This window comes from Yersinia alsatica, assembly GCF_025133195.1.
Taxonomy (GTDB): domain Bacteria; phylum Pseudomonadota; class Gammaproteobacteria; order Enterobacterales; family Enterobacteriaceae; genus Yersinia; species Yersinia alsatica.
Genome location: NZ_CP104006.1, coordinates 1,672,471 through 2,133,843, shown reverse-complemented (window position 1 = coordinate 2,133,843; position 461,373 = coordinate 1,672,471). Strand labels below are relative to the sequence as shown.

Genomic DNA, 461,373 nt, shown 5'->3' with positions numbered 1-461,373 from the left:
TAATCGCCCTCATCTATCTCATTTTACTGCATAACTCTTACTACAAAACACGTCGAGATTGGTGGGCGATACCAGATTCGAACTGATGACCCCCTCCGTGTAAAGGAGATGCTCTACCAACTGAGCTAATCGCCCCGCCGTGTTGTTGGAGTCGCATTATAGGGATAGTTCGAAGTGAGTCAACGGTTTTTAAAACGAAAACAATCGTTCGCCGCAAATTTAAACAGGATGCGATATTTATCGCCGCTGTGGGCGTTTCTTTAGGCATATCTATCAGTAATCATCAATTGCATGCCGGTAACATCGTTGAGGAATTACTTCAGGGTGGTAGAATGTCGCCTACTTTTTCGAATTTAGAGCAACTGTCAGCGTCTGCTGGCCGGCGTAGCGTAATAAGGCATCGATCCCAATGAAAATCAAAACCCGTTTTGCACCCAGTCCTACCGGCTATCTTCACGTCGGTGGCGCACGAACCGCACTCTATTCCTGGTTATTCACCCGTCATTTGGGTGGTGAATTTGTTTTGCGCATTGAAGACACTGATCTTGAGCGCTCAACTCAGGAAGCTATCGACGCCATTATGGACGGTATGAACTGGCTAAATCTGGATTGGGATGAAGGCCCGTATTTCCAAACCAAACGTTTCGATCGCTATAATGCTGTTATTGACCAAATGTTGGAAAATGGCACCGCGTATAGATGCTATTGCTCTAAAGAGCGTCTGGATGAGCTGCGTGAGACTCAAATGGCGAATGGCGAAAAGCCTCGCTACGATGGTCGCTGCCGTGACAGCCAATGTACTCATGGTGCCGATGAGCCTTCAGTAGTGCGTTTTCGTAACCCGCAGGAAGGTTCTGTCATTTTCGATGATAAAATCCGTGGGCCAATTGAATTCAGCAACCAAGAGCTAGACGATTTAATTATTCGCCGTACAGATGGTTCGCCAACCTATAACTTCTGTGTGGTCATTGATGACTGGGATATGGAAATCACCCATGTCATTCGCGGTGAAGACCATATCAACAACACCCCTCGTCAAATCAATATTCTGAAAGCATTAGGCGCGCCAGTTCCTGAATATGCCCACGTTTCAATGATTCTGGGTGATGATGGCAAGAAGCTGTCTAAACGCCACGGTGCAGTCGGTGTCATGCAATATCGCGATGACGGCTATCTGCCGGAAGCTCTGCTGAACTATCTGGTGCGTTTGGGTTGGTCTCATGGTGATCAGGAAATTTTCTCCGTAGCCGAAATGACCGAGTTATTCACCCTGGATGCGGTTAGCAAATCAGCCAGTGCTTTCAATACTGAAAAACTACAGTGGCTGAATCATCACTATATCAACAGCCTGCCACCTGAACATGTTGCTGTACACCTGTCATGGCAAATTGAGCAACTGGGAATTGATACCCGCAATGGCCCTGAGTTAGCAGAGATTGTTAAACTGCTGGGTGAACGTTGCAAGACACTGAAAGAGATGGCCGAGTCTTGCCGTTACTTCTATGAAGAGTTTGACGAGTTCGATGCTGACGCAGCGAAAAAACATTTACGCCCAGTTGCACGTCAACCACTTGAAGCAGTTAGAGCTAAACTTGCAGCAATTACTGAATGGACAACTGAGAACGTCCACAACGCCATTCAGGGCACTGCAGATGAGTTAGGTGTAGGTATGGGTAAAGTTGGCATGCCGTTGCGTGTTGCTGTCACTGGAGCGGGCCAATCACCGGGTATGGATGTCACTGTCCATGCTATTGGTCAGGCGCGTTCGCTGGCTCGTATTGATAAAGCACTCGCCTTCATCAGCGAGCGCGAAGCTCAGCAATAAAATTGCCTATTTTCATGCTGGCAAGGTGGCTTATCCGAGCCACCTTTTTTATGTCTGATAACCGTCAAACTATGAATCACATCCCGTTTATTATGCTGTTTGCTCACTGATTTGGCGGCTTTTTCAGCGCTTAGCGCGAGAAATGGAATTAGCCGTTGACACTGTTTCAGTGGTTTCATATCATGCGCCCCGTTCACACAATTTATTATGTGCGCATTGGGGCTATAGCTCAGCTGGGAGAGCGCTTGCATGGCATGCAAGAGGTCGACGGTTCGATCCCGTCTAGCTCCACCAAATTTTCTGATTTGATGATCTAGTCAAGCCAGTTAAATTAGTGGCATCATAGATAAATCAGTACGAACAACCACATTTGTGGGGCTATAGCTCAGCTGGGAGAGCGCTTGCATGGCATGCAAGAGGTCGACGGTTCGATCCCGTCTAGCTCCACCACCATTTAAAAAACCGGCTTAGGCCGGTTTTTTGCTTTTCAATATTTGCCACAATCAGGCTCCAATTTTATCTTCTCTGCTGCTATCCTGTTGACTCGCCAAGCTCACTGATTAAGTGAATAGACAAGAGATAACCGAGGGAATAGCTAATGGACCCGCAGCAGCAAATCATTCAATGGCTTCATGCTGACCCTTATCGGATGCGCGCACTGTTTATTGCTCGTGAACTCGGCTTACATCAGTGGTGCCTGGCTGCAGGTTTTGTCCGTAATCTGGTGTGGGATAAACTGCATGGCTACACGTCACCCACGCCACTCAATGATATTGATTTAGTCTATTTTGATGAGGAAGATGCCAGCGAACAGCGCGATTTGCAGCTCGAGAAGCGGTTGTTTCAAACGCCACCTTTTCAGGATATGCCCTTTCCGTGGTCGGTGAAAAATCAAGCCAGGATGCACCTGCACACCGGGCGCTGGCCCTATACCAGCATGGAAGATGCCATCAGCTATTGGGTTGAAGTCGAAACCGCCATTGGTGCTAAACTCAATAATAATGGCGATATTGAATTAATTGCGCCACTCGGCCTGGATGCACTATTTGCCAAAACCATCACGCTAAATCCCAAAAACGGTGAAATTGATACCTACAACCAAAGGGTCAATAGTAAAGGTTGGCTGCAACATTGGCCGCAATTAAAGTTGGTAGTGTAGCGGTGCCAAATCATATTATTGCGTTCAAAAAAGGACCAACTGATAAGAAAGCGATAAGCAAGTGATAAGATTGCGCAAACCCTCCCCCGGAAGCTAAAGTTTAATTTTCCCTCGACGATATCTATTATTCCACCTCCGTTTTTCTAAGGAATAATGATGTCGAATACTATCTCTACCGCATCTGTGTCTGTAAGCAGCAGTAGCTCTTCGGACACCAGTAGCGCTGCACAGATTAAATCTCTTAATCAAGAGATCCAAAAACTCACTGAAAAATTAAGCACCTTAAAAGATTCGGGTTTGACTGCTGATGAGCTACAAAAACAGCAGCAACAAATTCAGAGTCAAATTGCAGCACTGCAAGCTCAAGTCGCTCGTATTGAAGCAAAAGAGGCCGAAAAAACTAAAGAGGGTGATAATAATACCGTGAGTGCGAATGCACCGACCGGTGATGGGGTAAACCGCCCTTCAGCCCAGAACCAGATTGACGTTTATATTTAATGAGGTTTTACCCTACAAGCAAGACAATGGCGATGAACAGAGTGCCGCCCATCGCCATATTTTAGAGTACTGGATTAACTGCGCTTGAGTGGTTTGACCAAACTATCCAACCCTTCAATCTTAATTGCCAGTGTCATCTCCATTAACATGCCCAACTTGCCCTGCGGAAACTCCCCTTTACGGGCGAACCACAGCAGATACTCTTCAGGCAAATCAATTAATACCCGCCCTTGATATTTACCGAAGGGCATCCGGGTATTGGCAATCTCAAGCAAATTTTCTTTTTCCATACCACTCGCCCTCAGGATTGTAATTATTCGCCTAATAAACGGATCATTTCAGCTTCATCAATCACGGTAATCCCAAGTTCCTGCGCTTTAACCAATTTTGATCCCGCAGCTTCACCGGCGATCACCAGATCGGTCTTTTTCGAGACGCTACCACTCACTTTAGCGCCCAAAGCCGTCAGACGATCTTTGGCTTCGTCGCGTGAGAGAATAGTGAGCGAGCCGGTCAGCACCACGGTTTTACCGGCGAATGGGCTGTCTATCTCTTCGGCAATGATTTGCTGCGGCTCAGGCCAACTGATCACTTTTTCGAGCGCGTCGATCACCTTCTGATTATGTTCTTCACTCAGGAAGTTAAGCACGTGTTTAGCCACCACCTCACCGACATCCGGCACACTTTTTAATGCTTCGATATCTGCCGCCCGAAGATTATCCAGATTACGGAAATGAGCGGCCAAATTGGCGGCGGTGGCCTCACCGACTTCGCGAATTCCCAACGCATAGAGGAAGCGCGCAAAAGTGGTCTGCTTCGCCTTCTCCAACGCCACAATCAGATTTTGTGCGGATTTTGGCCCCATCCGATCAAGACCGGTTAATTTGCCCGCAGTCAAAGTGAATAAATCTGCCGGGTTCTCGACATACTGTTTTTCCACCAGTTGCTCGATAATTTTGTCGCCCATACCGTCCACATCCAACGCCCGACGTGAGACAAAGTGCTTCAGCGCTTCTTTACGTTGCGCTGCACAGAATAAGCCACCGGTACAGCGAGCAACCGCCTCACCCTCAACCCGCTCGATATCAGAGCCGCATACCGGGCAATGTTCGGGGAAAGTAATCTCTTTGGCATCCTGAGGGCGCTGTTCCAGCACTACACCCACCACTTGTGGAATAACATCACCGGCCCGGCGGACAATCACGGTATCGCCAATACGCAAGCCAAGACGCTCAATTTCATCGGCATTATGTAGCGTCGCATTGCTGACAATCACGCCAGCAACCTGTACCGGTTCCAGACGAGCCACTGGGGTAATAGCGCCGGTGCGCCCTACCTGAAACTCCACTTCACGAACTTGCGTTATCTGCTCTTGTGCCGGGAATTTAAATGCCGTTGCCCAGCGCGGTGCGCGGGCCACAAAGCCCAGTTGCTCTTGCAAATCGAGAGAATCAACCTTGATAACCACACCATCAATATCAAAACCTAAACTGGCGCGGTCTTGTTCAACTTGGCGATAAAAAGCAATAACCTGGTCACTGCCAGTGCACAATTTGACTCTATTGCTGACCGGCAAGCCCCAGGCTTTGAATTGCATCAACCGCTGAATATGGCTGCGCGGCAGCTCGCCACCATCCAATAAACCCACACCGTAGCAGAAGAAAGTTAATGGCCGTTTAGCAGTGATTCGCGGGTCAAGCTGGCGCAACGAGCCCGCCGCCGCATTGCGTGGATTGGCAAAAACTTTGCCCCCTTTGCGACGCGCCTCTTCGTTAAGTTGCTCAAACCCAGCCTGTGGCATAAACACTTCACCACGCACTTCGACTCGCCGTGGGATGTTATCTCCATGCAAGCGCAGGGGAATAGCACGAATAGTGCGCACATTGACGGTAATATTCTCCCCGGTGGTGCCATCACCACGAGTCGCTGCCCTGACCAGTTCGCCCTCTTCATACAATAAACTGACCGCCAAACCATCGAGCTTCAGTTCACAACAAAATGTCAGGGGTTCTGCGGTTTTCAGCCGGTCATGCACCCGTTTGTCGAATGCCAGATAACTCTCTTCATCGAAGACGTTATCAAGAGACAGCATCGGGACTTCATGTTTAACCTGGTCAAAGGCATCAAGTGGCGCAGCCCCAACCCGTTGCGTCGGAGAATCATTGGTGATCAGCTCAGGATGTTGTGCTTCCAAATCACGCAATTGCTGCATCAGGCGGTCATATTCAGCATCAGGGATCTCTGGTGCATCCAACACATGGTATTGATGTTCATGATGGCGCAATGAGGTTCTTAGTTGATTAATTTGCTGAATTATCGATTCCATGGCTCACCATCAAAGATAAAAAACCCCCGGCATGCGGGGGTTCGGGTTAATTCGATTCATTGCGGGGCAACGTTATCAGGCGCTTGCGTTTGCATCCAACACTTCGCGGATGCGGGCCTTATACGTTTCCAGCTTTTGCGGGGTCATCATGCGGCGTTCATCATCCAACACCACACCGCCAACATCATCGGCAATACGCTGGGCTGATTGTAGCATTAGCTTGAAGTTCTGATTAGCATCGCCATAAGACGGCACCATCATAAACATTGATACACCCGGCGTTGAGAAATCAGACATGGTATCGGGATCAAAAGAACCCGGTTTTACCATATTCGCCAAACTGAACAATACTGGGCCGCTGCCTGCCGGGCTAAGGTGACGATGGAAAATACCCATTTCACCGAATTGGAAACCAGACTGAAGCACACTCTGTAGTAGCAATTCGCCACCCAGAGCACCGCCGTGATGCGCGGCTACATGCAGCACTAAAACAGTCTCTTTCAGTTTTTGCGGTTTCACCTCTGGAGCAGGAACAGCTGGCTCTGGTTGCGATTCCACATGTTGTGGCGCGACCCGAGGTGCATGTTCCGCCACATGCTGCGGTTCTGCGTGTCGCGGTTGTGAATAAGGTTCTTCAACCGAACCAAGCAAAGGATCACGCTGTGATTCATGCGGTGGTTGCTCAGCAGATAGCCCACCCAATAGCGGGTCGTCATATTCTGTCTGCACTGAAGCAAAAGGTTTTTGACGAGGTTCCGCCTTAACCTGTGCCGGTTTAGTTTCAGTATGCTGAATAACCGGCATGTCTTCATCGTCATCATCAATGTGACTAAACGAAGGCTTCTCTTGTGGATGAGCAGTGCGGACGCGCACTTCTCCTACCCCTTCATCAAGACTCTCAATCGGGGTTTCAACACGTTCTTGTTTCAGACGTTTAACTGGGCGATCGCGAAAAAGTGATGAGCGTTCTTTACGGCTGGTCCATAAACCATGCAATAACAACGCTATTATGGCGATCGCGCCAACAACGATTAATATCAGACGCAAATCCTGCATCATTACTATCTCTGTTGTTCCAATACATTGCCACCGCGGCAAACATTCACCCTTTAACTCTATTTCCCAACGAACACAAGTGCAAGTCCGTGCTCAATTTTCTTCGAAGAAAGATGATTATGCTAGATGTTTTGCTTATTTTTTGTACAAAACGTGACTATGCAGTGGGAAATCATACCGATATGATACATGAGTCAATAAGCTAACAGAGAACTCAATGGCATGGCGTATACGCAAAAAGCGGTAAAAAAGGTCAGTGGTATCCATTATTTTGCTCAAGGATGGCAGTTAATTTCCCGTCCGGGCATCCGGCGATTCGTGATTCTACCCTTACTGGTGAATATTCTGCTGATGGGAGGCGCTTTCTGGTGGTTATTCAACCGGATAGGTGACTGGGTTCCGCAACTAATGAGCCATGTTCCTGACTGGTTACAATGGCTAAGTTATTTACTGTGGCCGGTAATGGTCATTTCGGTGCTGCTGGTATTCAGTTACCTGTTCAGCACCCTTGCCAATTTCATCGCCGCCCCGTTTAACGGTTTGTTGGCCGAACAATTGGAGGCCAGTCTGACCGGAAAGCCCCTACCGGATACCGGCATCATGGGCATCGTGAAAGATTTGCCGCGCATTATGGCGCGTGAATGGCGAAAATTAGCTTATTACTTGCCACGGGCACTGGTGCTGTTGCTGTTATATCTGATCCCGGGGATTGGCCAAACACTGGCTCCTGTTCTATGGTTCCTGTTTAGTGCTTGGATGTTGTCGATTCAATATTGTGATTATCCTTTTGATAACCATAAAGTGAGCTTCCAGCACATGCGCAGTGCATTACGTCAAAATAAAGTTGATAACCTGCAATTTGGTGCGCTAGTGAGCTTATTCACTATGATCCCGTTCCTGAATCTGGTGATTATGCCAGTAGCGGTCTGCGGGGCCACGGCTATGTGGGTTGATCGCTACCGCGACCAGTTTATTCAACCGCCGCGCTAATTTTCTGTGGGCGTGCTGGTCACGCCCTTGTTATTGGGATTAAAACTTATTTCCTAATAACATATCGATATACCAATTACTTACTTCCATAGCCATACTGTTAGCGTATGCTTTGAACGTTTCCTACATTTTCATAGAGTTAAAGGACGGGCTATGAGCAAGATATATGAAGACAACTCTTTAACAATCGGCCATACGCCGTTGGTTCGTCTGAACCGTATCGGTAACGGACGCATTTTGGCGAAGGTTGAATCACGCAATCCAAGTTTCAGCGTTAAATGCCGTATCGGTGCCAATATGATTTGGGATGCCGAAAACAAAGGCATTCTGACCGAAGGCAAAGAATTGGTAGAACCGACCAGTGGTAATACCGGCGTTGCTCTGGCATTTGTTGCCGCAGCGCGTGGTTATAAATTAACACTGACCATGCCTGAAACCATGAGCATTGAGCGCCGTAAGTTATTAAAAGCGCTGGGTGCCAATCTGGTGCTGACTGAAGGTGCCAAAGGGATGAAAGGGGCGATCGCCAAAGCTGAAGAGATCCAAGCTACCGATCCAGACCGCTATATTATTTTGCAGCAGTTCAGTAACCCGGCCAACCCGGAAATTCACGAGAAAACCACCGGCCCAGAGATTTGGGAAGATACTGATGGTGAAGTGGATGTCTTTATTGCCGGGGTGGGTACTGGCGGTACGCTGACTGGCGTCAGCCGCTACATCAAAAACACCAAAGGCAAAGCAATTACCACGGTAGCTGTTGAACCAACCGACTCACCAGTTATCACGCAAGCATTGGCTGGCCAAGAGATCAAACCGGGCCCACATAAAATTCAGGGGATTGGTGCGGGCTTCATTCCCGGCAACCTCGACCTGAGTTTGGTTGACCGTGTGGCTTTAGTGACCAATGACGAAGCTATCTCTATGGCTCGTCGTTTGATGGATGAAGAAGGTATTTTGGCCGGTATTTCCTCCGGTGCAGCCGTGGCTGCTGCGGTTAAGCTTTCTGAAGAAGATGGCTTTACTGACAAAACAATTGTGGTTATTCTTCCCTCCTCGGGTGAGCGTTACTTAAGCACAGCATTGTTTGCAGATTTGTTCACTGAGCAAGAACTGCAACAGTAGTGATGCTGTCGCACTAAATGCTAAAAAAGCACCCGCATGGGTGCTTTTTTTGTGGCGCGCTTCAAAGTTTTTACTACATAAAGATTGATTTTACCCTCTGGGTTTAGTATTTAACCGGTCAATTATTTTGATACGCGAAATTAATCGAGTATTGAGCGCCTCTCTGGCTGAATCGATTTATCAATTATGCAACATAACAAAAAATGTCATCACTTAACGCTGATTGAAGACATAACGCAAAGAGAGCATTATTCTTAGAAGTAGCAGTTTCGATTTTAGGCCTGAACTCAGGTTGCATCGGAAACTGTCTTTGTGACTTACCTGTAGTTGAGGCATAGTCATGCGCGAGTTGAAAGATGTCGTTATACGCGCACCAATACAGGCTAAAGTTTAGGTTTTACACTAAACTTTAGCTCCACAACATAAATCCAATAAGTTGGGGAAATACAATGTTCCAGCAAGAAGTTACTATTACTGCACCAAACGGTCTTCATACCCGCCCTGCTGCCCAGTTCGTAAAAGAAGCAAAAGGCTTTGCGTCTGAAATTACTGTGATCTCTAACGGTAAAAGCGCCAGCGCTAAGAGCCTGTTCAAACTGCAAACTCTGGGCCTGACCCAAGGTACTGTTGTTACGATCTCTGCTGAAGGCGAAGATGAGAAGAAAGCTGTTGAGCATCTGGTAAAACTGATGGCAGAGCTTGAGTAATCACGCGCGCTTTTTTAGTTAACACCAGTCAAGAGTAAGGTAGGGTTATGATTTCAGGCATTTTAGTATCACCGGGTATCGCTTTTGGTAAAGCACTTTTACTGAAAGAAGATGAGATTGTCATCAACCGGAAAAAGATCTCTGCTGACCAAGTGGAGCAGGAAGTCGAGCGTTTCAAAACTGGGCGGGCTAAAGCGGCCGAACAGTTGGAAGCGATTAAGACCAAAGCTGGCATAAGCCTGGGCGAAGAGAAAGCTGCCATCTTCGAAGGGCATATCATGCTGTTGGAAGACGAAGAGCTTGAGCAGGAAATCATAGCCCTCATCAAAGATGAGCATGCAACTGCTGATGCAGCCGCTTATTCAGTGATTGAAGGGCAAGCAAAAGCCCTGGAAGAGCTGGATGACGAATACCTGAAAGAACGTGCAGCTGACGTACGTGATATCGGTAAACGCCTGCTGAAGAACATTCTCGGTCTGACTATTGTCGATTTAGGTGCTATCCAGGATGAAGTGATTCTGGTTGCAACCGATCTGACGCCGTCAGAAACCGCGCAGCTTAATCTGGATAAAGTGTTAGGGTTCATCACCGATTTAGGTGGTCGCACTTCTCACACCTCCATTATGGCTCGTTCGTTGGAATTACCGGCTATCGTCGGCACCAGCGATGTGACCAAACAAGTCCAAAATGGCGACTATTTGATCCTCGATGCGGTAAACAACAAAGTCTATTTAAATCCGACTGCCGATGTGATTGAGCAGTTGAAAGCGGTGAATGCTCAATACATCACCGAGAAAAACGATCTGGCCAAACTGAAAGACCTGCCTGCTATTACCCTTGATGGCCATCAGGTTGAAGTGGTTGCCAACATTGGTACCGTGCGTGACATCGCCGGTGCTGAGCGTAATGGCGCTGAAGGTGTCGGTCTGTATCGTACCGAATTCCTGTTCATGGACCGCGACTCACTGCCTACTGAAGAAGAGCAGTTCCAGGCTTATAAAGCTGTTGCGGAAGCCATGGGTTCTCAGGCAGTTATTGTCCGTACCATGGACATCGGCGGTGACAAAGACCTGCCGTACATGAACTTGCCGAAAGAAGAAAACCCATTCCTGGGCTGGCGTGCAATCCGTATTGCTATGGATCGCAAAGAGATTCTGCATGCACAGCTGCGCGCGATCTTGCGTGCCTCCGCGTTTGGTAAATTGCGTATCATGTTCCCGATGATCATTTCGGTTGAAGAAGTGCGCGAGCTGAAAGCAGAACTTGAACTGCTGAAGAGCCAACTACGTGAAGAAAACAAAGCCTTCGATGAAACTATCGAGGTCGGTGTGATGGTGGAAACACCAGCGGCGGCGGTCATCGCTCGCCATTTAGCTAAAGAAGTTGACTTCTTTAGTATTGGGACAAACGATCTAACTCAGTATACTCTGGCAGTAGATCGTGGCAATGAGCTGATTTCTCATCTCTATAATCCAATGTCGCCATCGGTATTGGGCCTGATCAAACAGGTTATTGATGCATCTCACGCTGAAGGTAAGTGGACCGGTATGTGCGGTGAACTTGCTGGTGATGAACGTGCTACACTGTTGCTATTGGGCATGGGGCTGGATGAGTTCAGCATGAGTGCGATTTCGATCCCACGCATCAAGAAAATTATCCGTAATACGAATTTCGAAGATGTGAAGGTGTTGGCAGAGCAGGCATTGGCTCAACCAACAGCGAAGGAATTGATGGATTTGGTTACCACATTCATTGAAGAAAAAACGCTCTGCTAATTCCACGATACTGGAACGCTGCCCAATATAAATACTTAGGAGAAGATCATGGGTTTGTTCGATAAACTGAAATCATTGGTTTCAGATGATAAAAAAGACAGTGGTACTATTGAGATCGTAGCTCCGTTGTCTGGTGAGATCGTCAACATCGAAGATGTTCCTGATGTTGTGTTCGCAGAGAAAATCGTTGGTGATGGTATTGCTATCAAGCCTTCAGGCAATAAAATGGTTGCACCTGTTGACGGCACCATCGGTAAAATTTTCGAAACTAACCATGCTTTTTCTATCGAATCAGACAGCGGCATCGAGCTGTTCGTCCACTTCGGTATTGATACTGTTGAACTGAAAGGCGAAGGCTTCAAGCGCATCGCTGAAGAAGGGCAGCGCGTCAAGAAAGGTGATGTGGTTATTGAGTTCAATCTGGCCCTGCTGGAAGAGAAAGCCAAGTCTACCTTGACGCCGGTTGTTATCTCTAACATGGACGAGATTAAAGAGCTGATTAAACTCTCTGGTAGTGTCACTGTGGGTGAGACACCTATTATTCGTATCAAAAAGTAATTTTATACGAATGAAAAAAACGGCGCCTAAGGGCGTCGTTTTTGTTGGTCAAACATAGCATACGTTTAATCGGTGGTAGCCCAGCGCGGTATCCGCAGAGTAATCACCAACCCACCCTGCTCACCATTTCGGGCCTCAACCTGGCCGCCATGCGCCAAAACCACTTTCCGTGTAATGGCTAAGCCCAACCCGTAACCTTTGCCAGACATGGCTGACTTGACGCGCACGAAAGGGTCGAAAATACTGGATAGCTTACTTTCCTCCACGCCCGGCCCTTGGTCTGTAACCTGAATCTGGTAGCTCCGCTCACTAGGCGAAAGTGTCACGGTAACTTGCTGACCATGACGCGAGAAACGCAGCGCATTGCGGACAATATTATCAATTGCCCGCCGCATCAGCTCAGCATTGCCTTTGACGGTGTAGCCAACTTGCGGTGTGACCTGCAATAGGATCTCAACCCCCGGAACCTGTGCTTCATAACGGGCATCATTGACCACCACTTTCACTAATTCATGTAAATCAAAATACTCTTCGTCATCGGCTATACTGTGATTCTCGGCGCGAGAAAGTGCTAATAACTCACCAATCATCTTATCCAGCCGTTCCGATTCGTGCTCAATGCGCTGTAATGAGTTCTCGACGTTCACCGGGTTCTGGCGCGCCAAACCAATCGCCAATTGCAAACGCGCCAATGGCGAGCGCAACTCATGAGAGACATCATGCAGCAACTGTTCGCGGGCGCTGACCAGAGCCTCCAGCCGCTCGGCCATGGAGTCAAAATCCCGCGCCACTTCCGTCAGTTCATCATGCCGTCGGCGCATCACCGGTAACAGCCGCACCGACAAATCGCCCTGTGCTACCCGCTCGAAACCGGCACGTAGCTGGCGCATAGGTCGCGACAGGTTCCACGCCAATAATGCGCTGAAGAACAGCCCCCCCAGCACGCCCATCCAAATCATTGGAATGGGAATGTTCAGTATTTCATGGCGGCTCTCGCCACTACCGTCCTGCTGATTGACCGCCCGTAATCCATCAATATCGTAACTGATACGATAATTTTGACCCTCTGGGCCGGTGACCCACGTCGTGACTTCCCTACTGTAGAACTCGGGTTCACGGCCTCTAGGTGGCCGCGCCTTATTGGGCGGCTCTTCTGTTGCTACGGGTACCTCAGTCGCAGGCAAGACAGAGAAATAGTTTTTATCTGCCTCTGACCAATGGGTCATCATATTATTTAGCGCAGGTAAGCCGCCGGTATGGAGTATCGAGGCCGCTGACGCGACCTGCAATTTGGCGATCTGGCGCACCATCTCACGCTCTGGTGGTTCATGACGATTGCCATAGAAGGAAAATACCACCCAGAGCATCTGAGTCATTAAAATAAAGGTCAGCCAAAATCCTAATAGGATTTTCCAAAACAACCGTCCGCGCATATCTTATCGACTCCACCAATAGTTATTATCTGATGCGATAGCCAATGCTACGTACCGTTTCAATATTTAGTGTGTTGCCCGGTAAGGCCGCCAGCTTTTGTCTGATATTGCTGATATGCACATCGACACTACGGTCATAGGCTTCCCGTGGTCGTCCTAGCCCTTTATCGGACAATTCATCTTTGGTGACGACGCGTTCCGGTGAGCGCAGCAGAAGTTCCAGTAAATTAAACTCCGAAGCGGTTAAATCGAACGGTTTACCTTGCCATTCACTGCTACGGGTCGACGGGTTAAGGGTCAGGTCACCCTGAATGATGACACTGTCATTAGTGGATGACACATCAGGATGCTCGTCGAAGCGGCGTAATACTGCGCGCAGCCGTGCCACTAACTCGCGTGGATAGCAGGGTTTGGGCATGTAGTCATCTGCCCCCATCTCCAGGCCGATAACCCGGTCAATGTTGTCGCCTTTGGCTGTCAGCATAATAATAGGTAAACGGCTTTTTTTACGCACTTGCCGTAATACATCAATGCCACTCATATCAGGCAACATAATGTCGAGGATCAAGGCGGTATACTCCCCGGACAAGGCACCTTCAATACCCGCTCTGCCGGTTAATACCAGTTCGGCGTTAAACCCCTCGCCATTCAGGTATTCCCTCAACATCGTGCCCAGTTCAACATCATCATCGACTAACAAAATTTTCATCTATTCACTCTCCTGCCTGATTTTGGCTATTTTCATGCCTATTTGACTCGCGCGCAGCCGGTTTTACTCAATCCTTACATATTCTTGAGTTTCACTTAACTCACACTTATCGGGCCTTGGCGGTAAATTATCCCCCTGCATTTCGCTGCACTATTTTCTTAATTGTGGTTCAAGGATCTTTGATTGATTATGCAACAGGTTACCGGGTCGAAACGACGCCTTATCGGGCTGGCTATTGTGCTGCTGGTCGCCGGCGGTGTACTGCTCTTTAGATTGATGTCACCAGCAGATAAACCTGGGTTTATTACTGCCCCGGCAGAGATTCGCACTCTGGAGCAAACTGTACTGGCTGATGGCACCATCAAAGCACAAAAACAGGTCACGGTGGGTGCTCAGGTCTCGGGGCAAATTAAAGCCCTCCATGTCACCCTAGGACAACAGGTTGAAAAAGGCCAGTTAGTGGCTGAAATTGATGACCTTACTCAGCAAAATGCCCTAAAAGATGCGGAAGAAGCCCTAAAAAATGTGCTAGCTCAACGGGCTGCAAAAGTCGCGACGCAAAAAAATAATCAGTTAACCTACCAACGCCAGCAACAGATTCTCGCTAAAGGGCTGGGGGTTCGAGCTGATTTTGATAGTGCCAAAGCAATATTAGAGAGCACACAAGCCGAAATTAACGCGCTGGATGCACAAATTGCCCAGGCAGAAATTGCCGTCAGCACTGCCAAACTCAATCTTGGTTACACCAAAATCAACTCGCCGATTGCCGGGACAGTGGTCGCCATCCCGGTTGAAGAGGGGCAAACAGTCAATGCGGTGCAAAGTGCGCCGACAATCATTAAAGTCGCGCAGCTCGACACCATGACGGTAGAAGCACAGATTTCTGAAGCTGATGTGGTGAAAGTCAAAGCCGGGATGCCGGTTTACTTCACTATTTTAGGCGAACCCGCAGAGCGGTTCAGCGCAACACTGCGGGCGATAGAACCTGCGCCTGACTCAATCAATGATGAAACCACCACCACCTCAACATCAAGTAGCAGCTCTAGCTCTTCTACCAGTACCGCCATTTACTATAACGGCTTGTTTGATGTCGCCAACCCGCATGGAGCATTGCGTATTTCGATGACTGCGCAGGTGTATATCGTGCTGCATAAAGCCGAGGACGCCGTGGTTATCCCTGCGACCGCGCTGGAGAGTAGTAATGGGCACTATCAGGTACAAGTCGTTGATGAAAAGGGGAAAATAAGCCGTCGAGCCGTTACCGTCGGGATAAACAATAATGTCGATGCTCAGATTCTCTCTGGCGTGCAAGCCGGGGAGCAGGTCATTGTCAGTCAGGCAAATGCCGCCTCCTCCAACAGTAAGGCCCAACACATGGGGCCACCAATGGGGATGTAACTGATGCCAGATATCAACCAAAATAAGATTTTACTGCAACTCAATAACGTTAGCCGTTGGTTTAGTATTGGCGATAAAGCCACGGGTGAAGCAACCGTTCGAGTATTAAAAAATATCAATCTAACCATTCACCGTGGCGAAATGGTGGCCATCGTCGGGGCATCCGGCTCCGGTAAATCAACCCTGATGAATATTCTCGGGTGCCTGGATAAACCCAGCTCAGGTGAGTATCTGGTGGCTGGGCGTATTCCTTTGCATCTGGATAGGGATGCATTAGCTGAATTACGCCGCGAACACTTTGGTTTTATTTTTCAGCGCTACCATTTACTGAATGATTTAAATGCGCGAGAAAATGTTGAGATTCCGGCGATTTACGCGGGCATTGAGCGCGAGGAGCGGCGTCAGCGGGCAACTAACCTATTGTCACGCCTTGGGCTGGCAGACCGGCTGGATTATCGCCCAAGCCAGCTTTCTGGTGGGCAGCAGCAGCGAGTCAGTATTGCCAGAGCACTGATGAATGGCGGAGAGGTGATTCTGGCCGATGAACCTACCGGCGCACTCGATACTCATAGCGGCAATGAAGTATTAAATATTCTCAAGAACTTACATCGGCAAGGCCATACGGTCGTTATTGTCACTCATGACATGTCGATTGCTGAACATGCTCAGCGAATTATCGAACTTCGAGACGGTGAAGTCATTGCTGATAGGCAAAAGCCGCAAGTTGCATCAGCAAAAATAGAGCCGCAAGTGAGCGACCTTGAAAAAGATTCAGACATCACCAATAAAGCTCCGCTATCCCCTTGGAGAGCACAGTGTGACCGCCTGCAAGAAGCATTCAGAATGGCCTTGCTGGCAATGTCATCGCAACGTCTGCGCACCCTATTAACCATGCTGGGGATTATTATCGGCATTGCTTCTGTGGTCTCGGTGGTGGCGCTGGGCAAAGGGTCGCAACAGCAAGTTCTGGCGAACATCAGCGCCATGGGCACCAGCACATTAGAGATTTTCCCCGGTAAAGATTTCGGTGATATGCGCTCTGCGGCAATTCACACATTGCGGGCCACCGACGCCGATGCACTGGCGCAGCAAGGCTATATTCACAGCGTCACCCCGACAGTCGCCACCAGTGCCACGCTGCGCTATGGCAATAAGTCAGTGAGCGGCACGGTAAATGGGGTTGGCGAGCAATATTTTTTGGTGCGCGGTTATACCATCGACCAAGGAATGGCGTTTAACCGCACCAGTGTCAATAACCTGATGCAGGAAGCCGTGATTGATGAAAACACCCGCGATAAACTGTTCCCTAATGGCGAAACAGCGCTTGGAAAAGTCATTTTACTCGGTTCACTGCCCTGCCGAGTGATTGGTGTCGCGGCCAGAAAACAGAGTGGATTTGGCAGCGACGAGAATCTCAACGTGTGGATCCCTTATACCACCGCCATGAAACGTATGATCGGGCAGTCCTATTTGAAAAGCATCACCGTGCGCGTGAACGATGATATCGATCTGGCTAATGCCGAACAGGGGGTGAGCAAGCTGCTGACGCAACGCCACGGGACACAGGATTTTTTCGTCATGAACACCGACAGTATTCGTCAAACCATTGAGAAAACCACCTCAACGATGACATTGCTGGTATCAATGATAGCGGTTATTTCATTGGTGGTCGGTGGGATTGGGGTGATGAATATCATGTTGGTTTCAGTCACTGAGCGCACCCGAGAGATTGGCGTACGCATGGCAGTAGGGGCGCGTGCCAGCGATATTATGCAGCAATTTTTAATTGAGGCGGTGCTGGTGTGTCTACTGGGTGGGTGTCTCGGGGTGGTGTTATCTCTGGGGATTGGCTTGGTATTCAGTCAATTCAGCAGTAACTTTTCGATGGTTTACTCGGCTACATCCATTATTACGGCGTTTATCTGTTCCAGCTTGATTGGCGTGATCTTTGGTTTTTTCCCCGCCAAGCGGGCGGCAGAAATGGACCCGATCAGGGCACTAGAGCGGGAGTAGAATCAGTTATTCGATCGGCTGATATTCGACTGGCTCTCTTTACCGCGCTGCAGCTTCAAAAGAGTCGGGCCACTGGACGGCGGCCCAAACTCTCGCGCCAGTATTTTTAGTCAAAAACCCCAGTCGATAAATAGCGATCTCCGCGGTCGCATATAATCGCCACAATCACTGCGCCGGGGTTTTCAGCCGCCACTTGTAAGGCTCCGGCGACGGCTCCGCCGGAACTGACGCCACAGAAAATCCCCTCCTCCGTTGCCAGACGGCGCATGGTCTGTTCGGCGGAGAGTTGACTGATATCCAGGACGTGATCCACCAGTTCGGGGCGGAAAATTCCCGGCATATATTCTGCTGACCAACGGCGAATCCCCGGAATACTGCTACCTTCCGCCGGTTGTAGGCCAATGACCTTAACCTGTGAGTTTTGGCTTTTCAGGTACTGGCTAACACCGGTAATGGTGCCGGTGGTACCCATGCTGGAGACAAAATGGCTCACTTCACCGGCGGTTTGTTGCCAAATCTCTGGCCCGGTGCCAATGAAATGCGCATACGGATTATCGGTATTATTAAACTGATCCAGCACCTTACCTTGCCCATCAGCCTGCATCATTAATGCCTGATCGCGCGCGCCTTCCATACCTTGCTCGCGGCTGACCAAAATAAGCTCTGCTCCGTAGGCGCGCATGGCGGCCTGCCGCTCCTGACTCATGTTTTCCGGCATCAGTAATTTCAGCCGATACCCTTTCATGGCGGCGATCATCGCCAATGCAATGCCGGTATTCCCGCTGGTTGCCTCAATCAATACATCACCCGGCGCAATTTCCCCACGTAGCTCGGCCTGCTGGATCATGGCGAGTGCCGCGCGGTCTTTTACCGAACCCGCCGGATTATTACCTTCCAGTTTTACCCAAATTTGGGCATTCAGCCCTTGGCTCAAGCGCTGCAGTTTTACCAGTGGTGTATTGCCGATGCATTGTTCAAGGGTCGTCACGTTAATTACCTATTAAATACCCTTCCTCGGCGGTTTTCGCAGCCACTTCAAGGAGGGAGGGTATGATTCTGTGTCTACAAAAAGAAGAAAAACTTATCAGGCGCTTTGGGCTAAAGCAATGGGTTGCAATAATTGATCGCCAGAATATAAGCGGGCATTTAATCCGCCAACATAGTAGCGATTGCCGCGTACCGGGGCGTCAATATTGCCCTCTGGCAGCACAACACTGATCGGATCTTGATGCCAGCCAATAGGTTGCACTGTCAGTTGCCAGAAATGGCCGCGTGGGCTGACTTCCAGTACCTGAACCGGCAATGGGCAGCGGTCACTGGATTGTGTGCTGACTTCCATCTCCCAAGGGCGCAGGAATAAATCGACACTGCCCTGATGCATCGGCGCTAAATCCAGCGGCCAATGATGGGCACCGATAAACAGTTGTGAGCCACGAATTTCACCACTCAGGCGGTTAACTTCACCGAGGAATTCCAGCACAAAACGGGTGGCAGGATCACGCCACACTTCATCTGGCGTCCCGACCTGCTCAATATTGCCCTGACTCATCACCACCACGCGATCCGCCACTTCCATGGCCTCTTCCTGATCATGAGTCACAAAAACACTGGTGAATTTCAGTTCTTCGTGTAGCTGGCGCAACCAGCGGCGCAACTCTTTACGCACCTGTGCATCCAGCGCACCGAAAGGCTCATCCAGCAGCAGGATTTGCGGCTCAACCGCCAACGCGCGAGCCAAAGCAACCCGCTGTTTCTGGCCGCCAGAAAGTTGAGAGGGATAACGGTTAGCCAGATGGCCTAATTGCACCATCTCCAACAACTGCGCCACTTTCTGCTTGATCGCCGCGGCATTCGGGCGTTCGCGCCGTGGTAATACCGTCAAACCGAAGGCAATGTTATCGAACACGGTCATATGGCGGAACAGAGCATAATGCTGGAACACAAAACCGACGCGCCGATCCCGTGCATGTAGGCGGCTGACGTCAGTACCGTGAAAACTTAAGCGCCCGGCATTCTGGTTCTCTAGCCCAGCGATGATGCGCAACAGGGTTGTTTTCCCCGAACCGGATGGGCCAAGCAGAGCCACCATCTGACCAGAAGGAATATCCAGTGAGATGTTGTTCAGTACTTTGGTGCGACCAAAATACTTGCTGATATTATCAATCTCAATGCTCATGCTTTTGCTCCTGTTCGAGACGAATGACTTGACGCGCTAAGCGCCATTGCAGGCCACTTTTCAGAAAAAGGGTTACGATTGCCATCAAGGTTAATAATGCGGCGGCAGTAAATGCCCCGGCCGTGTTGTAATCCTGATGCAGCAACTCAACTTGCAGCGGTAAGGTGTAGGTCTCGCCACGAATAGAACCGGATACCACAGATACTGCGCCAAACTCGCCGATGGCACGGGCATTGGTCAACACCACGCCATACAGCAGCGCCCAGCGAATATTAGGCAGCGTCACACGACGGAACATCTGCCAGCCAGAAGCGCCGAGTAACACCGCCGCCTCATCTTCCTGACTGCCCTGACTCATCATCACCGGCACCAATTCGCGTACCACAAACGGGCAGGTGACAAAGATGGTCACTAGCACCATGCCGGGCCACGAGAACATCAATTGGATGTCGTGAGAGTCCAGCCAGCCGCCCACCATGCCGTTTGAGCCGTAAAACAGCAGGTACATCAAACCGGCCACCACTGGCGAGACAGCAAACGGGATATCAATTAACGTCATCAATAACTGGCGACCGGGGAAGACAAATCGGGTTACTAGCCAAGCCAGCACCACGCCAAACACCAGATTGACCGGGACAGTAATCAGCGCGACCAAAACCGTCAGCCAGATGGCGTGTAGCATATCGGGGTCGACTAAATTCTGAACCACCACCTCAAACCCTTTCGAAAAGGCGGTGATGAAGATCCACACCATCGGGATCACCAACAGTAAAAACGAGAACAGCGCGCCAATGGCGATTAGCGTCCATTTACCCCAGTTAATCGGCGGACGAGCCACGCCGTTAAATTCCGAGATATCAGCCATTAGTGCCCGCCTATCCGCCGACCAAAGCGGCTTTGTAAGGTGTTAATACCAAACAGCAGCACCAGTGAAACCGCCAAAATTACGGAGGCGATGGCACTGGCTGCCGGGTAATCAAATTCTTGTAAGCGGATGAAAATCATCAGCGAGGTCACTTCGGTTTTCCACGCGATATTGCCAGCAATAAAGATAACTGCGCCGAACTCACCCAGACTGCGAGTAAAGGATAATGCCGTGCCCGCTAACAATGCCGGAGCCAGTTCTGGCATCACCACTAAACGGAAACTTTGCCAGCGGCTGGCGCCCAAGGTTTCTGCCGCTTCTTCATATTCTGGCCCTAACTCTTCCAATACCGGCTGCACCGTGCGCACCACAAATGGCAAGCTGGTGAAAGCCATAGCGACGGCAATCCCAAGCCAGGTAAAGGAAACTTTGATGCCGAACTCGTTTAACCAAGCACCGTACCAGCCGGTGGTGGAGAACAGTGTTGCCAGTGTCAGCCCTGCTACCGCCGTCGGCAGCGCAAATGGCAAGTCCATCAAGCCATCCAGTAAACTGCGGCCGGGAAATTGATAGCGCGTTAAGATCCAAGCCATCAACATGCCAAATACCGCATTAAATACACTCGCCACGCCCGCAGCCAGTAAGGTCACTTTATAAGCGGCGACCACCTGAGGGTTAGTAATCACCTCCCAGTATTGCGCCCAACTCATCTGGGCGACCTGCATCACTAATGCACTGAGGGGTAATAACAAGATCAGGCAGGTGTAAAGCAGGCTGCTCCCAAGACTGAGGGTAAATCCGGGCAGAACCCGTTTACTGGATGCCGACAACATTACTGATGCCCTTCCGCTAACAATTTATCCAACTCACCACCGGTCACGAAATGGGTACTCATCACTTGTGGCCAGCTACCAAACTGCTCTTCAACACGGAATAATTTGGTTTCCGGGAATTGAGATTTAGCCGCTTCCATTGCCGCTTTGTCATAGACGCGGTAATTAAAGCTGGTGATAACCTGCTGTGCCGGAGGGCTGTAAAGGTAGGTGAGGTAAGCAATGGCGGCTTTTTCAGTGCCATTCTTCTCAACATTTTTATCCACCCAAGCCACTGGGAATTCCGCCAAGATATCGACCGGCGGAACAATCACTTCATATTTGTCACTGCCATACTCTTTGCGGATGTTGTTCACTTCAGATTCAAAACTGATCAGCACATCACCCAAACCGCGCTCAACGAAAGTGGTGGTTGCACCACGGCCGCCAGTATCAAATACCACCACGTTTTTCAGAAAACGCTTCATCCAGTCGCGGGTTTTAGCTTCATCCTGACCATTAGCTTGCTGAGTCGCACCCCACGCCGCCAGATAGGTGTAACGGCCATTACCTGAGGTTTTGGGATTCGGGAACACCAGTTTGACGTCCTCGCGCACTAAATCATCCCAACTGTGAATATTCTTAGGATTGTCTTTGCGCACCAAGAAAGCCATGGTGGAGTAGAATGGCGAGCTGTTATTTGGCAGGCGAGCTTGCCAGTCAGCCGGGATCAAATTGCCGCGGTCATGCAAAATTTGCACATCCGTCACTTGGTTGTAGGTCACCACATCCGCTTTTAGCCCCTGCAAGATAGCCAGCGCTTGCTTGGAGGAACCGGCATGGGATTGCTTGATAGTCAGTTTGTCACCGGGATTTTGTTGTTCCCATTGTTGCTGGAAACCCGGATTCAATGCGGTGAATAACTCGCGGGAGACATCATAAGAGCTATTGAGCAACTCAGTGGCAGAGACTGTTGCACTGCTGAAAATTAACGCGCTTAATAAGGCGGCACGGGTTAATCCTTTACGGGTACTTTTCGTCACTGAATTCTGTTTCATTCTGCACCTTATTCACTGAGTTTATTCACCAAGCATTTGCCATTCATTACGAATGATGAGCTGTAATATGTTCAGTGTATTTATAACTAGGTGCATACCTATAACGGTTTTATATACCGTTTAGTGATGTTCAAGTATCAAATGCTCTAAGCCAGTCACAACGCAGGTCGCCAGCGCCTTATTTTGCTGTTCCTCGCCCAGTAAAAAGCCCAGCCGACCTGCGCTGGGCAATACTCTTCGACCTATCCAACGTTATTGGCACTGCAGGCAGGCGGCAAGTGGCCCATGCAGTACCAAAAACAAAGGAGATAAAAGCTTATTTCTGTGTGACCACCGCCACGTTGTTTGAACCAATAGCGCCACTGAATGGTTTGCCATCGATGGCATCCACCATCCGTAAACCAGTTGGACGAATCCAGCGCTGCACACGGGATGGCATATCAAAGCCAATCAGTAGAATCACCACAAATGTCAGGCTAAATGAGAGCGAGCCGAGTGCGGTGCCCAGACTTAAGTGCTGAGCAATTGATGCCCCTAGAATTGGGGCCAATGCTCCACCCAGTGCGCCGACGTTGTAAGTAAAGCCCAACCCCGCCGCCCGCTGTTCAGTATCAAAATAGCCACCAAGCAGTTTTGGCAACAACCCGGCAATCCCCTGCCCTAGCATTTGTTGCAGGAACAGTAAGCCGCCGAGGAACAATATGCTGCTACCCTGAATCGCGAACAGTGGAATTATCAGTAATTGTGATATCAGCAAGCTGGTCACATAGGCCTTACGGGTGCCCAGCCAGTCGCCCAGGAAGCCCCCGACACAACAGCCGACTGCCGCACCAAAACCACTGAAGAACAACACATTGCCCACGGTATGCGGGTCGTAGCCCAAATCCATCTTCAGATAGGTGGGTAACAGTGCTTGAATCGGCCATGAATAGAGGAAGGCGCAGAACACCACCACCATCAGCATCACGCCGGTCGGCCAGCGTTCACCGCTGGTTTGAACCATAAAGTAGATGAAGATTGCGGCACAAAGAACAGCCAGGATCACCACCACGGGGGTCGATACCATGCCGGTGAAACAAGCATACAGCGAAGCCGCGGCAAAGATGGTTAAAGCAATATTCAGGTAGCTCAGATTGCTGCGATACAGAATATCCACCATATTGCGGTCTTGCGTCTGCTTAGATTGCTGCTGCTTGCTTTGAGATTTTTCCCAATCTTCAGCTTCGGGCAGATTTTTACGCAGCCACAATGCAAAGATAATGGGTAGTAATCCAATGTAGAACAGCATACGCCAACCAAAGGCTGGAACCACATAGCTATAGGCCTGAGCCGCTAATACTGCACCGATAGAGAAACCAGAAATCAGGAAGCCACTGGCTTTGTTGCGCATATTCTTAGGCCAGCTTTCCATCACGTAGGTGGAGCTGGAACCATACTCCCCCGCCATGCCAATCCCAATAACCAGTCGGGCGATAAACAGTGTGGTGTAACCCGGTGCTAAACCACAGGCCAAAGTACCAAAGGAAAACAGCACAATACTGGTGATCATCGCCAGCTTACGGCCATAACGATCCCCCATGGCCCCCAGCACCAAACCACCGAACCAGCGCGAAATAAAGGCGGCTGAAATCAGACTGGTGGCTTGAATCAGTGTCAGACCGAACTCTTGCTTAATATCAGTCAGAACCAGAGTAATAAGAACAAAGTCAAAACCGTCCAGGGCATAACCGATCCAGGCGGCAACAAATGCCTTCCATTGCGCAGGGGTCAGTTGCTTATACCAGCGCACTGGTTTGTCTCCACGAGATTTTTTATCGGTACAGGGTTGTACTGAAGTGCTCATATCGTCGCTCTCTCTCTACCACCAGCTAAGTTCACTGGCAGAAACTGTTTTCCTCGCGGCAGGTTTAACCTTAGCAACTGATTGTTTAAAAACACTTAATCTGTCACTACCAGACGGTTCTCGCCACATTTATATTTATGTGGTTTTACTCCAAATTAAACACAACAAAGGAGTAAAACTCCATTTGAGTGTATAAGATCAGCCCGCTATTTCAATCACAATGTGTCTAAAACGTGACAAAGATGGCGAAATGCTGAATAGGGTGAGACTAACAACAGGATAGGGAGGTGTTTACCACCGCGGGGAGAATATCACCGCCACGGTGGCTAAGTATTGCAGCAGGAAATGTATTACCGGTCATCCATTTTGGCTGACGGCTTGAGTGGTTTTGCGTTTAATGCTCTCTGCCTGAACCGGATCGGCTTTAACCAGCAAGGCGTAAATCAGGTCCAAAACAAATAATTGCGCGATTTTGGTACCAATAGAATCACCCTGCAACTGCCCCTGACGGTTACCATTGATCAGCACATAATCTGCCAGCTCAGTAATGGTGGAGCCCATATTGTGGGTCAAAGCTACCGTGGTGGCACCGGCCTGCTTTGCCAATTTCAATGCCTGCACTGTTTCCGCCGACGTTCCCGAATGACTGATACCAATGGCCACATCACCGGGGCGCATCAAAGAGGCTTGCATATACATAAAATGGTTATTGGTAGCCGCATCAACGCGTAATCCGATGCGCATCAATTTACCTTTGGCATCTTCCGCAGTAATACCCGATGAGCCGACACCAAAAATACAGATGCGATCCGCTGGGCGCAGCAACTTAACCACTTGCTCGACACTCTCGATAGAGAGTAAGTTGAGTGTCTCTGACAGGACGTTATTAATCGCCGACTGCAATTTACTGCCAATCGCCAGTGTATCGTCCCCCTCCTGCACATCAGCATCTAACAGACTGTTTTCACTGTTATGGCGAGTCGCCACCTCAATGGCCAAGTCCATTTTGAAATCCTGAAACCCTTTATAACCCAGCGTCCGGCAGAAACGGATAATCGTGGCCTCACCCGCTTGCGTAAGCGAGGAGAGCTCAGCAATGGAGAGTTGGGTAACATTGGCGGGCTCTGCCAAGATATAAGCGGCAATACGCTGTGCTGAGCGAGTGAGGCTATTTTGCATGGCACCCAAGGCATCAAGGATTTTACCTGGCTTAAAACGGGGAGCACCAGTTTTCACGCGGACACCTCAAGGGAAAGAAAGTTGACGGACAGGAGACAGTTCTGGGGCGCATCATTACATAATTGGCCCACTTCGTGAAGATAAATGGCAGTATGGTGCGGGGTGAGATCAATAAAAAAACCCCGGGGGGCCGGGGAAGATGTCAAAGATAACGGGCGTTATTATTATATAAAAATCATTGTCATGGTCTGTTTTACAACAAACTGTTGTGGACTTTTACAACCACCTTTTTGATGGCCCCTGAGCCTGCAATCTGGCAGCCGGGCTTATGCGGCTCGCCTGGTAAAAACACCGCAAACATCCCCGGCAGCATCCGTAATTGACTCTTATCCGGGATATCAGCCATCAGTTGGTAATCATCGTCGGCATGATAAGGTTCTAGATGCTCGGTCGGGGTCAGAGTGGAATATTCAATCCCTTCAATACCCTTGATCAACAGTTGGACGTCGGCATAGGTGCGGTGCATTTCCGCTTTCTTATTTTCAGCCGGCTGAGTATCGAACTCCATTACATTCATGAAAATGAGTTCTCCATCGATTTCATGGCGTCCACAGCTTAACTCGGCCAAAGGTTGCTCGGCCAAATAAGCCAAAACCCATTGAAGACGTTCAGGTAATCCGCCCCAAAATGCTGTCTGTGTTAATGCTCCGCTGATCATAACGATTCTCTCATTTTACTTATAAAGATATAAACCCAAAATCATGGGTGTCGCGGCGGTGTTGATTACAGTGTCAATGACCTAGGGTATGTCTGGCCCACAGTGCCGCCCCTAATAAGCCACTATCCTGGCGATGATGCGCCGCCTGAACAGGCACTCGGTAGATTTCTGGTAGTGTTTTTTGCGCGCCAATCACCCGTTCTAAATATCCCACCGCCAGACCGACACTGCCCCCCAGAATCACCACCTCCAGATCCAGGGCCATTTTCATGTCTGCCAGCATCTGAGCAATGGCGGTCGCGGAACGGTTGATAATATTCTCAGCCGGTACATGACCAAGCTGTGCCATTTCAAACACGTTGGCAGCAGCGACTGGTTGCTTCCAACCCAATGTTTCCGTACCAATTGCCGTGCCGGAAGCCACACTTTCGACACACCCGCGGCGGCCACAACCACACAGTAAGCCATGGGGATCAGCTAACGTGTGGCCGATATGCCCAGCCAATCCATGATGACCCACCAGCAGCTTTTTATTCAAAATGATGCCGCCGCCCACGCCCGTGGAAACCGTCACAAACATCATATTGTCGCAATCACCACTCACCGCCTGATACTCTGCCCAAGCCGCAGCTTGCCCATCGTTGAGTAGCACACAAGGCAAATCGGCAATTGATTGAACACAATCTTGCAGCGGGAAATCAGCCAACCCACCAAGATTGGCGGGATTCAGTGCTGTCAGACGCCCGCCACTGATAATGCCGGTTGACGCAACGGCTATAAAATCAACCAGATGCCGATAAGGCGCGATTAACGTTTCCAGCGCTATAGCCAGCTGCGCAGCGCCACCTCGTGGCGTGGCTATCTGCTGACGGCCAACCAACATGCCGCTTTCTGTCACCACCGCAGCAGCAATTTTTGTTCCACCGATATCCAGTGCCAACACTTTTCCCATCGGGTGTAACCCTCTTGCATTTGTTATAAATGAAATGACAATAATTTAATGACTATGGCAATTTTCCCGTCACAACTCCATTATTATTTTTAATTTGGAGTTAAACTCCCAGGCAACCCATTTGAAGGCAATAACTAAAGCAATTGGAGTTGCACCCTAGAAGTAAAAGATCTAACATAATGGAGTAAAACTTCATTTAAAAATAAAGATCGGAGCTAAAAACCGTGTGCAACCTGACTGCGAGTGACCTGACTATGAGTAACACAAGTAATCTTCGCCACAAGCTCCAAAATGGATTGATCGCTTCTTGCCAACCGGTGCCCGGCAGTGCCATGGATACCCCCGAAATTGTGGCGGCAATGGCAAAGGCTGCACTGGATGGCGGCGCAGTTGGCCTACGTGTTGAAGGCATTAGTAATATAGCCGCGGTGCGCCGGGTGACTGATGCACCTATTATCGGCATTATTAAACGCGACCTACCCGATTCCGAGGTCAGAATTACCCCTTGGCTGGAAGATGTCGATGCACTCAGTGCCGCAGGTGCCGACATTATCGCGTTTGATGTCACTTGCCGCCCTCGCCCGGTTTCCGTGGAAGAACTCTATCAGCGAGTGCGAGCAACCGGCCGTCTGGCAATGGCTGATGCCTCTAACATTGAAGATGGCTTATTGGCTCATCGATTAGGCATTGACTTTATTGGCACCACGCTATCTGGCTATACGCAAACCCCAGTGCCGACCGAACCGGATTTGGCGCTGGTCAAACAGTTATCCCAAGCGGGTTGTCGTGTGATTGCCGAGGGGCGTTATAATTCGCCAGCCCTCGCCGCTGCGGCAATATCGGCAGGTGCTTATGCTGTGACCGTCGGCTCCGCGATTACCCGAATTGAACATATTTGCGGTTGGTTCTGTGATGCTATCGAGCAATGCTCGCCCCAAGAACAGGCGATTTCTGGCCGCACGCAAGAAAAACACCAAACCGCAAAACTGACTGAATATTGATTGCTATGCTACTCAACATTATTGTGACCACCGGGGTCATCTCTCTGATTTATAAAGGACGCGTATGAAAAAGTTAACAGGTTTGATTGCCGCTCCGCACACTCCCTTTGATGAGTTGGGTGAAGTTAATTATCCCGTTATCGACCAAATTGCTGAGCATCTGGTCAATGATGGTGTCGCAGGGGTGTATGTGTGTGGCACAACCGGCGAAGGTATCCATTGCTCGGTTGAAGAGCGCAAAAAAATTGCCGAGCGCTGGGTAAAAGCGGCGCAAGGTAAGCTGAGCATTACCTTGCATACTGGCGCACTGAGCATCAAAGATGCCGTCGACCTGTCTCGCCATGCTGAAACACTGGATATCTTTGCAACTTCAGCAATCGGCCCTTGCTTCTTTAAGCCCGGTAATCTTGACGATTTAATCGCCTATTGTCAGGCCATTGCCGCTGCGGCTCCATCGAAAGGTTTCTATTACTATCACTCTGGGATGTCCGGTGTGAATTTGGACATGGAACAATTCCTGATTAAAGCAGAATCGAAAATCCCAAATCTGTCAGGAATTAAATTCAATAATGCGGATTTGTATGAGTTCCAGCGCTGCCTGCGGGTCAGTGGCGGCAAATTTGATATTCCATTTGGGGTAGATGAACATTTACCGGGCGGGTTGGCGGTCGGGGCTATTGGTGCCGTCGGCAGTACTTATAACTATGCCGCGCCGTTATTCCAAAAGATCATTGCTGATTTCAACGCGGGTAATCAAGCTGCGGTTCAACGCAGTATGGATCAAGTTATCGCGCTGATTCGGGTGTTGGTCGAATTTGGTGGTGTTGCCGCCGGTAAAGCCGCCATGCAATTACACGGTATTGATGCCGGTAATCCACGTCTGCCGCTGCGCGCGCTGACCAAGGAACAGAAACAAACTGTAGTAAACAGAATGCGTGATGCTATATATCCTGCTTAACTAAGATAATGGCGACGCACAAAAAACAGAAAGGCCGGATATCCGGCCTTTTTACTGTCTGTCTGCCTGCATATTATAGCGATAATAATTTGGTCAGTGACGGCGCAAAATAGTAGCTGCCGGTGACTGGCTTACTGAAGCCGAGCAACAAGTCATGTTTGCCATCTAATGAACCGAACATGCTCAATAATTGCTGCTCGATATTATGTAAGCGCGCGCAATAGGCAATGAAATATAAGCCGTGCTTGCCACTGGCAGTCCCATACGGCAAGCTTTGGCGCAGGATTTTTAACCCTTTACCCTCTTCTTTAAGATCAACGCGGCTAACATGGGAAGTATCCGGGCGCTGATCTGAAGCCAATTCCTGGCTATCCGGTTTGGTACGCCCAACAATTTGCTCTTGTTTATGTTCGGGGATACGTTTCCATTTTTTCAAATCATGCTCATAGCGCTGAACTAATATATAGCTGCCACCGGCATCTTCTTCACCTTCAGCAATCACCGCCACTTCAGGCCGATCTTCACCTTGTGGATTCTCGGTGCCGTCAATAAAGCCGGTAAAATCACGCTCTTCAACCCAGCGGAAACCATGAGTCTCTTCTTCAACCACAATGGCATCACCAAAAGCAGCAACCGCAGCTTGCGCTAAGGTAAAGTTGATATCCTGGCGCAGTGACTGAATATGAATCAATAAATCACGTTGAGTGGCCGGTGCTATTATTGGTGCTTTACCCAAAGGGACAAAAGGCTTTAACTCTTTTGCGCCCTGACCATTTGATAAGTCATGCCAAACATCTGAACCGAAGGCAATAACCGCCCCCAAATGCTCATTGGGGAATTTTTGCTGTAACTCTTCTAATGCCTGACAGAATTTTTTGCACCCCTGACGAATAGCATCAAATTCGCCTTGCACTTTTGCTTCCATAAAAATGGCAAAACGGCAGTGCTCCAGCAAAATGCCACTCTGAACTTGAGTCATGTTTCTTCCTTACTCGAAATCGGTATTGGTTATGCTGGGTATAATAACTGAAGCCGAAAAAATAACCTTGCGTCAGCGCAAAATAAAATTGAGCAAGGAAATAGGACGTTGAGGAACAGAATAATATGATTAAGGCGCTAAAAATAACCTGCGCCTTAATTGGGAGTCACAAAAGGATAATAATATTTATTCGCTTTTAGCACGCCAAATAATCTTACTCACCTTCCAGCTTTGCAGCGTGTCATCCGATGGCATTAAACCTTCAGGGCCATGCCAGTCGCCATCAAATAAATAGCTAACATGCGAACTGTTTGGCGCAACACATTCTATTTGGGCGGCATCATCGCCAGTGCCCATTTGACAAGCGCCAAAGGCTTTTTTATATAACTCGCTGAATGGCGTGCCTATCGTCACACCCCATTGGCTAGGAATATTTTTATCCATCACATCGATTCGTTCTACCGTGCCTTTCGGCTGACCGGAGATAACCAGTTTGATTTGGTCTTCCTTCATTGCCTGATAGAAAGATACCAACTTGCCATCATTGGTCGCCATACCACTACGCAACCGATAATCGCCTTTCAGACCTTCTTTAATGTCACTCTCGGTCAGTGGTGTACTGGCGGTGATCCCACCGACACCATTATCGGTAACCTGCATACTGCTGCTGCCGCTGAACCAATTAAGTGGCGATAAACTTGACCAAGAAAAACCGGACATGCTCGAACACCCGGCCAACAACAAAGGGGCCCCCAGTAATAACAAGCGCACCCCAGAAAACCGTGGGCGAATATTCATCTAACGCTCCTTAAGAAAACCACTGCATCCAATAAGCTTTGCTGCAAAATAACAGCAACAAAAGCAAGATAGGGACAGTTGAAAAAAGATAACCAGAGATTGGAGTCCGCACGGCTGAAAAAGTGCCCTAACCCTCAATGCTTTCATCATTAGCCCCGCAACCGCAGCACCAAATCGGCTTAAGTGGCGCAGCAGAAAAGATGCCAATAGGGTTGATAAGATAGGGTTTATCCCCATTTATACTCATAGAATCTGGATATTTCGCGGTTTAATACCTTACTATTAAGCGTGTTATAACTCCATATTGGTCTAGTATTGGGTAACGTGAGGCGGGTAAAGCCTCTGGTTTTAGATGTTATTATTCATTCATTGAAGGAGCAATAAAATGAAGAAACTCACCTTAGCTGCCACCTTGGTTATGTTATGCGGTACCGCATTTATGGCTCAAAGTGCGACAAATACCACGCAGGGTGGTTTTGATGGCCCGGCAACAACACAGACTCAGCCGGCAACTCAAGGCGGATTTTCTGGCCCTAATGCCAGCAGTACCACAGTAGATAAAGTCAAAACCATGCGCGATGACGCCCATGTCATCCTACAAGGCAATATCACTGAACGCTTAGGCCACGATACTTATACTTTCCGCGATGACACCGGCACCATTACTGTAGATATTGATAACAAACGTTGGAATGGCCAAACCATTACTCCGCAAGATAAAGTACAAATCGAAGGGAAAGTTGATAAAGACTGGAACTCGGTAGAAGTTGATGTGAAGAAAATAACCAAGATTAAATAATTAATTTGTTACTTTCAGGTGCTGAATAAACTCAGCACCTGATATTGACTAGTCACCTATCTATTTCCATTACTAAATACTTCACGCCTAATCTCATCAGAACACTAATATATTAAATTATACAACTGTGGAACCATGTTGATGCATTGTTTATTTTAACAGCATGGAAAAGTAATTATAGTTCAACTTGCTCGGCATTGAAAAATGGGTATTGGAAACTAAAAAGCCATCAGTCAAACAAATTAATAAGGATGAATAATAATGAAAGGTAATCACCAATCCAGTGAAAATAACAAAGAAGAAACCAATAGTAATAACGGTGCAAAGGCCGAGAACCATAGCAATAGCGAGGTTGGGGACCGCAGCGACAGTAGTGTTTTTCACCATCACGATAGTGATGATATGATCTACAAGGATACCCATGACCCTCTATTCGGTAATGGCAACGCAAAGATCAAAAACCGTGATGATAGTGATACTACTATAAAAGAAATTATAATAAAAAAAGGGACATCCAATGATGATATCGAGGTAGATTTAAGTAAAAATAATTATGTAATTAGTGACGCTGGTGGCACTGATACTCTTACAATGATAAATGTAAAAAAAGAGGATTTAGAATATTCCACTAAAAATGGCCGTTACTATATCCGTGATAAAAAATCTCAAAACATACTCATTTTAGATAATCCAACCTACGCTGAGTATAAGCAGAAGGTCTCTAAAATTGAATTTGAATTAAATGAAATTATTCAAGAAAACAAAACATTTAAGTTGAATGGAAATTATGAACACCCTATAAATACAAAGAATAAAAACAAGCATAATAGTCATGAGTATTTCAAACATGAAAATGCGGTTGAACTGAATAATAGACATGAATATAGTATTCATAATTTTTTTACTATGCAATCTGCATATAAAGACGGTGACGTAATTTCAAGGGATCTTTCAAGCTATGCAACTTATATATCCAAACAATTAGATGAGCATATCGAAATAGCTGCCGCATATAATGACAATGAAGCAGTAGCCGTGTTTACTGCCAGAAAAGAGGCATTTTCTAACTATGCTGATCTGCTTCTTCAATCAGATGATGCAAACCATGGCACTGTTGTTGAAAAAGTAATTATTGAAGGTATAACTTATGATGTAAAAAAACTTTTAGTTTCGGACTCAGTTGATAATTTAAACCATGCACCTGTTCAAGATATTGCTGGCACCACTAATATAGCTGGCGTAAAAATGTTAAAGGATAGTGTTACTGATTATAAAAATTGGGCCGAAGTAGAGGCTATTACTGAAGAAATGGCCTTATCCAATACAACGATAGAATATATGGCAGGGTTCAAAGACCTCGGGCAGCAGTTGGGAATACAACGTTTACCTACCCACGATGAAATGACTCCAATGACAATGATATTTCCTGAAGCAGTCTAATTGTAGCAATATCTGATACTGACTTTCCCTCTACAATAGAGGGAAAGTTTATTCTTAATGGCACAATCAATACTCTTGATCCACAATCAGCCTTTTGCCCAGCATGATGCTGTCTTGGGTTTCATAATCGAGCTTTTCATACATGCAAATCACTGCGTCATTGTCTGCGCGCACCATGATATTCAGCTTCGGGCAGCCACGGGCAATTAATTTCTTTTCTAACCGGCTGATCAGCGCATTGGCAAAGCCACGACCACGGAAATCGGGATGTACTCCCAGATAATAAGCAGAACCTCGGTGGCCGTCATAACCGCCCATCACCGAGCCGACAATGGCTCCGCTGACTTCAGCCACTAAAAACAATTCGGGGTCATGATTGAGTTTACGCTCAATATCCATTTCCGGATCATTCCAAGGCCGCAACAAGTCACAATGCTCCCACAGCAGAATCACTTCTTCAAAATCGTCTTGCTGAAATACGCGGATTTCCATGGATGTTCGCACCCTTGAGTAAAATGGATATTCTGACTATTACGCAATATTATATCACGCCATAGTAAAGTGATATTTCCCGCAGTGATAGAACATAATAATCTTTAAGAAGAACCAGATAAATCTTGTCGTGCTCCTGTCGCAATCAGCGCTAATCCACACGGAGAGTACAACAATGAGGGCAAATCGAGGTATACTTAGCCCCTGAAAATTTCCAGGTAACCAGAACCCCGCCCATGAATTTACCCGATATCGCCCAAATCAAAACCTACCTGCTGGATTTGCAGGATAAAATCTGTGCTGCACTGAGCGAGGCTGATGGCCGTGCCAAGTTCACCGAGGAAAACTGGACTCGTGAAGAAGGGGGCGGTGGCCGCAGTCGGGTATTGATCAACGGGGCGGTATTCGAGCAAGCTGGCGTCAACTTTTCACATGTTTCAGGTGCCACACTACCGGCATCCGCCACAGCACATCGGCCCGAATTAGCTGGGCGCAGTTTTCAAGCTCTGGGCGTCTCACTGGTCATTCACCCTCTGAGCCCCTATTTGCCTACTAGCCATGCCAATGTACGGTTCTTTATTGCTGAAAAACCCGGCGAAGATCCAGTATGGTGGTTTGGTGGCGGCTTTGATTTGACCCCTTTCTATGGGTTTGAGGAAGATGCCATTCACTGGCATCAAACTGCATGGCAATTGTGTCAGCCATTCGGCGAAGATATCTATCCGCGCTATAAAAAATGGTGCGATGACTATTTTTATATCAAACACCGCAATGAGGCGCGAGGAATTGGCGGCCTGTTCTTTGATGATTTGAATAGCCCTGATTTTGCTACCTGCTTTAACTTTACTCAGGCGGTGGGCGATGGCTTCCTCGATGCCTATCTGCCTATAGTTGCTCGGCGCAAAGCACTAAGTTGGGGCGAGCACGAACGTCAGTTCCAGCTTTATCGCCGTGGTCGCTATGTGGAATTCAATTTGGTATGGGATCGCGGCACCTTATTTGGCTTACAAACCGGTGGGCGCACTGAGTCTATTTTGATGTCGCTGCCACCTTTGGTGCGTTGGGAGTATAACTATCAACCGGCACCAGATAGCGCTGAAGCCGCACTGTACCGCGATTTTCTGCCGGTAAAAGATTGGTTAGCCGTAGGAGAACAACACTGATGCAAATTTGGGTTGATGCGGACGCCTGTCCGAATGTCATTAAAGAGGTGTTATTCCGTGCCGCAGATCGTACCGGCATGATGGTGACGTTGGTGGCGAACCAGCCATTGAAAACACCGCCGTCGAAATATATTCGCACCTTACAAGTGGCTGCTGGCTTTGATGTCGCCGACAACGAGATAGTGCAGCGTGTAGAGAAAAACGATCTGGTGATCACCGCCGATATTCCGCTAGCGGCAGAAGTGATTGAGAAAGGCGGTATCGCTCTTAATCCCCGTGGTGAGCGCTACACTCCAGACACCATTCGCGAGCGCCTTAATATGCGTGATTTTATGGATACCATGCGCGCCAGCGGTATTCAGACCGGCGGCCCCAACACCTTAAATCAGCGCGATCGCCAGCAATTTGCTAATGAGCTGGATAAGTGGTTACAGCAAGCCAGCAAAGCTGGCCGCTAAATTGGCCGCAGAAAAGTAAAACCCGCACCAGGCGGGTTTGATTGACAACAGCTAAAACCAATATTCAACGTCATTGGCAAAGAATATTTATAGAGGCTCGGTTTGTGCTTCTACCACCGCTAACGCCACCATATTCACAATGCGCCGCACCGAAGCGATCTGCGTCAGAATATGGATAGGTTTTGCCACCCCCATCAATACCGGACCGACTGTTACTCCCTCGGAAGAGGTCACTCGCAGCAAGTTGTAGCTGATTCGCGCGGCTTCCATATTAGGCATAATCAATATGTTAGCTGCCCCTTTCAGTGGGCTGTCCGGCATCAAATCATGGCGAATGCTTGGAACCAGTGCCGCATCGCCATGCATTTCACCGTCAATTTCCAGTTCTGGTGCCATCTGATTGACCAGTTCCAATGTCCGGCGCATTTTACGCGCGGCTGGGCAATCTGATGAGCCAAAGCTGGAATGAGATAATAACGCCACTTTTGGCTCGATACCGAAGCGACGCACCGTTTCGGCTGCCATTAAGGTTATCTCGGCCAGTTGCTCTGGCGTTGGGTCATCATTGACGTAGGTATCGGCAATAAAGGTGTTACCCGTTGGCAGCAATAATGCATTCATCGCCCCGGCCACATGTGCCCCTTCACGGAAGCCAAACACTTTCTCAACCACATCATAATGCTCATGATAAGTCCCGATAGTACCGCAAATCATGGCATCAGCTTCACCGCGATGCACCATGATGGAGCCAATCAGGGTTGGGTTGCCAATCACCGCACGGCGCGCCTGTTCTTGCGAGACTCCGCGGCGTTTCATGATTTGATAGTATTCGTGCCAGTATTCATTAAAGCGCGGGTCAGACTCGTTATTCACCACTTCAAAGTCTTTTCCGGCAGTAATATGCAGGCCCAGTTTCTTCAGCCGGGTCTCAATCACACTTGGGCGACCAATCAGGATAGGATATGCCAGCCCCTGAGAAACCAGCTCCTGAGTGGCGTGTAATACCCGCTCCTCTTCCCCTTCTGCCAATACCACCCGTTTCATCTCTTTTTTCGCCTGAGAGAAAATCGGTTTCATAAATAGATTGGTTTTGTAGACGAACTCCGTCAGTTTTTCGATATAAGCGCTGAAGTCGGTGATTGGGCGGGTTGCCACACCAGAATCCATTGCCGCCTTAGCCACGGCCGGGGCAATTTTCACAATCAAGCGCGGGTCAAATGGCTTAGGGATAATATATTCAGGGCCGAAGGAAAGATCTTGCTCGCCATAGGCCGATGCCACCACATCGCTTTGCTCAGCCAAGGCCAGGTCAGCAATGGCGTGTACACAAGCCAGTTTCATCTCTTCGTTAATAGTGGTTGCGCCAACATCCAGTGCGCCACGGAAGATAAACGGGAAGCACAGCACATTGTTAACCTGGTTCGGATAATCCGAGCGACCGGTACAGATAATCGCATCTGGACGCACGGCTTTTGCCAATGGCGGCAGGATTTCAGGTTCCGGGTTTGCCAGCGCCAGAATCAGCGGGCTAGGTGCCATGGTTTTTACCATGTCTGGCGTTAAGACACCGGGGCCGGAACAACCCAAGAAAATATCAGCGTCAGGAATAGCATCGCCCAGTGTGCGCTGGCCGTTATCCTCAATCGCGTAAGCGGCTTTGGTTTGCTCCATATTGGCTTCACGGCCTTTATAGATAACGCCCTTAGAATCACAGACGGTAATATTGTGCTGTTTTAATCCCAAGGCGACCAACAGGTTCAGACAGGCAATAGAGGCCGCCCCTGCCCCAGAAACCACCAGCTTCACATCGCTGATCTCTTTCTTCACCACACGCAGGCCATTAAGGACTGCCGCGGTACAGATTATGGCTGTGCCATGCTGATCATCATGGAACACCGGGATTTTCATGCGCTCACGCAATTTCTGTTCAATATAGAAACATTCTGGCGCTTTGATATCTTCCAGATTGATGCCGCCAAAAGTCGGTTCTAACGAGGCGATAATATCAATCAGTTTGTCCGGATTGTGCTCATCCACTTCAATATCGAACACATCAATGCCGGAGAATTTCTTAAACAGAACCCCCTTTCCTTCCATTACCGGCTTGCCCGCTAACGCGCCAATATTTCCCAAACCCAGCACCGCAGTACCGTTAGAAATAACAGCAACCAGGTTACCGCGTGCCGTGTATTTATAGGCCGCTAAAGGATCAGCAGCAATTTCTAAACACGGAGCAGCAACACCGGGAGAATAAGCCAGCGCCAAATCCCGTTGAGTCGCTAGCGGTTTGGTTGGTGACACCTGAATTTTCCCGGGCGTTGGATATTGGTGAAAATCAAGTGCACTCTGTTTCAATTGTTCGTCCATCGTAGGTTCCCTTTGCTTTTATGCTTTGAGGTGGTATGACCAATAACAGAACCAGTATAGTGAGTGATTTATCACAATCTATGAAGCAGGGCATACTCTGCATAACATTTTTGTATCAACAGGAGGATTTGCTTATCAATCAGGGGGGATTATCAACAATTTGAGAATAAATGCCGCCCAGATGGCGGCAATAGACATCAGAATAAACTAGTTAAACCAATGCTGAATTTGGGCATGTTGCAGCAGCATGATGGTTTTGCCATCTTTAATGCGACCATCAGCAATCATGGCAATGGCGTCAGTAAAGGGTAACTCCACCACCTCAATGACTTCATCCTCCACACCAACATCGTCGGTGACTTTCTGATCTGGATGATATTCAGCGGCAAAGAAATGAACAATTTCGGTCACGCCACCCGGCGACATATAAGCTTCAAATAACTTCTGTACTTTATCAATCTGATAGCCGGTCTCTTCCATAGCTTCACGGCGAATACACTCTTCCGGCGAGTCGTCATCCAGTAAGCCAGCACAAGCTTCCAGCAGCATACCGTCAGGATTACCATTCACATAAGTTGGCATCCGGAATTGGTTGGTCAGCACCACCGTGCCACTTTGGCGGTTATACAGCAGAATAGTTGCGCCGTTACCCCGGTCATACACTTCGCGAATCTGCTGTACTGAGGTGCCATTATCAGTTTTTAAATCAAAGGTATATTTGTATAACTTAAACCAGTTTTTAGATAACAATTGGCTCTGAATATTTTCAATTTTGACTGACATAGGGCCTTCTTTATCTGGCTAATAATAATTAGCGAATGGCATCAAATAACTTTTGGTTACGGCGATTATTAACTAGCTTGGCTAGCTCATGATCATCAAGAGCATCCATTATTTGCTCATAAAGCTCTGCGGGTACGCAATAGAAGGCGGGCTGATTGCGGTTGAGAATCGCAACAGGGAATCCGGCCCCAGCATTGACTGTTGCCATTGGATTCTTTTTCAACTCACTGACACTTGCGCTAGTGTCAGTCAAAATTATGCTTGGCATAAATCACCTCAAAAAGACCTATTAACAGGTCTCATTATGAGAAGAACAACCCAAGATTGCAATAAAAAACGCCCTGCCGACATCATGTCTACAGGGCGTTTGATTCGGGTGTGCGAGCGCAGCTAACACCGCTGCGGCATCAAGAACCAAGGATAAATCCACAGCCATTGGTGTTGCAGCAAGGCAGTCAGCGAGCTAATCCCGATGAGCTGACTCACGTCAGTGATTCGGGTGCGCGAGCGCAGCTAACACCACTGCGGCATCAAGAACCAAGGATAAATCCACAGCCATTGGTGTTGCAGCAAGGCAGCCAGCGAACTCATCCCGATGAGCTGACTCACGTCAGTGATTCGGGTGTGCGAGCGCAGCTAACACCGCTGCGGCATCAAGGGCGAAGGATTTTAGAAACCGGTCGGTACATCCTTCATATCCGGCAACTTATGCGCAATCCCTTTATGGCAATCAATACAGGTTTTACCTTCGGCTATGGCGGTGTTGTGCATTTTCGCCGCGACAGTTTTTTGCGCGGTGAAATCCATATTGTCGAAGTTATGGCAGTTTTTGCACTCTTGCGAGCCATTGGCTTTCATTCGCGCCCACTCATTTTCAGCCATTGTTAGGCGGTGTGCTTCGAACTTCTGCGGCGTGTCAATCAAGCCGAAAGCCTTGGCATACAGCTCTTTACTGGCCTTGATTTTACGTACCATTTTCGGCCCCCATTCATGGGGCACATGGCAATCTGGGCAGGTCGCCTTTACACCACTGCGGTTGCTGTAGTGGATGGTTCCCATATATTCCTGATAGACATTGTCTTTCATTTCATGGCAGCTGACACAGAATTTTTCGGTATTCGCCATCTCCATGCCGGTATTAAAACCGCCCCAGAAAATGATGCCACTGACAAAGCCAATCAGCAGTAATGTTCCGAGCGCCAACCGGCTAGGCCGACGCCACCACTGCCATATGCGTCGGATAACACCGGGCTTTTTAGTCTCATTCATAGTTGATTCTCACAATAACCCTCAGGCTTATTGACCAAAGCCAGGGGCTGGTTGGAAACTATTGCCGACAATCGGCGCAGCATCAGTTTGTGGCACATGACACTGCAAGCAGAAATAGCGGCGCGGAGAGACTTCACTCGACACTTTGCCGTCGCGGTCAATAAAGTGAGTTGGGCTGACACGCGGGGCTCCCGTGGCACGATAATGCTCAACACCATGGCATTGCAGGCAGCGGTTGGTGTTTTTACTGATTTGATAGCCATCCACACTGTGTGGAATGAGCGGCGGCTGATTCACATAGTTGAGTGCCATCCGCTGTTGCTGTTTTGGCATTTTCACCTTGCCCTCTGCCGTAGCAGAGACTTCAGGCGATTGGCTCAAATCCATCTCGACATTGCTGGACGCGTTGACGACACCGGCCATCAGCAATACCGCCAGCAGCGATATCACAGATAAAATCCGGCGATTTAATGATTTAACTATCTGGTTATTCATTATTTTCTCCTGAAAAACACCGCATCACGCGACAACCCGAGCCAATTTCACTGCACATTTTTTAAAGTCAGTTTCTTTGGAGAGTGGGTCGGTGGCATCCAGCGTCAGGTTATTGACTAACTGGGCTGCATCGAAGAACGGCATATACACCAACCCTTGCGGTGGGCGGTTACGTCCACGGGTTTCCACCAGCGAAATCACTTCGCCACGGCGTGAAATCACTTTCACTTTATCGCCGCGTCGCAAATCGCGGGCTTGAGCATCCAGCGGATGAATGAATAACACCGCCTCAGGGAAAGCACGATGTAGCTCAGGAACACGGCGGGTCATGGAGCCGGTATGCCAATGTTCCAACACCCGGCCAGTGGAGAGCCACAGGTCATATTCTTGATCCGGGCTTTCGGCAGCAGGTTCGTATGGCAGTGCAAATATCACCGCTTTGCCATCGGGTTTGCCATAAAAACGCACATCCTCGCCTTTCGGCACGAAGGGATCAAAACCTTCGCGGTAACGCCAGAGCGTCTCTTTACCATTGACGACTGGCCAGCGCAGGCCGCGCTCTTGATGATAAACATCGAAAGGCGCTAAATCGTGACCGTGACCGCGGCCAAAGTCGGCATACTCTTCAAATAGCCCTTTCTGGATGTAGAAGCCAAAATCGCGCGCTTCGTCATTCAGTTGGTCGGCAGGGATTTCACTCAGCGGGTATTTACTCACCACATTGTTGGCAAACAGCACGTCGTACAGTGTTTTACCGCGATATTCCGGTTTCTTCGCAACCAACTCGGCAGGCCATACCTCTTCAACTTTGAAGCGTTTAGCAAACTCCACTATCTGCCACAAGTCAGATTTGGCGGCACCCGGCGCAGGCACTTGCTGACGCCAGAATTGAGTGCGACGCTCAGCATTGCCATAAGCGCCCTCTTTCTCGACCCACATCGCAGTCGGCAAGATAAGGTCGGCAGCCAGTGCGCTGACTGTCGGGTAAGGGTCGGAAACTACGATAAAATTACGTGGGTCGCGCCAGCCGGGCATGCGCTCTTCATTGATATTTGGCCCGGCCTGCATATTGTTATTGCACATCACCCAATAGGCATTGAGCGTGCCATCTTTCAGCGCTCGGTCTTGCGCAACCGCATGTAAACCGACTTTTTCCGGGATAGTCCCTGCTGGCAATTGCCATTTGGTTTCCGCAATCTGACGATGTTTTTCGTTGGTGACCACCATATCTGCTGGCAAGCGGTGAGAGAAAGTCCCCACTTCACGGGCGGTACCACAGGCCGAGGGCTGGCCGGTCAGCGAGAAAGGCCCGGAACCGGGTTTCGAGATTTTGCCGGTTAACAAGTGCAGGTTGTAGCACATGTTATTGGCCCACACCCCACGTGTGTGCTGGTTAAAGCCCATAGTCCAGTAGGAAACCAATTTTACTTTCGGGTCGGCATACAGCTGTGCCAGTGATTCCAGTTGGTCTTGCGGCACGCCACTCATTTGGGCGGTTTTCTCTAGCGTGTATTCGGCAACAAAAGCTTTGAAATCATCAAAACTCATTGGCTCCGAAGCATCGCTGCCCGGATTTTTAGCGGCTTTTTCTAATGGGTGGGTTGGCCGTAAACCATAGCCGATGTCAGTAGCGCCACGGCGGAAATTCACATGGCGATCAAGGAAACCCTGATCAACAGCATTATTTTGAATAATGTAATTGGCGATATAATTCATAATCACCAGATCAGTCTGCGGGGTAAAGACGATCGGGTTATCCGCCAGTTCAAAGCTGCGGTGCTCAAAAGTAGATAGCACGGCAATTCTGACATGGTCATTGGTCAGGCGGCGGCTGGTCATGCGTGACCATAAGATTGGGTGCATCTCCGCCATATTGGAGCCCCAGAGCACGAAAGCATCAGCTTCTTCAATATCATCGTAGCAACCCATTGGCTCATCCATACCAAAGGTTCGCATAAAGCCCACTACCGAAGACGCCATACAGTGACGAGCATTGGGATCAAGGTTGTTGGAGCGGAAACCGGCTTTCAGCAGTTTTGATGCCGCATAGCCCTCCCACACCGTCCACTGACCAGAACCGAACATCCCCACGGCGGTCGGGCCTTTTTCTTTCAGCGCATTTTTGAATTTCAGTTCCATGATATCAAAGGCTTTTTCCCAACTTATCGGGGTAAAATCACCTTCTTTATCATATTGCCCGTCTTTCATGCGCAGCAGTGGCTGTGTCAGACGGTCTTTGCCATACATGATTTTAGGGAGAAAATAGCCTTTCACACAGTTCAAGCCACGGTTAACCGGTGAGTCCGGGTCACCTTGTGATGCAACAATTCGGCCATTTTGTGTTCCGACAAGCACACCGCAGCCGGTACCACAGAATCGGCAAGGTGCTTTATCCCATTTTATTGCATTTGTTGTCTCGCCCACGACGGCCTTGGCAACTGTGGGTATGGTCAATCCGGCTGCGGCTGCCGCAGCAACTGCGGCATTGGCCTTCATAAAGTCCCGGCGACTGAGTTTCATGGCATTTCCTCACCTTGCTGATCCTGCTGGTGATAAACCAGCGATACCGCCAGCACACCATCCAGATTACGTGCTGACTCAATATGATTCAGGAGCACGTCTGAGCGCGCTGCCTGCATAACCACCACCAACTTGCCCAGAGCAGCATCACTGGTGGGTATTTCTGTTCCCGGAATCGCCAGCAAGCTGTCGATGAGCTGCGCAATTCGCGCGGGCTTGGCTTGCACCACTAATCCACAGACATGCCATTCTTTATCGTCCATCTTCACTCCGGGTGAGGGTTACTGCCTGTACCGGGCAACTGGGTACACAAGCACCACAGCCAGTGCAGGCAGGAAGGTCTAATTCGGGTTGAGCAATGCCGTTCAGACGTGGGCGAAATCGAATCGCTCGGGTTTCACAACTGTCCTGACAACTGCGGCATTCAATATGGTGAAAAGGCAAACAGCGGTCTGATATCGCTACCTTTAGCGACCAGGCAGGCAGCACCGTTGAGGTAAAAACGTCAGCTTCACATGCCTGCACGCAAGCTTGGCAAAAACTGCACTCAGCGCGCTGGAAATCTATTTCGGGGAATCCGCCACTACCGGCAACCAATACGCCAGTTTCACAAGCGGCAACACAGTCAAGGCAGCGGGTACAATCGGCAATAAAATCAGCTTCCATGACCGACCAGGGCGGTCGGATAGCCGAGGGCTGTTGTTGGCCGGTTTGCCAAAAGCCAGTCAGCAATTTACGCCGTGATAAATCAGTCATACTGATATCCTTAACATCTGCTGGCGCGCCCGCGTGTATCTGTAGAGATCATTAATTCATCGGCGAATGTTTATATCGACCAAATGATAATGATTCTTATTTATATGAAAGAAAGAATTCCCCAGAGTTTGGGTATTAAATACAGAATAATCAGTAATAAAATAATTACTCTTTAGGGTTAATCGGGGGGTGATATTGAGCAAGATCAATTTATTTAGTGGTTATTTGCACAGTTTCTCGCTGTTAAATCTATTTGCGTTATTACCTTTTTTATATAACGATTTGTTTAATGAGAATAGCTATCAAAAGAAAACCAAGATTTGGTAATTATTTCTTCAGATAAAATCTTGCTGTTAAATGACTTTAGCTGGAAATGTAAACTCATCATTCCCTTTTTCGCGGGTAAAAAATAGAGATCTGTCGGGAACCCTTTTATACTACGCGGAGAATTACAACAGAAAATCAGTGAGACTACGGTACACTTTAATCGTGGTTTAACTAACTATGATGGATAAAATGGTCAGCCAAATTAATGACCGCAAATAATCCACGTTTAACAGCCAGACATTTAATGCTATCGGTTACAGGGACATTACTTATCATGACCAAAAGTCACACTATTATGATCGTTGACGATCATCCCCTAATGCGCCGCGGTATTAGGCAGTTACTTGAACTTGATAGCAACTTTGATGTGGTTGCTGAAGCCAACTGCGGTAGCGATGCCATTACCGAAGCGGCCAAATGCCAGCCGGATGTCATTCTGCTCGACTTGAATATGAAGGGAATGACCGGGCTGGATACGTTGAAAGCCTTGCGCAATGAAGGGATTGATGCGCGAATCATTGTTCTGACCGTCTCTGATGCGCGCAGTGATGTCTACGCCATGATTGATGCTGGCGCTGATGGGTATCTGCTCAAAGACAGCGAACCGGAAATATTGCTGGAAAATATCCGTCATGCCGCCAAGGGTGAGAAAGTATTCAGTAATGAGGTTGCGCAGTATTTATCTTCTCGCCACGAACAGGTTAATCCATTTGCTGAATTAACCGAGCGTGAATTAGATGTCTTGCAAGAAGTGGCGCGCGGGATGTCCAATAAACAGGTGGCTTTCGAGTTACACATTTCAGAAGAAACCGTAAAAGTGCATATCCGTAATTTATTACGTAAGCTCAATGTCCGGTCACGGGTCGCCGCTACCATCATGTTTTTAGAAAATAAAAAATATTAATACCCGGCCAGTTATTTAATGGCAGTCGAACTATTAGATGGCTCAATGGCCGCTAAAATAGAATTGTGGTTATCGTATATCCATTTTTTATTCAGTGGCCCCCAGCTCTCTAACTGGTAAAAACCTGCATTATTGCGCACGCCCTGCTGTACGAATGTCAGAGTGATGCCCATACCGGGCAACGCTTTTAAAACATCCTGTAAGGTTCGCCGCGGCCAGCCAGTCAGTTCCATCATGCGCGGCACATTCAACGAATCACCACGGCTGATTAACCAGCAAAGATAGAGACGACGGGCAAATACCGGATTGAGTTCCATAATACTTTCCTCAGTTAAGTCGTGACTTACTTAGTCTATACCTAAAGTTTGGCGTTGCAGGCAAACTGCCAGCAATTTCAGTACCAAAGCAGTACTTGATGCTAGCAGAAACACTTGTTTATCATTCTTCCCCCTATCAGCCTAAATTAACTCGGTTATATCGATGTTTTTTACAGCTTCTCCTTATTTTCTTCACGTTTTCTTCAGCATTACCACGTAAAGTGCACAGTAGATTCTGCTGTATATAATTTTTTATCTATAGAGGCTGGCACTGCATGGCAAATTTTTTCATCGACCGCCCGATTTTTGCTTGGGTTTTGGCGATAATTTTGTGTCTTACTGGGGCATTGGCAATCTCAACCCTGCCTGTTGAGCAATACCCTAATCTGGCGCCACCCAACGTGCGCATCAGTGCCTCATACCCAGGAGCCTCGGCACAAACACTGGAAAATACCGTCACGCAGGTCATAGAGCAAAGTATGACTGGCCTGGATAGCCTGCTGTATATGTCGTCACAAAGCAGCAGTGCCGGTACGGCAACCATTACTCTGACGTTCCAGGCAGGTACTGACCCTAACGAAGCGATGCAGCAGGTTCAAAATCAGCTGCAATCGGCGATTAAAAAACTGCCGCAAGATGTCCAGCAACAAGGGGTTTCTGTATCAAAGTCGGGTGATAACACCCTGATGATGGTGGCATTTGTTTCTACCGATGGCAGCATGGATAAGCAAGATATTGCCGACTATGTCGCCAGTAATTTGCAAGACCCTCTTAGCCGAATTGAAGGGGTGGGCAGCATCGACGCCTTCGGCTCGCAATACGCAATGCGTATCTGGCTTGATCCCAATAAACTCAATAATTATCAACTGACCACGCAGGATATTGTCACGGCTATCCAATCACAAAATAGCCAGATAGCGGTCGGCCAACTGGGCGGTACCCCCTCAGTTAATAATCAGGCACTGAATGCCACCATTAATGCCCAATCTCAATTACAGACACCAGAACAGTTCCGAGAAATCACGCTGCGGGTTAATCAGGATGGGTCACTGGTCACACTGGGAGATGTGGCAAAAGTTGAGATGGGGGCCGAGAATTATGATTATCTGAGCCGCTTTAATGGGCAAGCCGCATCAGGAATGAATATCAAGCTGGCATCAGGGGCCAATGAGCTGCAAACCGATGAGTTAGTAAAAGCCCGCATTGCAGAACTGACGCCATTCTTCCCGCACGGTCTTGAAGCCAAAATTGCCTATGAAACCACCCCCTTTGTTAAAGCCTCAATCAAGGATGTGGTCAAAACATTGTTGGAAGCCATTTTATTGGTCTTCCTGGTTATGTATCTGTTCTTACAGAACTTCCGCGCCACACTGATTCCAACGATCGCCGTGCCGGTCGTGTTATTAGGGACCTTCGCAATACTGTCGGCCTTCGGATTCAGTATCAATACCCTGACCATGTTCGCCATTGTGTTAGCCATCGGCCTATTAGTTGATGATGCGATCGTGGTGGTGGAAAACGTCGAGCGCGTGATGAGCGAGGAAGGGCTTGACCCACGTGAAGCCACGCGTAAATCCATGGGGCAAATTCAAGGCGCCCTGGTCGGTATTGCACTGGTGCTATCAGCAGTATTTATCCCAATGGCTTTCTTCGGGGGGACCACAGGGGCCATTTATCGCCAGTTCTCTATTACTATTGTGTCCGCCATGGTGCTTTCGGTATTAGTGGCGTTGATTCTCACCCCAGCACTTTGTGCCACCATGCTCAAACCCGTCGAACAGGGGCATCATCATGCCAAACGCGGTTTCTTTGGCTGGTTTAATCGCACTTTTGATCGCAGTGCCCGCAGTTACGAGCGGGGTGTCGCGCACGTTTTACACCGCAGTTTGCGTTATATTTTGCTGTATTTACTGCTATTAGGTGGCTTGGCGTTGTTATTCCTTAAGTTACCGACCTCTTTCTTACCATTGGAAGACCGTGGTGTCTTTATGGCGCAAGTGCAGCTTCCTGTTGGGTCAACTCAGCAACAGACACTGAAAGTGGTGGAGAAAGTAGAAAACTACTTCCTAACCGAAGAGAAAAATAATGTTCTGTCAGTGTTCGCTACCGTGGGTTCTGGCCCCGGCGGTAATGGCCAGAACGTGGCGCGTTTGTTTATCCGCCTGACGGATTGGGATCTGCGAAAGAATAGCAATGATTCGTCCTTCGCCATTATCGAACGGGCCACCAAAGTATTTAATAAAATTGCTGAGGCCAGAGTGTCAGTCAGTAGCCCACCGGCAATTTCAGGTTTAGGTGGCTCTTCCGGTTTCGATATGGAGTTACAAGATCACGGCGGCTTGGGCCACGATAAGTTAATGGCAGCCCGTGACCAGTTGCTACAGTTAGCATCCCAAAACCCGGCGTTAACGCGAGTGCGACATAATGGCCTCGATGATAGCCCGCAATTGCAGATCGATATTGATCAACGCAAAGCACAAGCTTTGGGGGTGTCACTGGATGATATTAATAACACGCTTAAAACCGCCTGGGGCTCGACTTACGTGAATGACTTTGTTGATCGTGGTCGGGTGAAGAAAGTTTATGTGCAATCTGAAGCCACCGCCCGCATGCTGCCGGAAGACGTCAATAAATGGTATGTGAGTAATAGTAGCGGCGGTATGGTGCCCTTCTCGGCATTTTCGACCACGCGCTGGGAATATGGATCGCCACGGCTAGAGCGCTACAACGGCTACTCAGCACTGGAAATTGTCGGCGAGGCCGCACCGGGAGTCAGTACCGGTACCGCAATGAATGTGATGGAGGATCTCGTCAAACAGCTGCCTAACGGTTTCGGGCTGGAATGGACCGGCATGTCTTATCAAGAGCGGCTATCTGGCTCCCAAGCCCCTGCCCTTTATGCTATTTCGCTGTTGGTGGTGTTCCTGTGTCTGGCGGCGCTATATGAGAGTTGGTCAATTCCATTCTCGGTGATGCTGGTGGTGCCTCTCGGGGTGATTGGCGCGGTTGCCGCCACTTGGATGCGCGGTCTGGAGAATGATGTTTATTTCCAGGTTGGGTTACTGACCATCATTGGGCTGTCGGCGAAAAACGCCATCTTGATTGTCGAATTTGCCAGTGAGTTGAATAACAAGGGCAAGGATTTGGTAGAGGCGACTCTGGAAGCATCGCGCCAGCGGCTAAGGCCAATTCTGATGACCTCGCTGGCATTTGTCTTTGGTGTACTGCCAATGGCAATCAGTCAGGGCGCGGGTTCAGGCAGCCAACATGCGGTCGGTACTGGTGTCATGGGGGGAATGATTTCGGCCACAGTGCTGGCGATTTTCTTTGTTCCGCTGTTCTTTGTCTTGGTGCGCCGCCGCTTCCCCGGCAGACCACCACGCGCTAAAGAGTCAAAGTAAGCCGCTGACTTAACGTTATTGGAGCCGCAGCTAACAACTCTGTGGTTTCAAGGGCGAAGGGTATAAAAAAAGGCAGAAACTTTACAGTCTCTGCCTTTTTGCGAGCGGTAACTCGCCCCTAGGTGTGTATCGATAAAACAACAAAAAGATAAAAATTCTTACTGCTGGTTTATTCGCTTATGCCTTACGCAGCATAGCATCGATAAACTCTTTCCATGTGCTCAACTCAACTTCAACCATAACATCCTCTCTAGTTATTGACCCTAATTATACGCTTATTTTTTGCACAGTCAAAATTGAGAGCAGGCTATCTAATCGTGGAAATGAGATCTATCGCAGAGATATGGAATTTGGCGGTTCAAAGGAGTGACTTGGGTGGGTACGACTTTATTTGCCTGTTTTGTCATTCAGGAGTAGCGTGCTGAGATAGTTAGGGGTGAATGCCGTTTTTGACACAACCCGTTATTGGTAAAATGCAGAGCAAAACCATGAAACACTCTATTGATTCGCTAAAAGAGCTGGGCCGTTATGATGATGCGGTGGCAATGGCGCAAGATTTATTGCGCAGCTCCCCTGATAACGCCAGTCTGCTGTTTAAAATCGCCTCTCTGTATGATGTACAAGGGTTAGAGTTGCAAGCCGTCCCCTTCTATCGTGCGGCTATCGAGCATAATCTGGCGGGTAAAGAGTTACAGGAAGCTTATCTGGGGCTAGGTAGCACTTACCGAGCATTGGGGTTATATCAGGCGTCGTTAGACACATTTGATGCCGCATTGGCCCGTTTTCCGCAAGCGAAAGAGATAACCTTGTTTCGGGCCATGACTCTGTACAATCTGGGTGAAACCAAAGAGGCGGTCGCCGCATTATTGCTACTGCTGGCTGAAACCTCAAATCATCAGGACATCAGCCTTTATCAAAAAGCTATCCGCCAATATGCCGCTGACCTTGACCGAATTGGCTAAAGGCTCCGGTAGTCGTTGCGTATTTACGCGTTAATCTGCCGCTAGCTGTCTGGATTCAAACCTCATTTTCCCGCATTATGGACAAATAGCTCGGCCAGCCACCTCAGTGACTGGCCTGATTTGCCATTCTAGCCGAGGTATTATTTTTCCATGTCAGATAACCCAGCAACCCCATCATTGCGCCTTTATGGCATTAAAAATTGTGACACCATAAAAAAGGCCCGCCGCTGGCTGGAAGAACAAGGCATTGCCTATCAGTTTCACGATTATCGTGTGGATGGGTTGAGTGACGAACGCCTGCAAGGCTTTATTAATAAACTGGGCTGGGAGCCGCTGCTCAATACCCGCGGCACCACTTGGCGTAAGTTACCGCAAGCTCAGCGAGATGCCATTACTGATGCGCCAACGGCCAAAGTGCTGATGTTAGAGCAGCCAGCGATAATCAAACGCCCGCTGCTGGAAGCCGCCAATGGCGCGATGTTATTGGGCTTCAACATTGAAAGTTACCAACATTTTATTCAACAAAATCAAACTGCAATTGAGGTGCAATAACATGATCTGTCCGGTAATCGAACTGGCTCAACAACTGATTAAACGCCCGTCGCTCAGCCCTTATGATGCGGGTTGTCAGGAGATCATGATTCAGCGTCTGGAAGCCATTGGCTTTATTGTCGAGCCGATGAATTTTGGCGATACTCTCAATTTCTGGGCCTGGCGTGGTGAAGGTGAAACACTGGCGTTCGCCGGTCATACCGATGTGGTTCCAACCGGTGATGAAAGCCACTGGAGCAGCCCGCCATTTGAACCTACCATCCGCGATGGCATGCTGTATGGCCGTGGTGCCGCAGACATGAAAGGTTCGCTGGCCGCAATGGTGGTCGCCGCTGAGCGCTTTGTGGCCGCACACCCGGACCATAAAGGCCGGCTGGCATTTATGATTACCTCTGATGAAGAAGCCAGAGCGATTAATGGCACGGTAAAAGTGGTTAATGCCCTGATGGCACGCAATGAACGGCTGGATTATTGTCTGGTCGGTGAGCCATCCAGTACCGAGCGCGTTGGTGATGTGGTGAAAAATGGCCGCCGTGGCTCCATCACCGCCAACTTACATATTCATGGTATTCAAGGGCATGTAGCTTATCCGCATCTGGCGGATAACCCGGTTCACCGTGCAATACCCGCCCTAAATGAACTGGTTGCCACCCAATGGGATGAAGGCAATGAGTTCTTCCCTGCCACCAGTATGCAGATAGCTAACTTGCATGCCGGTACCGGCAGCAATAATGTGATTCCCGGTGAGTTCTATGTGCAGTTCAATTTCCGCTTCAGTACTGAACTGACCGACAGCATGATTAAGCAGCGAGTAGAGGAATTATTGCAACGTCATCAACTCAATTACACTCTGGAGTGGGTACTGTCCGGCCAACCGTTCCTGACCGCACGTGGCGCACTGGTTGATGCCGTGGTTAATGCTGTTGAGCATTACACCGAACTAACACCGCAGTTATTAACCACTGGCGGCACCTCTGATGGCCGTTTTATCGCCTTAATGGGGGCACAGGTGGTGGAGCTTGGCCCCGTCAATGCCACCATCCATAAAGTAAATGAATGCGTCCACGCTGCTGATTTACAACTGCTGAGCCGGATGTATCAAAGAATCATGGAGCAACTTATCGCATGATAACGCCACAGATGCTTACCGGGCGTTCAACAGAGCATTTAGTGGTGTTAACAGGTAACCACCGGATGCAGCCGCAAGCGGTTGACGCCTTTCTGGCAATGCAGCAGGCAGCTAAAGTGGCAGGTTTTGATTTACAACCGGCCAGTACTTTTCGTGATTTTGACCGCCAATTAGCTATCTGGAATGGTAAATTTCGCGGTGAGCGACCAGTATTAGATAAAGACAGTCAGCCAATCGATATTTCTCAGCTTGATGATGCTGCGCGCTGTGAAGCTATTTTGCGTTGGTCAGCACTGCCGGGAGCCAGCCGCCATCACTGGGGCAGCGATTTAGATATTTACGATCCATCACTGTTACCAGCACAGGCAAAATTACAGCTGGAGCCATGGGAATACCTAGCGGGTGGCTATTTTTATCCACTAACGCAATGGCTTGATACTCATATGACCGAGTTTGGTTTTTACCGGCCTTTTAGTGAAGATACCGGCGGTGTTGCCGCCGAGCCTTGGCATCTGAGTTATCGGCCTCTGGCGCAAGCGGCGGAACATTTATTGACTCCAGCTATTTTGCTGGAAGCTTGGCAGTCACAAGATGTGGCAGGCAGTGAGTGGCTTATCCGCCATTTACCGATGATTTTTTCACGATTTATAGGAATTAAACCATGCATTGGCTAGCAGATTACTGGTGGGTTGTTCTTATCCTGCTGGCGGGTATTATTTTAAATGGAATCAAAGAGTTACGCCGACTTGATCATAAGAAATTTTTGAGCAACAAGCCGGAGTTACCCCCGCATCGCGATAATAATGCGCAGTGGGATGATGACGATGACTGGCAGGATAAAAACCAGAAAAAGTAAGTAAGTGACGAACCCTATTGAACGAAGGGGGCTTCCCCTTCGTTTGAGATAACTATTTCGCGGCGATATCCCGACGTAGTTGGGCAATAGCACGCTCCAGCATCGGCTGATTAATGCCATGCCCGGTATGAGCATCCAAATCCAGCGTCACCTGATGACCTAATGCCGTTAAGCTGCTGACTGCGGCTTTGGCATGCTCGACCCGGATAACACCATCCTGCTCACCATGAATCAGATGAATCACCACATCGGCTATCGGCTGCTGCGGCAAAGTGGCAAAACGCCCACTGAACCCGATCACTCGCCCTGCCAATTGCGGCTGCGCTTTCACGCCCTCCAGCGACATAATTGTGCCCTGCGAGAAGCCAACCAGTGTGGTCTGCTGTGCATTCAAACCACTTTGCTGTTGCCATTGACGCACTGTGGCGACAAATTGCGCCATCACGTCATCAATCCGCCCCTGACGGCCCTCTTCGGTAATACCTTGAACTGAAAACCACTGCCGCCCATTGCCCATGCCACTAGCAAAAGGAGCATCAATACTGACCACCAATGCCTGAGGAAATGCTTGAGCGAAATGACTCCCGACCGGCGCCATGCCCGCGGCACTGTCGCCAACCCCATGAAACAGTAAAATTAATTGCTCTGGTTTTGCCGGTTGCTGCACCACGATATTCTGCTGACTCATTGGAAGACCTTTAATCATCAAGTAACGATAAAATGACTATACGCTGTTGGTTTGGTAGGGATATTGGGTTTTATTGATGGAGTTGGTGGGAATTATTGATGATCCGAGAGCATAAATATGGGGGCTGGGTTTGGTTGGTATTCATTCCGGTGATCCGGTTCGGTTGTCGGGTATGGAGTTTGGTTTCGGTTGGTATTCATTCGGTGATCACCTGTTCTCCGCCACCTCAACCGAGCAGGAGGGCAAGCCGGCCCTCCTGCACCTGCGGCTTGCACGAAATATTGCCCTACGGGTAAACCTCCCGCGTCTTTCGGGCTGACGAGCCAGCGCGATTCGCATCCATGCTCAAGCGCGCTTTTCGCGGGCGTCCATGCCCGCTCACTCTACCCTTAATCCTTGTCGGCAATATCTCTGATTGCGCTCAACGTCAAAATCATGGTGTTGACCTTAATCTTTTAAAGCACATTTGAGCAGCCGAGTGAAGAGTGGAGATAGGACGCGAGGCATGGATGCCGAGCGAGCCGTGCTTGAGCATGGATGCGACAACACTGCGGAGCAGTTTTGAACAACGCTTGCGTTGGCCCGAAGGGTAGCCTCGAAGAGGCAATAATCACGGCGGTCCGTCAGCGAAACGATGACGAGGGCCACCCACGAAGTGGGCTAGCGATACGTGCGCAAGCGCGGGGATTCCAAAGGGGTCACGCGCTTGTGACCTCTTTGGCGGTTGAGGCATCGGAGGTGAGGTTGCAGCCAATCTTATGTCAACCGAACCGGATCACCTGAATTAATATCAACCGAAACTAAGCCCCAAACCCGATCACCGGAATTAATATCAACCGAAACCTGATCCGCCCGCTAACCCCACTTTAATAACATCAACCGCCGCCATCCCCTGTACTGCCTCTTGCCGCCACTGGGCCATCAATGCCTTGCGACCTGAAATCCCCAGATGGCTAACAATCTCTGCTGGCGCAATACCCTGCTGTAAATATTGCCGCAATGCGACAAGAGGTAACTCAGTCTGCAACAGTTCAGGCTGTAATAGCAGCCGCTGCAAAGCGGGCAAACTGGCCTCTAATGGGCGGAAAGCAAAAGCAAATCCGGCAAGTTCGCGCCAGTCGTCATCATTTAAAGTGATATCAACCGGTTCTGACTGTGGCAACGATAGTGGCGTGTCCAGATCAATCCATTGCTGCAACCAATACCAATCGCGCGCTAATTGCTGCCGCGCGGAGTCATAGAGCGCATGACCCGCACAACTCAAGGGTAATATCGCCATAGCTGCATAACAGCCGCTACTGGCCTCTCGGTGGCTGCCTATGCGCACCAGATGAAATCCACAGGCATGCCAAAAAGCGGCTAACTCGGCGGTATAACCAAAACTGACCGAAAGAAAATCAAGCTGGTCCTGTTGTGCTCGCGCCAACTCGGCGAAAATCATCTGGCGGGCAATACCTTGGCGTCGCCATGATGGCGTGACTGCCACGCGGCTAATGCGCCGTGATAACAAGGTCGGTGCCTGCCATTGACCACTGTGAGCCGCCAGCGATTGCGCCACTAAACTGCCCTTGGGCCGCCGCCTGCCAGCCCAGACATCCTGAGCTAAGCTGCTATCCAGGCCGCCCTCATCCACCAGCCACAAAGCGCCAATGACTGAATCTGCGGCTTTCGCCACTGAGAAGTGCATTCCCGGCGCATCCATCAAACGCCGAAGATCAAGGGGAGTGGTACGGTAATGCGCGCTGGAGAGTAAGCCATAGAAATGCCGCAGTAATTCAGGATTATCCAGCCAGGCGCGCTGCTCACAAGGAATAATATCAACCTGTGCGCCAAGAGATTGAGCTGCTGGCAACTCATCATTGAACAACATAATGTCATCCACAATGCGCTCCAGCGGATCATGGCTGGCCCAGCGAATCGGGTCGGACAGGGTTAAATGATGCCAATCACTCAAAGTGGCGCAAAACTTCAATAAGAAGCCGCGCCCGGTGCCCTCATATCCCTGTACCGTGGTTGTTAATAATGCTCGAGGGAAATAGGCCAAGAGTGCGGATAACAGCGCAGTCGGGATAGCGGCAGCCTCATCAATCAATAGCCAATCAATCTCACTGACATCATGTTGCTGGCAGTAATCCAATAGCGCATCTGGTGCCCAAAAGCGCGCCCGCTCCCCTGCTCGCTGGCTCAACACCTGAGTGGCCGCTTTCCCCGGACCGGTAACCCAACAGTTGCCCGGCCAAGATGCCACCAGCATCCCGGCGAGTGCCGACTTCCCCCGCCCTCGGGCCGCAGTCAACACCCAGACACCCGCCTCTGCCTGCATCAGGCGCTGCAAAATCTGTTGCTGTTCCGTGGTTGGCGTACCCTCCGGCGGGAACCAGTCAGGATAGCAATCCCCGGCACTCAGCGAGAGCGGCTGACCTTGTTGCCATAAAATAGCATCGGAATCAGCCAGAATTTGCCGTTGCATATGCTGAATAAAGTTGGGCGTTATGATTGGCTCACTTTGTTCACTCCAGCGCAGACTGTCGCGATCGGGCAAATGCGGCCAGCGGTGCCATTCCGGCACTAACAGCACCAACCAACTGCCCGCTCGCAAGGTCCCCGCCAGCACCGCCAGTGCTTCAGTATTCAAACCGTCGGTGGCATCAAACACCGCGTGTAGCCACTCTTGACCAAGCAAGGTTTTTGCTGCTGCCGGGCGAATGCCATTAATACCTGCCGGTAGATCCTCGCCAATCCACAACCAATCCCCGGCTAATTGCCCACATAGCGCCAGCGCCTGCTGCCGTGCCCAATCGGCATGGCCACTGAGCACCAATAAGCGCCGAATTCCCTGCTGCGCCATCAATGATTGGCGGGCAACAATTGGCTGACAAGCAATAATCGCATTATTCACGCTAAGATTTACCGATCACCAGCGAGAGCAGCCCGGCGGCAATCAATGGCCCGACCGGCACCCCGCGGAACAGCGCAACCCCCAATACCGTCCCGACGAGTAAGCCCGCCACCACTGACGGTTGGTGTGTCATCAACGAAACACCTCGGCCACCAAGCCAAGAAACCGCGACCCCGACCACAATGGCGAGTATCGATTTCCACTGTACAAAGGAGTGCAATACTTCGCTGGCACTGATTTTCCCACTGGCAATCGGCGTCATTACGCCAATAGTCAGGATCAATATGCCGATGGTTAAGCCATATTTTTCTATCCACGGGAAAAACTGATTCAGAGGCGTGATACGAACAGCAATGAGTGCCAGAAGAGCTAATGTGACAGTCATGTTGTGGCTGATAATGCCAAGTGCAGCCAGCACCAAGAGAATTAATAAAGTTGGGTCGAGAGCAGCCATGGTTATCCCTGCCTTGCAATAGAATGCCGGCAGCGAATGTGCCGGCAAAAAGTGGTGTTATGATAATCCCTGCTTACTTGAGGTTCTAGTGCTATTAGCGGCTGGCAAAGGTGTTGCAGCTATTCGGGTCACCACTGTCGAAGCCACGTTTGAACCAGCTATAGCGCTGTGCCGAGGTGCCGTGAGTAAAACTGTCCGGCACTACACGCCCTTGGCTTTGTTGCTGTAGCCGGTCATCACCAATGGCCTGTGCGGCATTCAAGGCCTGTTGTAAGTCCCCCACTTCCAGCACATTCTGCGCTTCCATCGCTTTACCCCATACACCGGCAAAACAGTCAGCCTGTAACTCCATTTTGACCGATAAGCGATTGGCTTCTGCTTGAGATGCCCCCTGCTGCTGTTGGCGCACTTTGGTATCAATTCCCATCAAATGCTGTACATGGTGGCCAACTTCATGAGCAATGACATAGGCCTGAGCAAAGTCACCGCCCGCGCCCAGTTTATTTTTCATATCTTCATAAAAAGAGAGATCGATATAAACCGTACTGTCTGCCGGGCAATAAAACGGCCCCATAACGGATTGCCCAGTACCACAACCGGTGTGGGTGGCACCTCGGTACATCACCAGCTTAGGCTCCTGATAAGTTCGGCCCATTTTTTGGAAAATAGGTTTCCAGGTATCTTCAGTATCCGCCAGCACCACCGAGGTAAATTTGGCATATTGGTCATCTTTCGCGCTGACAGAACGTGGTGGACTTTGCTGTGTTTGGCTTTGTGACATCGGATCGTTGCCATTTAATAGCGGCGTCAGGTCGACGCCGTAGTAGCCCGCCACCAGCACCACAATCAAGATAACCAAACCACCTTTGCCACCAATTGGCGGCCGGAAACCGCCACCGCCAGATGAATTACCGCGTCTGTCTTCTACATTGTCACTTTCGCGACGACCTTGCCAACGCATAGCTATGCTCCCAGATATATTTCTTACACATTATCGTAGGAAATCTCCGGAGCTAATACCATTAAAAGCGAAAATGATTGGTACCGAGGGGTGGATTCAGATGATTCGCCAAGGCCGCAAGGAATGAGCAAAGGAGCTAAAGGATAAGGAGAGACCGAGAGTCCCTCCCCTAAAACAGTGCCGTCAATGAAACGTAATCGATTGCGCGGTTAGCCTAATTTTACGCCAATACGGTGTGCAACTTCTTCGTAGGCTTCAATCAAACCACCCAAACTTTGACGGTAGCGGTCTTTGTCCATCTTGTTCAAGGTTTTCTTATCCCACAAGCGGCTGCCATCAGGTGAGAACTCATCACCCAAGACCACTTCGCCGTTGAACAGGCCGAATTCCAACTTGAAGTCCACCAGGATTAAACCGGCATCATCAAACAGTTTGCTCAGCACGTCATTGGCCAAATAGCTCAGTTCTTTCATCCGCGCTAATTGTGCTTCTGTTGCCCAGCCAAAGGTTTTGCAGTAAGACTCATTGACCATCGGGTCATGCATGGCGTCATTTTTCAAAAACAGATCAAACAGTGGTGGATTCAGCGGCAAACCTTCTTCGATACCCAGACGTTTTACCAACGAACCTGCAGCACGGTTACGGATGACACACTCAACCGGGATCATTTCCAGTTTTTTCACCAGCACTTCGGTATCTGACAGCAAACGTTCCATTTGGGTAGGAATACCGGCTTCTTCCAATTTAGCCATAATAAAATGGTTAAATTTGTTGTTTACCATGCCTTTACGATCGAACTGCTCAATGCGCTGACCATCCAGTGCTGACGTATCGTTACGGAACTCCAATACCAATAGGTCAGGATTTTCGGTGGTATAGACGGTCTTCGCCTTGCCACGATACAACTCAGCTAGCTTTTGCATCTTATTACTCCAGTGATATGACAATGTTCAATAAATAAAGGGGCCGCAGCCCCTTTGGTTTTATTTGGTACTTGTAGCACTTGTCTGGCTAAGTGCTGCCTGGAACACGGCGACCAGTGCATCATTCTGCGACTGGGTTAGTGTCTGCCCTTTAGGGCCGATGAACTGTAAGCTACTGCGGTTATCAAGGTCACCGACTTGCAACTTATAATCACCTTCTGGCAATTCAGGGTCTTTAGCGCCCAACGCATCCCAGCTACTGCTGCTCATAGATTTAACGGTAACGTTAATCGTGCCCAGCGGACGGCTACGGTCAGTGACCTTCATGCCCACTTTTTCAAGTGCGGCCGGTAGGCGCTCCCACAGCACAGCATAAGGTGCGCGGACCACTAATTGTGGTAAACCGGTATCATCGCTGCCACTTTGAACATCCAAAGGACCGACTCGACGAGATGCCTGGCTGCTTTCGCTATCAGAACGGACTTTATCCAAGCCTTCTACGATGGCATTCAACATAGCGCCATTGTAACGCTGAATTTCGGTATAGCCGGTAACCGGGTTCCCACCTTGCTGTAGAGCAAGGGATTTGACCACTAGCGCCAACTGATAACCTTGTTCCTGCACACTTATCTGATAACGGCCTTCAAACTGAACGTCTTCATCTGCACGGTTCCATTTGATCCAGTCGGTTGTCAGCGTTTGGCTGGCATCCTGACGGCTGGCTATCGTCCAGTTTTTATCTTGCAGAACGTGGGTAACTTGCGCCCACAGATTACGATTTTGCGGGCTATTTTCTAACAATAGCTTGCTGGTATCGTTAGCATTTTCAGCGCGAGAACCGCTTAACAATGCCAGTGGCTGTACCGGAGGACGGATGTCCAACTGTTTACCCACAGCGCCTTGAGAGTTGACGGAACGGACATCATACTCACCATTTTGCACTGGCAGGATCATCCCTGCCGGTGAGTTCAGCGGCCTTAGCCCTGGAGCTTCAAGATAAGACTCGTCACCGCCAACCTGGCGTTTGTAGCGTTGGTCGGTGGTGCAGCCTGCCAGCAGCATTGCCAGCGAAACACCCACAACCGTTACCACCGTCGACTTTTGCAATGATATTGCCATCAAATTTCCCTAAGAGTTACAGCAAACCTGCGCTTTTCAGCGCGTCTTCCACAATCCGTTTAGCCGGAGAGGTCAACGGGGTCATTGGCAGACGCAAAGTATCATTTGCCATTAATCCCAGTTTCTTCGCGGCCCATTTCACCGGAATTGGGTTTGCTTCTACAAATAAATGCTGATGCAACGGCATCAAGCGCTGATTCAAACGGCGTGCTTCTGCAAAGTTACCTTGTGCAGCCAATGCACAAAGTTCAGCCATTTCGCGCGCAGCAATGTTCGCTGTCACCGAAATAACACCTTTGCCGCCCAGTTGCATAAAGTCCAGTCCGCTCGCATCGTCACCACTGAGCAGGATGAAATCTTCATCATCAACCAGCACTTGGATCTGACTTACACGACTTAAGTTCCCTGTTGCCTCTTTAACAGCAACAATATTTTTAATCTTGGCTAAGCGGGCAATAGTCGGCGGTAACATATCGCAACCGGTACGCGATGGCACATTATAGAGAATTTGTGGCAAATCGGTACTTTCAGCGATCGCTTTAAAGTGTTGATATAATCCTTCCTGCATCGGACGGTTATAATATGGCGTCACCGTCAGGCAACCCACCACACCGGTATTATTAAACCGTTGGGTCAATGAAATTGCTTCGGAGGTGGCATTAGCGCCGGTTCCGGCAATCACCGGGATGCGGCCATCGGCCAGTTCGAGCGTCTGCATGACCACATCAACGTGTTCGTCATGATTCAGCGTTGCAGATTCACCCGTCGTGCCCACGGAGACAATCGCCGCAGTTTTACTGGCTACATGATAATCGATAAGTTTCTTAAGGCTCGCACGATCGACAGCACCTTTGTCGTCCATCGGCGTTACCAGCGCAACTATGCTTCCTGTAAACATCGAACTTCCCGTAAACATTGCCCACCCCCTACTTAAACAAGTTCCTCATGGTACTTTTGACCTCTATCCAAAAGCAAGCAAACAACTGTGTTGTAAGCGCTTGGCAGCAGGTTTTTTTTATGTTTACCATGGTAACCCCAAAGAGCATGACAGGAAGAGCGATTTTGCCGCAGCTTGATGAACATTATCTGGTCATTACCGCACTCGGTGCTGACCGCCCTGGAATCGTGAATACCATCACCCGCCACGTCAGTAGCTGCGGTTGTAATATTGAAGATAGCCGGCTGGCCATGTTTGGTGAGGAGTTCACATTTATAATGCTGCTTTCCGGCAGTTGGAACGCTATTACCCTACTGGAATCAACCTTGCCACAAAAAGGCGCGGAGCTTGATTTGCTGATTGTGATGAAGCGGACCAATGCCCAAAATCAGAAAGCGATGCCTGCCACAGTATGGGTAAAAGTTGAAGTCAATGACTCCCCTCATATTATTGAACGGTTTACCAATCTGTTTCATTGCCACAATATGAATATCGCGGAGTTGGTTTCCAAGACACAACCGGCTGAAGGAGACATTCCTCCTCGATTGCATATCCAGATCAGCGCACACAGCCCCGCCAGCCAAAACAGTTCATTAATCGAACAAGCCTTTTATCAGCTATGTACAGAACTCAACGCGCAAGGCAGTATTAGCGTTGTGAACTATCCACAGCATGACTCACGAATGGAGAGTTAGTAATGAGCCCATTGAAAGCCGGTGATATTGCGCCGAAGTTTAGTTTGCCCGACCAAGATGGCGAGCAAATTAGTTTGGCCGACTTCCAGGGACAACGTGTCTTAGTCTATTTTTATCCTAAAGCCATGACCCCTGGCTGTACCGTTCAGGCCTGCGGTCTGCGCGACAACATGGACGAACTGAAGAAAGCAGGCGTCGAAGTGCTGGGTATTAGCACCGATAAACCCGAAAAACTGTCGCGTTTCGCCGAAAAGGAATTGCTAAATTTCACTCTGCTGTCTGACGAAGATCACCAGGTTTCAGAGCAATTTGGTGTTTGGGGTGAGAAAAGTTTTATGGGTAAAACCTACGACGGAATCCATCGTATCAGCTTCTTAATTGATGCAAATGGTAAGGTGGAGCATGTGTTTGATAACTTCAAAACCACTAACCATCACGATATCGTCATGGATTATTTGCGCCAAAGTGCCTAAGTTATGATGCACTCGCCATTATCCTTCATTGCAAAAAAGAGCGCTTAGGCGCTCTTTTTATTGGCTAAATTCAGTAATTCGGGTGAGTGAGTGCAGCTAACACCGCTGCAGCGGCAAGGGCGCAATATATCCCCAAAGCCATTGCTGTTGCAGCAAGGCAGCCAGCGAACTCATCCCGATGAGCTGACTCCAGTCAGTGATTCGGGTGAGTGAGTGCAGCTAACACCGCCACATCGACAAGGGCGCAATATATCCCCAAAGCCATTGCTGTTGCAGCAAGGCAGCCAGCGAACTCATCCCGATGAGCTGACTCCAGTCAGTAATTCGGGTGAGTGAGTGCAACTAACACCGCCACATCGACAAGGGCGCAATATATCCCCAAAGCCATTGCTGTTGCAGCAAGGCAGCCAGCGAACTCATCCCGATGAGCTGACTCCAGTCAGTAATTCGGGTGAGTGAGTGCAGCTAACACCGCTGCAGCGGCAAGGGCGCAGGGGATAGTTAATTGGCGTCGGGGATAAACTCCTCCGGCCACGCATGAATAACCGCTTTAACCAAGGTGGCCAATGGGATGGCAAAGAATACTCCCCAGAAACCCCACATACCGCCAAAAATGATCACTGACAGAATAATCACCAGTGGGTGCAGGTTCACGGCTTCAGAGAACAACACCGGCACCAGTAAGTTGCCGTCCAGCCCTTGTACGACCAGATAGGCGACAAAAAGAGTCCAGAAATCGGCACCTACCCCCCATTGGAATAGCGCCACCAGCACCACAGGGATAGTGACAATCACCGCGCCAATATAAGGAATCAAGACAGAAAAACCGACTAATACCGCCAGTAATAACGCGTAATTCATGCCCATCACGAAAAACACTAAATACGTGGCAATGCCGACCACCACCATTTCCAGCACTTTTCCGCGAATATAATTAGTAATCTGCTGGTTCATTTCTAGCCACACTTGCCCGGCCAAACCACGATTACGCGGTAAAATACGGCGCACAGCATTCAGCATCTGCTCTTTATCTTTGAGCAGGAAAAACAGCATCAATGGCACCAAAATCAAATAGATTGCCAAGGTCAGTAAGCCGATTAATGAGGCCAGAGAGATTTTAACCACTGACTCTCCCATACCGGACAGCTTGCTGCGCAGGTTTTCTGCCATCATATCGACGATACCGGCATCCACCAATGCGGGGTAACGTGAAGGTAATGTCTGAGCAAATGCATTGAATTTATTGAGCATTTTTGGCATATCTGATATCAGATTATTGCCTTGTTGCCACACTGTTGGTGCCACAACAAATACTGCCAGCAGCATGATACTGGCAAAAACCACCAATACGATACTGGCCGCCCACGGGCGTGAACAACCAACACGCTGTAAGCGAGCTGTCGGCCACTCCAGCAAATATGCCAGTACAATAGCCGCCAACAGCGGAGCTAAAATACCGCTAAAGAAGTAGAGAATGCAGAACCCGGCCAGCAGAATAACCAGTAACGCGATAACTTGCGGGTCAGTAAAACGCCGACGATACCATTGTAACAACAGCTCTAGCATCCGAAATTGCTCCTTAAGTACCGTGAGGAACCCACAAATCGATGAGTTCCTTTAATCGCCCCGAAAAACAGAGGCATAACCCGAAGGTAAGTTTTACGTGTCGGCCGTTATCTTATCGTCATTGCCTTAGGCACCATTCCTTTATATAACTATTCCTTTATAACGATAGGCTGACTAAGATAGTTGCGAGTTTCAGCAACGGATGAAGAGCTTAACCTTTAACCTATTTATGACTATTTTTGTGATCTAACTCGCTTTCGTGATGATTGTACTGGAGAGCAGAGCAAGGAAGAAGAACTCTTACACATCTCGGAGTCTAATTGTCATTACATTAGTAGGGGCAACCTCGTTTATGACATATTGGTTATGTAAAACAAGTCGGTTAAGCAAGACAGTGATCGCCACGCTAATGAGTAGTTTACTGCTCACCGGATCTGTATCTGTTAAAGCTGAAACCCAGACACAAGATTTGCTGCCCGATATCGGCACCTCAGCGGGTGCAACCTTGAGTATTGATCAAGAAAAGGCCATGGGGGATTTTTATGTCCGCCAAATGCGCGCCAGTACCCCGCTGATTTATGACCCGCTATTAACGCAATATATTAATACGTTAGGTAACCGTTTGGTCGCCAACGCCTACTCCGTGCGCACACCGTTTCACTTCTATCTGGTCAATAATGATCAAATCAACGCCTTTGCGTTCTTTGGTGGCAATGTGGTGCTGCACTCGGCCCTGTTCCGTTATACCGACAATGAAAGTGAGCTGGCATCAGTCTTAGCCCATGAAATATCCCATGTAACACAACGTCATCTGGCGCGAGCCATGGAAGAACAGCAACGAATGGCACCGCTGACGTGGGTTGGCGTATTAGGTTCAATTCTACTGACCATGGCCAGTCCGCAAGCGGGTATGGCGGGCTTGAGTGGCACTCTGGCGGGGGCTCAGCAGGGTATCATCAGCTTCACACAAGGCAACGAACAGGAAGCTGACCGCATTGGTATTCAAGTGCTGCAACGTTCAGGGTTTGATCCGCAGGCCATGCCAAACTTCCTGCAAAAACTGGCCGATCAGTCGCGATATGCCTCCAAACCACCCGAAATGCTGCTGACTCACCCCTTGCCGGACAGCCGCCTATCCGATGCGCGTAACCGTGCCAATCAGATGAAGCCGCACCCTATTGCCTCGTCGCAAGACTATCTATTCGCCAAGGTTCGTATTCTTGGCATGTATGGTTCGACTGAAAATAGCCTAACGCCAGACCTGTTAGACACCTTGAGTAAAGGCACCACTCGTGAGCAACTGGCTGCTAAATATGGCCAGGCTATTTTGTGGTATCAAGCCAAAAAATATGATGAAGCCCGCAATCAGTTACAACCACTGTTAGCGCAACAGCCGGGCAATATTTGGTTCCTCGATTTGATGACAGATATCGATTTGGGGCAAAACAAACCGGCGCAAGCTATTGAGCGGTTACAAAAAGCGATCGCAGCACAAAAAGATGAACAGCCGGTATTACAGCTGAATCTGGCTAATGCGTATGTACAGGGCGGGCAGCCGGCTGCTGCCATTAAGTTACTGAACCGCTATACCTTCGCTAACCCAAATGATCCGAATGGTTGGGATCTGCTGGCGCAAGCAGCTGCTGCAATGGGGTTACGCGACCAAGAACTGGCAGCTCGTGCAGAAAGTCTGGCATTAAGTGGTAAATTGACGCAAGCCATTGGTTTACTTAGCGATGCCAGCGCACGAGTGAAGTTAGGGAGTTTAGAACAAGCTCGCTATGATGCTCGCATTGACCAGTTGCGCCAATTGAATGAGCGCTTCCGCAAATATCAGAAGTCTTAAGGAAAGTTACGATGAAAGAGGTCACGATTTATCATAATCCACGCTGCACCAAGAGCCGGGAGACCCTCGCCCTCCTCGAACAGCATGGCATTAAGCCGCAAGTGGTATTGTATTTAGATACCCCACCTTCAGTGGCAACCCTGAAAGAATTACTGCAACAGCTAGGTTTCAGTGATGCCCGTCAATTGATGCGCACCAAAGAAGATCTCTACAAAACACTGAATCTGGCGGATAAGGCACTGACACAGGATCAATTGCTGCAAGCGATGAGTGAGAATCCTAAGCTCATCGAGCGCCCGATTGTAGTTTATCAAGGCAAAGCACGCATAGGCCGCCCACCAGAGCAGGTGCTGGAGATCTTGCCGTGATTCGGGGTTGGTAACTGAGTACAGCAAGGCAGTCAGCGAGCTCATCCCGATGAGCTGACTCAAGTCAGTGATTCGGGTGTGTGAGCGCAGCTAACACCGCTGCGGTGCCACAAACGCAGGGCACCCCAAAGTCATTGGGGTTGCAGCAAGGCAGTCAGCGAGCTCATCCCGATGAGCTAACTCAAGTCAGTGATTCGGTGAGTGAGCGCAGCTAACACCGCTGCGGCGCCAAGGACGCAGGGGGATTAAAGCCCCAGGATCTCTTTCACAAAAGGAATAGTCAACTTACGTTGGGCGGTGATAGAAGCGCGATCCAGTTGATCGAGCGTCGTAAATAGGGTGCGCATTTCTCGGTCCAGGCGTTTTAGCAGAAAACGGCCAACATCTTCCGGCAGTTCAAAACCACGCAATTTGGCACGTAATTGTAAAGCCTGCAGTTTTTCATCATCTGACAGCGGCTGCAATTTATAGATCTGCCCCCAATCAAGGCGGGAAGCTAGATCCGGCAAGCCGAGATTTAATTGGCGTGGTGGACGATCGCCGGTAATTAATAAGCGGGTACGACCAGTTTCTACAATGCGGTTATAGAGATTAAATATCGCCATTTCCCACTGCTCATCACCGGCAATACACTCAATATTATCAATACACACCAGCGCGAGTTGCTCCATGCCATCCAGCACTTCCGGCACAAAATAGGCACGTTTATCTAGTGGGACATAACCAACAGCCTCGCCTTTTTGCGATAACTCAGCACAAGCGGCATGTAACAGATGGCTGCGGCCACCGCCTTCACGCGACCAGAAATAGATATAACTGCCATGAGACTGATGCACAGCGGACTGGATCGCCGCTAATAGGGACGGGTTCTCCCCCGGATAAAAACTAGCGAAAGTTTCATCATCGGGAAGATAGAGTGGCAGTGAAAGCTGTGCCGGCGTATTCAGAAGCACCTCAACCAACAAAACGGGCGGGAAAACATGGCAAGCTTACCACAAAAAATTACAACAGCATAAAAACCTGATCTTAGGCGACAATCTGGCCGAACTGACAATAAGCGCTCGGCCAGATCCCAGTTTATTTCAGCGCGGATTCTTCATCCGGTGCGTCAATAATCTCTTCTTCAGTGCGGATCAAGCTGATCACTTTGAACAATAAGCTCAAGCCAATACCCACAACCGTTGCCAGCGCCATACCTTTCAGTTCAGTCGCGCCAATATTTACTTTCGCGCCACTCACCCCGATGATCAGAATAACAGAGGTTAAGATCAGGTTTTGTGCTTTGTTGTAGTCAACTTTTGACTCAATCAACACGCGGATACCTGAAGCGGCAATGACGCCGTACAGCAGCAGTGAAACACCGCCCATGACCGGGACGGGCACCGCCTGAATCGCAGCAGCAAGCTTACCAATACACGACAGCATAATAGCCAGAATCGCCGCGCCGCCAATCACCCACGTACTGTAAACACGGGTAATCGCCATAACGCCGATATTCTCACCATAAGTGGTATTCGGTGTGGAACCAAAGAAGCCGGAGATAACCGTCGAAATACCATTGGCAAACATCGAGCGATGTAAGCCTGGGTCACGAATTAAATCCTTTTTGACAATATTCGCGGTTACCACCAAATGCCCGATATGCTCGGCAATCACCACCAGCGCCGCTGGCAAGATAGTCAGAATAGCAAACCACTCAAAACGAGGTGTATAGAACGTCGGTAACGCAAACCAGTGAGCATCACGAATTGGGGTTAAATCCACCACCCCCATCACGAATGACAAAGCATAACCAACCAGCACACCAATCAGAATAGGGATAATGGCAAAGAAACCACGGAACAGCACCGATCCCAGAATGGTCACGCCCAGCGTCACCATTGAAATAATGATGGTATTTGAATCGACCGTCACGCCTTCAGCAGGCAGCAATCCCGCCATACCCGCCGCAACACCTGCAAGCTCAAGGCCGATAACAGCCACAATCGCGCCCATCGCCGCCGGCGGGAAGAGAACATTTAACCAACCGGTGCCGGCCTTTTTCACAATCAGCGCCACCAGACAGAACAGCACGCCGCACATGATAAAACCACCCAATGCCACTTCGTATCCCAGCGGAAGTAACAGCAATACCGGTGAAATAAAGGCAAAGCTGGAACCGAGATAAGCAGGGATTTTTCCCTTACAGATAAACAGGTAAAGCAAGGTTCCGATACCGTTAAATAGCAGCACCGTCGCTGGATTGATTTTAAATAGAATAGGAACTAAAACTGTGGCACCGAACATGGCGAACAAATGTTGAAAACTCAGGGGGATCGTCTGGAGCAGCGGTGGGCGCTCGCTGACGCCAATGGTGCGACGGCTCATTATCTCTATCCTCTCAATTAGAATTAGATGGTTATATGATGTTGGTTGCTTAAAAAAAGTTTGCGCTGAAAATCATTCAAAAAAAAGCCGACTATCAAGTCGGCTATCATCGTTTATTTTGTTCCGAAAATCTTATCACCGGCATCACCCAACCCTGGGATGATATAGCCGTGTTCATTCAAACCTTGATCGATGGAAGCGGTATATAACTCAACATCAGGATGCGCCTCTTCGAGAGCCTTGATGCCTTCAGGTGCCGCAACCAATACCAATACTTTAATGCTCTGGCAGCCAGCGTTCTTCAGCAAGTCGATGGTGGCAATCATTGAACCACCGGTGGCCAACATTGGGTCAACAACTAATGCCATCCGCTCATCGATATTTGACACCAGTTTCTGGAAGTAAGGCACTGGTTTCAAGGTCTCTTCATCACGATAGACACCGACCACGCTGATACGCGCACTTGGTACATTTTCCAGCACCCCTTCCATCATGCCCAAACCGGCACGCAGGATTGGCACCACAGTAATTTTCTTACCTTTAATCTGTTCAATCTCAACCGGACCGTTCCAACCTTCGATGGTCACTTTTTCAGTTTCCAAATCGGCGGTTGCCACGTAAGTCAGCAAGCTTCCTACTTCAGACGCCAACTCGCGAAAACGCTTCGTACTGATGTCATTCTCACGCATCAAACCAAGTTTATGTTTTACTAGTGGGTGTTTCACCTCAACGATCTTCATTATTTTTCTCCTGGTTAGGCGACTGGCGGCCAAAAAAATCGCGAGATTATACCGCCTTTTTTTTTGAACGCCACAATGAATAGCCTGATTCAGATCAATAGAAAATCATTATTAAGTCAAGAAAGCTAAAAATCAGGGTGATATCACAAGCTACTCGCAAACGTTTGCCTGCGCTGTTAGAATTGTCGCGTTTTCTTCCTATACCCGAAGTAATTGAAGTTGCAGGTAGGCAGCTAGCAAGCGAATCCTAATGAGCTTACATCAGTAAGTGATTAGGGTGAGTGTGTGCAGCAACAACCCTGCGGCTCCAAGTAAGAAGGGTAAAAGCTCAAACAGCCAACCGCCGTGGGGACCTCGCAGTGACCAACAAAACCTCTCTCAGCTATAAAGACGCAGGTGTAGATATTGATGCCGGCAATGACCTTGTTGATCGCATAAAAGGTGTGGTTAAACAGACCCGTCGCCCAGAAGTAATGGGTGGATTGGGCGGGTTCGGTGCCCTGTGTGCTCTGCCACAAAAATACCGTGAACCTATTTTAGTTTCAGGCACCGATGGCGTGGGCACCAAGCTGCGTCTGGCAATGGACCTGAAACGCCACGATACCATCGGTATCGATTTAGTCGCTATGTGTGTTAATGACTTGGTAGTTCAAGGTGCTGAACCGTTGTTCTTCCTGGACTACTTTGCTACCGGTAAACTGGATGTAGACACCGCCGCCAGCGTCATTACCGGTATTGCCGAAGGATGCAAACAGTCAGGTTGTGCACTGGTGGGCGGCGAAACAGCCGAAATGCCAGGGATGTACCACGGTGAAGATTATGATGTTGCGGGCTTTTGTGTCGGCGTCGTCGAAAAATCCGAAATCATTGATGGCAGCAAAGTTGCCCCCGGCGATGCTCTGGTGGCTTTAGGTGCCAGCGGCCCGCACTCCAATGGTTATTCACTGGTGCGTAAAATTCTGGAAGTCAGCAATACCCATCCAGAGCAGACTCAGTTGGAAGGTAAATCTCTGGCCGACCATCTGCTGGAACCGACCAAGATCTACGTAAAATCTATTCTTAGCCTGATTGAGCAACTTGATATTCATGCCATTGCTCACTTGACCGGTGGCGGCTTCTGGGAAAATATCCCGCGGGTATTGCCACAAGGTACTCAAGCCGTTATCGATGAAACTAGCTGGCAGTGGCCTGCGGTATTTAGCTGGTTGCAACAAGCCGGTAATGTCAGCCGCCACGAAATGTACCGCACATTTAACTGCGGCGTTGGCATGGTGGTCGCCCTTCCCGCTGACTTGGCCGATAAAGCAGTTGAGTTACTGACCGCATCCGGTGAAAAAGCCTGGAAAATCGGTGTGATTGCCGCCGCCGACGAAGGTGCAGAGCAAGTGGTGATTAACCCGTAACATCAGCGATTAATCATTCAGCCATTTAAGATTTTCGCATCGCGAATGAATCCCGATGAGCTTACTCAGGTAAGTGATTCGGGTGAATGAACGTAGCTAACAACCCTGCCGCTTCAAACCTAGGGATACCCAAAGTAATTGGAGCGACAGGTAGGCAGCAAGCGAATGAATCCCGATGAGCTTACTCAGGTAAGTGATTCGGGTGAGTAAGCGTAGCTAACAACCCTGCCGCTTCAAGTACGAAGGGTATATGAAAAAAATAGTGGTTTTGGTCTCCGGCCAAGGAAGCAATCTGCAAGCCCTGATAGATGCCCAGCAGCAAGGGCGCATTTCAGCAACCATTTGTGCGGTATTCAGTAATAATCCGCAGGCTTATGGTTTGGAACGCGCGACGCAAGCCGCGATTCCAGCTCACGCGCTGGATGCTCAAGCATTCTCTGACCGCGCCAGTTTTGATTTGGCATTAGCGCAAGCTATTGACCAATATCAGCCGGATTTACTGGTGCTGGCGGGTTACATGCGGATTCTCAGCTCTGAATTTGTTCAGCATTATGCTGGACGGATGCTGAATATTCACCCTTCCCTATTGCCGAAGTATCCCGGTTTGCACACCCATCGACAAGCATTGGAAAACGGTGATCAAGAGCATGGTACTTCAGTGCATTTTGTTACTGAAGAGCTGGATGGCGGCCCGGTTATTCTGCAAGCCAAAGTCCCGGTTTTCAGTGAAGACACCGAAGAGGATGTCGTTGAAAGAGTGCAAGCTCAGGAACACAGCATTTATCCGCTCGTCGTCAGTTGGTTTACTGATGGCCGCTTAGTGATGCAAGATAATGCAGCTTGGCTTGATGGCAAGCGCTTACCCACACAAGGGTATGCGGCAGAATAATTCGACAAAAATAGATTAACTAAAGGCGCTCCCCTTCCACGGTGAGCGCCTTTTTACTTATTCTTTTGTCATCCCCAACATCATTGGAATTACAGGAAGGCGGTGAGGGAAAGAATCCCGATGAGCTTACATAAGTGAGTGGTGCGCGGCTAACACACCTGTAACTTCAAGTACGAAGGGTATAAGGTTATAATTATCAAGGCAGCAGCCGCTGTCGCCCTATAAGGAATAAGTATGTCTACCAATAGCAGCGTCCGGTTACGCCCACTGGAGCGGGATGATCTGCCGTTTGTCCATCAATTAGATAATAATGCCAGTGTGATGCGCTACTGGTTTGAAGAACCTTACGAGGCCTTTGTCGAGCTATCTGATCTCTATGATAAGCATATTCATGATCAGAGCGAGCGCCGCTTTATTATTGAAGGTCTGGGAGTCAAAGTGGGTTTGGTCGAACTGGTCGAAATTAACCATATTCACCGCCGCGCCGAGTTTCAGATTATTATCGACCCTGCCCATCAAGGTAAAGGTTATGCTGGCTCAGCCGCAAGACTCGCGATGGAGTACGGTTTTTCCGTACTGAATTTGTATAAACTCTATTTGATCGTCGATAAAGAGAATAAAAAAGCGATCCATATCTACAGCAAATTAGGCTTTGAATTGGAAGGTGAGCTAAAACAAGAGTTCTTTATCAATGGTGAATACCGTACTGCAATTCGTATGTGCATTTTCCAGCCACAATATTTGGCTAAATATAAAACGCCATCGATAAAGAGTGCTTAGTCAATTGGGGCCATATGGCCCCAATGTCTATAACCTGAGTTAATTTAACAAATTCAGTAATGTAATATTATCATTTACATTAACTGCGTCTATATTTGATAACAAAAACTCTTTCGCGCCAGCATTGTGGATACTAAAAATATTGTATGCGTAAACAATGTTAATAATATCATCTTCACTCAACGAGTCATTATATATAACAAAGGCGCTGATAACTGATTTAATAATAAAGAAATCAATAGTGTATTTGTAAAAATCCTCGACTAGATTATCCGTATCGTTCAGTGCAAACTGATTATGGTAGAAATTATACTGGAATAAATTACGCAAAATATGTGGGTGTTGATTAAATAAAGGCATAACTTTATCACTCCAGGCAGAACTCAACTGCTTCATCCGCTCTTCCAACTGATTAACATCAACCTCATTCATTAAATGATGAATCAGAAATGCCATATAATTAAACAGGGTTTTCTGCCCCCGATTTTGCAAGGATTTAACCGTACGCCGTTGAAATATCATCAGGAAATGCCATCGTGCATTGGCATTAAAAGGAATGTGGGTCATTTCATTGTGTATGTCTCCAGAAATTAACTTGTCAAGAATAGCCTCATACAATGCCGATATTATTGGTATTTTATCTTCCAGGCTTTTATCTATATCCTGACAACAATGGATGAAAATATTAATAGCATAAACATTTTCTTCAATATTTTGGTTAGGCGTAAGTATTAGTTGATTACAATAATAGTTAATCATCTGCCCTTCAGAATTAATTACTCTCTCATTGAAATAATGTTTCTGGTTTATTACCTCATGATGCAAGCTAAAGGCATTAGGATTAAACAAAACAAGCCGGGTCACTTCCGGGCAGGACAACGTCAGTGTATCGAATTTTTCAGATTGGTACTGATGGTGACTACGCGGATAAGTTGCACAAGTTTGGCTCAATGCTTCGCCACCCAGTCGCTTATGCACCTCACATAATCTTGTTTTATCAAGATAGGGGCAGTTACCATCGTCCTTGAGACGTATTTTAGCCCAATCAGCGGTGTTAGTACGCGTAACTGAAATATTCTTGATTGCTATATTTCTGATCGTTTGATTTTGGCTATTTTTATATTTTCGATAGGTATTTTTATCTATGCTGATATTCCAGCCGTTGCAGCAATGGTCACGACAAGCTGATCCGACGCAACTGAATTTTTTAACAAAGTCGGGCTGAATAATCTGTAATTCTTTCACGAGATAGAGTCCTATTATCACGACTAATTTACAGATAACAAACGACACATTGCCGAGTTAACTTAAGTACTCGGTTAAATTAAATTTTTCAGCCCGCATTCTCTATTACATCAATAAAGATAATATCGAGAAATCCTCTCTCATCGCCAAGGCAGTTAGTTGCTGTATAAGTTGTTGGTTTGCCCTATCTGTTGACTCGCGGCAAGCATGATAGGAATAAACAATATCAATCACATCATCTTCAATAAGCTGACCATTTTTAGCGATATGAGCGCTTATCAATAGTTTTAAATAAAAATAATCAATAAGTTGCAGATTAAACATCGTTGTTGCCGACATGCTACCCATTGCCAATTGATCATGATGAATGCGGTAGAGAAAGTAATGACGAAAGACTAAATTATGATCTATAGCCGAAGACCATATTTGTTGTTGGCATAGATACTTTAGATTATGGTCAGTTAGTTTATTGGTAGGGGTATCCAGCAAGGTATAAACATAGGTTGCAAGCACCTTCTTCCCACGAACATCAGGTAATTGTGTTATAAAATCGCGCAAATAACCCACGAGTTCATGACGAATTAGCGGGTCAAAATCTACCTCCATAAATGCCAGGGCCGCTTTCCCCGACTCAACCGTCGCGATTAATTCTGCTCGCAGATGATCTATTTCGACCATTTTATTTTTGCTCGCATCATGACTGATTTGATGAGTCTGCAAAAAATGACTTATTGCCCACAGGTTTTCTTCAATAGACTCGTGCGAGCAGGCAGCAGTAATCGCAGCGCAAGCTCGATTGGCCAACCGCTCCTCAGTGACGATATCGGGCGCTTTATAATAGTCATATTGGTTGATGGTAGAAAAACGCAGTGTTAATGCATTAGGCGAAAATAATACCTGTCGAGTCACTTCAGGGCAGGAAAGTGACATGCTTTTGATTTTTTGATTCTTATAAACATGATCAACCTGAGGGTAAGAAGCACAGCTATTACTCAATGCATTCGCACCGATATGTTTATAAATCTGGCATAGCCGTTGTTCGTCGAGGAAAGGGCAATTCCCCTGACTATCAGGGGTTATATTGGCCCAGGCAGTCAAGCTAGTCTGTATGACAGAAATTTCGGTAACAGCAATGCGCTTAATATCTAAAAAGGGGCTTTTGATATATTTCTGATAACGGTTTCTATCAAGTATGACATGCTGGTTTTTGCAGCAATGCTCTCGACATGCTGTACTCGCACAGCGAAATGATTCCATAAAATCAGGCTGAGTTATCAGTAATTCTTTCACTTAACGCTTCCATTCAATAGTCACCCATATAACGAGCGGCACATGAAAGTGTAAACTTAAATCGCGTCAGATAAATAAAGTGAAAACCTTAGAAAAGTTTTTTACTGGCCTGCTATATCACACAAAAGAGTGAATCCCGATGAGCTGACATAAGTCAGTGATTCGGGTAAACGAAAGCAGCCAACACACCTGCGGCTTGAAAGATGCAGGGTATTAGCCGTAACGCCCGGTAATATAATCCTCAGTCCGCCGCTGATGTGGCGAAGTAAACAAGGCATCGGTATCGTTATATTCCACTAGCCCCCCTTGATGGATAAAGGCGGTATAGTCTGAAACACGCGCCGCTTGCTGCATGTTATGAGTCACCAAGACCACGGTATATTGCTGCTTTAATGTGGTTATCAGCTCTTCAATGGTTAAAGTTGAAATAGGGTCCAGTGCCGAGGTTGGCTCATCCAATAACAGCACTTCTGGCTCAATGGCAATGGCTCGGGCTATCACTAAGCGCTGCTGCTGACCACTAGAGAGGCGAAATGCATTTTCGCGCAGCCGGTCTTTGACTTCATGCCACAAGGCCGCGGCCCGCAAGGAGCGCTCGACAGCATCATCCAGCACTCGCCGGTCACGGATGCCCTGCAAACGCAGGCCATATACCACATTCTCATAGATTGATTTGGGGAATGGATTAGGCCGCTGGAATACCATGCCCACTCGCCGGCGCAATGCGGCAACATCGGTAGTTTTATCCGTGATAACTTCGCCACCAAGACGAATTTCACCCTCAAGATGGCAGTTATCCAATAAATCGTTCATTCGATTAAAGCAGCGCAATAATGTCGACTTGCCACAACCGGAAGGGCCAATCAGTGCAGTAACACGATGTTTCGGCACATTAAATGAAATATCATGCAGTACCTGTTTGTCACCATAGAATAAATTGAGCTTTTCTACCGCCAGTGCAGTTTGCTCGTGAGTCAATTGCTGTACATCAAGCAGCGGCAGTGAATCCGGCGTCAAAAGTCCCATATTTCGTCCTGCGGGTTAAAAAGTTCAGTCACAGCATCAAACCTCGGTATTTTTCACGTAGATGATGACGAATACCGATCGCCGCTAAATTAAGTCCAACCACAATGATAACCAGCAGTAGCGCGGTGGCAAACACCAATGGCCGTGCAGCTTCCACATTGGGGCTTTGGAAAGCCATATCGTAAATCTGGAAGCTTAAATGCATAAATTTGCGTTCTAAATGCAGGAATGGAAACACCCCGTCGACCGGCAATAACGGTGCCGATTTTACCACCCCAACCAGCATCAGCGGCGCAGTTTCCCCTGCGGCGCGCGCTACCGCCAGAATCAGCCCGGTAATCATGGCTGGAGCGGCCATCGGCAACACAATATGCCACAAGGTTTCGGCTTTGCTGGCCCCTAAAGCCTGCGATCCTTGCCGCAAACTGGCCGGAATTCGGGATAGCCCTTCTTCTGTCGCCACAATCACCACTGGCAATGTCAATAAAGCCAGCGTTAATGCCGCCCATAGCACGCCCGGCGTGCCGAATGTCGGGTTCGGTAGCGCCTCAGGATAAAACAGTTTATCCAGCGAGCCGCCGATAAAATAGACGAAAAAGCCAAGGCCAAATACCCCATAAACAATGGAGGGCACACCAGCCAGATTCACCACGGAAATACGAATCATGCGAGTCAGCCAGTTTTTGCCCGCATATTCATGTAAATATACTGCGGCAATCACCCCCAACGGCATGACCACGATAGACATCAATATCACCATTAATACCGTGCCGAAAATGGCGGGGAATACGCCGCCCTCCGTATTGGCATTACGTGGATTATCAGTCAGAAACTTATGGGTTTGCGCTGCCCAATGACGTAGTTTCTGCCCGAAACTGATATCATTGGGATACCAAGCGAGGTTGATCTGGCTGAGTGAAAGTGGATGCACTTGCCCATTCATATCCCGTAACAGCAGAGTGTAGCGGTTTTGGTCGGTTTGTAGGCCACGCAATTTCGTCATCATTGCCTGATGGCTGCGCTGCAACTCCCCCCACTCGGCATCAAAACGGTCCTGTGATTTGCTGTCAAAGTCGCCAGTCATTTGCAGGCGCTTTTTCTCAAGCCGCAATGCCTCAAATTGTTGATTGAGCATGTTCATCTGGCGGAATTGAATATCTTTGGCTTGCCGGACCAGCGCCTGTATCACCGGAATTCGCTTTTGCAGCTCTTGGGCTAAGTCATTGCCCACCAACGGCTGGCCGTTATCCAGCATCCCGGCCAAGAAGCCATAAGCCGTACCATTGTGCTGACGATCCAATACCAGCAAGTCTTTAGGTTGGCTGCGCTGCTGAATATCGCTGTCCAGTAACCGGTGAAAGTCTTGCCCTTGCACCTCGCGATTACCGGTTTTAATCAGATAGCGAGTCACTGTGTCACCCGCCTCTGGCGGCAAAGTCACTCCAGCCTGCTCTAATTGTTGACGTGACAGTGACTGCTGTTGATAAATCTCTCCAATGACTCTCACCGGGCCAGCAGCAGTTTGCTTAAGTTCAAACAGGTAAACCGGGCTAGGCCAGAAATAGCGCATCCCTTGCCCGGCTAATAATAAGACCACACCCAGCAAGGCCAACAGACTGATACTGACAGCGCCAGCCGTCAGCCAGACCCATGGCGAGCCCGATGCAAACCATTTTTTGGTAAAGCTGGACTTTACTGCGGCTGTCATCACGCAATCTGCTCCGTCTGATAGCGTTCACGCAACCGCAGGCGAATGGATTCGGCGAGCGTATTGACTAAGAACGTGAAACAAAACAGAACCAATGCCGTCAAGAACAGCACCCGATAATGCCCACTCCCCATCACCGCTTCCGGCATCTCAATAGCAATGTTGGCGGCCATCGCCCGTAACCCCTGGAAAATACTGCCATCAATGATAGGTGTATTCCCGGTAGCCATCAGCACAATCATGGTCTCGCCCACGGCACGGCCAAAACCAATCATCAGTGCAGAGAAGATACCGGCGTAAGCCGAAGGCAGCACGACACGAATCACGGTCTGCCAAGGGGTGGCCCCCAGCGCCAACGAGCCCTGACTTAGCGACGATGGCACACTGAATAAAGCATCTTCGGCTAGCGAGAAAATCACCGGAATCAGAGCAAATCCCATGGCGATACCCACCACTAAAGCATTGCGCTGGTCATAGTTATCCCCCAACCATTCATGCAATGGCATCCCCAGCACCGATACCGCCAACAGTGGCCCTAGCCACAATGCCAACCACCCGGTTAGCAGGATGACGGGCAGTAATACCATCACATCCCAGCCCGCAGGCCACTGTCGCTGTGTTTTTGCCGACAAGCGGGCACTGCCCCAACCGCACAATAAAATAGTCAGCGCCAATAATGGCGGCAGCAATAGAATGCCAGTCAGATAATGTTCAATTACCGGAGCCAGCCAAATACCGGCAATCAAACCGATAACCACCGTCGGGAATGCGCCCATCATCTCAATGGCCGGTTTAACCACGCGGCGCAAGCCCGCCGACATGAAATAAGCCGTATAAATTGCTCCTGCCAATGCCAGTGGCACGGCGAATAACATGGCGTAACCTGCTGCTTTTAAGGTACCGAAGATAATCGGTATCAGGCTGAATTTGGCTTGATAACTCTCTTCTGCTGAGCTTGACTGCCAGACATAGGCCGGTTCGGGATAATTTTCGTACCATACTCGCTGCCATAGACTGCGCCAGCTGATGTCAGGGTAGCGATTATCGATGGGATAAGCTGACCAACCGGCGGCATTCTCCACCAGCAAGTGATCCCCCCAAGGAGAGAACGCTGCATGGGTCACTCCCTGCGCCAGTTTATGTTGCAGTAGTGGTGCTGACTGAATACTGGAGAACAGTGACAATTCACCTAGTGGTGATACTGAAGCAAATACCCGACGTGCGTTTTCGGTCGTTAGTAAGCCCTTACCTTGGGGGGTAAAGTTGCGAATTCGCGTCAAATGGTATTGATTGTCTGGCTCTTTTGGCACATCAAACCATTGGGTTAATTGCCCATCCGAGGATTGCACCAGTAGCGATTTCCCGCCCGCCAATAAAGAGAGGCTCAGTGGCCCGGTGGCGCGAGATTTGTCATCAAGCAAAGGGACGACTTCACGCAGTGTCAGCTTAGGGCCGAATTGATAGATATACAGTTGCTGACCGGAGAGGAGATAAAGCAAACGCCCGTCTGGCGTTAGTAACAGTTGATTGATGGCCTTGGGCACATCCGTCTGTTCGCTGACTTGCTGCCCTTGCGCGCTAAACGTCCCGGTCATCAAGCGGCCATCATCAGTAACCGCCGCGATGGCAAATTGCCGTGGTTGCGGCTCAGCCACCGCCAATTGATTCAGACGTTGGCCTTTCAAATCCATAAAGCGCGGTTGTTCACCTAGCGGAAATTGCCAAACTGGCGGTGTGGCGGAAAAATCGGGTTGCAGCAGAAGAAAACGGCCATTACTCAGGCCAACACCATACAAAGGCTGCCCACCCACCGCGCGGCTGATTGACACTGGCGCAGGCGCTAACTGTTGCGCACTAATTAAGCTCCCGGCAGGAGATTCCCCCTGAGCTTCGAGGCGAATAAAATAGCCTTTGCCTTGTGCATCCAGGCGATATCCTATCTGCCCCGAGGCATCAATCCCCAGAGCAATGGTGGGCGCGCTACGATCTACAGCAAAGGATGGGGATAAATTGATGGCGGCGGGCTTAAACAGAGGCAAAACGGCGTACAATAAATAAACGAAAATCAGCATTAAGGTCAGCAAAACCAACAAGCCGCTGCTTGTTACTATCATGCGCACCAGACGTTCAATGACAGCCCGGCGCTTATCTCTCCCTGATGGTCTCACTACGCCCGCTTGCTGCATAATCTTCGATTGCCCCATGCCCTTACGCTATATCCAGTCTATGTTATTTATCTAATCGCCCATCTATACCCTAAGATGACCGAGTATCTTATGTCAGTTTTGTGGCGTTTGCATGACAATGTTGCTGATGGCGGCCTGACGATGTTTGCCACGGTGGCGAATAAAGTTAACTAATGATATCTGTTGGACTTTCTTGTCAATCTTTCGCAATAATGATTGTGGACACTAAATACTCCCACAATAATCTTACTGGAGTTGCAATGGGTCAGGAAAAGCTCTACACCGAAAAAGAACTCAGTTGGTTATCTTTTAATGAGCGGGTATTGCAGGAAGCTGCGGATAAGAGCAATCCACTCATTGAGCGGATGCGGTTCCTTGGTATTTACTCCAATAATCTTGATGAGTTCTATAAAGTCCGTTTTGCTGATCTAAAACGGCGCATTCTGATTAGTGAAGAGCAAGGCTCCGCCGTAACTTCCCGTCACTTGCTGAAAAAAATTCAAAGCAAAGTGGTGAAAGCCGATCAAGAATTTGACGGGCTATATAATGATTTATTACTGGAAATGGCGCGTAATCAAATCTTCCTGATTAATGAGCGGCAAATTTCCGAAAATCAGCAAATCTGGCTAAAACAATATTTTAAGCAGCATCTGCGCCAACACATCACGCCGATTCTGATTAACCACGACACCAATTTGGTGCAATTCCTTAAAGACGATTATACTTATCTGGCGGTGGAGATTATCCGTGGTCAGGAAATCGCCTATGCACTGCTAGAAATTCCTTCCGATAAAGTTCCGCGTTTCGTTAATTTGCCACCAGAAGCTCCTCGTCGCCGCAAGCCAATGATATTACTTGATAATATATTGAGATATTGCCTAGATGAGATATTCAAAGGCTTCTTTGATTATGATGCGCTGAATGCTTATTCCATGAAGATGACCCGTGATGCCGAATATGATTTGGTCACTGAAATGGAATCCAGCTTGCTGGAATTGATGTCATCGAGCTTGAAACAGCGCCTGACGGCAGAACCGGTGCGCTTTGTTTATCAACGTGATATGCCCGATGAGATGGTGGAATTGCTGCGCGGCAAGCTGGGTATTTCTAATGATGACTCAGTCATTGCCGGTGGTCGGTATCACAATTTTAAAGACTTTATTAACTTCCCGAACGTCGGCAAAAGTAATCTGGTTAATCGGCCCATGCCGCGTCTGCGCCATATTTGGTTTGATAAGTTCCGCAATGGCTTTGATGCCATTCGGGAACAAGATGTGCTGCTCTATTATCCGTATCACACCTTTGAGCACGTATTAGAATTACTGCGCCAGGCATCATTCGATCCGAGCGTATTGGCGATTAAAATCAATATTTATCGCGTCGCAAAAGATTCGCGCATTATCGAATCGATGATCCATGCCGCCCATAATGGCAAGAAAGTGACGGTGGTGGTGGAATTACAAGCGCGCTTTGATGAAGAGGCCAATATTCATTGGGCGAAAAGTCTGACCGCCGCTGGCGTACACGTTATTTTCTCTGCTCCGGGTTTGAAAATTCACGCCAAGTTATTCCTAATTTCCCGTCTTGAAGGCGAAGAGATTGTGCGCTATGCCCATATCGGCACCGGTAACTTTAACGAAAAAACGGCGCGTCTTTATACCGACTATTCTTTATTAACCGCAGATGCGCGTATTACGAATGAAGTGCGTCGGGTGTTTAACTTTATTGAGAATCCTTACCGCCCGGTCAAGTTCGATAATCTGATGGTGTCACCACAGAACTCGCGTTTAATGCTGTATCAATTGATTGATCAGGAAATTATTCATGCTCAGGCCGGTGAAAGTGCCGGGATTACCCTGAAGATAAATAATTTAGTGGATAAAGGTCTGGTAGATAGGTTATATAGCGCCTCCAGTGCAGGGGTGAAAATACGCCTTTTAGTCAGAGGGATGTGTTCGTTAATCCCAAATATGCCGGGGATCAGCGATAATATACAAGTCACCAGTATTGTTGACCGCTTCCTCGAGCATGACCGGGTTTACGTCTTTGAGAATAAAGGCGACAAGCTGGTGTATCTCTCTTCCGCTGACTGGATGACACGTAACATTGATTATCGTATTGAAGTCGCCGTCTCATTACTGGACCCGAGACTAAAACAGCGGGTGCTGGATATTTTAGAGCTGCTGTTCAACGACACGGTAAAAGCCCGTTATATTGATAAAGAACTGAGTAATCGTTATGTACCGCGTGGAAACAGGCGCAAAGTACGTGCACAGATTGCCATCTATGATTATTTAAAAGCGCTGGAACAACCAGAGCAGTAAGGCTAAAACTATGCCGCTAACCAACAATTCGACTACCACAAAACCGCAAGAAATTGCAGCTATCGACTTGGGTTCAAACAGTTTCCATATGGTAATTGCCCGCGTCGTCAACGGTGCTTTGCAGGTTTTGGGGCGCCTGAAGCAGCGCGTGCATCTGGCTGATGGTCTGGATAGCAATAATATGCTCAGCGAAGAAGCTATTGAGCGGGGGCTGGCTTGTCTGGCACTGTTTGCTGAGCGTTTGCAGGGTTTCTCACCCGATAACGTCTGCATCGTCGGTACTCATTCATTGCGACAAGCCGCTAACGCGGAAACCTTCCTCAAGCGCGCAGCCGAAGTGATTCCCTACCCGATTGAAATCATTTCCGGTCAGGAAGAGGCACGTCTGATTTTTATGGGCGTCGAACATACTCAGCCGGAGAAAGGCCGCAAGCTGGTGATTGATATCGGTGGCGGTTCAACCGAGTTGGTTATTGGCGAGGATTTTGAGCCATTGCTGGTAGAAAGCCGCCGCATGGGCTGTGTCAGCTTTGCTCAACAGTTCTTCCCGCATGGTGAAATCAGTAAAGTGAATTTCAAGCGCGCGCGCTTGGCTGCGGCCCAAAAGCTGGAAAATCTGGCGTGGCAATATCGGATTCAAGGTTGGCAATATGCGCTTGGCGCATCCGGCACTATCAAGGCCACCTATGAAGTGTTGGTGGAGATGGGCGAGAAAGATGGTTTGATCACGCCAGAACGCCTTGAGATGCTGGTTGATCAAGTGCTGCAATTCAAACATTTCTCCGCACTGAGTCTGCCGGGGTTATCAGAAGATCGTCAGTCGGTATTTGTGCCGGGGCTGGCTATCTTGTGTGGTGTATTCGATGCCTTAGCTGTCAAAGAGTTACGTTTATCCGATGGTGCGCTGCGTGAGGGCGTTCTGTATGAAATGGAAGGCCGTTTCCGCCACCAGGATATCCGTCAGCGCACAGCCAAAAGTCTGGCCGAGCACTATAACATTGACCGGGAACAGGCACGCCGAGTGTTGGAAACCACCGAGCAGCTTTACACTCAATGGTTGGCGCAGAACTCCAAGCTGGTACAACCGCAGTTGGAAGCATTGTTAAGATGGGCGGCGATGCTGCATGAAGTTGGCCTGAGCATTAATCACAGCGGGATGCACCGCCATTCGGCTTATATTCTGCAAAACACTAACTTGCCGGGCTTTAATCAAGAGCAGCAATTATTGCTGGCAACCTTGGTGAGAATGCACCGTAAAGGGATTAAGCTCGATGAGTTGCCGCGTCTGAATTTATTCAAGAAAAAGTACTATTTGCCGTTAATTCAGCTATTACGTTTGAGTACGTTACTGAATAATCAGCGCCAATCGACGACTACGCCAGAAAGTCTGCGACTGATAACTGATGATGGTCACTGGACATTGCGTTTCCCTGCCGGTTATCTGGCGCAAAATAATCTGGTGCAACTGGATTTTGAGCGCGAGCAGGCATATTGGGACGATGTAGTTGGCTGGAAACTGATTATTGAAGAAGAAGCAGCGGAAGATACTGAAGCCGACGCGCCGAAAGCATAATGAGAACAAATCCCGATGAGCTGACTCCAGTCAGTGATTCGGGTGAGTGAGAGCAGCTAACACCGCTGCAGCACCAAGGACGAAGGGCAAGGAGATTATGAAAAGAAGGCCATCAACACAGCTAACAAAAATCATCTTGCTGGTGAGTTTTCTCATTCTATTTGGCCGTTTATTGTATGCGGGGATTGCGTCTATGTCCCACCATCAGGAGCGTCGGCAATCACAACAGCTTGAGCAGACTGTAGAAGGCGAGCCTGCGGGCCCGCATGAGACTGATCTCAGCCCATAAAAGTTGTGCTCAGCGCCCTTAGCCACCTCCCGCGCAAATACTCAGCATATTTTGCGGTTTGCCGAGGTGAGACTTAGAGAAGGGCCGAGTCATTGACTGTAGCCACGCACCTGCGACTTGAAAGATGAAGGGTATATTTCGAATCAAGGACACACTATGCCAGTGCCAATAACTCCTGTGCCACTTTCCGCCATGGTAAAAAGTAAAGCTAAAAACAACGCTAAAAAACTGGCTGAAATACGCAACCGAATACTTACCCTATTACTGAATGATAAAGCCTTAGTTGACGGTATTCTTGGCCGTCAGGGTGAAAAGGAAACCATCAGTGATGAGGATCTGCTAGAAAAAAAAATTGAAATCAAGAGTCTGCTTGATGACTTGCACGCAGCTGACCTTGCCGACTTGCTGGAAGCCTTGCCCAATGATGAACGTCTGGCATTGTGGCGGTTAGTCAAAAACGAAAAACGCGGTCAAACGCTGGTCGAAGTCTCTGAGACGGTGTGGGACACGCTGATCAAAGAGATGAGCGATAAAGACCTGTTAAAGGCCATGCGCACCTTGCATGTCGATGAACAGGCTTATCTGGCTGAATACTTGCCGCGTAACTTGATGGGCCGTTTGCTCACTTCATTGGATCCGGATCAGCGGGCTCGCGTACGGGAAGTTATCCAGTATGGCCGGGATACCGTCGGTCAGATGATGGATTTCGAATTAGTGACAGTTCGTGCTGATGTCTCGCTGGGAACGGTACACCGCTATTTACGCTATCGAAAAAATATTCCCGATGCCACAGATAAAATCTTCGTCGTTGACCGTAAAAATACCTTACTCGGCGAACTTCCACTGACGGCTATTCTCCTCAACTCACTGGATACTAAAGTATTTCAGGTGATGGAGAGCAACCCAATAACATTCCAGCCGGAACAGAAAGCAGAAGATGCCGCTGGGGCTTTTGAACGTTATGACTTAATCAGTGCGGCAGTCATTGATGCCAAAGGCAAACTGATGGGCCGTTTGACCATCGAAGAAATTGTTGACGTGGTCAATGAAGAGAGCGATACCACCTTAAGACGGATGGGGGGCTTAAGCCCGGAAGAGGATGTATTCTCCCCGGTAGGCCGTGCCGTGCGGACCCGTTGGTCATGGCTGGCCATCAATCTTTGTACCGCTTTTGTCGCCTCCAGGGTTATTGGTTTATTTGAGGATACCATCTCGCAATTAGTGGCTCTGGCCGCCTTAATGCCCATTGTAGCTGGCATTGGCGGTAACACCGGGAATCAGACCATCACCATGATTGTGCGTGCCTTGGCCTTGCATCATATCCAGCAGGGTAACATCACATTCTTGATGTTCAGAGAATTAGGTGTGGCGCTGATTAATGGTTTGGTTTGGGGCGGCATTATGGGCGTGGTCACTTATCTGCTCTATGGCGACCCTGCTATGGGGGGCGTTATGACATTGGCAATGATTCTTAATTTGCTAATGGCGGCGCTGATGGGGGTCATTATCCCGATGACAATGGCACGTCTAGGTCGAGACCCGGCTATCGGTTCCAGTGTCATGATCACAGCAATCACTGATACTGGCGGCTTTTTCATCTTTCTGGGACTCGCCACCATATTCTTAGTCTAATAATGATGATAATAGAAAATAATTAATTAAGCATTGAGCAGCCGAATATCACTCGTCAATGCTCATCTATACTAAACTATTGAATATGACCGTATTTTAAAAACGGTATATTGCTATGTGGTGGATTTTTCTATCACAATCAAAATACTTGCGAGCAAAATAAGGCGTTATATGGATCTCAGCGCAGCTGAAAAACCGACACCTGATAATAAGCCCCTTCTGCACATTACTATCACTAGTATAGTAGTGTTTTTGCTCGCAATTTTTTGTATCCGACTCTCTGAACAATCAGAAAATCTAGCCCCTTTATGGTTCCCGACCGCCGTATTGATGGTGGCTTTATTCCACCATCCTATACGCTACTGGTCGCTACAATTATTGGCCGCAGGAATCTGCATTGTTGCTGCTAATTTTATCTTATATGGCGTCAGTTGGTTCCCGCTGCCACTCACATTTATCAATCTTGCAGAATCGGCGGTGGGGGCATGGTTACTGCGCAAACTTCTACAACCCAAAGACCCGCTTAATAATCTGTTCAGTTGGCTCAAGTTCTCGGTTTGCACCGTCATTATTGTCCCTCTATTGAGTGGTTTGGCGGCAGCCTGGTACTTGTCGCCCCATAATGGGAACTTCACCCAAGTACTGACAGTATGGTTTATGTCCGAAGCCATCGGCATGCTGGCGTTAGGGCCGGTCGGCCTGCTTTACCGCCGCGGTTACTTCAATATCGCGACTAAAACCAAAGCGCTATTCGATATGATGTGGATGATGATATTATCCTTAACCGCTTGTTATATCGGTTTGATTTATCTCCCATTCCCCTTCACTTTCGTGATTATGGCCTTGATCTGGACCTCTATTCGACTGCCCCGTTTTGAAACCTTTACTGTCTGTTTTCTGGCCACATTGCTGATTGCGATGATGATCAATTTCAACCTATTTACATTGCCGGCTGATCCCAAAATGTCGGTACAGGCATTCTCTTTTATTCCGCTATTGATGGTGCTTATTCCGCCACATGCCATGGCCATGGTGATGCACTCGTTCCGGATGGAAAAAGAGCATATCGTTGAAAGTGAAAACCGCTTTCGTAATGCCATGGAATACTCGGCGATTGGCATGGCGCTGGTCTCGCCGGAAGGCAAGTGGATGCAGGTAAATAAGGCGCTGTGCAAACTGTTGGATTACAGTCAGGAAACCTTACTGACTCTGAATTTCCAACAGATTACCCATCCGGAAGATCTCTCCGCCGACCTGAAATTGCTGGATGATTTGTATCACGACCGTATCCCCAGCTACTCGATGGAGAAGCGCTATATCCGCAGTGATGGCGAGATAGTCTGGGCGCTGTTAGTAGTGAGTGTGGTGCGGGATCACGAGCAGCAGCCGCTCTATTACATCTCTCAGGTCGAAGATATCAATGACCTGAAAAAGACTGAAATCATCAACCGGCGCTTGATGGAACGTATCACCCTGGCCAATGAAGCGGGCGGCATTGGTATCTGGGAATTAGATATGAAAAAACAGCAGATCAGCTGGGATAAGCGGATGTATGAACTCTACCATGTTCCGCTGAATACTCCGGTGACTGAGGCTATCTGGCAGCAATATATTCATCCAGAAGATTTCAATTATGTCGTCAATGAATACAATGCCGCACTCAATCAACGCCAGCCCTACCGGCTGGAGTTTCGCCTACTTTTGCCGAACGGCGATATTGTCCACCTGCGTAATCAGGCCAATATCGTGTGCGATAAAAATGGCAATATTCAGCGCGTGATTGGCACCACCTTGGATATGACTGAAATCAGAAACCTGACGGAAGCCCTGCACGAAGAGAAGGAGCGGCTGCATATTACGCTCGATTCCATCGGTGAGGCCGTGGTGTGTACCGATCAGGAAATGAAAATTACCTTTATGAATCCGGTCGCGGAGAAAATGACCGGTTGGGCCAATACCATCGCGCTAGGCCAGCCCATCAACCAGATTATCAAGCTGACCAATGGCGTGGATGGGCCAGAAATTGACAATCCGATAGAGCATTGTCTGACCCACCGCCCTTACTCTTCACTGAATGAGTCGATGGTATTGCATCATCGTGATGGGCAGTATTATGACATTCAAGAGTCGGTAGCGCCGCTGAAAACGCTGGAAGGGGGCATTGTCGGTGCCGTTTTAGTCTTCCAGGATGTCGGCGAGTCGCGTGCCATGATGCGCAAACTCAGCCATAGCGCGTCACATGACAATCTGACCGGCTTGCCAAACCGGGCCAATTTTGAAAATAAATTGAAAATGGCTATCCAGAAAAGTGTCGACCAAAACCAGCAGCATGCGCTGGCTTTCCTGGATTTGGACTATTTTAAAGCAGTTAATGACTCGGCCGGGCACCCAGCAGGAGATGCTTTGCTGAAAGAACTCAGCCAGTTAATGCGCCAGAATTTACGTAACAGTGATTGTGTCGCGCGTCTGGGTGGTGATGAATTCGGCTTACTAATGCTTAATTGCACCCTCCCCCACGCCAAAGCTATTACTCAAAGTCTGGTATCCATGATCAATGGCTATCATTTCTACTGGGAAAATAAGCTGTATCGCATCGGTGCCAGTGCCGGAGTGACTCAAATTAGCAGTAGCAACAGCCAGCGCAGTGAAATTATGGCGCAGGCTGATATTGCCTGCTACACCGCCAAACACAGTGGCCGTGGGCAGGTTTATCTCTATCAGCCACGGCAAAAGCAGCTACTGGCCCGGCAACACGAGCTGCTCAGTAGAGAAGATATCGAAGATATTCTTAGCAAGAACCAATTGTCGCTACAGCTCACGCCAACCGCGCCCCCTAAAACGCCGCTGTCGGTATGCTTCTATCAGGTCAGCTATGAGGTTAACCAGCCGCAGAGCATCATTGTCAGTCAGTCTGCATTTGAGGAAGCCGCATTGCTGTATAATTTGCGGGCCAAAGTCGACAATTGGGTATGCGAGCAACTGCTAGTGGAACAAGCCGAGGCGATTAATCACAAAGGGCTGGCACTGGCTATTCCGCTGTCCGAAGTGGCTCTGCTTAAAGAAGATTTCCGCCAGTCACTTCTTGCCTTAGTCCAAAATACTGTGCTGCCAGCGCAAAGTTTATATTGGATGGTCGATGAGTCCACCTTGCTGCAATATCCGTTTGCAATTGGGAATTTTCTCGCCAAACTGCAACAATTGGGCTGCAAATTAATAGTTAAAGAGTTTGGTCATAATCTCAATGATTTTGAGTTACTGGCGGAGCACACTATTAATTACCTCAAATTTAACAGTGAGTTAATTGCTCATATTCATATCAATCAAATGGATGAAGTGCTGGTATCCATCATCAATGGCACAGCACAGCGGGCCAATATTGCCACACTGGCGGGCCCGGCAGAATTACCTCCCACCCTCAATAAGTTGATTGCGATTGGTGTTGATTTAGCCGATGGCGAAACTATTGGTCGTACTCAACCGTTGTCCGAAGTACTCAATAGTGGCTATTTCGCTATCAAGTAATCCGAGACGATTGCTCCGCTGCTCACTCTAGGGTAAAGTCGGCCCCTTTTATTTGGCCTGGGGAGCAATTATGTTCATTGGATTTGACTACGGCACAGCAAACTGCTCGGTTGCCGTGATGCGGGATAATGCTCCCGAATTGCTGACGCTGGAAAATAATGACGTCTATTTGCCATCCATGCTGTGTGCGCCCACTCGTGAAGCCGTAAGTGAGTGTCTGCACCGCTATTGGCAAGTGCCAACAGGCAGTGACGAAAACCAGCAACTATTACGCCGGGCCATGGCGTTCAATCGCGAAGAAGATATTCCGGTGTCTGCCGATAGCCTGATGTTCGGCTTATCGGCATTGGCCCAATATATCGAAGACCCCGAAGAAGTTTACTTTGTTAAATCCCCTAAATCTTTTTTGGGTGCTAATGGCTTGAAACCTCAGCAGTTGGCGCTGTTTGAAGATTTGGTCTGTGCCATGATGTTCCATATTAAACGTCAGGCAGAATCCGTGTTGGCAGCAGAAATCAGCCAAACTGTCATTGGCCGCCCAGTTAACTTTCAGGGTTCCGGTGGTGAAGAGGCCAACCGACAAGCTGAAGGTATCTTACTGCGCGCCGCGCAACGTGCCGGTTTTCGTGATATCGCCTTCCAGTTTGAGCCGGTCGCTGCGGGGCTAGACTTTGAAGCCACATTAACGACAGAGAAAACCGTGCTGGTGGTGGATATCGGCGGGGGGACCACCGACTGCTCAGTGCTGCTGATGGGGCCAAAATGGCAAGGTATGGCCGATCGTCAACAAAGTCTGTTGGGTCACAGTGGCTGTCGCGTCGGGGGTAATGATCTGGATATTATGTTGGCCTTTAAGCAACTGATGCCACTGTTTGGACTGGGCAGCGAGACCGAAAAAGGCATTGCCATGCCGTCATTGCCTTACTGGAATGCGGTTGCCACCAACGATGTTCCGGCACAGAGCGACTTCTATAGCACCGTCAATGGGCGTTTTCTGCGTGATTTGATTCGTGACGCCGCAAATCCGCAGCAAGTTGAGCGCCTGTTAAAAGTGTATCAGCAGCGCCTGAGCTACCGTCTGGTACGCGCCGCAGAAGAGAGCAAAATTGCGCTGTCTGAGCAAGCGCAAGTCGCCACGGTACTGGATTTTGTTCAGCCAGAGTTGGGGCAAACCATCAGCCAACAGCAACTGGCCGAATCGATTTCCCAGCCACTGCAACGGATTCAGGAGCAAGTCAGTCTGGCACTGGCAACCAGCCATATCACGCCAGATGTGATTTATCTGACTGGCGGCAGCGCGCGTTCCCCATTATTGCGAGCAGCCTTACAACAGCAATTGCCGGGGATTCCATTAGTCGGCGGTAATGATTTCGGTTCCGTGACCGCAGGGTTAGCGCGGTGGGCGCAGACGCTTTTTCGTTAAAAGTTGATATTGGTTCAGGTGAGCTGGTTTTGTTTATATAAAAATGGATCTGGTTTCGGTTGATATTCATTTAGTGAATACCTGTTCTCCGTAGCCTCAACCGAGTCGGGCCGCAAGGCGGCGGCCCAACACCCGCGCCTTGCGCGAAATATTGCCCTACGGGTAAACCTCCTGCGTCTTTCGGGCTTCACGAGCCAGCGCGACGGGCATCCTTGCCCGAGCGCGCTTTTCGCCGCCGTCCATGGCGGCTCACTCTACCCTCCATCCTTGTCGGCAATATTCCCGATTGCGCTCAACGTCAAAAGAGAAATTCAAAATCAAAACCATGGTTTTGACTTTAATTTTTTAAAGCACATTTGAGCAGCCGAGTGAAGAGTGTAGCCAGGGCAACCCGCCATGGACGGCGGGTTGAGGTGTGCTTGAGCAGGGATGCGAATCACACCGTACCGTCAGCGAAATGATGAGTCGAGGGCCACCCACGCAGTGGGCTAGCGATACGTGCGCAAGCGCGGGGATTCCACAAGGGGTCACGCGCTTGTGACCCCTTTGGCGGTTGAGGCATCGGAGGTAAGGTTGTCGCTAATCTTATGTCAACCGAATCAGATCACTGAACCAATATCAACCGAAACTAAGCTCCATACCCGACAACCAAACCCGATCACCTGAACCAATATCAACCAAACCAGATCCATCCCCCTCTTATCCCCTAAAATTAAAAACTTTCCCCCACATACCCTGACACTATTTTCATATTTCCTCCATTTTGTTCCAGTAAATCCCCGCTAAACTAGTAACATATCCAAAAACTTACTTATTGCGCCCGTGTGCAAATAATCAGAACATCAAAAGGGACTCTTCGACATAATGAAAGCTCAATCCAAACGCACTTCCCGGTTACTCACCTTGGTGGGAATAGTGCTGGTTATTATTGTTGCTGTGTTTGTCTGGCGTCACTTCAATGCTACCCCTGAAACCAACGCTCCCGGGGCGCAACAAGCGGCTGGAAGTAGCGGCTCTGGGCGTGCCGGTGGCCGCCGCAATATGCCGATGTCCCCGGTACAAGCGGCAACAGCAACCGAGCAAACAGTACCGCGTTATCTCACCGGTTTGGGTACGGTGATTGCCGCCAACACGGTCACCGTCACCAGCCGGGTTGATGGTCAGCTAATGGCGATTCACTTTACCGAAGGTCAGCAGGTCAATGCCGGTGACTTACTGGTGGAAATCGATCCGCGCCCTTACGAAGTCCTGCTGACTCAAGCTCAAGGACAACTGGCCAAAGACCAAGCCACCCTCGACAATGCTCGCCGTGATCTGGCTCGCTATCAAAAACTGGCTAAAACCGGCCTGATTTCGCAACAAGATCTTGATACTCAGGCCTCATTAGTACGCCAGAGCGAAGGCAGTGTGAAAGCGGATCAAGGCGCGATTGATAGTGCCAAGCTGCAACTGACTTATAGCCGCATAACTGCGCCAATTTCCGGTAAAGTCGGTCTAAAACAAGTCGATGTTGGTAATTATATTACCAGCGGCACGACTGCGCCGATTGTGGTGATCACCCAAACACATCCGGTTGATGTGGTCTTTACTCTGCCGGAAAGTGATATCCCGGATATCATGCAAGCTCAAAGAAATGCAGAAAAAAACCAGACAACAGTGCCAGTTGAAGCTTGGGATCGCACCAATAAACAGATGCTAGCCCAAGGTCACCTGCTCAGTATTGATAACCAAATTGATACCACGACCGGCACCATTAAGCTGAAAGCCCGCTTCGCCAATGAAGATGATGTGCTGTTCCCGAATCAGTTTGTTAATGCCCGTATCAAAGTGGATTTACTGCAAAATGCCGTCGTGGTGCCTACCGCTGCGGTACAGATGGGCAATGAAGGGAGCTTTGTCTGGACCTTAAATGACGAGAATAAAGTCAGCAAACATCTGGTGACTACCGGGATTCAGGACAGTAAACAAGTGGTTATCAGCGCCGGTCTGAATGCCGGTCAGCGTGTGGTTACCGACGGTATTGATCGTCTGACGGAAGGTTTACAGGTTGAGGTCGTCACGCCGCGTTCAGCAAATGCCACCCCAACTGATGCGGCAGACCAATCGGCCACAACAGAGAAAGCCACTCACCATCGGGGCGGCAAGAAACCCGCAACGGATGCAGCGGCTGGCGCTAACCGTGCTGCGGAGAAATCCTAATGCAAGTGATGCCTCCAACCCCCGGTGGCGGGCCATCACGGCTATTTATTCTGCGCCCGGTTGCCACAACATTATTTATGGTCGCCATTCTATTGGCTGGGATTATTGGTTACCGTGCTTTGCCGGTTTCAGCCCTGCCGGAAGTTGATTATCCGACTATTCAGGTAGTGACACTCTATCCCGGCGCTAGCCCGGATGTGGTGACATCGTCAATTACTGCGCCATTGGAACGTCAGTTTGGCCAGATGTCTGGCCTCAAACAGATGGCGTCGCAAAGCTCGGGCGGCGCATCGGTTATTACGCTGCAATTCCAACTGACTCTGCCATTGGATGTGGCGGAGCAAGAGGTGCAGGCGGCAATTAACTCTGCCACCAATCTGTTGCCGACTGACCTGCCTTATCCGCCGATTTACAGCAAAGTTAACCCGGCTGATCCGCCAATTCTGACATTGGCAGTCACTTCTACCGCGGTTCCGATGACGCAAGTGGAAGATATGGTTGAAACCCGCATTGCGCAGAAAATCTCGCAAGTCACCGGGGTCGGCTTGGTCACCATTTCTGGCGGCCAGCGTCCTGCGGTGCGGGTGAAACTCAATGCTCCGGCAGTCGCGGCATTGGGGCTGGACAGTGAAACCATCCGCACCGCCATCAGCAATGCCAACGTCAACTCAGCCAAAGGTAGTCTGGATGGGCCGACCCGCTCGGTCACACTGTCTGCCAATGACCAAATGAAATCCGCTGAGGATTATCGCGACCTGATCGTGGCTTACCAAAATGGGGCTCCAGTCCGGTTGCAGGATGTCGCCACCATTGAACAAGGTGCCGAAAACAACAAACTGGCCGCCTGGGCCAACACTCAGCAGGCCATCGTGCTGAATATCCAGCGCCAGCCAGGGGTGAACGTGATAGAGACCGCTGACAGTATCCGCGAGATGCTGCCAGAACTGATCAAAAGTCTGCCTAAATCGGTTGATGTCAAAGTCCTGACTGACCGCACCACCACCATCCGCGCCTCAGTCAGTGATGTGCAGTTTGAGTTGCTGCTGGCGATTGCATTAGTGGTGATGGTGATTTATCTGTTCCTGCGTAACGCCGCAGCCACGATTATCCCCAGTATCGCGGTGCCGCTATCACTGGTCGGAACCTTTGCCGCCATGTATTTTCTCGGCTTCTCAATCAACAACCTGACGCTAATGGCATTGACCATTGCTACCGGTTTTGTGGTCGATGATGCCATCGTGGTGATTGAGAATATCTCCCGCTATATCGAGAAAGGTGAAAAACCCCTGGATGCCGCGCTGAAAGGGGCCGGTGAGATTGGATTTACTATTATTTCACTGACTTTCTCATTAATTGCAGTATTGATTCCGCTGCTATTTATGGGGGATATCGTGGGCCGGCTGTTCCGTGAATTTGCGGTCACATTGGCGGTAGCCATTCTGATTTCTGCCGTGGTTTCCTTAACACTAACGCCGATGATGTGCGCGCGCATGCTGAGCTATGAATCACTGCGCAAACAGAACCGCCTGTCCCGTGCCAGTGAGAAATTCTTTGATTGGGTCATTGCCCACTATGCGGTAGCACTGAAAAAAGTGCTGAATCATCAATGGCTAACATTGAGTGTGGCGCTCAGTACTTTGGTGCTGACGGTGATCCTTTACTTGCTGATCCCCAAAGGCTTTTTCCCATTGCAAGACAATGGCCTGATTCAGGGCACTCTGGAGGCACCACAATCAGTTTCCTTCAGTAATATGGCTGAACGCCAGCAACAGGTCGCGGCCATTATTCTGAAAGATCCGGCGGTCGAAAGTCTGACCTCATTTGTTGGCGTCGATGGCACTAATGCCACACTTAACAATGGCCGGTTGCAGATTAACCTTAAGCCGTTAAGCAGCCGCGAGGATCGTGTCTCCGAAATTATTCCTCGCCTTCAGCAGAGTGTTGCCGGTATTCCGGGGATCAAACTCTATTTGCAGCCGGTACAAGATTTGACCATTGATACCCAACTGAGCCGTACGCAATATCAATTTACCCTGCAAGCGACGTCGCTGGAGGAACTGAGCACTTGGGTTCCGAAGCTTATCAATGAGTTGCAACAGCAAGCACCTTTCCAAGATGTTACCAGCGACTGGCAGGATCAAGGACTAGTGGCGTTTGTTAATGTCGATCGTGACAGTGCCAGCCGCTTGGGGATCACCATGTCGGCTATCGACAGCGCGCTATATAACGCTTTTGGTCAGCGGCTTATCTCCACCATTTACACCCAAGCTAATCAATATCGGGTGGTGCTGGAACATGACGTGAAAGCCACACCAGGTCTGGCTGCATTCAATGATATCCGCCTGACTGGCAGTGATGGCAAAGGGGTGCCATTAAGCAGCATCGCCACCATTGAAGAGCGTTTCGGGCCGCTATCTATCAACCATTTGAATCAGTTCCCGTCAGCCACCATCTCATTTAACCTGGCGCACGGCTATTCTCTGGGTGAAGCCGTCACTGCGGTGACGCAAGCTGAGAAAGCCATCCAGTTGCCCGCCGATATTATGACGCGCTTCCAAGGCTCTACACTGGCGTTTCAGGCGGCATTGGGCGGGACGCTATGGCTGATTATCGCCGCTATCGTGGCAATGTATATCGTGCTCGGTGTGTTGTATGAAAGCTTTATTCATCCGGTCACTATCTTGTCAACGCTGCCAACTGCCGGTGTCGGAGCTTTGCTGGCACTGATGCTGACGGGTAATGAGCTTGATGTAATCGCCATCATCGGGATTATCTTGTTGATTGGTATCGTGAAAAAGAATGCCATCATGATGATCGACTTTGCGCTGGCCGCCGAGCGAGATCAGGGCATGACGCCATATGATGCTATCTATCAAGCCTGTTTGCTGCGTTTTCGCCCAATTCTGATGACCACCTTGGCAGCACTGTTTGGTGCCCTGCCCTTGATGCTCAGTACCGGAACCGGGGCCGAGCTACGCCAGCCACTGGGTGTCTGTATGGTCGGCGGGCTGATCGTCAGCCAGGTACTGACGCTGTTTACCACGCCGGTTATCTATCTGTTATTCGATAAGCTGGCACGCAATACTCACGGTAAAGGTCGTCACCATAATGAGGACATTGATTCATCGGATCCCCTGCCTGAATTGCCACATGGAAGGGAACCACAGTGAAATTCTTTGCTCTGTTCATCCAGCGCCCGGTAGCCACTATTCTGCTCACACTGGCCATCACCCTCAGCGGTATTATCGGTTTTAGTCTATTGCCGGTATCGCCGCTGCCACAGGTGGATTACCCAGTAATTGCGGTGAGTGCCTCGATGCCCGGTGCGGATCCAGAAACCATGGCGTCATCCATTGCAACTCCACTGGAACGCGCCTTGGGAAGAATAGCCGGGGTCAATGAAATGACCTCGACCAGTTCACTGGGCAGTACGCGGATCATTCTGCAATTTGATCTTAATCGCGATATTAACGGCGCAGCCCGTGACGTGCAGGCCGCACTTAATGCCGCCCAAAGCTTGCTGCCGTCTGGGATGCCAAACCGCCCGACCTATCGCAAGATGAACCCGTCTGATGCACCGATCATGATAATGACGCTGACTTCAGATACCTTCACTCAGGGGCAATTGTATGACTTTGCCTCCACCAAACTGGCACAGAAAATTGCCCAAACCGAGGGGGTCAGTGATGTCACCGTCGGCGGGAGTTCCTTGCCAGCGGTGCGTGTCGAGTTAAACCCTAGTGCGCTGTTCAATCAGGGCGTGTCACTGGATGCCGTCCGCCAAGCCATCAGTGCTGCCAACGTTCGTCGCCCACAAGGTTCAATTGACGACAGCCAACAGCACTGGCAAGTTCAGGCCAATGATGAGATCAAAACCGCCGAGGGTTATCGCCCACTGGTGATTAACTACAACAATGGCGCGGCGGTACGATTGCAGGATGTCGCCAATGTCATCGACTCGGTACAGGATGTCCGCAATGCCGGGATGTCTGATGGCAAACCCGCCGTATTGCTGGTGATTAGCCGTGAGCCGGGGGCAAATATTATCGCCACGGTCGATAGGATTCGGGCGGAGCTCCCTGCACTGCGGGCCTCGATCCCGGCCTCCATTCAATTGAGTATTGCTCAAGATCGATCCCCCACTATTCGTGCCTCATTGGATGAAGTGGAGCAATCGCTGATCATTGCTGTCGCCTTGGTGATCCTGGTGGTGTTCCTGTTCCTGCGATCAGGCCGAGCCACACTGATCCCTGCGGTTGCCGTGCCGGTTTCACTGATCGGTACCTTTGCCGCCATGTACCTGTGCGGCTTCAGTCTCAATAACCTGTCGCTGATGGCGCTGACCATCGCCACTGGTTTTGTGGTCGACGATGCCATCGTGGTATTGGAGAATATTTCCCGCCATCTGGAGGCGGGAGTGAAGCCGATGGTTGCCGCGCTACAGGGGGTGCGTGAAGTCGGTTTTACCGTGCTATCGATGAGTATTTCTCTGGTGGCGGTGTTTATTCCGTTGCTGTTGATGGAAGGGCTACCGGGCCGCTTATTCCGCGAGTTTGCTGTTACCCTGTCGGTGGCGATTGGTATTTCGCTGGTCATTTCTCTGACACTAACCCCGATGATGTGCGCCCATTTACTGCGCGCGCAGCCAGTTGGTCAGCAGCAGCGGATTCGTGGCTTTGGTAAAGTGCTGCTCAGTATTCAGCAAGGTTATGGTCGCTCACTGAATTGGGTGTTGGGCCATGCACGCTGGGTAATGGTCGTGCTGCTTTCCACTATTGCACTGAATGTCTGGCTCTATATCAGCATCCCGAAAACCTTTTTCCCTGAACAAGATACCGGCCGCATGATGGGGTTTATTCAAGCTGACCAAAGTATTTCGTTCCAGGCGATGCAGCAGAAACTGAAAGATTTCATGAAGATAGTTCATGATGATCCCGCTGTCGATAATGTGACCGGTTTTACTGGCGGTTCTCGCACCAACAGCGGCTCAATGTTTATCTCCCTCAAACCACTGAGTGAACGCCGCGAAAGTGCCCAGCAAATAATCACTCGCTTGCGCGCCAAATTAGCCAAAGAGCCGGGCGCCAGTCTGTTTTTGGCACCGGTACAAGATATTCGAGTCGGCGGCCGCCAAGCCAATGCCAGTTATCAATTTACGTTGTTGGCTGACGATCTGGCAGCGCTGCGGGAATGGGAGCCCAAAGTCCGGATTGCATTAGCAAAATTACCCGAGCTGGCTGATGTTAACTCCGATCAACAAGATAAAGGCTCCGAAGTTGCCCTGACTTATGATCGCGAAACCATGGCACGGCTGGGTATTGATGTCTCCGATGCCAACGCCCTGCTTAATAATGCCTTTGGTCAACGGCAGATCTCGACCATTTACCAGCCGCTAAACCAATACAAGGTGGTAATGGAAGTCGCGCCTCAATACACGCAGGATGTCAGTTCGCTGGACAAAATGTTTGTGATTAATAGTGAAGGCCAATCAATTCCACTGTCCTATTTTGCCAAGTGGCGGCCAGCCAATGCTCCATTGGCAGTGAATCACCAAGGTTTATCTGCCTCGTCGACTATCTCATTTAACTTACCGGAAGGGGGCAGCCTTTCTGCGGCGACCGATGCTGTCGAGCGGGCCATGACTGAACTGGGGGTTCCTGCCAGTGTGCGCGGCACATTTAGCGGCACCGCGCAGGTGTTCCAGGAAACCTTGAAATCTCAGCTGTGGCTGATTATGGCGGCGATTGCCACGGTGTATATCGTGCTGGGGATTTTGTATGAAAGTTATGTTCATCCTCTGACCATTCTATCAACACTGCCCTCTGCGGGTGTTGGGGCATTGCTGGCGCTGGAGTTGTTCAGTGCGCCCTTTAGTCTAATCGCCCTTATCGGCATTATGTTATTGATTGGTATTGTGAAAAAGAACGCCATTATGATGGTGGATTTTGCCCTTAATGCACAACGCAATGGCAATCTCAGTGCCCGCGAGGCTATTTTTCAAGCCAGTCTATTGCGTTTCAGACCGATTATGATGACCACACTGGCGGCATTATTCGGAGCTTTACCGCTGGTATTGGGCAGTGGCGACGGCGCGGAATTACGCCAACCGTTGGGGATAACCATTGTTGGCGGGTTAGTGATGAGCCAGTTGCTCACCTTGTACACCACGCCGGTGGTTTACCTCTATTTTGACCGACTCCGCAGCCGCTTTAGTAAGCAGCCGTTGATGAGACTGGAATGATAAATATGGTATACCCAATAGATTTCAACGTGCAGGAAGGCGGCAAGAAAGTGCAGCCCGATGAGCTTACACCGGTAAGTGATTCGGGTGAACGAGTGCAGCCAACGCATCGGCGGGTTGAAAGATGACGGGTATACGATGGCAGCTGTGGATCGTTGCCTTTGGCTTCTTCATGCAGACGCTGGATACCACCATCGTCAACACCGCCCTGCCCTCAATGGCAGCCAGTCTAGGCGAGAATCCGTTGCGCATGCAGTCGGTGATTGTCTCTTATGTATTGACGGTGGCAGTAATGCTACCCGCCAGTGGCTGGCTGGCTGATCGCATCGGTGTGAAATGGATTTTCTTCTCGGCGATTATCTTATTTACCCTCGGCTCGCTGATGTGCGCGCAATCCGAAACCTTGAATGAATTGATCTCTTCTCGCGTGATCCAAGGGGTCGGCGGCGCAATGATGGTGCCGGTTGGTCGCCTAACCGTCATGAAAATCGTCCCACGCGAGCAATATATGTCAGCGATGGCCTTCGTTACACTACCCGGTCAAATTGGGCCACTGGTCGGCCCAGCACTGGGTGGGTTTCTGGTGCAGTATGCCAGTTGGCACTGGATTTTCCTGATCAACTTACCCGTCGGCGTGATTGGTGCACTGGCAACCCTAATTCTGATGCCAAATTACACCATGCGCACCCGGCGTTTTGATATCAGCGGCTTTATTATGCTGGCCATTGGCATGGCGACCCTGACACTGGCATTAGATGGTCACAAGGGATTGGGGCTGCCACCGCTGGCGATTGTCGGTTTGGTGCTGTGTGGTATTGCGGCGCTGGTGGGTTACTGGTGGCATGCCAGAGGCAACAGCTCGGCACTGTTTTCACTGCGGTTATTCAAAAATAAATCTTATGCTCTTGGCCTGACAGCCAGTATGACCGCGCGTATCGGCAGTGGCATGTTGCCGTTTATGACTCCGGTCTTTCTGCAAATCGGGCTAGGATTTACCCCTTTCCATGCCGGGCTAATGATGATCCCAATGATTATCGGCAGTATGGGTATGAAGCGAATTATCGTGCGCGTCGTCAATCGATTCGGTTACCGGCAGGTGCTGGTCAGCGCCACATTATTACTCGCGCTGGTCAGTTTAAGCTTCCCGATGGTGGCGTTGATGGGCTGGACATTACTGCTGCCGGTAGTGCTATTTTTCCAGGGAATGCTGAATGCCTTGCGCTTCTCCACTATGAATACCTTAACCCTGAAAGATTTGCCGAACCGCTTGGCCAGCAGCGGCAACAGTCTGCTATCAATGGTTATGCAACTGTCCATGAGCCTGGGGGTCAGCACCGCCGGGATTCTGCTTGGCATATTTGCTCACAATCAGGTGGTAACAAATACCCCAGCGACGCACAGTGCGTTCCTCTACAGCTACTTGTGTATGGCGATCATTATTGCCCTGCCAGCGTTAATTTTTAACCGAGTGCCACCTGACACTGGCACTAACCGCAATTTGACGCGCCAACCGGCCAACCGATAAACAGGTGGAAAAAGAATGAGAATCGGCATCACCGGAAAACTGTTTATGGCCATATTTGCCACTTGCATGCTGGTGTTGATCACTATGCATTGGGGCATCAGAGCCAGCTTCGAGCGCGGTTTTATCGATTATATAAAGCAAAGTAATGAGCAGCGGATCAATATGCTGGGGGATGCCCTCGAAGTGCAGTATCAGCACTATGGTAATTGGGATTTTCTGCGCAACAATGATCAAGTGGTTTATCAGATAATGCGCTCGTTAGACCAAAGTAATGATAATAGCCGCAGCATGCCGCCGCGCGGTTGGCGCTCCCAATTCTGGGTGGTGGATAATCGCCACAATCTTCTGGTCGGGCACACCGGTCAATTGCCGAAAGAAGCTAGCCGCCGGGCGATAACCGTGAATAAACAGGTAGTTGGCTGGGTGATGTCCACGCCACCGGAAAAGCTGACGCGCAATGCCGACATTAACTTTGATCAACAACAGCGCCGCACCAGCTGGATAATTGTCGGCTTATCGACCTTATTGGCCGCAGCTGTCACCTGGATTTTATCGCGAGGAATGTTAGCCCCAGTCAAGCGCCTGGTGGAAGGCACTCATCGGCTGGCGGCCGGTGATTTCAGTGCTCGTGTGGCCGTTAGCAGCCGTGATGAACTGGGCCGTCTGGCTCAGGATTTTAACCAGCTTGCCAGCTCGCTGGAAAAAAACGAGCAAATGCGGCGTGACTTTATGGCGGATGTCTCCCATGAATTGCGCACCCCACTGGCGGTATTGCGCGGTGAGCTGGAAGCACTGCAAGATGGTGTGCGCCAGCCAACACCTGAGTCGTTGATTTCGCTACAAGCAGAGGTTGGGATTCTGACGAAGCTGGTCAATGACCTGCACCAGTTATCGATGTCTGACCGCGGCGCACTCGCCTACCGCAAAACCCAGTTGGATGCCGTGCGGCTACTGCAAATCGCGATTGCCAGTTTTCGTGGCCGCTTCCAAAGTAAAAATATGCTGATCACCACCCATATGCCTGAACACGCAATCATGTTTGGTGATCCTGACCGGCTGAATCAGCTATTTCACAATTTGCTGGAAAATAGCCTGCGCTACACCAATGAGGGTGGGCAGCTAGAAATTTTTGCCAAGCTTCATCTTTCAGCGCAGCAAGAAGAGACATTAACGCTCGTGTGGCAAGACAGTAAACCCGGCCTGAGTGACGAGCAACTACAGCGTATTTTTGAACGTTTTTATCGTACTGAAAGCTCGCGTAACCGTGCCAGTGGTGGCTCTGGGCTGGGCTTGGCGATTTGCCACAATATCGTCGAGGCCCATGGCGGTAAAATCAGTGCTGAACATTCACCTTTGGGTGGCCTGCGGATTACGGTAGTATTTCCTCTACTCAATCCCATAGGGTAATTCATTGCAATGCACGAGCCGCTTCAGTCTGCCAGCCAGTCTGGTTACGTATTGATTGTTGAAGATGAACCTAAGCTCGGCCAGTTATTGGTTGACTACCTGCAAGCTGCGGGTTATCGCACCCAATGGTTGACCCATGGCAGCGAGGTGGTCGGCGCGGTGCGCCAAGCACCACCATCGATCATTTTGCTGGATTTAATGTTACCCGGTACCGACGGCATCAGCATTTGCCGTGAGATTCGTCGTTTTTCTGATGTGCCGATCATGATGGTCACGGCCAAAACGGAAGAAATTGACCGCTTATTGGGGCTGGAGATTGGTGCTGATGACTATATCTGTAAACCTTATAGCCCACGGGAAGTGGTGGCGCGGGTCAAAACCATTCTGCGCCGCTGCCAGCAACAACGCGAGCAGCCAAGTGATAGCGCACCGCTATTGATTGATGAGTCGCGCTTTCAAGCCAGCTATCAGGGCCATTTGCTGGAACTGACTCCGGCGGAGTTTCGTCTACTGAAAATACTGGCCACCCAACCAGGACATGTGTTTAGCCGTGAGCAGCTATTAAATAATCTGTATGACGATTACCGCGTGGTGACCGACCGCACTATCGACAGCCATATCAAGAATCTGCGGCGTAAGTTGGAGGCTCTTGATGGCGAGAAACCGTTTATTCGTGCGGTTTATGGTATGGGGTATCGCTGGGAAGCAGAGATCTGCCGTTTACTGTAATTTAATCTGCGCCAAATTTGCATTATGTTGGTGGAGTATAGGTCGTTGACTACACTCATTAGAGGTACCACCACCAATAGGAGCAAAACTATGGCCATGGGTCACTATGAGATTAAAAAGGCAAAGAATGGGCAGTACCATTTCAATCTGAAAGCCAGCAATGGCGAAATTATTCTCTCCAGTGAGATGTATGCCAGTAAAGCTTCGGCTGAGAATGGCATCACCTCAGTGCAAAGTAACTCCCCACATGAAAGCCAGTATGAACTGAAGCACAATACGAAAAATGAACCTTATTTCGTCTTGAAAGCAAAAAATCATCAAGTTATTGGTATCAGCGAATCCTACAGTTCTGAAGCTGCCGCCAAAAATGGTATTGCCTCTGTGACAAAAAATGGCCCGACCACGACAATTAAAGATCTGACGCTGTAATTTTTAATGATTCGATAGAGCTATTTTTTACCGATATTCTTTACCTAAGAATTGATGCGCGGGGCAAGTGACCGCGCATTTACTCCCCACGCTGCTGCACCAGTCTGTTTAAAACTCTTTATTCAGCATTTTTTTTAATATCTGTTGGTTTCGTGGTAACAATCCAATTTTCAAACCAAATGGGCGGAAAACACGCCCGAGAACAGATAATGTCTGGCTTCCTTTATCCGTCTCAATATCAGATAGTGTTCTACGACTAATCTTAACCATCGATGAGAACTCGTCCTGAGACATATTCAACATATCTTTTCTTAATCGACGCAGTAGCTGACCCATTGAAATTTGATCACTGAAAAACTGCTCCACCAAATTCAACAATAAAGTTTCACGCGCTAAAGGCGACAGTTTTGCTTTCATAGCTGTGCCCACCGTTGCAATTTTTCATCCAAATAATCAAAAGCCATTCCTGGCATAGTAAGAATACTATCCGGTACACCTCGTTTTTTAAGCCGAGACTTCAATCCTATCAACTGTTGAGCCGTTTGTTTAAATGTATCAAAAACATGAGTGGGATTAGCGAGATCTGACAATTCTTCAATAATAGCCCGCCAATTGAAATGCCCCCCCTCTTCATACGGTGATCCCCATTGAGTTACTCTGGCGATCCCTTCAGGGTCGGCTTTCATTGGTGCAAAATCATAAATAGGTGAGAGCCAAATACCTTCGGGCCGTTTAATTAATGCGGTATTACGGCCATGGTTGTCTGAGTTACCAAAAGCAATATTGAGTAAGTCTCTCTTGATCATTTCAATAACCAGATCTTCTACATTTATCGATTGACCTAAATCGCTGACACGATATTGAGAGGTTAATTTCTGTGCCAAAGTTCGAATAACATCGAAATGATTTAAGTAGCTGCCAGGAGCAGCATCCATAACGGAATAAAGCGACTCAAGCCCATACTGAACTCGCTTATTCTCAATACAATCAATATCGAAGCGAGGTAACCATAAAGAAGGATAACGTTCCCCTTCAATCAATCTCATCTTTTGAGTGTCTATGGTATCGATACCGATGCTGGCCAACTCTTGATAAAAATGATATTCAGCACGCAGAATATCGCAATCAATGGCACTACGTTTCCCGCGCGGGAATTTAATCAAATAGTGAGTATCTTCGATATTGATATCATCTTGAAAGGTGTCTATCCAGATTTCGTCATGACTAGAACAACATAATAATAGTTTAGGAGCCTCACCTCCTGCACCTGTCGCCCCACCTGCAGCAGCTCCCATTTGTTGGGCATATTCCAGAAACGAAGAGTCACGCTCAATCACATCTTGCAATGTAAAACGAATATTTCTTAATTGGCTATCAGGATGCAGTTCTGGCAATGCTTCCTTTATTCGCATATTCCCTACTGGTGCAATAGTGCCATTTTTAAGCAGAGCATAATCTTGCTCACTTGCAGACATAGATTGCAGCCCCAGTTGATTAACCCAATAGCGCCGACTTGCCCCTGCTGGCATGATATCGTCAATAAAGGCAAACCAGTGCGGTGAGGAATAGGTATAAGCCAATTCAACAGGCAAATTTATGCTGCAACTGAATTCATCATCACGATACATCCACTCAATAGCATAATCACCGTCATAACCTAACACTGCGGGTCCCTGTCTGCCATGTGCAGGAGCAGCAAAAGTCAGTTCGGCTGCATCGTGCCATGCACCGTGATTAAAAATTTGTATCGTCAATTCAGCCACAGTCGCTCCATGAGCAATATTTTGCTCATAAAAATTAAGAACACACTTACATGTGCAAAATATTACTCAAAATAATCAATTAAGTCAAAAAATGAGCAGTATTTTGCTCGGTTGTCATATTATTTCTTTGTGGCAAAAACCACTAAAAATCTCTTAAATTGATCCAGATCATTTAAACCTTACAAAGATTGTGCAATGGCTGATTTTCAAGAAGCACGAGGTTACAATCCCCGACTTTTATCCCCTTCATACTTGAAGTCGCAGGATTACTGGCGAGCAGCCTACCTGCAACGGCAATTATTTGGGGTAAAGCCACCCCCTGCGGGCGTGGTTCTGACTTGAACTCAGACTGAGAGCCACTATATGTCGTCATCTACACCAGCATCAAATACACCTTTTACACCGGAATTATTATCACCTGCCGGTACCCTGAAAAACATGCGCTATGCCTTTGCCTATGGGGCAGATGCCGTCTATGCCGGTCAACCGCGCTATAGCCTGCGAGTGCGAAATAATGAATTCAATCACGAGAATTTGGCCTTAGGGATTCAGGAAGCACATGCTTTAGGCAAGCGCTTCTATGTGGTGGTCAATATTGCGCCCCATAACTCTAAGCTGAAAACCTTTCTGCGTGATTTAAAACCGGTGATTGATATGGGCCCGGATGCGCTCATTATGTCCGATCCTGGCTTAATCATGATGGTGCGTGAGGCTTTTCCACAGATGGATATCCACCTGTCAGTGCAAGCCAACGCCGTCAACTGGGCTACCGTAAAATTCTGGCAGCAGATGGGCTTAACTCGAGTGATTCTATCCCGTGAATTATCACTGGAAGAAATAGCTGAAATCCGAGCTCAAGTCCCTGACATGGAGCTGGAAATCTTTGTCCACGGCGCATTGTGCATGGCTTACTCGGGCCGTTGCCTGCTCTCCGGCTATATCAATAAACGTGATCCTAATCAGGGCACATGCACCAATGCCTGCCGCTGGGAATATAATGTTCAGGAAGGGAAAGAAGACGATATTGGCAATATCGTGCATATCCACCAGCCTATTCCAGTGAAAACTGTCGAACCGACACTGGGTATCGGCGCGCCCACTGATAAAGTATTTATGATTGAAGAAGCACAGCGCCCCGGTGAGTATATGACGGCTTCTGAAGATGAGCATGGCACATACATCATGAACTCCAAGGATCTGCGCGCCATCCAGCATGTGGAACGGCTAACCCAATTAGGTGTGCATTCGCTGAAAATTGAGGGCCGGACTAAATCGTTTTATTACTGCGCCCGCACTGCGCAAGTATATCGCCGCGCTATCGACGATGCTGTCGCCGGTAAACCTTTCGACCCAACTTTACTGACCACACTGGAAGGTCTGGCCCACCGTGGCTATACCGAGGGCTTTCTACGCCGCCATGTACATGAAGAACACCAAACTTATGAATATGGCTATTCGGTGTCAGAGCGCCAGCAATTTGTCGGGGAGTTCACAGGTGTCCGTCGTGATGGCCTGGCTGAAGTGGTGGTCAAAAATAAATTCTCGGTCGGTGACAGTGTTGAATTGATGACGCCAGGCGGTAATATCCAGTTTACACTCGAAAGTATGCAGGATAAGAAAGGTCAGCCAGCAGATATAGCGCCGGGTAATGGGCATATCATGTATTTGCCGATCCCAGAGGACATTAATGTAGAATATGGCTTACTGATACGTAATCTCAACGGGACAAATAGCCGAAATCCCCATGAAAAAGCGTAACGTAAAGCAATAAAAAATAATGCCATCGACAAGATGGCATTTTTAGCAAATATTAGAAATGGATCACATCAATTATAATTACACTGGGGTAGTATAGCTCGAGTACAATCAAGAACTAAAAAAGTTTTAAAGCAAGACTAGGAACCACCTCCTTGGCTAGCCCAATCTCCCTTGGGCTGGCCTTTTCTTTTTTACCTCTAATACATTGATAATACTTAACTTTTATTAATTGGTTGTTATTAATGATTCTTATTAAGACATTAACTAATAATAAGAAAAAACTGATACCACGAATTATCCTACAGAAGATAATAATTATCCCAATCGAATAAACATTCCAGTAAAAATTAAACCTATTTTTATTAAGCCTAACTATCGATGATATTCCCCATTATTCCTTGAATAATCTGATAGGTAAATTAAACAGGTATGGGTTATTGTTATCCTTATTGCAGAAATGATCTGGAGCAAGTTATGACGTCAATGCCACATACCCTTCTCATTCTGAACGGTAAGGGGTCCGGTAATCTTGATGTTCGCGATGCAGTCAAAAACTTGCGTGAGGAAGGCTTAACTCTTCATGTTCGTGTCACTTGGGAACAGGGTGATGCAAAACGTTATGTGCAAGAAGCTACCACCTTGAAGGTTGATACTATTATTGCCGGTGGCGGAGATGGCACCATCAATGAAGTGGTGACTGCACTGATGGCATTGCCCGATGCAAACCGCCCCAGTTTGGGTATCTTGCCACTAGGCACTGCCAACGATTTTGCCACCAGTTGTAATATTCCACTGCAAATAGAGAATGCATTGCAATTGGCGGTCAAAGGCCGGGCCGTTGACATCGATTTAGCGCAAGTAAATGGTGAACACTATTTCATCAATATGGCCACCGGTGGCTTTGGTACCCGCATCACTACCGAGACTCCCGACAAGCTCAAAGCGGTGCTCGGCGGTGCTTCTTACTTTATTCATGGCCTGATGCGCATGGATACGATTAAAGCCGATAGCTGTGAAATCCGTGGCCCTGGCTTCGAGTGGTCCGGTGATGCTTTGGTGATAGGGATTGGTAATGGTCGGCAAGCCGGTGGCGGGCAACCTCTCTGCCCCGACGCGCTGATTAATGATGGTCTGCTGCAATTACGTTTGCTGATTGCTGAAGAGTTACTGCCCGCCTTTCTCACCAGCGTGTTTAGTGGTGAAAAAAACAAAAATGTGGTTGAGACAATGCTACCTTGGCTCGAAATCACTGCGCCACATGAAATAACCTTCAATCTGGATGGTGAACCGCTTTCAGGAAAACATTTCCGCATTGCAGTCATCCCTAATGCCATTCAGTGCCGTCTTCCCCCCAATTGCGAGTTATTAGGTTAATCCCCTACATGGGCTAGCAGTGGTTAGCCCATGATTATTCTCGATTTTATTAACCTATTTTCTTACATCCGCCGCCCGTTCTATTCCCATACTGTCTTGGGCTAGTATCCCTTTCACACCAAAAACTTTCATTTCAATTCAATTTTCTTTCATTTATAAACTTCACTTTGAAAGGTTTATCTTTCAAAGTGTGATCCATATGCGATAAATAGATCTAAAAAATGATTATGGTAGTGCACATGGCGACAGACAAGATGATGGAGTTCATTCTGATACCTCAGCATTTTGCAACCGCTTTAATAAGCGGTGTCTTAAATTTCCATTCATAACAGATAGTTATAAGTGGATTCATAAAAACAGCCATAACCTCGATTACAGGAGAAGAAGAATGATTGAACTTATAACCCATGGAGCCGAGTGGTTTATCGGACTCTTCCAAAAAGGGGGAGAAGTTTTTGTTGGAATGGTCACCGGGATTTTACCTTTATTAATTAGTTTGTTGGTCATCATGAATGCCCTGATCAAGTTTGTCGGTCAGGACAGAATTGAACGATTGGCTCAACGTTGCGCAGGTAACCCTGTTTCTCGTTATCTGTTACTGCCACTGATCGGTACCTTTGTATTCTGTAACCCGATGACACTAAGTCTCGGGCGCTTTATGCCAGAAAAATACAAACCAAGTTATTACGCAGCCGCTTCTTACAGCTGTCACTCAATGAATGGTTTGTTCCCACACATAAACCCGGGTGAGTTGTTCGTCTTCCTCGGTATAGCCAGTGGTTTAACCACTCTGGGCCTGCCATTAGGTCCGCTGGCGGTGAGCTACTTCTTGGTTGGGTTGGTCACCAACTTCTTCCGCGGCTGGGTTACTGACCTGACGACCTCTATCTTCGAACGCAAGATGGGTATCCGTCTGGATCGTACCGTACAACTTTAATAGGTCAGTTAACTTTTAATGTCAGTTAACGGCAGACTGTGTGGAGCAGATCATGAGTGAATTTATCCGGATTGAAAAAGGCGAAGGCGGCTGGGGTGGCCCACTGGTATTGCCAATCGTCCCCGGTAAAAAAATTGTTTACATCACTGCCGGTACCCGCCCGGCCATTATTGACCGCATCAGTGAACTGACTGGCTGGGAAGCGGTAGATGGATTTAAAGAAGGTGAACCACCAGCAGCAGAGATAGCGGTTGCTATCATCGACTGCGGCGGAACCTTACGTTGTGGTCTTTATCCAAAGCGCCGCATTCCGACAGTCAATATCCATTCAACCGGTCAATCTGGGCCAATGGCGCAATACATACTGGAAGATATTTATGTCTCTGGTGTGCGTGAAAAAAATATTCAGAAAATCAGTGGAACCGACAATGCCACAGCCGCTGTTTCAGCAGTAGAACCGGTTGAAACCCAGCCAAAAGCGGCGGAGACAACCTCGGCTAAAGGGGGGCGTGATTACGACACCAGCAAGAAAATCACTGAACAAAGTGATGGTTTGCTGGCAAAAGTTGGGATGGGCATGGGCTCTGTGGTTGCCGTCTTCTTCCAGTCAGGCCGCGACACTATTGATACTGTGCTGAAAACTATCCTGCCGTTTATGGCCTTCGTGTCAGCATTAATCGGCATCATCATGGCCTCCGGTTTAGGTGATTTTATTGCTCACGGCTTAACACCGCTGGCCAGCAGCCCAATAGGGTTAGTGCTCTTGGCATTGATCTGTTCCTTCCCGCTGTTGTCACCGTTCTTAGGCCCAGGGGCCGTTATTGCGCAAGTTATCGGCGTATTAGTTGGGGTACAAATTGGTTTGGGGAATATCCCACCACAATTGGCCCTGCCTGCGTTATTTGCGATTAATGCTCAGGCGGCATGTGACTTTATCCCGGTGGGCCTGTCTCTGGCCGAAGCGAAGCAAGATACCGTGCGAGTTGGGGTTCCATCCGTACTGGTCGGCCGCTTCCTGACAGGGGCTCCAACAGTATTGATTGCCTGGGCCGCATCAGCCTTTATTTATCAGTAAGACTTAGGCAATCGGCAAGAGCATAACAAAGATTTTCGGTAATACATTCAACGGTTAAGGATGTACGTATGAATACTATTTATCAGACAACCATTATCAATATCGGTGATAGCGCCCGCGAGGCGCTGTTGGATGACATGCTCATCACCTTCCGCGAAGGGGCACCTAAAGATATTGAAGAGTTCTGTTTTATCCACCAGCACAGCACCACCGATGGGGAATTACAGGCAGGCAACATTATGGAACTGGCACAACAGCGTTATGTCATCACCGCGGTAGGTGACGTTGCCACCCAGAACCTACGTGAACTGGGCCACGTCACTATTCGTTTCAATGGTGACGAGCAGCCTGAGTTTCCCGGCTCCATTCATGTTATTGGCCCGACACCCAGTGATATTCCAGTCGGCAGTGCATTGAAATTTATTCGCTAATTTATTTATTAATTTATCCCCAAAGTTATTGAAGTCGCAGCATAGCAATAGTTCTGGATCACTGACTCGCACCAGTGATTCGGGGCTTACACAGCTGCAGCTTCAATGACCAAGGGTATTGGAGGTGTATATGACACAAGTAGCAGTAGTTATCGGTGGTGGGCAAACTCTGGGCGCATTCTTGTGCCACGGTCTGGCCGAATCAGGTTATAAAGTGGCGGTTGCTGACTTAAATTCAGATAACGCGCAGTTAGTTGCCGACCAGATTAATGCCGAGTATGGTGCTGGCAGCGCGCAAGGTTTTCAGGTGGATGCCACCAACGAAAACAGTGTGCAGATGCTGGCAAAAGCCGTCGATCAAAGCTTCCACCAAACCAATTTATTGGTTTATAGCGCGGGTATTGCCAAAGCGGCCCCGATCACTGACTTCCCTCTGGATGATTTCGACCGTTCACTCCAAGTAAATCTGGTGGGCTATTTCTTATGTGCTCGTGAATTCTCCCGTTTAATGATTCGTGATGGTATTGCCGGTCGCATCATCCAAATCAATTCTAAATCAGGTAAAGTGGGCAGCAAACACAACTCCGGTTACAGTGCAGCGAAATTCGGTGGTGTGGGTCTGACACAGTCATTGGCGCTGGATTTGGCAGATTACGGTATCACCGTGCATTCACTGATGTTAGGCAATCTGTTAAAATCGCCGATGTTCCAGTCACTTTTACCGCAATACGCAGCTAAATTGGGCATTAAGCCAGAAGAAGTTGAAAAGTATTATACCGATAAAGTGCCACTAAAACGGGGTTGTGATTACCAAGATGTATTAAACACCCTGCTGTTCTATGCCAGTGATAAAGCAGCCTACTGTACCGGCCAATCAATCAATATCACTGGTGGGCAAGTGATGTTTTAAATATTGACTCAAGGTTTTTGGTGTTACAGCGAGCACCACTGTAACACCAAGGGCGAAGAGTAAAAGGGGCAAAATATGACACCAACATCCGCACTAATCACCGTTGTTATTATTGCCTGGGTACTGCAAATTTTGCTCGGCTGGTGGCAAATCAATCGGTTTAACCGCGCTTTTGACCGGTTATGTCAGCACAGTAAATCAGTTGGCGTTGGCCGTTCTGGTGGTCGATTTAAACCCAGAGTGGTGATGGCACTGGCTTTTGATGAAAATATGCGCGTCAGTGACAGCATGATCATGCGGGGAATCAGTGTTTTTGCTCGTCCACGTACATTAACGCACCTTCACGGGTTGCATCAGCAAGATTTAATCCCGGATGTGATCTTCCCTACGGATACAGCATGTCAAACTGCACTATCATTAGCGATTAAACCGAAATCATGATATTTTCACAATGAAAGTTATTCTTTTTCATGTGAAAGTTATGCCTGAAAAAGAGGCAATGGAAATACTTGAGCAGGAATCGTTATGAAACCAAAGCAGCGACAAGTCGCTATCCTGGAATATCTCCAGCAACACGGTAAAACGGCCGTCGATCAACTCGCCGCCCATTTTTCGACTACGGGTACCACTATCCGCAAAGATTTAACCAGCCTTGAAAATGAAGGGGCGGTCATTCGCACCTACGGTGGGGTCGTATTAAATCGCGATGATGTTGAGCAACCCATTGATCGTAAAACGCATATTAATACTGAAAAGAAAAAACAGATCGCCAAAGCTGCCAGCAAATTGATTAAAGACGGTGATAGTTTGGTTTTTGATGCGGGCAGTACGGTGCTGCAAATGGTGCCGCACCTGACAAAATTCAACAATATTACGGTGATGACCAATAGCCTGCATATCGTGAATGAATTGGTCGAGTTGGATAACGATCAGACCATTTTGATGCCAGGCGGTACTTACCGTAAAGGCTCAGCCTCTTTTCATGGTAGTCTGGCTGAGTCTGCTTTTGATAAGTTTAGTTTTGATAAGCTGTTTATCGGCGCGGATGGTGTTGATCTTAATGCTGGTGTCACCACGTTTAACGAAGTTTATCATGTCAGTACCGCAATGTGTCACGCCGCCAGTCGCATCATCCTGCTCGTTGACTCTTCCAAATTTGGCCGTAAAAGCCCGAATGTAGTTTGTGCGCTGAATATGGTTGATACCCTGATTACCGATAAAGGTATTAGCGACGAATATTTGCAGGAACTGCAGAAAATGGGCATTAACATCATTCTGGTTGATAAAGATGACTAATCCACTGCTTACCTATGCCCGTGAAACCCTGGAAATTGAGCTAACCGAAGCTCAGCGCTTGTTATCCCGTTTAGATGATAATTTTGTCCGAGCCTGTGAATTATTATTGGCCTGCACTGGCAAAGCGGTTGTTTCCGGTATTGGCAAATCCGGCCATATTGGCAAAAAAATCGCTGCCTCACTGGCCAGTACCGGCACCCCAGCCTTTTTCGTTCATCCTGCCGAAGCATTGCACGGTGATTTGGGCATGATTGGCCCGCAGGACGTGTTGATTTTTATCTCTTATTCAGGCCGCGCCAAAGAGCTGGATTTGATTCTGCCCTTGCTGGCCGACAGTCACATTCCGGTGATTGCAATTACCGGGGGCAAAGAGTCGCCATTAGCGCTCGGTGCCGCCTGTGTGTTGGATATCAGTGTTGAACACGAAGCCTGCCCAATGGGGTTAGCGCCAACATCCAGTGCAGTCAATACCCTGATGATGGGGGATGCGCTGGCGATGGCACTCATGCGCCATCGCGGTTTCGATGCAGAAGATTTTGCCCGTTCACACCCCGGAGGCAGTTTGGGTGCGCGGTTGCTTAACCGAGTTCATCATTTAATGAGAATCGGTGATCGTTTGCCGGTGGTCAATGAGTCTGACAGCGTGATGGAAGCCATGCTGGAGTTAAGCCGCACCGGGTTAGGGCTGGTCGCTGTATGCGACCAAAATCAACGGGTGGTGGGCGTCTTCACCGATGGTGACTTGCGCCGCTGGTTAGTCAAGGGGGGGACTTTACAGCAACCTCTTACCGGGGCAATTACCCGACCGGGCTACCGGTTGCCAGAACAATGGCGCGCGGGTGAAGCACTGGAAGCCCTGCACCAACATCATATTAGTGCGGCCCCAGTGGTGAATCTGGATGGGAAGTTAGTCGGTGCTATCAACCTGCATGACTTGCATCAGGCCGGAGTCGGCTGATTCATCCGCCTAATCATTGGAGCATGATAGTGGCAGTTAATTATCATGCTCCGACGATTAACTAGTGCCAGTTAGGATCTTGTTGTAGCTGCTGTTTCAACATGGCCTGCACCTTCTCATCAGGGCGGCCCAGCCACTGATGGGTGGCAAACTGGCTCGGGTTATCGAGAGCTTGCGGCTTGTCATCCACAGAGACTCGCATCCCCCACGCCTGCCAGCTTTGTTTTTTATCCCGACTAAATGCCACCCACATAAAGTTATTGCTGCAATCATGGGGTTTACAGATACGCCCCACTTTATATTGCTGCCCTTCCCAGTTGATGACCTCATAAGGCCCGGACGTCCCTACCCCTTTACGCGCCCATGCGGGTAGATTTTTCTGGCTCTTCACCATTTTTTGCCAACTATTTTTATAAACAGGCTGTTGCAGAAGGTCGGCGGTGGTCGGAAGAGGTTTAGCTGGTGCGGTCTGAACAGGTGCTGATGCCACTGAGGTAGCCGGCTGTGCCATAGTCCAGGAGCTGGCACTGAGTATTGCTGCAGCAACAAGACAATGGAGGGTGTGATGACCTTTCATTATCGAAAATCCTTATTATCTGATTAGTCTACTCGCCGGGCCTTGAACTAGCCTCTGTGCAATCAATTTGCAGGCGTGATATTAGTTTGCATGTCTAGGACCGCTAACTGGCGAAAAAGTTGATCCATAGCACGAATTTTCATCCTAATTCTCGTTATAGCGCAATCTGTATGACAGCTTGAGGTAAGCTATAAACCAGATATCAATGAGCCGATGAATATCTCGGCTATAAACTCCCGATAAAGGCCATACCATGTTAACCCTTGAGTTACCCGAAGCCCCCGAGAAGCTGTATTACTCCGCCGAGGATGCCCATCCGCTGGACAAACTTGAGAGCGATAAAATCGTCCAAATGGTGATTGACCTGGATGTCGCCAACTCTGACAGTGAACACTATGTCACTGGTTGGATGGGGCTAAATAGTGTGGTCGTGGTGCGGAATTATCAGAATAAACGCGGAACGGCTAATGGTTTTGTGGTCAACATGGGTGATCGCTATCGGCTGAGCATTCAATCGATTGAATTTCGTATTCCCAAAATGGTGCTGTGGATGAGTTTTCGCCGCAAACCGCGCACCATGGAGTTAATCACTTACGAAACTCTGGGCGATCAACCCAGTGGTATGCAGCAATATCGCAATATTCTCGAGGAGGAATTGCGGCATCAGTTGGATAATGATTGGCGCGCATTGAATGACTATCTGGGTGCTGCCTGCTGGCAGTTAGAAAATAATGCCCCACTGTGGCAGCAAGCACATCAAGATATCACCGGCGAGGCTATTAACCAGCTCGCCGCAGCCCCCATTTTCAAGACTAAACATTTACAAGCTGACGGGGATTACGCCGGTTTTTGGGCGGGAGATTACTTTTTTGCCATTAGGCAGCCAACAGCAGAAAATCCCCTACCCGCAGTACAAATTTCCTGGCGGGAAGATGAAAAAGATATTGGCAGCTATCAGTTCGACCTCATAAAGGACGAAGCTGGCGAGCCAAAACTGTCACTGCGCATTCGCCCACGTAAAGGCGCAGACAGTTATCTGCTTAACCGTTTTGATGCTCATCATCTGCAACGTGCCATCGCCATGTTTACAATGACACAGCGCTATTTGCTGGCACAGAAAGCGGAATAGCACTCATCCAATACCAAGTCAGTGATTCGGGCGCATGAGTGCCGCTAACACCGCAGCAGTGTCAAGGGCGCAGGATATATCCAAAATCATTGGCATTGCGGCAAGGCAGCAAGCGAAAAAGTCCCGATGAGCTTACTTGAGTAAGTGATTCGGGCGCATGAGCGCCGCTAACACCGCAGCAGTGTCAAGGGCGCAGGATATATCCAAAATCATTGGCATTGCGGCAAGGCAGTAAGCGAAAAAGTCCCGATGAGCTTACTTGAGTAAGTGATTCGGGCGCATGAGCGCCGCTAACACCGCAGCAATGTCAAGGATGAAGGATATTACCACCATTGATGAAAATGATGCACCGGCCCAATTCCCTGCCCCACCTCAAGGGTATCGGCTTGTTCCAGTGCCCCTTGTAGGTAATGTTTGGCGGCATTCACGGTATCGGCCCAACCTGCGTGTCGTGGCCGTAATGCTGCCAGTGCTGCCGATAAGGTACAGCCCGTGCCGTGGGTATGCCGGGTTGCAACCCGACGAGTCACAAAACGCTGTTCACTGTGGGGGGTAAACAGCCAGTCTGGGCTATCTTCACCACTCAAATGGCCCCCTTTCATCAGCACTCCCTGACAACCTAAAGCCAACAGCGCTCGCCCTTGGTCACACATCTCTTGCTCATCATGTGCTGGCTGGCAACCCAGTAATGCCGCAGCTTCTGGCAAATTGGGAGTAATCAAGGCAACCTGAGGTAGCAGCAGCCGGCGCACAGCATCAACCGCCTCTGGTGCCAGCAGCGCATCACCGCTTTTGGCGACCATTACGGTATCCAGCACCACAAATGGAATCGGGTAGCGGCGCAGTTGCGTGGCAACAATATCCACAATATCCGCATTAGCCAGCATGCCTATTTTGGCGCTATCAATGCGCACATCACTGAGGACCGAATCTAATTGAGCCGCAACAAACGCGGGTTCGATGGGATAGACCGACTGTACGCCACGGGTATTTTGCGCCACCAATGCGGTGATCACTGTGGTGCCGTAAGCTTGTAATGCTGAAAAGGTTTTTAGATCCGCCTGAATACCTGCGCCACCACTCGGGTCAGTTCCAGCAATGGTGAGTGCATTTATGCGCGTCATGAATGCGTCCCCGCAGATATATCAGCAGGCAAGATGGCCAATGGTGCGGTGTGAGTGGCAACAACTGAAGAAAAAACGGCAGGTTGAACGTACATATTCCTCCTAACCGGCGGTCAAGAAGACGGTACCTGTGATACCGCGACTTCCCTACGCTGGCATAATCCAGATCAGGTAATACGGGTAATATCTCAGCCATGCCACTGTTTGTGGCAGGCACCCCGAGTCAGAATTGTTATTATCACGGGCAGATGGTAGAAGATCAATCCTGTATTAGTTATCCCAATGATCAATTTCACAGACGTAGGCAAACCACAGCATGAGTATCAAGATTCGACCGTATCAAGAGAGTGACCGCCCATTTTTACGCACCTTGTATTTGGCAGCACGTCGGGCAACGTTTAGCTGGTTGGATGGGGAGCGTTTTCGTCTGGAAGATTTTGACCGCACCACTCTTTGGGAGACCATTTTGGTCGCTATCGACGGTGATGAGCACCTCGGTTTTGCCTCCATATTTATGGAAGAGAGTTTCCTGCATAATCTGTTCGTTGATCCGAAAATGCAGCATCGCGGGGCGGGAAAAGCATTATTGCAGGCGGCACAAGAGCTATTTACCACTCATGGTTCATTAAAATGTTTAGCAAAAAACCAGCAAGCACTGGCTTTTTATCAAAAAAACGGCTGGGTACCGATTGCCACCGGTAGAAGCAATGACGGCGACTATATTTTAATGCATTGGCATAATGAAAAGATTAAATAATTTTACATCTGTATAGGATAAAACCCAGATAAAAGCCTGAATAGTAAATTTGAATTTATTCAATACAATAGATTTGTGATTCAGTCAATTTTAAAAGGACTATTTATGGGCCCTATATCAAACATACCGAACCTTACAACAACGCATATCACTCAATTGAATAGTGTATCATCAGAAAAAAACAACCACAGTGAAATATTAGAAAGCAGAAAACATGCAATAGACCATATTATAAGTTCAATCAGTCACTCTTTGACTCCTCAATTCGAACCAGAAGACACAGTTGGGAGGTTAGGTGATAGAAAAGTAATCCAGCTTAACTCGGTTAAATTAGAAAGTGGTGAGGAACAATATTACGTCAAGGCAAATATGGAAAAAACACAAATTTCCAACCTCATGAGTAACGATGCAACATCATTTAGATTCAGTCAGTTAGATACAGACAATAGTCAAATAGATAAGGTGGTCTTTATTTTTGACTCTAATGTTTCTTATGACACCATCCCATCGAACAAGAGACTTTTCACCTATGACACACGAGTTGAAAATGAAATACATTATATATCCTGTGGTGGAGGAGTACGTTTTAATTTAAATGAAGAAAGACTTAGCTCTGACATAATAAATAAAAAAGCACATTCACTAAACAACATAATATTAAACTCAGAAAACAAGTCAAACCTGATCATGCAATTACGAAACTGCGTATCCAACAGCTTACATTGCAATAATGAACAGGCAGCTAAAATTAGCAAAGAATTCCCTAATTTTTTTGATAGCATGAAGAATGTAACACCAAATTTGCAGATAAATGCTCATAAACTGGCGAACGAACTTGAAAAGAGCAATTAACGAAAACTCAAAAGGGAGCCTCAGCTCCCTTATTTTTTATAAATAATGAGCGAAATTACTCTCCGCGCAATGATTTGACATCATCAGCTTTGATATTCAGTGCCGGTTGCCCAAACTGTTGCAGCAAATAATTACTCAAACTCACCACCTGCTCATCCGTCAATGTGTTTGCAAAACCAGGCATAAATACTTCGCCATCATTTGTTTTACGCGATACACCGTGGAGAATCACATTAATCAGGTTATTAGGTGCCGACGCCCCGACCACCGAATTCTTCATCAGTGAAGGATAGTAACCATCCTGTACACCCCCACCGGTAAAACCATGGCAAGAAGCGCAATTCCCTAAATACAAACGCGCACCCTCGGTGTTGTTATCTGCCGTGAACGGCATGCCGCGTAAAGTATTAACGCTGGTTGCGGGTTGCCCCCAATCTGAACGACTCTTAGTTTCATCATCTGGATTCAATGGTTTCAAGGTGCGCAGATAAACCGCCATCGCATTCAGATCGCTATCGGTTAAGTGGCGAGTACTATTTTCAATCACTTCCGCCATTGGCCCCGCAGCCTGAGCTTTGCCGTCAACATGGCCGCTACGCAGATATTGCACAATCTGCTCCTGACTCCAGCCACCAATCCCGGCATGAGGATCTGAGGTAATATTGAATGCCGTCCAACCATCAATCTCAGTACCCGCATAGGCTTTGCTGTCTTTCATGCCCATGGTGATATTTCGTGGCGTATGACATTCACCACAGTGCCCTAGCGCCTCAACAAAGTAAGCGCCCTGATTCCATTGTGCATCTTTGCTGCTATCAGGTTCGAAGCGCTGCCCGTCGAAGTTCACCAGATTCCAGAACCATAATCCCCAGCGCTGATTGAATGGGAACGGCATATCATTTTCACGATTTGGCTGATGCACTGCTGGCAAGCTGAACAGATAAGCTTTGATCGCTTTGACGTCATCATCCTTTAGCAAGGTGTAGGAGGTATAAGGAAATGCCGGGTAGAGATTTTCACCATTTTTCCCTTTCCCTTCATGCAATGCGCGCAAAAACTCCTCATCGGTCCAACTACCAATCCCGGTTGCTTTATCCGGGGTAATATTGGGTGAATACAATGTTCCCATCGGGGTTTTAAATGCCAATCCACCGGCAAAAGGTTTGCCGTCTTTGGTAGTGTGGCAGGCCACGCAGTCAGCGGCTTTGGTCAGATACTCACCACGCGCAATCAAGTTAGCGTCAGCGCTGGCATATCCGCTGGCGGCACATCCCAATGCAAGAAGCAGCAATTTCACTGAGTGACCCAGGGTTGGTTTTTTCATCTTACACCTCGGCCTTTAATGTTTCAGCGATGCGCAAAGAGAGCGCGGCAATCGTCAAGGTACAGTTCACTGACCCCACGGTTGGCATCACACTGCTGCTGGCGATAAATAAATTTTTATGGTCATGGGTGCGGCAATCACTGTCTACCACTGAATCTTTCGGATCATTACCCATGATGGTGGTGCCGGTAATATGATTATTGTTAGCGAAATTATTGTGGAACTGAACTTCAGTGCCGCCCATTAACCTTGCCGCCTCAGCATAAACTTGCTGGGTATGCACCGCACTTTTGCGAACGTAATCATCCATTGCATAGTAAAATTCAGGTTTGGGAATACCGATGGCATCTTTCTCTGTCGCACTGGGGATAATACGATTTTCTACATGCGGCAAAATCTCGTGGAAGCTGTCGAACTGCACAAACCGCGCCGCACGATCCCGAATTTTAGCGTCCAGTTGCGGCCCGAGCTGCAAATCCCCTTGAGAAAGTAACTCGATAGTGACTTGATCAGTGCGCGACAAGTTAGACAGATGAATCTTTTTCGCCGCATATTCAGATCGAAACGCCCCATCACGAAAGCCAATCAACGAGGTCATTTCCTGCGGGCCACGCCCCGGCCATAGCGGCTCACTGGCCATAAAGGTGACACCGGTACCCGGATGGTCCATCAGATTACGACCCACCATATCCGAGCTATTCCCCACGCCGCGTGGGTTTTTATCACTGGCGGACATCAGCATCAGTTTTGGAATCTCAATGCCATTGGCCGCCAGCACAAAATACTGACCTTCGGCGCGATGTTCATTACCTTGCGCATCCTTAAACAGTGCAGCGGTAATTTGCTGCTGATCATTCACTTCCAGTTTATAGACCACTGCTTGTGGACGGACGATAGCCCCGGCACGCTCGGCCTTTTCTACATGGGTGATGCCGTTGTACATGGCACCAATCGGGCAAATTGGCATGCAATTATTATTGCCACAACAGGTCGGGCGGCCATCGTAAGGACGGCTGTTACGAGCAACCGGTTCGGTTACCACATTAAAATCACTGCCATTAAAACTGTGGCTGTTTAATACGGTTTTGATGCGCTGCTCATTCCACGATAGTGGCAACGGGGCCATCGGATAAGGTTCGCTGCGCGGTGAGCCTAAGTCTTCATCACTCGGCCCCCAGACACCGAGTTCTTGTTCGGCGCGGAGATACCATTTTTCCAGTGCGGCATATTCAATCGGCCAGTCGCGGCCCACGCCATACACTGTTTTTAGCTTGAAATCGTTCGGCAAAAAACGCCATGCCGATGCGGCCCAATGCCAGGTGGTGCCACCAACCGCACGGATATACTGCACATCGTACGGATGTTCGCCCTTTTGAATCAGATAGTTATTATTAGGATTAGATTCTGGGTGAGGGGCATAGGATGTTGAAGGGTAAGGAGCCATATTGTCTGATTTATCAGGCTGATTGCGGAAATTTTCTACAATTTCCCAGCGAGAAAGGCGCGGGCCCGCTTCTAAAATCAAAACAGACTTCCCTGCCATCGCTAATTGGTGGGCGACTAAGCCACCTGCAACGCCCGAGCCAATGACGACGATATCCGCCTTTAGTGTGTCAGCCATAAATGTATTCTCCAAAATTATAAGGCGACATCAGGCTTTGCAGCCCAGTATCCGGGTTTATTCGGGCAATAAGAGCGAATAACCAACACATCGGATACCGCATCAAACATCAACGCATTTTCATAGCTGATTACTGCGGCGTCAGTTCCGCCACCAATCACGCCAACATACCAACCTTGCAAGATCTGACGGGCAATTTGCTGCTCCAGAGGTGACCACTGGTGAGGTTCACCGGCCGGCAAAGGTTGCAATAGCGCCAGCTTCTGATCAAAACCACCGATTTTTCCGAGTAAAACCTGATAGATACGCTGACCCACTTGTGCATTAAGCTGACGTTTTCCGGTCAGTGCTCGGGAGACCAACATGAATTTTTCCAAATTCTGTGGCGAGGTTTGGGTTGATGCCGCGAAAGCATCCAGAGAGAGAGGATTCATCAGGCTCGTGACTAGCCCGACACCGACATACCCCAGCAGACGACGGCGTGAAATACCGCGCACCTGAGGTATCGGAGAGTGTGTGACCGACATGTTTTTTCTCCACAAAAGAGCACGCGCGCAGTATTCATCCGTTACATATAGGAACATGCTGCTAAGAGGCATGGCGTTAACAGATGCGGGTTACTGCGCGCTAAACTACCGGGCGATTAATGCCGCAGCAGTGGCAATCTTGACTAAAAATGAGTGAACTTCCCGCCTTATTGGCGATGTGAATTATAAAATTAAGATGTTAAACATTTAGTTGAGTTGTAAAGATTCGTCAAGGTTATACCTCATCAATAGGAGGGTAAAGCCAAAATGTGATTTGCGTCACATTTTGTAACTATAACGTCTAGTTATTCCCCCCACTCGATTAATACATCAACACGATTAAGGAGATATGCAGCTTGGTGCCAGAGCTTGCTGTATTCGCGTGATTTATACGTGTGCAAAAATTCCACTAACAAATCTTTGGATTGCTGTAATGCGGCTTTATCGGCAAGTGGGTTTGTATTGTCGGCAAAAAGGCCTTTCAGCGTCTCGATTTTTTGCAGGAAAGATGCCGATTCACCCTTTCTCTGTAATTGATTGGCTATTTGTGGCAATAACCAAGGGAGATAGAAACGCCGAAGAGTGGTATTTAAAAAGTTATAATCAGTTGAGGACCAAGAGGTATTCTTCCCCCCACAGTGAGTGCCGCTGTTAGTGGCTGCGGTGCTCAGTTCACAAACTCCCTTTTCCATATCAAGGATATATCCCAACGCTTGATTATTAACAAATATGGCACCTTGTATTTTTCGCTCATCAAAGTTAATAGCCTGACCAATATGGTCGCCTAGTTTTGGCCCGGTCAAGGCACCACGGAAATTCATCCTTTGCGGCTTTTCATTAATATAAAAATGTAAAACCTTATTTTCATCGCCATTAACTAAGTAGTGAAAATCTTGATCAGCCATAAAATACCATCGTTGAGTAGACATATTATAGGCAACACCATTATCACAGCGATACTCAATTGAGTTATCACTGTAACTACTGCGATTATAGGTAAAGGCGATCGGTGAATCCTGATCTAACCCCTGATTTAGCAATGAAAGACAGGATGCTTCGGTAAGTTTTATCTCCTCATTTGATTTGTTATAAGCAATCAAATACTGAGTCTCAACATTATAGTAAATGTTCTGTCCTCTTTTATTTCCGCCCAAATAGATATTAACATCATCTAACTCACCTAAATGATGAACAATAATATCACGAGAGCCAGACTCATCTATGGACTCTAGGGTTTCTTTATATTGAAGAAGAGGTCGCACAGCATATAACTTTAGTTTTTCAATGAATTCTTCATCAAACCATATTGTATCTCGATTAACTGCAACAGTAGGCTGAGACGGTTGCCTTCTTCGACTCGGCAAGTGATTTACGGCCCCAGGCTTGATATTTAAATTAACATAAAACCCTTCCTCATTTAGTGATAATGCCGTATTTGTCCCTTGATTAATCAAGACAATTTTCCCGTCTATCTTCTTGGGAAGCCAGCGTTGCCCCGGATTGCCAAAATCACAATAGGTAAAGGCGACATCCGCACTTACAATATCTTGCCTTAGATCTGCGGGGTGTAAGCAATAGATATTTCTATCAAATCCTTGTCCGATAAATGCCGTCATAATCTGCCCAGTATGACTATAAAATATAGAAGAACTCTGAGCATCAGCACCTGTAGGTTGGCTGTCTCGGGACAGGACAATACTGTGCCCACGGCTACGATAATAATTATAGCCGAAATATTTTTCTGGAAATAAATTAGAGTTGTAATTGAATACTAGCCGTTTACTGTCCGGGTAGAGTTTTTTGGGTAATACACGATAAGAACTGATATCTGCTATCAAGCCCAACGCTTTCAAATCGGCAGTGTTGGCACTGTTATAAAGCGATGCCGATTTTCCTGTAAATGAAAAATCACTAAAGATATCAACCTGCATATTAAAAGGAATTTTAATAGAGGCTATATTATTATTCCACTGACTAAATAACCACTCATCCTCTGTATAATAGGGTACACAAAACTTCTTGGCCCCCGCTTTTTCAAGGTAATTATCACCAGAGTAAAAACAGACATTATTATCGTGAAAATTGTCAGATATTGCATTGGATGAGATAAAAATTAGCAGATAAAATATCTTATTCACCTTATTATTAACATTCATGCTTCACCTTTAAATAAGAAGTAAGCAGAATCATGCTATTTTTTGCATGGGCCGATACGTGATGAATTGCATTGTCATATTCACACACAGGCAATCTCGTTAATAGAATAATTTACTAAAAATCAATTCATTTTTTATTCTGATGAAGATATAAAACAAAAAAGCCCCCGAAATATCGGAGGCTTCACTAAATTTATCGGACTCTATTTTAACAAATAGAGAAGATATTTATTCCCACTCAATGGTCGCGGGTGGCTTACCACTGATATCGTAAACGACACGAGAAATACCATTCACTTCATTGATGATGCGGTTTGAAACGCGGCCAAGGAAGTCGTATGGCAGATGCGCCCAATGTGCGGTCATAAAATCGATAGTTTCAACCGCACGCAGTGACACAACCCAGTCATATTTACGACCATCGCCCATTACGCCAACTGAACGAACTGGCAGGAAAACAGTAAAAGCTTGGCTGACTTTGTTGTACAAATCGGCTTTATGCAGCTCTTCAATAAAGATGGCATCAGCGCGGCGCAGCAAGTCACAATACTCTTTCTTCACTTCGCCCAGAACACGAACACCTAGACCTGGGCCCGGGAATGGGTGACGGTACAACATGTCGTACGGCAAGCCCAGTTCCAGACCAATTTTACGGACTTCATCTTTAAACAACTCTTTCAACGGCTCTACCAGCCCAAGTTTCATCTCTTTCGGCAAGCCGCCCACATTGTGGTGAGATTTGATAACATGAGCTTTGCCGGTAGCAGATGCAGCAGATTCAATCACGTCTGGATAGATGGTGCCTTGCGCCAACCATTTCACTTGCTCTTGCTTGCATGCTTCTTCGTCGAACAGCTCGACAAACACACGGCCAATGATTTTACGTTTTGCTTCTGGCTCATCAACACCCGCCAGCGCTGCAAGGAAGCGGTCTTCTGCCGCAACATGGACAATATTCAGGCCGAATTTATCGCCGAACATTTCCAGCACTTGATCGGCTTCATTCAGACGCAGCAGGCCGTTATCAACAAACACGCAAGTCAGGCGTTTGCCAATGGCGCGGTGCAGCAACATTGCCGTCACGGATGAGTCAACACCACCGGACAGGCCAAGAATTACATGGTCGTCACCGATTTGTTCACGCAGACGAACAATGGCATCTTCAATAATGGTCGCTGGCGTCCACAGTGCTTCACAAGCACAGATATCCAGAACAAACCGTTCCAGCAGACGTTGGCCTTGCTTGGTATGGGTCACTTCTGGGTGGAACTGTACACCGTAAAAATGCTGCTCTTCGTTGGCCATAATGGCAAACGGACAAGTATCGGTGCTAGCTACAGCCACAAAACCAGATGGAATTGCGGTGACTTTGTCACCATGGCTCATCCAGACATCCAGGACAGCTTCACCGGCTGGATTAATCGCATCTTTGATATCACGAATCAGTGCACAGTCTGTTTTAATTTCAACCTGCGCATAGCCGAATTCACGATGATTTGAGCCTTCGACCTTGCCACCCAGTTGGGCTGCCATAGTCTGCATGCCGTAACAGACACCTAGCACAGGCACACCTGCAGTGAAGACATAATCAGGTGCGCGCGGGCTATCCTGTTCGGTGGTGCTTTCAGGACTACCAGAAAGAATGATACCGCTTGGATTAAACTCACGGATTTGGGCTTCGGTCACGTCCCACGCCCATAGCTCACAATAGACACCGATTTCACGAACACGGCGCGCGATTAACTGGGTGTATTGCGAACCGAAATCAAGAATAAGAATGCGATGTTTATGAATATTTTTTGTCATGTGCGGCATGTTCCACAAGTTTTTAATAAAATAATTGAAAGCATTCCAGTCGGCGCAACCAAAAAGCGGGTTAGCGCCCGCAGCACAGTATGCGCAGTTGACACCAAGTCAATGAGCAATACGAGCCGCGGCCGATAACCAGATTCGCCGGTTTAAGCCCCTGGAATTAGCCCATGCGATAGTTTGGTGACTCTTTGGTAATAGTCACATCATGCACATGGCTTTCTTGAATACCTGCACCGCTGATGCGAACAAACTCAGCTTTGGTGCGCAATTCATTAATGGTGCCACAACCGGTCAGGCCCATGCATGAACGCAGGCCACCCATTTGCTGATGCACAATCTCTTTCAACAGACCTTTGTATGCCACACGCCCTTCGATACCTTCTGGTACCAATTTGTCGGCAGCATTATCGGTCTGAAAATAGCGGTCTGAAGAACCTTTGGACATCGCCCCCAGAGAACCCATACCGCGATAAGATTTAAATGAACGGCCTTGATAGAGCTCAATTTCACCCGGAGACTCTTCCGTCCCCGCCAGCATAGAGCCGACCATCACACAGGAAGCACCTGCGGCAATGGCTTTAGCAATATCGCCAGAGAAACGAATACCGCCATCGGCAATAACCGGTATCCCAGTACCTTCCAGTGCTTCAACCGCATCAGCAATGGCAGTGATCTGTGGAACACCCACACCAGTCACGATACGAGTAGTACAGATTGAACCAGGGCCGATACCCACTTTAACCGCGCTTACCCCCGCATCAGCCAAGGCTTTAGCCCCAGCACCGGTAGCGACGTTACCGCCAACGATTTGCAGATTAGGATATTTAGCACGAGTTTCGCGGATGCGTTGCAGAACGCCTTCGGAGTGACCATGAGATGAGTCGATCAACAAAACATCGACGCCAGCAGCGACCAGAGCGTCAATACGCTCTTCATTGCCAGCACCGGCACCAACAGCAGCACCAACACGTAGGCGGCCATGCTCGTCTTTACAAGCATTAGGCTTACGTTCTGCTTTTTGGAAGTCTTTTACAGTGATCATGCCGCGCAGATGGAAGCTGTCATCAACAACCAACGCTTTTTCGACACGTTTTTCATGCATTTTTTGCAGGACAACTTCGCGGGCTTCGCCTTCCTTGACGGTTACCAAGCGCTCTTTCGGTGTCATAACCGCAGTCACGGGTTGGTCCAAATCAGTAACAAAGCGAACATCACGGCCAGTAATGATCCCAACCAGTTCGTAATCTTCGGTCACTACCGGGTAACCGGCGAAACCGTTACGAGCAGTCAGTTCTTTAACCTGACGAAGAGTTGTTGTTGGCGTCACAGTCTGTGGCTCGGTAACAACACCACTTTCGTGTTTTTTCACCCGACTGACTTCTTCAGCCTGGCGTTCGATGGACATATTTTTGTGGATGAACCCTAAACCGCCCTCTTGTGCCAGCGCAATGGCCAGACGAGACTCGGTTACGGTATCCATTGCTGCGGACAGCATAGGGATATTCAGGCGGATAGTTGCAGTCAGTTGGGTACCAAGTTCTGCCGTATTAGGCAAGACTGTGGAGTGGGCTGGAACCAGGAGAACGTCGTCAAATGTTAGAGCTTCTTTCGCGATACGTAGCATGGGCAATATCTCACCAAGGTGAATGTAAAAAGATAAAATATTGCCGTGGCATTATACAGAGCGTAATCGGTTGCCTCCAGCACTTTCTCATTATTTTTCTTGCCAAGCAGTTTGAGGCAGGTAATATCGGTCAATTAAGTGCTTGTTTAAAAACTTGATCCAGGTCACATGTCACAAACTTCTGCGTCATCAATTTTTACTGTTAGCCGCCTTAATCAGACGGTTCGACAGCTGTTGGAAATGGAAATGGGCCAAATTTGGCTCACCGCCGAGATTTCTAATTTCTCTCAGCCCTCTTCTGGTCACTGGTATTTCACCTTAAAAGATGACCGGGCTCAGGTGCGCTGCGCGATGTTTCGCAACACTAATCGTCGGACAACGTTTCGCCCGCAAAATGGCCAGCAAGTGTTGGTCAGGGCCTCGATCACCTTGTATGAACCACGCGGTGATTACCAGTTAATTGCAGAAAGTATGCAACCTGCTGGCGACGGATTGCTACAACAGCAGTTTGAACAACTTAAGCAACAGCTAGCCGCAGAAGGGCTTTTTGACCAGAGTCATAAACAACCGCTACCCAGCCCAGCCCAACAGGTCGGGGTGATTACCTCATCCAGCGGCGCAGCGCTCCACGATGTTTTGCAAGTTTTACAACGCCGGGATCCATCACTGCCGGTTATTATCTACCCAACAGCCGTACAGGGCGCTGATGCTCCTTTGCAGATAGTTCGTGCTATCCAATTGGCTAATTTGCGCGCTGAATGTGATGTGTTGATCGTTGGCCGCGGTGGTGGTTCGTTAGAGGACTTATGGAGCTTTAATGATGAGCGGGTGGCCCGCGCCATCTTTAACAGCCACATTCCTATCGTCAGTGCCGTCGGCCATGAAACCGATGTCACTATTGCCGATTTTGTCGCTGATTTACGTGCGCCAACCCCTTCAGCCGCCGCAGAGTTAGTCAGCCGCAACCAAATTGAGTTGGTCAGGCAGATTCAGGGGCAACAGCAACGAATGGAAATGGCGATGGATTACTATCTGGCGCAACGTAGCCAGCAATTCACCCGCCTTGAACATCGGCTCCAGCAGCAACATCCTCATTTGCGTCTCGCTCGCCAACAAACGCTATTACTAAAATTGCAACGCCGGTTGGAAGAGAGTGCGCAAACCCAAATTCGCCGATTAAGCCGGCGCACCGAGCGGCTCCAGCAGCGTTTGGTTCAGGTTCAACCGCAAGGGCAGATTCACCGCTACAATCAGCGGGTGCAACAGCAAGAATATCGTTTACGCCAGGCACTAGAGCGCCAGCTAAACGGTTATCGCCAACGCTTTGGTATTGCCTGCTCACAATTGGAAGCCGTCAGCCCGTTAGCCACACTGGCCCGCGGCTACAGTGTCACGCAGACTCCTGAAGGCACGTTACTCAAGACCACCCAGCAGGTGCATACCGGCGATAAACTCACCACCAGACTGCAAGATGGTTGGGTGGAAAGTGAAATCACCCAGATTAACGTGGCAAAGAAAAATGTGGCCAAGAAGCCGCGCCAGCGTAAAGCCGCGGAGTAGCACTAAACCTTTTGTCAGCTAAGCAAACAGCTCTGCCGACCGGTCAAACCGTCGGCAAATAACTAAAGTGAACACGGCTTTTCGAAATCAGCCCGTGACCATGCTGGCAAAAATAGTCAACCGCACCACAAGCCTTCAGAACTTGCAGTGGTTTGCCGCAGTCCGGGCAATCGGCCTGCTGTTGATAGTTGCCATGGCAGTGAGAGCAATGGAAGTGATCACTTACTAGCACCATTGCCTGCTGACAAACCGGACATAACGCATCCATAATTTCTCTCCTGAATGTTCGGAAAAACTTACATCACACCCAATGAACGTAAGAAGTAAATTCCTAATGCCGTAGTGAAAAATGAACCGACGGTGGTGATAGCAATAATATTGGCAGCCAGTACTGCATTGCCCCCCATCGCGCGAGTCATAACATAGCTACCCGCTGCGGTTGGTGTGGCGGAGAACAGGAAAACAATGCCTAAGGTTGCGCCACGGAATCCCATCAGTAAACCACCCAAGGTCATTAAAATAGGCACCACGAATAGTTTTGCTGTTGATGATAATGCCGCCACATTAGAAGAGCGGAACATAGCATGCCAATCAAGACTCGCTCCGGTGCAGAGCAATGCCAGCGGAAGTGCCAAGGCTGATATATAACTACCTGTATGTACAATCACCTGGGGAATAGGTAAGTAAGTTCGCGCATAAACTACACCACAGAGTAGACCAATAATCAGTGGGTTAGTGACGATACTGCGCAACAGTGCCAATTTGCTGATTTTCCCACCCTGCCCAGTTTGCAAACTGCGGGTCAGAGTTATCACCGACAACATATTGAACAATAGCACCGTGACCGTCAGGTACATCGACCCCAGAGCTACCCCTTCATCGCCATAGGCGGTCATGGCAAATGCCAGCCCCATAATCGCCGTGTTAGCCCTAAAACCCCCCTGCACGAACACGCCGCGCTCTCGAGGGTCTTTTACCAGCCACTTAGCCGCCACCTCGAGCAATAAAAAGGTGACTAAGGTGCCAACTGCCCCATAAATAGCCAGCGGCAAGTTATCCATCAGATTGACGTGATTGGTGGCGACACTGAAAAACAGCAGGCAGGGCAACGCCAGATTAAAAACTAACTTGGTCGCGCCATCACAAAAGCGGTCATCCATCAGACCAAAGCGCCGTAGCAGCACGCCGAGTAACATCATCAATAAGCTGGGCACGGTGACACTAAACGCAAAACTCCAGGTTTCCCAAGACATGGCTGACGTTCAACTCCTTTTGTTTAGCTTTATATTGGTGGCTAAAAATGCAAAAAGCGCGGGATGCCCGCGCTTTGCTGCTATTACTTAGCTTTTTTCAAGTGCGACATCAAACGTTTACGTTTACGCATCTGATTTGGCGTCAAGGTATTGCGCTTACCTGCAAATGGGTTCTCACCCTCTTTAAACTGAATGCGGATGGGTGTACCCATTACTTTCAGTGAACGGCGGAAGTAATTCATCAGGTAGCGTTTATAAGAGTCTGACAAATCAGTCACCTGATTACCGTGGATAACCACGATAGGCGGGTTATAACCACCGGCATGAGCATATTTCAGCTTCACACGACGACCACGAACCAAAGGAGGCTGATGATCTTCTTCTGCCATTTGCATAATACGGGTCAGTAAGGAAGTACCCACTCGCTTAGTCGAGCAGTCATAAGCTTCCTGTATGGATTCAAACAGGTTACCGACACCACTACCATGCAAGGCAGAAATGAAGTGAATACGGGCAAAATCCACAAAACCAAGGCGCAGGTCTAGCATATCTTTAACCTGTGCACGGGCTTCTTCGGTCATGCCATCCCATTTGTTAACTGCAATAACAAGTGAGCGCCCACTATTAAGGATGAAGCCCAATAGAGACAAATCTTGATCCGAAATACCATCACGGGCATCAATAACCAACAACACCACGTTGGAGTCTTCAATTGCCTGTAAGGTTTTAATCACTGAGAATTTTTCAACGGCTTCAGTGATTTTGCCGCGCTTACGCACACCCGCAGTATCAATCAGAATATATTCACGTTCATCGCGGGTCATTGGAATATAAATGCTGTCACGCGTGGTGCCCGGCATGTCATAAACCACCACACGATCTTCACCAAGGATACGGTTAGTTAGTGTGGACTTACCTACGTTAGGACGCCCGACGATAGCCAACTTAATTGGCAGACTCAGCGGGTCAAAGTCATCCTCTTCGTCTTCAGGAATGCTGTCATCGGTTTCTTCCTGTGCCGCCCAATAGGCAGCATTGGCTTCTTCTTCTGTCAGCTCGACTTCTGGCTCTTCGGCATCCATGTAGGGTGCCATGACATCTTCAATCAGTTGAGTCACACCACGGCCATGGGAAGCCGCAATAGCATGAACTTCACCCAAGCCTAGTGAATAGAAATCGGCTGTAGCAGTATCAGGGTCAATACCATCAGTTTTGTTGGCCACCAGAAAAGTCGCTTTCTCGCGACTACGCAGATGTTGGGCAATGCCCTGATCCGCAGGCATCAGCCCGGCACGCGCATCTACCATAAACAGCACGATATCGGCTTCTTCAATCGCCAGTAACGATTGACCAGCCATTTTAGTTTCTACACCATCTTCTGTGCCATCAATACCACCAGTATCGATAACAATAAACTCATGACCCTCGACCTCGGCACGACCATATTTACGGTCACGCGTTAGCCCGGGAAAATCCGCAACTAACGCATCTCGGGTATGCGTTAAGCGGTTAAATAGTGTGGATTTACCCACATTCGGGCGCCCGACCAGCGCGATGACAGGTATCATTGTTGAAGCCTCATTACTTAATTTTCAAATCATTACAGCGCTGTACCGAACCTTCAACAGCGCAGTTTTTAGAAGACAAACGGCCCCTGAATCTCAGGAGCCGCTTTAAACCCTTGTTCCTGAAATTGCAGCGGTGTTAGCGACCATTCACCCAAATCACTGACCGGAGTCAACTCATCGGGATTATGAGCCTCATCAGAGGCCCACTTTTCGGGCCAGCGCAAACGCTGTTCAAATCGGTTTACAACCCATTTGTCATTCGTTTACTACCTTGCTGCAACTCCAACAACGTTAAGTATTATTAGTCTATTAACGGGTGAACGCGTATACCGTGCCGCCTCTTGCTTGAACCAGTAGTTTATCACTTGCAATCACTGGCGCACTCAGGAAGCCGGAGCTATCGACGCTCTGTTGAGCAACAAAACGGCCATCATCGGTATTCACCCAGTGCAGATAACCTTCGGCATCACCTACAACCAGATAACCATTATACATCACTGGAGCAGTCAAGTTACGATGTAATAAATCGCTTTGACTCCAAAGGGTTATCCCGCCATCAGTCTTCAATGCGACAATACGGTCATTCTGATCGACCAGATAAATGCGGCCACCGTCGACAATGATGTCATTGACTGACCCCATTTCACGTTTCCACAGAATCTGACCAGAGCGCAGATCCAATGCTGTCAGGTTGCCGTTGTATGCCAAGGCATAAACAACACCGTCAACCACCACTGGCGTAGTATCGACGTCATTCAGACGGTCGATTTCAGTAGTACCGGTCACTTGGGAAATACGTTGCTGCCAGATCAACTGGCCCTGCTCCATCATCACCGCACTGACACGACCATTGTCGCCGCCGACAATCGCAGCACCGAATGCTACCGCTGGAGCAGATTCGCCACGCAGAGACAAGGCTGGAGTATCCAGATTCAATGTCCACTTGATAGCACCGTCAGATTCATTCAGCGCTTGTAGCATGCCATTTGAGGTGTGGATCAACACCACGCCATCACTGACCACTGGGCGTGATAATGCTTCACCCGCTACTACGGTTTGCCATGCAACCTGACCATCGTCAGAATTCAGCGCATAAACAACCGCTTTCTCGCTGCCGACATACACATGCGCACCTGAAGCTGTTACGCCGCCAGATAACATTGCAGAACGGTTGCTAGTGAGGAAGTTAGTTTTCTCAGACAGATCGGTTTGCCAAATTTGCTTACCGGTATCCGCGTCCATGGCTTTCACCAGACCTTTACGATCGGCAGCAAAGACAGTTGTTCCCTGCCAGGCTGGGCGCAGATGGGAGTAATAGTCACCCACGCCGCCACCGACTGAGGTGCTCCACACTTTAGTCGGTGTGAATTGGTTTTCAACTTTTGGCAGTGGCGACATGGTAACCACATCTTCTTCACTGTTGAACAGTGAACAACCACTCAATAGGGCAACAGATACCAGTCCTACTAAGAGTGTTTTACGCAATTGCATGGGAATACCCCTTAGCTGGACAAATTATTCAATTTCATGCGCAGCAAGGCTTGCAGCGCCTGAGAAGCATTTGATTCGACGCCTTTACTGTAAGCTGCTCGTGCACCTGCGGTGTCACCTTTGCTTAATAATGCATCGCCACGAACATCTTGAGCCATCGCCGTCCAACCATCGCCTTGCACTGCATCCAGCGTTTTCAATGCTTCATCTGGTTTTTTCAATTGCAGTTGCAAACGGGCAAGACGCAGATTAATCAGCGACAGTAGATTTTCATCATTGGTCTGGCCTAACGCTTGAGTGAGTTGCTGTGCCGCTTTATCGAACTCGTTTTGCTCAACAAAATGGTGAGCCAGTTCCAACCCGGCCAGTACGCCGTAGTTATTTTTATTGCCCTGAACAAATTTTTCAGCGAGAGCAACACCATCAGCGCTATTGGCTGACAAAGCATCACTGGCTTGCTGATAGGCAGAGGAGGCTTCCGTCATGGCACTATTCTGATGACTCTGCCAGTAACGCCAACCCACTAATGCACCAATCCCGAGCACCACACCCACGGCCAGCGCTTTACCATTTTCGCTAAAGAAACGGCGCACTGCATCAACCTGGTCATTTTCAGTGGTATAGACTTCCACGGTGTCTCTCTCCTTAACCCAACATCAAAGCCAGACGCGCAGCAACATCAGCTTGCGCCAGCGTTTCTTGTTCACCATTCCGCAAATCTTTTACCACCACTTTCTGTGCCGCGACTTCGCTTTCGCCAAGCATTAAAGCAACACGAGCGCCCCACTTGTCAGCGCGCGTAAATTGCTTTTTAACATTACCACCGCCGTAATTGGTCATTAACTTCAGCGTTGGCATGGCATCGCGCAGATGTTCGGCCAGTAGCATGGCAGCACTTTGCGTATTTTCACCGGACGAAATGACATATGCATCGACCGTCGCAGGTACCTGGAAGTCAGGATTAACAGCCTGCACCAACAGAACCAGACGTTCAAGCCCCATGGCAAAACCAACCGCAGGGGTTGCGCGACCACCAAGCTGTTCAACCAAGCCGTCATAACGCCCACCGGCACAGACTGTACCTTGCGCGCCCAAACTGCTGGTAACCCACTCAAATACGGTGCGGTTGTAATAATCCAAGCCGCGAACTAAACGTTCATTAACGGTATATGGGATACCGGCCTTGTCTAAAAGTTCACACAAGCCCGCAAAATGCTGTTTTGACTCTTCATCCAGGTAATCAGATAGCTTAGGCGCATCATTAAGCAACAGCTGAACATCCGGGTTCTTGGAATCCAGCACTCGCAATGGGTTGCTGTACATGCGGCGCTTACAATCTTCGTCCAGCACCTCAACATGTTGTTCCAGGAAAGTCACCAGCGCTTCACGGTAATCCGCGCGGGCCTCCAAAGATCCAATGGAGTTCAGTTCAAGTTGCACATGCTCTGAAATCCCCAAAGCTCGCCACCAACGAGCGCTCAGCAAAATCAATTCGGCATCAATATCCGGCCCTTGCAGACCGAAAACTTCCGCGCCCAACTGATGAAACTGGCGGTAGCGGCCTTTCTGTGGGCGCTCATAGCGGAACATTGGGCCAACGTACCACAGACGCTGTTCCTGATTGTACAGCAGACCATGTTCAATACCGGCACGCACGCACCCTGCGGTACCTTCCGGACGCAGTGTCAGACTCTCGCCATTGCGATCGTCAAAGGTATACATCTCTTTCTCAACCACGTCGGTAACTTCACCGATAGCGCGCTTGAATAACGGGGTCTGCTCTACAATCGGCATGCGGATTTCGCTATAGCCGTAACCTGCCAGCACTTGTTTCAAGATGCTTTCAATACGCTGCCATATCGCCGTATCGGCTGGCAGGTAGTCGTTCATACCACGGATGGCTTGAATGTTCTTTGCCACGTCTGTTCTCTGTAGTTTTATGCCCTATCGACTTGATATTGCAGCACAGTGCGCAACAACACCAAGGACATTGGGTATAGTGCAAAAAATAAAGCCGATTATAGAGGTTTGCCGCCCACATATTCAATGGCGACAATGTATTACCTCTACAGGCGTAATATAAAGCGGGCCATGCCCGCTTTTTTCATTCTGGCCGACAAAATTACACCAGCAATGCTTATTTATCATCCAGTTGATTGATAACTATTCGGTTTTTTGCATCAAGCATTGATGCTTTTGCACGAATTTTAGCTTCTAACTGGTCAATCATGGCTTTGTTATCAAAACGTTCTTTTTGACGAACACCGTCTTCGTAGAAACCACTCTGATTGCGCGCGCCAGTCACACCAATGGTCGAAACCAGTGCTTCACCCGGCCCATTAACGACACAACCGATGATAGAAACATCCATTGGCGTAATCAGATCTTCTAACCGCTGCTCCAACGCATTCACCGTGCCAATAACATCAAACTCTTGGCGGGAACAGGTTGGACAAGCAATGAAGTTAATCCCACGCGCACGAATTCGCAGAGATTTAAGGATATCAAAACCGACTTTAACTTCTTCTACAGGGTCCGCCGCCAGCGAGATACGCAAAGTATCGCCAATACCCTCTGACAACAATAAGCCCAAACCGATAGCCGATTTGACTGAACCACTGCGCGCACCACCTGCTTCAGTGATCCCTAAGTGCAAAGGGTTATTAATTTGCTTAGCTAGCAAACGGTAGGAGTTTACCGCCAGGAAAACATCGGAGGCTTTAACACTGACTTTAAACTGATCGAAATTAAGACGATCAAGGATATCGACATGGCGCATCGCGGATTCAAGCAGGGCTTCCGGCGTAGGTTCGCCATATTTTTCCTGAATATCTTTTTCCAGCGAACCGCCATTGATACCAATACGGATAGGAATATTGTGGTCACGAGCGCTGGCAACCACTTCACGAATACGAGATTCGTTACCAATGTTACCAGGGTTAATACGCAAGCAATCAACACCGTACTCCGCGACTTTCAGGGCAATACGGTAGTCAAAGTGAATATCGGCAACCAGCGGAACATTTGACTGCTGTTTAATCAACTTAAATGCCTCAGCCGCATCCATGGTCGGTACTGAGACGCGCACGATATCCACGCCCACACGTTCCAATGCCTTAATCTGGGCAACAGTCGCATCAACATCAGTGGTTTTGGTGTTGGTCATCGATTGCACAGCAATCGGCGCACCATCACCAATGGGCACTTTACCGACGTAAATCCGAGTAGATTTACGTCGGATAATTGGGGATTCGTTATGCATTACACACTCTCCTTTACAGTCGTGTAGTTTTCGCAACGAAGCAGTCTTTCAAAACTACAGTAAAGGTAGTTTGTTCGAACCACTGAGTTGTTTGTCAAAAACACAATATTACTCTACACCGACAGTCAGGCGGGCTACGCGATTAGCCTTAATAAACTTACTCAGATCTACTGGATTCCCCTGATAGGTAATCGTTAATGCACCTGGTGCACCAATGGTCAGCTTATAAGGAGCTTTACCCGATAGATTGAGGGTCGCGCCCCCTTTTTGGATACCGCTAAATAATGTCTTTCCGCTCGCATCAACGACCTGTAACCAACAATCAGCCGTAAAGTTCATCACTAATGAACCCACAGATGATGCAGCACCATTTACCCCAGCGTCTGCTGTAGGTAAAGGTGATTGCGCGGTAGAAACCTCAGGCAAAGGTGCCTGACTAGGGGAAACAACCGCAGACTCCGCTGGAGTTGTTCCTTGAGGGGTTGTTGTAGCGACCGGGTTATTTGCCGCATCCACCGGAGCTGCATTGCTTGTCGCAGGTGCAGTTCCGTTTGCTGTTGGAGTAGAAGGCTGGTTATTCGCGACCGGAGCCTGAGCATCCATAGAGGCTCCAGAATCGCTATTATCATCAGCCAGCGGCACTGGTTGCCCGCCATTTTGCGACAGTTGAGCAGAGGATTGATCAGCCATAGTGACTATTTCTGCTTGCTGCGCCTGATGATTTTGCCACCACCATGCCCCTGTCAGACCGAGCACAACCAACACAATTAGCCAGGTGAAACTCATCAACCAGCCATCACGTTTTTTATGCTTTTTGCCCAATGAGAAACTTTGCATTGGGGCAACTTTTGCTGCTCTGATTGGAGCCTGCTTTGCCAGCATGGGTAACAGTTCATCTTCTGGAAGGTGAACCAATTTGGCGTAAGAACGAATGTAACCACGATGGAATGTTGAGGCGAGATTAGCTTGTGCTTTATCCTCCTCAATATCACGGATTGTGGATACTTTCAGACACAGACGTTCGGCAACCATCTGCTGAGTGAGCCCGAGTGCTTCACGGGCTTGACGCAGGCGCACACCTGTCGTCTCTGGAACAGTTTGATCTTGGGAGGCTTCAGTATTCATTAGCTAGAAAATGCTGGTACTGTTTGGATTGTGGAAAACTTCGCGCAAGCTGCTTGCCATAGCGTTGTACGCTATCTTGACGGCCCGCTAGCGCGGCGAAACGAATTTGTAACCATAAACTTTCAGCACTGGCTGGAAGTACATGTTGATAAACATCCAGTAAAAGTTGCGCCTGAGCGCGATTCCCTTCTCCAAAATGCCGTTGAGCTTCTGCAAGCAGCGGCTCACCTTTGTCCGGATCATACTTCAATGCCCGACTCAAGAGTACTCGAGCCTGGTCATTTTGATTCGCCCGCAAAAAGCAATATCCAGCGTTTTCCAGACTATCTGCAACCTGACCGTAATCAGGCGACAGCACCGCTGCGCTAAACTGTTGTTGGGCCGGTACATACTGCCCTAAACTACACAGAAACGCACCGTAATTATTCATTACCGTGCCATTTCCAGGTGCCAGTTTCATTGCTTGTTGATAGCGCTGCTCTGCTGCTGCGTTTTCACCAATGCGTTGCTCATAAAAAGCCATGCCCAATTGAGCGCGATAATCCTGTGGATCCGCCGCTACAGCCTTCTCAAGATTCTGCCGCGCAGCATTAAGATCACCTTGCGCCAGATATTCTAAACCCAGTTGTAAACGTGTCTGCCCTGCCGCGGGTTGGCTCGTTTTTTCCGGCGATGAGCCGGAGCAGCCAGCTAATACCGTTGCTATCAGGCAAACTCTCCACAGTCTTGTCAGCTTCATGCTTTCTCAATTGTCCTTATGATGAAGATAAGTACCTAAATCAGGCACTCATGTTATTCCCATTACCGACTTTTGAATAACCTTTTTAGCATCGATTATCTAACAAATTATAAGTTTAATAACAATTAGTTATACACAAACAGCTGGCATTAAGCATCAGACTGTTTTAATAGCGATAGGTTCACCCGCCATTTTCTTTTTCAAGGTTCGCTTGGTACGGTCAATTACTTCACCGGCCAATTGGCCACATGCCGCATCGATATCATCGCCACGAGTCTTGCGAACTATGGTAGTAAAACCGTATTCCATCAATACCTTAGAGAAACGATCCACCCGGCTGTTTGAGCTACGGCCGTAAGGTGCGCCCGGGAACGGGTTCCATGGAATCAAGTTAATCTTACATGGCGTGTCTTTCAAACATTCAGCCAGTTGATGAGCTTGTTCGGTGCTGTCATTGATGTGATCCAGCATAACGTATTCAACCGTAACGCGCCCGCCATTGGCGTTGGATTTCGCCAAATAGCGACGAACCGCCGCCAGGAAGGTTTCGATATTGTATTTACGGTTAATTGGCACAATTTCATCGCGGATATCATCTGTCGGAGCATGCAGCGAAATAGCCAGCGCAACGTCAATCATATCACCCAGTTTATCCAGCGCCGGAACTACCCCGGAAGTGGATAACGTCACGCGGCGTTTGGATAAACCGAAGCCGAAATCATCCATCATGATATCCATCGCGGGTACCACGTTATTCAGGTTCAGCAATGGTTCGCCCATCCCCATCATCACCACGTTAGTAATAGGTCGGGTGCCGGTTGATTTTAGTGAGCCGATAATTTTCGCCGCCCGCCAAACCTGACCGATAATTTCAGAAACGCGCAGGTTGCGGTTAAAACCTTGCTGGGCGGTTGAACAGAATTTGCATTCCAATGCACAACCTACCTGAGAGGATACGCATAAGGTAGCGCGGTCACCTTCAGGGATATACACCGTCTCGACTTGCTGGTCGCCAACTTTGATGGCCCATTTAATGGTGCCATCGGTTGAGCGCTGTTCTTGCGCCACTTCAGGCGCGCGGATTTCTGCTACCCGCTGTAGCTTGGCGCGCAACCCTTTATTAATGTCGGTCATTTGCTCGAAATCATCGTAGCAATAGTGATACATCCACTTCATGACCTGGTCTGCACGGAAAGGCTTCTCGCCCATCTCGGCAAAAAATTCGCGCATTTGCTGACGATTTAAATCAAGCAGATTGATTTTGCTGCTGACGGGTGCAGTGGTTTCAACCGCGTTGTCAGACAGAGGGGTAGCATCAATCGGCATTGATGCAGTTAATAATTGTTCAGACATGAGTTGTCGTGGCCTCGTTGTTACACTTTACGGCGCTGCGCTTTAAACCGGGTACGGCTTTCGAAACGGCGATGAATAAATAATAGAACGCCCCGGGAGAGATGTCTCCACCGGGGCGCGGCATTGTACGAATTTTAAAGCATGGATTCCATGATTGGAAAGCTGCCCGGTCAACTTTATTGTTTCAGTTGATTAAATAGCAGCCATTCTTACATTGAATCAATTAATTAGCTGCGTGGAAAAATTTCATCCGCGGCGAAGAAATAAGCAATTTCACGTTGAGCTGATTCAACAGCGTCAGAACCGTGTACCGCGTTAGCGGTGAAGCTATCAGCAAAATCAGCACGTAATGTACCCGCCAGTGCGTTATCTGGGTTAGTGGCGCCCATGATATCGCGGTGACGTTGAACTGCATTTTCGCCTTCCAGAACCTGAACCATAATTGGGCCAGAAGTCATAAATTCAACCAAACCATCGAAGAATGGACGACCTTTATGTTCTGCGTAAAAACCTTCAGCTTGCTCTTTGGTCAGGTGCAGCATTTTAGCAGCAATAATTTTGAAGCCAGCACTTTCAAAACGCGCATAAATGGCACCGATGTCGTTATTGGCAACAGCATTTGGTTTGATAATGGAGAAAGTACGTTCTAAAGCCATGATAACCTCTATTAGGTATTTAATATTGACCGGACTCGGAACCCGCCCCGATAAGCATCATCAATAAACACTTACGTTTGGCTGGCGGACGGTTCCTTTACTACAAAATTATGCCGACCCTGTACAGTGGCCGCTGATTATATGTGGGTGTTTGGCACTTGCATACGGGAATTACAACATTTCATTAAAAAATATTTATCTTAATTGCTTATTTTTATGCACAACTCACATTTCACATAAAAATCAGTTTGCTGCACTGAGATTGCGGCAAAATGGATAGATATCGAGTCAAAGCTCATTGATAAATTTAAAACCCACTTTCTTTTTCACAATGGCAGATGGTTTACTAATCACATCAGAGACCAAAGATCGTTTGCCTTTTTTACTCAGGTGGTCAGCCAAAGCTCTGATTGCTGCCGTCCCTGCGCCTCTAATCCCGCCCTCCACTTCTGGGCGCAAAACGTAATCGGGATTAGTCAATGAACCAGCAATGCCAGTATCTGATTCATTAATATCCATCGCCATCGTGATACTGACTATTTGTCCCGCAAGGCGAACAACAATATAGATATAATCATCACGGCTGGTTCTTAACCAACTTTGAGCAACATCACTCACTAAACGCGCGGCCTCAATAACAGTATCATCGGTCGCGGCGTTATTATCAGCAATAGCCTGATCATTTGCTTCAATCTCATAAGCAGTAGTCGTAGGATTATCGCCACTTTCATTTGGCGCAATGGTCATTAATGACCGAGCCTTAGCCTGATGATAGGTACGTCGCCACTTATTAATCACAGGTAGAATAGTTTGCCGCGCGGCTAATGTGTCGTCAGCTAAACCGCTAATGACTTCGGTCTCAAAGTGTAATTCAGTGTCTTCCATCCACTGCCCTTCACGGCGAATGCGCGGTATTGTCTCAATAAATTGGAAATTTTGCAGTGCCAATTCATAACGCCCCATCGGTAATTCTTGTGCAATAAGTGGCGGATGGACTTCTGTCTCTGGATCATGATGTTGCAAATAATCCGCATAACTCAGTTGTGAAAAATCAAATGCCGTTTTTACATTAATCAAATTACTATTATTTTCAGCCAAGTGTTTCTGGACATTTTCTACTAGACGCCTTTCGACTTCACTATTCGAGGCACCCTGCCCGGTGTTGCCTTCTTTAATAATATGTTCAATGACCTGACCAAAATGGTTAGCATTCCAATAGGCTACACTGCCGCCAAAGAGCAGAGTGAAATCAGTCAAAATATTTAATGTCCATTCAACACAACCGGATGTCAGATCGCGGCGTAAGCGCAGGTGAGGAAGTAATTGTTCCTTGAGAGAAACATTACAGGCTAATGCTGTTGCCGGCACCGTTAGTGCCTCTCCGCTCATATCGGTATTAATATGGGTTAATGCACCTTCAACTTTAGAAGAGAAGCCTACCGAGGGTGTGTCAAACTCAATGGGGTCATTAACCTTTATTTTTGGATACGGTTTTGCTGAACCGGATATTTGTAATATTTTATCGTCATTATTATCAAAAAAATCATGAACATTATTTACAAATCTGTCTACCTGATTGCACTTGCCCTGAATAACATAGTTATAAATACTCATGATAGGCATAAGCCAACAGGCGGCAGTTCCCATTGCTCCCCGTTTTGATCGAGTAAATTTCTTCTCTGCCGTTAATACTATTTTATTAATAACCAGTAAGTTACTTTCATTAAAACTATTGACCCTGAGATTTAAATTACTCAAGCCAAAATCAAATAGAGAGCCAACTATGGGTGAAATATATAAAGGTTTACTTCCTACAGATTCAATAAATTGAATTTCAGAATATCCACCATTAAACCTAAGTAGAAATGATAATGTATCACTCCTTTTATCCAATTCAAAAACAAAACTATTCTCTTTAGCACTTTTATGAACAAACAATATCATCTTATCTACGATTTTAATAATTATATCATTAAAAAAATCAAGCGAATAATTATCATGCCCACTAAAGTTAAAACTAACTAATGCTTCTTTATTTCTAATTCTATCGTCTAACCAATAGGGTCCAAAACCATACCCTAATGGAATGGATAATATTCCTTTGACAACACAATATTGATCACAAATGAACATTTCTTGTTGATCAACCTTAATGCTAGTTATCTCCCTGCTCATGCCAATTTTCTCTAATTCATCAAGTGAGAAATAATTCATTAGAACAAAACGTGTGCCGGTATATTCATCATCCTTGTAAATTGTAACCTGAGTATCGTCTGGTATTGATATAGAGCTAATCCTATCATTAAGGGGGTTCACAATACGATACGGCCTACCAGGATTAATATTCTGATAAAGGTCGATACTTTCATTACCTGATAAACAAAATGATTCGCCAGAAAATCCATCAAACTCATAAAAACAAGCGGCACTTCTGACTCTAAAAGAGCTAATTTCATCATTCAAATTTGCCCATTTCAGTAAAAGCAATGAATCAACATTATCTTTAAAAGTCAGTGTTTGTCCTGAGAAATTTACATCTTTAGAAACTGAAACCACCATACCATAAGGAATTTTAATAGATGATATGTTGTCATTCCATTTAGGTGGAAGGACATTAACAGCATTACCCTCTGTCGTGCAGAGTGCCTCCCCTTGATAATTTTCATCAATAAAAAAACAGACTTTTGGCTGACTAGAGTACACATTAGAACTCAATATTAAAATAAACAGAATGAGTAATAAAAAAGATTGATACTTTATCATACCCCCTCCAAACTTATTATTTTCATTATTAGAATTAATGGCGTGAAATTTCACAAATACACATTATCGCAATGGAGGATTAATTATTAATATATTTTTTATTATGAAAATATTATATTAAGAAGAGATATAAAGAATGGGTTGTTACTTGTAATTAGTTCAAGTGAGGTATTCTAGTCCAGCCGAAAGACCAAATTGCTGACCTGACCACTTTCATCCAATACATTAAGCTGATAACTGCCGGGCAGAGATAAAGTCTGTACCCATGATTGATTATTTTCAGTTATTGCAACTTGCTCCCCATTGAGGAACCACCAGTGTTGCCCTCGCCCCCCCTGCACCGCCAGACGAAGGTCAAGATGTTGCTGGCCCGGCAAACGTTTCACTACCGCGCCGTTGCGTATCCCCAAAATCAGCAATGGGGCCACATCAACACCCCCTTGTGGTGGGCATTCACGGCTAGCAGTGGGTAGCCGTTGGCTGCGGCGCTCAGCTATCGGTAGCCAAGGTTCGAGTGGCAATGGCCATAATGTTAGTTGCTGCGGTAGCGCATCGGGGCAATCGGCGGCAACCCGGTGCCCCTGCGAATCCAGCCAAATACTGAGCTGGCTCCCCTGAATATTTTCCTGCCCAGGTGCAGCCAATGTCGGTGGAAGTGTGCCATCAAGCACCCAACTTTGACGCCGCTGTCGGCAATTAGTGTCGCCGATGGCCAGTGGTTGGCCGCCGGGCCAACAAATTTCTTCCCGGCTGACGGACGAGGGCCGAGGATCAACAGGCAATCGACGACCATTTTGCTGTAAAGCTGTCATCAACACATTGTTGACCTGATTGAGAATCGGTATCGCAGTGGCATAACCAAATTGACCCGCAACCGGTGTACCATCTGGCCGCCCAACCCACACGCCAATGGTATAGCGAGCATTAATGCCAATAGCCCAAGCATCACGATATCCATAGCTGGTACCGGTTTTCCATGCCAACGGCACAGTGGCAGGTAAAATATCATCCGGTAATGGCCGGGCCTCCCCTGCCATGATGCGCCGGGTAATCCATGCCGCTCCTGCGGAGAATAAGCGCCGCTCCTGCACTTGCTGTTGTGGTTCAAAGCGCAATGTAGCCGCCATTCCTCCGCGCGCAAAAGCACTGTACGCCGCAACTAACTGATCCAGTCGCGAACCGGTACCGCCAAGGATCACGGCTAAACTCGGCTCACTGTGTAGAGGAAAACGTAAATTCAGGCCGCCATTGCGCAAATTGGCGGTAAAGCGCTTTGGCCCATAGGCTTCCAGTAGCTGCACCGCAGGGAGATTCAGTGAACGTACCAGCGCCTCACTGGCACTCACTGGGCCATGAAATCCAGTGTCAAAGTTACCAGGGCGGTAATCGCCAAAGCGGCGCGGCACATCTTGCAGCAGTGATTCAGCATGAATCAGACCATCATCCAATGCCATAGCATAGAGAAATGGCTTCAGTGTCGATCCCGGCGAGCGCCAGGCACTGACCATATCCACATGACCAAAGCGGCTGTCGTCCTGAAAATCGACCGAGCCGAGGTAAGCACGTACATTCATGCTGGTGTGGTCCACCACCAGCAATCCTAGCGACGTTTTCTCTGGTAGCTGATGACGCCACCCCGCAGCCATCTCTTCTAACTGCCGCTGTAACCCGGCATCCAAAGTCGTCTGAATCACTTCCCGTTGATTGCCACTGGTTAAGCGCCGAGCCAGTAATGGCGCTAATTGCGGCACCTGACGCGGTGCGAGCCAGATATCTTCTTGTTTGATATCAGCCACCTGCTGCGCTGACCACACCTGATAGTCAGCCAGCCGAGTTAACACTTTATCGCGGGCCGCTTTGGCGCGCAGTGGATAGCGATCTGGCCGTAACCGGCTTGGAGCTTGCGGTAACGCAGCCAATAGTGCCGCTTCTGCCGGGGTCAGTTGCGAGGGAGGCTTGCCCAGATAAGTCCAACTGGCAGCACCAATTCCTTGCAATGTGCCGCCAAAAGGGGCGCGATTCAGATAAATTTCGAGGATTTGGTCTTTGGAAAAGTGCCACTCCAACTGAGCGGTTCGCCAGACTTGGCGCAACTTACCCAACAACGTGCGGGGATGAGGATCGATCAGGCGGGCAACTTGCATTGATAGCGTACTGCCGCCAGAAAGAATCTTACCGGCACGTAAATCCTGCCCGGCAGCGCGGATCAGTGACAGCGGGTTCACTCCCGGGTGCCGGTAAAACCAGCGATCTTCGAAGGTTAACAAGGCTTGCAGGTAATAGGGCGAAACATCGTGCAAGGAGACCGGATAACGCCACACCCCGTCCGCATCGGCAAAGCGCCATAATGGTGTGCCATCTTCCGCCACCACCACCCGAGCCACCTGAGCCTCGGTCAAAGGTAGCGGCCAAAGTCTATCCGCCAGCCACAAAGCAGCCGGAAAGAGCACAACAATCAGCACCAGCGCCCAAATTTTGCGTCTTTTTTGCATCGATGGTATTCACCTCCCCCTTACAGTAGCTTACTGCCAGCCATAAAGGGGAGTGAGTGTTTACTTAGAAACTTCAAGCTGCGGCACGGTACTTCCCAGCGCCCGCCAATCCGGGACATACATGGATTCGACCTGCGGAGCCGGTACTTGATAAATGCCCGGTGTCACCGCGCGTGCCAGATAGAGCAAGGTTGTGTGGCGGTATGGGTCAACATTGACGGCCGCCACATAGCGATCATCACGGAACTCCTGATGCTTGATATCTGACTGCTGCATATCCTGCAATAACTCCGTCACACTGTTGGCGCTCTCCCCCAGACTGGCGCTGCTGTCACCCAAATTCTGGTTTTCCAGCTCCAAACCGGCTGGCAATAAATCCACCACCAGAGCATCCGGTACGCGCTTATCAGCCCAGACATCTAAGTACACCAGAACCAACTCCCCGCTTTTCAGATTTGATAAATTCAGCGGCTTCCCATCAAGCCCAATATAGCTGCGGCTGATATGCAAATTATTGCTAAATGGCGCTGGCGTTTGCAGTGGGTATCCCACCACATCCAAACGGCTATACAGGGCGACATCGCCGCGATTTTGTAATTGCATCCCGCCCGCCAGCTGTTGAGCTGACCAGTTTTGATTAAGCGCCGCATTCTGAGTCAATGTCGGACTCTCTGCAATCGGCTCCGCCTGTGGCGAAATCGCTACCTGCCACGGTGTTTCAGCCCCATTCATCAGGGTGCGCCCAGCCAGGAACAGTGCGTTACTCTCTTGGGTAGATAGGTAGTTACGGCCCACCAGCGCATTAGATAATTCCAACAGGCGAGTGTCACGCACTTGCGGCAACAGGTTATTGTCGGTCAGCAGTGCCAAAATCAGCGCGTCATCACGCAGCGAGCTGCCGTAATCTTCCAACCAATAATCTTTGTCACTGCGCGGGGTGTTCAGCCCTTGAGTAATGGCTGCTTTAGCCCTTGGCATATCCCCCATCAATTTCAGCGCCACGCCAAGTTGCACCAACGGCAAGCCGGAGCGCGCATCATTGCTGCGGGTATACAATTGACGTAATGCTCCCAAGGATGCCTGCTGCTGTTGCGCCAGCACCAAACCGGCATAAGCTTGCACCGCAAAGCGGGTGTGGTTGCTCTGTTCACTGTAACGAATTTGTACCTGACTCGGGTCTTGCAAATAGCGCTGCAACCGATTATTGGCGGCGCTTAACGCGGCCACTGGCACGCTGTACCCTTGCTGGCTGGCACGATAGAGGAAATCAGTGGCATAGGCTGTCAGCCAGAACTCTTCCGGGCTGTCATTACTCCACAAGCCAAAACCGCCGTTATGACGCTGCATACTGAGCAGATGCTCAATCCCGACATCAATGCTTTTACGTCGTTTTTCATCGCTATCCGCTTTGATACCCAGTGCGGTCAGTTGCGCATTATTGCTGTACAAAGATGGATAAAGCCCGCTCACTGTTTGTTCCAGACAGCCATAAGGATAGGCATATAATTCAGTGATATAACGAGCCAGATTCAGCGGTGGGCGGCTGGTGATTAACAGCTGCCCTTGCAGAGTTTCAGGGGCTAGCCCGTCAATTGCCTCTGCCGGTAGGCTCCAGCTATCGCCACTGTGCAGCACATTAGCAAAATGGCGGGTCTGAGCTGGGTAAGCCGGACGAACGCCAATTTTCCAATGATGCTGATAATCTGCCAATTTTTCATCCGGCAAGACCATACCAGTGATGGTCAGCCCAATATCGCCCTGACCAAAACCATTCAAGGCCCGCACCGGAATCAGCACGGTTTTGCGCTCACCCGTTGCCAGAGTGACAGCCTGAGTTTGCGCGCCCGTTAATGCCAATAAGTTGCTGGCTGCCCAGTTGAGTGACAGCGTTTGTGGTTGACCGGACAAATTGCTCAAGTCCAATGCCAGCTCGGTGCTATCTCCGCCCGCCAGAAAACGCGGGGTAGCCAGTTGGGCAATCAGCGGAGCCGCGACCACCACTTTTGACTCCGCTTTGCCGAAGTCTTCATCACTCCAGGCTTGTGCCATCAAGCGCAATTCACCATTAAAGTCAGGAATGGCGAGCTCAACAACCCCCTCCCCCTGTGCATTTAAGGTGACTGGCTGGGCTTGCTGCGCCACGATAGTGACCTCGGTAATGGGCTTTTTACCCCCACGAGACAGCGCATCTTCGTCATCGCCATCACCACCAAAACGCAAGCTTGCCAAACGCCCTTGCCCTTCAATCAATTGCCCGTAAACATCATATTGATCGGCACTGTAGCGCTTGCGACCAAAGAAAGCGTCGTAAGGATCGGGAGTGGTGTAATCCGTGATATTCAGAATCCCGCTATCGACGGCTGACAGCAACACTTGCACGTTTTGCGGTAACGGCGCGCCGGTGCGGCTGGCTTTCACTTTTACCGTTAAAGTTTGATTAGGGCGAATGCGGTCAGGTGCTGCCAATTCCAGCGCCAGTTTGCGGGTTTCATCAACCAGAGGCAGATGCAGCAAACCAATGGCGCGTTTTGGCGTGGCCTGCTGCGATTTATCACCAGGGCGAATCACTGTCGCGCTGAGATATAAATCATGGCGATTCCAATCCGCGTTAATCGGCACCTCAACCTCAGTGCCCCCCGCCGGGATGCTCACTTCCTGCCACCACAATGGGCCATCACTGGACTCCACCAGCAAATAACCATTACCGGCAGTGGGTGCCTCAATGTGTAATTTCACTTTTTCGCCCGGCCGATAAGCCGGTTTATCCAGTGTCAGTTTGACCTGATCAGGGCGAACCGCACCACTACCCGCCGTATTATCCTGCCAGCTATAACCGGCCCAGAAGCGGGAGCTACTGACCAGTGAGTTATCTGGATTGCTCACCTCAATGCGGTAAGCACCCCACTCGACCGGGAAGCTGACTTTGGCGCTGCCATTAGCAGGAATATCCACTGACTGCTCGGCCAGTGTCAGATCTTTTTTGTCAAACAGCGACTGCCAGCCGTCACTTTCCGACCACTGCCAGTAATAGTCGCGACGCTCACGAACCAGCTTCACTTTTAAGCCATTAGCCGCCAGTTTTTCACCCTCAGCATTGGCATAAACAATGTCAAAATCAGCCTGGGTATCTTGATCGACCATGGCCTGTGATTTATAGCTATCGCTACGATAATCATAGACTTGCTGCTTGTTGAACAGCGGGCGAATGCCAGCCAGTGCCTCGGCTGGCCATAATGCCTGCTCAGCACGGCGCGTAACAGGCCGCCCGCCGGACTCCAACAAACTGGCCTGTAAAATCAGTTTCAGTGGCGATTTTGCCTCCTGCCAACTGTTATCGACGGCGATCTCCGCCTGCCCGTCGCTGTCTAGCGTGGTATCAAACTCATCCAAAGTGCGCGACAGATTTTCTTCATTAATTGAACCGAATTCAAAGCCAGGGAGAGTTGCCACCGCTTCGCGCAACGGCCGCAGGAATAGTTGGCCTTGCAGGCGATTGCCAGCAGCTGGAGCGCCATATAAATAGCGGCCGGTGACCGCAAAGCTGGCTTCGCTGTTGGTGGCTATCGGCTCTTTGCTGGCGGTGATGTCCAATGCCATGCGCTCTGGCAGGAAATCTTCTACTTTGAATTTGTATAAGCGCGGTTGGTTGTCGCCCAGATCCATGCGCAGTGACCACTCACCGGTAGGGCCGCTTTCAGGAATGGCATATTGGTATTGATACAGACCCTCTTGTGGCTGCCAGACAAAGCTGCGCACCACCTGATTGTCAGGTTTGAGGATATCCACTTTGACCGGTTGGCTGGCGAGTGTTTTACCATCGGCATCACGCAGTAAGCCATTAACAATTAACGTCTCGCCGGGGCGATACAGATCACGCGGACCAAACACAAAGAATTGCTTCTGGAAACCTTCTGGCCCGGCAATATCAAACTCAGCCAGATCCAGCGCCGGTAAATTAAGGTCGATCAGGCTGGTCTGCCCGTTTTGCGAAGCTAGCAGCAATTTCGCTTTGCTGTTTTTTTCCAACTGCGCATGACCCTGCCCGTCGGTTTCGGTCTGGACCAGCACCTGGCCTTTTTCATCCAGCAATTGCAGTGTGACACCTTTTAAAGCCGCGCCACCGGCTAGTGCCTGAGCAAACACATCCATACGGTTATGGTAGCTGTGCAACGAAACGCCAATATCACTCAGGGTAAATAAGGTCGCAGCATTGGTGTAATTGTAACGCCCAGCTTGTTGCATTACTGCCAGATAGACCCCGGACTCTTGCAACGGCTTGATATCCGCTAACGGAAGTAACAGCTTTTCGCGGGTATTGGCCGCGGGATTGAGGTCAAAACGGCCAGTATAGACTAAATCGGCCATTTTCAGAAGGTCGTCCGATTCCCAGTTTGACAGCGCACTGCGGTACTGCCAATTAGCGAGAAAGCTCGCCAGACTGCTCGGTTTAATGCGGAAAAAGTTAACGTCAACACTAGCCACATTGACCGCCATCACTGGCAAGCCCTGTGCCAACTTGCCCGGCAATAAAGAGCCTTTGCTGGCAAAACCGACACTCGGTTTGATATCGCGGGTGGTGATTTGTTGTTGCTGTTGCTTGCCAAGTTGAGCACCACCGATGCCTTTCAACTGGCTATCGACAGTGAGTAGCAATTTACGCTCGGGTTTAAGGTGGCGTAAGCGCAACTCCATCATGTTATCTGACAGCTCCCAAGCGCCGTCAATTTTACCGCTGACGGTATCAACCAGATGTACCACAGAGGAGAAGTCTTGCTTGGGGTCCAGCGGTTGCGAGAAGGTCAGCACCATGGCACTGGCACCATCAAGCTGTAATTCAGAGGCATCCAGCAAAGTGAGTGGCTGACCGGCATGGTGTTTTGCCAACTCAGCCAATGCGGCAGCATCATGGGTTTTATTGCTCGTGGTTTTACTGACGGGCTCACTGGTTCGTGTGCTGGCCGGAGCAGATGGCGCGGCAACGTCCTTATTTTTGCTGCTGTCATCACAGGCAGCCAATAACAATACTGCACTGATAAAGAGAGCCATTTGGCCCCTTTTCATTTTCGACATTAACCGCTGCAAACCATTGTGATTCATATCTTGCTCCCTGGTTGATGGCAAGATTATAGCATTCGTCTGAAGGGGAATATAGAGAGCGACTCATTGGGAATATTCTCATCAAGAAAACAATTACCGCTTGGTTAAAAACAACACTAAAAACATGCCAAGTCATATTTAATATTTTTTTAAAAAGTTTAATTTAATTATTCAGAAAACAAACAAAATAGAATTAAATAAAAATAATTACAATAAAAACAACAACATAAAAAGCCAAATGAATATATAAAATAAAGTAAAAATCAAATTAATATAAAAGTTAAAACTTAATATTTTAATAAATAGCACCCTGCCAATAACTTCATTATATTTCACGAAAAATATCTCACTATTAATTACCTCACGGATTTATTTCGTGGATTTTATCTATAAATAGGGTTTATAAAACAATGAATCACCGCAACACATTAAATACGCGTTTATTACCACTCTCGATTCTTATCTCCTCACTGGTTTCTGGTGGCGCAATGGCTGCTACCGCAGTGCCAACAAGTGATTCTCAGCGCGTCGCGAATGGCGGTAGTTTTCTAATAACTACTGACGCTCTGACCACTAATAGTAAGAGCAAACCTGATAGCATGCTGGAATCGATGTTCCCTGCTGATATGAAGATTACCCCAGAAATGCTGACTCAAGTTCAGCAACAGTTTGATGAACAGAAAAAGACGTCCGACGAAGAAATTGCAAAGCTGACGAAGGAAGTGGGTGCAGCACAGGATCCTGCCGATAAAGCGTTAAAAGAAACAGAGTTAGCCAAATTTGAAAAAATTGCGCAAAGCGAAAATGAGCTGTTTGAAGCTACGATTGCCTATGCGAAGGACAAAACCCAAGGTAATTTGGATAAACTTAGTGAAAAATTAAAGGATAAAATCACTAATGATATCAATTCACTTCCTATATCGGGTCAATTCACTGCTAAAGAAATTGAGTCACTGGTAGAGGCTACCCTAGCCAACGATGACTCAACGCTATCGCCAGAAATTACCCAAAAAGTTGAGAGCATCAAGCAGCAGCAACAAGCTGAATTAAGTGCACTCGACAAGTTCCAAGCTTTTGTCACTCAAAACGTACTCAGCCCTGAGCAAGCAGAAAAGCTGCAACAGAATGTTAAAGATAAGTATCAGAAAATTAATGCAGAGGCCATCGCTAAACTGGCTAATGAGCAAGCACAAGCCGCAGATGAAAAAGCCAAAAAAATTAAGACTGAATCTGCAGCTGAATTAGGTAAGCTGACGCAAAAAGAGACCGAAGCTAAAAAAGCAAAAGATGGGGCTAACAATGCATTAACCGCCCTTGCTGGCGAAGATGATACTGCGATTAAACTTGTGGATAAGAGTTGGGCTGCTAATGATAAAGATATCGAAACAAAGCTAAATGACGCGCTCAACGATCCACTCAAAAAAAACCAAGCTGAAGCTGCCATAAAAGCGATAGAAGAAGCTAAAGAAGCTGCCGAATTAGTGACCAAGACTACAGACGCACACCAAGCAGCCGAAAAAGCCACTCAAGCACAACAAAAGGTATTTAATCTGGCAGATGCGGCCCAGAACATAACTAACACTGCACTGCAAGATAGAACTAAAGAATTTGATAGTGCTAAAGATGCCGTTGCTCAGCTAAACACATTGTCTGATGCAACTGTTGATACTCCCGCTTTTGAGCAAACTATTGCCTCAGGAGAAAAGCAAACTGTTGATACTGATGCTGTTGCCATAGATACCAACGTCGCTGGTGGTGAACAAAATGTGGCGGAGAAAGGCACTATCATTAACAGTGTTATTACTGAAGATGGCAACGTAAATCTGGCGGTCGGTGCTTTGGCTTATGGCACTGTCATCACCAAAGGTACCCTAAACAATAACGGCGGTACTGATACCGATACTGTTGTGGATGCTGATGCTGTACTAGCTCTGAAAGGGGAAAAAACAGGTAGCGGTAAAACAGAAATCATCAACATCGCTAAATCCGTCAATGCACAAGTTGCTGAAGGCGGTAAAGCAACTGTTGGTGAATATGCAGAAATTCATAACCTGCGCAGTGAAAAAGGTATTGTAGAACTGCAAGACGGCGCTAAGGCCTTTAACACCTGGATTGATGGCGGCAAGTTCACTATCGCTAAAGGTGCAGTAGCAGATAATACCACTCTGCTTGATACCAAACTGGATTTGGTTGAAGGCGCGACTGCTGATAATACTCTGGTCGGACTACGTAGCCATTTCACACTTAAAAACAAAGCTAAAACTACCGGCACCCATGTAGACAACGATGGGAAGTTTACCCTTGAGGATGGCTCAGAAGCTGAACTGACCAACATTACCGATGGCACTATGACGGTTAATGACGGTGCCATTGCCAAAGAGACTACATTAGCAAATGAGCATGCAGAACTAATCCTTGAGTCAGGAGCTAAAGCTGAAGCCACCAAAGTACACGATAAGGCGGTATTCACCATCAACAAGGGTGCCGAAGCCCTAAACACCGAGTTGCGTTTTACTGATCTAGAGCTAGTCGCTGGCGCTAAGGCCGATGGCACAAAATTGCATGAGAGTTCCAAGTTTACCCTGCAAAACGGCGCTGAAACACAAGATACCTACATTGGTAGTGACAGTACTTTCACTGTTAATGCTGGTGCAAAAGCCACCAACACCACCCTAGCCCGTGACAGCAGTACCTTCGTATTGGAAGGCATCGCAGATAACACCATCATTGATGGCGGTGCATTTGGTGTTCAGGCCGGTGCTACTGCCACTAATACCACTCTTAATATGGGTGACTTCAAGCTGGCTAAAGATGCCACCGCTGAGAACACTACGGTGAATGGCGGCAAATTTACCCTGGCAAATGACGCTGTAGCCTCCGGCACCATCATTGATGGCGGTGTATTTGATGTTCAAGCAGGTGCAGTTGCCAACGACACTCAGGTGAAAAAAGGTAAATTTAACCTGATGGCACGCGCTCAGGCGCATAAATTGGTAGTTGAAAACGGTGATGCATTGATTGCTGGCAAATTAACTGGCAATACCGTCCTGAATGGCGGCGCAACCACATTCGCCAAAACAGCCGTTGTCAGCGGTAAAATTGATGCCACTAAGAATAGTTTCATCGCAGTACATGACGGTGCAAACACCCAAGATGTCGACCTTAATTTAGCTGGCAACATGGTGTTGGTTAGCCAGGCACAAGCTGCTGCCAACTTTGCACGTTCTGCCCGCGCGGTTAGCAATAACCAGCCAGCACAGTTTGCCTTTAAAGATGTGAAGCTGAGTGGCGGTAACATTGATATGAGCAAGTCTAATGCTCAGTTAACCATGAAATCACTGGCAGGTAAGGGTGGCTTTAATTTAGGTTCAGCACTGAATAACCATGCTGGTGCGCCACTAAACGTCATTGGCAATGCTGATGGTGATTTCGATATTCAGATTGATAGCTCCGGTGTTGCACCAACTAATCTGAATGTAATGAATGTCAAAGGGAAGAATAGTTCTAACTTGAGACTGGCTAATGGGCCGGTAGATCTGGGTAACTATCAGCATAATCTGGTCAGTGATGGCAACGGTGGCTTTAAGTTGGTTGCTGATAAAACTGCACTGACACCAAGTAGTGCCGGTGCTTTGGCAATAGCAAATACCACACCAGTTATCTTTGATGCCGAATTAAGTTCAATTCACAACCGCCTTGATGCACAACGTTCTACGGGCAATGAAAGTGGTGTTTGGGCTAATTACCTGAACAACAACTATCAGGTTAAAGGCACTGCCGCTAATTTCGACCAGAAGTTGAACGGCGTAACCATAGGTGGCGATAAAGCCATTGATTTGGGTGAGGCGACCTTGAGCCTTGGTGGTTTCGCCAGCCACAGTAGCTCAAACATTAAATCTGACTACCAGAGCAGCGGCAGTGTAGAAAGTAACTCTTTGGGTGCTTATGCTCAATATTTGGCAAACAGTGGTTACTACTTTAATACTGTGCTGAAAACCAACCAGTTTAAACAGAACCTTAGCGTCATTTCGAAAGGCAACAATGCGAGCGGTGCCACTAACTTCTCTGGCCTGGGTCTGGCAGTAAAAGCCGGTAAACATATCACTGTTGATGCCATGTATGTTTCTCCTTATGTTGGCCTGAGCAACTTCACCTCTGGCAAAGCTAAGCAGCAACTGTCTAACGGCATGGTAATTGAGAATCAGGGTTCAAGTACCACCACGGGGACTCTCGGGGTGAATACCGGTTATCGCTTTGTGCTGAATAACGGCGTCTCAATCGCTCCATATGGCGCATTATCTTATGCTCATGACCTTAGCGCACGTAACGACGTGATGATTAATAAAGAGAAATTTGATAACAGCCAGAAAGGTTCACGCACTAACGCAGGTGTGGGTATCAATGTAAACCTGACGCGCAACCTGTCAGTCAACTCTGAAGTGATGTTATCGAAAGGCAAAAAAGTTGAGACTCCAATAACCATCAATCTGGGTGTTGCTTACACTTTCTAAGTCACGCGCTAAGTTATTCATGTAGCAATGATAATGTTGTGCAATACAAATCATAAGTAGTCAAAAAGGGAGCCGCGATGGGCTCCCTTTTCTTTCATTCATTGGCCGACTAATGATTGGTCGACGGAATAACATTTCTCAGCCAACTGCCCCACTTACGCTGGTAAAATGCTTGGGTGTGAGTCATCAGATAATGACTGACACCACGCTCTTTCTCATTGACCACACAAAAATCCACCGGCCCATCATCTGGCGCATGGTCACTGGCGACATTACCTGCTTCTTGAATCAGTTGGTCAATCTCATCATCGGAACCGTCAACTTCCAGCCCGATCAATAAGTTAGGTTTCTCATCTACACTTTTATCGTGCATCAGTGCCAAAAATGCGCGCCGCACCGGTTTGCGCTGACTGAATAACTGGATCAATGCATCGACCATCGCCGCAGGATATTCTTCCGGCTGCCCTAGCAGGATCTGGCTCTCTTTATCCACAACCATTTCAGCCGGTTGCGCTAAACCGCCATTTTCCAGCAACATTGCTACTTCTTGTGGCCAGAACTCTTTGCCATGCTCTGATTTCGGATTCAAAAACAGATGCGCGCCTTGCGTCATTTCAAACAACACCCGCACCGGCATGGCAATAAAAGGCTGTTTTTCAGTGTCAATGGATTGATCTTCGGCGATATCCAGCGCCTGCTGTAGTACCTCTACCGAGGTGAAAAAAGGAATGACAGATTCGCCATCCTGCTTTTCCCAATGCAAAATATTCACCCCGTCGCCCGCCGTGAAGGTCATTTCACCCTCTTCACCGCGCAGCTCTGCATCATCCACCAGCACCAGGACAGTCGCATCCAGCAGTGCCCGGAAAAAAGCGGTGCGATGGATAGACTCTGTCGCTGCCAGTTTTAACAGGGACTCCAAACTTTGGTCACTATCATCATGGTGGTGATGGTCATGGCTATCATCAACAGGGGGTTGCGGCAAACTCATGCTCTACTCCAGAAAACAAGCAAACAAAGGGACGCTAAAAGCGCCCCGAACGTCTTTTCAAATCATTAAAATTACTGTTTTGCTTTCGCTAACAGCAAGTTGGCAATAGTGCGGACACCTAAACCCGTGGCACCGGCAGACCATTGCTCAACCGCGCCTTTACGGTAAGTGGCTGAACAGTCGATGTGCAACCAACCTTGCTGATAATTTTTCACGAAGTGTGACAAAAATGCCGCAGCGGTGCTGGCACCGGCACTGTATGCCGCCCCTGCCACGTTATTCAACTCAGCAAAATTAGACGGTAATTGGCTACGATGGAATTCGGCCAGTGGCAAGCGCCAGAACGGTTCATGCTCAGTTTTGGCACTGCTCAGCAACTCTTGCGCCAGTTCATCATCAAAGCTGAACAAAGCATGGTAATCATTACCTAAAGCAGTTTTTGCTGCGCCAGTTAAGGTTGCAGCATCAATAATAAGTGGTGCATTCTGCTCAGAGGCATCAATCAAGCCATCAGCCAATACCAGACGCCCTTCAGCATCAGTATTCATAATTTCAACTGTCTTACCATTGCGATAACGAATAATATCACCCAGCTTAAAGGCATTACCGCTGACCATATTATCCGCACAACATAGATACAGTTTTACCCGCTCTTTTAGCCCACGAGCCGCCGCCAATGCCAGTGCACCCGTCACTGTCGCAGCACCGCCCATATCGGATTTCATTGAATCCATGAATGCGCTCTGTTTCAAGCTATAACCGCCTGAATCAAAAGTAATGCCTTTACCTACCAGACAAGCCATTACTGGCGCATCTGGATTACCGGTTGGGTTGTAGTCCAGCGCCAATAATACCGGCGCACGATCAGATCCGCGACCGACAGTGTAGATCCCCGCATAGCCCTGTTCGCGCAGATCTTCACCTTTGGTGATACGGTAGCTGACAGCGTCACAGGATACTGCGCACAGCAGATCAATCGCATTTTTAGCCAGTTGCTCTGGCCCCAAATCTTCTGCCGGGGCGTTAATGGTATCGCGCACCCAGTCGATAATTTTCAGTCGTTGCGCTAACTCGGTTTTTTCGTGCTCTGGCAGTTCTGCCCACTCCACGCTGCGCTGACCTTTTGGCCCACGGAACCCTTGCCAGAATGACCAGCTTTCCTCCAGACCCCAGCCCTCCCCGGCCAGTTTGACTTGTTTGATGCCTTGCCCGTCTATTTTGCGGGCGGCACGTTGAATCGCACCTAATTTGCCATTACCGGTCAGGTGAATCGTCATCCCCTCAGCATCAGTACTGAGCAGGGCTTTCTCGCCCCAGCGGGCATCTGCCGGATTATTGGATAGGGATACTTGCATCATTTCTGTTGTCATGGACTACCTCTTCATTATTATTTTTTGCTGTTATTCAGCTGCTTATACGCAGGTCTATACCGAATAAATTTCATGGTGCAGGAAGGCGACAAACGAGTTCATCCCGATGAGCTTACTCAAGTAAGTGATTCGGGTGACCGAGAGCAGACAACACACCTGCAACTTGAAAGATGAAGGGCATATATTGACCGCGGCGGTTACCAATCTTGCTGTAAAATAGCCGTCTTAGCGGGCCATAGCTCTAAGGTATCAGATCAGGTACAAAAAAGGGCCGCTTACGCGACCCAATTTTTACTCAATATATTTCAAGATGCAGGAAGGCGGTAAGTGAGTAAATCCCGATAAGCTTACATAAGTCAGTGATTCGGGTGCGCGAGCGCCACCAACACACCTGTAACTTGAAAGATGACGAGTAGCGTTATTCAAACTCATCCAGCCAAACCAGCAAAATTGCCTCGAGTATTTTTTCATTTGATCCCTGAGGATCATCCTCAAAATCTTCCAAATCACAAATCCATTGGTGCATATCCGTAAAACGCACGGTTTTAGGATCCGTATCCGGGAATTGATCGTAAAGGGCTTCGCCAATCTCACGGGTATCTTGCCACGTTAAGCTCATATCAGTGCTCTCTTGCGTGGTTGATGGTATAACGCGGGATCTCAACCACCAGATCTTCGTCGGTGACTCTGGCCTGACAGCTCAGGCGGCTCTCCGGCTCCAGACCCCAGGCTTTGTCCAGCATGTCATCTTCCAGTTCACTGCTTTCTGGCAGAGAATCAAAGCCTTCTCGCACGATACAGTGACAGGTAGTGCAAGCGCAGGATTTCTCGCAGGCATGTTCGATGTCAATCCCATTGCGTAAGGCAACATCCAGTATAGTTTCACCTTGAGTTGCTTCCAGTACTGCACCATCCGGGCAAAGGTCTTTATGGGGCAGAAATACTATTTTAGGCATGATTAAACCTCATCCACTGAATGGCCAGCCAAAGCACGGCGAATAGAAGCATCCATCCGGCGCGCGGCAAAATCTTGCGTTTGTGCATCTAACGCCTTTATCGCAGCTTCGATTGCGTGTGGGTCAGTGCCCTGCATCTGCTGCTGTAATGCCGCCATTGCCTGAGCGATCGCGGTACTTTCTTGCTCACTGAGTAATGCTGCATCTGCGGCCAATGCGCCTTGTAAACTCTCCAGCACACGGGAAGCTTCGACTTGTTGCTCCGCCAGCTTACGCGCGCCGATATCACTTTGCGCATTCGCCATCGAATCTTTAATCATATTGGCAATTTCATCATCAGACAGCCCATAAGAGGGCTTCACCTGAATCGATGCTTCAACGCCAGTGGATTTCTCCATTGCCGTGACACTCAATAAACCGTCGGCATCCACCTGGAAAGTCACACGGATATGTGCGCCGCCGGCGGGCAATGGCGGTAAACCACGTAAGGTAAAGCGAGCCAAAGAGCGGCAATCTTGCACCAACTCACGTTCGCCTTGCAGAACGTGGATCATCATCGCGCTTTGACCATCTTTAAAGGTGGTGAACTCTTGAGCGCGGGCGACTGGAATAGTGGTATTACGCGGTATGACTTTCTCGACCAAGCCGCCCATGGTTTCCAGCCCTAAAGACAGCGGGATAACATCAAGCAGCAGCATGTCACTGTCAGGTTTATTTCCAACCAGAATGTCTGCTTGAATGGCGGCACCGATGGCGACCACTTTATCGGGGTCAATTGAGGTCAGTGGCATACGGCCAAAGAATTGCCCTACTTGCTCACGCACCAAAGGAACCCGGGTCGAACCGCCAACCATCACCACTTCCAATACTTCATCAGCAGTGACGCCAGCATCTTTTAATGCCCGGCGGCAAGCCATCAATGTGCGCTTAATTAATGTGGCAATCAGAGATTCAAACTGGGCACGGGTAATTTGCCCTTGCCAGCCCGCCACCGACACCTCAACAGAATCAGCATCACTTAACGCAATTTTGGCGGCAATTGCCGCATCGAGTAGTTGCCGCTGAATACCATGATCATCACGGGAATCTATACCAGCTTGCTCACGCAGCCAGTCGGCCAATAAGTGGTCAAAATCATCACCGCCCAGTGCTGAATCACCACCGGTTGCCAACACTTCGAATACCCCACGACTTAAACGCAGGATAGAGATATCAAATGTCCCGCCCCCTAAATCGTAAACGGCGATAACCCCTTCCTGACCTGAATCCAGGCCATAGGCAATGGCGGCGGCGGTCGGCTCATTAAGCAGACGCAACACATGCAACCCAGCCAGACGGGCTGCATCTTTGGTGCCCTGGCGCTGCGCATCATCAAAATAGGCAGGAACGGTGATCACTACCCCGTCTAACTCCCCTTCCAATGCCGCCTGGGCGCGCTGTGCCAATGTTTTGAGAATATCCGCAGACACCTGTACCGGATTGACTAACCCGGTGACAGTCTGGATCATTGGCAAACCATTTTCACTCGGCTGGAATTGGTAAGGCAGATTGGGGTAGCGCTGTTTGATATCCGCCAGAGAGCGGCCCATCATACGTTTGACCGAGCTGATGGTATTGACCGGGTCCAGTGCGGCTAAATGACGCGCGTTCCAACCGACATCAATGCCATCTTGTTGATAATGAACGACAGACGGTAAAAGATCCCGCTGCTGTTCATCTGCCAGCGTTTGCGCTTTACCGCTGCGCACTGTGGCTACCAATGAGTTGGTGGTACCTAAATCTATTCCTGCGGCCAGCCGACGTTGATGCGGCGCAGCAGTTAAACCAGGCTCACTAATTTGTAATAAGGCCATGTTGAGCTTCCATCAATCATGAGTCTAAAAAGTAAAATCTATGTGGCGCTATCGCTCTAATAAGAATTAGTCGGGCATTATAGTGATCAATAAATTGAGTTTTATTTATTTTTATCAATCAGGTACTCAGGCAAAGTCGTCAAACAGCCGCTCTTCCAGTTGCTCGACCTGCTGGTGCAATTTATCCAGAAAACGTAATTTCCGCACGGTATCAGCCGCCTGTTCCCACTGCTGCTTGTCCAGTTGCTCAACCATCTGCTGACTGCGTGTTTGCGTCATCACAGCAAGGCGGTTATTGAAGGCCGCCAGTTGTATCTCGGCATCTGGCTTACGTTCGATAGCATCAAGCTCTTCCCGCAGTTCCAATTGTTCCATCAGAAACGCGGTATCACGCATAGTGTGCTGTTCGTTGCCCAAATCAAAACCCTGCAAAGATAGCATATACTCAGCCCGTTTTAACGGATGCTTGAGGGTTTGATAGGCGTCATTGATGGTCGCGGCTTGCTGCAAAGAGGCCAGACGCTCGCGTTCAGGCTGATTTGCAAAACGATCGGGGTGGAATTGGCGTTGCAATTCTTGATAGCGGGTAGTGAGTTGGTTGCCGTCGATCTGATACTGAGCCGGCAGCCCGAATAATGTAAAATAATCCATAGCATGCTCTGGGAGTTGTCGTGATGACTGAGCTGAGATCTATATAGCTCTCTTTTAGTGCAAGAGAGCTATATTAAGCATCAAGTGCCTGAGACAGGAACAAAAACAGGAGTTAAACGTTAAAGCTTTCGCCACATCCGCACTCACTTGAGACGTTCGGATTGTTGAACTTAAAGCCTTCGTTTAGCCCTTCTTTGACGAAATCCAGTTCGGTGCCGTCAAGATAGACCATGCTTTTGCCGTCGATGATCACTTTCACGCCTTTGTCTTCAAAAACGATATCGTCATCGTTCATTTCATCAACAAATTCCAGGACATAAGCCATACCGGAGCAGCCCGATGTCCTCACGCCTAAGCGCAGACCCAAGCCTTTACCACGGTGATTTAAAAAGGCACTGACCCGTTGTGCAGCACTGTCGCTGATTGATATCGACATATACCTTCCTCAACTCTTGGACGCTGCCCATAACAGCAAATATCGCACTATGGGCTAGCTATTAATAACCTATTCTACGACTACTTAGCGGTATGTTTGCTTTTGTAGTCGGCAATAGCTGCTTTAATGGCATCTTCAGCCAAAATTGAGCAGTGAATTTTGACTGGCGGTAACTCCAGCTCTTCTGCAATCTGGGTATTCTTGATTGCTTCAGCTTGCTCGAGAGACTTGCCTTTCATCCATTCAGTTACCAGCGAGCTGGAAGCAATGGCAGAACCGCAGCCATAAGTCTTAAAACGAGCATCTTCAATGATACCGGCGTCGTTGACTTTGATCTGCAATTTCATAACGTCACCACAAGCAGGTGCGCCAACCATGCCGCTACCGATGGTAGGGTCTGCATTGTCGAATGACCCAACGTTACGTGGGTTTTCATAATGATCGATTACTTTTTCGCTGTAAGCCATGTGATTACTCCTGATTCTTAAAGTCTGGAATTAATGGTGAGACCATTCAATGCTGCTGATATCCACGCCCTGTTTGAACATATCCCACAGTGGAGATAAGTCACGCAGACGACCAATGGATTTACGTACCAGCGCAATGGCGTAGTCGATCTCTTCTTCTGTGGTGAAACGCCCCAGAGAGAAACGAATTGAACTGTGAGCCAGTTCGTCGTTCATCCCCAATGCACGCAGCACATAGGAAGGTTCCAGACTCGCGGAGGTACAGGCTGAACCAGATGAAACAGCCAAATCTTTTAATGCCATGATCAGCGACTCACCTTCAACATAGTTGAAGCTGACGTTAAGAATGCCCGGTGCGCCATTCTCTAAATCGCCATTCAGGTAAACTTCTTCGATATCTTTGATACCGTTCCACAGACGTAGACGCAGTGAGCGCAGGCGTGCAGCTTCGCTTTCCATCTCTTCTTTGGCAATACGGTAAGCTTCACCCATGCCAACGATCTGGTGCACTGGCAAGGTACCAGAACGCATGCCGCGCTCATGGCCACCACCGTGCTGCTGTGCTTCAATACGAATACGTGGTTTGCGGCGAACAAACAGCGCGCCAATGCCCATCGGGCCATAAACTTTATGGGCAGAGAAGGACATCAAATCGACTTTCAGTTTGCTCAGGTCAATCGGTAATTTACCGACGCTCTGGGTAGCATCGACGTGGAAAATGATCCCGCGGCTACGGCACATTTCGCCGATTTCAGCGATATCCTGCACCACACCGATTTCATTATTCACATGCATGATAGAAACCAGAATGGTATCTTCACGCATTGCCGCTTCCAGCTGTTTCAGGTCGATAATACCGTTAGACTGCGGTGCCAAATAAGTCACTTCGAAGCCTTCACGCTCCAATTGACGACAAGTATCCAGCACAGCTTTATGTTCGGTCTTACAGGTGATGATGTGCTTGCCTTTCTTCTGATAGAAGTTAGCAGCACCTTTAATTGCGAGGTTATCAGACTCAGTTGCACCAGAGGTGAAGACAATCTCGCGAGGGTCAGCACCAACTAATGCGGCAATATCATTACGTGCAATATCAACAGCTTCTTCTGCCTGCCAGCCAAACTTATGAGAACGAGAGGCCGGATTACCGAAAATGCCGTCCAGAGTCAGGTACTGCATCATTTTTTCAGCGACACGAGGATCTACCGGGGTCGTTGCTGCATAATCCAGATAGATCGGTGTCTTTACTTTTGATTCGGTCATTGCTCTTATGCTCCGTACATCACTTCCAAAACGTAAAATTCCGCAGATTCTGCTTATGCGCGCAGATTGACGTTAATCGTCTCTTGCGGTCGGCCATTGGCCGTACGGCGCGTATCGTTATTTTGACGATCCGCTACCTCTAGAATATCTTGGTTATTAACCAGTTCTGCCAATGTGATGTTGTTGAGGAAGCTGCTGATGCGCTCACTCAAATCACGCCACAAGGTATGAGTGAGGCAACGATCGCCACCCTGACAACCTTCTTTACCCTGGCAACGGGTGGCATCGACAGATTCGTCAACGGCAGTGATTACGGCACCGACCGCAATTGCTGATGCATCTTTACCCAGCAGGTAACCGCCACCTGGACCACGAACGCTGGCGACTAAGCCATTTTTGCGTAACCGTGAAAAAAGCTGTTCCAAGTAGGATAATGAAATCCCCTGACGCTCTGAAATATCTGCCAGAGGAACTGGCCCGTCCTGGGAATGTAATGCCACATCAAGCATGGCGGTCACGGCATAACGGCCTTTGGAAGTCAGTCTCATAGCTAAAGTTACCTGTTGGTGAAAACAAGCCAGAATTCTGACATTCTTGAGTGTTTTAGTCAACTATTTAACCTAGTGATTTACTCAAGTATTATTTATCTATTTCATTTTCGATAACATGAGGCCGTTTGCATAATAACCAATTGATATAAAGCATTATTTTTGGTCGCTATGCTCACTGGCATCTGCATCACGTTGCGGATATTTATCTTGTTTTTCAATAGATGTCAGCATGCCACGCAAAATATTGAGCTCTTGAGCCTCTGGGCGCGCACGGGTAAATAGACGACGCAACTTACTCATAATCTGGCCCGGATGTGCCTGACGAATAAAGCCGGTGTGGGATAAAACCTGTTCCAGATGCAGATAGAAACGCTCCAGATCATCCACTAATGGATAAGGGGCTTCCTCTTCTTCTACTATTGGTGCTGCCGCTTGCTGGCGATCAAGGAATGCTATCCGCACTTCATAGGCTAGGATTTGCACCGCCATGGCCAAATTCAGTGAGCTGTATTCCGGGTTTGCTGGGATAGCTACATGATAATGGCATTTTTGCAGCTCATCATTAGTGAGGCCAACTCGCTCGCGGCCAAACACCAGTGCTACTGGGGCATGCTCTGCTTCACGGGCGCTGCGGACACCACATTCACGCGGTTCCAACATGGGCCAAGGCAAGGTACGAGAGCGAGCGCTGGTGCCAACCACCAAGCTGCATCCTGCCAAAGCTTCATCCAAGGTATCAACGATAGTGGCATTGCCAATCACATCGCTGGCGCCGGCTGATAAGGCAATGGCTTGAGAATCCGGTTTTACCAAAGGATTGACCAGATATAAATTGGTTAATCCCATTGTTTTCATGGCCCTGGCTGTCGAACCCATATTGCCGGTGTGTGAGGTCTCAACCAAAACGATACGAATATTGTGTAACATACAAACTCTAAGGATAACGGGGAATCGCCATATCTTAACACAGACATAGGCATTTATCAGATCCCCTGCTATACTACGCGCCGTTTCTCGTTCTTTAACATCCTAGTGGAAGATACCCATGCATCCGATGCTGACTATCGCCATACGCGCTGCGCGTAAGGCCGGTAACCTGATTGCCAAAAATTATGAAACCCCGGACGCTGTCGAAGCGAGCCAGAAAGGCAGTAATGACTTTGTTACCAACGTTGACCGTGAATCAGAGAATTTGATTGTTGACGTTATCCGTAAATCTTACCCAAAACACACCATTATTGGTGAAGAGTGCGGTGAGTTGGTCGGCGAAGACGATGATGTACAATGGGTTATTGATCCACTGGATGGCACGACCAACTTCATCAAACGTCTCCCTCATTTCGCAGTTTCTATTGCAGTACGCATTAAAGGCCGTACTGAAGTTGCTGTGGTTTATGACCCAATGCGTAACGAACTGTTTACAGCCACCCGTGGTCAGGGCGCTCAGTTAAACGGCTATCGTCTGCGCGGTACCAACGCGAAAGATTTAGACGGCACCATTCTGGCGACTGGCTTCCCATTCAAAGTTAAACAACACGCACCGGCCTATATCCGTGTGGTGGGCAAACTGTTTGAACAGTGTGCCGACTTCCGTCGCACCGGTTCTGCCGCGCTGGATCTGGCTTATGTTGCCGCTGGCCGTGTAGATGGTTTCTTTGAGATTGGTTTGAAGCCTTGGGATTTTGCTGGTGGCGAGCTGTTAGTGCGTGAATCTGGTGGTATCGTGACCGATTTTGCTGGCGGCCATAACCATTTCAGTTCAGGGAATATTGTTGCGGGTAATCCACGTATCGTGAAATCTATCGTTCAAGCAATGAGCGATGAAATCAGTGATGCATTGAAACGTTAATTCCTCGCGAATAACCGTTTCAAATCAAAAGCCAGTCTGGGTTAACCGACTGGCTTTTTTTATGGCAAGATTTAGCGTCCAAAGGGCCGAATGCCACCGATGAAATCGGGCTGGCTGGAAAGATAAAGCAAAACTCCGGCAAATAACAAAATGATACCGCCCGTTAATGCTAATGTTCCCCACGCTATTGCCCCCCAAGCCGCAGGTGCTCGTTTGTGGCTTAAACGCACCGCTAACCGCCGCGCATAGTGGACGAACAGTGCCAATAACGAGATGGTTAATGATGTTCCTATCGCCATGGCGATAGCAGATAAAATCCCCCACCAGTAGACTCCAATCACTTTGGCAAACAGCAGCACCATGATAGCCCCTGAACACGGCCGCATTCCCATGGCCAGAACAATCGCCAGCCGAGTACGCCAATCATCCCCCGCTTGCAGTTCTTGAGTGCTCGGCATATGGCGGTGCCCACAACCACAGTTATCACTATGCACGTGATCCGCGCTGAGTGGTTGTATACGTTGGATGGTAATTTTTTGTGGCTTGAGTATTTTTATCTGCTGATAAAGCCGCTTTATTGCCCGGTAACATAATAAGATACCGAGGGCGATAACTAATAGGAAGCTGCCTTTTTCCAGCCAGAAACTACTCTGATGCAAATAGCGGGAAGAGAGTTGCAACATGCCCAACAGCACCGTAACCAGTAGAATTGCTACCGCGCCTTGCAGTATTGAAGCGGCAAACGTCAGCTTCAAACTGCTTTTTAACTGGGCTGGATGAGTGGCTAAATAGGTCACAATCACGACTTTGCCATGCCCCGGCCCCACCGCATGTAGCACCCCATAAATCAGACTGAACATCATTAGCGCAAAACCGGTCTGATGTGGATTAGCTTTAACCTGTTGCAGTAGCTGTGCCATTTGCTGATGCATATTTTTTTGCCAGACCACCGTCTTGAACAGCAGTTCCGGCCAATAGAGCCAGACAACATGGGCAGCACCCGCCAGCAGCACTAAAAACAGCAACAGTGGCCATAAATTTATTAACCAGTGTCTGTGGCGCGAAGCCGAGGTGAGCCCTACTGACATTGCACAGTGACTCGTTGTGCGAATTGTTTCCCAAGTTCCATATCTTCTCCTGGTGAATCACTCTTATCCAATGACAGCGCATAAGCCTGCAATGAGGCATTCGGATTGGGGGTGAATAAGGTTAATTTGCAGTTTTTTTCCATTTCTGCCGATAACCTGACGGCCTTATCTCCGGCATAAGTCATATCCACAAAATAGGTCGGGTCGTAAGTTGAGATAATAAAAGGTTTCCCCACCAAAGGTTGTGGCTCAGCCAAGGGCAAAACAAACTCCAAAACCGCCTGATGGCCCTTACGCGACAAATGATATTCTGTCGGCAAGTTTTTATATTTCACCGGTTTACCATCACGGTATATATCCGTGAAATAATGTTGCCCAAGCACATTAGCCATCACCTCGGCTGCCAGCTTCTTCCAGATTTCAGAATCACTTTTGGCATTTTCTGCGTCATACAACAGATCTGCGGAAGTAATCTCATCCATCGTCCAGACCATTTTTATACCCACCAGCGTCTGTTTTTCACTGACAAGAGTGGCATCCATATCGATAAAGCTGTGGGGATGGGCTGCTGCCAATTGGCTATACATAAAAGCGCTCCCCGCTAACAGCAAGGCTGTTAGTCGCTTACCCATAACGAATTTGTTATAACATAACATATCCTGCATGAATCAATCCTTGGAAATTCCACGATAACTGTGATGTAAGTTGTAAGTCGATGTAAAAGCCTCTTACCTCAGTAAACCGAATAGAATCTCCTTTGCTATGCTTAAGAATGATGAATAACGACACATCCATCACGGAAGGTTATATGCACTTGGACACTTTTTCTGTGCCCCGGTTACCCGATAAAAAGTTTTCCGACCAACAGCTATCCGGTCAACAACGCCGTTGCCATATGTTACTGATGCTATTTATGCCAGCACGCACAGTACAACTGGACACTATCAGCCAATTGAATGGCGTCGGGCTGCCGACTACCCGGCAAGATATAGCCGAGGTTGCCAATGAAATCCAGCGTTTCTACCATTTGCAGCTCAGTGCCAATGCCGATGACCCCTGCCTGATTCACGGCAGCCGGCTCGACAAAAGGCTCTGCCTCATCCACTGGTTACGCCGTGGATTACGTTATTGCCCTGAATTTGTTGAGTGTCATTTTGCCCCCAGTTTATATGATGCGCTTTCATGGGATAACCACCTGATATCCGAGGAGTTGCCGCAAATAGTCGCTCAATGCGAACCTTACCTGAATCGTCAGCTCAATGAAAAAGATCGTCAGTTTTTACAACTGTATTTGGCCTATTGTGCTTGGGAGAGTCGGCAGCAAGCCCTGCCAGAGCTCTCTCTCGCCCAGCAACAATGGCTGGAGTGCAAACCGGCACAGGCAGCCGCTGACAGTTTGTTTGATTCATTTAATCCGCTATTAGGTAGCCCACTCGATAAGATCGAACGAGACGTGCTAATACTGATGCTGACAATGATTAAGGCACACAGTTATCACAGTACTCAGTCAGCAGAAGACTCACGCTTGGCCAATGCTATCAATCAGTTAGTAGCACACTTTCAACAGCTTTCGGGCATGACGCTGAGCAGCAATGAAATGCTGATGAACCAGCTTTTTGCCCATCTGGCCCCTGCTATTGAGCGCTGTTATTTCAATATCGGTATTGATAATTCATCACTGAAAGAAGTTAACCGCCAATATCCACGGCTGTTACGTACAACTCAGCAGGCGCTGGTCGCGTTTGAGCAAGAGTATCAAATTCAATTTTCTGCCGACGAGATTGCTTTAATAGCCATTAGTTTTGGTGCCTGGCTGATGCAGGATAATGCATTACAGGAAAAGCAGATTTTACTGCTGACGCGGAATAATCCGTTATTGGAAGAGCAAGTTGAACAGCAGGTTCGTGAGCTGACCCTGTTGCCGCTGCATATTAAATACTTACCGCATGATGTGTATTTGCAGTCCGGTGCCCCTGCCGGTACCGCGGTGGTGCTGACCCCTTATGCTGTGCGGCAACCTGAATCAATGCCCCCATTAATTCAGGTTTTATTGCCACTGACTGAACAACAAAACAACCAGTTACGTAGTTTGTTAGAATTGCCCTAGTGGCTAAGATTTTCTGGTGCCGCGACCACTCGCGGGCGAATAAACAGCGCGGGGATCACGATCAATGCCATAACCCAGAATACTCCGCCCTGATAGTGCTCGAACAGGAAACCAGAGATAACCGTCATCACCGCAATCCCTCCTCCCATCGCCAGTGCAGAATAAACTGACTGCAAACGGATGACATCTGGCCCCCTCCGGGCGGCAATAAAGCGCATTGCCGCCAGATGGCAAACAGTGAACGAGCCGCAATGCAAGATTTGAATAAAAATAAGCCACGACAGTTCGGTGGTAGAGGCCATCAGGCTCCAGCGAATAATGCCACTGATCGCGGAAAGCAGTAACAGGCTACGGGCTGTCCAGCGGCGGAAAAGAACATTACTGAATGCGAAGACCAGAATCTCGGCCACCACCCCCAATGACCATAAATAGCCAATGGTGGCAGCAGAGTAACCGGCATCTTGCCAGTAAATTGAACTGAAGCTGTAATAACCGGCGTGTGCGCCCTGCAACAGAGTTACACAGAGTAAAAAACGCCACACTTGCGAATCAGATAACAACACTTTCCAGCGAGTTGCGGCCACATTGCGGTGCTTAACCTCCCCCTGCGGCATGATGCTGGGTTTCAGCCATGCCCCCACTAGCATGGCTGAAACACCGAAAAGCAGGCTATAGAGGATGGCGGGATGGCCCCAGACAGAGACCAGCTTCCCGGTCAATGCCGAGCCAATAACAAAGGCCAGTGACCCCCATAGCCGGACTTTGCCGTAATCCATGGTTATCTGTTTTTGCCAGGTCGCTGCCAGCGCATCGGTCAGTGGTACTAATGGGCCAAAAAATAGGTTAAAACCGGCAATAACTATCATCAACCAGGCCCAACCATTACCGAACCAAAAGCCGATGGCAAAAGCCAATGCCAGGAGTGTCAAAATGCGGATTGCGGTAACCAGATGGGAAGGATCTTTAACGCCAGGAGCAATAATCAGGCTACCGAGAAAACGGGAAATCAACCCGGCACCAAGCAAAATACCAATGGTTTCAGGCGGTATCCCTTCCCCTTGCAACCAGATGCCCCAGAAAGGCAGGAAAATGCCATAAGAAAAGAAATAGGTGAAATAGCTGAGCGACAGCCAACGTGTTGATTGCAATACCATGAATCCCTCCGAGGTCAGCCGTTACTGTGACAGAGGCCTCGTCTGCTAGCAATGCTGTAATTATGCAAACATACAGTTTGTGATTAAATTCACATTTAAATCATACGGATTACAAATTACCAACAGCTGCTGCGATAGCTCCCGCATGACGTCAAGAGCATTTTTATCCGCCTGCTATAGACATAAAAAAACCCGCATTACGCGGGTTTTATAAACTGACATCAATCTGACGATATTATGCGTAAACCGGGAAACGCGCACAGATAGCCAGAACTTTCTGTTTGATACGTTCGATGGTGGCTTCGTCGTTGATGTTATCCAACACATCACACATCCAACCAGCCAGCTCGCGAGATTCATCTTCTTTGAAACCACGACGAGTGATGGCTGGGCTACCGATACGCACACCAGAAGTGACAAACGGGCTTTTCGGGTCGTTAGGAACACTGTTTTTGTTCACGGTAATATTGGCACGGCCCAAGGCGGCATCCGCATCTTTACCCGTGATGTTTTTATCCACCAAATCAAGCAAGAACAGGTGGTTATCAGTGCCGCCAGAAACCACTTTGTAGCCGCGATCCAGGAATACAGCCACCATTGCTTTCGCGTTCTTAGCCACTTGTTGCTGGTAAATCTTGAACTCAGGTTCCATGGCTTCTTTCAGCGCCACCGCTTTACCAGCGATAACGTGCATCAATGGGCCGCCTTGGTTGGCTGGGAATACCGAAGAGTTCAGTTTCTTATACAGATCTTCATCACCGCCTTTCGCCAAAATCAAACCGCCGCGTGGGCCAGCCAGTGTTTTGTGCGTGGTCGTGGTGACAACGTGTGCATGTGGAACTGGGTTAGGATAAACACCTGCCGCTACCAAGCCCGCTACGTGAGCCATGTCCACGAAGAACCATGCGCCGATGCTGTCGGCGATTTCGCGCATTTTTGCCCAATCAACGATACCGGAATAAGCAGAGAAGCCGCCGATGATCATTTTTGGTTTATGAATTTCAGCCTGACGTGCCATATCTTCATAATCAATCTTGCCAGATTCATCAATACCGTAAGGGACGATATTGTACAGTTTACCGGAGAAGTTAACCGGTGAGCCGTGGGTCAGATGGCCGCCGTGCGCCAAATTCATCCCCAGAACGGTGTCGCCTGGCTGCAACAAAGCAGAGTAAACCGCCACGTTTGCTTGAGAACCGGAGTGCGGCTGAACGTTAGCGTAATCAGCGCCGAACAGCTCTTTAGCGCGATCGATTGCCAGTTGCTCAACGATATCAACATATTCACAGCCACCGTAATAACGCTTGCCCGGATAGCCTTCAGCATATTTGTTCGTCAACTGAGAACCTTGTGCCTGCATAACACGCGGGCTAGTGTAGTTCTCTGAGGCAATCAGTTCGATGTGCTCTTCCTGGCGCACCACTTCTTGCTCCATTGCACGCCATAGATCTGCATCATAATCGGCAATGTTCATTTCACGCTTTAACATCCGGCTCTCCTGACTTAACTAACATTTGGGGTCTATGCCACAGTGTAAACTGTTTTCCCCCCGTTAAGATAGGTCTTGACAGAGGTTTTTACGCAAACGATTGGCTCCAGACTGCGTAAGGCTTTGACCTGTTCAGAGTTCATCCAAAGCAACGGAATTATCCTCATATTCATTATGTGATTTTTTCACATTCTGTGAACTGGCACCGCGCAGTAAACCCTTATAAGGGCAATGTTGATTTACAAATTCAGTAGCGATCTATAAGATGCATTTAAAATACATGTATTGATTTGTAACTTATAATCCCAATCATTGGCATTGCAGCAGTCAAGGATAGCGGGAAGAAAAATAGTTGAAGAAAACAGTTAAGGAGCACCGCATGCTGGACCAACAAACCATCGCTACCGTTCAATCCACCATCCCATTACTGGCCGCTACCGGGCCGAAACTGACCGCGCATTTCTACGATCGCATGTTCGAACACAATCCTGAACTCAAACACATTTTCAACATGAGCAACCAGTTCAATGGCGATCAGCGCGAAGCCCTGTTCAACGCAATTTGTGCTTATGCCGCGAATATTGATAATCTGGCGGCGTTACTGCCCGCCGTGGAACGTATTGCCCAGAAACATACCAGCCTAAATATTAAACCAGAGCATTATTCTATTGTTGGTCACCATCTGATAAGCACCTTGGATGAAATGTTCTCCCCCGGTCAGGAAGTGCTAGATGCGTGGGCCAAAGCCTATGGTGTTCTGGCGGATGTGTTTATTACGCGAGAAAGCCAGATTTATGAGCAGAGTGAAACCAGCACTGGGGGCTGGAGGACTTTGCGCCGTTTTCGCCTCATCAAAAAAGAGATGCAGAGTGAGGTTATTTGTAGCTTCGAGCTAGCACCAGAAGATGGTGGTCGAGTGCTGGATTTCAAACCGGGCCAATATCTGGGTATCTATATTGAAGATGAGCGTCTCGAATATCAGGAAATCCGCCAATATTCTCTGACCGCGGCACCAAACGGCAAAACATACCGAATTGCGGTGAAACGTGAAGAGCAAGGTACAGTGTCGAACTATCTTCATCAACAACTTAGCGAGGGCGATACCGTCCGTGTTGCCCCGCCTCGGGGTGATTTCTTCCTCGATATTTCACCCGAGACACCGGTGGCATTGATTTCTGCAGGTGTGGGTCAAACGCCCATGTTAAGCATGCTTAATACCTTGCATAACCAACAGCATTCAGCCCCGGTGCATTGGCTGCATGCTGCTGAAAATGGGCGAGTTCATGCTTTTGCCGATGAAGTTTCAGCTATTGCAGAAAATATGCCGAATCTTAGCCGCCATGTGTGGTACCGCGAACCAAGCGAGCAGGATAATAAAGGGCAGGATTATCACAGCCAAGGCCTGATGGATCTCAGTTCACATCAGTGGCTGGCAGCAGATCCCAACAGGCATTATTACTTCTGTGGCCCATTAGCTTTTATGCAGTTTGCTGGTCGTCAGTTATTGGCACAAGGAGTGGCATCTGAGCGGATTCACTATGAGTGTTTCGGTCCGCATAAAGTCATTTAATTATTGAATTTTATTTAATTTCTTTCGGGGATGCTATTCGGCCTCCCCAACATATCGGTTATAAAAAATCCGTTTACTTATTGCTTTTAAATTTGGTAGAACGTGATTTAGATCTCATATATCCTAATTTAATATTGCCACGATGAGACATTCAGATGAATGTCTAAATGTTCATATAACTGAAAATTAATCGTGCGACTAAAATTATCCCCTTACTATTTATTGCCCAGTAACAAAACTTATTGCTGGGTGAATTAAGGCTGAATTGACCTACCATGAGTAAGAAATTCATAAAAAAAGAAGGGTTGGCATTAGTATCCATGGCGCGCTATTTAATTGGCGAACGCCCCGGTAATCGGCTTAAAACCATTGATGAGTTATCCGATGATTTCGGTATCTCCGTCGGTGTGGTGCAGCACGCATTAAAAGTGCTGGAGGCAGATAACGCGATTATCGTGGAACGTCGAGGCCGTAACGGAACCTTGCTGATTGATCTGAATATGTCGCTGTTACTGCAACAGGCCGATCTGGGTAATATGGTGTGCGCTATGCCACTGCCCTACACCAAACTTTATGAAGGTCTGGCGAGCGGTTTAAGGCAACAATTTACCTTACTTCCCCTTTATTTTGCCCATATGCGTGGGGCTGAAGTACGTATCGAATGTCTGATAGATGGCATTTACGATATGGCTGTCGTCTCCCATCTGGCAGCGAAAAGTTACTTAGCACAAGGGAAAGTGTCGGTAGCGTTGAATCTGGGAAATGGCTCTTATGTGGATGGTCACCAACTGATTTGTCGTCGTGGTGAACAGCATAATATCCGCCGCGTAGGGCTAGATCCGCGTTCGCCAGACCAGTGTCTACTGACTGAGATTAAGTTTGCCGGACAACCTATCGAAGTAGTTGAATTGCCTTATAGTGATTGTATCGCCCATATTAACCGTGGTGATATTGATGCGCGTCTCAATATTCTGTGTCAATCAGGGGTTATCGACCCCGATATTGGTCAAGGACTCGATCAGGTTATCAACCGGTTAGAAAATTTTTGGCAGTTGCCGGTTCATAGCTCCCAAGGCGCTATGGCCATTACCCATATGGCAAATGCATTAATGCGCACCCGCCGCGGTGAAGAGATTAATGCGCTGGACCCAGCGATATTAGCGGAAATTACCCAAAGTGAAGATATTCACTATATTCGAGAGATCAATCAGGATCTATTGGCTTATTTTTCGCTAAAACCAGCAGAAAATGAAATCGGATATTTACTCGCCAACCTTTACGGTCTATACCTTTCTAGTGACATGCCCACTTTGCGTTAAGTTAATTTATTAGGGCACAGTTATAGAAAATATAACACCAGGGCACTTTTATAATAAATATTCAAAATAATGATAATTTAATTAAATCTGTGATGCCGTGGACAATCAGGACATAAAATGTTTTTAAAAACCCTGTTAAAACAAAATACTCAATTAATTGACGCGGCTATTTCTTTTTGGCACCAGGGGAAAATTTCTCCTGATAGCTATGTCATTGATGTTGAACAGACAGAAGCGAATGCACGCCTGCTGCTTGAAACAGCAAGTCGTTACCAGATAAAACTGTATTTGATGAGTAAGCAATTCGGGCGAAACCCGGAGTTATGCCGCCGACTGCTGGCTTGCCAATATCAGGACCAGCGCTATCAGGGCATGGTAGCCGTTGATTTTAAAGAAGCGCGCCAGCTTTATCGCCACGCCATTCCTGTTGCTCATATTGGGCATTTGGTCCAACCACCTTCTGGCATGGTGGACGAAGTTGTTCGCCAACGACCTGAAGTCATTACTGTTTTCTCATTAGAAAAGGCACTGGAAATATCGCAGGCCGCCCATCGTCAGCATATTATCCAGCCACTCATGCTGAAAGTTTGCCAATCTGGCGACTTATTATATGCCGGGCAGGAAGCTGGTTTTGAATTAAGCCAGCTACCCGCAGTGATTGCAGCTTTGAGAGAGATGCCGGCAGTACGACTAGTCGGGATAACACATTTTCCCTGCATGCTATATGACTCCCAGTCACAGCGGACTTCGCCAACAGCCAACATGCATACTCTACTGGCCGCGCGGAATATTTTACAGGCACAAGGGGTGAGTATTGAGCAGGTGAATGCCCCCTCAGCAACCAGTTGCACCACCCTGCCTCAATTGGCTCAATGGGGGGTGACACACAGTGAGCCGGGCCATGCCCTCACCGGCACCATTCCTGCCAATCAGCATGGTGACCAACCAGAACAGATATCCATGCTTTATCTGTCCGAGATTTCCCATCATTTTGCGGCTAACAGTTATTTATTTGGTGGCGGCCATTATCGTCGCGGCCATTTACAGAATGCATTGATTTGGCACGATAACCAATTTAGCCAAAGCACGATATTACCGATTGATGATGACAGTATCGATTATTGCCTGCGACTCGCAGGACAGTTCCCGGTCGGCAGCCCGGTTATCATGAGTTTCCGTACCCAAATATTTGTTACTCGCAGTGATGTGGTTTTGATTGATGGCATCCAAAGTGGAAACCCGCGCATAATGGGTCGCTATGATAGTCAGGGTAATAAACTGCCAGAATAGTAAGCGATACTAATAGAATCAATCTTCCGTATAATGACTGACTTGCTTCGGAGCCTGCCCGATGATCAATCCCAATGGATATACCTACGCCCACGAACATCTGCATATTGATTTGTCCGGATTTAAAAATAATCTGGACTGTCGCTTGGACCAATATCAACCCATTTGCGACGAAATGCGTGAATTAGTGGGCAAAGGTGTGGCGAATATCGTCGAAGTCACTAATCGATACATGGGGCGCAACCCTCAGTTTTTATTGAATTTGATGCGCGACAGTGGCATAAACGTTATCGCTTCAACCGGATATTACACCGACAGTTTCTATCCGCCGATGGTGCGCGAGAGTAGCGCGCAACAATTAGCGCAGACCATGATTGATGAGATTGAGATTGGTATTGATGGAACTGAGCTAAAAGCCGGTGTTATTGCTGAAATTGGTACCAGTGAGGGTGTGGTAACCCCTGATGAAGCAAAAGTCTTTCATGCCGCAGCGCTGGCTCACCATGCAACTGGCCTTGCCATTTCTACCCATACCAGTTTCAGTACCATGGGGTTGCAACAAATAGCCCTGCTCAAACAGTATGCGGTCCCACTGGATCGGGTGGTTATCGGCCATTGTGACCTGAAAGAACAGCCAGACCTTATTATGAAAATGATCGATATGGGCGTATATGTCCAATTCGACACCATTGGTAAAAATAGCTATTTCCCGGATGAGCGCCGTGTCGCCATGTTAGTTACCCTCGCCGAACATGGGTTATTAGATAGGGTTATGCTGTCGATGGATATCACCCGTCGCTCACATTTAAAAGCCAATGGCGGCAGTGGATTTAGCTATTTAGTTGATTCGTTTGTTCCCATGTTACTGGCCGCAGGGATTTCCCACGATCAGGTGGAAATGATGTTGCGCCACAATCCTAATAAATTTTTCAAGACGCAAGGAAAGTGATTATGAAGAAGATTGGCATTGCCGGGCTGCAACGAGAGTTAATACGCGAAATGATTGAGCAGACGGCACCGAATACTTTCGAGACTTTTATTCTCTCGGATATGGATGCCGCCCTAAAAGTCAAAGAAGGCCAATTGGATTATTATATCGGTGCCTGTAATACCGGTGCTGGGGCGGCATTATCAATGGCTATCGCAATTATTGGCTATAACAAAAGTGCCACTATTGCCAAGCCTGGCATCAAAGCAAAACCTGAGCAGATAGAAAAGTTTGTCGCTGAGGGCAAAGTAGCCTTTGGCTTGTCGGTCGAACATATTGAACATGCCATCCCACTGCTGATTACGCAACTGCGCTAAGGGGACCACCGTGGATTATATTCATATTGTTGTGGTTGCCCTGCTGACAGGGATGACCGCGCTGCTTTCTCACCGTTCTGTCGCTGTGTTCCATGACGGTATTCGCCCTATTCTTCCGCAATTGGTTGAAGGTAATATGAGCCGCCGTGAAGCCGGCAGTATCGCTTTCGGCCTGAGTGTCGGCTTTATTGCCTCCGTCGGTATCTCATTTACTCTCTCCACCGGCTTGCTTAACTCTTGGCTACTGTTCCTGCCGACAGACATCATTGGCGTATTGGCGATCAATAGCTATCTGGCCTTCGCGCTAGGTGCCGCCTGGGGTATTTTGGCTCTTACCAGCTTGCCCGCCGTCAACACCGCCTTAACCTCATTGCCGGTGAACTTTATTGGCTCACTGGGGGAGCTAAGCAGCCCGGTAATTTCCGCCTTTGCCCTGTTCCCTCTGGTGGCTATTTTCTATCAATTTGGCTGGAAAACCGCCGTTGTTTCCGCCTTTATCGTGCTGCTAACCCGCCTGATTATCACCCGTTTCACCGGCCTATTCCCTGAGTCTATTGAAATTTTTGTCGGTATGATTCTGCTGATCGGTATTGCCATCGCACAAGATTTACGGGCCAAAACCCACCTGGGAGGTGGTGGCGGGCACTCTGTTTTCGAAGAGCGAACCCAACGAATAATTAAAAACCTACCCATGCTGGCAATTGTCGGCGGGTTAATTTCTGCCGTCGCGAGTATGAAAATCTTCGGCGGCAGTGAAGTGTCAATTTATACACTGGCCAAAGCCTATGCGCCGGGTATCACACCAGAAGAGTCATTAGCTTTAATCCACCAAGCATCATTGGCCGAGTTTATGCGCGGCCTCGGCTTTGTGCCCCTGATAGCCACCACCGCGCTGGCGACGGGTGTCTATGCGGTTGCTGGCTTCACCTTTGTGTTTGTGGTCGGTTATTTGGTCCCTAACCCATTGCTGGCAGGGATAATTGGGGCGGTTGTAATATCGCTGGAAGTATTGATGTTGCGCTCAATCGGCAAGTGGCTGGGCCGCTTCCCTTCGGTGCGTAATGCCTCCGACAATATTCGTAACGCCATGAACTTGTTGATGGAATATGCGCTGTTAATCGGGGCTATTTTTGCCTCGATCAAAATGGCCGGTTATACCGGTTTCACTATCACCACAGCCCTGTATTTCCTCAACGAAGCTATTGGCCGCCCAGTGATGAAGATTGCCGCACCTGTGGTGGCGGTGATTATCACCGGTGTGGTGCTTAACCTGTTCTATTGGTTGGGGCTATTTGTTCCCGCCTAATCCCGCCAATCTGCCGTCGCAGGGATATCGCTAAGTTTGGGATATCAAGAAGTTATAGAAACATAAGCTAAAAAGCCCGTTCGTCGCAAAACGAAACGGGCTTTTTACTGCATGACAGACAGCAATTAAATTGCTTCTTCGTCCTGCTCACCGGTACGAATACGTACTACGCGTGAAACATCAAAGACAAAGATTTTACCGTCGCCAATTTTACCGGTCTGGGCAGTTTGCATAATCGCTTCTACACAGGTATCGACGATATCGTCAGCAACAACAATTTCAATTTTCACTTTTGGCAGGAAATCCACCATATACTCAGCACCACGGTACAGCTCGGTATGCCCTTTCTGGCGGCCAAAACCTTTAACTTCTGTTACCGTCATCCCGGTGATTCCGACTTCAGCCAGTGCCTCACGGACATCATCGAGTTTGAATGGCTTAATAATCGCGTCAATTTTTTTCATGGTGAATCCCTGTTTTTACCAATTCTTGCGGCCAAAGCCTGATGTAATCGGATAGCGTCTATCTTTGCCAAAATTGCGGGCGGTGATACGCGGCCCAACAGCTGACTGACGCCGTTTGTATTCATTGATATCTACCAGGCGGATGACTTTACGCACGATAGTTTCATCAAAACCGTCAGCAACCAAATCTGCAACTGACTTATCCTGCTCGACATACCCTTCGAGAATGGCGTCCAAAATATCATAAGGTGGCAGGCTATCCTCATCTTTCTGATCCGGTGCCAGCTCCGCTGATGGTGGACGGGTGATAACCCGTTGCGGAATCACATATGAAACAGTATTGCGATATTCTGATAATTTGAATACCAGCGTCTTGGGCACATCTTTCAGGACATCAAAACCACCGGCCATATCACCGTACAGTGTGGCATAGCCTACGGCCATTTCGCTTTTGTTACCGGTGGTTAATACAATGCTGCGGCGCTTGTTCGACAAGGCCATCAACACCACACCACGGCAGCGCGCTTGTAGGTTTTCTTCTGTAGTATCGCGCGCAGTACCCGCAAACATCGGCGACAATTGGCCCATAAAGGCATCAAACATCGGCTCGATGGAGAGCACATCAAATTCAATACCCAGAATTTCAGCTTCTTCTTTGGCATCAGCAATACTGATATCTGCGGTGTAACGGAACGGCATCATCAATGCCTGGACCTTATCCTTACCTAACGCATCCACAGCAATCGCCAGTGTGAGTGCCGAGTCAATCCCGCCGGAAAGCCCCAGTACCGCGCCATTAAAGCCATTCTTAGTGACATAATCACGCACCGCCAATACCAGCGCTTCATAGACTTGCGCCAGTGGTGGCAGCTCTGCGGCTGGTGCCATCATCGGCACCACTTCACACTCATTGAATTGCACCAAGGCGGTTTGTTCAGCAAAGGCCGCCAGACGATGCGTCATATTGCCAGCAGCATCAAACACTTTGGAACAGCCGTCAAAAATCAGCTCATCCTGCCCGCCAATCTGGTTGAGATACACCAATGGCAAGCCGGTACGCTGGCAATGAGCCGCCATCAAGGTTTTGCGGATATAAGGCTTTTCACGATTATAAGGCGAAGCATTGATCGACAACACTATTTCTGCGCCAGCCGCTTTAGCCGCATCAACCGGGCCATCGAACCAGAGATCTTCACAAATAAGCAGGCCCAGACGGTAGCCTTTTAGCTCTACCACGCAGGTGTCATGGCCAGCTGAGAAATAGCGCTTCTCGTCAAATACGCCGTAGTTGGGGAGTTGCTGCTTGAAATAGCGCGCTTGCAATTTGCCATCAGCAAACAGCGACAGTGCATTATAGAGATTGCCCGCCTCACGCCATGGATGACCGACCAATACCGCCGTTTGCTGCGCTGCCGCCTGCAAACGCTCCAATTGTGCTTCGCAGCGTTGATAAAAATCATCACGGTACAGCAGATCTTCGGGCGGATACCCAGACAGAGCCAGCTCAGAGAACATGACCAGTGAGGCTCCCGCCTTCTGCTGCTCATGTAAGGTTTGCAACATACGTTCAGTGTTGCCTTCGATATCGCCGACCAACCAATTTAGCTGGGCTAGTGCAATGGAAAGTTTTCTGCTCATTTGTATTTAAACTCTGCTTCAGTTTTATACCCATCATCTTTCAAGCTGTAGAGGTGTTACCTGTATCTTGAAATCTATTGGCTATATCAGGAAAAACTTTTGTCAGTAACTCACTTTGCCAGCCACTAACCGTTATTATTCTTTAAAATCATTAGCATCTAGCTCATGGCGCGACAATAGCTTGTAAAATTCGGTCCGGTTACGCCCGGCCATCCGCGCCGCCTGAGTCACATTGCCTTTGGTGATTTGCAGGAGTTTACGCAAATAATTCAACTCGAATTGATTACGTGCCTCTACAAAGGTCGGTAATGCGGTGTTTTCCCCTTCCAGCGCCTGTTCAACCAGCGCTTCACTGATAACCGGGGCTGAGGTTAATGCCACACATTGTTCAATTACGTTCACCAACTGGCGCACGTTACCTGGCCAGCTGGCAGTCATCAGCCGCTTCATGGCGTCTGTTGAGAAGCTACGGACAAAAGGCTTATGGCGTTTGGCCGATTCACGTAACAAATGGTTAGCCAACAGCGGAATATCCTCTGAGCGCTCATGCAGCGCCGGGATTTTTAGATTCACTACATTCAAACGATAGTAGAGATCTTCACGGAATTCATTCTTGGCCATCGCTTTTGGCAAGTCGCGGTGAGTGGCTGAAATCACCCGCACATCAATACTTAAATCACGGTTGCTGCCCAATGGGCGCACTTTGCGCTCCTGCAATACTCGCAGCAGTTTTACCTGCAAAGACAGCGGCATATCGCCGATTTCATCCAAAAACAGTGTGCCACCTTCGGCGGCCTGAAATAGCCCTTCACGGCTACTCACTGCCCCGGTAAACGCCCCTTTGGCATGACCAAAGAGTTCTGATTCCAGCAACTGTTCAGGTAATGCACCACAGTTTATCGCGATAAACGCTTTTTTTGCCCGCGGGCTGGCGGCATGAATAGCTTGCGCCAACACCTCTTTCCCAGTGCCACTTTGCCCGTTAATCAGCACACTGACATCAGATTGCGCCACCATTTTAGCCTGCTCCAGCAAGCGCAACATCACCGGGCTGCGGGTCACAATCTCTTCACGCCAGGTATCATCACCAGCAGGAATAGAAAGTTCTAAAGCTGCATCGATAGCTTTATATAAAGCATCGCGATCTACTGGTTTAGTCAGGAAGCTGAACACCCCCTGCTGAGTAGCAGCGACAGCATCCGGGATTGAGCCGTGAGCGGTCAGAATAATCACAGGCATACCTGGTTGATGCTTCTGGATTTCAGCAAACAGCGCCATGCCGTCCATTTCATCCATTCGCAAGTCACTGATAACCAGATCAATCTTCTCACGCATTAACAGACGCAATGCTTCCTGCCCGCTTTCTGCGGTGGTGACATTAAAACCTTCACTGGTTAAACGCATCCCCAGCAACTTAAGTAAGCTGGGGTCGTCATCAACCAGCAGTAGATTGGCCGGTTTGCGTGGCGTCATGAGATTCCTTATTAGTCGCAGGTGGGACGTCAGTTGGCGGTACGACTGGCGGTGTATAAGTATCAGCCGGTTTTTCTACCGATTGCGGCGCAGGTTTACTCTCTACCTGAAGTTCTGCGGGCTTATTCTCAACAGGTTTGGCTTCTACTGGCTTGGTCTCGACTGGCTTAGTTTCAGCTGGTTTAGCCTCAGCGGGTTTACTTTCAACAGGCTTAGTTTCAGCTGGTTTAGTTTCTGCCGGCTTGCTTTCTATCGGCTTGCTTTCTGCCGGTTTAACTTCAGCAGGTTTAGCTGGCTCGACCTTTGGCTGAGGTTTGGCCTCGACAGGTTTCGGCACCACTGATGCTGCGGCTTTACTATCGGCATCAGTCTCAGGAATTTCATTTTGTAGCTGCTTACGCGATGAAAGCTGGCGTTCAATATCCGTTAGGTTTTCTAACTTACGGGTGGTATCCAGCAAGTTGTATTGCAAGCGGACCTGACTTTCCCGCAGCCTATCAATCTGCCCGTCTGACTCCTCTTGCAAGCGCTGGTATCGCGTGCGCTCTTCTGCCAGAGAGATGCGCAGCACCTGCTGCTCACGCCAGAGCTGAATCAGTGGGCGTACCGCGCCGGGGAAGCTTTGGCTATAGCTGTTCATCCGCTCAACCACCTGACGGCGCTCCGCAATAGACGGCTCCGAGCTGCTCAGCAGAATGCCCTGTTTAAAGGCGGCTGACCATGTCACTACCGGTAACGTTTTCGCTAACGCCCGCGCTTGGGTGGAACCCAGGCGCTCAGCACAATCCATTGCCCGCAACCAGTAAAGGGAGTTTTCAAGTGTCTCTTTATCATCAAGATCCCACAGTACATCACAGGATAACGTTCGATAATCGACGATTTTCGTTTCCGGGATCACCATTTGAACCGCCTGTGAAAAGCGGCCAGCGGTCGGATTAGCAGTACACCCTGTCAGTAATAGAGGGGCCAGCAATAAAGCTCGCCAAAAAATACTCGAACCCAACCCGCCCGCTGGCATTGCCGCCGCAGTTGAGGTTGGTGAGGTTAAAAAGGCGGTCTTTTTAATCATGCTGCCCATAGACCATTTGTACATTATTTATTCATTCTCGGCGGTTAATGGCAATTCAATACGGAAACAGACGGGGGCATAATCCACGGACACCAATTGCAAGTCGCCTTGCATACGTTTGATACAGTCCTGCGCAATACTCAACCCCAACCCGCTGCCTTTGACAGCCCCTTTTCGCTGATGACTTCCCTGGAAAAAAGGCTCAAATATCATGGTTTCTTCTGATACCGGGATCGACGCCCCAGTATTAGCGATATCAATTTGCACGCGGTTATTCACCTGACGGCTACGAATCCAAATGGTACCGGATTCCTCGCCATAGTGCACCGCATTGGAGTAGAGATTGTCTAATACTCGCATCAATAAGGTCGGATCTGCCCAACAAATGTCCGCCTCAAGATCCGTCTCGGTACGAATCATCTTTGCTCGCGCGGGCAGACTATGGGCCGCAATCACATCTTCAACCATCTCGACCAGTTCAACATTTTCAAGTTCACCGGGGCCATCGGCCAATTTCCGGTTATAGTCCAATAATTGCTCAATTAATAATTGTAGATGGCGGCTGCTGTTATCAAGGATAGCGACCACCTCTTTTTGATCTTGAGTTAATGGCCCAGCAACCTCATCGGCTAACAATTCGGTTCCTTCGCGCATACTGGCTAATGGCGTTTTCAACTCATGCGAAATATGGCGCAAAAACTCATGGCGCTGTGATTCTAACCAAGCTAAACGTTCGCTGAGCCAAATAATGCGCTGCGCCAATGAACGTAACTCTCGCGGCCCTTTAAACAAGGCGGTATTCCCCAGTGGTCGCCCTTCCCCCAGGCGATTAATCATTCGTTCAATGCCTTTAACTGGCCCGATAATCATCCGGGTGAATAGCACCACCAGCAGCACACTGACCAAAAACAGCAATAGGGATTGCCAGCCAAAGAATTGCCCACGCTCGGCGATATCTTTCTGTAATTGCTGACCCCGAGAGAAGATAACGTCACGAGTGGCTTGTACCATTTCGGCATTTGAGCGGGAAAATTGCTCTAACAAGACAGAAGCATTCTGTTCTGGGCCACTATTTTTACATTGAATATCAGAAAGTTGAGTCAACAGCTCACGTAGAGTCTGGTAATAACGGGCGTCGGGCAGGATAGGCGCATGGGTGTCAAGCATCTGGGCATACTGTTTGCGCTGATGCTGATAGAGCTTTGCCAGTGTTGCATCATCTAATACGCAGTATTGACGATAACTGCGCTCCATTTCGAGCGCCACACTGGTCATCGCCTCACTGCGCCGGGCATCAGCCAGCGTAGTGCGGTTAATATCAGCCGCTTGAGTACTTAGGTGGTCAAGGCTTTGATAAGCCTGGTATGCCAGCACCAATAAAGGAAGCAGCACCAACAGAAACGCCATGAGCACCAATTGACGTAAAGACCGAGGAAACAAACGCCATCTTTTCAACGAAATCATCTCATTACCTATCATTCTGTTGTGATGCTAACTGACTTTGTCAGGATTACAATGCCTGTTATCCAATTAACGCCGTCATACCCAGAGTAGAGATAAAAAAAAAGCACTTAGCGTTGAGCGAAGTGCTTTTAATTAATGCGCCTTATCCATTATCGTCAGAATCATCATCAGACCTGCTTTTATAATAAGTTGCAGCGAAAATGGGAGCGTTATCTAGCGTAAAATAACTGACTTTAACAGTCATCAGATGTGACAACGGGGCAATAAATTGCCCCGTCGCAGAATATGTGGATGCCCTTAAACATCGTCTCCAGTTTGATGAAGCCGAGGCAATCATCGGGAGGATGAGACGAATAGCATCCAGACATGTCCAAAATTGATGAACCATTCATCACAGTAGGACATAGGCGGCACCTCACTCAACGTGTCGTCCGATGTTTGATAAGGTGCATTCACACGATATCGATTTAGGTGGACGATAGGTACCAGTCTTAGGCATCATTCGGTGGCTTATGAAGCGCATATTCCGCTTTACGGCGGGACTATCATAAAAAGTGAATGAGCAACTGTTAGAGATAATGCAGGTAGCGTGCCAAGTTTTATAAAAACAACTTAACACATTGATTTTAAACAAAAATAATATTTAATGGTAAATTATTATTGTGATTGTCTTAGTCAAATCGAGTGATCAAACCCGCTTTTGTCGCTATTACCCGACACCCAATATCCATTAAAATAAAATAGATAAAAATCAATACGTTAAATGTCTCCTTTTTGAGACAACCTACATCCCTATTGTCGCGATTTCCCGACACATTAGTTTAATCATTTTAAAATCAAATAATTACTAAAAAACAGACTGCATTACTGCCAATATCTTCTCTCCTTATCAACCTCTTCTTCACACCACTGATGCCTGTTTAAATAATTATCACGTTATAAATTATGAGATTTAATCACCATCACAAATGAGTCACGCTCATTACCTGACTCTGGTAACTGATGAATCGATCGCCAAAGTACAGAACGCAAAGCATCGACAATGGCTCATGCCTAGAGAAGCGATTCAACGGTATCTGCCACAGAATTTCACTGACCTATTATTAGGAAGGTACTCATATGCAAATCAGCTATATCACTTTGATCTGCGCGCTGCTGACAAGTTTCTTTGCCCCCGCGTCCCTCCTTGGCCATCACCCCGTCAAACTCATATTGATCGGTCAGGACTCTGCTACTGATAATTTTTCTGTGCATGGAATTCAAACCAATTATTGGCTCGAAAATAGCCAGGGGGAAGTTCCCATGACGGTAACAACACAAAGCCATTTATTAATCACCGCCTATATCTACGATCAATATGACAATGAGAAAGCACAAACCACGACACTTATTAATAATCGTTCGAAGGGAATGACGTTACCATTAAATGATTTTTCTGCTGGGGATTATCGATTAGTCATTACATCACTCGATACAAACCATCAGCTCGCGGATAAAACCTATTATATGACATTAACAAATACGACAGGTGAGGATTACTCCCGTTAATATCACGCTGTTATACCAAGGAATATAACAATGATAAATATTGCATCCCTACTGTTTTCCAGTTTTATCCTTTTCTCTCCTTTGGCATCATCCAGCCTTGATAACTTTCATAGTAGCACCAAGATATATAATACCTTCACATATAAGATAGCCCGCGCGCCGACTATGGCTGCAAACCCAAAGGAGAACCATTTGATTAGCTATAGTAGCTTCCCTGATTTTGATATTGTATTTACGGGCTCATATTATAATCAAGAAGCAGCAGAATATAACATTTCCTTCTCAATAGAATCCGAAGAAATATTAAATTACAATACCTACATCCTCAACAGTAACAATATTGAAATAGTTAATACCGCTGGATTTATTAATAATAGCAAGAAGGTTATAACATTAAAAATGACCAGCACCCAACCTGGCACTTATCAAGTTATTATTGAATTGGCTGATAATAATAAAAAGATAAAAGAAATAACGCACACCATAGTTATTCCATAAATAGATAAATTGCCGTGTAAAAATAAGGGGGCGCAATGCCCCCTCTTATTCATTAACCCAATTGCTTACGTGCATTACGGAACATACGCATCCACGGGCTATCTTCGCCCCACTCTTCCGGGTGCCATGAATTACTCACCGTACGGAAGACTCGTTCAGGATGCGGCATCATAACCGTTGCGCGGCCGCTGGCACTGGTCACCGCCGTAATACCCTGCGCTGAACCATTCGGGTTAGCTGGGTATTGCTCGGTAACCACGCCTTGGTTATTCACAAAGCGCAATGCCACCAAATTGCTCTGTTCTAATGTCGCCAAATGCGCCGCGTCACGCACTTCCACGCGCCCTTCACCATGTGAAACAGCAATTGGCATACGGGAACCGGCCATATCCTGCATAAACAGTGATGGGCTATTGGCCACTTCAACCAGACTGAAACGCGCTTCAAAGCGATCGGACAGGTTACGGACAAAACGTGGCCAGTGCTCAGCACCGGGGATAAGCTCACGCAGATTAGACATCATCTGGCAACCGTTACAAACCCCCAGCGCCAGAGTTTCAGGACGATGGAAGAAAGCTTCGAACTCATCACGCACGCGGTTATTGAACAGAATGGACTTCGCCCAACCTTCACCGGCACCCAGTACGTCGCCATAAGAGAAACCGCCACACGCCACTAAAGTCTGGAAGGATTGCAAGTCTGTGCGCCCCGCCAGCAAGTCACTCATATGCACATCAATCGCATCAAAACCGGCACGGTGGAAGGCAGCAGCCATCTCAACATGGGAGTTAACCCCTTGTTCACGCAGCACCGCCACTTTTGGTCGCGCCTGCTTAATGATATAAGGTGCGGCAATATCTTCAGCCGGATCAAAGGTCAGTTTCACATTTAAACCAGGATCACGTTCATCCTGTTTGGCTTGATGCTCCTGATCGGCGCAGTCTGGGTTATCGCGCAGGCGCTGCATCTGCCAAGTGGTTTCAGCCCACCACAAGCGCAGAGTGCTGCGTTTTTCGCTGTATACCATCTCAGTGCCACTGCGGATATCAAAGGTATCACCCGCAACAGCACGGCCCAGATAGTGAACACAGTTTGCCAAACCATGATCTGCCAGAACTTTTTCTACCGCAGCTTGTTGCTCGGCACGCACCTGAATCACCGCCCCCAGCTCTTCGTTAAACAGCGCCGCCAGAGCATCATCGCCCAAGGCGTGAATATCTGCCTGCACACCACAATGACCAGCAAAGGCCATTTCCGCCAGTGTCACCAACAAACCACCATCAGAGCGGTCGTGATAAGCCAACAGTGCTTGATCTGCCACTAAGCGCTGCATCGCATTGAAGAAACCGGCCAATTGCTGCACATCGCGCACATCAGCCGGTTTATCCCCGAGCTGACGATAAACCTGGGTCAGTGCCGTCGCACCCAGGGCATTGTGGCCTGCGCCTAAATCAATCAGCAGCAGCGCGTTATCACCCTTATCAGTACGTAATTGCGGTGTGACGGTATGACGGACATCTTCGACACGAGCAAAAGCAGTAATCACCAATGATAACGGCGAGGTCATTTCGCGCTGCTCGTCACCTTCCTGCCAGCGGGTTTTCATCGACATAGAGTCTTTGCCCACCGGGATGGTAATTTCCAGCGCCGGACATAACTCTTCACCCACGGCACGTACTGCTTCATATAAGCCAGCATCTTCACCCGGATGCCCAGCGGCGGACATCCAGTTAGCCGACAGTTTAATGCGCTTGAGTTCGCCAATTTGGGTCGCGGCAATATTCGTCAGTGCTTCACCCACCGCCAGACGGGCAGAGGCAGCGAAGTCCAGCAAGGCCACTGGCGCACGTTCGCCCAATGACATCGCTTCGCCATAGTAACTGTCCAGACTGGCACTGGTTACGGCACAGTCAGCCACCGGAATCTGCCATGGGCCGACCATCTGATCCCGGGTCACCATGCCCGTTACAGTACGGTCACCAATGGTGATCAAGAAGGTTTTCTCCGCCACCGCTGGCAGATGTATAACACGTTTTACGGCATCGGCAATGCTGATTTCAGCCCGTTGCAGCGCCTCACCCTGAGCCTGAAGGCGGGTCACATCACGCAGCATTTTCGGGGTTTTGCCTAACAGCACATCCAGCGGCATATCAATTGGCTGATTGTCGAAATGACGGTCATTCAGGGTCAGATGCTTCTCTTCGGTAGCTTCACCGATAACCGCATATGGCGCGCGTTCACGGCGGCAAATTTCATCAAATTGCGCCATCTGCGCCGGGGCAACCGCCAAAACATAACGTTCCTGAGATTCGTTACACCACACTTCCAGCGGGCTCATGCCCGGCTCGTCGTTAAGGATGTCGCGTAGCTCAAAGCGACCACCACGGCCACCATCGCTGACCAACTCCGGCATGGCATTAGATAAGCCGCCCGCGCCGACGTCATGAATAAACAGAATCGGGTTGTGGTCACCTAACTGCCAGCAGCGGTCGATCACTTCCTGACAACGGCGCTCCATTTCTGGGTTATCGCGCTGTACCGAAGCAAAATCCAGATCCGCATCGGATTGGCCAGAGGCCATAGAAGAGGCGGCACCGCCGCCCAAACCGATATTCATCGCCGGGCCACCAAGCACCACCAGCTTGGCACCGACAACTATCTCGCCTTTTTGCACATGGTCAGCGCGGATATTACCTATCCCACCGGCCAGCATGATGGGCTTATGGTAGCCACGCAACTCAGTGCCGTTATGGCTGTTGACGCGCTCTTCATAGGTACGGAAGTAGCCCAGCAGCGCCGGACGACCAAATTCGTTATTAAATGCCGCGCCGCCCAATGGGCCTTCGGTCATGATATCCAGCGCAGTAACAATGCGATCCGGCTTGCCGAAATTCTCTTCCCATGGCTGTTCAAAACCCGGGATACGCAAGTTAGAAACCGAGAAGCCCACCAAGCCAGCTTTAGGTTTAGCACCACGCCCGGTGGCACCCTCATCACGGATTTCACCACCAGAACCGGTAGCCGCACCAGGCCACGGTGAAATCGCCGTTGGATGGTTATGGGTTTCAACTTTCATCAGGATATGTGCCGCTTCCTGATGGTAGCCATAAACACCGTTTTCTGGTGCCGCAAAGAAGCGCCCAACCTGAGAACCTTCCATCACCGCCGCATTGTCTTTATAAGCAGACAACACGTAATCCGGCGTGTGTTCAAAGGTATTTTTAATCATTTTAAACAGTGTCTTAGGCTGAGCTACACCGTCAATTATCCAATCCGCATTAAAAATCTTATGGCGGCAATGCTCAGAGTTGGCCTGAGCAAACATATACAGCTCGATATCTGTTGGGTTGCGCCCAAGGCCAGTAAAGGCTGCCAGCAGATAATCGATTTCATCCGGTGCCAGTGCCAGACCCAATTTAGCGTTGGCCTGCTCCAGTGCACTGCGACCTTGAGCCAAAATATCCACCCGTTGTACCGGGGCGGGCTGGTGATGAGAGAACAGTTGCTCAGCTTGCTGCAAATCGGTAAATACCGTTTCCATCATGCGGTCATGCAGCAGTGCCGATAATTGTTGCCATTGGCTGTCATTCAGGCTCGGGCCTTGGATATAGAAAGCCAGACCGCGCTCCAAGCGCAGAACCTGTGGCAAAGCACAGTTGTGCGCGATATCCGTCGCTTTGGACGACCACGGAGAAATTGTCCCCGGTCTTGGTGTCACCAGTAATAAACGCCCTTGTGGCGCATGTTCAGGGAGAGATGGCCCATATTGAAGCAGCCGCTGGAGTCTGGCGTGTTCATCAGCACTCAGTGGAGCGCTGACATCGGCAAAGTGAACATATTCGGCGTAAATATCATCAACCGGCAGGTTAGCGTCCTGGCAACGGGACAGCAGTTTGGTAATGCGAAAAGCCGACAAAGCGGGCGAACCACGCAGTATTTCCATAATCTAAGTTTCTCTCGTCTTCGAAGCGACTGGAACAGCACTTCATTGGGCGCAACAGGGGAAAACGCGCGCCATTATAGTGAATCTAAGCCGCCGACGAAACCGTTTGCGTATCTATTATTAATAATTGCGTAAGAAACCGCTATCAGAGATATACGCTGAATAGCGGATAAATAAGCACGCAATAAAGTTGCACACTGACGATTTGTTGCGCAAAATGCCACTCCACTGGGGATTTAACCATGTCGATTTCTGCTTTACGACACACATATAAAGAGCGCTGCCGAGAGATAATTATTTGACGCGCATAAAATTAAATTACTTTGTTATCGGTGTAGTTGCCATGCTTCTGGCCCTCGCGCTGTGGCCCAATATTCCTTGGCGCAATGGCCAAGAGGGGCAACTGGACCGCATAAAAGCCCGTGGTGAACTGCGAGTTAGCACAATAAGTTCACCGCTAATTTACTCTACCGGAAAGGATGGCCCTTCCGGTCTCGACTATGAGCTGGCAAAACGTTTTGCTGACTATCTAGGGGTTAAGCTGGTGATGACCCCACAGCATAATATTAATGATTTGTTTGATGCTTTAGATAGCGATGATGCAGACATGCTGGCCGCCGGGCTGATTTATAATAGTGAACGCCTGAACCGGGCGCGCACCGGCCCTGCCTACTATTCGGTATCGCAGCAATTAGTGTACCGGCTGGGTCAGCCACGACCAAAATCATTCAGTGATTTAAAAGGCCAGTTGATTGTGGCCTCTGGTTCCGCCCATATGACCACATTGAAGCAGCTTAAACAGACCAAATATCCGGATCTTAACTGGGGGTCGTCCATTGACCGCTCCGGGAAAGAGCTACTGGAGCAAGTTGCCGACGGTAAACTCGACTATACCCTTGGCGACTCCGTCACCATTGCCCTGCTGCAACGTATCCATCCACAATTGGCGGTGGCTTTTGACGTCACGGATGAAGAGCCAGTGACTTGGTATTTCCCACAAGGCAATGATGACAGCCTGTATGCGGCGATGCTCGACTTCTACAGCCAAATGGTAGAAGACGGCAGTTTGGCGCGTCTGGAGGAGAAGTATCTGGGCCATGTCGGCAGCTTTGATTATGTCGATACCAAAACTTTCCTGTCGGCCATCGATAACGTATTGCCCACTTTCCAGCACCTGTTTGAAAAACATGCGGGCGAAATTGACTGGAAGTTACTGGCCGCGATTGCTTATCAGGAATCCCATTGGAACCCGCAAGCAACCTCACCCACCGGGGTTCGAGGTTTGATGATGTTAACCCGCGCCACCGCCAGTGGACTGGGGGTTAAAGATCGGGTTGATCCAGAAGAGAGCATTAAAGGCGGCTCGGTTTATTTGCAGCGCCTGATGCAGAAAGTACCGGATACCATCCCGGAAGATGAGCGAATCTGGTTCGCATTAGCGGCGTATAACCTCGGTTATGGCCACATGCTGGATGCTCGTCGATTGACCAAAAATCAGAATGGCAATCCAGATAGCTGGGTCGATGTCAAAATGCGGCTGCCGATGTTGAGCCAAAAGCGCTACTACCCAAGCACTACTTATGGCTATGCTCGCGGTCATGAAGCCTATAACTATGTCGAGAACATTCGCCGTTATCAGGTCAGCTTAGTGGGATATTTGCAGGAAAAAGAGAAGAAAGCTGCCCAACATGCCGCGATTGAAGCTGAGCTGGGCAAAGCTTACCCGGTGGTTGGGCCGGGCTGGTCAATCAATAATTAAGTCATTTACTGTCGGTGACGGCGCGTTTCAAGGCTTTTTGCTGTTCACGGCGCTGGCGGAAGAAGGCGCTCAACTGGTGGGAGCAGGCTTCAGCTAGCACCCCTGAGCAGACCTCTATCTGATGATTCATCCCGGGATGGCGCAAGATATCCACCAGTGATCCGGCGGCACCGGTTTTCAGATCATTCGCGCCATACACTAAGCGGCGAATCCGGCTATGCACCATGGCCCCGGCACACATCACGCAAGGTTCCAGCGTGACGTATAAAGTGGCATCTATCAGGCGATAATTTTGTACTGCCTGCCCACCCTGACGTAGTGCCATGATTTCCGCATGTGCAGTTGGGTCATTATCACGAATCGGCCGGTTCCAACCTTCGCCAATCACCTGATTATCCAGCACTAATATTGCCCCTACCGGCACTTCGCCCTCTTCTTGCGCGCGCAATGCTAACGCCAACGCTCGCTGCATCCAGTACTCATCGCTGTATTCAGTTGGCGAATTACATTCAGAAGACAAATTATTATCAGTAGACACATTAACCTCTCTGGCACTTTTGCGGCGTGCATTATACACAGCCCTCGCCGCGTCTAACCAATATAAAGTAGCTCAGCACATAATGATCAGCTAATGTTTCGACAGGACAGCAATCATTCGTGCTAAGGGAAGCCAGACAAATGAAACTCAGTAAAAAGAATGCCGCTATTGTGCGCAAAGCCCTCAATGGCTGGGCCAATGAAGGGGTCATTGAGCAGGAAGAACATCAGCGCCTATTGGCCAATATTGATGTCCAGCCTTTTGACTGGCGGCGACTAGCGGGTTATGCCTTTCTTGCGGCATTGGCGTCACTGGTTATCGCTATTGGCAGCTTAATGGCGGATACCTTCTTATTAGCCTGGATTAGCCAGTTCTTCCGCTTTGATCCGCCAGTGCGAGTGGTGGTTACTGGCCTGTTGGCCGCCGCTTTTTACGGCTGGGGCTTTTACCGCCGTCGGCAAGACGCCAGCAAGATCTATAGTAATGAATCGGTATTATTTCTTGGCGTGATTATGACTGCCGCCGCCATCGCTCAACTTGGTATGTGGCTGGATAATGGCAGTGGCCGAGTCTCGGTGCTATTGCTGCTCGGCACTGTCATCTACGCGCTGGTTGGCTGGTTTGGCCGCTCACCCCTGGTATGGCTGTTTGCCTTACTCTCGTTGGGAAATGCCTTTGGTGCAGAAACCGGTTATCTGTCTGGCTGGGGCGCTTACTGGCTGGGCATGAGCTACCCTATTCGCTTTATTGCCTTCGGTTTGCTGATTTGTGCCTCGGCACTGGCATTGCAACCGCAACTGGCGGCTCGCCGGCTAGATCGAGTCTCACAGGCAATGGGGCTGCTTTACTTGTTTATCGCCCTGTGGTTGCTGTCTATTTTTGGCAATTACGGCGATATAGACCATTGGTATCAGGTGCGCCAAATTGAGCTGCTTCATTGGAGCTTCTTGTTTGCTATCGCGGCTGGTGTGGCTATCTGGCTAGGGCTAAAACGAGATGATGCCATGCTGCGGGGTTTTGGCCTGACATTCCTCGCCATCAATCTCTATACCCGCTTTTTTGAGTTCTTTTGGGACGCGATGCCCAAGACCATTTTCTTCTTGCTGCTGGGCATCAGTTTATGGTTGCTCGGTAGGCATGCCGAGCGGATATGGCGGTTAGGGCATCATGAGGATGATGTCACTCATTGACGGATATACCCTTGGTCTTTGAAGCTGCAGGGGGTTAGCTGCGCTCACTTACCCGAATCACTTACTTGACGGGATAAGTTCGCTGGCTGCCTACCTGCAACTCCAATGACTTTGGCTATTAACTCGCGAATATACAAAATCAGTGATTTGGATAAGTATCCCCTGCAACTTCAAGGACGAAGAGTCACTCCAACTGCTGCAACTCACCCGACTTACTCACCCGCCAACGGTGCTCGCAAAACTTCAACAGCGGATTATCCTGCTTACTGTCACTGTATCCACTGTAGAGCTTCAATGGCGACCCCAAGCGCTGTTCCAATTGCACCACTTTCTCTGGCCCTAAACAGCGCAGTGGCAATACCCAACCGCCATTGCGCCGCGCCATACGGCTCCCGACCAGCCGCAGGCGGTGAATAAATTCTGCATCGTGATAAACCTGTTCAACCAACTGCTGTGGTGATCCGGTGATCAACCATACCTGAGCATCATTGCTGTCCAGATATTGGCGTAAACGCATCATAACTACCGGAAATTCCTTCACTTTCTGTCGAAAATCATTCACAAAGCGTAATTCTAAATCTTTCAGATGTGCTTCCGAGCGCCCAAAAGTTATCGCCCACAGCAACAAGCTTACTGGCCACCGGGCACAGCGCCCTCCAGCCAATAGTCCCAAGCCAATCACCGGTAATAACGGGATAACCAACAGTAGATTCAGGGGCAAATGGCGCAACAAAAAACGCAAAAAACTGCCAAACATATCCTGTTGATGCAAAGTGCCATCTAAATCAAAGAAGACTACACGCTGGGAACTTTCCGACTGCGACGCTGCCGCTTGCTCAAAGGCCGATGTGGCGTGCTTTGCGCTCAAAACGTAACTCCTATTTTTGAATCTCATGTGAATCTTACAATGCTGCGCGCAGATAACCATTATGCTGCTGTAAACTCTGACGTGCTTGCTCGGCAGTGACGCCTTTTAAGATCATTAAAATAGCCGGTTTTACTTCAAATTCAGTTTGCGACAATGCATTTTCAGCTTCAGTGCGGCTGGCCCCCGTGGCTTCAACCACAATGCGGCAAGCGCGGTCGACTAATTTTACATTGGTCGCTTTCACATCAACCATCAAATTTTGATAGACCTTACCCAGCTTAACCATTGCGCCAGTGGATAACATATTTAGCACTAATTTTTGGGCAGTCCCTGACTTCATGCGAGTAGAGCCGGTAAGCGCCTCGGGCCCAACAACTGGCGAAATCGCCACCTGGGCTTCTTGTGCAATAGGGGAATCCGGATTACAGGAAATCGCCGCCGTTGGGCAACCGAGTTGGCGGGCATAACGTAGCGCGCCAATGACATAAGGAGTGCGACCCGAGGCCGCCAATCCAACCACCATATCTGTTGGTGTCAGTTTTAAAGCTTGCAAATCCCGCTCGCCGAGCGACATGTCATCTTCAGCGCCTTCTACCGCTTTGAGCAAAGCGCCGGGGCCACCCGCAATCAACCCAATGACCATACCATGAGGGACACCAAAGGTTGGTGGACACTCCGATGCATCCAACACCCCAAGCCGCCCACTGGTTCCCGCACCAAGATAAATGAGCCGCCCACCTTGTTTTAAGGCCGCAGCAGCAAGATCGACGGCCTGAGCAATGGCCGGGATCACCAAACGAATCGCTTCAGGTACTTTGCGGTCCTCATCATTAATGCAGGCCAACATCTCCAATGTAGAGAGTTTATCCAGCTCCATCGTAGCCGGATTGCGACTTTCAGAAATCAAAGCGCCCAAATTCATGATTTTTTCCTCATTGGATTTTTAACTCATCATAATTTAGTTGTCATTGAAAGGGATCAAAAACACCTATTTTCTTGTTCCAGTCATCGGATTCACATAAAAAAAGAGTGCTATGCTCTATAGCTTGGTCTTTGACTTAATTATTTATGGGGATTATTAACCAACTTGGCAGAATAACTTCCCCATTCAGGAACTGATTTATGAGCAGTCTTCTTCGCATCCGTCAGCTCTATCCAACACTGGCACAAAATGACCGCAAGTTAGCTGATTTTCTGCTGACCAATCCCGAGCAAGCCCGCCACCTCAGTTCACAAAAACTGGCGCAAGAGACTGGCGTCAGCCAATCGGCGGTGGTCAAATTCGCCCAGAAATTAGGCTATAAGGGCTTCCCGGCACTTAAGCAGGCGCTCAGTGAAATTGTCGCGGTTCCCGAGCAAGCAGTGACTCTTCACAACCAAATATTGAGTACCGACAGCTTAAAAATAGTCGGCGAAAAGCTACTTAGCGAGAAGACCGCCGCACTACGCGCGACTCTGGATATCAATAGTGAACAGCGCCTGGCCCAAGCTCTGGAGATGTTAAAAGGTGCACAAAGGGTGATTTTAACGGGCCTTGGTGCCTCTGGATTAGTGGCAAAAGACCTTGCCTATAAGCTATTGAAAATTGGGGTGATGGCGGTTTCTGAAACCGATATGCATGCGCAATTGGCTGCAGTACAGGCACTGGATACGCGGGATTTGCTGCTGGCTATTTCATTTAGCGGCGAGCGCCGTGAGATCAATCTGGCAGCAGAAGAAGCCCAGCGCTGCGGTGCTAAGGTGCTGGCACTGACTAGCTTTACGCCAAATAGCTTGCAGCAACGCGCGGACCACTGTTTGTATACCATCTCAGAAGAGCCGGTGATCCGCAGTGCCGCTATTTCTTCCAGCACGGCGCAGTATGCACTGACCGATCTGCTGTTTATGGCAATGATCCAGCAAAATCTTGAAAGTGCTCAGGATCATATTAAACACAGTGAAGCGCTGGTGAAAAAACTGGTCTAAGGACTTCAGAGGGGTATAATCCTGCGCTGTTGAGAAGACTCAAGCTTAAGGTAAGAGAAATTATGGCCCTGTTGATCACTCGTAAATGCATCAATTGCGACATGTGCGAGCCGGAATGTCCTAATGAGGCAATTTCCATGGGTGCGGAAATCTATGAGATTGACCCAACACGCTGCACAGAGTGCGTCGGCCATTACGAAACCCCGACTTGCCAGTTGGTTTGCCCCATCGACAATACCATTACCATCGATCCTGCCTGGGTTGAAACCAACGAACAGCTGTGGGATAAGTTCGTCCAACTGCACCACGCCGATCGTCTGTAATCTCTGCCACTTTCCTATCAAGCAAATTATCAGTGCCTCCGCTGAAGCACTGATAATAAAACTTACTTAATAATCAATTCATTGCTAGATAAACAGGCTGATCAACAGCACCATCGCCAAACCTACCACCGAGTTAGTCAACTCAAGCAAGCCCCAGGTTTTCAGCGTGTCTTTAATCGACAAATCGAAATAACCTTTGAACAACCAGAATGATGCGTCATTGATGTGGGTAAAGGTATTAGAACCGGCGGCTGTCGCCAGAACTAACAATGCCGGATCCACTGACGTAATGGTATGGGTCACTGGGTCCATGACTGCGGCACCAATAATCCCCGCAGCGGTCATTGCCGACACCACGCCCTGCCCAGTAGACAAGCGGATAAGCACAGTAATCAGCCAGGCCATGATATAAGGCGACACGCCACCGGCAGACATCAGCATACCAATAGTGTCACCAATTCCGGTATCAATGATGACTTGTTTCAGCGCACCACCAGCACCAATGATCAAGATGACCATGGCTATCCCTTTGACCGCCCCTTCGAATGAGTGCATGACCCATTCCATCTTATGACCACGCCCGGTGCCAAAAAGAACAAAGGCCACCAGCATCGCGATAAACATGGCAATCGGCGATGATCCCACGAAGTTGAGGAGGGTGTACGACGTCGTCCCTTTCACCAGCCAGATATTGGCAATGGTGGTAAAAATCATAATAAAAGCAGGGATTAACGGTACTAAAATTGAGGTGCCGAATGACGGCAAATTATTTTCATCAAGAGGATCGTCCGACTTCAAGAAGGTCGGGATTGGCCGCTCTAAATTACCCAGGAATTTCGGCAAGATCAGACCGGCACAAATCACGGAAGGAATGGCAACCATAACACCGTAGATATAAACCATCCCCATATCAGCGCCATAGGCACTAACTAGAGCAACAGGCCCCGGCTGTGGCGGGAAAAGTGAGTGCGCGGTAGTGGCCGCAGCGACAGCCGGAATGGCCAGTTTGAGGAATGGGATCTTGGCTTCGACCGCAATAGCGATGATCAGTGGCGCTAAAATAATAAAGGCAACTTCATAGAACATTGCCAAACCAAAGATCAGACCGATGATGATGACGGCAAACTCAACATATTTCAGCCCAAATCGGCGCAATAGTGTCTGAGCTATCTGATGAGCAGCACCAGAATCGACCATTAGCTTGCCGATGACGGCACCAAACACCACGATTATTGCCAGTTCACCGAGCGTGCCGCCAAACCCCGCTTTAATGGTATGCAGAAGTTTGAGCAGGTCCATGCCAGCGAGAGTCCCCACCAACAGAGCCGCCAACAGCAATGCAATCATTGAGTTAATCTGATAGCGGATATTGAGCACTAGCATTAAGCCAATGCCCAATACCACCCAAAGGATATTGATCCATTCCATCTTTTATTTCCCCAGTAGTTAAAAATCAATTTTTTCTAGCATCACGGTTCTTATATTGGTCAGACCAAACCTAGTGATTTTTGTGGATAAAAAAAACGCCTGAATACCGTCACTTTTTACTTTCATTTAGAAATTACATGGACAAATTGCTTACTGCGCCTAACTATTTGGTATTACAAGTAGCATTAATTGGGCGACCAAATGAAGTATTGGTTAACCAACTTGTCGAACAGATCGCAAAATTAAGATTTATTCCGGGGATTCTGTTGATGGCCGAGGGGCAGAACAGGCCATTTACGGGTAGAAAAATAGAGAGCAGTGGCAGAGTACGGACCGATGGCAGGAGAGAGTAAACAACAAAAAAGGGCGGCATTTTCATGCTCGCCCTTCTGGTCCCAAACGCGCTATTTTACTCGCGATGGGTCGTTTCAGTGGTTAATAACGTTAGCTTTCAATAATGACAGTGGCACAGGCATAACGCCGCTCATCAGCCAGCGTCACATGCAGCGATTTGACGCCCAGTTCAGCCGCCAATTCTGCCGCACGTTGATGTAAACGTAGCGTCGGCTTACCCAATGCGTCGTTAACCACTTCGAACTGATTAAATGCCAAGCCATTACGGATACCAGTACCAAAGGCTTTAGCGGCGGCTTCTTTAACAGCAAAACGTTTAGCCAAAAAACGAATCGGCTGCTGATGCTGCTGATAATGTTGCCATTCAGATGGGCTGAGAATACGCCGAGCCAGTTTTTCCCCCGTACGCTCAACCACCGCTTCTATTCGAGAGATTTCAACAATATCAGTACCTAAGCCCAGGATAGCCATTAACGACGCGCTTCCCGCATCAAGACTTTCATCTCGGTGACCGCGGCGGCAAGACCAGACATGACCGCCTGACCAATGATTGCATGACCAATATTTAGCTCATGCATTTCTGGTAAGGCCGCTATTGGCTGCACATTGTGGTAGGTCAGACCGTGGCCCGCATTGACTTTTAGCCCTTTACCGGCAGCATAAGCTGCGGCTTTCGCGATCCGCACTAACTCGGCCTGACGGGCCAAATCTGAGGGAGCATCTGCATAAGCGCCAGTATGGATTTCAATATAAGGAGCTCCGACAGTCACTGCGGCATCAATCTGGCGCATATCGGCATCAATAAACAGTGAAACCAGAATACCCGCCTCGGATAGTCGGCTAACTGCGATGGTCATTTTATCAATTTGACCAGCGACATCCAACCCACCTTCAGTCGTCACTTCCTGACGTTTTTCTGGCACTAAACAGCAAAAATGGGGTTGCAACTCGCAAGCGATATCCACCATTTCATCGGTCACCGCCATTTCCAAATTCATGCGAGTCTGGATGGTTTGACGCAAGATACGCACATCTCGATCAGTGATATGACGACGGTCTTCGCGTAAATGTACCGTAATACCGTCAGCACCAGCTTGCTCGGCGATAAAAGCGGCCTGAACAGGATCGGGGTAAATGGTCCCACGTGCATTTCGTAACGTCGCAATGTGATCAATATTAACGCCCAGCAACAAATCAGCCATAACAGCCCTCCAGATAGGGGTACATCTTGAAAGATGACGGGTATAAGTGCCTCGCAGTTTACACTGAGTAGAGTGCCAGCGGATAGGTTACAGGATGGGAAAGTTGAAGATGGGCAGTGTAAACCGTGAGGATACCGGCGCTAAGGTAAGGGTTCGGCGGGTGGTTTAATGACAAATTGGCGAAACAGTTCGCGGCTTTTTAGTGGCTTACCGCCGAGATAAGGTTTCAGGGCAATACGAGTAAATCGCTTGGCTGCGCGCAATGTATCAGCATCAGGGAATTCACGATTTGCCAGAGCCAATAATTGCCGCCCGGTAAAACTGTAGTGATCAACCACCAAACTGGCAATAAATCCTTTCTCTTCCCGATAGCGGTAGGTCATGGTGTCTGATACCGGCTGCCCGCTGCCGGCGCAATGGAGAAAATCAACGCCATACCCCAGATGGGCCAGTATCGCTAATTCAAACTGACGCAACGCATATTCAGGCGAGCCATCGCTACCCGCTAATGACTGTAAACAATGCAGATAATCGAAGAATAAAGCGGAGTAATTGGTTTGATGTTCCAAGACACGCGAGAGCAGCTCGTTGACATATAAGCCACTGTACAACATAGAGCCACTCAATGGGAGAGCGAGGGATACCGGCTCAGCACTGCGTAACGTTTTGACTTCACCACGCCCCGTCCAGCGAACCAGTAAGGGGGTAAAAGGCTGCAAGCAGCCTTTTAAATTGGAGCGACGACCCCGCGCACCTTTAGCTAATACCCGCATGCGGCCTTCCCCTTCAGTGAACAAATCCAGCATTAAACTGGTTTCACTGTAAGGTCGCCCATGCAGGACAAATGCGCGTTGCCAACCTTCCATAGGCGAGCCTTATTTCAGGTCGTCGGTATAGCCTAAGCTGCGCAATGCACGTTCGTCATCTGCCCAGCCTGATTTCACTTTCACCCACAGCTCAAGATGCACCTTGGCGTCGAACATTTGTTCCATGTCCTGACGAGCTTCGATACCGATGGTCTTGATTTTTGAACCTTTATTGCCGATGACCATTTTCTTCTGGCCTTCGCGCTCAACCAAAATCAGCCCGTGGATATTATAGCCACCACGCTCATTTGGTACGAACTGTTCTATTTCAACCGTCACCGAGTAAGGCAATTCCTCACCCAAGAAGCGCATCAGTTTTTCACGGATGATTTCTGACGCCATAAACCGCTGCGAGCGGTCAGTGATGTAATCTTCCGGGAAATGATGTCCAGCTTCTGGCAGAATCTTGCGTACGATGCTGGCAATAGTATCTACGTTCATGCCTTTTTCGGCGGAAATTGGCACAACATCAAGGAAATTCATCTGCTGGCTAAGGAACTGAATATGTGGCAACAGTTTGGTTTTATCCGTCACGTTATCCACTTTATTGATAGCCAGTAACACCGGGCACTTCAGACTGCGTAGCTTATTCACTACCATCTCGTCATCAGCAGTCCAGTTTGTTCCTTCAACCACAAAAATCACTAATTCCACATCACCGATAGAGCTGCTTGCCGCGCGATTCATTAAACGGTTAATCGCACGTTTTTCTTCAATATGCAGCCCCGGGGTATCAACATAAATAGCCTGATAAGGCCCTTCAGTATGAATGCCCATAATACGGTGGCGTGTGGTTTGCGGTTTACGTGAAGTAATGGAGATTTTCTGCCCCAACAATTCATTCAGCAAGGTAGATTTACCCACATTTGGGCGACCTACAATTGCAATAAAACCACAATACGTTTTTTCTACTTCGCTCATTCAAGCTCCAACTGTTTCAGCGCTTGTTCCGCTGCCGCCTGCTCAGCCTTACGGCGACTTGAGCCGGTACCTACTACCGGTTCATTCAAGCCACTCACCTGGCAGTGGATAGTAAATTCCTGATCATGTGCTTCTCCACGAACCTGCACAACCAGATAAGAAGGCAATGGCAGATGACGGCCCTGCAAATATTCTTGCAAGCGCGTTTTTGGGTCTTTCTGCTTATCACCAGGGCTGATTTCCTCTAAGCGACTGCGATACCAGTCGAGAATCAGCCGTTCAATTGTATGAATATCGCTATCTAGGAATACACCGCCAATTAAGGCTTCTACGGTATCCGCCAAAATTGATTCGCGACGAAAACCGCCACTTTTCAATTCACCCGGCCCAAGGCGTAAACATTCACCGAGGTCAAACTCACGGGCCATTTCGGCTAGTGTATTACCTCTTACCAATGTTGCTCGCATCCGACTCATATCCCCTTCATCGACTCGAGGGAAACGGCGGTACAACTCATTGGCAATAACAAAACTTAATATAGAGTCACCCAGGAACTCCAAACGCTCATTGTGTTTGCTGCTGGCGCTACGATGAGTCAGTGCTTGCAGCAAGAGCTCCTGCTGTTGAAAAGTGTAGCCCAGCTTCCGCTGTAGCCTATTTATTACGATGGGGTTCATGAGTTACCAATAGATCAAGAATGCGTCAAAAACTACAGCAGACGGAACAGGTCTGATTGGCCAAAATTACCCAGACAAAACTGTTTCGTTTGCAGTGGCCCCCATAAAAGAGCCAACTCTTATCGCTCGAAAGGTTATTCTACAACGAGTGGAAATATAATGCTGCGTTTAAATACCCTGCGTACTTGAAGTTACAGCGGTATTAGCTGCTCTTGCCCACCCAAATCACTGACTTTTGTCAGCTCATTGGGATGTGCTCGCTGGCTGCCTAGCTGTAACATCAATTACTTTGGGTAATACCCTGCTTACTTAAAGTTACAGCGGTGTTAGCTCGATTGCTCACAACGCTGTAACGCCGATGACGCAGGTAGAGCCGGAATTAATGAATTCCACCAATCCGACTTAAACGTACTCCCGTTGGCCACTCACCTTCTTGCTTTTCAAAACTCATCCAAATAGCGGTGGCTTTGCCCACTAAATTACGTTCTGGCACAAAACCCCAGTAACGGCTATCTGCACTATTATCCCGATTGTCGCCCATCATAAAGTAATGGCCTTCTGGAACAACCCAAACTCCCAATGGCTGATTAGGTTGCTGATAATAAGCGCCTAGCTGCTCCTGACGCCCAGGGACCGTCAGAATTTGATGTGCTACCGGCCCAAGGCTCTCGGTACGCTCACGGAGGCGTACACCACCATCTGGCACCGCCTGATTAGTCGGGATCTGGAAGAACCCGGCAGAAGCCTCGCCATTGCCGCTATAACTGAATGTCTGTACAAAAACACTTGGCTCAGACGGACTGTAAGTAATTGGCAGTGCGCTGTCACAAGAAGTTCCGGTATTACAGGCTGGTTGAACCGTCACTTCTTTGCTGATTGGATTATAACTTACCCGGTCACCCGGCAAACCCACCACACGTTTGATATAGTCCAACCGCGGGTCAAGTGGATATTTAAAGACCGCAATATCACCGCGCTTAGGATGCCCCGTAGGAATCAACGTGGTCTGAGTAATAGGGTCTTTAATCCCGTAAGCAAACTTCTCAACCAGAATGAAATCACCGATCAATAGCGTTGGCATCATCGAACCAGAAGGAATCTGGAAAGGTTCGTAAATAAACGAACGCACGATGAATACCAGGGCTAACACCGGGAACACCGAGGCACAAGTTTCAATCCAGCCCGGCTGTTTTGCTGCCGGTGCCAGAGTCTTGTTATCTACAGCGCTACCCGTTTGTGCCTTGATCGCCGCAGTTTGCGCATTAACAGCCGCAATTTTTGCCTGACGGGCCGGGCCCCATTTAAAACGCTCGAAGCACCAAATAATCCCAGTCACCAGCGTTGCTATCGCTAAAATCAAGGCAAACATGTTAGCCATCAAAACTCCTTATTTACTGTCTTTTCCGACGTGCAGAATAGCCAGGAAAGCTTCTTGCGGTAATTCAACGTTACCGACCTGCTTCATACGTTTTTTACCGTCTTTCTGTTTCTGCAGAAGTTTCTTCTTACGGCTAACGTCACCGCCATAACACTTCGCCAGTACGTTTTTACGTAACTGTTTCACAGTTGAGCGGGCAATGATGTGATTGCCAATAGCCGCCTGAATCGCAATATCAAATTGCTGGCGTGGGATCAGCTCTTTCATTTTTTCAACCAAATCGCGCCCACGGTACTGCGCATTATCACGGTGAGTGATAAGTGCCAGTGCATCCACGCGCTCATTGTTGATTAACACATCAACACGCACCATGTCAGAAGTCTGGAAGCGTTTGAAATTGTAATCCAGTGAAGCATAACCACGAGATGTCGATTTTAGGCGGTCGAAGAAATCGAGCACCACTTCAGCCATCGGAATCTCATACGTCAGTGCCACTTGGTTACCGTGGTAAACCATATTGGTCTGCATACCGCGTTTTTCAATACACAATGTTATGACGTTACCGAGGTATTCCTGTGGCAACAACATATGACATTCAGCAATAGGCTCGCGCAGTTCTTCAATATTGTTCAGGGCTGGCAGCTTAGAAGGGCTATCAACATAAACCGTTTCCTGAGCTGTTGTAATCACCTCATACACCACTGTAGGTGCCGTGGTGATAAGCTCCAGATCGTATTCACGCTCCAAACGCTCCTGAATGATTTCCATATGCAACAAGCCAAGGAAACCACAGCGGAAACCAAAGCCTAATGCAGTCGAGCTCTCTGGTTCATAGAACAAAGAAGCGTCATTAAGACTCAACTTGCCCAATGCATCACGGAAAGCTTCATAATCATCTGAGCTAATGGGGAACAGACCCGCGTAAACCTGTGGTTTTACTTTCTTAAAACCAGGTAAAGATTTTTCAGCTGGGTTACGGGCTAATGTCAGCGTATCGCCGACTGGTGCGCCCAGAATGTCTTTTATCGCACAGACCAACCAGCCTACTTCACCGCAATTCAGCACATCACGGTCAACACGTTTTGGTGTAAAGATACCCAGGCGATCCGCGTTATAGCTTTGGCCGGTACTCATCACCTTAACTTTATCGCCCTTACGCAGCGAACCATTCTTGATACGGATTAATGACACCACACCCAGATAGTTATCAAACCAGGAGTCAATAATCAGTGCCTGCAATGGCCCGTCTGGATCGCCTTGTGGTGGTGGAATATCACGAACTAAACGTTCGAGAATATCAGGAACACCCACGCCAGTTTTTGCCGAGCAGCGGACGGCATCGGTCGCATCAATACCGACGATATCTTCAATTTCTTCAGCAACACGCTCAGGGTCGGCTGCTGGCAAGTCGATTTTATTCAGAACTGGAACGACTTCCAGATTCATTTCCATCGCGGTGTAGCAGTTCGCCAGCGTTTGTGCTTCAACGCCCTGCCCTGCATCAACCACCAATAAAGCCCCTTCACAAGCCGCCAATGAGCGGGAAACTTCATAAGAGAAGTCAACGTGGCCAGGGGTATCGATAAAGTTAAGTTGATAGGTTTGACCATCTTTAGCGTGGTAATCAAGTGTCACACTCTGTGCCTTGATGGTGATGCCGCGCTCACGCTCCAGATCCATGGAATCCAGTACTTGAGCGGCCATTTCACGCTCAGATAAACCGCCACAGATCTGAATAATACGGTCCGACAGTGTCGATTTACCGTGGTCAATATGGGCAATAATAGAAAAGTTTCTTATGTGCTTCATTTATATGAATTTTTCTCTAGTCGTTGTCTTTAATTAATTATTGGTGGACACAGCGATGGACTCGAACCCAAAACTACCCACATAAATATGCACGCATCTTACACTGTAAGTTAGCCTCGTGAAAGGCATCACACTTAGCTTGTTGCCTGATTTATCCTGTTAAAATGTATCTGCGCCTTTCTGTTTGCCGTCATCGGCTGGGCTGACCCCAGTGACTCTGATGTTGCTATTTCAGGCTGAATATCTACTAAATCACTTTAGGAAAAAGCTCATTTACCCCATGAACAAATAACTTAGAGTATTAATATTGTTTAATCAAAACCAAGCGAAATATCCTCTTGGCGGCCAGATGGAGAATATTATGATCGACGAAGGGAAAATACTGAGCCGCCATGAATTAAGAAATAAAAATTCAAAGCTAAATATTGCTGTGATATTATTTATATTAGCATTAAGTTTCTTAGCTATTATATTATCAATAACGACATCTATTTTTTTAACACCTTCAATTTTTTCTATATTGTGCGTAGCCATCGCCGGCATCTCGTTGAGTTTATTACTCTATTTACGTTTGTACTACAGCCCAATGTTTACCTATTTTTTATATGAAAAAGGTGTTCGTGTTTTCAATCATCACAATGGGAATGTTTATTTTATTTCATTTAATAAAATAGAATATATTTATAAATACCACACAGGAATAAACCCTAACGGCCACATCAACGCCATGGCATTTCGCACATCAAAAAATCAGCCCTGGAATATCATCGTTAATAATATAGCCAATGCTTACCCACTCATAAACACAATAATTCACCAACAAGTTATGCATGTCGGATTAATAAGTTTAGATACGTTATCTCGAGGAAAAACCATCATATTCGATATAGTAAAGAATAATGATAACTATTTGAAATTTCTTACTTTTGATTTCATGAAGATGAAGAAAATTCAGATGGATACCAACCCACTGTCACTCAGTGCTCAGTCATTAATTACAACAAAAGGTACAATCAATATTGAAGATATTTTACGTATCGAGACATTACGTGAAGCTCGTCATGACAAAATACGTTTATTTGACGCCAAGGGTAACGTTCTTTTTTCAGTAGATTATTCATCTCTCATTAGCGCGGATCTTTTTATTGCACTACTGGAGCATATGATACAAAACCGAATTCCAGCCTACTATGGCTAAAATCACTCTTGCTGGATACGTATCGCTGTTGGTGGCAAACCAATCTGCAAGACCGTGGGTTGATAATCACTCTTCCCTTCAATCTTGGCCGCTAATGTTCGAGCCAATAAAAAACCCAAACCCGCACCAGAAAGAGCACCGAGAGCAGTAAAAGCATCAGTAATAAATAAAGCCTGAAATAGCGCCCCACCAGTAATTAGCCCGGCTAATGGTGTTAAATAGACCAAAGAAGCTGAACGCAATAAACTACCTTCGCTGATCCCAACTTCAACCTTTTGCCCTGGTTCAAGTGGTTGCGAAATTGCGACTGTTAATTGGTGCTCAGATTCTGGCCCTAATTCATTCAACAGATGGCTGCCGCAGCCCGAACGCGCATTACAGCTCCCGCAGCCAGAATGAGGTTCACAGCGCAAAAGCGCCACCCCATTTTGCCACGAGATAACTGTCGCCCATTCTTTCATCATTTTGCAGGATCCAAAACGATACTATCGGCAATACGTTTCGCCGTTGAAGGAGGCAGTTCACCTACTACTGTGATTTCTACATTATTACGCGCTTCAGTATGAACCGTACGACGCCCTTGACGTAAAGATTGCTCTGAGGGGGTATCTTTCTCAATCGGATTAACATTAATTGAGAAACTAAACAGGCCATCAGTATAGAGCCGTGACTCAGTTGGCGTATCCATGTTAGGTAACGTACGGCGGCTACGTGAAACTTCAGTCACCCCTTCAGGTAACCAACGCGGAGCCCAACTAAAGTCCACTTTAGTTTTGGCAGGTAAAGCAAGTAATGGTGGCAAAGACAGTTTTAACACGCCTTGCAGAATCTCTTGAATAGGTTCACCGACCGCAAAAGAGATCACCCGAAATTGCTCAAGTGTTTCACCATCGCGATCTAAAAGATCTATCCGCATAGGGAGTTTTGTTGCCTCATCCATCCAAATGATATAGCTGTAGCGTGAGCTGTCACGGGGAACAACTCTAATAACCTGACATGGCCGGTCGGCTACACGGGCGCGACCTAAAGCAATATAGTTATAGTATTTTGACAGTTTTTCAAAATCGGGGAATACAACAGAAGGTAGGGCATCAACAATGTGCTCACCGCTCAACGTGAAAGAATCAAAACCTGGCTCGAAATAACTTATCTCATTGCCACGTTGAATAATCTCAGTTCGCGGGCCATCCATACGCAATAACTGCGCTAGTGTTTTTTTATCTTGGATAGCATGACGATAGCGAAGAGAATCAATCCCTTGCTTATTTACGTTGATGTACGATAGCTCATAGTTGAGCGACTGGCTGGCACTGCTCATTTCTTGCAACATTGCTATCGGCGGGGTATCCGCCGATGCAATTGTTGGCATAAGCAGGCTGCCCGCCATTAAACAGACGGAAAACCAAAGTTGCTTCATTACTGCTGCTGCATTCCTAAGGACTGAGTTCCAGGGACCTGAATAGCGGCTTGTGTCGATGACGTAGGTTCCTGCAGCACACCAGTTTGCGGCAAACGACGTTGCAATTCAAAATCTTGCAACTGAGTCATCATGTTGACACGGCGACGTTGCTCTTGAACCTGATGCTGTTGAGATGTTCCGAAAGAACCATCAGCAGGCACACCAAAACTGACTGGTGATGCTTTACCCATCATCGGCAATGTATTAAATGCAGGTGCTTCTGACTGTAAATTACTGGATGCGGGTTGGTTATATTGCTGAACCCCCACAATTACAGCGAGAGAAACACACGCGGCAACCCCAACCTGAGTAATCTGGCTGGCCCATGGGCGCACTTTTTGCCAGAAAGGCATTTTCTGCCAGACATGAGGTTGTGGCTGAGATTCAGGCACAGCAATAGGAACAAAACGAGCAGGCTCATTTTTAAGTGCCTCTGCGACACGGCTGGCGATATCCAGATGCAAGACTTCACCAACGTCCCCCCGCAGGGTATCACGGATTAAATGATAGCTCTGCCAGCTTTGCTGCAAGGTTTTATCTTTCGATAAAGACCCTATCAGCTCACTATCAAGAGTTTCTCCGTCCATCAGAGCGGAAAGCTTTTCTTTCTGCATGCCAAATACCCTTTATGTGTCCGCTTATCGCTGAATCAGCGGCTGAACTTTGTTATCGATAGCTTCTCTGGCGCGGAAGATACGGGAACGAACAGTACCCACCGGACAGTCCATAATTACAGCTATCTCTTCATAGCTTAGACCATCTAACTCCCTGAGTGTAATCGCCATGCGGAGATCTTCAGGAAGTGACTCTATGGTTTTGAAAACTATCTGCCTCAATTCTTCAGACAACATTAAGTTCTCAGGGTTCGATATTTCTTTCAATGCACCCGCATTTTCGTAATTTTCAGCATCATTTGCATCCACATCACTGGATGGCGGGCGCCGCCCCTGAGCAACTAAATAATTTTTTGCTGTATTAACAGCGATTCGGTACAGCCAAGTATAAAAAGCACTATCGCCACGAAATGACTCGAGTGCGCGATATGCCTTAATAAAAGATTCCTGAACTACATCAGGAACATCGCCTTGAGGCACATATCGGGATACGAGGCTCGCAACCTTATGCTGGTATCTAATTACCAGTAAATTGAACGATTGCTGATCACCTTTCTGGACCCGTTCAACCAGCATCTGATCCGTTAACTGCTCGCTCATCCGAGGTGAACTCTCCCGAAATCTATCCCCACGCTAAAAGTTGTACTGCCAGCCATATCTTTATTTTCCTGAGCAAGCACACGCTTGGAGTTTATAAAAAGTGCAAAGTTCCATGTTGCCAGATTATTTGTCTGAATATTCTTTAGACATCTTATAGCCATAGCTTTTGCTCTGGCAGATAGGCTAACATGAATTTCACTCTTCTTCTGCACACATCATACGATATGCAATCATCATCTGAACACGTTAGCGATGTATTGATCATCGGGAGTGGCGCTGCCGGTTTATCACTGGCTTTACGTCTTGCGCCACATTGTAAAGTAACTGTTCTGAGCAAAGGGCCACTTAATGAAGGTGCCACTTTTTATGCTCAGGGAGGGATTGCTGCCGTTTTTGATGAAACTGACAGCATCAGCTCACATGTCGAAGACACCCTGATTGCCGGGGCCGGGCTTTGCGACAAAGATGCCGTAGAGTTTATCGCCAGTAACGCCCGCTCTTGCGTGCAATGGCTGATTGATCAAGGTGTCCTTTTCGATACCGAAACCAATGCCAGCGGCGAAGAACGTTATCACCTTACCCGTGAGGGTGGCCACAGTCACCGCCGTATACTACATACTGCGGATGCAACAGGTAAAGAAGTAGAGACCACCCTCGTAGGCAAAGCAAGTACTCATCCTAATATTTTAGTTAAAGAGCGCTGCAATGCAGTCGATCTTATCACGTCAAATAAAATTGGTTTGGCGGGAACTAAGCGCGTTGTCGGTGCTTATATCTGGAACCGAGAGCTTGAGAAAGTTGAAACCTTCCGCGCCAAAGCTGTCGTTTTAGCCACAGGCGGAGCCGCTAAAGTCTATCAATATACCACCAACCCGGATATCTCCTCTGGCGATGGTATTGCCATGGCGTGGCGGGCCGGGTGCCGGGTCGCTAATCTGGAATTCAACCAGTTCCATCCGACCTGTCTGTTCCACCCGCAAGCGCGTAACTTTTTGCTGACTGAAGCCTTGCGTGGTGAGGGCGCTTATCTTAAACGCCCTGATGGCACTCGTTTCATGCTCGATTTTGACCCTCGAGGCGAACTCGCTCCTCGCGATATCGTGGCGCGTGCCATAGACCATGAAATGAAACGTCTGGGTGCTGATTGTATGTATCTGGATATCAGTCATAAACCCACTGATTTCGTGATGCAACACTTCCCAATGATCTATGAAAAACTGCTGTCATTGGGCATCGATCTGACCAAAGAAGCCATTCCTATCGTTCCCGCCGCTCATTATACCTGCGGTGGTGTGATGGTAGACCAACATGGCCGTACGGATCTTGATGGGCTATATGCCATTGGCGAAGTCAGCTATACCGGCTTGCACGGTGCAAACCGTATGGCATCCAACTCGTTACTGGAATGTTTAGTCTATGGTTGGTCTGCCGCCGAAGATATTCTGACGCGCTTACCGACTGCCAAATTAGCTAAACATTTACCTGATTGGGATGAAAGCCGTGTTGATAACTCAGATGAACGAGTTGTCATTCAACATAACTGGCATGAATTGCGTCTGTTTATGTGGGACTACGTCGGTATTGTTCGCACGACCAAACGCTTAGAGCGGGCCTTACGCCGGATTAATACCTTGCAGCAGGAAATTGACGAATATTATGCCAATTTCCGCATCTCAAATAATCTGCTGGAATTACGTAATCTGGTGCAGGTCGCGGAGTTAATCGTGCGTTGTGCTATGGACCGTAAAGAGAGCCGAGGGTTGCACTATACCCTTGACTACCCTGAGCAAATTGAGAATCCAAAGCCAACTATTTTGCATCCGTAATGGCTTCTCAGGGCGCGATATCTTTCTAGTTCAGGATTTCGCGCCCTATTCACTCACCTTCGCAGCTTATCTCCACGGCTCTGGCTAGTAGTTTAGATAAAACTCGCTGATGAGCGCACAGAACTCTGGCGAATACACCCCTTCTGATTGGCGCAAGTCTAGATGCTGATATTGAGTCTCTGCCGGTTGGCGCGATAATGTTAGCAGCATGCGGTGTAGCGGCTTACCGGGGCGATCTCTGATATCAACCTGGCAGTGAACAAACCAATCTTGTTGCACTGCAAGACGAGCAAGTTCCTCCCCCAAATCGTGGGGCAAAACCACACAAAAAATACCCTCTTTTGTGATAAGCTTCTCCGCGCAATTAAGTAAGGCGTCATGAGTCAGTGATCCGGTGTAACGTGCGGTATCACGGGCTTCATCGCGGCAAGCCACCGCCGGAGCAAAGTAAGGTGGGTTGCTGACAATCAGGTCATACTGATGAGGATGGCTTTCAGCAAACTGGTGGACATCTTGCGCGTAAATATGAACTCGCTCGGCCCAAGGTGATTGCGCTGCATTGCTGCTTGCTTGCTGTGCGGCCTCGGGTTCCAGTTCTACCCCGTCGATTTCGACCTCTGGGGCGGAGCGCTGGGCAATCATCAGGGCAATAAGCCCACTACCACAGCCAATATCCAGCACTTTGCGGGCTTTTTCTACCGGTGCCCAGGCACCCAGCAGAACACCATCAGTGCCCACTTTCATCGCACAGCGATCATGCGCCACAAAGAACTGCTTAAAAGTGAAACCACCACCACGCAACGCCGGTTTTTTTTTCAATTGTTCGCCCACATTAGTCACCAGAATCTATAACCGGCGTAGCATAGGACAATATGATTGAAGGGAAAAGACATCATTACCGCTTAAACAGGTGAAGAATTCGGCTAACCCGTCTATAATCGGCGCCCCAAGTAGAGGAAGACCATGACTGTAACCAATTTTTCCGAACTCGATCTCGATGAACGCCTGATTGACGCACTGCGCGACAAAGGCTATGAGCGCCCAACTGCCATTCAAGCTGCGGCTATTCCGCCAGCTATGGATGGGCGCGATGTATTGGGTTCGGCACCAACAGGTACGGGCAAAACTGCCGCCTTTTTGCTGCCAGCCTTGCAGCATTTGCTGGATTTCCCACGCAAAAAATCTGGCCCGCCACGTATTCTGATCCTGACGCCAACTCGTGAATTGGCGATGCAGGTTGCGGATCAGGCGCGTGAACTGGCTAAGCATACGCAACTGGATATCGCGACGATTACCGGTGGTGTGGCTTATATGAACCACGCGGAAGTCTTTAGTGAGAATCAAGATATTGTCGTGGCGACCACTGGCCGTTTACTGCAATACATCAAAGAAGAAAACTTTGACTGCCGTGCTGTAGAAACCCTGATTCTGGACGAAGCTGACCGCATGCTGGATATGGGCTTCGCACAGGATATTGAAACCATTGCAGCAGAAACTCGCTGGCGTAAGCAGACATTATTGTTCTCTGCCACGCTGGAAGGTGAAGCTATCCGTGAATTTGCCGAGCGCATTCTGAATGAGCCGGTAGAGCTGGAAGCCGACCCATCGCGCCGCGAACGCAAAAAGATTTTGCAATGGTATTACCGCGCGGACAATATTGAACACAAAACCGCCTTGCTGGTGCATCTGCTCAAGCAACCGGAAGTGCAAAAATCCATTATTTTTGTCCGTACCCGTGAAAAGGTACACCAACTGGTCAGTTGGCTACGTGAAGCCGGAATTAACGCCTGGTTCCTTGAAGGCGAGATGGTCCAGGCCAAACGTACCGAAGCCGTTATACGTTTAAGTGATGGCCGGGTTAACGTCTTGGTGGCGACCGATGTCGCGTCACGCGGTTTGGATATCGATGATATCAGCCACGTATTCAACTTTGATTTGCCGCTGACCGCTGACGTCTATCTGCACCGTATTGGTCGTACAGGCCGTGCGGGGCGTAAAGGTGTCGCTATCTCACTGGTTGAAGCGCATGACCATTTGTTGCTGGGCAAAATTGGCCGTTATCTGAAAGAGCCACTGAAGCCGCGTGTTGTTGATGAGTTACGCCCAACCAGCAAAGCACCAAGCGAAAAAACCACGGGTAAGCCGTCGAAGAAAGTTTTAGCGAAGCGCAAAGAGCTAAAAGAAACCAGTAAAGAGAAAGCAAAGGTTAAGGTTCGTCATCGTGATGCCAAGAATGTTGGCAAACGCCGCCAACCAAAGGATAAACCTGATACCAAATAGTGTTCTGATTCATTCAGTACACCAACAAGAAAAGCCGCTAATAAATAGCGGCTTTTTTATTTATCAGGCAAATTTAAAACTGTTACTGATAAATCTCCGCCAATTTTTTGCCACGAAGCCAAGCATTCAATTGCTGATATTTTTGCTGCATTTCAGCACTTTGCATATTTAATGGCGTCATTGCTAAATACTGCTGGAATGTCGCCCCCTGCTTGTTACGTAGCTCGGGATCGGCACCAGCTTTAAGTAAACGCAATGCCAAATCCGGCGCATTAGTTTTACCCGCCAGATGTAACGGTGTATCCCCCATCCGATCCGCAAGATTGGGATCAACGCCACTAACCAGCAACAAGATCAGTTGGATCTCGCGCCCAGCCATAACCGCAGCAGCCAAGGGCGTAGCTAATGTCACACTGTTGCGGGCATCTGGTCGGGTACGACTTTCCAGTAGAATTTGCATGTAATGTGCATCTTGCACACTAGCAGCAGTATGCCATGCGGTATCACCCTGCAGCCCCGGCTGGAAAGGATCTGCATTCTCTTGCAATAAAGCCGCCAGACTTTCGGGTTGCTGATTGAGAATAGCCCACTGCATCAACGTGACTGATTGCTCGCCTTGCTGTTGTAACAATGCTGGGTTTGCCAATTGATGGATCTGTTGCACATCACCATGAACAATCGCATCAGCGATCGGTATTACCGATGGATCAGTAAAAGCGGTAGTAATATCTGTCATTGCCTGCCCCTCAAAGCTTATTAATGGCATCAAAACACCGTAGATGGCGTAACGCAAATGGCGTTTTACCCTCATAACCAGTGTTGACTCAGGCATACTGCCGCTCCCAAGGTTGTTGTTCACTCATAGAACTGAGCACTTTATCAATACCATGCGCCGCCAGGCTGCGCTCGAGGTGCTTGTGTGGGAGCCAATCACTTATCCCAGAGAGCTTATCGTTATTTGCCAGTGTGATTTTATGACCGATAGCATCAGGAATGAGTGAGGTAGACTCCTGAGTTTCTGTCAGCAAGTCATATTGTTCACTGTAACGCCGCACACCGCCACTTTCAGCCGACTGCCGCGCCTGGGCTGGATCCAAGCCAAGCCGGTTTAAGGTGTGATCCGAAACTCCAGCAGCATTAAATGTCACGGCAAAAGTCCCACTGGCTAATGCCGCAGTGGTTGCCAACCCACCCCCTAGTGAGTGCCCGGTAATCACCATAGCATCACCAAATGCCATCTTGGCCGTTTTCGCCAAAGCAACCGCCTGATTATATTGCACATCTTCATAACCCGTTGCCTGTCGGATATTGCTGAGCCAATCGCGCATATCATTAGTTCCAGCAAAGGATAAAACATACTGCTGGTTATCACTGTAAATCCCCGCCTGAAAACCAGAAGCACTGTCGGATAAACTTACAGGGTCAATCCCGGCACTGAGTAATGCAGCGTCATTCAGGCGAGTAAACCCAGCAATACTGCCAGTTACTGGAGCGTAAACATCTTTAGCGAGCAATGCTAATGAATAGTCTGCTTGCTGTGATCCTTGTCCACTTGATATTGGGGGGTGGCCACTAGCCGCTGCAGCACCTTCGCTGTGGGGTAAATTAAGGCTAGCCAGCATACTGTAATAAAGTTCATTACCTGCCAAAGTGGCTGCGGCGATGTCCACTTTAGGCTTAGCTACTGCGGCGAGCGGCGGGGCATCCTCTTTCTGTACCTGTTCCGATGGTTTTACTTGGCTCATCAATCCTGCTAATGAAACAGGCCCGGCCAAACTGACAGAAACACTCATGCCAACTCCTTGTCGATAGATAATTCCAGTATTGAGTCAGGCTCAATGGCTTATTTATCGACACATCGGATGAGTTCTTAAACAAAATAGGTAAGATTTATTTATATAAATTGAAAGGTGTGATCGCAGTCTAACTTTTAGCTTAGTAAATGACAGATACAAAAAAGGGAGCCAAAGCGGCTCCCTTAACATTTTGAGACTTAATTGTTATGACAAGAATTACAGACTTTCAGTGAAAGTACGAGTAATCACATCACGTTGCTGTTCAGGTGTCAGTGAGTTGAAACGTACGGCATAGCCGGATACACGAATCGTCAACTGAGGATATTTCTCTGGATTCTTAACTGCATCTTCCAAGGTTTCACGGCGCAGAACGTTCACGTTCAAATGCTGACCACCTTCAACGCGCACAGTCGGTTGCAGTTCCAGTGGAACTTCACGATATTCGATCTGGCCTAACTCACTTGCTGGAACGATTTGATCTTCTGCGTAGCCGGATTTAGCGCAAACACAGCGCAATTCAGCTTTTTCATCATCCAACAGCCAGAAAGAGTTCAGCAAGGCTTCATTGTTAGCTTTAGTAATTTGAATACCAGTAATCATTTGGTGCCTCCATAATACGGCTATAAATTCCAAGGAGAAAAACTATCTTGGTTATTTGGTAAAACCATTGTTGTCTTATTGTTCTATATACCAGTCACACTGCCGCGATTCTTTGATTTAAATCAATCTTTTCACCACCACGGCAATCACCTCACTGGCAAATTTATGTTTTATATCAATTTTATCAATCTGTCTTATAGCAATTATTTTTGTAAATTTTCAACATTTTTTACATGAAGTGGTCAAAAAAACATCATCAGAGTCACAGAGTCAGGTTTAACAGTTTCACTCGCCGGATTGAACCGGTAAGCTAACGCACATCAATACTTTACAGAAACAAGGAGAGTGATTATGCCCGCCTCCCTTAGCTGGCACGATGTCATCGGCCAGGAAAAAGAACAGCCATACTTTAAAGATACGCTGGCCTATGTAGCCGCAGAACGCAGTGCTGGCAAAATCATCTATCCGGCACAAAAGGATGTCTTTAATGCATTTCGCCTGACTGAATTAGATCAGGTAAAAGTGGTTATTTTGGGTCAAGACCCATACCACGGCCCTAACCAAGCCCACGGACTATCATTTTCCGTATTACCCGGAGTACCCGCGCCGCCCTCTTTGGTGAATATGTACAAAGAGTTAGCGACCGACATTCCCGGCTTCCAGCGCCCCAACCATGGCTTTTTACAAAGCTGGGCCGAGCAAGGGGTGTTGCTGTTGAATACGGTGCTTACGGTTGAAGCGGGTAACGCGCATTCTCACGCCAATCTTGGCTGGGAGACCTTCACCGATAAAGTTATTGCGGCGCTGAATGAGCATCGTGATGGTGTGATTTTTATGCTGTGGGGGGCTCATGCCCAGAAAAAAGGCCGCATCATTGATGCCCAGCGCCATTTTATTTTGAAAGCTCCACATCCGTCACCACTGTCCGCACACCGCGGTTTTCTTGGCTGTAAGCACTTTTCACAAGCTAACCACCTATTACAACAGCAAGGTTTGCCGCCGATTGACTGGCAACCTAAGCTGCCGGCGTCAGAATAAAGCGCCGTTTACTCAAAAAAATAGATAAAAAAAGGCACCACAAAGGTGCCTTTTTACTGTCAGGACACCTTAAGCTTTCGCTTTAGATACCGCAACCATTGCTGGGCGTAATAGACGACCATTCAATGTATAGCCTTTCTGCATAACCATCATGACCTGATTTGGCTCATGATCAGCAGATTCAAGCATTGTCATCGCCTGATGAACTTCGGGATTAAACGGCACATTAGTGTCACCAACCACCTCAATACCATATTTACCGACTGCATCAAGCAATGATTTTAGGGTCAGCTCGACACCTTCAATCATCGACGTCAACTCAGCATTGCTCTTATCGGCTGTATCCAGCGCACGCTCTAAGTTGTCGATCACTGGCAATAATTCAGCTGAGAATCGTTCCAAAGCAAACTTATGCGCTTTTTCTATATCCAATTCAGTACGACGACGGATATTCTCAACTTCAGCCTTGGCGCGTAGCAAGCTTTCGCGCTCACGCTGTATGGCTGCAGCCAACTGCGCTTCAAGCTCGGCAACACGCGGTTCTACACCTTCACCCGTCTCTTGTGTTGCTTCCACTTGCTGCTCTGCTGCATTTTCCATTTCTTCCGAGACTTGCTCGTTTGGTGTTTTCTGTTCTTTACTACTCATGGATATCTCCGCGTTTTAGCATTAATCTCGCTACTTGGCTTATTATGGGGATCAAAACCGGGGATTCAAGGGAACCGGTCATAATGTGGGGTAAAAGATGCCCCAGTGAGGAAAATCACGGCAATGAATAATAAAAGATTCAATTGTATTGGTATTGTCGGTCACCCACGGCACCCGGCCGCACTTGCCACCCATGAAATGCTCTACCACTGGCTAAATGCCAGAGGCTATGACGTCATGGTCGAACAACAGATTGCCAAAGATCTCAATTTAACCGACGCCGTTACCGGTAGTTTGGCTGATATCGGCCAAAAAGCCGATTTAGCTGTGGTGGTCGGCGGCGATGGCAATATGCTCGGTGCCGCTCGGGTACTTGCCCGTTATGATATCAAAGTCATTGGTGTCAACCGAGGCAATCTCGGCTTTTTGACCGATTTAGACCCGGATAATGCTCAGCAACAACTTTCGGACGTGCTGGAGGGCGAATACCTTAGCGAGCAACGTTTTTTGCTGGAAGCCCAAGTGACACGAACCCATCAGCAAAGTCGTATCAGCACAGCAATCAATGAAGTTGTTTTGCACCCTGGCAAAGTAGCCCATATGATTGAATTCGAAGTGTATATTGATGACCGTTTCGCATTCTCACAACGTTCCGATGGCCTGATCATCGCCACTCCTACCGGTTCTACCGCTTATTCACTTTCCGCGGGTGGCCCAATTTTAACACCAACATTGGATGCCATCGTCTTGGTTCCCATGTTCCCTCATACGCTGACTGCTCGCCCACTGGTTATTAATAGTAGCAGCACCATCCGCTTAAAGTTTTCTCAAATTACCAGCGACCTGGAAATCAGCTGTGACAGCCAAATAGCCCTGCCAATTCAGGAAGGGGAAGAGGTTTTAATCCGCCGCAGTGATTTTCACCTAAATCTTATTCACCCTAAGGACTACAGCTATTTCAATACGTTAAGTACAAAATTGGGTTGGTCAAAAAAATTATTCTAAAAAGTGACTTAGGGACTTTACTGTATATAAAACCAGTCTATACTGTATTCAAATACAGCCATGTGTTTATGTACAGGAGATTTACCATGCTGGCCCAATTAACTATCAGTAATTTTGCTATTGTGCGTGAGTTAGAAATTGATTTTCAACCCGGAATGACGGCAATTACTGGTGAAACGGGGGCGGGTAAATCCATCGCTATAGATGCATTGGGGTTGTGTCTTGGCAGCCGATCAGATGGCAGTATGGTTCGTTTAGGAGCAACTCGTGCCGATATCTGCGCGCGCTTCTCACTGGCAGACACTCCATCAGCTCGCCAGTGGTTAGAAAATAATCATCTTGACGACAGCAATGAATGCCTGCTGCGGCGCGCTATTGGCACCGATGGCCGCTCAAGAGGATTTATTAATGGAACCGCCGTTCCTCTGTCCCAATTACGAGAGCTGGGCCAGCATCTGATTCAAATTCACGGCCAACATGCCCACCAGTTATTGCTAAGACCCGACCATCAGAAGCAACTGTTAGATGCCTATGCAGACCAATCTACTTTGCTCGCTGAAATGAAAGCTGCCTATCAAATCTGGCATCAAAGCTGCCGCGCGCTAGCACTGCATCAGCAACAGTCACTGGAGCGTAATGCTCGCCGTGAACTCCTACAATATCAGTTGAAAGAGCTCAATTCATTTGCCCCACAAGCTGGGGAATATGAACAAATTGATGTTGAGTATAAGCGCCTGGCAAACAGCGGGCAGTTGTTGTCACTCAGCCAACAGGCATTGCAGCTACTATCAGACGATGAGCAGAATAATATTCTCAGTCAACTTTACTCAGCCAAACATCAATTAACTGAACTGGCGGGAATGGACGAGCAATTTAACAATCTGCTGAATATGCTGGAAGAGGCTTCCATCCAAATCAGTGAGGCTAGTGATGAATTGCGCCACTATGCTGAACAATTTGATATGGACCCTAATCGTCTGTTTGAATTGGAACAGCGGTTATCTCGCCAACTAAACTTGGCCCGCAAACATCATGTTGCGCCGGAAGAGCTACCACAGTTCCACCAACAACTGCTGGATGAGCAAGAACAACTCTCACAGCAAGAAAATGATCATGAGCAACTCAGCCATGCGGTCAATACTCACTATCAGCATGGATTAGCCATAGCTAAACGGCTGCATGAAGAACGTCAACATTATGCTAATGAATTGGCGGCACTGATTACCGAAAGCATGCATGAGCTGTCTATGCCACACGGTAAATTTACAATAGAAACTCAATTTGAACCTGAGCACCTCAGTGCTGAAGGGGCAACTCGCATTGAATTCTGTGTGACGACCAACCCGGGTCAGCCATTGCAACCGCTAGCTAAAGTGGCCTCAGGTGGTGAGCTTTCTCGCATCGCATTGGCTATTCAGGTCATTACAGCGCGTAAAATGGACACTCCTGCACTTATCTTTGATGAAGTTGATGTGGGTATCAGTGGACCAACGGCAGCCATAGTGGGCCGCCTATTGCGCCAGCTAGGTGAATCAACTCAAGTTATGTGTGTGACTCACCTTCCACAAGTTGCAGGTTGCGGTCATCAACATTTCTTTGTGAGTAAACAAACTGATGGCACTGAAACCGAAACACATATGCATCGACTGGATAAAAAAGCCCGCTTGCAAGAGTTGGCGCGCCTTCTGGGCGGTAGTGAAGTGACGAAAAACACCTTGGCAAATGCAAAAGAATTGCTCGCAGCGTAGAAAAGATTAACTTTTTTCCTTTCCAGAGGTCATACAGGTGCCCTGTAAAGGTTTCCAACTGCTGCAAGGTCTATTATCATCGTCATCCTACGCCCTAAAGGAATGTGATTACTATGCGCTGTAAAATGCTGACTGCCGCCGCTGTGATGCTTGCAATGCTTACTGCGGGTTGTTCAACGCTGGAGAAGGTGGTCTACCGGCCTGATATTAATCAGGGTAACTATTTATCACCTAATGACGCGTCCAAAATTCATAAGGGTATGACTCAGCAACAAGTGGCATATACCTTAGGCACCCCAATGTTACAGGACCCGTTTGGTACAAAAACCTGGTTCTATGTATTCCGCCAGCAACCTGGCCACGAGAAAGTCACCCAACAAACACTAACGTTGACCTTCGATAGCAGTGGTGTGCTGACTGATATCAAAAATGATCCAACATTAGCAGGAAGTTAATTTATCCGAAGATTGCAGAGCAGATTGAGGAAATGAATGTTAATGATGGTTTTAGGCGCTAAGTCTATTACTGTTTATATCGCCACGTGATGGCGCTCATTTTTCTTCAATAGCAGTCCAGGGCTACAACAAAAAATAAGGCGCAGATTGTGCCTTATTTTTTTGCTTGTTCAGCGCGCTGCCGACGCAATTCCTTGGGATCTGCAATTAATGGACGGTATATTTCAACGCGATCACCATCATTAACTTTATCTCCAAGCTTTACCGGACGGCTGTAAACACCCACTTTATTCTTTGTCAGATCAATATCTGACCGCAATTCAAGCAAACCAGATGCATTGATAGCATCCTCAACTGTACTTCCCGCAGCAAGGGAAACCGTGCGCAAGTATTGGCGTTCAGGTAAGGCATAAACTACCTCAACGCGAATATCAGGCACTGTAAACCTCTTTAGCTCGCTGGGTGAACGCTTGCACCATATTCCCAGCTAATTCTTTGAAGATCTTACCAAAAGCTAACTCAATCAGCTTATTGGTAAATTCAAAATCGAGGTGCAACTCAACTTTACAGGCATCTGCACTCAATGGGGTAAAGTGCCATCCCCCCATCAATTTACGAAACGGCCCATCAACCAGTTGCATATCAATACTCTGGTTATCAGTTAATGTATTGCGTGTTGTGAACGTTTTACTGATCCCGGCCTTAGCAACATCGACGGCGGCCGTCATTTCATTTTCAGTGGCATCAAGAACCCGGCTTCCGGTACAACCAGGTAAAAATTCTGGGTAAGAGCGAACATCATTAACCAGTTGATACATCTGTTCTACGCTAAATGGGACCAACGCAGAGCGGCTAATCTGTGGCATAACATTTCCTGTGAGACATAAAACGCACTGATAATACCATTTATCCACCGCCATACAAAAAATCTGCTAGGCATTCCATGCAACAAATGAGACAAAATGCACTGGCATCCTGCGGTAAAGGATTTCATTCGCCCGCGCATACAGTATAATGATCAACACTATGACAAAGAAAAAAGCATACAAACCCGGTTCCGCAACCATTGCGCAAAATAAACGTGCCCGCCATGAATACTTCATTGAAGAGGAATTCGAAGCGGGTCTTGCATTGCAAGGTTGGGAAGTAAAATCACTGCGTGCGGGCAAAGCTAACATCAGTGACAGCTATGTTATGTTTAAAAACGGTGAGGCATTCTTGTTTGGTGCCACTATTACGCCGTTGAACGTGGCGTCGACTCATGTTGTCTGCGAGCCAATGCGTACTCGTAAACTGCTACTAAACAAGCGCGAATTGGACTCCCTGTTTGGGCGGGTCAATCGTGAAGGTTATACTGTGGTCGCACTCTCCATGTATTGGAAAAATGCATGGACGAAGATTAAAATCGGTGTGGCCAAAGGTAAGAAAGACAACGACAAACGCGATGATATTCGTGATCGCGAGTGGAAGTTGGACAAAGCGCGCATCATGAAGCACGCAAATCGTTAAGTCACTGGCTTAGCAGGACATAGTTCTGTTATACTAGCGAAGTTCTTTGGGGGCTGATTCTGGATTCGACGGGATTCGCGAAACCCAAGGTGCATGCCGAGGTGCGGTGGCCTCGTAAAAAACCGCAAAAAAATAGTCGCAAACGACGAAAACTACGCACTAGCAGCTTAATACCCTGCTTAGAGCCCTCTCTCCCTAGCCTCCGCTCTTAGGACGGGGATCAAGAGAGGTCAAACCTAAAAGAGCTCGTGTGGAAACCTTGCCTGGGGTGGAAGCATTAAAACTAATCAGGATAGTTTGTCAGTAGCGTGTCCATCCGCAGCTGGCCGGCGAATGTAATGATTGGACTAAGCATGTAGTGCCGACGGTGTAGTAATTTCGGACGGGGGTTCAAATCCCCCCAGCTCCACCAAATGTTAAACCGGTTATTACCAGATAAGTCCGGTTAGAGTACAAAAAGCCCGCATCCATCCTAGGTCGCGGGCTTTTTTGTGTCTGTAGTAGTCCGAGCAAGTTGGTTTAGTCGCTATGTAATAAGAAAAGTAATCCAAGCTTAAGAGACATGATTATTCTATAGAAAAGGCCTCTTAAAAGAGGCCCAGAAATTAGGAGATTGCGTCTAATTTATCTATCGTCGGCTAATCAAATATAAATATCTATATTTGATTCCTTTACTTTGTTCTTATCTGTTTTATCGACCATATTGCTGCTCTCTGCTTCCTCTTGCTGTGCCTGACGGCGCAGTAATTCCGCTAATTGCTGCTGTAGCATCGTTAATTGTGTCTGGATGCTTTTCCGCTGGTCTTCAGACATGTTGATGCTATCTTTGAGTTTTTGGGTCACCTCAACGATTTTTGCCATGACATCTTTTATCTGAGATGCCAGAGAGTTACCTGCACTTGCTGTATTTTTACTGCCATTTGTTGCAGCGGCCGATGTTGGCAAGCTTGCATTTATAACCATTGGACCAATCCTTATCACAACGTTAAGTACGCACCATGGTTATCGGCATCAGCAGACATGACATTAATAATGTGGCTGATATTTACTATTTCAGTTGGCGGATGACCCAACCCAAATCAACAATCTAAATACGTTCCCAATCTATAGCCGCGCTGTTCAATAGTCTGTTTTAACGTCGGCGAGGTGAGAATATCTAATTCGGTTAGTCGTGGGTAACAATAGCCACTGGTCATTAGGATTTTATCGACAAACGCCGGATGACACATAACTTCAAGTGAATTAATCCCCTGTTGGTCTGCGTGATCCAGTAGTTGTAAAAATGACGGCTCCGAGAGTTGCTCACCATAAAAACCGGCATCAAACCATTCGGTGCTGAGCGGCTTATTGAGCAAAATCCCCTGCTGTTGTGCTTCGTTGCGGTCAATGCGCAGCGCAACCCCTTTCTCGCGGGCGAAAGACTCAATCAGCGGATAAATCTGCGGCAACATATGAACATGGTGATGGCTGTCGATATGGGTGGGCAAACGGCCAAACACAGCAACAAATTTATCAAACTGCGCCGCCAATTCTTGAGCTATTTCATTTAAATTCAGCTCCCCAGCCTCGGCACGCTGCCACAGCCATTTACCCAATTCCCCGTTGGCATCAACCAAAGAGGGCATGGCCGTTAATGGCTTGCCATAGGTCAGAACAAAATGCATTCCTACCGGTAAGTCAGGATTTTGTTTGCTGAGTTCTGCCGCATGATAAATAGCCGCGCAATTCATCATTGCTGTGGTCGAGGAGACAATACCATTGCGGAATGCTTCAATAATGCCAAAACTTTGGCCTTTGCATAAACCAAAATCGTCAGCATTAACAATAAGTAACTTTTCCATCGAGGATGCCTTATAAGCCTATTCCGGCAGAGAATATTCAGCCAGAACTAATCGGATAATCCCTCTCTGACACAGTTGAATTTCTTGCGGTAATTCCCAGGTGTGAAAGAGGTCAGTTTTTTGAAGTTTTTGATAAATAAGGTGGTATCGCTGTACCCTGCTTCAAAGGCAATGTCGGAAACAAAATAGTTCGTCATTTCAAGCTGGGTTTTAGCAAAGTTGATTCTGATTGCATTGATAATCTGCATCGGGGTTTTTTGGTAATAACGCCGGGTCGCACGGGTTAGATACTCTTGAGTTTTACCGGACAGCTCAATCATATTCACCAGCGCTTTCTCACCAAACATCGACTTATCATGCATTTTGTCGATGCTATTTTTCAGCCACTGTGGAATATCGTCGTTGACGTCACTCTCTTTGTAATGGCTGATGCGGTTAGTGACATAAAATGTCAGCAGCTCAACCAACTCAGCAAGTTCATCTTCCCTAAAGTGCGGTGCAGAAATAGCCGATTCAATATAAGAGAGAAAATCACCTTTTAGGCGATAAGCTTGCGAGGCGACAATAGGCCTTGAGAGCAGATGGGAAAAGTGCTCTTCAAAGAAGCTCTTTCTGATCCCAACGTTTAAAATTCGTGTCGCACCAAAGTCATAGAAACTTTTATGATGAGAACCCATAGGAATAAAAACGAAATCGCCGCGTTCTAAAAACACCCGTTTACCGTTAATTTCCTGATAGCACATACCGGTTAATATCAGGGTATATTCATAATAGTCATGCTGATGTAACCCGGTCGCACTCTCCGTTTTGTTATAAATAAACAGATGGAACTCTTTTCCGTTAAAAAAGTCTTTTTCACGTACTAATCTGACTTCCATCTTATTTACCTTCACTCATTTAAAACAACGAATATTAATGCTGGGGAATCAGTCTATCTTCTGGTGCAATTCGATCAACTCGGCAATTAACTCTCGGGCTAACATTGCGTTCATTAAATGATCCTGCGCATGGACCAAAACTAAAGTGACTCTGGTTTTGCCCTCGCCTTGGTCTGCTTCAATAAGCTTAGTTTGAACCAGATGCGCCTCATTCAGTGCCAGGCGTGATTGTGCCATCAGCTCACTGGCTTGGACAAAGTCGCCCGTTTTGGCATGCTTTAATGCTTTGTAAGCCAAGCTTCGTGCTTGCCCGGCATTAATGATCAGCCCCATAACCACATCTTCCAGCTCATCAGTCGGCTGCACATCATCAACGATTTTATCTAAATCAAACATACTATTGCTCCAATTAATTAAAGCCTTTTTGCCTTGCGACATCCGCAAACCAATAGCCACTTTTCTTTATCACTCGCGACTGATCCGCAATATTCAACCGGACTAATCCATAACGATTTTTATAAGCATTGAGCCAAGACCAGCAATCAATAAAGGTCCACAGATGATAGCCTTTGCAGTTACTGCCCTCTTGCAATGCCTGATGTAACCATTGCAGGTGGTCGCGAATAAATTCAATGCGGTAATCATCGTCAACTCGGCCAGATGGGGTGAGAAATTGCTCTTCCCCCTCAACACCCATGCCATTCTCGGAGATATAACAGGGGATATTGCCATAATTCTGTTTCAGATTGATCAGGATGTCATACAGCCCTTTCTCATAGATTTCCCAGCCGCGGTGGGGGTTAATTTTCCGCCCGGGCATTGAGTAGAAACTAAATAAATCTTCTGGTGTTTTTACCTGATCCCGCGGGGTTGGAATATCTTGCGCCTGAACCCTTCTTGGTTGGTAATAGTTAACCCCTAATAAGTCGATGACGCCAGCGGCAATAAGTTGGCAATCAGCGGATTCAATCTGTGGGAGCAAGTCATGCTCGCGCAGTAGCGCGATAAGCTCCTCGGGATAAACACCTTTAGTCACCGGGTCGAGGAAACTGCGATTAAGCAGTAAATCTGCATAGTTGGCGGCAACCAAGTCTGGTTCACTGTCGGAACGAGGGTATGTGGGAGTAAGGTTCAAAATGATACCAATCTCACCACCTTGCTTCAGTTCCCGGTAGTTTTCCACCGCTTTGGCATGCGCCAGTAGCGTGTGATAGGCCACAGTTACGGCCCGTTTAAAATCAACCACACAAGGGTAATGTAGGTCATTGAGATAACCCGCTTCAACCGGCACAATCGGCTCATTGAAGGTAAACCAGTGTTTTACCCGATCACCAAACAGAGTAAAACAGATTTTGGCATAGCGTGCATAAGCATCAACTACTGCGCGACTTTCCCAGCCTCCCTTCTCTTGCATGCACAGTGGCATATCAAAATGGTAGAGGTTGATAAAGGGCGTGATGCCCTGCGCCAATAAGGAATCAATTACCGCGTTATAGAAGGTGACGGCTTTAGGGTTAAGCTCGCCGTCACCGTTCGGGATCAGCCTCGACCATGAAATCGATGTCCTGAAAGTATTATGTCCCAGCTGTTTTAACAACAGGATATCCTGCTGATAATTATCGTAAAAGCTGGAGGTGTTTTCCGGGCCAATCTGGTCATGAAAACGTTCTGGTGCAATGTCATACCAATAATCGAAGATATTCTTGCTCTTGCCATCCTGCAATGACGCCCCTTCAGATTGGGTTGCAGAAGTGGCACTACCCCACCAGAAATCATCGGGAAATTGATATTTCATTCCAGCCTCCAGCCTTGTACATTCAATAGGGTTACTGATTAAAATTTCAAGCTATCAGCTATCTCTTCTTCGCTTTGAACTTCACGGTCTATCTCGTTCTGTGCTTTGTTAGCAATAATCACAAACGGCAGATAAATCATGGTGGCAACCCCGAGGTTGAACAGACTTAACAGCATCGCAGCAATACTGCCGTTGGTATTAAAGAATGCTCCCAAGCCGACCGGCATGGTCCAAGGTGCAATGTTGGTGATTGGCGGAATAAAACCTGTGTAATACGCGATTGAGGTAATAATTGCCAAGACCGGCTGAACCAAGATAAACGGAATAAAGAACAGCGGGTTCATAATGACTGGCAAGCCGAACAAGATAGGTTCGTTAATCTGGAACACACTCGCTGGCGCACCCAGTTTTGCTACCTGACGATAATCTTCACGGCGGGAGCCGATAAAGATTGCAATAACCAGCCCAAGTGTTGCCCCGGTGCCGCCCAGGAAGATATAGGAGTCAACGAAAGGTTTGGCCCACATATGGAACTCTTTGCCCGCAGCTATTGCCGCTGCAACCGAACCATATTGGGTATAAGTGGCTACGTTTTCCAAGGCAAACGGCATCATGATGCCACTTTCCAGTGCCGATAAGGCCATCGCACCGTGTATGCCGAAGAACCACAACAGTGAAGAGCACATGACATACACCCAACCTACCACACTGCCCATTTTCGACAGCGGCGCTGAAATGGTATCCATGATGATCTGGTGGAAGTTAGTGCCATGCAATCCAAGGGAGTAAGCAATGACGCCCATAATGGAAAGAATGATAAAGCCAGGAATCAGGGCAGAGAACGAGCGGGCAACCGAAGTCGGCACACTGTCTGGCAAGCGGATAACCCAGTTACGCCGCACGATAAAGGCAAAGACCTCTGCCACTACCAAGCCGATGATAATACCCGAGATAATATTCGCGCCACCCAACCAGTTGGCACCAACGGCATAAGCATCGCCAACACTGTAAGGTGTTACGGTCATAAAGGCCGCGATGGCCAACAGAGCCGAAGCCAGCGGATCGACTCTTTTCTCTTCGGCCAAGGCCATACTGATAAAGAATGGCGTCATTAATGACATGATGCCGAGCGTACCGTTATAGACGTTGCCGCCAATTGCTTTAAAACCATTGAGGGTGGTAATGGTATCAGCATCCAAACGGATGCCCATCGAGAAGAAAAACGACCCTTCGCCAAAGCTTAAGAACACGTTATTGATAAGAACGAACATTGCACCCGTCAGGGTTAATGGCATCAGCCGAATAAACCCATTCTTGATAGCATTAATATGTTGCTGTTTGCCAATCTTAATGGCGAAGGGCAATATGACCCTTTCCAGAGAATTAATAAATGCGCTCACAGTGCTCCCCTTATTGTTTTGCTTTTTTTATTGCGGCAACAGCAGCTTTTAATACCCCTAAACCATCGACTTTGCCGTAAAGGATCGAGTCAATCACTTCAACGGGTTTGTTAGGGAACATTTTGGTGACTTCTGGCAACATGTAAGCAATCTGCGGCCCTAATAGGATGACATCGGCTTCTTTACCATGTTGTGCTGCCAGCGCTTCCGGGTAAGCATTGATAACCACTGGCACTTCATACTTCTCTGCTTGTACTTTCATTTTGGAAACCAGTAGCGAGGTCGACATACCGGCTGAGCAAAATAGATAAATTTTTTTCTTTTCCATACCCAACACCTTTTGAGGTTCAAAAGACACAAGTTATTCATATGCCAGTGCAATGGTGAATTCCCTTTATCTGTACTCTATCGTGCCCCTTGCCCAGCTCCATTGTTTCTGGTTGTCGGCAGTATACGGAGTTGACATACAAGCCAGTAATTCGAGCATCACTATAATCGTCTCTAATTGACTTTTCATATTGATGCTCTTCACATTTCTCAGCGATTACAATGTGATGCTCATCGCAAAATGATTATTTTTTTGCTCGGCGAATTAAGTTTAATTCATTTGTATTTCATATGGTTAGTTTTTATTTGCCTATTGATAAGCAACAAAATAAAACAGTAAAAATGAATTGAAACATCTGAAAGGATAAATTAGGGAATCTTATTGGTTTGATAATCGTTTCATCCAAACTTTTCCACTTTTTATCGCAGTTTTTGCTGGCGGCTTTATTCGTGAAGCGAAGTCCATGCCGCTATTTTAACTATCACTGCGTCGCTAATCTGCTGTTCAGCATCACAGGTTTTTGATTCGAAATAGCCGATTTTCTATTAATACTCTAAAGTTAACAGGTGTTTGCACATTTATGGAGTGAGTGATGACGTTATTTGGAAATAGAACACCGACCTATCGCCTGAGCTGGCAATTAGTTAGATTGCTCGTGCTCAGTGTGTTTATCTCGACGCCCGTGTTAGCCGCCCCTTCTCCCACCGTAACAGTCACTGAATTACAAGATGGACTTGATCATCCTTGGTCACTGGCATTCTTGCCTGATAACGGCGGAATTCTCATTACTGAACGCGCCGGGCAATTGCGTTTATGGCAGCCAGGAAAGCCATTATCAGCCCCGTTGCAAGGGGTGCCCGCAGTTTATGCCAAGGGGCAAGGCGGCCTATTCGAAGTGGCCTTATCACCGAAATTTACTCAAGATCGCCGCGTATACCTCAGTTTCGCTGAGGAGGGGAAAGAGGGAAAAGCCGGTACCGCAGTGGGCTATGGCCGCCTTAATCCTCAAGGCACAGCGATTGAAAACTTCAAGGTATTTTTCCGCCAACAGCCCAAATTATCGACGGGCAATCACTTCGGTGGAAAATTGGCCTTTGATGAGCAAGAGCATATTTTTATTACCTTGGGTGAGAATAATCAGCGCCCTACCGCCCAGGATCTGAGCTTACATCAGGGTAAAGCTGTGCGTCTAACCCTTGACGGTAAGGTACCAAAAGATAATCCATTTGCTAATAAGTCTCCCGCAAGGCCAGAGATCTGGTCCTATGGTCATCGTAATCCGCAAGGGTTGGCGCTTAACCCATGGAGTGGAGTGATGTGGTCCAATGAACATGGGCCTAAAGGCGGTGATGAGATTAATATCCTGATAGCCGGGAAAAACTATGGCTGGCCATTGGCTACTCACGGAGTGAACTATTCCGGCCTCGCCATCCCTGAGGCCAAAGGCACTCATGTCGATGGCACCCAACAGCCCGCATACTATTGGGAAAAATCTCCAGGTATCAGTGGCATGGCATTTTATGATGCCGCTCGCTTCCCCAGTTGGCAACATTCGTTGTTTATTGGCGCATTGGCTCAGAAAGAGTTAATTCGCTTGCAACTCGATGACGATAAAGTGATTTCCGAGGAGCGCCTGCTAGGAGATCGCGCTGAACGCATCCGTGACGTGCGCGTCGGGCCCGACGGTTATGTTTACCTGTTAACCGATGAGAGCAACGGTAAACTTCTGAAAGTCGGTCTCGCAACGACCCCATAGTAAGTCTGCTGCTGACAACAAAAAGCCGGAGAAACTTTCCGGCTTTTGCATTACTCCTAATACAGACTCTGTAACCTCAAATTACCGGTCTGATGAAGCTTGCCACAGATTTAGCTGACCGTCGGTAACATGCTGATCAATAGCGGTTAACTCTGCCGCTGTGAATGTAAGATTATTCAGTGCAGCACAATTTTCCTCAAGTTGTTCAGGCCGACTGGCACCAATCAAAACGGACGTCACACGGCTATCTTTCAGTAACCAGCTCAATGCCATTTGTGCCAATGATTGCCCACGCTGTTCAGCTAATTCATTCAACAACTTGATGCTATGCAGATTTGCTGCGGACAGCATGTTTTCTTTCAGCGAGCCGCCGGCTTCTTTTTTCATCCGCGAATCATCCGGGATACCATTGAGGTATTTCCCAGTTAACAACCCTTGCGCCAGTGGTGTGAAGGCAATACACCCCACACCGTGCTTATCCAGGGTATCTAATAGATTCGTCTGCTCAACCCAACGGTTAAGAATATTGTAGGAAGGCTGATGGATCAGTAATGGGATTTTCCACTCTTGCAATAATTCCACCATTTTGGCGGTGCGCTCAGTTGAGTAGGATGAAATGCCGACATACAGTGCTTTGCCGCTTTGCACTGCCTGAGCTAAAGCCGATGCAGTTTCTTCCATTGGCGTGTTTTCATCAACGCGGTGGGAATAGAAGATATCCACATAATCCAGCCCCATACGTTTTAGGCTTTGATCTAAGCTAGCCAGCAGATATTTTCGTGAGCTCCCGGCACCATAAGGGCCAGGCCACATGTTATAACCTGCTTTGGTCGAGATGATTAATTCGTCACGATAAGGCTTAAAGTCGTCTTGCAACAACTTACCAAAATTCTGCTCAGCCGAACCCGGCGGTGGACCATAATTATTGGCTAAATCGAAGTGGGTAATTCCCAGATCAAAAGCTTTGCGCAGTAACGTTCGTTGCGATTCTAATGTATTGTTAAAACTAAAGTTATGCCAAAGCCCAAGCGATAATGCGGGAAGTTGCAAGCCACTTTTTCCACAAAAACGATATTGCATTTGGTTGTAGCGGGAAGGATCTGCGTTGTAAGGCATGATGGCTTCTGTCTCCATTTATCGTATTTTTGAAACGGCATTTCTATTTTAGCGCCATCTTCAGCCCATGAAAGTGATCTCTTCGAACATTTCTAAAATTATTTGTACTACAATTATATCTACTCTGACGAATAGCCATTGAGGGCTTTGTTATGACTGCAATTGACATAATGTGGGTAGGGTTTGGTGGCGGCATCGGTTCACTTTTACGATGGTGGCTAGGACTCGGTGTTGGCAAGATATATAAAGGTAATCTCCCCCTCGGTACTTTTCTCATCAATATTTCAGGAGCGTTTGTTATTGGCTATCTGAGTATTCTTTTCAGTATTGACTGGCGTGATCGTTATGGCGATTTAATGAATGCTGCGGTGTTGACCGGTATTTTAGGTGGCTATACCACCTTTAGTAGCATGCAATTAGATGCGGCAAAACTTGCTACAGCGCGCGGCAGAGCAATGGCTGCCGGATATCTGATTATTTCTGTATTGGTCGGTCTGGCCGCAGCGGCATTCGGTGCCTGGCTGGCTTATTGAGCAGAAACGATTTATTAATCGGAGATAATGATTATGCCGAATCTTATTATTTTAGTTTTTGTTGGTGGCGCTTTTGGTGCCATGTGTCGTGAATTAATCATGATGTCAGTGCCAAGACTGGCCGATGGCTTCCCCATGGATATCTTTGTCGCCAATATTATCGCTGCATTTTTATTAGGGCTGACCACCTCTTGCTTTAAAAACGGTAAAATTAATCAATACGTACACTTAATGGTGGGAACAGGGATAATGGGCGGACTTTCGACATTTTCCAGTTTTGTATTTGGTGCCGTCGAAATGATGAAAACCCCGAGTGAAGTTTTTGTCTCAATCTGCTATTTAGTCGCCAGTCTGATTGTTGGTTTTATTGCTGTCGAATTGGGCTTGATGGTAGGGCCAAAAGAGAAGCCAAAAGCGCCGCAAACCGCGGCTGAATAGCTTTATTCTGGCGAGAAATAGAGATGAAAACACCCTCATAGAGAGGGTGTTTTATACATTGTGACAAGAATACTGATGCGGCTCAGTCAGTATAAAATTAATCTAACTTCTGGCAGTTACCAAAGAACATCTCGGTAATTAGTTCATTATTAATGGTATCGCCATTCAGGGTTCTCACCAGCAACTCACTGCCTAATAATGGCAGAGAGAAGACCATGCTAGGTTCAACCCGTTTAACTTTCTTCATATTCTCGGTTTCATTCACCAATGCCAAGGTTTTGGTAGATTCACCGGCGATTTCTTTAGCAGCCAGAATGGTAAAGGCATTATCGGCATCACTATCACACAGCGCGATAATATATTTTGCTTTGTCGGCCCCGGCTAATTTCAATGTTGCAACTGAAGAAGGGTCGCCCTCGATAATATCCGCATCAGATGGATAATTATGTTGGCTACCTACAGCACACACCACCGTAACTTCATCACCGCGATCTCGCAGACCGTTATACACATTCAGTGCCAGAGAGCTGGTGCCCACGATAATAAAATGATTTTTACGTTCCACGTCAGAAACCCTACCTTTAACTATGCGTTTGATATTATTACTGATCATCGGCCCGGCAATAGAAGAAACTGAAGCAGCAAAGACAGTAATACCGGAAATAATCACCGTAAGCGTAAACATCCGTGCCAACGTGGTATGCGGGATAATATCCCCGAACCCCACCGTAGACATACAAACAATCGCGAAATAGAATGCTGTCGGTAAATCAGTGACTACTGGCGCAAATTCATCGCCCATGTAGAGTGTGCCCAGCATGCTATAAACGATCAGTGAAGCGATACTCACAATAGCAAAAAACGTCCCACTGGCGAGGCTGTGATAATTAAACTTCCGCCAATAAAAGAGCAAGCCGACAATAATCACAATGGAATAAGTCGTCAGTGTATTTTGATCTTTTAGAATAAAGATATTGATAGAAACAATGGTAAATAACAGCAATACGGTGAAAAACCAGGCGATACGGGTTTTCATGGATAAAGCAATAGCCATCAATATCAGTACCAAACCAATCATAAATCTTGGAATTTCAAACAATTCAAGAAAACTCAGCGCCTCCTTCCAAGTACTGAACTCATTTGTTACTCCTGAAAAATGGGCGATAGCCCGGAAAAGTACTGGGCTTAAAACCAGATATCCATTAATTGCTACCAGGATAGCCAGGCAATGTGGTATCGAGAACCTAGATTTAATTTCCTGTAATATTTTCATCAATAGAGTGACTAAAATTGTTATAGGTAAATCAAGTATAGATAAAAACTCAGATAATTCATGGTCAAACTCAGTTATTTTTGATAAAAATCAAATGATAAACTCATCGAATATATAGGGATATTTACACTTATAGTCATCTAATATTAACGTAACGTAATTAAACTGAAAGGTTATAATTATTATCGTAAAAAGATACTGTTTAAAGCTATTTTTACAGCCTGTAAAGTTATGCATACTGAATCATGAGTCAGATAATGAATTTAATTATTGGCATTATATCCACTTATAACTAATAATATATCTGCACTCCAGCAAATAATAATGCCGGAGTCATCATATCTGAGTGATATTTATCACCCTTAGTTTAATTCTGTGGATTTCTAACAGACAAATAAGGAAGTAAGCATGTCCTACAAATCACTTCGTAATATTGCATTGACTGGTTTATTGCTTTCCGCTGCCGCCACTACTTTTGCAGCAACTCCGACAACTACTAGCGCAACGGCTACTACCCCGAGTGATATGACCTGCAAAGAATTCCTGGATCTGAATCCTAAGTCATTTACTCCGGTAGTCTATTGGGTACTAAATGATGATACTCAATATAAGAAAGGCGATTATGTTGATTTTCACGAGACAGACACTATCGTGACACCGAAAGTAGTCGAAGTGTGTAAAAAGTCCCCTGAAAGTAAACTGTCCGAAATGAAACAAGATATTTTAAATTTCGCTAAGAAACATCATATGTAATCTGAAAAATTAGATATGCTGAATAAGGCACTCATTAATGAGTGCCTTATTTTTTGCGATGAAAACTTAACCACTAATACTCAGTTTATCATAACCACGAACATAGTAATTAATGGCGGAAATTAACCAACACAGTATGAACATCCCAATAATCCAGTAACCTATTTCACCTAAATTATCACTGATATTATTAATTGGCGTCCAAATCCCTCCGGTTAAATTAAGTTTGTCTGCAATTAATCCCAAAGCTTCAATACCGCCGATAAAGAAAGCAATGATAACCGAGGCTGCCGTGATAGTAATATTGTAATACAGTTTTCGTACCGGTTTAGAAAAAGCCCAACCATAAGCACCAATCATCACAAAATTATCGAGTGAGTCGATTAAAGCCATGCCAGCAGCAAATAAAATCGGGAAAACCATTATTGACCACAAATTTATGCCGTGACTTGCGCTCGCGGCGGAGAGCCCTAATACACCAATTTCCGTAGCCGTATCAAAACCTAAGCCAAATAAAAAACCAACCGGATACATATGCCAGCTTTTATTGACCATATTAAACACTCGCCTGAAAATACGGGCGAGCAAACCACCATTGTTGGTCACCAGTAGGTCAAGTTCGTCATCTTTATACACATGGCCCGCTTTGACCTGTTTGAACTTTTTATACACTGAAATCAGGATGGTTAAATTCAGAAAGGCAAACAGTAACAAGAATACCGATGAAACCAGGGTGCCGATCAATCCCCCAGTTTCATGGAACCACTCCATATTATTCTTAAATGCCATCGCCGTCGCAGCAATGGCCAATGATGCTAATATCACGATAGTTGAATGACCGAGAGAGAAAAACGTCCCGACCGCAATCGGTGTTTTCCCCTGCTGCATCAGTTTGCGAGTCACGTTATCAATAGCAGCGATATGATCAGCATCTACTGCATGGCGCAAGCCAAAGCTATAAGCCAGAAATGCCATGCCCATCAATACCGCGTTATTATTAAATTCCGTAAAGGCCCAAATCCATGCCAACCCGTTAACTACTAATAAGCCGATCAGCAAATAGATTGCACGCCGTTTAGTTTGCGGATCACCGAAGGCACTACGTTTCTCTATTCCAGTCGTCATATACGTACTCCAGAATAAAACGCTATTGTCTATGTGCTGGCATAACATCTTTATTCGGTACCAGGAATAACCACGAAGCCAGCACAAAAGGCATCGTCAAGGTAGGAATACCGATAGGTGACAATAAGATGTTTAGAGCGCCCTGCACGATCACCGTAAAAATAACGCCGATAATGGTATAAGCCAAAACACGCCAACTGGGTTTATTAAAAGTCGAACCTAACGCGATAGCCGTTAACACGGCACTGAAGGCATAAAGCCCGGTATCAATACTGGCGGGATCGGCACCAAGGAATATGGCGGTGAAGAGTGCCAGTAGTGATCCACCTAGAGCAAACACTGCGGCCCAGAGTGATTCGACAGCCAACCCGATGACAAAAATAATGCCGCCAATCAAACTACTTAATAAGAAGACTTCAGAGATGCCATTAAACATGCTGACGAAAATATTGCCCGCCGCGGGTGCTCCAGCATCTAAAACAAATTCATGCGGCAGCGCTGGTGTCGGCAACCCACTACTATGGAGACCGGCAAAGGCGTAGCTGGCCAGTAATATTATCCAGGTGGTGAGAACAAAAGGTGCAGTTAACGCCGCTACTTTCCAGGTTTTTAAAATATCAGCGATACAAGCCATTACAATCACTGACACGATACTGCCCAAGACAATACAAGCCCAAACAACCGGTGTGGCAACCAAAAATGTAGGTAATGCCGCGCCGACCAGGCACCCGTTATAACCATATAGCCCCGAGCGCCATGATTTACGGTCGCGCATAGTTAGCCCGGTAAATGTTGCAACCACCGTCCCCAGCACACAGCCATAGGCCACCGCCGGATTACCCTCGCCATAAGCGCCGACAAATATCGCAATGAAGAAGAATAGCCCCGTCAGCGGGTTATTCTGGAACATAACCTGAGCACAGCCGCGCAGCGTTGTATCGATAAATTCAATGAAAACATTTGAAGCACTGAGTTGTGCCCAGCCGGTTTGATTGCCCGTTTTCGCATTCATTATTTTACCCTTCTTACTTGAAGCCGCAGCGGTGTTCGCTGCTCTCGTCCCAAGAATCACTTACTGATGTCGCGATGGTTTACTACAACAGTAAGTGATATTAGGTGGCACCTTAGCGCCATAAGAATTTTTCCGGCAATGTAATGCCGAGAATTTCCTCACGCGCTATTTTCCAGAACTGCCGTATTTCAGCCTTAACCCCGGCACTGTCGATACCCAGTGCTTTAAATACAATGCCGCAGTCATTGGGTAAGCGAGTCGCCCCACTGGCAATCCCACCCTTGATATCAAAATGGGCCGGGACTCGCGCCAGAATGCGGTCATGGTGCTCTTTAGGCGTTAATAAAATCACATTGCCAAATGCATCAAATGATTGCATTACGCCAATGGCATCAAGGCTTTCTGACTTCGGTTCCAATACATACTTCTCAACAAACAGCTCTTTACCTGCCGGATTGTGTGCAGCGACTCGCGATGAATAAACATCAAAGCCAAAGCGCTCATCCTCATGATGATATTTACGCCCGGACATCAGCACTTCTGAATAAATCGCTGTCGCCGTAGGATGAATATGAATCGTGGTCTCCGTAATAAAGCGAGAATTACGATGAGGGATGAGTGGGTCCGGCATAAACTCCAGATACCCCCCCTCCTCCACCGTGAAATTCTGTATCTGTGAAGCATAATTCGCATTCATCATGTGAACTTTGGTTGCCGACTGGGTAGTGACATGAGCACAAGCCCCCGCCTCCACCAGCACATCCGTGGCTAGCCGGTCGCCTTGCAAAATACAGCCCGACGTAGAAATCATGGTGACACAAGGTAATTCCGGCATCTCTTCATCCCAGTACAACGCCTTTTGCACCAACGACGGCACGCGTCTTTCCATTTCCGCCAAAATACTGCGATGTTCACGTTTGGCAAATCTCAGTTTGAGGTAGCCGCTTTTCCCTACTGCCCCGCTACGCATTTGCGCCGGTTCGTCCTGATATTTCGCTAATTCCGGCGCGTTAACACCTAATGCGTGAGCACGAACCCGTGAAGGAGTTTCCACGATATTCTGGCTCTGCGATGTCATGCGTGCTCTCCTTGCGGCTGTACGTGGGTAAACAGGAAGTCGCGCATAATCATATCCACCAGCTCTTCAATACCTTGTCCAGTTTTGCAGTTGGTGAGGATATAAGGACGTTCGCCGCGCACCACTTTAGTGTCACTCTCCATCACATCCAGACTGGCACCGACATAAGGGGCGAGGTCAATTTTATTGATGACCAGAATGTCGGCTTGCACCAGACCTGGGCCATTTTTCCGTGGAATTTTTTCACCTTCAGCCACATCAATAACGTAGATATAGAAGTCGGCCAGTGCCGGGCTGAAGGTCAGTGTCAGGTTATCGCCGCCACTTTCAATCATAATCAGGTCGCTTTCAGGGAAGCGCTCTTCCATCTCTTCAACCGCAGCAATATTCATGCTCGGGTCTTCACGCACCGCAGTATGCGGGCAAGCGCCCGTTTCCACCCCAAGGATCTTCTCTTCATCCAGAATACCTTTCAGTGTACGTTTCACCTGTTTGGCATCTTCAGTCGTCACGATGTCATTGGTAATAATCAGTGGCTTAATACCCCGTTTAATCAAAATAGGGGTAATCACTTCAATAATGGCGGTTTTACCTGAACCTACCGGGCCACCAATACCAATACGGGTTATCTTTTTGCGTTTGTCGGTTGAATGGCTATTCACGGGATAATCCTCTTTATTTTAATCTGATGTTGGTCTGTACTCGGTCGGCAGAAAAACCTAGTACTCAGAATTCATTCTGGTTAATTACTAAATAAGCGAACGTGCGCTTTCACATGCACCGCCGCCAAAACATCCACAATAGGGACATAAGAAGACATCTGGTCAATATCGCCAATTTCGGCAATATCACAGAACTTCTCAATATCATGATTTAATTCAAATAAAATATGCTGAGTGTCGAAATGGGTCACGCGCATCAAACGCATAGCCGCACTTAATATCGTCATCGCCACGCCATATTGATGCATCACGACCACTTCCCGCTGCCCAATCCCTTGCGCTGCCATGACCACCGCCTGAGTCACGGGGTAAGTCCCGGCGGTATTGCCACTTTTTATCTGCTCCAGCCACCAGCTAATCAGTGGATGCTCCACCACATGAATGGACATCTCAGCCAATTTTTTCCCCATTCGGGTTGCCATCAAGCGGCTTTCTTCATTTAACTTGCGGTTATTCACCGCCCAATCAGCTCGGATAATGCCGTCACGATCATCGGCGACTACGGCTCGATGAGCAGCAACCACCCCCATACCATCACAGCTCGCGGCCTGCTTTAACGCCGTCAGCACAAAGCCTTTTAGTGTCGGCACGTCATGCACGACACCGGTCTGAATAGCCGATTCCACACCATTGGAAAACGTAAAGGCCCCGACCGGCAGTACGGAATCACCAAATTGCATGATACGAATGAGATCTGATGCATTCATTGCGGTGCCTCCCTGCCGGATCAGTGTTTATGATCGTGGTCGTGATCGCCGTGGCTATGGCTATGACCGTGGTCACTATCATGGCTATGCGAATGGCTATCATGGCTATCATGGCTATGCGAATGCCCATCACCGTGAGAATGAATGCCGTGAATATGTAAACCGGAACCATGTGGTTCATCCAGAGGACTGGCGACATGAACATGGGTGTCGGTGTCTTCTGCGCCGCCAAACAGTAGTCGGGCCTCAGAATTACTGAGCAATGGCAGAATCTCCGCCCCTTTGACAAAACGGAAAGGCAAATGTTGGAAGCCATGAGTTCTCATGACAGAGTCCATCATGGTGGTGGCAACGGTCAGAGGCACATAAACCTCATTATTTTTAGTGACCGCTTTCCAGTGCTGGTTACCCAGCGCGTGTCCAAGCTCAAAACAGGTTTTAATCAGCTCATCCGGTGAACGGCTTTTCAACTCGCTTAAGTCAATCACCATCACATCGCGCAAATTGATTTGTACCACTACCGCGACATTGGTTTTTTCATCCCATGCCAGCACATCACCATCAGCAAGAACAACGTGTCGGTCGAGAGAAATACCGAGATCCAGACCTTGGGTACTGAGTTTACGGCAGCGGCTTTTTTGCGCTTCCCGCTGATCCAAGACCAAAAGATCGAAAGTGGCATCTTTGAGCTTCGCCTGCCAAACCGGATCTTTTTTCACATTGCCAAGAATGTGCTCTATCAAAATCATGTTATTGACTCCTTGCGTCTGTCAGTTGCCCACAGTAATGAAATCCCTTTCTGTGTCATTCATCCCAGCAATTGTTGATCGCCCCATCCAAGAGCCAGATGACAGTTACCATGGGCAAGCTGAATGCTTATATAAACTGGATTTGCGTCCAGACTCATCCATTAGCCAAAGAAGTAGCGCTGGTTCATTGACGCTGTTTCAATTGGCTCACAGGTGGCATGTACGCCATCCACTTTCACCGCAAAGGTTTCTGGGTCCACTTCAATGTGTGGTGTTTGGTCATTACGCACCAAATCATGTTTAGAAATGGTACGGCAGTTTTTAACCGCAATAACCTGACGATCCAGCCCAGCTTTCTCTTTCACACCATCATCAAGTGCAGCCTGAGAAACGAAGGTGACGCAAGTGTCTTGCATAGTTTTGCCCATCGCCCCAAACATTGGACGATAGAACACTGGCTGTGGCGTTGGCAGTGATGCGTTAGGGTCACCCATCGCAGCCCAGTTGATCATGCCGCCTTTGATAACCAGCTTAGGTTTAGCACCGAAGAAGCGCGGATCCCACAGCACCAGGTCGGCCATTTTACCCACTTCGACGGAGCCAATAACATGGCTGACACCTTGTGCGATAGCTGGGTTAATGGTGATTTTTGCCACATAGCGCAGGACGCGGAAGTTATCGTTACCCGCGGCATCTTCTGGCAATTTACCGCGCGATGCTTTCATCGCATTCGCTGTTTGCATCACCCGCAGCCAGTTTTCCCCAACACGCCCCATGGCTTGTGAGTCACTGGAGAACATGGAGATAACCCCCATATCGTGCAGTACGTTTTCTGCCGCAATGGTTTCTGGACGGACGCGGCTTTCAGCGAAGGAGACGTCGGCTGGCACATTCGGGTTAAGGTTATGGCACACCATAATCATGTCGAACAGTTCAGCCTGACTGTTAACACCGTATGGCAGGGTTGGGTTAGTGGAACTTGGTAGCACGTTCGGCTGGCTGGCGACTCGGATGATATCCGGCGCATGACCCCCACCCGCACCTTCGGTATGGAAGGTATGAATAGTGCGGCCTTCAAATGCATCAATGGTATCTTCCACATACCCGCATTCGTTCAAACTGTCGGTATGCACGGAAACCTGAATATCCATTTCATCCGCCATTCGTAGTGAATGGCGCAAGGCGTTGGCAGTCGCGCCCCAGTCTTCGTGGACTTTATAGCCCACAACACCGGCTATCGCCTGTTCTAACAGAGGGCCACGTCCGTAAGAGTTACCTTTACCCAGAATACCCACGTTAACCGGTAAACCTTCGATTGAACGCAGCATCTGGCGGATGTTCCATGGGCCAGGGGTTACGGTTGTGCCGTTAGTGCCATCCGTTGGGCCAATCCCCCCACCGAAGAAGGTGGCAACCCCATTGGAGAGAGCATGATATGCCTGTTGCGGAGAGATCAAATGAATGTGGGTATCAATACCAGCGGCGGTGAGAATCAAATGCTCGCCTGAAATAGCATCGGTACTCACCCCGACCACCATTCCCGGAGTCACACCATCCATCACGCCCGGGTTACCACTTTTACCGATACCGGCAATTTTACCATCACGGATACCCACGTCTGCTTTGATAACCCCGAGGCGGGCATCAACAATAGTGACGTTGGTTATCACTAAATCCAGTACACCGTTGTCGCGGGTCAGATGGTTATTCGCCCCCATCCCGTCACGCAGTGACTTACCGCCACCGTAAACCGACTCTTCACCATATCCACGCAGGTCTTTTTCGATTTCGATAAACAGATTGGTATCACCCAAACGTATTTTATCGCCAGTCGTTGGGCCAAATAGACCCGCGTATTCTTGCCGAGAAATTTGAGGCATCTGTCGCTCCTTTCTTTTTCCGGTGCGTGTAATGGATTACCTAATTACACGTATGCGAATTTCGATGATGTTTCATTGAGATAAGGTGTTATTTAGATGATGACTTGAAACCACGTGCAGCCGCACGGCGGATAGCCTCTAGCTTATCCGGGCGCTCACTATTTGGCACCACACCGTCACCGGTCCAGCCATCGACCAGATTGTTAAAGCCATACAGTGTTTGCTTACCACCGAAAGGAATTAGCGAAACTTCAGTTTCGTCACCGGGTTCAAAACGGATTGCCGTCGTCGAAGAGATATTCAGCCTTTTGCCAAAAGCTGCGGTACGATCAAACTCAAGTGCGCGGTTAACTTCAAAGAAGTGAAAATGAGAACCTATCTGAATGGGTCGGTCACCGGTATTGCGGACCTTCACTTTGGTAACAGGTTTATTCTCATTAAAGGTAATCGGCGCATCAGCTAAAATGCAGCCCCCAAGGGGCGTGTTTTTTTCTGTTGTGCCTTCAGTATTAATGCCTTTAGTGTGGTTAGTGCTAGTGCCTTTCTTTGCGCTCATGCTTTAATCCTCTGCAATATTCAATTCAGGTTTTACTCGCATGCTGCCGTTGCTCTTACCATTAATTATTTAATGGGATCGTGCACCGTGACCAAACGGCTACCGTCAGTAAAAATTGCTTCAACCTGAACATTCGGAATCAGATCAGCTACCCCGTCCATCACATCATCTTTAGTGAGAACTTTGCTGGCTTCTTTCATGACATCTTCTACGGATTTGCCATCTCTGGCCCCTTCCATTGCTGTCACTGTAATAATAGAAACGGCTTCCGGATAATTGAGTTTCAAGCCACGCGCTTTGCGTTTGAACGCCACATCAGACAGCGTGTAGATCATGAGCTTTTCAACTTCTCTTGGGGTGAGCTGCATAAGCCCTCCTGTATCTGGTTAAGAAAGTGAAAGTGAGATTAAGAAAAACAACCTATAAGCCCTATAACTTGTCTATAAAGCGTTATCCCTTGTTATTGCTGATAAAAATAGGCATTGGCCTGTTAATTAGCGTGTTTCAGAATTTAAGTGCATCCTCCTGTATTCCTGCCAGATTCTTCATTCGAATTCTGATTTTACATTTTAATTACCATCAATCTGCTGCCAGATATTTATCCTGTAACCTTTAATGCCGTACAACCGACTGAAAACGACATGCCCCCCATCACATAGCAGATAACTGCAATAGTGGGTAACAACGTTATCCAGTTAGATTTATTTGTATGATGATTTTTCTTGGTAGGTATTTTCTACCGCTTTTAGTTATCGCAAGCAATACTAAAATCGTGCTTGTTAATAATTTTTTACTAAAACAGAAAAGCATTACTGCATTTTTAAGCAGTAATAAATATAGGGATAAACCGATTAATCGTTTGTCTTCTATAGCTAATGTCATAGCTAGCGAGTCCCTTTATTCAAAGCGAGATTTCGGTATGTTTTTTTGTAGCAGAGATGGCTATAAATCAAGGATTTGCTATAAAAAACATCTCTAACCAATATAGACCAAAACCTGAGAAATTCACCACTAATTGCAAATTTAATATAAAGGGTGGATTATTATTTGCATGATTTGTTGTTTTTTAGATTAAAATCAACACGTTAAATAAATTCCTTCCGGGTTTTTATTTACCAAAAATAAAGTACTCTGACTATTTTAACCTAGAACTTTATGCTGTTAAAATGCAAAAATAAAGATGACAAATCTAACAAGGCCTGAGGGTGATTTAACCTCATAAAATGGCTCTCAGCCAGGTTAAAATATCAACACCACATTCTTAATTAAATTTAAATTCACTACTGGCGAATATTTATCAGTGCCTAAATTTATTAATGTAAACTTATCTGTCCGGCATGTTAATTATTATTAACCTTGCACAACGAACATTATTATTATCATTTAAGAGTAATATGATCTTAATCAATATATTTATAATTTCACATTAGCTAAAACCTCTCTTCCCAGCATGTCATTATCACGTTACATTATTATTTCATCGTTAATATTTAATATATTCTCTATTAATACTTATTCAGTATCATCCGGTCTTTATCATGGCCAAACCAAGGTGGGGTTTAATCTGTGGTCTTGGATAAAGCGTCTTTTCGCTCTCTCTTTCGGGTATCCATATCCGTGAGCATACTTTTTCCAATAAAGATTTGTTGTGGCTGAAAATAATTAACCCCAGCGGGCGACGAGCGGACTCTTCGAGTAAAACTTGCCAGACTTGTGCTTGAATATGAGCATCCAACTGCGCGGTCACTTCATCGGCGATTAAATAACGGGTCCGAGGGTCCAGTGCTCGCAATAGAGCAATTCGGGCCAACTCCCCTCCAGAGAGTTCATCGGGCCGACGTTTTAACCAATTAGGATTAACCACCATTCGCTCAAGCCACTGGGCATCTGGCTGCCAGGCATCATGCAAGCTCTCACCGGTGGTTCGGTAAGGATTAAAGCTCTGTTCCGGGTGTTGAGGAACCAATTGGACTGGGCAATACCCTTTTTTCGCCAGCAAACTCCCACCGACTCGAATTTGACCTGACGTCGCCGACTGCCATTGTGCCAGTACTCGCCCTAAAGTCGTTTTACCAAAGCCACTGGGGGCTGAAATACCTAGCCGCTCTCCCGGCGTCAGTGAAAATGAGACTGAATCCCACAGCCGCTTACCACCCTGAACAATGGTCAGATTATCGACACTAAACATACTCTGCCACCTCTGTTAACGACTGCGGCTGGCTAACAAACTGCTGTTCCGGCAACGCCGCCCACAGTGATTGCAGCCATGGGCTGCCACCGTTATTTTTCAATTCATTGGCGCTCAGTGTCTCGTGCAATTCACCTTGGTGTAATACCGCTATTTTATCGGCGAAGCGCGCGGCCAGCGCCAAGTCATGGGTTACCCATAAAATTCCACGTCCTTGCTGACAAAAGGCACGTAAATGAGTCAGTAACTGACAGGCATGTTCTTCATCCAACCATGAGGTGACTTCATCAGCCAAGATATAGCGGGCATTGGTCAATGTGGCGCAGCTAGTGAGTACTCGCTTTGCCATTCCACCAGAGAGTTGACGGGGGAAATCATGCACCAGACCCGGTGCGAGGTTGTAAGTTTGCAGTTGCATGGCGACATCTTCCAGTCGCAGTTTTACCCCACTGAGTTGTGCTGCTCGCGTCATTTGCGAGCCAACTTTAATCAAGGGATTCAGCGCACTCACTCCTTGAGGCACATAGCATAGGGTTTTACCGCGCCGCTCAATTTTATCCTGAGCGCATAAGACTTCCCCATCGAGGATAATCTCGCCGTGACACCGCATGTTATCTGGCAACAAACCTAAGGCACTTTGCAGCAACAGGCTTTTGCCCTCACCACTGCCCCCCACTAGCGCGACCAATTCTCCCGGATTGACCTCCAGCGAAATATGACTCAGCAAAGGGTGCCAAGTTTTTCGCCCTAGCCAGCGATAATGGGCAACATCAATGGCAAAGTTTGAAAATTTCAACATCAGGATATCCTCACCCAGAGTTGTTGCAGCGATCGGGCAAACTGGTCAAATATCAGAACCAAACTCACCAAAATCAGGCCCGGGAAAAATGCCAGCCACCATGCTCCACTGCTCAGATAGCGCAGTGCATCAGCCAATAATATCCCCAACGACGGCTCATGAGGTGACAAGCCAAACCCCAGAAAACTCAGTGCCGCACTGTGTAACACCGCGTGAGGGAACATCAGCAACGTGCCAACAATCCATTGTGGCAGTAATAACGGTAGCAGATGATGACGCCAACGGTAGTAATTACTATTACCTAGCCGATGAGAAAGCATAACGTAGTCGGTTTCACGAATACGCAAGATTTCTGCCCGCAAAATCAAGGCAAGCTTTGGCCAATGGGTTAATGCCACCGCCAGAATCACGCCGTGTTTTCCCCCACCTAACGTGAAGCAAATCAGCACCAATAGCAATAAATGCGGCAATGCCAACATGCTGTCAATCACCCCGCGGATAACATAATCCAGCGTTTTATTGACCGCACTTAAACTCGCGGTGAGCATCGCCAACAAGCCACTGGCAAAAGCAGCAATCAAACCAATTTGCAGGCTAGTGGTCATGCCCTGAAAACAGCGCAGCCACAAATCGCGGCCTAAACTGTCAGTACCAAACCAATAAGACAGAGAGGGAGGTTGGCGACGGGCCATCAAATCCATCGGAATTTCAATAGGATATATTGCGTAGCCGTAGACAATTAAAATGGTTAATAGCGCCAGGGACACGAAGAGTCGGAACAAAGCCAGATTTGGGTTATAAGTCATAATTGCCGTGCTGCCCCCCTATTGAGGCGGTGTAACAGTGCGTTGGCAATGCTGTTACCGCAAAAGACCAAAATGGCGCAAAACATCACAATCCCCATCAATAACGGGATGTCACCGTGTAAACCGGCATCAATGGTGGCCTGCCCTAACCCGGGGTAAGCAAAGACTTTTTCAGCCAATAAAGAGCCCCCCAATAATTCACCCACTGAGGCAAATTGTAAGCACAGTGCAGGAGTTATGGCATGGCGTAAAATATGGAAATTAACCAGTGACCAGCCTTTATCACCCTGTGCCTGAGCATAGCGGATAAACTCACTGTTCATCACTTCGGCCACTCTGGCGCGAGTATGCAGAGCAATATTCCCCACCCCCAATAACCCTAAGGCGAGCATTGGCAAAATGAGGTGATGCAGCTTGTCGCTCCAACTGGCGGTCTCGGCGTTACTCCCGGGGGTCCATGCACAACAAATGGGAGCCCAATTCAGTTTCACGGCAAACAGTGACAGCAGCAATAAGCCAATCCAGAACGTAGGTAATGAAGCCAATAAATATGACAGCGTTGAAATCAGTCGATCCGGCCAGCGATTAAGGTAGCGCCCGGCAGTCAGCCCCAGTAATAGCCCAACAATGCCAGAGAATAACCAGGCCGAAAATAGCAATGCGAACGAGGTAGCAAAACGTTCACCGATAACCTGTGAAACCGGCGCGTTGTACAGCATTGAGTAACCAAAGTCTCCTTGTAAAACTTGGGTAAACCAATGCAGAAAACGCTGCCATAACGGTAAATCCAGCCCCCATCGTGCGGCAATCAGCGGATACTGCTCCGGCGGAACATGCAGTAACTCACTGCCAATATAGGCACGTATTGGGTCAACCGGGGAGAAACTCAGTAGCGTAAAAGTGCCCACTGCGGTGATCAGCAGCAGGCAAATTAAACGCAGGGCAAATAGTGAAACCCCCTTCATTACTGACAGGTCCATTTCCAGCTATCGAGGCTGTTGAGCAGTGACCAGGAACCGTGGATCTCTGGAGCACCCTTGCCCAAGTCAACGCAGCTATTGGCCAGATAAGTGTGTTGGACATTCAATAGCCACGCCCATGCAGCATCGCCACGAATACCCGCGCCGGTGGTGCCATCCCAATCGACTTGTTGCCAGAATGGCACCGCTTGCTCCCACGTTGGGGCATCCAGCGCCTGTTGCAGATGTTTATCCACTACCGGGTTCTTATAGTAGCCAGGATTATAATATTCCACGCCCGCCGCCTTACTGCTGTAGTGATGATACAGCTCCATCGGGTCGAGGCTACCCCAGCCAAATAACGTCGGGTTGGCATGCATATTCCGTTCTACGGTTTCCCAACTGCCGGATTTTAAATCGACATCAATACCAATAGGTTTCAGCATTGAACGTATCGCCTGCGCCAAATCACGCCGAGTGGTATCGCCGCTGGTATACCAAAGGGTGATTTTGGCAGGAATGCCATTTTTCTCTCTGATGCCATTGCTGTTCACTGTCCAACCAGCCTGCTCCAGTATCTGCTTGGCTTTTTCAATATCACCGTCTTTGATGGCAGAATCTGGATTATTCCATGGTAGCCCCTGCACGCCGGTATAGGCCGGAATAGCATGGCCTTCCATGATTTGGTCAGCCAGTAGTTGGCGGTTAATGGCATAGTTGATGGCGCGGCGCACCGCGACATCAGCGGTGACATCGTTACCAATGGGGTAACCCTGCGCATCCTTTTTACCGGCAGGTGTGGTCGGGAACACAATGCCACGGTTTTCCACACTCGGTCTGACCCATAACTTCATGTTATTAACCGGGCCGACTGCCATAGATGGAGGAATACGTACTACGCCTAATTGCCCGCTTTGCGCGGCGGCAAAAGCACTGTCTTCATCAAGGAAAACAAAAATCAGTTTATCGAAATCATTTTTATTGCCCGCATAATACGGGTTCGCTTCCACAATCATTTGTTGACCCGGCTGGAAGCTCACTAAACGATAAGGGCCTGCACCAATAGGTTTTTGTGCATAAGTCTTAGCATCGTATTTATCCGCGGAAACAATACCCAGTGAACCCAATACATTCACAAAGGTGCTTTGTGGCGCTTTCAACTGAATTCGGATATTAAGAGGGTCGATCTCTTTGGCCTTGAGGAAGTTACCCATATCAACTTTACCGCCACTGGCAGCCGCATTGTTGTAGGTAAACACCACATCTTTGGCGGTCAGAGGCGAACTATCAGAGAATTTAAGGTCGGGTTTCAGCGTCAGTAACCAGGTTTTGCCATCGTCACTGGTTTTATACTGGCTCAGTAGAAAACTATTCCAACTGAGATCTTCATTTTGTTTCAATAACGGGCTGTGTAGCAGCAGATAACTCCCATGACTCCACCCTAACATGGGGTCAAAGCCTTCAGTCGGTTCATCACCGATAGCCAGTTGCAATGTGTGAGTTGCGGCACTAACCGGAATAGAAAAAGCACTCAATAAAGCGGCGGTCAATAAGGTATTCCGGAGCCATAAACGTTTAGACATGAATCATCCTTTGATAAATTAGCTAGCGAATATAGATCATTGCCAGTCAGAAAAAGATTCAACAAGCAATTAAGCGTAGCACTAAACAATAATATGGGTAAGAGACTTCCTATTTAGCATTAATGACTGATTTTCTCGCCACTTATAAGAGTTTTAAAGTATTTATGTGACAAATGTCAGCTTTAGATGAGGAAAATCAAAAAAAACCAAGCCAGAAATAAAATTGATAATAAATAATATTGATCTACGTCTATAAATATGACAAAAAACATTCAATTAAAGCTTTGCTGGCAGTTACTATCATGCCGTTCTATAACAAGATTTGCCTATTAGTACCCTGTCATCAAGAGATAGTACCTATAAGTTAGTCGGCTCATTATTTCCGATTTTTATCAAAACGATTCATTAGCCATTAAGTGGTTCAATCGCTATTTTTTTAATCTAAATAATCTGACAGAACATAAGATAATAAAGTAAATTTCAATCAGAGGTTATTATCCACTGATTGAAACTTATCATAATAGAAAGGAAAAGAGAGTGATTCAGTAGACATTCTTGGGCATAGGCATTTTAAATACCCACCCAGGATAGGTTATTTTTTATTCACCACCCAGCATCGAACGTAAAATTGAACCCGCATCACTCGGGGGCAGTTTCAATATTTCACTATACATATCGATTGCCATATCACAGAGTTTCTCTCGATCGACATCAGGGCTAGCTGGGTTTGAGAACATGTGCAAATCATCACCGTATTGTTGTTGCATTTGCTCTATAACTATATTAAGTCTGTTCTCATACTCTTGATTTTTAGGCTTTATTATCTCGCCAGTGGAAGATTCAAACAAACGGTTAACTGAATCAAGATCGCGATCTAACAGCGCCCTAGGTAGAATTTTGGTGGTATTCACACCACCGCTAACTTGCGGGAACAATGCCTTAAAGCAGAGTTTCTCACTGCGATGATTGGCCTGATAATAACGTAGCTCTTCTAAGATGATCTGCATATAATCAATAACGTTTTCATCAGACGCTCGCTGAATTCGCTGCACAGTTAACTCAGCAACCGACTGTTTCATTTCATCGATCAGCTGTTGTTCGGAATGCCCGGCATTCTTCGATTTAATAAAGTTGTCGATCAACTGGGTATAAAAGGTGGGATCTTGCTGTTTGAGGGTTTGGAAAACAGGGTAACTCTCGAGTGACTGCTCTATTTGAGCGCGCTCATTACCACGGAGCCAGCTAGAATTATTATATTGGTAATAAACAATATTCCCTATAACGATGGGGATAATAAACCATAAAATAGCGCTAATCTTACTCAATTTATTTCTATTGCGTAATGCTGTCGTGACAATACCCAGAACTGCCGCTACCCCTCCAGATACCAAGACCTCCGTCCAATTCACAGCCAACCCCTTTATGTTTTATATATTAAAGTTATGAAACTATTTAACAGCAATCTATATTAAAATCTTAATATGCTATGGTGCCATAAGAATAATGGTAATTCACCGCCAATACTTAAGGATTAGCTTTATACGTCATCTCGTAAAAATAAACGCTAAACGGCAACTCATAAAGAGCATGAGTGCTTTCCAGTAGCGGAGGAAGGGTTCGCGATTCGCAGCGTAAATAATCTTCAGTTGGATACTCGCGCTGGCAGTAACCTCGCGGGCTATCAATAAAACTCATCTTTGGCGTGCGTTTAAGCACCAACACTTTCCCCTCATCGGTACCCTGCTGGGGTTCAATGAAAAAGAAACTGAGCTGTGATACGAACGCAGTAATGATAATAGCCACTACGACTACCCACAGATATACAGAACGCATACAGAATTCCTGTCATGACTAAACCGCCATTACTCTACCAGCTAACTCGTAATAAGTGCCAAGAATAATAGCGGATAATCGACAACATAAGGAAAGCGATGCGTTTTATATCACAGTAGAGAAATTCAACTATGGCAACCGCAGCTCACTGCATCATTGCTTTGATCAACTGAACTGTTTTTAGCATAGTTCCGCGGCAACCCCTCATCACGCCAACCAGTCACTCCACCTATCATCTCTTTAACTGCAAAACCGAGTTGGCTCAATTTTATTGCTGCACGGTGAACCCCGTTGCAGTGCGGCCCGGCACAATAAACGACAAATAGTGTCTCTGCCGGGTAATGGGAAAGCAGCGAGGCATCCATTAAACGGTGAGGAATATTAATTGCCCCTGGCACATTCACTGCCACAAATGCCGCCTCATTACGCACATCCACCAAAACAAAATCTACCTTTCCCTGCTGCTGGCTGGTATAGACATCCGAGCAATCAGTTTCATACGCCAAGCGCTGAGAAAAATGTCGCAATACTTGCTCAGGAGAGGCTGATGGGATTTGGCTCACTAAACTGCTCATATGATTGCTCCACTAAATATTATGAAGCATCACTTTAAGAAATAGCGCTAGCCGATTACAGTGGCAGAAATGACAATAAACCACTGAGATACGCCAATGAATCATTCAGCCACTCATTACACTGATCCTACGGTGAAACATGCCCCGGGACTGGTCGCTATATTGGCCTATGATGGCCTGTGTCTGTTTGAGTTTGGTATTGCACAGGAGATATTTGGGCTGGCGCGTCCGGAATTTGATTTCCCTTGGTATCAGTGCCAAGTGGTTGGCGTGGATCAAAACATCTCAACCGCCAATGGCGGCCTCCATATTCAGGTTGATGCCGGTATCGACTTATTGACGCAGGCTAAAACCATTGTCATTCCCGGATGGCGTAGCCCGGAGGCCCTGCCATCACCGGCATTGATTGAGGCATTGCAGCAAGCAGTCGCGCGCGGCACACGTATTATCTCCATCTGTTCAGGTGTTTTTGTTTTAGCAGCGGCGGGGTTATTGCGAGGGAAAAGTGCAACCACACACTGGCGCTATACTGATTATCTGGCACAGCATTACCCCGATATTCATGTCGATGCCAATGTGTTGTATGTCGATGAGGGGCAAGTTATCACTTCGGCGGGTAGCAGTGCCGGTATCGATGCCTGCTTGCATCTGATTACCCGTGATTTTGGCGCTAAAATAGCCAATCAGGTGGCTCGGCGCTTAGTTATGGCCCCACTTCGTCGGGGAGGACAGCAACAATTTATTCCAACGCCAGTGACCAAACAACCCTATCGAGATATGGCAAAATTGATGGAGCAAGTGCGCGAGGATCTCGGAAAAAATTGGACTATCAGCCAGATGGCCGCCGAATTAGCGCTCAGTGAAAGGACATTTTTACGACGCTTTGCTGCTTCTACCGGTCAAACACCTAAAATTTGGTTGCAGCACGAAAGAATGCACAGAGCAAAAGAGTTACTGGAAAGGGATCAGATGAATATTGCAGGAGTTGCTGAATATTGTGGATTTCAGACGGTTGAAGGATTTAGAAATGCATTTCGCCAAACCGTTGGCATCACCCCCGCGGTATATCGGCGACAATTTAAACATCATTAGCAACAGATATTTCATACCAATAAAAATATATTCGAGATCTCAGAAAACAAAAAACCCCGCCTTAGCGAGGTTTTCTGGTTGTTGGCAACTTAATTAAAATCACCAACATTAAATCCAACCAAAATCAGATTTAATTACAGCGAAACATTAATTGCAGTAATGTAAATTACAGTGCAACTACGTTTACAGCTGAAGGGCCTTTCTGGCCTTGCTCGATGCTGAACTCAACGTTCTGACCTTCATCAAGAGTTTTGTAGTCAGTACCCTGGATTGCAGAGAAATGTACGAAAACATCTTTGCTGCCGTCAGCAGGAGAAATAAAACCAAAACCTTTACCAGCATCAAACCATTTTACTAAACCAGTCATTTTAGTAGACATAGAGGTATTTCCTTCATTATTAGTGCCAAATTTTGGCAATTGAGGTCTGCTTATCAAGAGTTACTTATGGGGGCACTAAAGAAGGAAATTCGTCGGAGAAGTGATGTCTAAAAATATCGCTTTAACTAGGAACTACTTTACTTAAATGGCTTACATAAATAGGTCTGTACTACAAACCGATGACGCTATTAACGCATGCTGAGAGGCTAATAGCAAGGCTTATTTATTTTGCACATTAATGAATGATAAAAACAAATCACCCATTAATTATGATAAAACCGAGTGTAGCCTGTCATTCAGTTGGGTTCCGAGCCTTTAATGAAAGACAAATTCTTGCAGATGAGGTTATGCTCAGATTTCGCTATACTGCCACTGAAAATCGGAAGCCGTCATAAAGGAAAAGCAATGACAATGCGTGAACTTGAAGTAAAGTTTCTTAATGCAATGAGTGAGTTGCAATCAACTTTTGAGAAACAGCACCAGACATGGCAGGCCAGCTACACAGCACTGCAACATGAGCTGGAGCAGTCAAAAGCGCGGGAAACTGCATTGCGTGCTAAAAATGACATGCTGCTTAGAAAGCTCAACACCGCGAATACCTTGCCGGAACAACATTCGCTGGTTAGGCAGATCAAAGTATTGGGTGCGCATCTTGATGCATTGGCAAAAGATGCCGCCGCGTTTAATCATCATCTGAATAATCAGCAAAAAAATGGCGATAATTTCAGTGGCGATAATCAGTAAATATTGGGTTGATTTTATCTGTACCGGCGATTCAACAGCCAGATAATTTTACGTTGTCAATTTCACCTTTTATGGCGCAAAGAAACACTACATGACGTGGATAATTATTGCTGTTTTGATCGTAGTTTTTATTGTCGGCTATCGTGTATTGACCTCAGATACCCGCAAAGCTGTAGACACATTGGCTAATTTACTGAAAATAAAGCCAATTTATATCGAGTCAATGCTGCAAGAGATGGGGCAGCGTCAAACTCAAATGTTTATTCGCTCCACCAGCAATGGATATGCCGAAGATGTCAGAAAAGCGGCTTATCTGGTCTTTATTTATCAAACCTTTATCAAAGACCCTTCCGACGAAAATGTGATGCAATGGCGAAATACGCTGATTCGCTCACACATATCCCCGATGTTAACCGCTGAACATACTGAAGCCGCACTGTTCTATTTTGCTGAGCTTGATTTAGATGCTTTTGAATTGGCGCAATTCCGCCGCAATTATAATCTGCAATTTAACCAGGAAGCGGACGCCGTATTGCACTAGTTGATGACATTACGGCGGATCAAATTCATTGCGGCAGGGATAAGAAAACTTACTGGAACATACTGTTCAGGTAGCGCAATAACATTTCCCTTGAGCTAAAACCGTGGGCAATACCGTAGCGATCTTCAGCTTCACCCGCTAAATAGAGCGGAAATTCAACATACTTATCACTGATACGAAGTGTGGCTGTGGGCGTAGCAAACAACAAGCTTTTATCTTTCTGCGCCGGGTGGATAATTAATGCGGTTCTACCCATGCGGGCTTCGCGATTCACATAAACGTAATGCTCCGCTTTCCGATAACCGTAAGCCTGATCAACCGTATAATCTCTCTCAAAGCCGGCATTCTCCAAGACTTTAGCCACTTCATCTGGCCGTAAATACATTTATTTCCCCTCTTTTTAACTCCAATTGAGCGACCTTACCGCAATAAATAAGGGAAACCACGTATTTATTGGCTCAAAGCAACTATTTCGGAATAGTCTACACGCCATCAAGCCGAGCGGCGTTATCCGTGCTCTGCTGTCGCTGCAATAAGCGTAATGTGAGCAACACACCGAAGACGACCATTAATGCGGCGCCCAGATAAATCGCCGGAATACCAAATTGGCCAATGGCCAGCCCCGCCAATGGACCAGTGACGCCCAGCCCTAAGTCTAGGAAAGCAGAATAAGTGCCAAGTGCCGTGCCTTGATTCTGTGGCTCCACTTGCTTAACCGCTTCAACCCCCAAGGCAGGAAACACTAATGAGAAACCCGCCCCGGCCAAGAATGCACCCAATTGGACCATCCAGGTGGCATCCGCGCCCCAAATCAGTAATAAACCGACGATTTCTATCAGAAAGGAAACCAATGTGACTTTTAAGCCACCGTGGCGGTCAATGCTATTGCTGAACAATAGCCGAATGCCAACAAAGGCGGCACCGAATAAGGTCAGAGAAAATGCCGCACCGCCCCACCCTTTGTCGGCATAGAATAAAGTAATAAAGGTGGCAATAACTCCAAAGCCAACAGTACCAAACCCCAAACCCAGCCCATAAAGCCAGATTTTCCCCAACACCGCCCGGAAGGCAATACGTTTGCCGGTGACAACTGAAACCGCCGCTTTACGGCAGGCCAGCACCAGAGCCAAAACCACAGCCAAACAGATAAGCCAGGCAATACCGGCTAATCCCCAGCGCATATTAAGATAAACGCCAAGCGGCGCACCTATCGCCATCGCCCCATAAGTTGCCACGCCATTCCACGAGATCACTCGAGCGGTATGTATCGAGCCCACCACGCCCATGCCCCAAAGGGTAGAACCGGTGCTGGCAAAACTTTCACCAACACCAAGGAAAAGTCGCCCAACCAGCAGCATCAACACACTCAGCAGTGGCTGGCTATCCAACCAAAAAGCCAAACCACAAAATAGCCCGCTGATCCCACAGCAACTCAAACCAAACAGCACCACTTTTTTCGGCCCTAATAAATCGGCATATCGCCCGGCATGTGGGCGACTCACTAAGGTGGCAAAATATTGCGCGCTGATAACCAAACCGGCCAATACTGAACCGTAGCCCAGATGGTTATGAACAAAACCGGGCAGCACTGCCAGTGGTAAGCCGATTGTCAGATAACAAACGAAGGTAAAAATAACAATCGAAAGGATGCGCTTATTGATTTGGCGAGTCGTCAGTAGCGTGATATTAGCCACCACTGGAGCAGGATCAGCAGACATAGGCAATGCTCAAACAAGAAAGAAAGTGTTATTCACCATACCCCGATAAGCTTTCAGGCTGAATCAGATATATATAATTAAATATTATTTGCCTGCTACTTTGTGTCGATTGACCGTTGATGTTCACGCCATTGTGAAGGGGTCATGCCCGTAACCCGCATGAACTCACGATTGAAGTTGGATTTAGTCTGAAACCCTGCGTCCAGCATAATATCGACCACCGGTAATTCAGTTGTCGCCAATAGTTGTGCTGCTTGGTCAATCCGCAACTGATTGACATATTGCGAGACATTTTGCCCAGTTTGCTGATTAATAGCCTGCGACACTTTGCGCGCGGGTACACCAACTTTACGCGCCAATTTAGACAAATTAAGCTGACTGTCCAAATAAAGATTATTTTTCTTTAATGTCAATAAGATAGCAGAAAATAGCTCTTCCAACGCTCCACTATCCGGCTTATTATCTATTCTCCCCGGCTCAGTCGGTGCCTCAGCAATGGATTCCCCACGACGCGCGCTAGTCGCCAGCGTGTAGCACATCGCCAGTGTAATCAATAGATTACTAAAACTGACTATCACTCCGGCCTGATTTCCCGCATATAAAGCATAATCCAGGCTAATAATGATATCCGCCGCCCCTGACCCTATGAGCAACATCGCCATCAGTAACCATAAACGGTAACTGAGCCAACTTTTCTCCACTGAAACCTGCTGCAAACGATCCTCGCCGGGGCGTAAATAAAGCAGCACCGCCAAGCCATACGATACATAGCTAATAATGACGATAGCATCGAGCCACTGTGGTGCTAGCCATACACAAATTAGGGTGCCAATGGGCGCTAAACTGTGTTTCCACCCTTGGTTAATGCCTACATTGCCTTTCGCGGTACTCAATAAAGCTAAATAGGTCAGTGGCGGAATAGTCATGGCGACTATTGGTTGCAGGCCATTGAATAGCGCCAAATGATAACCATAGCGCAAACCAATCAGACCACTTTGCAGCGCGCAAACTAACAATAACAGCAACAGGAATACCCCCTGCCGACCGGTTTTAAGCAAATGATAAAACAGACCAATACAGAGGATTGATAGCAGAAAAGAGACCGGGATTAGCGGCATACCTTTGCCTTAACAAATAGATATCGTGAATAACTGTTTCGCAGTGTAGACAGCCAGATGATTGAAAACAAGCACGTTCAGGGACTGGATCATGATCGAGGTCGCGGCAATATCTTAACCCTCTTAAGGTGGCGAAGAACTCAACCAATCAGAGCGTTATACAATGAAAAATGTTGTTCTGTGTTTATGTTTTTTGCTGTTTTTTCCACTAACCAGTTATGGCTGGCAAACTGCGGCAACCCCAATTTCATTTAATGATATCCAGCGCCATCGTCAGTTAGATACGGTGATTTACTATCCAACGACCGAGCAAGGTAAATCGAGTCTGCTGGGGGAGAATGCCGTGTTTCGGGGTATTTCTGTTTTACCTGATGCGACTCTTGCCAATGGACATTTCCCTTTAATCATTCTCAGTCATGGCAGTGGTGGCAATAATACCAGTTTGGCATGGTTGGCAGATAAGCTGGTACAGCAGGGTATTGTGGTGGTCGCCGCCAACCATCCAGGTAGCACCACCGGTAACTCAATACCCGCGCAATCAGCTCAACTGTGGCTACAAACTGAGGATATCTCTTTTATTATCAGTAAATTGCTGTCCGACTCACATTGGAAAACCGCCTTGGATAACCAACCGATTGGCGTGATCGGCCACTCAAAGGGGGGCTATAGCGCCATAGCCGCATTAGGAGCAACACTGTCACTACCAAGGTTTATTGCCGGTTGCCAGCAACAGCCAGCACAACCTAATTGCCAGTTTTATACTCGGGCGGGGGTGAAACTAGAGCAACTACCAGTAGAAAAATTTGAAGGGAATTATGTGGATAACCGCCTAGGTTTTGCGATTGCGCTGGATCCGGGCATGGTACCTTTTTACCAAAACAGCACTCTGTCTCATTTGACCGCCCCACTGTTGCTTATTAATGCCCACTATTTTATCTCGCCCAAGGCGTCGCTGAATTTGGCTGGTGCTGAATGGGTAAAACAGCTTAATCAACCCAATATTACCGCGATAACCTTAGCCAACAGTGGCCATTTTGATTTCCTGCCAATATGTAAACCCGCGGCGAGCGCTATTTTGGCCGCTGAAGGGGAAAGTTTTATCTGCGCGACGCCGGCCGTTGCAAGAGAGAAACTGCATCAGCAAGCAGCGCAACAGATAATCAAATACCTTCATCAACAACATATTCTGCACTGATATCTGACAAGGAAAACTAAATAAAAGAGTCGGTGAGGAACAGCGCACAGGCAAGTAAGACACCACACAATGTCATCACACTAAAAATGAGTTCAAACAGATAGCGATTGATCATGATGATTAGCCTATAAAAAAAGACACCCGGTATTAACCGGGTGTCTGTCATTGGCTAGACTGTGCGGTGCTCAGTGGCCCGCATTCCGGCGTTATTATGCAGCTGGAGCTGTTGCTGATTTTTTAGCAGCTTTATGGTGTTTTTTAGCTGCTTGTGCTTTTTGAGCTGGCGCTTTTTTCACGTGTTTTTTAGCTGCTTGTGCTTTTTGAACTGGTGCTTTTTTCTCGTGTTTTTTAGCTGCCTGTGCTTTTTGAGCAGGTGCTTTTTTCACATGTTTTTTAGCTGCTTGTGCTTTTTGAGCAGGTGCTTTTTTCACGTGTTTTTTGGCAGCCTGTGCTTTTTGAACAGGTGCTTTTTTCTCGTGTTTTTTAGCTGCTTGTGCTTTTTGTTCTGTGGTTTGTTTAGTTGCTTTATGTTTTTTATGATGAGTTGCTTTAGCCGGTGCAGCTTTTTCTGCAGCAGGAGCAGCAACAGTGCTGGTTGCAGCTGGTGCTGCTGTTGCGGCCGCAGTAGTTTCAGCAGCGAAAGCAACAGAAGACAGACCCATGGTTGCAGCAACGATCAGCGCTAATACTTTTTTCATTTTAAAATCCTCAGAAGTTTGTTTCGCTAAGCCCCCGGTGGGGCCGTTGGAAGAATCATAGAGGAATGAAATTTTCCTTTCCGTGAGTCATTGGTTTCGCTGAGTAACCAAATGTACAAAGTCATAGTGATTGTTATTTACGCTTTCTTATTATGAATACATCCATTTACAATCAGCGTCTCTCGGGCGCGCGTTTTTTGATTCGTAGTGCGCTACGATAAAGAAGTGATTAATGGCTCTCTCTGGAACACCGATATGCTATCAAACCTCAAACTCAACCGAGCGAATATTGCCAGCATCGGTTTCAGCGGCGCCATTTTACTGTCACTACTGTGGGTATTTGCCCGGCATTGGGCTGATTTTGTGCAGTACTGTATTAACTTCCAGATTTATATGCACCGTTATTTAGTGCTGTATCTGCTTAAACAACAAAATAATCAAACTGGCGCTGGATTTATGCTAGCCCTGTTTAGCTTTATCTATGGCTTTTTACACTCAATCGGGCCGGGCCATGGCAAATTTGTTATCACCACCTACCTTGCCACCAGCCGCGAGAAAGTGACCACCAGTCGGCTCATTACTTTTCTCGGCAGCTTGATGCAAGGGCTGGTCGCTATTGTGTTTGTCATTATTCTGGGCGTGATATTCAATTTATCCGTGGGCGAATTAAGCCTTAGCCGTTTTTATGTCGAAAAAGGCAGCGCCCTGTTTATTGTATTATTTGGTCTGGTTCTTATTTTACGGGCCTTGGGTATTAGCCCGCTCAACCTATTTCGCCGCAAACGCCAGGCTGCTATTCATCATATTGGCCAGCCCTTAGCCGCCACTCCCGCACCATTATTGTCCGCAAATCACCCCGCTCATCAACATGATGAAAATTGCGGTTGTGGTCATCGCCATATGCCATCAGCAGAGCAGCTTCAGGGCGGGTGGCAAACCTACTTATGGGTCATTATTTCAATTGGTATTCGCCCGTGCAGTGGTGCCATCATGGTGTTGGTGTTTGCTAATGCAATCGGTATGTTTACTTGGGGAATGATTGCCGTCATGAGTATGGCGCTGGGAACCGCACTGTCGATCATGATAGTGGCAACACTGGTTTATCATGCCCGTGAAAAACTGATTAGCATGAATAGCCAAATACTCAGTGGACAACTCATTCATGCCGCACGTATTGCCATGCTCATTGGTGGGTTGCTATTGATTCTATTCGGTTTGGTACTGTTTAGCTCCGTCATCCCAATCAGTGCAAATGGCGATTTTATTGCCGCTGGCTGCTAAGTCCCTGATTCAGATTACTCCTGAAGCCAATTGACACGCGCTCTGATGGTCTATGCTTAATGTTCATTTAGCAAAATGGAGCGTCAAATGTTCAAGAAATCAGAAAAAGTGGAAAGAGATCTCGATCAGGACGTGACCCTTCTGGCCGATACTCTTGACGATGTCTTGCGCTCATCAGGTGAGAAAACAAAAGAGGAACTCGCCAAGGTGCGCCAAAATGCCGAAGGAGTATTACGCGATGCTCGAGCGCGTTTCAGCGGCTCGACCAGTTTGAAGCAACATGCGCGCGACGTAGCTGGCAATGCCGATAACTACGTGCATGATAAACCATGGCAAGGTGTCGGTATTGGTGCGGCGATAGGTCTCGTGCTGGGTGTGCTGTTAGCACGCCGCTGATATCCATCTGATTACCGATAATCCCTCCTCATTGCTGTGTCTACGGTTGTACTTATAGGGTTGTTTATCGGAGGCCCGGGTGATCTTCGCTCCGGGCCAACACTTATTCTTCCTTAGAGAAAGACCAAATTACCTCGGCTAGCCGTGCCACTAACCGATCAGTTTCAGCGACAGACGTCAGATTAGTAAACCCCATCAACAACCCATTCTGGCTATCAGCCTTTCTGTCCTTAGCGACGTTGGTTTCCAACACCCAATCTGACACTGCTTGAATAGCAAGCCCCTGATTTTGCGCCCGAGCAGCAACATCGCTATCGACAAAGCGCCGGTCCAACTGAGCCAGCAACTGAATCCCTCCCGCCTGTTGCTCAATCACCACAACACCCGCCAACTGGCGCATCAGACTTGCGGCCAGCATTTCGCGGCGCTCAGCATACAAATGGCGCATTCGTTTAAGATGGCGATAAAAGTGCCCCTGATGAATAAATTCCGCCACGCTGGCTTGTATCAGTGGCGGGCTAGCGCAACTGCGCAGTTGGCAACGATGTTTAAAAACGGCCACCAATTCAGGCGGCACCACCAAATAGGCCAATCTCAACGCAGGAAACATCACTTTACTGAATGTTCCGGCATAAAGAACTCGCCCGTGTCTATCCAGACTCTTCAGCGGGGGCAATGGCCGTCCTTGATAACGAAATTCGCTGTCATAGTCGTCCTCAATAATCCACGACTGTTGCTGCTCAGCCCACTCCAGTAGAGCAATGCGCCGCGCTAAACTGAGTGCAACACCCAGTGGGCTTTGGTGTGCAGGAGTGACGATAGCGAAATGGGCCTGTGGGCAGTCGCGGATAGCGGCGGCAACATCCATCCCGTCACTATCGACATTTACCGGATGTGGAATCAGCCCAGCTTCGCGAATTAATTGCTGAGTGGCGGGATAACCGGGATCTTCCAGCCAACCGCGGTCTCCGCGTTTCAGTACAGTATTGACCACCAGATCAAGTAAAGACTGATAACCGGCGCAAATAAATACCTGCTCGGGCTGGCAACTGAATCCTCGAGATAACTGCAAGTAATGGGCTATCGACTCACGTAAAGCCGGTAATCCGGCAGCCGGAGGATGTCCAAGTGCAGCGGCGGTCAGGCCTCGCAACTGTTTGGTCATCATTCTCCCCCACTGCGCCCGAGGGAAAGCATCCAGCGCGGGTAGCCCCAACTGAAATGGCCGCGCCATCACGCGATTGGCCGATAAAGCATTGTTAACCGCTATAGGTTGCTCAGGCTGGTCTACTATATTCAATGGTAATAGAGGAGCATCACGTAATTGAGCTGAAACATAAGTGCCGCCCTGCCCACGACTTTGTAAAAAGCCTTCGGCAATCAACTGAGTATAGGCATTTTCTACGGTTCCTCGCGCCACACCCACTTCGCTGGCCAGCGCCCTGACGGACGGAACTCGCGTATCTGGCGGCAATGTTCCCTGAACAATAGCATCTTTAATTCGTTGATAAATTTGACGATAAATGGGTTCGTTGTGCTGGCGATCCAACTTAAGCAGGCGTGAAAATACCTTCATCATGTCCCACTAAAATAAGTAATTTATGGCCCTATAGTATAGGTCATGGGGTTGCTAAAGTAGCGCCGTACGCTAAATCTCACAGGAACTTATCATGATCGAACAACGTCTTTATTTTTCCGAACTCTCCCCAGTGACTTATAAAGCACTGGTTAATGCTTCTATGTCGCTCGACAAAAGTTCGCTGCCGAAGGCACTGATAGAGCTGATTTTTATGCGAGTATCACAGATCAACGGCTGTGCATTTTGCCTAAACATGCACGGTAAATTCTTGCGTGAGAGCGGTTTTGATGATGCCAAAATGGATACGATTGCCGGTTGGCGACTGAGTCATGCATTCAGTGAAGCGGAACGTGCCGCATTAGAATGGGCAGAAGCGGTGACTAACATCACCACCAGCGGTACCCCGGACAGTACTTTCAATGCCTTAAAAACACATTTTACTGATGCTGAAATTTCCGACTTAACTTTTGCTATCAGCATTATGAATGCATTTAACCGATTAGCCGTTAGTTTGCGTCAGTAAATATTTACCCTCACCGCAATTCACCCCAGAAATATTTTTACCCTGCTTATCATTAGCCAAATCAGCTGCCAGCCCCGTGCTGGCGGCCTCGTCTCTGTCATGTACATAAATCACTCGCAAACAACTACATGTAGTGTGGTTGAATTAAATAAACACTAGATATAGTATTTAATTTATCAATTACGAAAATGAAACCGTAGTTGATAATCAGAGGCAGGTCGCCGAGAGACGTCATATCCAACCGATCTCAAGTTGGAGCGGCAACCAATGAAACCCAAGGAGTTGGGTGAGTGATGGCAGCCAACAACCCTGTGTCTTGCAATATGACAGGGACAACCTGCTAAACCCGCCTTTCCTTAACACAAAAGGTAAATGCGAATCATGAGTATTATTATTTACAGTAAACCTGATTGTGTCCAGTGTAATGCCACTTATCGTGCATTGGATAAACAAGGTATTGCTTATCAGGTGATTGATTTAACTGAAGATTCACAAGCTTTAAATCATGTTAAATCTCTTGGCTATCAGCAGGTTCCGGTCATTGTTGCCGGGGAGGAACATTGGTCCGGCTTTCGCCCTGACAAAATCAGTGCACTGGTTCAGTCCGTCGGTGCCTGATGAGGGTAACCAAATGAATCCGCTGGTGTATTTCTCCAGTTCCTCAGAAAACACACACCGTTTTGTCGGGAAGCTGGAACTCCCGGCAATACGGATTCCCATTGCCGGTGCACGGCAAAAACTACGGATTGAGCAGCCCTATATTTTGCTCGTACCCAGTTATGGTGGGGGCAGCCCGGTCGGTGCCGTGCCCATTCAGGTGATTAGATTCCTGAATGATCCCCATAACCGTTCATTAATTCGCGGTGTAATTGCTGCGGGCAATACTAATTTTGGCGACGCCTACTGTCTGGCGGGGAAGATAGTTTCCCAAAAATGTCAGGTTCCATATCTGTATCGCTTTGAACTACTGGGTACAGCAGAAGATGTGGCAAATGTGCGCAAGGGAGTAACTGAATTTTGGCAACGACAACAGTGAAAATTACCGATCCATCCAGCAGTGAACTTGATTACCACTCACTGAATGCGATGTTGAACCTCTATGATGCCGACGGGCGTATCCAGTTTGATAAAGACCGCCTGGCGGCCCGGCAATATTTCTTACAGCACGTTAATCAAAACACCGTGTTCTTCCATAATTTGCAGGAAAAACTCGATTATCTGGTTGAAGAAGGATATTACGAGAAAGAGGTGCTGGAGCGCTATGACTTCAGCTTTATCAAAAGCTTATTCCAGCAAGCTTACAGCAAAAGATTTCGCTTCCCGACCTTCCTTGGTGCATTTAAGTATTACACCAGCTATACCCTGAAAACCTTTGATGGCAAACGCTATCTGGAACGCTATGAAGATCGCGTTTGCATGGTTGCCTTGACGCTGGCGGCGGGTAACCCGCAAGTTGCCCGGGATTTGGTCGAAGAAATCATCTCTGGTCGCTTCCAACCCGCCACCCCAACCTTCCTCAATTGCGGCAAAAAACAGCGCGGTGAGCTGGTTTCCTGCTTCCTGCTGCGCATTGAAGACAACATGGAGTCAATTGGCCGTTCTATTAACTCGGCGCTGCAACTCTCTAAACGTGGCGGCGGCGTAGCTTTCCTGCTGAGCAATATTCGGGAAGTTGGTGCCCCCATCAAACGGATTGAAAATCAGTCTTCTGGCGTTATTCCTATTATGAAAATGCTGGAAGATGCTTTCTCTTATGCTAATCAGTTGGGCGCTCGTCAGGGGGCTGGAGCGGTATATCTTCACGCCCATCATCCGGATATTTTACGTTTTCTCGATACCAAACGGGAGAATGCCGACGAAAAAATTCGCATTAAAACCCTGTCGCTAGGGGTCGTTATTCCAGACATCACCTTTGAACTGGCAAAGAATAATGAGGAGATGTATTTGTTCTCTCCTTATGATGTCGAGTTGGTTTACGGCGTGCCAATGTCAGAAATCAGCATCAGTGAAAAATACCGCGAAATGGTTGATGACAAACGCATACGTAAAAGCAAAATCAAAGCGCGTGAGTTCTTCCAGATTCTGGCGGAGATCCAGTTTGAATCTGGCTATCCCTATATGATGTTTGAGGATACGGTCAATCGCGCTAATCCGATTAAAGGCCGGATCAACATGAGCAATCTGTGCTCAGAAATCTTGCAGGTTAATTCACCAACTGAATACAACGATGACCTAAGCTATCGCCATATTGGCAAGGATATCTCCTGTAACCTTGGTTCGATGAATATCGCCCACACCATGGATTCACCTGACTTTGGCAAATCAATTGAAACCGCCATTCGTGGGTTGACCGCAGTCTCAGATATGAGCAACATTCGCTCAGTGCCCTCCATTGAAAAAGGTAATCAGGAGTCTCATGCCATTGGCTTGGGGCAGATGAATCTGCACGGTTATCTGGCTCGTGAACGTATTTTTTACGGCTCAGAAGAGGCTCTGGACTTTACCAATATCTATTTTTACAGCGTGGCATATCACGCGATCCGTGCCTCCAATCTATTGGCAATAGAGCGAGGCAGCCACTTTAAAGGCTTCGACGAATCAGATTATGCTTCTGGCCAGTATTTTACTAAGTACGTGGAGCAGAGTTGGCAACCTAAGACCACCAAAGTACAGGCGCTGTTTGCCGAGGCTGGAATTACCATTCCCACTCAACAGGACTGGGCGCAATTGCGCAAGTCGGTGATGGAGCACGGTATTTATAATCAGAACTTGCAGGCGGTACCGCCGACCGGTTCTATCTCATATATCAATCATTCGACATCAAGTATCCACCCGATTGTCTCGCCGATTGAAATTCGCAAAGAAGGCAAAATTGGCCGCGTATATTATCCCGCGCCTTATATGACCAACGAGAATCTTGAATATTACCAAGATGCTTATCAGATAGGCCCAGAGAAAATCATCGATACCTATGCCGAGGCCACTCAGCATGTTGACCAAGGGTTATCACTGACACTGTTTTTCCGCGATACCGCCACGACCCGCGATATCAATAAAGCGCAGATATATGCCTGGAAGAAAGGGATTAAAACTATTTATTACATCCGACTACGTCAAATGGCGCTCGAAGGCACGGAAGTTGAAGGCTGTGTTTCCTGCTCATTGTAATGCGCTGTACTGAATAAACAGAATCGGATTAATAAGGAAATCATCTATGAACGCAGTAAAACTGATAACACCGGTCAGTGCCATTAATTGGAATAAAATTGAAGACGATAAAGATCTGGAAGTCTGGAACCGCCTGACCGCGAACTTTTGGTTGCCGGAAAAAGTCCCGCTCTCGAATGATATTCCCTCTTGGGCCACGCTGACCCCCAATGAGCAGCAACTGACCATTCGGGTTTTTACCGGCCTGACATTGCTGGATACTATTCAAAATACGCTAGGCGCACCGGCACTGATTAAAGATGCCATCACCCCCCATGAGGAAGCGGTTTTTTCGAATATCAGCTTTATGGAGGCAGTCCATGCCCGCTCTTATAGCTCTATATTTTCTACACTTTGCATGACATCTGATGTAGATGATGCCTATCGTTGGAGTGAGGAGAATGGCCCGCTACAAAAGAAAGCCGATATTATCCTGCAGCATTATCATAATGACGATCCACTGAAGAAAAAGATTGCCAGTGTATTCTTGGAATCATTCCTATTCTATTCTGGATTCTATTTACCTATGTATTGGTCAAGCCGAGCAAAATTAACCAACACTGCCGACCTTATTAGGCTGATCATCCGCGATGAGGCGGTACATGGGTATTACATTGGTTATAAATTCCAGAAAGGATTAGAGAAAGTTGATAATAACCGACGTCAGGAAATAAAGAACTTTGCTTTCGATTTGTTGCAGGACTTATATGACAATGAAGTCCGTTATACAGAAGACCTTTATGATAATGTCGGCTGGACTGAGGATGTCAAAAAATTCCTACATTATAATGCCAACAAAGCATTGATGAATTTAGGTTATGAAGCATTGTTCCCGGCAAGTCAGGCGGCAGTTAGCCCGGCCATTTTGGCGGCTTTATCACCAAATGCTGATGAAAACCACGATTTCTTCTCCGGCTCAGGTTCATCTTATGTGATCGGTAAAGCGGTTAATACTGAGGACGAAGACTGGGATTTTTAAGCTTTCTCAGCCCTCTTTTGGCCCCCCGGTTGGTCATTTAAAAAAAGGGTATACCGCACCGATGGGCAGCCGCAGCGGGTTGTCCATTTTTTTCCTATCATTTACCTCCGGTGATACCGCAAAAACACCCCATCAACTCAGCCTCTTTTTCACCATTTCAACCGGCCAATTTCACACCAAGAATCGAAATTATTACTTAGCTACTCATTTGGCCGCAGACCAGAGCCGAAGGGGGATTCGGCCCCCCTAGATTGGTCATTTTGGGCTGATTAATCGCATTTGATTTAGCCATTAATCAGACAAAGATATTTGCTGAATATAATCAATAATAATATTGAGAACACATTAAAGATATATGTGCAATATTTACACCATTCAGTCAATAATTAGACACCGATCACAACTCCAATATTAGACAATACATCCGCGATAAAAAACCACAATATTAACGTAAGTAAATTAACCATTTAAAAAGATATATATTGGGATGAAGACTATTGAAATTTTGATTATAGGAATATTGAGGGTTGTCTCAGATTCTCACTGTGTTAGGGTATATGGCGCTCTATTTTTTCATCAGGATAATATTGATCGAATAAACATAATTTAAAATTGACAGAGGAATACACCAGCTGCATGGCAATTAAACTCGAAGTAAAAAACCTATATAAGATATTTGGTGAGCATCCCGAACGCGCTTTTAAACTGCTTGAATCAGGTAAAAATAAAGAGCAGATATTTGCCAAAACCGGTTTGTCCGTTGGCGTTAAAGATGCCAATCTGGCCATTGAAGAAGGCGAGATATTCGTCATCATGGGGTTATCCGGTTCCGGTAAATCCACCCTGGTACGCCTTCTCAATCGTCTGATAGAACCCACCCGTGGCGAAGTCCTGATCGACGGTGAAGATATTGCCAAGATATCTGATAGTGCTCTGCGCACCGTGCGCCGTAACAAGATCAGTATGGTGTTCCAATCCTTTGCACTAATGCCACATTTGAATGTGCTCGACAACACCGCATTCGGCATGGAGCTCGCGGGCGTCCCGCAGCAAGAACGCCACGAAAAAGCACTGGAAGCATTACGTCAGGTGAGTCTGGAAACTTACGCACAGTCATACCCAGACGAGCTTTCCGGTGGGATGCGCCAGCGTGTTGGGTTGGCCCGAGCAATGGCAAATAACCCCGATATCTTATTGATGGATGAGGCTTTCTCGGCACTCGACCCATTAATCCGCACCGAAATGCAAGATGAATTGGTCAAGTTACAGGCCAAACATCAACGCACCATTGTCTTTATCTCTCATGATCTGGATGAAGCCATGCGGATTGGCGATCGCATCGCCATTATGCAGGGCGGTGAAGTCGTTCAAGTCGGTACACCGGATGAAATACTGAATAATCCGGCCAATGACTATGTCCGCACCTTCTTCCGTGGCGTTGATATCAGTCATGTCTTTAGTGCCAAAGATATTGCGCGCCGTCGCCCGGTATCCTTGATCCGTAAAACCCCGGGTTTCGGCCCTCGTTCAGCGTTAAAACTGCTTCAGGATGAAGACCGCGATTACGGCTATGTGCTGGAGCGCGGGCAGAAGTTTATTGGCGTGGTATCGATAGATTCACTGAAAAAAGCCTTAGCTGAGAACCAACCACTGGATAGTGCCTTGCTGGCCGATCCGGCACCGGTTCCCGCAGATATGCCCCTCAGTGAGCTGATTTCACTGGTTGCGCAGGCACCGTGCGCGGTTCCTGTGGTCGGTGAAGACAACAGTTATATCGGTATTATTTCCAAAGCCATGCTGTTGCAGGCCTTAGATAAGGAGACGCCAAATGAGTGATCAAATCCAGATTGACGATCAAACCGTCAGTAACCCGTGGGCGACGGATGCTGCGGTGTCAGCCGCTCCCGCCACCACGGACACCGCCCCTCAGAGCTTGTTAGCCGCTGCTGACCCTTGGGGAGCTAGCATGGCCGAGGGTAGCCATGCCGCAGGAAGTGCCGGCCATGAGGCTGCCGTTCAGGCCGCACAGAGCCAAGTCGCCAATACTGACTGGCTGAATAGCGCTCCGGCCGCCGCCCCCGAACATTTCAGCTTGATGGACCCCTTCCACCACACTTGGCTGCCACTGGATTCATGGGTCACCCACGGCATTGATTGGGTTGTGCTGCATTTTCGCCCGCTATTTCAGGGCATTCGTGTGCCGGTTGATTTTATTCTCAGCGGCTTCCAACACTTATTGTTGGGCATGCCAGCACCGGTCGCTATCTTAGTTTTCGCCCTGATCGCCTGGCAGTTCTCTACCTTGGGAATGGGGGTTGCAACCTTGGTATCACTGGTGGCTATCGGCGCTATTGGTGCCTGGTCGCAAGCTATGGTGACACTGGCGTTGGTTCTGACCTCACTGTTCTTCTGTATTCTTATCGGGTTACCGCTCGGGATATGGTTAGCACGCAGTAATAATGCCGCTCGTATCATTCGCCCTTTATTGGACGCGATGCAAACCACACCGGCGTTCGTCTATCTGGTGCCTATCGTCATGTTATTTGGTATCGGTAATGTCCCCGGAGTGGTGGTGACGATTATCTTTGCTCTGCCACCTATTGTCCGCCTGACTATTCTGGGCATTAAGCAGGTGCCGGAAGATCTGATTGAAGCCGCAGAATCCTTTGGGGCAAATCCACGCCAAATGCTGTTCAAAGTGCAATTACCCCTGGCGATGCCCACCATCATGGCGGGCGTCAACCAAACCCTGATGTTGGCACTGTCTATGGTGGTTATCGCCTCGATGATTGCCGTTGGTGGTTTAGGCCAGATGGTACTGCGCGGTATTGGTCGGCTCGACATGGGGTTAGCCGCAGTCGGTGGTGTGGGTATCGTGATTCTGGCGATTATCCTTGACCGTCTGACCCAATCATTAGGCCGTGATCGCCGCAGCAAAGGTGTCGGCCGCTGGTATGCCACCGGCCCAATTGGGCTGTTCACTAAACCATTTCGTCACGATAAATAATCTCAATTAATTGAGGTTAATGACAAAGTCGGAAAGAAGACCGAGATACTCGGGTCTAGCACAGCGTGGGGCACTCCGGTGGCTCACGCCACTACGACCCCATCACTGTTCTCTCCCTAAAAATTAGCTTCGTCTGTTATTTGAATGGGTTGTGTTCAACATAAACAATAACTAACAGAATAAGCGTCATTGTCGCAGGCAGTTAGGACCGGAACAGCGCGCAATCACCGCAGTGTACACACAGTACCTGAGGATGATGAACACTGCTCTGGTTCAAAATGATAAGTAAAATAGCTTAATAAAGAGGAAAAACTATGCGCACGACAGGAATCTGGGCTCTGGCCCTCACCACACTGATCAGCACTCAGTTATCCGCAGCAGAGTTACCGGGCAAAGGCATTACGGTCCTGCCTCTGCAAAGTACTATTTCGGAAGAAACCTTCCAGACTTCGCTGGTGAATAAAGCACTGGAAAAGCTCGGTTATGACGTCCAGCCGACCAAAGAAGTGGACTACAATGTTGCCTACTCTTCCATTGCCGCAGGGGATGCCACTTTCCTCGCCGTTAACTGGGAGCCACTGCATAATGACCAATATGCGGCGGCCGGTGGTGATGCCAAATTTTATCGTCAGGGTAACTTCATTGAAGGCTTGGCACAGGGCTATTTGATCGACAAAAAAACCGCCGATAAATACCACATCACCAATATTGAGCAGCTAAAAGATCCGAAAATCGCCAAATTGTTTGATGCCAATAATGATGGCAAAGCCGATCTTACCGGCTGTAACCCCGGCTGGGGCTGTGAAGCACCGATAAATCATCAAATTCAGGCTTATGGTCTGAGCGATACCGTGACCCATAATCAGGGTAACTATGCCGCCATGATTGCCGATACCATCACCCGCTACAAAGAAGGCAAACCTATCCTGTACTACACTTGGACGCCATATTGGGTCAGTGATGTATTAGTACCGGGGCGTGATGTGGTGTGGTTACAGGTGCCGTTCTCATCCTTGCCAGATAAAACTATTGATACCCAGCTTTCTAATGGCGCGAACTATGGTTTCCCACCCAGTGTGATGCACATTGTGGCAAACAAAAAGTGGGCTGAAGCTAACCCTGCCGCAGCAAAACTGTTCTCCATCATGAAATTATCCATTAATGATGTGAATGCTCAGAATATGCGGATGCATGCCGGTGAATCTTCAGATGCCGACATTGAACGCCATGTGAATGGTTGGATTCAAGCTCATCAGGCCACCTTTGATGGTTGGGTGAAAACCGCCGCGGAAGCTGGCAACACCAAAGCGACACAGTAAATTATGTGCAACAGACACCCGCGGGTGTCTGTTTTTTCCTATCGCCGCTGCAATTCTGCAAACGGATGATATTTAACCCAATGCTCGGCAATATCTTGCCGTCGACACACCCAAACCCGCTCGTGCTGCTGGATATAATCCAAAAAGCGCTGCAATGCACGAAAGCGCCCCGGCCGCCCCAATAGACGACAATGCATCCCTACCGACATCATTTTAGGTGTCGATTCCCCTTCGGCATACAACACATCAAAACTGTCTTTTAAATAGGTGTAAAACTGCTCGCTTGAATTAAACCCCTGAGCAGAAGCAAATCGCATGTCATTGGTATCTAAGCAATACGGCACAATCAAGTGGGGGGCGATATTCCCGTCAGCCCGCTGAACTTGCTGCCAAAATGGCAGATCATCGCCATAATAATCACTGTCATAGAGAAAGTTGCCATTCTCCACCACCAGCCGCCGGGTATTTGGGCTATCGCGGCCGGTGTACCAACCGGAGGGAGAGTGACCAAACAGATCCCGCATCACAGCAACCGCCTGCTGCATATGCTGCAATTCTGTTTGTTGATCAATATGTTGATAATGTAACCAGCGCCAACCATGGCACACCACATCATAGTCAGCCGCTTTAATCGCTTCAACAATCAGTGGGTTGCGCGCTAGCGCCATCGCCACACCAAATACGGTCAATGGCAAACCACGGCGAACAAATTCTTGATGGATACGCCAAAAACCGGCTCGGGAACCATATTCGTAAAGTGACTCCATCGACATATGCCGAGCGGCGTAACTATCAGCGCCAATAATATCAGACAAAAATTGCTCAGAGCCGGCATCGCCGTGCAGCACGTTGTTTTCTGCCCCCTCTTCAATATTGAGAACAAACTGCACGGCGATTTTTGCCTGCCCCGGCCAATTGACAACCGGCGGCTGACCACCATAACCGGCTAAGTCTCGCGGGTAGTTTTGGTTGAAATCAGTCTCACTCATGGGCATATCCTGTTATTGGCTAAACATACTAAACATTCCCGATAACGGCTTATCCACCGGGAAAGCCAAATCGCCGTGTTTACTGGTGGCAAGACCTAAGGCCACCAGCGATTCGACCATTTTGACTGCCGCGCTAACACCGTCGATAACCGGAATCCCCAGCTCCTGAGTCAATTGCCGTGCTAAATCAGCCATCCCGCCACAGCCAAGAACAATCGCGCCGCTGCCATCTTGCTGCTTCGCTTGCAGGCACTTCTCCCGCACTTTCTGTTGTGCTAACCCGCTACCATCTTCTAGTGCCAATACCGGCAGATTGATCGCGTGCAAGGCGGCACACTGGTGTTCAAAACCATATTGCTGCAATAAATGGCGGGCGATAATCAAGGTTCTTGGTAAAGTCGTCACGATAGAAAATCGGGTCGCGACCAGTGTCGCCATATGCATGGCGGCTTCTGCAATACCAATCACCGGTGCGCTAGCCAGTTCACGGGCCGCCAATAATCCTGGGTCACCAAAACAGGCGATAATATGGCCATCAACCCCGGCGGCTCGCCCCTGTTTTACCTGCTCCAAAACGCCAATCGCCGCAACCGCCTCATCAAAATGTCCCTCAATCGACGGCACACCTTGTGTGGGACAAACCGCCAGAATTTCCGTGCCCGGTGCCGCAACCTGTACCGCGGCCTGCCCTATAGTTTGAGTCATGGCCAAGCTGGTATTGGGATTGATCACCTGAATGCGTAATGGCCGAGAAGAGGGCAAATGCATGGTTACTCCTGAGCGGATTGATCCGCGCTTATATTGGCAACGTTTATATGAGAAAAAATGCGCCCAAAATCCGGTGTGTGACTATCTCGCTCGATAAAATTCAGGCTGGCGACAATCTCATCAAAGTGTTGCGCCATCCGTGTCGACAAACTGGCGGCATCCCCCTGCTTCAACAGCGCCACCAAATCATGATGATCATGACAGCGGCAACCTTGCTGCCACGGTGCGCCATAAGCCGCAATCACCAGCGAAGAACGTAATGTCAGTTGGGAAACCATTTCAGTCAGCACCCCATTGCCCGCAATAGCTTGTAACTGAAGATGAAAAAGCGCAGATAAACGGATGGCCGCCGCCCCTTGATAATCCTGATGAGCCTGCTGCTCATCACTGAGGATCTGCTCTAGTGCCGTAATATGCAGCGGCTGACAATGAGCTACCACGGCGGGCAAGTTGGCGCACTCCAGCATACGGCGGGTGTTAAATACATCGCGCGCCTCATCAATACCCGGCGTGGTGACTTGTGCACCACGTTTGGGCATTAATGTCACCAATTGCTCCGCCGCAAGGCGTTGCAATACACTGCGGATCCCCGTTCGGCTAATACCAAAAACGTCTGCCAGCGCTACTTCCGGTAATTTACTGCCCGGTAATAACTGATGCTCAACAATGGCTGTTACCAGCGCGTTATAGATATGATCGTCTTGATCATCAGTAAAGTAGGCGATTTTCCGCCCATCCCACGTAATCATTTTTCGCCGCTCCGTATACCGTAAGATAATCAAATCGTATACATAAAATAGATATCTTGTATACAAGAATTCATTTTTGGCCTGATTCCTGCAAATGCTTCTCTCGTGAGGTTCAACAAGCTTTGCATCACATCATCTGAGTGTTGTCTTTTATAGGAGCACGTTCTATGCCAAATAATGCAAGAGTCTCGGGAAACGGCAGTATTAATCCCCACTACAGCCCGAAACTCTGTAATGAGGATCTGGCCCCGACACGTGACCAGAACTGGAGTTGGTATAATATTTTTTCATTCTGGATGTCTGATGTGCACAGCATGGGCGGCTATGTCGTCGCTGCTAGCTTCTTCGCACTCGGCTTATCCAGTTGGCAGGTTTTGTTATGTTTGCTCGCCGGTATCTGCATTGTGCAAATTTGTGCCAATCTGGTGGCTAAACCCAGTCAGATGGCTGGTGTGCCCTATGCGGTTATTTGCCGTCAGGCATTTGGGGTGTTCGGCGCAAATATTCCGGCGGTCATTCGCGGGCTGATTGCTTTTGCCTGGTATGGTATCCAAACCTATCTTGCCGCCAATGCATTGATGTTAGTGATGTTGAAGTTCTTCCCATCACTAATGCCCTTGACGCAAAGTCATTGGCTAGGGTTATCAGCGCTGGGCTGGATTTGCTTCTCTATCATGTGGGTGTTGCAAGCGATGGTATTTTGGCATGGGATGAATGCCATCAAACGCTTTATTGATGTCGCCGGACCGGCGGTATACGTGGTGATGCTCTCATTGGCCGGATGGATTATTTATCAGACGGGCATAAGCAATATCTCCTTCACCTTAGCCAGTAAAACCTTAACCACATCAGAGCAAGGCTGGCAAATGCTGACCGCCACGGCATTGGTGGTGTCTTACTTCTCCGGGCCACTGCTCAACTTTGGCGATTTCTCGCGTTATGGCAAAAGCATGCAAGAAATCCGTCGTGGCAACCGCTGGGGTTTGCCCTTCAACTTCCTGCTGTTCTCCATTGTCACGGTGGTGATTGTCTCCGGCACTCAATCATTGTTTGGTCAAATGATTACTGACCCGATAGAAACCGTCACCCGAGTCGGTAACAGTGTGGCGGTGGCGCTGGGCTTGCTGACCATGATCATCGCCACCATCGGCATTAATATTGTGGCTAACTTTGTTTCGCCCGCTTTCGATTTTTCAAACTGTTCGCCACAAAAAATCAGTTTCCGTACCGGTGGGATGATAGCTGCAGTGGGCTCAGTACTGTTGACGCCGTGGAACCTGTTCCAGTCACCCGAGATTATTCATTACACACTGGATGTATTGGGGGCATTTATCGGGCCATTGTTTGGTATTTTGATTGCTGATTTCTATCTGATAAAACGCAGCCAATTACATGTGGACGACTTATTCAATGCCACGCCATCCGGCCGTTATTGGTATCGGGGTGGCTTTAATCCAAAAGCGATTATGGCTTTGCTCCCTGCGGTTGCCATTGGTCTGGTGATAAGTTTTATCCCCAGCCTGCATCAGGTGGCTAATTTTAGTTGGTTTATTGGCGTGTTACTCGGTGGTGGTTTCTACCGCTATATTGCTCGTCACGAACAAGCCGCTAACCATGCCACGTTGTTTATGCGCACTGAAATGAGTAAAGACTGATTTGGCGGGAACCTGAATGCAACGAAGCCCTGAGTTATTGCTAACTCAGGGCTTCTGAATGTTGGCGGTGCGGACGGGACTCGAACCCGCGACCCCCGGCGTGACAGGCCGGTATTCTAACCGACTGAACTACCGCACCACGCTGCTGTTCCGGTTAAGAACGAGACGGATACTACGTATGGAACGGTATCTCGTCAACACTTTTTCTAGCAAAATAAGCCGTTTGCACAGTTTTTCGACTGGATGTCACTTTATTCTGCGTTGGCGTTCTCTTGTGGCTCCAGCGGCATCCGCCACAAGCAACTGCCGCCCTTTTTCATCACCAAATCCAAACGCGATTCATGGGCCTTCAACTCTTCATCCGCCGCATAAATAATTTTCAATCCCGAGGCTGGACGGGTAATGCGCTGAATATCTTCTGAAGAGTCGTTCTGCGACTGGTCACCTTCCATTGAGAAAGAAAGCGAAGTCTGACCGCCGGTCATCGCTAGATAGACTTCTGCCAGAATTTCGGCATCGAGTAACGCGCCGTGCAGGGTTCGCTTGGTATTGTCTATCTGGTAGCGGTCGCACAGCGCATCGAGGTTATTTCGCTTGCCGGGGAACAGGCGGCGCGCCAGTAACAAGCTATCGGTGATGGTACAGAAGGTTTCCGTTTTCGGAATATCCTGCTGCAACATACGGAATTCATAATCCATAAAGCCGATATCAAACGCCGCGTTATGGATGACTAACTCAGCGCCGCGAATAAACTCGAGAAACTCGGGGGTAATATCCGCAAAGCTGGGCTTATCTGCCAGAAACTCATCACTGATACCATGAACGCCATAGGCCTCTGGATCCACCAGACGATCAGGTTTCACATAGACATGAAAATTTCTGCCGGTCAGGCGGCGGTTGATCACTTCAACCGCACCAATCTCAATAATTCTATGGCCTTCGTAATGAACGCCAAGTTTATTCATACCGGTGGTTTCAGTATCCAGAACAATCTGTCTGGTCGGTGTAACTTGCATATTGCCAGTGCTCATAGCGCTCGTTTATGTCAGACTTAACGTTTAAACAGATAGGATGAGTCTACCAGAGATGACTAAGCAGGTAGAAATTTTCACCGACGGATCTTGCCTTGGCAATCCGGGGCCCGGTGGTTATGGCGCAATTTTGCGTTACAAACAGCATGAAAAAACCTTTAGCGCGGGCTATTTTCTGACCACCAACAACCGCATGGAGTTGATGGCGGCCATTGTTGCGCTGGAAGCCTTAACTTCGCCTTGTGAAGTGACACTCAGCACCGACAGCCAATATGTTCGTCAAGGTATCACTCAGTGGATTCACAATTGGAAAAAACGGGGCTGGAAAACCGCGGATCGCAAACCGGTGCGAAATGTCGATTTATGGCAGCGGCTGGATCTGGCTATCCAAACCCACACCATACAATGGGAATGGGTAAAGGGTCATGCTGGCCATCCAGAGAATGAGCGCTGTGATGAGTTGGCCCGCCAAGGCGCGAATTCACCGACGTTAGAAGATAGCGGCTATAACCCTGACTAATCCTTCGCTTTTAACATTGCAGCGGCTCAGGGTTGGTCACGATAACTTTTAGTTGCGCCCACAGCTCGGCTAGACCACGGCTTGCGCGCACCAAATTTCATCGGGTTGAATGTTAACGGAATGGTGCGCTTGCGGGCAACAATCAGGCTGACGCAACCCAACGCTGGCAAATGGGTGCTGATAAAGCGCCCACCTTCTTTGTGCCACGGCAGCACATGAAAGCGCGATAAATACAAAACCTCATAATTCAATAAACTTAGCCAATCTAACAAACGCATCTGGGTAAACATTCGGCTGACGTGGGGCTGTCGTTGACGAAGTAATGGCACCAACTTCCCTGCGCCTAATAAACTCAATGGGTTAAAGTTACTGATAACCAGCCAGCCATCATCAATCAGGACGCGATCCACCTCACGTAAAATGCGGTGCGGGTCAGAAGCGTAGGCTAAAGTATGAGATAACAAACACGCATCTACTGACTTTTCAGCGAAAGGCAATTGGTAGGGGCTGGCAAGCACTTGCATATTTTTGCCCTGCTCGCCCACATTAACCTGATGGGAAATCGCACATTTATCACTAGCAATTTCCGCACTTAAATGGCCTATTTTCAATAAGTGGAAACCAAAGAATTTCGGCCACCAAGGCTGCAATTGCTGCTCAATCGCTGCGCGATAATACTCACCCCAAGGTAACTCAGCCCAGGATGCGGGCGCATCTATCTTTTGGTGTGTCTGTGCTGGTTTCATGTTTTATTATCTTCTTTCAAGCTATTAGAGTAGAGGTATCAAATGAATCTTATCAGCATTCCTGCATTTCAAGACAATTACATTTGGCTATTAGCGGACACACAAAAACATTGCGTTATTGTTGACCCTGGTGAAGCGGCCCCGGTATTAGCCATGCTGAGCCAAGGTGACTATCTTCCCCAAGCCATATTGCTGACTCACCACCATAATGATCACGTCGGCGGTGTCGCTGATTTGCGCCGCCATTACCCCGATATTCCCGTCTATGGCCCGCAAGAAACTGCGAATAAAGGAGCGACAATTATCGTAAATGGGGGTGATGACCTGACAATTGGTGGTCAAAATTACCACGTTATTGCCGTTCCTGGGCACACACTTGGACATATTGCATACTACAGCAAACCTTATCTTTTCTGTGGCGATACGCTGTTCTCCGCCGGTTGCGGCAGGCTATTTGAAGGTACGCCAGCGCAAATGTACTCGTCTATTCAACAGCTCGCGCAACTCCCTGACGAAACCTTAATTTGCAGCGCGCATGAATACACTCTCGCAAATCTTAAGTTTGCCCGTTTTATTCTGCCCTCAGACCACGACATTGCTACATATCAACAACAAATCATGCAATTACGGGCGAAAAACCTACCTAGCCTACCGGTAAAATTGCAAATTGAGCGTAAAATTAATGTTTTTTTACGTTGCAATGACGTTGATTTACAAAGAAAAATAGGCGTAATGTCACCACCAGAGTCACTTGTCTCAGTTTTTTCCGAATTACGCGCCCAGAAAGACCGCTTCTGAGCTTTTAGTTGTGTTTTTTGTCGAAGCAAAGTATGATTGCTCGTCTTTTAAGCAACTACATTGACACACACATGAAGACCAAAGCGATATTTCTCGCCTCAGTCTTGCTTGTTGGGTGCCAGTCGTCCAAGGTGGGCGTACAGGCTCCTGTACAGCATGCACAGAGTTTGTCTTCGGCAGGTCAAGAGAGTGAAGCAGGAGAGTACACAAATAGCGCCCGAGTGGGCTCCGCGCGATGGCTTGATAGTGAAAGTGGCCTCGCGCAGCAAGATTTGTGGAACTTCATTAGCGACGAGCTGAAGATGAAGGTTCCGGAGAATTCCCGGATCCGTGAACAGAAGCAAAAATACTTAAAAAATAAGAGCTATCTCCACGATGTAACATTACGGGCAGAGCCGTACATGTACCTGATAGTCGAGCAGATTAAGAAACGTAAGATGCCGATGGAACTGGTACTGCTACCCATAGTGGAGAGCGCTTTTGACCCACACGCGACATCATCCGCCAACGCCGCAGGGCTGTGGCAGATAGTGCCAAGTACCGGTCGAAATTATGGCTTAAAACAAAACCAATGGTATGACGGCCGCAGAGATGTGGTTGCTTCAACCAAAGCAGCGCTTGATATGATGGAGCGCCTGAACAAGATGTTTGACGGTGACTGGTTGTTAACAGTCGCTGCGTATAACAGCGGTGAAGGCAGAGTCATGCAGGCGTTGAAAGCCAATAAGGCTAAGGGTAAACCGACGAACTTTTGGGCATTGTCGCTTCCTCGTGAAACGTCAATTTATGTACCAAAAATGCTGGCCTTGGGTGATTTAATCAAGAACAGCAAAAAGTACGGTATAAACTTACCTGAAACCGACAAAGACCGTGCATTAGCGCGTGTTGATGTTGGTCAGCAGATACAGCTAACTCAGGCGGCTGAGATGGCGGGGATGTCACTTACTAAGTTGAAATCCTTTAATTCTGGGTATAAGCGCAATGTAACGGCACCTGATGGACATGGTCCTCGTTATATTATGTTGCCAAAAGCCCATGCTGAGCAGCTTAAAGATTCATTGGCAGATACCGATATTGCCGCAGTTCAACCAACCAAGTTGGCACAGAACAGCGCAACATCAGCATCAAGTTCGCAGTATAAAGTTCGCCCCGGCGATACCTTATCTACGATTGCCAAGCGGTTGAATATCAAGACCAGCGATTTGCAGAGTTGGAACAACTTACGTGCCTCGAGCACCTTAAAAGTTGGGCAAACCCTGCAACTGGCAAGCAATACAGCCAGCAACAGCATCACCTATCAGGTTCGTAAAGGTGATTCATTTGCCAGTATTGCCAAGCGTCACGGTGTAAACACCGACGATGTGATGCGATGGAATTCGGTAATCAGCAAAGCAAATAAATTAGTACCCGGTTTGAAATTGACGTTGTTTGTTAACAACAAATCGACTCCGGATGCCTAACATTAGAATCGGTATAAAGCTGTAAAAAAGCACCCTTCGGGGTGCTTTTTTTATGGCTGGAATTCGACTAACAGCGGATTGTGATCAGAAGCGCGGGTGACTAATACCGAGGCATCGGCAAGGGTGAGACCACGATAAAACACAAAGTCCAGGGGGCGGCCAAAGGCTCGGCTACGATTATCAGCCTGGAACTCAACTTCGGCCAACCCGGCACTTTGGGCAAAGCGCTGCAAAGCATTAACCCGCTGACGACTCCAGGCATTGAAATCCCCCGCCAGAATAACCGGGCCTCGGTGCATGGCAATCTGCTCACCAATAGGTTCTAACTGTTTACTGTAAACATCGACACCAAGACTGAAATTAACGGCATGAATATTCACTACCATCAATAAACGGCCATCATGAATAGGGTAAACAGTGATTAATGCCGATTTAGACAAGCGCAACAGTGGCTCGCGCTCGCGCAGCGGGCAACAGTAGACTGGGTGGGTGGCGGCTAACGTCATCACACCTGAGGGGTGCTGAGGCAGTGCAAAGGCGGGCACCTGATCTGCCGCTTGATAATGGGACGTAGCAAACCTCACCAGCTCGGGTGTTGTTTGTGCTTCTTGCAGCAACATCAGTTGAGCATCCCGACCAAACCCTTTGAGCACCGATAGCCATTCAGCTCGCTGCTGCTTAAAGATGTTCCACACCATCACACGTAGGAATTCAGAGGTAGGCAATGGTGCGCCTGGCGGTAACCCCTGCCCCAATTGTTTAGCGGAACCAGGGAAAATCTGTTCAACCGGTTGACCTGCAACATACCGCATTGCATATGTTCGTTTCGGCACTTTGATGGCCTATTCCTTATTCAAAATCACTCTGGCCTGTGGGATAACCGCAGCCGGTAGTCCTCTGATTATACGCTTAGATGCTCCGCTCAGTAATGTCTTTTCCCCAGCTTATGATACTGATCTTGGGATATCCAAAGAGAGATTCAATGTATCTCATTCATAATGCACTAATTAGGCTTCTATTAACAAAAAAGCCCGCCAAAGCGGGCTGAGAATGGACAGTAGAAATAAGATCTAGCTTGTCGCCACTGGGCGCAGGGACTTTTTGTCGAGCTTGCCGCTCAATGTCACCAGCAATAATGCGCCGATAACAATCACGCCACCAATCCACGGCGTTTGTGCCAATCCAACCCGAGTCACCGCCTGACCACCAATAATTGAACCTAATGCAATGCCTACGTTGAATGCCGCGATATTCAAGCCGGAAGCAACATCAACCGCATGTGGCGTATACTCTTGCGCCTTTTGCACCACATAGACTTGCAAGCCAGGGACATTACCGAAAGCAAAAATACCCATGACCAGTAAGGTAATCAATGAGGCAATACTGTGGCTGGCACTAAATTGGAAAACAAATAACAGAGCAGCCAGTGCAGTAAAGATAAAACTCAGCGCAGGCACTGCACCGTGGCGGTCGGCCAGTTTACCTCCCCATATATTACCAATGGCAACTGAGACACCGTATGCCAGTAAAATCCAGCTCACTGCGGCGGGCGAGAAGCCGGACAGCTCCTGCATCACTGGGGCCAGGAAAGTAAACATGGTGAAGAAGCCGCCATACCCTAATGCAGTAATCGCATAAATCAGCAGTAAACGCGGGTGAGTCAGCACCTGCAATTGCTGTTTTATACTGGCTGAAACTTGTTGGGGAATATTATTGGGCACCAAAATGGCACTGGCGATAGTTGCGACCACACCAATCAGTGATACCGCAAGGAAGGTTTCTCGCCAGCCGAAATGCTGCCCAATAAATGTTCCTAGTGGAACTCCGGTCACTAATGCCACCGTCAGGCCACCAAACATAATGGCTATCGCTGAGGCTGCTTTCTCTTTAGGTACCAGACTGGTGGCAATCGTCGAGCCGATAGAGAAGAACACCCCATGGGCCAGACCGGTTAATAAACGGGCGATTACCAATGATTCATAGCCGGGGGATTGCCAAGCTAATAAGTTACCTAAGGTGAATAACACCATCAGGCCAATCAATAGCATTTTACGTGGAATTCGCCCGGTTAATGCGGTTAGCACCGGAGCACCGATAGCAACCCCGAGTGCATAAATTGAAACTAACAAACCAGCGGAGGGGACAGAAACCCCTAATTGTTCGGCAATTGTCGGCACCAATCCAACAATGACAAACTCCGTGGTACCAATAGCGAATGCACTGATGGTCAGCGCCAGTAAAGCGAGTGGCATTATTTACTCCAGAAATTCAATTCAATTAAAACGGGTCAATTTGATAGCGGAGATTATGGACCTATGTTTAAATGACAAAAATGCTCAAAATATCAAAATATTTTTGCTGGAGTAGCAATAATGAAAGCAAACTCAGATGAGTTGATTACTTTCGTCACCGTGGTGGAGTGCGGCAGTTTCAGCCGTGCGGCGGAGCAGCTTGAACAAGCCAATTCGGTAGTGAGTCGAACAGTAAAAAGATTGGAAGGTAAGCTGGGTGTCACACTGCTTAACCGCACCACACGGCAAATCAATCTGACGCAAGAAGGTGAACATTATTTTCGCCGAGTACAGAATATTTTGCGCGACATGGCAACAGCTGAAAATGAGCTGTTAGACAGCCAATTAAATCCAAAAGGATTGCTGCGCATCGATGCCTCGACGCCAGTGGTATTGCATGTTGTGGCACCTCTGATGGCTGAATTTCGCCAACGTTATCCTTTAGTCACCTTATCGCTAGTCTCATCTGAAACCTTTATTAATCTTATTGAGCGAAAAGTCGATATTGCTATCAGAGTGGGCACTTTGCAGGATTCAACCTTGCGCGCCAGAAAACTCATGACCAGCTATCGCCATCTACTGGCCTCCCCCGCTTACCTCAGACAATATGGCACACCACAAACGGTGGCTGACCTACAGCATCATGTCTGTCTGGGATTTAATGATTTACCGGTGTTAAATCGTTGGCCGCTCGCCGGGCCTGATGGGCAACTTTATGAAATAACATCAGATTTAACCTCAAATAATGGTGAGACCCAGCGCCGCCTCTGCCTTGAGGGTAATGGCATTGCCTGTCTATCTGATTTTATGATTCAACAAGATCTACAACGTGGGGATTTGGTACCAATACTGGCGGAGCATACCTTGCCGGTCGCCATGCCAATTAATGCGGTGTACTACAGTGACCAAGCAGTCAGTAATCGGCTGCGCTGTTTTATTGATTTCATCAATGAGCGTCTAGTTTCGGGCCTCCCTACAACATAAAAAAACCACCCTTGCGAGGTGGTTTGCTTCGTCATTTAAGCAGGGATTAATCCCACTTAGGTGCCAGACCATCAGGGCTAACCAGCCGATCGTCACGATCCAACGTAGCAATCAGGGCCATATCGTCCGCAGTTAGCTGTAATTCCTGAGCCAACAAGTTACTGGCTAAGTTTGCCACTTTGGTAGATGACGGGATAACACTGTAGCCCAGCTGCATTGCCCAGCTTAAAATCACTTGAGCCGGGGTTGCTGCATGTTTCTCAGCGATAGCCTTAATAATTGGCTCATCCAGTGCTTTACCATAAGCCAATGTCATATAAGAGGTAATGGCGATGCCGTGTTCCTGCGCGAACTTAACAACTTTGCGATTTTGTAATAGTGGAGAGAGTTCGATTTGATTAGTCGCAATCGCCTCTGCGCCCACAGCCGCAATGGCCTGCTTCATTAAATCAATCGTGAAGTTAGAAATACCAATCTGACGGGTCAGCCCCAACTCTTTAGCCTGCACTAATTCAGCCATAAACTCGGCAACTGAAACTTCATCATTAGGTGATGGCCAGTGAATTAAAGTTAAATCCACATAGTCGGTTTTCAGCTTCTGCAAGCTTGCTTGCAGGCTAGGAATTAACTTTCCTGCCGCCAAATTAGCAATCCAGATTTTGGTCGTGATAAATAACTCATCACGTTTGATACCACTTTCTGCGATAGCCTGGCCCACTGCGGCTTCATTCTCATAGATTTGGGCTGTATCAATTGCGCGATAGCCCAATGTCAAAGCTTGACTAACAGAATCAATAACGACTTGATCTTGAAGGCGAAACGTTCCCAGACCGAATGCAGGTATGCTCATCATAATTCCTCATTTTGAACAGATAATATTTTTTATCGTGGTTAGACAATAAATGATGTGTGTTTAAAAGCGGGTTATTTACCGGGAGCTCTTTTGTTTGAGCTCGCGGTAAAAATCTGCAGTGATTATGCCAAGAGTTTTATTGCCTAAAAACACACCATTCAACACAATACTTTTGATAAAAAATCAACAATGAAGAAGTTAATGACGATCACGGCCAGCGACGGATCACCAATGAAGTATTAATGCCGCCAAAGGCGAAATTATTTGTCTGGAAGAACTCAGTATCAATATAGCGCCCTTCGCCCATCAGATAATCCAAGTCGCCACAGGCGGGATCCGGTTCTGTCAGGTTGATGGTCGGGGCAAAGCGCCCAGCTCTCATCATCTCCAAACTCATCCAGGCCTCAAGCGCACCGCAGGCCCCTAGTGTATGGCCAAAATAACTTTTCAGAGAGGAAATGGGTGTCCGATGACCAAAAACAGCCGCCGTTGCCTGACTTTCTGCAATATCGCCCCGTTCAGTCGCCGTGCCATGCGCACTGATATAGCCGATGTCAGCCGCACTCAGGCCAGAGCTCAATAGCGCCCTTTCAATACAGATTTGCATGGTTTCTTTTTGTGGCTGAGTAATATGGCTGGCATCGCAATTAGTGTAAAAACCGATGATTTCGCCATAAATAGTGGCTCCACGCGCTTTGGCATGTTCCAACTCTTCCAGAATCAGCGTCCCGGCCCCTTCACCAATAACCAAACCGTCGCGCTGACGATCAAAGGGCCTCGGGGATAACTTGGGTGAATCATTCAGTTGGCTGGTCGCAAACAATGTATCAAACACCGCCGCCTCTGAAGGGCATAACTCTTCCGCACCACCAGCGACCATCACGGTTTGGTAACCATGACGAATGGCTTCATAGGCATAACCGATTGCCTGACTGCCCGAAGTACAGGCACTTGAGGTCGGGATAACTCGCCCGCGCAAACCAAAAAATAGCCCGGTATTGACTGCCGCAGTATGGGGCATCATTTGTACATAGGTGGTGCCGGTAATATTGTTGGTGTGCTTTTCGGTCAACATGGTGGCAAATTCACTCACCGGTTTGGTGCTACCGGTAGATGAACCATAGGCAATGCCAGTATCACCGTTAGTTAGCACTTCCTCACCAATCAACCCAGCTTGCTCAAGCGCCAGCTCAGTTGCTCGGGTAGCCAACAATGAAACTCGCCCCATCGAACGAATGCGTTTACGGGTGTAATGGGCCGGTACCACAAAATCGTTAATCGGCGCGCCTAAGTGTGTATTCAGCCCTTGGTATTCTTCCCACTGCGGCATATATTGCACCGCGTTCTGGCCGGCATAGATACGCGCCGAAATATCAGCCCAGCTATTGCCAAAGGCGGTGACGCCACTCATCCCGGTAATCACAACTCTATTGGTGGCAACCATCCTGCTGCTCATATCATTCCTCCATTGATTGAAATCACCTGGCGAGTCACATAACCGGCAATATCTGACATCAGATAACTGGCTAATCCAGCCACCTCCTCGGCTTGCCCCATTCGTTTCAGTGGGATCATCCGCATCGCTTCTTCCAGCGCTATAGGTTCCATATTAATCATGCCGGTATCAATCAATCCTGGCGCAATACAGTTCACAGTAATTTTTCGTTTTGCCAGCTCAAGAGCCAGTGCTTTGCATGCACCAATCACCCCGGCCTTAGCCGCGCTGTAGTTGACTTGGCCGCGATTTCCGACCACACCGGAGACCGAGGACAGCGCAATAATACGCCCTCCGCTACGCAGGCCGATCATCGGCATTACGCAAGGGTGCAATACGTTATAGAAGCTATCCAGATTGGTATGAATCACGCCGTCCCAATCGGCATCTGTCAGCGCCGGAAACGCGCCATCGCGAGTAATACCGGCATTGTTTACCACGCCATAGTAGCCACCATAAGTAGCAATATCGTGCTCCAGCACCTCTTTACACTGCTGTCTTGCACTGATATCAAAGCTGATTAGACGCCCTTCGCCACCCGCGTCAGTGAGTTGAGCCAGCGTCGCCTCGGCACCAACAGCATCACGGTGATAATGCACCACCACCAAAAAACCATCCGCAGCCAGACGGAGTGCAATGGCCCGCCCTATTCCTTTGCTGGCCCCAGTGACTAAAATAGAACGCTTCATGCACCCTTCCCCAATGTAAGTTTTTTTATTTCTTCGCTATCTGGTTGATATGTATTTAATCTGCCACGCGCAACTGTCTTCCCGGCGATGCTAATACTGCACTCAAAGCTGCCAATTTTTTCATCTTGTAAGATTAAATGGACGCAGATTTGAAGCTCGCTACCCGCCGGGAATACGGGTAATTCACAGCTAATAGCCCGCCCACCAAGCAACATGCCAATCGAGGGTGGCACTGCCTGTTCCAAACCATGCCAACCCCGCCATACTCCAATAGTTTGCGCCATTAATTCGATAGCAAACCAGTTTGGCAGGCCGCCATCTGCATCAAGAAAAGGCGCGAGAACGCCCTCTTTGCTCAAGGTCACGCGGCATTCGGCATCCTCTTCCCCGACTGAATGAAGTTCATCCAACATCACCATAGGTGATTGATGAGGAAGATAATTTTTAGCTAAATACGCCATCAGTGAGCTCCCAGAATCAAGCAAGCGTTATTGCCACCAAAAGCAAATGAGTTAGACAAAATAACCGGCTTCTTGAGTTCTGCCGGACCCGTGACCAAATTAATCTCGGCCAACGTCTGGTCCTGAGTACTTTGAGTGAAATCTTGCATCGGCAAAGGTAAGTCATGGCGTAGCATCAGCCAGCTTAATGCCGCCTCTGTGGCTCCGGCCGCCCCCAGAGTGTGTCCGGTAAGATGTTTAGTTGAACTGCAAGGGGTCTGATGACCAAAAACCCGATTCACAACTTGAGCTTCTATCTGATCATTTAAACGTGTCGCCGTACCGTGCAGATTAATGTAGCCCACGTCGTCAGGCTGCAACTTAGCCTGGCTTAACGCCATTCTAATGGCATGCTCCGCCCCACGCCCTTCGGGATGGGGGGCCGACATATGCCAGGCATCGGAAGACTCACCTACGCCGAGCAGTGCCACCGGTGCGGGCTCACGCGACAATAGGATTAACGCCGCCGCCTCACCAACATTGATTCCTTTGCGCTCTGCAGCAAAAGGCGTGCAGCGCTCAGCCGACAATGACTCAAGGCTGTGAAAACCATTGATTGGCATCTGGCACAGGCTGTCTGCGCCACCGACGATGGCTGCATCGACCATTCCTGCTTCTATTAGACGCTTACCGCTGATAATCGCCCGCACACTGGAAGAGCACGCGGTTGACAGGGTATAGCTCGGCCCGGTCAACCCTAAATGACGAGCAAGGAAGATGCTGGGGTCACCTAACTCCTGCTGTTGATAATCATAGCCAGCAGGAAAGCGCCCGATGTTCTCACCGGTCGCGGGCTGATACTCTCTGACCGCCCGCTCACCTTCAAAAATACCCGAGGTGCTGGTCCCCATAATTACCGCCACCCTTGCTGCGCCATAGCGAATAATGCAGGCGGAGACCTCAGACTGAATCTGTTGCAATGCTGCCAGCAACAGGCGGTTATTTCGGCTATTATGCTGTGAAAGCGCTTCAGGCACTGGCGGTAACTCAGCATTAACAGCGCCCAGCCAAACAGGCGAATCGCCCAGCAGCCAACCTTGCTGTGGAGCCATTCCCACGGATTGTCCAGCCCTGAGATTCTGACTCACCTCAGACACTGAATTGCCGAGTGCATTAACCATCCCAACCGCCGAGAAATAGACCATAGTTTTTAGCCCTCGACGTTCTGGATAGTAATGCGGTAGTGAAATATAAATTGCTCAATGGCTATCGGCTTGCGGCTGCTACCCGAGATTTGGTAGCTAATCTCGGTCACTATTTGGCCTTTGTCATCATAGAGCCGTCGCTTATCTCCCTCATCCACCAGCCGCCAATTGGCAGGTAATAATGGTTGCCATGACGCAATGGGCCAATAGCTCAGCATAATATCGGCAAGAACTTGATTTGCTGGAGGTAAACCAACAATTTTCATGCTCTGTTCTAAGTGAATGCCTTGTGGGTCATAGGATACTTTAAACAAGCGGATCCCCAGCGGGGATAATCCAACCAAGGTCAAATGCTGCCCATCGGCATTGAGTAACACTAATAATGATTGCTGCTTGCCCTGTGCGGTCGCGGTCAATAGCTGCTGTTGATTGATAGGTTCAGCAAGCAGCGGTAGCGGTAAACCCACCCTCACCCCGGGTTTAAGCCAAGCTTTAGGTTGGGTTTGATCCGGCGAACTGGCACATCCCATCATCAATAAGATGAAAATCAACAACACCCCACTGCGTTTATAACTCACGTACGCTCTCCTTTGGGTTTGGGCAGCGCGAGGGGCGCTAATAGAAAGGCAGTAAATACGCCACTGCTCAGCACAATGCCAAAACTACTGATAGCTTGAGTGTGGCTAAATACCAACATGCCGAAAGTCAGTTGCGTGGTGAACACCGCCATAAAAATGGCAAACATGGAGGTGCTTGGTGTCCCGCGGGGATTGGTAAAGAACAAGGTATAATTGATGCCAATACCCAGCACCAATATCAATGCCAGTAATGAAAAGAGATTCAATGAATGGCCGGTAAGGGAAAGCACCGCCAGCCCCATTCCTAATGAAAGGAATGTGGGAGTTACACAATATAAACCGCGACGAACACCCAAGCGCCAACAATAAACTACCGCTATAGCAAGAACAGAAATGAGTAGCAGCCATGATAAGTAAATGCGGTAAAGGGAAAATAGCTCATTGAATTCTGTTTTCCTGTCAACCCAAGTCACTCCGGGTGTCGACGCGGCCAACTGCTGTAAAGCGCCTGGATTACTAACACCACTGACAGGCACCAACATAGCGGTCCGCCCATCAGGTAATGTCAGCCAGAGCAGTCGCCAACCCTCACTCACCACAGAATCAAGCCACAGTGACGGAGTCACCCATATCTTGGCGTCCCCCTTTGCAGGTATATCTGGCATAGAAACACTGATACCCGCCTGCTGTAATTTTTGAATAATAGCCGGCGCAGTTTGCTCAAGTAACACCAGATTTTGCTGTTGCCGTAATAGTGACGGCAATGGCAACGCACGATAGCTCTCAATCCATCCTGACTTTTTAGCCTGCAACAGATGTGGAGAAAATTGCTCTAGGCGCTGCAATGCCTGCTCGGCATTATCACCATAAACCACGAACCATTTTTGGTCACTGTGCTGCCCGGTCAGCGCCGCAATGCGCTGCTCCTGCTGCTGGAATTCACGCGGCATCGCCTGCAGCTCACTAATATCATCATTAACCTGTAAGGTGGCGACCCCACTAATAATCAAAACAACAATCAACGTAGGGAGGCCTAATCGCAGCAGGCGGTTGTTTTGCCAATGCGTTAGCCATAAGTGAATCAGTGTTAAACGGGGGATCGGACGAACCGGTAATCCTTTAGCCAGTATGGGGTACCAGCACATCACGGTGATGCAAGCTGCGGTTAAACCTGCGGCCGCAAAAACAGCCAATTGCTGTAAACCGGGGAAAGGGGCAATAAGTAAAATTAAGTAAGCAATGACGGTGGTCAGCAGTGCCATAGAGAGCGCGGGAAAGAGTTTCGCTAAGCTTTCTAATGGGGTTATCTGACGGCCATGCGCCATGCGGTCGGTCAGATAATAAAGGGTGTAATCGGCTGAAATCCCGATGATGCTGGCGCTTAACACCAGCGTCATCACGTGAACCTCACCAAAGACAAGTAATGTCGCGACCGCCCCGGCTAATGCTCCGATAGTTATCGATAGAAGACATAAGCCCAGGGGTAATAGTGATTTAAACATAATCAACACCAGCAGGAAGACACCGGCGATCGAGATCAAACCAATGGTCGAAATATCACTTTCCGCCTGCTGACTGGCGTAATTACTGTAAAAAATGGTACCGCGCTCCAACACTTCAGTACCGGGCCAGCGCTGCTGAAGTTGCTGTTTTAATAGCGCTAATGACTCGACGGTGCTACGCGCACTGGCCATGTCATAAGATGAAGCCCGCAACTCCCCGTGAATCAAATACCATTGCCGCCCGTGGCTATCTTTCGCCACCAGCCACCCTTTATTGAGACTGAGTGTTCCACTATTTTGTTGTTGTGCCAGCTGTGAGCCACGCACCAGTAACAGTGGGTCATACTGCAACTCTTTACCACTGACCCCGGCAAATGCTGAGTATGCTTGCCCGAGTATCCACTGCGCTTGAGCATCGCCACCCTGGCTTAATCGCTGACGAGTAGCATCATCAAGCAGCACATTGCGGTGCTGAAAGAAAAAAGTCCCCCACTCTTGTTGGCGTTGCGCAGTCATTTCACCACTGACTTGATGCAGCGCTGGCATGTTCTGCAACTGTTGTAGCCACCAGTTTACTGGAGCCAATGTCTCTTTCTCTGGGCTAACCAGCCACACTAACTGGCGATCAAGACGTTGGCTAAACCCGTCGGTCAATTCGGCAGGAACGCCAGCCAACTCCTGTTTGGGCAGTAGCGCCAAGATACTGCTATTAATCTGGCTACGGGGAATCAGCCAGAGCAATGTCGCCAGCAAGAGCAAACAGATAAGTAACCAACCGATAGCCAGTTTTCTATGGCAATCAGTGCGCAAAAAGCTGCTGTTCGGCATGGCTCAGTGTCTTAGGTTCGGTTAGTTGATTGAAAAAACGGATGTGTGTTCCATCTCCCTGCATGTCTTCGATATCTATTGTTTCCAGGAAATATTGCCCATGCAAGGTGATGGTTTTAAACAATTTATCGAGTGGCGTTGTTTTCGGCGTTAACATTAATACCCAGCGTTCCTGACCACTGTCGGTAAATGTTAAGGTGAAATTCTGCTCCAGAACTGCTGTGTCAGCATGAAAGAGTGCCGTTAATAAATGATTAAACTGGAACATTTGCGGGTTGCTGTCGGCCGTAATAACCTGCGAAGGTTGGCCCGCCATGGTTTGCACCATACGTTTGTCATCTAACAATAGTGTCAAAGCAAAAGGTTTCTGTTGTGACCACCATAGGCCTTTCTCTCGTGAAATCAGTAAATTACCACTTGATTTCAAGGGCTTGTCCATGCCACTGATACTGCGCTGCTGTTCAAACTCAGCTCGTAATACCGGTTGTTCACTGAATCGTTGCTGTAATGATGACAATGTCACCGCGTGAGCACTGATACACAGGCAGAATAATATGGCGGTCAAAATAGGTTTCATAAGGTGATACCCATTTTTTCCAGCAGTACTGGCGGTGACACAAAACTCATCTCTTTTGTTGATGCCTTAACAGCGACCTGAATGGTATATCCCGTCGTCATACGCTTGCCGCTATTGGCATCATAAATCTGATAACCGATGCGCAGGCGGTTCTCATACTCTTCAATAGAAGCGCAAATATGAATACGCAGCTCGAATTCGAGCGGTGCAATATATTTCACTCTTGTATCAACGATTGGCCAAACATAGCCTGAAGCTTGCATGGCACGGTAGCCATAATCAATTTGGTTTAACAATGCCTCACGGGCAATTTCAAAGTAACGGAAATAATTGCCGTGCCACACAACCCCCATAGGGTCGATATCATGGAAAGGGATACTGTGGACTATCCGGGTAGTAAAACGCGGGTCATCGGGTAAATTCATTTCACGGATTTCCTTGGTTTGGCTTTTCATCGTTTAAATGCCAAAAATCATAAAAATTAAACCAATCAAGCGGCGCTAATAAACTGTAATGCTCCAGACGCGCAGCATAGCGATCCACAGCTTGTTGCAAAGCGGGCTGGCGATTTGCTCGCGGTAACAGCAGTGGATCGGCGAAAGGCTCAAAATAAACATGCAGCCGAGCGGAAGAGGCCGCAGGTGCTGGTTGCTTCTCTTGCCCGGCGAGTTTTAGACCAAACATCAAGAACACAGGGCAACGCAATGCCGCAGCCAATGCGAATGGCCCAACAGGGAACGGTGCCGGATGACCTAAAAATGAGCTCCAGATAACCCTTGGTTGGTTATCTCGTTGATAAGGGCTGACCGAGGTTCGGTCACCAACAATTGCAACCCACTCACCTGCGTCCAGCTTCTGGCGCAATAAAATGGCGGTATCAGGCCCTATGGATGTCACTTGAATCAGGTTAATAAGCGCATGCGGATTAATCTCCTTCATTACCTGATTAAAGCGAGCGGCATGATGCGTGAAGACTAATGCATTAACTTTCACGCCAACAGATAACTCGGCCAAAGCCCGGCAAGATTCTATATCCCCTAGATGCGATGCCAGAATAAGTGACCCTTGGCGGCTGGCAATTTGTGTTTCACAGCGCTCACGCCCCACCAAAACCACATCTCTGCCCACCACTAAATCCCCTTGCCAACTGGCCAGCTTATCGAGCATCGATTCACCAAAACGCATGAAATGACGGAAACTGTTTAGGGAGGTGGGTAATGGGTGATTTCGCTGTTCGGCGAAAGCAGTGAGGCGCTGTAAATAGCGGCTTGATGCCTGCCGCTGACGATGACCAGTAAGCCAAAAATAGCCAATTACCGGGTATAACATCAGATTGAAAGTGGTGCGCCCCAACGCTTTGTAACTGCGCAACATCAAACGCATGCCCCATAAACCTTTGCGCTCTTGAGTCTGGGACCAATGGTGCTCGGACTTTTGCAGATTACGTTTGAGTAGCGCAGGAATGCGCGGCAACATGCCGAAAAATAAACGGGTGTGCATCCAGGAGATGCGCAGATTGTCGCGCAAAGTATCAAAATGCGAAATACCATCGTCAGGATAAGTGACACGGGTTGGCAGGAAGCGGCTTTCTGTCCCTTGCCAATATAATCTCACCATCACCTCGGTATCAAAATCCATCCGTACACCCAATGGGTGGCGCGCCGCTAAAGCCAGCGTCTCAGTAATTGGATAAACCCGAAAGCCGCACATACTGTCTTTCAGCGATAAAGATAAGGTTTCGACCCATACCCAGAAATGCGTGATATAGCGGCCATAAAGCCTCGTCTTCGGCACTGACTTGTCGTAAATCGGCCGCCCTGAAATCAGGCAATGAGGATGTTTTTCAGCCTCTGCCAACATGATCGGCAGATCGGATAACTGATGCTGGCCATCAGCATCAACTTGCAGACCATGGCTATAACCGTATTTTTGCGCGACAGCCAATCCATTCAGTACCGCATGCCCCTTCCCGCGATTTTCAGGTTGTGTAACCAACACCACCCAAGGGTATTTCTCTGCTAAGCGCGCCAACTCATTTGCGGTATCAATATCACTACCATCGTCAATAATCAGACAAGGGAGTTGATAAACCGCCAATTGAGATAAAACGCCAGCCATGGTGTGGCCATGATTGAAACAGGGGATAACGACACACGGCATAAAAGAGGTTACTGACATAGGGCAATCTTTCCACTGCTGGCCGTTATCTCGCCGTGAGCAAGGTACTTAAAAATCAGTTTGTGGTTGGTGCGATCCCAATTCAGTACAAGTGTCACTTTGTCATCGGGCATCAGAGGGCGCTGAAATTTTACAACATCAATGCTTTTCACCACTGGCATTGGGCCAAATAGCTGATTGGCGTAGTGCATCACCCAATTGATTTGTGCGACACCCGGTAATATCGGGCAAGTAGGAAAATGGCCACTGAACCACAATAAATCAGCAGGTAATAAGAGATCGATATTCGCGAGGTGATCACCTGTTATTTGCTGACTGATAACCGTAGGCAACATCATAAAAATAACTCCTGTAACCGCGCATAATCTCGCTTCCCTTGTGGGTTAACGGGAATAACATCGATTACACGTAGGCGCCGGGGAAGAGAGGCAGGCTCAAGCCAATGACGTAATTCACTACGTAATTTCTGATTAAAAGAAGCCATGGTTGCCGAGGAAAGCTTTTCTTTCCCACCATCAGTCAGCACCACCACTGCGGCAATATTCACGCGCTCATTTTGGGTTAAGACCAATACTGTGGCGTCGGCAATATCGGGCAGTGATATTAGGCGCTGCTCTATTTCTGTTAACGAAACACGCTTTTCTTCTATTTTAACTATCCGATCTTTACGCCCCACCAAATAGAAATTTCGCCTGTTATCGAATAACTCAATAACATCGCTCATCGGCACCCCCTCTGATTCAGATATAAGGTCCGAATAAACAGTGAAAGTATTGTCGTTATTGATAGCCAGAGCTACCCCTGAAAAAAACTGCCAAGCTTGCTGTTGTTCTGACTGCTGACGATAAGCAATAAGACCGGTTTCGGTAGCACCATAGATCTCTATTGGCAGGATACCTAGAGCATCCCGACTAGATTGTGCATCATGAAAACTGAGTGGGCCGCCTGCAGAAAAGATCTGCCGACATAGAATCGGCGCTAGCTTCGTGTCTATACGTTTTAAAAACGCCGGGCTGCTAATAAATATAGCTGAGCAAGATTCAGGTAATGATTGCAACTGCTCATGGTAAGTTATCAACTCCGCCTGGAAGGGGATTCCCAGCGAAAGGGGTAAAAAGATACGAAAAGTGAGCCCATATAAATGTTGATGAGAAACCGAGGCAACGATTAATGGATTATGCTTTTTATCGAAGCAAGACTGCCATTGCTCAGCCAACCAACGGCTTTCAATATCTAAACTCTCAACAGATTTGACTACGGCTTTAGGTGCACCAGTCGAGCCAGAGGTAAAGAGGATTAATGAAGCATGAGAAAACCAATCAGGTAGTGGCTGATAGATAGCCTCAACAGATGCGTGATTAGCTACGGTAATATTCTGGCAATCAAGATTCAGTGATTGATCAGTTAACATGCCATCAAATTCATGCCGCTGTTCTTTGAGAACAGCTTCACGTGTATGGCCGAAAATAACCGGTGTTTTTTGACAATACAGAGTGGCCAGCAATGCGACACTAAACCAATAGCTATTTTCAAAACATAATGCCCAGCGTTGATTGGGCAATAGCGTTATTTTATTAAATAGAGAGCTAACGTCGCACCTGAATTGATGTAAAGTTATCGCTGTTGAACCGCACCTAGCAATAACCAAGGCATCACCACGAGAATGATCTAACCAATTAGCCATGGGTAGATTCATTGCTGTTGAACTCTTTTTCTGATTATCCATTCCAGACCCATCAAAGAACCAATAAGTAAATAACTCAGGCCACCGTTATACAAAACCCATAGATGCATATTACCGTACAGACAGGTTGCCAGAGAAATAGCACCGTTTACTGCAAAAAAAGCGCACCATACCTGCGTTACCTTGCGGGTATAAACCACGGCTTGAGGAGGCAATTCAGGCTCGGCCAGTCTTGCCAATCGTTCAATGATGGGTGGGGGATAAAACAGAGAATAGGTAAACAGTGACAGTAATAGGATGTTTACCACAACAGGATAAAACAACAACCATTGCGCCTGCCCTAATCCCCAACTTGCCAAAGACAGAATAATGCCAGTAAGTGCCAGCGCTTTACCTAACCAAAGTTGTTGTTTAATTTGATTACGTACGACAAACAACCGCAGTGTAAACATTAATAACAGTATTGGCGCTAATACCTGCATTCCCCAGCGCGTCAAACCAAACCACACCGCCAGAGGATAGGCAGTAAGTGCAATAACCGTGAAAACTTTGAGCAAAATAGCCAGGCGACCAATGAATAAATTACTTTGATTAGCTGTCACCTGATTTCACCACTTACGATTGGGTGTTTAATAAACTATCGACAGCATCGACAACATCTTGCACAGTTCGAACCGATTTGAACATTTCTGGCATTATTTTTTTGCCGGTCACTTTCTGCAAATGCACCACCAAATCGACAGCATCAATACTGTCCAACTCTAATTCTTCATACAGTCGCGATTCTGGCTTAATGTCAGCCTCATCAATTTCAAAAAGCTTAACCAGAAGAGTTGTAATCTGCTGATATATTTCCTGTTTGTCCATTAGTGCAATATCCTGTTAGTTACGCTGTTCAGAAATAAATTTCGCGAGCGTTTCTACCGAATAAAAGTGTTGACGCATATCTTCACTCTCTGCCGAGAGCACAACGCTATATCGGTTTTTTAATGCTAATCCAAGTTCTAGCGCATCGATTGAGTCCAAACCTAAACCATCACCAAATAATGCAGCCTGCGAATCAATATCATCCACTGACATTCCTTCCAGGTTCAAGGCATCAATAATTAGCTGTTTAATCTCACTACTGAGTAATTCCATTAATTCTTTCTCTTAGATTCGGGCATTAATGCACAGGTTAAATGCTTAGTCAGCCGTCTCGCGGCAAGCGCTAGCGATAAATCACTATCTTGAATAAAATCCTTACTATTGATTTTATTTTGAACAGTAATATTAAACTGGGGTTTTACTGGCGGGATATTATACCATTTAAGCTCTTTCGTCAGCATTGGCGGGTTACAGTCAATAAACACCACTCGAATATTACATCCACTATGTAATGCAATATTAGCCGCTCCCCGCTGCAAACTCAGCATACCACCTGCAGTTGTTCTCGTTCCTTCTGGAAATATAAGGATACTTCCCCCAAGACCTAAACGAGATTTGCAATGCACCAATAATTTATCTGATTCAGTATTAACCAAATAACCGGCAGACTTAATGACACCGGAAACAAATATATTATTCAGTAGTGCTTCTTTGACAATGCAATCACACCTTGGCATATGTGCAGCCAGTAACACATAGTCCAATAGACTGGGATGGTTAGCAACAATCAAGCATCCTGCATCTTCAGAGAACAGTTCGCTATTTTTTATCTGGTAATCAAAGACACCAAGAAATCTAGCGATTCGTAGAAACAGTTGAAAACTATAACGAATACTCAATTGAGTGACTCGACTACGCACCGCCTCAGAGCGAATAATGAGACGGAGCGAGGAGAACCATACAATGGATAATATCAGCCCCCCAAGACCAAACAGTGCAAAACAAAAGCCGGTCGCCACTACTCGCCATAAACGATTAAGTAAAGAAGAATGCTGGGAGGCAGTTTGTACTGCGAGAGAGCTGTCCATCACTGACTCCATTGCCAATTATTATGCTGACCGCGTACCACAAAAGAAGGTTTTTTATTCAACCAATGACGTAAGAAGCTAAGCCCCTGGGGTAATTCAGATTCATTAGAATCAATCGAAGAGATACATTCACACTGTAAATCATCACCGACGGCTAACAGTAATGCCAAAGCATAGGGCAACCCTATTGGAGAAGTCTGAGAATGATAAAAATTAGGCATAATTCCATCGAAATCGACCAATAATACACGTTTAGCGCCACTGGCGAGCATGCCCATCGCCTCAATAATGCCTTGCTGAAAGCTATCGATTCCTGCGGCAAGAGAGGCCACAGGCATTGTCTCATTTGCTGTGATAGTCAGCCATCCAGAGGCCGTATTATGCACTGACATGGCAAAATCGGTCGGCGAGATATTCTGCTGAGAATTGAGGCATTGTAATATTTTATAAGTACGCTCTAATTCTCCATGGCGGCTAGTAAAAATCACCATATCAGCAGTGGCCCCTTCGAGTAATGAAAGACCCGCTTCAACAGCGAGCCGGCTACCTGTACTCATTCTTCTCGCGGACATCATAGGTATATGTGATGACTTGGGTAAATCTCCCTGCCATGTCGCACGGAGCTCAGGATCTTGCGCCCAAGCAATCCACTGCTCATGCGACCCCATACCAGGAGCTAAAGCACACCAGTTCAATACACTCAACGAATGAACCACGATATCGAAACTTCCCAAGTAGCAAGCAGTAAAGCGAGATAATTTATTCTATTTTTAGATAAAAAGCATTTAAAAACTGTCTTAGTTATGACTTTGTTTAATTAAAAAATCATCAAACCTAAATAAATCTATAATTAAAATTAAAAAAATAAATTACTTATCGGCACTAATATAATATTCTTTAGAAAAATTTGAAATAAATTCACAATAAATATAAAAATGAAAACCAGAATAAATTTATAATATAAATTTTACATTTATTTAAAATAAATAAAACATAAGAATATTTGTGTATTCGAATAAGTCAGAGTATTTTATGTTTGCTGTATAGCATATCTGCGTTATTCCTCCCATGAATAACATGAAAATTATTAGTAAATTGGATCATCATGAAAATATTAAAAATCCTTCTAGTCGGGTTGGTATCTATTGCATTTATTACTGGTTGTGCAGGTACAACACCTATCCAAGATGTTAATCAAACAGTGATGGGAAGTCACACCGCTTCAGAAGTACAAAGAGCCATTTTAGCTGGCGGTATAAGCCGCGGCTGGATAATGGTACCTGCTTCTGAAGGTGTGATTAATGGCAAATTAATCAATCGTGATCATATCGTTGAAATAAGAATCAATTACAGTGCTAATAATTACCAAATAAAATACGTTGGCAGCACTAACATGGACGCAAAGAATGGGAAAATACATTCAAAGTATAATCGCTGGATCGCTAACTTAAACAAAGACATTCAGACCAAACTTGTTCAACCATCAGTATAAAATCCTTTTATAACAAAGGATTGTATTAAAATAAAATCTCGTTCGCCATTCTAATTCAACCATGTCGAATGGTGAGCGATTACCTGGATTACGAGGACGTAAGCTTGCGCTACGGATATGATAAAGACCAAATTAGTGCTTTAGCAGCAATCACTGAAGCCCAGAAAATAGCTTTTGCCCCTATGCTATTTCAAGCCGCACTTAACCTGAGAGAATCAGGGATCCTAGCCGCATTAGATGAATCAGGTAAAAACGGTATCACACTGGATGAGCTTGATACCCGTTGTTCACTCAGTCGATATGCAATCAGCATCCTGCTCGATATGGGGCTTAGTGGCAATATTCTCTATCAGCGGGAAAAACAATTTTATCTTGGAAAGGTTGGTCACTACTTATTACATGACCAAATGACCCGCGTAAATATGGACTTTACTCAAGATGTTTGTTACCAAGGTTTATTCAATTTAAAAGAAGCACTAGAGACGGGAAAACCTGCAGGACTATCAGTATTTGGTGAATGGCCCACTATTTACCCAGCACTGAGTGAGTTACCGACTGCTGCCCGCGAAAGTTGGTTCGCTTTTGATCACTTTTACTCCGATAATGCCTTTCAACTTGCACTAAAAACCATTTTTGATCTAGAACCAAAGCATATATATGACATTGGTGCTAATACCGGTAAATGGGCTCTGCAATGCGCAGCTTATGACCCTGACGTGAAGATAACACTATTGGATTTACCGCAGCAGTTGGTATTAGCTAACGAAAATGTCAAAAGCAAAGGTCTCAGTAATCGTATTAGTACCTACCCAGTGGATCTATTATTAGCTGATAAGCTACCAAATGATGCTGATGTTTGGTGGATGAGCCAATTTCTAGACTGTTTTAGTGAAGAAAGAATTGTACATATTCTCAAGCTTATCCATCGTGCGATGAAGCCCGACAGCTACGTATGTATCATGGAGATATTTTGGGATAGACAACAGTTCGAAGCAGGCGCATTTAGCTTAAACGCTTCCTCCCTATATTTTACATGTATGGCTAATGGTAATAGCCGTTTTTATCATTCAGATACTTTTTACCAATGCTTAACTGCTGCCGGATTCTATATTGAGAAAGATATTGATGGTCTTGGCATTGGGCATACATTATTAATCTGCCGTAAAGAACCCGCTTAACCATTAAGCCCTCAATCCGAGGGCTTAATGTCGCTGTCCCCACTTTGATACTCTGCGTTTTCCCTTCCCCATTAGCCTCATATAAACATGTAGTAACTGAACTGCTGTATTCAAACAGTAAGTTGTATGTAGAGTAATATAGACATTATAGGGGTAAATGCTGCCGTAAAAGGTTATTGATGAGCTTTCTAGAGGAACATAACTAGCAGATTGAGATTTTATACTTAACCAAACAGCTCTATTTATATATGCATACGGCAACTAACTAGCTGAATTTTAACAGTAAGTTTCATGTAGAGTAATATAGATGCGTTAGGGGGAAATAGTGTCAAGGAAGGATAATGATGAGCCTTTATTGAGGAATATATCTAGCAGATTAGAATTCTATAATGCAAAAAACCCCTGAATCTATGATTCAGGGGTTTTGCAATAAGTGGCGGAACGGACGGGGCTCGAACCCGCGACCCCCTGCGTGACAGGCAGGTATTCTAACCAACTGAACTACCGCTCCACCGATTCTTTTACGTGTATCTTCCTGATACTTACCCTCTTCAGGGCCAGCGCTTCTCGCTGTGCAAAACCGCGCTTGGCGATTTTGTCCATCACCAGATGTCACTCTGATGATGCGTGTTTGATGCCTGGCAGTGTCCTACTCTCGCATGGGGAGACCCCACACTACCATCGGCGCTACGGCGTTTCACTTCTGAGTTCGGCATGGGTTCAGGTGGTCCCACCGCGCTATGGCCGCCAGGCAAATTCTGTTTTAATCAACCCGCTACACTATAACTCCCATGCAGCCAGCCAATTCAATCTGTAAACGTCGCTGAAAATTAAAATATACTCTCAAATAACCAAAACACCTTCGGTGTTGTAAGGTTAAGCCTCACGGATCATTAGTACTGGTTAGCTCAATGCATCGCTGCACTTACACACCCAGCCTATCAACGTCATAGTCTTTAACGTTCCTTCAGGGGGCTTAAAGCCCCAGGGAAGACTCATCTCGAGGCAAGTTTCCCGCTTAGATGCTTTCAGCGGTTATCTCTTCCGAATTTAGCTACCGGGCAATGCCATTGGCATGACAACCCGAACACCAGTGATTCGTCCACTCCGGTCCTCTCGTACTAGGAGCAGCCCCTCTCAATCTTCCAACGCCCACGGCAGATAGGGACCGAACTGTCTCACGACGTTCTAAACCCAGCTCGCGTACCACTTTAAATGGCGAACAGCCATACCCTTGGGACCTACTTCAGCCCCAGGATGTGATGAGCCGACATCGAGGTGCCAAACACCGCCGTCGATATGAACTCTTGGGCGGTATCAGCCTGTTATCCCCGGAGTACCTTTTATCCGTTGAGCGATGGCCCTTCCATTCAGAACCACCGGATCACTAAGACCTACTTTCGTACCTGCTCGAGCCGTCACTCTCGCAGTCAAGCTAGCTTATGCCTTTGCACTAACCTCACGATGTCCGACCGTGATTAGCTAACCTTCGTGCTCCTCCGTTACTCTTTGGGAGGAGACCGCCCCAGTCAAACTACCCACCAGACACTGTCCTCACCCCGGATTACGGGGCCGAGTTAGAACATCAAACATTAAAGGGTGGTATTTCAAGGTTGGCTCCACGCAGACTGGCGTCCACGCTTCGATGCCTCCCACCTATCCTACACATCAAGGCTCAATGTTCAGTGTCAAGCTATAGTAAAGGTTCACGGGGTCTTTCCGTCTTGCCGCGGGTACACTGCATCTTCACAGCGAGTTCAATTTCACTGAGTCTCGGGTGGAGACAGCCTGGCCATCATTACGCCATTCGTGCAGGTCGGAACTTACCCGACAAGGAATTTCGCTACCTTAGGACCGTTATAGTTACGGCCGCCGTTTACTGGGGCTTCGATCAAGAGCTTCGCCTTGCGGCTGACCCCATCAATTAACCTTCCAGCACCGGGCAGGCGTCACACCGTATACGTCCACTTTCGTGTTTGCACAGTGCTGTGTTTTTATTAAACAGTTGCAGCCAGCTGGTATCTGCGACTGGCTTCGGCTACGAGAGCAAGTCTCTTTACCTAATGCCAGCGTGCCTTCTCCCGAAGTTACGGCACCATTTTGCCTAGTTCCTTCACCCGAGTTCTCTCAAGCGCCTGAGTATTCTCTACCTGACCACCTGTGTCGGTTTGGGGTACGATTCAATGTTACCTGATGCTTAGAGGCTTTTCCTGGAAGCTTGGCATCAACTACTTCTGCACCGTAGTGCATCGTCATCACACCTCAGCGTTGATAAGCAACCGGATTTACCAGGTCACTCCGCCTACATGCTTAAACCGGGACAACCGTCGCCCGGCTAGCCTAGCCTTCTCCGTCCCCCCTTCGCAGTAACACCGAGTACAGGAATATTAACCTGTTTCCCATCGACTACGCTTTTCAGCCTCGCCTTAGGGGTCGACTCACCCTGCCCCGATTAACGTTGGACAGGAACCCTTGGTCTTCCGGCGTGCGGGCTTTTCACCCGCATTATCGTTACTTATGTCAGCATTCGCACTTCTGATACCTCCAGCAGACCTCACAGTCCACCTTCAACGGCTTACAGAACGCTCCCCTACCCAACAACACCTAAGTGTCGCTGCCGCAGCTTCGGTGCATGGTTTAGCCCCGTTACATCTTCCGCGCAGGCCGACTCGACCAGTGAGCTATTACGCTTTCTTTAAATGATGGCTGCTTCTAAGCCAACATCCTGGCTGTCTATGCCTTCCCACATCGTTTCCCACTTAACCATGACTTTGGGACCTTAGCTGGCGGTCTGGGTTGTTTCCCTCTTCACGACGGACGTTAGCACCCGCCGTGTGTCTCCCGTGATAACATTCTTCGGTATTCGGAGTTTGCATCGGTTTGGTAAGTCGGGATGACCCCCTAGCCGAAACAGTGCTCTACCCCCGAAGATGAGTTCACGAGGCGCTACCTAAATAGCTTTCGGGGAGAACCAGCTATCTCCCGGTTTGATTGGCCTTTCACCCCCAGCCACAAGTCATCCGCTAATTTTTCAACATTAGTCGGTTCGGTCCTCCAGTTAGTGTTACCCAACCTTCAACCTGCCCATGGCTAGATCACCGGGTTTCGGGTCTATACCTTGCAACTAGACGCCCAGTTAAGACTCGGTTTCCCTACGGCTCCCCTATTCGGTTAACCTTGCTACAAAATATAAGTCGCTGACCCATTATACAAAAGGTACGCAGTCACACCACGAAGGTGCTCCCACTGCTTGTACGTACACGGTTTCAGGTTCTATTTCACTCCCCTCGCCGGGGTTCTTTTCGCCTTTCCCTCACGGTACTGGTTCACTATCGGTCAGTCAGGAGTATTTAGCCTTGGAGGATGGTCCCCCCATATTCAGACAGGATGTCACGTGTCCCGCCCTACTCATCGAGTTCACAGCAAGTGTATTTTTGTGTACGGGACTATCACCCTGTACCGTGCGACTTTCCAGACGCTTCCACTAACACACAAACTGATTCAGACTCTGGGCTCCTCCCCGTTCGCTCGCCGCTACTGGGGGAATCTCGGTTGATTTCTTTTCCTCGGGGTACTTAGATGTTTCAGTTCCCCCGGTTCGCCTTGCATGGCTATGTATTCACCATGCAATAGTGCAACGAATTGCACTGGGTTTCCCCATTCGGGTATCGTCGGTTGTAACGCTTCATATCAGCTTACCGACGCTTTTCGCAGATTAGCACGCCCTTCATCGCCTCTGACTGCCTAGGCATCCACCGTGTACGCTTAGTCGCTTAACCTCACAACCCGAAGGTGTCTTTCGACAACTTGCGCTGTGATTATTTGAGAGACTCTAATACAGGTTACTCGTTATCTCAGTACATCTACGGAGAGATAAGTTTCAGCTGTATTGTTTCAATTTTCAGCTTGTTCCAGATTGTTAAAGAGCAATATCTTAAACACGACTTGTTAAAGTCATCTTTAAGATACTTTGTGGTTCATTAAGAACCGGTGATAATGTCTTTCACACATTATCGGAGTGGCGTCCCCAAGGGGATTCGAACCCCTGTTACAGCCGTGAAAGGGCAGTGTCCTAGGCCTCTAGACGATGGGGACACGAAGTTCCGATTAAACCGAAATCTAACCGTTTCGTATCAGCATGAGTCGAAACTCACAACATCAACAGGTGCTCTTGCTCGTTTACATTCATCAGACAATCTGTGTGGACACTACGCAATGCGTATCGTTAGGTAAGGAGGTGATCCAACCGCAGGTTCCCCTACGGTTACCTTGTTACGACTTCACCCCAGTCATGAATCACAAAGTGGTAAGCGCCCTCCCGAAGGTTAAGCTACCTACTTCTTTTGCAACCCACTCCCATGGTGTGACGGGCGGTGTGTACAAGGCCCGGGAACGTATTCACCGTAGCATTCTGATCTACGATTACTAGCGATTCCGACTTCATGGAGTCGAGTTGCAGACTCCAATCCGGACTACGACAGACTTTATGTGGTCCGCTTGCTCTCGCGAGTTCGCTTCACTTTGTATCTGCCATTGTAGCACGTGTGTAGCCCTACTCGTAAGGGCCATGATGACTTGACGTCATCCCCACCTTCCTCCGGTTTATCACCGGCAGTCTCCTTTGAGTTCCCACCATGACGTGCTGGCAACAAAGGATAAGGGTTGCGCTCGTTGCGGGACTTAACCCAACATTTCACAACACGAGCTGACGACAGCCATGCAGCACCTGTCTCACAGTTCCCGAAGGCACCTAAGCATCTCTGCTAAGTTCTGTGGATGTCAAGAGTAGGTAAGGTTCTTCGCGTTGCATCGAATTAAACCACATGCTCCACCGCTTGTGCGGGCCCCCGTCAATTCATTTGAGTTTTAACCTTGCGGCCGTACTCCCCAGGCGGTCGACTTAACGCGTTAGCTCCGGAAGCCACGCCTCAAGGGCACAACCTCCAAGTCGACATCGTTTACAGCGTGGACTACCAGGGTATCTAATCCTGTTTGCTCCCCACGCTTTCGCACCTGAGCGTCAGTCTTTGTCCAGGGGGCCGCCTTCGCCACCGGTATTCCTCCAGATCTCTACGCATTTCACCGCTACACCTGGAATTCTACCCCCCTCTACAAGACTCTAGCTTGCCAGTTTCAAATGCAGTTCCCACGTTAAGCGCGGGGATTTCACATCTGACTTAACAAACCGCCTGCGTGCGCTTTACGCCCAGTAATTCCGATTAACGCTTGCACCCTCCGTATTACCGCGGCTGCTGGCACGGAGTTAGCCGGTGCTTCTTCTGCGAGTAACGTCAATGATTGAGCGTATTAAACTCAACCCCTTCCTCCTCGCTGAAAGTGCTTTACAACCCGAAGGCCTTCTTCACACACGCGGCATGGCTGCATCAGGCTTGCGCCCATTGTGCAATATTCCCCACTGCTGCCTCCCGTAGGAGTCTGGACCGTGTCTCAGTTCCAGTGTGGCTGGTCATCCTCTCAGACCAGCTAGGGATCGTCGCCTAGGTGAGCCATTACCCCACCTACTAGCTAATCCCATCTGGGCACATCCGATGGCGTGAGGCCCGAAGGTCCCCCACTTTGCTCTTGCGAGGTCATGCGGTATTAGCTACCGTTTCCAGTAGTTATCCCCCTCCATCAGGCAGTTTCCCAGACATTACTCACCCGTCCGCCGCTCGCCGGCAAAGTAGCAAGCTACTTTCCGCTGCCGCTCGACTTGCATGTGTTAGGCCTGCCGCCAGCGTTCAATCTGAGCCATGATCAAACTCTTCAATTTAAGATTTGTTTGATTTGCTGCTAATAAAAGCAGCGATGCTCAAAGATTACTTTCTGCAAATATGCATTCGAACCGAAGTTCAAATGTGTACTGCTTTGGTCACTCTTCAAGACTTTGATATTTCTTCTGCCTGCCGAAACAGGCTTCGATATCGTCTTGCGAGTGCCCACACAGATTGTCTGATAAATTGTTAAAGAGCGTTCGTTACCCGTTTGCCTTTCGGCGAATCTTACGGTAACGCGGGAGGCAGATAATACGCTTTCCCGCTACAGAGTCAACCACTTAATCAGTTAATTTTCTCTGTTCTTCCCGGCCACTCTGTGAAGTTGCTCACAGCGCCGTGTCGATGGATGCGCATTATAGGGAGCCGCTTCAGAATGGCAAGGGTTTATATTAAAGTTTTTTCTGACTGCTTATTATTTGAACGTAACGACTACTTGTGACGCGTTTTTATCGCTTTTGGCAGATCTGTCAGGCTATTTAGCACCCAATCAGCGCTAGCCTCACCTTCAGCGGTAACCGGCTTGCCGCTACGAACTAACACTTTAGTACCGATATTCGCCGCAGCAGCTGCCTGCATATCTTCAATTTTATCGCCAACCATATAAGAAGAAGCCATATCGATGTTCAATTCACTTTGCGCTTGCAGTAACATGCCCGGCAATGGCTTGCGGCATTCACATGTTTCACGGAACTCCGCTACACTGCCATCGGGATGATGCGGGCAGAAATAGATACCATCCAAATCAACACCACGGTCGGCAAGGGACCAATCCATCCATTCGGTTAGGCTTAAGAATTGCTCTTCGGTAAAGATACCGCGCGCAATGCCCGATTGATTGGTAACCAGAACCAAAGCAAAACCCATTTCTTTCAATTCACGGCAAGCATCAATGACACCGTCGATAAACTGAAAATTATCAATTTCGTGGACATAACCGTGATCGACATTAATTGTGCCATCACGATCTAAAAATATTGCGGGGACGGGCTGAGTCACTTATTTGCTCCTAAGGGCTGTCAAGGCCGCTAGTATCGCATGTTTCATTGTCGATTGAGAATGGAAGAGAATCGGTGTTGCCAGTTGACTTAGCCGTCTAGACGCCTTAACATCCAATCCATACTTTGGTTCTACTGAAGTTTACTTTTTATCTAGCCACGGAAACGACGATAAAATAAGAATAATATGATTAAACTTTCTCACATCAGCAAAGTGTTCCAGCAGGGTTCGCGCACTATTACCGCGCTTTCAGACGTGAGTCTACACGTCCCAGCTGGGCAGATTTATGGCGTTATCGGTGCCTCAGGTGCCGGTAAAAGCACCCTGATTCGGTGCGCCAATATGTTAGAGCGCCCTACCAGCGGACAAGTTCTGGTTGATGGGCAAGATCTGACAACCTTATCTGAAGGCCAATTGACGCGTGCACGTCGTCAAATAGGTATGATTTTCCAGCATTTCAACCTGCTATCTTCCCGTACGGTATATGGCAATATCGCGCTGCCCCTCGAGTTGGACAATACTTCGCGGGCAGATATAAAGAAGAGAGTGACTGAGCTGTTGGATTTGGTCGGTTTGTCCGATAAGCAAGATGCTTATCCGGCAAACCTGTCCGGTGGGCAGAAACAGCGTGTTGCTATCGCCCGCGCATTGGCCAGTAATCCTAAGGTTCTGTTATGTGATGAAGCCACCAGCGCGCTAGATCCAGCAACAACTCGCTCAATTCTGGAACTGTTAAAAGATATCAATCGCCGTTTAGGGCTAACCATTCTGCTGATTACCCATGAAATGGATGTAGTGAAACGCATCTGTGATCAGGTGGCAGTTATCAGTGAAGGTAAATTGATTGAAAAAGATAGCGTTAGTGAAGTGTTCTCTCACCCGAAAACTCCGCTGGCTCAGCAATTCATTCAATCAACCTTACATTTGGATATTCCAGAAGATTACGCCCAGCGTATGACTCAAGAGCCAAGTACCGACCGAGTGCCCCTGCTGAAATTGGAATTTACCGGCCAATCAGTTGATGCGCCGTTAATTTCACAAGCAGTGCGCCGCTTTAATATTGATATCGGCATTCTTAGCTCGCAAATGGATTATGCCGGTGGCGTTAAATTTGGTGTCATGCTGGCCGAGGTGCATGGCGACGCTCAAGATGGCCTCGCTGCCATTAAGTTCTTACAAGATCATCATGTAAAAGTAGAGGTTCTGGGTTATGTCTGAGGCAATGATGTGGTTAATGGCCCGAGGCGTCTGGGAAACTCTAATGATGACCTTCGTGTCTGGTTTCTTTGGCTTTGTTCTCGGGCTGCCGGTTGGGGTGCTACTGTATGTCACTCGCCCAGGGCAAATTATTGCGAATAACAAGGTTTATCGGACCTTGTCTGGCGTGGTGAATATCTTCCGCTCCATACCTTTTATTATCTTACTGGTATGGATGATTCCATTCACTCGGATGATTGTCGGTACCTCTATTGGTTTACAGGCAGCAATTGTACCGTTAACTGTAGGTGCCGCTCCCTTTATCGCCCGTATGGTGGAAAATGCGCTGTTGGAAATTCCATCTGGTCTGGTTGAGGCCGCACGTGCAATGGGCGCAACACCAATGCAAATCATTAAGAAAGTGTTGCTGCCAGAAGCCCTTCCCGGCTTAGTGAATGCAGCCACAATTACCTTAATTACCCTCGTGGGCTATTCCGCGATGGGGGGAGCAGTAGGTGCCGGTGGCCTAGGTCAAATCGGCTATCAGTATGGTTACATTGGTTATAACGCCACTGTAATGAATACAGTATTAGTATTATTAGTAATTCTGGTTTACCTGATTCAGTTCAGTGGCGATCGGATCGTAAAAGCCGTTACCCATAAATAGTGATTAACCAGCGACTGCCTCACACAGCGGCGCATCTTAACGAATGTCTATAGAGGAAGGGATATGTCTTTAAAATTCAAATCTATCGCGGCAGTCAGCGCACTGATTGGTACTCTGGCACTGGTGGGTTGCGGCCCAGCAGAGAAAGATCCAAACCACATTAAAGTAGGCGTTATTGTGGGTGCAGAGCAACAAGTTGCAGAAGTGGCTCAGAAAGTAGCAAAAGACAAATATGGCTTGGATGTTGAGTTGGTGACATTCAACGACTATGTGCTGCCAAACGAAGCATTGAGCAAAGGTGACATTGACCTGAATGCTTTCCAGCATAAACCTTATCTGGATCAGCAAATTAAAGATCGCGGTTACAAACTGGTTGCTGTTGGCAACTCATTCGTTTACCCGATTGCTGGTTATTCTAAAAAAATCAAATCTCTGGATGAACTGCAACCGGGTTCTCAGGTAGCGCTGCCGAACGACCCGACTAACCTCGGCCGTTCTCTGTTACTGCTGCAAAAAGTGGGCCTGATTAAGCTGAAAGAGGGTGTTGGCCTGCTGCCAACTGTGCTGGATGTGGTTGAAAATCCTAAAAACCTGAAATTGGTTGAATTGGAAGCACCTCAGTTGCCACGTTCTTTGGATGACCAACAAATTGCCTTGGCGGTTATCAATACCACTTATGCCAGCCAAATTGGCCTGACGCCAGCGAAAGATGGCCTGTTTGTGGAAGATAAAGAGTCACCTTACGTGAACCTGATCGTGGCCCGTGAAGATAATAAAGATGCGGAAAACGTGAAGAAATTCGTCCAGGCTTACCAGTCTGACGAAGTTTACGATGCTGCAAACAAAGCTTTCAATGGCGGCGCAGTCAAAGGCTGGTAATCACCAATTGACTATTTTACTGAATACTTGGTTTACTCTATTCAGTATTTGCTAAATATATTGCAAGACGGGCCCTGGCCCGTCTTGTTATTTGCATAATAGATTGCTTCAATAGCGCCTCTTAAATAAAAAAGGCTGAGGAATTTCTATGCGTGCGTTACCTCTGTGTCTGTTAGCCCTCTCGCTAACTGGATGCTCCATGCTTCAATCAAAGCCATCCACCACAGACAGCCCGGTTAAGCAACCCCCTCCGGTTACCAAACCCAGCCCTACGGTTGCCCCTCGTCCGGCACCAGTAAAACTGTATAAAAGTGCTGAAGAGCTTGTTGGCAAGCCTTTCCGCGACTTAGGAGAAGTGTCCGGTGAGTCGTGCCAATCCACCGTTCAAGACTCGCCACCGAGTATCGCAACTGCCCGTAAAAGAATGCAAACCCGAGCATCTTATATGAAAGCCAATGCGGTCTTACTGCATCAATGTGAAATACTCAGTGGTGTCCCCGGCTGTTATCAACAAGCCGTGTGTCAGGGCTCCGCACTGAATGTTTCATCAAAATGAGTGTATTTTCCTTTAATCAGATCGGTGTCATCCGCTCGCCCTATAAAGAGAAGTTTGCAGTACCGCGGCAGCCCGGTTTGATTGAAGATGGCGGTGGAGAGTTACAACTGCTGGCCCCCTATAACCAGCCGGAAGCTGTACGCGGGTTATCTGATTTCAGTCATCTATGGGTGATGTTTGTTTTCCATCAAACCATGGATGGCGGTTGGCGACCAACGGTTCGCCCTCCGCGTCTGGGAGGTAATGCCCGAATGGGAGTATTTGCCACCCGCTCCACATTTCGCCCCAACCCGATTGGGATGTCTCTGATTGAGCTGAAAGCAGTACATTGCCGGGGCACAGAGGTGATTTTGGAGCTGGGCAGTTTGGATCTGGTTGATGGCACGCCGGTAATTGATATCAAGCCCTATCTGCCTTTTGCCGAGAGCCAGCCATTGGCACGCGCCGGTTTTGCTCAAACCGCCCCTGATGCCGATATGCAAGTTTGCTTTTCCATCACCGCTGAGCAACAGTTGGCACAACAGCAACAACGCTATCCACATTTGCGGCGTTTTATCACTCAGGTATTGGCACAAGACCCACGCCCCGCCTACCGTAAAGAAGATAGCGAAAGTCGGGAGTATGCTGTTCTACTGCTGGAATTCAATGTGCGTTGGCGGGTTATTGGGCAGCAAACGGAAGTGTTATCTATCGACCATCGCTAAATTTCAGCCTGCTCTCTTTTGACAACCCGCACTCGCTGGTAAACTAAACCACTTTTTACTTTTTTGGCTGCCTCTAATTGCAGTGCTAATGGAACCAAAACATCATGCGTACTAGCCAATATTTGCTCTCCACTCTGAAGGAGACACCTGCTGATGCTGAAGTTATCAGTCACCAACTGATGCTCCGCGCTGGGATGATCCGTAAACTGGCCTCAGGTCTTTATACCTGGCTGCCGACCGGGGTTCGGGTGTTGAAGAAAGTCGAAAACATCGTGCGCGAAGAAATGAATAACGCCGGTGCTATCGAAGTTTCTATGCCTGTCGTGCAACCCGCTGATTTATGGCAAGAGAGTGGCCGTTGGGAACAATACGGCCCTGAGCTGTTACGTTTTGTTGATCGCGGCGAGCGCCCTTTTGTGCTCGGCCCAACGCATGAAGAAGTGATTACTGACCTGATTCGCGGTGAGATTAACTCTTACAAACAGCTGCCGCTGAATTTCTTCCAAATCCAGACCAAGTTCCGTGACGAAGTTCGCCCACGTTTTGGTGTGATGCGCGCACGCGAATTCCTGATGAAAGATGCTTACTCTTTCCATACCACTCAGGAATCCCTGCAAGAAACTTACGATGCGATGTATGCCGCATATAGTAAGATTTTCGAGCGTATGGATCTGAATTTCCGTGCGGTACTGGCAGACACTGGCTCCATCGGTGGCAGTGCATCACATGAATTCCAAGTGCTGGCGGAGAGTGGCGAAGACGATATCGTGTTCTCAACCGGTTCTGACTATGCCGCGAATATCGAGTTTGCTGAGGCACTGCCCCCTTCTGAGCCACGCGCAGCCGCCACAGAAGAATTGCGAATCATTGATACTCCGAATGCCAAAACCATCGCTGAATTAGTCGAGCAATTCAAACTGCCGATTGAGAAAACAGTGAAAACCTTATTGGTTCATGCTCATGAAGAGAGCGGCCATAAGTTGGTGGCTCTGCTGGTGCGCGGTGATCACGAATTAAATGAAATCAAAGCTGAGAAATTACCTCAGGTTGCCAAACCGCTGACCTTTGCCACCGAAGAAGAAATTCGCGCGGCTATCGGTGCCGGCCCAGGTTCATTAGGCCCGGTTAATCTGCAACTGCCAGTGGTGGCTGACCGCAGTGTGGCAGTGATGAGTGACTTCGGTGCAGGCGCCAATATCGACGACAAACATTACTTTGGCATTAACTGGGAACGTGATTTACCGCTGCCACACATTGCTGACTTACGTAATGTGGTTGAAGGCGATATCAGCCCAGACGGTAAAGGCACACTGCAAATCAAACGCGGTATTGAAGTTGGCCATATCTTCCAGCTAGGCACCAAATACTCGGAAGCAATGAAAGCGACGGTTCAGGGTGAAGATGGCCGCAACCAAGTGATGACCATGGGTTGTTACGGTATCGGGGTGTCCCGTGTGGTTGCTGCCGCAATCGAGCAGAATCATGATGACCGTGGCATTATTTGGCCAGATGCTATTGCCCCATTCCAGGTGGCTATCTTACCAATGAACATGCATAAATCTTTCCGAGTGAAAGAACTGGCGGAAGAGCTGTATGCCACGCTGCGTTCTCATGGGATTGACGTTATTCTCGACGACCGTAAAGAGCGTCCGGGCGTGATGTTTGCTGATATGGAATTAATTGGCGTGCCACACAATATCGTTATTGGTGACCGCAATCTCGACAGCGAAGAAGTGGAATACAAAAATCGCCGTATCGGTGAGAAACAAATGATTAAAACCAATGAAATCATTGATTTCCTGCTGAGCCAAATCAAACGTTAATTTAGCGTTGGCAAAATGCCCAATAGATCATTGGGCATTTTCCTTACCCAGCCGCTGGAGAGTGAATAACTACCAGCGGCTTTTTATTGCTTTAATTTCAAAAAGTAAGAATAAGATTATTTACTGTCACAGTTTTTATTCGCAATAAACTGAATATTATCTGCCGGGATCAGCATTTTATCTGACCGCCCCTCTTCCATTGACGGCCGGATATCAAAATGACCGTTAAGGCGCAGGAATACTGGCTCACCTGGATTTTTACGGGCATTAAAATACCCCTTTTCCAAGGTAATATTATTTTCTACTGGGAAAGTTTTGCCCGTGGCACAATCGGTAAACACTGCCGCATCAGCGAAGTATTTATACATCCCGCTTAATGGCATCGGTGTTTTAGGCAAAGGTTCTTCGCTCGGTACCAGTTTATAGTTCAAACTAGATTTAATCGGCAGGCCTTGCGTATCAAGCATCACCAAATTTTTACCTACTGGCTGGAAATAACGTTTTTCTCCCTGCCCATTGGTTAACACTAATTTATCGGCAGTACGTGCCCATGTACCATATTCAGCAAAGGATTGGTCGCCATCTTTGCTGCCGCGATAAGTTTCTTTCAGGACAAAGGTCCCATCGCTATCAAGAAACAGTGAGGTATCCAAGCCACTGCAATCTGCACAAGGCAGTACACCATGATAACTTTGCTGCATGGGTTGTAAATCCTGTTCAACCGGCTGATGCCGATTATTACACCCCAATAATGACAGCGCACCTACTGCCAAAAACAGCGTTATTGCTAATTTACTCACAGTCATTCTCCCATACTGTGTCCGATATATAAGCAATGAGGCCGTATCGATAGCAATCTATAAAGCTGGCCGATATAAGCATCACTCCTGATGTATTTTGCCGCGCAGCGCCTTTGTTGCTCCCTTGCGGACTTTACTTTCAACTCGCCTGATTTTTGAGCCTTTAGTCGGTTTGGTCGCCCGGCGGGTTTTCTCCACCACCATAGCTTGACGAATCAATGCCACCAGCCGCTGCTGTGCAGCCTCGCGATTCATATCCTGGCTGCGATACTCTTGCGCTTTGATGATGATCACCCCGTCGGCGGTCATCAAATGGCTATTGAGCGCTAATAACTTCTCTTTATAGTACTCTGGCAGGCTTGAGACCTTAATGTCAAAGCGCAAATGGATAGCAGTTGAGGTTTTGTTAACATGCTGCCCTCCTGCACCTTGAGCTCGAATTGCCGTCAGTTCAATCTCACTGTCGGGCAGACTGACATTATTAGATATAATCAACACACTTATTGCCCGTTGCCTTGCCATTCATCAAAACTAATTTCCAGATTATTCTGAGCATCTGATAACCAAATAGTTCCCTCTTGCAGCGTAGCCTGTAATGACATATTACGAGTCGATAATGCCGCCAGCTTCGCCATCTGTTCATCATCAAGGAAACGCACTCGAAGATTACGGTGGCCGGACAGCTTTTCTTGCACCTGTGGCCACCACACTTTGGCGGCTCGTTCGCTGTAGGCATAAAGCACAACTTGCTGTGACTGATTACAAGCTTTACGTAGTCGCTTCTCTTCAGGAAGCCCCAGTTCAACCCATAATTCGATGCCATTGTGATCATTGTGACGCCAAATTTCTGGCTCGTCATCGGCGCTCAACCCTTTGGTGAACTGCAAACGTTCATCTGCATGGCAAATCCATGCCAATAAACGCAGCATCATACGCTGGTCCGTTTCTGAGGGGTGCTGCGCGATTGTCAGGTTAACATCCTGAAAGAAATTACGATCCATATCGGCGATGTTAACTGCGGCTTTATGGATGGTTGCTTTTAGTGCCATGAGTGACCTCTTAATTATCTGGCTGACAGTGTACTTGATTAGGTCTATCAGCAGCCAGCCAACCCTGCATAAAGAGAGTTATTAGTGTCATCAATGATAAAAAGAAACCTGCATTTCCACTCTAATATCTCTATCACTCCTGTGCTATAGTCCTTATAAGTTCAGAGTTTATCTTCGTAGTTTGACAGTGTGACTTTCCGCTGAGAATCTACCGGGTTAAACTTTTCCGGGAGGATTATTGTGCAGCAATACTGTGAATTAGTACGCCGTTTTTATGCCGAAATTGGAAGCGGTGACCGTGGCTACGTGCCAGACGCACTGCGTTGTGTATTGAAAGCATTGGACGAAGTTGCGGCTAACGACGCACTCCCGTCCTCCGTTAGGGAACAAGCGGCCTATGCCGCTGCTAACTTATTGGTGAGCGATTATGTTGATGAACGATGAATATCAACCCATCAATTGCGATGACTACGATAATCTGGAACTCGCCTGCCAACATCACCTAATACTGACGTTGAAGTTGAGAGGTGGCGAGATCGTGGAAGGTAAAGCTGTCGATCTGCTGCTGAGAAAAAAAGTCGAATACTTGATTGTTGAGCAGGAAGGGAAAGAACGTGAGCTACGTCTTGACCATATAGCCAGCTTCAGTCACCCCGAAATCGGGACTGTAATAGTCAGTGCATCATAATTTCCGTGCATTACTGACAGGCCGCTGCAAAGCGGCCTGTTTTGTATCCAGCCTTCAAACTTACTGAATACCCATGATTTCGAGTATCGCGGTAAGCATTGCTCATTGTTATCCGAATCTCGTTAGGGTTTTAAACTGGCATAATATGCCGCCAGATCCGAAAAATCCTCATCAGACAACTGAGAAACATAAGCGCGCATCACTTCAGCCTGCCCCCCGGTACGATTGCCTTTTTTATAAGCAGCCAGAGATTGCTCAAGATAGACTGAGTTTTGCCCCGCCAGACTGGGATACATCGGCACCGAGGTTTTGCCATTCATACCATGGCAAGCGACGCAAGTTGCTGACTTCGCCCGACCCGCCTCAATATCATTTTTGGCTTGTGCTGAAAAGCTGCATAAACCTAACACCACTATACTGACGACTAATTTCATCATTGCTCCTCAAAATAAACCACATTAGCTATTTTTATTTTTTAATACTGCGGTGTTCCAATCCAGATGCCAGCACTGTTCTCCTGCACTCGCTTGACCCGCTTGCGTGACAAAGACCCCCGCAGCCGCAATTAATTGTTCGCCAAAATACAGCAACGGAATGCGCTCTCGCAACCAGGGGGGAACCCCCAATTCCTGCCATATTTTCTTAATGTGGCGCGAATGATGCCGCCCAACAATTTTGATCTCTCCTTGCAAACCAAAACGTATACTTATTTCTTCACCAATAGCCGCGGATCTAACAGCTTGCCCGCCATCAACAACAAAACTCAACACGCCAAGATTGGCAGGTAAAACCAAGGGTTCCGGTAGTGCCGCTGTTTGGTCAGGGGCCGCCAGAACAGTCGCCCAAGTCAGATGTGGTACGCTTATCTCAGCCAGCGGCGATAATAGATATAAATATTGCCGAAAACGACGAACCTGATGTGCTCCGAGAATCAGTTGAGGTTCAGCATCAGGTCTGGCCATGGCGACCTCCAACCACAAACGTTGCAGTTGGCTCTGCGACGGCATTGAAGCACCACATCCGGCCAACCAACGCCGCAGTAATGCCGCACGCTTAGCTTCCGAAGCAAGTAATAAGCCTTCAATAGATAGCGCGCCTTCAGGGTTTTGTAATTGCTGTAAATTATCAGCCAGTAACTCATCCAGCAATTGTTCCTGCTCAGCACACAAACTGGCACTACGCGCAGTGGCTTGAGCAAAGTGCGGCCAACGCTGATTAAGCAAAGGTAAAACTCTTAATCGTAGAAAATTGCGATCGAAGCGATCATCTTGATTACTGTCGTCTTCAATCCACTGTAGCTGTTGGGTTCGGGCATAGTTTTCGAGTATCGCGCGCGAGAATGCCAGGAGTGGCCGCAATAATTGGCTATGCGCAAAGGGCATTCTCGCCGCCATCGCGGATAAACCCGCAGGGCCACTGCCACGTTTAAGCGCTAATAAGAAAGTTTCACACTGATCATCCAGATGCTGGGCGGTAAGCAGCACTTCATCAGCCGCTAAATGTGAGGTAAATGCCTGATAACGGGCGGTTCTGGCGGCAGCTTCAATACCAGAGTGGCGGGCATCGATACTAACCCGCACCACTTCTAACGGGATTTTCCATTGTTCACATTGCTGCCGGCAATGCTTAACCCAGCTATCAGCCCGAGGATTTAGTCCGTGGTGAATATGAATGGCACGAATCTTCAGCTCAGGAATAAGTTGGTCACGCAGACACACCAATAAATGCAGCAGCACACTGGAATCCAAACCACCACTGAACCCAACCAATACCCGCCGCTGTTCACCCAATTGCGCGAATAACGGGTTAAGCAAAACATTGGGGGTCGAGGAAGTGGCGTTCATATTATTCCGGTATCAATTCATAGAGCTCCAGAGGTAAACCATCTGGGTCATTAAAGAAAGTAAAACGTGATTCGGTATAGGGATCAATGCGAATCGCCTCGCAAATAACCCCTGCGGCTTCAAGCTCGCGCACGGCTAATTCAATATCATCAACCTGAAACGCCAGATGCCGTAATCCACAAGCTTCTGGACGGCTAGGCCGTGGCGCCGGAGCAGGAAAAGAGAATAACTCAATAAGATATTCCCCATTGAGTGCCAGATCAGCTTTCCATGAGTCTCGGGCTTCACGATAGACTTCACTCATTAGGCTAAAACCCAGCACCTCGCAGTAAAATTTCTTACTTGCCTGATAATCTGAGCCAATTATCGCAATATGATGAACCTGACGTATTGCCAGCATATATTCCAACCTAGTTATTTTTCAGTACATTGACCCAATAACGTCCATCTTCGCTACGCTTGGCACCGTGGATATCAGTTTCAAATCCGGGATAATGTTCACCAATAGCGCCCAGCAGCAATAGGAAATCCAATACTGCTCGGCTCTTCTCAGTAATCATTTCGCCGGGCATCACCAGCGGAACGCCCGGTGGGTAAGGTAAGATCATATTGGCGACCACTTTGCCAATCAAATCGGCCATATCGCAAGCGACTATATTACCGCGGATCTGTTGCTGGAACATATTATATGGCGTGAGTTTCATCTCTGGCAGCACATCAAATGACTGGCGCATTAGGCGGGGCAAATCATGTTGGCGGATCAATTGATGGATACCGGCCGCCAGATCCTGAATGCGCATATGGCGGTAAAAATCCGGATCCACAGCAAACAGATCCGGCAGCATATTTTTAACTCGTAAATTAAGATCAAAAGCACGTTTAAACTCAGTCAACCCGCGTAATAAACTCATTGCCTTGGTTTTATCAATACCAATACTGAATAAAAACAGTAAATTATATGGGCCGGTTTTCTCTACTACGATACCGCGCTCATCTAAGAATTTGGCGACCAAAGCAGCAGGGATCCCTTCATCTTCAAGTTCACCTTCAGGGCTCATTCCCGGCGTCAAAATAGTTACTTTGATAGGGTCCAGATACATATGATCCGCATCTACGTCGCTAAAACCATGCCACTTCTGCCCCGGCTGTAGCGGCCAACAGGCGATTTCGTCGATGGCCTCAGGTTGCCAGACATCAAAAAACCAGTTATCGCTTTCCGAGCGTAAACGCCGCACCTCTTTACGGAAATGCATCGCCCGTTCGATGGAGCGCATAATCATCCGTCGCCCCGGCTTGCCCCGCATCATTGCCGCTGCCGTCTCCATTGAGGCGACGATACTGTAATTTGGTGAGGTCGTGGTATGCATCATATAAGCTTCATTAAAAGTGCCTTCATTGTAGTCACCTTTAATATGAATCATTGAAGCTTGAGAGAATGCCGCCAGTAATTTATGCGTCGATTGCGTTTCATAAAATACTTTCCCGGCAACCCGCTCCCCACTCATGCCACTTTTACCCTCATAGATCTCATGAAAGTTAGTATAAGGAACCCACGCTGAATCAAAATGAATTGAAGGCACATCCAAGATTTGCTTAATATAGTCGGTATTATAGAGCAAGCCATCATAGGTCGAGTTGGTAATAACCGCATGTACCGGCCAATGGGCATTCTTAGTTTGTGCAACTTTCTCGGTAATAGACTCTCGGGTAAATTCACGCTGCGGTATGCCACCTAAAATGCCATATGCATTACGAGCTGGATGTAAATAAAGCGGAATAATATCGCTCATCATCAGAAGATGCGTCACAGACTTATGGCAATTACGATCAATTAATACCGTGCTACCGGCAGGAGACGAGTACATTCCAATAATTTTATTTGCCGTCGACGTGCCATTCGTCACCATATAGCTCTGTTCAGCATTGAATGTGCGGGCAATATACTCTTCGGCTTCCAGATGTGGCCCACTATGATCTAATAATGAACCCAGTTCAGTGACTGATATTGAAATATCCGCTTTGAGGGTATTGGCACCAAAGAAATCATAGAACAGGCTACCTACCGGGCTTTTTTGAAAAGCAGTTCCTGCCATATGCCCTGGAGTGCAAAAAGTATACTTCCCCTCTTTGACATAATTAAATAGTGCCTTAGTTAAAGGCGGAGTAATGCTATCCATATACTCTGTCGTATATTGTTCAATGTGCTGTGCAATATCTTCTGCAGCATTCAGAGCATATTCAAAGAAATAAAGAGCCATACGCATTTCATTCAAACTAACATCGAGTGAAGATGTCGTATTGATAAAAGCATAAAGTGGAAGATATTCGTTTAGCTCATTAATTTCAGCGCAGAGATCTGCGCTGTGCTGATCCCAATCGAAAATAACACCAATAATCCGCGCATTATGCTCGATCAGTTTGAGTAGATCGCCATGATCCTTCGGATAGATCAACTGGAAACCTTTGCTGAGCAGAGCATCACTCAACTCGCGAATAGGCTCATCTTTATAGTAGACCCCCATTGGCCCCATGATGGCGATGATATTCATTGGTGAATCCTCAAATTGTTCACTAATCATCTATAACAACATGAAAATTCTACCTAGGGTACCTTTTACCTAAAAATTATGAGGTTGGGTATTAAATTGAATGGATAGAGCATCGTAGGCGGGATTGGCTGGGCGTTTATAAACAAAAATCCGGTACATAATGTATGCACCGGATTTCAATAACTAACTTAGGTGACCAACAATCTGGACACTGTTACTCAGCAATAGCCGTAATTCATCAGACGTTGATAACGGCGATTCAGTAACTCTTCATTATTCAGAACATCCAAATCGCTGAGATCAGCCAGAAGCTGTGCCTTCAGTGAAGCAGCAATCGCAATGTGATCACGATGTGCACCACCTAACGGCTCAGGGATCACTGAGTCGATCATTTTCAGTTCTTTCAGCCGATGGGCAGTAATACCCATCGCTTCTGCGGCTAATGGCGCTTTATCTGCGCTTTTCCACAAGATGGAAGCACAGCCTTCTGGAGAGATAACCGAATAAGTGCTGTATTGCAGCATATTCACTTTATCACCAACACCGATTGCCAATGCACCACCTGAGCCACCTTCACCAATGACGGTGCAAACGATAGGGACATTCAGGCGAGACATTTCGCGCAGGTTACGTGCAATCGCTTCAGATTGACCACGTTCTTCAGCACCCACACCAGGATAAGCCCCTGGCGTATCAATGAAAGTAATGATCGGCAGCTTAAAGCGCTCAGCCATTTCCATCAGACGCAATGCTTTACGATAACCTTCTGGTGCTGGCATACCAAAGTTACGGCGGATCTTCTCTTTGGTATCACGGCCCTTTTGATGACCAATGATCATCACCGGACGACCATCCAGACGTGCAATACCACCAACGATAGCTTTATCGTCGGCATAGGCACGATCACCTGCCAGCTCTTCGAAATCGGTAAAGATATTAGCGATATAATCCAGGGTATAAGGGCGACCAGGATGGCGTGCCAATTGGGCAATTTGCCATGCGCCAAGATCCGAGAATATCTTCCGCGTCAGCTCGACACTTTTCTCACGTAGACGCTGAACCTCTTCGTCCAGATTAATATCTAATTTTTCGTCTTGACGGCTGACTGCGGTCAGCGAGTCAATTTTCGCTTCCAGCTCTGCAATCGGCTGTTCAAAATCAAGAAAATTCAGACTCATAGCATTCCTATTTTAGTCAAATTCCAGTTCCACCTGCTCATTACCGACCAACGTTCGCAATTCTATCAATAAGCGATCGGTGGGTGTCACGCGCCATGTGGCTCCAAACCGCAACCTAGCGCGAGCATCTTCCCGTTGGTAATAAAGATGCACTGGGATCGTCCCCGCTCGATGGGGTTCCAACGACTGACGGAGACGGTTCAAAAGCTGGTCATCAATTTGCCTGTCAGTCAGCGATATAGCAAGCCCACGGGCATATTTTTCACGAGCTTCACTGATGTCCATTAACTCACGGGCGGTCATTTTAAGTCCACCACTAAAGTCATCAAAGCTGACCTGTCCAGTGGCTATCAGGATACGGTCTTTTTCCAACAAATGCTGATATTTTTCCAACGCATCGGTGAATAGCATCACCTCCAGACGCCCAGAGCGGTCATCCAAAGTACAAATGCCAATACGATTTCCGCGTTTTGTTACCATAACCCTTGCAGCGATAACCAGCCCCGCTGCCATGGTCATTTTGCCCCGATCCGTCGGATGCATATCTTTCAAACGCAGCCCACCGGCATAACGTTCTATTTCCTTAAGATATTGGGTAATTGGATGGCCGGTCAGATACAGCCCCAGCGTTTCCCGCTCACCGTCTAAAACAATTTGTTCCTGCCACGGCGGCACATTAGCATAAGATTGCTCAACCTGCTCAGGTGCATCAGCCAATACGCCAAACATATCTACCTGACCAATAGCTTCAGCCTTGGCATGTTGGTCCGCCGCCTTTAATGCTTCGCCCAAGGAACTCATTAATGCGGCACGGTGCGGCCCCAGACGGTCAAAGGCACCGGACATAATCAGTTTTTCTAAAATCCGGCGATTAAGTTTTTTAGTGTCGACTCTGGCGCATAAATCAAATAATTCTTTGAAATAGCCACCCTCTTTACGGGCTTCGAGCATCGCTTCAATCGGCCCTTCACCCACACCTTTGATGGCACCGATACCATAAACAATTTCGCCGTCATCATTTACATGGAAATGATACAAGCCACTGTTGATATCTGGAGGCAAGATTTTCAGCCCCATGCGCCAACATTCGTCAACCAGACCAACCACCTTATCGGTGTTATCCATATCAGCGGTCATTACCGCCGCCATAAATTCAGCCGGATAATGCGCTTTTAACCACAGCGTTTGGTAAGAAACCAAGGCATAAGCGGCGGAGTGTGACTTGTTAAAACCATAACCGGCAAATTTCTCTACCAAGTCAAAAATCTTAATCGCCAGTTCGCCATCAACGCCCTGACTTTTGGCCCCATCTTCAAATACCGAGCGCTGTTTAGCCATCTCTGCCGGGTTCTTCTTACCCATCGCACGACGCAACATATCCGCGCCGCCGAGTGAATAACCAGACAGAACCTGAGCAATCTGCATAACCTGTTCTTGATACAGGATAATGCCATAGGTTGGCTCAAGCACCGGTTTTAGTGACTCATGCTGCCATTCAATGTCGGGATAAGAAATGGCTTCACGGCCATGTTTACGGTCGATAAAGTTATCTACCATCCCTGATTGCAACGGACCTGGGCGGAACAATGCCACCAATGCAATCATATCTTCGAAGCAGTCTGGTTTCAGCCGCTTGATAAGATCTTTCATGCCGCGGGATTCAAGCTGGAATACCGCAGTCGTTTCCGAGCGTTGCAGCATATCGAAGCTTTTTTTATCATCCAACGGAATAGAAGCAATATCAATTGGCTCTAAACCGGTTTTGGCGCGCCGGGCGTTAATCATCTCCAGCGCCCAGTTAATGATAGTAAGCGTTCGCAAACCAAGGAAGTCGAACTTCACTAACCCGGCATATTCCACATCATTCTTATCGAATTGGGTGACCGGGTTTTTCCCTTCGGCATCACAATAAAGGGGGGCAAAATCAGTGATTTTAGTTGGCGCGATAACCACCCCACCGGCATGTTTACCGGCGTTACGTGTTACCCCTTCCAACTTACGCGCCATATCAATCAGCGCTCTAACCTCTTCATCTGCCTCATAGATTTCTGGCAGTTGCGGCTCTGCGGCGAAGGCTTTCTCCAGTGTCATCCCCGGATCAGGCGGGACTAATTTAGAGATACGGTCGACAAAACCATAAGGATGACCCAGCACACGGCCCACATCACGGATCACCGCTTTGGCGGCCATGGTACCGAAGGTAATAATCTGCGAAACCGCATCACGGCCATACATGTCCGCGACGTGTTCAATCACCAGGTCACGTTTCTCCATGCAGAAGTCAACGTCGAAGTCGGGCATTGATACACGTTCAGGGTTAAGAAAACGTTCGAACAGGAGGTCAAACTCCAGTGGGTCGAGGTCGGTAATTTTCAGCGCATAGGCCACCAGAGAACCCGCGCCTGAGCCTCGCCCTGGGCCTACCGGTACACCGTTATCTTTTGACCACTGGATAAATTCCATAACTATCAAGAAGTAACCAGGGAAACCCATCTGGTTAATAACTTTCAGCTCGATTTCCAGACGTTCATCATATTCGGGCCGCTTTTGCGCCCGAACTTCAGGGTCAGGGAACAGGAACTCCAGTCGTTCTTCTAAACCTTGTTTAGACTTTTCAACCAGAAAATCTTCGGTACTCATATCACCGGTCGGGAATTGAGGTAAGAAATACTCCCCAAGCCGGATGGTCACATTACAACGTTTGGCTATCTCAACACTGTTGATCAGCGCCTCAGGAATGTCGGCGAACAGCTCACACATCTGCTCTTCGTCACGCATAAATTGCTGAGGGCTATAGTTCTTAGGCCGCTTAGGATCAACCAGTGTAAAACCGTCATGGATAGCAACACGAATCTCGTGCGCATCAAAATCTGACTCATCGATAAAACGCACATCATTGGTCGCTACCACGGGCAAGCCGCGCTCGGTAGCCAGCGCTACCGCAGCATGCAGGTAGTTTTCTTCATCCGGGCGACCCGTACGAATTAACTCCAGATAATAACTATTAGGGAAATGCTCTTGATAAAATTCGAGGCATTGATCAACCTGAACCTGATTACCCCGCAAGATAAACTTACCGACATCACCCATCCGACCACCGGACAGTAGAATCAGCCCTTCTTTATGATTAATCAGCCAATCCCGATCAATGATCGGGCCAGCAGCGCCATAGCCACGTTGATAAGCTTCGGATATCAGTAAAGTCAGGTTTTGGTAACCTTCATTATTGCGTGCCAAAACCGTCAGGTGAGCTAACTCATCACCCAAAATCTCGCTTTGCACATAGAAGTCTGCGCCAATGATGGGTTTGACCCCAGCACCATGGGCGCTACCGTAGAATTTTACCAGGCCACACAGGTTGGTAAAATCGGTAATGGCCAGAGCGGGCATGCCCAACGCAGCAGCTCTCTTCACCAAGGGCCCAATCTTGGCTAATCCATCGATCATGGAGTAATCGCTGTGAACACGCAGGTGGACAAAACGAGGTTCGGCCATATCCAGATACCAGAAATTAGTGGATTGAATCATATCTCCAGCAATTTATTGCTGAAGAATCATATCCATACATTATGGATTTTACTTCGTTATTGACACAACAGTGGTTTGCGCAACAATGAGTTACACCAAACCTAGCACACGTTTAACTGGGCCAAAACTGCGCCGGTGGTGTTCGGTAGCACCGAAGGCTGCCAATTTTTCTAAATGGACAGCGGTGGGATAACCTTTGTGCTGAGCGAAACCATATTCAGGGAAATGAAGATCAAGCTCAATCATTTCACGGTCACGCGTCACTTTAGCCAGAATAGAGGCGGCGCTAATCTCTGCCACCCGGCTATCACCTTTGACAACAGCCAATGACGGCATCGCCAGTTTCGGACAACGATTGCCATCAATCAAGACATAATCAGGGGCAATATGCAGCCCAGCAACGGCCCTTTGCATGGCAAGCATAGTGGCGTGCAAGATATTGAGCTGGTCAATCTCTTCAGGCTCTGCGCGGCCAAGGCTCCATGACAGTGCCTTGTCAGTAATTTCGTCATAGAGTGACAGACGGCGTTTTTCACTCAGTTTCTTCGAGTCGGCTAAACCGACTATTGGCCGTTTAGGATCAAGAATAACCGCCGCAGTGACAACCGCACCCACTAAGGGGCCGCGACCTACTTCATCCACACCCGCAATCAAATTGGCCGGTGGGTAAATAAAAATATCAGTCATCGTCCGGCTAACTCCAATACAGCCTGGGCTGCTTGCTCATCCGCACCACAGCGGATGCTCTGATGTAAAATCAGAAAACGTGCTTTTAAAGCTTCAACAGCGTCCCCACCTTGCAGCAACGGCAATAGCGCATCGGCTAATTTTTGTGGCTGACACTCTTGCTGCAACAGCTCAGTCACCAACTCTTCGCCAGCTAATAAATTAGGTAACGAAACATAGGGTGTATTAACCAGCCTCTCGGCCAACCAGAATGTGAAAGGTTTCATACGATAGCCGACTACCATTGGGCATTTGGCCAACATGCACTCTAATGCCGCGGTACCAGAGGCCAGCAGTGTCGCATCGCTGGCAATCATCGCCAAACGGGCGTTACCATCCAGCAAATGCACTGATAGGTCGGGGGCAACTTCAGCCTTAATTCGCTCAAACTGTTCGCGTCGTTTGCTGTTAACCAGCGGGACCAACACATCCAATTCAGGTATTTGCTGCTTCAAGATGGCTGCGGTACGCAGAAAGTCGCCACTGAGCATTTCGACTTCCGAATGACGACTACCGGGCAGCAAGGCTAAACAAGGTGTGTTTGATGCAATGCCCAGTTCTACTCTTGCCGCTTGTTTGTCAGGAGCTAACGGCATGGTATCGGCCATGGTATGACCGATAAAACGACAGGGAACATTAAAACGATCGTAAAACGCTTTTTCAAAAGGAAGAAAGGCCAGCACCATATCGGTCGCTTTACCAATTTTGAAAACACGCTTTTGTCGCCAGGCCCAAACAGACGGGCTGACGTAATGAACAGTTCGGATACCGCGCTGTTTCAAACGCCCTTCAAGGGTAATATTGAAATCAGGGGCATCGATACCGACAAAAACATCCGGAGAGAGCTCACTGAAACGCTGAGTCAGCTCTTTTCGAATTTTCAACAGACGTGGCAGGCGCTCTAAAACCTCAACAACCCCCATTACTGCCAATTCTTCCATCTCAAACCAGGCTTCGCATCCTTCAGCTTGCATCAGAGGACCGGCAACACCTACAAAGCGTGCGTCAGGAACCCGAGCTTTCAGTGCACGAATTAATCCGGCACCTAAGATGTCGCCAGATGTTTCTCCAGCGACTAAACCGATAGTTAAAGGACGCCCGCCGCTTAACGGACGATCAACAGATAATGGGCTATTTTGCATAGGTCAGCGAATAATGCCGCGGGTCGAACGTTCAAAGAAATCACTGAATGCCTGAACCGCCGGATGTTGCTGCGCCAGCTCGGCAATTTCTGATTTAACTTCGTCCAGAGTCCGGCCACTGCGATACAACAGTTTGTATGCATTGCGGATGGCATGAAGTGATTCTTTGTCGAAGCCACGGCGCTTCAACCCTTCGATATTAATACCAAATGGCGTCGCGTGGTTGCCTTGAGCGATGACAAAAGGAGGCACGTCTTGAGCGACGCCTGAACAACCGCCCACCATAACATGCGCGCCGATCACGCAGAATTGGTGAACTGCCGTCATACCGCCAATAATGGCATAATCGTCAATTTCTACATGCCCACCCAACGTTGCATTGTTTGCCAGAATGCAACGATTGCCAATGATGCAATCATGGGCTATATGGGCATTGATCATGAGTAAATTATCGCTGCCTACTTTGGTTAACCCACCACCTTGGACAGTGCCACGGTGGATAGAAACACTTTCGCGGATACGGTTACGATCGCCGATCTCGACACGAGTAGGCTCGCCTGCATATTTCAGATCTTGGTTAGCTTCACCAATCGAAGCAAACTGATAAATCTGATTATCACAGCCGATTTTTGTTATTCCATTAACGACGACATGGGATTTCAGTTCCGTGCCAGCGCCGATTTCCACCTGGGATCCGACAAAGCAGAAGGGGCCGATATGAACGCCGGCGCCTATAATGGCACCTTCTTCAACGATAGAACTTGGATGGATAACGGCGGTTTTGTCAATCACGTATCAGGACTCCTTAACGTCAGGCTTTACAACTGCTGCTTCTACTGGCGCTGTTGCCGGTTTGCTACGAGCACACATCATGGTTGCCGTACAAACGATTTCACCATCAACTTTTGCCACACCAGTAAAGCGAGTCAGACCACGGCGTTCTTTGACAAACTCAACTTCCATGATCATTTGATCGCCAGGCACCACTGGGCGTTTGAAGCGAGCTTCATCAATACCAGCAAAATAATAAAGCTCACCTGGTTCAAGTTTACCACGGCTCTTAAATGCCAAAATCCCGGTAGCCTGAGCCATCGCTTCTAATATCAACACACCAGGGAAGATTGGCTTGCCCGGGAAGTGGCCTTGGAAAAATGGCTCGTTGAAAGAGACGTTCTTCACTGCACGCAGAAATTTGCCTTCCTCAAAATCGAGGACGCGATCTACCAGCAAAAACGGAAAACGGTGCGGGAGTAGATCCAAAATCTCTTCAATGTGCAGAGTATGAGTGTCAGTAGTCAAAATACTCTTCCTGTCTAAAAACTGATGCTATCAACAACACGGCCTGCACAGCCCCAAAAAGGAGGCATTAGGCAGGCCGCAAATTATGAACTCTTTACACTTACTTTTGGTATTAACTACCAATAAGTTTGATTATTTGCTCAGAGTTTCGGGCTTGAGTGATTATTCTTTATCGATTTTGCGCTCAATAGCTTTTAAGCGTTTATTAATCCCATCAATATTCATCACTAAAGCAGCTGTCTTGCGCCAAACTTTATTCGGTTGTAGCGGAATCCCGGAGGAGTATAACCCAGGTTCGGTGATTGGACGCATCACCATTCCCATCCCAGTGATTGTGACTTTGTCACAAATCTCCATGTGACCATTGATCACACTGGCACCGCCTATCATACAATAGCGTCCAACTTTCAGACTGCCTGCCATGATAACACCACCCGCAACTGCGGTATTGTCGCCAATCACAACGTTATGTGCAATCTGGCATTGGTTATCAATGATAACGCCATTACCAATAATCGTGTTATCCAATGCCCCACGGTCAATTGTTGTACAGGCGCCAATCTCAACACGATCGCCAATATGTACAGAACCTAGCTGAGGAATTTTTATCCAGTTACCACGATCATTTGCATAGCCAAAACCATCTGCACCAATGACCGTACCGGATTGGATCAGACAGTTCTGTCCAATCACCACTTCATGATAAACGGAGACATTGGCCCACAAACGGCTACCTGCACCAATGTGAGTATTCTTACCAATAAAGCAGCCTGCACCGATAACAACGTTATCACCCAGCACAACACCGGACTCTATTACTGCATTTGCACCAATAGAAACGTTCTCTCCCAGCGTTGCCCGCGGAGAAATTACCGCACTTGGCGCGATATCTTGCGCTGGCTGAGGGGTGGTATCCATTATCTGAGCCATGCGCGCATAGGTTAAATAAGGATTTTTAACGACCAAAGCCGCAGATTTACAGAATGGTAAATCTGCCTCAGTCAGTACCACAGCACCTGCATTGCAGGTCGCGAGTTGTTCCTGATAGCGGCTGTTTGACAAAAATGTGATTTGCGAAGGCTCGGCAGAATGCATAGAAGCGATGCCGGTGATGACGAGATCGCCATCACCGTGCACCTGTGCATCCAACTGCTGGGCTAAATCAGCCAGTCGAATTGAAGGCATGTTTTATTTAACCTGTTTCAGCACGTCAGCAGTGATATCTTTAGAAGAGTCAGCATATGCAACAGCATTTGCATCGATCACTACGTCATAACCGCCTTTGCTGGCAACAAGTTTAACAGCATCCTGAATACGGCTCAGAATTTTGTTACGTTCTTCCATCTGACGACGGCGATTGTCTTGCTCAAAAGCCTGGGCTTTAGTAGAGAAAGTTTCACGCTGTTTCATTACGTCGCTTTCCAGCTTGGTACGATCGCTGGCTTTCATGGTAGAACCGTCACGTTGCAGCTTCTGCATTTTAGTCTGCAGATCGCGCTCCATTCCTTGCAGTTCGGTTGCACGGCCTTTGAATTCATTCTCCAGCTGCTTAGCTACGGTTTCACGCGCAGGTAATTGTTGGAAAATGCTGGAAACGTTAACAATAGCAATCTTGTCAGCGGCTTGAACGCTGGCTGAAGCAGCCAATGCTAAACCTAGACCTGCGGCACACAACCACTTTTTCACTATAAACTCCTTACCATTACCCGTTTGTGTCAGAGACACCTTGAAGTGCACTTAATACTGAATAATCCCTAGCATAGCGCCAACCTGAGCTGACGCTACTTTAGGTTATTTCAACTACCAGTGCTGTCTTTAAAATTCAGTACTGCTTTGCCAATCAATTACCAAGTTTTACCAATGTTAAACTGGAATTGCTCTGACTTGTCGCCTTCGTAATCTTTAACCGGTTTAGCATATGAGAACACTAATGGCCCCAATGGAGACATCCATTGCAAGGACACACCGGCAGACACACGAATATTGCTAGCTTTACTGTAATCAGGTATGCCAGCAGCACGCGTCTCTGCGGTATTTTCCCAATTAGTATCCCATACAGTACCGGAGTCAATAAAGAATGAGGTACGTACAGAGTTCGAGTATTTCTCGCTAATAAACGGTGTTGGTGTAATCAGTTCTAAACTGGCCACCGCCATCGCGTTACCACCGACTGCATCGGTAGAATTAGTAACTGTAGTCCCATTATTGCCGTAATACGCAGCTTTTGGACCAATGTTATTTGATCGGAAGCCACGAACCGAGCTGGAACCACCTGCATAGAAGTTCTCATAGAATGGCATCTCTTTCGAACCGATACCGCCGCCATAACCCAAGCGACCACGGCCCAAGAGCACCCATGAACGATCTTCATCCAATGGCTGATACGCTGATGTATCGAATGTCACCTTGTAGAACTCATTATCAGAGCCAGGCACGGTAACTTTCGTATTCACCGATGATTTCACCCCCGAAGTCGGGAAGAAACCACGGTCAAGGTTGTTATATGTCCAACCCAGGTTCAGCGTAAAGTCGTCAGTAGTAAAGCCTTCGCGACCTGTATAGCTTGGTCGTTGGCCTACTGAATCCAGATAGCGCCACATCGCGACTTGCGGTTCCATATCAGACAGGTCGTTATGGACATAACCTAAGCCAACACGCAATGAGTTATTTTCATTGATAGGGAAGCCTAAAGTACCGTCAACACCGTAGCTGCTGTTGGTATAGCCAGACAGGTCCGCGTTATCTGCTTTAAAGTCATTATAGAAGATACGCCCGCCCAGACTTACACCATCAACAGTGAAGTAAGGGTCAGTTAAGGTAAATTCAGCATAAGTCTGGTAGTCGTTCTTCGTACCGTTAATACCAACGGTATTACCCGTACCCAACCAGTTATCTTGCTGAACGCCAACCTGGAAGCTTACGCCACTTTCAGTACCGTAACCGATACCAAAGTTCAGGCTACCTGTGTTTCGTTCTTTAACTTTGTAAGTCACATCAACCTGATCAGCGGTTCCCGGAACACGCTGAGTTTCAACATCAACGGTTTCGAAATAGCCCAGACGGTTCAAACGCTCTTTACCAGCTTCGACCTGATCATTACCCAACCATGCACCTTCCATCTGGCGCATTTCACGGCGCAATACGGAATCTTTACTGGTGTCATTGCCTTCGAAACGAACATTACGAACATAGAAACGGTTACCCGCATCTACATTGATATGCAGTTTGACAGTTTTATCAGCGTCGTTAATTTCAGGCTGAGATACTACACGCGGGTAGGCATAGCCGTAACGGCCCAACATCTTCTTGATGTCTTCTTCCATGCGTGTGACTTTGCTGCCGTTAAACAATTCACCCGGCTCAATCTGGGTCAGCTTATCAGCTTCAGATTGATGGCCCGCAAGGTTACCGCTCACAACCACACTGTTAAGCTTGTATTGATTGCCTTCAGTAATATTGATGGTGATATAGATGCCTTTTTTATCTGGCGTCAGGCTCACTTGAGTCGAATCGATATTAAAGCGGGCATAACCACGGTCCAGATAGAAACTGCGCAAGGTTTCAAGGTCACCGGCCAATTTCTGCTTCTGGTATTTGCGATCACCAACAACGTTCCACCATGGCACTTCATCACGCAATTGGAAGCGCGAGATAAGTTCATCAGTTGTGAAACTGTGGTTACCTACGATGTTAATCTGCTGAATTTTAGCAGATACACCCTCAGTAAAGACCAGTTTGAGATCGACACGATTACGCGGTAGTGGCGTAACGACAGCTTTCACAGATGCGCTGTATTTACCCACACTGTAGTAGAAGTCTTCGAGTCCTTTTTCAATGCTGGATATAGTGGTACGGTCCAGGGCTTCGCCAACCCGGACGCCAGAGGCTTCCAGATTCTGCTTAAGCATGTCATCTTTCACCGCTTTATTACCGGAGAAAGTGATGCTGGCAATCGTTGGGCGTTCTTTGACTTGAACAATCAGCGTATCACCATCGCGCAGGACACGAACGTCCTCGAAGTTGCCTGTAGCAAACAACGCACGGATAGTTTTACCGATGTCATCATCACTGACGGTATCGCCTACGCGAACCGGCATATTAAGTAACGCCGCACCGACGGCGACCCGTTGCAGGCCTTCGAAATGAATATCTTTCACTACGAACCCGTCTGCACCGTATACGGTGGCGCTGCCAAACAGCAGCGACGCTATGAGCAACTTTTTCATCGCCATCGTTGTTATGCGTTCTTCCTAACCTATCCCCTGCCGTTAAAGACGGGAGAAATCATTGAAAAGTGCAAGCCCCATTAATAGCACCAGCAAAACCGAGCCGATGCGATAACTGAAGTCTTGTACTCGCTCAGAAACCGGCCCACCCTTCAGCTTTTCTATCGCCAGGAAGAGCAGATGTCCACCATCTAACACCGGTAACGGGAACAAATTGATAATGCCCAAATTGACACTGATGAGTGCCAAAAACATCAGGTAATATACCAACCCGTACTCAGCTGAAACCCCAGCACCTTGCGCAATAGATATCGGGCCACTCAAGTTATTCAGCTTAACATCACCAGTAATCAGTTTACCCAACATGCTTACCGTCAACCGCATCAACTGCCAGGTTTTATCCCCAGCTTGGTAGAATGCCGTAAACGGACCATATTGGCGAATCGTTCTATATTCATCCGGAAGCGGTATAACTTTCGGCACTACACCCGCAAAACCTTCACTGCGGTTTTCTCCAACCGATTTTGTATCTGGTATCAAGGTTAAAGACAAGGGGGTACCGCCCCTTTCAATATCTAACACCAGCGCTTTACCGGGGTTATCTCGAACTTGTAAAACAAATGTTTGCCAACGATCCAATAACTGACCGCCAACTTTAACTATCCTATCCCCCGCTTGTAAACCCGCCTTTTCTGCCGCTGACCCTGGTTGAACTTCTGCCAGAACGGATTCAATCTGCGGTCCACGAGGAATAATACCCAATGCTACGACTGGGTCTTGTTTATCTGGTTCAAATTGCCACTGACGCAAATCCAAGGTTTTTTGCACCACATTGGCAGAACCAAATGGAGCAACACCAACCTGTGTTTGCTTATCGCCAATTTTACTGACTAATGCCAAACGAACAGAATCCCAGTCAGGCGTTTCGATACCATCTACAGACTTAAGTTCCATTCCCGGAGAAATATTGGCTTGTGCAGCAATGGATTGTGGCGAAATATCACCCACAACCGGGCGCACACTTGGCACACCAATGATAAACACTAGCCAGTATGCAATCACCGCAAAAAGGAAGTTGGCAATAGGACCCGCGCTGACGATTGCCGCACGTTGTAAAACAGTTTTGTTGTTAAAAGATTGATGGCGAAATTCTGGCGCCACAGCTTCGACGCGCTCATCCAACATTTTAACGTAGCCGCCCAATGGGATAAGGGCGATAACATACTCGGTACCCTGGCGATCAGTCCGGCGCCATAGCGCTTTACCAAAACCAATCGAAAAGCGCTCGACACGGACACCACAGCGCCGCGCCACCCAAAAGTGGCCAAATTCATGCACTGTAATTAAGATCCCCAGTGCGATAATAAACGCGGCCAGGCTCCAGAGTATGCTCATCATATTCCCTAAACTCCCCGTCAGTGACGGATTAAAACACTAACAGCATTAAGCAGGCAAATACCGGCACAGCTGCGGTCAGGCTATCGATACGATCCAGTATCCCACCATGACCAGGAATCAAATGACCACTGTCTTTAATTCCCGCTTCACGTTTAAACATACTTTCAGTCAAATCGCCGAGTACCGAGGCCAATGCAGCAACCACGGAACAGATTAACAGCTTTTCCGGGATGATATCCAACGGAGCGTATCGACCAAACAACCATGATATCAGAGCTGATGTCAGTAAACCGCCAATTAATCCTTCCCACGTTTTACCTGGTGAGACTTTAGGCGCTAATTTGTGTTTACCGAACAGTTTTCCGAACATATAAGCGCCGGAATCAGCCCCCCACACCAAGAGCATCACATACAGTAGCCACCAGGCGCCGATATTGTGGTTCTGTTCATAGCCATACTGACGCAACGCAACCATGCCCCAGAAGAACGGAACAATCGTCAGAATGCCGAAAATTATACGCAAGAGGCGAGAGTCGCGCCAGAACACTGCTGATCGTGGGTAAGTAAGCACCAACATCAATGCAGCTATCCACCAGCCCATAGAGAGCCAGAGTGGCACACTCACTTGCGGGAGATGCGCTGAATGCTGATAGGCAGGGAGACTAAGCAGCATTAAAACCAGAAGAAAACCACAAAGTATGGCTAACCAAATACGCTGAGAACGACTGGCAAACCCGGCTAATTGCCCCCACTCCCAAGCTGCAAGCATGCAGACAACGAGAGTAACAATAGCAAAACCAACCGGCGGAAGCAGGAACAGTGCACCAATGACAACCGGAATCAAAATCAAAGCAGTTATGAGACGATACTTCAGCAAAAGTTCCCCCTAGGATGCAGTGGCATCGATAGGTGTAGTTCCCCCGAAGCGACGCTCGCGTTGTGCAAATGCATTCAGCGCACCTTCAAAGACATGTTCATCAAAATCAGGCCAGAGTACATCAGTAAAGTAAAGTTCAGCATAGGCAATTTGCCACAACAAGAAATTACTGATGCGATGTTCACCACCGGTTCTGATCACTAAATCTACCTCAGATTGCTCATGCAGGCAGATATGCGAGTTTAGCGATTCTTCACTGATATCTGCGGGTTGCAACTCGCCTCGCTGTACTTGCTCAGCTAAGTGACGCATTCCCTGAATAATATCCCAACGGCCACCATAATTGGCAGCAATGTTAAGCTTCAGACCGTCATTATCTGCAGTTAACTCTTCTGAGCGACGGATCCGTTGTTGCAAACGTTCACTAAATCGACTGATATCACCAATAACTGATAAACGAACATTATGTTTATGCAGACTTTTTACTTCACTGTCCAGCGCTCGAACAAAAAGCTCCATCAGAGCGGTGACTTCTTGAGCAGGGCGATTCCAGTTTTCACTACTGAAAGCATAAAGCGTGAGTGCATCTAATTGATGAGAAGCGGCAAAACTCACAGCCCGGCGCACCGACTTCACCCCTGCTTTATGACCGAAAACCCTTAATTTACCCCGATTTTTAGCCCAACGCCCATTGCCGTCCATAATAATAGCAACATGACGCGGGATTAGGGGGGACAAGTTAGCCCTATCTTCATTTACAGACGACATAATGCGAACTCATTTCCTCAATAAATCAATTGTTCGTCCCGAACATTAGGCCGTAAGCGCACAAAAAAAGCCGTGTACCAAGTCACGGCTTCTTAAGTGACAGCCAAAATAGACGGTTTAAATACCTATTGGGCCACTAATCAATGGTCTATCCATCCATTGATAATGCTGACTATATCATCTCAGCTCTGCCCTAACAAATTCCCACATCCGCAGATAAGGCTTTTAATTATTCAATTTTGCTATTGCTTTCGTTGCCATATCACGGGCTTGGCGGTCAATTACCAGCACCTCGTCCACACTGGCAGGTTCTTGCAACGATAAATGCTCCACTACATTACGATTGATTGCTGCAATGTCAGTGAAACGAATTCTCGAATCCAGGAATGCCATCACAGAAATTTCATTCGCTGCATTCAGCGCCGTGGTTGCGGCTTGCCCTGCGTTGCATGCATCAATTGCCAGCTTCAGACATGGATAACGTTGATAATCCGGGTCACCAAAGGTCAATTCACGAATCTTGCAAAAATCCAGAGGGGCGACACCAGAATTAACCCGCATCGGGTACGCCATCGCATGCGCAATAGGTGTGCGCATATCTGGTGTTCCCATCTGTGCCAATACACTCCCATCATGATAGCGGACCATTGAGTGAATGACAGATTGAGGATGCAAAATGACTTCTATCTGCTCAGCGCTGGCATTAAATAACCAGCGAGCCTCAATATACTCTAGCCCTTTATTCATCATTGTCGCCGAATCGACTGAGATTTTACGCCCCATAGACCAGTTGGGATGCGCACAAGCTTGATCCGGTGTGACATCGGCAAATTGTGATAACGGGGTTTCACGCAGTGGGCCGCCAGAGCCGGTCAAAATAATGCGCGAGACACCATTCTCACTCAAAGAAGAATAGCCTAATTGGCGCTGAACTTTTTCAGGTAAACTCTGAAAAATAGCATTATGTTCGCTATCTATGGGCAACAACTGCGCATGGCTGTGCCTCACCTCATCCATAAAGAGCTTGCCACAGGTAATTAGCGACTCTTTGTTAGCCAGTAATACCTGCTTGCCTTTACGGATCGCTGCTAATGTAGAAGGTAACCCAGCCACGCCCACAATAGCCGCCATCACCTGGTTGACTTCATCTAAAGCTGCTAATTCACAAGCCGCCTTTTCACCGGCGTAAACTTCGGTTCGAGAACCATTTTCAGCTAATAATTGACGCAATGCAGCAGCCGAGGCTTCATCTGACATTGCTGCATAGCGGGGTGTGAACTCAAGGCATTGCTGAGCCATCTGTTCGACATTGCGACCAGCAACCAGGGCAGTTACTTTGAATAATTCGGGATTTGCGCGCACAACACCCAAGGTGCTGTTGCCGATGGAACCAGTAGAACCAAGAATAGTCAGTTGCTTCATGAGAGTGCTCTGAATAACTGTTTTTATGATAGGCGAGGCATTAACCGACCTGCACAACAGGCGATAATTTTTTATCCTCATACCCAATTTTATGGCGCTTTATTGTCGATAAGCTTATTACGCCGATAATCTATTGCTCTAATAACGTATTGTTTTAATAAGATATTTAGCCAATAAAGTATCAGCCTAATAAAACATTAAACCGACTAAAAACAAAGCGCCGCCGAAGCGACGCTCTGCCATTACGAATGAGGATTAGAAATCCATCAACTCGGTTTCTTTTGCAGCCAAGGCCGCATCAACTTTCTTGATGAAAGCATCGGTCAGCTTTTGGATATCATCTTGAGAACGGCGATCTTCGTCTTCACTGATCTCTTTATCTTTCAACAAAGCTTTCACTTTTTCGTTTGCATCGCGACGCACGTTACGGATAGAAACGCGGCCCTGCTCTGCTTCTGCGCGCACAACTTTAATCAAGTCTTTACGACGCTCTTCAGTCAATGCTGGCAGTGGAACACGAATAACAGTACCCGCGGAAGAAGGATTCAGACCTAAATCAGAGGTCATGATCGCTTTCTCAACGGCGGCGCTCAAACTGCGGTCAAAGACGGTCAACGCCAGAGTACGGGAGTCTTCAACAACGATGTTAGCCAGCTGGCGCAATGGCGTAGCAGTGCCATAATACTCAACCTGAATGCCATCAAGAATACTTGGAGAAGCGCGACCAGTACGAATCTTACTAATATGATTCTGGAAGACTTCTAAGCATTTCTCCATGCGTACTTCGGTATCTTTTCTAATTTCGTTAATCACGTTGTGAACCCTTGAAAACTGGTTACTTGTCAGGCCATAACTTAAGTATAGCCGGTGAATATACAAACCAACAGTTGCTGGCTAAAGGGGCAAACGCTCAATCCAGATGCCCCTGACAGTACGGGAAGTCGCTTATTTAGCTACCGCTGCCACTTCTTTAGTGATCAACGTCCCTTCATTCTCGCCCATCACCACACGGCGCAGAGCACCGGGTTTATTCATGTTGAAGACACGAATTGGCAAATTGTGGTCACGGGCCAAAGTGAAGGCCGCCAGATCCATAACTTTCAACTCACGCTCTAAAACGTCTTGATAGGTTAACTGTTCGTACAATGTCGCGTCAGGATTTTTCACCGGATCTGCGGAGTAAACCCCATCGACTTTTGTTGCTTTCAATACAACATCAGCTTCAATCTCGATACCGCGCAGACAAGCCGCAGAATCCGTGGTGAAGAATGGGTTACCTGTACCCGCAGCAAAAATAACCACTCGGTTGTGGCGCAGCAGGCTGATTGCTTCGGCCCAGCTGTAATTATCACACACACCATTAAGTGGAATAGCAGACATCAGGCGGGCGTTCACATAGGCACGGTGCAGTGCATCTCGCATTGCCAGGCCGTTCATTACGGTAGCCAGCATTCCCATGTGGTCGCCCACTACGCGGTTCATCCCTGCCTGTGCTAAACCGGCACCGCGGAATAAGTTACCACCGCCAATGACCACACCGACCTGAATGCCCAATTCGACCAGCTCTTTAACTTCTTGAGCCATGCGATCCAAAACGCTTGCGTCGATACCAAAACCTTCTGCGCCTTGCAGGGCTTCGCCACTAAGCTTAAGCAGGATACGCTGATATACGGGTTTTGCATTGGTTGCCATGGTGTTCTGTCCTAAGCAGCAGTAAAAATATTGGAGACTTGACCGTCAGAACTTCAAAGCCATATTTTGCGTTGAAAACTAGCCGGACTAAGATTATACCCTAAATAATTCGAGTCCTCAGGAGCCCACATCAGTAAATAACTGAGCTGAACGAAGGCAGTCAACACACCTGTAACTTGAAGAATGACGGATATTGGGTAGATAAAATGGAACCGCCTATTGGCGGCCCCATTTTTAGCATTAAGACTGTTTGCTCATTGCTGCAACTTCAGCAGCAAAGTCAGTCTCAACTTTCTCAATGCCTTCGCCCACTTCGAAGCGGATGAAGTTTACAACGTCAGCGTTGTTCTCTTTCAACAGATCGCCAACAGTTTTGCTTGGGTCCATTACGAAGTTCTGACCAGTCAGAGAAACTTCGCCGGTGAACTTACGCATACGGCCTTCAACCATCTTCTCAGCAATTTCACGTGGTTTGCCGGATTCGATAGCGATGTCCAGCTGGATTTGGTGCTCACGAGCAACAACTTCAGCAGGAACATCTTCTGGCTTAACGTATTCAGGCTTGCTTGCAGCGATGTGCATAGCAATGTGCTTAACCAGCTCTTCATCAGCGCCAGTTGCCGCAACCATAACACCGATACGTGCGCCGTGCAGGTAAGTACCCAGAATATCGCCTTCCAGAGCAGCGATACGACGGATATTGATGTTCTCACCGATTTTAGCAACCAGGTTAGCGCGTTGTTCTTCAAACTTAGCTTTCAGAACTTCAATATCAGTGATTTTGTCAGCCAGAGCCGCGTTGATAACTTCTTCGCCGAATGCTTTGAAGCCAGCATCTTTAGCAACGAAGTCAGTTTCGCAGTTCAGTTCCAGAATCACACCGAATTTGCCGTCAGCTGAAACTTTAGCCAGGATGATGCCTTCAGCAGCGATACGGCCTGCTTTCTTGGCAGCTTTAGCCTGACCAGATTTACGCATATTGTCGATGGCAAGCTCGATGTCGCCGTTAGCTTCAACCAACGCCTTTTTACATTCCATCATGCCTGCGGCAGTACGCTCACGCAGTTCTTTTACCAAAGCAGCGGTAATAGCAACCATTTCAATTTCCTCGGTTCTCTTGTGAAAACAAGATCTCACATTAGATACGCAAAGGGGGCCTATAAAAGGCCCCCTAACCAACATATTTCAATACCTGGTTAATAAGGGCTCACACCGAGCCTGACTTATTATTCAGCTTCTACGAAGCTTTCTTCCGCTTGAACGGCCAGATCTTGAGAACGACCTTCATTGACGGCGGTAGCAACAGCGTTCAGGTACAGTTTAACTGCACGGATTGCGTCATCGTTACCTGGGATGATGAAGTCAACGCCATCTGGATCGGAGTTAGTATCAACGATAGAGAATACCGGGATACCCAGGTTGTTAGCTTCTTTGATAGCGATGTGTTCATGATCAGCATCAACAACAAACAGTGCGTCTGGTAAGCCGCCCATGTCTTTGATACCGCCCAGGCTGTTTTCCAGCTTGTTCAGTTCACGAGTACGCATCAGCGCTTCTTTTTTGGTCAGCTTGTCAAAGGTGCCGTCTTGAGACTGGATTTCCAAATCTTTCAAACGTTTGATGGACTGACGAACAGTTTTCCAGTTAGTCAGCATCCCGCCCAACCAGCGATGGTTCACGAAGAACTGGTCGCAGTTGTTGGCAGCGTCTTTTACCGCTTCGCTTGCTGCGCGTTTAGTACCAACGAACAAGATCTTACCTTTACGGGAAGAGATCTTTTTCAATTCAGCCAGAGCTTCGTTGAACAGTGGTACGGTCTTTTCCAGGTTGATGATGTGAACTTTGTTACGTGAGCCGAAGATGAAAGGCTTCATTTTCGGGTTCCAGTAACGGGTCTGGTGACCGAAGTGAACACCGGCCTGGAGCATGTCGCGCATGGAAACAGTTGCCATGATTAAAACCTCTATAGTATCAGTTGGGGTTATGCCTCCACGTGTCCCATAACGCCGACCCCATAAGAGATTGATAATAATCAAAAACTTTAGGGCACCCCGGCGTATGTGTCGACACGTGTGTGTTATTTACACATATGAGTGCGATTGGTATTACTCAGCTAAACAACGCATTTGCCACAAGAACAGAGTGCGGTTCGCCGGCGCGCTTTATACCATAAACAGCCACGACACACCAACTTTTGTTGCATTTAATGTCGTCACTGCAAACGAAAGTTTGGCAGCAAATTGCAGGGCTGGTACCATTGTCAGCAGATTTTTTATTAATCGATATTTACCTGCTCATTTTCTGCATTTAATTAATAACGGCGGCTAGAGATTTACAGCCCCTACGGACACTTTTGCATGGCAATCTCAATCAAAACACCTGAAGATATTCAAAAAATGCGCGTTGCTGGCCGCTTGGCTGCTGAAGTGCTGGAAATTATTGAACCTCACGTAAAGCCGGGGATTAGCACCGGTGAGCTTGATCGTATTTGTCACGACCATATCACTAACCACCAGCAAGCGGTTTCTGCATGTCTGGGCTATCACGGTTTTCCGAAGTCAGTCTGTATTTCTGTCAATGAAGTTATCTGCCACGGCATTCCAAGTGATGAAAAAATACTGAAAGATGGCGATATCGTTAATATTGACGTTACTGTGATTAAAGATGGCTTCCACGGCGATACCTCAAAAATGTTTATCGTCGGCAAACCGACTATTTTGGGCGAACGTTTGTGCCGCGTGACACAAGAAAGCCTGTATCTGGCGATCAAAATGGTCAAACCGGGTATCCGCTTGCGTACACTGGGTAAAGCTATCCAGAAGTTTGTCGAAGCAGAGAACTTTTCAGTGGTGCGTGAATATTGCGGTCACGGTATTGGCGAAGGTTTCCATGAAGAGCCACAAGTTCTGCACTACGATGCTGATGACGGTGGTGTGGTGCTGCAAGCCGGTATGGCCTTCACGATTGAACCTATGGTCAATGCAGGCGATTACCGCATCCGTACCATGAAGGACGGCTGGACAGTAAAAACTAAAGATCGCAGCTTGTCGGCGCAGTATGAGCATACTATTGTGGTAACCGATAACGGCTGCGAAATAATGACGTTGCGCAAGGATGACACCATCCCCAACATCATAACGCACGAGTAACAATGACAAGCCGGCTCCCGCCGGCTTTTTTATGGGCTGCGTTTTTCAGCGGATTTTTATCTACGGGAAATATATGTCTGACAATCACACCGAGCACTCTACATCACTGGCGGTAACGAAGGTCATTCCGGAGCAGCCCGCGCCACCGAATACCTATCTTGATAGCGAACTTAATTGCCCGATACTCAAGCAGCGGTTAGAGATTTTCCAATCCTGGCTGGCTGATGCATTCAATGGCGGAATCAGTGCAGAGATACTCATTGCCGCGCGCAGTGACTACATTGACCACCTGCTCCAGCGATTATGGACATTCTATGGCTTCGATGATGTGCCCGAAACTGCACTGGTCGCCGTCGGTGGCTATGGTCGTGGTGAGCTGCATCCATTATCCGATATTGATGTATTAATCCTCAGCAAACAGCGTCTGGATGAAGAGCAGGCCCAGCAAGTCGGTCAGTTGATTACTCTGCTATGGGATTTGAAGCTGGAAGTTGGCCATAGCGTACGTACGCTGGAAGAGTGTTTGTTAGAAGGGCTGGCCGACCTCACCGTGGCCACTAACATGATTGAATCGCGTTTGATTTGCGGCGATGTTGCCCTATTTCTACAGATGCAAAAGCATATTTTCAGCGATAGTTTCTGGCCATCGCCTAAATTTTTCCATGCCAAAGTTGCCGAGCAACAAGAGCGGCATAAGCGTTATCACGGTACCAGCTATAATCTGGAGCCGGATATCAAAAGCAGCCCCGGTGGTTTAAGGGATATTCATACTCTGCTGTGGGTTACCCGCCGTCATTTTGGTGCCACCTCCTTAAGTGAAATGGTCGATTTTGGCTTTCTAACCAAAGCGGAACGCAATGAGCTGATTGAAAGCCAGAGTTTTTTATGGCGTATCCGCTTCGCACTGCATTTGGTCCTGACCCGCTACGATAACCGCCTGTTGTTCGACCGTCAGTTGAGCGTTGCCCAGCTTTTGCAGTATCAAGGCGAAGGCAATGAGCCCGTCGAGCATATGATGAAAGATTTCTATCGAATGACTCGCCGGGTAAGTGAGCTGAATAACATGCTATTGCAGCTGTTTGATGAAGCCATATTGGCGTTGGATACCCATGAAAAACCGCGCCCATTGGATGATGAATTTCAATTACGTGGCGATTTAATAGATCTGCGTGATGAAAACCTCTTTGTTCAGCAGCCTGAAGCCATTATGCGCATGTTCTATTTGATGGTGCGGAATCAGGACATTAAAGGGATTTACTCCACCACGGTGCGCCGTTTGCGCCATGCGCGCCGGCACCTGAAACAGCCGTTATGTCATATTCCTGAAGCCCGTAAGCTGTTTATGGCTATTTTACGCCATCCCGGTGCTGTTTCCCGCGCATTGCTGCCAATGCACCGCCACAGCGTGCTGTGGGCTTATATGCCGCAGTGGGGCAGTATCGTCGGGCAGATGCAATTTGACCTGTTCCATGCTTATACCGTCGATGAGCACACCATTCGGGTTTTACTGAAACTTGAAAGTTTCGCCGATGAAACCACCCGGCCACTCCATCCCCTGTGCGTAGAGCTTTACCCGCGCTTGCCCCAGCCTGAATTATTGCTACTGGCCGCGCTATTCCACGATATTGCCAAAGGGCGTGGGGGTGACCATTCTATTCTCGGCGCGCACGATGTTTTGGAGTTTGCCGAACAGCACGGGCTGAACTCCCGCGAGGCGCAACTTGTGGCCTGGTTAGTCCGTTGCCATCTATTGATGTCCGTAACAGCTCAACGCCGTGATATTCAAGATCCAGAGGTTATTCAGCAATTCTCCGCCGAGGTGCAAAGCGAAACGCGCCTGCGCTATTTAGTCAGCCTGACGGTAGCTGATATTTGCGCCACCAATGAAAATCTGTGGAATAGCTGGAAACAAAGCTTATTGCGCGAGCTTTATTTCGCCACCGAGAAACAGCTGCGTCGTGGGATGCAAAACAGCCCGGATCTCCGTGAGCGCGTGCGCCACCATCGGCTACAGGCGCTGGCACTGTTGCGGATGGATAATATTGATGAAGAAGCATTGCATCGTATCTGGAGCCGTTGTCGGGCGGATTACTTCTTGCGCCATTCGCCGAATCAGTTGGCCTGGCATGCACGCCATTTGCTTGAGCACGACTCAACCAAGCCACTGGTATTAATTAGCCGTCAGGCAACCCGTGGCGGGACCGAGATATTCATCTGGAGCCCTGACCGCCCATCGCTATTTGCCGCCGTGGTCGGTGAATTGGATCGCCGCAACCTGAGTGTCCATGATGCACAGATTTTCACTAACCGTGATGGCATGGCGATGGATACTTTTATCGTGCTGGAGCCAGATGGCAGCCCACTGGCACAAGATAGGCACCCGATTATCAGGCATGCCTTGCAACAAGCCATGACTCGGACAAACTATCAGCATCCGCGCGTCAGGCGGTTATCACCTAAATTACGCCATTTCAGTGTGCCGACTGAAACTAACTTTTTGCCCACTCATAATGAGCGCCGGACTTATCTGGAGTTAATCGCACTAGACCAGCCGGGTTTATTGGCTCGTGTCGGCGAGATTTTTGCGGACTTAGGGCTATCACTGCATAGCGCGCGCATCACCACTATCGGCGAGCGGGTAGAGGATTTATTTGTGTTGGCCGATAAAGATCGCCGTGCTTTGAGTATTGAAACGCGTCGTGAATTAGCACAACGGTTGACAGATACCCTCAATCCGAACGATAAACTGTGATACAAATAACTTTTTAACGATTAATTTTCTTACAATCGGTTACCCAAAGCATTGGCGTTGCAGCTATCACTGCGGCAGCGTCAAGTCAGATGGGTATAACATCAGGAAAGAGACCAGGATGCAGCAACTACAGAACGTTATTGAAACCGCCTTCGAGCGTCGTGCAGACATTACTCCGGCAAATGTAGACACCGTAACGCGCGAAGCGATTAACCATGTGATTGATCTGCTGGATACCGGTGCCTTGCGGGTTGCAGAAAAGATTGACGGTCAGTGGGTCACCCACCAGTGGCTAAAAAAGGCGGTGCTGCTGTCTTTCCGTATCAATGATAACCAAGTAATGGAAGGCGCTGAAACCCGTTACTACGATAAAGTACCAATGAAATTTGCCGGTTATGATGAAGCACGTTTTCAGCGTGAAGGCTTCCGCGTGGTGCCGCCAGCAACCGTGCGTAAAGGTGCATTCATTGCCCGCAATACCGTGTTGATGCCTTCTTATGTGAACATTGGTGCTTTCGTTGATGAAGGTACCATGGTTGATACATGGGCCACCGTGGGATCTTGTGCGCAAATTGGTAAAAATGTTCATCTGTCCGGCGGTGTGGGTATTGGCGGCGTATTGGAGCCACTGCAAGCTAACCCAACGATTATCGAAGATAACTGCTTTGTTGGCGCGCGTTCAGAAGTGGTTGAAGGGGTTATTGTCGAAGAAGGCTCGGTTATCTCAATGGGTGTCTTCATCGGCCAAAGTACCCGCATCTATGATCGCGAAACCGGTGAAATCCATTATGGCCGCGTTCCTGCCGGCTCGGTTGTCGTTTCAGGCAACCTGCCATCGAAAGACGGCAGCTACAGCTTGTACTGCGCAGTTATCGTGAAGAAAGTTGACGCGAAGACCCGTGGTAAAGTCGGTATTAACGAGTTATTACGCACCATCGACTAAGATTAAAGATAGCGGGCTAATCCCCCGCTATTTTTTTTGCCTTGTATGTTAATCACATACTTTTGCAAAAATTATCATCATAATCATAAACTGTGGAATATATACCCAATAGATTTCGAGTTGCAGGTAGGCGGCAACTGAATGAATCCAAGGCGTTGAGATAGCTCAATGACTTGGGTGAGTGATGGCAGCCAACAACCCTGCATCTTGAAAGATGACGGGTATAAAAACAAAAAAGGTGGCGCTATGTATGACAATCTGAAAAGTTTAGGAATCACGCAGCCGGAAGATGTCGATCGCTATAGCCTGCGTCAGGAGGCCAATAACGACATTCTGAAAATTTACTTCCGCAAAGATAAAGGCGAGTTTTTTGCTAAGAGTGTGAAATTCAAATATCCACGTCAACGCAAAACTGTGGTTGCTGATAATGCCGGTCATGGCTATAAAGAAATCAATGAAATCAATCCAAATCTTCGTTATGTCATTGATGAACTTGATCAATTGTGCAAACGCGATCAGATTGAAGTTGATTTAAAACGTAAAATTCTGGATGACTTACGTCACTTAGAAAGCGTTGTCGCCAATAAGATTTCTGAAATTGAATCTGACCTGGAAAAGCTGACTAACGGCCGCTAAGTCGGACTAGATTTTTTATCTACCTGAAATCATTGGAGTTGCAGGTAAGTGAGTATCGCTACCACTCCCGCAACTCCAAGTATTAACAACTAGAAAATCTGCTCATTGCAGTAAACGCCCCCACAGCTTGACCCAAGGCGCAGAAACAATTTCTGGTTCTGGGTGCTCAGTAGCATCAATTTCCAGTCGTTCGCCAATTCTCGTTGCACCCTGCTCTTGCAACAATTCATCGAAAGTACGCCCGGCACCGCAGAAACTATCGTAACTGCTATCACCCAATGCAATAACACCATAACGCAGCTCTGGTTGGAACCCGACTTGATCGCGCACCGCAACAAATAGTGGGGCAATACTGTCAGGGAAATCACCCTGCCCGGTTGTTGACGTAACCACCAACACATAATGTTGACGATAATACTGCCAGGCCTCTAACGTCCCTTCGTCAAACACTTTTACCTCGTGCCCCTGCTCTTTCAGTATGTTCTCGGCTTCTTCTGCGACCAACAATGCATTGCCGTAAACTGTGCCGACAAAAATCCCGACCTGGGCCATAAAAGATATTTCCTTTTAACTAGAAAAATTAGTCACTATCCTGACCCGCAGTAGCCGGAAACTCAACCCTTTCAAGATGAGGGGCAATACCCTGCCAACCAAAATGTGACATCAGTTGTTGCCAGGATTCATCCCAGCGCGCAGTCAGGCTCAGTGGCTCGCCAGTCACGGGATGATTCAACTGCAAATGGCTGGCATGAAGCATCAGGCGCGAACAACCAAAATGCTGAGCAACCCCACGATTTTGGCGCAGATCGCCATGGGCGCTATCACCGATAATTGGGTGGCGAATATGCGCCATATGTCGGCGAAGTTGATGCTTACGCCCGGTTTCCGGCTGCAATTCTAATAAACTAAAGCGCGCAGTGTCATAGCGCCCAATAGCGACAGGAGCCTCTACCTGCGCCACAGGCTGATAATGAGTGACTGAAGGCTGAGGGGCCTTATCTGGCCGGGAAAATTTATCTGCAATTTTGTCCAGCTCTTCCGTCATTTCATAATCAATAGTGTCACCAGCCAAGACATATCCTCGCACCACCGCATGATAAGTTTTTTGGATTTGGTGCTGTTCAAATTGTAATGAAAGCGCGCGAGCGACATCGCTGGATAGCGCCATCAACAATACACCCGATGTCGGGCGATCCAGCCGATGAACGGTATACACATGCTGACCAATCTGGTCGCGTACTGTTTGCATCACAAACACGGTTTCATTGCTGTCCAGCCAACTACGATGTACTAGCCAGCCAGCAGGCTTATTTACCGCAACTATATGTTCGTCTTGATAGAGTATTTCCAGCATCAGTGACTTTCTTTATTCAGTAGGTCGTCGAGACGCTGTAATTCAACCAGCAGTGCGGTGCAATCCGGGCGGTCTTCACCACTCAAGGCCTCTTCAAAATAGGGAGTAATAGCAAAACGGGTTGGAAGCACACCGTTCGATTCCAATAATGCATACATCCGAGGAATAAGTACCCATTGCAACCACTGTTCAGCATCCATGGTATCGATGCTAAAAGGCTCGTTACTTTCGAAAGCTTCGGCTTGTGGCGGTACTGCTTGCCAGAGATCAATTTCCCGCATGACAAGCTCAATATTCTGTAGGCTCTGACGCACCTGATTTTCTGTATTCATGATTATGCTCTCAACCAAAAAACAACCATTCACCGGGCTGGTTCAACGGCGGCCAAGCATACCATTGAAGCCAAGGATGCCCAAGTTCACACCCTAGCTTACAGATTCGGATTGAGCAAAATACAGATAAAAAAAGGGGTACTGTTTTACCAGTACCCCTCAATTCGTTTCATAGCAATCCAGCTAAAATTGATGCTCCCTGCTCAATCCTTGAAAACTTTTCCGTATGGTTATCCTAACCAGCAATCCGTCGCGTTGTCCTACACCATCCCGGCGTCAATCCTGAGGTTATCCTAACCCACCAATCATCCTGAACTGGCTCTCAATCTCCATCCTGGAGGTGTCCTTAGTTTCATCCTGAAACATCCCTTCACTCATCCTAAGCAGTCCCTGTGTTCTTCATCCTGAAGTGGCACCATCCTGATACCGTCCTTCTCCACCAGATCCTATCCAGCGAATAAAGGATCGCTTAATCGACAAAGAGAGACAAGGTACTGAAAGAATAATGAGGCAGGCACTTTTATATATAAAAAAATGAATGTTTATAACAAAGTGATTTTATTGAAGATAAGCCTAATACAATAATTTCACATAAAAATAATAGAAGTGATGTCTCACAGCCGGTGTGCGAGATCTCTCACACCGGCTACATCTGAATAAACAATAACCTTTTCTTTATTCAGGTAATACTGGGCGTAGTGCATCCAAGAAATGGACCAGTGTTGATGCTAGCAGTGTCCGTTTCCCACTACCAAACTCTTCGAGCACCACATTACCGCTGACGTTGCAGAGTGAAGCCATGGTCATTTCAGATTCTGTGGTTGCTAAAAATAGTGTCGGCGAGAGTTTTAATCTTTTTTGTGTGACCAAATGACCAATCAGATTCTCTTGCAAACGAATAAAATCATCTTCGCTCCAGACCTGTAGCAAGGTAAAACGGTGATCACCTAAATCTGCTTTCATATCCCCAGCATATTGCCGGGTATAAAACTCATGAATATCTGGATGCAGTTGAATCTCCAGCGCACGTTCAATATTGGCAAGGTTGGCCTCAGCGACAAAAGGCTGAGGCGACCAAAACACCTGAGAATCCTGAGTTTTCACAATACAAGGAGAAGGAACGCCGTAGAGTTCGTCACTGGCAGGCAGGTGCCCAGTTTGCTGCTGCCACAAATCAATATAACGTTGAGTAAAGCTGTTCAGTGCCGTTGAAACGTTCTGGTCCATGGTTATTCTCAGTATCGCCGCAGCTTCGGTTGCACTAAAGGGGGCAGAACACCCACTCAGAAATGCAGTTAAACGCAGCATTAATTGATAAACTATGGCTATTGTACCTATCTCTCATCATGGAAACAGCATGTCTTCATATCAAGACCATCAGTCTCTGGCGGAACTGACGCTAGGCAAACCGACCGCTTATCGCGACCACTATGACGTCAGCTTGCTACAGGCTGTACCTCGCAGCATGAACCGCGAACCTCTCGGTTTATATCCAGATAACCTCCCCTTCCATGGTGCAGATATCTGGACAATGTATGAGTTGTCCTGGCTGAACAGCAATGGCCTGCCACAGGTCGCAGTGGGCGAAATCAGCCTGAATGCAGATAGCGTTAATCTGATTGAATCAAAAAGTTTTAAGCTTTATCTCAACAGTTTTAACCAAACTGTTTTTGCTGACTGGGAAAAGGTACAAGCCACTCTGCAACAGGATCTGGCTACCTGCGCGCAAGGTGATGTCAGTGTCCGGCTATATCATCTGGACGAATTGACCCATCAGCCAATTGCTAATTTCTCGGGAGAGTGTCTGGATCAACAAGATATTCGTATCGATAGCTATGAATTCAATGCTGATTACTTGCAGGATGCCGCCGGTAAAAATCGAGTAGAAGAGAGTTTGGTCAGCCACTTACTCAAATCTAACTGCTTGATAACCCACCAACCAGATTGGGGTTCAGTACAAATTAGCTATAGCGGCCCGCAAATTAACCGCGAAGCATTGCTGCGCTATTTGGTCTCTTTCCGCCACCATAATGAATTTCACGAGCAATGTGTTGAACGTATTTTCAATGACATTATGCGTTTTTGTCAGCCAGAAACACTGTCGGTTTATGCTCGCTATACCCGACGCGGAGGGCTGGATATCAATCCATGGCGCTCCAATACTGACTTTGTACCGTCAACCGGCCGTTTAGCACGGCAATAAATGCGGGCGCGTGCGCAAGATTACAGCTCGAATACGTTAATATTGGTAAAAAGTGACTGGCAACGTTAAGGTTAATTACAGGATCTTCATGCTCTTTTCAGATGAAAAAATCAGTAATGGACACTTAGAGGGCTCTCTGATATTCCACGGAAAAACAGAAAGCGGCGCTCTGATACACAAGTACTACCACCCCCCAGGGGTGTAAAGGAGTAACTTTGATTACACATATCAGCCCACTCGGCTCAATGGATCTGTTGTCACAGCTCGAAGTGGATATGCTTAAGCGTACAGCAAGTAGTGATCTATACCGTTTATTCCGTAATTGTTCCTTGGCTGTTCTCAATTCAGGTAGCCTGACGGATAACAGTAAAGAACTGTTATCTCGCTATGAAACATTTGATATCAATGTATTGCGTCGTGAACGTGGCGTAAAACTCGAGTTAGTTAATCCCCCAGAACATGCTTTTGTTGATGGTAAAATTATCCGCTCATTGCAGGCAAACCTGTTTGCGGTCTTGCGCGATATTTTATTCGTAAATGGGCAGATTGTGAGTACCGAACACTCCCAACATCGGCATACAGAAAGCTCCAGTCATTTGACCGACCAAGTCTTCTCTATTTTACGTAATGCCCGTGCCCTACATATCGATGAAGAACCTAATATGGTTGTTTGTTGGGGCGGTCATTCAATCAATGAAAACGAGTATTTATATGCCCGTAAAGTGGGTAGCCAACTCGGTTTACGCGAATTAAATATCTGTACCGGCTGTGGGCCGGGAGCGATGGAAGCACCGATGAAAGGAGCCGCTGTAGGCCATGCCCAGCAGCGCTACAAACAAGGCCGTTTTATCGGTATGACCGAGCCTTCAATTATTGCAGCTGAGCCACCAAACCCACTGGTCAATGAGCTGGTCATCATGCCAGACATTGAAAAGCGGCTGGAAGCCTTCGTCCGTATTGCACATGGGATTATTATTTTCCCAGGCGGCGTAGGGACTGCGGAAGAATTACTTTATCTGTTAGGGATTCTAATGAATCCAGATAACAGTGAGCAGGTATTGCCGCTGATCCTCACCGGGCCAAAAGAGAGCGCAGATTACTTCAGGGTTGTCGATGAATTCATCATGAATACGCTAGGTGATGGAGCGCGCAAATACTATCAGATTATCATTGACGATCCGGATGAAGTCGCGCGTCAGATGAAGAAATCGATGCCATTGGTAAAAGAGAATCGTCGTAATACCGGCGACGCTTATAGCTTTAACTGGTCTATTCGTATCGAGCCTGACTTGCAGCATCCTTTTGAGCCAACACACGAGAATATGGCTAATCTGGATTTGTCTCATAATCAACCACCGGAAAAACTGGCCGCAGCATTACGTCGTGCTTTTTCTGGCATTGTGGCAGGTAACGTCAAAGAAGTTGGAATCCATGCCATTGAAGCTCATGGGCCATTCAAATTGCACGGTGACCCGTTGCTCATGAAGCAAATGGACCAACTGTTGCAAGGCTTTATCGCTCAACATCGTATGAAGTTACCGGGCACGGCTTATACACCTTGCTATGAAATCTGTAGTTAGGGATAGATATCTAGCTAAAGAATAAAGATGTAGTTAAAAAATAAGTAAACTTCACCGGGTAGCGCTAAGCCTTCTGGCTGGCGTTACCCGACATTACTCTGGCTTAATGATGATGCCACCCTCAAATAAGACAGACCATGCAAATTCACCTTCTTATTGTTGATGCCCTTAATCTCATTCGCCGCATTCATGCAGTGCAGGGTTCACCTTGTATTAATGCTTGCCAGCATGGGTTACAACAGCTTATTTCACATAGCCACCCCACTCATGCCGTTGCGGTTTTTGATGAGGATGACCGCTCTGATAGCTGGCGTCATCAATGTCTTCCCGATTACAAAGCAGGTCGTTCGCCAATGCCGGATAATCTGCAACAAGAAATGCCGCTTATCCGCGAGGCATTTATTTCATTGGGCGTTAATTGCTGGCATTCACCGGGTAATGAAGCCGATGATCTGGCGGCAACATTGGCTGCAAAAGTCAGTGGCGCTGGGCATCAAGTTACTATCGTTTCAACTGACAAAGGCTACTGTCAGCTGTTAGCGCCGAATGTACAGATTCGAGATTACTTTCAAAAACGTTGGCTGGATATGCCCTTCGTAAAGCAAGAATTTGGCGTATTGCCGCATCAATTACCGGATTACTGGGGGCTTGCCGGGATCAGCAGCAGTAAAATCCCTGGCGTCGCCGGTATTGGTGCAAAAACAGCGGCGCTGTTACTGCAACAAGCCAATAGTTTGGAAGAACTTTATCAAGGGATAGATTCTGTGCCGGATAAGTGGCGTAAGAAATTGCAGGAACATCAGGAGATGGCTTTTATTTGCAAACAGATAGCGACACTTAAAACTGATTTGCCCTTAACTGGCAATTTGCAGCAGCTACGTTTGAATAAATAATTTCAGCCTAAAAAAATAAAGGGATCCATTGATCCCTTCTTTGGACACAATACCATAGCCTAACTCATTGAGATTGCCGGTAGGCAGCCAACGAACTTATCCCGATGAGCTTACACAAGTCAGTGATTCGGGTAACCGAGAGCTGCCAACACACCTGCACCTTGAAAGATGATGGCTAACCTAGTTCCGCTCATCTCGGCGGCCAGGCGCACCAGACCAAATACGCCGCACATGTACCGTCACTTCTTCGCGGTCATGATAGAGCTGCTTAGCCTGAATATGGGCATTAATACCATGCTCTTTCAGCTGTTCATCTATCATTTCCAGATTCTCTGAAACGACTTCAAAACGCTTTTTCATCGGTAATTTCAGGTTGAAAATGGCCTCACGGCACCAACCATTTACCAGCCACTTAATGATAAGTTGAGTCACCTTAGCTGGCTTCTCCACCATATCGCACACTAACCAATAAATATTGCTGCGGGTTGGTTCATATTTAAAACCATCAACACGATGATGAGTCACCTGCCCAGTATCCATCAGGCTTTGTGCCATCGAGCCATTATCAATAGCCTGAACCATCATGCTGCGTTGCACTAATTGATAAGTCCAACCACCGGGGCAAGCCCCTAAATCAACAGCATGCATACCACTGGCCAGACGTTCTTCCCATTCATCCGCCGGAATAAACACATGGAAGGCCTCTTCCAGTTTTAAGGTTGAACGGCTTGGTGCATCAGATGGGAACTTGAGACGCGGGATACCCATATAGAACGGTGAATTATTGTTGCTATAGGAATAACCAACATAACAGCAGCCAGATGCAATAAAGAACACATGCACAACTGGACGATGAGCATTCTCACGAGCAGACAGAATTTTTTGCTCACGCAAGGCATTACGCAGCGGTACTGTCAGCTTACGGCAGAACTTAAGTAACTCTTTGCTTTCATTGGTATCAGCAACTTCAACACGTAGCTCACCGGCTTTTTCAATAACACCAACTAACATGCCAACAATGGGAGACACACGATCTTCAGGGGGTAAATCTTTCAATAATTCACCTACCACCATCATCTGGCGGGCAAAGATCAGTTCGCGGAAAGGAACTTCGCGAATCAAACGGTCAGCATCTTCCAACTGATAACATTCAAACAGTACATAGCCACTGTTTTCTTTTACCCGCGCAAAGCCAAAAATTTCCAGCTCTGCGGCCTTCGCGGTAATTTCTGCCGCACACTCTTTCTCAAAACCAGAGCGGCAATATAAAGCAATTTTATTATTCATGGCGTTCTGCCCTTTTTCTTAGACGCAGCGCGCCAACCAACATCAAAATCCATCCCGCCAGAAAACATACTCCGCCCACTGGCGTGATATATACCCACAGCTTCAGGTGCGATAGAGCCAGGCAGTATAAACTGCCACTAAAGAGTAGCGTTCCGAGCGCTAACAAGGCTCCACTCCAGTAAAACCAAATACTTATCTGCCGCTGCATCGCAACAGCTAATGCCAGGATCGCCAACGTATGGAAACCCTGATACTCCAGCCCGGTGCGAATCCAAGCCATCTCATTCGGCCCCAAAGAGGCATTCAATACATGAGCACCAAAGGCGCCGAAAGCAACATAGAAAAAACCGCTCAGGGCGGCAAATATCAGCATTAAACGACCATTCATCGTCATTAACCTTAAGTTGGATCAGAGTTATCGTTACATTGCCTGGTGATAATTAAACATCAGTTGTCATAGCGAAAACGTAACTTTTCCTGTTCGCTGGCTGCTCTTGCCAGTATCCACTGACGAAAAGCGGCTATTTTACCCAGTTCTGCCTGACTGTCATGACAAACCAGATAAAAAGCATTTTTACTTACCAGTACATCATTAAATGGGCACACTAATCGCCCAGCTTCAATCTCAGACTGCGCCATAACGTTATTCACCAATGCAATACCCTGACCATGAACAGCGGCCTGAACCACCATGGCACTGTGGCTGAATATCGGCCCTTGTTGCACGTTAATCTGCGGCACTCCCAATTGACGAGTATATGCCATCCAATCTCGGCGGGAAGTATCATGCAACAAGGTGTGATAAGCCAGATCTGACGGCACTTTTAATCCATGTTCGCCCATTAATAAGCTCGGCGCACAAACCGGGAGTAGGAATTCGGCATATAAACGCTCAGTGCGCAAACCGGTCCAGTTCCCCCGACCATAAAATATCGCTACATCGACATCGTCAGCGAGTTTGTCCTCCTCCCGATCAACCGCCTGGATCCTGACATCAATGCCGGGATAAGCCGCATTAAAGCCAGAAAGACGCGGAACCAACCATTGGATAGCAAAACTAGGAGGGAGACTGACGGTCAGAGCCCCTTTCGCACTGCGGGCCTGTAATTTTCGCGTGGCTTCATTGATGGAGGTAAATATCTCTTTGATATCGAGATAATAACTCTGGCCTTCTTCGGTCAGCAGTAAAGAACGGTTACGGCGGCGGAACAATTTTAGCCCGAGAAAATCCTCCAGTGACTTTATCTGGTGGCTAACAGCCGCTTGAGTCACAAATAATTCATCAGCAGCTTTAGTAAAACTCAGGTGGCGTGCGGCCGCATCGAAAACCCGCAAGGCATTCAGTGGTGGTAATCGTTTTGACATGAATTGGATACTTTTTTATAACGGCTCATCGCGAGATGAAACCCTTTGTTTACTTATTAGTTTTTATAATCCGAGACATTATAAATTGTCCGTTGAGGATGTGCTAGTAAATACCTATAGTGGCGGCACTTCCCAAGCCGGAACGAAAAGTAGGTTTAGTATCCAGGTACTGAAATGCTTTTGGCTTTGTGGTTGTGATGTTGTGTTTGCAAATGGTCTGGTGTACCAGACATTGTAGCTAAGCTACTGTTTTTTTTCACTTCCTGTACATTTACCCTGTCTGTCCATAGTGATTTTATGCAGCACCGCTATTTTTGCGGTGCTTTTTTTTTACCCTAATTTCAGAGCTTACTTATTTTCAAAAACCTAAATGTAAGCACCCGCTTTGCATTGCACAGAGCAAAAGCTTAAATTTAAGTAGTACTAAGGGTATCAATTAATTACCTGCGGCCATCTCTTTCACTTCTGAACGGTTAATTTGCTGTTCGGTACCGTTAGCATCGGTGTAGCTTATCATCCCTGTTTCATCATCTACTTTAGGTTTACCATCAGCAACGATAGTGCGACCATCATTAGTGTGCATAACATAGTTGCTTGAACAGGCTGCTAAAGTAAAAGTGAGCATAAGTGCAGAAATTACGGCAGCTGTCTTTTTCATGGGTGACTCCTTGCAGATTAAAATGCTGAAAAACTCGTTTCCATTACCAGACAAATGGTTATGTCCGTTACTATTCAGCATAACTCGCTCAGGACATATTTCCAGCCATCAGAGCCATTAGTAGGCTAATTATGGGCAAAATGAGACAGTTCCGAAGCCAATCAAAGGATACGAACAACAGTATGAAGGCTTTTAATCCAACGGATTTTCGCCAGGAATTCCCGGCAATTAATGATGAAATAATCTATCTGGACAGTGCGGCAACGGCGCTGAAACCGCGCGCCATGATTGAAGCTACCCAGTTGTTTTATCAGCAAGATTCCGCGACGGTACACCGCAGCCAGCATCAATCCGCACTCTCCCTGACGGTTCGTTTTGAAGAAACCCGCCAGCAGGTGGCTGACTTTATCAATGCGCCGGAAGCAGAAAATATCATTTGGACGCGGGGCACTACCGAGGCAATTAATCTGGTGGCGCAAAGTTATGCCCGCCCTCGCCTACAGGCTGGGGATGAAATTATTGTCAGCGAAGCAGAACATCATGCGAACTTAATACCCTGGCTTATGGTTGCCGAACAAACGGGTGCCAGAATAATTAAGTTACCTATCGGTCTGGATAATCTGCCCGATTTACAGCTATTGCCGCAATTACTCAACAGTAAAACTCGCTTATTAGCGCTAGGGCAGATGTCTAATGTGACCGGCGGTAGCCCACCATTGGCTCAGGCAATTGAACTCGCCCATCAATATGATTGTGTGGTCATGGTAGATGGTGCCCAAGGAGTAGTTCATAACCCGGCGGATGTTCAAGCTCTTGATATTGATTTTTATGCTTTTTCTGCTCATAAATTATATGGGCCAACAGGCATTGGGGTGCTGTATGGCAAGTCTGAATTACTGCGAGAGATGCCCGCATGGCAAGGCGGTGGCAAAATGCTAACCCAGGCTTCATTCGGCGGTTTTATACCCCATGAAGTCCCTTATCGTTTTGAAGCAGGCACCCCTAATATTGCGGGCGTGATTGGTTTATCCGCAGTACTCAGTTGGCTTGAACATATTGATCTGGAAGAAGCCGAGGCTTATAGCCAAAATTTGGCGACGCTGGCCGAGAATAAGCTGGCTAAATTGTCGGGTTTTCGCAGCTTCCGTTGCCAGCAATCAAGCTTACTGGCCTTCACATTTGAGGGTGTTCACCACAGTGATCTAGTGACGTTACTGGCCGAACAAGGCATCGCGCTCCGAGCCGGGCAACATTGCGCCCAGCCATTGATGGCAGCACTGGGAGTAAGTGGTAGCTTGCGCGCATCATTCGCCCCTTACAATACCGAGCATGATGTTGAAGTCTTGTGCTCTGCAATAACCAAGGCTCTGGCGTTACTGCAAGATTAAGTTTTAATAATATCAACCAGACATAAAATGAGAAGATGATGATTGCCCCACACCCCTTTGGCCATAACATTACTGCTGCTAATTTACTGGAAACATTCAGCGCCCAAAAACAGTGGGAAGATCGTTATCGCCAGTTAATTTTACTGGCCAAGCAGCTCCCACCATTGCCCGAGTCATTAAAACAGCATAAATTGGAGCTGACGGGTTGTGAAAATAGAGTGTGGCTTGGGCATGAGCGCCTGCCAGACGGCAGTTTGCATTTCTACGGCGACAGTGAAGGCCGGATTGTTCGTGGGTTATTAGCGGTTATTCTGACTGCTGTGGAAGGTAAAACGCCACAGCAGATATTGGATGAAGACCCACTGGCGCTGTTCGACCAATTAGGACTGCGCCAGCAATTAAGCACTTCGCGCGCCAGTGGTTTGCAGGCATTAGCGCAAGGTGTGCAAGCCATTGCCGCCCAATACCCTGATTAATTGCAGTTACCGGGTTGTTAGCCGCGCACCTGAGTCGCTATTGCGCCTGACGAGCGGCTTTTGCCATCATCTTTTTCAATGCATGTGATACCGCGACAAAGCCAAAGGTGGCGGTAACCATAGTTGCCGAGCCAAAACCTGAAGTGCAATCCATCTTTTTCGGCCCTTCAGCTGTGCTGCGGGAAGCACAGACCGAACCATCACTTTGCGGGTAAACTAATGGTTCGCTGGAGAAAACACAGTCGATCCCCAGTTTACCTTTGCTGTTTTTCACCACATTAAAGTCGCTTTTCAGCCTTTCACGCAACTTTGCCGCCAGTGGATCTTGAATCGTTTTCGCCAGATCCACCACTTCAATGCGGGTTGGGTCGATTTGCCCACCAGCACCGCCGGTCGTCACCACCGGGATTTTATAGCGGCGACAATAAGACAGTAGCGCGGCTTTTGGCCGTACACTGTCAATTGCATCAATAACATAGCTAAAGTTGTCATCTAATAGCTCAGCAACATTATCCGCAGTAATAAAATCGTCAATACAGGTTACTCGACATTCTGGATTAATCGCCCGAATTCGCTCTGCCATGACTTCGGTTTTAGCCTGCCCAACATTGTTCCGTAAGGCATGGATTTGCCGATTGGTATTGGTGACACAAACATCATCCATATCAATTAATGTAATTGCGCCAATACCGGTACGCGCCAGTGCCTCTGCCGCCCATGAACCCACGCCACCAATACCGATGACACAGACATGTGCCTGCGAAAAAAGCGTCAGTGCCTGCTGCCCATACAGGCGTGCAATGCCACCAAATCGCTGTTGGTAAGCTTCGGAATAGGCTGTGCTCATAAACTTGTTACCTTCATGACTTTGAAAAATAATACTAATGCAAAAGCGGCCAATTGGCCGCCGAGGAAAAATAGCATCCATAACCAAATAACCTAAAGCTACGGTTAACTCTTCTGTAGCTTCAAGTCGTTGGGGGATATTTACTGGCCTTGATTACTCACCAACAACGAAGAACCATTACCGGTTGGTGCGGCTTTGCTGCCAGCTTGATAAGCAGTAAACAGTGGCCCACTGCTTTGGGCATTTTTCAGTACCCAAACGCGGCCATAATGATTGTAGAAACCAGCAGCTTGGCCAGCTTCGTGCCCAATACCCTGATAAATATCAAAATGTTGGCCTTTAATTGCACCGCCCACATCCAGTGCGACCATCAACCGCATCTGATATTGGCCGGTAAATTTCCCCTGATTATCCAACAAAGGCACTTCAGCCAACAATGTGGTGCCCGGTGGAATCAATGAACGATCCGAGGCAACCGAAGCTTTAGCAATCAAAGGCACCGCACTGGCTCCTTTCACTGGCGCATACATTTCCGGTTTGAAGAAGACAAAGGACGGATTCTGCTCTAATAACTCTCTGACTTCAGCTTCACTGTGGGTTTCAGCCCAGTGGCGAATGGCTTGCATCGACATATCTGCTTTCGCCACTTCCCCACGATCAATCAGCACCTTACCAATACTGCGGTAAGCGTGGCCATTTTTACCGGCATAGCCGAAGAAAGTCAGTGGTCGGCCATCGCCATAATCAACATAACCGCTGCCCTGTACTTCCATCATAAAGTTATCGACTAGCGAATTGGTGTAGGCAATAGCTAATTTGTTGTTATCCAATGCACCTGCATATATAGCAGCGCGATCAGGTAAGCGGCGCTTTCCTTTCGCTGGCATACGATAAAGTGGATGGCGGAATTCACCTTGTGGTGTATAGCGGGCTTGAAGCACCGGGGTGTAGTAGCCGGTAAATTGCACATTACCGAAATTATCTACCCCTTCCATCTGATAGGCATTCAAACCAAACAGACTTAACTTACTGGTATCAGCCCCTGCCAACATCCAGTTTTGCACCGCATTGAAAGTATTGCTATTGCGGCTATAGAGACCCGGTGAAGATTGGTTAATCACCTTCACCTGATCAGAATAATCTTTAGCGTTGACTGGCTTACCTGTCGCGTTAGGTTCATTCACCAGCTCCAGTGATTGCTCCAGACGCCCATCCTTATACTGTTGCCCACGATCAGTTGGCCGCGATTGGCAACCAGCCAGAACGGCAATCATTATTCCACTCAGTAGGTATTTGCCCCAACGACTTGTCATTTCACGCCTTCTCTTACTTATTTTATCTACCGGCGAACGATAACAAACGCCTATGGATAAAGGAATCAGCAGCTAGAAAAAAATCCCCTGACAGCGTTGTGGGGAAAAAGGAAACAGATAGTTGATAAATTAATCGAAAAACTCTATTTACCATAATTAAGTGGCAAAACTACTTGCAACAGATCTCATCCAGAGTATAGTGCGCTCAATCGGACGCGGGGTGGAGCAGCCTGGTAGCTCGTCGGGCTCATAACCCGAAGGTCGTCGGTTCAAATCCGGCCCCCGCAACCAACCGATACTGGCTACCAGCAGTATCAAATGTCGTTCGATAGTCTTGAAAGTTAAGACGAATTAGGTAGAATAGATGTCCAGCTACGAAAGTGGCTACTGAGAAGTAAAGTAATAAATGTAATGACGGACGCGGGGTGGAGCAGCCTGGTAGCTCGTCGGGCTCATAACCCGAAGGTCGTCGGTTCAAATCCGGCCCCCGCAACCAATTACATTAAGCTAGAAAGATAGAAAATAGTATTAAGACGGACGCGGGGTGGAGCAGCCTGGTAGCTCGTCGGGCTCATAACCCGAAGGTCGTCGGTTCAAATCCGGCCCCCGCAACCAATTCTTAATCATTTTTTATCACCATAAGACACCCTCAAGGGTGTTTTTTTGTTTCTGGCTTTCTCATTATCACCAGCCCTTACCAACAAGGGCTATCCTGCCCCTGCTGATATCAATCAATCTGACTAAACCCGAGCCATCGCCCCGCCATTAGCAAAGTAAGCTTTGATTCCAGCAAAGATAGATTCGGCAATTTGCTGCTGAAACTGGCTGGTGCGTAATTTTCGCTCTTCTTCCAAATTACTGATAAAGGCCGTTTCAACCAAAATGGACGGAATATCAGGTGCTTTCAATACGGCAAAACCAGCCTGATCGACACTATTCTTGTGAAGTTTGTTAATCTTCCCCATGCGATTCAGCACTTCTTTGCCAAATTTCAGGCTGTCATTGATAGTCGCCGTTTGCAGCAAATCAATCATGGTATGGTCCAGATAGCGATCACCACTCTTGCTGACCCCACCAATCTGGTCGGCTTCGTTCTGTGTCTGGGCCAAGAAACGCGCCGCAGTACTGGTTGCCCCTTTGGTCGATAACGCAAACACGGAGGAGCCTCTGGCGGCTCGATTGGTAAAGGCATCGGCATGAATCGAAATGAATAAATCCGCACGCAACTTACGGGCTTTAGCGACCCGCACTTTCAGTGGGATAAAGACATCTTCATTACGGGTCATAAACACCCGCATATTCGATTCTTTTTTTATTAATGCCTGCAACCGGCGGGCGATTTGCAACACAATATCTTTTTCACGGGTTTTATTTCGACCAATAGCACCGGGGTCTTCCCCACCATGCCCGGGGTCTAGCATGATAACAATCGGCCTGTCCCGCCCTGCTTTACCCGCTTTTGGCGCTTCAGCGGGCAAAGTGCGCTCCACATTACCCTTATTGTAATCCTCTAAAAGAGCCAGCAGTGGGTCATCCTCTGCCGAAGTTGTGCCCTCTTGCGGATATAAATCGACTACCAAGCGGTTTTTAAACTCAGCGAAGGGCTTAAGGGTAAATAATTGCGGGCTGATACTTTGCTTCAACTCCAACACCAGCCGGACAGTATTTTTATCAAACTGCCCTACTCGTGCCTGCTTCAGGTAGGGATCGCCGGACTGCACCTGACTACTGATTTCTTTTAATACGCTATTCAGATGTACGCCTTCAATATCCACCACAATCCGATCCGGATTTTTTAGCGCGAACTGACGATACTTAAGCGGCGTATTGGATTCCAGTGTTACCCGGGTATAAGTTGAAGAGGGCCAAACCCTTACTGCGATGATATGAGAGGAAGCAGCAAATCCAACCCGGGTGACACTTAACATCCAGGCTGCGGCGGCACCTTGTAGTAGACGGCGACGCCTAACATTATGATTTGAATCTGCCATGTAACTCCAAAGTCACTACCAAAATATGAATAAAAATCGAACAAAAAAAATTCATGAGGAAAAACTTTAACTAATCGACCCCCAGCTGTCATCAGAAAAACATTTTTATGTTATTCAATTTATTAATGAGCATGTGCCATACATATGCATTTAATAGCAATTTCCTGCTTGCCATCTTGATCAAAAAAGAATAAAAATACAAAAATACCGAATAAAAATTCAAAGAGGGTCTGCCGTGAAGGAACGTAGTACTGAACTGGTCCAAGGGTTTCGCCACTCAGTTCCCTATATTAATGCGCACCGCGGCAAGACATTTGTTGTCATGCTGGGGGGCGAGGCGATTGAGCATGAAAACTTCTCAAGCATCGTCAACGATATAGGGTTATTGCATAGCCTAGGGATTCGGCTGGTCGTGGTCTATGGCGCCCGTCCCCAAATCGACGCCAATTTGGCCCAGCATCACTACGAACCTATTTATCATAAGCATACCCGGGTGACCGATGCCCGCACGTTGGAAATGGTTAAACAGGCTGCCGGCTTATTGCAGTTGGATATTACGGCAAGATTATCGATGAGCCTGAATAATACCCCACTGCAAGGGGCGCATATTAATGTCGTCAGCGGCAACTTTATCATTGCCCAACCTCTGGGGGTGGATGATGGTGTTGATTATTGCCATAGCGGGCGTATTCGCCGGATTGATGAGGAAGCGATCCATCGCCAGTTGGATAATGGCGCTATTGTGTTATTGGGGCCCGTTGCCGTGTCGGTTACCGGCGAGAGCTTTAATCTGACATCTGAAGAAGTGGCTACTCAGTTGGCCATCAAACTGAAAGCCGAAAAAATGATCGGCTTCTGCTCATCCCAAGGGGTGACAGACATTGAAGGCAATATTATTTCAGAACTGTTCCCCAACGACGCGCAAAAGCGGATTGAAGATCTGGAACAGGAAGGTGATTACAACTCGGGGACAGTGCGTTTTCTGCGTGGCGCAGTGAAGGCTTGCCGCAGTGGTGTGCGCCGCAGCCATTTACTGAGTTATCAAGAAGATGGAGCGCTGGTGCAAGAACTGTTCTCCCGCGACGGTATCGGTACCCAGATTGTTATGGAGAGCGCTGAGCAAGTTCGCCGCGCCACCATTAATGATATTGGCGGTATCTTGGAGCTGATCCGCCCACTCGAGCAGCAAGGAATATTGGTACGTCGTTCGCGCGAACAACTTGAAATGGAGATCGATAAGTTCACCATTATTGAGCGGGATAATCTGACCATTGCTTGCGCGGCACTGTACCCATTCCCTGAGGAGCAAATCGGAGAGATGGCTTGTGTGGCAGTGCATCCCGATTATCGCAGCTCTTCCCGCGGCGAAATGCTACTCAAGCGGGTTGCTAATCAGGCACGGCAGATGGGGCTTAAAAAACTGTTTGTGTTAACCACCCGCAGCATTCATTGGTTCCAGGAACGTGGTTTTACTCCGGCAGAAGTTGAGGTTTTACCGATTCTGAAGCAGGAACTGTATAACTATCAGCGCCGCTCAAAAATTCTGCTGGCTGATTTGTAGCGGGTCATTAATGACATCAGGGGGGCTATCGCCCCCTTAGTTTTATTTCTTCAGCTCATTCAAGCGATCGACTAATCCACTCAGACGAAGTGTTGGTGTGCGAATTGCACTCCCCAGCACCGCATCACTGCAATACAGCGTTAAGCGCTGACGCGCTCGAGTAATTGCGGTATAGACCAACTCTCGGGTTAACACTGGCATAAAAGTATTGGGTAATACCAACGCGGTATGTTCAAACTCCGATCCCTGAGATTTATGTACAGTCATCGCATAGGCGGTTTCATGGCTCGGAAGGCGGCTGGGTTGTACTGACTTTATGTTGCCATCGGGTAATTGGAAATGCACCCGCAGCTCTCCCTCAGAGTCAATTAAAGCAATACCAATATCACCGTTGAATAAACCAAGCGCACTGTCATTTAGCCCAATCATCACTGGCCGACCAACATACCAGCGCCCTGATGGCCCAGGGGAGCGTTCAATTAGCCGTTTTCGATGTAATAGCTGCTCAATCCGCTCATTTAAACCACTGACACCAAATGGCCCGGTACGTAATGCGCACAGCAGTTGATAACGGCCAAATGCCGCCAACACATCAGCGGCATGCGCGCCGGTGGTCGCCAGTTGAAGATAGTGCTGATAACCAGTAGCGCAGTCTTCCAGCAATACTTGATAATCATCGGCATCAGCCAAAGAGAAACGTTCGATATCAGAATATGTGCCGTTTAAAACAGATAATGCATGGTGATACTTGCCAGCATTAACGGCCAAGGCGAGTTGCCCAATGCCGGACTTTTCATCGAAGCGATAGCTTTTACGTAGCAAACACAGGCTATCACGGACATTAACTGCGTCAGTTTGTACATCACCAATGGGTATATTCCCACTCAGTGTGCATCCTGTTAAGCGCGCTAATTGTTCAGCTCGCGCTGCGCTATAGCCCAGCTCGGCAAAGCGGCAAATATCACCCAGCACCGCCCCCGCTTCAACCGACGCTAGTTGGTCTCGATCACCAAGAAAAATCACTTGAGCCTTGGCTGGTAGTGCGGCAATAAGCCGTGCCATCATGGGCAAATCCACCATGGAAGCTTCATCAACTACCAGCACATCAAGGTTTAATGGATTGCCTCGGTGATAGCGCAGCCGCTGACTGTTAGGCTGAGCCCCCAGCAGGCGGTGTAATGTGGATGCCTGGTCAGGAAATAGCTTACGTTCATTATCAGTCAATGGCAGTTGCCGAATGGCATTGCCCAGAGACTCAGTCAAGCGCGCCGCAGCTTTACCGGTCGGGGCGGCAAGTTGGATACGTAAACGTTGCCCTTGGCTAAGTTGTATCAGTGCGGTCAATAACTTGGCGACTGTAGTGGTTTTTCCGGTACCCGGTCCACCAGAAATCACGGAAATTCGACGGGTTGCAGCCACCGCAGCTGCCACTTTTTGCCAGTCAACTTTAGGGCCAGACTGCCCAAACAGACCATCGAGAGTTTCTCGCAGCAATGTTTCGTTGACGACTCTAGTTTCAGTAATGAATGAAGCGGCATTATCACTGGCAATAAACCGCACGACATCCCCTTCGTATTGCCACATTCGTTGCAGATACAAACGGTCATTTTGCAAAACTAATGGCGTTGGCCGCGTACCATCACTGACCGCTGGAGAACTATTTAGAGCTTGAATCCAAAGCAATTTATCAGGCGAACCCGCCGTCTGCCACAGTGCTTGTGATAAGCCCGGCTGTCGACCACCAAATAGCTCATCCGGCTGCAAGTAGCTTAGTGGCAGACACACATGCCCAGCCCCAGCTTCAGCACTGAGAATAGCGGCAGCCAATTGCAGCATGGGATTGTCTTCACCGGCAATCATGCGCGAGAACTGAACATCCAGCGGGCGTAGTAAGTGGTCACGAACCGCCTGATCCAGTAACGCCATCATATTGCGTCCCTCTCATCTATCGAGGCGGAGCCACCTTCATCACTGAATTGCAGCTCAAAAGCACGACCACTGAATAGATTGTCCATTCCTTCAATCAACTCCCATTCTGGGCGGCAGCTAAAAATACCGTTACCCGGATGCTGCTTATCGACTCCACGCAGGAAGAGATAGATGACGCCACCAAAGTCACGTTGATAATCATAATTCGCTAACCGATGACGCAGATAGCGGTGTAAAGCCAGAGTATATAGTTGATATTGCAGGTCATAGCGATGCTCAGCCATGGCTTGGGTCATCGCTTCAGCGGTATAAGCACTGCTGTCTTCACCCAACCAGTTAGACTTGTAATCCAGTAAGTAATATTTGCCTTGCCAGCAGAAAACCAAGTCAATAAATCCTTTAAGCATCCCTCTTACTTGCTGAAAATCCAATACCGGGCACTGGCGAGAAAGTGGGTCATAGTGCTTGATTAAGGCGTCTAACTCTCGCGCTTGTAGCAGCGCGTCGATCGGCAGGTAAAATTGTAATTCCGCCTGCTTGCTCTGTGGCGTTAGCCCCGCCAGCGTCACACCCGTTTCATTCAGCGGGACTTGTACAATGTCGTTTAGCCACTGATGTAGCATGGGTGACCATTGCTCACCAAAGCCCTGCAGCTGTAATTGTTCGGTAAGCCATTCTTGATCAATGGGTTGGCTAAAATCCAAAGGTTCAAGTAGGTCATGCAGGAAAGTACCCGGCGCAGCACCGCGCGGGAAAGTATGAGGCGTTAAGCGGTTCTCGGTTATTACTGCTTGTTCACCCGCAGCATCGGTGTCCAGCCGGGGTAATAACTCTTGTAATGGCACATTTAATACTGGTGATATGCCGTTTTTACTGGAACCATGCTGCTGTAGGCCGGAATAGCTGGTGACTCGCCAATAATCGTGTATCTGTCGGCTAAACTGACGCGCCGCCAGAGCTGGCAACGCTTCCGGCTGCGGTTGCCAAGGTGTTTCATTCAGTTGCCCTGCAGTCGATACAGTAATATCGCCCGCAGCCAATGTGGTTAGCTCTGCAAGTTTGTCAGCCAGATACTGTGCATCTCCAGCTTGCCCTTGCTGCACCAAATAGCCTAATGCACTAAGGTGCATGTCACTATCACCCTGCTTTTTTCGCCCGCCTTTAATCAGCGGAGCAATACCCACGCTGCAATGATAAACCGCGCGGGTAAGTGCCACGTATAATAACCGCAGGTCTTCCGCCAGACGCTCTTCTTCCGCCAGAGCCTGACTCTCTTCATCCGCATTGAGGTCAAGCAATGCTTCAAAGCTGTGGCGATCATGGTAGAGCACATCCTGTTGCTGGCGGAAATTCCCCACAAAAGGCAGCCATACCAATGGATATTCCAGCCCTTTCGATTTATGGATAGTAATGACTTGCACTAAATGGCGGTCACTTTCCAAACGCAATTGCTGGTTATCTGACTGATGATTTGGCTGTGCTATTTGTTGTGCCAACCAGCGGATTAGTGCGTGCTCACTATCAAGCTGTGATGCAGCCTCTTGCAATAACTCCCCCAGATGCAGCACGTCTGTTAGCCGCCTTTCCCCGCCGGGGGTAGCTAGCAGGTTTTCCGCTAAATGGCGGTGCGCCATAACCTCCCGCAGCATTGGCAGCACACCACGACGCTGCCAATGCTGGCGATAGCCATCGAATTCATCTACCAAAGCATCCCAAGCCCGCTCATCGTGATTTAATGCATCCAACATTTGGGCATCCAGCCCCAATATTCCAGTCGCCATAGCGCTGCGTAATGCCCGTTCCTGTTCAGGAGCTAGCACCGCCTGCAATAGCCACAGCAAGTCTTTGGCTTCCGTGGTGTCGAATACGCTGTCACGATTAGACAAATAAACCGATGGGATAGCCAACGCACTCAGTGCATCTCGCACCAATGCCGCCTCTGCCCGGCTACGTACCAATATGGTTATATCAGATGCCTGAACCGGCCTTGCACCTTTGGCGGTCACTAATTGAGCCAGCCCTTGCTGACCCGCAGTTAACCAGTCACGAATTTGAGCTGCGCACTGTCGCGCCATTAATTGTTGATATTCACTCACACCAACCCCTTCTCCTGGCTGTAGCCAGAAAGAGAGCGCAGGTTGTTTTTTCCCTTTTATTTCAAATGATAGCTGACTATTTTTTTCTGCAGGCGCCACATTTATAAACGGGATTTGCTCAAATAAGAAAGGGACTTTGACCAAACTAAATAGCCTGTTTACTGATTGCACCATCGGGAAAGATGAACGCCAGTTTGTCTCTAGTGTGTAGCGGGCACTTACTTCTGAACGGGCACGAATATAGGTAAAAATATCGGCACCACGGAATGCATAAATAGCCTGTTTAGGATCGCCGATCAGCAATAGGCCACAGTCACCTTGTCCACCGTACAGCGTGTGGAAAATACGATATTGTTGCGGATCGGTATCCTGGAACTCATCAATCATGGCTACGGGATAACGAGTACGGATAGCTTGAGCCAATAACTCCCCACCCGGTTGCTGTAATGCCGCATCCAGTTTGCTGAGCAGGTCATCAAACCCCAGCTCTGCTCGCTGCCGTTTTTCCTGCTGAACGGAGGTGCGTATCTCACTGATGGCTCTGGCTAAAATCAGATCTCTTAGTGTCAGCGGTTGTTCATATATTCGGTCTATTACACTGAATAGAGCATGCTGGGGGGCGGCTCCTTTTTTGGTTTTTTCCAATAATACTGACTGGCGAAATTTTTCCAGCTCTTTGGGTAATTGGTAGTCACCGGTTTCTTGTGCTGCCCAAATACCGACTTTTTCTAACCAGTTAGGCAAATGTTTACTGCTGTAGCTGCGCTTATCGACACCAGAACCACTAATCAAAGCCTCTAACTCATGGGCAGCAGCACGCCACTGCTCTTTAACCGCATCAATTTGCACCACAATTTGTTGATGCCGGCTGAGTATCGTTTCATCTTCACCGGGTGCTTGGCGAAATTTAGGCGTCTCACCCTGTAAATAAGCAGCAAGGTCTTTAAGCAGAGCTTCCGGGCCACTCCATTCTTGACTGACCGCCCGAGCGATCGTCAATGGGAGCGGATAACAGTGACGCCGCCAAAAATCGGCACAAGCTTGCCTGCGTAGTGGCAGTTCGTCTTGCACCAATGTTTGCTCAAATAAAATGCCAGACTCAAATGCATTGTTCGCCAGCATTCGCTGACAGAAGCCATGAATGGTGTAAATTGCCGCTTCATCCATTTGGCGCTCGGCCGCCAGCAATTGTGCTGCGGCCTCGCCCAGATCGGTAATTTCAGCAAGTAAAGCTTTATGCATTGGATCATCACTGACTCCCCGCACGCACGCGATGCGCAACCCATGAATATTGTCGCGGATTCGCCCCCTTAACTCTTCAGTTGCCGCCTCGGTAAAGGTCACCACCAGGATCTCCTCTACCATCAGAGGGCGGCTAAATGCTGCCTCTCCACCTAAGCCCAGCAATAATCTGAGATAAAGCACCCCAATGGTAAAAGTTTTACCAGTACCGGCAGAGGCTTCAATCAGCCTCTCGCCATACAAGGGCAGCGTTAGCGGCTCCAGCCGCTGGGGAGTCATTGATGTCATGGAGCCAATACCTTCTGCGGTAAAGTTGCCTGCAAGGCAGACGTTGTTGGATACGTCGTCCACCCTTTAAGCTCCGCATACCCGCCAGCGGTTTGCCCTAAGCCTTTAACTTGAGAAAGCAGCGCCAAACCTTGCGGCTTGATAACCGCTTGCTGGAAGAAGTCTGCCAACGCCGTGTTAGTCAGTAGCTTCACCTGAGCAATCATTTTCTCGCGGCTATCAAACGCAAAATTATTACGATTGAAATCATTACTGTAACGGCTGGCTTCTTCATCCAGTGTTTGTGGACGTTGCAGTAATTGGTTGATTAGCCCCTGCTTATATTGTTCAAAATCAGCGGGTTTCATGTCACGCAGACGCTTTTCAGCCTGTGGATAGAAGGCCAAATAGCGCTGATAAAGATAATCAGGTTGCTTGCTGTTGCTTTGCAGTAAGAAGCCCAAGCCCCACTGACGGCCAACCGACATTGGGAAGGCAAATACCGCATAGCCAAGTTGCTCTTCCGTACGTAGTTGATCATAGAACCATGGCTGAACAATTTGCCCCAGCAAAGCACTGTACGCCATCCCCTTAATCTCGCTATAACCGGTAGGAATGTAGACCGCCGCCAATGCAGCATCTGAGCTGCTGCCAAGCCGTTCCATATTGGCTAGCTGAGCCTTATCAACCACCACATCCTCACCCGTCCACCAAGTCGTGCCGGTCAAACTGAGTTGTTTTTTCAGCGATTCAGCCAGCTCAGTCACTTGTGGTGCGGTCATGTTGCCGACGGCCAAAACTTCTATTGCAGATTGTTTAAGCAAAGCATCACGATAGGTCACGATATCCTGCACACTAATAGTGTCCAGCAATTTGCGCCGCTCACTGCGTTCTGCATAAGGAACATGAGAGAGTAACTTGGCTGGCTGAATGGCCAGCTCATAAGCTTTGCCTTTCTCTGCAACTTCTAGTTGTTCACGATACCAAGACTTGGCCTGAGCTAATTGATCTTCTGTTGGTGTAAAGCCGGAATAGCCTTCAACCAAAGAAGTGAGTAACTGTGGCATCCGTTGTGTGAAGCCATTGGCAGTGGCATACAGGCCATTATTCGGTGCCGTCGAGAAGCTGATCCCGCCGATTGAGGCCTGATAACTCAGTTCATCAAGTGACAGGCCAGCCAGATAATCAGTCAAAGCAAACAGCACCTGATGGCGGGCAGTGTCCAGCGCATGTGGATTACGGAAAGCGACCGTGATATCAGCTTTGGGTTCGTCAGCAAAATATTGGCTTGGCATGTAGAACACCCGCAACCCCGGTTGCTCTGCCACTTTTTGCGGCCGAGTTATATTTTTATCGGCTTTGATTAAAGAGAAATTATCCGGAATATAGGGGTTAAGTGCCGGTAGACTCAGTTGGATGCCTTTCCCCAATTGTTGCCATTCTTGCATCTCTTGCGGGCTGATTTTATCGACCTGATAAGGGGCATCAACAAAATAGGCCACTTTGTTGTGCGGTTCATCCGGGCTGACGAACCAGATTCGAGCATTTTCTGGCGTCATTTCAGCCAGCCGGGCGGCAATGGCTTTCGGGTCATAATGGTCAGCCAAATAAGGGGCATCAAGTACGTGTGCGACAGGCACGCGCAGCATCATATCCACCAACCACTCGATGTAATCCATATCCCGCGTGATAGAGGGATAACGGAAATCCAGATTCAATACATGGGCAATTTCATCGAAATAACTCTTCTTAATGCCATCTTGGTGCAGCATGTTGATATAGTCAAAAATGGCTGCCACCACCACGTCACGTTTCGCCAGGCCTTTGTCGGTAAGTGATACTGAAATGGAGAACACCCCCCCATTTCTATCGACCATTGGATCAGCACCAGCATTGATGGCATCAGCTAACCCCTGTTTTTGCAGCCAGTCAGACAAGGTATCTTTGCTGCGATTCCCAATCAAATAGCTAATATAGGTGTCTGTTTTGCTACGGAATTCTGCACTGTTGTTGTCAATACGAAACTCGACTTTCAACTGTTTACGCGGTTGGGCCGGGACATAATGAATAATGATGCCGGTTTGATCGGGAGTGACAACAGGGACAGTAATCGGTGGCACTTTTGCATCCCGATTAGGAATACGGCCAAAAGTATCTGCCGCTAACTGGGCTAACTGCTCCAAAGATTGATTGCTATACAGCACACCCACCATCAAATTGGCTGAATAGTAATGATGATAGAAACTCAACAGTTCATCATGTAGTTTGCCATCTGGCTTATCTTTGAGGGTATCCAGATTCCCCCCCGAGAAACGTGCGCTCGGGTGAGCAGGATTAAGGGTTTCGGCATTAACTTGCGCCATGCGCATACCATCGCGGGAGCGGGCCATTGTCAATTCTGCGTTCACCGCATTACGTTCACGATCAGCATTAATTGGGTCTAGCAGAGGCTCTGCAATGGCATCCGCCAGGCGGTCAACCGCGGGGGCCAGTGCATCATTTTCAATTTCAAGATAGAAGGCGGTTCGGTAAGAAGCGGTGCTCGCATTATGGCTACCGCCGTGTTTTTTCAAAAACTCAGAGAAACTGCCAGGTTCAGGGAAGCGCTTAGATCCCATCAGCAACATGTGTTCTAAGTAATGGGCTAACCCTAGTTGATTATTGGGATCTTCCAGTGATCCAACGGGCAATGCTATAGCCGCCAAAGACTTAGGTGCTTGTTCATCAGAGACCAGCAACACTGTCATACCATTGAGCAATTTTATTGCCTGATATTTACGCAGGTCATGTTCACTCTTGTGAATAGTTTCTGCCAGTGGTCGCCACGCTGGTGTGGTAGCCCAACTCAGTGGAGCCAGCAGACCTAATAAGAAAAATATGCCAATGATCCGGGCAAACTGTTTATGCATTCCGTTTCTCCCCTAACCCTTTAGAAATTGCCGCTAAAACACGCATCCGGCTTCTTGTATTAAATATCGACGAAAAGTCTGCTTTGATGATAACCAGTACCTCACGCCTTATTATGGCGGGCTATTGGTAATAAATAACGTTCTGTTTCGTGTAATATCATGTCGAGATGTTGGTTATCTAGTAGGCGGAACACCCGCTGTATGTAGTGATCCTCACCTTCCCCGGCGATCCGCTGATCACCTTGCCAAACCTGCAAAAGTTTCATTCTGGCTTTAGTTTGTGTTTCTTCATCCCATTGAATCTGGCCAGACTCACGATCAAAGCATTGGCTCAACCATGCCCAACCACTTTTGCTCAGTAGCAGCAGAGGTTCGCACATACCTTGTTGATACCCAGTAATTAGCTGCTGTAAATATTGCCGGGCTTCATCGCAACTGAGAGGAGCATAGCGCCATGCCGTCCCTTTGCGGCCATACATTCGGCTTTCTCCTTCTCCTCCTGCTGCGCAATACACCAAATGCTCAACCCACAACAGAAGCCCATCGACTGCGGTGAGAGCTGCGGGGCGCCAACGAATTAAGCCATCCTCCTGAATCTGATGGATCCATCCTGTAAGAGTGGTATCCCCCAATTCAATATTTAGCTCAATACTGCGGCTCTCTGTACGCTCGCCTCGAATCTGTTGCGCTAGTGGCACCATTTCCTCTTGCTGACTTTCCCAGTAAAGCTCACCGAAGGAGCCATAAGGCAGGTTACCTGCGGCACGGGCACGAGAAAACACGGTAGTGATATCACTGTCTTCTATCAACGCATTCAACAACTGGGTATTAAACTGATAGCGATTAAGGTTATCTAAGGTAAATGGCTCTTCATCAGGCAATTCTGTCTCTTCGATAACAAAATTTACGCCCAGCCGTAGCTGAAAGAATGCCCGTACCGGATGGCGGTAAAAACGGATTAATTCATCCAGTGTAATTTCAGCTAATGGCTCAGGTGACAAGGGTTGATTAAACTGTGGATGTGCTTGCCCACGAGACTCAGCAGAAGGCAACCATTCAGCGGCATAGCTCTGCAATTCGCTATCTTGAATAAAGTTTTCTGCTGAAAATGGCATACGTGCGTGCCAACAAAGTAAATGTTGAATCACACGTTTGGCACTGTCATCAGCAGTGAGCGCTTCATCACCCGGCAAGCGATAACTTTGTGAAATGTATTCAATCAATTCACTGACCAGCACTGAAGGGTAGCGCTTGCTGTTGTCTTGAATCGAACGCCCGATATAACTGATATAAAGCTGTTGCTGGGCGGAGAGCAGTGCTTCAAGGAACAGATAGCGGTCATCGTCACGGCGGCTACGATCACCGCGGCGAACCTGTTTTGCCATTAAATCAAAACCAAGCGGAGGCAGAGTTCTTGGATAAACGCCGTCGTTCATACCTAATAAGCAAACAACTTTAAACGGGATAGAACGCATTGGCATCAAGGTGCAGAAATTAATGGGCCCGGCAAGGAAACGTTGGCTAATACGTTCATTATCCAGACGAGAGGCCAGCTCATCCCGCAGCAAATTAAGTGGCACGATATCTGGATATTGAGCAGCAATACCGTAACTGATAACTTTCTGCCACTGCTGCTCAATCAAGACTAAAACCGCTTCGGTTTCATTATCTGCTTCAAAAAAGGTATCCAATAATTGGCGGCATAGTGGTAGCCATTCACTAAGTGCGCGAGATTCGCTTAATTGCTGCCGCCATTGACTCAATTGCATCAACATATCAGCCAATTGCCCAGCAAGCTCTGCTGCCAAGCCACTAGATTCGTCATAGGGTAAAACACCCTGCCAATCGCCAGCGGTGCTGTCCATGGCGTAACCCAACAGCATGCGAGTAATACCAAAATGCCAAGTATGTTGGCCAGTTGCGGGCAGAGACAACTCTCGCACATTGTCGTCATCTAATCCCCAACGGATGCCAGACTCCCCAACCCACTGCCGCAGACGGCGTAATCCATCTTCAGTAATGCCAAATTTGTTCGCTAAGGCGGGGACTTCCAACAAAGCCAGAACTTGCTCTGAGGTAAAACGGCTCTGAGGCAAATCCAGTAGCGTAATAAATGCCTGTAGAGCGGGATGAGCTTGACTGGCTTTGCGGTCAGAGATGGCAAACGGCAAATAACGCTCCCCGGTCACATTACCAAATGTGGCCTGAATATAGGGGGTATAGCTGTCAATGTCTGCCACCATCACAATGATGTCGCGCGGGGTCAGCTCTGGGTCGGCGGCTAATAATCGCAATAGATTATCTTGTAAGACTTCAACTTCACGTTGGGGGCTGTGACAAACGTGCAAGCTGAGAGAACGGTCTGTGAGTTGTAACTCCCGCTTTTGGTCACTGCGGGCTAAGGTTTCCGCAGTGGTGCCAATAATGGCGTGGTCTTCTAACTCCAGCATATCGTGCTGAATACCATGCAATAAATTGTCCGGTTCGATATCAACAAAGGCATGAACCTCTTGGATTTCATCAACCTGAGACAATAAATACATATGGTCTCGTCCCAGCCGCCCCCACGAAGCTAACAGCGGGTTACTGAGATCCTGCTCACCATCAGCATTAAATAACTGTTCTGCCTGCTCAGGATTGCGAAATAGCTTTACGTCTATCGATTCACGATAATGCCTGCGCTTACGGCTCTGCAATTTAGCCAAAAAAGCATAATCCTGAATATCACCCCAGAAATAACGGCATGGGTTAGTAAACATCAGGTGAATATCAATGTGTTTACCCAGCGCCTGCAAGGCCTGTAAGTAGATGGGCGGTAATGCCGAGATGCCGCAAATAAACACACGTTTTGGCAGCCCCGCGGGGCAAACCTCGGATTCAAGTAGTGTGCGAATAAAACGCTGATAAAGATTGGCTCGATGCCATTCAGGTTGTTCTAACTGGCGGGTATAGCGCGTGAGTTCGACCCACAATAAAGCTTGCCATTGCTGTGCATCATCCAGATTATCAATGAGTTGACCACGCTCCCAACTTTCAAGCCACTCTGGACGATACACCAGATATTGGTCAAAAAGGTCGGCAACACGTGCTGCAAGCTGGTGGATTTTACGTTTATCGCTATCGTCACTTAAATAGCGTTTCATGGGGGAGAATGCCGGATTTTCCAATAAATCAGGCAACAACCACATGAGTTTCCATGTCATCGCATCTTTACTGAATGCACTTTCCTTTGGGATTCCCGGTAATACACGGGTAAACATCTCCCAGATAAAGGTTGCAGGCAGAGGAAACTCAATATTGGCTGCGATACTGAATTGTTGCGCCAGTTGCATTTGCAGCCATTGCGCCATACCGGGGCTTTGAACCAGCACCACTTCTTGTTCGAAAGGGTTATCCAACGGCTCTCGTTCTATCAGCGCAGTCGTTAGCGCCTTAAGTAGATCCAATTGATTAGAATGATAGACCGTGAACATGATGACTCCCTTAAGGCACTATGGAGATATCCGTAAATGATTAAACCAACTGATTATCACTTGCAGATAAATCCTGAGGTTTAATACTCTAACTTGATAATGAGTAAGCGCAATAGCTTACCTCTATTATCTCCCCTTTCGTTCTTGAGGCCGCGGGGATATCAACCGTTCTAAGAACAGAACCAACGGCTTAGCTCGGCCTGCTATTTCGGTCTGATTACTAGGGTAAAATTAAACTCTGCGCACTCTCCGTCAACTTTGGTCATAAATTGTTGATAGCGCCAGTGGGATTTCGCGCCAGAAATAGATGACGCAGTAGGTCTCTTATCTCCGCCACTTTCAATATGTTGATTCAGCAAAGACCAAGCCTGCCGTTGTTGCCATAAGGAAGAGAATCCCTGTAAGAGTGCCTGATGGTATTGCAACAATCCCAGTAGCGAAACCGTGAAAAACAGCGCTGCAATTAACACCTCGGGTAGGCTAAAACCTTGCTGCTCACTCCGGCAATATAGGGTCTTGGCGGGTTGCTGCTGGTAACGGCATTTCAGTAAAGACAAAATTGAGCATCCTTATCAGGACAAAAATCCAACCAACCATGCGCAGTTTTGATCAATTGATAGCCACCGCTATGCTCTGTAACTGCATGCAATTTAACACGTTGATACAGCATCACTGGCGCTCCAGCGGATTGGCTCTCACCTCTTAAGATAAAAAAGCCTGTCAACGAGGCCGGTTTAATACAAGCTTTTAAGCCATATTGTTGATGCTCATTACAATGCCATGTTGTTCCCGCTAGCCACGGCAGTGCGAATAACCAATGTTGTTTAAGCCCCCAGTTTAATGACGACGCCGCTTGGTTGAAGGCCCGTAAATGCCGCTGCTCCTCAGCGGTGATTTGCTGGATATTATCCAATTGCCGGTGCAGCGCTGATAGCAAAAATAGCCCCAGTACAAAAAGTGTGGCGACAGCAGCTAAGGTACTTGCTCCTTGTTGGTGATTCGGCTTCATAAGTTATGGCCACGAATGGTGTAAGTCAGCTGGTGATTGATTGCCGGATGACTTTTTCTTTGCCCTGCCAATTGCACCAGATAAACCTGTTCCGAGGTTTGCAGGGCTAATCGGCTCACAGAAAAGTGTGTGATAATAATCTCTTGTGGATCAAAGAGTTTTTCCCAACCACGAGCAGAACAATTCAGTTCACCACGCTGGCCTTCTAAGGCTTTATTACGTAGACGATAACCAAAATATTCAGATTGTGGATGTTTCTCCCCTTCCCATCGACCATTGCGATTGAGGTCATAAGCCACTATCAAACAAGAGTTCGCTATCTCTCCTGGATAATTATGTGTGGTCACCGCCTTTCCCTGACACTCGCCATGACAAAATCCTGCTCGCCTTAAGTCTTTTTCCAGTGCTGCCATAACCTGACTCAGAGTTAATTCCAGATGATAATGCTGCTGCAAGAGTGATATTTGCTGACGCAACTTTGGGAAAGTCTGTGTGGCGGCCATAATGATCAAGCTGCCAATACTCAATGCCAGCATCATTTCCGGCAGAGTAAAACCAGCCATATATTTCTGTAAAAAATGGTCTGATGTGGCTGACTTTTTTGTCATCATTATTGGCATAAATGAATCCCTGCCATTGACTGTTCTTCACTGCACAACCTCATTCGCCCACGGCTGGAAATAACTAGCCGGATACGCCCTGCCGGGCTACTGAGGATGATATTTCCAGCTTGTGCTGTGTTCCTCACACCAAAGAAACCAATCTCTTTTTTTAAAGAAATCGCGATACTCACATCAGGATAAGGAGGAGTAAACACTGAGCCTGCTAGTGTGGAACAGGGCATCACAGACTTATCGCCACTGCTTAAGCACCCCTGTCCATCAGGTTGCGCCCACAATAGTGCCGTGTAGTTGCCGCGATTAGCTTCAGCCTGTAAGTGTATTAAGAAAGCGAGTAACTGGCGGGCGCTATCCGCGAGCCTTTCGCGCTGTTGATAATGATGCCAACTTTGGGCTCCCCATGCGGTCATTGAACCAATCAATGCAATGACCAGCAGCAATTCAATAAGACTGATACCTTTTTGTTTTATAAAAATATTGTTTCTTTTAAAACAACCATTTTTTAGTGATTTTTTAATTTCCATGTCGCGAGTCTACATCGCTAAAATTTGCGTGCCAGTCACTCATAACCAATCTTGGAAAGGGTGCGCAGGATTTTATTTATGGCGACAGAAATGCAGTAGAAATTGCGCAGCAGCTCGCAGTTTTTATTAAGTGTGGGGGGCGATAGAGAAGGCAAATAGTAGAGAAGCGATGAATATAAAACTGGGGCCATTGCGGCCCCAGTCAAAGAACTAAATAGCAATCGGTGCTTTGATTCCCGGATGAGGATCATATCCCTCAATCTCAAAATCTTCAAAACGATAGTCAAACAATGAATCAGGTTTACGTTTGATAATCAGTTTCGGCAATGCTCGCGGTTCGCGGCTCAATTGCAGTTGTGTTTGTTCTATGTGGTTGCTGTAGAGGTGCGTATCGCCCCCAGTCCAGACAAAATCACCCACTTCCAAATCACATTGCTGTGCCATCATATGAATCAGCAATGCATAGCTGGCAATGTTAAATGGCAACCCAAGGAACACATCGCAAGAACGTTGATATAACTGGCAAGACAGCTTGCCGTCAGCAACATAGAACTGGAAGAAAGCATGGCATGGCGCCAATGCCATTTGATCCAATTCGCCCACATTCCAAGCAGAAACAATGATTCGGCGAGAATTTGGGTCTTGCTTCAACTGTTGAACCACGTTACTCAACTGATCAATTTTACGGCCATCTGCTGCGCCCCAGGCGCGCCACTGCTTGCCATAAACTGGGCCAAGGTCGCCGTTTTCATCAGCCCACTCATCCCAAATTGAGACGTTATTTTCCTTCAAATAAGCAATATTGGTATCGCCATTGAGGAACCATAACAGCTCATGAATGATTGAACGCAAATGGCAACGTTTAGTGGTCACCAGCGGGAAACCATCTTGTAAATTGAAACGCATCTGATGCCCAAAAATTGACACCGTCCCAGTACCGGTACGGTCATCTTTAGCAGTGCCTTCTGCCAGCACTTTTTTCATCAAATCCAGATACTGTTTCATATTACCTCACGAAAGTTGTTGCGCAGGACGGCGATACGCCCAAATCATCATAATGATACCGGCCAGAATCATAGGTACAGATAAGATCTGCCCCATGCTGATCACGCCGTCGAACAAGCCGAGCTGAGCATCTGGTTGGCGGAAACATTCCACAATAATACGGAACGCGCCATAACCAATCAGGAACAGGCCAGACACACTGCCCATTGGGCGCGGCTTGCGGATAAACAGATTTAGGATAATAAACAATACCACCCCTTCCAGCAGCATTTCATACAGTTGCGAAGGGTGACGCGGTAATACACCGTATTGGTTGAAAATCGCCTGCCATTTTGCCGGGTCTGCGGCAACAATCGCAATATCTTCACCACGAGAAGTTGGGAAGAGCATGGCCCACGGGGTATCTGTCGTGACACGGCCCCACAGTTCGCCATTAATAAAATTACCTAAACGGCCAGCACCCAAGCCAAATGGTATTAAAGGAGCAATAAAATCAGAAACTTGGAAGAAATGGCGTTTGGTGCGGCGGGCAAACCACAGCATCACACAGATAACACCAATCAAACCACCGTGGAATGACATGCCGCCATCCCATACCTTGAACAGATACAGTGGATTGTCGAGGAACATCGGCAGGTTATAGAACAGAACATAGCCGACACGGCCACCAACAAACACCCCAAGGAAGCCGGCATAAAGGAGGTTTTCGACTTCTTCTTTGGTCCAGCCACTGCCTGGTTTATTGGCCCGACGAACCGCCAACCACATGGCAAAGACAAAGCCCACCAAATACATCAGGCCATACCAATGGAGGGAAACCGGGCCAATTGAGAAAATGACCGGATCAAATTTAGGAAACGCCAGATAGCTATTGCTCATCTATCACCACGAAATGTCTATTGTTCTTGCCCGGTTAGGGCTACAGGTAGCGCATAATAGCATAGGGCCGAGGAACTCTGGAAAGTCGCCAGAGAAAAGTTCTGTAAACAATGCTCACCCTGAAAAATAAACGCCCCGGCGCAATGTGTTTATGGGTATAGCCAAATTCATTGGCACCGCAGCTAAGCAGCAAGTGCTGGCCCGAAGAATGACTCTCATCATGCCGCTGAGCTGACTCAAAGCAGTGATTCGGGCAAGCAAGAGCAGCTAACAACGCGAAGGAAAAAGGGCTATTTCCCACCACGGATTAATCCGCCCAATCCTCTACGCTCCATAAATGCCGCCGTTAAATGACGCACATCAGTAGTCATTTGGGCAGTAAGCACTCGCTCAGCCAATGCCTGTGCATCCGCTAACTCGATATTGCGCAGTAAGTATTTTATACGCGCTACACTGCGGCCATTCATACTGAGATTACGGTAACCCAACCCCACCAGCAGCAACGCGCCCATGGGGTCACCGGCCATTTCACCACAGAGACTCACCTGGAGGCCAGACTGTGCCGCCTGAGTCAAAATGTGGCTCAGCACTTGCAGCATCGCGGGGTGTAAGCTGTCATACAGTGAAGCTACGTGGGTATTATTGCGATCGACAGCCAGCAAATATTGCGTCAAATCGTTAGTGCCAACCGAGATAAAATCTACCCGAGATTTCAGATAAGGCAGCATGAAAATCATGGCTGGAACCTCAATCATCACGCCCAATTTTGGCTGTGGCAATTCATAACCTAAGACTTCCTGCACTTCACGCCCGGCGCGGTCAATCAGACGTTTTGCCTCATCCACCTCTTCAAGACTGGTGATCATCGGCAATAAGATCCCCAGATTACCGGTTCCAGCATTGGCACGGAGCATCGCTCTCACCTGGATCAAAAAGATCTCTGGCTGATCCAGCGTGACACGAATACCGCGCCAACCCAGGCAAGGGTTCTCTTCGCTAATGGGCATGTAAGGCAGTTGTTTGTCTGCACCAATATCCAGTGTTCTCAGCGTGACCGGTTTATTCGGGTAAAGCTGTAACATGCCTTGATACTGGGCCACTTGTTCTTCTTCTGATGGGAAGCCGCTTTGTAGCATAAAAGGAATTTCAGTGCGGTACAGGCCGACACCATCAACTCGCCCACCCAGCAGTTGCTCATGTTCCGGGCTAAGGCCGGCATTAAGCATGACTTGAATCCGCTCACCACTTTTTAGCGCCGCAGGTTGCTCGACGTCATCTTCCGCCAGTTTACTGAGCTCGATCTCTTCAGTCACCAGCCGCTGATACTCTTTAACCAGCACGGGCTCTGGATCAACCAGCACCTCACCACGATAGCCATCGACAATCAATAACCGCTGATTAAGCAGCGCAGGTTGAATGTCAGCGCCCATTACCGTTGGGATCCCCATGGCGCGCACTAAAATGGCGGCATGGGAGTTAGCAGCGCCATCGCGCACCACGACCCCCGCCAGGCGATCCTGTGGTACTTCAGCCAGTAGCGTCGCGGTTAGCTCATCGGCCACCAGAATAAAACGCTCCGGCCATTGGCTGGCTCCGGAGGTTGTATCATCGAGATGGAACAATAAGCGCTGCCCCAACGCGCGCAAGTCACTGGCACGCTCACGCATGTAAGTGTCTTGCAGGCTGGCAAATTGCGCGGCAAATTGTTCAACCACCTGCTTAACCGCCCATTCTGCCACCGAACCGGCATCAATCTGAGCGAAAAGCTCGCGTTTTAGGCGGGCATCATTTAGCAAGTGGGAGTAGAGATCAAAAATCGCCGCGCTCTCTTTTTGCGAGCTGGCGGCAAAGCGCTTACTGAAACGGCGGAATTCAGCCGCAGCCTCTTCCAATGCCTGGGTCAGGCGTTCACGTTCCAGAGCCGGATCGAGTGTCGAGGCTTCGTAAACCAAATCGAGGGACGGTTGCGATGTATCCTGCCACCCTTCAGCCACAGCAACACCGGGCGCCGCAGCCAGTGCGCGGATTCGGGTTTGGCGGTATTGGCCAAAAATCGCATTAAGCTGAGATTGAGACAGAATGCCTGCCAGCTGTGTCGCCAGCGTGACCATGAACGACTCTTCGCTCTCATCAAACTGACGATGCTCACGCTGTTGAACCACCAGCACGCCGAGCAACTGGCGGCGATAGATAATAGGCACCCCGAGAAACGCCCGGAAGCGATCCTCTTTAACTTGCGGAACATATTTAAAACTTGGGTGACTCTGTGCATCCGCCAGGTTAATTGGCTCGGCCAGACGCCCTACCAACCCGACAATACCTTCGTCAAAAGCCAGCGTAATAGTGCGACCACGGGGCTTTTTCAAACCCCGTGTCGCCATCAGGTAATAACAACGGCGGTCATTGTCTGCCAGATAAATCGAGCAAACTTCCGTGTCCATCGCCAGACAGGTTTCATTGACCAACAGCTCTAACGCATCTGTTAGAGTGGTTGCCATCGCCACTTTCTCAACTATTTCTCGCAAACGCGTGAGCATGATCGGCTTAACTTAACCTCTTTTACGGCGATAAGCGGGCGGTACCCGTGGCGGAGCGACCTCCTGCACAGGCATTACGGTTGGCGCAAACTCTTTCATTACACGACGATAAACATCACGTTTAAAAGACACCACCTGACGCACCGGGTACCAATAACTGACCCAGCGCCAGCCATCAAACTCCGGGGTACTGCTGCGCTGCATGTTTATATCGGCTTCATTACACATTAACTGTAGTAGAAACCATCGCTGTTTTTGGCCGATGCATACCGGCTTTGTATCCCAACGCACCAAACGCTTAGGTAATTTGTAACGTAACCAGTTACGGGTTGAAGCCAGAATTCGGACATCCTTTTTGTTAAGTCCTACTTCTTCAAAAAGTTCGCGATACATTGCCTGCTCTGGTGTTTCACCGGGGTTTATCCCCCCTTGAGGAAACTGCCAAGAGTGCTGACCGTAACGCCTGGCCCACAACACTTCTCCCTGCCGATTACAAATTACGATACCCACGTTCGGGCGGTAGCCATCATCATCGATCACCGGACTACCTCGATAAGCTTAAAACTCAAAGATGCTCTGATTGTTTCACACTAGCAACAGGCGGTAAACCACTGCTTATCCGCCAGCGAAACCTGATAACTTTGGGATAACTCACAGATATTAGCAAAGTTATAAACACCCTAGAGGCTGCGCGCACTATTTTATTCACTTTTTCTGTGGATATAGGTGTGCAGAACTCTAGGGAAAAGCAGGTACAACTCATTTTAACGTAATTATACGTCAAAAATATCTAAAAAAATAAATGATTAATTTCAACAAAATAACAGGTTTCCCACAGGTATTTACCACGCAAAAATGTGATCTATGTCCGTTTTGGATCTGGCACTGGCTAAAGATCCATCAATGTCGTTTTTATCCACAGATAATGGGGCAAAGTTATGCAAAAAAGAGCAAAACTCGCAAAAAAACCTGCCGTCAAGCCTGTAAATTGAACCAGTGATCGTGATTTACTGAGGTTATCCCATAAATCTGTGGATAAATAGGTGTAAGATCCTGTTCATTATTACTGTCAGTAGGTGCACAAGATAACCAGAATAAAAGTATTTGCTCAGAGGGAGGAAAGAAAACTTCCGTTAAATCATGCTATTATTCATTTCGGCCGTGCTGGACAACAATACATCCACCGCCACTTTTATTTCAGCTTGTTTTTTAACCGACTTTAGCAGGTTTCCGCCCATGTCTGTTTATTCACTGCCCCCGGCACCACCTACTGATGAACATCAACTTTTTCAACGAGCTCAGGCCTTGTCAGGTTTTACCCTTGGCGAATTGGCAACTCGAGCACAGTGGGTTATTCCAGCAGACTTAAAACGCGTTAAAGGTTGGGTCGGCATGTTGCTGGAGTTCTATCTGGGTGCTAGTGCCGGCAGCAAACCTGAACAAGACTTTGCTGATATTGGCATTGAGCTGAAAACTATCCCTATCAGCGCTCAGGGCAAACCACTGGAGACCACTTTCGTCTGTGTCGCCCCCCTCACCGGTAATAGCGGTATTACCTGGGAAAGCAGCCATGTGCGGCATAAACTGGCCAGAGTGCTATGGGTTCCTGTTGAAGGTGAACGGCAAATCCCTTTAGCTGAACGCAGAGTTGGTGCGCCTTTACTGTGGAGCCCAAACGAAGCAGAGGAAGAATTACTGCGCCGTGACTGGGAAGAGTTAATGGATCTTATCGTTTTGGGTAAAGTCGAGACCATCACCGCCCGCCATGGTGAAGTATTGCAACTGCGGCCCAAAGCGGCCAATAGCCGTGCCTTAACCGAAGCTATCGGTGAGCAAGGACAGCCCATCATGACGCTGCCCCGCGGCTTCTATCTGAAAAAAACCTTCACCGGCCCGATGCTGGCACGCCACTTTTTGTTGTAGCCGCAGGTTCGTTCATTAACGACTTTATTGCTGCACCAATTACCGCGGATATGTTCCGATTAATAAATAAAAGCGTATAATTGTATTTTTGTGTTTCTGTAAGGTGTGTAGGCGCAATGTTTGAATGGGTTGCCGATCCAAATGCCTGGTTGGCGCTAGGCACGTTAACTATCCTTGAGATTGTTCTTGGGATAGACAATATTATTTTCCTTTCTTTGGTGGTGGCAAAATTACCTAAAGCACAACAGAACAAAGCTCGCCGCCTAGGTTTGGCTGGTGCGATGCTAATGCGTCTGGCGCTGCTTGCCTCTATTGCCTGGGTTATTCGCCTGACTGAACCGCTATTTACGGTGGCGGGTCACGGTGTCTCGATGCGGGATTTGATTTTGCTATTGGGGGGGCTATTCCTGATTTGGAAGGCCAGTAAAGAAATTCATGAAACCATTGAGGGCAGTGATACTGAGCACACCAGTAATGTCAGCTCTTTCTTCGCCGCCATCGTGCAAATTATGCTGCTGGACATTATCTTCAGCCTGGACTCGGTAATAACCGCCGTTGGGCTGTCAGACCACCTATTTATTATGATGGCTGCTGTCGTCATATCAGTGGGCGTGATGATGTTTGCTGCCAGACCAATTGGTGAATTTGTTAACCGCCACCCATCAGTCAAAATGTTGGCGTTGTCTTTCCTGATTCTGGTCGGCTTTACGCTGATGCTGGAGAGTTTCCAGATTCATATTCCAAAAGGTTACATTTATTTCGCCATGTTCTTCTCAATGGGTGTTGAAACCCTGAATCTCATGCGCGGGAAAAAAAATAAGTCCGCCAGTAAAAAAGAAGCATAATACTTTTCGGGTGCGGTCAGCCGCACCCCTCTTTCCCTTTTTTTTGTACTTTTGTCTTGTCCTCTTCCCCCTGCCGCAGCGCTTCGTTATAGTCGGATAAGGCGGGTTTGACTTATACCCCAAATAATTGGCGTCGCAACGTCGAGAACGCAGGGTATGGCCTGATAATTTCAGACATTAAGGAAGGTCGGCAATGCAATATCATCGTATTCCCCACAGTTCATTAGAAGTAAGCCTGCTGGGTCTGGGCACCATGACTTTTGGTGAACAAAACAGTGAAGCCGATGCCCATGCTCAACTGGATTATGCCGTTGCAGCCGGTGTTAACTTGATCGATACCGCAGAAATGTACCCTGTGCCGCCAAAGCCGGAAACCCAAGGGTTGACCGAGCAATATATTGGTAGCTGGATAAAAGCTCGCGGTAGTCGAGATAAAATTATTTTAGCCAGCAAAGTCTCTGGGCCATCACGCGGGAGCGATAAACCTATTCGCCCTAATATGGCACTGGACCGGAAAAATATCCGCGCTGCGCTGGATGCTAGCCTCACACGCCTCAATACCGATTATCTTGATCTTTACCAGCTACATTGGCCGCAACGGGAAACCAACTGTTTCGGCAAATTGAGTTATCGCTACAGCGAGCAGACCGCGGTTGTCACCTTGCTAGAGACACTGGAAGCGCTGAATGAACAGGTGCGGGCCGGTAAAATCCGTTATATCGGTGTCTCGAATGAAACACCTTGGGGTGTCATGCGCTATCTGCAATTGGCAGAAAAACACGATTTACCGCGCATTGTTTCCATTCAAAACCCTTACAGCTTACTTAACCGTAGCTTTGAAGTCGGTCTGGCCGAAATTAGCCAGCACGAAGGGGTTGAGCTGCTGGCCTACTCCAGTTTGGCGTTCGGAACCTTGAGCGGTAAATACCTCAATGGCGCACAGCCAGCAGGGGCGCGTAATACCTTATTCAGCCGTTTTACTCGTTATACCGGGCCACAAGCCCAGTTAGCGATAGCCGAATATGTCGCGCTGGCGCAACATCACGGACTGGATCCGGCACAAATGGCACTGGCTTTCGTGCGCCAACAACCTTTTGTTGCCAGCACATTGTTGGGCGCCACCACTCTGGAGCAACTGAAAAATAATATTGATAGCCAGAATGTGGTGTTGAGTCAGGAAGTGTTGAATGCATTGGAAGAGATTCATACCCGCTTTACCTTCCCTGCACCTTAATTTCACTCAAGTTTAAGCAGCAAAAAGGCCGCTAATGCGGCCTTTATAGTTTTTATCATCCTGTCATTCGGCTACTTTACGGCGCAATTGCCGCCATTGCCAACCCCACAATAATGCTATCGCCAAGGCGAATACCATGCCGAAACCGACACCCACGGCGATGACCGACACACCGAGTTTCACCACCAGCGAAAACAGCCCCAGCATCAACAGCATCGCGGTGTTCTCGCCTAGATTTTGTACCGCAATGGCATTGCCCGCGCCGACACTCTGTTTACCGCGTTCTTGCAATAGAGCATTGAGGGGAACCACAAAAAAGCCGCCCAAAATCCCGATAATAATCAACAATAGATACGCCATCGACATACTGTGTTGCAGGGCAAAAATAGCCACCACCACGCCAATCAACACGCCGGCGGGTAAACAGCGCTTCACGGTTTTCAGTGTGACAAAACGCGCAGCAGCACCAGCCCCCAACACAATCCCAATAGCGACCATGGCATTTAGCAATGTCGGAGTGGCGTTATCGGTGATCCCCAGAGCGATGGGCACCCACAGCACCAGCAGGAAACGTAATGTGACTCCCGCGCCCCAAAACAGGCTGGTTCCCGCCAGTGAGAAGCGAGTTTCACCATCGCGCCACAAAATGCGGCAAGCGGCAAAAAAGCTGCCGGTCATAGCCGTTGGCCGCCATGAGTTACCTGACCGGGCTGCCGCTAATCGTGGAATAAACAGATTAGCGACCACGGCGATAGCATAAACCAGCGCACAAACCCCCAATGCCACCACCAGGTGCCAATCTGCCAGCACGCCCCCGGCGACCGAACCCAGTAAGATAGCGGCGATGGTTGAAGCTTCCATCATGCCGTTGGCTTTCACCAACTGTTCGCCGGAGGTGATTTCGCCCAGAATGCCATATTTAGCCGGTGAATAGGCCGCAGCGCCCACTCCAACCAGGCTATACCCCAAGAATGGATTGAAACCAAAGCAGATAACCAGTGCGCCAGCCAGTTTCAAGCCGTTGGCTACCATCATGACCCGCCCTTTGGCGAAGCTATCGGCAAACTGCCCGACAAAAGGTGCCAGAATGATATAGGTCGCCACGAAAGCCATTTGTAAAATAGGTTGGCTCCAGTCGGGATATAACTGCTGCTTAATTAATGCCAAAGTGGCAAAAAGTAGCGCATTGTCACCAAAAGCCGAGAAAAACTGCGCACAAAGCACCGCAATCATGCCTCTGGATAATAACGGTTTCTCTGTTAATGCTGGCTGACTCATACGCTCATCTCCGGATCTGCGGCCATTTTGCTTAACGTAACAAAGTCAGGTTTGCCACTTCCGAGCAGAGGCAAAGCTTTTACTAGTCGAATATCACGCGGCACCGCCAGTTCAGGCAGCCCGCTTTCCCGGGCAGCTTTGATCAGTTTCTCGCGTGTTATCTCACTGTCAGTGGTAAACAGCACCAGAGCTTCACCTTTGGCACTATCTGCTTTCGTTGCCGCAGCATGCTGCCCTTCTGGCGAGATGCGCAGTGCCAACTGTTCGACACTCTCTAGTGAGACCATCTCTCCTGCCAGTTTAGCAAAACGCTTCATGCGGCCACGGATGGCGCAGAATCCGTCGTCATCAATAGCAACAATATCTCCGGTGTCATACCAGCCAGCTTCAAGCTCACCCTGCATATTTTCTGCGGATGGCTGTTCCAGTACGCCGGGGTTTTCTACCCGCAGGTAGCCGCGCATAATATTCGGGCCACGCAATTGCAAGCGGCCTCCCTGCTCAATACCGGGAATGTGAATTAATCTGGATTCCATACCCGGCAAGATGCGGCCGACAGTGTTCACTTTGGCTGCCATTGGCACGTTAATCGCCACCACTGGCGCGCATTCAGTCACGCCATACCCTTCCAGAATACGGATGCCAAATTTGTCCTGCCAAATCTGTTTGGTGCCGTCAGCTAACTTTTCAGCCCCAGCAACCACATAGCGCAAGCGAGCAAAATCATAGGGATGGGCAAAACGGGCATAATTGCCCAAGAAGGTTGAAGTACCAAACAGCACGGTACAGTTGCGGTCATACACCAGCTCAGGCACCACACGGTAATGCAGTGGGCTTGGGTACAGAAATACGCGGCTACCGGTCATTAGCGGTGTGAATAAGCCCACCGTCAGGCCAAAAGCATGAAACAGCGGCAATGACGACATAAAACGATCGCGCGGTGTGAAGTCGGCAATAGTGCGGATCTGTTCGACGTTTGCCAATAAGCTGGCGTGTGAATGCACCACCCCTTTAGGATTACCTTCTGAACCTGAAGTAAACAAAATTAGGGCACTGTCATCCGCTTGCTGCGGCACCATCGCCCGGCGCGGGCAGCATAAATAGAATAAAATCCATAACTTATCCGCTACAGTGACAGTATCTTTTAAATCTTCCAGATAGACCCAGTTGGCCTCAGTCACCTGCTCAGGTAAATGTGTCAGTTTGCCTTTTTCCAAGAATTGGCGCGAGGTCACGATAGTTTTCAATGATGCCGCAGTAATGGCACTTTTCAGACCTTTGGCACCGGAGGTGTAGTTAAGCAGAGCAGGAATGCGGCCACGTAGCGAGGCACCAAAAATCGCCGCTGCGGTGATAGTCGCATTTGGCAGCAACATCCCGACATGCTCCCCCGGCGCGGTAAAACGTTGCAAAATACGGCTGACACCTAGAATTTTCTTCAGCAAAGTCTGATAACTATCTTCTTTAAATGAAATATCTTCGATGCAGGGTTTAAAGCGCCCATAGCGAGTTTGTGCCGACAACAAAGCTTCAAACAGGGTTTCTTTTGGCTGAACCGCCATCCGTGCCGCCATCATAATGGCATGTAAGCGCTCACCAGCCAGCACGCGGCGATCACGGGCTCGCGGGGCTTGTGGCATAGGCAATGTGGTTGCAGGGAGCACATGAATGCTGATTTTCGGGAACCAGCGAACTTTTAGCACCTCGCCAAGCCGACCAAAGTGAGTAAATTCAGGGCCTTCTAAGCGGATAGGAACCACCGTGGCACCTGATTTGGCGGCAATAAATGCGGCTCCATCATAGATTTTCATCAATGAACCGGTCACAGTGATGCGCCCTTCAGGGAAGATGACGACCGGTCTGCCCTGCTCAACCATTCTGACTAAATGCTTGATTGCCATGGGCTTAGTCGGATCGAGGGCCACAAAATCCACATAAGGTTTTAACCAGCGCATATACCAGCTTTCAGTAATACTGGAATAGACGGCAAACACCGGTTTTATCGGCAGAAACAGCGCTAATAAAGCCCCATCCAGGAAAGAGACATGATTCGGCGTAATAATCAGTTTTTGCTGCGAGAACTGGTCGGTGACACCATCAATAGTGACACGGAATAACCCACGAAAAAGAGCACGCAGTATGCGATAACCCATGTCTATTTCCCTATAAGTCAATGAACAATGAATGAAGAAAGTTGCAAACAGGATACTATAATTCTGGCGGGTTTTTATGTAAGAGCACACTGATAATCGGGCGGGAAATAACAAATAAAAAAAAACCTACGCATCTGCGTAGGTCGGTGCAAATAAAAAACTGGCTTTTAACACACAGCGTATGTTGATTACTCACCAATTAATACCTCTGGGATCACTACTGTATCCGTTTCTGTGAAACTACAGCCAGCACGCAATCGCAACATTTGCGTGCAAAGTGTAACCAGTAGTGAACATTGTCAGTAGGCCGAAAAGGTTTGTAATTCATTGCTGTACATACTGTAGCCAACTAACTCAGCGTGACTTCAACTAAACAGCTCATGGCGTTCGGGCCTTGCGTCAAACGAGAGGTACCAATATCCAGTGTCAGAACATTAGGATTACCGGATTGCTCAACTTTATGTTGTTGGTGACCAAATCCGGGATCAAACCAGGCACCAGTGGCCATGATTACCACTCCACGGGTAACACCGTCCGTGAGACGAACACCCGCCAAACAATGGCCGCGCAAATTACTGACTTTCACCTCACTGCCTTCGGTAATCTCTCGTCTGGCGGCATCTTGTGGATGCATATAGAGAGTTTCACGACCGGCAGTTTTATTCCCCTGCGCCAAAGGCGCCGGATCAAGCTGACTGTGTAGGCGGTCCTCCGGTTGGATAGAGATCAAATGCAGCGGCCATTGCTCTGCCTGCGGCGCTCCCAACCATTCGATAGGCGGCTTCCACTCAGCATGAGGGGCAAAGTCTTCATATTGATAACTGGCAATTTTTTCACTGAACAGCTCAATTTTACCACTCGGCGTTTGCAGTGGGTTGGCATGAGGATCGTCGCGGAAAGCATCAAAAAAGACGAATTCTTTCTGTGGAGCCGGTAAATCAACATGGCCGCGTTGCCAGAACTGGTCAAAATCAGGCCATTCAACCCCATGGGGTTGCTGCGCTACACCGCACTCTTGATAAATCTGCCGGATCCACGCCATCTCATCCCGATTCTCAGTGAAAGCCTCGCGATAACCCAATCTTTCCGCTAGATCGGCAAAAATATCAAAATCATTGCGCGCCTGATGCTGCGGTGCAATTGCCTGATGCATCGCCAATACATATCGATCCCGGGACGAACCACCAATATCATTACGTTCCAGTGAACTGGTGACTGGCAGCACGATATCCGCCATTTTAGCCGCAGGTGTCCACCAGATATCCTGCACAATCACGGTATCCGGCTTTTGCCACCCCTCCACCAGCCGGTTTAGTTGCTGATGATGGTGGAAAGGATTACCGCCAGCCCAATGCACCAAATGAATATCTGGGTAAGTATGATTTTCGCCCTGAAACTGATAAGTCTGCCCCGGCTGGAGCAACATGTCACAAATTCGTGCCACCGGAATAGCCAGCCCTGAGGGATTTTTCCCCACCGGCATACTGGGCCCCGGAGTGTCTATTCGTGGGTTCCCCACACCATTCATGGAACCGTGACCAAATGAGAAGCCGCCGCCCGGGAGTCCCACTTGCCCTAGCATGGCTGACAAGGCAATAACCATCCAATAGGGCTGCTCGCCACGATGTGCGCGCTGAACCGAGTATGAGCAGGTCATAAAGCTGCGCACCCCCACCAGCTGTTGCGCCAACAGGGCAATTCTGGCCGCGGGAATGCCGGTAATTTCACTGGCCCAATCCGGGGTTTTCGCAATGCCGTCATTCACCCCACGGATGTAATCAGCTAATTGCTCATAACCGACACAATGGGTAGCCAGGAAAGCCTCGTCTTGCCCCTCAACACGCTGGATTTCATAAGCCAGTGCCAGCATCAGTGCGACATCGGTATTGGGGCGAATAGGTATCCATTCTGCATTGACAAAGGCTGGGCAGTCATCCCGCATCGGGCTGATGTTAATCACCGGCGTGCCCTTCTGTGCCAGCTTCTCTAACCAAGGTTTTAATGAGTGTTCCGCCGAGCCACCGGAAGAAACTTGGGCATTTTTCAGTGCCAGGCCACCAAAGGCGATAAACAGCTCGCAATGCTCGACCACACTTGGCCAAGAGGTCACCCGGCCGGTCAGTGGGCTAAAAGTGCCTATCACATAGGGCAAGAAGAATTGTGCTGACCCCCAACTGTAGTTACCCAGTTGATCAACACCCCCGCCGCCAGAGAAATAAAAACGCCGGACTAATGAACGTGCGTGATGTAAACGCCCCGCAGAGGACCAGCCATAAGAGCCGGTAAATAGCCCTGAAGGGCCATATTTGTCCCTCACCCGGCGATTCTCTTCAGCCACTAAATCCAGCGCGACATCCCAGTCCACTTCAACAAAATCTTCTCGCCCACGCAGAGTACGGTCACTTTTTTCCCGCTGCTGTAACCATGAACGGCGAATAGCCGGTTTACGGATACGTTTGTCGGAATAAACCATTGGTGTAATGGAGCCTAATAAGGGCGAAGGGTTAGGATCGTCAGCAAAAGGCTCACAGCGAATCAGCTTGCCATCTTCGACAACTGCGGTATAAGCGCCCCAGTGGGCAAGCTGGGGGTAACGGGTGATGGACATGGCTATCTCAGGCAAATAAATAGGAAGTAAAAGTAGCATTCACCTAGCAATAAGGCCAAAGCACAATTTTTACTAAACAGTACCATTTTGTACTAAGACGAAGGCAAAAAGCTTGGTGTCCACAGGTATTATTCCTATTTTCATGTTCTTTGATTTTTTCTCATCAAGTTGCGATCATCCCCCCTTGCGGACCGCTCTGTTTTCCGCAAAACTGAGTGATGTAAGCGATTACCCTGAAAATCTCTGGAAGAAAAATGGCCACTATTAAGGATGTTGCCAAGCTGGCGGGTGTTTCCGTCGCAACGGTATCTCGTGTTATCAATAATTCGCCCAAGGCCAGTGAAGCATCACGACAGGCGGTATCCAACGCCATGGAGCAGCTGCAATATCACCCAAATGCCAATGCGCGGGCGCTGGCTCAGCAATCAACCGAAACGGTTGGCATGATTGTTTCTGATGTATCAGACCCCTTCTTTGGCTCAATGGTCAAAGCCGTTGAACAAGTGGCTTATGCCACGGGTAATTTTCTATTGATTGGTAACGGTTACCATGATGCAGAGAAAGAACGTCAGGCTATCGAACAACTTATTCGTCATCGCTGTGCCGCTTTGGTGGTCCATGCCAAAAAATTATCTGATGAAGAATTAACATCATTAATGCAACAAATCCCCGGTATGGTGTTGATTAATCGCACGTTACCCGGTTTTGAAACGCGCTGTGTGGCGCTTGATGACCGCTATGGTGCTTGGTTGGCAACCCGCCATCTCATCCAGCAGGGGCACAAACGGATCGCAATTATTTGCTCCAATCATGAAATTTCAGACGCCGCGGATCGGCTACAGGGCTATCTGGATGCATTACAAGAGTTTGGTATCCCGGTCGATGACCGCTTAGTTTCCTACGGTACGCCAGATGAAATCGGTGGCGAACACGCCATGACTGACTTACTTGGCCGCGGCAAGCATTTCACGGCCGTCACCTGCTATAACGATCCGATGGCTGCTGGGGCATTATCCGTGCTCAGTGACAACAGCATCGACGTACCACAGGAAATTTCACTGATCGGTTTTGATGATGTGTTGATCTCGCGTTATCTTCGCCCTCGGCTGACCACGATCCGTTATCCGGTTGTCGCGATGGCCACACAAGCGGCAGAGTTGGCATTGGCGCTGGCCAATAAAACGCCCCTGCCGGAAGTCACAAATATGTTCAGCCCGACATTGGTACGCCGCCATTCAGTCGCCAGCCCGCAAACCTTGAGTGATGATTAAAACCGGCCAATAACAAAGAATAACAACCGATCCGCGCTATGCTAAACTGCCGCTATATCCGGCAGTTACGCCCCAAGATCCACCCCCAGCCAGAGGTCTACAATTGATGATTACCATGTTGGATGTCTCTTTGCGCGCAGGAGTGTCCAAGGCCACGGTATCCCGGGTGCTTAATGGCACCGGGCAGGTTAAGGAAAGCACCCGCAAAGCGGTGTTTAAAGCTATGGATGAGTTGGGTTATCGCCCAAATTTCTTGGCTCAATCACTGGCGAACCGAAGCTCCAACAGCATCGGCTTAGTGGTTTCCAACTTTGAAGGCCCCTATTTTGGCCGCCTGCTCCATCAGGCTGCAAAACTGATTGAAGCCAGTGGCAAACATCTGATTGTGACTGATGGGCATGATACACCGGAAGGTGAACAGCAAGCTGTTCAACTGCTGGCCGACCGCCGTTGTGACGCCATTATTCTTTATACGCGTTCAATGTCTGAAGCAGATTTAATGCAGCTGCTCGGCAAGGTGCCCACCCCATTGATGGTGATTAACCGCGATTTGCCGCAAGCGCGCGAGCATTGCGTGTTCTTTGAACAGCAGCAAGCGGCATTCAACGCGGTTAACTATCTGATTGAACAAGGGCATCGCGATATTGCCTGCATCACCGGGCCCATTGCCACCGCCACGGCACAAGCACGCCTTGCCGGTTATCAGCAAGCATTAACCCATCACGGTATTGCTCTCAATGATGAATTGATTGCCCACGGCGAGAACGGCGTGCCTGATGGCTATAAAGGTTGCCAAACCTTATTGGCGCGCAATATTAAGTTCAGCGCCCTGTTTATCTATAATGATGATATGGCTATTGGGGCGATGAAAGCCCTCAGTCTGGCGGGGAAAAAGCTGCCGGAAGATGTTTCGTTATTTGGCTTTGATGACGAGCCAACCGCACCTTACTTACAACCTTCGCTCTCAACAGTTTATCTTCCTATTGATGCCATGATTGAAGCCGCGATTACGCAAGCTCTGAGATTGATTGCGGGGAAAAAAGTGTCGCCACTGACTCCCTTTACCGGCGAGCTGAAACTACGAGAATCTGTGGTGCCGGGGCCATATTACCGCTAAAAAAGGTATTAAAGCCCCGCGGACTCATAGCCTCACATTATTCTATTGACACTAATAAGCGAGCTATCGGTCAATTAGACTGGATCATCTTGCTGATAAACCAGATAAAAAATTAAAACTGCTCTAATGCAATCAATTCTTCGATAGTTTGCCGACGGCGGATCAAACGCGGTTGCCCCTGCTCAAACAGCACTTCCGGTAATAATGGCCGGCTGTTGTAGTTTGAAGACATTGATGCGCCATAGGCTCCGGTATCGTGGAAAACTAAATAATCGCCAATTTTGGCGGCTGGCAGTGCACGAGTCTCCAACCCTCCGCCCGCTTCTTGGGTAAACACATCGCCTGACTCACACAGCGGCCCTGCCACCACAGTTTCAATTAATGGCTCGGCAACCAGTGAACGCCCATCCGCCGGTAACAATGAAATATGGTGATAGCTACCGTACAACGCTGGGCGCATGAGATCGTTAAAACCAGCATCGACCAAAACATAGTGCCGACGGCCCATATCTTTCACCGCACGAACCTGAGCAATTAGCACACCAGATTCCGCCACCAAGAAGCGCCCCGGTTCAATTTCAAGACTGACCGGATGGCCCAAATGCGCCGCGATCCGCTCTCTGGCGCTATTCCATAAGCCGTAATAATGCTCGGTATCAATCTCATCATCACCAAATTGGTAGGGGATCGACAACCCGCCACCGGCAGAAATAGCACTGATATCCTGCCCAAGATCAATAACCTGCTGCACCATGGCATCACAGACTTGTTCCAGATGCTGATAATCAACACCAGAACCAATGTGCATATGAATACCTATTAGCGTCAAACCGTATTGCTCAATTTTTTTGATAGCCTGAGGTAGATCCTCGTGCCAGATACCGTGTTTGCTGTTTTCACCGCCGGTATTGGTTTTCTGGCTATGCCCGTGCCCAAAACCCGGATTGACCCGCAACCAAACCGGATGACCGGGTGCATGCTGGCCCAACTGATCCAGCATGTCGATTGAACCGGCATTCACCGGAATGTTTAATTCTGTCACCCGCAATAATGTCGCCTGATCAAGTAAGTCCGCAGTGAAAACAATCTCAGCAGGCTCCTGCCCCGGTTGGAAACCGGCCTGTAATGCGCGCTCAATCTCGCCCAAGGAGACCGAGTCAACCTTGACCCCTTGGTCGCGCATCAAACGTAAAATATGAATATTCGAGCACGCTTTCTGCGCAAAACGAATGACATCAAAACTACGCAATTGATTGATTTTCTGCGTGATAATATCACCATCATAGGCCCACACCGGGCAGCCAAAACGCTCAGGCAAGGCAATCAGATTTTGAGCAGTCAGTGCCGAAGAGATGTCGTTAAGCGCACGTGGCATAGGTTTTTCCTAATAATGAGTCATCAGAATATGGGGCGAAGGAAAGGATTTCGCTGATAGGTCAATTATTAGCAATTCAGTACCTGCTTGGAAAATATCTATTTACCCATAGTCTATTCATTTATGATATGGGTTAGATTATTCGGTCACCACTGCTGGAGCACAATAATGCCCGCCATTTCCTTACGCCAAATCGAAATTTTCCATGCAGTGATGACCACTGGAAATCTCACCGAAGCGGCTTTATTGCTGCAAACATCACAACCCACCGTCAGTCGTGAGCTGGCCCGCTTTGAGCAATTGGTCCAACTCAAACTGTTTGACCGTGTACGTGGTCGTCTTTACCCCACCGTACAAGGTTTGCGTTTATTTGAAGAGGTACAGCGCTCTTATTACGGGCTTGATCGCATCAAACAGGCCGCCGAGGGGATTCGCCAATTCCAACATGCACAGCTTTCTATTGCCTGTTTGCCGGTGTTTTCTCAATCATTACTGCCCAGTGTATGCAGACCTTTTATTGATCGCTATCCAGAAGTCAGCCTAAGTGTTATCCCGCAGGAATCGCCACTATTAGAAGAGTGGCTCTCGGCTCAGCGCCACGATCTGGGTTTGACGGAGAATACCCAAACCCCAGCAGGTACGGTGCGTCATACATTGATGACGGTGAATGAAGTTTGCGTATTGCCCAATGACCATCCGTTGCAACATAAAGCGGTGCTGACACCGCAAGATTTTCAAGGCGAGAATTTTATCAGCTTGTCAGTCACCGACAGTTATCGTCAATTGCTGGACAATCTGTTTACCGAACAAGGGATTAATCGGCGATTGGTGCTGGAAACTCATAGCGCGGCATCAGTTTGCGCCATGGTACGGGAAGGTGTCGGGGTCTCTATTGTTAACCCATTAACCGCATTGGATTACATCAGCAAAGGGGCTGGTGAAGGTGTTTGTGTCCGACCATTTAGTGTGGAAATCCCTTTTACTGTTAGCTTGATAAAACCAATGCACCGCCCATCATCAACTTTGGTCGATACATTTATTGAGCACTTAAAACAGCAGGCAATCACCTTCCAGCAACGTCTCACCGCGGTGATTGCCCCACCCTATTGATCTTTTTTATCTCACTAAACTGCTTTGACCTTGCTGCCCTGTGCCCGAGAGAAAGTAAACAGGCACAGCAGCAAACCAATAACAGCCAGTCCGGCGGCAGCCAGTGGCACTGCCGTCAGTCCTAATCCCTGGGTAATCACCACGCCCCCCACCCAGGCACCTAATGCATTACCAACGTTAAAAGCCGCAATATTCAGAGTCGAGACTAAGTTAGGGGCTTTCTTGCCGTAAGTCACCACGTTGATTTGCAATGCAGGCACTGCGGAGAATGCCGCAGCAGACCACAAAAACAGTGTCACTTCCGCCGCTAATAATGAGTGACTTGTCCAACTAAATAGGGCGGAGAATAGCGCGATCAGCAAGAAGGTCATGGTAAGGCTAACCGGCAAACGCCAATCGGCCAGCCGCCCGCCAACAATATTCCCCAAGGTCAACCCCACGCCCATCAATAGCAAGGTCCAACTGACGCCATGCTCAGATACCTGGGTCACTTCGGTCAGAATCGGTGCGATATAAGTAAAGAGGGCAAACATGGCGGCGGCAAAAAAGACCGTCATCGACAAAGATAACCAGATACCACCACCGCGCAGGGCAGCAATCTCTTTACGTAGCTCGGTAGGGGCTTCCTGTTGAGAAGAAGGCAGCTTGCTGTAAAGTGCCGCCAGTGAAAACAGGCCAATCACCGCAACCACCCAGAATGTGGAGCGCCAGCCGAAAGCCTGCCCTAGAGCGGTTCCCAGCGGCACACCCAGCACATTGGCCAGTGTCAGGCCGGTGAACATCAACGCCACCGCAGAAGCACGACGATTTGGCGCAACCAGATTAGCTGCCACCACGGCACCAATACCAAAGAATGCTCCATGACACAGCGCGGTAATGACCCTCGCCAACATCAGGAAATCATAGCTGTAGGCCAACGCACACATTAAATTGCCGATGATAAATATCACCATTAATAGCAATAATGTTTTTCTACGTGGCAATTTGGCGGTTAGCACCGCCATGATAGGCGCGCCAATCGCCACTCCCAGCGCGTAGCCACTGATTAACCAACCGGCGGTAGGAATAGTGATTTGTAAATCACCCGCCACTTGAGGCAGTAATCCCATAATAACAAATTCGGTGGTACCAATAGCAAAAGCACTTAGTGCCAATGCCAGCAATGCAACAGGCATAATACAAGCTCCCAGTCAGACAATATCGGCCCATTTAGGTAACAGGCAGATCAAATGATTGCCAGTCATAATTAATTAACTAGCACACTGTAGTGAGTAGAAAAGAGGCAAAAAAAATGGGACTAATTGCCGAGTCAACCAGCAATAACCCTATTATTTATAATTATTTAATGTCGAAACTTACCCGCTAGAAATAGCATGAGTTGATGAATAATAACTAGTAATGAACAGAGTTATAACTAGCCTGATAAGTAACACTATCTTCATTTAAGCGATAACCTAATGAAATAAAAAATGATTTAGGCGCACCATTAATAATAAAAATATGTTTGAGAATGTAACGGCACCATAACAGCTTCAAGTAGGCAGAAAGATAAACCCAAACTAATTGGAGTTGCAGCAAGGCAGCAAACGAATGAATCCCGATGAGCTTACAGTAAGTAAGTGATTCGGGTGAATGAATGCAGCTGACGCAGTTGCGGCTTCAAGTAGGCAGAAAGATAAACCCAAACTAATTGGAGTTGTAGCTAGGCAGCCAGCGAACTCATCCCGATGAGCTGACTCAAGTCAGTGATTCGGGGGAGTGAGAGCCGCTAACACCGCTACAACTTCAAGTAGGCAGAAAGATAAACCCAAACTAATTGGAGTTGCAGCAAGGCAGCAAACGAATGAATCCCGATGAGCTTACAGTAAGTAAGTGATTCGGGTGAATGAATGCAGCTAACGCAGTTGCAGCTTCAAGTAGGCAGGGTTTAAGGCAGGGGATGGCTGGCAAACCACTCCACCAAATAATCCAACATCGTGCGCAACGTCGCTGGCATTTGCCGCCGGGAAGTATAGATACCATAAATACCCATCGCTTGAGGCTGATAATCAGGTAATAACTTTATAAGTTCGCCACTGGCAATATAGGGTGCGGCGGAGTAGCTGGGCTGCAAAGTAATACCGGCCCCCTCTAGCGCTCCACTGAGCAAAACTACCGATTCATTAGCACTTAAATTCCCCCCAACGGCGACGGATGATTTCACACCCTGCTGGTCGAAATGCCATAAACTTTTGCCGAAATAGGAGTATGTCAGGCAGTTATGTACCGCCAGATCATGGGGATCTTTGGGTGTTCCCTTGGTGGAGAGATAGCTTGGTGCAGCACAAACTACGGAATGACAGGTGGCAAGCGGGCGGGCGATCAGGTTAGGGTCTAAGTCATTGGTGATACGCAATGCCAAATCAATACGCTCTTCCACCAGATTAACCGTGCGATTATTCATTTGTAAATCAACGGCAACCTGCGGATAGCGGCGCAAATACTCCGTCACGGCAATTGCCAATGCGCTTTGCCCCAGAGACTGAGAGCAACTGATACGCAATAATCCGCGCAACTCTTCATCTTCCTGCCCCTCAACCAAATCCATATCTTGGGCAAACTCAAGCATACGGCGACAACGCTCGAGCGTCGCTTCACCGGCATGGGTCAAACTCAGTTTACGGGTTGTTCGGTGCAATAAACGCGCCCCCGCCCACTGCTCCATCTGAGCCAGATAGCGCGTCACCATTGCCCGTGACATCTCTAAAGCATCAGCGGCGGCAATCATACTGCCGCGTTCAACAATGGCGACAAAGACTTCAGCGGCGGTGATTCTATCCATGATTAGCTCGATTTAAGCAACAAACAATTGCCTATTATCAGGTTTTTCTATCGATTCATGCAATCTATTATCTACCCCATACCCAGTCACTGTCAGGAAAACAAACATGTTCACTAAAACACTTTTACAAATGACCTTTGCCGGTTTGGCAACTTTCTCAGCAGTATCAACGGCTAGCGCCGCTGAACAGTTGAAAATGGAAGTCTACAATCCCGGTGAAAAAAGTATCTTCCCAGTATCATCAGAAATCATCAGTGGTAAAACTGAAGTGGCGCTGATTGATGCGCAGTTCCAACGTAATGATGCCGAAGCTTTGGTGAAGAAAATCCAGCAAAGCGGTAAAAAACTGACCACTATTTATATCAGTCAGGCGGACCCTGATTTTTATTTTGGCCTGGATGTCATTACTCGCGCATTCCCACAAGCTAAAGTCATCGCAACCCCACAAACTATTGAAGAAATTAAAGCGACTAAAGATGGGAAAATGGCTTATTGGGGCCCAATCTTGAAGGAGAATGCCCCAGATCGCGTGATTGTTCCGCAAGAACTGCAAGGCAAGAGCTTTACTATTGATGGACAGAAAATCGAAGTTGAAGGCTTGGATGGCCCATCACCAGAGAAGACATTTGTCTGGGTCCCTTCACTAAAAGCCGTTGTTGGTGGGGTTGCGGTCTCCGGTAATATCCATTTATGGGTAGCCGATACCCAAACACCAGAATCGCGCCAACACTGGCTGACGACGCTGGAAAAAATCAAGGCATTAAAACCTGCCACTGTGGTGCCGGGACATTTTCTGGACAATGCACCACAAACATTGGCTTCAGTTACTTTTACTCAAAACTATTTAACGACGTTGAATGCAGAGATTCCTAAAGCAAAAGACTCCGCTGAACTGATTGCTGCCATGAAAAAACATTACCCAGAGCTGAAAGATGAGTCCAGCTTGGAATTGAGCGCCAAAGTGCTAAAAAACGAAATGAAGTGGCCGCAGTAGCAGCCACAAAAATAAAGTAATACAGATTATCCGGTCAGGAAAAAACTGAGGAAAACACGATGTCCAGCAGTACGTTACATTACATTTTTGATCCATTATGTGGTTGGTGTTATGGCGCAGCGCCACTCATACAAGCTGCGCAAGATATTCCTGACCTGATATTGGTATTACATGGTGGCGGGATGATGTCTGGAGCAAATCGGCGTCAGATAGACAGCCAATGGCGTGGCTATGTCATGCCGCATGACCAACGCATTGCTCAGTTAACCGGGCAAACTTTTGGTGACGGCTATTATAATGGCTTGCTGAATGATACTTCAGCCATTATGGACTCCACGCCACCGATTGCCGCTATTCTGGCAGCTGAAGAGCTGGCTGGGCGTGGCGTCACCATGCTCCATCGCATCCAGCAAGCTCACTATGTCGAAGGCCGTCGTATTGCCGATACGCCAGTATTAACAGAACTTGCTGCCGATATTGGCTTGGATCCTAAGGCATTTATTGCTGCCTTCAATGCTGCACTAATAACATCCAGTCAGCACATTGCACAAAGCCGCGCATTACTGGCAAAAGTGCATGGGCACGGGTTTCCCACATTGGTATTGCAAGATAAACAGGGAAAAATGACTACCCTGCCAGCAAGCGAATATTACGGAGATCCATCAGGCTGGCGTAGTTTTTTAGAAAATAGCATGGCTGGTTAAACACTGACAAAGACCTCCTCATGAATATCTTGGGGAGGTCGCGCAGTACCAGGTAAGCAGAAACGGGCCACCGACTGATTAAGTTGGAAAATTTGCTGCTGTAACACTTCAGATGCGCGAGTCGATTGTTCAACTAACTCAGCATTCAATTTTGTGACCTCATTAATCATCCCTACCCGCACAGAAATATCCTCAATTCCCTGACTTTGGTCATGTGAGGCGGCAGATATTTCTGCCATTAAATCAGTTACTTTAACGACCGCATCAATAATTGCGCGTAAGTTATCTCCAGAACGCCCCACTAAACCAGCCCCAGCAGATATATATTTAGCTGAGTTATCGATAAGCCGCTTAATGTTCAGAGCAGAATTACCACTTTGATGGGCTAGCATCCCAACTTCGCGCGCTACCACGGAAAACCCGCGTCCATGTTCACCCGCGTGAGCAGCCTCGACAGCGGCGTTTAACGCCAAGATATTGGTTTGAAAGGCGACTGATTCTATCAATGTGATAATTTCGGCTATCTCTTGCGAGCCGGTAGAGATATCAGCCATTGAATTTACCACCCGAGACATCATATCTCCGCCGTGGCTGGCGATATCTTTTGCTTCATTTGCTAAATGATTAGCCTGATCTGCGCTCAGTGAATTCTGTTTCACACGGGCAGTAAGCTGGTTCATGTTCTGTGTGGTGGCCGCCAGTGATTGAGTCTGCGACTGGGTTTGTTCAGAAATACGATGGCTGTCAGCGGCGATTTGATTAACCCCGGCCAAAATAACCTCGACACCACCACGTACCTGACTGACCAATGCCACTAATCCTTGTTGCATCTGGCTTATACTGCCAGCCAGTTGATGAACTTCACGGCTGGTAAACGCATTGTGGCCAATTTGACGTGATAAATCACCCGCGGCAATAACGTGTATTTGCGAAATAAGATAATTTAATGGCCTAATAACCCAGCGAGTAACCCCCAGCCAAACAGAGAAAGCCAGACCCAGTAATATCACTAAGGCGATAATAACGGCTTGCTTCGCTGAGGAGAGTGAAGAAAGTAACTGAGCATCCATGACTGTGCGGTTGTTTTCACTTGCCTGCAAATAAGCGTAATACTTTTCAGTAAAATCACTCTGAAAACCTTGAATAGGGACTTCAAAAAAAACATCGATACTGTTATTTTTTTCCAGTCCTTGCCCAATTTCAGTTAATCCCTGATACAACTGCTGATAACTCGCCTTGAGTGCAACGAACTCTGGACGCGTATCTTGAGCAGAAAGCCGCACCAATTGATGATAATCATCTTGTGAGTGCTGCAAAGACTGTAAAGCTTCACTTAAAAGGCTATGCCAGCTTCCTTCAGAGCCGGTCTCTTTATCTTCCATATAATAGATCCCTGCTCGATTGAGTTTATCGCTGGCGATTAATAACTCCATTCTGGCCCGGTCCATTAATACTTCTTGCTGATGGCTCTGATGTGCTTTCTCAACATTAACTTTGGTACTATCCAATATATGGGACAGGAAGCCGATAGAAAATAGTTGTAGTAGCGAGAAAAGACTAATGACTAGGATAAGACCAGACAATATACCGAATTTTCCATTGGTAAATGAGCATATAGCTTTAACATGAGATATGAATTTCATAACAGAAAAATCAACACGAGGAAACATTGTCTTTACACTTGGCTATGATTGAGATATCAACATTAGCGATTAAATATGACAAATGTATTTCAATATACAAATAACTCCTATAGCTTAATAAAGCATCAATTAATGCGGAAAAATTCACTTATAACCACCAGTAAGAGAGCTTATATCTCAATACGAGTTAACAGACGTAAATTGTTAACAGGATGCCCTTGAGACTGCTCCATCAAGATAGTATTTTTGTTCAATTTATAAAATATAGGATGGCTCACAGAATAAGGCGTATTTAAAAAATCATATAAATAACGATCTTCTTTGTTGACTATTGATAAAGACAATACTTTACCGACAAAAATATTTTTATTCACATCGACAGCAGTGAAAACAATATTACGCCTAGCTTTTATATTACTGGCATCGTCGTAAACATCGGCTGATGAATTTATTTCTCTATTTATAATACTAACTCTAGAGTAAACATGATAATTTTCGTCTAAATGATTAAAGTTATAATTAACCTCCCAGTAGCCTTCAATATCACTCATAGGATGAATAGAATAATAGCTTCGCCCTGTACCGTATCCTAACATTAATCCTAAAAAAACACTTAACAACATGAGGTTAATTATTTTCTTTCGCATGTTAACCCACCCGCTTGCTGTTTACAGACCGTGTATTCTCCATTTTTTTGTTTCTTCAAAAAAACATAAGGTGCTTTATTGTAAACAGACAAAAACGCTTTATCATGCATTTCATCCAGGTTAACCAATATGGGTAATTCTCCGGTATCTACGACTCTCACTTGATAATAATATGAAGTCACTTTGAATGAAAAAAACAAGAAAAGGAAAAAAGCCAATAACATAGTGACTTTATAAATGAAGCCAATAGACTTAGAAGTGGTAGTGATAGTTTCATTTTCTAAATCATCTGACAAATTTTTATTAGGAAGTGATAAATTGCATGAAGGATCATTTAATACAAACTTAGGTTTAACACCAAGGCAATAGCCTTTTTTAGGGATAGTCATCACTAACTCATGCCCCTTATCATCTAAAGCATGACGCAAATTGCTGATAGTTTGCGTTAGTGTATTATCTGTTACATAGCTCCCTTCCCATACCTTTTGCTCTATTTCCTCACGAGAAAGAGCAGCAGGATAATGATTGCATAGAAAGAGCAATACTTCAGACTCTTTATTTCTTATTTTTAAAGTACGCCCTCCTTTATCCAGAGTCCTTTTTTGTGGGAAAAACACAATATCCCCAATGGCTATTTCATCCATTTTAGCTCTCACATTTATGAACATCACCATTAGAATCTAACAGAAATAATATTATCTATCCTTAGTTAGAAAGCATGAGCAAAACCAAAAATTATATATATTATAAAAAATCAACAGCAAATAAAAATCATCAGCCATTAAGGAGGAAGTCTACCAATAAACATAGGTTAGTAACAAAAAATGACCATTATCAAAACCTTGCTTATAAGATATGATTTGTAAAATATCTAATTAAATAAAAACAACTCTAGAGGATATATGAGAGTAAAAAAGATAAAGGCAATGCTATTTATCACGCCAATTATTTTTGGGTGTCAATTAAACAATAAAAACAGTTTTATCGAAAAAAATACAATAGAGCAAATAACCGCATTAACATCGAGCATGCGCTTTTTAAAGGAAATATGTCATATTGAAGGACTAGCAAATGAAGACGAAATAGTTAATAGTGCAGTAAGAATGATAAAAAAAGACAATCTTACATTATCATCTGAGTTTTATATAACAATATCAAATAAAACCCAAGCCAGATACGAAGAAATAAAAGCACATAAGGTAGAGCAGGATATTAAATGTAATGAGCTTAAAAATACGCTAAGTGGTTTTATTAATAGAATGAGAGAGTAATTTGTTCACCAAAGAACAGATAGATACCACCGGACAAAGCAATATATGGACCAAATGCGATATATTTCACTTTTTTGTTAAAAAAATAATAGATAGTGATGTAACTTATAATACCCAGGCAGGAAGATAGTAATATTAGACAGGGTATTGCAGCTACACCGAACCAAGCCCCTAGCGCAGCCATCAATTTGAAGTCACCATGCCCCATGCCATCAATACCTTTGAAAATCTTAAATAAGAAATACGGCAACCATAAGAATATGTAACCTACTACAGCACCAATAACTGAGAAAGGCAGAGGTGAAAAAGTGTCATTTATATTGATAAGTAGGCCAACCCACAATAATGGCAATGTAATATTATCAGGGAGTAGATAACAATCAAGATCGATAAAAGTTAAGGTAATCAGCCCCCAAATTAACACTAGGCTGGCAACCATCACGTAATCATCCTGATAAAAACGACTTACCGCAAGAGTTAACAGGGCAGTAAGAATCTCTATAATGACGTAACGAGGATTTATTTTCCTACGGCAACATTGGCTAGTACCGCGTAAAAATAGCCACCCCAATAAAGGTATATTATATTTTAATGGGATAGAACAATAGCAATGTGGGCAGAATGAATTTGGAAAGCACAAGTTAAATTCATGCCTAGACTTATGACATCCGCTATGACTAACGCTATCTATTTCATTTGATGTAGAACTGGATAGCATAATAGGAAGGCGATAAATGATGACATTTAAAAAACTACCAACACATAGCCCAAGAACAACATAAAATATAATGCAAATAAATATATATATATCAAGCATAGTTTTATTAGATACCTTGTGATAATAGCAGAATAATCTCACCAAAAATATAACCAGATTCTTTACTAGAATTTATATCTACTTTACTAATTATAATAGCTCTATCATTAGACAATAAAAAAATGGCATCTAGCATCTTCGATAATTCAGAACTTTCAATTTTTAGTAAAATAGAGTTTTTCTCTAATGAATAAATATTGAAAACCATATCGTTTTCACTGAAGATCATTGCCACTCTACTTTCAATTTCTTGTATTGAAGCATTTCCCTCATCCAGTAAGGAGGCAGGCCTCAACTTTAACTGCGCTGCAATAGACGAATGGTAAATTATATTTTTCTCTAACTCAGAATATTTCTTCAATAGCGAATTATTCTCTATTATAGACTTAACAGCACAACACAATATAGCAAGCAGTAAGAAATAAACTAAGCTAGCCAATATATTATTAAAAATAAATTTGATGATAAATATCTTTGCATTCATAGCGAATATTTAAACACTACATTGTAGGTTTCATTATTATAAGGAACTTTAGATACTCTGATTCCTTCTATTTCTATCTTATCCACATCATATTCTAGTAATTCATCATTCATATAATCAAGATTAAAAATAATTTTTTTCTCATTATTATTAAAGTTAATACTATTTATTGTATTATCTGTACTTCCAATAAATATACTTGAAGCATGTAACATGAAAATGAAATCATTACCAAATACATTACCAGATAAATTACTGTCATTATATTGAGTTACATCTCGACTGTTTAAATCATACTGTTTCACCGATGGATAGTGAGCATAAAAATTTTGCGCAATTTTATTTAGCATATCAATATCACGCTCTATCATATAGTTACAATGTAAGGAGTTGAAAAAAACACCGATAGAAAATAACAATCCAAAACTCATTATTCTCAAAGGTGAAAAACGATTACTGGTTCGTTTTCTATAGCGATAATACTTTCCAGTAAGAAAATTGGCACCATTATTATCAATATTTTCTGCCATTATGCTTAATGCCTCGCAAAATTGCATTGGTTGCAATTTTTCGATTTGATCCGAAGCACAACAAAATGTATTTTTGGATAAGTCTATTAACTTTGCCAAGTGCAGCTTCTGTAAAATATCGTCCCTAATAGAAAAACCTGAAACATCGCTATTTCTTATCAGGCATTGATTATCGAACTTCAGTAGTGAGCACTTTCCTTCATTAAATGGCAACGTTAATACATCAGGAATAATAAGACGGACAGATATACCAGCATCATTTAGCCATCTCATCCAGCAATTCATCAGTTCATGCTCAACAGCTGCAACATAGCAAAAGTTTTCATCATATTTTAAAATGACAATATGGAAATTATCTACATCTCCGGCAATCGTTTTTTCAAAAGAGAATTTAAGCTGTTTTAAACTTCTGGTTACTCTTCTCCTCTTTAACTCTATTTTCCTGTAAATAATAAAACTAGTAGGTATTAAGACTGTCACATCGCAATGAGATAAGGTGGAGATATTTTTTAATTCTATGCAGTCATTTAACTTTCCAAACTGAAAGCTATCATCTTCCTTCAATTTCAAATACCAATATATAGGCTCATTAGCCTGACAACTCAACCTAATGATAAGTTTATCTTTGGAGGAAATGCTATCCAAGATATTATTCACCGACAGAGAACCTCCTTTCCAAAACAGAAATATGACTCTCCTTTACCTTAAAAAGACTTATTAACTGATAACCTACATTGTTACCATCAGATCTGAATATAGATGAAAAATAGTACTCATCATGTGAGAAGCTTGACACTATAATTTTTCTTAATTTATGCATATCCTCGGCATCGATATTTGAGTCATTAAAAATAAAATCAAAAAATTCTTTAGCACTACTCCATCCATTAACCGGCCGGGACAATATAGCTCGAGTAATAACGGCTTCATTAATCATATTCAATAGCATTGCCTGCACCAACTTACTCTGCCTAGCTTCTAGCAGATTGACGTTAATTAATAATTTATCGTCATACCTTGAACAAAAAATAGATGACTTATCAGAGACAAATCTATCTACGTTAAATAGATTACTTGCCAGAATTTCAGTCAATATCGCGTTAACACGAACATCATTAACCTTATGATTTATATTAAAAAAGTCATCATCATTGATCTCTACATCATTTAGTGTCATAAATACTATGTTTTCTGGCTGTAATATTTTTTTCAAAACCAACCAAGGGTAAACTGTATTTAATGACTTATCATTAATGGACAAATATTGCAGAGCATTAATGTTGAAACAATTTACTTGCTCAATTAGATTAAAATTAATATAGTTATCATTGATCACCATAAAATTAGGTGAAGCGCGTGTGGCCAGCGAGATATTATTTATTAATTGCTTACTTGATATATTTACAGTCATCTCTTGAAAAAATATCTCTTCTGCACCTAATAGCAACCATCGTCTAGAATTACTGTTTTTTATTTTTTCGGTGATATAATAAATTTCCGACCAATAATAAGATGATATCGTGACCATGGTACTCATCAGCAAGAGAATACACAATACCAACAGTAGGGCCATCCCGCGCTGCTCCACTATTTCCTTCCTGGTTAATAATGACTATTTAATAATGTAATAACTCGCCGGACAGTTCTTTGGTTACCTATCTCAATAATAATTTCAACAGCTTTAGGCAATAAGTCCTTTTCACTCCACTCAATTAACCATGAAGTTTCATGATATATTCGCATACTAAATCCGGTAACTCCCTCTAGAATTTTTGATACTCTGGGATTATTTTCATTGGAATCATAAATAAGCTTTTCTAAACATCTATTTTTTAACCTAAAACCGATCTTTTCTGATTTGATATAATAGAGAGAATCTGTATTAGTATTAAGTGATAAGTAGATTCCAAAATCATCGCTTCCTAATAATAATTTAGCTACTCTGAAACTGTGCTCTGATGACTTTTTGTCTATTGGCTGAGAAACTTTTGTTGCATGCGAGATATTATTCTCTAGCATATTTATGGCTATTTGTAGCTTATGAATTTGCTTTGCTTTATTGTTAACTGCCTCACTTCCTTTGGCAACAATAATCAGCGACTGATAAATAGCTAAGCTCATCAAGGTGAAGATAGTCATTGCAAGCAGCGTCTCCAATAAAGTAAAACCAGAGCATGAATATTTACTCATTAATATATTGATATCCCTCTAATATAAAATCAGGATCTTCATTATATACTTGACTACGAACCTCAACCGTAACAACATTAATTCTTTCATATTTTATTTCTCGTGATTGCCAATGCCATAATTTATTCATCATTAACTCACTCCCCTCCACCCAGTTCTCTGTTTGCTTTATTTTTTTAATATTAATTTCTGCCAAAATATTATCGGCAACCCAATAGGCTGTAATTCTATCTTCTAACATTTTAATCCGTATTAATTGCTCGCCGACTATCTTAACCATACTGACACCGGCGATGGAAAAAATAGCCATTGCGATCATTACTTCTAGTAATATGAAACCAGCAGAATTCGACGAATTCTTCTTCTCAGGATTAATAACTATAACGGTCACAAAGAGTCATCCACTTTGCTTTCCACTGATGATGCCGACCAGTTACCGATATCATCTTCAGTATCTATTACTCTATCGGGGCCCGCTGAAAATATATCAATTTCTTCATACTGCCCAGGATTAATTATCTGATAAGAATTATTCCATGGATCTTTCGGCAATCTACGAATATAGCCGTTATGAGGATAAATTCGTGGAATAGGATGTTCTACGGGTTTAACGGCAAGTGCTTCGATACCCTGTTCCTCTGTTGGATAATAGCCATTATCTAGCTTATACATCTCCAATGCATTTTCTAGAGCAGCAATATCACTTAGTGCTTTCTGTCGGTCAGCCCTATCTTTATTAGACATCAGGCTAGGTATGGTCAAGCTCGCGAGAAGACCTAAAATTATGATAATAACCATGACTTCTAATAATGTAAAACCACCTTGTCTAAGGTTTAGCATAAAGCCCCTTAAATAATAGTCACAAAACTAAGTTATTCATTTCCAATATTGGCTGAAATATTGCCAAAACAATGAAAAAAACAAACCCTGCCATGAAAATCATTATCATGGGTTCTAAAAGTGTTGTAAATACACCTATCTGGTCCATTAGCTCTTGCTCTTGAATATCAGTTATTCTTTCTAATATCGTGTTCAACTGCCCACTACGTTCACCTGATGAAATTAAGTGTAATATTATAGGGGAAAACACTTGGCAACTTGTTAAAGATGACGAAAGACTATCGCCTTCACTAACTGACTTTATTGAATTGAATAGTTGTTGCTTAATATATTTATTAGTTAACACTCCATTACTAATTTTCATCGATTTGATTAAGCTGACGCCATTAGAGCTTAAAATTGCCATCATTCTTAGATAGCGGGATATGTTCAATCGAGAGATTGCCTTGCCTAGCATAGGTATTTTTAAACAAAAATGGTCAAGAAATAAATTTATTTTTTTTACTCTTATCGTCCAGTTAAATAGAACTATAAATAAAGATGACATGATAATAATAAATGACAAATTGTCTTTAACCCAATAACTTAATGCCATAAGAAGTTTAGTCGACATTGGTAACTCTTTTTCATAGAAAGAAAACTGTTCAATAAGACTCGGTATTACGATAGATAAAAGTATAGCTATTACACTTATAGATATAAAAACCAAAAAACCGGGGTAAATCAACGCTTGTATTATTTTATTTTGTATTTTATAAGTTTGTTCAATATGATCTGCTAATTTTGCTAATACTATATCTAAATGACCAGAGACTTCTCCTGCAGTAATCATAGAGCGATATAGTATATTGAATACGTTAGAATATAACGACAATGAATCAGAAAATGAATGCCCTTCTATTACACTTTTCCTTATCCCATTAATCATATCCCTGACATTACTCTTCACACTCTGCTTTTCAATTATCTCCAGAACCTCATCGAGTGGTATTGCTGCATTGACTAAAATAGACATTTGTCGAGTGATTAAAATGAGGTCTTTTTTGCTAACCTTGGTAAAGTATTTAGTGACTCGAATAAAGGAGCTTGCCCGTTTTATTCTCACATTCAATAAGCATAGATTTCGTTGATAAAGAGCATTTCTGGCTGCAAATATGTTTTCTGCATCGATACTCCCTTTTACTTTGACTCCTTGAGGATTTATCGCTGCATAGTTAAATACAGGCATGCTGATCCTCTAAATGTACTCGTTTCACTTCCTCTATTGTTGTTAACCCAGCGATAATCTTATCAATGCCATCCTGTTCGATGCTGCGTATATGCCCTTTCGCCTGTTTGAACAAGTCGAGCTCACTCTTTCCTTTATAAATACCGTCCCGTACGCTGTTATTAACCATCATTAATTCATGTAACGCTATTCTCCCTCGATATCCGGTTACATTACATTTAGCACAACCTACCGCGCGGTATCCATTACCGCTCAAAGGTATCTGGTAGTTGACACTCATTTCTTGCAATACATCTTCTACATGTGCATATTCCAATCGGCATTCAGTACATAATCGCCGCACCAGTCTCTGAGATAAAACAGCCAACAACGAGCTTGAGAGCATAAAAGGTTCAATCCCCATATCCTTCAATCTTGTTACTGCACCAACAGCGCTATTCGCATGTAATGTTGATAACACCAAGTGCCCGGTCAATGAGGCTTGTACCGCTATCTGGGCCGTCTCTGTATCTCGGATCTCGCCAATAAGAATAACATCTGGATCCTGTCGCAGGATTGCTCTCAAACTACGTGAAAAAGTCATATCAATCTTTGAATTTACCTGTGTCTGAGATATTCCATCGATATCAAACTCGATCGGATCCTCAACTGTCATAATATTTTTTTCTTGCGCGTCTATTCCCATTAAAGCGGCATAGAGTGTAGTACTTTTGCCTGCGCCAGTAGGACCAACAACTAAAACGATGCCATGAGGTTTATGCATTAATGTATGCATAGAGTCACAATTTTTTGCTGACATTCCCAGAGACTGTAAATCAAGTTTTAAGCTGTTCTTATCTAATAACCGCATCACTACACGCTCACCATGATTAACCGGCAATACTGAAACACGGACATCTAAAGCCCTGCCAGCTAAATTTAGAGCGATGCGTCCATCTTGTGGAATTCTTTTTTCTGCAATATCTAATTTAGCCATAATTTTAATTCTAGAGACTAATAATAGCGCTACTTTGCTACGTATTTCCAAGATATTTTTTAGTACACCATCAATACGAAATCTTATAATCATTTTTTTATCAAAAGAGTCTATATGTATATCTGATGCCAACTCTTTAACTGCCTCAGCCAAGATCGTATTGATTAATTTTATTACAGGTGCTTCATTATCTGTATCCAGTAAGTCTTCACTGACAGGAAGTTCACCACTAAATGAATAGATAGCGATTTCATCACTAATAGCACTCATTATTTTATGTGACTGCTTCGAGCTTTTTTGATAGACAAATGCCAGGCTATTTTCAAACTCGTCATCAGTAACAAAATTAAGATCTTGAGGCTGATTGCCGACCCGATTACCTTCAAGTATCGCCTCTAGGGAAGCTGAATTTCGGCAGATAAGTTGATAGCCCTGTTCAATTGGTAATAAAATAACACCATTATCTCTAGACCAAGCAAATGTTAGTGGTAGAGCCTCAGTTTTATTTTTAATCATATTTAATCCCTACCATATTATAAAAGTTAATTATATCTCTTTTGATAGCATCAAATTCACCATAATTTACTTTATCAATTAACATATCAATAGATGGTTTCTCATTATCATCAGTGTACAAATTATTATAGGCAGTGTATTTATCTGTGGTGACCTGCGTATAGTCACTTGTTTCTCTGAGTATTGTTGGCTTAATAAATAATATAAGATTACTTTTTTCTACTTTCTCTCTACTTTGTCTAAATAGCGCACCAATTAAAGGAAGGTCACCGAGAAGAGGAATTTTATTAATAGTTTTACTGATTTTTTTATCCAGGAGCCCTCCAACCACAACAGTTTCGCCACTTTTGACCAAGACAGCATTATTGACAACCCTTTTATTAAAAACCGACCCTAAATTATGAGTATTAATATCAGAATTATCAGCAACACTTGATACTTCCTGCCTGATCTCAAGTAATACTGAATCCCCTTTATTTATCTGTGGTTTAACTTTCAACATCACACCAACTGATTGCCTGGAAATCGAATTATATACTTTATCTGTTGCTGTTGTTTGTGTTGACGTTAGAACTGGAACCTCTTGGCCTACGTTAAACTCTGCCTCCATGTTATCCAATGTAACAATGCTTGGTGTCGCCAGAATATTATTATTTGAATTAGTTGCTAAAGCAGTAAATAGGCCATCCCAATTTCCTTTGTAAAAACCCGCAGTTAACCCTGCAATTAACTTTGGCACTGGGTTTTCACTACTATTTTTACTCTTCACACTTTCAGGGTATTGGAGAAAATTCACACCGCCATAAAATTTATTAGCCCACTGAACCCCTAGATTCAGCCCTTCGCCATTCTGAGTCTCAACTATAATCGCTTCTACTAACACCTGAGCACGCCTGACATCTAACTTTTCTATAACTTGTTCTAATTCTTTCATTATTTTAGGTGTCGCGGTAATAACTAATGTATTAGTCTGATCATGCGCCTTGATTGATACAGTTTCGTCACTATTTTTCCCGGCGGACTTTTTATTTTTATCACTCCGGGATCCGTGACTTATGCCATTTAGAACATCCAATAATTTTGATGCTTGCGCATACTTCATGTAGATGACTTTGGTATTACCATAACTATCTTGTTGCTGATCAAGTTCCTTTATCATTTGAATGGTTTTCTTTCTTGTATGATTATCACCACTCACCAATATAGAGTTAGTCCTATCATCAGCAATTATTTTTCCAGCATTAAATGATTCTTGCCTATTCGTCACTGTCGGGTTGATTATCTGATTGACTAACTTTACAACATCGGATGCTGTTGCATAACTCAGTTTGTAGAGTTCAATGTCTGCCTCTCCGGGTAGATCAAAGGCACTAATAATGGAATGTAAGCGATTGACTACTCCAGCGCGTCCAGTGATTAATATTGTATTGGATGGATCATAATGAATAATACTTCCCGAATCTGAATTATCATTTAATTGTCGTAATAGTGGGGCCAAATTCTTAGCTGATATATGTTTAAGTTTAAAAAAACGATTCACAAGCTCATCACCCTGTGCTTCATTTAAATTATTTAGCATAGGAGCAACTGAACTTTTTGCACGTTTTGAAGGTATGACTTTTAAAATATTATTAGGCATTTCAACAACGGTAAAACCATAGACATCAAGTACATTCAGAAAAAATTGATAATACTTCTCTTCATCTAATAACTCGTAGCTACGAATGCTGACTAAGCCTTGAACCTTAGGATCTATAATTATTGTCTTATTAATATTCTTACTAACGGTGTTGATAAACTCTTTTATATCAGCATCTCTGAAGGAAACAGAAAAATTAGCACCACTGACTTCTGCAGATAAGATGATAATCAATGCTATGGTTAATGATTTTACCTTGTTACGTTTAGCTCTAAAAATCAAACTAACTCTCGTAAAGTTGATTGAATATAGCTTTTTACTCCCGTACATAAAACGCCCCTTACCGTAATAAATCAGGGTGTGTTAATTATTTAATGACCAAGGTATAATATTGTTCTTTTTCACTAATTATAATCCTATCAGCTAAAATAGAGACTATTACTCTATGAGTATTTTCTATTTCATTATGGATAAAGTAGATATTTTGCTCCCCATTAATGCTCAAAATTGCAATAGACTGTGATTCGTCGGTATGTTTCAGTACACCAACTAATTTTAAGTTTCCTGTGTAGATAGGTGCATCAGTTATATCAGCAATTATTTTATTTTCTTTATCTATTCTTACATCACTATTTTTTGTTCTAAAAAAATCAATCTGTTTAATTTCTTCGAGCCATTTGGATCTCTCTGTTAAATTATCATCTTCAGTATGTGTATACTCATATAATACTGGAATAGAATTTCCCCTTTCATATATTATCGCACCGATTCCCAAATAGAATTGATGTATAATGCATATTATTATAGCTATATCTAGTATATAGACCTGCAACTTAACTAACATTTCAAAGGGTGTTATTACTATCCTGGTGAAAAATGATAACACCCTTACCTCTCATGTAGAGAAATTTTGATATGAATAATAGAGTGGATATCCACCTATTTCTAGTAGCCAATAAACCTATCAGTCATCTTATTTGAAACCATCGTATTTAATATTCCTGAATCCAGCCTGAGACCATATCTGTTTATAGTTTTCACGATGCCATCAGGTATACCTGCATTCTTTAAATGCACTCTAAATTTATGTATTAACTGATGATAATTATTATCAGAAATACTTTTATGATTTTCATACCATACAACCTTGATAATGTCTTGTTTTCTATTTACATCATTAAACAAACACATAACCAATCTCTTTTGCTTTTCATTAATATCAATAGTTAATTTTTTAGAATGGAAATGTATTTTATTCATACAGCAATCCAGTGATATCTCTTTTTCATAATCAATCACTCCTTTTCCATTAATATCAATAAATTTACTACCAGAAACAACAGAGACTGTATCGACATACATAGATAACCCCTACAAATATATTCACTCAGTTAATAAAAACAAATCACATAGCAGATGTGATAAGAGAACAAGTGACTATTATCGCGTTTACTTAATGAATAAAACCAATCAAATTATATTTTTTAATTATATTTGATATTTAACAAACATTTTTAATCTATAAAAATATACTCGAAAGCCCACATAAATCCAATAGCTACACGGCATAATAACAAAGTGAAGTAATATGTTATTTAAACATATCATTTATAATGATTTAATCATGCAATCCTATGGAAATAAAATATCTATTTATAATATTTATCAATTAGTTAATTCATCGCATAAACCATAAGCAGTCACAGGTTCAACATACAATAATAATTAAAAAATTCAAGGAATAAATATTATTTAATAATAATCAATCAAGATATTTACCAATCACACAGAATAATAACATTTACATATTCCTTTTATCGAAACATATAATGTGAATTTATTTAATTATATAATTCATATGTCCGACATTAATACTAAATGACGCTATATACATTGTTATCTTGTCACCTAAGCTTTGCTTTAATCATATAACCATAAAATTTAATTACGACCAAGGGAGATATGTCACTAAAAAATAGAATAGGATAAATAAATTAATGTTACCAAGCGAATCTGCGCTAGCTATTCCCCTTGAGAAAACTCAAGAGGAATAGAAAAAAGCTGAGTAATTACATGAAGAACTCGACTACACCGCCATTTAAGTTGTACATGCTACCGACTATTTTTATTTTCCCTTCTTTCTCTAATTTATTAATTATCTCACTATTTTTACGTATCTCATCAATAGTGTGCTTCACATTATTTTTTGCTACGGCATCGACATAACGTTCATTTTTACTGCTTTTTTCACCATCAAATTGCGTCGTCTCAATTGCTGGTTTAATTTTATTGAGAAGGCCAGTCAAATTGCCAAGCTCCACGTTATCAATGGCACCTTTTATCGCACCACAGGCGGTATGCCCCATGACCAAGATAACTTTTGCCCCTGCCGCTGCACACGCAAATTCCAAGCTACCTAATAAATCTTCATTCGAGATATTACCGGCAATCCTGGCATTGAATGTTTCACCTATCCCGGTATCCAGTACAATTTCGGCTGGCGCACGGGAATCAATACAGCTGAGAATAACTGCCGCAGGAAATTGACCGTCGGCGCTACTTCTCTTCTGAGCAAGATAATCATGTTGCTGCATTTTTCCAGAAATGAATCGCTTGTTACCCTGCTTCATTCCTTCAATGATTTGATCTGGTGTTAATTTATCCCTCTCTGCTTGCGTCAGGGCCGCTGCATAGGATATTTGAGGCAATCCCAATCCAATCCCGCCTATTACCCCCGCAGCAGTGATGCCAAGAGCAGCTTTAAGCACGTTCCGTCGGCTATTAGGATGGTTCTCTTCCGAACAGCAACCCGTTATCTTACTCATACACTCTCCTTAAAACTATTATCATCATTTGATACTGCATACTTAATGAGCAGCCTATTAAATGTAGTACATGTAAGTTGTATTACGCGACTGCAAATGAGCTAGTAGTAAAAAATCAGCCTTTTCCTTAAGTTACGGTAATTGGTATTACAGACGTTTACTAAGATCTTTATGGTGAACTCTCATCCATTGCGCCAGTGAATCTAATGTTGGCTGTAATGTTTTACCCAATGCAGTAATTTCATATTCAACACGCGGCGGAACTTCGGCATAAACCTTACGGTAAACCAAACCTCGTTGCTCAAAAGCACGCAACTGCCGAGTAAGTTCTTTTTGAGTGATGGGGGCAATCGCGCGTTGTAATTCACCGAATCGGATTGGTGCGGCAGTCACAATCAAACGATAAAGAATTGGAATGGCCCACTTGCCGGCAATAAGCTCAACAAATTGCACCATCGGACATTTCTCGTCTGTTATGGCGTCATCAGCGGTAGGTAGCGATTTATTTTTAAGGCTAAGGGGCTTATAGACTGTCATTGCTTTCCTATTGCATCATTAGTATCAAATTGGTACCTACTATACTTTAGATACTTTTGTATTAAAAATGGTCTTCCGCCGCTATCAATGGAAGAGCAATAATGAATCGCTTAACAGATAAATATGCATTAATTACCGGGGGAACCAGTGGGATTGGGCTAGAAACCGCCCGCCAGTTCCTTGCCGAAGGTGCGACAGTCGCTATTACCGGTAGAAGTTCTGCCGCTTTGCACGCTGTACAAGCGGAGCTGGGAAATAAGGTGTTGCTGCTGAAAAGTGATGCCAGCAATATTGCCGACCAATCTCTGCTGGCCGCCAAACTGACCCAAAGCTGGCCACGTCTGGATATCGTTTATATCAATGCTGGAGATGTCACTCACCATCCGATAGATGAGTGGGATGAATCGAGTTTTGATCGCGTGCTCTCCACCAACCTAAAAGGGCCTTTTTTCCTCTTGCAGTCACTGTTACCTCTGCTGGCTAACCCGGCCTCGGTGATTCTTTGCGGTTCGGCCAGTGTGCATATTGGCTTACCTCAAAGCAGTGTTTATGCCGCCAGTAAGGCGGGGTTGCTGTCGCTTGCACGAACGTTATCGGGAGAATGGGCTGAAAGAGGCATTCGGGTGAATGGACTAAGTCCGGGGCCGACACAAACTCCTGCGCTGCAAAAACTGGGTTTATCGGGGAGCGAACAACAGAAATTGACAGAGCAAATTCGTCAACTGGTACCTATCAAGAGGATGGGAACACCGGCAGAACTGGCCCATGCCGCCGTTTTTCTGGCCTCAGATGAATCCAGTTTTGTTGTTGGCACTGAATTGCGGGTCGATGGCGGAGTCTCCAGCCTTTAAGGAATAATATTGGCAGCAAATTAGTCACTTATTGAACATATTGTCTTAAGAATAAATTAGGTGCAGATTGAGGGATATTTCTAACTGGCACACAACCATGAGGCGAGATGATGAAGGCTGCAATAGTTAAGACGCTAGGTGAATCCCCTGTTTTTGGGCAGTTTTCTGAGCCGACGCCCTTGCCCGGTGAAACAGTCATTAATGTTGCGGTGGCGGGTATCAAACAACTGGATCGCGCCATTGTGAAAGGCACACATTACTCAAGCCCGAAAACACTGCCTATCATTCCTGGCACTGATGGCATCGGGTCACTGTCGGATGGCTCGCGAGTTTATTTTGCCTCTTTCCGCCAGCCATTTGGCGCCATGGCTGAGCGAGCTGCGGCATCCTGGTATGTTCCAGTGCCGTCCGAGGTTGATGATGCCACTGCCGCAGCATTAATTAATCCGGCATTAGCCGCGTGGTTACCCCTTGCCTGGCGAGCCAAAATCCAGCCAGGTGAAACGGTGCTTATCCTTGGCGCTACCGGCACTTCAGGTAAGTTAGCCATTGCTGCGGCACGTCATTTAGGAGCCGGTCGGGTGGTGGCCGCCGGCAGACGTCAGGCGGTGTTAGCGACATTAGGGGCGGATGCCACGGTGGATTTGACACTGCAAGGTTCCGAGCTAACCGACGCATTTACACAAGCAGCAGGTTCAACCGGTTATGACGTGATTGTCGATTATATTTGGGGGCCAGCGACCGAGGCGCTTTTCGCCGCACTGACCCGCTATGATCTAACCGCTCATGCCAATGAAAGAGGTATCCGCTTGGTGAATGTCGGCTCGATGGCTTCTCCAACTCTGCAACTGCCCTCCGCCGTTTTGCGCAGCGCGAATCTACAAATTTTGGGCAGCGGAACCGGGAATTTCCCACCGATTCCTGAATTAAAACGTATTGTCAGTGATATCTTCAGTCTTGCAGCACAACAAAAGCTCAGTATTGAAACCCAGCTTCATCGGCTGAAAGAGGTCAGTGAAGTTTGGAATCTGAATAAAAACAGTGATATTCGCTCTGTACTCGCTATCGGATAAATGCGGTCTCGGGTTGGGCTGCCATGAGCACCAACCCGAGTGATGGGCATTAAGATGTCTGCACAAAACGATCAAGCTGCCTGCGCAGTTGATCGTTTTCTTTCTTAAGCTGCTCAATGCGCTCAAGCAACGTCAAGGTCATAGCCACACCAGACCAATCCAGATCCAACTCATTTTGCAGACGTTGTGCGCGTTTCAGGCAGCTCAATGCATCCGCGTCAAAAATCCAAACTGTATCTGTGGGCTCTAACGGCATAATCACGCCGAGTCCAACCACCTCGACCAGCTCATCCTGCATTATCCCCGTTGACTGGCATAATTCAGTCACGGTGTAGGTGATTTCTATTTCAGCCATAATCTGTTACTCCCATCCAGTCCGAGGATTAAATGCCGCTTGCTCTGACAACTGTTGCCAAAGTGCCCGCGTTTTCTCGTCTGGTTTCGGTGGCATCACCACTTTAAGGACCGCATACAGATCGCCAGTTCCTTTTTTGCTGACCAGACCTTTGCCTTTAATGCGCAACCGCTGACCACTTTGGCTGCCTGCCGGGATAGTTAGCGTGATTTTCCCCGTCAATGTCGGCATCTCGACACTCGCTCCCAAGGCGGCTTCCCACGGGGCTAACGGCACCACTATTTGTAAATTTTGGCCATCAACATCAAACAATGGATGTGGTGCGATGCGAATAATTAGGAATAAATCGCCATTGGCCCCACCTGCAAAACCCGGAGCTCCCTGACCTTTAAGGCGGATACGTTCACCATCGCCCACACCCGCAGGAATTTTTACCTTCAGTGTTTTGGCCGTTTCGCCACCCGCTCGGCCCGACGCATCAATGGTCGGAATCTTGTAAGAGATCGAACGCGTTTGTTCAGCTAATGTTTCTTCTAAAAAGATCGGCAACTCCATCTCAAGATCCTGGCCGCGAATCCCCTGAGAGGCACGATGGGAAGTGTGTCCAGCTGCCGCGCCGCGGTTGCCAAAGAAAGATTCAAAGAAGTCAGAAAAGTCATGAGCGCCGCCCGCGGCACTGCTATGCCACTGTTGGCCGCCAGTATTGTAGGCTGCTTGTCGTTGACCAAAGTGAGGGTCATTACGGTGCAATCTGAGTTCATCATATTCAGCGCGCCGTTCAGTATCTTTTAAGACTTCGTAAGCTTCGGCAACTTCCTTAAACTTACTTTCAGCGTCTGCTTCAGAGCTGACATCGGGGTGGTATTTACGCGCCAGCCTGCGATAGGCGGTTTTAATCTCTTTAAGGGAGGCGGTTGGCTCCACTCCCATCACAGCATAATAGTCTTTAAATTCCATGCGAAAATATCCTTAAATTCAATGTGTTATACACAATAGATTTCAAGGTGCAGGGAGGCGGCAAGATTGAGCACTGCCAATACACCTGCAGTTTGAAAAATGACAAACACGCCATCTGGCTTATATAAAACCCATCAATGCATATCTCTATACGGGAACCCATGACCCTAAACTATAGCTTACCCTGCTCATTTAATGTTACCGCCGCAGATGCAGCTGAATCACTGATGTTAATCATATAACTGGTCGCTGGGTTTATTGACCGCCGGCATCATTCTCTTCTGATTAACCTGCTTCACCGAGGAGCGCACCACCAGCTTGCCTTGCAACAGGGTATTACTGAAAGGGGCATCCGGGCGCAATAAACGCCGCTGTAACAACTGGATAGCTTCGGCTCCCAACTCATCACGAGGGACATGCACCGCCGTCAGTGGAACATCATGGATTTGCGCCAAATTAAAACCATCCATACTCATCACTGAGATGCTATCTGGCACGCTAATTTTCAACTTATTCAGTGCATTAACCGCGCCAACAGCCATATAGTCCCCGCCGGCTAAAATGGCTGTAGGAAGTTGGTTTTTATCCTCACAGGCCATGATATAGGCGGTTATCGCCTGTTCCGCTTCTTCTGCACCAAAACCATGGGTAGTGACCAGATGTTGGTTATCATCAAAACTCATATTATTGCTGGCAAAAGCTTCTTTGATCCCCACCAGCCGCAGCTCCATGGTGTTACGCCGCAAACACTGCAATGTTAGAATACGCCGATGCCCCTGCTGTATCAGGTAGTTGGCAGAAAATTCTCCAATCAGCTGATGGTCAGGAGAGACGCTATCCAATGACATCTCTTTGTCGCGGCAGTTGATTAACACTGACGGCTTATGCACCCCAGCCGCCAATGTATGGATACGTGGGTCATCAATACCAATGATGATTGCCGCTTCCGTCTGCGGGTTGGTTATTTTTTCCAGAAACAGCGAGATATCACTGTGAGTCTCAGATAATCCGCAGTAGCGAACCATCACTTCATGTTGACTGACCGCTTCAGTTATTCCCTGAATAACTTTGTAGTAAAAAATATCAGTCCGCACATCAAACGCCCGGTGCGGCGCAAACACCATGATGTTATTGAGCATGAGCCGCCCACTGGATAAATTCTGCAAAATGCCCTGGGACTGGGCATAAGCCATAACCTGCTGTTTTGCCTTCGCGCTGGTGTTGGCTTTACCGGCTAATACTCTGGATACCGTGCTAATTGAAAGGCCCGTCTGATTAGCTATTTCTTGTATTTTTAGCTTTCCATTCATTTTGTGATCTCTCTCAAATTAGCAAATGAAAAAATTTTCATAGCCAGAAAATAGCTTATTTAGGGACTTACTTAATATAAATGCTGAAATATTACTCAGCTTATGAAAATTCTTTCAAAAAAACGCGTATTAAAGCCAATTTAAGCTAGTTACCTTGTTTTGGTAAACCAATTTTAAAAACTTATCAGTCCGGTTAATTTTGATTAAATATAAAAATACTAACAATATCAATTAAGTATGTTTTATCGCTACGGTTTAATGTGAACAAAGTCACAATAAAACTCAGCGTAATCTTAATAACCGAAAATGGATCATACCAAAACAATAAGTTGGTCCGGTTAATTTACTGCTGACTAACGCCAGGAGGCTGGGATGAGTGTTGAGATTAATCAATCTGCTAAAGTTGTTGGGCGGCGGAAAATAAAATCATTACGCTGGTGGATGCTGGCGCTATTTCTACTTGGGGTCACGGTTAACTATATTACCCGTAACTCTCTGGGTATCCTCGCCCCAGAACTAAAAACCAGTCTGAATATGACCACAGAGCAATATTCATGGATTGTGGCATCATTCCAGCTGGCCTATACCGTGTTCCAACCGCTTTGTGGCTGGCTAATCGACGTCATCGGTTTAAAGATGGGGTTCCTGATTTGTGCCAGTGTCTGGGCGGTGGTGTGTATGATGCATGCCGGCGCGGGGACATGGTTCCAATTGGCGGTGCTGCGTTTCTTCATGGGCAGTGCTGAAGCCGCCGCAACACCAGCCAACGCCAAAGCAATTTCTGACTGGTTCCCGAAAAAAGAGCGCCCTATTGCTGCTGGCTGGGCAGGAGTTGGCTTCTCTATTGGCGCAATGTTGGCACCGCCAATTATCGTATTGGCCCATGTGGCTCTCGGCTGGCAAGGCGCATTCTTATTCTCCGGTGCCTTAGCCATGATTTGGGTATTGCTATGGTGGCGTTTTTATCATTCACCCGATACACATCCCAATCTGAGCAAAGAAGAATTTGAACTGATTCATCAGGACAATGAGCCAGTGCTGCCACGGCTGCCATTCCTTAAATCACTGGCTATTCTCAGCAAAAATAAGAAATTCTACGGCATCGCTATCCCGGCATTCCTGGCAGAACCGGCATGGGCAGTGTTTAGCTTCTGGGTTCCTCTTTATCTGGCGACCGAACGTGGCATGGATCTGAAACAGATCGCTATGTTTGCCTGGCTGCCCTTCCTGGCGGCGGATATTGGTAGTGTTGCCAGTGGCTACTTAACCAAGCTCTATCAAAAATGGTTTGGTTGCAGCCGCGTCAACTCAGTGGTTGCCAGCTCCGTCACCGGCGCTTTCATGATGGTTTCACTGGCCTTCGTGGCTATCACCAAAGACCCTTATCTGGCGATTGCGTTGATCTCCGTTGGTGGCTTCGGGCATCAGGTTATCTCCTGCATGCTTAGCGCATTAGTGGTTGAATCTTTTGATAAAAACCAAGTAGCAACCGTCAACGGACTGCGCGGTTCCTCTGCCTGGATCGCCAGTTTCCTGTTTACCTTATTGATCGGCGCGGTCTCCGACACCATTGGCTTTAACCCACTGTTTATCGCCATGGGCTTCTTCGATTTGATTGGTGCCGTGTTCCTGATTGCCTTGTTTGCTGAGTTCCGTAATAAGAAACAGTCGGCTGCCTGATGCTATTAACCCAGCAACAGCGCACCACTCGCGCTGTTGCCAGAAAAAAAGATGAGCTGTGATGAAAACATTAAAAAACTGGCAGTTAGTAAATGAATATCCCGACCATCTGGAATTGCTGGCCGATGGCCGACATAGTTTTTGTCTGTATGTATTAGAGCCAAACCTTTGTCGGGTGCTAATTAAACGCAATGGTGAGCTGGCACTGAATCGCACCTGGAGCATTGCGCCACAAGGCGATGTGCCTTGGTCTGGGCGTGACCGCCTGAGTCTGGAGGGCTTCTCTGTACCGGGTTATCAGTTAGAGCAGCGCCAACAGCAATTGATAGTGACCACGGATTGCTTACGAGTCACTATTCACCAGCCGCTCTATCTGGAGTGGGAATATAAAAACCCGCAGGGTGAATGGCAGCCACTGGCCGCAGATCGTCCTACTAGCGCTTATCTACTCAGCCCGCAAGGCGAAGCGATTGCTCACTATCAGCGCCGCTATCCTAATGAGCAATATTATGGCTTGGGGGAAAAAGCCGGGGATCTCAACCGCGCGGGCCGCCGCTTTGAGATGCGCAATTTAGATGCCATGGGCTACAATGCCGCCAGCACTGACCCGCTGTATAAACATATTCCTTTTACCATCACCCGCCGTGATGATGTCAGTTTTGGCCTGTTTTATGACAACTTAAGCAGTTGCTGGCTGGATCTGGGGAACGAGATTGATAATTATCATCTGGCTTATCGCCGCTATCAGGCCGAAGCCGGTGACCTTGACTACTATATGTTCCTCGGCCCCAAAGTGTTGGATGTGACCAAAGCTTTTGTTCGTCTGACCGGTAAAACACAGTTTGGCCCTAAATGGAGCTTGGGTTATAGCGGCTCTACCATGCATTACACCGATGCCCCCGATGCACAGGTGCAGCTACAAAAATTCATTACCTTATGCCAGCAGCATGATATTCCCTGCGACTCTTTCCAGCTTTCGTCTGGCTATACCTCCATCAAAAACAAGCGCTATGTCTTTAATTGGAACTACGACAAAGTGCCACAGCCGCAGGTGATGAGTCAGGCATTCTTGCAAGCGGGGATCAAACTGGCGGCGAATATCAAACCTTGCCTGTTGCAGGATCACCCGCAGTATCAGCATGTTGCCGAGCGCGGGTTATTTATTCGCGACGGCGAAACCGGGCTGCCTGAGCGCTCTTCATTTTGGGATGACGAAGGTTCACACCTTGATTTTACGAACCCGGCAACCGTCGATTGGTGGCAAGAGAATGTCACCAAACAGCTATTGGAAATGGGGATTGGCTCAACCTGGAATGATAATAACGAATACGAAGTGTGGGACGGCGAAGCGCGCTGCAATGGATTTGGTGAATCTATAGCTATCAAACACATCAGGCCGGTGATGCCATTGCTGATGATGCGGGCCTCAATGGAAGCTCAACAAGCATTCGCGCCAGATATACGTCCGTATCTGATATCACGCTCTGGTTGTGCCGGGATGCAGCGCTACGCCCAGACCTGGAGTGGTGACAACCGCACCAGCTGGCAAACACTGCGCTACAATATCCGCATGGGGCTGGGCATGAGCTTGTCTGGCTTGTACAACCTTGGCCATGATGTCGGCGGTTTTTCTGGTGATAAACCTGAAGCCGAACTATTTATCCGCTGGGTACAAAACGGCGTTATGCATCCACGGTTTACTATTCACTCATGGAATGACGACAACACCGTCAACGAACCCTGGATGTATCCAGCCGCCACACCAATGATCCGCGAGGCCATGGCGCTACGTTATCGGTTATTGCCTTACTTCTACACGTTGCAGTGGCAAGCTACCCATGACGACGAGCCGATGTTGCGCCCAACTTTCCTCGATCATGAGCATGATAGCTGCACATTTAAAGAAAATGACGACTTTATGCTAGGTCGTGACTTACTGGTCGCCAGTGTGGTTGAACCGGCACAACGTCAGCGTCAGGTTTATTTACCGGATAATAATGTCGGTTGGTACTGTTTCCATACTGGGCAGTGGTACAGCGGCGGGCAAACTGTGGTGTTAGATGCGCCACTCGAGCGCTTGCCTCTGTTGGTGCGGGCCGGTGCCGCGCTGCCGCTATCACGGCGCATCGCTTTTGTGAATGCTGAACAGGACTCTCAGCGTGAGTTAGCACTTTACCCAACAAAAGGCGGCGGGCAATCCACTGGGATGTTGTTTGAAGACGATGGCGAAAGCCACCGCTGGCAACAAGGCCATGCATTATGGCTAAGTTGGCAGGTCACGACCGATAACCACCGTATTGATATCACCTTTAATCGTACCGGGAGTTACCAACCGGCATGGCAAGAATTGACGGTGAAACTACCAGAAAATGAACATCGTGAGTTATACATCAATGGTGTGGCGGGCCACAAACTGCAACTGAGCCTGTTGGCTTAACCAGTAAACGCTGCGGGCTCCCTATCAGAGCCCGCTTATTTTTGCATTCAAGAAGGCATCAATTCAACGCGCTAACGCAGCAGTTTTAGTGAGCCCGTTAATGAACGCACCCATTTCTCCGGCCCAACCAATCCCAAGCCATCTAACTGCTCATCAATAAGAGAACGTAGTGGGAAAGCCGCTGCATAATCCTGAAAACTATGCATTGAGCGCGCAAATGCAGGGAAAGGGACTATCGCCCGCTCATCGGTGAGCAGCAATGCTTTCAGCAGCACCTCCCTCATCTGTGAAGCATTCGCCTGTAAAATAGGTACTGGCAATTTTGAACTGACATCAATTTCCTTCCCCACCGAATCGGATAACGTCATACCCGCCAGTTGTGGGAATTTTGCTGCTAAACCAATCCCTACTGCGCCGGTGGTATTGGCAATTAAGCCAACAGAAAGTTCGGGGTTAACAATAATCGCGATCCGCATTTGTTCTGCCACAGCCAGTGCCCTTTTGCCGCTAATGTGTACAAAATAGAATATCCCTCCTCAGCGGGTAAGTGCTTTCTTTTATCACCTTCATTCAGCTAATATTGGTAACCTATACCTCATTTAAATAATAAAAAGGTAGAAAATGCCATCATCATTAATAACTGCGGCAGATATAAAAATCTTAAAGCAATTACAACACTCAGGTCGCATGACCAACCAAGAGCTGGCCGATAAAGTGGGCATGGCCACCTCCCCGTGCTGGCGGCGGGTAAAGCAACTTGAAGAAAGTGGCATTATCACTGGCTATCAGGCCAATATTGATCGGCGCAAGATTGGGTTAGGCATTTTGGCTTTTATTCGGGTGAAAATTGATAGCCACAGTGAAGAGGAATCAAAGCTGTTTGAAATGCAGGTTGGCGCATTAAAACCGGTGATTGCTTGCTATGCCGTGGCGGGAGATGCTGACTTTTTGCTGCAAGTGGTCGCGGAAGATCTCGACAGCTTCTCGACCTTCGCGATGTCGGTGATTCGCCGACTCTCAGGGATTAAAGAGATGCAAACAACCTTTGTGCTGCGTGAGGTAAAACCACTGGATCATTTGCCGCTGTAATACCTCACGTTGACTCAATCTAGGCCGCCAGCACTCTGTTGCGGCCCGATGCTTTGGCGCGGTAAAGAGCCTCATCCATGCGTTTGAATAAACTATCGGTATCCTCACCAACTTGATGCTGCGCAACCCCCAAACTTACCGTGAGTTGCGGCAGATTAGGTTGGCAGATCATCTGAATAGTTTCTCTAATAGATTCAGCCACCTGTAATGCTCCATTCAGATCAGTTAACGGCAGAAGAATGACAAACTCCTCACCTCCCCAGCGGAAAACAATGTCGCATTCACGAATGATAGACTCTAGGGTTCTGGCTAATAGAATCAATACCTCATCACCCTTATGATGCCCAAGCTGGTCATTAATCGATTTGAAATGGTCTACATCCAATAAAATCAAACTAAAGTTCTGACCATAACGTTGGCTCTGGGCATGAGCATGTTCGACCAAAGGAAAGAACTGACGCCGATTGCCTAAATCTGTCAACGGGTCGCGTAAAGCAGCATGTTCCAAGGCTTGTTCAAGACGTTTTTGTTCAGTGATATCGTGAATAATACACAGCATCAATCGGATACCATCCAACTCTACCGGCCCGGCATAGGTTTGGACGTGGCGCGTCTCCCCATCAGCTAATTTATGAATAAAATTAAGCGGTTTATGGCCGCCGGGTAATTTGGCAACCTCATTCATGACAGGTAAAACATCCTTCCCCATGATGTTAATTTCCCAGGTGTGCTTCATGCACATCTCATCGCGAGAATAACCATAGAAACGTGTCGCCGCCTGGTTAGCATCAACAATTTGCCCCTCCCTTGAGGGATCAATAAGGAGCATTGGAGCAGTATTGGTACTGAAAAATTGCTGGTAAAAACCCTGCACATCACGGGAATAAGGTTTTGAATATAGCTGCCCGACATTGGGCTGAGTCAGTACAGTGTCTGAAATATAGAGCCCTTCAAAAACAATCACATCGCCGTAAGGTTCTAGCTGAGTGAGGGAAAGCTGGCAACTCAAGGGAAAGGTATTTTTTCCTGTCTGAACAGTCCAAATCTCCACAATTTGGTCATCGTCGGCTAATGCGGGGAGATAAGCACTTAGCTGCTGCTGCGCATGTGCTGAAAACCGCCCATTGCGCATGAGTGACAATGGACAATTGCCTGCAATTTTCCGGGCTTCCTTGTTGGCAAAGAGTATTTCCTGATTTTTGGGCAACACGACCCAAACCGGCGTACTCAAAATATTTAATGCATCTAAGTAAGCTATCAACATAGGAATACCGATAAATATTTGGCATGAGAACAGAATACAGTTAATTACCTTGAATTCACTCTATTTCTATTTACACAAAAGCTTACCAACAAAATCCACTCAAAATTGCAACTATTCTGTATAAGTTGCACAAGTATTATTACAGCAAGAATAATTAGCGTCTATCTTTATCAATGAGCACCACTCTCTTAAGTAGAGGCATTTATGTTTCTAAATTATTTTGCACTGGGTGTACTTATTGTCGTCGCTCTCGTTATCTTCTATGGAATCATTATTCTTCATGATATTCCTTATTTAATCGCCAAAGCCCGTAATCATCCCCATGCCGATGCTATCCACGTCGCCGGTTGGGTAAGCTTGTTTACTCTTCATGTTATCTGGCCATTCTTATGGATATGGGCCACCTTGTACCGCGAGGAACACGGCTGGGGCATGCAAAATCAGGAGGCTGCGTTTACACAATTGCAGCAACGCGTGACAGAACTGGAGCAAAAACAGAACAGTACCACCATCCCGCCATTGGAGTAACATCATGGATTTGCTCATTATCCTGACGTACGTCGCGTTTGCATGGGGGGTATTTAAGATATTTAAAATACCGGTAAATAAATGGACGGTACCCACTGCGGCATTAGGCGGTGTTGTTTTAGTCGGCGCACTTATATTATTAATGAACTACAACCATCCTTATACTTTTCTGGCACAAAAAGCAGTTATTTCTATTCCAATAACACCTCAGGTCACCGGTATTGTCACTGAAGTAACAAATAAGCAAAATTCATTAATGAAAAAAGGTGACATCCTTTTTAAAATCGATCCTATCCGTTATCAAGCCCGAGTTGATAGATTACAGGCCGATCTGGTCACTGCCGTTCATAATGCTCAGGCACTTAAAGGGCAATTAGACGAAGCCATCGCCAATACATCTCATCTCAGCGCAGAACGTGACAGATTATCCAAAGACTACCAGCGCTATCTAAAAGGGAGTAGAGCGCAAGTAAATCCCTTCTCTGAAAGTGATATTGATAACGCCCGGCAGAACTATTTGGCGCAGGATGCATTAGTGAAAGCATCCGTCGCCGAACAGGCACAAATTAAAAGCCAGGTAGATAGCGTGCTAAATGGAGAACAATCTCAAATTGTTAGCCTCAGAGCTCAGTTAACCGAAGCAGAATATAATCTTGACCAAACCGTCGTGCGCGCCCCAAGCAACGGCTATGTTACTCAGGTATTGATCCGCCCCGGAACTTACGCCGCAGCTCTACCATTGCGCCCGGTGATGGTTTTTATTCCTGAACAGAAACGCCAGATTATCGCCCAGTTTAGACAAAATTCACTGCTGCGACTCAAAGCCGGTGATGAAGCTGAAGTGGTTTTCAATGCCCTACCCGGGGAGGTCTTTTCTGGCAAGCTGACAACCATTGTCCCCGTGGTACCTGGCGGCTCATATCAAGCTCAGGGAGCACTACAATCACTGAATATTATGCCCGGCACTGATGGCGTGATGGTAATTATTGAGCTGACACCGAACAGTGAAATTGACGCATTACCTGATGGTATTTTTGCTCAGGTAGCCGTTTACTCCGACCATTTCACCCATGTTTCGGTAATGCGCAAAGTTCTGCTGCGGATGACCAGTTGGACACATTATCTCTATCTCGATCATTAGACGTAAATCGAGCGGCATAAGTATCTTCAACATCAGGAAGCTAATATAAATCAGAATATTAGCTTCCTATCAAAAAATCGAGTTAACCCACAACCCGTGGTACATCGCTATTGTTTCGTAGTATCAAATGCTTGCAGCAACCATTGTTTGAACTGCTGCACATCTTCACGTTCGGCTTTTTCACGGCTAGTCACAAAGTAGTAATTACCGCCGGGCAATATCCCCGGTAGCGCTATATGCAGCAAGCGCTGCGCCAGTGCGTGATGAATTAACAATTCACTGGCCAGTAGCACTCCCTGCCCCGCGATAGCGGCCTGAATGGCGTGTGTCTCATCATCAAAGCGAATCCCCGACTGCACCGCTAACTCTGCCGGACCAAAAGTCTCTCGCCAATGCCACCAGTCCGGTTCTGGCGTCGGTACGTGGCGGTTTTCAATGTGAAACAGGGTCAACCCAAGCAAATCCTCTGGGCAAGATAGTTTTAACTGTGGACTGGCGACTAACACGAAGCGATCACGATATAGCAATGTGTTATCGAGTGTCTCGTCAGATTGCATGCCGTAGCGAATAGCGCAATCAGCCATTGCGCTGCGCACATCGACCAGCTCAGTGCTGCTGTGTAAACGCAACTCCAACTGCGGATGCTGGTTATGCAGCGCTGGCAAACGGGGTACCAACCAATTGGTTAGGAAGTTAGACGTGGTACTGAGAGTCAGCACCTCCGGCTGTGCTGCATTGCCAATGGTATCAAGCGCTTCACGCAAGGTGGCAAACATGTTCTCGGAAGCTCGAAAGAGAATATCACCGGCAGGTGTTAGAGTGACGGCGCGTGCCGAGCGGGTAAACAGGCGCTGATTTAACACCTCTTCCAGTACACGGATTTGATGGCTAATGGCGGTTGATGTCACACCAATCTCCTCCGCCGCATATTTAAAGCTGGCGTGACGAGCCACAGCATCAAAAACACGGATTGCAGAGAGCGGCGGCAGACGGCGTGATTTCATGGATGAATTTAACTCATCAATGGCTGAAAAGTATGACTTTGATTCAACCGGTTAATAGGGCGTAGCCTGTTGGCATTCACAAACTGTTCATGATGATTATTCATCATAATCAGGCTAACAGGAAGCCCGATGACTCAATTTACTGCGATAAAAACTTCATCACCTACACGCCACCTGACACTGCTGGCTCCCGGTATCGCCCAAGCTTTGATTGCGCTGGATTACGCCATAGTTTATGTAGCACTGCCAACACTGGCGCAGCAACTGGGGCTTTCGCTCAGTGAGATGCAGTGGGTGGTTTCACTCTATGGCCTGACATTTGCCGCTTTGCTGTTACTCGGCGGCAGTCTGTGTGATCGCGTCGGCGCACGGCGCATCTTCAGTATCGGTATGACGTTGTTTTTACTGGCGTCGGTGCTAGGTGGACTGGCACAAGATGGCTCTCTGCTGCTGATCGCCCGCGGCGGACAAGGGATTGCTGCGGCACTATTGCAACCGGCAGTTCTGGCATTGATGGCACAGCGTTTTCACGGCGAAGCCCACCGACGCGCGCTAGCAATCTGGAGCGCCATTGGTGCACTGGGGCTGGTGGCGGGGGCAATATTGGGTGGCGTGCTCACGGCACTCAACTGGCGGACCATCTTTTTCCTTAATCTACCATTAGGGCTACTCGCGCTATGGCTGGTCAGACGCGACTTTCCCATACTGCGACCACAAAGCGAGGCGCAGGGCATTGGTATCGGGGCATTGGTTGGTAGTGCGGCGGCGGGTGCGCTGGTCTGGGCGCTAATGCGCTATGCCGAAAGCGGTGAGGCTGATTTTATCGCCAACCGACTAGCTGCGGCGGCGATACTGTTATTTATTTTGCATGAGCGTTATGCACCACGTCCTTTGCTATCACATTCACTGCGGGCACTACCTGGCCTACAAAGCGGCTGGCTCAGCAGTGCCTGCTATATGGCCAGCGTCGGCAGCCAGTTTTACGCCATGACGCTGTTGTGGCAACAAACTTGGCAGCAAGATGCCGTAACTACCGGGTTGCTATTCACACCATTGGCCCTACTCATTGTGGTAGGGAATGCGCTTTATACTCGGCTAACAGCACGATATGCCAGTTCACAAGTGCTGGCCGCCGGGTTCGCTAGCGCGGCTCTCGGACTAGGGCTGTTGGCCGCCGCTCTAACCACACCACTTTCTCCGTTATTTATATTTGGGATCGTGCTGAGCGGTATAGGTCACGGGCTAATTTACCCGGCAATGTTCGCTGTGGGGCTGGCGTCCGTTCCCACACAGCAGCAAGGCCGCGCAAGTGCAGTGATGATTACCAGCCAATATACTGCAGGCGCAATGGCACTGGCCGCAATAACTGTACTGCTCGGCACCCAGCCAGATCTGGGCGACTGGTCCATAGTATTCCAACTACTGACCGGTGCCGCACTGATCGGCATGTTAATTGCCCTGTGCTCACCAAGGCGCTAATCATCAAAAGACAACAAAGTAGATTTCAATAGACGAACAGGTATATAGGAATAACTAGATTAGCCTGAGAAGTGCGGATTTACTGGGTTTGATGGACTTCGGGAGATACTGCGAGACGTTAGATTGGAGCGGGTGAAGGGAATCGAACCCTCGTATAGAGCTTGGGAAGCTCTCGTTCTACCATTGAACTACACCCGCTTCGGTGTGCGGTTTGCATTATAACCGGTTCTTTGACGTGGGCAAGCGAAGATATAGCCTAAGCGCCGGTATTTTAAGCGATTAGATTAAATTAAGCCTAACAGCGGCTGTTTTTATGGAAATATTTTGCTCAGTAAAAAGGGCGCCGTAGCGCCCTAATGGATTTACCGTTAACCGGATTCTCTTATTTTACCGGGCGCATCGCCGGGAACAAGATAACATCACGGATGGTGTGGCTGTTGGTAAACAGCATCACCATACGGTCAATGCCAATGCCCAGACCCGCTGTTGGCGGCAAACCATGTTCCAGAGCAGTGACATAGTCTTCATCATAGAACATCGCTTCGTCATCACCCGCTTCTTTGGCGCTAACTTGATCAGCAAAACGTTGTGCCTGATCTTCAGCATCATTCAGCTCAGAAAAGCCGTTACCAATCTCGCGGCCACCAATGAAGAACTCGAAGCGGTCAGTGATAAACGGATTATCATCATTACGACGTGCCAGCGGAGAAACCTCTGCCGGGTATTCAGTAATGAAGGTTGGCTGGATCAGGTGGCTCTCTGCGGTCTCTTCAAAGATCTCGCATTGAATGCGGCCTAAGCCCCAGCTCTTCTCTACTTTGATACCCAATGACTCAGCAATAGCCACAGCTTTGTCCATATCGTCTAAATCAGCCACATTGGTTTCAGGACGATATTTGCAAATGGCTTCTTTCATCGTCAACTTGGCAAAAGGCTTACCAAAATCAAAGGTCTGCTCACCATACTGCACCACACTGCTACCCAATATGGTTTCTGTCAGTGTACGGAACAGCTCTTCGGTCAGCACGATCAAGTCTTTGTAATCCGCATAGGCCATATAGAGTTCCATCATGGTGAACTCTGGGTTATGGCGCGGTGAAACACCTTCATTACGGAAGTTACGGTTGATTTCGAACACCCGTTCAAAACCGCCGACAACCAGGCGTTTCAGATACAGTTCTGGCGCGATACGCAGATACATATCGATATCCAGTGCATTGTGATGAGTCACAAACGGGCGCGCAGAAGCACCACCAGGGATCACTTGCATCATTGGAGTTTCGACTTCCATGAAGCCTTTTTCCACCATGAAACTACGGATACCTGACATCACTTGTGAGCGAACTTTGAATGTATGGCGAGACTCATCGTTAGCGATCAGATCCAGATAACGTTGGCGATAGCGCGTTTCCTGATCAGCCAGACCGTGGAATTTATCCGGCAGTGGGCGCAATGCTTTGGTCAGCAAACGCAGCTCGCTACAGTGGATAGACAACTCGCCGGTTTTAGTCTTAAACAACTTACCGCGCGCACCCAGGATATCGCCCAGATCCCACTTTTTGAATTCTTCGTTATAAACGCCTTCCGGCAGATCATCACGGGAAACGTACAGCTGGATTTTGCCGCCGACATCTTGCAGTGTCACAAATGAAGCTTTACCCATGATACGACGGGTCATCATACGGCCAGCCACAGTCACTTCGATATCCAGCGCTTCTAATTCTTCATTCTCTTTGCTGTCGTACTCAGCATGCAACTGGTCAGAAAGATGCTCACGGCGGAAATCATTAGGGAAAGCAATTCCCTTCTCCCGCAATGCAGCCAGTTTCTCCCGACGAGCTTGTAACTCACTATTGAGCTCTTGCGCTTGCTCAGCGACTTGTGGTTTTTGCTCTGACATCTCAGTTCCTCATAGCCCGGCTTTCAAACTTGCTTCAATGAATTTGTCCAGATCGCCATCCAGTACCGCTTGCGTGTTACGTGTTTCCACACCAGTACGCAAATCTTTGATACGGGAGTCATCCAGAACATAAGAACGGATCTGGCTACCCCAACCAATGTCGGACTTGTTATCTTCCAGAACCTGTTTATCAGCATTTTTCTTTTGCATCTCAAACTCATACAGCTTCGCTTTCAGCTGTTTCATCGCTTGATCTTTGTTTTTATGCTGTGAACGGTCATTCTGGCACTGAGTCACGATATTGGTAGGAATATGGGTAATACGTACCGCAGATTCCGTTTTGTTAACGTGCTGACCACCCGCACCAGATGCACGGTATACGTCAATACGCAGGTCCGCCGGGTTGATTTCGATATCAATGTCGTCATCAACTTCTGGGTAGACAAAAGCAGAACTGAAAGAGGTGTGACGACGGCCACCAGAGTCAAATGGGCTTTTACGTACCAGGCGATGTACGCCAGTTTCAGTACGTAACCAGCCAAATGCGTAATCGCCGATGATCTTAATGGTGGCAGACTTAAGGCCAGCAACATCACCATCAGATTCTTCAATGATTTCAGTTTTGAAACCCTTGGCTTCAGCCCAGCGCAGGTACATACGCAGCAGCATGCTGGCCCAGTCCTGAGCTTCTGTCCCACCGGAACCGGCTTGCAGGTCCAGATAGCAGTTAGCGCTGTCGTATTCACCAGAGAACATGCGGCGGAACTCGAGCTGGCCCAGCTTGCCATCAAGAATATCTAACTCAGCAACAGCTTCGTTAAAAGTCTCTTCGTCGTCAGCTTCAATGGCTAATTCCAACAAACCGGAAACGTCTTCCATACCTTGATCCAGTTGATCAATAGTGGTGACAATTTCTTCCAGCGCGGAACGCTCTTTACCCAGCGCTTGGGCGCGCTCAGGTTCATTCCAGACGTCGGGCTGTTCCAGCTCGGCGTTTACTTCTTCCAGTCGCTCTTTCTTGGCATCATAGTCAAAGATACCCCCTGAGAACATCTGTCCGATCAGACAGGTCCTGAATTCGGTTTTTTACCGGGTTTATTTCAAACATGGTTTAAAGTCTTACGTTGAGTCGTAGATGACGGAATGTCATTAGAACCGGTAATTCTAACGGATCTCAACGACGGTTTATAGCACGTTGACTATATTTGTAGCGCCTTATCCTGCTTACCTAGCGTTACAGCAGTGTAAGTAGCGCTTATTGGCTCGGCCCCTCCATGGACCTTGCCCCTTTGAGGCCACAATCAGCCGGGTTCAAACCTGCCTGCGCTAGATTTATCACTCGAGTGACTGATTAATAAGGCCACAAGTGCTGAATTAATAACTGAACACTGCGATTGCCACGATACTCATTAATATCGAGCTTATAGGCCAGCTTAACTTCACGCACACTGCTGTCGGGCCATAAAGTGGTATCGATATTAAAGGCAATACCATCCAGTAAAGGACCGCCATTCAATGGCTCGACCATCAGTTTCAGATGGCGTTCCCCCACCAGCCGTTGCTGCAAAATGCGGAATTTGCCATCAAATGTCGGTTCAGGGAAAGATTGCCCCCACGGGCCGCCATCGCGCAGTAACTCTGCGGTTTCCAGTGATAACTCGTTGCCCTTCAATTCACCATCTGACCAGATAATGCCTTCTAGCTGCGAGGCATCCATCCATTCACCAACTAAATCTGCAAAACGCTGGCGAAACTCCTCGAACTTATCCTGCTCCAGCGATAACCCTGCCGCCATGGCATGGCCGCCAAATTTCAGCATCAACCCAGGGTTTAAGGTATCTAAACGCTCAAGAGCATCGCGCATATGTAAACCCGCGACACTACGCCCCGAGCCTTTCAGTAAACCGTCGCCCGCAGGAGCAAAGGCAATGACTGGCCGGTGAAAACGCTCTTTAATCCGCGAGGCTAAAATCCCCACGACCCCCTGATGCCATTCCGGGTGGTACATCGCAATGCCGTAAGGTAATTCAGTGCTGGTACGTTCCAGTTGGTCACACAGTTGCAAAGCTTCAACCTGCATTCCCTGCTCTATCTCACGGCGTGTCTGATTTAGCGCATCTAGATCGATTGCCAGCGCCCTTGCCTGAGCAATATCGTCACTAAGCAGCAGTGCAACACCGATGGACATATCGTCCAGACGCCCGGCTGCATTAAGCCGAGGGCCGAGGGAGAAACCGAGGTCATTCGCCGCCAATTGGCGCGCGTCGCGGTTGGCGACTTCCAGTAATGCACGAATACCGGGGCGGCATTTCCCTGCACGAATACGACTGAGCCCCTGATGCACCAAGATCCGATTATTGGCATCCAGCGGCACGACATCCGCCACAGTACCCAGCGCCACTAAATCCAGTAGCTCAGCCAAATTGGGTACAGCCAAAGTACGCTGATCAAACCAGCCGCAATCCCTAAGACGGGCGCGTAATGCCAGCATTAGATAAAAAGTAACCCCCACTCCGGCCAGTGATTTAGAGAGAAAATCACATCCAACCAAATTCGGGTTAATGATGGCTTCTGCAGCTGGCAAGGTTTCACCCGGCAGATGGTGGTCGGTAACCAAGACTTGGATACCCTTGGCATGCGCCAAGTCCACTCCCGCATGGGAAGAAATGCCGTTATCGACAGTGACGATCAGCTCCGCGCCGCGTGCCGCAACTTGTTCGACAACTTCAGGGCTAAGCCCATAGCCATCTTCAAAACGATTTGGCACCAGATAATCAATATTACTGCCGCCCATGCTGCGTAACGCGAGCACGGCCAGCGCGGTGCTGGTTGCGCCATCCGCATCAAAGTCACCGACAATCACGATACGCCGCCGGTCGGCCAATGCTTGTTGCAACAACGTGACTCCGGCATCAATGCCGTCGAGTTGCTGCCAGGCCAACAAACCTTTTACGCCGCGCTCCAGCTCCTCGGCATTTTTTACACCTCGGCTGGCATAAAGACGGCGCAATAATGGGTGTAACTGCGCAGGCAAATGGCTATCGTCCACCGGCTCACGACGGCGAAGTTGAGTTTTCAATGTCACGGAAGATTAACCCGCCGCTTTTACTGAGGCCTGATGCTTATTCAGCATCTGTAGCATTTCTTCTGGCTTCAAATACCCAGGAACGATAGTGCCGTCTTGCAGCACAATGGCAGGTGTCCCCTGAATACCAAACTGCACACCTAGCTGGTAATGCTTGCTGATATCGGTTTTACAGGTTGCCGGAGAGATATCGACGCCTTTCATCGCATCGTCGAAAGCTTTGTTGCGGTCAGCCATGCACCAGATAGAGCGCATGTCTTTTTCTGCCTGAGAACTTAAGCCCTGACGCGGGAACGCCAGATAGCGCACGGTAATACCCAGCGCATTATAGTCTTTCATTTGCTCGTGCAATTTATGGCAATAGCCACAAGTAATATCGGTAAATACGGTAACGACGTGTTTTTCCTGCGGTGCTTTATACACAATCATTTCGCCACTTAATGCTTCCAACTTTTTCACCAGCATCTGATTGGTCACATTCACTGGCTGGTTGCCGCTGACGTCATATAGCGGCCCTTGCAACAGATGTTTACCGTCGGCTGAGATATAAAGTACTCCACTTTCTGTCATCACCGTGCTCAATCCGGGGATTGGCGATGGCTGGATATCAGCTTGCTGAATGTCTAATTTTTTCAACGTTTGTTGGATAGCGGCATCATCAGCATGAGCCAGCCCGGTGAATGCAGCGATTAATATCGGCAGCAGCAATAAACTTTTTTTCATTTATAAATCCTATCTCTTTCTACGTCGCTATTATGCGCGCGGATGATGCTGTTGATGTAGCTGCTTCAAGCGTTCAGTCGCTACATGGGTATAAATCTGGGTCGTCGACAGGTCGCTGTGGCCCAGTAACATTTGTACCACACGTAGGTCCGCACCGTGGTTCAACAGATGCGTGGCAAAAGCATGCCGTAATACGTGGGGTGAAAGCCGTTCACTATCAATACCGGCAAGGATCGCATAGTGTTTGATTCGATGCCAGAAAGTCTGTCGGGTCATTTGTTGGCTACGGTTGCTGGGGAACAGTACATCCAGTGACTGACCATTGATAAGCCATGGACGCCCGTGCTCCATGTAATTTTCAATCCAGTACACTGCCTCTTCTCCCAAGGGCACCAACCGTTCTTTGTTCCCTTTACCAATAACCCGCACCACTCCTTGGCGTAGACTGACATCACTGATGGTCAGCCCAACCAACTCCGACACCCGTAAACCCGTGGCATAGAGCACCTCCAACATGGCTTTATCACGCAACTCCAGCGGGATATCAACATTGGGCGAATTAAGCAACGCATCAACCTGTGCCTCACTTAAATCTTTCGGCAGGCGCTGCGGTAATTTGGGCGATGAAAGCAGCGCCGTTGGGTCATCTTCACGTAATTTTTCACGGTATAAATATTGAAATAACCGCCGCATAGCACTAAGTAAGCGAGCTGAACTGGTGGCTTTATAACCGCCCTCAATACGCTCGGCAAGAAAGGACTGCAAGTCCTGCGAACCGGCGCGCAATAAATCACTACCGTGGTGTTCTAACCATCCACTCAGTGCATGTAAATCCAAGCGATATGAGGCCAGTGTATTCTCCGCCAGATTCCGTTCCAGCCACAGGGCATCAAGAAACTGTTCAATCAGCGGGTTATTTTGCTGTTGCATGACTGTTTCTCTCTTTGATTGAACTCAGTAGCCATTATGCCTGATGGCGAGACAAATCTGGTACACTCGATGCTATTCCTTATTAGTAATGCTATGGCTATACATCATGAAGATTGGTCTCTTTTACGGCTCCAGCACCTGTTATACCGAAATGGTGGCAGAAAAAATCCGCGATATTCTCGGTGAAGATTTGGTTGATTTACATAATGTAAAAGATGCCAGCCCCCACTTGATGGAAGAGTACTCCATTCTAATTCTGGGTATTCCTACTTGGGATTTCGGTGAGTTACAGGAAGACTGGGAAGCTATTTGGCCACAGCTAACACAACTTAATCTCAAGGGAAAGATTGTTGCCATGTATGGCATGGGTGATCAATTCGGTTATAGCGAATGGTTCCTCGATGCGCTTGGTATGTTGCATGACCATATTGCGCCATTAGGGGTCAAATTTATTGGTTTTTGGCCTATCGACGGGTTTGAGTTTACCAGCCCAAAACCACTCAGCGCTGATGGTAAACACTTTGTTGGCCTGGCATTGGATGAAGTCAATCAATATGATTTAAGTGAAGAGCGCATCGAACAGTGGTGTGAGCAAATTTTGCTGGAGATGGATGCTCTGCTTTAGTCACATAAACGGGCACTTGGGGTGCCCGTTTTCATTAATGATAATTTAGGTTTATTTCCATAAGCGGAATGAATCTTGTGAGCCGCCTCCGGCTGGTGCCGCATCGATCGCCATCTCTTTAGCTTTAGCTTCAATCTCAGTGGATTCCGTATTTTTTGGCACGGTAAAACGCTGTGGATCTGCCACCTGATACCAATCCAGTCGTCTGGTTAGTAACATGACCGCGGCCAGAATAATAAACAGTAAACTAGCCCCTAATAACAGTGCATTGTCCTCTGATTGCAGCAGGCCAAACAAAACGCCGTACAACAGTAACAAGCCACCCGCAAATAACGCCCCGCGTAACCATCCCCCCAGTACTGCACTCAGATAAACAGCAATCAGCAGGCTACAACTCAAGCTGGCGATAAGATACGCGAGGGTAAAACCAAGATGCTCCGAAAATGCCAGTAACATCAGATAGAACAGCACCAATGCCGCACCGACCAACAGATACTGGATCGGATGCACGCGCAGTGACGTTAAGCTCTCAAATAGGAAGAAGCTAAAGAAAGTCAGGCCGATAAACAGAATGGCATATTTAATTGCCCGTTCGGTTAACTGGTAGTGATCAACGGGTTCAATCAAGCTGGTGGTGAAAGCCGGTAGCTGGTCAAAATTAAAATTCACACTGTCACTGGCGAAGTGAATATTCATGCTGTTAGCCAGCCAGTTGCTGCTCCAATGTGCACGGAAGCCATTTTCATCAACCTTGCGCTGCAGGGGTAAAAACTCACCGACAAAATTAGGATGCGGCCAGTTGCTTTGTAAAGTCAGTTCGCTGCTTCGCCCTACCGGGATGACGGATAGACTATTGGTGCCCGTCAATGTCAGTTTAAAATCAATATTGAATTTACCCTGCTGAACCTGCGCCAATGTTAGCGGTGCATGGACTCCCTGCCCTGAGCGCCCCAAGAAAGCGCCAGGTTCGAAATTAATTTTTGAGCTTCCCAAGCTTAGGGGCGAAATCTGCTGGATCCCGCGTGAGTCACTCAACGCCAGTACCAGTGATGGTGTGCCAATAATAATTCCTTTACGATCTAAATCATTCAGCGAAGAGGATTCAAATTGCCCGTGGAAGTAGAGTTCTCCTTGATATACCTGAGCTTTATAAATACCCAATTGGCGAACTTCAACATTAGGTGCGCCAGTTATCGTCATAACCTCAGGCAGTAAGTAGCGATGGCGGCTGACCCGCTGCCCCTGTTTCTTGCCATCCACTTCAGTTTCAACCCATTCGCTGTATGGCACCACAATTAACGGGCCAAGGATCTTTTGTGCACGACTGGTACTGTCGCTCACTTTATCGATCACACTCTCCCGGTAACCACTGCGTTCATTAATAACATTCAACAACATTTCTTTTGGAATCATCATCAAAAGAATTAATCCTAGCAGCGTGGCTATTTTCCAAAACAGTACGGATTTGAACATGATTTTCACTCCTTTTAAGGTCAGGAGAGCAGCTTAAGAGAGTGAAGTGAAAGGAGAATGAGGTTATGTGAAGTGAAAGTGAAGTCGGTGGATCAGGTAATATCTAACGGCAGTGTCAAACAAGCGCGAACCCCATGCGGCGGGCGGTTTTCAAGGGAAATATTCCCTTGGTGAATAGCCGCGACCTCACGCACAAAATTCAGCCCCAAACCGGTACTTTTTGGGCTATTGGCGCGCGGTAATGAATAAAAACGGTCAAAAATCTTCTCTTGCGCATAATCAGGAATGCCACTGCCATTGTCTGCAACTGTTATTTGATACTTATCAGCTTGCCGCTGACCACTCACCGTCACCTCGCCATCAGCGGCTGTGAAATCCAGTGCATTATCAATCAGATTGGTCAGCGCCTGGCTAAGTAATAACCCATCGCCGGTTAATACTGCGCTATCGGCACAAATTAGCTGTAAATGGACTCCCCGGCTGGCAGCTTGAGCTTCTTTGGCGCTAATGGCTTGTTTCACTATGCTGCTTATCTCTAGGGGAGAAAGCTGCAAATCAACCCGGCTCTCTAGCCGAGCCTGTATTAGCATTTTATCCACCAACTGTTTGATGCGCGCACTTTGCTGTTCAATATTCAGCAGAAAACGCTGGGCTGTAGCCGGTGGTGGGGATTCTCGTAATAGCTCCGCCGCGCCGGTAATGGCCGCCAACGGGCTTTTTAATTCGTGGGTCAGGGTGTGAACATATTGCTCAATGTAAGCTTTGCCGTCTAATTTAAGGCGCATGCTTTCCAATGCACGGGCCAAATCATTCAATTCGCTGCTCCCCATGGCTGGCAATGCCACAACCTGCCCTTCAGAGACTCGTTCGGCATAATCGACCAGCTTGCCGATAGCCCGGTTAATCCACCACACAAATCCTAAACCGATCAGCAGGGCTATTCCCAGTAACACCCCACCCGCCAACAAGATTTTACGTTCACTGCGTTTTATTACCGGTGCCATCGAAATATTGGGTTTACCGACACTGAGCACGCCAATAATTCTATTCTCCACCATAACCGGAGCTGCCACATACATAACAGAGCTTTGCTCATCATGGGGATCTGTGCGGCTACTGCGAGCACCATACTCACCCCGCAGGGTCAGCCACACGTCATTCCAACGTGAATAATCCTGCCCCACCGCTTTGCCCGATGAATCAAAAATCACTCGCCCATCAGCATCGGTTAGATAAACACGATATTCATTGCGATCCTTGCGGATACCTTCAATATTCGCGCCGATGGGCCGCAGATTCAGTGATGCAAAGGCTTGAGCTAACTGACCGCCCGCTACCTTATCTTGCAACATATCTTGGCGAGCAAACTGGGCCAGCAAAGTGGCCGTATCAACCAGCGTACCCTCAGTGGCGCGCCGCACTCCGGGCTTTACCTCTTGCACGAAAATACGAATGACAAAGTAACCCGCGATGGCGACTATCAGAAAATAACCCAGCAATAAGCGCACGCCTATTTTCATCTATTGTTGCTCATATTCGGTATGTCAGGCTGTAGCCCAGCCCGCGATGTGTGCGGATGGGAGACTCTTCATCAAAGGTAGTGCGCAGTTTTGAGCGCAGAGTTTTGATGTGAGTATCAACTGTGCGGTCTTGGCTCTCTTCCGCCTGCGCCCAGACAATATCCATTAGCTGCTGACGTGAGAATACGCGCTCCGGTGCCAGTAATAAGGTTTTCAACAGTAGATATTCATAGCGGGTTAGCCATAAAACCTGCTGATGATAAGTGACTCGCGCCCCGGCTTCATCGAGAGTGAAATGACCAAATTGATGTAAAGCAGTAGATGCCGCCACGGTTTGTGATTTTTGTAAGCGGCGTAATACTGTGCGCACTCTGGCACTCACTTCACGTGGAGAGAAAGGCTTTGCAATATAGTCGTCAGCGCCAATTTCCAGACCGATAATTCGGTCCAGCTCTTCGCTGCGGGCAGTCAAAAAGACCACCGGCAACTCTGGAACCTGCGCCAATAAGCGGCGGCACAGATCAAAACCATTGATGTCTGGCAAGCCCACATCCACTATTGCCAAAGCTGGCGGGCCATTGGCCAGCGCGGCAAGAGCAGGTTCCCCCCGGTCAAACCACCGGAGGGTAAAACCTTCGCTTTCTAAGGTATAAATCAGCGTGTCGGCGATGCTCGGCTCATCTTCTACTAACCAGATTAAGGGCTTCATTAACTGCCCTCCTCATCAGAGCCAAAGGCATGACGCAGCAGCACACACAGTTGCCGCCACTCTTCTTCCGACATACTGTCAGCCGCCAGCCATAAACGTTTGCGGGCCGAGCGACTCCCCGTCTGTTGCAAACTTAATAATGCGCCATAACGGGTAATCCATGGCTGTTTAATGACAATCCATTCATGCCTTTTCCATAGCACCACATTGCCGGGTTTCAGCCGGATCTCGCCCTGACAGGACGTAATATTTTTCTGGCTGCGGATACACTCAAACACCACCAACGTCAGTAATACCAACCAAAGTGCGGTATAGCCCTGAGGCCAAGGCGCGACTAATGTCAGTATGACTAAGACGCCATGCGCCAATAAAGAGAAGAGTTGAGTGTGCCAGGATACCCGCAGGTCACATCGCCACTGGGCCACGGGCTTTATTTCGTGCTTGAATCAATTTGACCATTTGACGCAGCTCGCTATCCTGCGGCTCCCCGTGATTCATCAACCAATTAAATAAGTCTGGGTCATCGCACTCAAGTAAACGGATAAATGCCTGCTTCTCATTGTCACTCAAACCATCATATTCATATTCGAAAAATGGCATGATAGAGATATCCAGTTCCCGCATACCCCGACGGCACGCCCAGTGAATACGGGCTTTATTATCGATTTCCATGTCCTGATTGACTCCTCAATGAAGGATATTGTCCGAACCCGGCAGCCGCCCAATTCGGTGTATAAGACTATTGTACCTCAGATAATGGCGAATTTAGATATTGGGATAATAATGGTAAATCGGTGGAATAACTGCTTGCAAAGCTACCCGGCTATTTTACCATTGAGGCATCAGTCACAGCACCTTTTTGATATGCAGGTAAACCATGGCCTATAACACTCCATTTGCTGCTCGACCACTGCTCGCCTCTTCCGAGCTGCCATTAACCTTGATTTCACTTGATGACTGGGCGCTGGTCACGTTAACCGGCGCTGACCGGGTCAAGTATCTGCAAGGGCAAGTCACGGCGGATATTGATGCCCTGCCCACTGATCAACATGTGCTTTGTGCTCATTGCGATGCCAAAGGCAAGATGTGGAGCAACCTGCGGTTATTTTATCGTGGGGAAGGTTTGGCATATATCGAGCGCCGTAGTGTGCTTGATAACCAATTGAGCGAACTAAAGAAATATGCGGTGTTTTCTAAAGTGGCGATTGCCGCGCAGCCTGATGCGGTTTTGTTAGGTGTGGCGGGTGCTCAGGCACAAGCCGCATTAGCGCAAATCTTCAGCGAATTACCCAATGCCGAACATCCGGTCATACAGCAGGGCAATAGTACGTTGCTGCATCTATCATTGCCAGCCGAGCGGTTCCTGTTGGTGACAGACAGTGAGCAAGCACAACAAATAGTGGAAAAACTGGCTGACAGCGCACAGCTGAACAATAGCAAACAGTGGCTGGCTCTGGATATCGAAGCCGGCTTCCCCATTATTGATACCGATACCAGTGCGCAATTTATTCCGCAAGCAACAAACATTCAGGCGTTGAATGGCATCAGTTTCAGCAAAGGCTGTTATACCGGGCAGGAGATGGTCGCCAGAGCAAAATTCCGTGGTGCCAATAAGCGCGCGCTCTATTGGTTAGCGGGTAATGCTAACCGTGTACCGGCAGCGGGCGAAGATTTAGAGTGGCAATTAGGTGAGAATTGGCGTCGCACCGGTACTGTACTGGCTGCTATTCAGCTCAGTAATGGTACGGTGTGGGTTCAAGCGGTATTGAATAACGATCTGGCATCAGACAGTGTGCTGCGAGTGCGCGATGATGTAGAAAGTGTGCTCAGTATTCAGCCACTGCCTTATTCGCTGGTGGAAGATAAGTAATCGTTGGATTAAACACCAAGAGGCTGATTATTCGGCCTCCGAATACCCCCCCCTGTGACTTCAAGCATCAAAGTATAGCCAAAGTCATTGAAGTCACAGGTAGGCAGCCAGTGAACTTATCCCGATGAGCTTACTCAAGTAAGTGATTCGGGTAAGTGAGCGCAGCTAACACCCCTGTGAATTCAAGCATCAAACTATAGCCAAAGTCATTGGAGTCACAGGTAGGCAGCCAGTGAACTTATCCCGATGAGCTTACTCAAGTAAGTGATTCGGGTAAGTGAGCGCAGCTAACACCCCTGTGAATTCAAGCATCAAACTATAGCCAAAGTCATTGGAGTCACAGGTAGGCAGCCAGCGAACTTATCCCGATGAGCTTACTCAAGTAAGTGATTCGGGTAAGTGAGCGCAGCTAACACCCCTGTGAATTCAAGCATCAAACTATAGCCAAAGTCATTGGAGTCACAGGTAGGCAGCCAGCGAACTTATCCCGATGAGCTTACTCAAGTAAGTGATTCGGGTAAGTGAGCGCAGCTAACACCCCTGTGAATTCAAGGACGAAGGCTATTTCAGACATACAGATAAATCGCCATAAAATGGCAAACACTCCCGCCCAGGACAAAACCATGCCAAATAGCATGACCAAAGCGAATACGTTTAGAAGCATAGAAAATCACCCCTAGCGTATAGAGCAAACCGCCTATCGCCAGTAGAGCCAACCCGCCAATTTCAAGTTTGACTGCCAACTGATAGATCACAATTAGGGATAACCAGCCCATCGTCAGGTAAGTCACCAACGAGAGCACTTCAAAACGGTGAGCGAAAGCCAGTTTAAATATCACCCCAACCAGCGCTAGCCCCCAGATCACCGCCATCAAACCTCGTGCCAAGGGGGAGTCTAAGCCCACCAAGAGAAAAGGCGTATAGGTGCCAGCGATCAGAATATAAATGGCGCAATGGTCAAACTTTTGTAGCCAGAGTTTCGCCTTGCGGTGTGGAATAGCGTGATACAAGGTTGATGCCAGAAACAGCAAAATGATACTGCCGCCATACAGGCTATAGCTGGTCAGCGCCTTGGTATCAGCCCCGCTATCGACTGCCTGTACCAAGAGCAAAACCAAGCCAATAATGCCAAAGACCACGCCAATACCGTGGCTGATGCTATTGGCGATTTCCTCTGCCCATGGATAAGCCGGCGTGGTGGCAACTGCACAAGTGACCGGAGCCGTCGGTGTTACTGATTTATTCTTCAATACTGATTATCCTGAATATTAATAGTTATCTCATCCACTGAGCACAATGACTGCACAAAAATGCCGCACTCAGGTTAACTGAGAATGATTCCAGTGTACACGTGTAAGCTTAAATATTCTGTCAGCACATGTAACCCGTTATATATTGGGCTCCGTGATTTAGGTAAGTTAGCGCAGCGAATACCGCTTCAACATCAATAACAACCAAGAATAATGAGGTTTGCTATGTCATCAGTTCTGGATTTTGGCCCACTGACAGAGACTATCCAGTTTCTGATGGAAATCGATAAGCTGAAAGATATACAGCGACGAACCAAAGTGATTGCCAGTCTGCGACAAGAAAATTCGGCCGAGCACAGTTGGCATTTTGCGGTGGCAGCCATGAGTCTGGCACCCTATGCAGGCCCGGATGTCGATATCAATCGCGTGATTAAAATGGCGCTACTGCACGATATTGTGGAAATCGATGCTGGTGATGTCATTGTTTATGATCTGGTGGCCAGAGCCGCTATTCATGAACAAGAAGTGGCTGCCGCCAAACGCTTATTTGGCCTGTTGCCGCCAGAGTTAGGCAGACAATTTACGCAGCTGTGGGATGAGTATGAAGCCGAAGAAACTGCCGATGCCCGCTTTGCTACTGTGCTGGACCGCATTTTACCCATGCTGATTAACCTGCATACCGAGGGGCAAAGTTGGATAGAGAATGGTATTCAGCTGCAACAAGTCCTTGATCGCAACCAGTTAGTGGCAGAATGCTACCCTGAAATTTGGCAGCATTTATTGCCTCAGTTACAAGCGGCGCAGCGGAAAGGCTGGCTGAAGTAGCAAAATATTGCTGCTGTTTATTTCCCGCCAGCCATGTCCAGCACACTGCCGGTAACATAAGAAGCATTGTCTGATAGCAACCAGACAATAGCTTCTGCCACCACTGGCGTGTATGTCGGTATAGATTAAGCCCGGCCGAACGCCATTGACTCTGATACCTTGAGCCGCCACTTCTAACGATAAGCCGGTGGTCAATGTATCAATCGCGCCTTTGGACGCGGCATAATCCAGATATTCGCCGGGAGCCCCCAACCGCGCAGCAGCAGAAGAGACATTAACAATCGCGCCGCCATTGCCACCGTGGCGCAATGCCATACGTTTGACCGCCTCGCGGCTGCATAAAAAATAGCCGGTCACGTTCGTGGTCAGCACCCGATTAATGCGCTCAGCCGTCAACCCTTCGATAGTGGATTGCGTGAATAAAATTCCTGCATTATTGACCAGTGCCGTGATTGGCCCCAACTGAGATTCCAGCTTTTCAAATAGTGCGATAACCTGAGACTCATCGGCGATATCCGCTTGTAATGCCACCGCCAAGCCGCCCGCTGCCGCGATTTCTGCCACCACCTGTCGGGCAGCCTGCTCATCATTAATATAATTTACGGCTACCCGATAACCGTGTTTTGCCAGCAGTAATGCTGTGGCGCGGCCAATTCCCCGGCTGCCTCCTGTCACTAGCGCGACTTTTTTATGCATATCCTTGCTCCTGATTCAGTCGTGAGTCTGTTTGCAAATTTGAAGAGTAAGAGTAGTCATTGATAACGGGAATACCAATAAAACAAAAGGGCCGCTTGCGCGACCCTCCAGATAACAAAGTAGGGAAATGTACCGCACGGCATAAGCCGTCAGAGCGGCGAACAGTGCAGCCCCCACTAGCCACCAAACTATTCGTAATCAGCCATCGGCACACATGAGCAGAATAAATTACGGTCGCCGTACACATCATCCAGACGTTTCACGCTCGGCCAATATTTATTCTCCATCACCCCGGCAACTGGGAATACTGCCAGCTCGCGGCTGTAAGGATGCTGCCAATCACCCACCAACTCAGCTTGAGTATGGGGCGCATTGACCAATGGGTTATCGTCCAGCGGCCATTCGCCTCGTGCTACTTTTTCGATTTCAGCGCGGATAGCCAGCATCGCGTCGATAAAGCGATCCAACTCAACTTTGCTTTCAGATTCAGTCGGTTCGACCATCAAGGTGCCCGCAACCGGGAAGGACATGGTCGGCGCATGGAAACCGAAATCAATTAAGCGCTTGGCGATATCCATTTCGCTGATACCTGTCGCTTCTTTCAGTGGGCGAATATCCAGAATACATTCATGCGCCACACGGCCATCGTGCCCGGTATACAGCACCGGATAAGCCGCTTTTAGGCGAGTAGCAATGTAGTTGGCATTCAAAATAGCCACCTGACTGGCACGTTTTAGGCCATCGGCTCCCATCATGCGGATATACATCCAGCTGATTGGCAAGATTGACGCACTACCAAAAGGTGCCGCAGAAACCGCGCCTTGTTGGGTGGTCATGCCATCAATCTGCGCCACACTGTGACCAGGAACAAAAGGTGCCAAATGCGCTTTAACCCCAATTGGCCCCATGCCTGGGCCGCCACCGCCGTGTGGGATACAGAAAGTTTTATGCAAGTTAAGGTGTGAAACGTCTGCGCCAATATAGCCCGGAGTGGTAATCCCCACCTGTGCGTTCATGTTCGCGCCATCAAGGTAAACCTGACCGCCAAACTGATGGACGATCTGGCAAACTTCACGGATAGTTTCTTCGTACACACCATGGGTTGACGGGTAAGTCACCATAATACAAGACAGCTCGTCACCCGCTTCGCCTGCTTTTTGGCGTAAATCGTGCAAATCGATATTGCCTTGTTTATCACAAGCCACCACCACTACCGACATACCGGCCATCTGGGCAGACGCCGGGTTAGTGCCGTGGGCTGAACTTGGGATTAAGCAAATATGGCGGTTCGCCTGATTGCGGCTCTCATGGTAACGGCGGATAGCCAGCAAACCGGCATACTCACCTTGCGCACCTGAGTTTGGCTGCATGCAGACGGCATCATAACCGGTCAGTTGCACCAACCACTGAGACAGCTGACCAATCATCTGCTGATAACCGGCAGCCTGCTCCGGCGGGCAGAATGGGTGCAATTCAGCAAATTCTGGCCACGTGATTGGGATCATCTCAGCGGCAGCATTTAGCTTCATGGTGCAAGAGCCCAACGGGATCATCGCCTGATTCAGTGCTAAATCTTTGCGCTCTAAACGATGCATATAACGCATCATTTCGGTTTCGCTGTGGTAACGGTTAAATACCGGATGAGTCAGAATCGGGTCTTGGCGCAGCATCGCTGGCTGAATGGACTGGCTATTTTGGCTCACTTTGGCATCAAGCTGGTCAATATCCAAACGGTGGTTATCACCGGCTAATAGGGCAAACAGCGTCTGGATATCTTCACGCGAAGTGGTTTCATCCAGTGTGATCCCTACTGCGCCGTGAATGTCGGTGCGCAGGTTAATCCCGAAGCTTAATGCACGAGCTAGCACCGCCGCTTTATCTTTAACATCAACAGTTAAAGTATCGAACCAGTGCTGGAAACGCAGGGTAAGACCGGCTTGCTGTAAGCCAGCAGCCAGAATATCCGTCATGCGATGAATGCGGCCAGCGATACGCTGCAAGCCCTGTGGGCCGTGATAAACCGCATACAAGCTGGCGATATTGGCTAGCAGCACCTGCGAAGTACAAATATTGGAGTTGGCTTTTTCGCGGCGAATATGTTGCTCACGAGTTTGCATCGCCATGCGCAGCGCGGTATTACCCGCAGCATCGCGAGATACCCCGATAATCCGGCCCGGCATCGAACGTTTAAATTCATCGCGACAAGCAAAGAAGGCCGCATGTGGGCCACCGTAACCCATAGGTACACCAAAGCGTTGAGCAGAACCAAATACTACATCAGCGCCCTGTTTGCCCGGCGCAGTCAATAGCACCAAGGCCATGATATCGGCGGCAACACTGGTAATAATTTTGCGTTTTTTCAGCTCAGACAACAGCGCTGAATAGTCATGCAGTTCGCCCGTGGTGCCCACTTGTTGTAGCAGCACACCGAACACGCCTTCCAGCTCTAGCACTTTTTCGGCGCTATCAACAATCACTTCAAAACCAAAGGTTTCCGCGCGGGTACGTACCACATCCAGTGTTTGTGGATGCACGTCATCGGCAACGAAGAAACGATTCGCATCTTTTAGTTTACTGGCGCGCTTAGCCAGCGCCATGGATTCTGCCGCCGCCGTGGCTTCATCCAGCAAAGAAGCGGATGCCAAATCTAGCCCGGTGAGATCTTGAGTCAATTGCTGAAAGTTCAGCAGAGCCTCAAGGCGGCCTTGAGAAACTTCAGGCTGATATGGGGTATAAGCGGTGTACCAACCGGGGTTTTCCAACATATTGCGCAGGATAACCGGTGGCGTCAGTACTGGGCTGTAGCCCATACCAATATAAGATTTATAGCGCTGATTCTGGCTGGCAATCCCTTTAAGTTCCGCTAACGCCTGATGTTCAGTGGCAGCATCACCCACTGGCGGCGGGCTGGGCAATTGGATATCTGCCGGAACAATCTGCTGGATTAATGTACTTAACGAGCTGGCGCCAACGGCGGCCAACATCTGTTGCTGTTGTTCAGCTGAAGAGCCGATATGGCGCTGAATAAAAGCATCGTTATGTTCAAGCTGGCTGAGATTCTGAGTCATTTGCTACAAATTCCTGAATAGAGCATGGGACGGGAAGCTGGACTGATTTCATAGGGCGTAATTTTACAGGCTATTTGGACACGGACAGCGCGCCAGAACCGGACCTACACATGAGCTTATAAATCATGAGTAGGTCAGGATTACTCGCTCCGCTCACCAATGCGGGCCGCCTTGATAGGCGTTCAAAAGCATTTGCGCTTTTGTCTGAGCACTGCCCTGCGTCAAAATGGCAAATAAAATAGCCCTAACTTCATTTACTCTTCGATAGATGCTAAATAAGCCTCGGCATCTAACAGATTTGCCAGCTCGCCTTCATCAGAGGCTTTAATGCTGAACAACCAGCCGTCAGTATAAGGTGCGCTGTTCACCAACTCTGGTGAGCTTTCCAGTTCAGTATTCACGGCGATAATTTCGCCGCTGATCGGTGCATAAATGTCAGAAGCCGCTTTTACTGACTCGGCAACCGCGCAATCGCTACCCGCAGAAACTTCGCTACCGACTTCAGGCAAATCAACAAACACCATGTCGCCCAATAATTCTTGCGCATGTTCAGTGATCCCGACGCTATAGACGCCATCACCATCGGCACGAACCCACTCATGAGATGACGCATATTTTAATTCTGCTGGTACATTGCTCATTGCTGCTCCTTAAAAGCGTAGAGCCAAAAAGTGAGGCTCGTATAATTCGGAATAATGACAAATAAATTTACAGCGCGACCGGCTTACCCGCCCGCACAAAACCCGGTTTTGTGACCCGCACCGGCATTTCGCGGTTACGGATTTGTACCACAGCATTTTCACCTATCCCTGCGGGGACACGAGCCAATGCAATACTGAAACCCAATGTTGGCGAGAAAGAACCGCTGGTTATCACGCCCACATGTTGATTGCCCGAAGCATCAGAAAAATGCACTGGCAACTCATTACGTAATACGCCCTTTTCCGTCATGATCAAGCCAACCAGTTGCTCGGTGCCCTTGGCACGTTGCTGTTCCAGTGCTTCACGGCCGATAAACTGACGATCTTCTGGCAACCAAGCCACTGTCCAGCCCATGTTGGCCGCAAGAGGAGAAATGCTTTCATCCATTTCCTGACCGTAGAGGTTCATACCGGCTTCCAGACGCAAAGTGTCACGCGCGCCAAGGCCTGCGGGTTTCACTCCGGCAGCCAACAGTTGCTGCCAAAACTCAACCACACGCTCTTTAGGTAAGGCGATTTCGTAGCCTGCTTCACCGGTATAGCCGGTGGTGGCAATAAACAAATCATCAGCTTGAATACCAAAGAATGGTTTCATGCCTGCAATGGCTTGTTGCTGCTCAGGGGTTAGCAAAGTAGCCACTTTCTTTTGTGCTTCTGGGCCTTGCACTGCAACCAGTGCCAGATCGTCACGCACCGTGACTTCAACCTGATAAGGTTCAGCATGCTGAATTATCCAGTCCAAGTCTTTATCTCGGGTGGCGGAGTTAACCACTAAGCGGAAATAATCTTCACGCAGGAAATAAACAATCAAATCGTCGATAACACCGCCGGAGGCATTCAGCATCCCGGTGTAAAGGGCTTTGCCCGGTTGGGTCAGTTTGGCGACATCATTGGCCAATAGGTAGCGCAGGAATTCACGGGTACGGGTACCCTGTAGATCGACAATGGTCATATGCGAGACATCGAACATACCGGCATCGGTGCGTACGACATGGTGTTCGTCGATTTGGGAACCATAATGCAATGGCATCATCCAGCCATGAAAATCTACCATGCGCGCGCCGCACGCCACGTGCTGCTCATACAGTGGGGTCTGCTTAGCCATCTCTTACCTCAAACAGTTTCATGTAATGAGTGTCTGATACTTTAACTCACCATAAACAGGCATATACCCTAGATAATTCGGGTTGCAGGAAAGCGGCAACTAAGTGAATCCCAGGAGCTTACATCAGTAAGAGACTGGGGCGAACGAAGGCAGCCAACGCACATGCAACGTGAAGTATGACGGGTCTACGCAAACGATACCTTTTACCCAACGTTATCACCGAATTCATCAGGTAACCATAAGCTAAAATAGGCAATAGCATGCTTTAAGACGACAAAAGGCAGGGGTATTGTGCAGAGTTTTTCACTGTAAAACTGCGCACGAAGGCACATAATTAACAATTTAACAGTAAAAACAGCGATATTATATAACTAAATAACCAAAACCCTGTCGGATTCAACTTTTCAGGTTTTGGTTATCCGTGAAAAAAACTAATGCGAAAACTGTGCTGAAATTAGATTATTTCAACTGAGAAGAGATTTAGTGAGCCACAAGATTACTCATCTAGCCAATCGGGTAAATCATTTAACCCCATCGCCTGCCGCACTAACTGCGGCTTCACTCCCGGCAAGTTATCGGCCAGTGTTAACCCAATATCACGCAACAACTTTTTAGCGGGATTACTGCCGGCAAACAGGTCGCGGAACCCCTGCATACTGGCAAGCATCACTGCGGCACTGTGCTTACGCCGGCGTTCATAACGGCGCAGATAGAGATGCTGGCCGATATCTTTCCCCTGACGCTGTAAACGTCGGAGCTCAGTAACTAGCTCGGCGGCATCCATAAAGCCCAGATTGGCCCCCTGCCCGGCCAATGGATGGACAGTATGAGCGGCATCCCCCACCAGAGCCAACCGATGGGCCGCAAAGCTGCGCGCATAGCGCCCGGTCAGCGGGAAGGTTTGCCGCGCACTTTCGAGCTGACATTGCCCCAGCCGCATATCAAAGGCCATACCTAACTCGCGGTTAAATTGCTCTGCTGGCAGCGCAACTAACTCAGCTGCACGTTCCGGGGAGACGGACCAGACTATCGAACTGAGATGAGGGTCACTAAATGGTAGGAAAGCCAGAATACCATCACCGTGAAATACTTGGCGCGCCGTGGCCTGATGGGCTTCTTCGGTGCGAATCGTCGCCACCAGAGCATGATGGGCATAATCCCAAAATGTCAGTGGAATATCGGCATGTTGACGTAACCAAGAGTTAGCGCCATCGGCTCCAACCACCAGCTTCGCACTGAGCATACGATCATCGGTTAAGGTGATAAAAGCTTCGCTTTCGCCCCAAGCCACTTGTTTGAGGCTGGCCGGTGCCAACAGGGTCACATCCGCCAGTTGGCTGGCTCGCTGCCATAATGCTTGCTGAATGACTTGATTTTCAATGATATGCCCGAGATGGCTGAAACCGTATTCATCAGCATGGAACGCAATTTTGCCAAAGCTGTCTTGATCCCAAACTTCCATACCGCTATAGGGACTGGCGCGCAGTGCCAAGATGCTCTCCCACACGCCAATTTTTTGCAGTAAGCGCTCACTGGCGGCATTAATCGCCGAGACTCGCAATGCCAATTCACCGGTTAGCGGGGCTGGTAGCGGCTCTTGAGCGGGTTGATGCTCCAGAATGGCAATACGCAGACCACTACTTTGTAAGCCGCAAGCCAGTGCGAGGCCGACCATTCCGCCGCCAACTATAGCTATGTCATATGATTGCATTCAAATACATTCCCATAATAAATACTAACTTTGTCTACCCACTAGATTTCAGGATGCAGGAAGGCAGTAAACGAGTGAGTCCCGATGAGCTTACACCAGTAAGTGATTCGGAAGGCCGAGAGCAGCCAACACACCTGCAACTTGAAAGATGAAGGGTAGACAAAGTTAGCGCTTAACCCAGCCCAGCGTCCGTCGTGCAAAAGCATCACGAATGGTAGGGATACACTCCATTGACATCAGCGCAAGGTTGCGCCCAACCACCAGTGGCCCATAGCGATTGGCGAACAAGTGAATTAACCCATCGGTTACCCCGATAGTGGCCTGTTGATCTTGCTGTCGCCGCTGTTGATACTGGCTGAGCACCTCATAGTCACCGGGATCTTTGCCTGCTTGTGCAATGGTTTCAGCCAGTGACATAACATCGCGCAGTCCAAGATTAAACCCCTGACCGGCGATCGGATGCAGGGTTTGGGCCGCATTACCCACCAGAGCCAAGCGGTGACTAACATGACGTGAGGCAGTCAGTAATTGCAATGGGTAGCTATGGCGCTTGCCCGCATGCAGGATTTTCCCCAGACGCCAGCCAAAAGCCCGCTGTAACTCTGCTATAAAACGGGCATCATCCCAACTATCAACCTGCTGTTTATCTTCTTTGGCATGACACCAGACCAGCGAACTGCGCCCTTGTGACATTGGCAGCAACGCCAATGGCCCATTACGAGTAAAACGCTCAAAAGCTCGGCCATTGGGGAGTTCAGAGGTGGTGACATTGGCAATCACCGCTATCTGTTGATAATCCTGCTGTTGCCACTGAATATTGCACGCCTGAGCTAAGGCAGAATGAGACCCATCCGCCGCCACCAACAATTTGGCGCTCAGTTGTTGGCCATTATCCAGTGTCACCGTGGTTGACTCCGCAGTACGAACCACTTCAACCACTTTGGCCGGGCAATGCAGAGTCACACCTGGCGCTTGCTGTAACAAAGCGAATAGCCGTTTTCCGGCATCAAACAACTCAATCACCTGCCCCAGTGCCGGAACGCGATAATCTTGCGCCTGTAAATTCACAAAACCGGAATGACCGCTGTCACTGACGTGAACATGTTTAATGGCGGTCGCGCAATCTGCCAGCGCCGACCAGATACCAATGCTATCGAGCTGCTGGCATGTCCCTTGCGCCAGTGCGATGGCTCTGGCATCAAAGCCCGGATGCTGCCGGTTATCCGGCTGTTGGGCTTCAACCAGTGCCACCGGTACCGCCCCTTTTGAAAGGGATGAAATAGCCAGCGCTAATGTCGCGCCAGCCATACCGCCACCGACAATTATCACGCTCATCAGTTATCTCGCCGCCGCCATAAGTGCTTCAATAGCATCGGGATCTTTCACCACACTGGCAGTCAGATTTTCGTTACCGTCGGCGGTAATCACGATATCATCTTCAATACGGATGCCAATGCCGCGATATTGTGGCGGAACATCGGCATCCGGCGCGATATACAGGCCAGGTTCAATGGTCAGCACCATACCGGGTTCAAGAATACGCCCGCGATCGCTGTTGGTATAATCGCCAACATCATGTACATCCAGCCCCAACCAGTGACTCAAGCCATGCATAAAGAATGGCCGATGCGCCTGATCAGTCACTAGCTGTTCAACATCACCTTTCAGGATGCCCAAGTTAACCAAGCCGGTAATCATAATGCGCACCACCTGCGCCGTAACTTCGCGGATGCTGGTCCCCGGCCGGTACAATTCGAGTGATTTATTGATAGATGCCAGTACAATGTCGTAAATCTCGCGCTGTGCTGGGGTGAACTTGCCGTTAACCGGGAAAGTGCGCGTGATATCACCGGCATAGCCTTGATATTCACAGCCCGCATCAATCAACACCAAATCGCCGTCGCGCAGTCCACACTCATTTTCGGTGTAATGCAAAATACAGCCGTTTTCGCCGCCACCGACTATCGTGTTATACGCCGGATAGCGCGCACCATGGCGAGTGAATTCATGCAGAATCTCCCCCTCCAGTTGGTACTCGAACATACCCGGGCGGCATCTTTCCATCGCGCGGGTGTGGGCCATCGCACTGATTTCACCGGCGCGGCGCATCACCGCGATTTCTTCTTCTGACTTAAACAAACGCATCTCATGCAGCCATGGCCGCCAGTCAGTTAACGTTGCGGGTGCACGCAGATTTTTACGAAAACCGTTACGTAATCTTTCCAGTGCGGCGAACACAATTTTATCAGCATAATCATACTGGCCCTGCGCGTGATAAATCACATCAAGGCGATTAAGCAGCAAATAGAGTTGTTCGTCGATTTCGTCAAAAGGTAAGGCGCGATCGACCCCCAATTTAGCGGGAGCAGCCTCTTGCCCTAAGCGGCGACCAAACCAGATTTCTGCGGTTAAATCCCGCACCCGGTTAAACAGCACACTGTGGTTATGAGTCTCATCACTTTTCACCAGAATCAGCACAGCTTCTGGTTCATTGAAGCCGGTCAGATAACTAAAATCGCTATTCTGCCGATAAGGATATTCAGAATCCGCGCTGCGTGTGGCCTCTGGTGCGGCAAAAATAATGGCTGCACTGCCCGGGGCCATCTTCGCCAACAGCGCCTGACGACGGTTCTGGTATTCTTGCTGAGTCATTACACCCTCCTGAAATATCCGGTTTTCATCATTCAAAACATCATACTAGCTCGTTTAGTGTAATGTCGGCTTACGAATCTCTGGGGCTGTCGGCTTCTCTTGAGTAAATTCTATATGGCATAAAATAGCCGCGACACGCACATACTCGATAACTTCTTCCAACGATTGGGCCAGCTCTTCCTGATCTTCATCTTCGTCATATCCTAGCTGAGCGATATTACGCAAATCATCAATGGCTTCACCCACTTCATCTTTCACTTGTGCCAACTTCGGCTGCAACATTCCAAGCCCTAGCAGGAAATGGTTTACCCAGCCCGATAATGCATCAGCACGGTCAAAAACCGTAATCTCTTCCCCTTCAGGGATCAACAACTGGAACATAAAACCTTCGTTTTCCAGTGCTTCTTGTGTTGCTTCATGTAACTGTTGTAACGGCAAATCCAGCGACTGTGAGAAGGCCACACCCTCGTTGGTCAGGTCATGCACCATTGCGCGCCAGCCATTGTCTTTACTGCCACCGCAGAGCATGCCGCTGATCAGGCCATGCATTTCAGCAGGGGTTAATGCCACTGCTTGCTGGTTTAATGCCAGGGCAAGTGATTGGTAAGTTGGTAATGTATTCTCTATAGACATGCGTATTGGTCATCGTTGGCAGGATAAGTTCGTGTTATGCTACCACCAAGAAAGGTCGCTATACCAGAAAACGCAACGCTATATACCCTATAGATTTCAAGATGCAGGAAGGCGGCAAACACAAAAATCCGTATAAACTTACATCAGTAAGTGATTCGGGTGATTGAGAGCGGCCAGCACAGCTGCAATTTGAAAGATGGTGGGGATAAAAGGGGTTGTATCTTGGTATCGAGGTATATATAGTGACGCCCGCTTTGCAGCTACAAGCAATTTGCCTCTGTTTTTCAGGGCTGGCGCGAAATTAGTCAGGAAGGTCGCATGTCTGCACAACCGGTAGATATTCAAATTTTTGGTCGCTCGTTAAGAGTTAATTGTCCGCCAGAACAACAAGATGCGTTGAACATGGCAGCAGAAGATCTTAACCAACGGTTGCAAGATCTGAAAGTTCGCACTAGAGTCACCAATACTGAGCAGTTAGTTTTCATCGCGGCATTGAACGTATGTCACGAATTGGCTCAGGAAAGATTGAAAACCCGTGACTATGCCTCCAATATGGAGCAACGTATACGGATGCTACAACAGACCATTGAACAGGCATTGCTTGAACAGGGTCGCATCTCTGAACGTCAGGATGCACAGTTTGAATAAATCTCTGTTGAGTGATAGATTCAGCAGTGAGTAAAGAATTTCTCTGAGGTGTTTGCCAGCGGGCCAGTCCCCTGAGCCGATATTTAATACCAACAGAATGTAGTGCCTCCGTAACCGGTGCGCATGCTCGGTCCGCCGAGAAGCCTTAAGGTTGCGACGCTGCGTTCACCTTGAACCATGGGTTCAAGGGTTACAGCCTGCGGCGGCATCTCGGAGATCCCTTTCTTATCCTGTAACCGGTATTTTTTGGTTATTGCGTTCGTTTTTGATACAAGCAGTTTTCTTCTTACTTGTCTCAACCTGCATGTTTTCCATACCCTAAATAATTCGAGTTTCAGGAAGGCGGCACGTGAGCGAGTCCCGGTGAGCTTACATGAGTAAGTGATTCGGGTGATTGAACGCAGCCAACGCACATGCAACTTGAAGTATAACGGGTATAAGTCGATGATATGCCTTTGAATCCGCAACTCGCCCTTGAACGGCAAAAAATTCGCAGTGAAATTCGTGAGCGTCGGCGTCTTTTGACTCCCGAGCAACAACAACATTCGGCTCATCTTGCCGCCAAACACATCGCTTCCCATAATAAAATTCAGCAAGCCAATACTGTTGCGGTGTTCCTCTCTTTTGATGGTGAACTGGATACTGGCCCACTTATCGAATTATTGTGGCAGCAGAAAAAGCGGGTTTACCTCCCTGTTCTTCATCCTTTTAGCCCCGGCAATCTGTTATTTCTCAACTATCGCCCTGATAGTCAGCTTGTGCGTAATCGCCTGAAAATCCTTGAGCCTCAATTAGATGTGCGCGACGTTCTGCCCTTAAACCAGCTAGATGTGGTGATAACCCCGCTAGTGGCGTTTGACCACCATGGGCAACGTTTGGGTATGGGTGGAGGATTCTATGACCGTACGCTACAGCATTGGCAGCACGGCGGCCCCTATCCTATTGGTCTGGCCCATGATTGCCAGCGAGTAGCGCATTTACCGAGTGAATATTGGGACGTGCCGCTGCCAGAGATAGTGACGCCGGAAAAAGTCTGGCAGTGGTGAGCGGGAATTTTCAGCATAAAAAAACACCCGGTATTTTATAATCACCGAGTGTTTAGTCATTTCTGAACCGCACAACATAGACATACCCAATATCATTGACGTTGCAGCCAAGCTGCGAACGCCAAAGACGAGAGGTATATTAGTAAAGCAAACGTGCGCGAATCGTCCCTGGAATAGCCTTCATTGCCTGCAAGGCTTTTTCTGCATTTTCTGCATCATCAGTTTCAACGTCGATAACCACATAACCGATTTCAGCACTGGTTTGCAGATACTGTGCGGCGATGTTGACGTTCTGCTCAGCAAAGATTTTGTTGATGCTGGTCAGAATGCCTGGGCGGTTCTCATGAATATGCAACAGGCGGCGGGTATTATCGCCGTGAGCTGGCAGTGAAACCTCTGGGAAGTTAACCGCTGACAGCGTTGAACCGTTGTCAGAATATTTCGCCAGTTTACCGGCCACTTCATCACCGATATTTTCCTGTGCTTCCTGAGTGGAACCACCGATATGCGGAGTCAATAATACATTATCAAACTCGCACAATGGTGAATTGAACGGGTCTTTATTGGTTGCTGGCTCTTCAGGGAAAACATCAATTGCCGCGCCAGCCAAATGATCACTGGCCAATGCATCACACAGCGCAGGGATATCAACCACGGTACCGCGAGAGGCGTTAATCAGCATCGCGCCCGGCTTCATCAGTGCCAACTGCTCAGGGCCAATCATATTTTTAGTCGAGTGATTTTCCGGCACATGCAGGCTAATCACATCACTCATATTCAGTAAGTCTGACAGGTGGCGAACCTGCTGGGCATTCCCTAACGACAGTTTATTCTCGATATCGTAGAAGAATACTTTCATACCAACACTTTCAGCCAGAATACCCAGCTGAGTACCGATATGACCATAGCCAATGATACCCAGTTTCTTGCCACGGGCTTCATAGGAGCCTACCGCCAGCTTATTCCACTCGCCACGATGTGCTTTGGCGTTAGCCGAGGGAATGCCGCGGAACATCAGCAGTAACTCGCCCAGCACCATTTCGGCTACCGAACGGGTATTGGAGAAAGGCGCATTGAATACCGGCACACCGCGTTTGGTGGCCGCTTTTAAATCAACCTGATTGGTACCGATACAGAAACAACCTACTGCAACCAATTTTTCTGCTGCAGCAAAAACTTCTTCGGACAGATGCGTGCGCGATCGAATCCCGACGAAGTGAGCATCACGAATAGATTCTTTCAGTGATTCGGTGTCTAAGGCACCTTTATGATATTCAATATTGCTATAACCGGCCGCACGCAGATTATCAACCGTGCTCTGGTGCACCCCTTCCACTAACAGAAACTTAATTCTGTCTTTCTCCAGTGATACTTTTGCCATGTCCCCGACCCTATTTTCAGACTTCAGATGTGGCTGCCGATATCGAATGAATCCGGTCAGCACCCTGTCAACATAACAAATATTACGCGGGCGGCAATACAAACGATTGCTTGCCTATCAGCATAACAAACAGTGCAAATGTTAATTTATGGAATAAAAAACTGGCTGGAAGAGAGTTAATGGCAGGTTAAGAAAATGAAATGAGTAAATGTGATATATATCACCAAATTTAACCATTTTAAGAAAAGATATTTAAAGGCAAAAATTATCAGGGTGAAGTCAATAAACCACACCCTGAACAAGGTTTAGCCGATTACTTGAGGACCACGGTCTTAACACCTTCGGCGGTACCAATCAGTGCCACATCAGCACCTCGGTTGGCAAATAGCCCAACAGTGACCACTCCAGCGATACCATTAATTTTATTTTCTAACGCGATAGCATCCAAAATCGTCAAATTATGTACATCCAAAATAACGTTGCCGTTATCGGTCAGAACATTTTGGCGATATTCAGGTAGCCCACCCAATTTAACCAGTTCGCGGGCCACATAAGAACGGGCCATTGGGATGACTTCGACCGGCAGCGGGAACTTACCCAATACATCAACTTGCTTGGATGCATCAGCGATACAAATAAACTTACGGGCAATGGCGGCAATAATTTTTTCGCGGGTCAGTGCTGCACCACCGCCTTTAATCATCTGCATCTGACCGTTAATTTCATCGGCACCATCAACATAGATATCCAGTGCATCGACTTCGTTGCAATCAAATACCTGAATACCGTAACTTTTCAGTTTGGCGGTAGAGGCGTCAGAGCTGGAAACCGCCCCTTCAATTTGACCTTTGATAGAGCCAAGAGCATCAATAAAATGCGCTGCGGTTGAGCCGGTGCCAACCCCAACAATAGTGCCAGGTTTGACGTAATCTAATGCTGCCCAGCCCACTGCTTTTTTAAGTTCATCCTGAGTCATGGTAAGTTCGCGCCTTGATATGAAAGAAAACCTGAAGTCATTATAGAGCATATACACCAGAAATCTTCGCAATAAAGCCCACTTACTGGACGGTTAATTTTAGCTGGATCACAGTTATGCCGGTTTATTTGTGGCGGGTACCGAGGTATTCGGGCATAGAAAAATGATCAAAATGTGGCATAGTGCCTTATTAACTTAATATTTGGAGAGATGACTCCGATGAAACGCCCAGACTACCGTACGCTACAAGCGCTGGACGCGGTGATCCGTGAACGCGGTTTTGAACGCGCGGCACAAAAACTCTGTATCACCCAATCGGCAGTATCTCAACGCATTAAGCAGTTAGAGAATCTGTTCGGTCAGCCACTACTGGTGCGCACAGTGCCACCGCGCCCGACGGAACAAGGCCAGAAACTGCTCGCTTTATTGCATCAGGTTGAACTGCTGGAAGAAGAGTGGCTTGGTAATGACAGTGGCGGCGATACTCCGCTATTGCTGTCATTGGCGGTCAACGCCGACAGTTTGGCAACCTGGCTGCTTCCGGCATTGAAACCGGTGCTGGCAGACTCTCCGATTCGGCTCAATCTGCAAGTTGAAGATGAAACCCGAACCCAAGAGCGGCTACGTCGTGGCGAAGTCGTGGGCGCAGTTAGTATCCAACCTCAGCCCCTGCCGAGCTGTTTGGTCGATCAACTGGGCGCGCTGGATTATCTGTTTGTTGCATCCAAACCCTTTGCTGAGCGGTATTTCCCCAACGGCGTCACGCGCTCGGCACTGCTGAAAGCACCAGCGGTCGCTTTTGACCATCTGGATGATATGCATCAGGCGTTTTTACAGCAGAATTTCGATTTATCGCCGGGCAGTGTGCCCTGCCATATTGTTAACTCGTCGGAAGCCTTTGTGCAGTTGGCAAGGCAAGGCACCACCTGCTGTATGATCCCGCATCTGCAAATCGAAAAAGAGCTGGCATCCGGGGAACTGATTAATTTGACGCCGGGGCTATTGCAGCGGCGCATGCTGTTCTGGCACCGATTCGCGCCGGAAAGCCGGACAATGAGAAAAGTCACTGACGCCCTCTTATCTTACGGGCGTCAGGTTTTACGACAAGACTAGCTTATTTAGCGGCGGCTGGAGCACTGGCGCTGGTTTGTAGCTCAAACACCACATCAACCTGATCATCAAAATGGATGGTCTGCTGTTCGTAAGTTTGAGCGGCATCCGTTGCCGGTGCAGCTTCGGCACTCTTAAACATCCGCGCTACCGGCATTGGCTGGTAGTTAGCTACATGATAACGAATGCTGTACACCGGCCCCAGCTTGACCTTAAATCCTTCAGCCAAAGAGCCCGCTTGGCTAATCGCATTCTCGATAGCTTTTTTACGTGCTTGCTCACGGTAAGTCTCTGGATTAGCAACACCAAGCTCTACGGCTCGAATCTCATTAAGACCCGATTTTAGTGCCCCATCCAGTAACTCATTCAATTTATCAAGCTGGCGCAGTGTTACCTGAACCTGACGCACCGCACGGTAGCCTTTCAATACCGCTTCACCGGTTTTCTGGTAATCGTATTCAGGCTGGGTACGGATATTGGCAGCATTGATATCTTTCTTATCAATGCCACTTTTACGCAGGAAATCAAAATATTGCGCCACGCGGGTATCCGCCTGCTTTTTAGCATCAGCGGCATCTTTGGCAGATACGCTAACTTCAATTGCGATAGTGGCAATATCCGGAGTCGCATCCACACTGGCAGTACCGGAGGTGACAACATGCGGCCCTTCTGGCACTTCGGCGGCTTGAACTTGTAGCGCCAAAGGTAACGTCCCTAATCCCATCATTGCGGCCAAAGCCAATGTCTTCAACTTCACGGAGCCTCCTAAAATACGCATGACAAATAAATCTGCTGCGGTTAGATAACCAGTGAATTCAATTAGTCACAAACACATTTGCAGTTAATTACACTCACTTGTATCTCATTGGCAACCTGATTCATTTGCCGTCAGTAACCTGAAATAACACATCAACCGTAGCATATCTTGGGAATCATGGGATTCAGATTAGTGATAAAAACTCACAGATTTAATCCCTGACGCGCTAACTGAAACGCAATAAACCACATCACGCCGCCCACCAGCAGATTAATCACTCGCTGTGACGTCGGGCGGTTCAGCCACGGTGATAACCACGCTGCCAGCAGAGCCAGT

At 47.7% G+C, this 461,373-nt stretch carries 417 protein-coding genes, 11 tRNA genes, 3 rRNA genes, 2 other RNA genes, 2 pseudogenes and 1 riboswitch (2 of these 436 cut by a window edge); of the genes and pseudogenes, 159 read left to right on the top strand and 276 right to left on the bottom strand.

Features of this window, described 5'->3' with window-relative positions; translation table 11 throughout:
* Positions 1-9, bottom strand: a tRNA-Val gene (locus N0H69_RS09450) (it extends 67 nt beyond the left edge of the window).
* 50 nt (positions 10-59) lie between these two features.
* A tRNA-Val gene (locus N0H69_RS09445) sits at positions 60-135 on the bottom strand.
* A 274-nt stretch (positions 136-409) separates the two neighbouring features.
* On the opposite strand from N0H69_RS09445, the gene gltX reads away from it, so the two are divergent.
* From gltX to N0H69_RS09420, 5 genes are all read left to right on the top strand, one after another.
* Positions 410-1,825 carry a glutamate--tRNA ligase gene (gene gltX / locus N0H69_RS09440; protein WP_050151941.1) on the top strand — a complete coding sequence of 472 codons (1,416 nt, stop codon included), beginning with the start codon at positions 410-412 and terminating at the stop codon, positions 1,823-1,825.
* A gap of 218 nt (positions 1,826-2,043) precedes the next feature.
* Positions 2,044-2,119 (top strand) — tRNA-Ala (locus N0H69_RS09435).
* 80 nt (positions 2,120-2,199) lie between these two features.
* Positions 2,200-2,275, top strand: a tRNA-Ala gene (locus N0H69_RS09430).
* A gap of 148 nt (positions 2,276-2,423) precedes the next feature.
* Positions 2,424-2,984: a nucleotidyltransferase family protein gene (locus tag N0H69_RS09425; RefSeq protein ID WP_050109370.1), complete on the top strand. Its 561-nt coding sequence runs from the start codon at positions 2,424-2,426 to the stop codon at positions 2,982-2,984.
* A gap of 156 nt (positions 2,985-3,140) precedes the next feature.
* Positions 3,141-3,482 (top strand): FlxA-like family protein, encoded by a 342-nt coding sequence (locus N0H69_RS09420; RefSeq protein ID WP_050109369.1) that lies wholly within the window; start codon positions 3,141-3,143, stop codon positions 3,480-3,482.
* A 74-nt stretch (positions 3,483-3,556) separates the two neighbouring features.
* On the opposite strand, the gene N0H69_RS09415 is transcribed toward N0H69_RS09420, so the two are convergent.
* From N0H69_RS09415 to zipA, 3 genes are all read right to left on the bottom strand, one after another.
* Positions 3,557-3,772 carry a DUF3820 family protein gene (locus N0H69_RS09415; protein WP_004712620.1) on the bottom strand — a complete coding sequence of 72 codons (216 nt, stop codon included), beginning with the start codon at positions 3,770-3,772 and terminating at the stop codon, positions 3,557-3,559.
* A 23-nt stretch (positions 3,773-3,795) separates the two neighbouring features.
* The gene (gene ligA / locus N0H69_RS09410; protein ID WP_050109368.1) at positions 3,796-5,808 is read right to left on the bottom strand and encodes an NAD-dependent DNA ligase LigA; all 2,013 of its coding nucleotides are present in this window, start codon (positions 5,806-5,808) and stop codon (positions 3,796-3,798) included.
* 75 nt (positions 5,809-5,883) lie between these two features.
* A complete protein-coding gene (gene zipA / locus N0H69_RS09405) occupies positions 5,884-6,867 on the bottom strand; it encodes a cell division protein ZipA (RefSeq protein ID WP_050122870.1) in 984 nt (327 codons plus the stop codon).
* Between the two features lie 219 nt (positions 6,868-7,086).
* Between zipA and cysZ the strand changes: the two genes are divergently transcribed.
* The 5 genes from cysZ to crr all read left to right on the top strand — a co-directional run bounded on the left by cysZ (position 7,087) and on the right by crr (position 12,016).
* Positions 7,087-7,854: a sulfate transporter CysZ gene (gene cysZ, locus N0H69_RS09400; protein WP_050109366.1), complete on the top strand. Its 768-nt coding sequence runs from the start codon at positions 7,087-7,089 to the stop codon at positions 7,852-7,854.
* 153 nt (positions 7,855-8,007) lie between these two features.
* On the top strand, positions 8,008-8,976 hold the full coding sequence (gene cysK / locus N0H69_RS09395) for a cysteine synthase A (protein ID WP_050109365.1): 969 nt from the start codon (positions 8,008-8,010) through the stop codon (positions 8,974-8,976).
* Between the two features lie 449 nt (positions 8,977-9,425).
* The gene (gene ptsH, locus N0H69_RS09390) at positions 9,426-9,683 is read left to right on the top strand and encodes a phosphocarrier protein Hpr (RefSeq protein WP_004393588.1); all 258 of its coding nucleotides are present in this window, start codon (positions 9,426-9,428) and stop codon (positions 9,681-9,683) included.
* Between the two features lie 47 nt (positions 9,684-9,730).
* Entirely contained in the window at positions 9,731-11,458 is a 1,728-nt protein-coding gene (gene ptsI, locus N0H69_RS09385) for a phosphoenolpyruvate-protein phosphotransferase PtsI (RefSeq protein WP_004712629.1), read from the top strand.
* 48 nt (positions 11,459-11,506) lie between these two features.
* Positions 11,507-12,016, top strand: coding sequence for a PTS glucose transporter subunit IIA (gene crr / locus N0H69_RS09380; protein WP_004392561.1), 510 nt, complete (start codon positions 11,507-11,509; stop codon positions 12,014-12,016).
* A 65-nt stretch (positions 12,017-12,081) separates the two neighbouring features.
* Here the strand turns inward: crr and N0H69_RS09375 are convergent, their stop codons facing one another.
* Together N0H69_RS09375 and N0H69_RS09370 are read right to left on the bottom strand one after the other, a co-directional pair.
* A complete protein-coding gene (locus N0H69_RS09375) occupies positions 12,082-13,449 on the bottom strand; it encodes a sensor histidine kinase (RefSeq protein ID WP_050151940.1) in 1,368 nt (455 codons plus the stop codon).
* Between the two features lie 25 nt (positions 13,450-13,474).
* Positions 13,475-14,158, bottom strand: a complete 684-nt coding sequence (locus N0H69_RS09370) for a response regulator transcription factor (RefSeq protein ID WP_050109363.1) — start codon at positions 14,156-14,158, stop codon at positions 13,475-13,477.
* A 189-nt stretch (positions 14,159-14,347) separates the two neighbouring features.
* On the opposite strand from N0H69_RS09370, the gene N0H69_RS09365 reads away from it, so the two are divergent.
* Both N0H69_RS09365 and N0H69_RS09360 read left to right on the top strand, forming a co-directional pair.
* Positions 14,348-15,556 carry an efflux RND transporter periplasmic adaptor subunit gene (locus N0H69_RS09365; protein WP_050151939.1) on the top strand — a complete coding sequence of 403 codons (1,209 nt, stop codon included), beginning with the start codon at positions 14,348-14,350 and terminating at the stop codon, positions 15,554-15,556.
* A gap of 3 nt (positions 15,557-15,559) precedes the next feature.
* A complete protein-coding gene (locus tag N0H69_RS09360; RefSeq protein WP_050151938.1) occupies positions 15,560-17,569 on the top strand; it encodes a MacB family efflux pump subunit in 2,010 nt (669 codons plus the stop codon).
* Between the two features lie 106 nt (positions 17,570-17,675).
* Here N0H69_RS09360 and cysM read toward each other — a convergent pair whose 3' ends face one another.
* The 9 genes from cysM to N0H69_RS09315 all read right to left on the bottom strand — a co-directional run bounded on the left by cysM (position 17,676) and on the right by N0H69_RS09315 (position 27,172).
* Complete coding sequence (gene cysM, locus N0H69_RS09355; RefSeq protein WP_050145504.1) at positions 17,676-18,557, bottom strand: cysteine synthase CysM; 882 nt, start codon at positions 18,555-18,557, stop codon at positions 17,676-17,678.
* A 96-nt stretch (positions 18,558-18,653) separates the two neighbouring features.
* On the bottom strand, positions 18,654-19,745 hold the full coding sequence (gene cysA, locus N0H69_RS09350) for a sulfate/thiosulfate ABC transporter ATP-binding protein CysA (RefSeq protein ID WP_050122876.1): 1,092 nt from the start codon (positions 19,743-19,745) through the stop codon (positions 18,654-18,656).
* Complete coding sequence (gene cysW, locus N0H69_RS09345; protein WP_050122879.1) at positions 19,735-20,610, bottom strand: sulfate/thiosulfate ABC transporter permease CysW; 876 nt, start codon at positions 20,608-20,610, stop codon at positions 19,735-19,737. The genes cysA and cysW overlap by 11 nt, the downstream gene beginning before the upstream one ends.
* Positions 20,610-21,443 (bottom strand): sulfate/thiosulfate ABC transporter permease CysT, encoded by an 834-nt coding sequence (gene cysT / locus N0H69_RS09340; RefSeq protein WP_049610602.1) that lies wholly within the window; start codon positions 21,441-21,443, stop codon positions 20,610-20,612. Before cysT ends, cysW begins: the two co-directional genes overlap by 1 nt.
* A complete protein-coding gene (locus tag N0H69_RS09335; RefSeq protein WP_050132833.1) occupies positions 21,443-22,480 on the bottom strand; it encodes a sulfate ABC transporter substrate-binding protein in 1,038 nt (345 codons plus the stop codon). Before N0H69_RS09335 ends, cysT begins: the two co-directional genes overlap by 1 nt.
* 316 nt (positions 22,481-22,796) lie before the next feature.
* Positions 22,797-24,323, bottom strand: a complete 1,527-nt coding sequence (locus tag N0H69_RS09330; RefSeq protein ID WP_050145507.1) for an MFS transporter — start codon at positions 24,321-24,323, stop codon at positions 22,797-22,799.
* Positions 24,324-24,680: 357 nt separating this feature from the next.
* Entirely contained in the window at positions 24,681-25,502 is an 822-nt protein-coding gene (locus N0H69_RS09325; protein ID WP_459565742.1) for a MurR/RpiR family transcriptional regulator, read from the bottom strand.
* Positions 25,503-25,755: 253 nt separating this feature from the next.
* Complete coding sequence (gene nanQ / locus N0H69_RS09320; protein ID WP_050109354.1) at positions 25,756-26,220, bottom strand: N-acetylneuraminate anomerase; 465 nt, start codon at positions 26,218-26,220, stop codon at positions 25,756-25,758.
* 73 nt (positions 26,221-26,293) lie between these two features.
* Positions 26,294-27,172 carry an N-acetylmannosamine kinase gene (locus tag N0H69_RS09315; RefSeq protein WP_050151937.1) on the bottom strand — a complete coding sequence of 293 codons (879 nt, stop codon included), beginning with the start codon at positions 27,170-27,172 and terminating at the stop codon, positions 26,294-26,296.
* A 254-nt stretch (positions 27,173-27,426) separates the two neighbouring features.
* Here N0H69_RS09315 and N0H69_RS09310 point away from each other — a divergent pair, with 254 nt between their 5' ends.
* Together N0H69_RS09310 and N0H69_RS09305 are read left to right on the top strand one after the other, a co-directional pair.
* Entirely contained in the window at positions 27,427-28,173 is a 747-nt protein-coding gene (locus N0H69_RS09310) for an N-acetylmannosamine-6-phosphate 2-epimerase (RefSeq protein WP_072077649.1), read from the top strand.
* Positions 28,174-28,237: 64 nt separating this feature from the next.
* On the top strand, positions 28,238-29,131 hold the full coding sequence (locus tag N0H69_RS09305) for a dihydrodipicolinate synthase family protein (protein ID WP_050109351.1): 894 nt from the start codon (positions 28,238-28,240) through the stop codon (positions 29,129-29,131).
* A gap of 73 nt (positions 29,132-29,204) precedes the next feature.
* On the opposite strand, the gene N0H69_RS09300 is transcribed toward N0H69_RS09305, so the two are convergent.
* A complete protein-coding gene (locus N0H69_RS09300) occupies positions 29,205-30,110 on the bottom strand; it encodes a Dyp-type peroxidase (protein WP_050109350.1) in 906 nt (301 codons plus the stop codon).
* A gap of 186 nt (positions 30,111-30,296) precedes the next feature.
* A complete protein-coding gene (locus N0H69_RS09295; protein WP_050109349.1) occupies positions 30,297-30,908 on the bottom strand; it encodes an RpoE-regulated lipoprotein in 612 nt (203 codons plus the stop codon).
* Between the two features lie 385 nt (positions 30,909-31,293).
* On the opposite strand from N0H69_RS09295, the gene N0H69_RS09290 reads away from it, so the two are divergent.
* Entirely contained in the window at positions 31,294-31,707 is a 414-nt protein-coding gene (locus N0H69_RS09290; RefSeq protein ID WP_050151935.1) for a YgiW/YdeI family stress tolerance OB fold protein, read from the top strand.
* A 261-nt stretch (positions 31,708-31,968) separates the two neighbouring features.
* The gene (locus N0H69_RS09285; RefSeq protein ID WP_050151934.1) at positions 31,969-33,147 is read left to right on the top strand and encodes a hypothetical protein; all 1,179 of its coding nucleotides are present in this window, start codon (positions 31,969-31,971) and stop codon (positions 33,145-33,147) included.
* Positions 33,148-33,213: 66 nt separating this feature from the next.
* Here the strand turns inward: N0H69_RS09285 and N0H69_RS09280 are convergent, their stop codons facing one another.
* A complete protein-coding gene (locus N0H69_RS09280; RefSeq protein WP_050151933.1) occupies positions 33,214-33,639 on the bottom strand; it encodes a GNAT family acetyltransferase in 426 nt (141 codons plus the stop codon).
* A 236-nt stretch (positions 33,640-33,875) separates the two neighbouring features.
* Here N0H69_RS09280 and hemF point away from each other — a divergent pair, with 236 nt between their 5' ends.
* Both hemF and N0H69_RS09270 read left to right on the top strand, forming a co-directional pair.
* Positions 33,876-34,802 (top strand): oxygen-dependent coproporphyrinogen oxidase, encoded by a 927-nt coding sequence (hemF, locus tag N0H69_RS09275; protein WP_050122893.1) that lies wholly within the window; start codon positions 33,876-33,878, stop codon positions 34,800-34,802.
* Positions 34,802-35,260: a YaiI/YqxD family protein gene (locus N0H69_RS09270; RefSeq protein WP_050109345.1), complete on the top strand. Its 459-nt coding sequence runs from the start codon at positions 34,802-34,804 to the stop codon at positions 35,258-35,260. Before hemF ends, N0H69_RS09270 begins: the two co-directional genes overlap by 1 nt.
* Before the next feature lie 87 nt (positions 35,261-35,347).
* Here the strand turns inward: N0H69_RS09270 and maeB are convergent, their stop codons facing one another.
* The 8 genes from maeB to napF form a co-directional block, all read right to left on the bottom strand.
* A complete protein-coding gene (gene maeB, locus N0H69_RS09265) occupies positions 35,348-37,627 on the bottom strand; it encodes an NADP-dependent oxaloacetate-decarboxylating malate dehydrogenase (RefSeq protein ID WP_050109344.1) in 2,280 nt (759 codons plus the stop codon).
* A gap of 207 nt (positions 37,628-37,834) precedes the next feature.
* Positions 37,835-38,410, bottom strand: a complete 576-nt coding sequence (gene nudK / locus N0H69_RS09260; RefSeq protein ID WP_050151932.1) for a GDP-mannose pyrophosphatase NudK — start codon at positions 38,408-38,410, stop codon at positions 37,835-37,837.
* 28 nt (positions 38,411-38,438) lie between these two features.
* Entirely contained in the window at positions 38,439-38,678 is a 240-nt protein-coding gene (locus N0H69_RS09255) for a type II toxin-antitoxin system Phd/YefM family antitoxin (protein WP_050109342.1), read from the bottom strand.
* Positions 38,679-39,079: 401 nt separating this feature from the next.
* Positions 39,080-39,679 (bottom strand): cytochrome c-type protein NapC, encoded by a 600-nt coding sequence (napC, locus tag N0H69_RS09250; RefSeq protein ID WP_050151931.1) that lies wholly within the window; start codon positions 39,677-39,679, stop codon positions 39,080-39,082.
* A gap of 27 nt (positions 39,680-39,706) precedes the next feature.
* Positions 39,707-40,102 carry a nitrate reductase cytochrome c-type subunit gene (gene napB / locus N0H69_RS09245; RefSeq protein WP_375541941.1) on the bottom strand — a complete coding sequence of 132 codons (396 nt, stop codon included), beginning with the start codon at positions 40,100-40,102 and terminating at the stop codon, positions 39,707-39,709.
* 96 nt (positions 40,103-40,198) lie between these two features.
* Complete coding sequence (gene napA / locus N0H69_RS09240; protein WP_050109339.1) at positions 40,199-42,694, bottom strand: nitrate reductase catalytic subunit NapA; 2,496 nt, start codon at positions 42,692-42,694, stop codon at positions 40,199-40,201.
* Complete coding sequence (napD, locus tag N0H69_RS09235) at positions 42,691-42,957, bottom strand: chaperone NapD (RefSeq protein ID WP_050151929.1); 267 nt, start codon at positions 42,955-42,957, stop codon at positions 42,691-42,693. The genes napA and napD overlap by 4 nt, the downstream gene beginning before the upstream one ends.
* Positions 42,947-43,450 (bottom strand): ferredoxin-type protein NapF, encoded by a 504-nt coding sequence (napF, locus tag N0H69_RS09230; RefSeq protein ID WP_050122899.1) that lies wholly within the window; start codon positions 43,448-43,450, stop codon positions 42,947-42,949. Before napF ends, napD begins: the two co-directional genes overlap by 11 nt.
* Before the next feature lie 601 nt (positions 43,451-44,051).
* Between napF and narP the strand changes: the two genes are divergently transcribed.
* Positions 44,052-44,681, top strand: a complete 630-nt coding sequence (gene narP, locus N0H69_RS09225) for a nitrate/nitrite response regulator protein NarP (RefSeq protein ID WP_050109336.1) — start codon at positions 44,052-44,054, stop codon at positions 44,679-44,681.
* Positions 44,682-44,692: 11 nt separating this feature from the next.
* Here narP and N0H69_RS09220 read toward each other — a convergent pair whose 3' ends face one another.
* Positions 44,693-44,998 carry a winged helix-turn-helix domain-containing protein gene (locus tag N0H69_RS09220; protein ID WP_050109335.1) on the bottom strand — a complete coding sequence of 102 codons (306 nt, stop codon included), beginning with the start codon at positions 44,996-44,998 and terminating at the stop codon, positions 44,693-44,695.
* 275 nt (positions 44,999-45,273) lie between these two features.
* Here N0H69_RS09220 and acrD point away from each other — a divergent pair, with 275 nt between their 5' ends.
* A complete protein-coding gene (gene acrD, locus N0H69_RS09215; protein WP_050151928.1) occupies positions 45,274-48,399 on the top strand; it encodes a multidrug efflux RND transporter permease AcrD in 3,126 nt (1,041 codons plus the stop codon).
* A gap of 177 nt (positions 48,400-48,576) precedes the next feature.
* Here acrD and N0H69_RS22340 read toward each other — a convergent pair whose 3' ends face one another.
* Positions 48,577-48,639 carry a hypothetical protein gene (locus N0H69_RS22340; RefSeq protein ID WP_491010439.1) on the bottom strand — a complete coding sequence of 21 codons (63 nt, stop codon included), beginning with the start codon at positions 48,637-48,639 and terminating at the stop codon, positions 48,577-48,579.
* 248 nt (positions 48,640-48,887) lie between these two features.
* On the opposite strand from N0H69_RS22340, the gene N0H69_RS09210 reads away from it, so the two are divergent.
* From N0H69_RS09210 to N0H69_RS09190, 5 genes are all read left to right on the top strand, one after another.
* Positions 48,888-49,361 carry a tetratricopeptide repeat protein gene (locus tag N0H69_RS09210; RefSeq protein WP_050109490.1) on the top strand — a complete coding sequence of 158 codons (474 nt, stop codon included), beginning with the start codon at positions 48,888-48,890 and terminating at the stop codon, positions 49,359-49,361.
* Positions 49,362-49,511: 150 nt separating this feature from the next.
* Complete coding sequence (locus tag N0H69_RS09205; protein ID WP_050132816.1) at positions 49,512-49,913, top strand: ArsC family reductase; 402 nt, start codon at positions 49,512-49,514, stop codon at positions 49,911-49,913.
* 1 nt (position 49,914) lies between these two features.
* Entirely contained in the window at positions 49,915-51,042 is a 1,128-nt protein-coding gene (gene dapE, locus N0H69_RS09200; protein ID WP_050109332.1) for a succinyl-diaminopimelate desuccinylase, read from the top strand.
* Positions 51,043-51,053: 11 nt separating this feature from the next.
* The gene (locus N0H69_RS09195) at positions 51,054-51,716 is read left to right on the top strand and encodes a M15 family metallopeptidase (RefSeq protein ID WP_172665465.1); all 663 of its coding nucleotides are present in this window, start codon (positions 51,054-51,056) and stop codon (positions 51,714-51,716) included.
* Complete coding sequence (locus N0H69_RS09190) at positions 51,704-51,898, top strand: YpfN family protein (RefSeq protein WP_050151927.1); 195 nt, start codon at positions 51,704-51,706, stop codon at positions 51,896-51,898. Before N0H69_RS09195 ends, N0H69_RS09190 begins: the two co-directional genes overlap by 13 nt.
* 52 nt (positions 51,899-51,950) lie before the next feature.
* On the opposite strand, the gene ypfH is transcribed toward N0H69_RS09190, so the two are convergent.
* From ypfH to dapA, 7 genes are all read right to left on the bottom strand, one after another.
* The gene (gene ypfH / locus N0H69_RS09185) at positions 51,951-52,586 is read right to left on the bottom strand and encodes an esterase (RefSeq protein WP_050151926.1); all 636 of its coding nucleotides are present in this window, start codon (positions 52,584-52,586) and stop codon (positions 51,951-51,953) included.
* 832 nt (positions 52,587-53,418) lie between these two features.
* Positions 53,419-55,434 (bottom strand): tRNA(Met) cytidine acetyltransferase TmcA, encoded by a 2,016-nt coding sequence (locus N0H69_RS09180; RefSeq protein ID WP_050152026.1) that lies wholly within the window; start codon positions 55,432-55,434, stop codon positions 53,419-53,421.
* Between the two features lie 52 nt (positions 55,435-55,486).
* A complete protein-coding gene (locus N0H69_RS09175) occupies positions 55,487-55,939 on the bottom strand; it encodes a DUF441 domain-containing protein (RefSeq protein ID WP_050111239.1) in 453 nt (150 codons plus the stop codon).
* Positions 55,940-56,033: 94 nt separating this feature from the next.
* The gene (gene ypfJ / locus N0H69_RS09170; protein ID WP_050111240.1) at positions 56,034-56,900 is read right to left on the bottom strand and encodes a KPN_02809 family neutral zinc metallopeptidase; all 867 of its coding nucleotides are present in this window, start codon (positions 56,898-56,900) and stop codon (positions 56,034-56,036) included.
* 209 nt (positions 56,901-57,109) lie between these two features.
* Positions 57,110-57,823, bottom strand: a complete 714-nt coding sequence (purC, locus tag N0H69_RS09165; protein WP_050151924.1) for a phosphoribosylaminoimidazolesuccinocarboxamide synthase — start codon at positions 57,821-57,823, stop codon at positions 57,110-57,112.
* Positions 57,824-57,883: 60 nt separating this feature from the next.
* Complete coding sequence (gene bamC, locus N0H69_RS09160; protein ID WP_050111242.1) at positions 57,884-58,942, bottom strand: outer membrane protein assembly factor BamC; 1,059 nt, start codon at positions 58,940-58,942, stop codon at positions 57,884-57,886.
* Between the two features lie 16 nt (positions 58,943-58,958).
* Positions 58,959-59,840 (bottom strand): 4-hydroxy-tetrahydrodipicolinate synthase, encoded by an 882-nt coding sequence (gene dapA, locus N0H69_RS09155; protein ID WP_050111243.1) that lies wholly within the window; start codon positions 59,838-59,840, stop codon positions 58,959-58,961.
* Between the two features lie 164 nt (positions 59,841-60,004).
* Here dapA and N0H69_RS09150 point away from each other — a divergent pair, with 164 nt between their 5' ends.
* The 5 genes from N0H69_RS09150 to N0H69_RS09130 all read left to right on the top strand — a co-directional run bounded on the left by N0H69_RS09150 (position 60,005) and on the right by N0H69_RS09130 (position 61,506).
* On the top strand, positions 60,005-60,574 hold the full coding sequence (locus N0H69_RS09150) for a glycine cleavage system transcriptional repressor (RefSeq protein ID WP_050101448.1): 570 nt from the start codon (positions 60,005-60,007) through the stop codon (positions 60,572-60,574).
* Between the two features lie 2 nt (positions 60,575-60,576).
* Positions 60,577-61,047: a thioredoxin-dependent thiol peroxidase gene (bcp, locus tag N0H69_RS09145; RefSeq protein ID WP_050111244.1), complete on the top strand. Its 471-nt coding sequence runs from the start codon at positions 60,577-60,579 to the stop codon at positions 61,045-61,047.
* 90 nt (positions 61,048-61,137) lie between these two features.
* A complete protein-coding gene (locus N0H69_RS09140; protein ID WP_259705580.1) occupies positions 61,138-61,260 on the top strand; it encodes a hypothetical protein in 123 nt (40 codons plus the stop codon).
* The gene (locus N0H69_RS09135; RefSeq protein WP_259705579.1) at positions 61,261-61,383 is read left to right on the top strand and encodes a hypothetical protein; all 123 of its coding nucleotides are present in this window, start codon (positions 61,261-61,263) and stop codon (positions 61,381-61,383) included.
* Complete coding sequence (locus N0H69_RS09130) at positions 61,384-61,506, top strand: hypothetical protein (RefSeq protein WP_259705579.1); 123 nt, start codon at positions 61,384-61,386, stop codon at positions 61,504-61,506. It abuts the gene before it with no gap.
* Positions 61,507-61,548: 42 nt separating this feature from the next.
* On the opposite strand, the gene N0H69_RS09125 is transcribed toward N0H69_RS09130, so the two are convergent.
* The gene (locus N0H69_RS09125) at positions 61,549-62,613 is read right to left on the bottom strand and encodes an AI-2E family transporter (protein WP_050111092.1); all 1,065 of its coding nucleotides are present in this window, start codon (positions 62,611-62,613) and stop codon (positions 61,549-61,551) included.
* A 352-nt stretch (positions 62,614-62,965) separates the two neighbouring features.
* Between N0H69_RS09125 and bepA the strand changes: the two genes are divergently transcribed.
* The 3 genes from bepA to N0H69_RS09110 all read left to right on the top strand — a co-directional run bounded on the left by bepA (position 62,966) and on the right by N0H69_RS09110 (position 65,042).
* Positions 62,966-64,459 (top strand): beta-barrel assembly-enhancing protease, encoded by a 1,494-nt coding sequence (gene bepA, locus N0H69_RS09120; RefSeq protein WP_050111093.1) that lies wholly within the window; start codon positions 62,966-62,968, stop codon positions 64,457-64,459.
* Positions 64,460-64,470: 11 nt separating this feature from the next.
* Positions 64,471-64,827, top strand: coding sequence for an arsenate reductase (glutaredoxin) (gene arsC / locus N0H69_RS09115; RefSeq protein WP_050152519.1), 357 nt, complete (start codon positions 64,471-64,473; stop codon positions 64,825-64,827).
* 80 nt (positions 64,828-64,907) lie between these two features.
* Complete coding sequence (locus N0H69_RS09110) at positions 64,908-65,042, top strand: hypothetical protein (RefSeq protein WP_259705578.1); 135 nt, start codon at positions 64,908-64,910, stop codon at positions 65,040-65,042.
* 30 nt (positions 65,043-65,072) lie between these two features.
* Here N0H69_RS09110 and hda read toward each other — a convergent pair whose 3' ends face one another.
* The 3 genes from hda to upp all read right to left on the bottom strand — a co-directional run bounded on the left by hda (position 65,073) and on the right by upp (position 67,934).
* Positions 65,073-65,780 (bottom strand): DnaA inactivator Hda, encoded by a 708-nt coding sequence (gene hda / locus N0H69_RS09105; protein WP_032910750.1) that lies wholly within the window; start codon positions 65,778-65,780, stop codon positions 65,073-65,075.
* A gap of 124 nt (positions 65,781-65,904) precedes the next feature.
* On the bottom strand, positions 65,905-67,194 hold the full coding sequence (gene uraA / locus N0H69_RS09100) for a uracil permease (protein ID WP_050111095.1): 1,290 nt from the start codon (positions 67,192-67,194) through the stop codon (positions 65,905-65,907).
* A 113-nt stretch (positions 67,195-67,307) separates the two neighbouring features.
* Positions 67,308-67,934: a uracil phosphoribosyltransferase gene (gene upp / locus N0H69_RS09095; protein WP_050152518.1), complete on the bottom strand. Its 627-nt coding sequence runs from the start codon at positions 67,932-67,934 to the stop codon at positions 67,308-67,310.
* Positions 67,935-68,293: 359 nt separating this feature from the next.
* Here upp and purM point away from each other — a divergent pair, with 359 nt between their 5' ends.
* The 3 genes from purM (at position 68,294) to speG (ending at position 71,006) form a co-directional block, all read left to right on the top strand.
* Positions 68,294-69,337 carry a phosphoribosylformylglycinamidine cyclo-ligase gene (purM, locus tag N0H69_RS09090; protein ID WP_050152516.1) on the top strand — a complete coding sequence of 348 codons (1,044 nt, stop codon included), beginning with the start codon at positions 68,294-68,296 and terminating at the stop codon, positions 69,335-69,337.
* Between the two features lie 250 nt (positions 69,338-69,587).
* The gene (purN, locus tag N0H69_RS09085) at positions 69,588-70,226 is read left to right on the top strand and encodes a phosphoribosylglycinamide formyltransferase (protein WP_050136558.1); all 639 of its coding nucleotides are present in this window, start codon (positions 69,588-69,590) and stop codon (positions 70,224-70,226) included.
* Positions 70,227-70,460: 234 nt separating this feature from the next.
* Positions 70,461-71,006, top strand: a complete 546-nt coding sequence (speG, locus tag N0H69_RS09080) for a spermidine N1-acetyltransferase (protein ID WP_050111104.1) — start codon at positions 70,461-70,463, stop codon at positions 71,004-71,006.
* Between the two features lie 39 nt (positions 71,007-71,045).
* Here the strand turns inward: speG and fliB (N0H69_RS09075) are convergent, their stop codons facing one another.
* The 5 genes from fliB (N0H69_RS09075) to N0H69_RS09055 form a co-directional block, all read right to left on the bottom strand.
* The gene (gene fliB, locus N0H69_RS09075) at positions 71,046-72,251 is read right to left on the bottom strand and encodes a flagellin lysine-N-methylase (RefSeq protein ID WP_050152515.1); all 1,206 of its coding nucleotides are present in this window, start codon (positions 72,249-72,251) and stop codon (positions 71,046-71,048) included.
* 105 nt (positions 72,252-72,356) lie between these two features.
* Positions 72,357-73,541 (bottom strand): flagellin lysine-N-methylase, encoded by a 1,185-nt coding sequence (gene fliB, locus N0H69_RS09070; protein ID WP_072077766.1) that lies wholly within the window; start codon positions 73,539-73,541, stop codon positions 72,357-72,359.
* A 213-nt stretch (positions 73,542-73,754) separates the two neighbouring features.
* Positions 73,755-74,567 carry a phosphate ABC transporter ATP-binding protein PstB gene (gene pstB / locus N0H69_RS09065; protein WP_050111106.1) on the bottom strand — a complete coding sequence of 271 codons (813 nt, stop codon included), beginning with the start codon at positions 74,565-74,567 and terminating at the stop codon, positions 73,755-73,757.
* 28 nt (positions 74,568-74,595) lie between these two features.
* A complete protein-coding gene (gene pstA / locus N0H69_RS09060; RefSeq protein WP_050152514.1) occupies positions 74,596-76,275 on the bottom strand; it encodes a phosphate ABC transporter permease PstA in 1,680 nt (559 codons plus the stop codon).
* Complete coding sequence (locus N0H69_RS09055; RefSeq protein ID WP_050152521.1) at positions 76,275-78,461, bottom strand: ABC transporter permease subunit; 2,187 nt, start codon at positions 78,459-78,461, stop codon at positions 76,275-76,277. The genes pstA and N0H69_RS09055 overlap by 1 nt, the downstream gene beginning before the upstream one ends.
* A gap of 260 nt (positions 78,462-78,721) precedes the next feature.
* On the opposite strand from N0H69_RS09055, the gene ppk1 reads away from it, so the two are divergent.
* The 14 genes from ppk1 to N0H69_RS08985 all read left to right on the top strand — a co-directional run bounded on the left by ppk1 (position 78,722) and on the right by N0H69_RS08985 (position 101,754).
* Positions 78,722-80,785, top strand: a complete 2,064-nt coding sequence (gene ppk1 / locus N0H69_RS09050) for a polyphosphate kinase 1 (protein ID WP_050111116.1) — start codon at positions 78,722-78,724, stop codon at positions 80,783-80,785.
* A gap of 10 nt (positions 80,786-80,795) precedes the next feature.
* The gene (gene ppx / locus N0H69_RS09045; protein ID WP_050111118.1) at positions 80,796-82,358 is read left to right on the top strand and encodes an exopolyphosphatase; all 1,563 of its coding nucleotides are present in this window, start codon (positions 80,796-80,798) and stop codon (positions 82,356-82,358) included.
* Between the two features lie 97 nt (positions 82,359-82,455).
* Positions 82,456-82,647, top strand: a complete 192-nt coding sequence (locus N0H69_RS09040) for a YfgG family protein (RefSeq protein WP_050111262.1) — start codon at positions 82,456-82,458, stop codon at positions 82,645-82,647.
* Between the two features lie 156 nt (positions 82,648-82,803).
* Positions 82,804-84,279 carry a magnesium transporter gene (gene mgtE, locus N0H69_RS09035; RefSeq protein ID WP_050111263.1) on the top strand — a complete coding sequence of 492 codons (1,476 nt, stop codon included), beginning with the start codon at positions 82,804-82,806 and terminating at the stop codon, positions 84,277-84,279.
* Between the two features lie 171 nt (positions 84,280-84,450).
* Positions 84,451-87,801, top strand: a complete 3,351-nt coding sequence (locus tag N0H69_RS09030) for a diguanylate cyclase (RefSeq protein ID WP_050152513.1) — start codon at positions 84,451-84,453, stop codon at positions 87,799-87,801.
* Positions 87,802-87,871: 70 nt separating this feature from the next.
* On the top strand, positions 87,872-89,224 hold the full coding sequence (yegD, locus tag N0H69_RS09025; RefSeq protein ID WP_050136572.1) for a molecular chaperone: 1,353 nt from the start codon (positions 87,872-87,874) through the stop codon (positions 89,222-89,224).
* Between the two features lie 864 nt (positions 89,225-90,088).
* Positions 90,089-91,423, top strand: a complete 1,335-nt coding sequence (locus tag N0H69_RS09020) for an MdtA/MuxA family multidrug efflux RND transporter periplasmic adaptor subunit (protein WP_050151814.1) — start codon at positions 90,089-90,091, stop codon at positions 91,421-91,423.
* Entirely contained in the window at positions 91,423-94,593 is a 3,171-nt protein-coding gene (locus N0H69_RS09015) for an MdtB/MuxB family multidrug efflux RND transporter permease subunit (protein ID WP_050151813.1), read from the top strand. Before N0H69_RS09020 ends, N0H69_RS09015 begins: the two co-directional genes overlap by 1 nt.
* Positions 94,590-97,664, top strand: a complete 3,075-nt coding sequence (gene mdtC, locus N0H69_RS09010; RefSeq protein ID WP_050107962.1) for a multidrug efflux RND transporter permease subunit MdtC — start codon at positions 94,590-94,592, stop codon at positions 97,662-97,664. Before N0H69_RS09015 ends, mdtC begins: the two co-directional genes overlap by 4 nt.
* The gene (locus N0H69_RS09005; protein ID WP_259705577.1) at positions 97,661-97,792 is read left to right on the top strand and encodes a hypothetical protein; all 132 of its coding nucleotides are present in this window, start codon (positions 97,661-97,663) and stop codon (positions 97,790-97,792) included. The genes mdtC and N0H69_RS09005 overlap by 4 nt, the downstream gene beginning before the upstream one ends.
* Positions 97,789-99,189, top strand: coding sequence for an MFS transporter (locus N0H69_RS09000; protein WP_050151812.1), 1,401 nt, complete (start codon positions 97,789-97,791; stop codon positions 99,187-99,189). Before N0H69_RS09005 ends, N0H69_RS09000 begins: the two co-directional genes overlap by 4 nt.
* 15 nt (positions 99,190-99,204) lie before the next feature.
* Positions 99,205-100,596, top strand: a complete 1,392-nt coding sequence (baeS, locus tag N0H69_RS08995) for an envelope stress sensor histidine kinase BaeS (RefSeq protein ID WP_050107966.1) — start codon at positions 99,205-99,207, stop codon at positions 100,594-100,596.
* 9 nt (positions 100,597-100,605) lie between these two features.
* The gene (gene baeR, locus N0H69_RS08990) at positions 100,606-101,325 is read left to right on the top strand and encodes an envelope stress response regulator BaeR (RefSeq protein ID WP_050107968.1); all 720 of its coding nucleotides are present in this window, start codon (positions 100,606-100,608) and stop codon (positions 101,323-101,325) included.
* A 90-nt stretch (positions 101,326-101,415) separates the two neighbouring features.
* Positions 101,416-101,754, top strand: a complete 339-nt coding sequence (locus N0H69_RS08985; protein ID WP_050107970.1) for a YegP family protein — start codon at positions 101,416-101,418, stop codon at positions 101,752-101,754.
* Positions 101,755-101,862: 108 nt separating this feature from the next.
* Here N0H69_RS08985 and N0H69_RS08980 read toward each other — a convergent pair whose 3' ends face one another.
* Together N0H69_RS08980 and N0H69_RS08975 are read right to left on the bottom strand one after the other, a co-directional pair.
* Entirely contained in the window at positions 101,863-102,171 is a 309-nt protein-coding gene (locus N0H69_RS08980; RefSeq protein WP_050146906.1) for a helix-turn-helix transcriptional regulator, read from the bottom strand.
* Positions 102,168-103,517 (bottom strand): type II toxin-antitoxin system HipA family toxin, encoded by a 1,350-nt coding sequence (locus tag N0H69_RS08975; protein ID WP_050151811.1) that lies wholly within the window; start codon positions 103,515-103,517, stop codon positions 102,168-102,170. The genes N0H69_RS08980 and N0H69_RS08975 overlap by 4 nt, the downstream gene beginning before the upstream one ends.
* Before the next feature lie 438 nt (positions 103,518-103,955).
* Here N0H69_RS08975 and trhP point away from each other — a divergent pair, with 438 nt between their 5' ends.
* The 9 genes from trhP (at position 103,956) to gutQ (ending at position 112,256) form a co-directional block, all read left to right on the top strand.
* Positions 103,956-105,275 carry a prephenate-dependent tRNA uridine(34) hydroxylase TrhP gene (gene trhP, locus N0H69_RS08970; protein WP_375541940.1) on the top strand — a complete coding sequence of 440 codons (1,320 nt, stop codon included), beginning with the start codon at positions 103,956-103,958 and terminating at the stop codon, positions 105,273-105,275.
* Between the two features lie 483 nt (positions 105,276-105,758).
* On the top strand, positions 105,759-106,649 hold the full coding sequence (gene yegS, locus N0H69_RS08965) for a lipid kinase YegS (RefSeq protein WP_072077631.1): 891 nt from the start codon (positions 105,759-105,761) through the stop codon (positions 106,647-106,649).
* A gap of 388 nt (positions 106,650-107,037) precedes the next feature.
* Complete coding sequence (gene srlA, locus N0H69_RS08960; RefSeq protein ID WP_032910718.1) at positions 107,038-107,586, top strand: PTS glucitol/sorbitol transporter subunit IIC; 549 nt, start codon at positions 107,038-107,040, stop codon at positions 107,584-107,586.
* Between the two features lie 52 nt (positions 107,587-107,638).
* Positions 107,639-108,661, top strand: a complete 1,023-nt coding sequence (srlE, locus tag N0H69_RS08955; RefSeq protein ID WP_050107977.1) for a PTS glucitol/sorbitol transporter subunit IIB — start codon at positions 107,639-107,641, stop codon at positions 108,659-108,661.
* Positions 108,662-108,729: 68 nt separating this feature from the next.
* The gene (gene srlB, locus N0H69_RS08950) at positions 108,730-109,092 is read left to right on the top strand and encodes a PTS glucitol/sorbitol transporter subunit IIA (RefSeq protein ID WP_050151809.1); all 363 of its coding nucleotides are present in this window, start codon (positions 108,730-108,732) and stop codon (positions 109,090-109,092) included.
* A 130-nt stretch (positions 109,093-109,222) separates the two neighbouring features.
* A complete protein-coding gene (gene srlD / locus N0H69_RS08945) occupies positions 109,223-110,002 on the top strand; it encodes a sorbitol-6-phosphate dehydrogenase (protein ID WP_050107980.1) in 780 nt (259 codons plus the stop codon).
* A gap of 75 nt (positions 110,003-110,077) precedes the next feature.
* The gene (gene gutM / locus N0H69_RS08940; RefSeq protein ID WP_050107981.1) at positions 110,078-110,443 is read left to right on the top strand and encodes a transcriptional regulator GutM; all 366 of its coding nucleotides are present in this window, start codon (positions 110,078-110,080) and stop codon (positions 110,441-110,443) included.
* An 84-nt stretch (positions 110,444-110,527) separates the two neighbouring features.
* Positions 110,528-111,298 carry a glucitol operon DNA-binding transcriptional repressor SrlR gene (gene srlR / locus N0H69_RS08935; RefSeq protein WP_050107983.1) on the top strand — a complete coding sequence of 257 codons (771 nt, stop codon included), beginning with the start codon at positions 110,528-110,530 and terminating at the stop codon, positions 111,296-111,298.
* Positions 111,291-112,256: an arabinose-5-phosphate isomerase GutQ gene (gene gutQ, locus N0H69_RS08930; RefSeq protein ID WP_050151808.1), complete on the top strand. Its 966-nt coding sequence runs from the start codon at positions 111,291-111,293 to the stop codon at positions 112,254-112,256. The genes srlR and gutQ overlap by 8 nt, the downstream gene beginning before the upstream one ends.
* Before the next feature lie 61 nt (positions 112,257-112,317).
* On the opposite strand, the gene N0H69_RS08925 is transcribed toward gutQ, so the two are convergent.
* Positions 112,318-112,833: an inhibitor of vertebrate lysozyme family protein gene (locus N0H69_RS08925; RefSeq protein ID WP_050107987.1), complete on the bottom strand. Its 516-nt coding sequence runs from the start codon at positions 112,831-112,833 to the stop codon at positions 112,318-112,320.
* A 253-nt stretch (positions 112,834-113,086) separates the two neighbouring features.
* Between N0H69_RS08925 and N0H69_RS08920 the strand changes: the two genes are divergently transcribed.
* Entirely contained in the window at positions 113,087-113,962 is an 876-nt protein-coding gene (locus N0H69_RS08920) for a hypothetical protein (RefSeq protein WP_050151807.1), read from the top strand.
* Positions 113,963-114,285: 323 nt separating this feature from the next.
* Here the strand turns inward: N0H69_RS08920 and thiD are convergent, their stop codons facing one another.
* On the bottom strand, positions 114,286-115,086 hold the full coding sequence (gene thiD / locus N0H69_RS08915) for a bifunctional hydroxymethylpyrimidine kinase/phosphomethylpyrimidine kinase (protein WP_050151806.1): 801 nt from the start codon (positions 115,084-115,086) through the stop codon (positions 114,286-114,288).
* Positions 115,087-115,213: 127 nt separating this feature from the next.
* Positions 115,214-115,317: riboswitch (TPP riboswitch) on the bottom strand.
* A gap of 85 nt (positions 115,318-115,402) precedes the next feature.
* On the opposite strand from thiD, the gene N0H69_RS08910 reads away from it, so the two are divergent.
* Both N0H69_RS08910 and N0H69_RS08905 read left to right on the top strand, forming a co-directional pair.
* Complete coding sequence (locus N0H69_RS08910; RefSeq protein ID WP_050151805.1) at positions 115,403-115,843, top strand: GNAT family N-acetyltransferase; 441 nt, start codon at positions 115,403-115,405, stop codon at positions 115,841-115,843.
* Between the two features lie 105 nt (positions 115,844-115,948).
* Positions 115,949-116,695 carry a hypothetical protein gene (locus N0H69_RS08905; RefSeq protein WP_050151804.1) on the top strand — a complete coding sequence of 249 codons (747 nt, stop codon included), beginning with the start codon at positions 115,949-115,951 and terminating at the stop codon, positions 116,693-116,695.
* Between the two features lie 55 nt (positions 116,696-116,750).
* Here the strand turns inward: N0H69_RS08905 and N0H69_RS08900 are convergent, their stop codons facing one another.
* The 6 genes from N0H69_RS08900 to guaB all read right to left on the bottom strand — a co-directional run bounded on the left by N0H69_RS08900 (position 116,751) and on the right by guaB (position 125,759).
* Positions 116,751-118,019 (bottom strand): cytochrome c, encoded by a 1,269-nt coding sequence (locus N0H69_RS08900; protein WP_050151803.1) that lies wholly within the window; start codon positions 118,017-118,019, stop codon positions 116,751-116,753.
* A gap of 1 nt (position 118,020) precedes the next feature.
* Positions 118,021-119,640: a GMC family oxidoreductase gene (locus N0H69_RS08895; RefSeq protein ID WP_050151802.1), complete on the bottom strand. Its 1,620-nt coding sequence runs from the start codon at positions 119,638-119,640 to the stop codon at positions 118,021-118,023.
* Positions 119,641-119,657: 17 nt separating this feature from the next.
* The gene (locus N0H69_RS08890) at positions 119,658-120,167 is read right to left on the bottom strand and encodes a sugar dehydrogenase complex small subunit (protein WP_050135112.1); all 510 of its coding nucleotides are present in this window, start codon (positions 120,165-120,167) and stop codon (positions 119,658-119,660) included.
* A 305-nt stretch (positions 120,168-120,472) separates the two neighbouring features.
* On the bottom strand, positions 120,473-122,323 hold the full coding sequence (locus tag N0H69_RS08885; RefSeq protein WP_050151801.1) for a hypothetical protein: 1,851 nt from the start codon (positions 122,321-122,323) through the stop codon (positions 120,473-120,475).
* A gap of 228 nt (positions 122,324-122,551) precedes the next feature.
* A complete protein-coding gene (gene guaA / locus N0H69_RS08880) occupies positions 122,552-124,129 on the bottom strand; it encodes a glutamine-hydrolyzing GMP synthase (protein WP_050135108.1) in 1,578 nt (525 codons plus the stop codon).
* A 166-nt stretch (positions 124,130-124,295) separates the two neighbouring features.
* Positions 124,296-125,759 carry an IMP dehydrogenase gene (gene guaB, locus N0H69_RS08875; protein WP_050101379.1) on the bottom strand — a complete coding sequence of 488 codons (1,464 nt, stop codon included), beginning with the start codon at positions 125,757-125,759 and terminating at the stop codon, positions 124,296-124,298.
* 168 nt (positions 125,760-125,927) lie between these two features.
* Between guaB and xseA the strand changes: the two genes are divergently transcribed.
* Positions 125,928-127,319: an exodeoxyribonuclease VII large subunit gene (gene xseA, locus N0H69_RS08870; RefSeq protein WP_050151800.1), complete on the top strand. Its 1,392-nt coding sequence runs from the start codon at positions 125,928-125,930 to the stop codon at positions 127,317-127,319.
* A gap of 43 nt (positions 127,320-127,362) precedes the next feature.
* Here xseA and N0H69_RS08865 read toward each other — a convergent pair whose 3' ends face one another.
* From N0H69_RS08865 to N0H69_RS08795, 15 genes are all read right to left on the bottom strand, one after another.
* Positions 127,363-127,587 (bottom strand): zinc ribbon domain-containing protein, encoded by a 225-nt coding sequence (locus N0H69_RS08865; RefSeq protein ID WP_050108005.1) that lies wholly within the window; start codon positions 127,585-127,587, stop codon positions 127,363-127,365.
* Positions 127,588-127,615: 28 nt separating this feature from the next.
* Positions 127,616-128,572: an AEC family transporter gene (locus N0H69_RS08860; RefSeq protein WP_050108007.1), complete on the bottom strand. Its 957-nt coding sequence runs from the start codon at positions 128,570-128,572 to the stop codon at positions 127,616-127,618.
* A gap of 83 nt (positions 128,573-128,655) precedes the next feature.
* The gene (der, locus tag N0H69_RS08855) at positions 128,656-130,140 is read right to left on the bottom strand and encodes a ribosome biogenesis GTPase Der (RefSeq protein WP_050135102.1); all 1,485 of its coding nucleotides are present in this window, start codon (positions 130,138-130,140) and stop codon (positions 128,656-128,658) included.
* A gap of 68 nt (positions 130,141-130,208) precedes the next feature.
* Complete coding sequence (locus N0H69_RS08850) at positions 130,209-130,364, bottom strand: hypothetical protein (protein ID WP_155411083.1); 156 nt, start codon at positions 130,362-130,364, stop codon at positions 130,209-130,211.
* An 85-nt stretch (positions 130,365-130,449) separates the two neighbouring features.
* Positions 130,450-131,631, bottom strand: a complete 1,182-nt coding sequence (gene bamB, locus N0H69_RS08845) for an outer membrane protein assembly factor BamB (protein ID WP_050108010.1) — start codon at positions 131,629-131,631, stop codon at positions 130,450-130,452.
* An 11-nt stretch (positions 131,632-131,642) separates the two neighbouring features.
* Positions 131,643-132,263 (bottom strand): YfgM family protein, encoded by a 621-nt coding sequence (locus N0H69_RS08840; RefSeq protein WP_050135100.1) that lies wholly within the window; start codon positions 132,261-132,263, stop codon positions 131,643-131,645.
* A 13-nt stretch (positions 132,264-132,276) separates the two neighbouring features.
* Positions 132,277-133,551 carry a histidine--tRNA ligase gene (gene hisS, locus N0H69_RS08835; protein WP_050122949.1) on the bottom strand — a complete coding sequence of 425 codons (1,275 nt, stop codon included), beginning with the start codon at positions 133,549-133,551 and terminating at the stop codon, positions 132,277-132,279.
* 217 nt (positions 133,552-133,768) lie between these two features.
* Positions 133,769-134,893 carry a flavodoxin-dependent (E)-4-hydroxy-3-methylbut-2-enyl-diphosphate synthase gene (ispG, locus tag N0H69_RS08830; protein WP_050108017.1) on the bottom strand — a complete coding sequence of 375 codons (1,125 nt, stop codon included), beginning with the start codon at positions 134,891-134,893 and terminating at the stop codon, positions 133,769-133,771.
* 108 nt (positions 134,894-135,001) lie between these two features.
* Complete coding sequence (gene rodZ / locus N0H69_RS08825; RefSeq protein WP_050108018.1) at positions 135,002-136,018, bottom strand: cytoskeleton protein RodZ; 1,017 nt, start codon at positions 136,016-136,018, stop codon at positions 135,002-135,004.
* Entirely contained in the window at positions 136,008-136,757 is a 750-nt protein-coding gene (pilW, locus tag N0H69_RS08820; protein ID WP_050135098.1) for a type IV pilus biogenesis/stability protein PilW, read from the bottom strand. Before pilW ends, rodZ begins: the two co-directional genes overlap by 11 nt.
* A gap of 156 nt (positions 136,758-136,913) precedes the next feature.
* On the bottom strand, positions 136,914-138,083 hold the full coding sequence (rlmN, locus tag N0H69_RS08815; protein ID WP_253272118.1) for a dual-specificity RNA methyltransferase RlmN: 1,170 nt from the start codon (positions 138,081-138,083) through the stop codon (positions 136,914-136,916).
* A 254-nt stretch (positions 138,084-138,337) separates the two neighbouring features.
* Positions 138,338-138,766: a nucleoside-diphosphate kinase gene (gene ndk, locus N0H69_RS08810; protein ID WP_004707890.1), complete on the bottom strand. Its 429-nt coding sequence runs from the start codon at positions 138,764-138,766 to the stop codon at positions 138,338-138,340.
* 288 nt (positions 138,767-139,054) lie between these two features.
* A complete protein-coding gene (locus N0H69_RS08805) occupies positions 139,055-141,529 on the bottom strand; it encodes a GNAT family N-acetyltransferase (protein ID WP_072077621.1) in 2,475 nt (824 codons plus the stop codon).
* Positions 141,530-141,702: 173 nt separating this feature from the next.
* Positions 141,703-144,021, bottom strand: coding sequence for a peptidoglycan glycosyltransferase PbpC (pbpC, locus tag N0H69_RS08800; RefSeq protein ID WP_050151798.1), 2,319 nt, complete (start codon positions 144,019-144,021; stop codon positions 141,703-141,705).
* A 60-nt stretch (positions 144,022-144,081) separates the two neighbouring features.
* A complete protein-coding gene (locus tag N0H69_RS08795) occupies positions 144,082-149,118 on the bottom strand; it encodes an alpha-2-macroglobulin family protein (protein WP_050151797.1) in 5,037 nt (1,678 codons plus the stop codon).
* 410 nt (positions 149,119-149,528) lie between these two features.
* On the opposite strand from N0H69_RS08795, the gene N0H69_RS08790 reads away from it, so the two are divergent.
* Positions 149,529-153,629: an autotransporter outer membrane beta-barrel domain-containing protein gene (locus N0H69_RS08790; RefSeq protein ID WP_050151796.1), complete on the top strand. Its 4,101-nt coding sequence runs from the start codon at positions 149,529-149,531 to the stop codon at positions 153,627-153,629.
* 109 nt (positions 153,630-153,738) lie between these two features.
* Here the strand turns inward: N0H69_RS08790 and sseB are convergent, their stop codons facing one another.
* From sseB to trmJ, 11 genes are all read right to left on the bottom strand, one after another.
* Positions 153,739-154,620: an enhanced serine sensitivity protein SseB gene (sseB, locus tag N0H69_RS08785; RefSeq protein WP_050108028.1), complete on the bottom strand. Its 882-nt coding sequence runs from the start codon at positions 154,618-154,620 to the stop codon at positions 153,739-153,741.
* Between the two features lie 71 nt (positions 154,621-154,691).
* Entirely contained in the window at positions 154,692-155,990 is a 1,299-nt protein-coding gene (gene pepB, locus N0H69_RS08780) for an aminopeptidase PepB (protein ID WP_050122964.1), read from the bottom strand.
* A 418-nt stretch (positions 155,991-156,408) separates the two neighbouring features.
* Positions 156,409-156,609, bottom strand: a complete 201-nt coding sequence (gene iscX / locus N0H69_RS08775; RefSeq protein ID WP_050108030.1) for a Fe-S cluster assembly protein IscX — start codon at positions 156,607-156,609, stop codon at positions 156,409-156,411.
* Between the two features lies 1 nt (position 156,610).
* Entirely contained in the window at positions 156,611-156,946 is a 336-nt protein-coding gene (gene fdx, locus N0H69_RS08770; RefSeq protein WP_004707904.1) for an ISC system 2Fe-2S type ferredoxin, read from the bottom strand.
* 2 nt (positions 156,947-156,948) lie between these two features.
* Positions 156,949-158,799, bottom strand: coding sequence for a Fe-S protein assembly chaperone HscA (gene hscA, locus N0H69_RS08765; RefSeq protein WP_050108031.1), 1,851 nt, complete (start codon positions 158,797-158,799; stop codon positions 156,949-156,951).
* A 126-nt stretch (positions 158,800-158,925) separates the two neighbouring features.
* On the bottom strand, positions 158,926-159,450 hold the full coding sequence (gene hscB / locus N0H69_RS08760; RefSeq protein WP_050151795.1) for a co-chaperone HscB: 525 nt from the start codon (positions 159,448-159,450) through the stop codon (positions 158,926-158,928).
* Between the two features lie 112 nt (positions 159,451-159,562).
* On the bottom strand, positions 159,563-159,886 hold the full coding sequence (gene iscA / locus N0H69_RS08755) for an iron-sulfur cluster assembly protein IscA (protein ID WP_004707910.1): 324 nt from the start codon (positions 159,884-159,886) through the stop codon (positions 159,563-159,565).
* An 80-nt stretch (positions 159,887-159,966) separates the two neighbouring features.
* Positions 159,967-160,353, bottom strand: a complete 387-nt coding sequence (gene iscU / locus N0H69_RS08750) for a Fe-S cluster assembly scaffold IscU (RefSeq protein ID WP_004393581.1) — start codon at positions 160,351-160,353, stop codon at positions 159,967-159,969.
* Positions 160,354-160,383: 30 nt separating this feature from the next.
* Entirely contained in the window at positions 160,384-161,613 is a 1,230-nt protein-coding gene (locus N0H69_RS08745) for an IscS subfamily cysteine desulfurase (protein ID WP_050108035.1), read from the bottom strand.
* A gap of 53 nt (positions 161,614-161,666) precedes the next feature.
* Positions 161,667-162,161, bottom strand: coding sequence for a Fe-S cluster assembly transcriptional regulator IscR (gene iscR, locus N0H69_RS08740; protein ID WP_004707916.1), 495 nt, complete (start codon positions 162,159-162,161; stop codon positions 161,667-161,669).
* 156 nt (positions 162,162-162,317) lie between these two features.
* Positions 162,318-163,091 carry a tRNA (cytosine(32)/uridine(32)-2'-O)-methyltransferase TrmJ gene (gene trmJ / locus N0H69_RS08735; RefSeq protein ID WP_050151794.1) on the bottom strand — a complete coding sequence of 258 codons (774 nt, stop codon included), beginning with the start codon at positions 163,089-163,091 and terminating at the stop codon, positions 162,318-162,320.
* A 118-nt stretch (positions 163,092-163,209) separates the two neighbouring features.
* Here trmJ and suhB point away from each other — a divergent pair, with 118 nt between their 5' ends.
* Positions 163,210-164,013: an inositol-1-monophosphatase gene (suhB, locus tag N0H69_RS08730; RefSeq protein ID WP_050108039.1), complete on the top strand. Its 804-nt coding sequence runs from the start codon at positions 163,210-163,212 to the stop codon at positions 164,011-164,013.
* Positions 164,014-164,084: 71 nt separating this feature from the next.
* Here the strand turns inward: suhB and N0H69_RS08725 are convergent, their stop codons facing one another.
* Both N0H69_RS08725 and N0H69_RS08720 read right to left on the bottom strand, forming a co-directional pair.
* Positions 164,085-165,101, bottom strand: a complete 1,017-nt coding sequence (locus N0H69_RS08725; protein WP_050151793.1) for a nickel/cobalt transporter — start codon at positions 165,099-165,101, stop codon at positions 164,085-164,087.
* The gene (locus N0H69_RS08720; RefSeq protein ID WP_172665457.1) at positions 165,092-165,757 is read right to left on the bottom strand and encodes a DUF1007 family protein; all 666 of its coding nucleotides are present in this window, start codon (positions 165,755-165,757) and stop codon (positions 165,092-165,094) included. Before N0H69_RS08720 ends, N0H69_RS08725 begins: the two co-directional genes overlap by 10 nt.
* 152 nt (positions 165,758-165,909) lie before the next feature.
* Between N0H69_RS08720 and csiE the strand changes: the two genes are divergently transcribed.
* Positions 165,910-167,208, top strand: coding sequence for a stationary phase inducible protein CsiE (gene csiE, locus N0H69_RS08715; RefSeq protein ID WP_050151792.1), 1,299 nt, complete (start codon positions 165,910-165,912; stop codon positions 167,206-167,208).
* Here the strand turns inward: csiE and N0H69_RS08710 are convergent.
* A complete protein-coding gene (locus tag N0H69_RS08710) occupies positions 167,205-168,362 on the bottom strand; it encodes a 3-phenylpropionate MFS transporter (RefSeq protein WP_050151791.1) in 1,158 nt (385 codons plus the stop codon). The genes csiE and N0H69_RS08710 overlap by 4 nt on opposite strands.
* Positions 168,363-168,597: 235 nt before the next feature.
* Entirely contained in the window at positions 168,598-169,851 is a 1,254-nt protein-coding gene (gene glyA / locus N0H69_RS08705) for a serine hydroxymethyltransferase (RefSeq protein WP_050108051.1), read from the bottom strand.
* A 379-nt stretch (positions 169,852-170,230) separates the two neighbouring features.
* Here glyA and hmpA point away from each other — a divergent pair, with 379 nt between their 5' ends.
* From hmpA to N0H69_RS08670, 7 genes and pseudogenes are all read left to right on the top strand, one after another.
* Positions 170,231-171,421, top strand: a complete 1,191-nt coding sequence (gene hmpA, locus N0H69_RS08700; RefSeq protein ID WP_050146863.1) for an NO-inducible flavohemoprotein — start codon at positions 170,231-170,233, stop codon at positions 171,419-171,421.
* Between the two features lie 275 nt (positions 171,422-171,696).
* Positions 171,697-172,386 (top strand): annotated as a pseudogene (gene yhfZ, locus N0H69_RS08695) (GntR family transcriptional regulator YhfZ); the annotation flags it as partial.
* Positions 172,372-172,740 (top strand): PRD domain-containing protein, encoded by a 369-nt coding sequence (locus tag N0H69_RS08690; RefSeq protein ID WP_259705582.1) that lies wholly within the window; start codon positions 172,372-172,374, stop codon positions 172,738-172,740. The pseudogene yhfZ and the gene N0H69_RS08690, both read left to right, overlap by 15 nt.
* A 117-nt stretch (positions 172,741-172,857) precedes the next feature.
* Positions 172,858-174,030 carry a YhfX family PLP-dependent enzyme gene (locus N0H69_RS08685; RefSeq protein WP_050108060.1) on the top strand — a complete coding sequence of 391 codons (1,173 nt, stop codon included), beginning with the start codon at positions 172,858-172,860 and terminating at the stop codon, positions 174,028-174,030.
* A 61-nt stretch (positions 174,031-174,091) separates the two neighbouring features.
* On the top strand, positions 174,092-174,979 hold the full coding sequence (locus N0H69_RS08680) for a phosphotriesterase-related protein (protein ID WP_050122974.1): 888 nt from the start codon (positions 174,092-174,094) through the stop codon (positions 174,977-174,979).
* A 2-nt stretch (positions 174,980-174,981) separates the two neighbouring features.
* Positions 174,982-175,335 carry a DUF2620 domain-containing protein gene (locus tag N0H69_RS08675; RefSeq protein WP_050108064.1) on the top strand — a complete coding sequence of 118 codons (354 nt, stop codon included), beginning with the start codon at positions 174,982-174,984 and terminating at the stop codon, positions 175,333-175,335.
* Positions 175,336-175,387: 52 nt separating this feature from the next.
* A complete protein-coding gene (locus tag N0H69_RS08670; RefSeq protein WP_050151819.1) occupies positions 175,388-176,641 on the top strand; it encodes a YhfT family protein in 1,254 nt (417 codons plus the stop codon).
* Between the two features lie 125 nt (positions 176,642-176,766).
* Here the strand turns inward: N0H69_RS08670 and glnB are convergent, their stop codons facing one another.
* The 5 genes from glnB to N0H69_RS08645 all read right to left on the bottom strand — a co-directional run bounded on the left by glnB (position 176,767) and on the right by N0H69_RS08645 (position 182,749).
* Positions 176,767-177,105, bottom strand: coding sequence for a nitrogen regulatory protein P-II (gene glnB / locus N0H69_RS08665; RefSeq protein WP_002231018.1), 339 nt, complete (start codon positions 177,103-177,105; stop codon positions 176,767-176,769).
* Between the two features lie 15 nt (positions 177,106-177,120).
* The gene (locus tag N0H69_RS08660) at positions 177,121-178,743 is read right to left on the bottom strand and encodes an NAD+ synthase (protein WP_050151790.1); all 1,623 of its coding nucleotides are present in this window, start codon (positions 178,741-178,743) and stop codon (positions 177,121-177,123) included.
* A gap of 135 nt (positions 178,744-178,878) precedes the next feature.
* A complete protein-coding gene (gene glrR, locus N0H69_RS08655) occupies positions 178,879-180,216 on the bottom strand; it encodes a two-component system response regulator GlrR (protein ID WP_050108075.1) in 1,338 nt (445 codons plus the stop codon).
* On the bottom strand, positions 180,179-181,234 hold the full coding sequence (gene qseG, locus N0H69_RS08650) for a two-component system QseEF-associated lipoprotein QseG (protein ID WP_072077626.1): 1,056 nt from the start codon (positions 181,232-181,234) through the stop codon (positions 180,179-180,181). Before qseG ends, glrR begins: the two co-directional genes overlap by 38 nt.
* Before the next feature lie 78 nt (positions 181,235-181,312).
* A complete protein-coding gene (locus N0H69_RS08645; protein ID WP_050146859.1) occupies positions 181,313-182,749 on the bottom strand; it encodes a sensor histidine kinase in 1,437 nt (478 codons plus the stop codon).
* A gap of 1,119 nt (positions 182,750-183,868) precedes the next feature.
* Here N0H69_RS08645 and N0H69_RS08640 point away from each other — a divergent pair.
* The gene (locus N0H69_RS08640) at positions 183,869-184,297 is read left to right on the top strand and encodes a hypothetical protein (protein WP_050122981.1); all 429 of its coding nucleotides are present in this window, start codon (positions 183,869-183,871) and stop codon (positions 184,295-184,297) included.
* Between the two features lie 30 nt (positions 184,298-184,327).
* A complete protein-coding gene (locus tag N0H69_RS08635) occupies positions 184,328-184,795 on the top strand; it encodes a hypothetical protein (protein WP_050151788.1) in 468 nt (155 codons plus the stop codon).
* A 52-nt stretch (positions 184,796-184,847) separates the two neighbouring features.
* Here N0H69_RS08635 and purL read toward each other — a convergent pair whose 3' ends face one another.
* On the bottom strand, positions 184,848-188,741 hold the full coding sequence (gene purL / locus N0H69_RS08630) for a phosphoribosylformylglycinamidine synthase (protein WP_511262236.1): 3,894 nt from the start codon (positions 188,739-188,741) through the stop codon (positions 184,848-184,850).
* A gap of 295 nt (positions 188,742-189,036) precedes the next feature.
* Here purL and mltF point away from each other — a divergent pair, with 295 nt between their 5' ends.
* Positions 189,037-190,497 (top strand): membrane-bound lytic murein transglycosylase MltF, encoded by a 1,461-nt coding sequence (gene mltF / locus N0H69_RS08625; RefSeq protein WP_050122986.1) that lies wholly within the window; start codon positions 189,037-189,039, stop codon positions 190,495-190,497.
* Between the two features lies 1 nt (position 190,498).
* Here the strand turns inward: mltF and tadA are convergent, their stop codons facing one another.
* Positions 190,499-191,074, bottom strand: a complete 576-nt coding sequence (gene tadA / locus N0H69_RS08620; protein WP_050122988.1) for a tRNA adenosine(34) deaminase TadA — start codon at positions 191,072-191,074, stop codon at positions 190,499-190,501.
* Positions 191,075-191,175: 101 nt separating this feature from the next.
* On the opposite strand from tadA, the gene N0H69_RS08615 reads away from it, so the two are divergent.
* Entirely contained in the window at positions 191,176-192,225 is a 1,050-nt protein-coding gene (locus N0H69_RS08615) for a hypothetical protein (RefSeq protein WP_050151785.1), read from the top strand.
* A 184-nt stretch (positions 192,226-192,409) separates the two neighbouring features.
* Here N0H69_RS08615 and yfhb read toward each other — a convergent pair whose 3' ends face one another.
* A complete protein-coding gene (yfhb, locus tag N0H69_RS08610) occupies positions 192,410-193,093 on the bottom strand; it encodes a phosphatidylglycerophosphatase C (RefSeq protein ID WP_050151784.1) in 684 nt (227 codons plus the stop codon).
* A 34-nt stretch (positions 193,094-193,127) separates the two neighbouring features.
* Complete coding sequence (murQ, locus tag N0H69_RS08605; RefSeq protein ID WP_050151783.1) at positions 193,128-194,015, bottom strand: N-acetylmuramic acid 6-phosphate etherase; 888 nt, start codon at positions 194,013-194,015, stop codon at positions 193,128-193,130.
* Between the two features lie 200 nt (positions 194,016-194,215).
* Between murQ and N0H69_RS08600 the strand changes: the two genes are divergently transcribed.
* Entirely contained in the window at positions 194,216-195,058 is an 843-nt protein-coding gene (locus tag N0H69_RS08600; RefSeq protein WP_050151782.1) for a MurR/RpiR family transcriptional regulator, read from the top strand.
* A gap of 62 nt (positions 195,059-195,120) precedes the next feature.
* Positions 195,121-195,381: a YfhL family 4Fe-4S dicluster ferredoxin gene (locus N0H69_RS08595; RefSeq protein WP_050108108.1), complete on the top strand. Its 261-nt coding sequence runs from the start codon at positions 195,121-195,123 to the stop codon at positions 195,379-195,381.
* An 84-nt stretch (positions 195,382-195,465) separates the two neighbouring features.
* Here the strand turns inward: N0H69_RS08595 and gntP are convergent, their stop codons facing one another.
* Positions 195,466-196,809, bottom strand: coding sequence for a gluconate permease GntP (gene gntP, locus N0H69_RS08590; protein ID WP_050151781.1), 1,344 nt, complete (start codon positions 196,807-196,809; stop codon positions 195,466-195,468).
* Positions 196,810-196,946: 137 nt separating this feature from the next.
* Here gntP and N0H69_RS08585 point away from each other — a divergent pair, with 137 nt between their 5' ends.
* Positions 196,947-197,162, top strand: coding sequence for a hypothetical protein (locus tag N0H69_RS08585; protein WP_050151780.1), 216 nt, complete (start codon positions 196,947-196,949; stop codon positions 197,160-197,162).
* 91 nt (positions 197,163-197,253) lie between these two features.
* Here N0H69_RS08585 and acpS read toward each other — a convergent pair whose 3' ends face one another.
* The 7 genes from acpS to lepA form a co-directional block, all read right to left on the bottom strand.
* A complete protein-coding gene (acpS, locus tag N0H69_RS08580; RefSeq protein WP_050108119.1) occupies positions 197,254-197,634 on the bottom strand; it encodes a holo-ACP synthase in 381 nt (126 codons plus the stop codon).
* Complete coding sequence (pdxJ, locus tag N0H69_RS08575) at positions 197,634-198,365, bottom strand: pyridoxine 5'-phosphate synthase (RefSeq protein ID WP_050108121.1); 732 nt, start codon at positions 198,363-198,365, stop codon at positions 197,634-197,636. Before pdxJ ends, acpS begins: the two co-directional genes overlap by 1 nt.
* 140 nt (positions 198,366-198,505) lie before the next feature.
* Positions 198,506-199,231 carry a DNA repair protein RecO gene (gene recO, locus N0H69_RS08570; protein ID WP_050108124.1) on the bottom strand — a complete coding sequence of 242 codons (726 nt, stop codon included), beginning with the start codon at positions 199,229-199,231 and terminating at the stop codon, positions 198,506-198,508.
* A 9-nt stretch (positions 199,232-199,240) separates the two neighbouring features.
* Positions 199,241-200,152 (bottom strand): GTPase Era, encoded by a 912-nt coding sequence (gene era / locus N0H69_RS08565; protein ID WP_032910736.1) that lies wholly within the window; start codon positions 200,150-200,152, stop codon positions 199,241-199,243.
* The gene (gene rnc, locus N0H69_RS08560; RefSeq protein WP_050100841.1) at positions 200,149-200,829 is read right to left on the bottom strand and encodes a ribonuclease III; all 681 of its coding nucleotides are present in this window, start codon (positions 200,827-200,829) and stop codon (positions 200,149-200,151) included. Before rnc ends, era begins: the two co-directional genes overlap by 4 nt.
* A 379-nt stretch (positions 200,830-201,208) precedes the next feature.
* Positions 201,209-202,207 (bottom strand): signal peptidase I, encoded by a 999-nt coding sequence (gene lepB, locus N0H69_RS08555; protein ID WP_050135060.1) that lies wholly within the window; start codon positions 202,205-202,207, stop codon positions 201,209-201,211.
* Positions 202,208-202,216: 9 nt separating this feature from the next.
* A complete protein-coding gene (lepA, locus tag N0H69_RS08550; RefSeq protein WP_004390512.1) occupies positions 202,217-204,016 on the bottom strand; it encodes a translation elongation factor 4 in 1,800 nt (599 codons plus the stop codon).
* Between the two features lie 361 nt (positions 204,017-204,377).
* Here lepA and N0H69_RS08545 point away from each other — a divergent pair, with 361 nt between their 5' ends.
* The gene (locus tag N0H69_RS08545; protein ID WP_050151779.1) at positions 204,378-205,214 is read left to right on the top strand and encodes a hypothetical protein; all 837 of its coding nucleotides are present in this window, start codon (positions 204,378-204,380) and stop codon (positions 205,212-205,214) included.
* A 2-nt stretch (positions 205,215-205,216) separates the two neighbouring features.
* On the opposite strand, the gene rseC is transcribed toward N0H69_RS08545, so the two are convergent.
* Genes rseC through rpoE form a run of 4 tightly spaced genes read right to left on the bottom strand, consistent with a single transcriptional unit; the run spans position 205,217 to position 207,887 of the window.
* Positions 205,217-205,678 (bottom strand): SoxR-reducing system protein RseC, encoded by a 462-nt coding sequence (rseC, locus tag N0H69_RS08540; RefSeq protein WP_050135057.1) that lies wholly within the window; start codon positions 205,676-205,678, stop codon positions 205,217-205,219.
* Positions 205,675-206,631 carry a sigma-E factor regulatory protein RseB gene (rseB, locus tag N0H69_RS08535; protein WP_050108136.1) on the bottom strand — a complete coding sequence of 319 codons (957 nt, stop codon included), beginning with the start codon at positions 206,629-206,631 and terminating at the stop codon, positions 205,675-205,677. Before rseB ends, rseC begins: the two co-directional genes overlap by 4 nt.
* Positions 206,631-207,287, bottom strand: a complete 657-nt coding sequence (gene rseA / locus N0H69_RS08530) for an anti-sigma-E factor RseA (RefSeq protein ID WP_050108139.1) — start codon at positions 207,285-207,287, stop codon at positions 206,631-206,633. The genes rseB and rseA overlap by 1 nt, the downstream gene beginning before the upstream one ends.
* Before the next feature lie 24 nt (positions 207,288-207,311).
* Positions 207,312-207,887, bottom strand: coding sequence for an RNA polymerase sigma factor RpoE (rpoE, locus tag N0H69_RS08525; protein WP_005159396.1), 576 nt, complete (start codon positions 207,885-207,887; stop codon positions 207,312-207,314).
* Between the two features lie 224 nt (positions 207,888-208,111).
* Between rpoE and nadB the strand changes: the two genes are divergently transcribed.
* Entirely contained in the window at positions 208,112-209,713 is a 1,602-nt protein-coding gene (gene nadB, locus N0H69_RS08520) for an L-aspartate oxidase (RefSeq protein WP_172665454.1), read from the top strand.
* An 84-nt stretch (positions 209,714-209,797) separates the two neighbouring features.
* Here the strand turns inward: nadB and trmN are convergent, their stop codons facing one another.
* Entirely contained in the window at positions 209,798-210,544 is a 747-nt protein-coding gene (gene trmN, locus N0H69_RS08515) for a tRNA(1)(Val) (adenine(37)-N(6))-methyltransferase TrmN (protein WP_050122999.1), read from the bottom strand.
* 132 nt (positions 210,545-210,676) lie between these two features.
* Here trmN and srmB point away from each other — a divergent pair, with 132 nt between their 5' ends.
* Positions 210,677-211,993 carry an ATP-dependent RNA helicase SrmB gene (srmB, locus tag N0H69_RS08510; protein ID WP_050108146.1) on the top strand — a complete coding sequence of 439 codons (1,317 nt, stop codon included), beginning with the start codon at positions 210,677-210,679 and terminating at the stop codon, positions 211,991-211,993.
* An 82-nt stretch (positions 211,994-212,075) separates the two neighbouring features.
* Here srmB and N0H69_RS08505 read toward each other — a convergent pair whose 3' ends face one another.
* The 3 genes from N0H69_RS08505 to grcA all read right to left on the bottom strand — a co-directional run bounded on the left by N0H69_RS08505 (position 212,076) and on the right by grcA (position 214,389).
* Entirely contained in the window at positions 212,076-212,729 is a 654-nt protein-coding gene (locus N0H69_RS08505) for an ankyrin repeat domain-containing protein (protein WP_050135141.1), read from the bottom strand.
* 88 nt (positions 212,730-212,817) lie between these two features.
* Complete coding sequence (locus tag N0H69_RS08500; RefSeq protein ID WP_050151778.1) at positions 212,818-213,786, bottom strand: Tle-like phospholipase domain-containing protein; 969 nt, start codon at positions 213,784-213,786, stop codon at positions 212,818-212,820.
* Positions 213,787-214,005: 219 nt separating this feature from the next.
* Positions 214,006-214,389, bottom strand: a complete 384-nt coding sequence (gene grcA, locus N0H69_RS08495) for an autonomous glycyl radical cofactor GrcA (protein ID WP_004703984.1) — start codon at positions 214,387-214,389, stop codon at positions 214,006-214,008.
* Between the two features lie 351 nt (positions 214,390-214,740).
* Here grcA and ung point away from each other — a divergent pair, with 351 nt between their 5' ends.
* Positions 214,741-215,427, top strand: a complete 687-nt coding sequence (gene ung / locus N0H69_RS08490; protein WP_050108152.1) for a uracil-DNA glycosylase — start codon at positions 214,741-214,743, stop codon at positions 215,425-215,427.
* Between the two features lie 69 nt (positions 215,428-215,496).
* Here ung and grpE read toward each other — a convergent pair whose 3' ends face one another.
* On the bottom strand, positions 215,497-216,075 hold the full coding sequence (gene grpE / locus N0H69_RS08485) for a nucleotide exchange factor GrpE (RefSeq protein ID WP_050108155.1): 579 nt from the start codon (positions 216,073-216,075) through the stop codon (positions 215,497-215,499).
* A 123-nt stretch (positions 216,076-216,198) separates the two neighbouring features.
* On the opposite strand from grpE, the gene nadK reads away from it, so the two are divergent.
* From nadK to bamE, 3 genes are all read left to right on the top strand, one after another.
* A complete protein-coding gene (nadK, locus tag N0H69_RS08480) occupies positions 216,199-217,080 on the top strand; it encodes an NAD(+) kinase (RefSeq protein ID WP_050108158.1) in 882 nt (293 codons plus the stop codon).
* An 86-nt stretch (positions 217,081-217,166) separates the two neighbouring features.
* Entirely contained in the window at positions 217,167-218,828 is a 1,662-nt protein-coding gene (recN, locus tag N0H69_RS08475) for a DNA repair protein RecN (RefSeq protein WP_050151777.1), read from the top strand.
* A gap of 113 nt (positions 218,829-218,941) precedes the next feature.
* Complete coding sequence (gene bamE, locus N0H69_RS08470; protein WP_050108164.1) at positions 218,942-219,283, top strand: outer membrane protein assembly factor BamE; 342 nt, start codon at positions 218,942-218,944, stop codon at positions 219,281-219,283.
* Between the two features lie 154 nt (positions 219,284-219,437).
* Here the strand turns inward: bamE and N0H69_RS08465 are convergent, their stop codons facing one another.
* Together N0H69_RS08465 and N0H69_RS08460 are read right to left on the bottom strand one after the other, a co-directional pair.
* Positions 219,438-219,722, bottom strand: coding sequence for an RnfH family protein (locus N0H69_RS08465; RefSeq protein WP_050108167.1), 285 nt, complete (start codon positions 219,720-219,722; stop codon positions 219,438-219,440).
* Positions 219,715-220,149 carry a type II toxin-antitoxin system RatA family toxin gene (locus N0H69_RS08460; RefSeq protein ID WP_032910744.1) on the bottom strand — a complete coding sequence of 145 codons (435 nt, stop codon included), beginning with the start codon at positions 220,147-220,149 and terminating at the stop codon, positions 219,715-219,717. The genes N0H69_RS08465 and N0H69_RS08460 overlap by 8 nt, the downstream gene beginning before the upstream one ends.
* A gap of 160 nt (positions 220,150-220,309) precedes the next feature.
* Between N0H69_RS08460 and smpB the strand changes: the two genes are divergently transcribed.
* On the top strand, positions 220,310-220,792 hold the full coding sequence (smpB, locus tag N0H69_RS08455; RefSeq protein ID WP_032910756.1) for an SsrA-binding protein SmpB: 483 nt from the start codon (positions 220,310-220,312) through the stop codon (positions 220,790-220,792).
* A gap of 49 nt (positions 220,793-220,841) precedes the next feature.
* Positions 220,842-221,204: a transfer-messenger RNA gene (ssrA, locus tag N0H69_RS08450) on the top strand.
* A gap of 230 nt (positions 221,205-221,434) precedes the next feature.
* Here ssrA and N0H69_RS08445 read toward each other — a convergent pair.
* The 7 genes from N0H69_RS08445 to N0H69_RS08415 all read right to left on the bottom strand — a co-directional run bounded on the left by N0H69_RS08445 (position 221,435) and on the right by N0H69_RS08415 (position 227,034).
* The gene (locus tag N0H69_RS08445) at positions 221,435-221,755 is read right to left on the bottom strand and encodes a FlxA-like family protein (RefSeq protein ID WP_050151776.1); all 321 of its coding nucleotides are present in this window, start codon (positions 221,753-221,755) and stop codon (positions 221,435-221,437) included.
* A gap of 116 nt (positions 221,756-221,871) precedes the next feature.
* The gene (gene chbG, locus N0H69_RS08440) at positions 221,872-222,633 is read right to left on the bottom strand and encodes a chitin disaccharide deacetylase (protein WP_050151775.1); all 762 of its coding nucleotides are present in this window, start codon (positions 222,631-222,633) and stop codon (positions 221,872-221,874) included.
* A gap of 47 nt (positions 222,634-222,680) precedes the next feature.
* The gene (gene chbR, locus N0H69_RS08435; protein ID WP_050123005.1) at positions 222,681-223,511 is read right to left on the bottom strand and encodes a transcriptional regulator ChbR; all 831 of its coding nucleotides are present in this window, start codon (positions 223,509-223,511) and stop codon (positions 222,681-222,683) included.
* Between the two features lie 48 nt (positions 223,512-223,559).
* On the bottom strand, positions 223,560-223,907 hold the full coding sequence (gene chbA, locus N0H69_RS08430; protein WP_050108229.1) for a PTS N,N'-diacetylchitobiose transporter subunit IIA: 348 nt from the start codon (positions 223,905-223,907) through the stop codon (positions 223,560-223,562).
* 13 nt (positions 223,908-223,920) lie between these two features.
* Positions 223,921-225,306 carry a 6-phospho-beta-glucosidase GmuD gene (gene gmuD / locus N0H69_RS08425; protein WP_050123006.1) on the bottom strand — a complete coding sequence of 462 codons (1,386 nt, stop codon included), beginning with the start codon at positions 225,304-225,306 and terminating at the stop codon, positions 223,921-223,923.
* Between the two features lie 38 nt (positions 225,307-225,344).
* Entirely contained in the window at positions 225,345-226,706 is a 1,362-nt protein-coding gene (gene chbC, locus N0H69_RS08420) for a PTS N,N'-diacetylchitobiose transporter subunit IIC (RefSeq protein WP_050151774.1), read from the bottom strand.
* A 10-nt stretch (positions 226,707-226,716) separates the two neighbouring features.
* A complete protein-coding gene (locus tag N0H69_RS08415) occupies positions 226,717-227,034 on the bottom strand; it encodes a PTS sugar transporter subunit IIB (RefSeq protein ID WP_050100871.1) in 318 nt (105 codons plus the stop codon).
* Positions 227,035-227,626: 592 nt separating this feature from the next.
* On the opposite strand from N0H69_RS08415, the gene N0H69_RS08410 reads away from it, so the two are divergent.
* Positions 227,627-228,790: a PQQ-dependent sugar dehydrogenase gene (locus tag N0H69_RS08410; protein WP_050151773.1), complete on the top strand. Its 1,164-nt coding sequence runs from the start codon at positions 227,627-227,629 to the stop codon at positions 228,788-228,790.
* 81 nt (positions 228,791-228,871) lie between these two features.
* Here the strand turns inward: N0H69_RS08410 and mgrA are convergent, their stop codons facing one another.
* Positions 228,872-229,906 (bottom strand): L-glyceraldehyde 3-phosphate reductase, encoded by a 1,035-nt coding sequence (mgrA, locus tag N0H69_RS08405; RefSeq protein WP_050123016.1) that lies wholly within the window; start codon positions 229,904-229,906, stop codon positions 228,872-228,874.
* Positions 229,907-230,058: 152 nt separating this feature from the next.
* Here mgrA and N0H69_RS08400 point away from each other — a divergent pair, with 152 nt between their 5' ends.
* Together N0H69_RS08400 and crcB are read left to right on the top strand one after the other, a co-directional pair.
* Positions 230,059-230,439 (top strand): fluoride efflux transporter FluC, encoded by a 381-nt coding sequence (locus N0H69_RS08400; protein WP_050151772.1) that lies wholly within the window; start codon positions 230,059-230,061, stop codon positions 230,437-230,439.
* A gap of 33 nt (positions 230,440-230,472) precedes the next feature.
* Positions 230,473-230,877, top strand: coding sequence for a fluoride efflux transporter CrcB (gene crcB / locus N0H69_RS08395; protein ID WP_050108241.1), 405 nt, complete (start codon positions 230,473-230,475; stop codon positions 230,875-230,877).
* Between the two features lie 97 nt (positions 230,878-230,974).
* Here the strand turns inward: crcB and kch are convergent, their stop codons facing one another.
* Positions 230,975-232,150: a voltage-gated potassium channel protein gene (gene kch / locus N0H69_RS08390; protein WP_050108243.1), complete on the bottom strand. Its 1,176-nt coding sequence runs from the start codon at positions 232,148-232,150 to the stop codon at positions 230,975-230,977.
* 408 nt (positions 232,151-232,558) lie between these two features.
* Here kch and hdeB point away from each other — a divergent pair, with 408 nt between their 5' ends.
* On the top strand, positions 232,559-232,903 hold the full coding sequence (gene hdeB, locus N0H69_RS08385) for an acid-activated periplasmic chaperone HdeB (RefSeq protein WP_004711572.1): 345 nt from the start codon (positions 232,559-232,561) through the stop codon (positions 232,901-232,903).
* 66 nt (positions 232,904-232,969) lie between these two features.
* On the opposite strand, the gene N0H69_RS08380 is transcribed toward hdeB, so the two are convergent.
* The 17 genes from N0H69_RS08380 to N0H69_RS08300 all read right to left on the bottom strand — a co-directional run bounded on the left by N0H69_RS08380 (position 232,970) and on the right by N0H69_RS08300 (position 249,475).
* Entirely contained in the window at positions 232,970-234,028 is a 1,059-nt protein-coding gene (locus N0H69_RS08380; RefSeq protein WP_050108245.1) for a HoxN/HupN/NixA family nickel/cobalt transporter, read from the bottom strand.
* A gap of 22 nt (positions 234,029-234,050) precedes the next feature.
* Positions 234,051-235,040: an urea transporter gene (gene yut, locus N0H69_RS08375; protein ID WP_050108246.1), complete on the bottom strand. Its 990-nt coding sequence runs from the start codon at positions 235,038-235,040 to the stop codon at positions 234,051-234,053.
* A 112-nt stretch (positions 235,041-235,152) separates the two neighbouring features.
* Positions 235,153-236,118: an urease accessory protein UreD gene (locus tag N0H69_RS08370; protein ID WP_050108248.1), complete on the bottom strand. Its 966-nt coding sequence runs from the start codon at positions 236,116-236,118 to the stop codon at positions 235,153-235,155.
* On the bottom strand, positions 236,115-236,780 hold the full coding sequence (ureG, locus tag N0H69_RS08365; protein ID WP_050108250.1) for an urease accessory protein UreG: 666 nt from the start codon (positions 236,778-236,780) through the stop codon (positions 236,115-236,117). The genes N0H69_RS08370 and ureG overlap by 4 nt, the downstream gene beginning before the upstream one ends.
* An 80-nt stretch (positions 236,781-236,860) precedes the next feature.
* Positions 236,861-237,547 (bottom strand): urease accessory protein UreF, encoded by a 687-nt coding sequence (locus tag N0H69_RS08360; RefSeq protein ID WP_050108252.1) that lies wholly within the window; start codon positions 237,545-237,547, stop codon positions 236,861-236,863.
* Positions 237,548-237,567: 20 nt separating this feature from the next.
* Complete coding sequence (ureE, locus tag N0H69_RS08355) at positions 237,568-238,296, bottom strand: urease accessory protein UreE (protein WP_050151771.1); 729 nt, start codon at positions 238,294-238,296, stop codon at positions 237,568-237,570.
* A 161-nt stretch (positions 238,297-238,457) separates the two neighbouring features.
* Entirely contained in the window at positions 238,458-240,176 is a 1,719-nt protein-coding gene (locus tag N0H69_RS08350) for an urease subunit alpha (RefSeq protein WP_050108256.1), read from the bottom strand.
* A gap of 88 nt (positions 240,177-240,264) precedes the next feature.
* Positions 240,265-240,732: an urease subunit beta gene (gene ureB, locus N0H69_RS08345; protein ID WP_050151770.1), complete on the bottom strand. Its 468-nt coding sequence runs from the start codon at positions 240,730-240,732 to the stop codon at positions 240,265-240,267.
* Positions 240,733-240,797: 65 nt separating this feature from the next.
* Positions 240,798-241,100, bottom strand: a complete 303-nt coding sequence (locus N0H69_RS08340) for an urease subunit gamma (RefSeq protein WP_002215288.1) — start codon at positions 241,098-241,100, stop codon at positions 240,798-240,800.
* Positions 241,101-242,254: 1,154 nt separating this feature from the next.
* The gene (locus N0H69_RS08335) at positions 242,255-242,920 is read right to left on the bottom strand and encodes an ATP-binding cassette domain-containing protein (RefSeq protein WP_050123030.1); all 666 of its coding nucleotides are present in this window, start codon (positions 242,918-242,920) and stop codon (positions 242,255-242,257) included.
* A complete protein-coding gene (locus tag N0H69_RS08330; protein ID WP_050123032.1) occupies positions 242,913-243,719 on the bottom strand; it encodes an ATP-binding cassette domain-containing protein in 807 nt (268 codons plus the stop codon). The genes N0H69_RS08335 and N0H69_RS08330 overlap by 8 nt, the downstream gene beginning before the upstream one ends.
* Entirely contained in the window at positions 243,719-244,525 is an 807-nt protein-coding gene (locus N0H69_RS08325; RefSeq protein WP_050151769.1) for an ABC transporter permease, read from the bottom strand. Before N0H69_RS08325 ends, N0H69_RS08330 begins: the two co-directional genes overlap by 1 nt.
* Entirely contained in the window at positions 244,522-245,490 is a 969-nt protein-coding gene (locus tag N0H69_RS08320; protein WP_072077614.1) for an ABC transporter permease, read from the bottom strand. Before N0H69_RS08320 ends, N0H69_RS08325 begins: the two co-directional genes overlap by 4 nt.
* On the bottom strand, positions 245,490-247,067 hold the full coding sequence (locus N0H69_RS08315; RefSeq protein WP_050151768.1) for an ABC transporter substrate-binding protein: 1,578 nt from the start codon (positions 247,065-247,067) through the stop codon (positions 245,490-245,492). Before N0H69_RS08315 ends, N0H69_RS08320 begins: the two co-directional genes overlap by 1 nt.
* 599 nt (positions 247,068-247,666) lie before the next feature.
* On the bottom strand, positions 247,667-248,476 hold the full coding sequence (locus tag N0H69_RS08310) for a hypothetical protein (RefSeq protein WP_050151767.1): 810 nt from the start codon (positions 248,474-248,476) through the stop codon (positions 247,667-247,669).
* 115 nt (positions 248,477-248,591) lie between these two features.
* Complete coding sequence (locus N0H69_RS08305) at positions 248,592-248,900, bottom strand: hypothetical protein (protein ID WP_050146080.1); 309 nt, start codon at positions 248,898-248,900, stop codon at positions 248,592-248,594.
* A gap of 125 nt (positions 248,901-249,025) precedes the next feature.
* Positions 249,026-249,475 (bottom strand): rhodanese-like domain-containing protein, encoded by a 450-nt coding sequence (locus N0H69_RS08300; RefSeq protein WP_050151766.1) that lies wholly within the window; start codon positions 249,473-249,475, stop codon positions 249,026-249,028.
* Positions 249,476-249,571: 96 nt separating this feature from the next.
* Here N0H69_RS08300 and ftrA point away from each other — a divergent pair, with 96 nt between their 5' ends.
* A complete protein-coding gene (gene ftrA, locus N0H69_RS08295) occupies positions 249,572-250,567 on the top strand; it encodes a transcriptional regulator FtrA (RefSeq protein ID WP_050151765.1) in 996 nt (331 codons plus the stop codon).
* A 166-nt stretch (positions 250,568-250,733) separates the two neighbouring features.
* On the opposite strand, the gene cspE is transcribed toward ftrA, so the two are convergent.
* Positions 250,734-250,946: a transcription antiterminator/RNA stability regulator CspE gene (gene cspE / locus N0H69_RS08290; protein ID WP_032816455.1), complete on the bottom strand. Its 213-nt coding sequence runs from the start codon at positions 250,944-250,946 to the stop codon at positions 250,734-250,736.
* A 405-nt stretch (positions 250,947-251,351) separates the two neighbouring features.
* Between cspE and N0H69_RS08285 the strand changes: the two genes are divergently transcribed.
* Both N0H69_RS08285 and N0H69_RS08280 read left to right on the top strand, forming a co-directional pair.
* The gene (locus N0H69_RS08285; RefSeq protein WP_050108272.1) at positions 251,352-251,690 is read left to right on the top strand and encodes an MbeD/MobD family mobilization/exclusion family protein; all 339 of its coding nucleotides are present in this window, start codon (positions 251,352-251,354) and stop codon (positions 251,688-251,690) included.
* A 91-nt stretch (positions 251,691-251,781) separates the two neighbouring features.
* The gene (locus tag N0H69_RS08280) at positions 251,782-252,231 is read left to right on the top strand and encodes a DUF1198 domain-containing protein (RefSeq protein WP_050108273.1); all 450 of its coding nucleotides are present in this window, start codon (positions 251,782-251,784) and stop codon (positions 252,229-252,231) included.
* Positions 252,232-252,280: 49 nt separating this feature from the next.
* Here N0H69_RS08280 and N0H69_RS08275 read toward each other — a convergent pair whose 3' ends face one another.
* The 3 genes from N0H69_RS08275 to N0H69_RS08265 all read right to left on the bottom strand — a co-directional run bounded on the left by N0H69_RS08275 (position 252,281) and on the right by N0H69_RS08265 (position 255,067).
* Positions 252,281-252,616 carry a DUF2002 family protein gene (locus N0H69_RS08275; protein ID WP_050108275.1) on the bottom strand — a complete coding sequence of 112 codons (336 nt, stop codon included), beginning with the start codon at positions 252,614-252,616 and terminating at the stop codon, positions 252,281-252,283.
* Positions 252,617-252,713: 97 nt separating this feature from the next.
* On the bottom strand, positions 252,714-253,949 hold the full coding sequence (locus N0H69_RS08270; protein ID WP_050151764.1) for an MFS transporter: 1,236 nt from the start codon (positions 253,947-253,949) through the stop codon (positions 252,714-252,716).
* 95 nt (positions 253,950-254,044) lie between these two features.
* Positions 254,045-255,067, bottom strand: a complete 1,023-nt coding sequence (locus tag N0H69_RS08265) for a helix-turn-helix domain-containing protein (RefSeq protein ID WP_050151763.1) — start codon at positions 255,065-255,067, stop codon at positions 254,045-254,047.
* Between the two features lie 163 nt (positions 255,068-255,230).
* On the opposite strand from N0H69_RS08265, the gene N0H69_RS08260 reads away from it, so the two are divergent.
* Positions 255,231-256,262, top strand: a complete 1,032-nt coding sequence (locus N0H69_RS08260; protein WP_253272115.1) for an alpha/beta hydrolase family protein — start codon at positions 255,231-255,233, stop codon at positions 256,260-256,262.
* A 209-nt stretch (positions 256,263-256,471) separates the two neighbouring features.
* Here N0H69_RS08260 and asr read toward each other — a convergent pair whose 3' ends face one another.
* Positions 256,472-256,960: an acid resistance repetitive basic protein Asr gene (asr, locus tag N0H69_RS08255; protein WP_050108280.1), complete on the bottom strand. Its 489-nt coding sequence runs from the start codon at positions 256,958-256,960 to the stop codon at positions 256,472-256,474.
* Positions 256,961-257,215: 255 nt separating this feature from the next.
* Between asr and N0H69_RS08250 the strand changes: the two genes are divergently transcribed.
* Both N0H69_RS08250 and N0H69_RS08245 read left to right on the top strand, forming a co-directional pair.
* Positions 257,216-258,241, top strand: a complete 1,026-nt coding sequence (locus tag N0H69_RS08250; protein WP_050108282.1) for a nickel/cobalt transporter — start codon at positions 257,216-257,218, stop codon at positions 258,239-258,241.
* Between the two features lie 87 nt (positions 258,242-258,328).
* Positions 258,329-258,637, top strand: coding sequence for an ElaB/YgaM/YqjD family protein (locus N0H69_RS08245; protein ID WP_050108284.1), 309 nt, complete (start codon positions 258,329-258,331; stop codon positions 258,635-258,637).
* Positions 258,638-258,740: 103 nt separating this feature from the next.
* Here N0H69_RS08245 and pdxR read toward each other — a convergent pair whose 3' ends face one another.
* A complete protein-coding gene (gene pdxR / locus N0H69_RS08240) occupies positions 258,741-260,216 on the bottom strand; it encodes a MocR-like pyridoxine biosynthesis transcription factor PdxR (RefSeq protein ID WP_050108285.1) in 1,476 nt (491 codons plus the stop codon).
* Between the two features lie 91 nt (positions 260,217-260,307).
* On the opposite strand from pdxR, the gene N0H69_RS08235 reads away from it, so the two are divergent.
* The 8 genes from N0H69_RS08235 to proX all read left to right on the top strand — a co-directional run bounded on the left by N0H69_RS08235 (position 260,308) and on the right by proX (position 269,251).
* On the top strand, positions 260,308-260,739 hold the full coding sequence (locus tag N0H69_RS08235; RefSeq protein WP_050108287.1) for a carboxymuconolactone decarboxylase family protein: 432 nt from the start codon (positions 260,308-260,310) through the stop codon (positions 260,737-260,739).
* Between the two features lie 381 nt (positions 260,740-261,120).
* On the top strand, positions 261,121-261,357 hold the full coding sequence (locus N0H69_RS08230) for a redoxin NrdH (RefSeq protein ID WP_050108289.1): 237 nt from the start codon (positions 261,121-261,123) through the stop codon (positions 261,355-261,357).
* A gap of 13 nt (positions 261,358-261,370) precedes the next feature.
* Positions 261,371-261,775 (top strand): class Ib ribonucleoside-diphosphate reductase assembly flavoprotein NrdI, encoded by a 405-nt coding sequence (gene nrdI / locus N0H69_RS08225; RefSeq protein WP_050108291.1) that lies wholly within the window; start codon positions 261,371-261,373, stop codon positions 261,773-261,775.
* Complete coding sequence (nrdE, locus tag N0H69_RS08220; protein ID WP_172665453.1) at positions 261,757-263,907, top strand: class 1b ribonucleoside-diphosphate reductase subunit alpha; 2,151 nt, start codon at positions 261,757-261,759, stop codon at positions 263,905-263,907. The genes nrdI and nrdE overlap by 19 nt, the downstream gene beginning before the upstream one ends.
* Positions 263,908-263,953: 46 nt before the next feature.
* Complete coding sequence (gene nrdF / locus N0H69_RS08215; protein WP_050134856.1) at positions 263,954-264,925, top strand: class 1b ribonucleoside-diphosphate reductase subunit beta; 972 nt, start codon at positions 263,954-263,956, stop codon at positions 264,923-264,925.
* A 636-nt stretch (positions 264,926-265,561) separates the two neighbouring features.
* On the top strand, positions 265,562-266,761 hold the full coding sequence (gene proV / locus N0H69_RS08210) for a glycine betaine/L-proline ABC transporter ATP-binding protein ProV (protein ID WP_050108294.1): 1,200 nt from the start codon (positions 265,562-265,564) through the stop codon (positions 266,759-266,761).
* Complete coding sequence (gene proW, locus N0H69_RS08205; protein WP_050151762.1) at positions 266,754-267,932, top strand: glycine betaine/L-proline ABC transporter permease ProW; 1,179 nt, start codon at positions 266,754-266,756, stop codon at positions 267,930-267,932. The genes proV and proW overlap by 8 nt, the downstream gene beginning before the upstream one ends.
* A 314-nt stretch (positions 267,933-268,246) precedes the next feature.
* Positions 268,247-269,251 (top strand): glycine betaine/L-proline ABC transporter substrate-binding protein ProX, encoded by a 1,005-nt coding sequence (gene proX / locus N0H69_RS08200; protein WP_050151761.1) that lies wholly within the window; start codon positions 268,247-268,249, stop codon positions 269,249-269,251.
* Between the two features lie 38 nt (positions 269,252-269,289).
* Here proX and puuE read toward each other — a convergent pair whose 3' ends face one another.
* The 3 genes from puuE to N0H69_RS08185 are packed head-to-tail and all read right to left on the bottom strand — an operon-like array spanning position 269,290 to position 271,757.
* The gene (gene puuE / locus N0H69_RS08195) at positions 269,290-270,240 is read right to left on the bottom strand and encodes an allantoinase PuuE (protein ID WP_050151760.1); all 951 of its coding nucleotides are present in this window, start codon (positions 270,238-270,240) and stop codon (positions 269,290-269,292) included.
* A gap of 12 nt (positions 270,241-270,252) precedes the next feature.
* Positions 270,253-271,008 carry an allantoin racemase gene (hpxA, locus tag N0H69_RS08190; protein ID WP_050134848.1) on the bottom strand — a complete coding sequence of 252 codons (756 nt, stop codon included), beginning with the start codon at positions 271,006-271,008 and terminating at the stop codon, positions 270,253-270,255.
* Positions 271,009-271,010: 2 nt separating this feature from the next.
* A complete protein-coding gene (locus N0H69_RS08185; protein WP_050123058.1) occupies positions 271,011-271,757 on the bottom strand; it encodes a GntR family transcriptional regulator in 747 nt (248 codons plus the stop codon).
* A gap of 167 nt (positions 271,758-271,924) precedes the next feature.
* Between N0H69_RS08185 and N0H69_RS08180 the strand changes: the two genes are divergently transcribed.
* Complete coding sequence (locus tag N0H69_RS08180) at positions 271,925-273,412, top strand: NCS1 family nucleobase:cation symporter-1 (RefSeq protein ID WP_050108307.1); 1,488 nt, start codon at positions 271,925-271,927, stop codon at positions 273,410-273,412.
* Positions 273,413-273,474: 62 nt separating this feature from the next.
* Here N0H69_RS08180 and N0H69_RS08175 read toward each other — a convergent pair.
* Together N0H69_RS08175 and dnaQ are read right to left on the bottom strand one after the other, a co-directional pair.
* Positions 273,475-273,551 (bottom strand) — tRNA-Asp (locus N0H69_RS08175).
* 112 nt (positions 273,552-273,663) lie between these two features.
* Positions 273,664-274,428: a DNA polymerase III subunit epsilon gene (gene dnaQ, locus N0H69_RS08170; protein WP_050108363.1), complete on the bottom strand. Its 765-nt coding sequence runs from the start codon at positions 274,426-274,428 to the stop codon at positions 273,664-273,666.
* Positions 274,429-274,498: 70 nt separating this feature from the next.
* Between dnaQ and rnhA the strand changes: the two genes are divergently transcribed.
* Positions 274,499-274,963, top strand: coding sequence for a ribonuclease HI (rnhA, locus tag N0H69_RS08165; protein ID WP_050108309.1), 465 nt, complete (start codon positions 274,499-274,501; stop codon positions 274,961-274,963).
* 26 nt (positions 274,964-274,989) lie between these two features.
* On the opposite strand, the gene N0H69_RS08160 is transcribed toward rnhA, so the two are convergent.
* A complete protein-coding gene (locus N0H69_RS08160; protein WP_050108312.1) occupies positions 274,990-275,709 on the bottom strand; it encodes a class I SAM-dependent methyltransferase in 720 nt (239 codons plus the stop codon).
* A gap of 42 nt (positions 275,710-275,751) precedes the next feature.
* Between N0H69_RS08160 and gloB the strand changes: the two genes are divergently transcribed.
* Complete coding sequence (gloB, locus tag N0H69_RS08155; RefSeq protein WP_050134845.1) at positions 275,752-276,507, top strand: hydroxyacylglutathione hydrolase; 756 nt, start codon at positions 275,752-275,754, stop codon at positions 276,505-276,507.
* 71 nt (positions 276,508-276,578) lie between these two features.
* On the top strand, positions 276,579-277,967 hold the full coding sequence (gene mltD / locus N0H69_RS08150; protein ID WP_080987056.1) for a murein transglycosylase D: 1,389 nt from the start codon (positions 276,579-276,581) through the stop codon (positions 277,965-277,967).
* 50 nt (positions 277,968-278,017) lie between these two features.
* Here mltD and N0H69_RS08145 read toward each other — a convergent pair whose 3' ends face one another.
* Together N0H69_RS08145 and N0H69_RS08140 are read right to left on the bottom strand one after the other, a co-directional pair.
* Complete coding sequence (locus tag N0H69_RS08145; RefSeq protein ID WP_050108317.1) at positions 278,018-278,779, bottom strand: endonuclease/exonuclease/phosphatase family protein; 762 nt, start codon at positions 278,777-278,779, stop codon at positions 278,018-278,020.
* Positions 278,780-279,037: 258 nt separating this feature from the next.
* Positions 279,038-280,219, bottom strand: a complete 1,182-nt coding sequence (locus tag N0H69_RS08140; RefSeq protein ID WP_050108319.1) for an MFS transporter — start codon at positions 280,217-280,219, stop codon at positions 279,038-279,040.
* Positions 280,220-280,339: 120 nt separating this feature from the next.
* Here N0H69_RS08140 and yafC point away from each other — a divergent pair, with 120 nt between their 5' ends.
* Positions 280,340-281,242, top strand: a complete 903-nt coding sequence (gene yafC / locus N0H69_RS08135) for a DNA-binding transcriptional regulator YafC (protein WP_050151759.1) — start codon at positions 280,340-280,342, stop codon at positions 281,240-281,242.
* Between the two features lie 46 nt (positions 281,243-281,288).
* Here the strand turns inward: yafC and dkgB are convergent, their stop codons facing one another.
* The 17 genes from dkgB to N0H69_RS08050 all read right to left on the bottom strand — a co-directional run bounded on the left by dkgB (position 281,289) and on the right by N0H69_RS08050 (position 295,942).
* Positions 281,289-282,092, bottom strand: a complete 804-nt coding sequence (gene dkgB, locus N0H69_RS08130) for a 2,5-didehydrogluconate reductase DkgB (protein WP_050108322.1) — start codon at positions 282,090-282,092, stop codon at positions 281,289-281,291.
* A gap of 211 nt (positions 282,093-282,303) precedes the next feature.
* The gene (locus tag N0H69_RS08125) at positions 282,304-283,539 is read right to left on the bottom strand and encodes a beta-ketoacyl-ACP synthase (RefSeq protein ID WP_172665455.1); all 1,236 of its coding nucleotides are present in this window, start codon (positions 283,537-283,539) and stop codon (positions 282,304-282,306) included.
* A gap of 8 nt (positions 283,540-283,547) precedes the next feature.
* Positions 283,548-284,279, bottom strand: coding sequence for a 3-ketoacyl-ACP reductase FabG2 (locus N0H69_RS08120; RefSeq protein ID WP_050108324.1), 732 nt, complete (start codon positions 284,277-284,279; stop codon positions 283,548-283,550).
* Positions 284,276-284,740, bottom strand: coding sequence for a hotdog family protein (locus tag N0H69_RS08115; RefSeq protein ID WP_050151758.1), 465 nt, complete (start codon positions 284,738-284,740; stop codon positions 284,276-284,278). Before N0H69_RS08115 ends, N0H69_RS08120 begins: the two co-directional genes overlap by 4 nt.
* A complete protein-coding gene (locus N0H69_RS08110; RefSeq protein ID WP_050151757.1) occupies positions 284,740-285,924 on the bottom strand; it encodes a beta-ketoacyl-[acyl-carrier-protein] synthase family protein in 1,185 nt (394 codons plus the stop codon). Before N0H69_RS08110 ends, N0H69_RS08115 begins: the two co-directional genes overlap by 1 nt.
* Positions 285,925-285,929: 5 nt before the next feature.
* The gene (locus N0H69_RS08105) at positions 285,930-286,457 is read right to left on the bottom strand and encodes a DUF3261 domain-containing protein (protein ID WP_050146296.1); all 528 of its coding nucleotides are present in this window, start codon (positions 286,455-286,457) and stop codon (positions 285,930-285,932) included.
* A 41-nt stretch (positions 286,458-286,498) separates the two neighbouring features.
* Positions 286,499-288,832 carry an MMPL family transporter gene (locus N0H69_RS08100; RefSeq protein ID WP_050151756.1) on the bottom strand — a complete coding sequence of 778 codons (2,334 nt, stop codon included), beginning with the start codon at positions 288,830-288,832 and terminating at the stop codon, positions 286,499-286,501.
* Complete coding sequence (locus N0H69_RS08095; RefSeq protein ID WP_050123091.1) at positions 288,804-289,409, bottom strand: LolA family protein; 606 nt, start codon at positions 289,407-289,409, stop codon at positions 288,804-288,806. The genes N0H69_RS08100 and N0H69_RS08095 overlap by 29 nt, the downstream gene beginning before the upstream one ends.
* Complete coding sequence (locus tag N0H69_RS08090; RefSeq protein WP_050151755.1) at positions 289,406-289,834, bottom strand: acyl-CoA thioesterase; 429 nt, start codon at positions 289,832-289,834, stop codon at positions 289,406-289,408. Before N0H69_RS08090 ends, N0H69_RS08095 begins: the two co-directional genes overlap by 4 nt.
* Before the next feature lies 1 nt (position 289,835).
* Positions 289,836-291,587, bottom strand: a complete 1,752-nt coding sequence (locus N0H69_RS08085) for a glycosyltransferase family 2 protein (RefSeq protein ID WP_050151753.1) — start codon at positions 291,585-291,587, stop codon at positions 289,836-289,838.
* A complete protein-coding gene (locus tag N0H69_RS08080; protein WP_050123095.1) occupies positions 291,578-291,925 on the bottom strand; it encodes an ApeI family dehydratase in 348 nt (115 codons plus the stop codon). The genes N0H69_RS08085 and N0H69_RS08080 overlap by 10 nt, the downstream gene beginning before the upstream one ends.
* Entirely contained in the window at positions 291,922-293,271 is a 1,350-nt protein-coding gene (locus N0H69_RS08075; protein ID WP_172665452.1) for an AMP-binding protein, read from the bottom strand. Before N0H69_RS08075 ends, N0H69_RS08080 begins: the two co-directional genes overlap by 4 nt.
* Before the next feature lie 8 nt (positions 293,272-293,279).
* Positions 293,280-293,873 (bottom strand): COG4648 family protein, encoded by a 594-nt coding sequence (locus N0H69_RS08070; protein ID WP_050146064.1) that lies wholly within the window; start codon positions 293,871-293,873, stop codon positions 293,280-293,282.
* A 13-nt stretch (positions 293,874-293,886) separates the two neighbouring features.
* Positions 293,887-294,138 carry an acyl carrier protein gene (locus tag N0H69_RS08065; protein ID WP_050151751.1) on the bottom strand — a complete coding sequence of 84 codons (252 nt, stop codon included), beginning with the start codon at positions 294,136-294,138 and terminating at the stop codon, positions 293,887-293,889.
* 15 nt (positions 294,139-294,153) lie between these two features.
* Positions 294,154-294,411: a phosphopantetheine-binding protein gene (locus N0H69_RS08060; RefSeq protein ID WP_032911715.1), complete on the bottom strand. Its 258-nt coding sequence runs from the start codon at positions 294,409-294,411 to the stop codon at positions 294,154-294,156.
* The gene (locus N0H69_RS08055) at positions 294,411-295,226 is read right to left on the bottom strand and encodes a lysophospholipid acyltransferase family protein (RefSeq protein WP_050123105.1); all 816 of its coding nucleotides are present in this window, start codon (positions 295,224-295,226) and stop codon (positions 294,411-294,413) included. The genes N0H69_RS08060 and N0H69_RS08055 overlap by 1 nt, the downstream gene beginning before the upstream one ends.
* Positions 295,226-295,942, bottom strand: coding sequence for a beta-ketoacyl synthase chain length factor (locus tag N0H69_RS08050; RefSeq protein ID WP_072077608.1), 717 nt, complete (start codon positions 295,940-295,942; stop codon positions 295,226-295,228). The genes N0H69_RS08055 and N0H69_RS08050 overlap by 1 nt, the downstream gene beginning before the upstream one ends.
* A 389-nt stretch (positions 295,943-296,331) precedes the next feature.
* Here N0H69_RS08050 and N0H69_RS08045 point away from each other — a divergent pair, with 389 nt between their 5' ends.
* Together N0H69_RS08045 and N0H69_RS08040 are read left to right on the top strand one after the other, a co-directional pair.
* Entirely contained in the window at positions 296,332-296,718 is a 387-nt protein-coding gene (locus tag N0H69_RS08045; RefSeq protein WP_050123110.1) for a hypothetical protein, read from the top strand.
* Between the two features lie 104 nt (positions 296,719-296,822).
* Positions 296,823-297,896, top strand: a complete 1,074-nt coding sequence (locus N0H69_RS08040) for a methyltransferase (RefSeq protein ID WP_479688369.1) — start codon at positions 296,823-296,825, stop codon at positions 297,894-297,896.
* Positions 297,897-298,330: 434 nt separating this feature from the next.
* Here N0H69_RS08040 and N0H69_RS08035 read toward each other — a convergent pair.
* From N0H69_RS08035 to gmhB, 6 genes are all read right to left on the bottom strand, one after another.
* Positions 298,331-298,407, bottom strand: a tRNA-Asp gene (locus N0H69_RS08035).
* Positions 298,408-298,532: 125 nt separating this feature from the next.
* Positions 298,533-298,648: ribosomal RNA gene (gene rrf, locus N0H69_RS08030) — 5S ribosomal RNA — on the bottom strand.
* Positions 298,649-298,768: 120 nt separating this feature from the next.
* Positions 298,769-301,675: ribosomal RNA gene (locus N0H69_RS08025) — 23S ribosomal RNA — on the bottom strand.
* Between the two features lie 240 nt (positions 301,676-301,915).
* Positions 301,916-301,991 (bottom strand) — tRNA-Glu (locus tag N0H69_RS08020).
* A gap of 135 nt (positions 301,992-302,126) precedes the next feature.
* Positions 302,127-303,669 (bottom strand): 16S ribosomal RNA (locus N0H69_RS08015).
* Together the 16S, 23S and 5S rRNA genes with 2 tRNA genes alongside form the textbook arrangement of a ribosomal RNA operon.
* 433 nt (positions 303,670-304,102) lie before the next feature.
* Positions 304,103-304,669: a D-glycero-beta-D-manno-heptose 1,7-bisphosphate 7-phosphatase gene (gene gmhB / locus N0H69_RS08010; protein WP_050152413.1), complete on the bottom strand. Its 567-nt coding sequence runs from the start codon at positions 304,667-304,669 to the stop codon at positions 304,103-304,105.
* Positions 304,670-304,855: 186 nt separating this feature from the next.
* Here gmhB and metN point away from each other — a divergent pair, with 186 nt between their 5' ends.
* The 6 genes from metN (at position 304,856) to proS (ending at position 310,495) form a co-directional block, all read left to right on the top strand.
* Positions 304,856-305,887, top strand: a complete 1,032-nt coding sequence (gene metN, locus N0H69_RS08005; RefSeq protein WP_050109904.1) for a methionine ABC transporter ATP-binding protein MetN — start codon at positions 304,856-304,858, stop codon at positions 305,885-305,887.
* Positions 305,880-306,533 (top strand): methionine ABC transporter permease MetI, encoded by a 654-nt coding sequence (locus tag N0H69_RS08000; RefSeq protein ID WP_050098138.1) that lies wholly within the window; start codon positions 305,880-305,882, stop codon positions 306,531-306,533. The genes metN and N0H69_RS08000 overlap by 8 nt, the downstream gene beginning before the upstream one ends.
* Positions 306,534-306,596: 63 nt before the next feature.
* A complete protein-coding gene (locus N0H69_RS07995) occupies positions 306,597-307,412 on the top strand; it encodes a MetQ/NlpA family lipoprotein (RefSeq protein WP_050109905.1) in 816 nt (271 codons plus the stop codon).
* A gap of 148 nt (positions 307,413-307,560) precedes the next feature.
* Positions 307,561-307,968: an envelope stress sensor lipoprotein RcsF gene (gene rcsF, locus N0H69_RS07990; RefSeq protein WP_050124037.1), complete on the top strand. Its 408-nt coding sequence runs from the start codon at positions 307,561-307,563 to the stop codon at positions 307,966-307,968.
* A complete protein-coding gene (tsaA, locus tag N0H69_RS07985; RefSeq protein ID WP_050109907.1) occupies positions 307,965-308,672 on the top strand; it encodes a tRNA (N6-threonylcarbamoyladenosine(37)-N6)-methyltransferase TrmO in 708 nt (235 codons plus the stop codon). The genes rcsF and tsaA overlap by 4 nt, the downstream gene beginning before the upstream one ends.
* A 104-nt stretch (positions 308,673-308,776) precedes the next feature.
* Entirely contained in the window at positions 308,777-310,495 is a 1,719-nt protein-coding gene (proS, locus tag N0H69_RS07980; RefSeq protein ID WP_050152412.1) for a proline--tRNA ligase, read from the top strand.
* Between the two features lie 116 nt (positions 310,496-310,611).
* Here proS and nlpE read toward each other — a convergent pair whose 3' ends face one another.
* From nlpE to N0H69_RS07965, 3 genes are all read right to left on the bottom strand, one after another.
* On the bottom strand, positions 310,612-311,295 hold the full coding sequence (nlpE, locus tag N0H69_RS07975) for an envelope stress response activation lipoprotein NlpE (protein WP_050152417.1): 684 nt from the start codon (positions 311,293-311,295) through the stop codon (positions 310,612-310,614).
* 81 nt (positions 311,296-311,376) lie between these two features.
* Positions 311,377-311,793 (bottom strand): alternative ribosome rescue aminoacyl-tRNA hydrolase ArfB, encoded by a 417-nt coding sequence (arfB, locus tag N0H69_RS07970; protein ID WP_050152411.1) that lies wholly within the window; start codon positions 311,791-311,793, stop codon positions 311,377-311,379.
* Between the two features lie 2 nt (positions 311,794-311,795).
* Complete coding sequence (locus N0H69_RS07965) at positions 311,796-312,344, bottom strand: YaeQ family protein (protein WP_050109910.1); 549 nt, start codon at positions 312,342-312,344, stop codon at positions 311,796-311,798.
* Positions 312,345-312,584: 240 nt separating this feature from the next.
* Between N0H69_RS07965 and N0H69_RS07960 the strand changes: the two genes are divergently transcribed.
* Together N0H69_RS07960 and rof are read left to right on the top strand one after the other, a co-directional pair.
* On the top strand, positions 312,585-312,788 hold the full coding sequence (locus N0H69_RS07960) for a YaeP family protein (RefSeq protein WP_004706681.1): 204 nt from the start codon (positions 312,585-312,587) through the stop codon (positions 312,786-312,788).
* On the top strand, positions 312,772-313,032 hold the full coding sequence (gene rof / locus N0H69_RS07955; RefSeq protein ID WP_032910235.1) for a Rho-binding antiterminator: 261 nt from the start codon (positions 312,772-312,774) through the stop codon (positions 313,030-313,032). The genes N0H69_RS07960 and rof overlap by 17 nt, the downstream gene beginning before the upstream one ends.
* A 122-nt stretch (positions 313,033-313,154) precedes the next feature.
* On the opposite strand, the gene N0H69_RS07950 is transcribed toward rof, so the two are convergent.
* The 21 genes from N0H69_RS07950 to rpsB form a co-directional block, all read right to left on the bottom strand.
* Entirely contained in the window at positions 313,155-313,469 is a 315-nt protein-coding gene (locus tag N0H69_RS07950; RefSeq protein WP_050124033.1) for a c-type cytochrome, read from the bottom strand.
* Between the two features lie 21 nt (positions 313,470-313,490).
* Positions 313,491-314,876, bottom strand: a complete 1,386-nt coding sequence (tilS, locus tag N0H69_RS07945; RefSeq protein WP_151420043.1) for a tRNA lysidine(34) synthetase TilS — start codon at positions 314,874-314,876, stop codon at positions 313,491-313,493.
* Position 314,877: 1 nt separating this feature from the next.
* The gene (locus N0H69_RS07940) at positions 314,878-315,276 is read right to left on the bottom strand and encodes a VOC family protein (RefSeq protein ID WP_050136186.1); all 399 of its coding nucleotides are present in this window, start codon (positions 315,274-315,276) and stop codon (positions 314,878-314,880) included.
* Positions 315,277-315,286: 10 nt separating this feature from the next.
* On the bottom strand, positions 315,287-317,425 hold the full coding sequence (locus N0H69_RS07935; protein ID WP_050152409.1) for a lysine decarboxylase LdcC: 2,139 nt from the start codon (positions 317,423-317,425) through the stop codon (positions 315,287-315,289).
* A 218-nt stretch (positions 317,426-317,643) separates the two neighbouring features.
* Positions 317,644-318,603, bottom strand: a complete 960-nt coding sequence (gene accA / locus N0H69_RS07930; protein WP_050109915.1) for an acetyl-CoA carboxylase carboxyl transferase subunit alpha — start codon at positions 318,601-318,603, stop codon at positions 317,644-317,646.
* A gap of 12 nt (positions 318,604-318,615) precedes the next feature.
* Complete coding sequence (gene dnaE / locus N0H69_RS07925; RefSeq protein WP_050109963.1) at positions 318,616-322,098, bottom strand: DNA polymerase III subunit alpha; 3,483 nt, start codon at positions 322,096-322,098, stop codon at positions 318,616-318,618.
* A 123-nt stretch (positions 322,099-322,221) separates the two neighbouring features.
* Positions 322,222-322,818 (bottom strand): ribonuclease HII, encoded by a 597-nt coding sequence (rnhB, locus tag N0H69_RS07920; RefSeq protein ID WP_050109916.1) that lies wholly within the window; start codon positions 322,816-322,818, stop codon positions 322,222-322,224.
* Positions 322,815-323,999, bottom strand: coding sequence for a lipid-A-disaccharide synthase (gene lpxB, locus N0H69_RS07915; protein WP_050152408.1), 1,185 nt, complete (start codon positions 323,997-323,999; stop codon positions 322,815-322,817). The genes rnhB and lpxB overlap by 4 nt, the downstream gene beginning before the upstream one ends.
* Positions 324,000-324,002: 3 nt before the next feature.
* On the bottom strand, positions 324,003-324,791 hold the full coding sequence (gene lpxA / locus N0H69_RS07910) for an acyl-ACP--UDP-N-acetylglucosamine O-acyltransferase (protein ID WP_050152407.1): 789 nt from the start codon (positions 324,789-324,791) through the stop codon (positions 324,003-324,005).
* Between the two features lie 3 nt (positions 324,792-324,794).
* A complete protein-coding gene (gene fabZ, locus N0H69_RS07905; RefSeq protein ID WP_032910240.1) occupies positions 324,795-325,298 on the bottom strand; it encodes a 3-hydroxyacyl-ACP dehydratase FabZ in 504 nt (167 codons plus the stop codon).
* 162 nt (positions 325,299-325,460) lie between these two features.
* On the bottom strand, positions 325,461-326,483 hold the full coding sequence (gene lpxD / locus N0H69_RS07900; protein ID WP_050124030.1) for a UDP-3-O-(3-hydroxymyristoyl)glucosamine N-acyltransferase: 1,023 nt from the start codon (positions 326,481-326,483) through the stop codon (positions 325,461-325,463).
* 3 nt (positions 326,484-326,486) lie between these two features.
* Complete coding sequence (skp, locus tag N0H69_RS07895) at positions 326,487-326,984, bottom strand: molecular chaperone Skp (RefSeq protein WP_050146530.1); 498 nt, start codon at positions 326,982-326,984, stop codon at positions 326,487-326,489.
* Between the two features lie 158 nt (positions 326,985-327,142).
* A complete protein-coding gene (bamA, locus tag N0H69_RS07890) occupies positions 327,143-329,530 on the bottom strand; it encodes an outer membrane protein assembly factor BamA (protein ID WP_050109919.1) in 2,388 nt (795 codons plus the stop codon).
* A 36-nt stretch (positions 329,531-329,566) separates the two neighbouring features.
* Positions 329,567-330,922: a sigma E protease regulator RseP gene (gene rseP / locus N0H69_RS07885; protein WP_050109920.1), complete on the bottom strand. Its 1,356-nt coding sequence runs from the start codon at positions 330,920-330,922 to the stop codon at positions 329,567-329,569.
* A gap of 28 nt (positions 330,923-330,950) precedes the next feature.
* Positions 330,951-331,799, bottom strand: a complete 849-nt coding sequence (cdsA, locus tag N0H69_RS07880; protein WP_050124029.1) for a phosphatidate cytidylyltransferase — start codon at positions 331,797-331,799, stop codon at positions 330,951-330,953.
* 9 nt (positions 331,800-331,808) lie between these two features.
* Complete coding sequence (ispU, locus tag N0H69_RS07875) at positions 331,809-332,567, bottom strand: (2E,6E)-farnesyl-diphosphate-specific ditrans,polycis-undecaprenyl-diphosphate synthase (protein WP_050109922.1); 759 nt, start codon at positions 332,565-332,567, stop codon at positions 331,809-331,811.
* Positions 332,568-332,792: 225 nt separating this feature from the next.
* The gene (ispC, locus tag N0H69_RS07870; RefSeq protein ID WP_050109923.1) at positions 332,793-333,989 is read right to left on the bottom strand and encodes a 1-deoxy-D-xylulose-5-phosphate reductoisomerase; all 1,197 of its coding nucleotides are present in this window, start codon (positions 333,987-333,989) and stop codon (positions 332,793-332,795) included.
* Positions 333,990-334,244: 255 nt separating this feature from the next.
* Positions 334,245-334,802: a ribosome recycling factor gene (frr, locus tag N0H69_RS07865; RefSeq protein ID WP_005164052.1), complete on the bottom strand. Its 558-nt coding sequence runs from the start codon at positions 334,800-334,802 to the stop codon at positions 334,245-334,247.
* Between the two features lie 132 nt (positions 334,803-334,934).
* Positions 334,935-335,681: a UMP kinase gene (gene pyrH, locus N0H69_RS07860; RefSeq protein ID WP_050078627.1), complete on the bottom strand. Its 747-nt coding sequence runs from the start codon at positions 335,679-335,681 to the stop codon at positions 334,935-334,937.
* Between the two features lie 240 nt (positions 335,682-335,921).
* Positions 335,922-336,779 carry a translation elongation factor Ts gene (gene tsf / locus N0H69_RS07855; RefSeq protein ID WP_050109924.1) on the bottom strand — a complete coding sequence of 286 codons (858 nt, stop codon included), beginning with the start codon at positions 336,777-336,779 and terminating at the stop codon, positions 335,922-335,924.
* 128 nt (positions 336,780-336,907) lie between these two features.
* Positions 336,908-337,633, bottom strand: coding sequence for a 30S ribosomal protein S2 (gene rpsB, locus N0H69_RS07850; protein ID WP_050124028.1), 726 nt, complete (start codon positions 337,631-337,633; stop codon positions 336,908-336,910).
* A 405-nt stretch (positions 337,634-338,038) separates the two neighbouring features.
* On the opposite strand from rpsB, the gene map reads away from it, so the two are divergent.
* The 4 genes from map to N0H69_RS07830 all read left to right on the top strand — a co-directional run bounded on the left by map (position 338,039) and on the right by N0H69_RS07830 (position 343,161).
* A complete protein-coding gene (gene map / locus N0H69_RS07845) occupies positions 338,039-338,830 on the top strand; it encodes a type I methionyl aminopeptidase (protein ID WP_050152406.1) in 792 nt (263 codons plus the stop codon).
* 73 nt (positions 338,831-338,903) lie between these two features.
* Positions 338,904-341,582: a bifunctional uridylyltransferase/uridylyl-removing protein GlnD gene (gene glnD, locus N0H69_RS07840; protein WP_050152405.1), complete on the top strand. Its 2,679-nt coding sequence runs from the start codon at positions 338,904-338,906 to the stop codon at positions 341,580-341,582.
* A gap of 118 nt (positions 341,583-341,700) precedes the next feature.
* Positions 341,701-342,525, top strand: a complete 825-nt coding sequence (dapD, locus tag N0H69_RS07835; protein ID WP_004391708.1) for a 2,3,4,5-tetrahydropyridine-2,6-dicarboxylate N-succinyltransferase — start codon at positions 341,701-341,703, stop codon at positions 342,523-342,525.
* A gap of 246 nt (positions 342,526-342,771) precedes the next feature.
* Positions 342,772-343,161: a DUF3461 family protein gene (locus tag N0H69_RS07830; protein WP_004706707.1), complete on the top strand. Its 390-nt coding sequence runs from the start codon at positions 342,772-342,774 to the stop codon at positions 343,159-343,161.
* Between the two features lie 102 nt (positions 343,162-343,263).
* Here N0H69_RS07830 and N0H69_RS07825 read toward each other — a convergent pair whose 3' ends face one another.
* The 4 genes from N0H69_RS07825 to syd all read right to left on the bottom strand — a co-directional run bounded on the left by N0H69_RS07825 (position 343,264) and on the right by syd (position 346,074).
* Positions 343,264-343,713 carry a flavodoxin gene (locus N0H69_RS07825; RefSeq protein WP_050152404.1) on the bottom strand — a complete coding sequence of 150 codons (450 nt, stop codon included), beginning with the start codon at positions 343,711-343,713 and terminating at the stop codon, positions 343,264-343,266.
* Positions 343,714-343,741: 28 nt separating this feature from the next.
* Entirely contained in the window at positions 343,742-344,515 is a 774-nt protein-coding gene (truC, locus tag N0H69_RS07820) for a tRNA pseudouridine(65) synthase TruC (RefSeq protein ID WP_050152403.1), read from the bottom strand.
* The gene (locus N0H69_RS07815; protein WP_050152402.1) at positions 344,515-344,847 is read right to left on the bottom strand and encodes a YqcC family protein; all 333 of its coding nucleotides are present in this window, start codon (positions 344,845-344,847) and stop codon (positions 344,515-344,517) included. Before N0H69_RS07815 ends, truC begins: the two co-directional genes overlap by 1 nt.
* Before the next feature lie 675 nt (positions 344,848-345,522).
* Entirely contained in the window at positions 345,523-346,074 is a 552-nt protein-coding gene (syd, locus tag N0H69_RS07810; RefSeq protein ID WP_050109964.1) for a SecY-interacting protein, read from the bottom strand.
* Between the two features lie 130 nt (positions 346,075-346,204).
* On the opposite strand from syd, the gene queF reads away from it, so the two are divergent.
* The 3 genes from queF to xni all read left to right on the top strand — a co-directional run bounded on the left by queF (position 346,205) and on the right by xni (position 349,523).
* Positions 346,205-347,050, top strand: a complete 846-nt coding sequence (gene queF, locus N0H69_RS07805) for an NADPH-dependent 7-cyano-7-deazaguanine reductase QueF (protein WP_050152401.1) — start codon at positions 346,205-346,207, stop codon at positions 347,048-347,050.
* 215 nt (positions 347,051-347,265) lie between these two features.
* On the top strand, positions 347,266-348,630 hold the full coding sequence (ppnN, locus tag N0H69_RS07800; RefSeq protein ID WP_050109932.1) for a nucleotide 5'-monophosphate nucleosidase PpnN: 1,365 nt from the start codon (positions 347,266-347,268) through the stop codon (positions 348,628-348,630).
* A 137-nt stretch (positions 348,631-348,767) separates the two neighbouring features.
* On the top strand, positions 348,768-349,523 hold the full coding sequence (gene xni, locus N0H69_RS07795) for a flap endonuclease Xni (RefSeq protein WP_050124024.1): 756 nt from the start codon (positions 348,768-348,770) through the stop codon (positions 349,521-349,523).
* Between the two features lie 180 nt (positions 349,524-349,703).
* Here xni and rlmM read toward each other — a convergent pair whose 3' ends face one another.
* The 4 genes from rlmM to N0H69_RS07775 all read right to left on the bottom strand — a co-directional run bounded on the left by rlmM (position 349,704) and on the right by N0H69_RS07775 (position 352,833).
* The gene (gene rlmM / locus N0H69_RS07790; RefSeq protein WP_050109934.1) at positions 349,704-350,810 is read right to left on the bottom strand and encodes a 23S rRNA (cytidine(2498)-2'-O)-methyltransferase RlmM; all 1,107 of its coding nucleotides are present in this window, start codon (positions 350,808-350,810) and stop codon (positions 349,704-349,706) included.
* Positions 350,803-351,198, bottom strand: coding sequence for a DUF423 domain-containing protein (locus N0H69_RS07785; protein WP_072077741.1), 396 nt, complete (start codon positions 351,196-351,198; stop codon positions 350,803-350,805). Before N0H69_RS07785 ends, rlmM begins: the two co-directional genes overlap by 8 nt.
* A 59-nt stretch (positions 351,199-351,257) precedes the next feature.
* Positions 351,258-352,175: a transcriptional regulator GcvA gene (locus N0H69_RS07780; protein ID WP_050098100.1), complete on the bottom strand. Its 918-nt coding sequence runs from the start codon at positions 352,173-352,175 to the stop codon at positions 351,258-351,260.
* A gap of 436 nt (positions 352,176-352,611) precedes the next feature.
* The gene (locus N0H69_RS07775; RefSeq protein ID WP_050146536.1) at positions 352,612-352,833 is read right to left on the bottom strand and encodes a YgdI/YgdR family lipoprotein; all 222 of its coding nucleotides are present in this window, start codon (positions 352,831-352,833) and stop codon (positions 352,612-352,614) included.
* A gap of 182 nt (positions 352,834-353,015) precedes the next feature.
* Here N0H69_RS07775 and csdA point away from each other — a divergent pair, with 182 nt between their 5' ends.
* Entirely contained in the window at positions 353,016-354,221 is a 1,206-nt protein-coding gene (gene csdA, locus N0H69_RS07770; RefSeq protein WP_050152400.1) for a cysteine desulfurase CsdA, read from the top strand.
* A 35-nt stretch (positions 354,222-354,256) separates the two neighbouring features.
* Positions 354,257-354,697 carry a cysteine desulfurase sulfur acceptor subunit CsdE gene (csdE, locus tag N0H69_RS07765; RefSeq protein WP_050152399.1) on the top strand — a complete coding sequence of 147 codons (441 nt, stop codon included), beginning with the start codon at positions 354,257-354,259 and terminating at the stop codon, positions 354,695-354,697.
* Between the two features lie 37 nt (positions 354,698-354,734).
* Here the strand turns inward: csdE and tcdA are convergent, their stop codons facing one another.
* Together tcdA and mltA are read right to left on the bottom strand one after the other, a co-directional pair.
* Entirely contained in the window at positions 354,735-355,544 is an 810-nt protein-coding gene (gene tcdA, locus N0H69_RS07760; RefSeq protein ID WP_050152416.1) for a tRNA cyclic N6-threonylcarbamoyladenosine(37) synthase TcdA, read from the bottom strand.
* A 140-nt stretch (positions 355,545-355,684) separates the two neighbouring features.
* Entirely contained in the window at positions 355,685-356,857 is a 1,173-nt protein-coding gene (gene mltA, locus N0H69_RS07755) for a murein transglycosylase A (RefSeq protein WP_050109937.1), read from the bottom strand.
* Positions 356,858-357,071: 214 nt separating this feature from the next.
* Between mltA and N0H69_RS07750 the strand changes: the two genes are divergently transcribed.
* The 3 genes from N0H69_RS07750 to N0H69_RS07740 all read left to right on the top strand — a co-directional run bounded on the left by N0H69_RS07750 (position 357,072) and on the right by N0H69_RS07740 (position 357,472).
* Positions 357,072-357,148: transfer RNA gene (locus N0H69_RS07750), tRNA-Met, on the top strand.
* 128 nt (positions 357,149-357,276) lie between these two features.
* Positions 357,277-357,353: transfer RNA gene (locus tag N0H69_RS07745), tRNA-Met, on the top strand.
* Positions 357,354-357,395: 42 nt separating this feature from the next.
* Positions 357,396-357,472 (top strand) — tRNA-Met (locus tag N0H69_RS07740).
* A gap of 125 nt (positions 357,473-357,597) precedes the next feature.
* On the opposite strand, the gene amiC is transcribed toward N0H69_RS07740, so the two are convergent.
* Positions 357,598-358,848 (bottom strand): N-acetylmuramoyl-L-alanine amidase AmiC, encoded by a 1,251-nt coding sequence (gene amiC, locus N0H69_RS07735; protein WP_050109938.1) that lies wholly within the window; start codon positions 358,846-358,848, stop codon positions 357,598-357,600.
* A gap of 235 nt (positions 358,849-359,083) precedes the next feature.
* On the opposite strand from amiC, the gene argA reads away from it, so the two are divergent.
* Positions 359,084-360,409, top strand: a complete 1,326-nt coding sequence (gene argA, locus N0H69_RS07730) for an amino-acid N-acetyltransferase (protein WP_050109939.1) — start codon at positions 359,084-359,086, stop codon at positions 360,407-360,409.
* A gap of 42 nt (positions 360,410-360,451) precedes the next feature.
* On the opposite strand, the gene recD is transcribed toward argA, so the two are convergent.
* From recD to rppH, 12 genes are all read right to left on the bottom strand, one after another.
* Entirely contained in the window at positions 360,452-362,335 is a 1,884-nt protein-coding gene (recD, locus tag N0H69_RS07725) for an exodeoxyribonuclease V subunit alpha (protein WP_375541939.1), read from the bottom strand.
* Positions 362,335-365,964, bottom strand: coding sequence for an exodeoxyribonuclease V subunit beta (recB, locus tag N0H69_RS07720; RefSeq protein WP_072077740.1), 3,630 nt, complete (start codon positions 365,962-365,964; stop codon positions 362,335-362,337). Before recB ends, recD begins: the two co-directional genes overlap by 1 nt.
* Entirely contained in the window at positions 365,961-368,852 is a 2,892-nt protein-coding gene (gene ptrA, locus N0H69_RS07715; RefSeq protein ID WP_050152398.1) for a pitrilysin, read from the bottom strand. The genes recB and ptrA overlap by 4 nt, the downstream gene beginning before the upstream one ends.
* 101 nt (positions 368,853-368,953) lie before the next feature.
* Positions 368,954-372,325, bottom strand: a complete 3,372-nt coding sequence (gene recC, locus N0H69_RS07710) for an exodeoxyribonuclease V subunit gamma (protein WP_050152397.1) — start codon at positions 372,323-372,325, stop codon at positions 368,954-368,956.
* Between the two features lie 203 nt (positions 372,326-372,528).
* Entirely contained in the window at positions 372,529-372,873 is a 345-nt protein-coding gene (locus tag N0H69_RS07705; protein ID WP_151419890.1) for a prepilin-type N-terminal cleavage/methylation domain-containing protein, read from the bottom strand.
* Entirely contained in the window at positions 372,870-373,334 is a 465-nt protein-coding gene (locus tag N0H69_RS07700; RefSeq protein ID WP_050146546.1) for a YgdB family protein, read from the bottom strand. The genes N0H69_RS07705 and N0H69_RS07700 overlap by 4 nt, the downstream gene beginning before the upstream one ends.
* Positions 373,331-373,945 carry a prepilin peptidase-dependent protein gene (locus N0H69_RS07695; RefSeq protein WP_145534700.1) on the bottom strand — a complete coding sequence of 205 codons (615 nt, stop codon included), beginning with the start codon at positions 373,943-373,945 and terminating at the stop codon, positions 373,331-373,333. Before N0H69_RS07695 ends, N0H69_RS07700 begins: the two co-directional genes overlap by 4 nt.
* Positions 373,945-374,478 (bottom strand): prepilin peptidase-dependent protein, encoded by a 534-nt coding sequence (locus N0H69_RS07690; RefSeq protein ID WP_050152394.1) that lies wholly within the window; start codon positions 374,476-374,478, stop codon positions 373,945-373,947. The genes N0H69_RS07695 and N0H69_RS07690 overlap by 1 nt, the downstream gene beginning before the upstream one ends.
* Positions 374,479-374,688: 210 nt before the next feature.
* Positions 374,689-375,483: a thymidylate synthase gene (gene thyA / locus N0H69_RS07685; RefSeq protein ID WP_050109947.1), complete on the bottom strand. Its 795-nt coding sequence runs from the start codon at positions 375,481-375,483 to the stop codon at positions 374,689-374,691.
* A 6-nt stretch (positions 375,484-375,489) separates the two neighbouring features.
* Entirely contained in the window at positions 375,490-376,362 is an 873-nt protein-coding gene (gene lgt, locus N0H69_RS07680; protein WP_050109948.1) for a prolipoprotein diacylglyceryl transferase, read from the bottom strand.
* A 290-nt stretch (positions 376,363-376,652) separates the two neighbouring features.
* Positions 376,653-378,899: a phosphoenolpyruvate--protein phosphotransferase gene (ptsP, locus tag N0H69_RS07675; protein ID WP_050124015.1), complete on the bottom strand. Its 2,247-nt coding sequence runs from the start codon at positions 378,897-378,899 to the stop codon at positions 376,653-376,655.
* Between the two features lie 12 nt (positions 378,900-378,911).
* Complete coding sequence (gene rppH, locus N0H69_RS07670; protein ID WP_019211575.1) at positions 378,912-379,439, bottom strand: RNA pyrophosphohydrolase; 528 nt, start codon at positions 379,437-379,439, stop codon at positions 378,912-378,914.
* Between the two features lie 696 nt (positions 379,440-380,135).
* Between rppH and mutH the strand changes: the two genes are divergently transcribed.
* The 3 genes from mutH (at position 380,136) to N0H69_RS07655 (ending at position 382,901) form a co-directional block, all read left to right on the top strand.
* The gene (gene mutH / locus N0H69_RS07665) at positions 380,136-380,822 is read left to right on the top strand and encodes a DNA mismatch repair endonuclease MutH (RefSeq protein WP_050109951.1); all 687 of its coding nucleotides are present in this window, start codon (positions 380,136-380,138) and stop codon (positions 380,820-380,822) included.
* A gap of 116 nt (positions 380,823-380,938) precedes the next feature.
* The gene (locus N0H69_RS07660) at positions 380,939-381,667 is read left to right on the top strand and encodes a TerC family protein (RefSeq protein ID WP_050109952.1); all 729 of its coding nucleotides are present in this window, start codon (positions 380,939-380,941) and stop codon (positions 381,665-381,667) included.
* 193 nt (positions 381,668-381,860) lie between these two features.
* On the top strand, positions 381,861-382,901 hold the full coding sequence (locus tag N0H69_RS07655) for an NADP(H)-dependent aldo-keto reductase (RefSeq protein WP_050152393.1): 1,041 nt from the start codon (positions 381,861-381,863) through the stop codon (positions 382,899-382,901).
* 63 nt (positions 382,902-382,964) lie between these two features.
* Here the strand turns inward: N0H69_RS07655 and lplT are convergent, their stop codons facing one another.
* The 3 genes from lplT to N0H69_RS07640 form a co-directional block, all read right to left on the bottom strand.
* On the bottom strand, positions 382,965-384,179 hold the full coding sequence (lplT, locus tag N0H69_RS07650) for a lysophospholipid transporter LplT (RefSeq protein ID WP_050152392.1): 1,215 nt from the start codon (positions 384,177-384,179) through the stop codon (positions 382,965-382,967).
* On the bottom strand, positions 384,176-386,332 hold the full coding sequence (gene aas, locus N0H69_RS07645) for a bifunctional acyl-ACP--phospholipid O-acyltransferase/long-chain-fatty-acid--ACP ligase (protein WP_050152391.1): 2,157 nt from the start codon (positions 386,330-386,332) through the stop codon (positions 384,176-384,178). The genes lplT and aas overlap by 4 nt, the downstream gene beginning before the upstream one ends.
* Positions 386,333-386,681: 349 nt before the next feature.
* On the bottom strand, positions 386,682-388,940 hold the full coding sequence (locus N0H69_RS07640; RefSeq protein ID WP_145529534.1) for a molybdopterin guanine dinucleotide-containing S/N-oxide reductase: 2,259 nt from the start codon (positions 388,938-388,940) through the stop codon (positions 386,682-386,684).
* A gap of 254 nt (positions 388,941-389,194) precedes the next feature.
* Between N0H69_RS07640 and galR the strand changes: the two genes are divergently transcribed.
* Entirely contained in the window at positions 389,195-390,211 is a 1,017-nt protein-coding gene (galR, locus tag N0H69_RS07635; protein ID WP_050109957.1) for an HTH-type transcriptional regulator GalR, read from the top strand.
* Between the two features lie 106 nt (positions 390,212-390,317).
* Positions 390,318-391,328 carry a LacI family DNA-binding transcriptional regulator gene (locus tag N0H69_RS07630; protein ID WP_050124012.1) on the top strand — a complete coding sequence of 337 codons (1,011 nt, stop codon included), beginning with the start codon at positions 390,318-390,320 and terminating at the stop codon, positions 391,326-391,328.
* Between the two features lie 112 nt (positions 391,329-391,440).
* Here N0H69_RS07630 and lysA read toward each other — a convergent pair whose 3' ends face one another.
* Positions 391,441-392,703, bottom strand: a complete 1,263-nt coding sequence (gene lysA / locus N0H69_RS07625; protein WP_050109959.1) for a diaminopimelate decarboxylase — start codon at positions 392,701-392,703, stop codon at positions 391,441-391,443.
* Between the two features lie 168 nt (positions 392,704-392,871).
* On the opposite strand from lysA, the gene N0H69_RS07620 reads away from it, so the two are divergent.
* The gene (locus tag N0H69_RS07620) at positions 392,872-393,813 is read left to right on the top strand and encodes a LysR family transcriptional regulator (protein WP_050109960.1); all 942 of its coding nucleotides are present in this window, start codon (positions 392,872-392,874) and stop codon (positions 393,811-393,813) included.
* A gap of 14 nt (positions 393,814-393,827) precedes the next feature.
* On the opposite strand, the gene N0H69_RS07615 is transcribed toward N0H69_RS07620, so the two are convergent.
* Together N0H69_RS07615 and N0H69_RS07610 are read right to left on the bottom strand one after the other, a co-directional pair.
* Positions 393,828-394,988, bottom strand: coding sequence for an MFS transporter (locus N0H69_RS07615; RefSeq protein WP_050109961.1), 1,161 nt, complete (start codon positions 394,986-394,988; stop codon positions 393,828-393,830).
* A gap of 752 nt (positions 394,989-395,740) precedes the next feature.
* Positions 395,741-396,634, bottom strand: coding sequence for a LysR family transcriptional regulator (locus N0H69_RS07610; protein WP_050124008.1), 894 nt, complete (start codon positions 396,632-396,634; stop codon positions 395,741-395,743).
* Positions 396,635-396,740: 106 nt separating this feature from the next.
* Between N0H69_RS07610 and N0H69_RS07605 the strand changes: the two genes are divergently transcribed.
* Both N0H69_RS07605 and N0H69_RS07600 read left to right on the top strand, forming a co-directional pair.
* The gene (locus N0H69_RS07605) at positions 396,741-397,628 is read left to right on the top strand and encodes an MBL fold metallo-hydrolase (protein ID WP_050152253.1); all 888 of its coding nucleotides are present in this window, start codon (positions 396,741-396,743) and stop codon (positions 397,626-397,628) included.
* Between the two features lie 59 nt (positions 397,629-397,687).
* The gene (locus tag N0H69_RS07600; RefSeq protein WP_050135927.1) at positions 397,688-398,332 is read left to right on the top strand and encodes a DsbA family protein; all 645 of its coding nucleotides are present in this window, start codon (positions 397,688-397,690) and stop codon (positions 398,330-398,332) included.
* On the opposite strand, the gene N0H69_RS07595 is transcribed toward N0H69_RS07600, so the two are convergent.
* From N0H69_RS07595 to N0H69_RS07585, 3 genes are all read right to left on the bottom strand, one after another.
* Positions 398,329-399,975: a methyl-accepting chemotaxis protein gene (locus N0H69_RS07595; RefSeq protein WP_080994266.1), complete on the bottom strand. Its 1,647-nt coding sequence runs from the start codon at positions 399,973-399,975 to the stop codon at positions 398,329-398,331. The two genes, N0H69_RS07600 and N0H69_RS07595, sit on opposite strands and share 4 nt — an antisense overlap.
* A gap of 170 nt (positions 399,976-400,145) precedes the next feature.
* Positions 400,146-400,622 (bottom strand): hypothetical protein, encoded by a 477-nt coding sequence (locus N0H69_RS07590; protein ID WP_050152255.1) that lies wholly within the window; start codon positions 400,620-400,622, stop codon positions 400,146-400,148.
* A complete protein-coding gene (locus tag N0H69_RS07585) occupies positions 400,607-401,266 on the bottom strand; it encodes a winged helix-turn-helix domain-containing protein (protein ID WP_050109899.1) in 660 nt (219 codons plus the stop codon). The genes N0H69_RS07590 and N0H69_RS07585 overlap by 16 nt, the downstream gene beginning before the upstream one ends.
* Before the next feature lie 258 nt (positions 401,267-401,524).
* On the opposite strand from N0H69_RS07585, the gene gspS reads away from it, so the two are divergent.
* Positions 401,525-401,893, top strand: coding sequence for a type II secretion system pilot lipoprotein GspS (gene gspS, locus N0H69_RS07580; protein ID WP_050152256.1), 369 nt, complete (start codon positions 401,525-401,527; stop codon positions 401,891-401,893).
* On the opposite strand, the gene N0H69_RS07575 is transcribed toward gspS, so the two are convergent.
* The 14 genes from N0H69_RS07575 to N0H69_RS07510 all read right to left on the bottom strand — a co-directional run bounded on the left by N0H69_RS07575 (position 401,874) and on the right by N0H69_RS07510 (position 414,475).
* Entirely contained in the window at positions 401,874-402,710 is an 837-nt protein-coding gene (locus N0H69_RS07575) for a prepilin peptidase (RefSeq protein WP_050152257.1), read from the bottom strand. The two genes, gspS and N0H69_RS07575, sit on opposite strands and share 20 nt — an antisense overlap.
* Positions 402,711-402,717: 7 nt before the next feature.
* Positions 402,718-403,194 carry a hypothetical protein gene (locus N0H69_RS07570; protein ID WP_050152258.1) on the bottom strand — a complete coding sequence of 159 codons (477 nt, stop codon included), beginning with the start codon at positions 403,192-403,194 and terminating at the stop codon, positions 402,718-402,720.
* Positions 403,191-404,381: a type II secretion system protein GspL gene (gene gspL / locus N0H69_RS07565; protein ID WP_050152259.1), complete on the bottom strand. Its 1,191-nt coding sequence runs from the start codon at positions 404,379-404,381 to the stop codon at positions 403,191-403,193. The genes N0H69_RS07570 and gspL overlap by 4 nt, the downstream gene beginning before the upstream one ends.
* Positions 404,374-405,252, bottom strand: coding sequence for a hypothetical protein (locus tag N0H69_RS07560; protein WP_155412599.1), 879 nt, complete (start codon positions 405,250-405,252; stop codon positions 404,374-404,376). Before N0H69_RS07560 ends, gspL begins: the two co-directional genes overlap by 8 nt.
* Before the next feature lie 74 nt (positions 405,253-405,326).
* Complete coding sequence (gspJ, locus tag N0H69_RS07555) at positions 405,327-405,914, bottom strand: type II secretion system minor pseudopilin GspJ (protein ID WP_050152261.1); 588 nt, start codon at positions 405,912-405,914, stop codon at positions 405,327-405,329.
* A complete protein-coding gene (gene gspI / locus N0H69_RS07550; protein WP_172665479.1) occupies positions 405,907-406,305 on the bottom strand; it encodes a type II secretion system minor pseudopilin GspI in 399 nt (132 codons plus the stop codon). Before gspI ends, gspJ begins: the two co-directional genes overlap by 8 nt.
* A complete protein-coding gene (gspG, locus tag N0H69_RS07545) occupies positions 406,302-406,754 on the bottom strand; it encodes a type II secretion system major pseudopilin GspG (protein WP_050109832.1) in 453 nt (150 codons plus the stop codon). The genes gspI and gspG overlap by 4 nt, the downstream gene beginning before the upstream one ends.
* Before the next feature lie 19 nt (positions 406,755-406,773).
* Entirely contained in the window at positions 406,774-407,982 is a 1,209-nt protein-coding gene (locus tag N0H69_RS07540; RefSeq protein ID WP_050152262.1) for a type II secretion system F family protein, read from the bottom strand.
* Positions 407,969-409,474, bottom strand: a complete 1,506-nt coding sequence (gspE, locus tag N0H69_RS07535; RefSeq protein ID WP_050123995.1) for a type II secretion system ATPase GspE — start codon at positions 409,472-409,474, stop codon at positions 407,969-407,971. The genes N0H69_RS07540 and gspE overlap by 14 nt, the downstream gene beginning before the upstream one ends.
* On the bottom strand, positions 409,467-411,443 hold the full coding sequence (gene gspD / locus N0H69_RS07530) for a type II secretion system secretin GspD (RefSeq protein WP_080994265.1): 1,977 nt from the start codon (positions 411,441-411,443) through the stop codon (positions 409,467-409,469). The genes gspE and gspD overlap by 8 nt, the downstream gene beginning before the upstream one ends.
* A 37-nt stretch (positions 411,444-411,480) precedes the next feature.
* The gene (locus N0H69_RS07525; RefSeq protein WP_072077707.1) at positions 411,481-411,999 is read right to left on the bottom strand and encodes a type II secretion system protein N; all 519 of its coding nucleotides are present in this window, start codon (positions 411,997-411,999) and stop codon (positions 411,481-411,483) included.
* 59 nt (positions 412,000-412,058) lie between these two features.
* Entirely contained in the window at positions 412,059-412,475 is a 417-nt protein-coding gene (locus N0H69_RS07520; RefSeq protein ID WP_050109836.1) for a winged helix-turn-helix domain-containing protein, read from the bottom strand.
* A 707-nt stretch (positions 412,476-413,182) separates the two neighbouring features.
* The gene (locus N0H69_RS07515) at positions 413,183-413,938 is read right to left on the bottom strand and encodes a carbonic anhydrase (RefSeq protein ID WP_050109837.1); all 756 of its coding nucleotides are present in this window, start codon (positions 413,936-413,938) and stop codon (positions 413,183-413,185) included.
* Positions 413,939-414,085: 147 nt separating this feature from the next.
* Complete coding sequence (locus tag N0H69_RS07510) at positions 414,086-414,475, bottom strand: winged helix-turn-helix transcriptional regulator (protein ID WP_050109838.1); 390 nt, start codon at positions 414,473-414,475, stop codon at positions 414,086-414,088.
* A 101-nt stretch (positions 414,476-414,576) separates the two neighbouring features.
* Between N0H69_RS07510 and N0H69_RS07505 the strand changes: the two genes are divergently transcribed.
* Positions 414,577-415,326, top strand: a complete 750-nt coding sequence (locus N0H69_RS07505; protein WP_050109839.1) for an SDR family oxidoreductase — start codon at positions 414,577-414,579, stop codon at positions 415,324-415,326.
* Positions 415,327-415,436: 110 nt separating this feature from the next.
* Positions 415,437-416,399, top strand: coding sequence for a quinone oxidoreductase family protein (locus N0H69_RS07500; RefSeq protein WP_050135901.1), 963 nt, complete (start codon positions 415,437-415,439; stop codon positions 416,397-416,399).
* A gap of 49 nt (positions 416,400-416,448) precedes the next feature.
* On the opposite strand, the gene cbpM is transcribed toward N0H69_RS07500, so the two are convergent.
* From cbpM to N0H69_RS07485, 3 genes are all read right to left on the bottom strand, one after another.
* On the bottom strand, positions 416,449-416,754 hold the full coding sequence (gene cbpM / locus N0H69_RS07495; protein ID WP_050152266.1) for a chaperone modulator CbpM: 306 nt from the start codon (positions 416,752-416,754) through the stop codon (positions 416,449-416,451).
* A gap of 6 nt (positions 416,755-416,760) precedes the next feature.
* Complete coding sequence (gene cbpA / locus N0H69_RS07490) at positions 416,761-417,711, bottom strand: curved DNA-binding protein (protein WP_050152267.1); 951 nt, start codon at positions 417,709-417,711, stop codon at positions 416,761-416,763.
* Positions 417,712-417,941: 230 nt separating this feature from the next.
* Positions 417,942-419,021: a LacI family DNA-binding transcriptional regulator gene (locus N0H69_RS07485; RefSeq protein ID WP_050135896.1), complete on the bottom strand. Its 1,080-nt coding sequence runs from the start codon at positions 419,019-419,021 to the stop codon at positions 417,942-417,944.
* A gap of 372 nt (positions 419,022-419,393) precedes the next feature.
* Between N0H69_RS07485 and N0H69_RS07480 the strand changes: the two genes are divergently transcribed.
* Both N0H69_RS07480 and N0H69_RS07475 read left to right on the top strand, forming a co-directional pair.
* Positions 419,394-420,701 carry an MFS transporter gene (locus N0H69_RS07480; protein WP_050109844.1) on the top strand — a complete coding sequence of 436 codons (1,308 nt, stop codon included), beginning with the start codon at positions 419,394-419,396 and terminating at the stop codon, positions 420,699-420,701.
* A gap of 61 nt (positions 420,702-420,762) precedes the next feature.
* On the top strand, positions 420,763-423,138 hold the full coding sequence (locus N0H69_RS07475; protein WP_050152269.1) for a glycoside hydrolase family 31 protein: 2,376 nt from the start codon (positions 420,763-420,765) through the stop codon (positions 423,136-423,138).
* 71 nt (positions 423,139-423,209) lie between these two features.
* Here the strand turns inward: N0H69_RS07475 and N0H69_RS07470 are convergent, their stop codons facing one another.
* Entirely contained in the window at positions 423,210-423,632 is a 423-nt protein-coding gene (locus tag N0H69_RS07470; RefSeq protein WP_172665480.1) for a DUF2000 domain-containing protein, read from the bottom strand.
* Positions 423,633-423,759: 127 nt separating this feature from the next.
* On the opposite strand from N0H69_RS07470, the gene N0H69_RS07465 reads away from it, so the two are divergent.
* Positions 423,760-424,227, top strand: coding sequence for an Lrp/AsnC family transcriptional regulator (locus N0H69_RS07465; RefSeq protein WP_050109846.1), 468 nt, complete (start codon positions 423,760-423,762; stop codon positions 424,225-424,227).
* A 19-nt stretch (positions 424,228-424,246) separates the two neighbouring features.
* Here the strand turns inward: N0H69_RS07465 and N0H69_RS07460 are convergent, their stop codons facing one another.
* Positions 424,247-425,491, bottom strand: a complete 1,245-nt coding sequence (locus tag N0H69_RS07460) for a sensor domain-containing diguanylate cyclase (protein ID WP_050146590.1) — start codon at positions 425,489-425,491, stop codon at positions 424,247-424,249.
* Between the two features lie 204 nt (positions 425,492-425,695).
* Here N0H69_RS07460 and N0H69_RS07455 point away from each other — a divergent pair, with 204 nt between their 5' ends.
* Together N0H69_RS07455 and N0H69_RS07450 are read left to right on the top strand one after the other, a co-directional pair.
* Positions 425,696-426,019: a DUF3302 domain-containing protein gene (locus N0H69_RS07455; protein WP_050109848.1), complete on the top strand. Its 324-nt coding sequence runs from the start codon at positions 425,696-425,698 to the stop codon at positions 426,017-426,019.
* Between the two features lie 4 nt (positions 426,020-426,023).
* Positions 426,024-427,160, top strand: a complete 1,137-nt coding sequence (locus N0H69_RS07450) for an HlyD family secretion protein (RefSeq protein WP_050109849.1) — start codon at positions 426,024-426,026, stop codon at positions 427,158-427,160.
* Between the two features lie 107 nt (positions 427,161-427,267).
* Here the strand turns inward: N0H69_RS07450 and N0H69_RS07445 are convergent, their stop codons facing one another.
* Positions 427,268-428,164, bottom strand: coding sequence for a LysR substrate-binding domain-containing protein (locus N0H69_RS07445; protein ID WP_050152271.1), 897 nt, complete (start codon positions 428,162-428,164; stop codon positions 427,268-427,270).
* A gap of 129 nt (positions 428,165-428,293) precedes the next feature.
* Between N0H69_RS07445 and N0H69_RS07440 the strand changes: the two genes are divergently transcribed.
* The gene (locus N0H69_RS07440) at positions 428,294-429,643 is read left to right on the top strand and encodes an MFS transporter (RefSeq protein WP_050109851.1); all 1,350 of its coding nucleotides are present in this window, start codon (positions 428,294-428,296) and stop codon (positions 429,641-429,643) included.
* Between the two features lie 124 nt (positions 429,644-429,767).
* Here N0H69_RS07440 and N0H69_RS07435 read toward each other — a convergent pair.
* The 6 genes from N0H69_RS07435 to xerD form a co-directional block, all read right to left on the bottom strand.
* Positions 429,768-429,841, bottom strand: a tRNA-Gly gene (locus N0H69_RS07435).
* A 184-nt stretch (positions 429,842-430,025) separates the two neighbouring features.
* Positions 430,026-431,543, bottom strand: a complete 1,518-nt coding sequence (gene lysS / locus N0H69_RS07430; protein WP_050109852.1) for a lysine--tRNA ligase — start codon at positions 431,541-431,543, stop codon at positions 430,026-430,028.
* A gap of 9 nt (positions 431,544-431,552) precedes the next feature.
* A protein-coding gene (prfB, locus tag N0H69_RS07425) for a peptide chain release factor 2 (RefSeq protein WP_098906695.1) occupies positions 431,553-432,651 on the bottom strand; the annotation gives its coding sequence in 2 pieces (ribosomal slippage) (positions 431,553-432,575 and positions 432,577-432,651; 1,098 coding nt in all).
* A gap of 243 nt (positions 432,652-432,894) precedes the next feature.
* Positions 432,895-434,628, bottom strand: a complete 1,734-nt coding sequence (gene recJ, locus N0H69_RS07420; RefSeq protein ID WP_050152272.1) for a single-stranded-DNA-specific exonuclease RecJ — start codon at positions 434,626-434,628, stop codon at positions 432,895-432,897.
* A 6-nt stretch (positions 434,629-434,634) separates the two neighbouring features.
* Entirely contained in the window at positions 434,635-435,351 is a 717-nt protein-coding gene (gene dsbC, locus N0H69_RS07415; protein ID WP_050109854.1) for a bifunctional protein-disulfide isomerase/oxidoreductase DsbC, read from the bottom strand.
* A 30-nt stretch (positions 435,352-435,381) separates the two neighbouring features.
* A complete protein-coding gene (gene xerD, locus N0H69_RS07410; RefSeq protein ID WP_004706788.1) occupies positions 435,382-436,281 on the bottom strand; it encodes a site-specific tyrosine recombinase XerD in 900 nt (299 codons plus the stop codon).
* Positions 436,282-436,387: 106 nt separating this feature from the next.
* On the opposite strand from xerD, the gene fldB reads away from it, so the two are divergent.
* Positions 436,388-436,906, top strand: a complete 519-nt coding sequence (gene fldB / locus N0H69_RS07405; protein WP_050109855.1) for a flavodoxin FldB — start codon at positions 436,388-436,390, stop codon at positions 436,904-436,906.
* 51 nt (positions 436,907-436,957) lie between these two features.
* Here fldB and creD read toward each other — a convergent pair whose 3' ends face one another.
* From creD to sdhE, 5 genes are all read right to left on the bottom strand, one after another.
* On the bottom strand, positions 436,958-438,379 hold the full coding sequence (gene creD, locus N0H69_RS07400) for a cell envelope integrity protein CreD (protein ID WP_050109856.1): 1,422 nt from the start codon (positions 438,377-438,379) through the stop codon (positions 436,958-436,960).
* Between the two features lie 92 nt (positions 438,380-438,471).
* Positions 438,472-439,899: a two-component system sensor histidine kinase CreC gene (creC, locus tag N0H69_RS07395; protein WP_050152273.1), complete on the bottom strand. Its 1,428-nt coding sequence runs from the start codon at positions 439,897-439,899 to the stop codon at positions 438,472-438,474.
* Positions 439,900-439,909: 10 nt separating this feature from the next.
* Complete coding sequence (gene creB, locus N0H69_RS07390; protein ID WP_050109858.1) at positions 439,910-440,608, bottom strand: two-component system response regulator CreB; 699 nt, start codon at positions 440,606-440,608, stop codon at positions 439,910-439,912.
* Entirely contained in the window at positions 440,608-441,033 is a 426-nt protein-coding gene (locus N0H69_RS07385; RefSeq protein WP_050109859.1) for a protein YgfX, read from the bottom strand. Before N0H69_RS07385 ends, creB begins: the two co-directional genes overlap by 1 nt.
* The gene (gene sdhE / locus N0H69_RS07380) at positions 441,014-441,280 is read right to left on the bottom strand and encodes an FAD assembly factor SdhE (protein ID WP_050109860.1); all 267 of its coding nucleotides are present in this window, start codon (positions 441,278-441,280) and stop codon (positions 441,014-441,016) included. The genes N0H69_RS07385 and sdhE overlap by 20 nt, the downstream gene beginning before the upstream one ends.
* A 205-nt stretch (positions 441,281-441,485) precedes the next feature.
* On the opposite strand from sdhE, the gene ygfZ reads away from it, so the two are divergent.
* Complete coding sequence (gene ygfZ, locus N0H69_RS07375) at positions 441,486-442,478, top strand: tRNA-modifying protein YgfZ (RefSeq protein WP_050152274.1); 993 nt, start codon at positions 441,486-441,488, stop codon at positions 442,476-442,478.
* 566 nt (positions 442,479-443,044) lie between these two features.
* Here the strand turns inward: ygfZ and trhA are convergent.
* Positions 443,045-443,728, bottom strand: coding sequence for a PAQR family membrane homeostasis protein TrhA (trhA, locus tag N0H69_RS07370; protein ID WP_050109862.1), 684 nt, complete (start codon positions 443,726-443,728; stop codon positions 443,045-443,047).
* 225 nt (positions 443,729-443,953) lie between these two features.
* Between trhA and N0H69_RS07365 the strand changes: the two genes are divergently transcribed.
* Positions 443,954-444,553, top strand: coding sequence for an HD domain-containing protein (locus N0H69_RS07365; RefSeq protein WP_050152277.1), 600 nt, complete (start codon positions 443,954-443,956; stop codon positions 444,551-444,553).
* Positions 444,554-444,570: 17 nt separating this feature from the next.
* Here the strand turns inward: N0H69_RS07365 and N0H69_RS07360 are convergent.
* The 8 genes and pseudogenes from N0H69_RS07360 to N0H69_RS07325 all read right to left on the bottom strand — a co-directional run bounded on the left by N0H69_RS07360 (position 444,571) and on the right by N0H69_RS07325 (position 455,119).
* Positions 444,571-445,249, bottom strand: a pseudogene (locus tag N0H69_RS07360) (SDR family NAD(P)-dependent oxidoreductase).
* 188 nt (positions 445,250-445,437) lie between these two features.
* Positions 445,438-448,317: an aminomethyl-transferring glycine dehydrogenase gene (gene gcvP, locus N0H69_RS07355; protein ID WP_050152278.1), complete on the bottom strand. Its 2,880-nt coding sequence runs from the start codon at positions 448,315-448,317 to the stop codon at positions 445,438-445,440.
* Between the two features lie 254 nt (positions 448,318-448,571).
* Entirely contained in the window at positions 448,572-448,958 is a 387-nt protein-coding gene (gcvH, locus tag N0H69_RS07350) for a glycine cleavage system protein GcvH (RefSeq protein ID WP_050097997.1), read from the bottom strand.
* A gap of 67 nt (positions 448,959-449,025) precedes the next feature.
* The gene (gene gcvT / locus N0H69_RS07345) at positions 449,026-450,123 is read right to left on the bottom strand and encodes a glycine cleavage system aminomethyltransferase GcvT (protein ID WP_050124072.1); all 1,098 of its coding nucleotides are present in this window, start codon (positions 450,121-450,123) and stop codon (positions 449,026-449,028) included.
* A gap of 496 nt (positions 450,124-450,619) precedes the next feature.
* The gene (gene ubiI, locus N0H69_RS07340; protein ID WP_050152280.1) at positions 450,620-451,834 is read right to left on the bottom strand and encodes an FAD-dependent 2-octaprenylphenol hydroxylase; all 1,215 of its coding nucleotides are present in this window, start codon (positions 451,832-451,834) and stop codon (positions 450,620-450,622) included.
* 165 nt (positions 451,835-451,999) lie between these two features.
* The gene (gene ubiH / locus N0H69_RS07335; RefSeq protein ID WP_050152281.1) at positions 452,000-453,169 is read right to left on the bottom strand and encodes a 2-octaprenyl-6-methoxyphenyl hydroxylase; all 1,170 of its coding nucleotides are present in this window, start codon (positions 453,167-453,169) and stop codon (positions 452,000-452,002) included.
* Between the two features lie 3 nt (positions 453,170-453,172).
* Positions 453,173-454,486 carry a Xaa-Pro aminopeptidase gene (pepP, locus tag N0H69_RS07330; RefSeq protein WP_050152282.1) on the bottom strand — a complete coding sequence of 438 codons (1,314 nt, stop codon included), beginning with the start codon at positions 454,484-454,486 and terminating at the stop codon, positions 453,173-453,175.
* A 54-nt stretch (positions 454,487-454,540) separates the two neighbouring features.
* Entirely contained in the window at positions 454,541-455,119 is a 579-nt protein-coding gene (locus N0H69_RS07325) for a YecA/YgfB family protein (RefSeq protein ID WP_050124068.1), read from the bottom strand.
* A 318-nt stretch (positions 455,120-455,437) separates the two neighbouring features.
* Between N0H69_RS07325 and zapA the strand changes: the two genes are divergently transcribed.
* From zapA to N0H69_RS07310, 3 genes are all read left to right on the top strand, one after another.
* Entirely contained in the window at positions 455,438-455,767 is a 330-nt protein-coding gene (gene zapA, locus N0H69_RS07320; RefSeq protein ID WP_004706812.1) for a cell division protein ZapA, read from the top strand.
* A 37-nt stretch (positions 455,768-455,804) separates the two neighbouring features.
* Positions 455,805-455,988, top strand: a non-coding RNA gene (gene ssrS, locus N0H69_RS07315) — 6S RNA.
* Positions 455,989-456,216: 228 nt separating this feature from the next.
* Positions 456,217-456,813 carry a 5-formyltetrahydrofolate cyclo-ligase gene (locus N0H69_RS07310; protein WP_050152283.1) on the top strand — a complete coding sequence of 199 codons (597 nt, stop codon included), beginning with the start codon at positions 456,217-456,219 and terminating at the stop codon, positions 456,811-456,813.
* 139 nt (positions 456,814-456,952) lie between these two features.
* Here N0H69_RS07310 and serA read toward each other — a convergent pair whose 3' ends face one another.
* Entirely contained in the window at positions 456,953-458,194 is a 1,242-nt protein-coding gene (gene serA, locus N0H69_RS07305; RefSeq protein WP_050124066.1) for a phosphoglycerate dehydrogenase, read from the bottom strand.
* Between the two features lie 313 nt (positions 458,195-458,507).
* Positions 458,508-459,170 carry a ribose-5-phosphate isomerase RpiA gene (gene rpiA / locus N0H69_RS07300; RefSeq protein WP_050109873.1) on the bottom strand — a complete coding sequence of 221 codons (663 nt, stop codon included), beginning with the start codon at positions 459,168-459,170 and terminating at the stop codon, positions 458,508-458,510.
* A gap of 219 nt (positions 459,171-459,389) precedes the next feature.
* On the opposite strand from rpiA, the gene N0H69_RS07295 reads away from it, so the two are divergent.
* Entirely contained in the window at positions 459,390-460,283 is an 894-nt protein-coding gene (locus N0H69_RS07295) for a LysR family transcriptional regulator ArgP (RefSeq protein WP_004706816.1), read from the top strand.
* A gap of 1 nt (position 460,284) precedes the next feature.
* Here N0H69_RS07295 and N0H69_RS07290 read toward each other — a convergent pair whose 3' ends face one another.
* Both N0H69_RS07290 and argO read right to left on the bottom strand, forming a co-directional pair.
* Complete coding sequence (locus tag N0H69_RS07290; RefSeq protein ID WP_050109874.1) at positions 460,285-461,037, bottom strand: oxidative stress defense protein; 753 nt, start codon at positions 461,035-461,037, stop codon at positions 460,285-460,287.
* Between the two features lie 203 nt (positions 461,038-461,240).
* Positions 461,241-461,373, bottom strand: partial view of an arginine exporter ArgO gene (argO, locus tag N0H69_RS07285; RefSeq protein WP_050152285.1) — the end only. It continues 485 nt past the right edge of the window; only the last 133 of its 618 coding nucleotides appear in the window; its start codon lies off the right edge, out of view — the gene reads right to left on this strand; it ends in the stop codon at positions 461,241-461,243.

Excerpts from the sequence above, each read along its gene's own strand:
- gltX (WP_050151941.1), top strand. The coding sequence starts at position 410 with ATGAAAATCAAAACCCGTTTTGCACCCAGTCCTACCGGCTATCTTCAC.
- N0H69_RS09425 (WP_050109370.1), top strand. The coding sequence starts at position 2,424 with ATGGACCCGCAGCAGCAAATCATTCAATGGCTTCATGCTGACCCTTAT.
- N0H69_RS09420 (WP_050109369.1), top strand. The coding sequence starts at position 3,141 with ATGTCGAATACTATCTCTACCGCATCTGTGTCTGTAAGCAGCAGTAGC.
- N0H69_RS09415 (WP_004712620.1), bottom strand. The coding sequence starts at position 3,772 with ATGGAAAAAGAAAATTTGCTTGAGATTGCCAATACCCGGATGCCCTTC.
- ligA (WP_050109368.1), bottom strand. The coding sequence starts at position 5,808 with ATGGAATCGATAATTCAGCAAATTAATCAACTAAGAACCTCATTGCGC.
- zipA (WP_050122870.1), bottom strand. The coding sequence starts at position 6,867 with ATGATGCAGGATTTGCGTCTGATATTAATCGTTGTTGGCGCGATCGCC.
- cysZ (WP_050109366.1), top strand. The coding sequence starts at position 7,087 with ATGGCGTATACGCAAAAAGCGGTAAAAAAGGTCAGTGGTATCCATTAT.
- cysK (WP_050109365.1), top strand. The coding sequence starts at position 8,008 with ATGAGCAAGATATATGAAGACAACTCTTTAACAATCGGCCATACGCCG.
- ptsH (WP_004393588.1), top strand. The coding sequence starts at position 9,426 with ATGTTCCAGCAAGAAGTTACTATTACTGCACCAAACGGTCTTCATACC.
- ptsI (WP_004712629.1), top strand. The coding sequence starts at position 9,731 with ATGATTTCAGGCATTTTAGTATCACCGGGTATCGCTTTTGGTAAAGCA.
- crr (WP_004392561.1), top strand. The coding sequence starts at position 11,507 with ATGGGTTTGTTCGATAAACTGAAATCATTGGTTTCAGATGATAAAAAA.
- N0H69_RS09375 (WP_050151940.1), bottom strand. The coding sequence starts at position 13,449 with ATGCGCGGACGGTTGTTTTGGAAAATCCTATTAGGATTTTGGCTGACC.
- N0H69_RS09370 (WP_050109363.1), bottom strand. The coding sequence starts at position 14,158 with ATGAAAATTTTGTTAGTCGATGATGATGTTGAACTGGGCACGATGTTG.
- N0H69_RS09365 (WP_050151939.1), top strand. The coding sequence starts at position 14,348 with ATGCAACAGGTTACCGGGTCGAAACGACGCCTTATCGGGCTGGCTATT.
- N0H69_RS09360 (WP_050151938.1), top strand. The coding sequence starts at position 15,560 with ATGCCAGATATCAACCAAAATAAGATTTTACTGCAACTCAATAACGTT.
- cysA (WP_050122876.1), bottom strand. The coding sequence starts at position 19,745 with ATGAGCATTGAGATTGATAATATCAGCAAGTATTTTGGTCGCACCAAA.
- cysW (WP_050122879.1), bottom strand. The coding sequence starts at position 20,610 with ATGGCTGATATCTCGGAATTTAACGGCGTGGCTCGTCCGCCGATTAAC.
- cysT (WP_049610602.1), bottom strand. The coding sequence starts at position 21,443 with ATGTTGTCGGCATCCAGTAAACGGGTTCTGCCCGGATTTACCCTCAGT.
- N0H69_RS09335 (WP_050132833.1), bottom strand. The coding sequence starts at position 22,480 with ATGAAACAGAATTCAGTGACGAAAAGTACCCGTAAAGGATTAACCCGT.
- N0H69_RS09330 (WP_050145507.1), bottom strand. The coding sequence starts at position 24,323 with ATGAGCACTTCAGTACAACCCTGTACCGATAAAAAATCTCGTGGAGAC.
- N0H69_RS09325 (WP_459565742.1), bottom strand. The coding sequence starts at position 25,502 with ATGCAAAATAGCCTCACTCGCTCAGCACAGCGTATTGCCGCTTATATC.
- nanQ (WP_050109354.1), bottom strand. The coding sequence starts at position 26,220 with ATGATCAGCGGAGCATTAACACAGACAGCATTTTGGGGCGGATTACCT.
- N0H69_RS09315 (WP_050151937.1), bottom strand. The coding sequence starts at position 27,172 with ATGGGAAAAGTGTTGGCACTGGATATCGGTGGAACAAAAATTGCTGCT.
- N0H69_RS09310 (WP_072077649.1), top strand. The coding sequence starts at position 27,427 with ATGAGTAACACAAGTAATCTTCGCCACAAGCTCCAAAATGGATTGATC.
- N0H69_RS09305 (WP_050109351.1), top strand. The coding sequence starts at position 28,238 with ATGAAAAAGTTAACAGGTTTGATTGCCGCTCCGCACACTCCCTTTGAT.
- N0H69_RS09300 (WP_050109350.1), bottom strand. The coding sequence starts at position 30,110 with ATGACTCAAGTTCAGAGTGGCATTTTGCTGGAGCACTGCCGTTTTGCC.
- N0H69_RS09295 (WP_050109349.1), bottom strand. The coding sequence starts at position 30,908 with ATGAATATTCGCCCACGGTTTTCTGGGGTGCGCTTGTTATTACTGGGG.
- N0H69_RS09290 (WP_050151935.1), top strand. The coding sequence starts at position 31,294 with ATGAAGAAACTCACCTTAGCTGCCACCTTGGTTATGTTATGCGGTACC.
- N0H69_RS09285 (WP_050151934.1), top strand. The coding sequence starts at position 31,969 with ATGAAAGGTAATCACCAATCCAGTGAAAATAACAAAGAAGAAACCAAT.
- N0H69_RS09280 (WP_050151933.1), bottom strand. The coding sequence starts at position 33,639 with ATGGAAATCCGCGTATTTCAGCAAGACGATTTTGAAGAAGTGATTCTG.
- hemF (WP_050122893.1), top strand. The coding sequence starts at position 33,876 with ATGAATTTACCCGATATCGCCCAAATCAAAACCTACCTGCTGGATTTG.
- N0H69_RS09270 (WP_050109345.1), top strand. The coding sequence starts at position 34,802 with ATGCAAATTTGGGTTGATGCGGACGCCTGTCCGAATGTCATTAAAGAG.
- maeB (WP_050109344.1), bottom strand. The coding sequence starts at position 37,627 with ATGGACGAACAATTGAAACAGAGTGCACTTGATTTTCACCAATATCCA.
- nudK (WP_050151932.1), bottom strand. The coding sequence starts at position 38,410 with ATGTCAGTCAAAATTGAAAATATTCAGAGCCAATTGTTATCTAAAAAC.
- N0H69_RS09255 (WP_050109342.1), bottom strand. The coding sequence starts at position 38,678 with ATGCCAAGCATAATTTTGACTGACACTAGCGCAAGTGTCAGTGAGTTG.
- napC (WP_050151931.1), bottom strand. The coding sequence starts at position 39,679 with ATGAATGAGACTAAAAAGCCCGGTGTTATCCGACGCATATGGCAGTGG.
- napB (WP_375541941.1), bottom strand. The coding sequence starts at position 40,102 with ATGGCCGGTGTCGTCAACGCGTCCAGCAATGTCGAGATGGATTTGAGC.
- napA (WP_050109339.1), bottom strand. The coding sequence starts at position 42,694 with ATGAAACTCAGTCGCCGGGACTTTATGAAGGCCAATGCCGCAGTTGCT.
- napD (WP_050151929.1), bottom strand. The coding sequence starts at position 42,957 with ATGGACGATAAAGAATGGCATGTCTGTGGATTAGTGGTGCAAGCCAAG.
- napF (WP_050122899.1), bottom strand. The coding sequence starts at position 43,450 with ATGACTGATTTATCACGGCGTAAATTGCTGACTGGCTTTTGGCAAACC.
- narP (WP_050109336.1), top strand. The coding sequence starts at position 44,052 with ATGACCAAAAGTCACACTATTATGATCGTTGACGATCATCCCCTAATG.
- N0H69_RS09220 (WP_050109335.1), bottom strand. The coding sequence starts at position 44,998 with ATGGAACTCAATCCGGTATTTGCCCGTCGTCTCTATCTTTGCTGGTTA.
- acrD (WP_050151928.1), top strand. The coding sequence starts at position 45,274 with ATGGCAAATTTTTTCATCGACCGCCCGATTTTTGCTTGGGTTTTGGCG.
- N0H69_RS09210 (WP_050109490.1), top strand. The coding sequence starts at position 48,888 with ATGAAACACTCTATTGATTCGCTAAAAGAGCTGGGCCGTTATGATGAT.
- N0H69_RS09205 (WP_050132816.1), top strand. The coding sequence starts at position 49,512 with ATGTCAGATAACCCAGCAACCCCATCATTGCGCCTTTATGGCATTAAA.
- dapE (WP_050109332.1), top strand. The coding sequence starts at position 49,915 with ATGATCTGTCCGGTAATCGAACTGGCTCAACAACTGATTAAACGCCCG.
- N0H69_RS09195 (WP_172665465.1), top strand. The coding sequence starts at position 51,054 with ATGCTTACCGGGCGTTCAACAGAGCATTTAGTGGTGTTAACAGGTAAC.
- N0H69_RS09190 (WP_050151927.1), top strand. The coding sequence starts at position 51,704 with ATGCATTGGCTAGCAGATTACTGGTGGGTTGTTCTTATCCTGCTGGCG.
- ypfH (WP_050151926.1), bottom strand. The coding sequence starts at position 52,586 with ATGAGTCAGCAGAATATCGTGGTGCAGCAACCGGCAAAACCAGAGCAA.
- N0H69_RS09180 (WP_050152026.1), bottom strand. The coding sequence starts at position 55,434 with ATGGCGCAGCAGGGAATTCGGCGCTTATTGGTGCTCAGTGGCCATGCC.
- N0H69_RS09175 (WP_050111239.1), bottom strand. The coding sequence starts at position 55,939 with ATGGCTGCTCTCGACCCAACTTTATTAATTCTCTTGGTGCTGGCTGCA.
- ypfJ (WP_050111240.1), bottom strand. The coding sequence starts at position 56,900 with ATGCGTTGGCAAGGTCGTCGCGAAAGTGACAATGTAGAAGACAGACGC.
- purC (WP_050151924.1), bottom strand. The coding sequence starts at position 57,823 with ATGCAAAAGCTAGCTGAGTTGTATCGTGGCAAGGCGAAGACCGTCTAT.
- bamC (WP_050111242.1), bottom strand. The coding sequence starts at position 58,942 with ATGGCAATATCATTGCAAAAGTCGACGGTGGTAACGGTTGTGGGTGTT.
- dapA (WP_050111243.1), bottom strand. The coding sequence starts at position 59,840 with ATGTTTACAGGAAGCATAGTTGCGCTGGTAACGCCGATGGACGACAAA.
- bcp (WP_050111244.1), top strand. The coding sequence starts at position 60,577 with ATGAGCCCATTGAAAGCCGGTGATATTGCGCCGAAGTTTAGTTTGCCC.
- N0H69_RS09125 (WP_050111092.1), bottom strand. The coding sequence starts at position 62,613 with ATGCTAGAGCTGTTGTTACAATGGTATCGTCGGCGTTTTACTGACCCG.
- bepA (WP_050111093.1), top strand. The coding sequence starts at position 62,966 with ATGACATATTGGTTATGTAAAACAAGTCGGTTAAGCAAGACAGTGATC.
- arsC (WP_050152519.1), top strand. The coding sequence starts at position 64,471 with ATGAAAGAGGTCACGATTTATCATAATCCACGCTGCACCAAGAGCCGG.
- uraA (WP_050111095.1), bottom strand. The coding sequence starts at position 67,194 with ATGAGCCGTCGCACCATTGGCGTCAGCGAGCGCCCACCGCTGCTCCAG.
- upp (WP_050152518.1), bottom strand. The coding sequence starts at position 67,934 with ATGAAGATCGTTGAGGTGAAACACCCACTAGTAAAACATAAACTTGGT.
- purN (WP_050136558.1), top strand. The coding sequence starts at position 69,588 with ATGAAAAAAATAGTGGTTTTGGTCTCCGGCCAAGGAAGCAATCTGCAA.
- speG (WP_050111104.1), top strand. The coding sequence starts at position 70,461 with ATGTCTACCAATAGCAGCGTCCGGTTACGCCCACTGGAGCGGGATGAT.
- pstB (WP_050111106.1), bottom strand. The coding sequence starts at position 74,567 with ATGGGACTTTTGACGCCGGATTCACTGCCGCTGCTTGATGTACAGCAA.
- pstA (WP_050152514.1), bottom strand. The coding sequence starts at position 76,275 with ATGACAGCCGCAGTAAAGTCCAGCTTTACCAAAAAATGGTTTGCATCG.
- N0H69_RS09055 (WP_050152521.1), bottom strand. The coding sequence starts at position 78,461 with ATGCAGCAAGCGGGCGTAGTGAGACCATCAGGGAGAGATAAGCGCCGG.
- ppk1 (WP_050111116.1), top strand. The coding sequence starts at position 78,722 with ATGGGTCAGGAAAAGCTCTACACCGAAAAAGAACTCAGTTGGTTATCT.
- ppx (WP_050111118.1), top strand. The coding sequence starts at position 80,796 with ATGCCGCTAACCAACAATTCGACTACCACAAAACCGCAAGAAATTGCA.
- N0H69_RS09040 (WP_050111262.1), top strand. The coding sequence starts at position 82,456 with ATGAAAAGAAGGCCATCAACACAGCTAACAAAAATCATCTTGCTGGTG.
- mgtE (WP_050111263.1), top strand. The coding sequence starts at position 82,804 with ATGCCAGTGCCAATAACTCCTGTGCCACTTTCCGCCATGGTAAAAAGT.
- N0H69_RS09030 (WP_050152513.1), top strand. The coding sequence starts at position 84,451 with ATGGATCTCAGCGCAGCTGAAAAACCGACACCTGATAATAAGCCCCTT.
- yegD (WP_050136572.1), top strand. The coding sequence starts at position 87,872 with ATGTTCATTGGATTTGACTACGGCACAGCAAACTGCTCGGTTGCCGTG.
- N0H69_RS09020 (WP_050151814.1), top strand. The coding sequence starts at position 90,089 with ATGAAAGCTCAATCCAAACGCACTTCCCGGTTACTCACCTTGGTGGGA.
- N0H69_RS09015 (WP_050151813.1), top strand. The coding sequence starts at position 91,423 with ATGCAAGTGATGCCTCCAACCCCCGGTGGCGGGCCATCACGGCTATTT.
- N0H69_RS09005 (WP_259705577.1), top strand. The coding sequence starts at position 97,661 with ATGATAAATATGGTATACCCAATAGATTTCAACGTGCAGGAAGGCGGC.
- N0H69_RS09000 (WP_050151812.1), top strand. The coding sequence starts at position 97,789 with ATGACGGGTATACGATGGCAGCTGTGGATCGTTGCCTTTGGCTTCTTC.
- baeS (WP_050107966.1), top strand. The coding sequence starts at position 99,205 with ATGAGAATCGGCATCACCGGAAAACTGTTTATGGCCATATTTGCCACT.
- baeR (WP_050107968.1), top strand. The coding sequence starts at position 100,606 with ATGCACGAGCCGCTTCAGTCTGCCAGCCAGTCTGGTTACGTATTGATT.
- N0H69_RS08985 (WP_050107970.1), top strand. The coding sequence starts at position 101,416 with ATGGCCATGGGTCACTATGAGATTAAAAAGGCAAAGAATGGGCAGTAC.
- N0H69_RS08980 (WP_050146906.1), bottom strand. The coding sequence starts at position 102,171 with ATGAAAGCAAAACTGTCGCCTTTAGCGCGTGAAACTTTATTGTTGAAT.
- trhP (WP_375541940.1), top strand. The coding sequence starts at position 103,956 with ATGCGCTATGCCTTTGCCTATGGGGCAGATGCCGTCTATGCCGGTCAA.
- yegS (WP_072077631.1), top strand. The coding sequence starts at position 105,759 with ATGCCACATACCCTTCTCATTCTGAACGGTAAGGGGTCCGGTAATCTT.
- srlA (WP_032910718.1), top strand. The coding sequence starts at position 107,038 with ATGATTGAACTTATAACCCATGGAGCCGAGTGGTTTATCGGACTCTTC.
- srlE (WP_050107977.1), top strand. The coding sequence starts at position 107,639 with ATGAGTGAATTTATCCGGATTGAAAAAGGCGAAGGCGGCTGGGGTGGC.
- srlB (WP_050151809.1), top strand. The coding sequence starts at position 108,730 with ATGAATACTATTTATCAGACAACCATTATCAATATCGGTGATAGCGCC.
- srlD (WP_050107980.1), top strand. The coding sequence starts at position 109,223 with ATGACACAAGTAGCAGTAGTTATCGGTGGTGGGCAAACTCTGGGCGCA.
- gutM (WP_050107981.1), top strand. The coding sequence starts at position 110,078 with ATGACACCAACATCCGCACTAATCACCGTTGTTATTATTGCCTGGGTA.
- srlR (WP_050107983.1), top strand. The coding sequence starts at position 110,528 with ATGAAACCAAAGCAGCGACAAGTCGCTATCCTGGAATATCTCCAGCAA.
- gutQ (WP_050151808.1), top strand. The coding sequence starts at position 111,291 with ATGACTAATCCACTGCTTACCTATGCCCGTGAAACCCTGGAAATTGAG.
- N0H69_RS08925 (WP_050107987.1), bottom strand. The coding sequence starts at position 112,833 with ATGAAAGGTCATCACACCCTCCATTGTCTTGTTGCTGCAGCAATACTC.
- N0H69_RS08920 (WP_050151807.1), top strand. The coding sequence starts at position 113,087 with ATGTTAACCCTTGAGTTACCCGAAGCCCCCGAGAAGCTGTATTACTCC.
- thiD (WP_050151806.1), bottom strand. The coding sequence starts at position 115,086 with ATGACGCGCATAAATGCACTCACCATTGCTGGAACTGACCCGAGTGGT.
- N0H69_RS08910 (WP_050151805.1), top strand. The coding sequence starts at position 115,403 with ATGAGTATCAAGATTCGACCGTATCAAGAGAGTGACCGCCCATTTTTA.
- N0H69_RS08905 (WP_050151804.1), top strand. The coding sequence starts at position 115,949 with ATGGGCCCTATATCAAACATACCGAACCTTACAACAACGCATATCACT.
- N0H69_RS08900 (WP_050151803.1), bottom strand. The coding sequence starts at position 118,019 with ATGAAAAAACCAACCCTGGGTCACTCAGTGAAATTGCTGCTTCTTGCA.
- N0H69_RS08895 (WP_050151802.1), bottom strand. The coding sequence starts at position 119,640 with ATGGCTGACACACTAAAGGCGGATATCGTCGTCATTGGCTCGGGCGTT.
- N0H69_RS08890 (WP_050135112.1), bottom strand. The coding sequence starts at position 120,167 with ATGTCGGTCACACACTCTCCGATACCTCAGGTGCGCGGTATTTCACGC.
- N0H69_RS08885 (WP_050151801.1), bottom strand. The coding sequence starts at position 122,323 with ATGAATGTTAATAATAAGGTGAATAAGATATTTTATCTGCTAATTTTT.
- guaA (WP_050135108.1), bottom strand. The coding sequence starts at position 124,129 with ATGACAAAAAATATTCATAAACATCGCATTCTTATTCTTGATTTCGGT.
- guaB (WP_050101379.1), bottom strand. The coding sequence starts at position 125,759 with ATGCTACGTATCGCGAAAGAAGCTCTAACATTTGACGACGTTCTCCTG.
- xseA (WP_050151800.1), top strand. The coding sequence starts at position 125,928 with ATGTCACAAACTTCTGCGTCATCAATTTTTACTGTTAGCCGCCTTAAT.
- N0H69_RS08865 (WP_050108005.1), bottom strand. The coding sequence starts at position 127,587 with ATGGATGCGTTATGTCCGGTTTGTCAGCAGGCAATGGTGCTAGTAAGT.
- N0H69_RS08860 (WP_050108007.1), bottom strand. The coding sequence starts at position 128,572 with ATGTCTTGGGAAACCTGGAGTTTTGCGTTTAGTGTCACCGTGCCCAGC.
- der (WP_050135102.1), bottom strand. The coding sequence starts at position 130,140 with ATGATACCTGTCATCGCGCTGGTCGGGCGCCCGAATGTGGGTAAATCC.
- bamB (WP_050108010.1), bottom strand. The coding sequence starts at position 131,631 with ATGCAATTGCGTAAAACACTCTTAGTAGGACTGGTATCTGTTGCCCTA.
- ispG (WP_050108017.1), bottom strand. The coding sequence starts at position 134,893 with ATGCATAACGAATCCCCAATTATCCGACGTAAATCTACTCGGATTTAC.
- rodZ (WP_050108018.1), bottom strand. The coding sequence starts at position 136,018 with ATGAATACTGAAGCCTCCCAAGATCAAACTGTTCCAGAGACGACAGGT.
- pilW (WP_050135098.1), bottom strand. The coding sequence starts at position 136,757 with ATGAAGCTGACAAGACTGTGGAGAGTTTGCCTGATAGCAACGGTATTA.
- rlmN (WP_253272118.1), bottom strand. The coding sequence starts at position 138,083 with ATGCCGATTGATGCTACCCCTCTGTCTGACAACGCGGTTGAAACCACT.
- ndk (WP_004707890.1), bottom strand. The coding sequence starts at position 138,766 with ATGGCTTTAGAACGTACTTTCTCCATTATCAAACCAAATGCTGTTGCC.
- N0H69_RS08805 (WP_072077621.1), bottom strand. The coding sequence starts at position 141,529 with ATGATAAAGTATCAATCTTTTTTATTACTCATTCTGTTTATTTTAATA.
- pbpC (WP_050151798.1), bottom strand. The coding sequence starts at position 144,021 with ATGCAAAAAAGACGCAAAATTTGGGCGCTGGTGCTGATTGTTGTGCTC.
- N0H69_RS08795 (WP_050151797.1), bottom strand. The coding sequence starts at position 149,118 with ATGAATCACAATGGTTTGCAGCGGTTAATGTCGAAAATGAAAAGGGGC.
- N0H69_RS08790 (WP_050151796.1), top strand. The coding sequence starts at position 149,529 with ATGAATCACCGCAACACATTAAATACGCGTTTATTACCACTCTCGATT.
- sseB (WP_050108028.1), bottom strand. The coding sequence starts at position 154,620 with ATGAGTTTGCCGCAACCCCCTGTTGATGATAGCCATGACCATCACCAC.
- pepB (WP_050122964.1), bottom strand. The coding sequence starts at position 155,990 with ATGACAACAGAAATGATGCAAGTATCCCTATCCAATAATCCGGCAGAT.
- iscX (WP_050108030.1), bottom strand. The coding sequence starts at position 156,609 with ATGAGCTTAACGTGGCAAGATACCCGTGAGATTGGCGAAGCCCTTTAC.
- fdx (WP_004707904.1), bottom strand. The coding sequence starts at position 156,946 with ATGCCTAAAATAGTATTTCTGCCCCATAAAGACCTTTGCCCGGATGGT.
- hscA (WP_050108031.1), bottom strand. The coding sequence starts at position 158,799 with ATGGCCTTATTACAAATTAGTGAGCCTGGTTTAACTGCTGCGCCGCAT.
- hscB (WP_050151795.1), bottom strand. The coding sequence starts at position 159,450 with ATGGATTATTTTACATTATTCGGGCTGCCGGCTCAGTATCAGATCGAC.
- iscA (WP_004707910.1), bottom strand. The coding sequence starts at position 159,886 with ATGTCGATATCAATCAGCGACAGTGCTGCACAACGGGTCAGTGCCTTT.
- iscU (WP_004393581.1), bottom strand. The coding sequence starts at position 160,353 with ATGGCTTACAGCGAAAAAGTAATCGATCATTATGAAAACCCACGTAAC.
- N0H69_RS08745 (WP_050108035.1), bottom strand. The coding sequence starts at position 161,613 with ATGACCGAATCAAAAGTAAAGACACCGATCTATCTGGATTATGCAGCA.
- iscR (WP_004707916.1), bottom strand. The coding sequence starts at position 162,161 with ATGAGACTGACTTCCAAAGGCCGTTATGCCGTGACCGCCATGCTTGAT.
- trmJ (WP_050151794.1), bottom strand. The coding sequence starts at position 163,091 with ATGTTACACAATATTCGTATCGTTTTGGTTGAGACCTCACACACCGGC.
- suhB (WP_050108039.1), top strand. The coding sequence starts at position 163,210 with ATGCATCCGATGCTGACTATCGCCATACGCGCTGCGCGTAAGGCCGGT.
- N0H69_RS08725 (WP_050151793.1), bottom strand. The coding sequence starts at position 165,101 with ATGTCAGTAGGGCTCACCTCGGCTTCGCGCCACAGACACTGGTTAATA.
- N0H69_RS08720 (WP_172665457.1), bottom strand. The coding sequence starts at position 165,757 with ATGTTATGTTATAACAAATTCGTTATGGGTAAGCGACTAACAGCCTTG.
- csiE (WP_050151792.1), top strand. The coding sequence starts at position 165,910 with ATGCACTTGGACACTTTTTCTGTGCCCCGGTTACCCGATAAAAAGTTT.
- N0H69_RS08710 (WP_050151791.1), bottom strand. The coding sequence starts at position 168,362 with ATGGTATTGCAATCAACACGTTGGCTGTCGCTCAGCTATTTCACCTAT.
- glyA (WP_050108051.1), bottom strand. The coding sequence starts at position 169,851 with ATGTTAAAGCGTGAAATGAACATTGCCGATTATGATGCAGATCTATGG.
- hmpA (WP_050146863.1), top strand. The coding sequence starts at position 170,231 with ATGCTGGACCAACAAACCATCGCTACCGTTCAATCCACCATCCCATTA.
- N0H69_RS08685 (WP_050108060.1), top strand. The coding sequence starts at position 172,858 with ATGTTTTTAAAAACCCTGTTAAAACAAAATACTCAATTAATTGACGCG.
- N0H69_RS08680 (WP_050122974.1), top strand. The coding sequence starts at position 174,092 with ATGATCAATCCCAATGGATATACCTACGCCCACGAACATCTGCATATT.
- N0H69_RS08675 (WP_050108064.1), top strand. The coding sequence starts at position 174,982 with ATGAAGAAGATTGGCATTGCCGGGCTGCAACGAGAGTTAATACGCGAA.
- N0H69_RS08670 (WP_050151819.1), top strand. The coding sequence starts at position 175,388 with ATGACCGCGCTGCTTTCTCACCGTTCTGTCGCTGTGTTCCATGACGGT.
- glnB (WP_002231018.1), bottom strand. The coding sequence starts at position 177,105 with ATGAAAAAAATTGACGCGATTATTAAGCCATTCAAACTCGATGATGTC.
- N0H69_RS08660 (WP_050151790.1), bottom strand. The coding sequence starts at position 178,743 with ATGAGCAGAAAACTTTCCATTGCACTAGCCCAGCTAAATTGGTTGGTC.
- glrR (WP_050108075.1), bottom strand. The coding sequence starts at position 180,216 with ATGACGCCACGCAAACCGGCCAATCTACTGCTGGTTGATGACGACCCC.
- qseG (WP_072077626.1), bottom strand. The coding sequence starts at position 181,234 with ATGCCAGCGGGCGGGTTGGGTTCGAGTATTTTTTGGCGAGCTTTATTG.
- N0H69_RS08645 (WP_050146859.1), bottom strand. The coding sequence starts at position 182,749 with ATGATTTCGTTGAAAAGATGGCGTTTGTTTCCTCGGTCTTTACGTCAA.
- N0H69_RS08640 (WP_050122981.1), top strand. The coding sequence starts at position 183,869 with ATGCAAATCAGCTATATCACTTTGATCTGCGCGCTGCTGACAAGTTTC.
- N0H69_RS08635 (WP_050151788.1), top strand. The coding sequence starts at position 184,328 with ATGATAAATATTGCATCCCTACTGTTTTCCAGTTTTATCCTTTTCTCT.
- N0H69_RS08615 (WP_050151785.1), top strand. The coding sequence starts at position 191,176 with ATGAAACTCAGTAAAAAGAATGCCGCTATTGTGCGCAAAGCCCTCAAT.
- murQ (WP_050151783.1), bottom strand. The coding sequence starts at position 194,015 with ATGAATTTGGGCGCTTTGATTTCTGAAAGTCGCAATCCGGCTACGATG.
- N0H69_RS08600 (WP_050151782.1), top strand. The coding sequence starts at position 194,216 with ATGAGCAGTCTTCTTCGCATCCGTCAGCTCTATCCAACACTGGCACAA.
- N0H69_RS08595 (WP_050108108.1), top strand. The coding sequence starts at position 195,121 with ATGGCCCTGTTGATCACTCGTAAATGCATCAATTGCGACATGTGCGAG.
- gntP (WP_050151781.1), bottom strand. The coding sequence starts at position 196,809 with ATGGAATGGATCAATATCCTTTGGGTGGTATTGGGCATTGGCTTAATG.
- N0H69_RS08585 (WP_050151780.1), top strand. The coding sequence starts at position 196,947 with ATGGACAAATTGCTTACTGCGCCTAACTATTTGGTATTACAAGTAGCA.
- acpS (WP_050108119.1), bottom strand. The coding sequence starts at position 197,634 with ATGGCTATCCTGGGCTTAGGTACTGATATTGTTGAAATCTCTCGAATA.
- pdxJ (WP_050108121.1), bottom strand. The coding sequence starts at position 198,365 with ATGGCTGATTTGTTGCTGGGCGTTAATATTGATCACATTGCGACGTTA.
- recO (WP_050108124.1), bottom strand. The coding sequence starts at position 199,231 with ATGGAAGGTTGGCAACGCGCATTTGTCCTGCATGGGCGACCTTACAGT.
- era (WP_032910736.1), bottom strand. The coding sequence starts at position 200,152 with ATGAGCGAAGTAGAAAAAACGTATTGTGGTTTTATTGCAATTGTAGGT.
- rnc (WP_050100841.1), bottom strand. The coding sequence starts at position 200,829 with ATGAACCCCATCGTAATAAATAGGCTACAGCGGAAGCTGGGCTACACT.
- lepB (WP_050135060.1), bottom strand. The coding sequence starts at position 202,207 with ATGGCTAACATGTTTGCCTTGATTTTAGCGATAGCAACGCTGGTGACT.
- lepA (WP_004390512.1), bottom strand. The coding sequence starts at position 204,016 with ATGAAGCACATAAGAAACTTTTCTATTATTGCCCATATTGACCACGGT.
- N0H69_RS08545 (WP_050151779.1), top strand. The coding sequence starts at position 204,378 with ATGATCGACGAAGGGAAAATACTGAGCCGCCATGAATTAAGAAATAAA.
- rseC (WP_050135057.1), bottom strand. The coding sequence starts at position 205,678 with ATGATGAAAGAATGGGCGACAGTTATCTCGTGGCAAAATGGGGTGGCG.
- rseB (WP_050108136.1), bottom strand. The coding sequence starts at position 206,631 with ATGAAGCAACTTTGGTTTTCCGTCTGTTTAATGGCGGGCAGCCTGCTT.
- rseA (WP_050108139.1), bottom strand. The coding sequence starts at position 207,287 with ATGCAGAAAGAAAAGCTTTCCGCTCTGATGGACGGAGAAACTCTTGAT.
- rpoE (WP_005159396.1), bottom strand. The coding sequence starts at position 207,887 with ATGAGCGAGCAGTTAACGGATCAGATGCTGGTTGAACGGGTCCAGAAA.
- nadB (WP_172665454.1), top strand. The coding sequence starts at position 208,112 with ATGCAATCATCATCTGAACACGTTAGCGATGTATTGATCATCGGGAGT.
- srmB (WP_050108146.1), top strand. The coding sequence starts at position 210,677 with ATGACTGTAACCAATTTTTCCGAACTCGATCTCGATGAACGCCTGATT.
- N0H69_RS08505 (WP_050135141.1), bottom strand. The coding sequence starts at position 212,729 with ATGACAGATATTACTACCGCTTTTACTGATCCATCGGTAATACCGATC.
- N0H69_RS08500 (WP_050151778.1), bottom strand. The coding sequence starts at position 213,786 with ATGAGTGTTTCTGTCAGTTTGGCCGGGCCTGTTTCATTAGCAGGATTG.
- grcA (WP_004703984.1), bottom strand. The coding sequence starts at position 214,389 with ATGATTACTGGTATTCAAATTACTAAAGCTAACAATGAAGCCTTGCTG.
- ung (WP_050108152.1), top strand. The coding sequence starts at position 214,741 with ATGCCCGCCTCCCTTAGCTGGCACGATGTCATCGGCCAGGAAAAAGAA.
- grpE (WP_050108155.1), bottom strand. The coding sequence starts at position 216,075 with ATGAGTAGTAAAGAACAGAAAACACCAAACGAGCAAGTCTCGGAAGAA.
- nadK (WP_050108158.1), top strand. The coding sequence starts at position 216,199 with ATGAATAATAAAAGATTCAATTGTATTGGTATTGTCGGTCACCCACGG.
- recN (WP_050151777.1), top strand. The coding sequence starts at position 217,167 with ATGCTGGCCCAATTAACTATCAGTAATTTTGCTATTGTGCGTGAGTTA.
- bamE (WP_050108164.1), top strand. The coding sequence starts at position 218,942 with ATGCGCTGTAAAATGCTGACTGCCGCCGCTGTGATGCTTGCAATGCTT.
- N0H69_RS08460 (WP_032910744.1), bottom strand. The coding sequence starts at position 220,149 with ATGCCACAGATTAGCCGCTCTGCGTTGGTCCCATTTAGCGTAGAACAG.
- smpB (WP_032910756.1), top strand. The coding sequence starts at position 220,310 with ATGACAAAGAAAAAAGCATACAAACCCGGTTCCGCAACCATTGCGCAA.
- N0H69_RS08445 (WP_050151776.1), bottom strand. The coding sequence starts at position 221,755 with ATGGTTATAAATGCAAGCTTGCCAACATCGGCCGCTGCAACAAATGGC.
- chbG (WP_050151775.1), bottom strand. The coding sequence starts at position 222,633 with ATGGAAAAGTTACTTATTGTTAATGCTGACGATTTTGGTTTATGCAAA.
- chbR (WP_050123005.1), bottom strand. The coding sequence starts at position 223,511 with ATGGAAGTCAGATTAGTACGTGAAAAAGACTTTTTTAACGGAAAAGAG.
- chbA (WP_050108229.1), bottom strand. The coding sequence starts at position 223,907 with ATGTTTGATTTAGATAAAATCGTTGATGATGTGCAGCCGACTGATGAG.
- gmuD (WP_050123006.1), bottom strand. The coding sequence starts at position 225,306 with ATGAAATATCAATTTCCCGATGATTTCTGGTGGGGTAGTGCCACTTCT.
- N0H69_RS08415 (WP_050100871.1), bottom strand. The coding sequence starts at position 227,034 with ATGGAAAAGAAAAAAATTTATCTATTTTGCTCAGCCGGTATGTCGACC.
- N0H69_RS08410 (WP_050151773.1), top strand. The coding sequence starts at position 227,627 with ATGACGTTATTTGGAAATAGAACACCGACCTATCGCCTGAGCTGGCAA.
- mgrA (WP_050123016.1), bottom strand. The coding sequence starts at position 229,906 with ATGCCTTACAACGCAGATCCTTCCCGCTACAACCAAATGCAATATCGT.
- N0H69_RS08400 (WP_050151772.1), top strand. The coding sequence starts at position 230,059 with ATGACTGCAATTGACATAATGTGGGTAGGGTTTGGTGGCGGCATCGGT.
- crcB (WP_050108241.1), top strand. The coding sequence starts at position 230,473 with ATGCCGAATCTTATTATTTTAGTTTTTGTTGGTGGCGCTTTTGGTGCC.
- kch (WP_050108243.1), bottom strand. The coding sequence starts at position 232,150 with ATGAAAATATTACAGGAAATTAAATCTAGGTTCTCGATACCACATTGC.
- hdeB (WP_004711572.1), top strand. The coding sequence starts at position 232,559 with ATGTCCTACAAATCACTTCGTAATATTGCATTGACTGGTTTATTGCTT.
- N0H69_RS08380 (WP_050108245.1), bottom strand. The coding sequence starts at position 234,028 with ATGACGACTGGAATAGAGAAACGTAGTGCCTTCGGTGATCCGCAAACT.
- yut (WP_050108246.1), bottom strand. The coding sequence starts at position 235,040 with ATGAATGCGAAAACGGGCAATCAAACCGGCTGGGCACAACTCAGTGCT.
- N0H69_RS08370 (WP_050108248.1), bottom strand. The coding sequence starts at position 236,118 with ATGACATCGCAGAGCCAGAATATCGTGGAAACTCCTTCACGGGTTCGT.
- N0H69_RS08360 (WP_050108252.1), bottom strand. The coding sequence starts at position 237,547 with ATGAATGCATCAGATCTCATTCGTATCATGCAATTTGGTGATTCCGTA.
- ureE (WP_050151771.1), bottom strand. The coding sequence starts at position 238,296 with ATGATTTTGATAGAGCACATTCTTGGCAATGTGAAAAAAGATCCGGTT.
- N0H69_RS08350 (WP_050108256.1), bottom strand. The coding sequence starts at position 240,176 with ATGCCTCAAATTTCTCGGCAAGAATACGCGGGTCTATTTGGCCCAACG.
- ureB (WP_050151770.1), bottom strand. The coding sequence starts at position 240,732 with ATGAGCGCAAAGAAAGGCACTAGCACTAACCACACTAAAGGCATTAAT.
- N0H69_RS08340 (WP_002215288.1), bottom strand. The coding sequence starts at position 241,100 with ATGCAGCTCACCCCAAGAGAAGTTGAAAAGCTCATGATCTACACGCTG.
- N0H69_RS08335 (WP_050123030.1), bottom strand. The coding sequence starts at position 242,920 with ATGTTTAGTGTCGATAATCTGACCATTGTTCAGGGTGGTAAGCGGCTG.
- N0H69_RS08330 (WP_050123032.1), bottom strand. The coding sequence starts at position 243,719 with ATGTTGAAATTTTCAAACTTTGCCATTGATGTTGCCCATTATCGCTGG.
- N0H69_RS08325 (WP_050151769.1), bottom strand. The coding sequence starts at position 244,525 with ATGACTTATAACCCAAATCTGGCTTTGTTCCGACTCTTCGTGTCCCTG.
- N0H69_RS08320 (WP_072077614.1), bottom strand. The coding sequence starts at position 245,490 with ATGAAGGGGGTTTCACTATTTGCCCTGCGTTTAATTTGCCTGCTGCTG.
- N0H69_RS08315 (WP_050151768.1), bottom strand. The coding sequence starts at position 247,067 with ATGTCTAAACGTTTATGGCTCCGGAATACCTTATTGACCGCCGCTTTA.
- N0H69_RS08305 (WP_050146080.1), bottom strand. The coding sequence starts at position 248,900 with ATGCGTTCTGTATATCTGTGGGTAGTCGTAGTGGCTATTATCATTACT.
- N0H69_RS08300 (WP_050151766.1), bottom strand. The coding sequence starts at position 249,475 with ATGAGCAGTTTAGTGAGCCAAATCCCATCAGCCTCTCCTGAGCAAGTA.
- ftrA (WP_050151765.1), top strand. The coding sequence starts at position 249,572 with ATGAATCATTCAGCCACTCATTACACTGATCCTACGGTGAAACATGCC.
- cspE (WP_032816455.1), bottom strand. The coding sequence starts at position 250,946 with ATGTCTACTAAAATGACTGGTTTAGTAAAATGGTTTGATGCTGGTAAA.
- N0H69_RS08285 (WP_050108272.1), top strand. The coding sequence starts at position 251,352 with ATGACAATGCGTGAACTTGAAGTAAAGTTTCTTAATGCAATGAGTGAG.
- N0H69_RS08280 (WP_050108273.1), top strand. The coding sequence starts at position 251,782 with ATGACGTGGATAATTATTGCTGTTTTGATCGTAGTTTTTATTGTCGGC.
- N0H69_RS08275 (WP_050108275.1), bottom strand. The coding sequence starts at position 252,616 with ATGTATTTACGGCCAGATGAAGTGGCTAAAGTCTTGGAGAATGCCGGC.
- N0H69_RS08270 (WP_050151764.1), bottom strand. The coding sequence starts at position 253,949 with ATGTCTGCTGATCCTGCTCCAGTGGTGGCTAATATCACGCTACTGACG.
- N0H69_RS08265 (WP_050151763.1), bottom strand. The coding sequence starts at position 255,067 with ATGCCGCTAATCCCGGTCTCTTTTCTGCTATCAATCCTCTGTATTGGT.
- N0H69_RS08260 (WP_253272115.1), top strand. The coding sequence starts at position 255,231 with ATGAAAAATGTTGTTCTGTGTTTATGTTTTTTGCTGTTTTTTCCACTA.
- asr (WP_050108280.1), bottom strand. The coding sequence starts at position 256,960 with ATGAAAAAAGTATTAGCGCTGATCGTTGCTGCAACCATGGGTCTGTCT.
- N0H69_RS08250 (WP_050108282.1), top strand. The coding sequence starts at position 257,216 with ATGCTATCAAACCTCAAACTCAACCGAGCGAATATTGCCAGCATCGGT.
- N0H69_RS08245 (WP_050108284.1), top strand. The coding sequence starts at position 258,329 with ATGTTCAAGAAATCAGAAAAAGTGGAAAGAGATCTCGATCAGGACGTG.
- pdxR (WP_050108285.1), bottom strand. The coding sequence starts at position 260,216 with ATGATGAAGGTATTTTCACGCCTGCTTAAGTTGGATCGCCAGCACAAC.
- N0H69_RS08235 (WP_050108287.1), top strand. The coding sequence starts at position 260,308 with ATGATCGAACAACGTCTTTATTTTTCCGAACTCTCCCCAGTGACTTAT.
- N0H69_RS08230 (WP_050108289.1), top strand. The coding sequence starts at position 261,121 with ATGAGTATTATTATTTACAGTAAACCTGATTGTGTCCAGTGTAATGCC.
- nrdI (WP_050108291.1), top strand. The coding sequence starts at position 261,371 with ATGAATCCGCTGGTGTATTTCTCCAGTTCCTCAGAAAACACACACCGT.
- nrdF (WP_050134856.1), top strand. The coding sequence starts at position 263,954 with ATGAACGCAGTAAAACTGATAACACCGGTCAGTGCCATTAATTGGAAT.
- proV (WP_050108294.1), top strand. The coding sequence starts at position 265,562 with ATGGCAATTAAACTCGAAGTAAAAAACCTATATAAGATATTTGGTGAG.
- proW (WP_050151762.1), top strand. The coding sequence starts at position 266,754 with ATGAGTGATCAAATCCAGATTGACGATCAAACCGTCAGTAACCCGTGG.
- proX (WP_050151761.1), top strand. The coding sequence starts at position 268,247 with ATGCGCACGACAGGAATCTGGGCTCTGGCCCTCACCACACTGATCAGC.
- puuE (WP_050151760.1), bottom strand. The coding sequence starts at position 270,240 with ATGAGTGAGACTGATTTCAACCAAAACTACCCGCGAGACTTAGCCGGT.
- hpxA (WP_050134848.1), bottom strand. The coding sequence starts at position 271,008 with ATGCATTTGCCCTCTTCTCGGCCATTACGCATTCAGGTGATCAATCCC.
- N0H69_RS08185 (WP_050123058.1), bottom strand. The coding sequence starts at position 271,757 with ATGATTACGTGGGATGGGCGGAAAATCGCCTACTTTACTGATGATCAA.
- N0H69_RS08180 (WP_050108307.1), top strand. The coding sequence starts at position 271,925 with ATGCCAAATAATGCAAGAGTCTCGGGAAACGGCAGTATTAATCCCCAC.
- dnaQ (WP_050108363.1), bottom strand. The coding sequence starts at position 274,428 with ATGCAAGTTACACCGACCAGACAGATTGTTCTGGATACTGAAACCACC.
- rnhA (WP_050108309.1), top strand. The coding sequence starts at position 274,499 with ATGACTAAGCAGGTAGAAATTTTCACCGACGGATCTTGCCTTGGCAAT.
- N0H69_RS08160 (WP_050108312.1), bottom strand. The coding sequence starts at position 275,709 with ATGAAACCAGCACAGACACACCAAAAGATAGATGCGCCCGCATCCTGG.
- gloB (WP_050134845.1), top strand. The coding sequence starts at position 275,752 with ATGAATCTTATCAGCATTCCTGCATTTCAAGACAATTACATTTGGCTA.
- mltD (WP_080987056.1), top strand. The coding sequence starts at position 276,579 with ATGAAGACCAAAGCGATATTTCTCGCCTCAGTCTTGCTTGTTGGGTGC.
- N0H69_RS08145 (WP_050108317.1), bottom strand. The coding sequence starts at position 278,779 with ATGCGGTATGTTGCAGGTCAACCGGTTGAACAGATTTTCCCTGGTTCC.
- N0H69_RS08140 (WP_050108319.1), bottom strand. The coding sequence starts at position 280,219 with ATGCCACTCGCTTTACTGGCGCTGACCATCAGTGCATTCGCTATTGGT.
- yafC (WP_050151759.1), top strand. The coding sequence starts at position 280,340 with ATGAAAGCAAACTCAGATGAGTTGATTACTTTCGTCACCGTGGTGGAG.
- dkgB (WP_050108322.1), bottom strand. The coding sequence starts at position 282,092 with ATGAGCATACCTGCATTCGGTCTGGGAACGTTTCGCCTTCAAGATCAA.
- N0H69_RS08125 (WP_172665455.1), bottom strand. The coding sequence starts at position 283,539 with ATGGTTGCCACCAATAGAGTTGTGATTACCGGGATGAGTGGCGTCACC.
- N0H69_RS08120 (WP_050108324.1), bottom strand. The coding sequence starts at position 284,279 with ATGAAGCGTTCTATTTTAGTCACTGGGGCCAGCAAAGGAATAGGGCGG.
- N0H69_RS08115 (WP_050151758.1), bottom strand. The coding sequence starts at position 284,740 with ATGGCGTATTTAGCTAAAAATTATCTTCCTCATCAATCACCTATGGTG.
- N0H69_RS08110 (WP_050151757.1), bottom strand. The coding sequence starts at position 285,924 with ATGGTCTATTTCTCGGCGGTTGGGATGGTTAATGCACTCGGCAATTCA.
- N0H69_RS08105 (WP_050146296.1), bottom strand. The coding sequence starts at position 286,457 with ATGATGGGATGTGCCAGTTCGCCGGATCAAACCCAACCTAAAGCTTGG.
- N0H69_RS08100 (WP_050151756.1), bottom strand. The coding sequence starts at position 288,832 with ATGCCGAACAGCAGCTTTTTGCGCACTGATTGCCATAGAAAACTGGCT.
- N0H69_RS08095 (WP_050123091.1), bottom strand. The coding sequence starts at position 289,409 with ATGAAACCTATTTTGACCGCCATATTATTCTGCCTGTGTATCAGTGCT.
- N0H69_RS08090 (WP_050151755.1), bottom strand. The coding sequence starts at position 289,834 with ATGAATTTACCCGATGACCCGCGTTTTACTACCCGGATAGTCCACAGT.
- N0H69_RS08085 (WP_050151753.1), bottom strand. The coding sequence starts at position 291,587 with ATGTCAGTAACCTCTTTTATGCCGTGTGTCGTTATCCCCTGTTTCAAT.
- N0H69_RS08080 (WP_050123095.1), bottom strand. The coding sequence starts at position 291,925 with ATGATGTTGCCTACGGTTATCAGTCAGCAAATAACAGGTGATCACCTC.
- N0H69_RS08075 (WP_172665452.1), bottom strand. The coding sequence starts at position 293,271 with ATGGCTAATTGGTTAGATCATTCTCGTGGTGATGCCTTGGTTATTGCT.
- N0H69_RS08065 (WP_050151751.1), bottom strand. The coding sequence starts at position 294,138 with ATGGACAAACAGGAAATATATCAGCAGATTACAACTCTTCTGGTTAAG.
- N0H69_RS08060 (WP_032911715.1), bottom strand. The coding sequence starts at position 294,411 with ATGGAATTACTCAGTAGTGAGATTAAACAGCTAATTATTGATGCCTTG.
- N0H69_RS08055 (WP_050123105.1), bottom strand. The coding sequence starts at position 295,226 with ATGGACAGCTCTCTCGCAGTACAAACTGCCTCCCAGCATTCTTCTTTA.
- N0H69_RS08045 (WP_050123110.1), top strand. The coding sequence starts at position 296,332 with ATGAAAATATTAAAAATCCTTCTAGTCGGGTTGGTATCTATTGCATTT.
- metN (WP_050109904.1), top strand. The coding sequence starts at position 304,856 with ATGATTAAACTTTCTCACATCAGCAAAGTGTTCCAGCAGGGTTCGCGC.
- N0H69_RS08000 (WP_050098138.1), top strand. The coding sequence starts at position 305,880 with ATGTCTGAGGCAATGATGTGGTTAATGGCCCGAGGCGTCTGGGAAACT.
- N0H69_RS07995 (WP_050109905.1), top strand. The coding sequence starts at position 306,597 with ATGTCTTTAAAATTCAAATCTATCGCGGCAGTCAGCGCACTGATTGGT.
- rcsF (WP_050124037.1), top strand. The coding sequence starts at position 307,561 with ATGCGTGCGTTACCTCTGTGTCTGTTAGCCCTCTCGCTAACTGGATGC.
- tsaA (WP_050109907.1), top strand. The coding sequence starts at position 307,965 with ATGAGTGTATTTTCCTTTAATCAGATCGGTGTCATCCGCTCGCCCTAT.
- proS (WP_050152412.1), top strand. The coding sequence starts at position 308,777 with ATGCGTACTAGCCAATATTTGCTCTCCACTCTGAAGGAGACACCTGCT.
- N0H69_RS07965 (WP_050109910.1), bottom strand. The coding sequence starts at position 312,344 with ATGGCACTAAAAGCAACCATCCATAAAGCCGCAGTTAACATCGCCGAT.
- rof (WP_032910235.1), top strand. The coding sequence starts at position 312,772 with ATGTTGATGAACGATGAATATCAACCCATCAATTGCGATGACTACGAT.
- N0H69_RS07950 (WP_050124033.1), bottom strand. The coding sequence starts at position 313,469 with ATGATGAAATTAGTCGTCAGTATAGTGGTGTTAGGTTTATGCAGCTTT.
- tilS (WP_151420043.1), bottom strand. The coding sequence starts at position 314,876 with ATGAACGCCACTTCCTCGACCCCCAATGTTTTGCTTAACCCGTTATTC.
- N0H69_RS07940 (WP_050136186.1), bottom strand. The coding sequence starts at position 315,276 with ATGCTGGCAATACGTCAGGTTCATCATATTGCGATAATTGGCTCAGAT.
- N0H69_RS07935 (WP_050152409.1), bottom strand. The coding sequence starts at position 317,425 with ATGAATATCATCGCCATCATGGGGCCAATGGGGGTCTACTATAAAGAT.
- accA (WP_050109915.1), bottom strand. The coding sequence starts at position 318,603 with ATGAGTCTGAATTTTCTTGATTTTGAACAGCCGATTGCAGAGCTGGAA.
- dnaE (WP_050109963.1), bottom strand. The coding sequence starts at position 322,098 with ATGGCCGAACCTCGTTTTGTCCACCTGCGTGTTCACAGCGATTACTCC.
- rnhB (WP_050109916.1), bottom strand. The coding sequence starts at position 322,818 with ATGACTGATATTTTTATTTACCCACCGGCCAATTTGATTGCGGGTGTG.
- lpxB (WP_050152408.1), bottom strand. The coding sequence starts at position 323,999 with ATGCAAAATAGCCCATTATCTGTTGATCGTCCGTTAAGCGGCGGGCGT.
- lpxD (WP_050124030.1), bottom strand. The coding sequence starts at position 326,483 with ATGCCTTCAATTCGACTGGCTGATTTAGCCCAGCAGTTGGATGCACAG.
- bamA (WP_050109919.1), bottom strand. The coding sequence starts at position 329,530 with ATGGCGATGAAAAAGTTGCTCATAGCGTCGCTGCTGTTTGGCAGCGCC.
- rseP (WP_050109920.1), bottom strand. The coding sequence starts at position 330,922 with ATGATGAGCATACTCTGGAGCCTGGCCGCGTTTATTATCGCACTGGGG.
- ispU (WP_050109922.1), bottom strand. The coding sequence starts at position 332,567 with ATGTCGTCTGTAAATGAAGATAGGGCTAACTTGTCCCCCCTAATCCCG.
- ispC (WP_050109923.1), bottom strand. The coding sequence starts at position 333,989 with ATGAAGCAACTGACTATTCTTGGTTCTACTGGTTCCATCGGCAACAGC.
- pyrH (WP_050078627.1), bottom strand. The coding sequence starts at position 335,681 with ATGGCAACCAATGCAAAACCCGTATATCAGCGTATCCTGCTTAAGCTT.
- tsf (WP_050109924.1), bottom strand. The coding sequence starts at position 336,779 with ATGGTTGCTATTACCGCTGCTTTGGTAAAAGAACTGCGTGAGCGTACT.
- rpsB (WP_050124028.1), bottom strand. The coding sequence starts at position 337,633 with ATGGCAACTGTTTCCATGCGCGACATGCTCCAGGCCGGTGTTCACTTC.
- map (WP_050152406.1), top strand. The coding sequence starts at position 338,039 with ATGGCAATCTCAATCAAAACACCTGAAGATATTCAAAAAATGCGCGTT.
- glnD (WP_050152405.1), top strand. The coding sequence starts at position 338,904 with ATGTCTGACAATCACACCGAGCACTCTACATCACTGGCGGTAACGAAG.
- dapD (WP_004391708.1), top strand. The coding sequence starts at position 341,701 with ATGCAGCAACTACAGAACGTTATTGAAACCGCCTTCGAGCGTCGTGCA.
- N0H69_RS07830 (WP_004706707.1), top strand. The coding sequence starts at position 342,772 with ATGTATGACAATCTGAAAAGTTTAGGAATCACGCAGCCGGAAGATGTC.
- N0H69_RS07825 (WP_050152404.1), bottom strand. The coding sequence starts at position 343,713 with ATGGCCCAGGTCGGGATTTTTGTCGGCACAGTTTACGGCAATGCATTG.
- truC (WP_050152403.1), bottom strand. The coding sequence starts at position 344,515 with ATGCTGGAAATACTCTATCAAGACGAACATATAGTTGCGGTAAATAAG.
- N0H69_RS07815 (WP_050152402.1), bottom strand. The coding sequence starts at position 344,847 with ATGAATACAGAAAATCAGGTGCGTCAGAGCCTACAGAATATTGAGCTT.
- syd (WP_050109964.1), bottom strand. The coding sequence starts at position 346,074 with ATGGACCAGAACGTTTCAACGGCACTGAACAGCTTTACTCAACGTTAT.
- queF (WP_050152401.1), top strand. The coding sequence starts at position 346,205 with ATGTCTTCATATCAAGACCATCAGTCTCTGGCGGAACTGACGCTAGGC.
- xni (WP_050124024.1), top strand. The coding sequence starts at position 348,768 with ATGCAAATTCACCTTCTTATTGTTGATGCCCTTAATCTCATTCGCCGC.
- rlmM (WP_050109934.1), bottom strand. The coding sequence starts at position 350,810 with ATGAATAATAAAATTGCTTTATATTGCCGCTCTGGTTTTGAGAAAGAG.
- N0H69_RS07785 (WP_072077741.1), bottom strand. The coding sequence starts at position 351,198 with ATGAATGGTCGTTTAATGCTGATATTTGCCGCCCTGAGCGGTTTTTTC.
- N0H69_RS07780 (WP_050098100.1), bottom strand. The coding sequence starts at position 352,175 with ATGTCAAAACGATTACCACCACTGAATGCCTTGCGGGTTTTCGATGCG.
- N0H69_RS07775 (WP_050146536.1), bottom strand. The coding sequence starts at position 352,833 with ATGAAAAAGACAGCTGCCGTAATTTCTGCACTTATGCTCACTTTTACT.
- csdA (WP_050152400.1), top strand. The coding sequence starts at position 353,016 with ATGAAGGCTTTTAATCCAACGGATTTTCGCCAGGAATTCCCGGCAATT.
- csdE (WP_050152399.1), top strand. The coding sequence starts at position 354,257 with ATGATGATTGCCCCACACCCCTTTGGCCATAACATTACTGCTGCTAAT.
- tcdA (WP_050152416.1), bottom strand. The coding sequence starts at position 355,544 with ATGAGCACAGCCTATTCCGAAGCTTACCAACAGCGATTTGGTGGCATT.
- mltA (WP_050109937.1), bottom strand. The coding sequence starts at position 356,857 with ATGACAAGTCGTTGGGGCAAATACCTACTGAGTGGAATAATGATTGCC.
- amiC (WP_050109938.1), bottom strand. The coding sequence starts at position 358,848 with ATGGCAGATTCAAATCATAATGTTAGGCGTCGCCGTCTACTACAAGGT.
- recD (WP_375541939.1), bottom strand. The coding sequence starts at position 362,335 with ATGGCGTTACTGGATCAGGCGGTTCGTGACCACTTACTACGCCCGCTG.
- recB (WP_072077740.1), bottom strand. The coding sequence starts at position 365,964 with ATGACATCAATGACTCCCCAGCGGCTGGAGCCGCTAACGCTGCCCTTG.
- ptrA (WP_050152398.1), bottom strand. The coding sequence starts at position 368,852 with ATGCATAAACAGTTTGCCCGGATCATTGGCATATTTTTCTTATTAGGT.
- recC (WP_050152397.1), bottom strand. The coding sequence starts at position 372,325 with ATGTTCACGGTCTATCATTCTAATCAATTGGATCTACTTAAGGCGCTA.
- N0H69_RS07700 (WP_050146546.1), bottom strand. The coding sequence starts at position 373,334 with ATGAAGCCGAATCACCAACAAGGAGCAAGTACCTTAGCTGCTGTCGCC.
- N0H69_RS07695 (WP_145534700.1), bottom strand. The coding sequence starts at position 373,945 with ATGATGACAAAAAAGTCAGCCACATCAGACCATTTTTTACAGAAATAT.
- N0H69_RS07690 (WP_050152394.1), bottom strand. The coding sequence starts at position 374,478 with ATGGAAATTAAAAAATCACTAAAAAATGGTTGTTTTAAAAGAAACAAT.
- thyA (WP_050109947.1), bottom strand. The coding sequence starts at position 375,483 with ATGAAACAGTATCTGGATTTGATGAAAAAAGTGCTGGCAGAAGGCACT.
- lgt (WP_050109948.1), bottom strand. The coding sequence starts at position 376,362 with ATGAGCAATAGCTATCTGGCGTTTCCTAAATTTGATCCGGTCATTTTC.
- ptsP (WP_050124015.1), bottom strand. The coding sequence starts at position 378,899 with ATGCTCACGCGTTTGCGAGAAATAGTTGAGAAAGTGGCGATGGCAACC.
- mutH (WP_050109951.1), top strand. The coding sequence starts at position 380,136 with ATGTCTGTTTATTCACTGCCCCCGGCACCACCTACTGATGAACATCAA.
- N0H69_RS07660 (WP_050109952.1), top strand. The coding sequence starts at position 380,939 with ATGTTTGAATGGGTTGCCGATCCAAATGCCTGGTTGGCGCTAGGCACG.
- N0H69_RS07655 (WP_050152393.1), top strand. The coding sequence starts at position 381,861 with ATGCAATATCATCGTATTCCCCACAGTTCATTAGAAGTAAGCCTGCTG.
- lplT (WP_050152392.1), bottom strand. The coding sequence starts at position 384,179 with ATGAGTCAGCCAGCATTAACAGAGAAACCGTTATTATCCAGAGGCATG.
- aas (WP_050152391.1), bottom strand. The coding sequence starts at position 386,332 with ATGGGTTATCGCATACTGCGTGCTCTTTTTCGTGGGTTATTCCGTGTC.
- N0H69_RS07640 (WP_145529534.1), bottom strand. The coding sequence starts at position 388,940 with ATGTCCATCACCCGTTACCCCCAGCTTGCCCACTGGGGCGCTTATACC.
- galR (WP_050109957.1), top strand. The coding sequence starts at position 389,195 with ATGGCCACTATTAAGGATGTTGCCAAGCTGGCGGGTGTTTCCGTCGCA.
- N0H69_RS07630 (WP_050124012.1), top strand. The coding sequence starts at position 390,318 with ATGATTACCATGTTGGATGTCTCTTTGCGCGCAGGAGTGTCCAAGGCC.
- lysA (WP_050109959.1), bottom strand. The coding sequence starts at position 392,703 with ATGCCACGTGCGCTTAACGACATCTCTTCGGCACTGACTGCTCAAAAT.
- N0H69_RS07620 (WP_050109960.1), top strand. The coding sequence starts at position 392,872 with ATGCCCGCCATTTCCTTACGCCAAATCGAAATTTTCCATGCAGTGATG.
- N0H69_RS07615 (WP_050109961.1), bottom strand. The coding sequence starts at position 394,988 with ATGCCTGTTGCATTGCTGGCATTGGCACTAAGTGCTTTTGCTATTGGT.
- N0H69_RS07610 (WP_050124008.1), bottom strand. The coding sequence starts at position 396,634 with ATGGATAGAATCACCGCCGCTGAAGTCTTTGTCGCCATTGTTGAACGC.
- N0H69_RS07605 (WP_050152253.1), top strand. The coding sequence starts at position 396,741 with ATGTTCACTAAAACACTTTTACAAATGACCTTTGCCGGTTTGGCAACT.
- N0H69_RS07600 (WP_050135927.1), top strand. The coding sequence starts at position 397,688 with ATGTCCAGCAGTACGTTACATTACATTTTTGATCCATTATGTGGTTGG.
- N0H69_RS07595 (WP_080994266.1), bottom strand. The coding sequence starts at position 399,975 with ATGAAATTCATATCTCATGTTAAAGCTATATGCTCATTTACCAATGGA.
- N0H69_RS07590 (WP_050152255.1), bottom strand. The coding sequence starts at position 400,622 with ATGCGAAAGAAAATAATTAACCTCATGTTGTTAAGTGTTTTTTTAGGA.
- N0H69_RS07585 (WP_050109899.1), bottom strand. The coding sequence starts at position 401,266 with ATGGATGAAATAGCCATTGGGGATATTGTGTTTTTCCCACAAAAAAGG.
- gspS (WP_050152256.1), top strand. The coding sequence starts at position 401,525 with ATGAGAGTAAAAAAGATAAAGGCAATGCTATTTATCACGCCAATTATT.
- N0H69_RS07575 (WP_050152257.1), bottom strand. The coding sequence starts at position 402,710 with ATGCTTGATATATATATATTTATTTGCATTATATTTTATGTTGTTCTT.
- N0H69_RS07570 (WP_050152258.1), bottom strand. The coding sequence starts at position 403,194 with ATGAATGCAAAGATATTTATCATCAAATTTATTTTTAATAATATATTG.
- N0H69_RS07560 (WP_155412599.1), bottom strand. The coding sequence starts at position 405,252 with ATGGTCACGATATCATCTTATTATTGGTCGGAAATTTATTATATCACC.
- gspJ (WP_050152261.1), bottom strand. The coding sequence starts at position 405,914 with ATGAGTAAATATTCATGCTCTGGTTTTACTTTATTGGAGACGCTGCTT.
- gspG (WP_050109832.1), bottom strand. The coding sequence starts at position 406,754 with ATGCTAAACCTTAGACAAGGTGGTTTTACATTATTAGAAGTCATGGTT.
- N0H69_RS07540 (WP_050152262.1), bottom strand. The coding sequence starts at position 407,982 with ATGCCTGTATTTAACTATGCAGCGATAAATCCTCAAGGAGTCAAAGTA.
- gspE (WP_050123995.1), bottom strand. The coding sequence starts at position 409,474 with ATGATTAAAAATAAAACTGAGGCTCTACCACTAACATTTGCTTGGTCT.
- gspD (WP_080994265.1), bottom strand. The coding sequence starts at position 411,443 with ATGTACGGGAGTAAAAAGCTATATTCAATCAACTTTACGAGAGTTAGT.
- N0H69_RS07520 (WP_050109836.1), bottom strand. The coding sequence starts at position 412,475 with ATGTATGTCGATACAGTCTCTGTTGTTTCTGGTAGTAAATTTATTGAT.
- N0H69_RS07515 (WP_050109837.1), bottom strand. The coding sequence starts at position 413,938 with ATGAGTAAGATAACGGGTTGCTGTTCGGAAGAGAACCATCCTAATAGC.
- N0H69_RS07510 (WP_050109838.1), bottom strand. The coding sequence starts at position 414,475 with ATGACAGTCTATAAGCCCCTTAGCCTTAAAAATAAATCGCTACCTACC.
- N0H69_RS07505 (WP_050109839.1), top strand. The coding sequence starts at position 414,577 with ATGAATCGCTTAACAGATAAATATGCATTAATTACCGGGGGAACCAGT.
- N0H69_RS07500 (WP_050135901.1), top strand. The coding sequence starts at position 415,437 with ATGAAGGCTGCAATAGTTAAGACGCTAGGTGAATCCCCTGTTTTTGGG.
- cbpM (WP_050152266.1), bottom strand. The coding sequence starts at position 416,754 with ATGGCTGAAATAGAAATCACCTACACCGTGACTGAATTATGCCAGTCA.
- cbpA (WP_050152267.1), bottom strand. The coding sequence starts at position 417,711 with ATGGAATTTAAAGACTATTATGCTGTGATGGGAGTGGAGCCAACCGCC.
- N0H69_RS07485 (WP_050135896.1), bottom strand. The coding sequence starts at position 419,021 with ATGAATGGAAAGCTAAAAATACAAGAAATAGCTAATCAGACGGGCCTT.
- N0H69_RS07480 (WP_050109844.1), top strand. The coding sequence starts at position 419,394 with ATGAGTGTTGAGATTAATCAATCTGCTAAAGTTGTTGGGCGGCGGAAA.
- N0H69_RS07475 (WP_050152269.1), top strand. The coding sequence starts at position 420,763 with ATGAAAACATTAAAAAACTGGCAGTTAGTAAATGAATATCCCGACCAT.
- N0H69_RS07465 (WP_050109846.1), top strand. The coding sequence starts at position 423,760 with ATGCCATCATCATTAATAACTGCGGCAGATATAAAAATCTTAAAGCAA.
- N0H69_RS07460 (WP_050146590.1), bottom strand. The coding sequence starts at position 425,491 with ATGTTGATAGCTTACTTAGATGCATTAAATATTTTGAGTACGCCGGTT.
- N0H69_RS07455 (WP_050109848.1), top strand. The coding sequence starts at position 425,696 with ATGTTTCTAAATTATTTTGCACTGGGTGTACTTATTGTCGTCGCTCTC.
- N0H69_RS07450 (WP_050109849.1), top strand. The coding sequence starts at position 426,024 with ATGGATTTGCTCATTATCCTGACGTACGTCGCGTTTGCATGGGGGGTA.
- N0H69_RS07445 (WP_050152271.1), bottom strand. The coding sequence starts at position 428,164 with ATGAAATCACGCCGTCTGCCGCCGCTCTCTGCAATCCGTGTTTTTGAT.
- N0H69_RS07440 (WP_050109851.1), top strand. The coding sequence starts at position 428,294 with ATGACTCAATTTACTGCGATAAAAACTTCATCACCTACACGCCACCTG.
- lysS (WP_050109852.1), bottom strand. The coding sequence starts at position 431,543 with ATGTCAGAGCAAAAACCACAAGTCGCTGAGCAAGCGCAAGAGCTCAAT.
- dsbC (WP_050109854.1), bottom strand. The coding sequence starts at position 435,351 with ATGAAAAAAAGTTTATTGCTGCTGCCGATATTAATCGCTGCATTCACC.
- xerD (WP_004706788.1), bottom strand. The coding sequence starts at position 436,281 with ATGCAACAGCAAAATAACCCGCTGATTGAACAGTTTCTTGATGCCCTG.
- fldB (WP_050109855.1), top strand. The coding sequence starts at position 436,388 with ATGAAGATTGGTCTCTTTTACGGCTCCAGCACCTGTTATACCGAAATG.
- creD (WP_050109856.1), bottom strand. The coding sequence starts at position 438,379 with ATGTTCAAATCCGTACTGTTTTGGAAAATAGCCACGCTGCTAGGATTA.
- creC (WP_050152273.1), bottom strand. The coding sequence starts at position 439,899 with ATGAAAATAGGCGTGCGCTTATTGCTGGGTTATTTTCTGATAGTCGCC.
- creB (WP_050109858.1), bottom strand. The coding sequence starts at position 440,608 with ATGAAGCCCTTAATCTGGTTAGTAGAAGATGAGCCGAGCATCGCCGAC.
- sdhE (WP_050109860.1), bottom strand. The coding sequence starts at position 441,280 with ATGGAAATCGATAATAAAGCCCGTATTCACTGGGCGTGCCGTCGGGGT.
- ygfZ (WP_050152274.1), top strand. The coding sequence starts at position 441,486 with ATGGCCTATAACACTCCATTTGCTGCTCGACCACTGCTCGCCTCTTCC.
- N0H69_RS07365 (WP_050152277.1), top strand. The coding sequence starts at position 443,954 with ATGTCATCAGTTCTGGATTTTGGCCCACTGACAGAGACTATCCAGTTT.
- gcvP (WP_050152278.1), bottom strand. The coding sequence starts at position 448,317 with ATGACTCAGAATCTCAGCCAGCTTGAACATAACGATGCTTTTATTCAG.
- gcvH (WP_050097997.1), bottom strand. The coding sequence starts at position 448,958 with ATGAGCAATGTACCAGCAGAATTAAAATATGCGTCATCTCATGAGTGG.
- gcvT (WP_050124072.1), bottom strand. The coding sequence starts at position 450,123 with ATGGCTAAGCAGACCCCACTGTATGAGCAGCACGTGGCGTGCGGCGCG.
- ubiI (WP_050152280.1), bottom strand. The coding sequence starts at position 451,834 with ATGCAATCATATGACATAGCTATAGTTGGCGGCGGAATGGTCGGCCTC.
- ubiH (WP_050152281.1), bottom strand. The coding sequence starts at position 453,169 with ATGAGCGTGATAATTGTCGGTGGCGGTATGGCTGGCGCGACATTAGCG.
- pepP (WP_050152282.1), bottom strand. The coding sequence starts at position 454,486 with ATGACTCAGCAAGAATACCAGAACCGTCGTCAGGCGCTGTTGGCGAAG.
- N0H69_RS07325 (WP_050124068.1), bottom strand. The coding sequence starts at position 455,119 with ATGTCTATAGAGAATACATTACCAACTTACCAATCACTTGCCCTGGCA.
- zapA (WP_004706812.1), top strand. The coding sequence starts at position 455,438 with ATGTCTGCACAACCGGTAGATATTCAAATTTTTGGTCGCTCGTTAAGA.
- N0H69_RS07310 (WP_050152283.1), top strand. The coding sequence starts at position 456,217 with ATGCCTTTGAATCCGCAACTCGCCCTTGAACGGCAAAAAATTCGCAGT.
- serA (WP_050124066.1), bottom strand. The coding sequence starts at position 458,194 with ATGGCAAAAGTATCACTGGAGAAAGACAGAATTAAGTTTCTGTTAGTG.
- rpiA (WP_050109873.1), bottom strand. The coding sequence starts at position 459,170 with ATGACTCAGGATGAACTTAAAAAAGCAGTGGGCTGGGCAGCATTAGAT.
- N0H69_RS07295 (WP_004706816.1), top strand. The coding sequence starts at position 459,390 with ATGAAACGCCCAGACTACCGTACGCTACAAGCGCTGGACGCGGTGATC.